Raw genomic sequence first — 454,814 nt, forward strand, 5'->3', positions numbered from 1 at the left:
ATGATCGACCTGGGCGTGTTGCACGGTTTCGTCGAGAAGTCCGGCGCCTGGTATGCCTACGAAGGCACCAAGATCGGTCAGGGCAAGGCCAACTCGGCCAAGTTCCTGGCGGACAACCCGGAAATCGCCGCGAAGCTCGAGAAGCAACTGCGTGACAAACTGCTGACGCCGACAGTGATCGACTCCAAGGCTTCTGCAGTCAAAGAGACTGAAGACGACCTGGCCGACGCTGATATCTGATTGCAGCGATGACCACCGCCGTACTCGATACCCTCGTCGCGGTGCGGCGAACCGCCATGGACCTGCTCGCTCGCCGCGAGCATGGTCGAGTCGAGCTGACGCGCAAATTGCGTCAGCGCGGCGCTGAGGCGGAGATGATCGAAACAGCCCTCGACCGTTTGACGGAAGAGGGGCTGCTTTCCGAAGCCCGTTACCTTGAAAGCTTTGTATCCTACCGTGCCCGTTCCGGCTACGGCCCTTTGCGGATTCGCGAAGAGCTGAGCCAGCGCGGTCTGCAACGTGCCGATATCGAACTCGCCCTGCGCGAAAGCGGTATCAGCTGGCAGGAACAACTGCAGGAAACGTGGCGCAGGAAGTTCTCCGGGCATTTACCGATCGATGCGAAAGAACGGGCCAAGCAAGGCCGGTTTCTGGCCTATCGGGGGTTTTCGATGGAGATGATCAACCGCTTGTTCAGCGGCAGAGGCATGGACGATTAAATCGATTCAATAAAAACGGCCCGCTATGGAAATAGCGGGCCGTTTTTTTTTGCCCTCAAATTACCTTGGAGGGTTCGCGCGAACGTTGCGCCGTTTGCGGTTTGGAATCCGCCCAGTTTTCCGGCAGGTTGATGTAGTCGATCAGCTCCCTCAGGCGCCCGTGAGTGCGGGCATTGAAGGCGAAGGCCAGCCGCGCCAGATGGCTGAACTGTGCTTCATCGTGTTCCTCACCGCTGTAGTCGTGTTGATGAAACCGGTCACTCAGGCACAGATCCGCAAAGGCTTCCTGCATGTGTTCCAGTGCCTGCTCGCTGAGCTTGTGATGCATGCGAATCACGAACTGACGCTTGAGCCAGCGACTGGAGTGGAAGTTGCTGTAGAACTGATTGATCTGTTCCACCGCTTCCTCAACGGTGTAAACCAGTCGCATCAACTTCATGTCGGTTGGCAGGATGTAGCGGTTGGTCTCCAGTTGCTGGCGGATGAAGTCTATCGCGCCTTGCCAGAACGTGCCGCCCGGCGCATCCAGCAGCACCACCGGCACCAGTGGGCTTTTGCCGGTCTGGATCAATGTCAGTACTTCCAGCGCTTCATCCAGTGTGCCGAACCCGCCCGGGCATAAAACCAGTGCGTCAGCCTCTTTGACGAAGAACAGCTTGCGCGTGAAGAAAAAATGGAAAGGCAGCAGATTGCCGGTACCGTCGACGGTCGGGTTGGCATGCTGTTCGAAGGGCAGGGTGATGTTGAAACCGAGGCTATGATCGCGGCCGGCACCTTCATGGGCGGCGGCCATGATGCCGCCCCCGGCACCGGTGATGACCATCATGTCCGAGCGCGTCAACGCCGCGCCGAGCTCTCGGGCCATGGCATACAAAGGATGTTCAACCGGCGTGCGCGCCGAGCCGAATACGGTGACTTTGCGTCGACCCTTGAATTGCTCCAGCACCCTGAACGCCTGCTCCAGTTCGCGCAGGGCCTGCAGGGTGATCTTGGCGTTCCAGCGGTTGTGATCTTCCTGGGCCATGCGCAGCACGGTCAGGATCATGTCGCGGTAGATGGGAATGTTCGGGCTGTTGGGGGAAACACGGTTGAGTTGTGCTTCGACCTGGCTGATGAGGTCGGGACCGCTTTCCTGAAAATGACGGCTCAAGAGGTCATTCGGTTGGTAAGGCATTCAACGTCTCCTTCTGCACAGAGCGGATGGCCCTGACGAGCGGCGTCAGTGCCGCGCTGCAAAAAACACACGATCGGCAGTTCCTTTCCTGCCGTTGAAAAGTGATCGGGAATACTCTGAATCTAGACCCTTGCGCGCAATCGCGCTGACTTGATCATTGCGCTGCAAGGTTTTGGCTGGCAACCGTTTATTGATTTTCCGCCGTTGCGTCACCGCTCGTCCGAACGTGCGCCGAGCGGCAATCCCTCTGATTAACTAACGTACAGGCGCCGTACGACAGCTTTGCGTCAAGGTGCACGCTATTAAGGATTTGCGGGTGGCAAGGAGGCGGGACACATGGCCAGAGTGATTCTGGAGATCGATACGCAGCTGTATCGAATGTTGAAGGCATCAGCCGAGACCAATCATCTGAGTCTCGAAGAGGAGTGCTGCCGGCGGTTGGCGGGCGGCGAGCGCCGTTCGCACTATTTACAGGCCTTGCTGGCCGAACTGCGCGCCGAGGATGAACAGCGGCGCGCCAATTCGCGATGATTACTTCTTCTTCGCCGGACCGGCTTTCGGGCAATCCGATTCCTGGTAGCTGGCGGAGCCGATCGCTTTATTGGTTTTCACTTCCGTGAAGTCGTAACGCATGATCGCGCCCTTGGCCATCAGCTTGCGAAACGACGGGTTGTTGCAGACCGAAGCGCCCAACTGGAAATACACGGCTTTAGGGTCCGCGCGCATCTTGTCGGCATGGCTCTTCTGCACGCTCAGGTGGTTGATCAACTGCGTGCCTTCAACGGTGAAGCCCTGATCAAGAATGTCTTCACTGATGGCGCGTGGCGTGCCGACGCTGCTTTGGGCGGCGACGTTGCGCAGCTCGCGGTTCAGATTCTGCTCACTCAGGGAGGCAGCCTGAGCGGTGAAGGACGACGCCAGCAGAATGGCAGCGGTGGGAACGATAAGGCGCAGCATGAAACTCTCCTGGTTCAGTGACTGGTGGTTCGACCAGCCACGTGACTGTGCGTTCAGTGGCGGCGAATTATAGGGGAGCCGGTCGGGAGGGTACAGGCTTGTGCCCGTCGCTCTGGTAAACTGCCGGCCTTTATTGCCCTGCCGAGTGTTGTTCGTGTCGAGTTTTCCTGCTTTTCGGCGTTATCCGCGATGAACCATGCCCCCAACGCTGTCGCTCGTCTGCGTGACCAGCGCGAAGATGAAGGCATCAAGCCGATTCAGGCCCGAGGTTTTCGCTCTGAGCGTTGTCGCGACTGCCGGGTGATCATCAGCCATTGCCTGTGCGCCTGGCGACCGAGTGTTGAAACACGTTCGGGCGTATGCCTGATCATGACCGGCAAGGAAGTGTTCAAACCGAGCAACACCGGTTGGCTGATTGCCGACGTCGTGCGCGATAACCATGCGTTTATCTGGTCGCGCACCGAGCCCGATCCGCAGATGCTGGCGCTGCTCAACGATCCGCAGTGGCAGCCATATCTGGTATTTCCCGGCGAATACGTTGAACCGTCGCGAGTGACCAACACCGTCGCGATCGATAACAGCAAGCGGCCGCTGTTCATTTTGCTCGATGCGACCTGGACCGAAGCACGAAAGATTTTCCGCAAGAGCCCGTACTTCGACCGTCTGCCGATCCTCAGTCTGCTGCCGGATAAACTTTCGCGATACCGCTTGCGCCGTTCGACCCGCAGCGAGCATTTGTGCACCGCCGAAGTCGCGGCGTTGTGCCTGGAACTCGCGGGTGACAGCGACGCCGCCTCGGCGCTGGACGCCTATTTCGACGTGTTCAGCCAGCATTACCTCGGCGCCAAACAACAGTTGGAAATGAATGAAGCCACCCCCGCTCATGCCGAGTTGCTGCCCTATATACGAAAGCCGCAGCCGGAGTTGGCCCAATAGTGGCCCATACTGTACAAGCCAGCGGCCGTGCTGCTTGACCACCCCGTCTTCGCTGGGCATGCTTGGCGCCGATTAGGGTGCGGCCAAGGTTTGAAACGCCGTGTTTGCTGTTGATTGGCGTTGAACGTGCCCCTGTGGATATCGCTTGAGAGCGACATCTTGAGTTGCTTTGGCCAGACCGGAATGCACCGGGTCTGCCATCAAAAACAGGATCATTTGAAAAATGGCCACATACGACATCCTGATTGCCGATGACCACCCTCTGTTTCGTAGTGCTCTGCATCAAGCGGTGACGCTGGGCCTTGGCCCGGATGTGCGTTTGGTAGAAGTGGCGAGCATCGCCGAGCTGGAATCTCGCCTGACCGAAAAGGCTGACTGGGATCTGGTCCTGCTGGACCTGAACATGCCCGGCGCTTTCGGGTTTTCCGGTTTGGTCATGCTGCGCGGGCAGTACCCGCAGATTCCGGTGGTGATGGTTTCGGCGCAGGAAGAGGCTTCGGTGATGGTCAAATCCCGTGAGTTTGGCGCCAGTGGCTTTATTCCCAAGTCCAGCGACCTCAGCGTGATTCAGCAAGCGGTGCGCAAAGTGCTCGACGGCGATGTGTTCTGGCCTCCGCAGGCGTTCGAAGCTGTCGCCGTTTCCGACGAAGCCAAAGCTGCCAGCGATGGCCTCGCTAGCCTGACCCCGCAGCAGTTTCGCGTGTTGACCATGGTCTGTGAAGGCTTGCTGAACAAGCAGATTGCCTATGAGCTGAGCGTGTCGGAAGCGACCATCAAGGCCCACGTCACGGCGATCTTTCGCAAGCTGAATGTGCGCACTCGCACGCAAGCGGCTTTACTGCTGCAACAACTTGAGTCAATTCCGAGCCAATAATGGCTGGCGTCTTCACGCTTTTTTGACTTTTGTTGCTCTAGCTTTCCCACTCCTTTTTGGTTGGTTTCTACTTTATGTCACCTTTCAAGGGCCAGACCGGCCTGAAACGTATTCTCAACGCCTCCGGTTACTCGCTGGACGGTCTGCGCGCAGCCTTCACCGGTGAGGCGGCTTTTCGTCAGCTGGTGTTGCTCAATGTCGTGCTGATTCCGCTGACGTTCTTTCTGAATGTCAGCCGCGTTGAGCAAGCGCTGTTGATCGCGGTGTGCCTGTTGGCGCTGATCGTCGAGTTGCTGAACTCGGCAGTCGAGGCGGCCATCGACCGCATCTCGCTGGAACTGCACCCGTTGTCGAAAAACGCCAAGGACATGGGCAGCGCCGCGCAATTTGTCGCGCTGAGCATGATCGCGCTGGTGTGGGCAGTGATTCTGCTTTAAGCGATCGTCGGCAAAACGATCTCGTCGCTGCGCTGCACCCCAGCGGTGAAAGCGCGGCACAGGTCGAGAAATTCGCGCATGGCCGAAGTCTGATACTTCTGTTTGTGCCAGATGAAGTAAAACTGTCGCGCCAGATCCAGATCCGGCGTTTCCACCGGCACCAGACTGCCGCGCCGGAACGCATCACGCAGCGCCAGGCGTGAAATGCAGCCAATCCCCAGCCCCGACTCCACCGCGCGTTTGATCGCTTCGGTGTGTTCCAGCTCCAGACGGATATTCAGCGCGCTGCGATGGTGACGCATGGCCTGATCGAAGGTCAGTCGCGTGCCGGAACCCTGCTCGCGCAGAATCCACGCTTCATGGGTCAACTCTTCCATGGTCGCGCTGCCGCGTTGCGCCAGCGGATGCTGCGGCGCGCAAAACACCACCAGCTCATCTTCGACCCAACTCTGCACTTCGATGTCCGGATGACTGCAATCGCCTTCGATTAGACCCAGATCAATTTCGTAGTGGGCGACTTGTTGCACGATATTGGCCGTGTTCTGCACGTGCAGCTTCACCTGACTTTCCGGGTGACGCTGCATGAAGCTGCCGATCAGAAGCGTCGCCAGATAATTGCCGATGGTCAGCGTCGCGCCCACCGACAGTGAGCCGAAACCGGATTTGCCGTTGAGCAAGTCTTCGATTTCCTTGGCCTGATCGAGCAGGGCCACCGCCTGCGGCAGCAGCTGTTTACCGAGGGCGTTGAGGCTCAGTCGCTTGCCGGCGCGGTCGAACAGCTGGCAGCTGGACTGGCGCTCAAGCTCGGTGATCGAGGTGCTGGCGGCCGACTGCGAGAGGTTGAGCAGACCCGCAGCACGGGATACGCTTTCCTGCTGGGCGACGGCGACGAAGACTTGCAGTTGACGGAGAGTAAATCGCATATCGATATAACCGATAACCCTTATCTTAATAATCCAGTTAACAGATATTGTCGTCGCTATTAGAATGCGATGCAATTGCGCACCGTCGCCTTCAAAAGCCAGCGCAGACCCAATCTCCAGGAGTCAAACGTACATGAGCAACATGAACCACGAGCGTGTCCTCAGTGTTCATCACTGGAACGACACTCTGTTCAGCTTCAAGTGCACCCGCGATCCGGGCCTGCGCTTCGAGAACGGTCAGTTCGTGATGATCGGCCTGCAACAGCCTAACGGCCGCCCGCTTATGCGCGCTTACTCGATCGCCAGCCCGAACTGGGAAGAGCATCTGGAGTTCTTCAGCATCAAGGTGCAGGACGGCCCGCTGACCTCGCAGCTGCAGCACTTGAAGGAAGGCGACGAGATCATCATCTCGAAAAAGCCTACCGGCACCCTGGTGCTCGACGACCTGAACCCGGGCAAGCACTTGTACCTGCTGAGCACCGGCACCGGTCTGGCGCCGTTCATGAGCGTGATTCAGGATCCGGAAACCTACGAGCGCTTTGAAAAAGTGATCCTGGTCCACGGCGTACGTTACGTCAACGAAGTCGCCTACCGCGAATTCATCACCGAGCACCTGCCGCAGAACGAGTTCTTCGGCGAAGCGCTGCGTGACAAGCTGATCTATTACCCGACCGTGACCCGTGAGCCTTTCGAGAATCAGGGCCGTCTGACCGATCTGATGCGCAGCGGCAAGCTGTTCAGCGACATCGGCCTGCCACCGATCAACCCGCAGGACGACCGCGCGATGATCTGCGGCAGCCCGAGCATGCTCGACGAGACCAGCGAAGTGCTCGACAGCTTCGGCCTGAAGATCTCGGCGCGGATGCGCGAGCCGGGTGATTACCTGATCGAGCGTGCGTTCGTCGAGAAGTAAGCCCCACTGAAAAAGCCCCCATTGCCTTTGCAGGCAATGGGGGCTTTTTTATGCCCGAACATTTCCCTACATTGACCGAGGTCTCAGGCTGTGGCGGGAATGACTTCGAGCACGCGGATCTGCTCAGGCGTCGGGTAATGCCAGCGCACGTCCAGATCCCAGAACTGTGCGCCGTACTCGCGTTCCGGCGCCGGAGTTTGATAGGCCGGGCGCGGATCCTGGGCCAGGCACTGTTCAATCAGCTCAATCAACGGCTCATCAAGCCGCTGAGCGTGGGTGTGCGCCTGTTTCAGCGCCGAGTCCGTCCACTGCACTTCAATCAATTGCGGCGCCGCACTGGCGATGCTGTTGGTGGCGTCGGGAATGATGTCGGCGTAAGGCACGTAGGGTTTGATGTCGAGGATCGGTGTGCCGTCGAGCAAGTCGATGCCGGAGATGAACAGCCGATTGGCTTCGACCTTGTCCAGTTTCACCACGGATTGGCCGATGCCGTTCGGTCGGTGAGTGGCGCGGGTGGCGAACACGCCCATGGATTTGTTGCCGCCCAAGCGTGGTGGGCGCACTTTCAGGCGCGGTTTGTCTTCAAGGGCCTGATGAAACAGGAACAGCAGCCAGACATGACTGACCTGTTCCAGACCCTGCACCGCGTCACCCTGATCGAACGGCGCCACCAGTTCCAGCACGCCACGGGCGGCGGGGGCCAGTTGTGGCTGGCGGGGGATGGCAAATTTCTCCTTGAAGCAGGAGCGCACGAAGCCGACGGGGGAGACGCTGTAAGTCATGGTTTGCATTCGAAGCGGGGGCAGGGTGGGCATGATAACCCGTCCCGTCTAAAGTCTGGTGCTGGCAGGGCTGACGCCATCGCTGGCAAGCCAGCTCCCACAGGTTTTTGTGGTGTACTTGGATTATGTAGCCACTCGAGAACCCTGTGGGAGCTGGCTTGCCAGCGATAGGCGCACCGCCGATCTCAGAGGCTGAACCCACCATCCAGCGGAATAATATTCCCGGTCATATAAGCCCCAGCCGTACTCGCCAGACTGATCGCCAACGCCGCCATCTCTTCTTCACGCCCCCAACGCTTCATCGGAATCAACGCCGTATCCTCAGCCAACGCCTGCTGATCATTGCCAATATGCTGAGTCATCTTGCTCGGAAATCGCCCCGGCGCGATCACGTTGACGTTGATGTGCTGGCTCACCAGCTCCCGCGCAAGAATCCGTGACAATTGGTGCAGGGCGGCCTTACTCGGCCCGTAGGCATACGCCTGCTCGCCAAAGGAAGAAATCCCCGCCACCGAACCAATGTTGATAATCCGCGCCGGATTCGCCGCCGAGCCGGCCTTGCGCAACAGCGGCAGAAACTGCTGGATGCAGGTGAACACCGAGGTCACGTTGAGCTGCATGACCTTTTCCCAGCCCTTCACCGGGTAACTCTCCAGCGGCGCGCCCCACGTGGTGCCTGCGTTGTTTACCAGAATATCCAGATGGGTGATTTGCTCGCCCAGGCGCGCGGCCAACTCCTGTACGCCTTCTTCCGTCGCCAGGTTGGCGGCGATGCCATGACATTTGCCCAGGGCGCTGAGTTCTTCGGCGGTTTGATGACACGCTTCAGCGTCACGCGAGCAGACATAGACACGCGCGCCAGCCTCGACAAAGGCTTTGGCGATCATTTTGCCGATACCACGGGTGCCGCCGGTCACCAGAGCGGTGCGGCCTTGCAGGGAGAAATACGGGTGCATGGCGAGTCCTGAGGATTAGGGGTCAGTACACCCTAGTCGTCAGCCGCAAAAAGCGGAGCCACTATTTTCGAAAGGAATGAACGGTCATGCGCTGCGGCGGCGACCATCAGTCGCCACCGCAGGGGGGATCAGGCCGGGCGAACGCGCAGGGTCAGACCCTTAAGGAAGTTGCGCAGCAACTGGTCGCCGCACGGGCGATAGTTGGTGTGGCCAACCTTGCGGAACAACGCGCTCAGCTCAGGCTTGGACACCGGAAACTCGGCCGCCTTGAGGATCGCGTGCATGTCGTCTTCTTTCAATTCGAAGGCCACGCGCAGCTTTTTCAGAATGATGTTGTTGGTCACCGGCACTTCGATCGGCTGCGGCGGACGGCTTTCGTCCTTGCCACGCTTGAAGATCACCAGGCCATCGAGGAAGTGCGCGATGACTTCGTCCGGGCAGCGCACGAAACCTTCTTCGTCTTCTTCTTTCTTGTCGAGCCAGGTCAGCACGTCAGCGAGCGCTACGTCCATGCCGCCAAGTTTGATGATCTCGACCACTTTCTTGTCGCTGATGTCGAGCATGTAGCGCACGCTGCGCAATACGTCGTTATGAATCATGTCGGTAATCCTGATAAGCGTTGTGGGCAGCGCGCAGGCGCGCTGCCGGAATGTGTGGCGGCAGTGGAAGTCTTAGAACTTCTCTTTGCCGGACAGATAGCGCCATTGGCCGACCGGGACTTTGCCGATCGAGACGCCGCCGATGCGGATACGGCGGATGCCGATGACCTTGAGGCCAACCGCTTCGCAGAACTGGGCAATGATCCCCGGCTGCGGGTTTTTCATGGCGAAGCGCAGGCGGTTTTCGTTCTGCCAGCTGGCCTTGACCGGTGGCAGCTCCTTGCCCTTGTGGGTCAGGCCGTGCTGCAGGCGGTTGAGGCCGTGGGCGACCATGTCACCTTCGACTTCGACCACGTATTCCTGCTCGATCTTCGCGGCGTCGGCGGTGAGCTTGCGCAGGATTTTCCAGTCCTGGGTGAACACCAGCAGACCGCTGGCCTTGGCTTGCAGGTCGGCGCTGGCGGTCAGGCGCAGGAAGTGCCCGCGCAACGGGCGCTTGCTGTAACGGTGCTCTTCGCTGAGGGTTTCGGCGCTGAGCGACTGCATGGCAGTCTCGACGTCCATACCGGCCGGCGCGTTGAGCAGGATGGTCACCGGCTCCGGCGCGGTGGCCTGGGCGTCCTTGTCGAGCTCGACCTTCTGGTCGCTGACCTTGAATTGCGGCTCGTCAATCACTTCGCCGTCCACGGTGACCCAGCCGCCCTCGATGAACAGCTCGGCCTCCCGGCGGGAGCAACCGACCAGTTCGATGAGGCGTTTGGAGAGGCGAATCGGGTCAGTCATGACAGGGCCGTAACAAAAAAGGGGTGGGCATTGTACCTGTGTGGCGCCGGTTAAGCCCGGTTCCATTTACAGGCTGTTCGCAATTCCCTGTGGGAGCTAGCCTGCTAGCGATTGCATCACCGCGGTGTATCTGACGGACCGCGGCGCCTGCATCGCTAGCAGGCTAGCTCCCACAGTTGTTTTTGGTTGTGTCAGCCGTTGCTTGAGCGTTGCTGGTTTTGGCGCAAACGCATATGCAGCAACGGATACGGCTGGCCCATGCCATCCACCGCCGACCGGCCGATCACTTCGAACCCCTGCTTGAAATAGAAGCCCAGCGCTTGCGGATTCTGTTCGTTGACGTCGAGTTCATCGGCATTCAGGTGCTGCATCGCGTAGTTGAGCAGTTTCTTGCCCAACCCTTGGCCGCGATGGTCGGGATCGATGAACAACATTTCAATCTTGCCTGCTGCTACCCCGGCGAACCCGGTGATGCGCTGGTCGGCGTCCTTGGTGCAGATCAACATCACCGCATCCAGATAACGCGTTAGCACCAGATTACGCAGCAGCTCAATGTAACTGTCCGGCAGAAAATCATGGGTGGCGCGGACCGAGGCCTCCCAGACCCGGGTCAGTTCCTGATAATCGCTGAGTTTCGGCGTATGGATGACCGAATGGTGACGCATGCCCGTCTGCCTCTTGTCCGTTTCAAGGGAGTCCGTCCCCCGCTAAACGATAGCCGTAAAAAAGCCCCACATCTGGGAAAAAGAGCGGGGCTTTTCTGTATTTGTTGCGGTGTCTGCCTTCCCCCTCACCCCAACCCTCTCCCCCAAGGGGGCGAGGGGGAAGGGAGCTGATCTTCGTGCTTTTCAAACCTGAGTCCGACCGGACAGCTCAGGTCGATGTACCTCGAAAAACAACACGGTCAGCGCCCTCTCCCTCCGGGAGAGGGCTGGGGTGAGGGGCTTTTGACGTTCAGATCCAGACCAGATCAGATCAGATCTGCTCAGCCCACAGATCATATTCGTCAGCGTCAGTCACCTTGCACCAGACCTTGTCGCCCGGCTTCAGATTGCTGCCGTTATCAATAAACACGTTGCCATCGATTTCCGGGGCATCGAAGAAGCAGCGGCCAACCGCGCCTTGCTCGTCAACTTCGTCCACTAGCACTTCGATTTTACGGCCGATGCGCATTTGCAGGCGCGCCGAGCTGATCGCCTGCTGGTGCGCCATGAAGCGATCCCAACGATCCTGCTTGACGTCGTCTGGAACGATCTCCAGATCCAGATCATTGGCCGGAGCGCCTTCAACCGGCGAGTACTGGAAGCAGCCGACGCGGTCGAGCTGAGCTTCGGTCAGCCAGTTCAGCAGGTACTGGAAGTCTTCTTCGGTTTCGCCCGGGAAGCCGACGATGAAGGTCGAACGGATAATCAGATCCGGGCAGATTTCGCGCCAGTTCTTGATGCGCGCCAGGGTCTTGTCTTCGAACGCCGGGCGTTTCATCGACTTCAAAACTTTCGGGCTGGCGTGCTGGAACGGGATGTCCAGGTACGGCAGGATCTTGCCGGCGGCCATCAACGGGATCAGTTCGTCAACGTGCGGGTACGGGTAAACGTAGTGCAGACGGACCCAGACGCCGAGGGTGCTCAGGGCTTCGCAGAGTTCGGTCATGCGGGTTTTCACCGGAGCGCCGTTCCAGAACCCGGTGCGGTACTTGACGTCGACGCCGTAGGCGCTGGTGTCTTGCGAGATCACCAACAGCTCTTTAACGCCGGATTTGACCAGACGCTGAGCTTCGTCGAGCACATCACCCACCGGGCGGCTGACCAGTTTGCCGCGCATCGACGGGATGATGCAGAACGAGCAACTGTGGTTGCAGCCTTCGGAAATCTTCAGGTAGGCGTAGTGACGCGGGGTCAGCTTGATGCCTTGCGGCGGCACCAGGTCGATCAGCGGGTTGTGATCTTTACGCGGCGGCACGACTTCGTGCACGGCGTTGACCACTTGCTCGTACTGCTGCGGACCGGTCACGGCCAGCACGCTCGGGTGTACGTCGCGGATGTTACCTTCTTCCACGCCCATGCAACCGGTGACGATGACCTTGCCGTTTTCCTTGATTGCTTCGCCGATCACTTCAAGCGACTCAGCCTTGGCCGAATCGATGAAACCGCAGGTGTTGACGACTACAACGTCGGCGTCCTGATAGGTGGACACCACGTCATAACCTTCCATGCGCAGCTGAGTCAGGATGCGCTCGGAGTCGACCAGTGCCTTCGGGCAACCCAGAGATACAAAGCCAACCTTTGGATTGGCCGGCGCAGGAGTGGTGGACATGTCTAACCTCGGTATTTTGTGACATCGCTTTCTTGATGCGAAAGCCGACGGACGGGCGCTTAGGGCGCGCCTCTGATCAAAAAGTGCGCAATTCTAGCGGCGAGCAACGCACTTGACCAGCTTTATGCAGGGAAATACGACGAGTGCTGCGCTATGCTTCGCGCCGTGGAGCTTTACCGATTTTTTACAGTCAACAAAACGTCTGTAACAACAGGTAAAACGGCGCATGCTGCACCACAAAGCATAGTGCTTCATTCAAAGAAGCCGGTTCTAAAATCAGGAGTGTTGGATGGGTCAGGCAAGTAGTCATGCGGCAGGCGCCGAGGGTTCGGCCTCCAAGCCGCTGAGCATGCTGGTCGCGGCGGTCGGGGTAGTTTACGGCGACATCGGCACGAGCCCGTTGTACACCCTTAAAGAAGTGTTTTCCGGCGGTTACGGCGTACCGGTCAACCACGACGGCGTGCTGGGCATTCTGTCGTTGATCTTCTGGTCGCTGATCTGGGTCGTGTCGATCAAATACATGATGTTCGTGCTGCGCGCTGACAACCAGGGCGAGGGCGGCATCATGGCGCTCACCGCACTGGCACGTCGTGCGGCGGGGCATCGCAAGAAGCTGCGTTCATTATTGGTGGTCTGCGGACTGATCGGCGCGGCGCTGTTTTACGGCGACAGCATGATCACCCCGGCGATTTCCGTGCTGTCGGCGATTGAGGGGCTGGGGCTGGCATTTGATGGCATCGACCATTGGGTGGTGCCGCTGTCGCTGGTGGTGCTGGTCGCGCTGTTCTTGATTCAGAAACACGGTACGGCGCGGATCGGCATCCTGTTCGGGCCGATCATGGTCACCTGGTTCCTCGTCCTCGGCGCCCTCGGTGTGTATGGCATCAGCCACACGCCAGAAGTGTTGCATGCGATGAACCCGCTATGGGCCGTGCGTTTCTTCACGGTGCACCCAGGCATGGGCGTGGCGATCCTCGGCGCCGTGGTGCTGGCGCTAACCGGTGCCGAGGCGCTGTACGCCGACATGGGCCACTTCGGGCGCAAGCCGATCGCCCGCGCCTGGTTCATCCTCGTGCTGCCGGCGCTGGTGCTGAACTACTTCGGTCAGGGCGCCTTGCTGCTGGACAACCCGGAAGCAGCGCGTAACCCGTTCTATCTGCTGGCACCGAGCTGGGCGTTGATTCCATTGGTCGGCCTGTCGACCATGGCCACGGTGATCGCCTCGCAAGCGGTGATTTCCGGCGCGTTCTCCCTGACCCGGCAGGCGATTCAGCTCGGCTATATTCCGCGCATGTACATCCAGCACACCTCCAGCGACGAGCAAGGCCAGATCTATATTGGCGCGGTGAACTGGGCGCTGATGGTCGGCGTGGTGTTGTTGGTGCTGGGCTTCGAATCCTCAGGCGCACTGGCCTCGGCCTACGGCGTGGCGGTGACTGGCACCATGCTGATGACCACCATTCTGGTGTCGGCGGTAATGCTGCTGCTGTGGAAATGGCCACCGATCCTCGCCGTGCCGGTGCTGCTCGGCTTCCTGCTGGTGGACGGCCTGTACTTCGCCGCCAACGTGCCGAAGATCGTTCAGGGCGGTGCATTCCCGGTGATCGCCGGTATCGCGCTGTTCGTGCTGATGACTACGTGGAAGCGCGGTAAACAGCTGCTGGTCGAACGCTTAGACGAAGGCGCGCTGCCGCTGCCGATCTTCATCAGCAGCATCCGCGTGCAACCGCCGCATCGTGTGCAGGGCACCGCCGTGTTCCTCACCGCGCGCTCCGACGCCGTGCCTCATGCGTTGTTGCACAACTTGCTGCACAACCAGGTGCTGCATGAGCAAGTGGTGTTGCTGACGGTGGTCTACGAAGACATCCCGCGCGTACCGCCATCGCGGCGTTTCGAGGTCGAAGCGCACGGGGAGGGCTTCTTCCGGGTGATCCTGCACTTTGGCTTCACTGACGAGCCGGACGTGCCGCAGGCGCTGAAGCTGTGTCATCTGGATGATCTGGATTTCAGCCCGATGCGCACCACCTACTTCCTCAGCCGGGAAACGGTGATTGCTTCGAAACTTGAGGGGATGGCGCGTTGGCGTGAGGCGTTGTTTGCGTTCATGTTGAAGAATGCCAATGGCAATTTGCGCTTCTTCAATCTGCCGCTGAACCGGGTGATTGAGTTGGGGACGCAGGTGGAGATGTAAACCTGACATCAACTGAAAAGCCCTCGTTGGCCTAGTGGCTGGCGGGGGCTTTTTTGTGTCCGCTGATAAACCTCAAATCCACCACAAATCCCCTGTGGGAGCTGGCTTGCCAGCGATGAGGCTGGCACATTCAGAATCAATGTCGACTGAATCACCGCCATCGCTGGCAAGCCAGCTCCCACAAGGTTATGAGGTGGGTTCAGCCCGTTCGGTTTCTGATTCGGTCTTCGTCCGCGCAGGTCGTGGCACCAACGCCTGGATCACATCATCAAGCAAAGCCTTGCCCATCACCGTCAGGTAATGCGCAGCCCAGGCATGGCGGTCGGTGTCTTTGATGAAGGCCGCATCCTCGGCGAAGGATTTGACGAGGGATAGCAGGTCGGAGGATTGGGACAAGGCATCGATGATCGGGATGCCAGCGCGGACATTGAAGAACGCTTGATCCGAGTTGTAGAGGAAAGGGGTGAAGCCGATGGTTGTAAGGTCTGAAGGCATTGACGGAATTTCTTTGCTCATTGTTTTACTCCCTAAAACGAGGAGCTGCCTCATTCGTTACCACACGAATGGGTGGCAGCTGTACGCAGGGTGGTAAACCGGGAGAGCAAAGAAACCGGCAGACCCGAAGGTCTCCCACGTACAGCTGCCATGACAGTGAATTACAGGCGTAAAAGAACACCTGATGTCGTGATGGAGGCACTGTTGCACTTTGCCTAACCGGGTTACCACACCCGATCGCTGAATGGGTCAGCGACGTCCGGAGAGTATCCCGTCAAAAAACAGCGCAATAGAGCGGCACAGCGCCCGAACAGGAGTTTCGGAGTTTGCCTACAAGGTCTGTGGGCGTCATCCGATATTGCGAGACTGGAAGTAAACAAAACTACACGTCGGACACGCAATTCCTTGTAGGAGTGAGCCTGCTCGCGATAGCCGTGTGTCAGTTGGCAACTAGGTGGCTGACACTCCGCTATCGCGAGCAGGCTCACTCCTACAGGGGAACGGGTTAATCGTCCGAGATGTAAAAAGCCCCTGCAACTGTGAAGTTGCGGGGGCTTTTTGTGGGCGTGGCTCAGATCACTCTTCGGCGACCGAGTCCTTGCTCTGGCGCTTCTCGATCAAGTCCACCAGACGCTTGGCCAGCGCCGGATAGTTCTCGTCGAAGTGGTGGCCGCCTGGCAGTTTCACCGCTTCACCCACTGCAGTCTTGTCCGTGCAGCCGCTTTCATCCGTTTCTTCTTCACCATAGATGCACACAACCTTGGCCGCTGGCAGCTTGGCCATTTCCGGGCCAGTGGCGGCTTCTTTGCCGGCGTTACCCAGCCAGCCTTCGACTTCGATCTCGAAGCTGCCGGTGCGGGCGAAGGCCAGCAGGATGATTGCGTCTACACGTTGCTGCTCGGTGTCCGGCAGGCGGTTGTAGATCGCTGGCAACACGTCGGCACCGAACGAGTAACCGGTGAGGATGAAACGTTTGGTGCCCCATTTCTGCCGGTAGTGCTGCATCAGTTCGGTCAGGTCCAGCGCGCTTTGCTCCGGGCTCTTGTGCTGCCAGTAGTAGCGCAGGGTGTCGATGCCGACCACCGGGTAGCCGATCTTGGCCATTTCACCGGCCACGTCGCGGTCGAGGTCGCGCCAGCCGCCGTCGCCGGAGAGGAACAGGGTCACGGTGTCTTTGGCTTGACCGGCCGGCACTTCAACCACCGGAATTGCCAGACCGCCGTTGGCTTTGTCGCCGCCGACGAGGATCTTGCGCAGTTCGTTGTTGAGCACTTGCGGCAGGTTGATGTCGTAGTCGCTGATGCTGGTTTCGGCGTTCGGTTGATCGCGTACGAAGCCTGCGCTGGCGTCATCCGGGTTGTCGTTCCAGGCGGCCAGCCAGTGGCCGTGGGCGGCGGATTTTGGCAGCAGATGGGTGCAGCCACCTTTTTCCAGGGCCAAGTCCACGGAGATGGCTTGAGCCTTGTCGTCTTTCTGTTCCGCCAACCAGCGCCAGGCCAGCACGGCGCCCGGGCCGATACCGCTGACCAGGGTGGCCGGGCCATTCAGTTCACGCAGACCCGATTGCAGGGCGCGGCTTTGCAGCAGGCAGTCTTTCGGCAGAATCACCTGAACGATCTGTGCCGAAGCGCTACGGCTCAGGGTGGTCAGTTGTTTTTCACTGAGTTTCTGGTCGTCGTTGACGGCTACCAGCACCTGCGCCTTGGGCTTGGTGCCGGGAATGACGCGGGTCATGGCGGCGCCATCGGCCGGGGTCAGCTGTTCTACGGTCGGTTCCGGTGCCGGGCGTTTCAGGTACCAGTAACCGCCGCCGGCAATCACGGCCAGCACGATCAGTGCGGCCAGGATGTACTTCAGGGAGCGTTGAATCATCAGCGTTTCACCAATCCAGTCAAGCCGCCCGCGATCAGGGCAGCAGTGTCGGCCAGCGCCACCAGCGGATCGAGTCCGGCGGGCACGGCCATATAACGGGGTTCCCAGTCAGGCTGGAACTTGTCTTTGAAGCGGCGCAAGCCTTGGAAGTTGTACAGCTGCTCACCACGGCGGAAAACCATCGAGCCCAGACGCTGGGTCAGCGGTGCACCGCGCCGGGGTTGCAACCCCGACAACGGCACCATGCCCAGGCTGAAGCGCGCGTATCCGTGACTCTTATAGTGTTGAATCAGGCCGACCATCATGAATTCCATGGTCAGCTTGGGGGCGTCCGGGTGTGCGCGCATCAGGTCGAGACTGGCCAGGTCATGGCTGTAAGTCTCGAGCAGGTTGGCGAACGCCACCGGGCGGCCTTCGAAGCGAATCACCGCGATGCGGAAATGCTTCAGGTATTCGTCGCTGAAACGGCCGAGGGAGAAGCCTTTCTCACGCACGTTCTTGCCGGTCAGCCACGCATCGGAAATCACTTTCAGCTCATCCATCGGCGCCTGACCCGGCTCATGGATTTCCAGCGACAGGCCGTCGCGGGTGCCACGGTTCCAGGTGTAGCGCAGGTCCTTCATCTCTTTGCCCTTGGCTTCCAGGTCAAAGCGATGCAGATCGACCCGGGCCTCTTCGCCAAGTTTGATCGCGGTCAGGCCGATGTCCATGTAGTACGGCAGGTTCTCCGCGCGCACCTGGTAGAAGACCGGGCGAGCGTGGTGAATGTCACAGAGGTCGCGGAACTGCCAGATCATCTCGGCGCGTTGCTGGCCAGGGCCGATCGGGTCGTACAGCGCCACAAGGCTGCGGCCACGGCGTGCGTACATCAGGAACGCTTCGTCGTTCTGGTGAAACAGCAGCGCCTTGTCACCGGTCAGCGCGAGGCCACCGTCGGGTTGCGACGAGGCCATCAGAATCTTCGCCGCGCGATCGAGTTCGTCAGGCGTCGGCAAGTGAATGACCGGGCGCGCGGTGCGCAGCAGCCAGGTCAGCGCGATCACCAGCAATAACACCGCAGCGCCGAGCAGCGAGCGCAGGCCACGCGGCGCGTCAGCATCGAGGGTGAACTGCCACCACAGTTGATGGCTATAAGGTACGTCTTGATAGGCGAACAGTAGCAGCCACGTCGATGCACCCAGCACACAGAGACTGGCCACCAGATACAGCGGCGAAAAGGGCAGTTCGGTCAGGCGGCTCGGGCGATAGAACGAGCGACGGAACACACCGAGCAGCGCAGCCGTCAGTGTCATCAGCGTCGCTTCTTCCCAGTCGAAGCCTTTGAGCAGCGAGAGCAGGGCGCCGACCAGCAACAGAATGGTGGTGAGCATCCACGCTGCAGACAGGCGACGACGCAGGCCCTGAGCGAGCATCAGGCAGAGCACACCGATCAGGCTGGCGCCGAAGTGCGAAGCGTCGACCAGACGATGTGGAATCAGAAAGCCGATGTGCTCCAGACGTGTGTCGATCTCGGGAGTGGCGCCGGAAAACAGCAGCACCACACCGGACAGAAACACCAGCACCGCCAGAATCGGTGCTGCCAGACCAGACGCAGCGCGCATGGTCTGAGTCTGAAACAGGCGCTGACCTTCGTTGATCAGCAGGAATACGCACGCGACCAGCAGCGGCAGCACCACGTAGATCAGGCGATACAGCAGCAGCGCAGCGGCGAGAGGCGCGGCACCGAGCTTGTCGGCGAAAGCGGCCAGCAGAATTGCTTCGAACACACCGACGCCGCCGGGTACGTGGCTGAGTACGCCAGCAGCCAGTGCCAGCAGGTACACCAGCAGGAACGCGCCGAACGGTGGCGCTTCCGGCAGCAATAGATAGAGAACGGTGGCAGCCGCCGCAACGTCGAGAGCGGTAATGATCAGTTGCAGGAACGTCAGGCGTCGACCCGGCAAGCGCAACGTGCGGCGGCCAACCCTGACCAGCAGGTTGTCGCGCAACGGTTGTTCCGGCAGGCGCCGACGGTAGATGCCGATAGCCAGTACCGCGCCAAGCGCCAGCACGACAGCGGCGACTGTGCCGAGCAGGCCTTCGGACAAACCCAGCGCCTGAGAGGCAGCAGGCAGGTCGCTCAGCGTTGCCAGTGCGGCCAGCGGCGGCAAGGCACAGCCCAGCGACAAACTGGCGAACAAGGTCATGTGCGCGACTTCCGACGCGCCCAGACCCAGTCGTGCATATAAGCGGTAGCGTACCGAGCCGCCGGACAGCAGCGACAGACCGATCGCATTGCCAATCGCAAACGCGGTGAAGCCGCCCAGCGCCAACGTGCGCGGCGGCAATGTCACTCCGGCATAACGGCTGGCCGACCATTCATAGCCCAGGAGAATAATGAAGCCGACCACGGTCGCGCCGAACGCACCGAGCAGGGCGGGTTTCGGCACGTCGAGAATCGAGTCGTGCAGTGCATCGAGATCGAGTTCGGCAAGCAGATGACGGCAGGCAATCAGCGCAATGGCGAACAGCAGCAAAGTCACCGCCAGACCAATCGGTTGCCGGTATTTGCTCAACCGATCCAGCAAGCGCAAACGCTCGGGTTTGATCGGATGTTCCGCTGTGACGGTGTCTTGTGGATCAGACGAGTTGGCGCGCATCAATCACCTCTTGGATTGTGCGCGACAGGATGGAGGTATCCAGCCAAGTTACCAATCCCTGTAGAAAAAAATAATCACAAAATACTACGCCTCTCACCGGGTATCGGCGAGGGCAGTTCCTGGATTGCAGACGTCTTGCCTGCGACTCAAGCATAGTCGCAAGTCAGTATTTCTGAAGATCCCAAGCGGTTCACTGCACAGTGACAGATCATTGTTGCGAAAGGACTTTTTCAACAGATACAAAAAAGGCCACTCTTTCGAGTAGCCTTTTTTGATGTTTGGTTGCGGGAGCCGGATTTGAACCGACGACCTTCGGGTTATGAGCCCGACGAGCTACCAGACTGCTCCATCCCGCGTCTGTGTGGCGGCATTCTACAGACGAACGACGGGGTGTCAACCGCTAATCCCGGAAAGGGTCAAATAAGTGTGAAATAGCGTCAAACGGTCGCAGGTAGCGCGTTAAGCTTCGGAAGTGCAAAGAATTCCTGTTTGGCGATTGCTTCTCTATAAGAGGAGGAAATCGACAAAACAGACGCGCACAAAAAAGGCCACTCTTTCGAGTAGCCTTTTTTGATGTTTGGTTGCGGGAGCCGGATTTGAACCGACGACCTTCGGGTTATGAGCCCGACGAGCTACCAGACTGCTCCATCCCGCGTCTGTGTGTCGGCATTCTACAGAGGAACGCCGGGGTGTCAACCCGCAATCTGGATAAAATCTGTTGAGGTTCAATCGGTTAGCGTTTTTTCTCGGGTGTTTTTCACGCTGCAGGGCAGGCGGAGCAAGGCTTTCAGCTCTATTGGAGGCCGCTCGTCGATTGAGAAAATAAATTCAAAGGACATTTCCTACCGCCGGGAAAGAACATTCATACCACTGGTGCTATATACAGGTGCCAGTGAGATACTGCCGGTCCGGCTCGCCACGTTTCCTTTTCTGACATGACTCAGCGAAAAATCATTCACATTGACTGCGACTGTTTCTACGCCGCCATTGAGATGCGCGATGACCCGCGCCTGGCCGGCAAGCCGTTGGCGGTGGGTGGTTCGGCAGACCGGCGCGGGGTGATCGCCACCTGCAACTATGAGGCGCGTGCCTATGGCGTGCGATCGGCAATGGCGTCTGGGCATGCACTGAAATTGTGTCCGGACCTGACCATCGTCAAGCCGCGCATGGACGCCTATCGCGAAGCGTCGAAAGAAATACATACGATCTTCAGTGATTACACCGACCTGATCGAGCCGCTGTCGCTGGATGAAGCCTATCTGGATGTCTCGGACAGCGCGCATTTCGGCGGCAGTGCCACGCGGATTGCCCAAGACATCCGTCGGCGAGTCTCCAATCAATTGCATATCACCGTGTCTGCTGGTGTGGCGCCAAACAAGTTTCTGGCCAAAATCGCCAGCGACTGGAAAAAGCCCAACGGTTTGTTTGTGATCACGCCGGACCAGGTCGAAGACTTTGTCAGTGGTTTACCAGTGAGCAAATTGCACGGTGTCGGCAAGGTCACGGCCGATAAGCTGGGCAAGCTCGGCATCGTTGATTGCTCGCAGTTGCGCGAGTGGGACAAGCTGGCGCTGGTGCGAGAGTTTGGCAGTTTTGGCGAGCGACTGTGGAGTCTCGCCCGTGGGGTCGATGACCGGCTGGTGCACAACGACAGTCGGCGTCAGTCGATCAGCGTGGAAAATACCTACGACGTTGATCTGCCGGACTTGCGCAGTTGCCTGGATAAGCTGCCAGAGCTGCTGGAAACCCTGAAAACCCGTATGGCACGGATCGACAGCAGTTATCGACCGGGCAAGCCGTTCGTCAAAGTGAAGTTTCATGACTTTACCCAGACGACGCTGGAGCAAGCCGGGGCAGGGCGGGATCTGGGCAGCTATCAGTTGATGCTGACGCAGGCGTTCAATCGCGGCGGGAAACCGGTGCGGTTGTTGGGGGTTGGGGTGCGGCTTGAGGATTTGCGCGGAGGGTTTGAGCAGATGGAGTTGTTTGAGCGGTAGTTTTGCGGTGTCTGTCAGGGCCTCTTCGCGAGCAGGCTAGCTCCCACATTTGGAATGTATTCCACCCTGTGGGAGCTAGCCTGCTCGCGAAGCTTTCAGCTTTTAATTCGGTCCCGGATCCGCAACCAGGCGCCCGGCATCCTTGGTCAGCGACTTGAGAAATTCAGTCTGCAACTCAGGATCGTTACGCGTCAGTTCGATCAGGCTTTGTTCCAGTTCGCTGGCTTCTTCTTCCAGACCCAGTTCCGACAGGCGTTTGACCCGGTGCACCCACTGGCTCACTTCGTCGTCTTCCAGATCGTCATAAATCAGCCCGTGTGCTTCCAGCAGTTTGCCGCGCAGATGGCTGCTGATCAGCAGCGACGAATCCGAATGCACGTCATCCTTGGCGTCTTCAACGCTGATCTGCAATTTGCCAACATGATTGAGGTCATTTTCGGCAAACGGACTGTCGAGCAGGTTCAGACGTAGCACGCCATTACGATCGGTGGTCATGTCAAAGGTCTGCTTGCCAGCCTTGACCTGCACCGGCCGCTCGCTCCACGGCAGGCTCGAATACTCCGTGCGCTTGTCGCGCTGGACTTCATCGATACCCGCCAGATTCTGTTGCGCGCGACCGTTGGACTGCACGTTCATGAACGGATTGAGCCCGGCGAAACCGTAGCTCAGCCAGTCCTTGGTGACGCTGTCCGGCAGGTTGCCGAGGGCGAACACATTGACTACGTTGGCGCCGACGCCACCGACTACGGCCACCGCGCCCAGCGGAATCTCGTAGACCTCCCGCCAAGGCTGGTAAGGCGTGTAGCGATCGTAGCGACGGGTGACTTCGAACTCGGTGACTTCAAAAGTCTTCTGCTCGTTGATCTTCACGCGTCGCTGCGGCAGCTCAAGCGCCTTAGGCTCACCGACATCGATCTGCAGGCTATGGTCGAGCAGCTTTCGCTCGACCCGCTCTTCGTGCTCGCTGCGTTGTGACATGTGATTGGCACAGCCGCTGACCAGCAGGGCACCGCACAGGGCGGTGCCTCCGAGGCCTAAGGTGTTTCGCTTGAACATGACGTCTCTATCTGGTTTCAGCGGCGGATACGGGCCTGCAGGAAGGACAATACGTCGGCCACCGGCAATGCTTGCGCTTCACCTTCGGTACGGCTCTTGTATTCCAGGTTGCCTTCGGCGAGGCCGCGGTCGCTGACCACGATCCGGTGAGGAATGCCGATCAGCTCCATGTCCGCGAATTTGATGCCCGGGCTGGTTTTCTTGTCGCGATCGTCCAGCAGCACTTCGAAGCCGGCCGCCGTCAGTTCGGCGTACAGCTTGTCGGTGGCTTCGCGTACCTGCTCGGTTTCATAGCGCAGCGGTACCAGAGCGATCTGGAACGGCGCCAGGGTATCGCTCCAGATGATGCCGTTGGCGTCATTGTTCTGTTCGATGGCAGCTGCCACCACGCGGGAAACGCCGATGCCGTAGCAACCCATTTCCAGGGTCACTGGCTTGCCGTTCTCGCCCAGCACTTCGCACTTCATCGCCTTGCTGTACTTGTTGCCCAGCTGGAAGATGTGCCCGACTTCGATGCCGCGTTTGATTTCCAGGGTGCCTTTGCCGTCAGGGCTTGGGTCACCGGCAACCACGTTACGCAGGTCTGCGACGGTCGGAACCGGCAGATCACGCTCCCAGTTCACGCCGAAGTAGTGCTTGTCGTCGATGTTCGCGCCGATACCGAAATCGCTCATCAGCTCGACCGAACGGTCGATGATGATTGGTAGCGGCAGGTTCAGCGGGCCGAGCGAACCGGCACCGGCGCCAATGGCGTCACGCAGTTCGGCGTCGGTGGCCATGACCAGCGGGCTGGCAACGCCAGGTTGCTGGGCAGCCTTGATTTCGTTGAGTTCGTGATCACCACGGATGACCAGCGCGATCAGCTTGCCTTCTTCTTCGGCACGCACGATCAGGGTCTTGATGGTCTTTTCAATCGGCAGATTGAATTTTTCCACCAGGGCCGCGATGGTTTTGGTGTCTGGCGTGTCGACCAGACGCAGCTCTTCGGTCGCAGCGGCACGCGACGTTTCGCGTGGCACGGCTTCGGCTTTTTCGATGTTCGCTGCGTAGTCGGAACCGTTGCTGAAGACGATATCGTCTTCGCCGGACTCGGCCAGCACGTGGAATTCGTGCGAGCCTGCGCCGCCGATCGAACCGTTGTCGGCTTCCACCGGACGGAATTTCAGACCCAGACGCGTGAAGATGTTGCAGTAGGCTTCATGCATGCGGTCATAGGTGATCTGCAGCGATGCCTGATCCGCGTGGAAGGAGTAGGAGTCCTTCATGATGAATTCGCGGCCGCGCATCAAACCGAAGCGTGGGCGGATTTCGTCACGGAATTTGGTCTGGATCTGGTACAGGTTGATCGGCAGCTGTTTGTAGCTGCTCAACTCGTTGCGCATCAGATCGGTGATCACTTCTTCGTGGGTCGGGCCCGCGCAGAAGTCGCGACCGTGACGGTCTTTGATGCGCAGCAGCTCAGGGCCGTATTCTTCCCAGCGCCCCGATTCCTGCCACAGCTCGGCCGGTTGGGTGCTCGGCATCAACACTTCCAGAGAGCCGGCGGCGTTCATCTCTTCGCGAACGATGGCTTCAACCTTGCGCATAACCCGCAGGCCCATGGGCAGCCAGGTGTACAGGCCCGAGGCGAGCTTGCGGATCATGCCGGCGCGCAGCATCAGCTGGTGGCTGATCACAACCGCGTCGGAAGGCGTTTCTTTCTGTGTGGCGAGCAAAAATTGACTGGTGCGCATGGTTGGCCGTTGTCGGTTGCTATGACTGGAAATGACTCCGCAGTGTACCGGCGAGTTTTGCCGACGTACAGGCGTGAGGTCAGTGGGGAGGCACGACGGCGGGATTCCTCCTGCCGTTGCCGAAAGGTCTTACGATTCTTCTGTGACCGGCGTCGGCACAGGCTCGGGCGTTGGCGTCGGGCCTTCGCGGCGGCTTTCCTGGAACCAGTGCAGGGCGATCAGCACCAGTGTCGGCACGCCGAGCAGGGCGGTGATCAGGAAGAAGCTGTGGTAACCGAACTTCTCGACAAGGACCCCGGAATACCCGCCCATCAGGCGCGGTAACAGCAGCATGATCGAGCTAAGCAGGGCGTATTGCGTGGCGGAGAACTTGAGGTTGGTCAGGCTCGACAGATAGGCAACGAACGCCGACGTCGCCAGGCCTGAGCTGAAGTTGTCGAGGGAGATCGTCACCACCAGCATCTGCAGGTCTGGGCCCATGTCGGCGAGCATCACGAACAGCAGGTTGGTAGCTGCCGAAGCGACACCACCGATAAACAGAATCGGCAGAATGCCGAAGCGCACGATCAGCAGACCACCCATGCCGGCGCCGACCAGCGTCATGATCAGGCCGAAGATCTTGCTGACACTGGCAATCTGGTCCTTGGTGAAACCCTGGTCGATATAAAACACGTTGGCCATGACGCCCATCACCGTGTCCGACATCCGATAGGTGGCAATCAGGCCGAGCAGCAGCAGGGCCTGCCAGCGGTAACGCAGAATGAAGTCGTTGACCGGCGTTAGCACCGGCGCGAGGCCGCGACGACCCATGGTCGACAAGCACAGGCCAGTCAGCAGCGTATAGAGAATGGCGCGCAGGAAAGCGCGGTCCTCGAGCAGCAGATCAAGTGGGCTCATGTCACCGAACAGCACGCTGGCGAAATCGGTGTTGTAGAGCTGGGTGAACATCGCCGGTACCGAGACCAGCAAGACGATCAGCACAAACACCGACATCAGTTGATGCATGAAGGTGTAACGCCCGGCCTGCAACTGCGTGCGTAGCGGAACCGGCGGCTCGCGCATGAACAGCGTGGTCAGCAACGCGGGAATCATCAATGCACCGAACAGTGCGTAAGTGCCGGCCCAGGCCGAATGCTGATAGTTGAAGCCCGTGGAGCCGAAGCCCTCAGCGAAGAACAACGCACCGGCAGTCGCCAGGAGCGCGGCCACGCGATAACCCGACATATAACTGGCGGCGAGGGCAGCCTGGCGATTGTCTTCGGCGATTTCCAGGCGATAGGCGTCCACCGCAATATCTTGGGTGGCGGAGGCGAAGGCGACGACAACGGCAATGGCGATCAGCCAGGACAGATGCTTCTGCGGATCGCAGAAACCCATGCCGATCAGGCCGAGAATCACCAGGGCTTGCGAGAGCACCAGCCACGAACGGCGTCGGCCAAGCTTGCCCAGCAACGGCAGACGCCATTGGTCGAGCAGCGGTGACCAGACCCATTTGAACGCATAAGCCAGGCCGATCAGACTGGCGTAGCCGATGGTTTCACGGGCGACACCGGCTTCACGCAGCCAGACGGAAAGCGTAGAGAACACCAGCATGTACGGCAGGCCGGCGGCGAAACCCAGCAACAACAGCACGAGCGTCGAAGGACTGGCATAAGCGGCTAGCGCGGCGCGCCAGGTTTTACGGGGCATGGGCTGAAGTCTGCCTCAAGATTGCGAAAACAAAGCGCGCACTCTAACCGCTGTGCTCTACCGGACGCCAGCCATGGCGCTGAATATCCACACGATTGTTCAGGACGGTAATGCCTTCCATGCGCAATCGGGCGCGTTGTTCATCGCCCGACGGGCTCCCCACCGGCAGGCTGATCCGACCGCCGGCGCCCAGCACTCGGTGCCAGGGCAGCTTGGTATCGCCGGGTAACTGACTCAAGGTGCGGCCGACCCAGCGGGCGGCGCGCCCCAACCCGGCCAGCTCGGCTAACTGACCATAGCTGACGACTTTGCCTTCGGGCACTTGGGCGAGCGTCGAGTAGAGCGCCGTGCGTCGGATTTGCGCATCGTTTTCGACGCTGTCGAGCGGGTCTTTCACGTACGCGGTTCCTGAACATGAACAGTTTGATGGCATTCAGAGTAATCGGTGTTCGCGCCGTTGAGAAATGAACTCATTAGAAATAGTCCGGTCAGTCCTTGTCAGGGTCTTATTCCTACGGATAATGCCGACCTTTTTCCGCAAACTTGAGCCTTCGATTCGCTTATGTTGTCCAGATCCCTGCTGTGCCTTGCTGTTTTCAGTGCGTCCACGCCCCTGCTTGCCGACACCGTCTGGTTGAAGAATGGTGACAAGTTGAGCGGCACCATCACCGTGTTCGATGGCGGCAAGCTGTTGATCCAGACCCAATATGCCGGTGCGGTCACCATTGACTGGAAAGAGGTCAAAACCCTGGACAGTGATCAGCACTTGCTGGTCAAGCAGGATGCCTACACCGGTGAAGTGTCCAAGTCGCTGACGGCCGCCGAAGACGGCAAGGTCACCCTGGCCAATGGTGAGGCGCCGAAAACCGTCGAGCTGGCGAGCATTCAGCAGATTCTCAAACCGAAACCGGTGGTCGAGGATCTGGTCTGGAAGGGCAATGTCGACCTGGCGCTGGACTATCAACGCGCCGAGAAAGACACCGACGACTACGATGTCGGCTTCAAGACCACTGCACGTCATGGGCGCTGGCGCCACACCGCCGAAGGCGAGTACAACCGCGAAGTGCAGGACGACGAAACCACCACCGACAACTGGCGCGCTGAATACGCACTCGACCGCTTCCTGACCGATAAGTGGTTTTGGCAGGGCCGTCTGAACTACAAGCGCGATCACATCGAAGAGCTGTCGCGTCAGCGTGTGGTCGGTACCGGTCCCGGCTACCAGTTCTGGGATGATGAGTTGGGCGCATTCTCGCTGGGCTCGCTGCTCAACCGCACCGATTACGAGTATCGCGATGGCAGCAAGGACAACTTCTATTCCGTCGCGATGAAGTGGGATTACAACCGTTACCTGATCGGCAAGAAAGTCGAGTTCTTCACCAACGGGGAAGTGGGCAAACCGCTGTCCGGTGTTGCCGACTACGCGCTGGATGCTGAGTTGGGGCTGCGTTACAAGGTCACTGACTGGGCATCGCTCAATCTCAAGGCCGAGCGCGACATCATCAGCGGCACCAATGATGCCGATCTGAACAAGACCCGTTACACCGCAGGTTTTGGCGTGGCTTGGTAAGCAGCACTTCACAGAAAATCGCAGCCTTGTCGGGCTGCGATTTTTTTTTGCCTGTAAAAAACAGGCGCCCACAAAAAAGCCCCGCTTTTAAGGGCGGGGCTCTTTTCTAAAGAAGCTACAAGTTAGATAACTTGTACTTCTTCAGCTTGCATGCCTTTCTGACCGCGGGTAGCGATGAAAGAAACCTGTTGGCCTTCTTTCAGGCTTTTGAAGCCGTCGGATTGGATAGCTTTGAAGTGAACGAACAGGTCGTCACCGGATTGTGGAGTGATGAAGCCGAAGCCTTTTTCATCGTTGAACCACTTAACGGTACCGGTTTGGCGATTAGACATGGTGTAACTCCTTGAACAAAGATAACTGCGACGCAGGAAGAACCCTGGCCGAGACTGAGTGCAAAGAGCAGGAAAAATTCTTGTAGATGGTTGGATCGAAATTCAACATATCGTGTAGAGATTCTCAGTGACACAAGCAGCACAGTGGCGCCACCTTAACCCTTTTTCCGGGACGTGCCAATGCTTCTTGTGAAGGTTTCTCTGATTTAGGGATCGGCGGTGTGACGGTTCGTCGCCAGAGCCAGTAAATCATGGGGGATCGGCGAGAATTGCAGCCCGCACTTTGAACCCGGCGACGCGCCCGGTAAGATGCCGGACAGAATTTTTCCACCTCGCTATTCAGGACACCCCGCCATGAGCATCAAATCGGACAAGTGGATTCGCCGCATGGCGCAGGAACAGGGCATGATCGAGCCGTTCGTCGAGCGTCAGGTGCGCGGCAGCGATGACAGCCGAGTGATCTCCTACGGTGTGTCGAGCTACGGCTACGACGTACGTTGCACCAACCACTTCAAGGTGTTCACCAACATCAACTCGTCCATCGTCGACCCGAAAAACTTCGACCCGGGCAGCTTCGTCGACGTCCATAGCGACGTCTGCATCATTCCGCCGAACTCCTTCGCGCTGGCCAGCACCGTCGAGTACTTCCGCATTCCGCGCAATGTATTGACCATCTGCCTGGGTAAAAGCACCTACGCGCGTTGCGGCATTATCGTTAACGTCACGCCGCTCGAGCCTGAGTGGGAAGGCCACGTGACGCTGGAATTCTCCAACACCACCAACCTGCCGGCGAAGATTTACGCCAACGAAGGCGTGGCGCAGATGCTCTTCCTTGAGTCCGACGAGGAATGCGAAGTGTCCTACAAGGATCGTGGCGGCAAGTACCAGGGCCAGCGCGGCGTGACCTTGCCGCGCACCTGATCGGTCCATCCGACAGATCGCGGGAATTCTTTGGCGGGCAGACACTCTATGGGGTGTACTGCCCGTTTTTGCTTTCGGCAAAACGGGCCTTCGCCGAGGAGTGCCCTATGAAGATCGATCCGCAAATCACCGCCGAACTGGCAAGGCTCGAGCCCAATCAGATTGGCGTATTGGCCTGGTCCTTGTTGGCGCATCCGGCGCTGAGCATGGCCGGCGGAATTCCCGGACAGCCTGATCCCGATACCCCCAACGAACAACCCACCGAGCCGGGCGAACCGACGCTACCGGACGAGCCGCCACCGGCACCGGTTGCCTGATCTGCATTGAAAACGAATGGCCAGTCAGATGAGGTCTGCAAAGACTTCAACTGACTGGCCATATTTCGTTGTCGCCGATGACAAAAATCCTGCAGCTTTCATCCTTCTCGACCGGATAGCCCCCAGTAAAGGCGCCAAAGGCCGGCAGCAGACTCAGGCGTTCGCCGAGTCTGAAACACGCCAGGCGCAAGCTCTGCCGACCCTTGCCATGTAACCGATAGACCGGGTGCACATGACCTGCCAGCACGTGTCTTTCAGGGTGCGGGTCCGGTTCATGTTGCAAGGCGAATGGCCCGAGCAGCAGTGGTTCTGGCACCACACGGATATTCAGCGACTCGGGTGGATCGCCAGCGCGCTTGTCGTGATTGCCGCGAATCAGCGTCATTGGCAGGTCCGCGTGGCGCGCTCGCCATTGCGCCAAGGCGTTTAAGGTACCCTCCGCATGTGAGCCGGGCCCGTGCAGAAAGTCGCCAAGAAAGATCAGTTGCCGGCAGGGCAGTTTCGCCAGTAATCGATCAATAACGGCGATATTGCTCGCCGTAGTGCCTTGCGGGACTGGTTGACCGAGGCTTCGGTAAGCGGCGGCTTTGCCGAAATGCACATCGGCAATCAGCAATGCTTGTTGCGCGGGCCAGTACAGGGCTTTTTCCGGCAGGAGCCAAAGTTCTTCGCCGGCCAGACGCACCGGGTAGGCCGCATTCATCGGGATTTATCCTTGTCGGCGCTGTTCTCCAGATCACCGACCATCCGTCGGATGCGATCAGCGAGTTTTTCCGAGCTCATGCTTTCGCGCATGCGCTCCACCAGCAGTGGAAATCCTAGTGGCGTAGGACGTTTAAGCTGATGCACGTCCAGTTTCATTCCGTTTATCCGCTCCAGTGTCTGCTCCAGACGACGAATATCCAGTTCTTCTCGTAAGACTTCTTCCCCGGCCTGGGCCAGCAACAGGTTGTCAGCGTCGTATTGTTTGAACACTTCGAAAAACAAACCGCTGGAAGCTTGCACCTGTCGGGTGCTTTTCGGTGCACCGGGGTAGCCGGCGAAGACCAGCCCGGCAATCCGTGCGATCTCGCGAAAACGCCGCAACGCCAATTCGCCAGCGTTCAGACTGGCCAAAACATCCGCTAGTAAATCATCGGCATAAAACAGCTCGGCGTTCAAATGCTCGGCCCAGTCGATTGGCGTGGCACTGAGCAATTCGAGGCCGTAATCGTTCACCGCGATGGAAAACGTCACGGGTTGGCGTTGACTGACGCGCCAGGCCAACAGACTTGCCAGCCCCAGATGCACTTGGCGCCCGGCAAACGGATAGAGGAAAAGGTGCCAACCTTCGCGGGACTTCAGCACTTCAGCCAACAGCTTGTCTGTCGTGGGCAAACCCGACCAGCGCATCTGGGTTTCCAGCAACGGTCGCAAGGCCTGCATTTCCGGGCCGACAAAATCACCCTGCGCCGCCGCACTGAAGCGCCTGACCACGGCTTCGGCCAATTCGTTGGAAAGTGGCATCCGCCCGCCATTCCAGCGCGGCACGGCGGCTTTTTTTGCGGTGCTGCGTTTGACGTAAGCGGTCATGTTTTCCACCCGCACCAGTTCCAGCAAACGCCCGGCGAACAGAAAACCATCACCGGGTTTGAGCCGCGCGATAAAGCCTTCCTCGACACTGCCCAATTGTTTGCCGCCGCCGCCCTTGCTCCAGAATTTCAGATGGATGCTCGCATCGCTGACGATGGTGCCGATGCTCATGCGATGACGCCGCGCCAATCGGGCATCCGGTACGCGCCAGACGCCATGCTCGTCCGGTTCGACCCGGCGATAATCCGGATAGGCGGTCAGAGACATCCCGCCATGGCGTACGAATGCCAGCGCCCAGGCCCAATCCGCCAGCGTCAGATCGCGATAAGCCCACGCCAGGCGGACTTCTTCGTACAACTCTTCAGGAATAAACCCACCGCCGAGGGCCATGCTGACCAAATGCTGCACCAGCACATCCAGCGGTTTATGCGGCGATTGTCGCGGTTCGATGCGCCGTTGTTCGACGGCATCACGGGCGGCGGCGGCTTCGACCAACTCAAGGCTGTGCGTCGGCACCAGGGTTACCCTTGATGTGCGTCCCGGTGCATGACCGGAGCGCCCGGCACGCTGCATCAAGCGCGCGACACCTTTGGCCGAGCCGATTTGCAGCACGCGCTCGACCGGCAGGAAATCCACGCCCAGATCCAGACTTGACGTGCAGACCACGGCTTTCAAATGGCCATCCTTCAAGGCCTGCTCAACCCAGTCACGGGTGTCGCGTGACAATGAGCTGTGATGCAAGGCGATCAACCCGGCCCAGTCCGGCCGAGCCTCCAGTAGCGCCTGATACCAGATTTCCGACTGTGCGCGGGTGTTGGTGAACACCAGGGTGCTGGCGCACGCCTCCAGTTCAGCAACGACCTGCGGCAGCATCTTCAGGCCAATGTGTCCCGCCCACGGAAAACGCTCGATGGCCGGTGGGAGCAGGGTGTCGACCTTCAGCGTTTTTTCGCTCTTTCCTTGAATACTGATGCCGCCGCCCTGTGGGATCAGCACCTGCTCGGCGTGAGATTGATTACCGAGGGTGGCGGACACGCCCCAGACGATCAGCTCAGGTTGCCAATGCCGCAGGCGGGCCAGAGCCAGTTGCAGTTGCACGCCGCGCTTGTTGCCCAGCAGTTCGTGCCACTCATCGACGACGATCATGCGCAGGCTCGCCAGCGCCACTTTTGCATCACCGCGGGCGAGCAGCAGGGTCAGGCTCTCCGGCGTGGTAATCAGCGTGGTCGGCAGGCGCCGGCTCTGCCGGGCGCGTTCGCTGCTACTGGTGTCACCGGTGCGCAGGCCGATGCTCCACGGGATTTGCAGATCATCGACAGGTGTTTGCAAGGCGCGCGCGGTGTCGGCGGCGAGGGCGCGCATGGGGGTGATCCACAGGACGGTCAGCGGTTCGGCAGGTTGTTTTCGTTTGCGCGGTGTTTCGACGAAAGGCTGCGAGCGCGCGAAGCGATTGAGCGCCGCGAACCAGACTGCATAGGTTTTACCGGCGCCGGTGCTGGCGTGGAGCAGCCCTGACTCACCGTTTTTGACCGCTGCCCAGACCTGTTTCTGAAAGGCGAACGGCTTCCAGTCGCGGGCGCTGAACCAGATTTTTGCGTGGTCGGGAGATTTCGCCATGCCGGCTGCGCGCGCTCTGGAAGTGTTCTTCCAGTGACCGCACGGCAGGTCGACAAGTTTGATTTTTGTCGGCGATGAAAAACGAATGTGGGAGCGAGCCTGCTCGCTCCCACAGGGGACGGTGTACGGCGTTATTTCAGGTTGCCGCTGAGGAATTGTTTGAGGCGTTCGCTTTTCGGGTTGCCGAGCACGTCCTCGGGGGCACCTTCTTCTTCCACCAGGCCTTGGTGCAGGAACAGCACCTGGCTGGAAACTTTACGGGCGAAGCTCATCTCATGGGTCACCATGATCATGGTCCGGCCTTCTTCAGCCAGGCCCTGAATCACCTTCAACACCTCGCCTACGAGTTCGGGGTCAAGCGCCGACGTCGGTTCATCGAACAGCATCACCTCCGGCTCCATCGCCAACGCCCGGGCAATCGCCACGCGCTGTTGCTGGCCGCCAGAAAGAAACGCCGGATATTGATCCGCCACCCGCGCCGGCAAGCCGACCTTGTCCAGATAGCGCCGCGCACGATCATCGGCTTCCTGTTTGCTGCAACCCAGCACCCGGCGCGGGGCCATGGTGATGTTTTCCAGCACGGTCATGTGGCTCCACAGGTTGAAGTGCTGGAACACCATCGCCAGACGCGTGCGCAAACGTTGCAGTTCATCGGCGTCGGCGACGTGCATGCCGTGACGGTCGGTGACCATACGGATCGCCTGGCCATCAAGGCTCATGGCGCCGTCGTTGGGTTGTTCGAGAAAGTTGATGCAGCGCAAAAAGGTGCTTTTGCCCGAGCCACTGGCGCCGATCAGGCTGATCACGTCGCCGGTCCTGGCCTTGAGCGACACGCCTTTGAGCACTTGATGGTCGCCATAGCTTTTATGCAGGCCTTCAACGGTCAGTTTGTACATGGGACAGACATCCTCAAGGCGAAAGTAGGTAGCCACTGCGATAGGCTTCGGCGCCCGCGACGTGGGCGATAACCATGCCGGCCGTGGCCATGCGCCGCAGCGAGCGGGCGTACAGCAGGCCGGCGGCGGTGCAATGAACGGGGGTGATCCGATCGTTGATCGGGTCGATGATTTCGGCGATCTGCTGCCCGGCTTCCAGGTATTGGCCGGCAACCGCCGTGTACACCAGCAAGCCGCCGACCGGCGTGGTCACCGGTTCCACGCCCGCCAGTGGCGTAGCGGGATAGGGTAGCGGCGGCTGCGGTTTGGTCTCGCCGACGATCGCATCGGACTGGATCAGGTAATCGATCAGCGCCTGGCAGTCGCGGCTGGCCAGAGGGTGATTGACGTCACCCTGCCCGCGCAATTCGACGGTCACCGAAAAACTGCCGAGCGGGATCTCGAAATGTTCGCCGAAGCGTTCCTTCAATTGCCACCACAGCAGGGTGAAGCATTCATCGAACGACTGGCCGCCAGAATCAGTGGCCAGCAGGCTCGCCTGGGCTTCGATGTAGCGCGCCAGCGGTTCGACCTGCGGCCACGCTTCGGGCGTGGTGTAGAGGTGCACCACCGACTCGAAATCGCAGTGCAAGTCCAGCACCATGTCGGCATCACAGGCCAGCCGTTGCAGAGTCAGGCGCTGGGATTGCAGTTGGGTGCTGGCGGTCTGGCGGGCGAGGGCGTTGCGCAGATGCGTGCGGATCAATTCGAGGTTGTGCTGCGGATCGTCGTTCAGCTTGCCTTCGATGGCATTGCCAATCTCTTCACTGAGGTCGACAAACCAGCGATTGAAATTCTGACCGCTCTCCAGTTCGTAGCGGCCCAGCGGCACGTCCATCAGCACTTGTTCGAGGCCGACCGGGTTGGCCACCGGCACCAGCACGATTTCGCTGCGCAGGCGCCCGGCCGCTTCCAGTTCGGCCAGACGCTGTTTGAGATGCCAGGCGACGAGCATGCCCGGCAGTTCGTCGGCGTGCAGCGAAGACTGAATGTAAACCTTGCCCTTGGCCTGCTCCGGGCCGAAGTGGAAGCTGTGAATCTGTCGCGCAGTCCCCGGCAACGGGGCCAGCAAGTCATGGATCAGGTGGCGCATTTGCAAAGTTGTCCTAGTGAGTCGGGCCGAGGAAGGCCAGCCATCGGCGTTCGGCAAGGCGGAACAGGCCGACCAGCGCAAAGGTAATGGTCAGGTAGATCAGCGCGGCGATGCCGAACGACTGAAAGGTCAGGAAGGTCGCCGAGTTGGCGTCCCGCGCGACTTTCAGGATGTCGGGGATGGTCGCGGTAAAAGCCACGGTGGTCGAGTGCAGCATCAGGATCACTTCGTTGCTGTAATACGGCAACGAACGGCGCAGCGCTGACGGCATGATCACGTAGGCATACAGCTTCCAGCCGGTCAGACCGTAGGCCTTGGCCGCTTCGACTTCGCCGTGGTTCATGCTGCGGATTGCCCCGGCGAAAATCTCCGTGGTGTAGGCGCAGGTGTTCAGGGCGAAAGCGAGGATCGTGCAGTTCATCGCATCGCGAAAGAAACTGTCGAGCAGCGGCTGCGCACGCACGGCGGCGAGGCTGTAAATGCCGGTGTAGCAAATCAGCAACTGGATATACAGGGGCGTGCCACGGAACAGATAGGTATAGAACTGCACCGGCCAGCGAATGTAGAAGTGGCTCGAAACCCTGGCGATCGACAAAGGAATCGACACCAGGAAACCGATGAAGATCGAAGCGCTGAGCAGCCACATCGTCATTGCCAGCCCGGTGATGTTCTGGCCGTCGGTATAAAGGAAAGCGCGCCAGTATTCCTGCAGAAGTTCGATCATCGTACGGCCTCCCGGGCACCGGCGGCGTAACGACGTTCGAGCCAGCGCAGGATGAAGTTGGAAGCACTGGTGATCAGCAGATAGATCAAGGCAGCGAGGACCAGGAAGTAGAACAGTTGATAAGTGCTTTTACCGGCGTCCTGCGCCGCTTTGACCAGGTCGGCCAGGCCGATGATCGACACCAGTGCGGTAGCCTTGAGCATCACCATCCAGTTGTTGCCGATGCCGGGCAGGGCGAAACGCATCATTTGCGGAAACACCACGTAACGAAAGCGCTGGCCGCGTTTGAGGCCATACGCAGTGGCGGCTTCAACCTGACCGCGCGGCACGGCGAGGATCGCGCCACGGAAGGTCTCGGTGAAATATGCACCATAAATAAAGCCCAGGGTCAGTACCCCGGCGCTGAACGGGTCAATCTCGATGTATTCCCATTCCATGTAATCGGTCAGCGTCGTCAGCCAGGTTTGCAGGCTGTAGAAGATCAGCAGCATCAGCACCAGGTCCGGCACCCCGCGAATCAGCGTGGTGTAGAGCTGGGCGGGCAGGCGCACCAGTTTGACTTTTGACAGTTTGGCACTGGCGCCGAGCAGGCCGAGCAACACGGCCACCAGCAGCGACATCGCCGATAATTTGATGGTCATCCAGGTGCCTTCCAGCAGCAAAGGACCAAAGCCCTTGAGGCTGAAGGCGGAGAGCCCCAGATTTTGCAGGAGGGTTTCGAACATAAATCAGCAACCTGAGCGGATGGAAAAGGCGCCCATCGAAGATGGGCGCCGGGGCATTATTTGCCGCTGTACAGATTCAGATCGCCAAAGTGTTTCTTTTGAATCTCGGCGTATTTGCCGTCATCGTGTAACGCTTTGATACCTTTATCTAAAAGCGCCTTCAGCTCAGTGTTACCTTTCTTAATACCGACAGCGGTTTTGGCTGGCAGCAATTCGTTGTCGACCGGCTTGCTGACGTCATAGTCGGCGCCCTGTGGCGACTTCAAAAAGCCCAGTTCGGCTTGCAGCATGTCCTGGATACCGGCGTCGAGACGGCCAGAGGTCAGGTCGGAGTACACCTGATCCTGGTTCTGATAGGCCTGGGTTTTCACGCCGGCCTTGTCCAGTACGGCTTTGGCGTAGGCTTCCTGAATGGTGCCTTGCTCATAGCCGACGGTTTTGCCCTTCAGCGACGCGACGTCTGCGGTGATGCCGGAACCTTTTTTCGACACGTAAGCGGTCGGGCCGGAGAACAGTTCGCTGGAGAAATCGATGACTTTCTCGCGGGCCGGAGTCACGGTCATCGACGAGATCACACCGTCGAATTTATTGGCCTTGAGGCCCGGAATCATGCCGTCGAAGTCACTTTCGACCCACTTGCACTTGACCTTCAGTTCGGCGCAGATCGCGTTGCCTAGGTCGATGTCGAAGCCCACCAGGCTGCCGTCGGCCGCTTTCGACTCGAACGGTGCGTACGAAGGGTCCACGCCAAAGCGCAGCTCTTTGTATTCCTTGGCCAGCGCGGAGCCAGCGGCCATGCACAACGCCAGTGCAGAAAGGGTCAGCAATGCTTTTTTCATTATTCAATCCCTAAGAACCAATATGAGCGCTTGTGGCGCAGAATTATTGTTACTGGAACGCGTACGACCTATAGAAAGTAGCAATTTCCGAACCAGAGTCCCGAACAAGTGTTTTAAAAGGTCAGGAGAGCTACAGGATCAATGGATGAGTGCACGAAAACGGGCGCGGCAGAAAGCGTGCACTGATTTGTAGCCGATCGTGTGTTGTCCCGGGAAAAGGGGTCAGGCCAGCAGGTCTTGCAGGGTGGCGAGGCTATCCGCTTCATCCACGGTTTTATCCTGACGCCAGCGCAGCATCCGTGGAAAACGCACCGCAATCCCGCTTTTGTGCCGCCGCGACAGGGCGATTCCTTCGAAACCCAGCTCAAACACCAGACTCGGCTTCACACTGCTCACCGGGCCGAATTTCTCCACGGTGGTCTTGCGCACGATGCTGTCGACCTGACGCATTTCCGCATCGGTCAGCCCCGAATACGCCTTGGCAAACGGCACCAGCGCGCGTTGGCTGGACTCAGGCGGGCCGTCCCACACGGCAAAGGTGTAATCGCTGTACAAACTGGCCCGCCGACCATGGCCGCGCTGCGCGTAAATCAACACGGCATCGACACTGAACGGGTCGACTTTCCACTTCCACCACACGCCCATGTCCTTGGTGCGGCCCACCCCGTACAACGAATCCCGCGCCTTGAGCATCATCCCTTCGACACCCAGTCGCCGTGAGGCTTCGCGCTGGCGGGCGAGGTCGAACCAGTCGCTGCCGGTGAGTACGGGCGAGGGCAGCAACACCGGGCTGTTACAGCGGGCGATGACGTCTTCCAGTTGCGCACGGCGTTTGGCCTGCGGTTGGTTGCGCCAGTCTTCGCCCTGCCATTCCAGCAGGTCGTAGGCGAGCACGACGACCGGGACTTCTTCGAGAATTTTCTTATCGAGGGTTTTGCGGCCGATGCGTTGTTGCAGCAGGGCGAACGGCTGTACGGCCGGCGGTTCGCTCGATTGCGGGTCGAAAGCGTCTTCGGTACTTGGATGGCTGCTTTTCCACACGACGATTTCGCCGTCGATCACGGTGCCGTCGGGTAAACCGTGCACCAATACGTCGAGTTCGGGAAAGCGTTCGGTGACCAGCTCTTCACCGCGCGACCACACCCACAATTTGCCATCGCGCTTGACCACCTGCGCGCGAATACCATCCCATTTCCATTCCACCTGCCAGTCGCTTGCCGGGCCGATTAGCGCGTCGAATTCTTCCACCGGTTGCGACAAGGCATGGGCGAGGAAGAACGGGTACGGTTGGCCGCCACGCTGGGCATGTTCATCGCTGGATTCAGGGGCGATCAGTTTCAGGTAGCTGGCGGCGCTCGGCCGGTTCGACAGATCGGTGTAACCCACCAAACGCTGCGCCACGCGTTTGCTGTCCAGACCGGCCATCGAGGCCAGGGCCCGGGTGACCAGCAGTTTCGAGACGCCGACGCGGAAACTGCCGGTGATCAGTTTGATGCACAGCATCAGGCTCGACCGATCCAGTTGCGCCCACAGGGCGGGCAGTTGTCTACTCAGGAATTCCGGGGTTTCACCGCGCAGCGGCAGCAGTTTGTCTTCGATCCATTCGGCAAGGCCGGCGTCGGAGCTGTGCGGGTTTTCCGCGAGCACCAGCGAAATGGTTTCCGCGAGGTCGCCGACTGCTTGATAGCTTTCCTCGAACAACCACGGCTCCAGGCCGGAGATCTCAACGGCGAGTTCGCGCAGGATTCGAACCGGCACCAGTTGTCTGGGGCGGCCACCGGAGAGGAAGTACACCGCCCACGCGGCGTCATGCGGTTCGGCCTGGGCGAAGTAAGTCTGCATCGCCGCCAGTTTGGCGTTGCTTGACGTGGTTGCGTCGAGCTCGGCGTACAACTCGGCGAATGCTTTCATGCGGGCATCTCGGCGATGGTCGGTTCGGCGGCGATGTTTTCTTCTTCGTCATCGCCGTATTCAGTGTTGAAACCCTGAGCATCCAGACCCTGTTCGCGCAGATGCCGTACGAGCACACCGATCGAACCGTGGGTGACCATCACCCGTTCCGCGCCGGTTTGCTCAATAGCCCAGAGCAGGCCGGGCCAGTCGGCGTGATCGGAGAGCACGAAACCGCGGTCGACACCGCGCCGCCGTCGGGTGCCGCGCAAACGCATCCAGCCGCTGGCAAACGCATCGCTGAACTCGCCGAAGCGGCGCATCCAGGTGCTGCCGCCGGCCGAGGGCGGGGCGATGACCAAGGCCTGGCGCATGATCGGATCGCTTTTCTTCACGTCTCCCGCGTAGATCGTGGGCGGCAGATACACGCCCGCCTCGCGGTAGACCCGGTTCAGCGGCTCGACTGCACCGTGGCTGAGGATCGGGCCGAGGCTTTCGTCGATGCCGTGGAGAATCCGCTGGGCCTTGCCGAACGAGTAACAGAACAACACGCTGGCCTTGCCGGCGGCAATATTCGCCGCCCACCACTGATTGATCTCGCTGAACACCTGCGCCTGTGGCTGCCAGCGGTAGATCGGCAGGCCGAAGGTCGATTCGGTGATGAAGGTGTGGCAACGCACCGGTTCGAACGGGGCACAGGTGCCGTCCGGTTCGATCTTGTAATCGCCCGATGCGACCCAGACTTCACCGCCGTATTCGAGGCGCACCTGTGCCGAGCCGAGGACATGGCCGGCGGGATGAAAACTCAAGGTGACACCGTGGTGCGTCAGGCGCTGGCCGTAGGCGAGGGTCTGCAGATTGATGTCCTGCCCGAGTCGCGCGCGCAAAATTCCTTCGCTGGCGCTGCTGGCGAGGTAATGCTGGTTGCCGGTGCGGGCGTGATCGCCGTGGGCATGGGTAATGACCGAGCGCTCGACGGGGCGCCACGGATCAATGTAGAAATCCCCGGCAGGGCAATAGAGACCTTCGGGGCGGGCGATAACAAGGTCCATGTCGTTACCAGAAATGGGGGGCTTGTTAGCTATGAGGCTGGCGCGAGTCCGGAAGTTCTATCGACTTTGAAAGGCGACCCTCACCCCAGCCCTCTCCCGGGGGGAGAGGGAGCCGACCGAGGTGTCTGGCGAGCTACATCGACCTGAAAAAACGAGTCGATTATTGATTCGGCAGTGCCCTTTCAGGTCGGCGAAAAACTTCAGCCACCCCCAATCGGTCCCCTCTCCCTCCGGGAGAGGGTTAGGGTGAGGGGCTTTTGACCTTTGCCTTATTTGCCGGGAGTAAGAGTCAGACGGGTCTTGCCATACACCCGGTCAAAGTTCTGCGGCTGCATTGGCAAACCGATGTACTGCCCCTTCAACCATGCATCAATGCCATTGAGGTAATTCGGACTCACCGGATTCCCCGATTGCCCCGTACCGTTCTGGCCCATCAGCGGCTCAGCCTGGCCGAAGTCGACAATGAAACGCATCGACGGCGCACGTGTGGTGGTGAAATCCTGACCCCAGGCAAACGCCGAGGTGTTCAACGTGGTGTGATCGCCACCCGCTGCCATCGGCCCACGCACGGTCTGGCCATTGCTGTTCTTCCAGGCGTAGCTGTGCAATTTGCCCCACTGCCAGGCCCGATGATCGCCCCCCAATTGACTGTCGCCAGCGCTGATCGCTGCGGCGAAGCTGCGGGCAAGAATCACCGCTTTGTCCTCTTTCTGCGGCGTGCGAATGTCATCCCAAAACGGGCTGTCTTCACGTCCCAACAAATGATCGGCCTGCGCCGCGTAGGACAAATCACCGTTGGCGATAAACGCTTTCCACGCCGGGCTCGATTCCGGCCCGAGTTCGTCGAGGAAAATCTGCTTCATGCTTTCTTGCAGGAACAGCTCATAAATCGCCGCATCCGCCGAGGTCGGACTGAGCTTGCCGTCGAACGCCATAAGCCGTGTGAACGCTTCACGCGCCTTGCTGCGTTCCGCTTCCGGCAGGGCATCGATCGCCTGTTTCAGCGGTTGCTTCATGCCCGGCGCTTCGAAGACTTTTTTCAGCTTGGCGGCGAAGGTGGTGGTCTGGTCGTACTGCATGGCGATCACGCTACGGCTGTCGTGCTTGCCGCTGCCGGCCAGTTCCGCCAGACGTTCGCCACGCTCCGGCGCCGCCCAGGAGTTCGACAGTTGCATGCCGTAACCGTGAGGAATCACGCGCTGGTTGGCGGTGCCGAGCCAGCCTTGCGCCGGGTCCTGATCATACGGGTGCAGCATCGGGTCGGCGTAACCGTCCCAGTCGTAACGACCTTCCCAGCCCGGCGATGGCAGCAGGCCTTCGCCTTCGCGACGGTTAGGGAAACGCCCGGTGACTTGCCAGCCAATGTTGCTTGCATCGGCAAACACCAGATTGACGGCGATGGCGCGGATTTCACGACTGGCGTCCGAGGCACGTTCCACGGTTTGCGCGCGGGTCAGGTCGAAAAATGCGTCCAGCGATTTATCGTCGGTGAAGCTCGGCGTCTGCAAGGCCAAGCCGTAGCCACTGCCTTGCGCCGCGGCCTGCGCGCTGTTGAGCAACGCACCGTGACGGGTTTCGTATACCGCTTCGCGAATCGGTCGCTGACCTTTGACGAAGTAAGTTTCGTTGCGCACGCCCAGCGGTTGCCATTTTCCATTGACCTCGTAGGTCAGGCTGCTGCCCTGGCGGCGGATTTTTTCCAGGAACAGGTCCTGGTTGTCGCCGAGGACGCTGGTCATGCTCCACGCAACTTTGCCGTTGAAACCACCGAGGACCAGCGGCAAACCGGCAACGGTGACGCCCGCCGCCTGATATTTCGGCGCGCGAATCTGCACGAAGCTCCACAGCGACGGTGCGGCCAGCGGGCCATGGGCGTCGCTGGCCAGCAGGCTCTTGCCGCTGCGGCTGCGTTGCGGGGCGATTGCCCAGTTGTTCGAAGACGTCGTACCGAGCAGGTTCAGCGCCGACAGTTGCTGGCTGGCGCTGCTCAATTCAGTCAGGCCGGGAATCTGCCCGTTGAGCTTGAGGCCTTGCAGCTTGTCGGCTTCGGCCAGCGGCAGGTTTTCGTCCGGCGCCGACGGGGTGAGCCAGGCGAGTTTGTCGGTGGTTACGGTTTGCGCGAGCACCAGCGAGGAAATTTCTTCCGGCAGGTTGGCCGACTGGCTGAAATTCAGCAGGGCGAAAATCAGCGCCGAGTCTTCTGGTTTCCAGTATTCAGGCTTATAGCCGCTGGAAGCGAGGTCGCCCGGCAGTTTGTCGGCGTAGCGGAACAGGTAAGCGTTGACGCCCCGCGCATAGACTTCGAAAAAGCGCTTGAGGCGTGGCGACGAAGCCTTGTACAGCTCGCCGGCGCTTTTCTTCAGATTGACCGCGCGCATGTAGCGGTCGGCATCGAGCATCGACGCGCCGGACATTTCCGCCAGACGGCCCTGCGCCAACAGACGCAGGGTAACCATTTGATTGATGCGGTCGCTGGCGTGGACGTAGCCGAGGCTGAACAGCGCATCGTGGAAGGTATTACTTTCGATCAACGGCATGCCCATGGCATTGCGTCGTACCGACACGTTCTGCGCCAGGCCCTTGAGCGGTTGCACGCCGGAGGTCGGCGGGAGGGTGTCCTGAGCGTTCCAGGTCTGGCAACCGGACAGGCCCAAAACACCGGCCACTGCTGCGGCAACGCCGAACCGGGGAAGAAAATGAGTAAGGGCTGGCGAGGCCATGGCAAAGCTCCTGCGGGGGGTAGCGTCAGTAAAGGCGCTACGTTAGTGAGCAGGAGGTGGCCGCGCAAGCGGGCGTGGGGGTTATTTGTGTATTTCTGTCGAATGGAAAAGATCGCAGCCTGCGGCAGCGCCTGTATAGGCATGCATTCCCATGCAGGCGCTGCCGCAGGCCGCGATCTTTTGATCGTCATTCAGGACTTCGGTGGATTGATTTTCTGCACCAACGCGTAGGCCTTGACTGTCGCCGGACGATCCTTGATGTGGTTGAACCAGCGCTGCACATGGGGGAAGTCTTCGAGATTCTGGCTCTGCCATTTGTGCGAGACGATCCACGGATAAATCGCCATGTCGGCAATGCTGTACTCACTGCCCGCAACGAATTCGTTCTCGGCCAACTGCTTGTTCAACACACCATACAACCGTGCGGTCTCGTCAATGTAGCGCTTGATCGCGTAAGGGATTTTCTCCGGGGCGAACTGGCTGAAGTGGTGATTCTGCCCGGCCATTGGCCCCAGCCCACCCATTTGCCAGAACAGCCATTGCAGCGCTGTTAGCCGACCGCGCAGGTCTTTGGGCAGGAACTTCCCGGTCTTCTCCGCCAGATACAGCAGGATTGCCCCGGATTCGAACAGCGACAGCGGCTCACCGCCATCGGCAGGCGTGTGGTCGACGATGGCCGGGATACGGTTGTTCGGGGCGATTTTCAGAAAGTGTGGCTGAAACTGCTCACCCTGGCTGATATTGATCGGATGGACGTTGTACGGCAGGCCGGCTTCTTCGAGGAACAGGGAGATCTTGTGGCCGTTGGGGGTGGTCCAGTAATACAGGTCGATCATGGAAAACTCCAAAGCTGAAATGGACTTGCGTGCGGACAGCAAACGCCGGCGTCAGGTCGTCCCGTATGCGTTCGATAGCTTGCTTAGAAGGAAGAGGTGATGCTGAACTGCGCAGAATTCAATGACCCCGCGTGAGAAAAATCGCCATGGAGCTTCAGCCCAACGCTGCACTGATCATCATCGACCAGCAAAAAGGCATCCTGCAGCCGCGTTTGGGGCGAAGGAATAATCCTCAGGCGGAATTGCGAATCCTTGATCTGTTGGGGCTTTGGCGGCGTAGCGCGCGTCGGGTGATTCATGTGCAGCACCTGTCGCGTGAGCCCGATTCAGTGTTCTGGCCCGAGCAGGAAGGGGTGGAATTTCAGCAGCGGTTTTTGCCGCAGGAGGACGAATGGCTGATTCAGAAACAGGTGCCGGATGCGTTTAGTGCCACCGGGTTAGAGGCGCGGCTGCGTGAGGCGGGGATTGGGCAATTGATCATCGTCGGTGTGGCGACCAATAACTCGGTGGAGTCGACGGCGCGCACGGCGGGCAATCTGGGGTTCGATGCGTGGGTGGTGGAGGATGCGTGCTTTACCTTCGACAAGGTCGATTATTTCGGCACGTTGCGCACAGCTGAAGAAGTGCACGGGATGTCGCTGGGGAATTTGCAGGGGGAGTATGCGACGGTGGTTAGTGCTGCACAGATTCTGCCGGCTGGCTGAGCACCTTCGCCGCATGCCGGCCCCTTCGCGAGCAGGCTCACTCCTACAGTAGATCGCATTCCATCTGGAAAGACGCTTTCAAATGTAGGAGTGAGCCTGCTCGCGAAGGCGGCAGGTCAGGCGAAGAGGGTCTTCGCCCCGGGCATCATGCCCCGTGGCACTTCTTGAATTTCTTGCCGTTGCCGCATGGGCACGGGTCGTTGCGGCCGACGTCTTTCAGGGCGTTGCGCACCGGTTCCTGGTGGGCGTGGCCGCAGTTCGGGCCGTGAACGTGGCCGTGGTCATGCTCGTGATGATGGTCGTGGTCATGATCGTGGTTGCAGTCAGGGCCATGGACATGAGGTAGCTGGGTCATCGGTGTTGCTCCGGAATTAAATCGGCGGGGATTATCACGCCATTGCGCTCAAGGTGCACGTAGTGGGCGATGAATAAACCGGTTTCCATTTCGCCCTGCAAACGATAGGGAATCTGCTGGTTCGGACTTTTCAGCATTTTCACCACGTCTTTTACCTTCGGCCAGAGGTTGGTGCGGATCGGCACTTTGAAATAGGCGCTGCGCTTGGGCCCGACGGTGAACCAGTGTTCATGCTCGCCCTCAGCCAGCAACATGTCCGCCAGATGAATACGGTATTCGAGGCCGCGCACGGTCAGATCGCTGTCGTTGGGGTTGTCGATGCGAAAATGCAGGATGAATTTCTGTTCGAGCAGTTTGGCGCGCACCACTTCGACTTTCACCAGGTGCACGGTGGGATCGACGCTGTCATCGCTGAACCACGACGCGCAGCCGCCGAGGTTCAGGATCAGCATCAGGGTGAAAACCTGAAATGTGCGCCATTGACTGAGCATCGAGTAAAACTCCCTTTGGCCCCAGTCTAGTCGCCGACGAATCTAAGCGCCGAAATACCCCGCACAGCACTTCTTGAATTTCTGCCCACTGGCGCACGGGCAACTGTCATTGCGCCCCAGTTTCAACTGCACCGTCGGGTCGATGAAGTACCAGTGCCCGGCGTTCTGCACGAACGATGAACGCTCGCGATGGCTATGTTCGCCCTGGCTGTCATGCCAGCGCGCCGTAAAGGTGACAAAGGCGTGTTCCGGCTGGCCGCCAAACACTTCCGAACTCTCGACCTCAAGGCCGAGCCAGGTGCTCTGTGCGCTCCAGTTGCTGATCGACTGGCGATCCAGCCCCGCTTGCTGAGCGGGCAGGGTGGTCGCCACCAGATAGTCGATCAGGCCCAATACGTAGGCGCTGTAGCGCGAACGCATCAGGGCTTCGGCACATGGCGCCGGGTGGCCGTCGTGATAATGGCCGCAGCAGGCATCCAGCAGATTGCCGCTGCCGCAAGGGCAAATGGCTGTACTCATTGCATTACCACCAGTATTTCCCGAAGTTTTCCGGATTGGCCCAGAACCGTGAATTGAGCCAGTCGGGGACTTGTTTGTATTCAAGCAGATCGTAGGTGAACAGAGTCAGTACTTGATCGTCGCGTTGAAAGCGTTCACTGGCTTGCAACGCCAGTGAATAGAAATCGGTTTCCTGCCAGCCGCTGGCCGACAGGTCTGCCAGCACAGCGATGCGGCTGGCGTTGAGATTGCGAATCCCGCCCAACAGGTTCAGGCCGTCGCGCTTGGGCAAATGTTCCAGACAATCGACCACCAGCGCCAGATCGAAACGCTGTGCAGCCAGTTCAGCAGGCAGTGCGCCCGGTGCAGCGTGGGCGACGACGGTGTCCGGGTGCGCCTCTTTAAAGGCGCTCAGGGCCGGAAACTCGCTGGCGCCGATCAGCAGCAGACGCGCCGGGGCGTAGCGATCCAGCAAAGCGGCCAACGCCTGTTGCGGCGTGCGGGAAGAAATGGCGACGTTCATCAAGGCTCCTCAATCAGACCGCCAAGACTAGCCTGCCTGACTGCAGCGGCAAAGGGCCCTGTTTCGCCCCCTTTGCGGCAAATGTGCCGAAGTCCTGTGAACACGCTCGCAAACAGCGGTGGCCTATTGCTGGCGGAGATTAAAACTCCGGTCTTTACTCCCTGAATCGGTTCTAAGCCGATCCCTCAGGAGAAAACCAGATGAGCATAGTTCGGACAGCATTACCTTTGATTCTGCTAACCAGTGTGTTGACGGGTTGTGCAGGTTTGCAGAAAACCGACTGGCCGACCTGTGCGGCGGTCGGTGGTGTTGTCGGTGCCGGTCTCGGCGCGACGGAAAGTTCGGCATGGGCCGGCTACGGCGCGTTGCTGGTCGGTGGTACCGCAGCAGCCTATTGCTGGGTGCACGGTGATGGCGACGAAGACGGCGATGGTGTGCCGGACAGTCGCGACAAGTGCCCAGGCACGCCTAAAGGCGTACAGGTCGACGCTGACGGTTGCCCTCCACCAGCGCCTGCACCCGTGGTCGAAGAAGCTGTAGTGGTCAAGGAAGAAACCATTGTTATCCGTGATGTGCACTTCCAGTTCGACAAAGCCACGCTGACCGGCCCTGACAAGCAAGTACTCGACAAGGTCGCCACCCGCCTGAAACAGGAATCCTCGACGGCGCAACTGACCGTGACCGGTCATACCGACAGCGTCGGCAGCGATGCCTACAACAAAAAGCTATCGGATCGTCGTGCGCACTCGGTTGTGGACTACCTGATCCAGCAAGGTGTGCCGCGCGCCAGCTTCGTTTCGGTGTCCGGTCTGGGTGAAAGCCAGCCTGTTGCCGATAACAAAACCGCTGACGGTCGCGCGCAAAACCGTCGTACCGAAATCAAAATCCAGCGTTAAGCCCCTCTCGCATCCGCGGCTTGTGCAGTCGCGGATGCGGGTCTTTACTCCTGTGTAACCGGTATGGGCCGGTGACACAGGAGCTTTCACAATGACTGTTTTCTCAAGGTCCGTCTTGCCGGTGCTACTGCTAGGCAGCTTGCTCACCGGTTGCGCCACCCACAGCGATGGCACTGCACCCCTCAATCAACGTACGTGGCCGATCTGCAGCCTTATCGGCGGGCTGGTCGGTGGCGGTCTTGGCGCCATTGAAAGTGGCGGCTGGGCTGGCGGCGGCGCAGCGCTGGGGATTCTTGCCGGCGGACTGATCTGTTATGCCCAGGACGGCGATGAAGACGGCGATGGCGTGTTCGACCGCCGCGACCGTTGCCCGGACACCCCGGAAAATACCCCGGTCGATCACCGTGGTTGCCCGCTGCCACAGTACCCGGTCACGGAAAAAGTGCCGGAGCCTGTACCGCAAACTGAGGTCATTACCCTCAGCGATGCCGGCAACGTGCTGTTCGATTTCGACAAGTCCGACCTGACCCCGGCTGCCAAAGCCCAGCTCGATACGCTGATGGACAAACTGCGCAATGCCGACGTGGTGAGCATCAAGGTCATCGGACACACCGACAGCAAAGGGTCGGATGCCTACAACCAGGCATTGTCGGAACGGCGTGCAAGCAGTGTCGCCGCTTATCTGCTGAGCCAGGGCCTGGCGCCGAACAAACTCACCAGCGAAGGTCGCGGCGAAAGCGAGCCGGTCGCCGATAACGCCACCGATGAAGGGCGCGCGCAGAACCGTCGTGTGGAGTTGCACATCAATCGTTAGGACGCGTCTGTAGGGCGCAGGCTAGAGCTGCCGGGCGACGATCAGCGTCGTTTCGGCAGCCATTTGGCAGGCGATCGAAATTTTTTCATTTATCCCTCTGGCTTATCCCCCGCAGAAGCCGTTACTGTGCGCCCAAAGAATAATTCGCAACACGGGGGGCGTATGAAAGTGTTCTGGGGGCTGGGGCGGTTGTTGACCCTGCTGTTCTGCTGCGTGGTGCTGGTCAATCAACTGGTGCCGTTCGTACATCCGCTGCATCTGCTGGTCAATCTGGCCGGCGGTCTGCTGTTGCTGATCCATCTGCTCGAAGTGCTGCTGTGCAACCGCAGCCTCAAAGGTCGCCCCCACCCTTGGCGTGACCGCGGCCGCATCCTGCTGTTCGGCGTATTCCACCTGCAAACCATCCCGGCCCCGGCCGCTCCGGAGGCTTCTTCCCATGCGTAAACTCTGCTTGCTCGCTGCATTCATCAGCCCATTGGCTTGTGCCCAAGTGGTCAGTGTCGAAACCAACTCGCTGATGCGTTTGCCCAACACGGCCAGCACGTTGCAGCTGGAAAAACTGGAAGTGGCCGATTACGGCACGTTGCTGATTCCTGCCAACGTGACCGAGTTGAATGTCGGTGAGCTGCGCCTTGGCCATGAAGCGCGAATCGCCATCGTTCCGGCTGAACAGGCATTGGAATTGAAAGTGGCGCGTGCCGAGCTCAGCGAAGGCAGCCAGATCACCGCGCGCGGAGCGCCGGGGACCTATGAAAAAGCCGCCCGTGCGGGGCGCAATCTGAATCTGCAATTCAAGGCGTTGAACGCGCCGCAGTTGCTGGTCGATGCCCGTGGTGGCACCGGCGCGCCGGGTTTTGTCGGCCTCGATGGCGGGAATGGTGAAGACCCGGGCTGTACTTATGGCGCGGCCGGGCATGGTTTTGATGGCAGTAATGGTAGTGACGGCCAACCGGGTGCACCGGGTGCGCTAGTGCGGCTGGAAGTGCCGCGCGAGTTTCCGGCTGAGCTGATCAAGGTCAACGTGGCGGGTGGCAACGGTGGCCCGGCGGGTGTTGGCGGTAAAGCAGGGAAGGGCGGCCAGTCCAAGGGCTGCCTGGTGTATCGCGCCGATGGCGGCAAGAATGGCAAGGCGGGGGTGGATGGACAGCCTGGGCCTGTAGGGGCGGCGGGCGCTGTGACTGTGCAGCGCCTCTGAACGTTTTACCCTCACCCCAACCCTCTCCCGGAGGGAGAGGGAGCCGACCGAGATGATTCAGGCCATCCATCGACCTGAAAAAACCAGTCGATTATGGATTCAAAGCGAATCTCTCAAGTCGGCGTATCTCTTCAATATCCCCCACTCAGTCCCCTCTCTCTCTGGGAGAGGGCTAGGGTGAGGGGCTTTTGATTTTCAGATCATCGGCCGAGCCGCCGCAATCGCCACCAGCACCAACCCCACAATCAAGTTAAGCCCCACCATCCGCCGAATCCGCCCTAACACTGCCGCACCCGCCGGCCAGTCCTTCGCTTCCACCGCTTTACGCAACTCCGGCAGCATCAACCCCTGAATGCGGATAAACAGTGCCGTCATCACCACATACAAGCCCATCATCACCTGCACATACTTCGGCGCGGTCTCAAACCCGACCTGCTGCAAATGCAGCATCCCCACGCCGCTGATCGGCAACAGGATCACCGCGACCCAGACCCAGCGAAAAAAACCTTGAAACACTTCCACCCACAGGGTCAGTCGAGCAGGACCGTCGAGGGCCTTCACAGCCGCGGGGCGCAGGACCATCCAGGCGAAAAACATGCCGCCGACCCAGACCAGGGCGGACAGCACATGCAGGGGGTAAACGAGGCTAAAAGGTGTCATTGGGGCACTCCGTTCTGCGCGGGATTAATTAGCGGGGTATGATAGCCGCCATCCGAAACCACTGAAAATTTATCCAGCGTTTTTTGCGCCCGACAATCCATGATCAGCACTGAACTCAAAACCACGATCCAGGGCGCCTACTCGCGTTTTCTAGAGGCCAAGAGCCTCAAGCCGCGTTACGGCCAGCGCCTGATGATCGCTGAAATCGCCAAAGTCCTCGGGGATATCGACACCGACGACGAAGGCCGGCGCAGTGGCGACCCCGCAATTGTTGCGGTGGAAGCCGGCACCGGTACCGGCAAGACCGTGGCCTACAGCCTGGCGGCGATCCCGACCGCGAAACTGGCCGGCAAACGCCTGGTGATCGCCACCGCGACCGTCGCGCTGCAAGAGCAGATCGTCTACAAGGATTTGCCCGACCTGATGCGCAACAGCGGGCTGAATTTCACCTTCGCCCTGGCCAAGGGCCGCGGTCGCTACATGTGCCTGTCCAAGCTCGACATGTTGCTGCAGGAAGGCCACGCGCAAACCGCCACCGCGCAGCTGTTCGAAGAAGAAGGCTTCAAGATCGAGGTCGATGAGGCCAGTCAGAAGCTGTTCACCAGCATGATCGAGAAGCTTGCCGGCAATAAATGGGACGGCGACCGCGACAGTTGGCCCAATGCGCTGGAAGACGCCGACTGGGCGCGCCTGACCACCGATCACAGCCAGTGCACCAACCGCCATTGCCCGAACTTCGGCCAGTGCGCCTTCTACAAGGCCCGCGAAGGCATGGGCAAGGTCGACGTGATCGTCACCAACCACGATATGGTCCTGGCTGATCTGGCGCTGGGCGGCGGTGCGGTGCTTCCCGATCCGCGCGATACCATTTATGTGTTCGACGAAGGTCACCACCTGCCGGACAAGGCCATCGGCCACTTCGCTCACTACACGCGCCTGCGTTCCACTGCCGACTGGCTGGAAACCACCGCCAAGAACCTGACCAAGCTGCTGGCCCAGCATCCGCTGCCGGGCGATCTTGGCAAACTGATCGAACAAGTGCCGGAGCTGGCGCGGGAAATCAAGGCGCAGCAGCAGTTCATGTTCAGCGCCTGCGAGCAGGTCGCCGACTTCAAGCCCGGCGAAGACGTCGAGGGCCGTGAGCGTCCGCGCCATCGTTTCGTCGCGGGGGTGATTCCCGAGCACATGCGCGAAATGGGCATCGAGCTGAAAAAAGGCTTTTCGCGCCTCAACGATCTGTTCACGCGCCTGACCGACCTGCTCAAGGAAGGCATGGACGGTGAGGTCAACATCGGCATCGCCAGCAATCAGGCTGAAGAGTGGTATCCGCTGTTCGGCAGCCTGTTGTCCCGCGCCTCCGGCAATTGGGAACTGTGGACCGCGTTCACCGCCGAAGACCCGGAAGACAGCCCACCGATGGCGCGTTGGCTGACCCTCGCTGAAAGCGGCTCGCTGTTCGATATTGAGGTCAATGCCAGCCCGATTCTGGCGGCGGAAACCTTGCGCCGCAGCCTGTGGAATGTCGCTTACGGTTGCCTCGTAACGTCGGCGACGCTGACCGCGCTGGGCACCTTCGACCGCTTCCGCATGCGCGCCGGTCTGCCGAAAAAAGCCGTCACCGCGGTGGTGCCGAGCCCGTTCCATCACGCCGATGCCGGTGTGTTGCGCGTGCCGGATCTGAAGGCCGATCCACGCGATGCTGCTGCTCATACGGCGGCGATCATCCGTGAGCTGCCGGATCTGGTTGAAGGCTCGCGTGGCACCCTGGTGCTGTTCTCATCGCGCAAACAAATGCAGGACGTGTTCGACGGCCTCGACCGCGACTGGCGCAAGCAGGTGTTCATTCAAGGCAACCTGTCGAAACAGGAAACCCTGAACAAGCACAAGGCGCGGGTCGATGGCGGTGATTCCAGCGTGCTGTTCGGTCTCGCCAGTTTTGCCGAAGGTGTCGACTTGCCGGGCGCGTACTGCGAACACGTGGTGATCGCCAAGATCCCGTTCTCGGTCCCGGACGATCCGGTCGAAGCGGCGTTGTCGGAGTGGATCGAGGCCCGTGGTGGCAATCCGTTCATGGAAATCTCCGTTCCCGATGCTTCGCTGAAGCTGGTGCAGGCTTGCGGGCGTCTGCTGCGGACCGAAGAAGACCGCGGCACCATCACTTTGCTGGATCGGCGGCTGGTCACCCAGCGCTACGGCAAGGCGATCCTCAATGCGTTGCCTCCCTTCCGTCGTGAAATATCCTGAGACAACGGTGGGCAGTTTTGCCCGCCGTGTTGTCTATCTCTCTGCCATCGCTTTTCCATTGGCCATTGTTGGTCGTTAGGGAGAACTCCGTTCTTATGATCCGCCGTTCGTTGCCCGCCGTATTTGCCTTGATCTTCGCCACGCCGCTGTTCGCGGCGCCTGCGGGTCAGCAGACCCTGTTCAACTTTGTCCGTCCTGCCGACGTGGTGAAAATCGCCACCGAAAACGCTGATCTGCCGCAAGCCAACGCCGAGCAAACGCCTGAGGGCGAAGTGCTGCGCCGGGTGACGTTCAATCCGGTGGCCCGTCCGACCTTGCGTCTGACGCCGCAGACCGGTGCGTGGGACTGGTCGCAGTCGGGCATGATGACCCTGCGGTTGCAGAGCGCAATGGACTGGGCGGTGACGGTCTACGTGCAGATTCAGAGCAACGACGGTCGGACACTGGTCAGTCGCGTCGACCTGCCGGCCGGCCCTGCGCAAACCCTGTTGGTACCGCTGGTCGCGTCGACGCCGCTGAGTCAGGGGATGAAAGCCGGGCCGCCGATGCCGATGACGGTCGATGGTCAGCGGATCCTGCTGGCCAGCAGCAGCGGTGAGATCGATCGCAGTCAAGTGGTTTCGGTGAGCTTGTCTTTGGATCAGCCGAAAGTCGCCCAGAGTTTGCTGCTGGAGCGTTTCGGTGTGCAGGACGGCGAATCGGTCACCCAGGCCGTTTACGGCAATCTGGTCGATGCGTACGGGCAGTCGACCCGCAGCAAGTGGCCGGAAAAGATCAGCAACGACGAGCAACTGAAATCCGCCGCCGCCAAGGAACAGCAACAACTGAAAACCTGGCTGGCCGAGCGTGAAAAGACTTCGCTGGACAAGTTCGGTGGCTGGAACAAGGGTCCAGCCTTCAAGGCCAGCGGGTTCTTCCGCACTGAAAAACGTGATGGCCGCTGGTATCTGGTCACGCCTGAAGGTCATCCGTTTTACTCGTTGGGCGTGAACACCGTCAGCCCCAAGGTCAACCAGACCTACGTGGCCGGTCGTGAGGACATGTTTGAATCCCTGCCTAAGTCTGATGAACCTTTGGCCAGACACTTTGGCGAAGGCGACAACCGCGGCGGCAATGGTGTTGATCAGGGCCGGGGTTATGGCAACGGGCGCTGGTATGACTTCTACGGTGCCAACCTGCAGCGCGTGTTCGGTGAGCCGTGCAAAGCGACCAGTGAGAGCAAGTCCGGAGTAGCAGAGGCGGCCAAGTCTGCAGCCGCTGAAACGGCCGCCGTTCAAGCCGCCGAGCCTGCCCCTGCCCCTGCCGAGCCGAAGTCCGGTGTCGCTGAAGCAGCCAAGACTGAAACTGTACAAATAACGACAGAAAAAGCGGCCGAGCCGTGCGCGGCCACTGTCGATGAGCAACAGTGGGCCAGCCACACGCTTGATCGCTTGCAAGCCTGGGGCTTCAACACGGTCGGCAACTGGAGTGCCGATTCGCTGACCGATGCCGAGCGCGTGCCGTACACCTTGCCGCTGTCGATCGTCGGCGACTACACCAGCATCAGCACCGGCAGCGACTGGTGGGGCGGGATGCCGGATCCGTTCGATCCGCGTTTCGCCATGGCCACCGAGCGCGCCGTCGCCATTGCCGCCCGCGATCACCGCGACGATCCGTGGCTGATCGGCTACTACGCCGACAACGAACTGGCCTGGGCCGGCCCCGGTGATGACGCGAAATCCCGTTATGCACTGGCCTACGGTACGCTGAAAATGACCACCGACGTACCGGCCAAGCGTGCGTTCCTTAAGCAACTGCGCGACAAGTACCGCAATCAGGCCGGGCTGTCGAAAGCGTGGGGCATTGATCTGCCCGCGTGGGAATTGATGGAAGATCCGGGTTTTGTGCCACCGCTGCCGAACCCCGAGCACCCGGAAATCGAGGCGGACTTCAAATATTTCCAGAAAGTCTTCGCCGACACTTACTTCAAAACCATCTCCGACTCGCTGAAATGGCACGCGCCCAACCAGTTGCTGCTCGGCGGCCGCTTCGCCATCAGCACGCCGGAAGCTGTGGCGTCCTGCGCGCAGTATTGCGATGTGCTGAGCTTCAACATGTACACGCTGAAACCACAAGACGGTTACGACTTTGCCGCGCTGGGCGCTTTGGACAAACCGGTATTGATCACCGAATTCAACTTTGGCTCAGCGGATCGCGGCCCGTTCTGGGGCGGCGTCACGCAAGTGGCCAAGGAAGAAGATCGCGGACCGGCGTACGCCAACTTCCTCAAGCAGGCCTTGAGCGAACCGTCGATTGTCGGCGTGCATTGGTTCCAGTATCTCGATCAACCGGTGACCGGGCGTTTGCTGGATGGCGAGAACGGTCATTTCGGTCTGGTCGGGGTGACGGATCTGCCGTATCAGGGGTTTGTCGAAACGGTGCGCAAGAGCAATTTGCAGGCGATTGATCAGCTTGGCAAAGAGGCTGAGAAAGCGGCCGCCGCAGCGGGGCATGAGGCTGAGGGCGGCCGCAAAGGCGAGGCCGGAAAAGGGCCGGGGGCAGGGCATGCCGGTGGGCATTCCGGCAATGGTCACTGAGTCCTGAGCCACCGCGTCATCGTTCTTCGTCGGAACGCCGCCCGGAGCAGGCTCGCTCCCACAGGAGATCTTCCGTGATACACAGATTCAGTGTGGGAGCGAGCCTGCTCGCGAAGGCGTCAGCCGCCTCAGCGAAATTCTGAAATAACCGTCCGGCCCGCAGCTGTTCCCAAATCCCTCTGGGGCTGGAACAATGCGGGCCACTTTGTAGAGCGTTTTCGCGGGGGAGTTGCGGGTGCAGATTCAGGGACATTACGAGCTTCAATTCGAAGCGGTGCGCGAAGCCTTTGCCGCACTGTTCGACGATCCCCAGGAACGCGGCGCAGCCCTGTGCATTCAGGTCGGTGGAGAAACCGTCCTCGACCTCTGGTCCGGTACCGCCGACAAGGATGGTGCTGAAGCCTGGCATAGCGACACCATCGCCAACCTGTTCTCCTGCACCAAAACCTTTACCGCCGTCACCGCGCTGCAACTGGTCGCCGAAGGCAAGTTGCAACTGGATGTTCCGGTCGCCCGCTACTGGCCGGAATTCGCCGCCGCCGGCAAAGAATCCGTGACCCTGCGCCAATTGCTCTGTCATCAGGCCGGTCTGCCGGCGTTGCGCGAGCTGCTGGCGCCAGAAGCACTCTACGAATGGCAAACCATGGTCGATGCTCTTGCGGCCGAAGCACCATGGTGGACGCCGGGCACTGGCCACGGTTATGCCGCAATCACTTACGGCTGGCTGATCGGCGAGTTGCTGCGCCGCGCTGACGGTCGCGGGCCGGGCGAATCCATCGTAGCGCGAGTGGCCAAGCCGTTGGGCCTGGATTTCCACGTCGGTCTGGCTGACGAAGAATTCCACCGCGTGGCGCACATTGCCCGCGGCAAGGGCAATGCTGGCGATGCCGCCGCGCAACGCCTGCTGCAAGTGACCCTGCGCGAACCAACCGCCATGACCACCCGCGCTTTTACCAACCCGCCATCGGTGCTCACCAGCACCAACAAACCGGAATGGCGACGGATGCAGCAACCGGCGGCCAATGGCCACGGCAATGCGCGCAGCCTGGCCGGTTTTTATGCCGGTTTGCTCGACGGCAGCTTGCTCGAAAGCGACATGCTCGAAGAGCTGACCCGCGAACAAAGCCTCGGCGAAGACAAGACCTTGTTGACCCAGACTCGTTTTGGCCTCGGCTGCATGCTTGATCAACCGGACGTACCCAACGCTACCTACGGACTCGGTCCTCGTGCATTCGGTCATCCAGGTGCGGGCGGCTCCATCGGTTTTGCTGACCCTGAGCATGATGCCGCGTTTGGTTTTGTGACAAATACCCTTGGGCCATACGTTTTGATGGATCCGCGCGCGCAGAAGCTCGCGCGGGTACTTGCCACTTGTCTGTAAAGTTTCATCCGAGGTCCCAGGGTCGGAACCTCAAGCGGTTTTTCGTTTCAAAGCGACTGTTTATCCGGGCGAAAGTGCTCTGATCTTTCATTACTTCATTTTGTGGATTTTCAATGTCATCTAAAAAGACCCTCGCCCTGGCCCTGTGTGTAGCGATCACCGGTTGTGCACAGACCCCGAAAAACGATGCGGACGGCGGCAGTTGGTGGCCGTTCGGTTCTTCCGACAAGGTTGCGGCCAAGGAGCCAGCACCGGCTCCAGCCCCTCTGAAACCTGCGGCCACCGCACCCGTGGCCAAGACTGAAAGCAGCAGTCCGTGGTACTGGCCGTTCGGTTCCGATGATGAAGCGGCCAAGGCCGACATGAAGGCTGAAGTTGCCCCGGAAGCGAAAAAACCGGTCACCGTGGCCAAAGCTGAAGCCGACGCAGGTGGCAAATGGTGGTGGCCGTTCGGTGGCAAGGATCAACCAACCACCAAAGCCGTGCCGATGCCGGATCCGAAAGTCACCCAGGCCTGGCTTGACGACTATGAGCCGCGTCTGCGTGAAGCGGTTAAAGACAGTAATCTGCAACTCGAACGCCGTGAAAACGTGCTGGTCGTGACCGCACCGGTCGAAGGCTCGTTCAACCCTGACCGTCCAGCCATGCTGCTGCCGGTCACCCTCGGCCCGTTCACTCGCGTGGCGAAAATCCTTGAAGCCGACCCGAAAACCGCCGTCCTGGTCCTTGGCCACAGCGATTCCAGTGGTGCCGCGCCGGCTAACATCAAGTTGAGCCAGGAGCGTGCCCAGGCCATCGCCGCAATCTTCCGTCTCAGTGGCTTGCAGCGTGATCGCCTGATGCTGCGTGGCATGGGTTCCGAAGCGCCGCGTGCAGCCAACGACAGCGTTGAAGGTCGTGCCCTTAACCGTCGTGTTGAACTGCTGGTGACCCCGCAAAACACCATGGTTGCCCTGCTGAGCAAGTACAACATGCCAGCGCCGAAGCCAGTGACCATGGTCGCAGCGCAAGACGTCAAGCCAGTGGCCAAACCGGTAACCCCGGCTCCTGCGGCGAAAAAAGCTGCTGTGCCAGCGAGCAAAAAGGCTCCGGCCAAGAAAGCCGCTGCCAAGGCTCCGGCGAAAAAAGCTCCAGCCAAGGCTCCAGCGAAGAAAACCACGCCAGCCAAAGCCGCCGCGACCGACAAGAAAGTCGCCGCGACCGATACCACCAAGAAGTGATCCGCTAACGAAAAGGAATGCGCCATGACCCAGGCTCTGGCAGATATGCGTCGTGATTACACCCGGGATGGCCTGACCGAGGCGCAAGCCCCGGCCGAGCCGTTTGCGTTGTTTCACCAGTGGTTTGCCGACGCGGTGAAAACCGAGCAGGCGCCGGTGGAAGCCAACGCCATGACCCTGGCCACGGTCGACAAGGATGGGCGGCCGCATTGCCGCATTCTGCTGCTCAAGGGGCTGGATGAGCAGGGCTTTACCTTCTTCACCAATTACGACAGCGCCAAGGGCCAGCATCTGGCGGCCAACCCGTTTGCCGCCATGACCTTCTTCTGGCCGACCCTGGAGCGTCAGGTGCGCATCGAAGGGCGGGTGGTGAAGGTCTCGCCCGGGGAGTCGGATGCGTATTATCAGGTGCGTCCACTGGGCAGCCGCCTCGGTGCCTGGGCTTCGCCGCAGAGCCGGGTGATCAACGGGCGCGGTGAACTGGAAGATTTGCTCAAAGCTACCGAGCAGCGTTTCTCCGATACTCAGCCCGACTGCCCGGAACACTGGGGCGGTTACCGCTTGCTGCCCGAGCGCATCGAATTCTGGCAGGGCCGTCCGAGCCGTCTGCACGATCGCCTCAACTATCGTGTGCAGGGCGCCGACTGGATTCTTGAACGTCTGGCACCCTGAGCAGTCTACCGAGCGGGATAGCCTGCCGCAGCGGCCTCCAGCCACTTCGGCAGGTCCCGGCGCTTGATCTTCTGCGCCTGAGCGTTCGCCAATTGCTCGAGCATGAAGGCACGTTTGCCCTCGTCCTTGCCGGCCAATGACAGCGCCAGGTCGCGATCCATCCAGCGTTTGATCCGCACGTACAACCACCCATGGAAGTACAAACCGGCGGCCGTGGTGACTACGATGATGAAGTAATCCATGAAAATCCTTGGTGTCCGTGGCGCAGAATCGGTAATTTGGCGCTACTGTAGGGCTACATCAGGGAGAGCGTGCAGGTGTCTGTACCGCGCCTGAATGAAAGCCAATTTATCCGGGCGGTGTCGTGACAGGCGTCAAGCCACGGAGTTTAATGACTATATGTTTCTTTGGAGTTGATGCTATGCGTAAGTCTGTTCTGCTGGTTGCTTCCTTTTCCACGATGGCGATGTTGCTTACCGGCTGCCAATCGAGCCTGACCGGTGACTCCTACTCCCGTGACGAAGCGCGTCGCGTGCAGACGATTCGCATGGGCACCATCGAATCCCTGCGCCCGGTGAAAATCGAAGGCACCAAAACCCCGATCGGCGGCCTCGCTGGTGCAGCGGTCGGCGGCGTCGGCGGCAGCGCCATCGGCGGCGGCAAGGGCAGCATCGTTGCCGCAGTTATCGGTGCAGTGGCGGGCGGTCTGATCGGTTCGGCGACTGAAGAAGGTCTGACCCGTACCCAGGGTGTGGAAATCACCGTACGTGAAGACGACGGCAGCATGCGTGCGTATGTGCAGCAGGTTCAGGAGAACGAAGTGTTCCGCGTTGGCGAGCGCGTGCGCATCTCCACCGTTGGCGGGACCAGCCGCGTTTCGCACTAAGCGGAATTCAGGGTAAAGAAAACCCCGATCAGGTGACTGGTCGGGGTTTTTGTTTGCGTTTCAATGTCCATTACACGTCAGTTGAAAGTAATAGCGCGGATCTTCGATGGACTTTTGAATCAGTGCCTCAATGGCTTTGATCTGTTGCTGATTGAGGTCGTAGCCTTCCCAACCTTGCTGCTCTGTTTTCCAACCCATGATCGATTTGAGTTGCTCGGTACAATTCTCGGGCAGTTCAATTACTGATGTTTGGAAGTCGGTTTTTTTGTCAAAAGCTTCTACTAAGAATCTCAAGGCTCAATACTCCTTTTCTTGCCTTTTTTCGATTTTTTGTTCTTTTTTGTAGACGTTGGCTCGCCAGTGTCTGGATCGAACTCGCCAATGTGTTTGCCTCTGGCGTCATACTTTTCTATAGCGCCATGCATCGAGTCCCATTCAAGAATAAGTCCTTTAGCGGTTTTCCATCTTTTGCGTTTCGCGCCGCCCCCTTGAACAGCTGTTTTGCGTCCCACAACTTTCGCATCAGGGAAGGCTGGCAGGAAATCAGGCGGCGGATGGTACTCGTGATCCCCAGCTCGGGAATTGATTACGATATATACCGGCTGAACCAACGAACCTGGTGGAAAAACCAGAATAAAGTCTCGGTACTCCGGCGGATAAACCGGATTAACCAGAATCTCGTCCGCCGCTTTCGTTGGAGGATAAACCCAGATGTGCGGTGCCTGCGGTGCAGCCTCCAGCGCGGGGATGCCGAGGATGTCCGAGCCATCCACAGCAGGCGTCCAGATCAGCTCTACGCCTTCACCCAAGTCAGCAATGAACTGGCTGCCACGCAACTTGAACTGCACGACATCAATCATTTCCCAATCGCGATTCTTGCCGGTGTAGAAGCCGTAGCCCTTCAGGCTGCCGTCGGCCTGCTGTTCGACCCTCAGCCGAACACGCGTTCGTGCCTGTTCAAGTCCACGCAACTGCTCGTCGGTATACAGCGCACTGTCGCCAAGGCTTGAGGGCATGAGCAGCGCTACCAGGGTCACCAAAGGCGTGACCACTGCGGTGGATATAACTGTGGGCAGTGCTTTGAAAGCCGAACCCGTCAACGCAAAACTGCCGAAGCCTGCCGGGATGGCCGTTGCACCGATTTTCTTGAGAGGAACTGCGCCGCTTTCATCGGTTTCGTGCGCGCCCAGCAGGATCAGGTCGCCGTAATCCTTCAGGCTGTCGGTCGGCACCATCCCCGAAGGACTCGAGTAATCGATAATCGCATCCGGCAATTTGCAGGACTTGGCGAATACGCAGCCAGCGCGAACGGGATCGGCTTTTTTGACCGCCACCTCACGGTTGCGCTCGAAAGCATCCTGTCGGGCCAGCATGGCGTCGTAAGCATTTTGTCTGGCGTCGCGCTCGGCCAGTTCAGTGGCCGTCATGTAGCGGTAAGTGACGTGATGCCCGTCGCCTTGCGGTGGGTTTTGAACCCGAGGAATGTCCTTGTTAACAGCCACTGATCGTCCTTTCGTTCATCCATCGACAGCCCCTCGCGAGGGCCTGCGCAACGTTAACGAAGCAGGAAATTTGTGGCTGTAGGACGCGTCTCTAAAGACGTGGGGATTAGTCGCTGTGTATCAGTATGGCGGCACTTGTGGCGAGGGGATAAATCCCCTCGCCACAGGTGTTCTACGCAGGATTCAGTACTGTGCTCCGGCGACTCGCCGCCGCCGTCACCGCATAACCGATCAACGCCGCCAGAATCGACCCGGTCAAAATCCCCATCCGGTCCATGCCAGCGTAATCACTCACACCCGGTTCAAACGCCAGCGAACCGACGAACAGGCTCATGGTGAAGCCGATGCCGCAGAGGATCGCTACGCCCATGACCTGGCCCCAGTTTGCGCCTTGCGGCAGGGTGGCGATGCCGATCTTCACGGCCAGCCAGGTCAGGCCGAATACACCGACGGTTTTACCCAGCAGCAGACCAACCGCAATGCCCATCGGCACGTGGTGAGTGAAGCTTTCGACGGTCACACCGCTGAGCGACAGGCCAGCGTTGGCGAAGGCGAACAGCGGCAGGATGCCGTAGGCCACCCATGGGTGCAGCGCATGTTCGAGGGTCAGCAGTGGCGACGGTTCGGCGTTTTTCGTGCGCAGTGGAATGCAGAAGGCCAGAGTCACGCCGGCCAGCGTCGCGTGGACACCGCTTTTGAGCACGCAGACCCAGAGGATCAAACCGATAATCATGTACGGCCCGAGCTTGACCACCCCAAGTCGATTCATCGCCACCAGCGACGCAATGCACGCCGCCGCCAGGCCCAGCGACAGGGTCGACAGTTCGCCGGAGTAGAAGATCGCGATGATCACGATGGCGCCGAGGTCATCGATGATCGCCAGGGTCATCAGGAACAGTTTCAGCGATACCGGCACACGCTTGCCGAGCAGCGCCAGTACGCCGAGGGCGAAGGCAATGTCGGTGGCGGTCGGAATCGCCCAGCCGTCGAGGGCTGCCGGGTTGTCACGGTTGAGAAACCAGTAGATCAGCGCCGGTACCAACATGCCGCCGATCGCTGCCGCGCCGGGCAGGACGATCTGTGAAGGCTTCGACAGTTGGCCGTCGAGGACTTCGCGTTTCACTTCCAGGCCGATGAGCAGGAAGAACATCGCCATCAGACCGTCGTTGATCCACAGCAGCAGGGGTTTAGCGATTTTCAACGCACCGATCTGCGCCACCACCGGAGTGTCGAGCAGGCCGGTGTACAGCCACGACAGCGGCGAATTGTTGATAATCAAAGCCAGGATGGCCGCGGCGATCAATAACAGACCGCTGGCAGCTTCCAACTGAAAGAAACGCGTGAAAGTGCTACGCAGAGGCAAGGTCGCTCTCCATCGATAAAGTCAAAAGGTGGGACACCCTAACCCGTACTGTTAGTTGTTAAAACAAAAGTTATATTCTTTTTTGTTATATGTCGTTACAAGGTGTCTGGCCCAAGCCACGCTGAGCCTAGCAGTTGCCTGACATATTGAGACTCAGCTGTATCTGTGCGCGCTATAGGATTTTTCCTAAGCTGATGAGTGAGCCTTTTGTACATATTCATCTCCTGCCCGATTCAACGAGAACCATCACCATGAGCGACAACCGACAGTGGGCCCGCGAAGCCATCCGCATCATCGAGGCGGATTTTCAGCGCAGCGCCGACACCCACCTGATCCCTTTGCCGCTGCCGGGTTTTGCGGGCATCAAGTTGTACTTCAAGGATGAGTCCAGTCATCCGACCGGCAGTCTCAAGCACCGCCTGGCCCGTTCGCTGTTTCTCTATGCGTTGTGTAACGGCTGGTTGAAGCCCGGCGCGCCGGTGATCGAGGCGTCCAGCGGTTCGACGGCGATTTCCGAAGCGTATTTCGCGCGGATGCTCGGCCTGCCGTTTATTGCGGTGATGCCGGCGACCACGTCCAAAGAGAAGATCGCCCAGATCGCGTTCTACGGTGGCCAAAGTCATCTGGTGAAAGATCCCACGCAAATCTACGCCGAGTCCGAGCGTCTGGCCCGCGAGCATGGTGGCCACTTCATCGACCAGTTCACCTACGCCGAACGCGCCACCGACTGGCGCGCGAACAACAACATCGCCGAATCGATCTTCCAGCAGATGCGCTACGAGAAACATCCGGAACCGAGCTGGCTGATTTCCAGTCCCGGCACCGGCGGCACCACCGCGACGCTCGGTCGTTACGTGCGCTATCGCCAGCATTGCACCCGCGTGTTGTGCGCCGATGCCGAGCGCTCGGTGTTCTTTGATTACTACCAGAGCGGCGACGCCAGTTTGCGTCTGGATTGCGGTTCGCGCATTGAAGGCATTGGCCGGCCGCGCGTTGAAGCGTCGTTTCTGCCCAAGGTGATCGATGCAATGGTCAAGGTGCCTGACGCCTTGTCGCTGGCGGCCATGCATTATCTGGCGCAGCGTCTGGGACGGCATGTCGGAGGGTCGAGCGGGACCAATCTGATCGGCGCCTTGATGGCGGCGCAGCAGATGAAAGCGGCGGGAGAGTCGGGGTCGATCGTGGCGATTCTGTGTGATGGTGGCGAGCGGTATGCCGACACTTATTACGATCAGGATTGGTTGAAGGCGCAGGGGTATGAGTTGAGTGGGTTGATCGAAGCGGTGGCGGCGAGTGCCGAGCGGGGTGAGGCGCTGCCGACCTCAGTGTTACGCGCGAATATCTGAAGACACACACAACCAAATATGGGAGCGAGCCTGCTCGCGAAGGGGTCATCTCATTCAACATCATCGTTGACTGAAATACCGCTTTCGCGAGCAGGCTCGCTCCCACATGGATTTGTGTTACTTCAGATGATTAGTCAGTCAGGCCGAGGATGTCGCGTGCCACGGCTTCGGCAATGCGAATCCCGTCAACACCCGCCGATAGAATCCCGCCCGCGTAACCCGCGCCTTCACCGGCCGGGAACAAGCCCTTCACGTTCATGCTCTGCAGGGTTTCATTACGGGTAATGCGCAGCGGTGACGAAGTGCGAGTCTCGATCCCGGTCAACACCGCATCGTGCAGCGAGTAGCCGCGAATCTGCTTCTCGAACGCCGGCAATGCTTCGCGAATCGCTTCGATAGCAAAATCCGGCAAGGCCAGGGCCAGATCGCCCAGCGACACGCCCGGCTTGTACGACGGCTCGACTTCACCCAGTTCGGTTGAAGGAATGTCGTTGATAAAGTCGCCAACCAGTTGCGCCGGCGCCTTGTAATCGCTGCCGCCGAGGATGAAGGCGTGGGATTCCAGGCGTTCCTGCAACTCGATCCCCGCCAGCGGGCCGCCCGGATAATCGACTTCCGGGGTGATGCCGACGACGATGCCGGAGTTGGCATTGCGCTCGTTACGCGAGTATTGGCTCATGCCGTTGGTGACCACGCGGTTCGGCTCGGAAGTCGCCGCGACCACGGTGCCGCCCGGGCACATGCAGAAGCTGTAGACCGAACGACCGTTCTTGGCGTGGTGCACCAGTTTGTAGTCGGCAGCGCCGAGTTTCGGGTGGCCGGCGTATTTACCCAGACGCGCGCGGTCGATCAGCGATTGCGGGTGCTCGATACGGAAACCCACCGAGAACGGCTTGGCTTCCATGAACACGCCACGACTGTGGAGCATGCGGAAGGTGTCACGAGCGCTGTGGCCGAGGGCCAGAACCACATGTTTCGAAAGCAGGGTTTCACCGCTGGCCAGTTCGACGCCGACCAATTGGCCGTCTTCGATCAGCACGTCGGTGACCCGTTCCTGGAAGCGCACTTCGCCGCCCAGTTCGCGGATCTGTTCGCGCATGTTTTCAACCATGCCGGTCAGACGGAACGTACCGATGTGCGGCTTGCTGACGTAGAGGATTTCTTCCGGCGCGCCAGCCTTGACGAACTCGTGCAGGACTTTGCGGCCGAGGAACTTCGGGTCTTTGATCTGGCTGTACAGCTTGCCGTCGGAGAACGTGCCCGCGCCGCCTTCACCGAACTGCACGTTGGACTCGGGGTTGAGCACGCTTTTACGCCACAGGCCCCAGGTGTCCTTGGTGCGCTGACGGACTTCGGTGCCGCGCTCGAGGACGATCGGCTTGAAGCCCATTTGCGCCAGCAACAGACCGGCGAAAATCCCGCACGGGCCGAAACCGACGACGATCGGGCGCTGGCTCAGGTCGCTCGGCGCCTGGCCGACGAATTTGTAGCTGACATCCGGCGCCACGTTGACGTTACGGTCGTCGGCGAACTTGTCCAACACCTTGGCCTCGTCGCGCACTTCGAGGTCAATGGTGTAGATGAAGCACAGTTCGGAGGACTTTTTGCGCGCATCGTAGCTGCGCTTGAACAAGGTGAAATCGAGCAGATCATCGCTGGCGATGCCCAGGCGCTGCACGATGGCAGGACGCAGGTCTTCTTCGGGATGGTCGATTGGCAGCTTGAGTTCAGTGATTCGTAACATGGCGAGGATCCGGGTTCGCGGGGCGCACAACTGCGCCAAGGCGTTTGAAGGCCGCGATTATAAGCCGCAAAGGCCGGATCCGGTGAGGCTAAAACGCTCAGTCGTTGCGCGATCCGCCGAAATACCCGCAACCGCGCTGCACCTGGCCGTCGATGCGCAACTCGGCGCTCATGTGCTGGACGCTGCCGGTGCTGCTGTCGACGCAGCGTTGCGGCGCGACCCACAATTCGATGCGCTGGTTATTGGCTTCGCTGCTCAGATTGAAACGACCGTCGCCCAATTGTTCTTCAACATAAGGGACGGCGAGTGGCGGCTGGCCTTCGCGGTCGATGACCATGCCTTTGCCGCTGACCTTGACGTTCCATTCCGGGCCATGGCCGGTGGCGCGCAGGATCAGCAGCTTGAAATTCGGATCATCGCAGGCGGTGCCGGAGCGTTCGACGCGATACAGCTGAGTCAGATCCAGTCGATCGCCAGCGACCTTGCCGCGGACATCGGCGAACAATTTGCCTTGCTCGTCGGCGAGGGTCGCGGCCTCTTGCAGAATACTGGTGCCACCGATGTCATTGATCACCAGTTGACGCTGATCCTGACACGGCTGGAACACCAGTTTGCCGTCAGCAGCGGTCAGTTGCCCCTGCATCCGCGTCTGCCCGACGTGCGAGGCACTTTCTCGCTGGCCATCGAACAACTGGCAGGCGGTGAACAACGGCAGCAGGGCAACAACGACTAACGAACGGGCAACACGCATCTTTGGCTCTCCAGACAAGTGCCGCCACGTTACTGAGGCTGACTGCCGATCACAAGGGTTGTCTGGCCACTATTGAGTTGGGCATGGGGTCGCCGCATAGTCTTGCGCTTGTCTGGTTTGATGGATCGAGGTGCACTCAATGCAATGGAAGGTCGCGATACTGCTATTGGTAACGTCATGCGCTGGCACCAGCCAGGCTGCCGATCTGAATTTTTCCTCAGCGGCTGATTTCGCAAGGATGGAAATTCTGCTCAAGGATGATCAGGGCGCCCATCCGGACTTTGCTCAGCTTTCCGTTACCCTGACTCCCGAAGCGACCGCCCGGGCCAAGGCAATCAGTCGTGAGGCGCTGGGCCAGCCATTGAACCTGTCGATCAATGGCCAGCACATTTCAACAACTACAGTGCATTCGGAGCTTGGTGGGCTGCTCAGGATCGTGATGCCGCGGCCTGTTGCCAAAAGCCTGTTACCGACTTTGATCGAGTAAATGAAGCTCAGCCAACGTGAAACGTCTGACCTGTCTGCAGGCCTTCGACACTTTTCGCGTAGGCCAATGCCACATCCGCCGCAGGAACCGGCTTGTACCCACGGAAATACGGGGCGTAGCTGCCCATCGCTTCGAGCAGCACGGTCGGGCTGATCGAGTTCACTCGCAGGCCGCGTGGCAGTTCGATGGCGGCGGCGCGCACGAAGCTGTCGAGGGCGCCGTTGACCAGCGCTGCCGATGCACCGCTGCGAATCGGGTCGTGGCTGAGTACACCGGTGGTGAAGGTGAACGAGGCGCCATCGTTGGCGAATTCACGACCAATCAGCAGCAGATTGACCTGGCCCATCAGTTTGTCTTTAAGACCGAGGGCGAAGCTGTCTTCCGTCATCTCGCCCAGCGGTGCGAAGGTCACGTTGCCGGCAGCGCAGACCAGTGCATCGAACTTGCCGGTCTTTTCAAACAGTTTGCGGATCGACGCGCTGTCGCTGATATCCACCTGCAAGTCACCGCTGCTGCGGCCGATGCGGATGACTTCATGACGTTGCGACAGTTCTTTGTCCACCGCCGAACCGATGGTGCCGCCAGCGCCTATCAACAGAATCTTCATCGTGCTGTACCTCAAGTGATTGAACGAGGTTTCAGTCTAGAGTGGTTTTTTCTGCCGATAAGCGCACTAATAGGCAACCTTTGGTTTTCAAATGGAAACAATCCGTGAGCGAAATGGATGATCTGGCGGCGTTTGCCGTGTTGATTGAAGCGGGCAGTTTCACCTTGGCAGCGCAGCAGTTGGGCTGTAGCAAGGGCCAGTTGTCCAAGCGTATCAGCCAGCTCGAAGCGCAGTTTTCTGTGGTGTTGCTGCAACGCACGACCCGGCGCTTGAGCCTGACTGCCGCCGGCGCCGCATTGTTGCCGCAGGCCCAGGCGCTGGTCGTCCAGGTGGAAAGGGCGCGTCAGGCCTTGGCGCGGTTGAAGGATGATATGGCCGGACCGGTACGAATGACGGTGCCGGTGTCGTTGGGAGAAACTTTCTTTGATGGTCTGCTGTTGGAGTTCTCGCACAAATACCCCGAGGTGCAGATCGAGCTGGAGCTGAATAACAGTTACCGCGATCTGTCACGGGACGGCTTTGATCTGGGGATCCGCAGCGAGGTGGCCAATGACGAACGGCTGGTGGCCAAACCGTTGCTGGCCTGGCAGGAAATGACCTGCGCGAGTCCGTCTTATCTTGAGCGCTTCGGTGAACCGCTGACGCCAGAGGCTCTGGCCGAGCATCGCTGTTTGCTCAATAGCCACTACAGCGGACGCGAGGAATGGCTGTATCACCAGCAGCATGAATTGCTCCGGGTTCGCGTGTCAGGACCGTTCGCCAGCAACCATTACAACCTTCTCAAGAAAGCCGCGCTCAGTGGCGCCGGTATCGCGCGATTGCCTTCCTACTTGCTGCAAGCGGAACTGGCTGACGGTCGATTGCGCTGGCTTCTGCGTGACTTTCAGACCCGGCGCATGCCGATGTACCTGGTGCATCCGTATCAGGGCGGTTTACCGAAACGCACGCAGGTATTGGCGGATTATCTTATCGGCTGGTTCAAGCGCAGCGGCGAAGCGCTGGACCGCCTCCAGCGCTGAACCGTTCCCTTGTAGGCCTTCGCTTAGCGGGAAAAATGGCGGGCAATCAGATGATCAATCGACAACTTGCCCGGCCCGGTCGTCATCAGGTACAGCAACACCGCCGCCCAGGTGCCGTGGGTTGGATAAGCATCCGGGTAGACAAAAAGCTGAATGGTCAGGGTCATACCCAACAACGCCAGCGCTGAAAACCGCGTAGCGAAGCCAATCAGAATCAGCACAGGGAAGAAGTGCTCGGCAAACGCCGCCAAGTGCGCAGCGATCTCTGGTGACAACAACGGCAGGTGGTATTCGCTCTTGAACAACGGAATGGTCGAGTCGGCCAGACGTGGCCAGCCGAGTTGAAAGCTGCCCTCGATCAGATCGATAGCCAGGCCTTCAACCTTGGTCTGCCCTGACTTCCAGAACACCGCGGCGATCGAGAAACGTGCAATGAAGGCGATCAGGCTGTGGGGGATTTTTTCCAGCAGCGCGATGGCGCGAGTGATGAGCGTTTTCATGGCAGTTCCTTGTTATTCAAGTGAGTGATGGCGTTGCGCGCGATCAGCAAGCCGAGGGTTTGCGCGAGGTCGAACTCAGGGCTGTTTCCAGCCGCTGCCAGCAGTGTCTGGCCATCAATCAGGTTGCGGATAAACCTGCTGGCACCGGAGTCCAGGGCAAACACTTCGACATCCAGGCCATTGCGCAACACCATGGCGTGTTGCCTTTGGTTGACGTCGATTCCCTCCAGCGTCGCGTCGTGCTGATGTGCGCCCCAGATCGCGACCACGGCAAAGGCTGAGTCGAGCAGGTGCAGGGAGGGATGAAGATCAAGGCGCAGTTCACTCAGCGTTTGCGCATCAGTCAGCGCTGCTGTGATTTCTTCTGGCCGGACGGGCAGGGCGTCGGCCGCGTGATAGGCGAGGGTACGCAGGTGCTCAAGGCGTGCCACGTCTGCCAGATAAGTGACGCTGCCGGCCGGTTCAAACGCTGCAATGAAGTCCGCGAACGCTTCGCCGTAGCAATTCATAAACGGACTTTGCGGCGGTTGCTGTTGTACGAAAACGGCCGCCATGGCACGGAAGAATTCATCGCCGACCAATTTCGCAACCACCGGATAGCTGTCGCCCAAAGCATTGATCAGCGAGCCCTGCACGTTGTTGCGATACACCGCGAAACGGCTCACCGGATCAGCGCCGTTGGCACTGCACAGGCCTTCGGGGCAAGGCAGCCGCGTATCGATGAGCGCCGCAGCGAAAGCGCGTTGAGTGCTCATGTGCGTGCTCCGGCGTCCCGCAACAGCGCATCAGCTTGCTGAGCTTCCGCCAGTAGCACCTCGAACGCCGGCACTTGATTGTCGCGTTCGATCAACGTTGCTATCGGGCCAATACGCTGCAGCACTTGCCGGTACAAAGCCCAGACGGCTTGATCGATCGGCGCACCGTGATCATCGATCAGCAAACGGTCGCCGAGGCTGTCGCAATCTTCGGCAAACCCGGCCAGATGAATCTCGCCAACCCTGTGCAAGGGCAGGGCATCGAGATAGGCCAGCGGATCACGCTGATGGTTCACGCAGGAAACGTAGACATTGTTGACGTCCAGCAACAGACCACAACCGCTGCGACGGATGACCTCGGCGATGAACTCCGCTTCATCAAGGGTTGAGCGCTGAAACGCCAGATACGTCGCCGGGTTCTCCAACAGCATGGGACGTTTGAGGGTGTTCTGCACCTCATCGATATGCTCGCAGACGCGGTTCAGCGTCGGCGTGTCATAGGCCAGCGGCAGCAGGTCATTGAGAAACACCGGGCCATGGCTCGACCAGGCCAGGTGTTCGGAAAAGGATTGCGGTTGATAGCGTCGAATCAGTTCGTCGAGGCGCTTGAGGTGCTGTTTATCCAGCGGCCCTTCAGCACCGATGGACAAGCCGACACCGTGCAACGACAGCGGATATAGCTCGCGGATCAACCCGAGAAAATGATGAAACGGACCGCCGGCCACCATGTAGTTTTCGGCGTGGACTTCGAAGAAGCCAATGTCCGGTTGTGAGCCGAGCACTTCACGAAAGTGCCCGGTCTTGAGCCCCAGCCCGGCACGGGGTGGGAGCCCGGTGCGGGCTGCCTGAGTGCGGGATTGGGCATGGTCATTGATAGTGAGCATGATCGTCACTCAGGCAGTTTGCAGATCAGGACTTGGCTTTGAAGGCTTCCATCTGACCGAAACCGGTCGGCGAGGTCTTGCTCTCGGTGGTGGCGCAGGTGCCTTTCGGAACGAGTTTCCAGGCGTTGGCCTGATAGTCCATTTTCGCCGTGCCGGCACAGGTAGTGCCTGCACCTGCGGCGCAATCGTTGTGACCCTTCATGGCCACGCCGAAGCATTTCTCCATGTCGGCGTCAGCGGCGTGGGCGGTGGAGACGGTGGCGATGCTCAAGGCCGAGCCGAGGGCCAGAACCAGGGCGGTGGCGGACAGGGTGCGGGTGGTAGCAGTCATGATGTTTCTCCAGTCTTGGTCAGGGTTTTTACAAGCGGTTTGTGCTTGCTTACCCCACTAGAGAAAGCTCATGGCGATGCGTTACAGCGCAGTGCAAAGTTTTTTCGAGAAACCCTTCGGACACTGCAATCCTCCCACAGGGGCTTGTGTTGAATTCAGGAATGGCAGATGAAAAAAAACGGCCCGAAGGCCGTTTTTTTGTTGAGTGAAACGCATCAACCGCCGAGGTACGCCTCGCGTACTTTCGGGTCGGTCAGCAGCGCTTCACCGGTGCCTTGCATGACCACGCGGCCGTTCTCCAGCACATAGGCGCGGTCAGCGATTTTCAGCGCCTGGTTGGCGTTCTGCTCAACCAGGAACACCGTCACACCGTCCTTGCGCAGCATTTCGATGATGTCGAAGATCTGCTGGATGATGATCGGTGCCAGGCCCAGCGACGGCTCGTCGAGCAGCAGCAGTTTCGGCTTGCTCATCAGCGCACGGCCGATGGCGAGCATTTGCTGTTCGCCGCCGGACATGGTGCCGCCGCGCTGGTTGAAGCGTTCTTTCAGGCGCGGGAACAGGCCGAGAACCTTGTCCATTTGCTCCTGATAGTCGCCCTTGTCGGTGAAGAAACCGCCCATGGACAGGTTTTCTTCAACGGTCAGACGGGCAAACACCCGACGACCTTCCGGCACCACCGCAATGCTCTTGCGCATGATCTGCGACGAGTCCTGGCCGACCAGTTCTTCACCCATGTAGCGGATGCTGCCGCTGTGCGCCTGCGGCGAACCGCAGAGTGTCATCAGCAGCGTCGACTTGCCGGCACCGTTGGCACCGATCAGGGTCACGATCTCGCCCTGACGGACTTCGACGTTGACGCTGTGCAGGGCCTGGATCTTGCCGTAGAAGGTGGAAACGTTTTCGAACTGCAGCATTTACGCTTCCCCCAGGTAGGCTTTGATCACTTCAGGATTGTCGCGGATCTGTTCCGGCGTACCGTCGGCCAGAGGCGTGCCCTGGTTGATCACGACGATGTGGTCGGAAATGCTCATGACCAGTTTCATGTCGTGCTCGATCAACAGCACGGTGACGTTGTGCTCTTCACGCAGCACGCTGATCAGCGCTTTCAGGTCTTCGGTTTCCTTCGGGTTCAGACCGGCCGCTGGCTCGTCGAGCATGAGGATCCGTGGACGGGTCATCATGCAGCGAGCGATTTCCAGACGCCGTTGCTGACCGTAGGCCAGGGTGCCTGCGGTACGGTTGGCGAACTCTTTGAGGTTGACCTTTTCCAGCCAGTACTCGGCGAATTCCATGGCCTCGCGCTCGCTTTTGCGGAACGCCGGGGTTTTGAACAGACCGGACAGGAAGTTGGTGTTCAGGTGACGGTGCTGGGCGATCAACAGGTTCTCGACCGCCGTCATGTCCTTGAACAGGCGCACGTTCTGGAAGGTGCGCACCACGCCTTTGAGGGCGATCTTGTGGCCCGGCAGGCCTTGAATCGGCTCGCCGTCGAGCAGGATGCTGCCGCCGGTTGGCTGATAGAAACCGGTCAGGCAGTTGAACACGGTGGTCTTGCCCGCGCCGTTCGGCCCGATCAACGCAACCACTTGTTTCTCTTTGACGGTCAGGGCCACGCCGTTGACCGCCAGCAAGCCGCCGAAGCGCATGCTCAGGTTCTCGACTTTTAAGATCTCGCGGCTCATTTTCGCAACTCCATGTGTGGGCGTTGCATCGGCAGCAGACCTTGTGGACGCCAAATCATCATCAACACCATCAGCGCACCGAACATCAACATGCGGTACTCGCTGAACTCACGCATCATTTCCGGCAACAGGATCATCACCACGGCGGCCAGAATCACACCCAGCTGCGAGCCCATGCCGCCCAGCACCACAATGGCGAGGATGATCGCCGACTCGATGAAGGTGAACGACTCCGGGGTCACCAGACCCTGACGGGCGGCGAAGAAGCTACCGGCGAAACCGGCGAAGCTCGCGCCCAGGGTGAACGCCGACAGCTTGATGATCGTCGGATTCAGACCCAGTGCCCGGCAGGCGATTTCATCTTCACGCAGCGCTTCCCATGCACGGCCGATCGGCATGCGCAGCAGACGGTTGATGATGAACAGCGCCGCCAGCGCCAGCAACAGAGCAACCAGGTAAAGGAAAATTACCTTGTTGATCGAGTTGTATTCGAGGCCGAAGTATTCGTGGAAGGTCTGCATGCCTTCCGCCGCTTTACGCTCGAAGGTCAGGCCGAAAAACGTCGGTTTCTCGATGTTGCTGATGCCGTTCGGACCGCCAGTGATGTCGGTCAGGTTACGCAGGAACAGACGGATGATCTCGCCGAAGCCGAGGGTCACGATCGCCAGATAGTCACCGCGCAAACGCAACACCGGGAAGCCCAGCAGGAAGCCGAACGTCGCCGCCATCAGGCCGGCAATCGGCAGGCAGATCCAGAAACTCAGGCCGTAGTAGTGCGACAGCAGCGCGTAGCTGTAGGCGCCGACGGCGTAAAAGCCGACGTAACCGAGGTCGAGCAGACCGGCCAGACCGACGACGATGTTCAGGCCGAGGCCAAGCATCACGTAGATCAGGATCAGCGTTGCGATGTCCACCGCGCCACGCGAGCCGAAGAACGGCCACACCAGTGCACCGATGATCAGCGCAATGATGAAGTAGCGTTGCGTGGTCGGCAGGGTCAGGAAGTTGCTGGCCTTGGCCGGGATCAACGGCAGGCCCGGCGAGGACTTCCACGCCTTGCTGATTTGCTGGTTGAACAATACGCGCAGGAACATCAGCACCGAACAGATGGCGATGGTCGCCAGAATCATCGGGCTGGTGTTGTGCACTTCGAGGTTGATGCCGACGATGGTCAGTTTCAGACCGAGTACCGGGTAGGCCACGGCCCACACCAGCAAAGCGCTGAACAGCGCTTGTTTAAGATTCCTAGTCATACTTTCTCAACCTCCGGACGGCCCAGAATGCCGGTCGGACGGAACAACAGCACCAGAACCAACAAGCCGAAAGCCACGACGTCCTTGTACTGGTCGCCGAAGATATCGGCGCCAAACGCTTCCGCCACCCCAAGCACCAACCCGCCGAGCATGGCGCCGGGGATGCTGCCGATACCGCCGAGAACGGCTGCGGTGAAGGCTTTGAGGCCGACGAGGAAACCGGCGTTCGGGTTGATCACGCCATATTGCATGCTCAGCAGCACGGCCGCGATGGCCGCCAGCGCAGCACCAATGACGAAGGTCAGGGCGATGATGTTGTTGGTATTGATGCCGAGCAGGTTGGCCATCTTGATGTCTTCGGCGCAGGCGCGGCAGGCGCGACCCAGGCGAGAGCGGGAGATGAACAGCGTCAGGCCGAGCATGGCGACCAGGGTCACCACGAACACCACGATTTGCATGTAGGAAATCAGCACTTCATGTGCGCCACCTGGCCCGAAGGAAATGTTCCCGGGGATCAGGTTGGGGATGGATTTGTCCTTGGAGTCTTGCGCCAGCAGAACCGTGTTCTGCAGGAAGATCGACATACCGATGGCGGAGATCAGCGGGATCAGACGGTTGCTGCCGCGCAGGGGGCGGTAGGCGATCCGTTCGATGCTGTAACCGTACGAACTGGTGACAACGATGCTCGCAATGAAGGCGGCGGTCATCAACAGCGGGACGTTGTCGATTCCCATCATGGCCAGCCCGGCGATGGCGATGAACGCCACGTAGGAACCGATCATGTACACCTCGCCATGGGCGAAGTTGATCATTCCAATGATGCCGTAAACCATCGTATAGCCGATGGCAATCAGGGCATACGTGCTGCCAATGGTCAGACCATTAACCAGCTGCTGGAAGAAGTGATAGAGGTCAGGCATTACAACGCTCCTAAAAACCTGATACGCATTTCACTGGTGGAGTCATTTTCCCGCCCGGCCCCGTGGATCTATATCCACTTCGAATCCGGGTTTTGCCAGCGAACCGCTGATGACGGTTTTGAGATTTTCAGGTGGGGAGACTGGCGGATCACGCCAGCGCGGCCCATACATTCGTAAAACAAAGCCCACGGCACGCCGTGGGCTTTATTGGCAGTCAGTCAGGCAGCGCCTTACTGAGGGGATACTTCAGTTTTTGGTTTGCCGAAGTGCCACTCGTAAACCACAAATTTGAAGTCCTTCAGGTCGCCCTTGGCGTCGAAGCTCAGGTCGCCAGTCGGGGTTTTGAAGGTGCCAGCGTGAATGGCTTCAGCCACTTTGGCCGGGTCTTCGCTCTTGGCAGCGGTGATACCGCCGGCAATCACTTCAACAGCCGAGTAGGAAGGGAACACGAACGGGCCGCTCGGGTCTTCTTTCTTCGCCTTGAATGCATCCGCCAGGGCGATGTTGGCCGGATCCTGGTCGAAGGATTTCGGCAGGGTTACCAGCAGACCTTCGGAAGCGTCTTTGGCGATCTGCGAAATCGAGTCGTTACCCACGCCTTCCGGACCCATGAACTTGGCTTTCAGGCCTTTTTCGGCCGACTGACGCAGGATCAGGCCCAGCTCCGGGTGGTAGCCGCCGTAGTAAACGAAGTCGACGTTGGCTTGCTTGAGTTTGGCGATGATCGAGGAGAAGTCCTTGTCGCCGGCGTTGACGCCTTCGAACACGGCAACCTTGGTGCCTTTCTTCTCGAGGGTGGCTTTAACGGCGGTGGCGATGCCTTCACCGTATTGTTGCTTGTCGTGCAGCACAGCAACGATTTTCGGTTTTACGTGGTCGGCAATGTAGTTACCGGCGGCAGGGCCCTGGGCGCTGTCCAGACCGATGGTACGGAAGACCATTTTGTAACCACGGGCGGTGATGTCCGGGCTGGTGGCAGCCGGGGTGATCATGATCACGCCTTCGTCTTCGTAGATATCCGAAGCCGGTTGAGTGGAGCTGGAGCACAGGTGACCGACGACGAACTTGACGCCGTCGTTGACGACCTTGTTCGCGACCGCTACCGCTTGTTTTGGATCGCAGGCATCGTCGTATTCAACGGCTTCGAGTTTCTTGCCGTCGACGCCGCCCTTGGCGTTGATTTGCTCGATGGCCATTTTTGCGCCACTGAACTGCATGTCGCCGTACTGGGCTACTGGACCGGTTTTAGGGCCGGCGATACCGATTTTGATGGTGTCAGCTGCGAACGAATGGCTGGCAACCCCGGCCAGAACCATAGCGGCAAACAGTTTGGAAATCTGCTTAGTAGCCTTAGTCATAGTGCTCCACTCTTACTGTTGTAATTTTTTTGAGTTCTGGCGCCGTAGCAGCAGAACCGGGTCAGATATCTTTGCGATACCCTCCGGAAATGCCCCCGGCAACTGTACCGGTACAGTGTAGAGCGCCGGTTGTCAGCCTGGGAAGCGGGCGCCGAGGGGCAAAACTTGGGGGTGTCGCATTTTTGAATGAAAAAGACAGAATTGCGGCGGGGCGTTCGTGGGCATATATCCCAATCAGCAGCATTCCTTGGCGTTCCTGCTCTTTTCGTTCGGTGCAGCCATTTGCAACCGGGTTTTGCTGGCGGACCACCGACGTTATTATTCGCGTCGATTTCTTTTCCGGACAGCACCCATGAATCAAGAACCTAGCACCCTCTATGCCAAGCTGCTTGGTGAAACCGCATCTATTACCTGGAAAGAGTTGGAGCCGTTCTTCGCCAAGGGTGCCCTATTGTGGGTCGACCCTGATCTGGATTTGATCGCTGCCGCTGAGGCCGTGGCGTCGGATGATGGCGAGAAAGTGGCTGCCTGGCTGGCCGAAGACAAGGTCGCCAAGCTGTCTGAAACGCGGGCGCTGGATCTTTTCGAACGCGATCCGAAACTGTGGGCGGTGGTGGTTTCGCCGTGGATTCTGATCCAGGAAAGGGCGGGCGCTGAAGGCGTTGCACCTTGATGGTGCGGCCGATCATCAGCGAAAAGTGTGTAGCGGAGTAGCGTGATGGCACGTTGCCGTAGAGAAACACCACAAGCGTGGCTGGCCTCACGGTGACGTAAACGTAACGGGAACAGTTTAGTAAGCAGCCTAACGGCTGCTTAATTGTTTCTGGATATTGGAATATCTGAAATCTTCAATGAATTTGAGGGCCCCATCGCTGGCAAGCCAGCTCCCACAGGTTTTCTGGTGCTCACAATAAATTGTGTTTACCTGGACCTTGTGGGAGCTGGCTTGCCAGCGATAGGGGCGACTCGGTCCTGGATCAGACCGTGAACGACTTGCCGGTATGGTTATTCAGCGAAATAACCTTGGTCTTGCCAATCCGGTGACGGTAAATTTCACGCAGATATTTGATCGACTTCTTCACGCAATCACGCGACAAGCGAATGTCATTGATCGAGACAAACTTCTCTTTGTCGTTGATCAGCTCGCGGTACTTCTTCTCGTACATCGGCTTGATCGCGTACCAGTTGGTATCGAGGATTTTCGCCGGGTTCTCGAATTCGTTGAGCAGGTCGTCGATGCGGTCTTCGTCGAATTCTTCGTTGATGATGAAATCGAGGATCGAGTTGTCCAGGGTCTCGTCGAAACGGTACGGGTTCTTCGCGAAGCAGCGCTTGATGAACGCCACGATCAGGGTCAGGAAGTCATCCGACAGGCACGGGCTCTTGGCGATCAATGTGGTCAGCGACAGGTTGGCCGAGGCGCCGATTACCAGCGCGTAACGCTTGAGCGTGGTATTCGGGAACAGGCTGTTGAGGTGGGTCTTTAACCGGTTCAGGTCCATGTACGACAGCTTGTAGTCTTTCGGCAGCGAGACGATCGAGACCACCGACGAGCAGTTCTTGAAGAAGTGCAGGTCGTGCAGCGCGGCGGCGTCGTAGCCGGAATTCTTGTACTGCTCCAGCGAAGCGCGATAACGCTTGGACTCAATCGGCAACAGACTGATGCCTTCAATCGCCTGTGTCACCTTGTTGAAGTGCGGCAGGTCGATCGAGCGGAAGAACAGGTCGTCGATGTTCAGGCGCTGCGGCTCTTTGTCGAACACCTTGAATTTGTCGCTGCTCGGCGGCGGCGTTTCCGGCACCACCGATTCGGCGTAGGCAATCGCCACCGGGCCGGCCAGGCTCATGAACAGGTCGTTGGCGTCGAGGCGAATGGTTTCGCCGATGTCGATGCCGGCGCGGCGGAAGTAGTTCTGGTCGTAGTCAGTGGTGACTGCCTGCGCCGTGAGAATGTTGAAGATCTGCTGCGAGATGTATTGGTTGGCGTGCTTCTCCATCGCATTGACATCAATGTTCTGGATGTTGCCGTCATCGCTCTCTTCGGCGTAACGCATGATGTCGTTGGAGATCAGCATCATCGCGTTCCATGGGCGGATACGGCCCATGACGCTGGCTTCGCTGCTGTCTTCGTTGGCGAAGTTGTAGGAGAAATCCCATTCTTCCGAGAGGTATTTGCACAGCAGGCGGCCGGCGTTGATGTGCAGCGCCTCGGACATTTCGCTGCGGTGATCGGAAATGTTCGGCAGCACGCAGATGCCGCTGGTGAAGATCGGTTCGAACACGAACGAATGACCGCTCTTGCCGTCATGCTCGTCCATCGGCTTGGTATCAAACGTCTTGTTCATGTACGAGTGCTGCTGGGCCAGGCCGAATTCCGAGGCCATGCCGGAACCGGTACCGCCGCCGGCACTGAAGATCGAGAAATACAGACGCGACTGGTTGGCTTTGATGCCGCAGCTGTCGATCAGGTACGAGTGAATCATTTTCCAGTCAGGGCTGGAGAAACGCTGGGTGTCCTTGTTGAGGATGATCTTCGCCAGGTATTGGCCGAGGATCGGCGCGTTACCGGCGCCACCGGCGTGGACTTCGGACAAGTCCATGATCTTCATTTTGCTGTAGTCGCGCAGGAAGCCGCTTTTCTCGCCCTTGCGAGAGAAACGGATGCGCCCGGCGATGTCCTTGTCGAGGTCGCCGAGCATCACCAGCGGTTCGACCAGGAACACCGGTTTGGTCGATTTGTTCGGGCCGATGCGCAGGTTGTTCTTGATCCACTGCGCCGGGCTGTAACCCTTGTCGGCCAGACGCCGATCCGCCGCGCGATCTTCGTTGTTGAATTCGTTGAGGTAGAACTTGCGCGCGTTGTACACCAGCTCCGCGACATCTAGAGCAATGTTGGAGCCGCAGCGACCGAGGCCGATCAGGCACACCGAAGGGAATTCCTGATCGTTGTGCTGTTCGTTGTCGCCTTCCAGGTGCGGCGGGCGCGGGAACACCAGGTCACGCAGGCCGTCGAGGTTGTCGAGGATGCGGTCGGTATTGGTTTCGGTGAAGTACAGGTATTGCTGAGTCGACAGCGGGCGCGACGGGACCAATGGCTTCGACGATGACGGGCTGTTGGCGGCAGGGCTCAAAGTCAGATCGGATACCGCAGTGGCGGGATTGTTTTTAGAAGTCATTGTGCGCCATATACCTGGACTGGGTTGGCTCGCGGGCCAGTTGCCTGCGAACCTCACGGAATAAGATCTCGCGTCTTTTGTGCGCGAATTGAGCCCGAGCATCAGGGTTTTGGCCTGACTGTCGCTGGGGGGAATCCTTTCCTGATCGTTGATGAATCGGCCATTATTCGGCGATCTTTAATCGAAAAGAGGCAAAATGATGTCAACGCTACCTTCGTTGGGGTTCGCCGGAATCGGTCTGATGGGCCTGCCCATGTGCCGGCGGCTGTTGGCGGCGGGTTACCCGCTGACCGTGTGGAACCGCAACCCGGCCAAGTGCGCGCCACTGGTCGAGGCAGGTGCCCGACAGGTCGCAAGCCCTGCGGAACTGTGCGCACACGCCGACGTGGTGATGTTGTGTCTGGCCGATACTGCAGTGGTGCGCGAAGTCGTGTTCGGCCCGCAGGGTGTTGCCGAAGGTGCGAAAAAAGGCCAGTTGCTGGTGGATTTTTCCAGCCTGGAACCGACGGCCACGCGCGAAATGGCCGCCGAACTGCTGGAGAAAACCGGCATGGCCTGGCTGGATTCACCGGTGTCCGGCGGCGTGGTCGGTGCCGAGGCCGGTAGCCTGGCGATCATGGCCGGTGGCGAAGTAGCAGATCTTGAACGCGTGCGTGCAGTGCTGCTCAACCTCGGTCAGCGTGTCACGCACATGGGCGGCATAGGCGCGGGCCAAGTGACCAAGGCCTGCAACCAGATGATCGTCGCCTGCAATGCGCTGGTGATCGCCGAAGTAGTGGCGCTGGCCGAGAAGGCCGGGGTCGATGCCAGCCTGATCGCCAAAGCGTTGGCCGACGGTTTCGCCGATTCGAAACCTTTGCAGATTCTCGCCCCGCAAATGGCCGAAAGCCGTTTCGAACCGATCAAGTGGCACGTGCGCACCTTGCTCAAGGATCTTGATACGGCAGTGAAGTTTTCCCGCGAACAAGGCTCGGCGACACCGATCAGCGGATTGGCCGCACAATTGATGCGCCTGCATGGGGCGCAGGGCTTTTTGGCGCAGGATCCAGCGACACTGGTGCAAATGTACCGCGCGCCAGAATCAACGGATTGACCGCGTGTGAATGCTTGCGCTGATTGATTTCTTCCAGCACCGGGCGCAGTTCGTCCAGCGGCACCGGTCGACTGAGCAGGTAACCCTGGATGAAGTCGCAGCCCGAGCGTTCAAGGAATTCGTATTGCTCCAGGCTTTCCACGCCTTCGGTGACCACCTGTAGATGCAGGGTGTGCGCCATGACGATGATCGCCTGGACGATCTCCATGTCCGCCGTGGCCTTGGGGATGTCGAGGATGAACGAGCGGTCGATTTTCAACGTGTTGAGCGGCAGACGTTTGAGGTAGGCGAGCGACGAATAGCCGGTGCCGAAGTCGTCGATCGACAGCGACACACCGAGCGCACGGATCTGCCGCAGCAGCACCAGGGTGTTGGCGATATTGCCCATCAATGCGTTTTCGGTGACCTCCAGCTCCAGCCGTTCCGGAGCGACCCCCGCGCTGCGCAACGCATTTTCGATTTCAGTGGCCAGTTCTTCGCGGGCGAGATTGAGCGGCGAGCAGTTCCAGGCGATTTTCAGTTCTTCGCAGCCATGCCGTGACAGTTCACCCAGATCCTTGCACGCGCGGCGCAGCACCCAGTTGTCCAGTTCGGCGATCAAACCGTTGTTTTCGGCAATCGAGATGAAACGATCCGGGGTCAGCAAACCATGTAGCGGATGCTGCCAGCGAATCAGCGCTTCGAGCTTGGTGACGCGGCCGGTTTTCAGTTCGAAGATCGGTTGGTAATACAGCGTCAAACCGTTTTCTTCGCGCAGGGCGTGGCGCAGTTCTTCTTCCAGTTGCAGCTCGAAGCTGGCGCGGGTCTTGAGGTTGGAACTGAAAAAATGCAGACCGTTGCGTCCTGCACCCTTGGATTGATACAGCGCCAGATCGGCGTGCTTGAGCAGTTCCTCGCAGGTGGTGCCATCCTCCGGAAACAGGCTGATGCCGATGCTGGTGGTCATCACCATGCGACGTCCCGCCAGTTCGATCGGTTCTTTCATCTTGAGCATGATGCGCTGGGCCATGTTGCGGGCTTCTTCACGCTCACGAAGACTGATGAGGATGCAGAACTCGTCACCGCCGAAGCGCGCGACCACGTCTTCATGGCTGCGCACCGAACCTTTGATGTGATTGGCGATGACCTTGAGCAGTTCGTCACCGGCGTCATGGCCGAGGCTGTCGTTGATCCGCTTGAAGTGGTCGATGTCGAGAAACATCACCGCGAGCATGCCGCCTTCGCTGGTTTTCTGACTGAGTTTCTCGGCGAATATCTGGTTGAAACCGCGACGGTTGATCAGGTTGGTCAGAGCGTCGTAATTGGCCACTTGTTGCAGTGACATCCGGGCTTGATCGAGTTGGCTGAGCAGCGCGTTGACCCGCCGCAAATCGTGCTCCTTGTTCTGCAGTTTCTTGTCGGCCAGCGCGGCGCTGATCGCGCTGCCAAGGATCAGCAGGGTGATCAGCGCGACCGTAAGCCCCAATTGCAGGTGGCTGATTTCGGCTGCTATCGACGGCAAGCTGTTTGCCGGCAGGACCAGATTCAGCGCCGCCATGCCGGTGAAATGCATGCTGAAAATGCCGGCACCGAGGATCAGTGCCGCGGCGTACTTGAGCATCTGATGCACCAGGCCGCTGCCTTCGCGCAGATAACCCGCCACCCACAACGCAGCGAAGCTGGCGCCGATGGCGATGGCGATTGACAGTACGAACAGCGACGGTTGGTAATAAGCGGTAGCGCTCGATTTCATCGCCGCCATGCCGACGTAATGCATGCCGGCGATGCCCAGACCGATAACGATGGCGGTTTTCAGGTACCGCAACAGACTGGGTTTCGCTTCACTCAGCGTGTGCATGGCCAGCCACGAGGCGAGCAGGGCGATCAGCAGGGAAAACAGGGTGATCGGCAGGTCGTAATGGATTTCAATTGGCGCCTGAAATGCCAGCATGCCGATGAAATGCATGGCCCAGATGCCGCCGGCCAGACAGGTCGCGCCGATCCAGCGCCAAAGGCGTTGTGAGCCTGCATCTTCGGCATGGCCAACCCGCTCGGCCATATCGAGGGTGGCAAAACTGGCCGCGCAGGCAACCAGATAGGCCACCAGCACCAGTAAGGGGTTATGTGTGCAATCTAAAATGACCTGCCCGCTCTCCGGCAGCTCGGTGACAAACTGCAAACCAAGCCACTCCATAGCATGCCCCATTTCTGAAGTCGTCCTTACTGCGCGGTCAACGCAGGCGAATGACTGGAGTATAGAGGCGGTTTTTGCTGTGGAAGGGGTAGTGGCACATTGGTGCTAATGATTTCGGCATTAGCGTCATAGCGATTGGCGCTAAAGGCTTACGCGATCTGTTCGAAAGGGATTTGCGCCCAGTCCGGTTGCAGGGGCGGCAAGCCGAAACGCGCACGGGCCTTGTCGCAATCGACATTTTGTTCGCCGTTTTCCCATGACGACTCGAACTCGCGGCAGGGGCTGGAGCGCAATTCATAAATCGAACACTTCACCTCGCTGCCGACTTCGCCGACCAACGCCGTGCAACGCGGCGATTTGCAGTCGGTGCCGTTCATCGCCACCCGGCTGGGACTGATCTGTGTGACCAGCTCATCAGGCACCGTGCCGCCGGAAGATGAGCACTCCCCCCAAAAGAAAGACACGCGAAAATGGGAACAGCAGGCACCGCAATTCAGACACGGACTGACTTCAGACATGGGCGAGGGTATCAAAGGGATTGATCGGGAGATCCGGACGGATCCGGCCGCCATTCTAGGCTTCGCCACAGACTTGGGAAGGGGGGCGCGAAACTATTTTTTTGTGGCAAGGTTTTGCCGCAAAAGCCCCGGTTTTCGGGGGATTGCAGACTTATCAAGGGCTTACGTTTCGTTACAGTGGCATGAGCCGATATCAGGCAGACGAATGATCACAGACAGCTTCCGACGGGCTCACTAGATTGCAGGTTCCGGGCTCGGATGCGTTGGCAGTGAAGCCCTATAACAATAAAGAGACGGACCCATGCAGAACTCGACCCAAGCGGCGAATGCCTGGCGCATTCTGTTCCTGCTGTTCCTCGCCAACCTGTTCAACTTCTTCGACCGCACCATTCCGGCGATCATCATCGAGCCGATCCGCATGGAATGGCATCTCAGCGACTTTCAACTGGGGATCGTCGGCACCGCCTTCACCATTGTTTACGCCATCGCCGGCCTGCCTTTGGGGCGGATGGCCGACACCGGCTCGCGCAGTAAATTGATGGGCTGGGGTCTGGCGACGTGGAGTGCGCTGACGGCGGTCAATGGTCTGGTCGGCAGTTTCTGGAGTTTCCTGATCGTGCGCATGGGCATCGGCATCGGCGAGGCCAGTTATGCGCCCGCGGCCAATTCGCTGATTGGCGACCTGTTTCCGGCGCATCGGCGGGCGCGGGCGATGGGCATTTTCATGCTCGGGTTACCGCTGGGATTGTTGCTGGCGTTCTTCACCATCGGTGCGATGGTCAAGGCGTTCGATAGCTGGCGTGCGCCGTTCTTCATTGCAGCGGTGCCGGGGTTGATCCTGGCAATCTTCATGTTCTTCATCAAGGAGCCGAAGCGCGGCGCGGCGGAAACCGTGCAAGTGTCTCAAGAGAAAGTCGACAGGCCGATCCGCCGGATTCTGGCGGTGCCGACCTTTCTCTGGCTGGTGATGGCCGGGTTGTGCTTCAACTTCGCGACGTATGCCTGTAATTCGTTTCTGGTGCCGATGCTGCAGCGTTATTTCCTGATGCCGTTGCAGGAAGCGGCGGTGGCCACCGGCATGATCGTCGGGGTGACCGGGCTGGTGGGTTTGACGTTAGGCGGCTGGATTGCTGACAAGATTCACCAGCGCGTGGCCAATGGGCGGCTGTTGTTTGCGGCGTTCAGTCTGATTATTTCGACGCTGTGCACGGCGTGGGCGCTGCATGCCGGGCGTATCGAGATCGGTGTGTTTGTCGCGGTGTTCAGCGTTGGCTGGCTGTTTGCCTACAACTTCTACACCTGTGTTTACACGGCGATTCAGGACGTGGTCGAACCGCGTCTGCGGGCCACGGCGATGGCGTTGTTCTTTGCCGGGTTGTATTTGCTCGGTGGCGGTTTGGGGCCGGTGGTGGTCGGTGGCTTGTCGGATCACTTTGCGCACACGGCGATGCTGGCGGCGGGGGCGGAGCAGATGACCGAGGCGTTCAAGGCTGTGGGGCTGCATGACGCGATGTATTTGATTCCGGTGGCGCTGTTCTTGACCATGGTGTTTCTGTTTCTGGCTGCGCGGTGTTTTGTGCGGGATGCGCAGCGGATGAAGGAAGGTTTGGTTGCTGTCGTTGAGCCAGAAGTGGCTGCGGCGACTGCATAGCCGCCTTCGCGAACAAGCTCGCTCCCACATGGGAACGCATTCCAGACTGTGGGAGCGAGCTTGCTCGCGAAGGGGCCATCAGCATCAACTAACAAATAACAGGCAAACAAAAAGGCCCGCATCGCTGCGGGCCTTTCTGTTTTCAGCGCTGGAGCAGGGCGGTTTAGCCCGCCACCAACACCCGAATCGCTTCCAGTCGCAACGCCGCTTTATCCAGCATCGCCAGACCCTGCTCACGCTGTTCACGCAGCGCCACCAGTTCGCTGTCACGCACGGTCGGGTTGACCGCTTGCAACGCGGTCAGGCGCGCCAGTTCTTCGTCGGTGTCGGCCGCCAGACGGCGACGGGCCTCGGCCACGCGCTCGGCGTGACGCGGGGCGATCTTGTCTTCACCGGCGTTGATCCGTGGCGTCAGCTGATCGCGCTGGGCCTGGATGAACTTGTTGGCGCTGGCACGTGGCACGCTTTCCAGCTGATCGTTCAGCGTTTCGAACGAGACGCGAGCCGACAGATCGTTGCCATTGGCATCGAGCAGGCAGCGCAGGGCGGCCGGCGGCAGGTAACGGCCCAGTTGCAGCGAACGCGGGGCAACCACTTCGCTGACATACAGCAATTCCAGCAGTACGGTGCCCGGCTTCAGTGCCTTGTTCTTGATCAGCGCGACGGCGGTGTTGCCCATCGAACCGGACAACACCAGGTCCATGCCGCCCTGCACCATCGGGTGTTCCCAGGTGATGAACTGCATGTCTTCGCGCGACAGCGCCTGGTTGCGGTCGTAGGTGATGGTCACGCCTTCGTCGTCGCCCAGCGGGAAGCTGGCGTCGAGCATCTTCTCGCTCGGCTTGAGGATCAGGGCGTTTTCCGAATGGTCTTCGCTGTCGATGCCGAACGCGTCGAACAGGGTTTCCATGTAGATCGGCAGAGCGAACTGATCGTCTTGCTCAAGGATGTCCTCGACCAGCGCTTCACCTTCGCCAGCGCCGCCGGAATTGAGTTCCAGCAGACGGTCGCGGCCGGTGTGCAGCTCGGCTTCCAGACGTTCGCGCTCGGTGCGTGCTTCGTCGATCAGCGCTTGCCACTCGCTGTCGTCAGCTTCTTCGAGCAGCGGCAGCAGGCGCGGGCCGAACTGGTGCTGCAAGGCGTTGCCGGTCGGGCAGGTGTTGAGGAACGCGTTCAGCGCTTCGTGGTACCACTGGAACAGGCGCTCTTGGGGGCTGGTTTCCAGGTACGGCACGTGCAGTTCGATGATGTGCTTCTGGCCGATCCGGTCGAGACGACCGATACGCTGCTCGAGCAGGTCCGGGTGCGAGGGCAGATCGAACAGCACAAGGTGGTGAGCGAACTGGAAGTTGCGACCTTCACTGCCGATTTCCGAGCAGATCAGCACTTGCGCACCAAACTCTTCATCGGCGAAATAAGCGGCAGCGCGATCACGCTCAAGGATGTTCATGCCTTCGTGGAACACCGTGGCCGGGATGCCGGAACGCACGCGCAGGGCGTCTTCCAGATCCATCGCGGTTTCGGCGTGGGCGCAGATCACCAGCACTTTGGTGCGCTTGAGCATTTTCAGCTGATCGATCAGCCATTCGACGCGCGGGTCGAATTTCCACCAGCGCTCTTCTTCGCTGGCGTCCGGCTGCGACTGGAAGCTGACTTCCGGGTACAGCTCGGCGTGATCGCCCAGCGGCAATTCGAGGTATTCGTCCGGGCACGGCAGCGGGTACGGGTGCAGTTTGCGCTCGGGGAAACCCTGTACGGCGGCGCGAGTGTTACGGAACAGCACGCGGCCGGTGCCGTGGCGATCGAGCAGTTCGCGCACGAGGCGGGCGCTGGCTTCGGTGTCGCCATCGTTGACCGCGGTCAGCAAGGCTTCGCCTTCGTTGCCGAGGAAACCCTGAATGGTTTTGTGCGCTTTGGCCGAGAGACGGCCTTTGTCGAGCAGTTCCTGAACGGCTTCGGCCACCGGGCGATAGTTGTCGCTCTCGGCGCGGAAGGCGGCCAGGTCATGGAAACGGTTTGGGTCGAGCAGACGCAGACGGGCGAAGTGGCTGTCCTGGCCGAGTTGTTCCGGAGTGGCGGTGAGCAGCAGCACGCCCGGGATGACTTCGGCGAGTTGTTCGACCAGCGAGTATTCCGGGCTGGCTTTCTCTTCGTGCCAGACCAGGTGGTGCGCCTCGTCGACGACCAACAGGTCCCAGCCGGCGGCAAACAGTGCGTCTTGCGCCTTCTCGTCGTCGACCAGCCACTCCAGCGCGACCAGCGCCAGTTGGGTGTCTTCGAACGGGTTGGCGGCATCGCTTTCGATGAAGCGTTCTTCGTCGAACAGCGCGACCTGCAGGTTGAAGCGGCGGCGCATCTCCACCAGCCACTGGTGCTGGAGGTTTTCCGGAACGAGGATCAGCACGCGGTTGGCGCGGCCCGAGAGCAATTGGCGATGGATCACCAGACCGGCTTCGATGGTTTTACCCAGACCTACTTCGTCCGCCAGCAGAACGCGCGGAGCGATGCGGTCGGCGACTTCACGGGCAATGTGCAATTGGTGCGCGATCGGTTGCGCACGCACGCCGCCCAGGCCCCAGAGCGAAGATTGCAGCTGGCGGCTGGTGTGTTCGAGGGTGTTGTAGCGCAGCGAGAACCACGCCAGCGGGTCGATCTGGCCGGCGAACAGACGGTCGCTGGCCAGACGGAACTGAATGAAGTTCGACAGCTGGGTTTCCGGCAGGGTGACGGCTTCGTTCTGCCCATTGAGACCGTGATAAACCATCAGCCCGTCGACATCGTCGACTTGCTGCACGGTCATCTTCCAGCCTTCGAAGTGGGTGATGCTGTCACCCGGCGAGAACCGCACGCGGGTCAGGGGCGCATTCCGTAGCGCGTACTGGCGGGTTTCGCCAGTGGCCGGGTAAAGCACGGTCAACAAGCGGCCGTCCTGTGCCAGAACGGTGCCTAAACCAAGCTCTGCTTCGCTGTCACTGATCCAGCGTTGCCCCGGTTGATACTGCTGCGCCATGCTGCCTGACTCCCACCTTGAAAAAGCGGGCTATCTTAACGGAATGAGGGCTCGAGGCCAAAGGATTAGCAGCAGTTGCGAGCTTTTAGCTGCAAGCTGCAAGTCGAAGCAGGCGGCGGTCATGCGTCGGTTTTACGAGATAACAGGGCACCGGTGAGTGTTAACCCGGTCACAAGTTTGCGACCGACGGCTCAAGCCATCATTGCCCAAGCCGATAGCCTGCTGACAGGAGACCCTTTATATGTTGCCACCGATGCTCCCCCTGAGCGCTGTGCCGATCACTTCCCAGCAGGATCCGATCCGCCAGCGGCCGGACATTCCTCCGGTGGTGCCGGTGCAGGAAAGCTCCAACGAAAGCACGATCGATCTGCAAAAGCGCGATCCGGAAGAGGATCGCCTGATGGCGCGCGAAGAACAGCGCCGCCAGCAGGAGCGTGATCGCCGCCGCCGCGAGGCCGACGAAGACCCGGAAGAACATCTGGCCGTGCCCGGCACCGAGCTGAACGCCGACAACACCGTGCCGGTGGTGCCGCTGATGGAAGATCAACCGCGTCAGGGTTTGTGGGTCGATATCGAGATCTGACGCTGGGCGGCCAGTTCGCTCAGCGCTGTCAGTAATACGTCGATTTCTGCCTCGCTGTTCAGGTAGCTCAGAGAGATCCGCGCAATGTTCTCAAGCCCTCGCGCCTGCATGTCCAGCGGGGTGTAGGCGACACCATTGGCGCCAATGTTGATCCCTCGCATGGCCAGCGCCTGTTTCAAGGCCAGACAATCCCAGCCCTCCAGCGTAAAGGCGATCAGCCCTGATTGCTGATGCTCGCGGCCGAGATCCTGCAATGACAATCCGCGAATGTCCTGCAAGCGTTGGCGCAGCGGGCGGCTCATCTGCTCGATTCGCCGGCGTATGGCCTGCGCACCGATGCGGTTGTGTTCTTCCAGCGCATTGGCCAGTCCGGCCAGTAGCGCCAAGGACACTTCACTGGTTTCGAAACGCCGGGCATCCTCGCGCAAGGCAAACCGCTGGCCGTCCCAGGGCGCCGAAAGCACGTCGCGCTGCACCGGCAGCAAACGCTGCATGAAGCCCGGCCGCACATAGAGCACAGCGGTGCCGCGCGGGCCTCGAAGGTATTTGCGTCCCGCGCCTTTGAGCACATCGCAATGCAAGGCCTGAACATCGCAAGGTAACTGCCCCAAGGCCTGGCCGGCATCGACGAAGTAGGGGATGCCGTGTCGTTGCGCGACCTGACCAATCTGCGCGGCGGAATTGATCAGGCCCCCGTTGGCGGGCAACCAGGTCAGTGCGATCAGCCGCACGTTGTGGTCAATCATCTGCGCCAGTGCCTGCGGATCGACTGCACCGTGGGCGTCACAGGGAATGACGTCCAGACGTGCCCCGGCCTTCACCGCTTCAGCGATGCACGCCAGATTGCCGGCCCACTCATGGCGCCCGACCAGAATCCGCTCACCCGCTTGCCAGGGCCCCAGTGCATTGAATGCCTGACTCCATGCTGCCGAGCCGCTGCTGGCGAAGGCGATGCTCTCGGGTTCGGCATTCAGCATTTGCGCGGCTGCGGTGCGCGCCCGTTGCTGAATCTGCAGATCGGCGGCCTCCATCGGCCCGCCCAGTGCTTCGCGTTGCAACTGGTCGATTATCGCATCGAGGGTGGCCTGACTTGGCAGTGAAGAGCCGGCATGGTTGAAGTGAATGATCCGCGCGCAGCCGGGTGTGGCTGCCCGCTGGTGTTCGACGTCCTCGCTGTTCACGGCTTGAGCTCGAAAATCGCGTCGAGCTCTACCGCGACTCCGCTGGGCAGGCTGGCGACGCCGACGGCGGTGCGGACATGCCGGCCCTTGTCGCCCAGCGCGTTGACCAGCAGGTTGGAAGCGCCATTGGCGACCGCGCCCTGACGCTGGAATTGGGGCGTGGCGGCGATAAAAACACCGAGGCGGATAATTCTCACCAGTTTCGACAGGTCATCGCCCAGGGCATCGCTCAGTTGGGCAAGCAAACCCAGTGCGGCGAGTTCGGCAGCGTTGATCCCCTCTGCTTCGCTCATGGCTTCACCGAGCCGCCCGATGAATGCAGGTTTGCCATCCAGCAACGGAATCTGTCCTGAGATGAACAACTGGTTCTGACTGACAACGTGGTTGATATAGTTGGCGATGGGCTGGCTCGGTGTTGGCAGGTGCAGGCCGAGTTGTTCGATACGCTCGCGCAGAGATTCGCTCATGTTGAGACCTCCTGAATGAAAGGCCTCAGCATGTTGAAACGAGGGGAGGGCGACAAACGGATAGATTTAATCCGATGAATCGAAATGGCTCATGCGTCGACGGCTTCATCCAGCCATTGGCTGAAACAAGCGGCCGGCACGGACAAGGGCCGCTCCGGCGTCACCAGCCAATAGCCGATGTCACCCCGTAGAGGCGCGGTATCAAAGGCCGGCACCAAGGAGCCTTCCTTGAGGCGGCGAGCGATCAGGCATTGCCGTCCCATGGCGATGCCCTGACCGGCGACGGCTGATTCGACCACGATGTTGTAGTCATGCAGCATGACGCTCGGCACCTGAGCCAGATCGATGCCGCTGTGCTGGCTCCAGTCAGTCCATTCGAACGGTTGCAGCGATTTGGCCATCAACAGGGGACCGTTTTGCACACCCGTTCGCTTGAAGGCCGGGCTGCACACCGGTGTCAGTGTTTCGGTCATGAAGCGTCGGGCCTGTACGTCCGGCCAATGGCCCTTGCCGTAACGAATGGCCAGATCGACTTCGCCACCCTTGACGTCGGCCAACTGCACGGCGGGGATCAGTTCGATATGGATGTCGGGGTGTCTGGCCCGGAAGTCGCTGAGTCGCGAGGCCAGCCACAAGGTGGCAAACGACGCCAGCAGGCCAATTCGCAAGGTCGTGCGTTGATTGCCGCGTAATTCGCGGCTGGCGGCGGCGATGGCGGCGAGTGCCGGTTCGATCTGGCGATAGTAGGCTGCACCGGCGGGTGTCAGATCGATTGCGCGGGTACGCCGGACAAACAGTCGCTGATCCAGAAATGTTTCGAGTTTGTGTACCTGATGGCTGATCGCACTTTGCGTCACCGACAACTCGTCGGCGGCCTTGATGAAGCTCAAGTGGCGGGCCACGGCTTCAAAGACGCGCAAGGCCATCAGCGGTGGCAGATCCTGGTGCAAAGGCACGGCAAACATCCTCGGGTTTGGCGCAAAGCGCAGATTCTGCGGGCAAAACTGTTGTTCGGTACATCAATTGTTGCCTGTCGTCGCTGGCAATGGCTGGTCAGTGCCAGCGTCAGGCGGCATTATTGGCGCAGTCCTGCCGGTGATGTGGCAGTTGTGATTCTTTCAAGCGATGTAATGACGCCATGAGCCAAGACGACAAACTGATCGACCTCAGCACTGAGCGCGCCAAGCGCGTGCATGACCTTAACGAGAAGCGTCTGAACGAAGTGCGCCAGGCGTTCGAACAGGCGATGCCGTTGGGAAAAGCCAGGAAAAAGTCGAAAAACAAGCCGAAAAAGCGTTGATCTGCCCCTGCATCCTTTGATGCAGGTCATTTAATTCCCCTCCTTTATCTCCCTTCCTTGCTGGTATTGATCCCGGTCAATTTGTGCGCCTGTGTGTTTGGTAACTTAGTTCCATCGCAGCAGAGCAGGGGCCAGGAGGCCAGTCATGTTTTTCGATAACGTGGTGTTTGCCGGGGTCCTGACTGTAGGGCTGATGGTTCTGTTTTTTGCAGGGTTTGGATTTTTTATCTGGAAGGACGCGAATAAGCGCAAGAAGTGATTCTTCTGGATTGATGGGCACGCAAGGCATTTTGGGGCGACTTCGGTTGCCCCTTTTTTTTTGTGTCTTGGCGGCCTTTGGGCCGACCAGGCTTTGGGTGGTTTGTGTGTATATCCGTTTTTTCGGAGGTTGCCACTGGCGGTTTCGCCCTTACGGCGACTCACTTTTTTTCAAACGCCAAAAAAAGTAAGCAAAAAACGCTTGCTCCTACGTGCGGCCCGCTCGCTGGGGCTCCGGGTTCCTTCGCTGCGGGATCGATCCGGGCGCAGCGCCTACGGTTTGCTTCGCTGCACCTCCTCTCGCTGTGTTTGGCTGCGCCAAACGGTCGCTGCGCTCCCACCCCCGGATCAATCCCTCCGCTCAGCCTTCCGACGTCGCCCGTGGATCAAGATCAAGATCAAGAGCAGGCGAGCTGACACTCGGCCTATTGAGTGGTGAAGAGCGGGTGGTCGGCTTTGGTTTTTTGGTGGATTCGCCCCTCACCCCAGCCCTCTCCCGAGGGAGAGGGGGCCGATTTGTGTGTTTTTCAAAGTCTAAGTTCAACGCGGTAGCGCGCGTTGGCGTATCTCTCCCAAACACCTCAATCAATCCCCTCTCCCTCCGGGAGAGGGCTAGGGTGAGGGGCTCTTGATCTGGCTTTGGCTTTTGATGTGGCTTTTGATTTTTTGCCCCATCGGCAGGCCGAGCGTAGGTGTCCATCCGGGGTAGGCGCGTAGCGCCGTGCGGCGTAGCCGCATACATCGAGAGGAGGTGCAGCGAAGCAAACCGTAGGCGATGCCCCCGGATGGACACCGTAGCGAGGGAACACTGAGCCTCAGCGAAGTGCCGTACGCCAGGGGCAAAGCCTTTTGGTTCCTTTTTGGCGTTTGAAAAAGGGACTCGCTGTAAGAGCGAAACCGCCAGCGGCAACACCCGAAGCAACGGATATGCCCCCAATCCCCAATCCCCAAACACAAAAAAGGCGCGATCCTCTCGAATCGCGCCTTTCACACGTACCGCTATCTATCAACTACCCAAAGCCTTCGACGCCAGCCAGAACAACCCGGCCGACAGCGCAACCGTCGCCGGCAAGGTCAACACCCACGCCAACAGAATGGTGCGAACCGTGCCACCCTGCAGGCCGCTCTTGTTGGCGACCATGGTGCCCGCCACGCCCGAAGACAGAACGTGAGTGGTCGACACTGGCAGGCTGAAGATGTTGGCCATACCGATCAGACTGGCGGTGGTGATCTGCGCCGACATGCCCTGTGAATAGGTCATGCCTTGCTTGCCGATCTTCTCGCCGATGGTCAGTACCACACGTTTCCAACCGACCATGGTGCCCAGGCCCAGAGCCAGTGCAACCGCCAGAATCACCCAGAACGGCGCGTATTCGGTGGTGGTGGTCAGGTCTTTACGCAGCTTGTCGAGGTCAGCCTTTTCACGGGCTTCCAGGCCAGGCAGCTTGCCAACCTTCTTTGCGGTGTCGTCCAGGCAGAGCAGGTAACGACGCACTTCGATGCGGCTATCAGACGACAGCGAATGGTAGTCCGCCACGCCTTTAAGAGTGTGCAGCAGGGCGCTGATGGTCGGTTCGGTCTGCTGCGGGTTGCAACGGAATTTCTCCGGCAGGTCGCCTTCCACGCTTTTGCCCAGGGCCAGGAATTCACCCAGCGAATCGGCGTTGCGCTGGTAGAACTGGCTCAGGTGCAGAGTCGCATCGCGAGTACGTTCGATCTGATAGGTGGTGCTGTTCAGGTCGAGAACGAACTGCGCCGGGACGATACCGATCAGCACCAGCATGATCAGGCCAATGCCTTTCTGGCCATCGTTGGAACCGTGCACGAAGCTCACGGCCATAGCCGAGATCACCAGGACCAGACGGTTCCAGAACGGTGGATGCTTCTTGTCGTCGATCTTGCGGCGCTGTTCCGGTGTCTTGTGCATCTTCGACAGCGGACGCCACCACTTCAGGCCGATCAGGATCAACGCGGCGATCAGGAAGCCGGCCATTGGCGAGAACACCAGCGAGGCGCCGATGTCGATCGCTTTCTGCCAGTTCACGCCGTCAGCCAACGGAATGTCGTTGATCAGGGCGTTGGCCAGGCCGACACCGAGGATCGAGCCGATCAGGGTGTGCGAGCTGGATGCCGGGATACCGAAGTACCAGGTGCCCAAATTCCAGGCGATTGCCGCGGCGAGCAACGAGAACACCATCGCCAGACCATGGCCGGTGTTTACATTGATCAGCAGCTCAACCGGCAGCAAATGGACAATGGCATACGCCACGCCAACGCCGCCCAGTAGCACGCCGAGGAAATTGAACACACCGGAAAAGAACACCGCCAGGTGGGGCGGCATGGCTTTGGTGTAGATAACAGTGGCTACCGCGTTAGCGGTGTCATGAAATCCATTGATGAACTCGAAGGCGAGGACAAACGTCAGGGCGAGCAAGAGGCTCACAAGCACCCAAGCATCCAGTCCGCTGAATAAATCGATCATGAAGGTTTTCTGACCCGGTCGTAAGGGGGCGCGATTATGCCAGAAAAGACTGGAAATCGATCCCCTACCTGCTCATCGGTTACACACTTCTTCGATTTAATTTGTTGCAGCGCATGAAAACCTAGCGTTGCGTAGGGTTTTTCAAGTCATTGATTTAGTTAATAAAAGCTTTATTTTTCAGGTGTTTTGACCGGCGTGGAGAGGTCTCAAACGCTTGTCTGAAATATCTGTGAAACCTGTAGGACGCCCGTCCTCAGTCTGCCTGGCCGGGTGATGGCCGCTGCCCGCGGGTAGCGGGCGCGCAAGGCATCGTCGTTTCACCGCGCTTGTAACCGGTGCGGACGCAAACCTTCAATAGATGCAAAAAACGTCGCTCAAGGCTCTTCGGCTTTGAGTTCCTTTTCGATCTTTTCGATTTCTTGCTTGAAGACCTGATCCTGAACGGTAGGGCGTTTACGCCACGCTTTGCGTTCCGGTTCTGGCTGAGCGGCGTAGGTGGTGACTTCCCCGCCGTAAACTTCCTTGTAACGTTGTTCCTGGCGCTCAAGTTCCGCGCGCAGTTCGTCTTTCGTCACAGTGCTACCTGTATGAGTTGAGTGAAGTGTCTGGTGAAACGCACTGCAACGAATCGATTGAACGAAGCCACCGAGAGTTCAACGCCCAGACAGGCACTGGTTTTATCGGTGGGGCGATCAAGACTTCCGTGTTACAGGCGGCTACGGCACCAGATAAAAACCGACGCAGCATCAGTTTCCTGTTTCAGCGAGCGCAGGCGTTGCATGAGTGATGCGCGTCGGGCGCTGGCCGGGCTGTTGGCGATGGACATCGCCTCAGCGGGTGACGACCTCGGCGTTTACAAACGAGGTGCCACTGAGGTGCATTATAGCGGTCGATTCGGGAATGACTATCTTTGCCAAGTTAAAAACGGTTCCGGATGTGTGATTGTTTTGTGACTCGCAACTTTTGTCGCTAGTTGAAGTGCGCGTTGGCCCTTATTTGCCGCGCGATCAGTTTTTGGCGTCATTTAGTCGAACAACTTAGGCTCTGATTCAAATAACGGCCAAAGTTGCGCGGACCCCGGAAAGGGTTTGAGGCGACCTGCACAGCTGATTGCGATTATCGGTCGACGGTTCGATAATCGCCCAATCTTGCAAGCCCGACGCTTGTGCATTGGTCGGCAAGCCGCTTGTATAGCCCATTGATCCGTGCCGTATAGAAGGACAAGAAATGAACGATCAAATGCGCAACTCTTTCACCTCCGTGGCGCCGCCGATCGTCGCCTCACCGGCCAAACGCATCCAGGCGCTGACCGGTGATCCGGACTTCATGACCTCGCTGGCTCGAGGCTTGGCGGTGGTGCAAGCGTTTCAGGAGCGCAAGCGCCATTTGACCATCGCCCAAATCAGTCACCGCACGGAAATTCCCCGCGCCGCCGTGCGCCGTTGCCTGCATACCTTGATCAAACTCGGCTACGCCACCACGGATGGTCGCACCTACTCATTGCTGCCCAAAGTGCTGACCCTTGGCCACGCCTATCTGTCGTCGACGCCGTTGGCAGTGTCCGCTCAGCCGTACCTCGACCGCATGAGTGAGCAACTGCACGAAGCCTGCAACATGGCCACACTGGAGGGTGATGACATCCTCTATATCGCGCGTTCGGCGACGACTCAGCGGTTGATTTCGGTGGACCTGTCAGTGGGTGGGCGCTTGCCGGCGTATTGCACATCGATGGGGCGGATTCTGCTGGCGGCACTTGATGACACTTCGCTGCGCGAATACCTCGATCACGCCGAACTGGTGGCCAAGACCAGTCGCACGATCCATACGCCAGACGCTTTGCTCGAATGCCTGCAAGAAGTGCGGCAGCAGGGCTGGTGCATCGTCGATCAGGAACTGGAACAGGGGCTGCGCTCGATTGCCGTGCCTGTCTACGACGCTTCCGGCCAAGTGGTCGCAGCGCTCAACGTCAGCACCCACGCCGGTCGCGTCAGCCGTACCGAGTTGGAGCAGCGCTTCCTGCCGGGCCTGCTCAGTGCCAGTCGCGACCTCAGCGCGCAGTTATTCGCCTGATGAAGCTGTTCGATAAACGCACAGTGTTGCGTTTATCGAATTGACGCTAAAACCCTCGGATCATTAATGTCGCGGCAGCGTCATCCGGCGCTGATGTGAATGAGCCCGCCGGACTGTCGACTCCCATAATAATGACAAGAGGCAACTCACCATGCGCACGCTCCCCGACTGTCTCCGCTCCATCCGCTGTTGCCGGGTTTCCCGCAACGCCTGATCCAGACCTTCTATTCTTGTGACCGTGCCGCGTTTTGGCCGGCCGCCGTTCGACTGCGTTTTTTGCGTGGAATAAAAATAATGAACCAGCCTCAGTCCGCTGTAGGTCAATGCCTCGACGTGCAGACCTTCATCAATGCCCAACCGATCTCGCGCTATCAATGGCGGGTGGTGATTCTGTGTTTCCTGATTGTCTTCCTCGATGGCCTCGACACCGCCGCGATGGGCTTCATTGCCCCGGCGCTGTCGCAGGACTGGGGCATCGACCGCGCCAGCCTTGGCCCGGTGATGAGTGCGGCGCTGATCGGTATGGTTTTCGGCGCACTGGGTTCTGGCCCGTTGGCTGACCGCTTCGGGCGAAAAGTCGTACTGGTGGGCGCCGTGGTTCTGTTCGGTGCCTTCAGTCTGGCGTCGGCGTACAGCACTAATGTTGAACAACTTCTGGTGCTGCGCTTCCTGACCGGCCTGGGCCTGGGCGCCGGCATGCCCAACGCCACCACGCTGCTTTCCGAATACACCCCGGAGCGCAAGAAATCACTGTTAGTGACTAGCATGTTCTGCGGCTTCAACCTCGGCATGGCGGGCGGCGGGTTTATTTCCGCCAAGCTGATTCCGGCGTTCGGCTGGCACAGCCTGCTGCTGATCGGCGGGATTCTGCCGTTGATTCTCGCCGTGGTGCTGCTGTTCTGGTTGCCGGAATCGGCGCGTTATCTGGTCGTGCGTAACCGTGGCACCGACAAAGTCCGCAAGACCCTGGCGCCGATCGATCCGGCCACTGTGGCTCAGGCCTCGAGCTTCAGCGTGCCGGAACAGAAGACCGTCAAGGCACGCAATGTGTTTGCGGTGATCTTCTCCGGCACTTACAGCACCGGCACCTTGCTGCTGTGGCTGACCTATTTCATGGGCCTGGTGATCGTTTACCTGCTGACCAGTTGGCTGCCGACGCTGATGCGTGACAGCGGCGCGAGCATGGAGCAAGCCGCGTTCATCGGTGCGTTGTTCCAGTTTGGCGGGGTATTGAGCGCGGTGGCTGTGGGATGGGCGATGGATCGCTTTAATCCGCACAAGGTCATCGGCGTTTTCTACCTGCTGGCCGGGGTGTTTGCCTACGCGGTGGGGCAGAGCCTGGGGAATATCACGTTGCTGGCGACCTTGGTGCTGGTGGCCGGGATGTGCGTGAACGGCGCGCAATCGGCGATGCCATCGCTGGCGGCGCGGTTTTATCCGACCCAGGGGCGGGCGACCGGGGTGTCGTGGATGTTGGGGATTGGCCGGTTCGGCGCGATTCTCGGGGCGTGGATGGGCGCGACGTTGTTGGGCCTGGGCTGGAATTTCGAACAGGTGTTGACGGCGTTGGTGATTCCGGCGGCATTGGCGACTACTGCGGTGGTGATCAAAGGCATGGTCAGTCATGCGGATGCCACCTGATATCGCGGTGTGAAGCGAAAAGATCGCAGCCGGCGCCACGAAACGATAGGCAAACAACAATCTGTTCGATAAACGAACACTCAGTCGATTATCGGATTGTTTGGTGATTTTCCGAGGCTTAATCTTCAGTGACTCCGGCGCTGAACCTCGCGCCTTTTTATCACTGGCGATTCATTACAAAAACAGGAGCCCGCTCCATGGCTGAGATTCTTTCGCTGCACGACGCGGTGAAGCAATTCGTCAACGACGGTGACACCGTCGCGCTCGAAGGCTTCACTCACCTGATCCCTACGGCCGCAGGTCATGAAATCATTCGTCAGGGCAAGAAAGATCTGACGCTGGTGCGGATGACACCTGACCTGATCTACGACCAACTGATCGGCGCCGGTTGCGCACGCAAACTGATTTTCTCCTGGGGCGGCAACCCTGGCGTGGGTTCGCTGCACCGTCTGCGCGATGCGGTCGAGAAACAATGGCCGCAGCCGCTGGAGATCGAAGAACACAGCCACGCCGACCTGGCCAATGCCTACGTCGCCGGCGCTTCCGGCCTGCCGTTCGCGGTGCTGCGCGCCTACGCCGGTTCTGACCTGCCAAAGGTCAATCCGCTGATCAAGACAGTGACTTGCCCGTTCACTGGTGAAGTGTTGGCGGCAGTACCGTCGGTGCGTCCGGACGTGACCGTGATCCACGCACAGAAAGCCGACCGCCAGGGCAACGTGCTGCTGTGGGGCATTCTCGGCGTACAGAAAGAAGCCGCACTGGCCGCCAAGCGCTGCATCGTTACCGTCGAAGAAATCGTCGACAACCTCAACGCACCGATGAACTCCTGCGTATTGCCGACGTGGGCCTTGAGCGCGGTCTGCCATGTGCCCGGCGGCGCACATCCGTCCTACGCCCACGGTTACAACGAGCGTGACAATCGTTTCTATCAGGCGTGGGATCCGATCGCCCGCGACCGTGAGACGTTTACCGCGTGGATCAACGAATACATCCATGGCTGCGCTGACTTCAGTGCGTTCCAGGCCAAGTTGGCCGCTGCTTCGGAGGCCAAGTAATGACTTACACCACCAATGAAATGATGACCGTCGCGGCGGCCCGTCGCCTGAAGAACGGCTCGGTGTGCTTTGTCGGCATCGGCCTGCCGTCGAAAGCCGCCAACCTCGCGCGACTGACTTCTTCGCCGGACGTGGTGCTGATCTACGAATCGGGCCCGATTGGCGCCAAGCCAAGTGTGCTGCCGCTGTCCATCGGTGACGGCGAACTGGCGGAAACCGCCGATACCGTCGTCCCGACCGGTGAGATTTTTCGCTATTGGTTGCAGGGCGGGCGCATCGATGTCGGTTTTCTCGGCGCCGCGCAGGTCGACCGTTTCGGCAACATCAACACCACCGTGGTTGGCGATTACTTCTCGCCGAAAGTGCGTCTGCCGGGTGCCGGTGGCGCGCCGGAAATTGCCGGTTCGGCGAAAAGCGTGTTGATCATCCTTAAACAGTCGTCGCGTTCGTTTGTCGACAAGCTCGATTTCATTACCTCGGTCGGCCACGGCGAGGGCGGCGATTCACGCAAACGTCTGGGCCTGCCGGGCGCCGGGCCGGTCGGGATCATCACCGACCTGTGCATCATGGAGCCGGAAGAGGGCACCCACGAATTCGTGGTCACCGCACTGCACCCGGGCGTGACCCGCGAGCAAGTGGTCGCGGCCACCGGTTGGGCGATTCGTTTTGCTGACAGCGTCGAAACCACCGCTGAACCGACCGATGTCGAACTGACCGCGCTGCGCGATCTCGAAGCGCGCACGGCCGCCGCCCACGGCCAGGCACCGGGAGAAGCATGATGCGTGAGGTTTATATCTGCGATGCGATTCGCACCCCGATCGGCCGGTTCGGCGGCGGTTTGTCCGCTGTGCGTGCCGATGACCTGGCCGCTGTGCCGATCAAGGCCCTGATGGAACGCAATCCCTCGGTGAACTGGAACGCCATCGACGAAGTCTTCCTCGGCTGCGCCAACCAGGCCGGCGAAGACAACCGCAACGTTGCGCGCATGGCGCTGCTGCTGGCGGGCCTGCCGGAAAGCGTACCGGGCGTGACCCTTAATCGTCTCTGCGCTTCGGGCATGGACGCGATCGGCACCGCATTTCGCGCCATCGCCAGCGGCGAGATGGAGCTGGCGATTGCCGGCGGCGTCGAGTCGATGTCCCGTGCACCGTTCGTGATGGGCAAGGCTGACGCAGCGTTCTCGCGCAACATGAAACTGGAAGACACCACCATCGGCTGGCGTTTCATCAACCCGCTGATGAAGGCGCAATACGGCGTCGACGCAATGCCGCAGACCGCCGACAACGTCGCCGACGACTATAAAGTGTCGCGCGCCGATCAGGATGCGTTTGCCCTGCGCAGTCAGCAACGCACCGCCGCCGCACAGGCTGCCGGCTACTTCGCTGAAGAAATCGTCGAAGTACGGATCACGCACAAGAAGGGCGAAACCGTGGTCAGCCAGGATGAACATCCGCGCGCCGACACCACGATTGAAGCGCTGACCAAGCTGAAACCGGTCAACGGCCCGGACAAAACCGTCACCGCCGGCAATGCCTCCGGCGTCAATGACGGTGCCGCCGCGCTGATTCTGGCTTCCGCCGAAGCCGTGAAAAAACACGGCCTGACCGCCCGCGCCAAAGTGCTCGGCATGGCCAGCGCCGGTGTCGCGCCTCGGGTAATGGGCATCGGCCCGGTACCGGCGGTACGCAAACTGATCGAGCGCCTGGGCGTCGCGGTCAGCGATTTTGACGTGATCGAACTCAACGAAGCGTTTGCCAGCCAAGGCTTGGCGGTGCTGCGTGAACTGGGTCTGGCGGATGACGCTGCGCAGGTCAACCCGAACGGTGGCGCCATTGCCTTGGGTCACCCGCTGGGCATGAGCGGTGCGCGTCTGGTGCTGACCGCGCTGCATCAGTTGGAAAAGACCGGTGGCAAGAAAGGTCTGGCGACCATGTGCGTCGGTGTCGGCCAAGGTCTGGCCCTGGCCATCGAACGCGTCTGACGCAAGCCGTGAAGAAAAAGAACAGAGGAAAGCGACATGTCTGACAAGCCTGGTTACCGTCGTCCGCAGGAAGGCACTCAGCCTGAGTACCTGCACCCGACGTATCAATCCACCAACCTGCGCTCGCCGTCGAAGCCGTTGGTGTTTCTGCCGCATTCGCTGTCGGAAATCACCGGCCCGACCATCGGCGCCGAACGTGTAGGCGATACCGACAACGATCTGACTGCACAGCATGAAGGCGAGCCACAGGGCGAACGCATCATCATTCACGGTCGTGTACTGGACGAAAACGGTCTGCCGGTGCCGGGGATTCTCGTCGAGATCTGGCAGGCCAACGCCGCCGGCCGCTACAACCACAAGCGCGACCTGCATGACGCGCCGCTGGACCCGAACTTTACCGGCACCGGCCGTACCGTCACCGACGCCGATGGCTGGTATCAGTTCCAGACCATCAAGCCCGGCGCTTATCCGTGGGGTAACCACCACAATGCCTGGCGCCCGGCGCATATCCACTTTTCGCTGTTCGGGCCGAGCATCCTCACCCGTCTGGTTACGCAAATGTATTTCCCGGGCGATCCGCTACTGGCGTACGACCCGATCTACAACTGCGTGCCGGACACTTCGGCCAAGGAACGTCTGATCGCCAGTTTCGATCTGGAAAAAACCATTCCGTCCTACGCCCTCGGTTATCGCTGGGACATCGTGCTGCGCGGGCGTGAAGCCACGCCGATGGAGAAATAAGATGACGCTGACTGCGACCACGTCCCACACCGTCGGGCCGTATTACCACATCGGCCTGACCTGGCTGAACCGTGAAGACCTCGCCAATGAGCAGACCCTCGGCGAGCGCGTGGCGATCACCGGGCAAGTGGTGGATGGCAATGGCGATGTCGTCAACGACGCGATGCTCGAAGTCTGGCAGGCCAACGCCGCCGGCAAATACGATCACCCGGAAGACGAGCAGGACAAACCGCTCGATCCGCACTTTGAAGGTTTCGGCCGGGTGCCGGTGGATGCTGAAGGGCGGTTTCGTTTCACCACGATCAAACCGGGTGCAGTTGAGGGCCTGAAAGGTTCGACCCAAGCGCCGCACTTGGTGGTACTGGTGTTTGCGCGCGGGTTGGTGAAGCACTTGCTGACGCGGATTTACTTTGAGGGCGAGCCGGCCAACGTTGATGATCCGTTGCTCGAATGCGTCCCGGCTGAGCGTCGCAGTACCTTGCTGGCCAAGCAGGATGCGTCGGGTGTTTACCAGTGGAACGTGATTTTGCAGGGCACTGATGCCGAAACCGTGTTCTTCGATTACTGAAGAACACCCAATCCCCTGTGGGAGCGAGCCTGCTCGCGAAAGCGGTGGGTCAGCCAACATAAATGTCGTCTGACACTCCCTCTTCGCGAGCAGGCTCGCTCCCACAGGGGAGAACTGTGTTGCAGATGGAACTGTGGAACGGGACTGTTGCAAAGTATGTCTAGACTCTCACTGTCCCTATCGAGTGAAAAACAATGACAACCACCACCTCCCATTACACCGGTGAAGAGCGCAGCAAGCGCATCTTTGCCATTGTCGGCGCCTCGTCCGGCAACCTCGTCGAATGGTTCGACTTCTACGTCTATGCCTTTTGCGCGATCTATTTCGCCCCGGCGTTTTTCCCCTCCGACAACCCGACGGTGCAGTTGGTCAACACCGCTGGCGTGTTCGCTGCCGGCTTCCTGATGCGCCCGATTGGTGGCTGGATTTTCGGCCGTGTTGCCGACAAGCACGGCCGCAAGAACTCGATGCTCATCTCGATTCTGATGATGTGCTTCGGCTCGTTGCTGATCGCCTGTCTGCCGACTTACAAGGATATCGGCGTCTGGGCACCAGTCCTGCTGTTGTTCGCACGCTTGCTGCAAGGCCTGTCGGTCGGTGGCGAGTACGGCACCACTGCGACTTACATGAGCGAAGTCGCCCTCAAGGGCCAGCGCGGATTCTTCGCCTCGTTCCAGTACGTGACGCTGATCGGCGGGCAACTGCTGGCCGTGTCGCTGGTGGTAGTGCTGCAGCAATTCCTCACCGAAGAAGACCTGCGTGCCTACGGCTGGCGGATTCCGTTTGTGGTCGGTGCGGTGGCGGCGCTGATTTCATTGTTCCTGCGTCGTTCGCTGAAAGAGACCACCAACAAGGAAACCCGTGCACACAAGGACGCCGGTAGCATCAGCGCACTGTTCCGCGATCACAAAGCCGCGTTCATCACCGTGCTGGGTTATACCGCCGGTGGCTCGCTGATTTTCTACACCTTCACCACGTACATGCAGAAGTATCTGGTGAACACCGCCGGCATGCACGCCAAGACCGCCAGCTACATCATGACCGGCGCGCTGTTCCTGTATATGTGCATGCAGCCGCTGTTCGGCATGCTCGCTGACAAGATCGGTCGACGTAATTCGATGCTTTGGTTCGGCGCACTCGGTACGCTGTTTACCGTGCCGATTCTGTTGAGCCTGAAAAGCGTCAGCAGCCCGTTCCTGGCGTTTGTGCTGATCACCGTGGCGCTGGCAATTGTCAGTTTCTATACCTCGATCAGTGGCTTGGTGAAAGCCGAAATGTTCCCGCCGGAAGTCCGTGCACTAGGCGTTGGTCTGGCCTATGCGGTGGCGAATGCGATCTTCGGCGGGTCAGCGGAATTCGTCGCTCTGAGCCTGAAGAACATCGGCATGGAAAACTCCTTCTACTGGTACGTGACGGCGATGATGGCGATCGCGTTCCTGTTCAGCCTGCGCCTGCCGAAACAGGCGGCGTACTTGCACCACGATCTCTAACCCGAAGCGCGCGGGCCGCCTCGGCCCGCGCCGGCAAGGACTGTTTATGACTCAGCGACCGGGCAATCAATTGTTCGATGCCTATTTCACTGCCCGCGATATGCGTGAAGTGTTCTGCGATCAGGGCCGCGTGCAGGCCATGCTCGACTTCGAAGCGGCGCTGGCCCGGGCCGAGGCGCGGGTTGGTTTGATTCCGGCGTCTGCCGTGGCACCGATTGCGGCGGCGTGCAGCGCCGGTTTGTATGACTTCGCGGCGTTGGGCGAGGCGATTGCCACGGCTGGCAATTCGGCGATTCCGGTGGTCAAGGCGTTGGGTAAACAGATTGCCGCGACCGATGCCGAGGCTGAGCGCTATGTGCATTTGGGCGCGACCAGTCAGGACGTGATGGATTCCGGGCTGGTGCTGCAATTGCGTCAGGCGCTGGAACTGATTGAAAGCGATCTGGCGCAACTGGCCGATTCACTTGCCGCTCAAGCACAACGCCATGCGGCGACGCCGTTGGCTGGACGCACCTGGCTGCAGCACGCGACGCCGGTCACCCTCGGCATGAAAATCGCGGGATGGTTGGGCGCCGTGACTCGCAGCCGTCAGCGTCTACGCGAACTCAAGCCGCGTCTGCTGGTGCTGCAATTTGGCGGCGCGTCCGGCACGCTCGCGGCACTTGGCGCGCAGGCCTTGCCAATCGCTGAAGCCCTGGCCGAAGAACTGCAACTGAGCTTGCCCGAACAGCCGTGGCACACCCAGCGTGATCGCGTGGTGGAGTTCGGCGCGGTGCTCGGTTTGATCGCCGGCAGCCTCGGCAAATTCGGCCGCGACATCAGCCTGTTGATGCAGACCGAAACCGCCGAGGTTTTCGAGCCATCGGCGCCGGGCAAGGGCGGTTCGTCGACCATGCCGCACAAACGCAATCCGGTCGGTGCTGCGGTGTTGATCGGCGCGGCGACGCGGGTGCCGGGGCTGGTCTCGACGCTGTTCAGCGCGATGCCACAGGAGCACGAACGCAGCCTCGGTCTGTGGCATGCCGAATGGGAAACCTTGCCGGAGATTTGCTGCCTGGTGTCGGGTTCGTTGCAACAGGCTCGGTTGTTAGCGCAAGGGCTGGAAGTCGACGCCGAACGCATGGCGCGCAACCTCAAGTTGACCCAAGGGCTGGTGCTGGCCGAAGCGGTGAGCATCGTGCTTGCGCAACGGGTCGGCCGCGACACCGCGCATCATCTGCTTGAGCAATGCTGCAAACGCGCGGTGGCCGAGCAGCGCCATTTGCGCGCCGTACTCGGTGACGAACCCAAGGTTACCGCCGAGTTGAGCAGCGCTGAACTCGATCACCTTTTGAACCCCGCTCATTACCTCGGTCAGGCGACAACCTGGGTCGAGCGCGCGGTGGCCGAACACAACGCATTGTCTGACTGAAAGGAGAGGGCTGTGGCTTTCGTTCAACTCGCCGATGGCGAACTGCACTATGAAATAGAGGGCCCGGTCGATGTACCGGTGCTGGTGCTGTCCAATTCGTTGGGCACTGATCTGCACATGTGGGACGCGCAGATGCCGGCGTTTACCGAGCATTTCCGCGTGCTGCGCTTCGACACCCGTGGCCATGGCCAATCGCTGGTGACGCCGGGGCCGTACAGCATCAAGCAACTCGGTCACGATGTGCTCGGCCTGCTGGATGCACTGAACATTGAGCGTGCGTATTTCTGCGGATTATCGATGGGTGGCCTGATCGGCCAGTGGCTGGGGATCAATGCTGGTCATCGTCTGCACAAGCTGATCGTCTGCAACACAGCGGCTAAAATCGGCGATCCGTCGGTGTGGAATCCACGCATCGAAACCGTGCTGCGCGATGGCGCGGCGGCGATGGTTGCCCTGCGTGATGCGTCGATTGCCCGTTGGTTTACTCCGGATTTTTCCGCTGCACATCCGGCGGCAGCCAAGCAGATTACCGACATGCTCGCGGCCACTTCGCCAGAGGGTTATGCGGCCAACTGCGCAGCGGTGCGTGATGCCGATTTTCGCGAGCAACTGGCGTCGATCAACGTGCCGTTGCTGGTGATTGCCGGCACCGAAGATGCGGTGACGCCGCCGTCCGGTGGGCACTTTATTCAGGAACATGTACGCGGTGCCGAATACGCCGAGTTCTATGCCGCGCACCTGTCCAACGTGCAGGCTGGTGCGGATTTCAGTGATCGCGTGTTGGCGTTTTTGCAGGCCAAGTGAGGAAGTTTTTGTGGACGAGAAACAACGTTACGACGACGGCATGCAAGTGCGCCGCGCGGTGCTGGGCGATGCGCATGTTGATCGCAGCCTGACCACGCTGACCGAGTTCAACTCGGAGTTTCAGGAAATGATCACCCGGCATGCCTGGGGCGATATCTGGACGCGTCCGGGGCTGCCTCGGCACACGCGCAGTTTGATCACCATCGCGATGTTGATCGGCATGAACCGCGAAGGCGAGCTGAAACTGCATCTGCGCGCAGCAGCCAATAACGGCGTTAGCCGGGGCGAGATCAAGGAAGTGATCATGCAGAGTGCGATTTATTGCGGGATCCCGGCGGCGAATGCGACGTTTCATTTGGCCGAGTCGGTGTGGGATGAGCTAGGAGTCGAATCCCGGGAGTGACGGCGCCTGAAATTACGCCTTCGCGAGCAAGCTCGCTCCCACATTTGTTTTGTGATCGACACAAGTCCAATGTGGGAGCGAGCTTGCTCGCGAAGGGGGCAGACGCCGTTGCGCATCAACCAGCCCAACTCATTCAAACCCTGGCCACAATGAATATCCGCTTGAACGCAAACAACGTATGTCCATCCCCCTCCTGTGGATAATGCTTATGCACCCGCATCAGATAGTGATAGATAAACCGCGCCTGTTCCGCTGAATCCAGCGCCTGCATCACCGGTCGCAGCGCCGAGACCTTCACCCAGTCGTACACCGGCGACTTGCCGTCGACCACCTGCAACTGCTCGGTCTCCCAGATATCCAGCGACGTGGTCATGGGCGCGAGCAAACGGTAGTAATCCTCCAGCGCCAACAACGGCCGCGACGCCATGCGCTGACGCAGTTCAGGTGTGCCCAATGGCGTGCCGCCCGGGCCGGCGTCTTCGAGGGTGTCGAGCATCAGTCGATACCACGGGGCATCGCGCCAGTCGGGCATGTGCGCCGCCAGACAGCCGCCGGGGTTGAGGTGGCCAAGCAGGCGTGGGAGCAACGTTTCATGGCCATCGATAAAGTGCAGCACGGCGGCAGCGAGCAGCAGATCCGCCGGCTGCTCGGGTTGCCAATCGAGCAAGTCGCAGTGTCGCCACAACGCCTTGATTGGCAGGCACCGTGCCTGGTCCAGCATCTGCGCGGAACTGTCGATGCCCTGCAGCTGCGCGCGTGGCCAGCGCTCGGCCAACAATTGCGTGGCGATGCCTGTGCCGCAGCCGAGGTCGATGATGCTTTGGGGATTTTGCAGGTCGATGCGGTCGAGCAATTCGTTGACCGGGCGTTGCCTGAGACGAGAGAACTGCTGGTACGCCTTGGCGTCCCAGTCGGGTGTTGCTTTGACGCGAGAGATCATGAGGTAGTCCTCCGGTGATCGGCGGTGTCTTCCGATGACAACCTGGCGCACAACTTGAGGACCGACTACGACGACGGAAGCGGAAAGGGTGAAGCACCTGAGTCCTTCAGGTTTTGTCACTTTACCCGCCGCCCCGCGAAGTGCCACTTCTCCTGACCAGTGGCGCAGATTCAATGTGGGAGCGAGCTTGCTCGCGAAGGCGTTGTGTCAGTCGACATCTCTTTTGAATGTCACGCCGCTTTCGCGAGCAAGCTCGCTCCCACAGGGGGGATGTGTGTTTAGAGAAGGCTGATCGGGTAGCTGACGATCAAGCGGTTTTCGTCGAACTCGTTGTTGCTGTAATCACGACGCATGGTCGAGTTGCGCCATCTGAAGTTCAGATCCTTGAGCGTGCCGCTCTGCACCGTGTAGCCCAGTTCCGATTCGCGGCCCCATTCCTTGCCATCGGTGACCGTCCCGGTGTGCACGTTGTCCCCGCTGATATAGCGGTTCATCAGCGTCAGGCCCGGAACACCCATGGCGGCGAAGTTGTAGTCGTGACGCAACTGCCAGGAGCGTTCCTGTGCATTGTCATAACTGGCGTTGTAGCTGTCGTTGGCCAGCGTGCCGCCGCTGGTGCCGTTGACCCGCATCCACGCGCTGTCGCCGGTGAGTTTCTGCAGGCCGACGTAGAAGGTGTTGCCGCCGTACTTCGCCGAGAACATGCCCGACCAGGTTTTATTGTCGAGATCGCCGGCGCGGGCGCTGCCGTCGTCCTTGCCGTAGAAGAAGCCGAGGTTGGCGCCCAGCGTCCAGTCGCCGAGTGGCTGGCTGTGGATCAGGTTCACATATTGCTGGCTGTAGATGTCCTTGAGTTCGGCGTTCCACAAACCGATTTGCGTGCGTTTTTCATTGAAAACGTATTCACCGCCCTGAAAGTTGAAGCGATCAGAGGTGAATGCCGCTTTGCCGGTCATCGACATGTCGCTCATGCTGCTGTCGTCGCGCGGGCTGTTGGCGCGGAACTGGCCGCCGTAGAGAGTCAGGCCGTCGATTTCCTTCGAGGTGATCTGGCCGCCACGAAAGGTTTGCGGCAGCGAGCGACCGTCGTCCGAACGCAGAATCGGCAGCACCGGCATCCACTCGCCGACCTTTACTTCGGTCTGGGAAAATTTGGCCTTGAAGGCAACGTTGGTGCGGCCGAAGTTGTCCGCCGGGCGTCCATCGTGATCCAGCGGCAGCAATTGGGTGCCGCCGGTGCCTTTGCCGCCATCGAGTTTCACCGAATATAAACCGAGCACGTCCATGCCGAAGCCGACGGTGCCCTGAGTGAAGCCGGACTTGGCGTCGAGGATGAAGTTCTGCGTCCACTCTTCAGCCTTGCCCTGGGCCTTGGTCGGGTTGGTGAAGTTGCGGTTGATGTAGAAGTTGCGCAAGTTCAGGTTGACCTTGGCCCCTTCAATGAAACCGGCTTCTTCAGCCGCAGCGGGCAGCGCCGCGCCGGCCAGGGCGAGGGCGAAAAGGCCCGGAAGTGCGTAGGGCGCAGGGGAGGTTGTCATAGCTGGGGTCTCTCTTGTTTTTTTAAGGCGAACGGGTGCGCTGCCACCGGGTTTTCGGGGTGCAGACATGAAAAGTGTTCAGGGTGAAACGACGGCAATCAGCCGGACGGGGCAGGGCGCGGGAGCATGGTGTCGAACCTGTTGTTATTGGTTTTGTGGAGCGAATGGTGCGGGGCGCGGATGTTCGGATTCAATTGGGTAAAGCGGGTTTTGGGCGATTATCGAACGCAAGATTGAGCCGGGTGTTTTGGGTGAATGTGCGGGCCTCTTCGCGAGCAAGCTCGCTCCCACATTTGGAATGCGCTCCCTTGTGGGAGCGAGCTTGCTCGCGAAGGGGCCCGTCCAGACACCACAACTTTCAGACAGGCAACAAAAAGCCCACCAATCGGTGGGCTCCTTGTATTCAGCCGATGATCAGAACAACTTCATCTTCGGCGCTTCTTCTTTCAGCTGTTCGTTCTGCGCGGTTTGCGCATTCCAGCCACCGCCCAGAGCCTTGTACAGGTTGACCGCACTGGTCAGCTGCGCGAGGCGGTCGGTGATCAGCGCTTGTTGCGCGCTGAACAGCTGACGCTGGGCATCGAGGAAGGTCAGGTTGCTGTCGACGCCGATGCGGTAGCGACGCTCGGCCAAGCGGTAGTAATCCTGGTTGGCCTGCACGAAGTCACGCTGCGCTTGCAGCTGCTCGGTGTAGGTCTGACGTGCGGCGAGGCCGTCGGCGACTTCCTGGAAGGCCGTTTGAATGGACTTCTCGTAGTTCGCCACGCCAATGTCCTTCTGGATCTTGGCGGCGTCGAGGCTGGCGCGCAGGCTGCCGGCGTTGAAGATCGGCAGGTTGATCTGCGGCTGGAACAGCCACGTTCCCGAACCACCCTTGAACAGGCCGGACAGATCCGGGCTCAGGCTGCCCGCGTTGGCGGTCAGGCTGATGCTCGGGAAGAACGCGGCACGGGCCGCACCGATGTTGGCGTTGGCCGCTTTCAGGTTGTACTCGGCTTGCAGGATGTCCGGACGACGTTGCAGCAAGTCCGAAGGCAGACCCGGCGGCACGTCGCTGAGCAGGTCATCGGCCAGCGGTTTGGCCGCTTGCAGGTTGGCCGGGATACCGGTGCCGAGCAGCAGGGTCAGGCTGTTTTCGTCCTGCGCCACCTGGCGGGTGTAACGTGCCAGTTGTGCCCGGGCGTTTTCCACGGATGTGCGCGACTGCGCCAGATCCAGCGCCGAAGCCACGCCGACTTCGTTGCTGCGGCTGGTCAGCTTGTAGCTTTCTTCGAAGGCACCGAGGGTGTCTTGCGTCAGCTTGAGCAGTTCCTTGTCCGCTTGCCAGGTCAGGTAAGCATTGGCGACGCTGGCGACCAGACTGATCTGAGTGCTGCGACGTGCTTCTTCAGTGGCGAAGTATTGTTGCAGCGCTTGTTCGCTCAGGCTACGCACACGACCGAACAGGTCGAGTTCGTAGGCGCTGATGCCGACGGTGGCGGAGTAGGAGCTACTGATGCTCGACTCGCCGGTCTGCGAGGCACGGGCCGGAACCCGTTGACGGCTACCGCTGGCATTGGCCGAAACGGCCGGGAACAGATCGGCACGCTGAATGCGGTATTGAGCCGCATAGGCGTCGATGTTCAGCGCCGCGACGCGCAGGTCGCGGTTGTTTTCCAGGGAGACCTGAATCAGCTGTTGCAGCGCCGGGTCATGGAAAAACTGCTTCCAGCCTTGCTCGGCAGCGGCCTGCGCCGGAGCCTGGGCCGGCGAATACGCCGGCCCCTGCGGGTACTGACCTGCGACCGGAGCCTCAGGCTGCTGATAGTCAGGTATCAGCGAACAACCGCTCAGCACGAAGGCGGCGACTGCGATGGAGAGTAGCGACTTGCTCATTGGCCAGCCTCTTTAGGAGTTTCAGTAGCTTCATCCTCGTCAGCGATCTTACGCTGGCCGATGGACGAAACCGTAACGAAGAACAGTGGGACCCAGAAGATCGCCAGGATCGTGGCCGTGAGCATACCGCCAATCACGCCCGTACCGATCGCATGTTGACTGCCTGAACCGGCGCCGGTGGAGATCGCCAACGGTACAACACCGAGGACGAAGGCCAGCGAGGTCATGATGATCGGGCGCAGACGCATACGGCAGGCTTCAATCGCCGCATCCCGCAGGCTGCGTCCCTGTTCATGCAGTTCCTTGGCGAACTCGACGATCAGAATGGCGTTTTTAGCCGCCAGACCGATGGTCGTCAACAGACCTACCTGGAAGTACACGTCGTTGGACAGACCGCGCAAGCTAGTGGCCAGCAGCGCACCGATGATCCCCAGCGGTACCACGAGCATCACCGCGATAGGAATCGACCAGCTCTCGTACAGCGCCGCCAGACACAGGAACACCATCAGCAGCGACAAAGCGTACAGCGCTGGCGCTTGCGAACCCGACAGCCGTTCCTCATAGGACAGACCCGTCCAGGAGATACCGACACCGGCCGGCAGCTTCTTGGCAATCGCTTCGACTTCGGCCATCGCTTCACCGGTGGAGTAACCCGGCGCCGGAGAACCGAGGATCTCCATCGCTTCTACACCGTTGTAACGCGCCAGTTTCGGCGAGCCGTAGATCCACTCGCCCTTGGCGAACGCGGAGAACGGCACCATGGTCCCGGCACTGTTGCGCACGTACCACTTCTTCAAGTCTTCAGGGCTCATGCGAGCACCGGCCTGACCTTGCACGTAGACCTTCTTCACTCGACCACGGTCGATGAAGTCGTTGACGTAGCTACTACCGAAGGAGATCGACAGGGTGCTGTTGATATCGGCGATGCTCACGCCGAGGGCCTGGGCCTTCTGATCGTCGATTTCCAGGTGGTATTGCGGCTCGTCGTTCAAACCGTTCGGACGCACCTGATAGAGCACCTTGCTCTGCGCCGCCAGACCGAGGAACTGGTTACGCGCTTCCATCAGTTTTTCGTGACCGATACCGGCGCGGTCCTGCAGGAACACGTCGAAACCGGTGGCGTTACCCAATTCCAGTACCGCTGGCGGGGCGAAAGCAAACACCATCGCATCGCGGAAGCTGAAGAAGTGTTGCTGTGCACGTTGGGCGAGGGCGAACACGCTGTTGCTCGCGTCACGCTCATCCCACGGTTTGAGCATGATGAACGCCAGACCCGAACTCTGACCGCGACCGGCGAAGTTGAAGCCGTTCACGGTGAACACCGAGGCGACCGCGCCGGATTCTTTCTCCAGCAGGTAGGAACGCATTTCGTCGATCACGACTTGAGTACGTTCGGCACTGGAACCGGCCGGGGTTTGCACCTGGGCGAACAGTACGCCCTGGTCTTCTTCCGGCAGGAACGCGGTCGGAATGCGGGTAAACAGCCAGATCATGCCGACCACGATCAGCACATACGCCAGCAGATACGGGGCTTTGCGCGACAGCATGTTGCCGACACCGCGCTCGTAGCTTCTGACACCACGATCGAAACTGCGGTTGAACCAACCGAAGAAACCGGTTTTCGGCGTGCCGTGCTCGCCTTTCGGAATCGCCTTGAGCATGGTCGCGCAGAGCGCCGGGGTGAAAATCAGCGCGACCAGTACCGACAGGGCCATGGCCGAAACGATGGTGATCGAGAACTGCTTGTAGATCACACCGGTGGAACCGCTGAAGAACGCCATCGGCAGCAATACCGCCGACAGAACCAGGGCAATACCGACCAGTGCGCCCTGGATCTGGCCCATGGACTTCTTGGTCGCTTCCTTCGGTGACAAGCCTTCTTCGCTCATCACCCGCTCGACGTTTTCCACCACCACGATGGCGTCGTCCACCAGCAAGCCGATGGCCAGCACCATACCGAACATGGTCAGGGTGTTGATGCTGAAACCGAAGGCCGCGAGGATGCCGAACGTACCGAGCAATACCACCGGCACAGTCATCGTAGTGATGACGGTGGCGCGGAAGTTCTGCAGGAACAGGAACATCACCAGGAACACCAGCACGATCGCTTCGACCAGGGTTTCAACTACACCTTTGATCGACTCGGTCACCACTGGCGTGGTGTCGTACGGGAACACCACTTCCATGCCTTGCGGGAAGAACGGCTTGAGCTCGTCAATCGTCTTGCGCAGGGCTTTGGCGGTGTCGAGGGCGTTGGCGCCGTTGGCCAGTTTCACCGCCAGACCGGAGGACGGTTTGCCGTTGAACTGAGCAGAAATGGTCGAGTTCTCACCACCCAGACCGACGTCGGCAACATCACCGACGCGCACTTGCGAGCCGTCCTGATTAACCTTCAGCAGAATCGCCTTGAACTGCTCGGCAGTCTGCAGACGGGTCTTGCCGATGATCGTGGCGTTCAGTTGCTGGCCTGGCAGCGCCGGCAAACCACCGAGCTGACCGGACGACACCTGGACGTTCTGCGCCGAAATCGCGGAGCTGACGTCAGCCGGGGTCAGGTTGTACTTGTTCAACTTGGCCGGATCGAGCCAGATGCGCATCGCGTACTGGGCACCGAAGACCTGGAAGTCACCGACACCGGCGGTCCGCGAAATCGGATCCTGCATGTTCGACACGATGTAGTTGGACAAGTCGTCCTTGGTCATGCTGCCGTCACGCGATACCACGCCGATCACCAAGAGGAAGTTTTTCACTGCCTTGGTTACGCGGATACCTTGTTGCTGCACTTCCTGCGGCAACAGCGGGGTCGCGAGGTTCAGCTTGTTCTGAACCTGCACCTGCGCGGTGTCGGAGTTGGTGCCTTGCTCGAAAGTCGCGGTGATGGTCATGCTGCCGTCGGAGTTACTTTCCGAGGACACATAACGCAGGTTGTCGATACCGTTGAGCTGCTGCTCGATTACCTGGACCACAGTGTCCTGCACGGTTTGCGCCGAAGCGCCCGGGTAGGTCACGGAGATCGCAATGGCCGGCGGCGCAATGCTCGGGTACTGGTTGATCGGCAATTTCAGGATCGAAAGTGCCCCGACCAGCATGATCACCAGGGCAATTACCCAGGCGAAAATCGGACGGTCGATGAAGAATTTTGACATGGATTACTCCCCTTTGCCGCCGGCGGCTTTGTCAGCTGCCTGAGCGGGGGCCGGGTTCTTGTTGCCTACGTTAGTGGCTTCGGACGGGCTCACCTGAACACCCGGACGCACGTATTGCAGTCCTTCGGTGATCAAGCGATCGCCAGCCTTCAGGCCGTCTTCGATCAGCCACTGGCTGCCGACGGTGCGGCTGGCCTTGAGCTGACGCAGCTCGACCTTGTTGTCGGCGCCAACGACCAGAGCGGTCGGGGTGCCTTTGAGGTCGCGGGTCACGCCTTGTTGCGGCGCCAGAATGGCCGCAGCGTTGACGCCGGCCTGCAACTGGGCACGAACGAACATGCCTGGCAGCAGGGTGTGATCCGGGTTCGGGAACACTGCGCGCAGGGTTACGGAACCGGTAGTCGGGTCGACCGTGACTTCGGAGAATTCCAGCTTACCGTCGAGCTTGTACTGGCTGCCGTCTTCAAGGGTCAGTTTGACCGCTGCGGCGGTATCGCCGGACTTCTGCAGGCGACCGCTTTCCAGCTCGCGGCGCAATTCCAGCAGCTCAACCGAGGACTGGGTGACGTCGACGTAAATCGGGTCCAGTTGCTGGATCGTCGCCATCGCGTCGGCCTGGCCATTGCTGACCAGTGCGCCTTCGGTGACCGAAGAACGACCGATACGGCCGGAGATCGGCGCGTAAACCTTGGTGTAACGCACGTTGATCTGCGCGCTCTGCAGCGACGCTTCCGATTCCATGCGGTTCGACACAGCGGTGTCGTATTCCTGACGGCTCACGGCCTGCTCATCGACCAGTTGCTTGTAGCGGTCGGAGATCGACTTGGTCGAACGCAGATTGGCTTCGGCGCTTTTCAGGGTCGCTTCATAGACCGACGGATCGATCTGATACAGCTGCTGGCCGGCTTTGACATCGCCGCCTTCCTTGAACAGACGCTTGAGAATGATGCCGTTGACCTGTGGACGCACTTCAGCGATGCGGAACGCACTGGTGCGACCCGGCAGTTCGGAGGTGAGGGTAAACGCTTGTGGTTGCAGGGTGACGACGCCGACCTGAGGCGGTGGAGCGGCCGGTGCCGCTTCTTCCTTTTTACATCCGCTGAGCAGCGATGCCAGGGCGACGGCAGTGACCAGAGCGGTAACAGCTGGCTTGAATTGCATGAAGATCCTCGGGTCAGGCGCGCAAAAAGCGCACAAGAAGTGTGTAAGGGTAAAAAAAGGATACCGGGTGGATAAGTAGCTTGCTAAGGAATATACTTACGTTCATGGTTGTTTGTAAATACCTTTGCCGCGTACCCAGCCCGTTACAAAAGTCGTTGCAAGGTTTGAAATTGTAGGCCGGGGAGCCGATCCGCGAGAGATCGCCCCCTCTTTATTCAGCGGATATTCAGCCATCCCTGAAACATCCTGTTTGAGGTTTTACTGTCATGGTCCGTCGTACCAAAGAGGAAGCTCAAGAAACCCGTAGCCAGATTCTGGAAGCGGCGGAGAAAGCCTTTTATGAAAGGGGCGTCGCCCGTACGACGCTGGCCGATATTGCGACAATGGCCGGTGTTACGCGCGGCGCTATTTACTGGCATTTCAGCAATAAGGCGGACCTGGTTCAGGCTATGCTCGACAGCCTGCATGAGCCGCTGGATGAATTGGCTAAGGCCAGTGAGAGCGAAGACGAACTCGACCCACTGGGCTGCATGCGCAAATTGCTGATTCATTTGTTTCATCAAGTTGCGCTGGACCCGAAAACCCGGCGTATCAACGAAATTCTGTTTCATAAGTGCGAGTTCACCGATGAAATGTGCGATTTGCGCCAGCAGCGCCGGGTGGCCAGTCTCGAATGCAATGAGCGCATCGGGCTGACCCTGCGTAATGCGGTGAATCGCGGCCAGTTGCCGGAAGATCTCGACACTGCCCGCGCGGCCATCAGCATTCACGCTTACATCGATGGCCTGCTGTATGGATGGCTTCTGGCGCCGGACAGCTTTGAGCTGCATGCCGAGGCCGAGCGTTGGGTCGATACAGGGTTGGATATGCTGCGCCTGAGCCCCAGCCTGCGCAAATGAAACAAAATGCGTAATTGGCACAGCTTATGTCAATTGGCCTGCCTTTATATAGCTTCGCAGCGGGGGAGTCTAAACGTAGCGAGCTACGCATTTTGTAGGGAATTTGTGTCGTCCATGTGAATGAGTGTGAGCGGCTTGCCCTCACCCTAACCCTCTCCCAGAGGTAGAGGGGACTGACCGGGGTGATCTTTCGAGATACGCGGACCTGAGATATCAGGTCGAACGCCAGATTTGAAACGCACACAGATCGGCTCCCTCTCCCCTGGGAGAGGGCTGGGGTGAGGGGGCTACGTACTCAGCCGCGCAACCATTCTCCAGGCGAACACAAAAAAAGCCCCCGACTCTCACAAGTCGGGGGCTTTCGCGTTTCTGCGTGATGCCTTACAGCGCTGGATAGTCGATATAACCGACCGGCCCCTTACCGTAGAACAGCTCCGGACGCGCATCATTCAACGGCGCATCAGCTTTCAAACGAGCCGGCAGATCCGGATTGGCAATGAACGGCACGCCGAACGCCACCGCGTCAGCCTTGCCGCTGGCCAGCCACTCGTTGGCGCTGTCCTTGGTAAAGCGTTCGTTAGCAATGTACGGGCCACCGAAAGCTTCTTTCAGTTGCGGGCCGAGGCTGTCGGCGCCTTCTTTCTCACGGGAGCAGATGAACGCGATGCCGCGCTTGCCCAGTTCCCGTGCGACGTAGGTGAAGGTTTCCGCCAGGTTGTCGTCGCCCATGTCATGGGAGTCGGCACGCGGTGCCAGGTGCACACCCACGCGACCAGCGCCCCAGACTTCGATCGCCGCGTCAGTCACTTCCAGCAGCAGACGTGCACGGTTTTCCAGCGAGCCACCGTAATTGTCGGTGCGCTGGTTGGTGCTGCTTTGCAGGAACTGGTCGAGCAGGTAACCGTTGGCGCCGTGGATTTCCACGCCGTCGAAACCAGCGGCTTTGGCGTTTTCGGCACCGGTGCGGTAGGCGTCGACGATGTCGGCGATTTCAGCGGTTTCCAGAGCGCGCGGGGTTGGGTAGTCGGCCAGTGGGCGCACCAGGCTGACGTGACCTTTTGGCTGGATCGCGCTCGGTGCCACCGGTGCTTCACCGTCGAGGTACGACGGGTGCGAGACGCGACCGACGTGCCACAGTTGCAGGAAGATCTTGCCGCCAGCGCCGTGAATGGCTTTGGTGACGTTGGCCCAGCCACGCACTTGATCGTTGGACCAGATGCCCGGGGTGTCCGGGTAGCCGACACCCATTGGCGTCACCGACGTGGCTTCGCTGAGGATCAGGCCAGCGGAGGCGCGCTGTACGTAGTATTCGGCCATCAGCGCGTTTGGTACGCGACCTTCGTCAGCGCGGCAGCGGGTCAGCGGCGCCATGATGATGCGGTTGGCCAGCTCGATGTCGCCCAGTTTGATCGGATCAAAAATAGTTGCCATGTCTACAACCCTCGTAAGTGGAAAGTAATCAGTTAGTTGCCGGGGCCAGATCGGCATTGCCGTTCTGACGGAAAGTAATCAGCGTCACCAGCAGCGCGAGCACCGCCAGCGCGGCGGCGGCGAGCGGCACGCTGGTCAGGCCGTAACCGTGGGCGATGACGCTGCCGCCGACCCAGGCGCCGAGGGCGTTACCGACGTTGAACGCGCCGATATTCAGGGTCGAAACCAGGTTCGGTGCGGCTTTGCCGAAGGTCACCACGTTGACTTGCAGCGCCGGTACGGCGGCGAAACACGCGGTGGCCCAGAGGAACAGGGTGATTTCGGTCGGGATCAGCGCGACGCTGGTCCAGGTCAGCACGGTGGAGACCACGGCCATGGCGATGAACACGCCGATCAGCGTGGCGGCCATGCCTTTGTCGGCGAGTTTGCCGCCGATGATGTTGCCGACGGTCAGGCCCAGGCCGATCAGCATCAGCGTCCAGGTCACGCCACGTGGCGATACACCGGTGACTTCGCCGAGCAGCGGGGCGACGTAGGTGAACAGAGTGAATACGGACGCGGCGAACAGCGCGGTCATGCTCAGCGACAGCCAGATTCCGGCCCCTTTGAGGGCGGCGAGTTCGGCGCGCATGTCGAGCTTCTCTTCGTCACGTTTGGCCGGCAGGAAGCGGATCAGGCCGATCAGCGCAATCACGCCGATAACGGTCACCGCCCAAAAGGTCGAGCGCCAGCCGTATTGCTGACCCAGCGCAGTGCCCAGCGGCACACCGAGGACGTTGGCCAGGGTCAGGCCCGTGAACATCAACGCCACCGCCGAAGCACGCTTGTTGGCCGGCACCAGATTGGCCGCCACTACCGAACCGATGCCGAAGAACGCACCGTGACACAGAGCGGTGATCACACGGGCAAACATCAGCACGTTGTAATCACTGGCGATGGCGCAGAGCAGGTTGCCGACAATAAAAATGCCCATCAACGCCACCAGTGCCGCTTTACGCGGCAGTCTGGCCGTGGCCATTGCCATGAACGGCGCACCGATGGCCACGCCGAGGGCGTAACCGGTCACCAGCCAGCCGGCGCCGGGGATCGACACACCGAGGTCGGCCGCCACATTGGGCAGCAGGCCCATGATGACGAATTCGGTGGTGCCGATGGCGAAGGCGCTCAAGGCGAGGATGAGTAGCGAAAGGGGCATGCTTGTTTCCTTGTCGGCTGGCTGACGTTAAGGGTCAGAGCTCTTTACTGAGGGTGCTGAGGAACGCCTGGATCACGTCCTCGTTACGTTTGAAAAAGTGCCATTGCCCGGCCTTCTGGCTGCTGATCAGCCCGGCGCGTTGCAACGTTGCGAGGTGCGCGGAAACGGTCGACTGCGACAGGCCGCAGCGTTGATCGATCTGCCCGGCGCAGATGCCGTACTCGTGGTTGTGCAACTGTTCCGGAAATTCGTTCTTCGGGTCTTTCAGCCAGTTGAGGATGTCTCGCCGTACTGGGTGCGCCAGGGCTTTTATTATTTCGTCGAGGTCGAGGGTCATGGCAGTGTGCTCACAATGTGTACAACGCTATATCGCGATATGGCGAAATATAAATCGTTAGATCGCGATACACCAATATGATTTTGATCTGACGTCAGCATAAATTGGTATATCGCGTTATAACGATACATGGGTGTATGGCTTATGGGTCTCAGTGCTAAGCTGCGCCCATGAACTATCTCGCACATCTACACCTTGGTGGCCAGCGCCCCGGGCAATTGCTCGGCAGTCTGTATGGCGATTTCGTCAAAGGCCGGCTGCAAGGGCAGTTTGCGCCAGAGGTCGAGGCGGCCATTCAACTGCATCGACGGATTGACGTGTTCACTGACCGCCATCCGTTGGTGGACATCGCGCTGGGGCGCTTTTCCGATACGCGGCGCCGTTATGCCGGGATCGTCCTCGATGTGTTTTTCGATCATTGCCTGGCGCGGGACTGGCGGTTGTATGCCGAGCAGCCGCTGGAGGTATTCACCGCAGATGTGTATCGGGTGCTGACCCACGAACGGCAACTGCCCGAGCGACTGGCGAAGATCGCCCCGCATATGGTTGCCAATGACTGGCTGGGTTCGTATCAGGAGTTTGAAGTGCTGGAGCAGGTGTTGCGCGGGATCTCGCGGCGGCTGACTCGGCCAGAAGAATTGGCGGGAGCGATGCAGGAATTGCGGCGGTTGTATGAGCCGCTCAGCGAAGACTTCAGGCTCTTCTACCCACAACTCCAGGACTTCGCACAATCCCCACCAACACACTGAATCCCTGTGGGAGCTGGCTTGCCAGCGATGGCGTCAGCACATTCAACATTCGTGACGGCTGGTCTACCGCTATCGCTGGCAAGCCAGCTCCCACAGGGGCCAAGGTGATTTCAGGATTTGTGTTTCAGGCAGCGATTGCCGGGCGCATTGGCGACTGTCGGGTTTCTGGAATCGATCCAAACAACGCCTTCTGCACCGCCTGCTGCGCTTCAAACGCCAACGCCGCACGTTCACGACCCTGACAGGCCATAGGCTTGAGCAGGTGCACCTCGACATCGCCGCAATCATTACTGAACAAACGCATCAAGTGCGAGAGCAAATCGTCGTCACCAATAAACGGCGCCAGCGCATCGATTTCGCCATCACGCAGGTAACGGATCGCCACCGGTTGCAGCATCACTTCGGAATCAATCGCCGCCGCCAGCAAGCGACCATGAAAGGTACGCAGCGAACGGCCATCGGTGGTGGTGCCTTCCGGAAACATCAGCAACGCATGATCGGTCTGCAAGTGACGGGTCATCTGTTTGCGGATCAACTGGCTGTCGCCCGAACCGCGACGGATGAACAGGCTGCCAGCCTTCGCCGCGAGCCAGCCGGCCACCGGCCAGGTGCGCACTTCGGCTTTGGACAGAAACGACAGCGGTGTGAGCATGCCGAGCAGCGGAATATCGGTCCACGACACATGATTGCTGACCCACAGCATCGGCTGTTTTGGCAGCTCACCGTGAACCGTCACGCGAAAGGGCAGGGCGTTGCTCAGGCGCGCCATGAAGAAGCGCGACCAGCGCTGACGCCGCTCCATCGAATGCGCCAGGCCAATGCGTTCAAATACGCCGAAGACGCTGGCCATGGTCAAACCCAGCGCCACCACCAGCAGCACCCGCGCGATCCGCGCGTACACTCGCAACCGGCTCATCACACCGCCGCCTTGAAGTGCTTGGCATAGCGCGGGCAGAGTTCGTCGCGCTTGAGCAGGATGAACACGTCGGCGACCTGGAAATCTTCATCCCAGCATGGCTCGCCGCAGATCTTCGCGCCCAGACGCATGTAGGCCTTGAGCAGCGGCGGCATTTCCGCGATCACGTTCGATGGAATATCCAGCGTCGGCAGCGGATTTTTCGGCTCGGCGCGCAAGTGTTCGGTGCACAGATACCGTTCGCGCAGGCGCTGCATGATCGCGTGGGCCTGGATGCCGCCGTCCTGCATCGGGATGCTCGCGCAACCCATCAGATAGCTGTAGCCGCCCTGATTCAGCACTTCGGCCAACTCCCCCCACAACACCGCGATGGTGCCACCGTTGCGATACGCCGGGTCCACGCAGGTACGGCCGATTTCCAGAATCGGGCCTTGCAGATGCGCCAGGCCATGCAGGCTGAATTCTTCTTCGCTGTAGAACTTGCCGAGGCTGCTGGCGGCCGTGTGATCGAGCAAACGGGTGGTCGCCACCAGGCGCCCGGTGTTCAAGTCACGCACGCCGATGTGGCTGCAGTGAACATCATAGTCATCCATGTCCAGACCCAGTTCCGCGCCTTTCAGTTTGGCGTTGAACTCGCCGCTGAAGACGTTGAAGCGCAAGGCCTGGGCTTGCTGCAGGGCCTCGGCGCCGATCAGGCGTTCGGCTTGCAGGCGGCGTTCATTGCCGGTGTCGCTGATGCGGGCGATCTGAGTCATGTGAATCTCCGTACGGGCCTTTAACCCGTCGTGGGTTGCAGCCGATCGACTTTCTTTATGCAGCCGTGTTGTGCAAAGTCAGGCTATGTAGCCCCGGTGTCATCGCCATGAACGTTCGGTGATGCTTATATGACAGCCCACAAGGAGTCTCTTATGCCCTGGCCAGATCTGCTGCACAGCCGTGAACGATTGCCCGCCGTTGCTGACCTGGCCGAGGGTTTTGCGACGTTGTTGCAGCAGTTGGGCAACGTCACACCGTTCGAATTGGCGGTCGCGGGCGGGCGGCGAATGGCGACGCCGGGGCTGGCGTTTCTGGTCGGTTACCAAGCGGCATTGCGCATGTTGTGGCCGAGTGCGCCGCTGAGCCTCGGTGCGTTGTGTGCGACCGAACAGCGCAGTTTGCGTCCGGCGGACATGCAGACGCGACTGAGCGATTTGCGCTTGAGTGGACGTAAGGATTTCGTCACTGCCGGCGATGCGGCGGACTGGTTGCTGATTGCTGCGCGCAGTGAAGAGCCTGGTGAATCGCCGCGTTTGAGTCTGGCGGTGGTCTATCCCGGCGAATCCGGCGTGACGGTGGAAAAACTGCCGGCGCTGCCGTTGATGCCGGACATCAGTCACGGCCGGTTGCATCTTGATAACTCGTTGTGCGAGTTGCTCGCTGGCGATGGTTGGGATGCTTACGTCAAACCGTTTCGCACGCTGGAAGATGTCTATGTGCTGAGCGCGATGACTGCGTGGTTATATGGCGTCGGGCAAGACAGTGACTGGCCGCAGGCGCTGCAGTTGCGTTTGCTGGCGCTGTTGGCCGGGTGTGCGGAGGCGAGCCGGCAGCCGCCGAACAATCCCGTCGGGCATGTGTTGCTGGGTGGGTTGTTTGCGCAGTTCGAGGCGCTGGAGGGCGAGGTGAGTCAGGCGTTGGCTGACGGGCCGGCAGAGTGGGCGCAGATGTGGCAGCGCGATCAGGGGGTGATGCAGTTGGCGGCGGGGGCTCGGGCCAAGCGGTTGGCCAAGGCTTTGGCGCAGGCTTGACTGGCCTCTTCGCGAGCAAGCTCGCTCCCACAGTTTGATGGCATTCCAACTGAAGGAACTCGGTCAACTGTGGGAGCGAGCCTGCTCGCGAAGGCGGCCTCAACAACACCACACATCTGTCATAAACCCCGACTAATCTCAGCAGGTTCATTCCCAGAGCCCTCCCCATGTGCAAAGGCCTGTCGCTGTTTCTGTTGCTGATCAGCTTCACCGTCCACGCCGAACAATGGCCGAGCAAAGAATGGCCAACCGGCCCAAAGATCACGGATACAAGGGCGCTGGAAAATTACGCCTTCCCGCCCCGCGATGACATCACCCGCCAGGGCATCCGCACCGACGCCCTGCTGATCATCCACGACGGCCAGATCCTCTACGAGCGTTACGCCGGCCCGACCACCGAACAAACCCCGCATCTGACCTGGTCAATCAGCAAAAGCCTGATGGCCACCGTCTTCGGTGTGGCTTATGGCGAAGGCCTGTTCAAACTCGAAGAGCCTGCCGCAAAGTTCTACCCACCACTGGCAAAACACCCGGCGATAAAAATAGCCGATCTGCTGCACTTGGCCTCGGGCATTGATTGGCAGGAAGACTACGAATATGCCCCGCTGAAATCCTCGGTGGTGGCGATGCTCTACACCCGTGGTCATCGTGACATGGCTGCATTTACCGCTGATCATGAGGCCTACGCCGAGCCTGGGCAGGCCTTCCGTTATTCCAGTGGCGACAGCAATCTCTTGGCGGCAGCGTTGAAAACTATCGTCGGCCCGCAGCGTTATGCGGATTATCCGTGGACGGCGTTGTTCGAACCATTGGGCATCCGTCACGCCGTGTGGGAAACCGATGCCAGCGGCACGTTTGTCGCTTCTTCCTATGTTTATCTCACTGCGCGGGATCTGGCGCGAGTCGGGTTGCTGATGGCCCGCGACGGTCGTTGGAAGGAGCGGCAAGTGCTGCCCAAAGATTGGCTCGCGTTCAACCTTGAACCCTTCGCCGGCTACAAGGCTCATCAGGACGAAGCCGTGCCCGGCGGCCAATGGTGGCTCAATCGTCCCGTCGATGGCGCCGCATCACCGTGGCCCGATGCACCGCGGGACACCTTCGCTGCCTTGGGCCACTGGGGCCAGGCGCTGTACGTGATTCCCAGCGAGAAACTGCTGATCGTGCGTTACGCCGATGACCGCGATGGCAGCTACCGCCATAACGAACTGCTCAAACGCGTGCTGAAGGCGGTGCGGCCATGAAGCGCTTTCTGTTGTTGCTGCTTGTTTTGCTGCTCGGCTGGATCGGCTACGAGCGCGAAAATCTGTGGGCCTTCCCCGACATCATCAGCGCCTACACCGCCAAGGAATATTGTTCGTGCCGGTATGTGATGAACAACGACGCCGAGTATTGCCGTGGCTATGTAAAACAATGGCTGCCGACCAGCCACTTCACCGATGACAGCGCCAGCAAAACCATAACCGTCAGCGGCATGGGCCGCAGCAATAGCGCCCAATGGTTGAGCGAACGGCAAGGCTGTCGCCTCATCCCCTGAAAACAAACAATCCCCTTGAAAATAGAGTGCCCTGTGGGAGCTGGCTTGCCAGCGATGAGGCCGGCAGATTCAACATCTCCTCTGACTGGCGGACCGCCATCGCTGGCAAGCCAGCTCCCACAGGGGTTTTCATCAGTTGATGGATTTGCGGCGAACGAGTTTGCAATAACCGCGTGGGCGGTTAAGGTTCGTGCAGGTTTATCGGCCCCACGAGTGTTCAATGTTCAACCGCTCCCTCTGTGCAACCCTGTCCAGCCTGCTGCTCGCCGCCGTCGCGCTGCCGGCGCAGGCCAATTGGTATCTGGACGGCGAGTCGTCGCGGCTGTCGTTCGTCAGCACGAAAAATGCCAATGTCTCCGAAGTGCAGCGCTTTCTGGTGCTGCATGGCAAGGTCGACCCTAACGGTCGCGCCGAAGTCGAAGTCGAGCTGGACTCGATCAACAGCGGCATCCCGCTGCGCGACGAGCGCATGCGTAAGGAGCTGTTCCAGATCGAGCAATTCCCCGAAGCGACCATCACCACCCAGATCGATCTGCGCCCGATCAACGATCTGGCCCCCGGTGCGCAACTGGAATTGCGTCTGCCGCTGACCGTCAACCTCCATGGCAAGCAACACGAATACCCGGCCGAACTGCTGGCGACGCGCCTCGATGACCGGCGCTTTCAAGTTGTCACTCTGGAACCGCTGGTGATCAACGCCGAGGATTTTGATCTGGCGCCGGGGCTGGAAAGCCTGCGCAAACTCGCCGACCTGTCGGCGATCAGTCTGTCGGTGCCGGTGGGTGCGGTGCTGATCTTCACGGCGCGCTGACATGCGGGGCGCAGTGTTCCCATGGCGTGACGGCAACCGTTTCGAGCTGTTGATCGACGGCCCGCAATTCTTTCCGCGCATGCTCGAGCAGATCGCCGGCGCTCAAGAGCAGATCGAGCTTGAGCTGTATCTGGTCGAGGCGGGCGCCTGTGCCGAAACCATCGTGCAGGCGCTGGTGCTGGCGGCCGAACGCGGTGTGCGTGTGCGTTGTCTGTTCGATGATTACGGCAGTCTGGCGTTTACGCTCAATCTGCGCCAGCGCCTGACGCACGCCGGGGTTGAACTGCGCTTTTACAATCGGCTGAACTGGCGGCGCTGGGTCGGCAATTTTTACCGCGATCACCGCAAATTGCTGCTGGTTGATCAGCGTCTGGCCGTGGTCGGCGGCACCGGCGTTACCGACGAATTCTGGACGCCGGGGCATGACACCAGCGAATGGCACGAAGTGATGGTCGAGATCAGCGGCCCGCTGGTGATCGACTGGCAATTGCTGTTTGATCGTCAGTGGATCGCCAACCGCTATCGCCGCGCCTGGCGCCCGGCCGCACATTTCGGCCTGCCGCGTTTACCGCGAGTGCCGGACAAGGGCGAGGGCATGGGCCGTGTGGCGTATGCCGATGCCCGCCAGCATCGCGACATTCTGCAGTCGCTGTTTCGCGCCTTGAACAGCGGCCAGCAACGCATCTGGATGGCCACGCCGTACTTCCTGCCGACCTGGAAAATCCGCCGCTCCCTGCGCAAGGCGGCGGCGCGCGGTGTCGACGTGCGTTTGCTGTTGACCGGGCCGCGCACCGATCACCCGTCAGTGCGTTACGCCGGGCACCGTTATTACCCGCGACTGCTCAAGACCGGGGTGCAGATCTTTGAATACCAGCCGTGCTTCCTGCATTTGAAAATGGTGCTGGTGGACGATTGGGTGAGCATCGGTTCGTGCAACTTCGATCACTGGAATCTGCGTTTCAATCTGGAGGCGAATCTGGAGGCGCTGGATCCGTCGTTGACGGCAGCAGTAGAGGCGAGTTTTGTGAAGGACTTCGGGCTGAGTCAGTTGGTGAGTCTGGAGGAGTGGCAGCGCCGGCCGTTGTGGCGGCGAGTGAAGCAGCGGGTGTGGGGCTGGGTGGATCGGGTGGTGGTCAACATCCTTGATCGCCGCGGCTAAAACCGATTCTGAATACACCCTGAATCCAATGTGGGAGCGAGCCTGCTCGCGAAAGCGGTGTGTCAGTCAGCAATTGTTTAGCTGAATGACCGCTTTCGCGAGCAAGCTCGCTCCCACAGGGTTTTGCGGTGTGCTTGCGGTTACAGCAACTCGAAGCTCTGCTGCGTCACGTCCTGCGAATCCAGGCCGATCTGCACGTTGAACTTGCCAGGCTCTGCCGCGTATTTGAGCTGGGCGTTGTAGAACTTCAGGTCATCCTCGCTGATGGTGAAGTGCACGACTTTTTGTTCACCGGCCTTGAGCATGATTTTCTGGAAGTTCTTCAGTTCTTTCACCGGGCGGATCATCGAACCGGTAACGTCCTGGATGTACAGCTGCACCACGGTTTCGCCGTCACGCTTGCCGGTGTTTTTCACCATGACGCTGGCGTCGAGTTTGCCGGTGGCGTTCAGGGTGGTCGACGACAGCGCCATGTCGCTCAGGGCGAATTGCGTGTAGCTCAGGCCATACCCGAACGGGAACAGCGGGCCCGTGGTGTCATCGAAATACTGCGAGGTGTAGTTGCCCGGTTTGCCCGGCGTGAACGGCCGGCCAATGCTCAGGTGGTTGTAGTAGGTCGGGATCTGGCCCACGGAGCGCGGGAAGGTCACCGGCAGTTTGCCTGACGGGTTGTAGTCGCCGAACAGTACGTCAGCGATGGCGTTACCGCCCTCGGTACCGCTGAACCAGGTTTCCAGAATCGCATCAGCCGACTGGTTCTCTTCGAGGATGGTCAGCGGACGGCCGTTCATCAGTACCAGCACCAGCGGTTTGCCGGTGGCTTTCAGCGCACGGATCAGCTCGCGCTGGTTTTCCGGGATGTTCAGGTCGGTACGGCTGGAGGATTCGTGGGACATGCCACGGGACTCGCCCACGGCAGCGACGATCACGTCAGCATCCTTTGCCGCTTTCACCGCTTCGTCGATCAGCACGTTGGCCGGTCGCGGGTCATCGACCACTTCCGGCGCATCGAAATTGAGGAAATTCAGGTAATCCAGGACCTTCTTGTCGGTGGTGATGTTGGCGCCACGGGCGTAGATCAGATTCGTCTTGTTGCCGATCACCGAGCTCATGCCGTCGAACAGGGTCACCGATTGCGCAGGCTTACCCGCTGCAGCCCAGCTGCCCATCATATCGATCGGGGCTTTGGCCAATGGGCCGACCAGCATGACTTTTGCGTCTTTCTTCAGCGGCAGGGTTTCATTCTGGTTTTTCAGCAGCACCAGGCTGCGACGCGCGACTTCACGTGCCTCGGCGCGGTGCAGACGGCTTTCGGCGTAGGTGTCGGCCGGATCGTCTTCAGCCTTGCCGATACGCAGGTACGGGTCCTTGAACAGGCCCATGTCGTACTTGGCGGCGAGGACTTCGCGCACGGCGTTGTCGATGTCTTTCTGTTCGATCTCGCCGGACTTGAGCAGCCCCGGCAGCTCTTTGCCGTACAGGGTGTCGTTCATGCTCATGTCGATGCCGGCCTTGATCGCCAGCTTCGCCGCTTCACGACCGTCGCGGGCGACGCCGTGCTTGATCAGTTCGAAAATCGCACCGTGGTCGCTGACCGCCAGGCCTTTGAAGCCCCAGTCGCGGCGCAGCAGATCGTTCATCAGCCAGGTGTTGGCGGTGGCCGGAATGCCGTTGATCGAGTTCAACGCGACCATCACACCGCCGGCGCCGGCATCGATCGCGGCGCGGTACGGCGGCAGGTAATCCTGATACATCTTCACCGGACTCATGTCGACGGTGTTGTAGTCGCGACCGCCCTCGACCGCGCCGTACAGAGCGAAGTGCTTGACGCTGGCCATGATGCTGTCGGCCGCGCTCGGGGTGGCGCCCTGATAGGCGCGCACCATGACGCCGGCGATGCGCGAGGTCAGGTAAGTGTCTTCACCGAAACCTTCGGAACTGCGGCCCCAGCGTGGGTCGCGGGAGATATCGACCATCGGCGCGAAGGTGATGTCGAGGCTGTCGGCAGCGGCTTCTTTGGCGGCAACGCGGCCGGACTGGCCGATGGCGTCCATGTCCCAGCTCGAGGCGAGGGCCAGCGGAATCGGGAAAATCGTACGGTGACCGTGGATCACGTCGTACGCGAAAAACATCGGAATCTTCAGGCGGCTGCGCATGGCCGCGTCCTGCATCGGACGGTTTTCCGGACGGGTGATCGAGTTGAAGGTGCCGCCGATGTTGCCGGCCGCGATCTCCTTGCGGATCAACTCGCGGGGCATTTCCGGGCCGATGCTGATCAGGCGCAACTGGCCGATCTTTTCATCGAGGGTCATCTGGTTCATCAGGTTGCTGATGAACGCGTCCTTGTTATCCAGGGGTACCGGGGTCGTGGCGGCCAATACTTGATGACTGGCCAGGCTGACGAACAGACCCAGCAAACACAGCTTCTTCATGAATATTTTTCTCAAGGGCCCAAGCGGCAATGCAACGCCGGCCAGCCAAAATTTAGGGAGCGACTATTGTTGTTCGGGTACAGGCTCAAAGAAACAGAGCCAAAACGGCAGCCGACACTTGGCAGCATGATCACGCAGGGCACTTTTTAGCCCATTGCCCCGTCGTAATCCAGCGACGCGGCCGATTATGCCCCAAGAGCCCGCTGAGAATGTTTCGCGCTCGGTTTTTATAATGATATGTGCCAAGGAGCATCACTGCGATGAATGCAAGTCCAACCTATCGCTCGCGTTTGCAGGTCGCCACGCTGCTGGTGCTGGCCACGTTGCTGACGGCGTGCGGCATCAACAATATCCCGACCCTCGACGAACAGGCCAAAGCCGCGTGGGGCCAGGTGCAGAACCAGTACCAGCGCCGCGCCGACCTGATCCCCAATCTGGTGGAAACGGTGAAGGGTTATGCCAAGCATGAAGAGGAAACCCTGACGGCAGTGATCGAGGCTCGGGCGAAAGCCACGTCGATCCAGGTCGATGCCAGCACCCTCGACAACCCGGAAAAACTCAAGCAGTTCCAGCAGGCGCAGGATCAACTGACCGGTGCGTTGAGCCGCTTGATGGTGGTCTCCGAGCGCTACCCGGATCTGAAAGCCAACCAGAACTTCCTCGCCCTGCAATCGCAACTTGAGGGCACGGAAAACCGCATCGCCGTGGCGCGCCGCGATTTCATTCTGGCGGTGCAGAAGTACAACACCGAGATTCGCACCTTCCCCGGCCGTCTCTGGCACAGCGTGATGTACAGCGATTTGCCGATCCGCGAAACCTTCGAAGCCACCACGCCCGGTGCGGAAAAAGCGCCGCAAGTGAAATTCTGATTCGAGGTTGCCCATGCGTGCGTTGAAAATGGGCCTGGTGCTGATGCTGTGGTTGTTCGCCTTCAGCGCCCGGGCCGAGTTGACGTTCCCGGCGCTGAGCGGGCGGGTGGTGGACGAAGCGCAGATGATCGAGCCGTCGGTGCGCGCGCAACTGAGCCAGCAGTTGCAGGCCCACGAACAGGCGACCGGCGAGCAACTGGTCGTGGTTACCGTGCCGGATTTGCAAGGCACAACCATTGAGGACTTCGGCGTTCAGCTCGGTCGACATTGGGCCATCGGTCAAAAGGACAAGAACAACGGTGCGCTGCTGATCGTTGCCCGTGACGAGCGCAAACTGCGTATCGAAGTCGGTTATGGCCTCGAAGACCGGCTGACCGACGCGCAAACATCGGTGATCATCCATCAAGTCATCACCCCCGCGTTCAAGGCCGGCAACTTCAGCAAAGGCATCAGCGATGGCGTGGCGGCGATGCTGGTGGTGCTGGGTGGAAATCCGCTCGACGAGCCATCGACGGTGTATGAATCCAGCGGTGATCCGTCCGATGATTTCATCTCGCGGCATCCGGCATTGTTCGTGTTTTTGGTGATGTTGTTCATCCTGACGGTGTTTGTCTGCCAGATGCTCGGTATCCTGCCTGCCGGCCGGGGTGGCTCCGGAGGAGGGGGCGGCTTCGGCGGTGGTGGCGGATTTGGCAGCGGCGGTGGAGGCGGGGGCGGGGGCTTCAGCGGCGGCGGGGGCAGTTTCGGCGGCGGTGGTTCGTCCGGCGGCTGGTGATATCAGAAGAATAATGAGCAGGCACTTTCCAACATGGCACTACTGACCGAACACGAACAACGCAAAGTCGCCGAGGCGATTGCCCGGGTCGAGCGCGACACCGACGCCGAACTGGTGACGGTACTCGCGGCGCGCGCCGATGACTATGCGTACATCCCGCTGTTGTGGGCGAGCCTCCTGGCACTGGTGGTGCCGGGCGTCGTGCACTACCTGACCGGGTGGCTGACCTTGCGCAGTCTGCTGCTGGTGCAGTGGGGGGCGTTTATCGTGCTGTGCCTGCTGTTTCGTCTGCCGAAAATCACTACCCACTTGATACCGCGTCGCGTGCGCCACTGGCGCGCCTCGAATCTGGCGCGGCGGCAGTTTCTTGAACAGAATCTGCACCACACGGTGGGCAGCACGGGGATGCTGATTTTTGTTTGCGAGGCTGAGCGGTATGTGGAAATTCTGGTGGATGAAGGGATTTCCAAGCGGCTCGACAATAAATCCTGGGATGTGATTGTTGCGGCGTTTACCGAGCAGGTACGGCAGGGGCGCACGCTTGAGGGGTTTGTCACTTGCATCGAAGCGTGTGGGGAATTGCTGAAGGTGCATGTGCCGGTGACGCAGGTGAGGAATGAGTTGCCGAACCGGTTGATTGTGCTGGGGTAAGACCTGGATTATTCGTCGACGCTGAGATCCAGCCCCTCACCCCAGCCCTCTCCCAATGGGAGAGGGGGAAAGGGAGCAGATCGGGGGCCCTTCAAACCTGAGTTCGGCCCGGTATTTCAGGTCGGTGTAACCCGTGAAAACACCTCACCCTAGCCCTCTCCCTCTGGGAGAGGGCTAGGGTGAGGGTACTTCTGACAACCGTTGGGTAAATAAGAGCGTGTCCCCAACCCCCATCCCCCCTAAAATACCCGCCATTCCCGATTTCGCCCGTCCGAGGCCGCTTTTCCATGTCCGTTACTGCTCCAGCCACCAACCCCGCGCCTGATCACCACGCCCAGTTTATCGAACTGCTGCAAACCAGCCTCGAGCAGAACGGCTTCATCAAACTGGTGCTGGCCAAGTACGTCGGTGACGAAGCGGAGCTGCAGCGGGTGATCATCAAAGCGGTCACCGTCAAAGCGCAGCCGAACCTGTCCTTCGTCTATCGCTACAAAACCCGCGACATCACCAAAAACCTGCCGCTAAGCGAAGGTGTTGCGACCATTGCCGCGCTGCTGCCGGCCTCGTTCAAAAATGCGCATTTGCTTGCCGTCACTGACGAAGCCCAGCTCGAATACAGCAAAAAGGGCAAGAGTTCGCTGTTCAAAAGCAAACCTCAGCAATTGCGCGAAGCTCCGTCCGCCGAGCACAACCGCGAGAAAAACCGCTTCCTCGAATTGAGCCGACCGTTCCTCAAGGACCTGGGCGTGACCAACGCGCAACATGAGCTGATCCCGGCGATGTCGCGCAAGTGGAAGCAGATCAACAAATTCATCGAAGTATTCAGCCATGCCCTGACCTCGTCGCCGCTGGCGCTGGACAAACCGGTGCGTGTGGCGGATTTCGGTTCGGGCAAGGGTTATCTGACGTTCGCGATTCACGATTACCTGCGCAACACCCTGAAGGCCGAGGGCGAAGTCACCGGCGTCGAGCTGCGCGAAGAGATGGTCAACCTGTGCAACACCGCCGCCGCGAAACTCGATCATCCGGGGCTGGTCTTCAAGTGCGGTGACGTGCGCAGCGTGGCGCCGAGCGAGCTGGACGTGATGATCGCCCTGCATGCCTGCGACATCGCTACCGACTACGCGATCCACACCGGCATCCGCTCGGGCGCGTCGATCATCATGTGCTCGCCGTGCTGCCACAAACAGATCCGCCTGCAGATCCAGAGCCCGGCGTTGCTCAAACCGATGCTGCAATACGGTCTGCACCTCGGTCAGCAGGCGGAAATGGTCACCGACAGTCTGCGCGCGTTGTTCCTTGAGGCCTGCGGTTACGAAACCAAGGTCTTCGAGTTCATCTCGCTGGATCACACCAACAAGAACAAGATGATTCTGGCGGTGAAACGCGCCGAGCCGGTGGATTCGGCACAGTTGTTGGTGAAGATCGAAGAGTTGAAAGCCTTCTACAACATCAGCGAGCACTGCCTGGAAACTCTCCTGCGCGGTGACGGCTACCTCGTCTGACACAAAAAACCTGTGGGAGCGAGCTTGCTCGCGAAGGGGCCATAACAGCCAACATCATCGTTGACTGTCAATCCGCCTTCGCGAGCAAGCTCGCTCCCACATTTGACTTCACCGTGGTTTTACGACCGAGCATGACAGTGGCAATGACACCGCAGGCAAACACCCACGTAATCGGCTCGACGTGTTCACCAAAAAACAGCGCCGAAAACGCGATGGTGAAGAAGATCTGCAACAACTGGATCTGACTGACCCGGGCAATGCCACCCATGGCCAGCCCGGCGTACCACGCAAAGAATCCAAGAAACTGCGAAAACAGCGCCACATAACCAAACGCCCACCAAGCCTTCGCCGATACGGCACCGTGATGTTGCAGCGCCAGATACAGCACCGGCCCGATCAACAGCGGCGTCGACAGCACCAGCGCCCAGCAGATCACCTGCCAGCCGCCCATCTCCTTGGCCAATCGCCCGCCCTCGGCGTAACCCAGGCCACCGACGGCAATGGCGCCGAGCATCAGCAAATCACCCGCCTGAATGCTGCCGGCTCCGGTATACAGGGCATAACCGAGCACCAGCGCACTGCCCAACGCCGCGCAGGCCCAGAAGGCTTTTGACGGGCGCTCGTGGGACAACCACGCGGCATACAGCGCCACGCACAGCGGTTGCAGGCCGTTGACCAAGGCACCGTGGGACGCCGGCAATGTTTGCATGGCCCACGCCGAGAGTACCGGAAAACCCAGAATCACCCCGGCGATCACCAGGCTCAGGCCTTTGACTTGCTGCCACGTCGGCCACTTTTCGCGCCGCCATAACAGAAGCAGCGCCGCCGGAATTGCCGCAAACAGTGCTCGGCCCAAACCGTTGAGCAGCGGGTGCAGTTCCTGCACCACGATGCGGGTGAAGGGCAGGGTGAGGCTGAAGATCACCACGCCGAGCAGGCCGAGGGCCATGCCGGTGTTTTCGCGCGAGGACATGATGGGGGACCGGAATCATAGGTGGCTGGAAGGTGTCCTCATCTAGCCATAATCCGCTAACTTCGGGGTGTTACAGCTAGGCACGGACTTAGGCGTACAGTTTGAGGGCCTCTTCGCGAGCAGGCTCGCTCCCACATTTGGAATGCATTCCTCCTGTGGGAGCGAGCCTGCTCGCGAATAACGAGGTAGTAGCCGGTTGTTACCCGAGCCTGCGGATAAGGTCTACCTTGAATACTCCCAAGCATTCCCCCCAGAGGAGTCCTCCCCATGGCCGCGAAAAAGATCCTGATGCTGGTCGGCGATTACGTCGAAGACTACGAAGTAATGGTGCCGTTCCAGGCCCTGCAAATGGTCGGTCACACCGTCCACGCTGTGTGCCCGGACAAGGCTGCCGGCAAAACCGTGCGCACCGCGATCCATGATTTCGAAGGCGATCAGACCTACAGCGAAAAGCCTGGTCACCTGTTCGCCCTCAACTTCGACTTCGCCAAGGTCAGCGAGGCCGATTACGACGCGCTGTTGATCCCCGGCGGTCGTGCCCCGGAATACCTGCGCCTGAACGAAAAAGTCCTCGATCTGGTGCGCGCTTTCGACAAGGCCGGTAAACCGATTGCCGCGGTCTGCCACGGCGCACAACTGCTGGCAGCAGCGGGCGTTCTTGAAGGCCGCGAATGCAGCGCTTATCCGGCCTGCGCGCCGGAAGTACGACTGGCCGGCGGTACGTACATCGATATCCCGGTGACGGACGGCCACGTTCAAGGCAATCTGGCCACGGCACCGGCATGGCCGGCGCATCCGAACTGGCTGGCCGGTTTCCTCGGCTTGCTAGGCACAAAAATCACCCTGTAGCGAGGATCCGCCGATGTGCGAGCTCTACGTCAAGGCTGACCCGATTCTTTATGAATCACGCTCGCGTTCGCTGCGCATCTGCGGCGTGGTGACGACGTTGCGCCTGGAGAATCAGTTCTGGGACATCCTCAGCGAGATTGCCGAGGTCGACGGCATGACCACCAACCAGTTGATCGCCAAACTGTATGAAGAGGTGATGGATTATCGCGGTGAGGTGGTGAACTTTGCCTCGTTCCTGCGGGTGAGTTGTACGCGGTATCTGAGTCAGCGGCGGGTGGGTTCGCCTGAGTTGTCAGTGGTACGGGCAGTGGTGAAATAATCGGGATCGAGTAGCCTCATTCGCGAGCAGGCTCACTCCCACTTTCGACCGAGTTCCAAGTGAAATACGGTCAACTGTGGGAGCGAGCCTGCTCGCGAAGGCGTTAGATCAGGCAACGCAAATTCTGGCTCAGAAGAACCGCGTCACACTCACCTTGGCGTTGCGCCCCTGGCTGTAAGCCCGGTCCCCGCTCAGCGCCGGTCGATAGTCTTCGTTGAACAGGTTATCGACGGTCAGATTGACCTCGGTGCCCTTGAGGTACGGTTGCTGCGGCTTCCAGTTGGCGAACAGGCCCTGCACGTTGTAGCGGTCGTTGTCGTACTGATCGTAAAACACATCGCCGACGGTGTTTTTGCTCGAACCGTACTTGTCGCTCGGCAGGCGATCGGTCTGGCGGACGAACTCGCCTTGCCAGCCCACCTGCGCATCCCAACTCGGGATCTTCACACCCAGCACGGCAATCCATTTTTGCGGCGGAATGTCGCGCGCCCAGACGTCCGGCCCCCAGGGGTTGGTGTAGGCGCCTTCGTGCTTGCCGGTCATCCACGAGTAGGACAGCGAGCCGAACACGTACGTCGAGTCATAGAAACTTTCGACTTCGAAGCCCTTGATCGTCAAACCGCCAATGTTGCGATAGTTGCCCATCGGCCCCGAACCCTTGCAGTCGGACGCAATGGTGCCGCCCTTGATCGCCTGGTTTTCGCAGCCGACACCGGTGGCTTTGAAAATCTCGTCGTCGATCTTGTTGCGGAACAGCGTGGTGCGGATCTGCACGTTGTCGCGGTCAGTGAACACGCTGGCGAAGTTGCTGATGTTACCGGCGCGCCAGCCAGTGATGCGTTCCGGGTCGAGGTCGACGCTGGTCGCGGTGCGGCTGCCCAAACCCTGTACTTCGTATTGTTCATCGATCACCGGCGCGCGCCAGGTCTTGCTGTAGTCGACGAAGAAACCGACATCCGGGGTCATGCGCCAGAACGCCGACATACGGGGCGACCAACCGGTGTAGGTGCGGTCGCTGTAGTCATGGCCGAAACTCGGATCGGGATTGCTGTAGTACGGCGCTTCGTTCGCTTCGCCACGGTTACGCACGTGGTCATAGCGAATTGACGGGGTGAAGGTGAAGTCGCCGATCGTGATGGCGTCCTGCAGATAGGCGCTGTGGGTGTCGACCTTGCCCTGCGGCATGAAACTGGGCTGGAAGTGGCCGTAGTTGTACTTCGGCACATTGTAGGTGCTGCCCGGCATCCACATTTCGGTGTCGCGGCTGTGCTTGCGGATCTGAATGCCGCCAGTGACCGCATGGGCCAACGGGCCGGTCTCGAACAGACTGATGTTGCTGGCTTCGAGAATCCGGTCCTTGTAGGCGGTGTCCATCTTGCGTCCGCCGGTCGAGGTCTGGAAAAACGCCGTGGCATCACGCTCGTCTGTCTGGTCGGTGTTGGATTCCGAATAGCTCAGCTTGAAGTCGACCAGACGATTGTCCAGCGGCTGATACTGATATTTGGTCGACCAGGTTGTATCGGTGGTTTCGCGGTTGGCCAAAAAGCGCTTTAGCGCATTCTCGTAACCATACTTCTTGATGTTGTCTTTGCTCGGCGGGGTCGGATAGCTCGCCGACGAGAACGGGGTCCAGCGTTCACTCTGCGAACGCGAGTACGACAGCCCGACGCTGTGCTCATCGGTCAGATGCAGATTGAATTTGAGCAACTGGCCGTCGAGATCCTGCGCACTGTTGGGCAGGCGCTGCGGATTGATCGGATAGTCATGGCCCGGGTCCGGCGGGGTGGCGGCCAGTTTCATGTCGCCGCCATCGCGCTTGGTCAGATAGACCAGCGCATCGGCGCGGCCATCGTCGGTGCGACCGAACACAGCGCCGGTGTAAGTCTGCTGATGGTCGTTGCTGGCATAGCCATATTTGACCATCGCGCCGGTGTTGCGGTCCTCTTGCAACAAGTCCGGGGCGTCTTTGGTTTCCATGTGCACGGTGCCGCCGAAGCCGCCGTTGCCGGTGAGCATCGAATGCGGGCCTTTCTCCACTTCGATGCGTTTGATCAGCTCCGGCTCGATGAAAATCGTGCCTTGCTGGTAGCGTTCGAAGCCGCTTTTGGTCGCGCCGTCCACCGTCAGCGGCACGTCCTCGGCATCGCCCAGGCCCCAGATGTTGATGGTCTGGCCGCCGGGTTTCATCGAACCGCCCATGCTCACGCCGGGCAGGGTCGCCAGCAAGCTGGGGATGTTGCTCGGTTGATGGCGATCGATGTCAGCCTGGGTCAGGGTCGAGCGGCCAACGGTGCTGGAATCGACTTCGGTGCCGGTGCCGATCACGCTGAGGGCATCAAGCTGAATGCTGTCGCTGCTGCTGGTCACCGGCTCTTCAGGGCGCACCACATAGGTCTGGTTGACCTTGATCAGACCGAACTGGCTGTTGCCGAGCAATTGACGGATGGCTGCTTCTGCGCTGTATTCGCCATCGATGGCGGGAGCCTTGAGATCACGCAATTGCGCTTCGTCGAACAGCAACTGGATCTTCGCCTGCTGAGCGATCTGGCTCAGCGACGTCGCCGTCGATTGCGCCGGCAAATGCAGGCTGATCGACTCGGCATGCGCTTGCACGCTGAATGCCAGGCAGGCAGCGAGCAGGGTCGGTCGAAGGCAGGTGAGCGGGTACGGCGAAAACACGCGAAACATGGAATCCCCCAAAGCGGCAAAAGGCCAAAAAGGCCTGCGTCAGCAACGCAGACCGGAGGAAGACGCGGCAGGCAAAAAAAACCTCACATGCGAATGCAAAATATTCTCATGTGAGGTGTTGTCAGCGGTTTTCGATGCGAATCTGACCGTCGGCCAGGGCCACGGTTTTCACCGGGATCAACGCGGGGAGGGCATTGATCAGGGCATCCGGGTTCTCGACGTCGAGGTTGCCGGAGACTTTGAACTGGCCCAGTTTCGGATTGGCCAGCAACACTGGTTTGGCGCGATACAGGTTCAACTCATCGACCAGACTCGCCAGTTCACGGTTGCGAAACGACAGATGCCCGGTGCGCCAGTCGGCGACCTGACTGACCGCCAGTGTCTGCTGTTGCAGCGTGCCGGTGCTGAGCTCGACGGCGACCTGTTGCTGCGCACTGAGCAACAGAGGCGTGCGGTTGTCCGGCGCGAAGGCGACCTGGCCGTGGGCGACGCTGACCACCAGTTGTTTTTCCGTGCGCCGCACATCAAAACCGGTGCCGACCACGCGCACGGTGGCGTCGCCGGTCTGGACCCACATGGGCCTTTCTTTGTCCGGGGCTACTTCCACGTAAAACTGCCCGTGATCGAGAAAAATCCTGCGTTGATGGCTATCGAAGTCGATGCGCAATTGCGTGTTGGCATTGACCGACAGCGTGCTGCCGTCGGGCAATTCGAGCGTGCGCATGCCTTTGGCTTGCGCGGCGATCTGCTGCTGATAAACCTCGTGAGACATGCCCAGATGCGTCGCCAGCACCGCGCAGACCAGCGCAGCTGCGACCGCGAGAGCCGGACGCCAGAGCGCTTTACGCTTTCGCTTCGGCAGCGGAGTCGGTCGATTGACCTGCTGCAACTCACCGAGATCGGCCCACAGTTCTTCGAAGGCCCGATAGGCCTTGGCATGTTCCGGCTCGCGCAACCACTGCTCGAAGGCCTGGCGCGCCGTGCGGTCGTGATCCTGGCGATTGCGGGTGAACCACGCGGCGGCCTGGGCGTCGATGTTGTCATCGGTCGGCTCGCTGTTGAAGTCGTAAGGGCGGATCATTCTGGCTGCTCCATGCCGTTGTCTTGGTCCAGGCGTCGCTTGCAATGCAACAGCGCAAAGGCGATGTGTTTCTCCACCATGCTCAGTGAAATCCCCATGCGCTCGGCTATCTGTGCCTGACTCAGGCCTTCAAAGCGGTGCAGCATAAGGGCCTCACGCCGACGTGGCGAGAGTTCGGCCAAGACCACTTTCAGATGTTCCAGACGTTGCTGGCGCTGCGCCGCCGCCATCGGGTCGTGCTGTTCGTCTGTGACCGGCTCCGCATCGCCCTCGAGTTGCGGCTGGACGATGTGCCGAACCTTTTGTTTGCGCCAGTGATCACGCAGCAGGTTGCGCGCCATCTGAAACAGAAATGCGCGCGGCTGCTCGACTTTGGCGCGGTCGCGATAGTCGAGCCATTGGGTGAAAACGTCTTGGGTCATGTCCGCCGCATCGCTGGGGTTTTCCGTGCGTTTGCGCAGGTAATGCAGGATGTCCCCGTAAAACCGGCGAAATGAATCAGCCGATAGAGGATCGGGCGTGAGGCGGGGCATGGATATCCTTCTTGACGAAGTGGGGCGCAGGAAGTCGCGAATGATATCGAGAATTATTGCTATTTGTCATGTTGGCGATCGCGCAGCTCTTCAACAATGGCTAAAACGCTGAAACGGTCTTTACTTGCGAGGGTTCAATCGACAGGAGCAGAGACATGTCCGGATGGTACGAGTTGAGTAAAAGCAGCAACGGCCAGTTCAGGTTCGTGCTGAAAGCGGCGAATGCCGAAACGATCCTGACCAGCGAGTTGTACACCACGCGCGCGGCAGCGGAAGGTGGAATTGCCTCGGTGCAGACCAACTGCCCGCTGGATGAGCGCTACGAGAAGAAGTCGACGAAGGACGGTCATCCTTACTTCAACCTGAAAGCGGCCAATCACCAGATCATCGGCAGCAGCGAATCCTATTCATCGGAGGCGGCGTGCGATAAAGGCATTGCCAGCGTTAAAACGAATGGGCCGACGAAGGTGATCAAGGACAAGACCTTGCCGGTGCTCTGAACGCACGTTCAAATTCGCCAAGAACCCCTGTGGGAGCGAGCTTGCTCGCGAAAGCGGTCACTCATTCAACATCGATGTTGACTGAACTGACGCCTTCGCGAGCAAGCTCGCTCCCACAGTTTTTTATGTGTCGCGGAACGATCAGCGCAGGGTTTTCAGGATCGTTTGCAGCTGGGTTTGGCCCGTTTCACTCAGCGGAAATACCGGCAAACGTGGATCGCCCGATTCAAGCCCGGTCTGCCGCAATCCGGCCTTGATCGTTGCCGGCAAGCCACCCTTGAGGATGAAATCCAGCAGCGGCAACTGGCGATAGAACAAATCCCGCGCCCGATCCAGATCGCCGGCCATGGCCGCGTCATAAAGATCCAGGTTCAACTGCGGGATCAGGTTCGGCGCCGCCGTGCACCAGCCTTTCGCTCCGGCGGCAAACGCTTCGAGCGCTAGAGGATTGCAGCCGTTGTAGAACGGCACCTGACCTTCACCGAGCAGTTGCAGCTTGTGCATGCGCTGGATGTCGCCGGTGCTCTCCTTGACCATGGTCACGTTTTCAACGGCATTGACGATGCGCAGAATCAAATCCACCGACATGTCGGTGCCGCTGGTGGCCGGGTTGTTGTAGAGCATGATTGGCACGCCGATGCTCTCGCCGATGGCGCGGTAGTGGGTGAGGATTTCCGCCTCAGTGAGCTTCCAGTACGAGGCTGGCAGCACCATCACCACGTCGGCCCCGTGAGCTTCGGCGAAACGCGCTCGGCGCACGGCTTTGGCGGTGGTCAGGTCGGACACGCTGACGATGGTCGGCACGCGTTTGGCCACCTGCTGGAGGCTGAATTCAGCGACCTGATCCCACTCCGCGTCGCTCAGGTAAGCGCCTTCGCCGGTGCTGCCCAATGGCGCGATGGCGTGGACGCCACTGTCGATCAGGCGATCGATCGATTGCCCGAGCGCCGGCAGATCCAGCCCTTCGCCATTGGCGCCGAACGGGGTGATGGTGTAGCCGATAATGCCTTGAATAGTGGACATGGGAATCTCTCCGTAACAGGGTTCAGTTCAGGCAATCGGCGTGTTGGCGCAGGTTCTGCCGAGCGTAATAGTTGAAGGCGGCGGCGTGGCGTTTCGGCTTGGCGATCCAGTCATGCGCCTCGCGGCCCAGCTCGGGAATGATCGGCTTGATCGTGCCCGCCGCCATCGCCAGCAACTGCAGCTTGGCCGCGCGTTCGATCAATTGGGCGATGACACACGCCTCTTCAATCGTCGTGCCGGTCGACAGCTGACCGTGGTGCGACAGCAGGATCGCGCGTTTGTCGCCCAGTGCACCGGCAATCAACTCGCCTTCTTCGTTACCCACCGGCACACCCGGCCAGCCTTCGAGAAACGCGCAGTCGTCGTACAGCGGGCACAGATCCATGTGGGAAATCTGCAGCGGCACCTCCAGCATCGACAGCGCCGCGACGTGGGTCGGGTGGGTGTGAATGATGCAATTTACATCCGGCCGGGCGCGGTACACCCAGCTGTGAAAACGGTTGGCAGGGTTGGCCATGCCGTGACCTTCGAGAACTTCCAGATCCTCGTTGACCAGCAGCAGATTGCTCGCGGTGATTTCGTCGAAGCCCAGGCCCAGTTGCTGAGTGTAATAGGTGCCAGGCTGCGGGCCACGGGCGGTGATTTGCCCGGCAAGGCCTGAGTCATGACCGTTCTCGAATAGAATCCGGCAGGTCAGGGCCAGCTTTTGCCGGTCGGTCCACGTATTATCCGCCAGGCTTTTTTGCATCTGGGTCAGCGCTTGCTTGACCAGTTGGTCTTTGGGTAGTGCTAATGTCTTGGCCATGTCTGTGTCCTTTGGGTGATTGCAAATGACACGAAAGAGGCTATATGACACAAGGTGTCATTGGCAAGCACAAATCGTCGCTTCCTTGCTGGAATAACCGCCGCGCATGTCTATCCGTTTGAAATTATTGAGAAAAAAACTTGGGGTCACCCTTGAGGCACTGGCCGAAAAATCCGGCATGACCAAGAGTTATCTGTCGAAAGTCGAGCGCGGGCTGAACACCCCGTCGATTGCCGCCGCGTTGAAATTGGCCAAAGCGCTGAACGTCAAAGTCGAGGAATTGTTCTCCGAAGACAACGTCAGCCTCGACAGCTACAGCCTGGTGCGCAGCCACGAGCGTCAGTCACTGGCAGCGAATGACCAGAGTCCGGGGTACGCGGTGTTGGCCCATCAGGTCAGCGAGCGCAACCTGCTGCCGTTCATCATCTACCCGCCCAGCGAGTTCACTGACAAAACGTTCAAAGAGCATTTGGGCGAGGAGTTTCTGTTCGTTCACGAAGGGCAGGTCGAGGTGGATTTCATGAACGAGAAGGTGCTGCTGGAGCGCGGTGATGCGCTGCACTTCAATGCGCAGAAACCACACCGGATCAGATCGGTGGGCGAGGTGCAGGCGCAGTTGCTGGTGGTGGTGCACAGCGCCGAAGAATGAGGTGTCTGCCAAAAGCTTCGCGAGCAAGCTCGCGCCCACAGTAGACCGCGTTCCAATGTGGGAGCGAGCCTGCTCGCGAAGGCGTCAGTCAGGCCTGCATCAAACCTCAACGGGCACCGACAACTTCGGATTCCCCAACGCATGGCTCTTGGCATCAAAAAACCGCAACTCCACGCCCGTCTCCTCAAACACCTTCGCGTAATGCCGCTTCTGGTGCTGAACAAACGCCGCACTGCGCGGATAAATCGAGATCGCCACCGTCGCAGGCTTCGCCAAGCGCAGCGCCCGCACAATGTGCGCGTCCTGCTCGCCCAAGGCATGACCAAAGATGCACAGACTGCCACCATGCCCCAATAACTGCTCATAACAGAACGACAGATAATCCGAGCTGCGAAGGGTCTTGAGCTTGTCCGCACTCGGCCCTTCGGTGACGAACAGCGGCACGTCATCCAGCGTCTTGATCGTGTTGTTGATGGCGAAGCTGCCGAGCAGAGTGCCCTCGGTTGAGGTCAATTTGCGCGCGGTGCCGTCCTGATTGCGCACCAGGTGCAGACCACCGTGCAGGTACAGCAGGCGCGGTTTTTCGGTGGCAGTTTCGCTCAGATCAAAACTCGCGTTGGCGCCGTTGAACAGATCGTCGATGGCGTCGCTTTGGTGTTGCAGCGCCCAGTAGTTGAGCAAGTCGTAATTGGTGGTGAACACCGTGCGATAGCGCGCCAGTTCTTCATTCAGCGTCGCCAGGGTTGACGTTTTTACCAGTCGCCATGGAATGTGCACCGCGTGCACGGTGTTGATCAGCGCTTCCTTGATCGCGTAGTAGCGGTTGCGCGGCGCCGCTGAGCTGACGGCCAACGCTTTGTTGACCCGGCTGGTGGTTTTCAGCGCGCCGAGGACCTGCTCGAAGCTGCGTGTCTGCATGGCGTCGAACACCGCCAGTTCCGACGGGCTCAGTGGTTTTTCTTCGACGGTGCGGGCGTTTTCGAACAGCGAGTCATAGCCGAAATCGTCCCACACCGCACGGCTGGCACCATTGCCCACCAGCAAGCCGTTGAAGTCGGTCGCGGCGCGCAGGGTGTTCCAGTCTTCGAGGCTGGCGTCGACATCGAGAAAATCGGTCATTGCGTAGGCGGTCTCAAAACAAAGGGCTGATGGGCGGCGACTTTATCACGAGCGGGCATTGAGCCAGATCAACATCGCGCGTGACCGATCGGTCGATGCTGTGTCTATCCGCCGAACCGGAGCAGTCGATTCGGCCCCAGTCAGGAGACGCGCGCATGACCAGTACCTTTTTCATTCCGGCGGTAAACATCATGGGCAACGGTTGCCTCGACGAGGCCATGGTTGCGATCCGCAACTATGGTTTTCGCAAGGCGCTGATCGTCACCGATGCGGGACTGGCCAAGGCTGGCGTGGCGACGATGGTCGCCGAGAAGCTGGCGATGCAGGACATCGATTCGGTGATTTTCGACGGCGCCAAGCCAAACCCGAGCATCGCCAATGTCGAGTCCGGGCTGGAATTGCTCAAGGAAAGCCGCTGCGATTTCGTCGTATCGCTGGGCGGCGGTTCGCCTCACGATTGCGCCAAGGGCATCGCCCTGTGTGCGACCAACGGCGGACAGATCGGTGATTACGAAGGCGTCGATCAATCGAGCAAGCCACAACTGCCGCTGATCGCGATCAACACCACTGCCGGCACCGCCAGCGAGATGACCCGCTTCTGCATCATCACCGACGAATCGCGTCACGTGAAAATGGCCATCGTCGACCGCAACGTCACGCCGCTGCTGTCGGTCAATGACCCGGAGCTGATGGTCGCCATGCCCAAAGGCCTGACCGCCGCCACTGGCATGGACGCGCTGACCCACGCCATCGAAGCCTATGTTTCGACCGCTGCCAACCCGATCACCGATGCCTGCGCGTTGAAGGCGATGACCTTGATCAGCAACAACCTGCGCCTGGCCGTGCGCGACGGCAGCGACCTCGCCGCACGGGAAAACATGGCATACGCGCAGTTCCTCGCCGGCATGGCCTTCAACAACGCGTCCCTCGGTTACGTGCATGCGATGGCGCATCAATTGGGCGGTTTCTACGACCTGCCCCATGGTGTGTGCAACGCCGTGCTGCTGCCCCATGTGCAGACGTTCAATGCGCTGGTATGCGCTGATCGGCTGACCGATGTGGCTCATGCCATGGGCGCAGACATTCGCGGTTTCAGCGCGGAAGAGGGCGCCCAGGCGGCGATCACTGCGATCCGTTGCCTGGCCAAAGATGTCGAGATTCCCGGTGGCTTGCGCGAGCTTGGCGCCAAACTCAGCGACATTCCGGTACTCGCCACCAATGCACTGAAAGACGCCTGCGGTTTTACCAATCCGCGAGCGGCGGATCAGCGCCAGATCGAAGAGGTTTTTCGTAACGCGTTTTGACTGGTCACGACCGGGCGAACAGGTTTAAGCGTTATGTTTGCCCTGGCGTGTTGCGGTCACCGTAAATGTTCGAACGCGCGCCCAGTCCGAGATTTTGCCGCCAACACGGTGGATGGCCGAAACCTGCTGCTTACCGGCAGGGAAGACAACCGCTTCGTTGGCAGTCCACTGGCCATTCTCGTCAACCAGTGCGTAAGTAATCCACTTCTGCTGGATCAGATCAAAGAGGTCGACCATGCCATGGGGGACGGGCACATCGCCTTTGAGAATTACCGTTTTACCCAACTCCTGACGCTCTCGCGGTTCAGCGATCGCCGGCACGTTGCCGGCTGCCTCAACGTCTACTTCAAACGTGCGATCGTCAGTCCAGACTGAATCAACGTCCTCGTACGTTTGTCGGGCCTTTATCACGCAGGTGCCTAGTGACAGGTCGCCGCTTGTACTGAATGCCCATCGCCCGTTTTTGTTGATTTTACCTTTGGCGTGCAATTGTTTTTCATCGCTACTCCAAACCTCGATCCCAGCGTTTGGAATGCCGCTGCCGAGGAGCAATGTTGCCGGTCCAACGACTTTATTCTGTTCGGGGTAGGCCATGAACGGCGCTGCCCATGGCTCCAGTTGTGGTTTCGGTTTGCGCTTGTTGGGAACCTTCATGGATGTCTCTCGTTGCAAGGGGATTTGAACGGAAGACTGGCATGGGTTTTCCAGTTGCGAACCTGTAAGAACTACCAGTTTTTTAGCCTTTCTTGGTAGCGCGTCAATTTCGTTTTGTTCTAAAAAACTGTCATTTCTGTCAGTTGTATCGCTTGGGTGCTTCGGATCGAATGCTTTGACCAACGGGATCTGGTTCGATCTTTTGAGGAGCACACGAACATGCCGAAAGCCACAGCACCCACAATATCGAAAGCCCGCCAAACAGCAAAAGCACAATCAGCGGGAGAACTGGATGATCGCTTTGGCCTGCGAACGCTGAAGTTTCCCGGAGCGAGCAAGACCATTGGCCATGGGGTGGCGATAACCTCGTCGGGGCAGATCATGGTCAGCGCAACCGTTGAGGTATCGGGCGTTTCGTATTACGGGCTGGTGCGTCTGGATGCCAATGGCGATCCAGATCCGGGCTTTGGTAACGCCGGCTATCTTCGCGGCCAATTTGCCAGTGACCTGCTCTCGCAAGGCGGACAGTTAGTCGTTGATGCAAACGATCTGATCTATCTGTGCGGTGTGATTGGCGCGATCAAAGACGCCACCATCGAATACCAACAGGTTATCGCCCGCTTCTTGCCCGACGGCTCGCTGGACACCGGGTTTGGCGACGATGACGGTGACCATAAAAGCGGCTATCGGATTGTGCCCACGCGCATTCCTCTGCTGACAGGTGCCACGGGTGGGCATCTGATTCTGGCGAAGTCCACTCCACAGGCAGCAGAGCCGGACAGACTGTTGTTCGTGACCTCGCAAAAAGGCAGTGGATTGCTGGCGCGATTCCATCTCGATGGCTCGGACGATTTATCGTTCGAGACCAAAGGCTGGATTGTTCTGACGCTGCCACAGGTGGCAATCACGTTGCTGGGGATCATCCAACTGGGCAATGGGCTGATTCTGGTGTTTGGGAAAACACAAGTAACCAACCAGGGATTGGTCATGGCGTTCGACCACTCTGGAAAAGTCGCAGAAGCGTTTGGCAACAAGGGAATATTGCTGTTGAACCTTCAAAAGGATGACAAGCCGCTCGAAAGCTCGGTCGAACAGATCATTGTGCAAACGTCAGAGCGCTTGCTCTTGCTCGGATCGGCAGTCGAAGCGTCGGCAGGGGACAAATTCCAGCATGCGTTTATCAGCGGCATCACCCACACCGGCGAGACGGATGAAACGTTCAATGGCAAATATCCGGTTATCACCCCTGCGACAGGGACCCTCGATCTCAGGAGCTGGACGGAAGGGTTCGCCCTGGATGACAGCGCCGGCAATCGAATCGTCACGGTTGGACAAACCTCGGGGGGCACACGAGGTTTACTGACGGGAGGCTTTCTGTCCAATGGCGCCGTGGATCCTGCATTCAAAGTCGAGGGCGCGAAGGATATTACGTGGGCCGCCATCGATGCGTGCCTGCAGGATCGTTCGATCCTGGTGCTGGGAAGGAGCAACAACAGCGCGCAGTTGATCCGCTTGCTGACCGCACCTGTCGCAAAACGGCGTAACACCCCAAGCCGTTGATCAGTTAAAGATAAATCCGGGCTATCCTGCCGACTCGGAACAACCCCAGTCAGCGAGCCCTCCATGCTGCAAAAAAGCCTGATCCGCCGCCTCGACCTGATCACCCTGCAACTGTTTGTCGCCGTCCACGAAGAAGGCACGCTGACCCGCGCGGCCTCGCGCGAAGCCATCGCGGTGTCGGCGGCAAGCAAGCGCCTGATGGAGCTGGAAGAGGCGCTCGGGATCAGCCTGTTCGTGCGTCAGGCCAAGGGCATGACGCTGACGCCCGCCGGCGAAACGCTGCTGCACCATGCCCGGCAGATGTTGTTCAACGTCGAGAAAATGGGCCTGGAACTGGGTGAACACAGCCACGGCGTACGCGGTTATGTGCGCATGCTGGCGAACCTCTCGGCGATCATCCAGTTTCTTCCCGAAGACTTGCGCGACTTTTCCGCGCAGCATCCGCAGGTCAAGACCGACCTGGAAGAGCGACCCAGTGCCGGGGTGATTCAAGGCGTGCTTGATGGCGTGGCAGATCTGGGCATCTGCTCCAATGACAGCGATACCAAAGGCCTGCATAGCGTGTTGTACCGTCAGGACAAACTGGTGGTGGTGATGCTGCCGGAGCATCCGTTGGCCGCGCGTGAATCAGTGGCTTTCGCTGAAACCCTGGACAGTGATTACGTCGGATTGCACGCGGCCAGTTCGATCAACATGCGTACCCACGCGGCGGCGCGACAGGCCGGCAAGGTCTTGCGCATTCGCATTCATGTGCCGGGGTTCGATGCGGTGTGCCGGATGGTTCAGGCCAACATGGGCATCGGGATTTTGCCGCAGCGTGCTTATGAACTGTTTGGCCAGGCGCTGGGGTTGCACGCGGTGCCGTTGACGGATGACTGGTCGGATCGCGCGTTGATTGTGGTGGTGCGCGATGAGGCGGGGTTGTCGCCGGTGAGTCGGTTGTTGTTTGAGCATTTGCGCGGGCAGGGCGCGTAGATCTCCAGTGAATGTTCCGGCCTCTTCGCGAGCAAGCTCGCTCCCACAGGTTTTGTGGTGCATTCAGATTGTGCGGCTGATCTCAATCCCTGTGGGAGCGAGCTTGCTCGCGAAGACTGATTTGAATTCACCACATCACCTTTGAGCGTTCGCATTTGGCGAACGCCCATTGCCGAGAGACGGCTGGATTGCCCGATCATCGTTCCTCTAGCCTTGGCCACCTATTCCAAGAACAAGAGGTACCCCGCGATGACTGCCCCTTTGAGTGCGATCAAAGTGATCGAGATCGGCACGTTGATTGCCGCGCCGTTCGCTGCGCGCATGCTCGCCGAATTCGGCGCCGAGGTGATCAAGATCGAAGCCATGGGTCAGGGTGACCCGCTGCGCAAATGGCGCAAGCTGCACGAAGGCACGTCGCTGTGGTGGTATCTGCAATCACGCAACAAGAAGTCGCTGGCGCTCAACCTGAAATCCGCTGAAGGCATCGAACTGGTCAAGCTACTGGCCAGCGATGCCGACGTGATAATCGAAAACCTGCGCCCCGGTGCACTGGAAAAGCTTGGCCTCGGTTGGGACGTACTCCACGCGCTGAACCCCAATCTCACCCTCGTGCGTATTTCCGGTTACGGTCAGACCGGCCCGTACCGCGATCGCCCTGGTTTCGGCGCGATCGGCGAAGCCATGGGCGGCATTCGTTACACCACTGGCACCCCCGGTTCGCCACCGGCACGGGTCGGCGTCAGCCTCGGCGATTCGCTGGCCTCGCTGCACGCGGTGATCGGCGCGCTGATGTCGCTGCTGCGGGTCAAGACCGGGCAGGGCGGCGGGCAGATTGTCGATGTGTCGCTGGCCGAAAGCGTGTTCAACGTCATGGAAAGCCTGGTGCCGGAATACGACATGCTCGGCCATGTCCGTGAGCGCAGCGGCGGCGCGTTGCCGGGAATCGCACCGTCGAACACTTACCTCACGGCGGATGGCGCTTACGTGGTGATCGCCGGCAACAGTGACCCGATCTACAAACGTCTGATGCAAACCATTGGCCGTGATGACTTGGCGCAAGCAGCAGAATTCGCTCATAACGATGGTCGTGCCGCCAAGAGCGGTTTGCTCGACACCGCGATTACCCATTGGACCAGCAGCCTGCCGATCGACGATGTACTCGCCGCGCTGGAAGCCGCTGAGGTGCCGGCCGGGCGCATTTATTCGGTGGCCGACATCGTCGCTGATCCGCACTATCGGGCACGCGACATGCTGCTCAATGCCGAATTGCCTGGCGGTGCAACAGTGAAGATGCCCGGCATCGTTCCCAAGCTCTCGGAAACCCCCGGCGGCGTGAACTGGTCGGGGCCGAAACTCGGTCAGCACACAGACGGTATTCTCGCCGGCCTCGGCTTGACTGCACTCGACATCGAACGCCTGAAGAACCAAGGGGTGGTGCAATGATCTCCGACTATTCGCAAACCCTGATCATCCAGGAAGTCTCGCCGCGCGACGGTTTGCAGATCGAGCCGACGTGGGTGGAAACCGCTGACAAGATTGCGCTGATCGATCAACTGTCGCTGGCCGGTTTCAGCCGCATCGAAGCCGGCTCGTTCGTCTCACCGAAAGCCATTCCGGCACTGCGCGATGGCGAGCAGGTTTTCACTGGCATTGAGCGACAGCCGGGGGTGATTTATGTCGCGCTGATTCCCAACCTCAAAGGCGCGCAGCGTGCATTGGCGGCGGGTGCCGACGAGTTGAATCTGGTGATGTCCGCCAGCCAGACGCACAACATGGCCAACATGCGCATGCGCTGTGAAGATTCGCTGGCGGCGTTTGGCGAGATTGTGGCGTTCGCCAGCGGCTCCGGCGCGCGCCTTAATGGCAGCATCGCCACAACGTTCGGTTGCCCGTTCGAAGGCCAGATCGACGAGGATCGCGTGCTGCAAATCGTCGACGCTTATCAGGAACTCGGCATTGCCGGCATCACCCTCGCCGACACCACCGGCATGGCCAATCCGCGCCAGGTGGATCGTTTGGTGCGGCGGGTGTTGCAGCGGGTTTCTCCGGCGGATCTGACCCTGCATTTTCACAACACCCGTGGTCTGGGTTTGTGCAATGTGCTGGCGGCCTATGAGGCGGGGGCGCGGCGTTTCGATGCGGCGCTCGGTGGCCTCGGTGGCTGCCCGTTTGCGCCGGGTGCGTCGGGCAATATCTGCACTGAAGACCTGGTAAACCTGTGCGCTGAGATCGGTATTCACACCGGCATCGATTTGCCGTTGCTGCTGAAACTCTCGCGCGGCTTGCCGGATCTGCTGGGCCACGAAGTCCCCGGCCAACTGGCCAAGGCCGGGCGCAACTGCGACCTGCACCCGATCCCCACCTGAAAACACAAGTCCCCTGTGGGAGCGAGCCTGCTCGCGATTGCGGTGTATCAATCACCGCAAATGTTGCCTGACACACCGCTATCGCGAACAGGTTCACTCCCACAAAAAAACGCTCCCCAGTGAGCGTCATAACCAGACAACAAAAACAATCGGACGCCCACCGGCAGTCCGTCTGGAGAAAAGCTATGAGCCTCAATGTAATGGAGGCGGGCGCCCGTCCGTCCGTCGATCACGACGCTGAAAAAGCCTTGGTCAGCAAGGTCGCCTGGCGCCTGATGCCGCTGATCATGGTCTGCTACCTGTTCGCCTTCTTCGACCGCATCAACATCAGCTTCGCCAAGTTCCAGTTGCAGACCGACCTAAGCCTGAGCGACACCGCTTACGGCCTCGGCGCGGGGCTGTTCGTGGTCGGTTACGTGCTGTTCGAAGTGCCGAGCAACATGATGCTGTACAAGGTCGGCGCGCGGCGCTGGATAGCCCGAATCATGATGTCCTGGGGCGTGGCGACGGCGGCGATGGTGTTCGTCAACAGCGAATGGCAGTTCTACGCGCTGCGCTTTGTGATCGGCGCGATGGAGGCCGGTTTTGCCCCGGGCGTGCTGTATTACCTGACGCTGTGGTTCCCGCAGCATTTCCGTGGTCGCATTACCTCGATGCTGTTTCTCGCTTCGGCATTTGCCGGGCTGGTTGGCGCGCCGTTCTCCGGGCTGGTGCTGGAGCACCTCGACGGCGTGCTGCAAATGCGCGGCTGGCACTGGCTGTTCCTGCTCGGCGGCGTACCGTGCATCGGTCTCGGTTTTCTGGTGCTGATGCTGCTCAAGGATCGTATCGAGGATGCGCACTGGCTGAGCGCTGATGAGAAGAAACTGCTGTCCAGTCGCATCGCTCAACATGAGCCACACAAAAGCGGCGGTTCGTTGCTCGCAGCGTTGAAGATTCCGGGTTTTCTAACCTTGGGGCTGATCTACTTTCTGATTCAGGTGGCGTCCTACGGTTTGAATTTCTGGGCACCGCAACTGATCCGCAGCGCCGGTACCGAGAGCCCGGTGATGATCGGTTTGCTGACGGCGATTCCGTACATTTGCGGGGCGATCAGCATGGTGGTGATCGGGCGTTTGTCGGATGCGACGGGTGAGCGGCGCAAGTTTGTCGCCGGGCTGGTCATCGTCGGTGCGATTGGCTTTTTCAGTGCGGGGATTTTCGCCAGCCACACCACGTTTCTGATCGTTGCACTTGGTTTGCTGGGTGCCGGGATCATCGCCTCGATTCCGAGCTTCTGGACGCTACCACCGAAGTTGTTGGCCGGGGCGGGCGCTGGTGCGGCGGGCGGGATTGCGGTGATCAACACCCTTGGGCAATTCGGCGGGATTGTTAGCCCGGTGATGGTCGGGCGGATCAAGGATCTGACCGGCAGCACCACCCCGGCGCTTTACGTGATCGGCGTGGCGGCGCTGATTGCGGCGGCGCTGCTGTTATGGGGCTTGCCGCAGAAATTGCGCACGCTCGACAAGTTCTGAGATTTGCGGCGTCATTTCTGACGCCTTCGCGAGCAAGCTCGCTCCCACATTTGAAATGCATTCCCCTGTGGGAGCGAGCCTGCTCGCGAAGACTGACTTCCAGACACTGAAAATAGTGGATTCATAACATCAGCTAACGGCCAGCCCATTCAGGGTAAGGCGAAATACGTTTTGATGTGTTGATGATTCTGTTGAAAGGGCCGATACAGCAGGGGATAGTGCGCGGCTGAAACGTTATCAAGGAGCGGGAAGTGACAGTGAAGTCTGGCTGGATTGGTTGTGCAGTATTGTGCGGGTGGTTGCTGGCGGGGCAGGCATTTGCCGATTGCACACCGGCGCCCACGGCGCATGAGATGGATTTTTCCCTCTGCAAGGACTGGCCGGCGTATCCCGGGCTGACGCTCACCGCCGCCGCCCATTTCTCGCCCGATCCGGTGTATGGCGCGTCGGAAACTATAGGGTTTTACGATCTGCGTTTGGCCTTGGTGGCGAGCGCAGACTCGCAGCCGTTAGCGAGCTTTTACCAGCCCTCGGCATTCTCTGTTGATGCCATCGCGCTGGACGAACTGAAATTCGATACCGCCCGCTATAAGCTCGCGCCTCAATTGCAGGCCTTTGGTGTTCGAGTGCGGTTCAAAGGTTCTTCTCGCGTGAATCCTCTGGATGAAACCTGGTTGTCGCTTTATGTGAAAGACGGCAACGCGTTGCGTCCGGTAATGGATCGGCTGGTGGTTTATGAATATGGCGGGGAGTGGGATGGCAATTGTGCGGGAGAGCGCTACGAGACTACGCGAACCGTGTCTCTGGCCAAGACCAGCAGCCATGGCTATGCCGACCTGATAATTAAAACGATCCGTAGCTCGACCGTTGGCGAGGGCGAGGGTGAGGCGTGCGTATCCAATACCGTCACGCAAAAACCGGTCTTGACGACACTTCGCTATGACGGCAAAAACTACGCAGTGCCTGAAGACTTCAAAGGCCACTAAGAAAGATGTCTATTACTCAAGGAAGAACAATGATCTCGCGTACCGCATTGCTGGGCTCTTTCATCGCAATGGGCCTTTTCACGATGGCCGCCCAAGCCCAGGCCGCCTGCGAAGTGAAAAAATTCGATGGCCATTCCCTTTCTCGCTGCAAAGCGTGGCCGGCGTTCAACGACCAGTCGATTGCGGCGAAATCTTCATTTCTCTCGGATTCGGGCGATGATGAGATGGGGACGTTCGATCTGGAACTGGCGCTCGTCAGTTCGACAAGCGGCAAGAGTCTCGCTACCTATGCCAAGCCGGGTGCCTACAATTCCGATGCCATCAGTTTCGACGATCTGACAATCGATACGGCCCGTTACCGATTGGCTGCAGATGTCCGTGCATTCGGTTTGCGTTCAAAATTCGCCAGTCATGGCTCCAGAGCCAATCCTTACGCAAAAACCGATCTGGCGTTGTATGTGCGGGAGGGCAACAAATTGCGCCCTGTGCTGGAAGGCTTGGTGATTCGCAAGGAGTTCGGCGAAGGGACGGATGAGTGCGGAACTGAGGACACGCAAATCCGCAGAACTATCGATATCGGCCCGACGAGCCACCATGGATTCGCCGATCTGATCGTCAGCTCGACTGGTTCAATTTACAAATCCTTCCTATCTGATAAAAAGTGCATCTCGAAAACTATCGAGATGAAGAAAACTCGCGTCACCCTGACCTACGACGGCGAACAATACATTGTCCCCGAAGACCTCAGAGGTTACTGACCCGATGCTCACCGGCCTCAACCACTTGACCCTTGCGGTCAGCGATTTGCAGCGAAGTCTGGCGTTCTACCGTGATGTGCTGCAGTTGCGTGTCGAAGCGACGTGGGACGCCGGTGCCTACCTGTCGCTGCCGGGACTGTGGTTGTGTCTGTCGCTTGATCCGCTGCGCTCAAGCGAACCGTGCGTCGATTACACCCATTACGCGTTCAGCCTCAGTGCCACCGGTTTCGCAGGTTTTGTGCAGAAGCTAAAAGCCGCGAATGTGCAGGAATGGCGCGACAACCGCAGCGAAGGTGCGTCGTTCTACTTTCTCGATCCCGACGGCCACAAACTCGAAGTTCACGCCGGCGATCTCGCTTCACGACTGGCAGCCTGTCGACAAAAACCGTACGCCGGCATGCGTTTTTACGACCAGCAGTGAACACGCGCAATCGGCTGATATAGACTGGCCGCCACGTGTTCTGGCGCTTGCAGGTTTTCCATGACTCCATCGTTGCTAATGGCCGTGCTGGCCTCGGGTTTCATTTACGGCATTACGCCCGGGCCGGGTGTGCTCGCGGTGTTCGGCATCGGTGCAGCCCATGGGCGGCGGGCCGGGGCGGGTTTTCTTTGCGGGCATCTGCTCGGCGATGTGGTCTGGTGCAGTACCGCGCTGATTGCGATTGTCGGCGCCCGGGAAATCGGCAGCACCGCGTTTGATGTGCTCGGTGTGCTCAGCGGTTTGTATCTGTTCTGGCTTGGCTGGCGCGCGGTGCGTGCTCAGCGCCGCAACGGTGACGAACCGCAAGGCGCGGCGCGCAAACCGTTCTGGCACGGCATTCTGTTTGGCTTGACCAATCCAAAGGCCTATCCGGTGGCGGTGGCGACGTTCACCGCGCTGCTGTCGAGCCGCGCCGAACTGCTCAACTGGTCGATGTTGCCGGCGCTGATTGCCCTGAGTTTCCTCGGTGGCTTGCTGGCCTACGCTATTCTGATTGGCGTGGTCGGCGCGCAACGGGTACGCACGCTGTATCAGCGTCATGAGTTGCTTATCACCCGGCTGTGCGGCGTGATGTTTATCGGTTTCGCCATCAACGCGCTGATGCATGCGCTGCCGGGGCTGATGCCGAACAAGGCTTGAAGGTGTGTGCAGGGATGCGCAATCAAGAGGTCAGGGACGGTTGATCAGTGCTGCATTGCCCGGACACTTACGCTGAACCATGGAAAGCCGAAATTCCGCGCCGTTGGCGAGTTTTATCGACCTGTTGCTGGACGCCGTTTGTGCGGTCGACAAGCAAGGCCGCTTCGTTTTTGTCAGCGCCGCCTGCGAACGGGTTTTCGGTTATTCGCCTGAAGAGTTGATCGGCCGGCAAATGATCGAGCTGGTGCACCCGGCGGATCGTCAGCGCACCCTCGCAGCCGCCAATGAAATCATGGGCGGCGAACCCAAGCTCAACTTCGAAAACCGATACCTGCGCAAGGATGGCAGCGTCGTGCATATCCTCTGGTCGGCGCGCTGGTCGGAAGTCGATCAGTTGCGCATCGCCGTGGCGCGCGACATCACCGAGCGCAAGCAGGCCGAATCGCGCCAGGCTGCGCTGTATGCGATTTCCGAGGCCGCCCATGCGGCTGAGGATCTGCTGGCGCTGTTCAAGCGTATCCACCTGATCATCGGCGAATGGTTGCCGGCGATGAATTTTTCGGTGGCGCTGTACGACGAGCACTGCGCCCAGCTGAATTTCCCTTATCACGTCGACGATGACGAATTGCAGCCCGAGCAACCGGGCACCGTCACCGGACGTCTGTGCGCGGAAGTTATCCGTAGCGGCCAGCCGATTCTTCTGACGCCGGACAGTGCAGATTCCCCCGCCGATTTCGCCGAGCTGGTGGCGGGGCAGAACTCGCCTTGCTGGCTCGGCGTGCCGTTGAATTCGAAAAATGGCACCATCGGTGCCTTGATCGTCAAAAGCCTGTCCGGCGGCGAGCGCTACACCGAGCAAGACAAGGAACTGCTGCAATACGTCTGTGCCCAAGTCGCCACGGCCATCGAACGCCAGCAATTGCACGCCCGGCTGCAGCGCATGGCGCAGTACGATCAACTGACACAACTGCCCAATCGTGAATTGCTGCGTGATCGCTTGAAGGCCGCGTTGGCCGGCGCTCGCGAGCAATCCGGGCACATGGCTTTGTTATATGTCGACCTGGACCGCTTCAAACAGGTCAACGACACCTTCGGCCATGCCGTTGGCGACATGCTCCTGCAAACCGTAGCCAATCGCCTCAAGGGCTGCGTGCGGGAAACCGACACCGTGGCCAGAATCGGCGGCGATGAATTTGTCGTGCTGCTGCACAGCGTTCAGGCCTCGGAAGACGCTTACGGTGTCGCGGAAAAAATCCGACAGGTCCTGGTGCAACCGATGCGCCTCGATGGCCACAATCTGCACATCGAGCCGAGCATTGGTGTCGCCCGCTATCCAGAGCACGGCAGTGAGGAACAGCAACTGTTCCGCCATGCCGATCAGGCAATGTACGCCGCCAAACGCTTGAATCACCACGCGCTCAATAGCTGATGTGGCGGCGCCGTTCGTCGCGGCAACTGCAACTTTTCTAAACCTTTGCCGGCGAGAAAATTCTCAATCTAGGCGGGCACCTGCTCGCCACGATCATTACCAAGAGGTAGAGAATCATGCCTAACTCAAGAAACTCGAACTCGGGAAACTTCGCCAACGATCGAACGAAGGCCTCTGAAGCAGGTCGCAAAGGTGGGAAAACCACCACAACGACTGTCGACAAAGAGCCAAAACCAGACATGGGCCGCAAGCCCGCTCAGAAATCGAAGTAGTCGGTGAAGGTAGTTTTGATTGAGAGGCGGGGGCGTAAGCTCCCGCTTGAATTTCGCAAGTAAGGAGGGCGCGACCATGAGCCGGATGGCCACCCGTATACGCACCATGAGTTTTGCATCGCTGTTGGGCCTGTGTGCCAGCAGTGCGTTTGCCCAGTCGCCCGCCGATTTCATCAACGATGCCTCGGCCAAAGGCATGGCTGACATCGAGGCCAGTCGTCTGGCCCACAGCAAGGCCGAATCGAAAGAGGTCAAGGACTACACCATCGTCGTCATCAACGACCGCACCACGGCCAACCAGCATTTGGCGAAAATTGCCAAGAAGCTCGACTTGCCCGTCGCGCCCCGTGAAGAACTGGCCGACAAGGCCAAGGAGTTGATGCCGCAAGTGACCGACGGCGCCTCCTTCGATCAGGCCTACGCCGCCAGTCAGGTCAAAGCCACCGAAGAGGCCATCGAGCAGATTCAGCAGGAAGCACAGACTACTGACGTGCCGGAGATCAAGGCGTTTGCCGACGAGACACTGCCGAAGCTGCAAAGCCATCTGGAGAAGGCCCGCCAGCTGCAAGCCAGCCGTTAATCAAGATTCAAGAGACCGCTGCCGTGGGCGGCGGTCTCTTGCATTTCAGCATTCATTCAAATCCTGCTTCGACTTGCTCTTCTCGCCCAACCCCTCAAGATTAAAAACTTCACCCTCGCCCAACGAGCGGTAGTGCCTGCGCAACGCCTCCAACTGTTTCAGATCCAGCGCCTCCAGCCCAAGCATTGCGTTCTGCGCCTCTTTGGTCACCAAGAGCAATTCATCGATCTTCAAATGCAGAATGTCGGTATCGCGGTTCTGCGTGTTCTGGATCAGGAACACCATCAGGAACGTGATGATCGTGGTCGAGGTGTTGATGATCAGTTGCCAGGTGTCGTTGTAATGGAAGATCGGCCCGCTCAAACCCCATAACCCGATCAAGATCAACGCGCCCATGAAGGTCTTGGGACTACCGGCCACCATCGCGAGCTTTTGAGAGATTTTTGCGAATTTCATAGCCGTGTTCCTTATTGGGGGGAGTCTTGAAATTCAGACATCTGCCGCAGGTGGAAAATTCTAATTACAAATTCGCCTTCGTCACCTGACGTTGGTAGGGGAGGCAGGCGTGCCAGATCGCTGTATCGTGACGAACCGCCAAAATATCCCGACAGGAGAGAACGCAATGAGTTGGTCCGCCAAACAATACGTCGCTTTCGAAGATGAACGCACCCGCCCGGCCCGCGATCTGCTGGCGGCGATTCCCACGCCTGAGGCCGGAACGGTGGTCGATATTGGTTGTGGCCCTGGTAACTCGACGGAGCTGCTGGTGCAGCGTTTTCCTGTGGCGAAGGTCAGTGGACTGGACAGCTCGGCAGACATGATCGAGGCGGCTCGCAAGCGCTTGCCGGATTTGCGGTTCGACGTGGCCGAGATTGATAAGTGGGCCGATGCAGGGCCGTTCGATGTGATCTTCGCCAACGCCGTGCTGCAGTGGGTGCCGGATCACGCGTCGCTGCTGCCGGCGCTGGCCAGTAAGTTGTCGGCTGGTGGCAGTCTTGCGATCCAGATGCCGGACAACCTTAATGAACCTTCCCACCGTTTGATGCGTGAGGTCGCTGCCAATGGCCCGTGGGCGAGCAAGCTTTCCGGCGCTGCGGGGCAGCGTACCGACATGGCGAGCGCCAGCGATTATTTCTCCATGCTGCGGCCACACTGCGCTCGGGTCGATGTGTGGCGCACCACCTATCACCATCAACTGTCAGGCGGGGCGGCGGGGGTGGTGGAGTGGTTCAAGGGCAGCGGGTTGATTCCGTTTTTGAGTCCGCTGACCGAGGCGGAAAAGGCGCAGTACCTGGAGCAGTATCTGGCGGAGGTTGAGAAGGCTTATCCGGTATTGGCGGATGGCTCGGTGCTGTTGCCATTTCCGCGGTTATTTATCGTCGCGACGCGCTGAAATAAATTGGGCCTGTTTTTCGGCTGGAGATTTTTGGTGCGCTTTCGAACGGGCCCCTCATCGGAACGCCGCCCGCCCAGCCCTCTCCCGAGGGAAAGGTAGCCGATTGGTGCTGCTTCCAAAGCCTGAGTTCGCCTCGATATTTCAGGTCGGTGTAACTCTGGAGAGCAACTCGATCAGTCCCCTCTCCCTTTGGGAGAGGGTTAGGGTGAGGGGGCTTCTCAAGTTGTAAACCCCCTCAGCACCGCGTACAGACGCGCAAACAGCCCCGGCAGATCCTTCATGTAATGCAGCACCAGTGAACTGTAAGCCAAATCAAAACTGCAGGCGGGTCTTTTGAGTTCGGCCGTCAGCAGCGCCGTGGGCGCGAATTGAATCTTGAAGATGAGCCAGATTTCGGCTTGAAAAAAACAGTCTTTCAGACCGGTTTATCTGTTCTGACTCAATCCTTGGTCTTGTTGACCAATTTCGTTCCGCGCCCCACACGCAGCACTTTCGACACTGCGTTGCGCAACGTATTGTCGACGACACCCAGCAATCGCCGTCCGGTTTCTTCCGGTCGGCCGCTGAACGACGTCACGTGAAAGTATTCATGATCGTCCGGTGAAGTCGCCGAAAAATAATAGTTGGAAACACAGCAGCGCGGCGTTTCGGCTCGTACGCCACTGACGGAGTGCCAAGAGAGTTTGTTGGTTTCCATGACTACGAGACGGTTGAATTGCGACACGATGGTTTTCTGCTGTTTGACCTTGGGGTCCCACAGCTCGAAATTGCCACCATTTACCAGCGCCCATTCTGGCGAAACGTAATACAGCAGATTCAGGCGGCGATACAGATTACGCGTGCCATCGTGGCTGTTGTCGATGTGCGGGTTGAGAAAGTCGTCCTTGAACATCATCGACAAACCACCGGCATACAGGCTCGGATCCGGAATGATGTCCGATACGCCTACCAGTTGTGCAACCTTGTCGACCACTGAAGGGTGCTGCATCGCGTAGGTGATGGCGCTCAAAATTGGCGGATAGTCAGAGAGATTGGTGAGGGTTTTTTTCTTCTCGCGAAACGACTGGCGGTCAAAGAAACCATCGGCGTTGCGCGGAAAGGCCTCATAGATTGCCTGAGCCATTTCATCGCTCAACAAAGCATCCACGACGAAGTGGCGCGTATGCGTGCCTTCGGGGTTATGCCATTGCTTTTGGATATCGGCGGCGAGTTCATCGAGTCGACTGACGATGCGCTCTGCGATCTGTGAAACGTCCATTTGAGGATCCTTGTCGTGTTGCGAGGAGGCAACGGTTTATCTGCCATTCTCGTCGAAGTGCCGATTCTGCACCAAATGCCGGGCATAAAAAAACCGGCCATCAAGGCCGGTTTTTTCTATTCCTGCATCCCCCGTCAAAAATCACAACGTGAGACCAAAATTCGAGTGGAGCGGGTAGAGGGAATCGAACCCTCGTCGGAAGCTTGGGAAGCTACTGTTCTACCATTAAACTATACCCGCTCAGAGCGGCTGACTTTGTACCAGACTCGGCCACGGATTTGAAGTTTTTCTTTTGCGCATGAACGCTTTGAATCACTGAAAACGGTCAATCGCGGGCGAGCACTGCGGTCAGAAAAGCAAAATCTCAGTCCTACAGCCTCGCTCGCGATGACGCTCTTTCAAATAGCCAATGCATGTTGATCCTGAACAAACGAGTAGCGCGTTCGGCTGATCTGTTTTGCCGGTTTCAGAAAGCCGAGCAAGGCGTTCTGGCTGTCGCGGCATGCGGCCTTGTGTTCCATGTCGAGAAAATGCCCGGTGGCTTGTAGCGTGGTAAACGTGCTTTGTGCCACGTGGTTGCCGAACAGGCGTGCGTCTTCGGCAGCGGTGTACTCGTCCCATTCGCCGTTTAGAAACAGCACCGGCACGTTGATCTTTTTCGCGGCATTCAGATAGCACTGCCGATCGCTGTGCAATACGTCGCTGATGTGGAAGTGCATCTGCCCGTATTCGTGCTCGGCGAGGCTGCTGACGTGGCGATAGTTGAAGCGTTTGAACAGTGACGGCAGGTGTTTGCCGATGGTGTTGTTGACCAGATGGCCGACGCGGTCGCCGTCACGCTGGCCGAGGTAGTCGACGCCGCGTTCGAGGTAATCGAGCATGTGCGCGTTGATCACCGGCGAGAACGAGCTGATCACGGCCCGTTCGATGCGCCGTGGCTGGTGGGCGAGGGCGACCAGGGTTGCGGCGCCGCCCCAGGAGAACGACAGCACGTGTTCGGCGGCGAAGTGGTCGATCAGCTCCAGCAGAATCTGCCCTTCGATGTCCTTCGTCAGATGTTTCTCATGGCGGTTGTGGGCTTTTGACCGACCCGCGTAGGGCTGGTCGTAGCAGACCACGTTGAATTGCGGGTGCAGGTTTTTCACAGTCTGTGCAAACGACGCAGTCGTGGCCATCGAGCCGTTGACCAGGATGATGGTCTTTTCTGCGGCGTCTGCGCGATAGAACTCCGTGTAAACCCGATACTGACCCTGTATATCCAGCACAGCGATTTCTGGCCTCATGTCATAAGACTCCTGGCAAGCAAGCGGGTATGCGCGCAAATAGAGATTGCACGAGCTTTGTGACAGGTAGGCATACGCCTGGAATTTGCTTGGCCCATGTCGATCCGGTACGGCAGGTCGACGGGTATTGTTATTGGCGGGCAGTCTGCCGGCTGAGGCGCAACCCTGAGGGCTGACGACCGGCAAAAAGTTTCTTAGAGGTATGTTGTGACTCATCGGTCACAATCTGGCCGACGTCCTGATTCAAGCAGGGGAGTCGGGATCGCGCAAGTGCCGTTGGTAAATTGTTCGACAACTTCTGCTGAGCGGTCGCACGCTTAGAACAAATGGATCTCTTCGGTGCGCAAAGCGCGGTACTCGCCCGGTTTTAGCGCGTTATCGAGGTGCAGAAGACCCATGGATTCGCGGTGCAGGCGCAGGACTTTATTGTTGAAGAAACCAAACATGCGCTTCACCTGATGGTAGCGCCCCTCGACGATGCTCAACCGCGCCGACCGTGGCCCGAGCACCTCCAGTCGCGCTGGCTGCGTGGTCAGGTCTTCGAAGGCGAAGTAGATCCCTTCGGCAAAAGTGCTCGCATATTGCGCGCCAATCTCCTGCTCGGTCTCGACGTAATAGACCTTCGGCAGTTTGGTCTGCGGCTGGGTCAGGCGTCGTGACCATGCGCCGTCGTTGGTGATCAGCATCAGACCGGTGGTGTTGAAGTCCAGACGCCCGGCGATGTGTAAATCGTCCTTGTCCGGCTCATCGATCAGGTCGAGCACGGTCGGATGTTGCGGATCGCGGGTGGCGCTGACGCAGCCCGGCGGTTTGTGCAGCATGAAGTAGCGCGCCGGTTTACCGCTTTGCAGGATTTCTTCGTCGACTTCGACGCGGCTGAACTCCAACACATCGGCGTGCGGGTCGCTGACGACTTTTCCGTCAATCCGCACGCGCTTTTCCACCAACAACAGGCGAACCTGCTGACGGTTGTAGCGGGGCAGGTTGCTGAGGAAACGGTCGACGCGCATGTTCAGGTTTCAGTGGGTAGCGGGGGGCGCATCTTACGGTATCGGCCGCTTGGCCGCTTGCAGTTGCGCCTCGACCTGCGCGCAGCGCGGGCACAGACAGGATTGGTTGCGCAGCTCTAGCGGCAGTGCTTCAAGCACGGCGGGATCGATGGTCACGCCGTAGCACCAGCATTCGCGGTCGGCGGTGCGCGGGTCAGCGAGGCTGCAGTCGTTGCGGGCGCCGCAAGCCGGGCAGTGGTCGGGTTTGACGTCGGAATCAGGCATAAGTCGAGTGAGGCATTTCCACGCAGGTGCGGTTGCGGCCGGTGTGTTTGGCCCGGTACATCGCATGATCGGCCCGCGACAGCAGGCTGTGCAAGTCGTCATCACGTTGCAGGGTGGTGCCGCCGATGCTTACCGTCAGATTGAGGCGGTGGCCGTCGTAGGCATATTCGTGCTGTTCGACGTGTTGGCGGATCTTTTCGGCAATTTTCTGACCGGTGTCGCCGTCAGTGTCCTTCAGTAAAACGATAAATTCCTCACCGCCCCAGCGGCAGACAATGTCGGCGTGACGCAGGCAACTTTGCAGGTCGCGGGCAAAACCGATCAGCACTTGATCGCCGGCCATGTGCCGGTAAGTGTCGTTCAACACTTTGAAGTGATCGAGTAGTTCCGTTGGCAGTGGCCCGATGGCATGCATTCTAGTGGCACTGCCTGGAAATAACTGCTTCATGTGCAGCGCGAATGGTCGTTCCTGACGCAAAGCCAACCTTGTAGGAGTGAGCCTGCTCGCGATTGCGGTGTGACATTCAGTGAAGATGTGGTTGATACACCGTCATCGCGAGCAGGCTCACTCCTGCAAGGTCTTGCGATGGTGCGGACACCGCTGATCTGAAGCCGAGCGGGACTGGGCACTTGATTGATTCGCGCCAGTCCAACGTGTGTCGGCTGCTCTGTTCCGTTGCGGCCGTGGGTCTTTCAGGAGGCCGCCATGCGTATTCAGAAGATGTTGTTCGGTGCAGTGCTGATTTTCGGTTTGTCCGGTTGTTACTACTACGCCGGCCCCTACGATGCTTACCCCGCCACCTACTACTATCCCGGCTATTACTCACCTTATTCCTACGGCAGTTATTACGGCCCGCGCTATTACGGCGGTGCGCGGTATTATTACGGGGGGTACGATTATCGCGGCAGTTACGGACGCGGTTATCACAGCGGCGGATATCACGGCGGGCACCATTAATCAGCGGCTGAATGGCGGGTTTTCTGGATGAACAAGGTTTCATCAATCACTTGTTTCAACTTGTTGCAGAAACGCACCAGATGCCGAAAACGCTGTCTGATTTTTCGACAGTCACCGATTAAATGACTGTCGCCTGCCAGCGTCGCTGGTGTGGCCAACCCGCGGTCCAGGAGGCCGCCATGTATAGACGAATTCTTCTGCTTGCTGCGTTGATGTTCTCCGTTGCCGGTTGCGTCCCGTACTCCTACGCGGACTCGTATTACAGTTCAGAGGTCTACACGTCACCCGCACCGGCCTACTACAACACAGGCGGCACCTATTATCGGGGTGGCAGCACGTATTACGCGCAGCCACGTTACTACCAGCCAGCCCCGCGGTACTACCAGCAACCGCGTTATTACCAATCGGCGCCGCGTTACTATCAACCGGCCCCGCGTTATTACGAAAGCCGTCGCTGGCACGATAACGATCGCGGGCGCTGGGATGGCCACCGCCGCGGCGGTTGGGATAACGATCATCGCGGTCGTGGCAACTACGACCGGCACAGCGGGCGAGGCGACCACAACGGACGTGGCAACCGCTGGTAAATCCACGCAAATGAAGCGGCGCAATTAGCGCCGCTTTTTTATGCCCGTCGAAAAATCGTCCCATTAGCCATCTCCTAGGGCATTCCCAGACGCTTCCTACAGTTTCATTTCCTTGCATTTGTTAGCGTTTGTTCGTGCCGGTCGAGGTGAGCAAAACTCAGTTCAATAGCGGCGAATAAAAGGACGATGCCGCTATGAAGCTTCTTGTGATTCACCAAAACTTTCCGGGCCAGTTCCGTCACGTGGTGCTGGCGGCGATTGACAGGCGTTATGAGGTTTTGGCGATAGGTCGGGATACGGCACCGGGTATCGCAGAGGTGAACATATATCGATACCGCGCTGCCAGCAGAGCACCGGGCGATATTCACCCCTATCTGACCCGTTACGAGCAAGCGGTGACTGATGGACAGAAGGTTTTTGAAATTCTGTGCAGGCTGAAACAGTCAGGTTATCGGCCAGACGTGATTCTCGCTCATCCCGGATGGGGGGAAACGCTCTTCGTCAAGGATGTCTATCCTGACACGCCGCTTATTCACTATTGCGAATATTACTATCGAGCGCAGGGCGCGGACTCTGGGTTCGACCCTGAGTTCCCGCGAGCCACAAGGGAGTCATCAAGGCTGCGAATACTCAATTCGCTGCATCTTTTGAATCTCGAACAATGTGACATTGCCATCGCGCCTACGCGGTGGCAGCGCAGTCTGTTTCCTGCCGCTTATCAGCCGGCCATTCGGGTTATTCACGAGGGCGTCACTCAACGTTCTTGCTTGGCGAAAGGTGGGGCAGTCAGGTTGCCCAATGGAGTCGAACTGAAAACTGGGCAGCCGATCGTTACTTATGTCGCGAGGAATCTTGAGCCTTATCGCGGGTTTCATAGTTTTATGCGAGCAATCCCGCATATTCAGGCTAAGTGTCCCGATGCACAGATTATCGTAGTTGGCGGTGATGACGTCAGTTATGGATGTAAGCCGGTTGGCTATGCAAATTGGCGCAGCAGGATGGAGGCAGAGGTAAGTTTTGATCATTCCACCGTTTATTTTACAGGGAGGCTTCCTTACCAGACTTACCGGGCAGTTCTGGACTGTTCAAAGGTTCATGTTTATTTGACTTATCCGTTTGTTTTGTCGTGGTCGTTACTGGAGGCGATGACGGCAGGGTGTGTGGTAGTAGCGTCAGATACGGCTCCGGTAAGGGAGGTGATCGTCGATGGTCACAATGGAATGCTGGTGGACTTCTTCGATCATCACGGTATCGCCAAACGTATTACTAAGGTTCTTGATTCCGTTGATGAGTACAACTGCCTTCGCAGCGCCGCGAAGTTGACGGCGAGCAGATTTGATGTGAAGTACGGCACGGAACAGTACTTTGAGGTATTTGAAAACGCGACGTCCGGGCATCTCAAGAAACAGCCTGTTCCTCAGTTTGACAGGGAGATTTGAAATGCTCCGGATGTCGCGTAAGCAATGGGTTAAATGGTTTAAGAGGTTCTTGAAGTACGGCTTGTTGATTTATGTCTGTTACTGCGTGGTGGATTTTTATATCCGCGAAGAAGAAATCGCCGAGGCGATGGCAATCTATTACGCGGATCAGGAGGCCTGTCAAAAGAAGCTGGCGAGCATGAAACAGGTGCCCATACTGGGCGGCAGCTATGTGGATAAGACTCTGGTCCCGGAGTTTTATGTTGGCATGCCTGAGTTGGCGAATAAAAAAGCGTGTCTGGCCAATACGCTCAAGGGGCATTTCTGGTGGACCGGGACGGATATACGGTCGTACCACGATCAGAGTGTAAAGCCGACTCCTGAAAGTTGGCGTCTTTATAAAGTGAACGCCGGACTTTATACAAAAAAAGAGACTACCGAGCCCCATGAACGGGGTTATCGCCACATCAACTGGCCGGATGAGTTGATTGTAAAGCTAAAAAATTATCCGGGACTGGAGCTTTGGCTTAATGCACCTCCGCCGCATTTCAAGAATGAGGCTTCCGTTCGAAAGTTTGTCATTGCTGACTGGCCGCGGCGTGATGGCACCCCTCGATTGATAAGCTGTAACGGCTTGATTCGCCCGGCTGCTGAGGAAGAACTGACTGACGAGAAATTGGCAAAGCTCAGCAGGACCGAATTGGAAAACCTGGATTTTGGAAGTTTGAATTTTTTTTGCACCGTGGAGTTACACAGCTTTGACTTTTCCGGAGGGCACGGTCGGGTAAGTCTCGGTCTATCGTCATTACGCGAATCACCTGAAATGCTTAAGTTTCTCAGTAGCTATCTTTCACGCTCTGTTATTACAAGGAAGTAACGATGAGTTATGTTTTTAATGATCTGGAAAAATCAGAAATTTTAAATGCAACAAATATTTGCAAGGGGCTGATGTTCGATTCTGAAGATATCGAATATCTTGCGCTGAAATTAACAGGGGGTAACTGCGCTCCCCTGTATCAAAAGCTATTCGATATTATCGGTGGAAGAATTTCTGAAGTTTTCGCTGTCAATGAGGAGGCTGGAAAAATTCTTGAAAGCGCCAGGCTCTGGCTTGCTGTGGCCATCGATGCCAACGGTGGAAACGGTGCCTATTCCGCCCTGATTCGCGGCTACACCTCGCGCCAAGGCGAATTGAGACTGAATAAAATCTTCAGTGGAGAGCTGATGCAGCTGTCATCGAATCAGGTCGCCGCCAATTTCATCAATACCTTGATCGACGGATCCCTCGCCGGTCGACTGGCACCCTGGACGGTTCCATCCATCAGCCAGATTGCAGAGATTGATGCCAGTGCGATCGGCAAGGCACTGTTCAGTGATGCTTGCGGAGAGAAGGATACAGCCGTGAGCCATAACGCCGGTTGGTCCGGGACCGTCGGATTCAGCCTGTTGGGTGGAGCACCGCCCTATGAAACCTGGAGATTGATCTCCGCTGGTGATTCGCAAGGGGAAGATGGCGGCCCGCCGACTCAAGCAAAAGCCAACAGGCTCGATGACTATAAAAATATTCTGTTCGCCATCGATTCATACAGTGTCGGCCTGCGAGCGGCGATCAGCAATTTCGGCGTCAATCCATTGCAAAGTCTGCTTTCAGTCGTGCCGGAGCAAATCAATATCGCGCTCGCCAGTGGCAGCCTCAATCCGCTGATTCAGCATGTAGTGAAAGGCACGCCGGTTTCCGCGGTGGTCGACCTGATATTGCGCTATGGCCAGAACGAATTCCTGGACATGTTCAAGCGCACCTACGACGGCGATTCAGCAGCGTCACCTACCACCGATGAAACCTTCGCCACCAACGCTCACGCATTCTTCTCGGCATTTTCACCAGAGCAGTCCCACAGCATCGTCACCCGATCAATAGGTGAATACGGAAACGCGAATTCATGGGCAAAACTTGCTGGCGAGTCGACACCCATCGGCCTGGCGCTGCGCAATTCTCTGAAGCAACTCAGTGAAATCGTCATACAACGCGATGACGGTTACTCCGGACGCGGACTGGAACTCTACGATCCGCTGACCGGCGAAGGTTTCATCACCGCGCAATGGCTTGCCGATCGTGCGCAGATGTTGGCCCGGTTGATTGCCCGAACTCAGGGCTCGTTTGGAGAACACTCGCTGCAGAAGTTTTCCTACTCCGATCTCGCTTCAGGTAAACAGGCGCCGATGACCACCGGTGTGCTGAATCCGCTGGTCATGTTCGGTGATGACGGCGCGCGGTCTTTCGCGGGCGGTGCGAACACTGATCATCTGTATGGTGGCGCGGGCAATGACACGATCAACGGACTGGGAGGTCACGATGTCATCGAGGGTGGACGCGGCAACGACTTGCTTGCCGGAGGCGACGGCAATGATGCGCTGCACGGAATGGCGGGTGATGACGTTTTGGCTGGAGGAAAGGGTAACGACTCTTTGATCGGTGGCGAAGGCAGCGACCGCTATGAGTTTTCCAGCGGTGATGGCATCGATGAGATCTTCGACGCCAACGTAAATGGGCAGCTATGGATCAACGGTTCGCCGATACCTTCACTCAAACGCCGCGCCCCTTTGAGCGATATATGGTCGACCGAGGATCAGGCCATCACCCTGACCCTCATCGAAGAACGCAATGAACCCACGCTCAACATCAAATATGGTCTGAATGATCTCGTCGTTATCAAGCACTTCCGCCCCGGAATGCTTGGCATCCGTCTTCCTGAATACCAAGGCCATACGGTCTCTGCTCCCGATCTGGTTCTTCAGGGCGACTGGAAAGCGAAAGATATCGACCCCAATGTTCCCGGGGATCAGTTCTCATACGATGAGCTGGGCAACGCCTTGTTATTGGCCAACGTAAAACAGAGAAACAAGGCCGATGTGCTTTATGGCTCTGCAAAAGACGACGTCATTCTCGGACTTGGCGGATCAGACCGATTGTTCGGCAAGGACGGAAACGATCAGTTGTTTGGGGATAAACGGACGACGCTCGAAAAAGCCATGGCCGCTGGCGACTCTAAAGGGAAAGCAACTCGCGGCGATTGGCTTGATGGAGGGGCAGGTCACGATTTGCTCACCGGTACGGCATCCCAGGACGTGCTTCTGGGCGGTAACGATCGGGATACGCTGATTGGAGGTGCGGGAGATGACGTTTTATCAGGGGATGAAACGACCGGCGCGCTGGAGCAGAAATGGGGATTCAAACGCGTCGAAGTTCTTATAGGCGGTGGTGTCACCAGTCACCGAACTGTCTTTGCAAAGGCCTCCTTTAACAGTTCGACGGAGGGCGATAACGATGTTCTCTACGGCCAGGGCGGTCGCGATGTTCTCAATGGCGGATGGGGCGACGATCTGCTCGATGGCGGAACTGAAGATGATCTTCTTGGGGGAGAGGGGGGGAATGACACCCTGGCCGGGGGAAGCGGTAACGACACAATGATGGGAGACAACCTCGACTGGGGCGGTGGACTACAAAGCAAACACCATGGCAACGATGTAGTGGACGGTGGCAGTGGCGATGATTGGCTCACTGGTAACGCTGGAGCCGATGCGATTTATGGTGGCTCAGGCAATGACACTCTCCAGGGGGATGACATTGTACTTGGCGGCGTTGCCGGTGACGCCGCCCACTTTTTTGGAAATGACCTGCTGGACGGTGGCGCGGGAGACGACAAACTTTTGGGGGGCGGGGCGGATGATCTGCTGTTCGGAGGTGAAGGTAACGACGCGCTGGCCGGAGATTATGCTGAGCATCCGATTCGGTATCACGGCAATGATTTACTTGATGGCGGAGCGGGCGATGACACACTTCAGGGAATGGGTGGCTCCGATACCCTGATTGGTGGCGCAGGAGCTGACGTGCTGGATGGCGATGTGTCCAACCTGCAGTCAGGGGGAATCAACAATGATTACCTTCAAGGCGATGAAGGAAACGATACCCTTTTGGGCGGCTTGGGCGCCGACACACTTTACGGTGGCGCTGATGATGACATTTTATCCGGCGACTACGAGCAGACAGCCGAGGCTGAGCACGGCGCAGATTATCTGGACGGTGGTTCAGGCAACGATACCTTGCTGGGTGGTGGTGGCAACGACACATTGTTGGGCGGGGAGGGTGTAGACCACCTTCGTGGAGATTCCGGCAATAACGTTTTTGATGGTGGTGCCGGTAACGACGTGCTGGAAGGCCATGACGGCGCTGATGTTTACTATTTCGGCGCTGGCGATGGTCTGGATATTGTTACCGATGCCGGCGGCCGCAACATCATCAGGTTCGGCGCAGGCTTTTCCGCACAAAGTCTGAAAGCCGACATTATCGAAGTTGCCGTCGGCACGGTATTGCGGCTGGCCAATGGCGCGGGCGACGCGATACTCATCAAGAGTCACGAGCAGTGGAAGGATTCCACGTTCAGTTTCAGCGATGGCGTTGTACTTGGTTATGAGGATGTCCTGCGCAAAACATTGCCACCGATAAAGGTGCCCGAGTCACCTGTACCGGAAGTTGTAACCGCCACAGGAATCCAGCAAAGCAAAGTTGAAGATCCGGTTCAGCCAGACGATGTAACCATCGCGGCGCAACGCCCTGTGGCATCTGATCACCCCGTTGACTGGACTGAAAAATTCCTCGCGCAAATCAAATCCAAGCGCTACGCCCGCAAACACGCCACAGGTTTCACCTTGAGTGATCAAGGCATCTGGGTTCGCAGTCATATCACGACTAGCGACACCGGTTACATCACTCACACCGAGCTGAGCGATGACGGCGTCGAAGCGGGAACACTGTCTGAAACGCCGCCATGGATGAAGGTTGATGCAGGGCATGCCGTAGTCAGTGAAAGGCAGTCGAAAACCACAACCCGTATCGAACATAAACAGGTGAAAGCCGATGGAGCCATAGCCTCTTCAAGTCAGGCGCCTCGCTATTATCGATCCGGCTCGGCCAACGGCTTTTCATTCAATACGGGAGATGTATTGGTTGAAGACCGTAAGGAATCCGGCGCGCTTGAGGGTTGGTACATCTATCCGGCAGCAAGCTTCGGTTCGGGGGAAACGGTGCCCAAGGCGTTTCGCTGGGATGTCACAACTGAAACGATCAAACGCAAAATCGTCCCTGGCGACGATGCCGGCGGGCGAGTCAACGTCGAAGTGGAAAACGTTTTCCACGGCGGCGCGGGAGACGATCTGATTGTCGCTTATGCAGGCTCCCCACTTGCCTACGGCACTGTCGGCGAGAGAACACCGGGCGCGTTTTTATCCGCAGGTGCAGGTGACGACACCTTGCTGGGCTCCGAGGGCGCCGACTATCTGGTCAGCGGGGCAGGGGATGATTGGCTTTACGGTGAAGACGGTGCCGACACCTACATCGTGCAAGCGCACGCCGGAGCAACTACCACGATTGCTGATGTGCCGAACCCTGTTTTCCACCGAGCAGAAGTTGGCGCAGCGGGGTGGAAAGACGAGTTCGGATTGATCGATCAGGACACGGTCGTCCTTCCAGCAGATGCGCAGCGCGATGCACTGCAATTGAGCTGGGGTGCTGCGCTGATAGAAACCACACATGTCGACCTGGAACCCAACCCAGCTCGCGGGGCACACCGCAATCCGCCAAGAGCCAAAATGCTCCATCCGACACTCGATATCAATTGGGGTGGGATACAGAAAGTTCGCATCGTCTTGCCCCTCAACGGTGAACTTGAGGGGGCCGGGATTGAGCTCTTGAATTTCGCCGATGGGTCGGTCGTGAGTTTGAAACAACTCTTGGAGTCAAGTCAGCTGGGCCCTGCGCCCGAGACTTTTCATACGGGTGTAACCGTTAACAATTCAACGCGTTTTACGTCTCTGCGAGACGGACGGGCGCTGCCGTTAGTCGGTGGTCGAGGCAACGACACGATAAGCGGCGCGGGGAAAATCCGCGGCATGGAAGGGGATGACGTGCTCACGGGCAGCCCCGGTGATGATCTGCTGTTGGGTGGGCCGGGCAATGACACGCTAACCGGCGGCGCCGGAAATGATATCTACCGATACGATGGCCTCGGCAGGGACGTGATCATCAATCGCGGAGAAGGCCTTGACGGGATCGACTTTTCCGAACGCAGGCTGACGATCGACAACTTGAAGTTTCACCGTGAGCGCGATGATCTGGTGATCGTGGTGGATTACGGCATGGCACCGAAAATCCGGGTTTCCAATCATTTTGCCGCAGGCGAAAGCGCTATCGGCTTCATAAGAGTCAGCGAAGGAACAGCGACTCAAGACTACAGCGCGATGCAGATTGCTGAACGTCTGCATCCTCTTCCGCCATTGAGGGATGTCGAAGACATTTTGATAAAGGGCGACGAAGAAGCGCAGCGGGCGATGATAGAGATCATTCAGTTTTACGAGCTGAATGTCTGAGTCGTATGGCGACCGATTGAGCCAGCTCGCGATGGGAATCCAGTCGTCATCGCGAGCATCGCGTCAGTTCAATACTGCGTCAAATCCGCCAACGGATGCCGCCCCTCCCACACTTTGTGAAAGTGCGCCTCCACCACCGCATCCGGCACATTATTGATATCCGGCCAGTGCCAGTGCGGCTTCTGATCCTTATCGATCAACCGCGCGCGAACCCCTTCGCTGAATTCCGGGTGCCGGCAGCAGTTGAGGCTCAGGGTGTATTCCATCTGGAAGACTTCAGCCAGCGACATATGTCGGGCACGGATGATTTGCTCCCAGACCAGATGCGCCGTCAGTGGCGAGCCTTCGCTCATGGTCTTCGCTGCACGGGCGATCAACGGGTCGCTGCTGTCGCGTTGCAGGCTGATGGCTTTCCACGCGCAAGTCACATCGCTGACATCGAGCAGCTCGTCGATCTGCTGACGACGTGGCAACCATTGTGCCTCGGGCATCTGCGCCACGGCTTCCTGTTGCAAGGCCTTGAGCAGACTGTTGAGTTGCATGTCGGTCTGTTCTTGCCAATTGAGCTGCAGCAGGCCTTCGATCAGTTGCGGTTGCTGTTCGTCGAGCAGAAAGCGGTCGGCCAGATCCAGATCGATCGCATCACGACCGTTCATGTGCGCGCCGGTCAGGCCGAGGAACAAGCCGAGCTTGCCCGGCAGCCGCGCGAGAAACCAACTGGCGCCGACGTCGGGATACAGACCAATGGTGATTTCCGGCATCGCCAAACGGCTGCTCGGCGTGACGATCCGCGTGCTGGCGCCTTGCAGCAAACCCATGCCGCCGCCGAGCACATAACCATGGCCCCAGCAGATCAACGGTTTCGGATAGGTATGCAGGCTGTAATCCAGGCGATATTCCGCGCTGAAAAATTGCGCGGCCAGCGGCGGCACTTCGCCGGGATGAGCGCGACAGGCTTCGACCAGGCTGCGCACTTCGCCGCCAGCACAGAACGCCTTGGCACCATTGCCGCGCAGCAGCACGCAGACGATTTGTGGGTCTTTGGCCCAAGCGTTCAACTTGTCGCTGAGGGCGTTGATCATTGGCAAGGACAGCGCATTCAGCGATTTTTCAGCATCCAGGCTGGCGATACCGATGCGGGCGCCGTCGGTGCCGGTGAGTTCTTCGAAGTGCAGATTCATCGTGACCTCGATCGGGAATTTGAACGATCAGTATGATCGTTGTGTGGGAAAGTGCCGGATCTGCGTCAGAGCAATTGACAAGCGTGGTCCGCTTTCCTAGGGTTCGCCCCATTGTTTTTGCCGGGTATGACCATGACTGCTGACGACCGTATCAAACTCGAACCGAGCTGGAAGGAGGCACTGCGTGCTGAGTTCGACCAGCCTTACATGGCAGAGTTGCGCCAGTTTCTGCAGCAGGAGCGGGCAGCCGGCAAGGAAATCTATCCGCCGGGCCCGATGATTTTCAACGCTTTGAATTCAACACCGCTGGATAAAGTGAAGGTGGTGATCCTCGGTCAGGACCCGTATCACGGCCCGGGCCAGGCCCATGGCCTGTGCTTCTCGGTGCAACCAGGCGTGCCAGCGCCGCCGTCGCTGGTCAACATCTATAAAGAGCTGAAGCGCGACCTGAACATCGACATTCCCAATCACGGTTACCTGCAGAGCTGGGCCGATCAGGGTGTGTTGATGATCAACACCACCATGACCGTCGAGCGCGCCAACGCCAACGCGCACAAGGACAAGGGCTGGCAGTTTTTCACTGATCGGATCATTGAACTGGTCAGCGAGCGCCAGCCACATCTGGTGTTCATGCTCTGGGGCGCGCATGCGCAGAGCAAGCAGAAGCTGATCGATGCGACCAAGCATCTGGTGCTGACGTCAGTGCATCCGTCGCCGTTGTCGGCGTATCGCGGGTTTTTGGGTTGTGGGCACTTTAGCCGCACCAACAAGTTTCTTGAGCAGAATGGCGAGACGCCGATCGAGTGGCGTCTTCCACCGATTTGAAGGGCCCCATCGCTGGCAAGCCAGCTCCCACAGGGTTTTGTGGGTGCCACAGATTATGTGAACACCTCAAAAACCTGTGGGAGCTGGCTTGCCAGCGATGAAGTCGACACGGTCTTACTCGGGATTACGGTTCCAGTACTTGAACAACGGCTCCGCCAGAAACAGCACAAACAGCAACCGCATCACCTGCATCGCCGTCACCAGTGGCACCGACAGTTGCAGCGTCTCCGCCGTCAGACTCATCTCGGCAATCCCGCCGGGCATCATGCCCAGCGTCAGCGAACGCAGATCCAGATGGGTCAGCGCACTCAAGCCCAACGCCGCCAAACTCGCGATCAGCATGGTCAGCGCCGTGCCGATCAACGTCCGCCCCATGAATGAAGGCGCACGGCGGAAGAACTGCCGGTTGAAGTGACAGCCCAAGCCGCTACCAATCAACCACTGGCCAATCTGACTGCCGCCATTGGGCAAACCAATGTGCAGATCCCAACCAATGCTCACCGCTGCACTCACCAGCAGCGGTCCGAACAGCCACGGATTGGGTTGGCGCAAACGCTGCCAGAGCCACGCAAGCAAACCGCCCGCCGGAAACAGTATCGCTAGCCAGCGCCAATCGACGCTGCCAGCGTGGGAAATCGGGTTACCATCGCCCAGCAGATATTTGAACGCTGCCGGCACGCACAGCACCACCACCAGCACGCGCAAACTTTGCCCCGCCGCGACATGGCTGAGCATCGCGCCGTTGCGCGCGCCGAGATTGACCATCTCGCCGGAACCACCGGGCATGCTCGAAAAAAACGCCGTGGCGCGATCCTCACCGGTACGGCGCATCAACCACACGCCGACCACGGCCGACAGGCTGGTGACCAGCGCACCGAAGAAGATCAAACCGAAATGGCTGAGTACCTGCTCCATCACCATCGGGGTGAAGTGCAGGCCGATGCCGATGCCGACGATCCACTGGCCGCACTTGCGGCCGCCAGGGATTTCGGTGAGTTGCCACGGCGTCAGGCAGCGCACGAGGATGATCGCCAGGAGCGAGCCGACCATCCACGGCAGTGGCCAGCCGATCTGGCTGGCGATGTAGCCGCCGAGCAGACCGACCAGCGGGGTTCCCCACCAGGATTTCAGGGAGGAGCGATCAAACATCGGCGATGGCGCGTTGCGCGGCCGAACGTTTACGCCAGATGCGGATGATCGGCATCAGCAGCATGATCGCTGTGAGTACCCAGCAACCGAAGGTGATCGGGCTCGACCAGAGGATTTCCAGCGCACCGTTGGAGATCGACAGCGCGCGACGCAGGTTCTGCTCCATCAGACCGCCGAGGATGAAGCCCAGCAGCAGCGGCGACAACGGGAAGTCCAGCTTGCGCAGGATGTAACCGAAGATGCCGATGCCGATCATCAGGAACAGATCGAACGTGGTCGCATGCACCGCGTAGACGCCGATCCCGGTAATGATCGCGATGACCGGCACCAGCGCCCAGTTCGGCACGGCGAGGATGCGGGTGAATACGCGGATCATCGGGATGTTGAGGATCACTAACATCACGTTGGCGATGAACAACGAGGCGATCAGGCCCCAGACGATGTCCGGTTGTTGCTGGAACAGCAGCGGGCCCGGCGTGATGTTGTACAGCGACAGCGCGCCGATCATCACCGCCGTGGTGCCCGAACCCGGTACGCCAAGGGTCAGCATCGGCACCAGTGCGCCGCAGGCTGCGCCACCGATGGCGGTTTCCGGCGCGGCGAGACCACGGGGATCCCCTTCACCGAACTTGCCGCTGGCACCGGCGATGCGCTTCTCGGTCATGTAGGCCACGGCGCTGGCGAGGGTCGCACCGGCGCCCGGCAACACGCCCATGATGAAACCCAGCACGCCGCAACGGACGTTGACCACGAATACCGAGGCCGCTTCCTTGAAATTGAACATCATCCGGCCGGTGGCCTTTACCGCTTCCTGGCCATGGTGGGTTTTTTCCAGCAGCAGCAGGATTTCGCTGATGGAGAACAGACCCAGCACCAGCACGACGAACTGGATGCCGTCGGTCAGGTGAATATTGTCGCCGGTGAAGCGATAAACACCGCTGTTGGCATCGATGCCGACGGTCGACAGGAACAGGCCGATCAACGCCGCGATAAAGGTTTTCAACGGTCGATCACCGGCCATGCCGCCGAGACAGACTATCGCGAACACCATCAACACGAAGTATTCCGCCGGCCCGAAGGCAATCGCCCATTTCGCCAATAACGGCGCGAACAGCACCATGCCGCAAGTGGCGATGAACGCACCGATGAACGAACTCCACGCCGACAACGACAGCGCAACACCGGCCAAGCCTTTGCGGGCCATCGGGTAGCCGTCGAGGGTGGTCATCACGGTGGAGGCTTCGCCGGGAATGTTCAGCAGGATCGAGCTGATCCGGCCGCCGTATTCGCAGCCCAGATACACCGCTGCCAGCAGGATCAATGCCGACTCCGGAGGCAGACCGAGGGCGAATGCGATCGGGATCAGCAATGCCACGCCGTTGATCGGGCCCAGGCCCGGCAGCAGGCCGACCACGGTGCCGATCAGTGTGCCGCACAGCGCGGTCACCAGGTTGTACGGGCTCAGCGCAACGCCGAAACCCTGACCCAAATAGCCAAGAGTATCCATATCAGTTCTCCAGAACGCTGAGCAGGCCGAGAGGCAGCGGAACGTCCATCACACGGTCGAACAGCAGGTAAAGACCGATGGCCATCAGGCTGATGATCACCACGCTCGGCAGCCAGCGGCCACCGTAGAGGCGAGCCATCGGCACGCCGGTGAGGATGCTGGCGACAATGAAACCAAGCGGCTCGAAAGTGCCGGCGAACACCAGCAACAGCACTACACAGATAGCGATTTTGGTCAGGGTTTCGCGGTCCAGTGGCGGCTCGTCATCACTGTGTTTGATCGCGGCCGGGCGAAACACCATGTACAGCAACGCCGCGCCCATAAGACCGAGCATCAGCAATGGGAAGGCGCGTGGGCCGACCGGTTCGTAGGAAAAAGCCGCTTGGTACGGCCACGCCATCAGTGCCAGGCCGACGCAGACCAGCAACAGCACCGAGGCGAAAATGCGTTGTAAAAGTGTGGACATGACAAACTCCTGGACCATGCCCCTGATGCGCAGGGGCACGGCCGTGGGATGCAGGGACGGTTACTGGATCAGGCCGAACTCTTTGGCCAGCACTTTGTAGTCCGCTACCTGTTTCTTCACATAGGTGTCCAGTTCCGGGCCAGTCATGGCGAACGGGAACAGTTCACGCTGATCGCGCAGCTTGGCAAACTCATCGGAAGCCAGCAGTTTGTCGAACGAGTCTTTCCACCAGGCGTAGTCTTCATCGCTGACTTTTGGCCCCAGGTAGAAGCCGCGCACCACTGGCCAGACGATGTCGTAGCCTTGCTCGCGAGCAGTCGGGATGTCTTTCATTTCCGGCTCGTCGAGGCGCTTGTCGGCGAACACCGCGAGCAGGCGCATGTCACCGCTCTGGATGTGCGGCATGGAGTCGGAGATGTCGGTACTGCCGACCTGGATGTGTCCGCCGAGCAGGGCGGTGGCGATTTCGCCGCCACCTTCGAGCGCCACGTAACGCAGGTCGCGCGGGTTGATCCCGGCAGCCTTGGCGATCAATGCGGTTTGCATCCAGTCCTGGCTGCCGACGGTGCCGCCGGAACCGATCACCACGGAGCCTGGATCTTTTTTCAGCGCCTGAACGAGATCGTCGAGGGTCTTGTAGGGCGAATCGCTTTTCACCGCGATGGCGCCGTAGCTGGTGCCGACGGCTGCCAGCCAGCGCACGTTGGTTTCATCAAAGCGACCGAACTTGCCTTGCGCCAGGTTCAACAGCGAACCACTCGACCACGCGACCAGCGTGCCGGCATCGGCAGGACGCTGAGCGACTACGGCGTTATAGGCCACCGCGCCGACACCGCCGGGCATGTAGGTCACACGCATCGGTTTGCTCAGCAGTTTCTGGTTGACCAGTGCGCTCTGCACCAGTTTGCAGGTCAGGTCGAAACCACCGCCGGGGGAGGCCGGGGCGATGCATTCCGGACGTTTCGGTTCAGCCATCAGTTGGCCGGCAAACAGGATGCAACTGGCGGCCAGTGCAACTTTACGCAGTGACAGGTTCATTCGATTCTCCACGGGCATTGTTGTTATTCGACGTGTTTTTCACTTACGGGCAGTTACCAAAGTGCGACGCTGTAGCTCACCAGCAAACGCACTTCGTCTGCATCGCGAGCCGAGTAGTTGGAGCGGTAAGTGGCATTACGCAAACGCACGGCGACATCCTTCAAGGCGCCGCTTTGTACTACATATTTGATCTCGGTGTTGCGTTCCCACTCTTTGCCTTCTTCGCCGTTCTTGAGCTTGATGTTGTCACCGCTCAAGTAGCGGCTCATGAAGCTAAGGCCTGGGATGCCGAGCTTGGCGAAGTCGAAGTCGTAGCGTGCCTGCCAGGAGTGTTCTTCAGCGCCGGCAAAGTCATTGATCTGCACGAAGTTGACCAGGTACGGGTCGCTGCCATCGACGTAGGGGAAGGCGCTGTCGCCGGACATGTGCTGATAACCGGCGCTGAACTTGTGGCCGCTCAGCGCGTAGCTGACCAGACCGTTGAGCGAGCGGTTGTCGATCTCGCCGCCACGGGCTGCGCCCTGATCATCACTGACGGCGAAACGCAGGTCAGTGGCAAACGTGCCGGGGCCCATCGGACGCGAGGCAACGAGTCCAAAGAAGTGCTGGTTATAGACTTCGTCGAGTTGCGCGAAGTGGTAACTGCCGGTGATCTTGTCGGTGAACTTGTAGTCGACGCCGCCAAAATCGAAATGCTTGCCGGCCGCGGTGCCAGCAAAACGGCTGTTCTTGTTGTTGAGGGCGATGTCCTCGAAATCGGTGCTGTCGCGATCCTTGGCTTTTTCCAGACGGCCGCCGGTGAAGGTCAGGTTCTTGATCTCTTTGGAGGTCAGCAAACCACCTTCAAAGGTCTGCGGCAGGATGCGCCCGTCGTTGGGTTTGAGGATCGGCAGTTCGGGAATCAGGCTGCCGATTTTCAGTTCCGTGGCAGAGATTTTCACTTTGCCGGTCAGGCCGACTTTGGAGTATTCATCGGCGGCGCGCCCGTCATCATGGGTTGGCAGCAGGCCGGTGCCGGTACGGTCTGGACTCGAATCAAGTTTTACCCCAAGCATGCCCAACGCATCGACACCGAACCCCACGGTGCCATCGGTGTAGCCCGATTGCAGATTGAGCATGAAACCCTGGGCCCATTCGTCACGCTTGGATTGCTGTGCACTGGTGCCATCGCGAAAGTCGCGGTTGAAATACATGTTGCGGGTTTCGAAGGTGGCGCTGCTGTCTTCAATGAAGTCGGCAAAACTCAACGGCGAAAAACCGGCAAGGGCGGCGGCACTGGCGATGGCGGTGTGGCTGAAACGGGAAGGACGAACAGGCACAGGTGCCTTGGTCTGCATGGACGGCATGCGGGTGTACTCCGTTTATTGTTCTTATTGGTGGAAAACGCTTCGAGGCGTTTTTCTTTGCGCTGTGTGGCATCAGCGACGGCAGTCGGAACTGTCCGTGGGCCGACTCTAACCAGCTAACCTTTCGCTAACCTTTCAGCAGACTTTCAAGGTTTTCTGGCTTCACAGCGGCGGTTGCGGCTGTAAACTCCGCGGCAAAGCGTGGCGTCGGCCATCCCTGAACGAGGTAAAAATTCATGCGTGTTCTGCTCGTCGAAGACCATCTGCAACTGGCCGAAAGTGTCGCTCAGGCGCTCAAGGGCACGGGTCTGACCGTGGATGTGTTGCACGATGGCGTGGCCGCCGATCTGGCGCTGGGCAGTGAGGAATACGCCGTGGCGATCCTTGATGTCGGCCTGCCGCGCATGGACGGTTTCGAGGTGCTGGCGCGGTTGCGCGCACGTGGGAAAAATCTGCCGGTGCTGATGCTCACCGCGCGCAGTGATGTGAAAGATCGCGTCCATGGTCTCAATCTGGGCGCCGACGATTACCTCGCCAAACCGTTCGAACTGACTGAACTGGAGGCGCGGGTCAAAGCCTTGCTGCGCCGCAGTGTGTTGGGTGGTGAACGCCAGCAACGTTGTGGCGTGCTGGCCTATGACCTCGACACCCGGCGCTTCACCCTTGGCGAAGAATTGCTGACCCTGACATCCCGCGAGCAAGCGGTGCTGGAAGCGCTGATCGCCCGGCCGGGGCGGGTGATGAGCAAGGAACAACTGGCCTCCCAGGTGTTCGGTCTCGACGAAGAAGCCAGCCCCGACGCGATCGAAATCTACGTGCATCGCTTGCGCAAGAAACTCGACGGCCAACCGGTGGCGATCGTGACTTTCCGTGGACTTGGTTATCTGCTGGAAAGCCGCGATGCATAAGCCCAGCAGCCTGCGCTGGCGGTTGTTGTGGAACCTCGCATTGCTGCTGGTGGTGTTGATGCTCGCCAGTGGCTTGAGCGCGTACTGGAATGGTCGCGAAGCCGCCGACACCGCGTATGACCGCACGCTGCTGGCCTCGGCGCGGACCATCGCTGCGGGCCTGTCGCAACGTGACGGCACACTGAGCGCCGACGTGCCTTACGTCGCACTCGACACCTTCGCTTATGACAGCGCCGGGCGGATTTACTATCAGGTCAATGACATCCATCAGAAGCTGATTTCCGGCTATGAAAATCTGCCTGGTCCACCGCCGGGGACGCCGCGAACCGACAGTTATCCAGCGTTGGCACGCTTTTACAACGCCACCTACAAAGGGCAGAACGTGCGCGTGGTCAGCCTGCTGAAAGCGGTGACCGAACCGAACATGAACGGCATGGCGGAAATTCGCGTCGCCGAAACCGACGAAGCACGAGTGAGCATGGCGCGCAGTCTGGCGGCCGATACGTTGCTGCGCCTAGGCATGTTGGCGATCGGAGCATTGCTGCTGGTGTGGTTTGCGGTCAGTGCCGCATTGCGCCCGTTGGAGCGCTTGCGTACAGCGGTGGAAGAGCGGCAGCCCGATGACTTGCGGCCGCTGCCATTGGTTGAAGTGCAGCATGAGCTGTGGCCTTTGGTGCGCGGGCTCAATCATTTCACCGAGCGCTTGCGTGGTCAGTTCGAACGGCAGGCGCAATTCATCGCCGATGCGGCCCATGAGTTGCGCACGCCATTGGCGGCACTGAAAGCGCGGCTTGAATTGGGCCTGCGTTCGAACGAGCCCGAGACGTGGCGCACGACATTGGAATCTTCTGCGCAAAGCACCGATCGCCTGACCCATCTGGCCAATCAGTTGCTGTCGCTGGCGCGCGTCGAAAATGGTGCCCGGGCGATTGCCGAAGGCGGTGCGCAGTTACTCGATCTGAGTCAGTTGGCCCGGGAACTGGGCATGGCCATGGCGCCGTTGGCGCACAAGCGCGGTGTGGCGTTGGCGCTGGAGGCGGACGAACCGGTGTGGTTACGCGGTGAGCCGACGTTGCTCAATGAGTTGCTGAGCAATCTGGTGGACAACGCATTGGCGCACACGCCGCCGGGTGGCAATGTGATTTTGCGGGTGACGGCGCCGGCGGTGTTGGAAGTTGAAGATGATGGGCCGGGGATTCCGCTGGAAGAGCGCGATCGGGTGTTTGAGCGGTTTTACCGGCGCAATCAGCAGGTGGCCGGTTCGGGGCTGGGGCTGGCGATTGTTGGAGAGATCTGCCGGGCGCATCTGGCGCAGATCAGTTTGCATGACGGTGAGCAGGCGGGGTTGAAGGTGCGGGTCAGTTTTATTGCCGGGTGATTTTGCGGTGTTCTTGCAGGCCCCTTCGCGAGCAAGCTCGCTCCCACTTTGGAATGCATTTTCCTGTGAGAGCGAGCTTGCTCGCGAAGGGCGCGCCTCGGTCTCGGATCAGTAAAACATCGTCCGCGATTCTTCCAGATCTTCACACAGCGCTTTGTTTTCCGGATCAATCCCAAGCTTCCTGAACGCCGGCACACTCAGCGGATCAATCCGCGCAAACGGATGATCAGTGTCCTTGTGGCAATACAGACTCGCCACCTGCACCAGATCGACGTAATCAATGGCCGTCGAATCGCGTTTGAAGTCCTGATAGCGCCCCGGCAATTCCACCAGTCGCTCCGGGAACTCCCAGACCCGCAGGAGCTTGTCGCCCAGCAAAGGATGAATGTGGTCGATCACATGGTTGAGGCTGACCGGATCCGACAGCAGTTCGTAGTGATCCTCGGCGTAAGTCAGAATCGGTAGCACACCGATCTGGTGCACCAGCCCGCCGAGCGCTGCCTGATCGGGTTTGAGCTGCGTGTAGCGGCGACACAGCGCATAACTGACCCCGGCAATTTCCAGGCTCTTGCGCCAGACTTCGCGCATCTTCTGCTCGACCACTTCGGAGCGCGCGTGGAAGATCTGCTCCATCACCAGACCGATCGCCAGGTTGCTGCTGTAGTTGATGCCCAACCGGGTGATGGCCGTGTGCAGGTCGGTGACTTCCTGTGCGGCGCGCAGCAACGGGCTGTTGACCACTTTGATCAGGCGCGCCGACAGCGCCGTGTCACGGCCGATCACTTTGCTCAGGTCGCTGACGCTGATCTCCGGGTCTTCAGCGGCCTTGCGAATCTGCAGGGCCACTTCCGGCAGCGTGGGCAGAACCAGGTCATCGTTATCGATGGCCTCAACCAAATCCTGTTGGACTTTTTCCGCCAGTTCGCTCATTTAAACTCTCTAGGGTGTTGCAACAAATGCTGCGATCAGCGCTGGATTTCGCGGTCGCGATCCAGTTCATAAGGCAGGTCGAGCAAGTGCAGCGCCGGGCCTTCAAGAGCGCCCACATGCAGATCACCGGCTTCGGCAGCTTCGGCCTGCAGCACCGCCAGGAGTTCAATGTTCTGTCCGGCATGGGCGGCCAGCACCACTTCGCCGATGGAGCTGTTGTGGCTAGGCGCAAACAGTTGGGTGCCGGGCTCCGGCAAATCAGCAGCGTCCAGGCTCAAGCGATACAAGCGACGCTTGAGTTTGCCCAGGTACTGCATGCGCGCGACGATTTCCTGGCCGGTGTAGCAGCCTTTCTTGAAACTCACGCCGCCGACGGCTTGCAGGTTGAGCATTTGCGGAATGAACAGCTCGCGGGTGCTCGGCATGACCTGGCCGATACCGGCGCGGATCTGCCCCAGCAACCACTGATTCAGTCCGGCTTCAGGCAGGGCTGAGGACAATTTGGCTTTGAGGGCATCCGCCTGATCGGCCGGTGCCCAGAGTTCGGCGCGATCGGGTGAGACGCGAATCGCGATAAGGCTTTCAATACGCACAACGCTGTCGGTTTCTGCCGGCAGGTCCAGACCGAGGCTGGTCAAGGCGCTGTCGCCATGCTCCAGACCGAAGCGCACCCAGGTGGCGCTTTCATCGGTCAGTTTCGATTTGGAGAACACCGCGTACTTTTTCAGGTCTGCCAGTTGCGGCTCCAGCAGCTCGCTGGCCATCGCCAGAACCACGCCATCACCTTCGAGCAGAATGCGGAAGCTCGACTGCATCCGGCCTTTCTGCGTGCAGCGGGCGCCGAGGCTGGCGCGGTTGTCGCTCAGGTAATTGAGATTGCAGGTCAACTGGCCTTGCAGGAATTTTCCGGCATCCGCGCCGCGAACCGCGAGAACGCCTTCATGAGACAGGGTGCAGAAAAAAGCAGAATCGGCCATGGGTCATCGCAGGGTAAATAGACTGGGGCACATCATAAGGGCGCGTTGTTGAAATGGGTAGTTGATAAAGGATCGGTGGTCCCCGACCAAAGCCGACTGTGCGACCCGTCCCGGGGCTGTATACTTGCCGCCAAATTTGAGGAGGGCTCCATGGTCGAACAAGTTGAACTGAATCGCCTCTTTTGGCACAGCCGTCGCGGCATGCTTGAGCTTGACGTGTTACTGGTGCCGTTCGTAAAAGAGGTTTACGCGACGTTGAACCAGGTGGATCGCGATCTGTATGTGCGTCTGCTGACGTGCGAGGATCAGGACATGTTCGGCTGGTTCATGGAGCGCAGCGAGTCTGAAGATCCGGAACTGCAGCGCATGGTTCGCATGATACTGGACCGTGTCCAGCCCAAGTAACACGTTCGAATGCCGCTGGCATGCCTCACGGCAGTTGCTGGCGGCGTATCTGTTGGCCCAGGCGTTCGCTCTGGGTGCATTGTTCCTGCTATCGATTCCACTCTGGGCCAACGTGCTCGGGGCTTTTGGCTGTCTGCTGCATGGGTTTTGGACGTTGCCACGGCACATTTTGCTGACTCACCGAACGGCTTTCTGCGGATTACGCCGCGATGCTGATGGCTGGCAGTTATGGAATCAGGCCAATGGTTGGCAAGCCGTGCAGTTGAGGCCGGACAGCCTGGCGCTGCCATTGATCGTGGTGTTGCGTTTTCGTCTGCGCGGGGAATGGCGGGTCAGATCGATCTGCGTGCCGCGAGACTCACAGGCGGCCGATATCCATCGACGCCTGCGAGTGCGGCTCAAATTCAGCCGACGTAGGTGGGCGGCACCAGAATAGTGTCGAGCGCTTCGGGCAGCATGTCCGGATAGTCGAGGGTGTAATGCAGACCGCGACTTTCCTTGCGCTCCATGGCTGAGCAGATCATCAGTTCGGCCACTTGCGCCAGATTGCGCAGCTCGATCAGATCGCGGCTGACTTTATAGTTGCTGTAGAACTCGTCGATCTCGTCCAGCAACAGACGCACGCGGTGTTGAGCCCGCTGCAGGCGCTTGTTGGTGCGCACGATGCCGACGTAGTCCCACATGAACCGCCGCAGTTCATCCCAGTTGTGCGCGATGATCACATCCTCGTCCGAGTCGGTCACCTGGCTGGCGTCCCAGACGGGCAGGGTGTTTGGCGCAGAGATATCATCCAGTTGCGCGAGGATGTCCGCCGCAGCCGAGCGCGCATAGACGAAGCATTCCAGCAGTGAATTGCTGGCCATGCGGTTGGCACCATGCAGGCCGGTGAAGCTGGTTTCGCCGATGGCATACAGACCGGGCACATCGGTGCGACCGTTCTGATCGACCATCACGCCGCCGCAGGTGTAATGCGCGGCAGGCACGACCGGGATCGGCTGCTTGGTGATGTCGATGCCGAAACCCAGGCAGCGCTCATAAACAGTGGGGAAGTGACTTTTAATGAACGCTTCGGGCTTGTGGCTGATGTCGAGATAGACGCAGTCGACACCCAGACGCTTCATTTCATGGTCGATGGCGCGGGCGACGATGTCGCGCGGCGCCAGTTCGGCGCGCTTGTCGAAGCGAGACATGAAGCGTTCGCCATTGGGCAGCTTCAAATGGGCGCCTTCGCCGCGCAGGGCTTCGGTGATCAGAAAACTCTTGGCCTGCGGGTGATACAGGCAGGTCGGGTGGAACTGGTTGAATTCCAGGTTCGCCACCCGGCAACCCGAGCGCCAGGCCATGGCGATGCCATCACCGCAGGCACCATCGGGGTTGCTGGTATAGAGGTAGACCTTGGCGGCGCCGCCCGAGGCCAGAATCACAAAGCGTGCGCCGTAAGTGTCGACTTCACCGGTCTTGCGGTTGAGTACGTAGGCGCCGAGGCAGCGCTCGCCGTCCATGCCCAAGCGTCGTTCAGTGATCAGATCAACGGCAACCCGCTGCTCCAGCAGTTCGATGTTCGAACGTTCTTTGGCCTGAGCCAGCAAGGTTTTGAAAATCGCCGCGCCGGTGGCATCGGCCGCGTGGATGATGCGTCGATGGCTGTGACCGCCCTCGCGGGTCAGGTGGAATTCGAATCCACCATCTTCAGTGCCGGACTGCTCGTCGCGGGTGAACGGAACGCCTTGGTCGATCAGCCACTGGATGGCTTCGCGGCTGTGCTCCACGGTGAAACGCACGGCGTCTTCATGACACAGGCCGCCGCCCGCATTCAGGGTGTCATCGACATGTGATTCGACAGTATCGGTATCGTCGAGCACGGCAGCGACGCCACCCTGAGCCCAGAACGTCGAACCGTTGGCCAGATCGCCTTTGCTCAATACGGCAATGCGCAAATGACCCGGCAGGGTCAGCGCGAGACTCAAACCGGCAGCACCGCTGCCTATGACCAGAACATCATGTTGGAATTGTTGGCTCATTACAGGATTCCGCTCAAAGCGACCCGGGTCGGGGGTGGCGCAAGACCGCTGGATCGGCGAGTCAAGACAGCCACACAGCCCACTAGTATATAGAGGGGTGGGGCGGCACAATAGCCGGGCCGATATGGCATTGTGAAACTACTGTGACGGAAAAAACCGGGTGCTTCGTCGGAAGCTTTTTCCCGCCGTTTGGGGAAAAGGCGACTGTATCGGCGCTGAAACAGACTTTTTCTGCACAGGGTTGCCCAATGTCGGGTGGCGACGTCTATAAATAATTGGAACTTTTGCCAAAGGCCCAAGATCAATAGTCGGTGCCAGAGATAAGGGACAGTGTCGGCTTCAGTGCGGAATCTGCGGTTGGATTCCTGCCGGCGAAACCGATGACAAGATTATTCGCGCAGCCGGTTTATCCCGAGCTGCGTTTTTCGTGCGTGCCAAATCAGAGCCCGCAGGAAACTTGCCTTGAGGGGGAGAACTTTTGCGAAAAGCCCGAGTCTATGTTTGCAAGTCTGGTCGTTTAGTTATGCAAGTCTCCTCCGGGCTTATCGAGGAGTGTTCATGCTAACCCAGGAAGAGGATCAGCAGCTGGTCGAGCGCGTTCAACGCGGCGACAAGCGAGCTTTCGATCTGTTGGTGCTGAAGTATCAGCACAAGATTCTCGGGTTGATCGTGCGTTTTGTGCACGACACCCATGAAGCCCAGGACGTGGCTCAGGAAGCCTTTATCAAGGCGTATCGAGCACTTGGAAACTTTCGCGGCGACAGTGCGTTTTATACGTGGCTGTACCGTATTGCCATTAACACGGCGAAGAACTACCTGGTTTCACGCGGCCGTCGGCCGCCGGATAGCGATGTAAGTTCCGAGGATGCAGAATTCTACGATGGCGATCATGGCCTCAAGGATCTCGAGTCACCAGAACGTGCACTGCTGCGGGATGAGATCGAAGGCACCGTCCATCGAACCATTCAGCAACTGCCAGAGGATTTGCGTACGGCTTTAACTTTACGTGAATTCGATGGTCTGAGTTACGAGGACATTGCGAGCGTCATGCAATGTCCGGTGGGTACCGTGCGCTCCCGGATTTTCCGCGCCCGGGAGGCCATCGATAAAGCCCTGCAGCCGTTGTTGCAGGAAAACTGAGACAGCGGCGACAGCCAAGAGAGGAACGCCATGAGTCGTGAAGCCCTGCAGGAATCGCTGTCCGCAGTGATGGATAACGAAGCGGACGAACTGGAATTGCGTCGAGTGCTCAATGCACTGGATGATGTTGATACCCGTGAGACCTGGGCTCGTTACCAGATCGCTCGGGCAGCCATGCACAAGGATCTGCTGCTCCCACGTCTGGATATCGCTGCGGCAGTGTCTGCTGCACTGGAAGACGAAACGGCTCCGGCCAAAGTATCCCGCAGCCCATGGCGCAACCTCGGCCGTCTGGCTGTTGCAGCCTCGGTAACTGTTGCCGTTCTGGCCGGTGTTCGCCTGTACAACCAGGACGAAATCGCTGGTGTTGAACTGGCTCAGCAATCCAATCAGCCAACCCTGGCCACTCCACAGGTCAAAGGTCCGGCTGTTCTGGCGGGTTATAGTGAGAGCTCGGAAGCCACTGGCCCTATGGCCAATGGCGTACTGCAAGGTCAGCCAGGCTGGCACGATCAGCGTCTGCCGGGTTATTTGCGCCAGCACGCTCAACAGGCTGCACTGAAAGGCACTGAAAGCGCGTTGCCATACGCACGTGCAGCAAGTCTGGAAAACCGTTAAGGAGGATCATGCGCGCCATACCTCTACTTTCGCTTCTGCTCAGTGGCTGGTTCATTGTTCCAGCCCACGCTGATGAGGCCCAGGACTGGTTGACCCGTCTGGGCCAGGCCGAGCAGCAGCAAAGCTTTCACGGCACATTCGTTTACGAGCGTAACGGTAGCTTTTCTACCCATAACATCTGGCATCGCGTCCAGAATGGCCAGGTCCGCGAGCGTTTACTCCAGCTCGACGGTTCGGCGCAGGAAGTCGTGCGCATTGATGGACACACTCAATGCGTCAGCGGCACCCTGATTGCCGGGCTGGGGGATTCTCCCAATTCAGCCGCTCGTCCTCTCGATCCGCAAAAGCTGAAAAACTGGTATGACCTTGCCGTCATTGGCAAATCGCGCGTGGCCGGGCGAGATGCAGTGATCGTATCGCTGACACCTCGCGACCAGCATCGTTACGGCTTCGAATTGCATCTGGACAAGAAAACGGGCTTGCCGCTGAAGTCGTTGCTTCTGAACGATAAGGGGCAGTTGCTCGAACGCTTCCAATTCACCAGTCTCGATACTGACGAAGTTCCTTCGGACAAGGATTTGCAGGCTGATGCCGACTGTAAAGCGATTACGCTCGACAGCGACAAGGCCTCGGCCATCAAGACCGCACAGGTCTGGCATTCTGAATGGCTACCACCTGGTTTTGAATTGACCAGCAGCACCTCGCACAAGGATCCGGAAACCAAGACACAGGTCAACAGCCTGCTGTATGACGACGGTCTGGCGCGTTTTTCGGTTTTTCTTGAGCCATTGAACGGCGCAACCGTCACTGACACGCGGACTCAACTGGGGCCGACCGTTGCCGTTTCCCGTCGCCTGACCACACCCGAAGGCGAAATGATGGTGACGGTCGTGGGCGAGATCCCGATTGGCACCGCCGAACGAATTGCTCTGTCGATGCGGAATACCGATGGCTCTGCAACCAGTAAGCAATGAGCTGATTTCAGTCGTTAGCACTTCTTCGTCGAGACGTAGATGAAATGTTTGCTGAGCATTTTCATTTGCAAATACCCCGAAAATTTTTTATAGGTCAGAGCCTCACGGCTCTGGCCTTGTTTGTTGTTGCCGGAACAAAAATGCCGGTCGGTGGTTTCCGGTGTTCCTTGCTCCATATCGCTTAACCCTGCTCGTCGTAACGGGAGCTGTATGTCGATACCAAGTTTGAAATCTTATCTCTCCATTTTCGCCACCGTGCTGCTGCTCGGTCAGGTAGTCCCTGCTGCACAAGCGGCCGATCTGCCTGACTTCACCCAATTGGTCGAACAGGCGTCGCCAGCCGTGGTGAACATCAGTACCACGCAGAAACTGCCGGATCGCAAAGTGAACCAGCAGATGCCTGATCTGGAAGGTCTGCCGCCGATGCTGCGCGAGTTTTTCGAGCGTGGCATGCCGCCTCAACAGCGTTCGCCGGGCGGTGGTGGTCGTCAGCGTGAAGCGCAGTCGCTGGGTTCAGGCTTCATCATTTCCTCGGATGGCTACATCCTGACCAACAACCACGTGATCGCCGATGCCGACGAAATCCTCGTCCGCCTCGCCGACCGCAGCGAAATGAAAGCCAAGCTGGTCGGCACCGACCCGCGCTCCGACGTGGCGTTGCTGAAAATCGAAGGCAAGGATCTGCCGGTGCTCAAGCTCGGTAAATCCCAGGACCTGAAAGCCGGCCAGTGGGTTGTGGCGATCGGTTCGCCATTTGGCTTTGACCACACGGTGACCCAAGGTATCGTCAGCGCCGTTGGCCGTAGCCTGCCGAACGAAAACTACGTGCCGTTCATTCAGACTGACGTACCGATCAATCCGGGTAACTCCGGTGGTCCGCTGTTCAACCTGAACGGTGAAGTGGTCGGGATCAACTCGCAGATCTACACCCGCTCCGGCGGCTTCATGGGTGTGTCGTTCGCGATTCCTATCGACGTGGCGATGGACGTATCCAATCAGCTGAAGAGCGGTGGCAAGGTCAGCCGTGGCTGGCTGGGTGTGGTCATCCAGGAGGTGAACAAGGATCTGGCCGAGTCGTTCGGTCTGGAAAAACCTGCCGGCGCGCTGGTTGCCCAGATTCAGGATGACGGTCCGGCAGCCAAAGGTGGCCTGCAAGTCGGTGACGTGATCCTGAGCATGAATGGCCAGCCGATCGTCATGTCTGCTGACTTGCCGCATCTGGTCGGCGCACTGAAAGCTGGCGCCAAGGCCAATCTGGAAGTGATTCGTGAAGGCAAGCGCAAGAACGTCGAACTGACAGTTGGTGCGATTCCTGACGAAGACAAAGAACTGGATGCGTTGCCGAAATCCGGCACTGAAAGCACCAGCAATCGCCTCGGTGTTTCGGTAGGCGAGCTGACCGCCGAGCAGAAGAAAACCTACGACCTCAAAGGTGGTGTGGTAATCAAGGAAGTGCAGGACGGTCCTGCGGCCCTGATTGGTCTGCAGCCAGGTGACGTGATTACTCACCTGAACAACCAGGCCATCGGCTCCACCAAGGAGTTCGGCGAGATCGCCAAAGCGCTGCCGAAGAATCGTTCGGTGTCGATGCGCGTTCTGCGTCAAGGTCGGGCCAGCTTCATCACCTTCAAACTGGCTGAGTAACCCAGCGCAAAGGTAAAAAAGAAACCGCCTCGAGAGAGGCGGTTTTTTTATGCCTGAAGCTTTTGTCCCGGCGAGTAACGATCAGCCCATCATGTCTTTGATCATCCGCTCCTGTTCCATCAGCTCACGCTGACGGGCATCGATTCGCGAGGATAGCGGGAAGTTGCTGCCGGCCTTGCGCTTGGCAAAGTCCAGCTGTTGTATCGCCTGGCGATAATCGCCGACCAATGCGAAGTACTCGGCGCGCGCCTGATGCAGGCCAATGATGTTGCCGGACAAGCCACGTGTTTCGGCGACCTGATACCAGACGTCCGGATCATCCGGGCGTGATTTGAGTAACGCTTCCAGGGCCTTCTCGGCATCCGGCGCGCGATTCTGTTTCAGCAGTAAATCCACACGAACCTGATTCAGCGGATAGTTGCCCGGATATTGCGTAAGCATCCGGTCAACCCGCGATTGCGCATCCGGCAGGCGATTGTTGGTGATGTCCAGATCGACCTGGGCAAGGTTGTAGATGATTTCGTTCGGCGAGGTCGCCAGCAATTGCTTCAGATTCTCGCGAGCCTCATTCAACTGGCCACCCTTGATCTGCGCAATCGCTAAGCCATAGCGCGCCACATCGTTTTTCGGATTCTCATCCAGCTGCGCACGAAAACGCTTGGCGCCCAGGCCCGGGGTTTCTTCGTAGATCAACTGCACGCGCGCGCGGATCAACTGATAGCGCTTGGAGTCTTCAATACCGCCTGGTTTGGCCTGTTCGGCACGGTTGCGGGTGTCGGCGATACGCGATTCGGTTACCGGGTGAGTCAGCAGGAATTCCGGTGGCTTGGCGTCGAAACGATATTGACGCATCAAGCGTTCGAACATGGTCGGCATCGATCGCGGGTCGTACCCGGCCTTTTCCAGGTTGAGAATGCCGATGCGGTCGGCTTCCTGTTCGTTCTGTCGGGAGAAGGTCCGTTGCGACTGGATCGCCGCCGCTTGAGTGCCGGCGATGGTCGCGATCCCTGCATCACCGCCGCCGGCCGCGGCAATGACGATTCCGGCCAGCAGCGCAGCCATCATCGGCACCTGCATCCGCTGCGAAGCTTCGACGCCGCGCGCGAAGTGACGTTGCGACAAGTGCGCCAATTCGTGGGCGAGTACGGAAGCGTATTCACCTTCGGTCTGCGCATTGAGAAACAGGCCGCCGTTGACCCCGACCACACCGCCTGGCGCCGCGAAGGCGTTGAGCTGCGGGCTGTTGATCAGAATGAATTCGAGGCGCCGGTCGGTTACCTGGCTGGTTTCCACCAGCTTGTACACGCTGGACTCGACGTAGTCCTTGAGCTGCGGATCATTGAGCTGTGAAACCTGGCTGCGCAACATGGCCAGCCACGCGCGGCCGAGCTGGTATTCCTGTTGCGGCGAGACAATGGCAGAACTGGCGTCGCCGAGTGACGGCAGATCGTCGGCAAAGCCTGGTGAGGCGAGCAGGCAAGCGAGCGTCAGCAGGGTAGGGCGCAGAAAAGTCATGCACAAAGCCTTAGAAGACAAAGACCTTACTGTAGCCGGACACCGGAGCTGCGACCAGATATTCTAGGCAGCTCGACGACCCGATCCGGAGTGACGCAATGACTGACGCTGTAGCCCATGACGTGGAACTGGACGCCAGTGGCCTGAATTGTCCGTTGCCGTTGCTCAAGGCAAAAATGGAACTCAACAAACTCCAGAGTGGCGCTGTCCTCAAGGTCATCGCGACCGACGCAGGCTCACAGCGCGACTTTCGCACCTTTGCCAAATTGGCCGGTCATACGCTGCTGCGCGAAGAAGACGACGCAGGCGTTTACCGTTACTGGTTGAAAAAGGCCTGAAACCGACAGCGTAAAAGACCTAAGGATTATTGATGTTCAAAGTGTTACGCGACTGGATTCAGCGTTACTTCTCCGATGAAGAAGCCGTGGTGCTGGCGGTGCTGCTGTTTCTCGCCTTCACGGCCGTGCTGACCCTCGGCGGTATGCTCGCGCCGGTGCTGGCGGGGATGGTGCTGGCGTATCTGATGCAGGGCCTGGTGGTCACGCTGGAACGTCTACGCGTGCCGGGTGGCGTGGCGGTGGGCTTGGTGTTTGCGTTGTTCATGGGCGTGTTGATGCTGTTTATCGTCGTGGTGCTGCCGCTGCTTTGGCATCAGTTGATCACACTGTTCAATGAACTGCCGGGCATGCTCGCCAAATGGCAATCGCTGCTGCTGTTGTTGCCGGAGCGTTATCCGCATCTGGTTTCCGATGAACAAGTCTTGCAAGCCATCGAAGCGGCGCGCGGCGAGATCGGCAAATTTGGTCAGTGGGCGCTGACATTCTCGCTGTCGAGTCTGCCATTGCTGGTGAACATCATGATCTATCTGGTGCTAGTGCCGATTCTGGTGTTCTTCTTCCTTAAGGACCGGGCGATGATCGGCGAGTGGGTGCGCGGCTACCTGCCTCGGGAGCGTGCGTTGATCACCCGGGTTGCGCAGGAAATGAACCGCCAGATCGCCAATTACATTCGCGGCAAAGTCATCGAAATCGTGATTTGTGGCGGCGTGACCTACATCGCTTTCGTGGCGCTCGGTCTCAACTACGCGGCACTGCTGGCGTTACTGGTCGGTGTGTCGGTGGTGGTGCCGTACGTTGGCGCGGTGGTGGTGACCGTGCCGGTGCTGTTGATCGCGCTGTTCCAGTGGGGCTGGAGCGATCAGTTCATCTATCTGATGGCGGTCTACGGGATCATCCAGACGCTGGATGGCAACGTGCTGGTACCGTTGCTGTTCTCGGAGGCGGTCAATCTGCATCCGGTGGCGATTATCTGCGCGGTGCTGTTGTTTGGCGGGTTGTGGGGATTCTGGGGGGTGTTCTTTGCGATCCCGCTGGCAACGCTGTTCAAGGCGGTGCTGGATGCGTGGCCGCGCCAAGAGCCGGCGGTGGCGCCACTGCTGTAGTGGTTGATCCAAATTGTTTGGTAACACTCAGGGCCTATTCGCGAGCAAGCTCGCTCCCACATTGGATCTGTGGCGCTCACAAGTCCAATGTGGGAGCGAGCTTGCTCGCGAAGGCGTCAATGAGGGCGACGCAAAACCATCAGGCCTTGTTCAGATCCTGAGCAGCAGCCAGAACGGCATCCACATGCCCCGGCACCTTCACACCACGCCATTCCTGACGCAGCACACCGTCCTTATCAATCAGGAAAGTGCTGCGATCAACGCCCAGGTATTCCTTGCCGTACAGCTTCTTCAGCTTGATCACGTCGAACAGCTGGCAGACAGCCTCGTCCTTGTCGCTGATCAGCTCAAAGGGAAACTCCTGCTTGCACTTGAAGTTCTCGTGGGACTTCAGGCTGTCGCGCGAAATGCCGAAGACTTCCGTGTTGGCAGCCTTGAACGCCGCGTACTGATCACGAAAGCCCTGTCCTTCAGTGGTGCAGCCCGGCGTGCTGTCCTTCGGATAGAAGTAGATCACCACTTGTTTGCCCTTCAGGGCTGACAAGCTGACGGTCTGCCCGCTGGTGGCAGGTGCTTCGAAATCCGCAACCGGTTGGTCGATGACAACGGCCATGAAAGCTTCCTTACATTGGGTTCTGTGGGCGCCAAGGCTCGATCAGTGCATCCAGGTTCATCGCATCGGAGAAGTCGAGGAACTGGTCGCGCAGCCAACTGATCTGGGTGCCGGCCGGCAGGGTCACGGTGAACGTGGCGTTGAGCATGGTGCCGCCGGTCTGTGGCGCCTGATAGGTGTCGCAGGTCAGGTTTTCCAGCTCGACATTGTGATCCATGAAGAACTGGCACAACTCATTGATGATGTCCGGGCGATATGCCGAACTGACGTAAGCCACGTATGGCAGGGCTTGCGGACGGTTTTCCAGCGGCGCGCTGCGCACCACATTGGCGGTAAAGGCGTGTTTCTTGGCCAGGCCTGGCAGGCTGCCTTCCAGGCGGGCGAGGGCGTCCCAGCTGCCGGAGATCTCGAGGATCAGCGCACTGCACTCGCCGTGGCGGGTCAGGCGCGAAGTAACCACGGCGCAGCGATTTTCATGGCTGGCGCGGCACAGGACGTTAGTCAGCTCCATGGGGTTGGCGCCGAGGGCACTGATGACAAGGAATTGTTCGCGAACTGTGGGGGTGGACATGCAGCATTCCTAAAGCGATGAGCGGTCGGTAGGTTACGGACGTTTGCCGCCGGGAGTGCCTGTTCTGGCTGTCCGTACAAAGAGACCCGGCAAGCGCTCGCGGCTCGCTCCACTATAGCGGGAGCGCGTCGATGCGACGCAGGAACGGGGTCTGGGAGGCCGTAAAGGGAGGCAGGAACCCGGCGTACAAGCTGATCAGTACCGATCAAAGTCTGAAGGGTAGCGAAAAGCGACGCCAAGGGGAATGGCGGCAGCGCAGTACTTCGCTTGTGCAAGCATCTTGGCGCCAGTACCATTACCGCTCTCTTTTTCCGGCAGGAGCGGTTTCATGATTGCGGGCAGTATGGTGGCACTGGTCACTCCCATGGATGCACAAGGGCGTCTTGACTGGGACAGCCTCAGCAAACTCGTGGACTTCCATCTCAAGAACGGCACCCACGCCATTGTCGCGGTCGGTACTACCGGCGAGTCGGCAACCCTTGATGTAGAAGAACACATCGCCGTCATCAAAGCCGTGGTCAAACAGGTTGCCGGGCGCATTCCGGTCATCGCCGGCACTGGCGCCAACTCGACCCGCGAAGCCGTCGAGCTGACCCGCAACGCCAAAGAAGCCGGCGCCGATGCCTGCCTGCTGGTGGTTCCGTATTACAACAAGCCGACTCAGGAAGGCTTGTATCAGCACTTCAAACACATTGCTGAATCGGTCGACATTCCACAGATTCTCTACAACGTTCCGGGCCGCACCTCTTGCGATATGCAGGCCGAGACCGTGATTCGCCTGTCCACCGTGCCGAACATCATCGGTATCAAGGAAGCCACTGGCGATCTGAAACGCGCCAAAGCGATCATCGATGGTGTGAGCAAGGATTTCATCGTGCTGTCCGGCGATGATCCGACCGCCGTTGAACTGATCCTGCTGGGCGGCAAAGGCAACATCTCTGTAACGGCCAACGTCGCGCCACGCGAAATGGCCGATCTGTGCGAGGCCGCGCTCAAGGGCGACGCCGACACTGCACGGGCCATCAACGAAAAACTGATGCCGCTGCACAAAGACCTGTTCATCGAAGCCAACCCGATTCCGGTGAAATGGGCTTTGGTTGAAATGGGCCTGATGCACGAAGGCATCCGCCTGCCACTGACCTGGCTGAGCACACCTTGTCATGAAACGCTGCGCTCGGCCCTGCGCCAGTGCAGCGTCCTGGTTTAATTGAGGAAGTACAACGCATGAAGCGAATGGCCGGACTTTCCGCACTTGCCTTGATTATCTCCAGCACCAGTGGCTGCGGATGGGTCTGGGGCCCGGAAGGTTATTTCCGTGACCGTGGTAGCGATTACCTGGAAGCGCAACAGACTGCACCGATGCAACTGCCACCGGAGGTCAGCACCTCCAAGCGTCTGGATCCGCTGTTGCCGATCCCGCGCAACGTCGCTGATGACACCGCCAAGGGCGAATACATTGTGCCGCGTCCTCAGCCGCTGTCGGCCGTTGCCGATGCCAGCGATTATTCGCTGCAGAAGAGCGGTGATTCGCGTTGGGTCGTGGCCCAGCACCCTCCGGCCGAAGTCTGGCCAGTGGCGGTGCAATTCTTCCAGGACAACGGTTTCCGTCTGGATGAACAGCGTCCGCAAACCGGCGAATTCACCACCACCTGGCAGCATTCCGACGAACTGTCCGCGTCCATGGCCAAGCGCCTGAGCGCAGCCGGCATTGCCAGCGACAGCGAAACCCGCGTGCGTGTGCGTATCGAGCCAGGCGTGCAACGCAACACCAGTGAAATCTACGTGGTCAGCGCCGAGCGTCCTGCCGGCAGCACGGCCGACGTCGCCTTCACCAACCGTTCGGTCAACACTGGCCTGGACGCAGCGCTGGTCGACGACATGCTCGCGAGCATGAGCCGTATCTCCGAGAAGGGTGGTTCGGTGTCGATGCTGGCCTCGCGTGATTTCGATACCCCGAGCCGTGTCAGCCTCAGCGAAGACGGCAGCGGCAACCCGGTGTTGAACGTCGGTACCGATCTGGACCGTGCCTGGTCGAGTGTTGGCCGTGCGCTGGAACAAGGCGAATGGCGCGTTGAAGACATCAACCGCAGCCTCGGCCTGTACTACATCAACCTGGCCGAAAAAGCCGAGAAGAAAGACGACAAGCCTGGTTTCTTCAGCAGCCTGTTCGGCAGTGCGCCGAGCAAGGAAGAAGTTGAGGCCCGTGCCGAGCGTTATCAGGTTCGCCTGAGCAAGGTTGGCGAGAACATTCAGGTGACCGTCGAGAAAAACATCAACACCGTCGCGCCGGCTGAAGTGGCACGCAAAGTGTTGAGCGTGATTCAGGACAACCTGGGCTGATCAACCATGCGTTTTGCCGTTCTCGGCAGCGGTAGCCAAGGGAACGGCACGCTGATCGCCAGTGCTGATACGTATGTGCTGGTGGATTGTGGTTTTTCCCTGCGGGAAACCGAAAAACGCCTGTTGCGCCTGGGTGTGAACCCGGCGCAACTGAGCGCGATACTCGTAACCCACGAACATGCCGACCACGTGCATGGCGTGGGTTTGCTGTCTCGGCGCTACAATCTACCGGTCTACCTCAGTCGCGGCACACTGCGCGGGATGCGCAAACCGATCGAACCCGCAGGCTTTCTGGCTGGCGGCGAGCAACTGCAGATCGGTGCTCTGAACATCGGGGTCATTGCCGTGGCCCATGATGCGCAGGAACCGACCCAGTATGTGTTCAGTGATCATGAACAGCGGCGCTTCGGCCTGCTGACCGACCTGGGTTCCTACTGCGAGCGGGTGCTGGACGGTTATCGGGATCTCGATGCGTTGATGATCGAATCCAATCATTGCCGCGACATGCTGGCCCGTGGTCATTACCCGTACTTTCTCAAGCAGCGGGTGGGCGGCGAGCTGGGACATTTGAACAACCATCAGGCGGCATTCCTGGTGTCGGAGTTGGGCTGGCAGGGCTTGCAACACCTTGTCCTGGCTCATCTGAGCAGCAAGAACAACCTGCCGCAGCTGGCCCGGCAATGTTTTGTCGACACCCTCGGGTGCGACCCGGACTGGCTGCAACTGGCCGATCAAGATTCAGGGCTCGACTGGCGCCACATCGCCTAGCCCACCTACTTAGCAAGCGGAGCCCATCATGGAAAAACGTGAAGAACTCTACCGCGGCAAAGCCAAATCGGTTTACAAGACCGATGACGCTGACCGCTTGATCCTGCTGTTTCGCAACGACACCTCGGCGTTCGACGGCAAGCGCATCGAGCAGCTCGACCGCAAAGGCATGGTCAACAACAAGTTCAACGCCTTCATCATGCAGAAACTCGAAGCGGCCGGCATTCCGACCCAATTCGACAAACTGCTGGCCGACAACGAAGTGCTGGTGAAGAAGCTCGACATGATCCCGGTCGAGTGCGTCGTGCGTAACTACGCCGCCGGCAGCCTGGTCAAGCGTCTGGGCGTCGAAGAAGGCCTGAAGCTCAACCCTTACACCTTCGAACTGTTCCTCAAGGACGACGCCAAGGGCGACCCGTTCATCAACGAATCCCACGTCGTGGCGTTCGGTTGGGGCACCGCCGAGCAACTGGTTCGCATGAAAGAACTGTCGCTCAAGGTCAACGAAGTGCTGACCAAGCTGTTCGACGACGCCGGCCTGCTGCTGGTCGACTTCAAGCTTGAATTTGGCGTGTTCAGCGACGGCTCCATCGTCCTCGGCGACGAGTTCAGCCCGGACGGCTGCCGTCTGTGGGACAAGGACACCAAGAAGAAGATGGACAAAGACCGCTTCCGTCAGGGCCTCGGTGACGTCATCGAAGCCTACGAGGAAGTCGCCAATCGTCTGGGCGTACCGCTTTAATCGACGCAAGCATCTGATAGCACGGAGAAATTTTCGAAAGAGGGTTTGCTTTCGGTAAAAGTGTTGTTATGATGCGCGCCGTTGGAGAGATGCCAGAGTGGCCGAATGGGACGGATTCGAAATCCGTTGTACCTTCACCGGTACCTAGGGTTCGAATCCCTATCTCTCCGCCATCACATAGAAAAAGCCCCGTAGATGAAAATCTACGGGGCTTTTTCGTTTCTGCGAATCCAGTACTCGTGGCGATAGCGAAGGTGCTGAAGTGCGTCTTGCACGGTGAGGTCATCGGCAGAGAGGCAATTTAAGTAAACACAGCCTCTGCCGACATTAGAGATACGACGCTCCCAGAACTCGCCGACCCATTTAAAGCCGCGTTCGCAGAGTAGGGTGCTGTCATTATTGGCCCGCGATCAGCCGCCAGATCACACCTGTCGTCGTTTATCCTCTGTCCAGCCATGAGGCCAGCGCTTTCACTAAAGTGGATACTTGCTCACCTCGGCCGTGAAAGGCGCATCCAGCGAGTTCCAGCCTCGCTCCCTATTTGAATTGGTTTGAATATGATGATTCCACCATCAGCCCAAGGTGCTCACCGCGTTTCTGAACGTCAGCCCGTCAAGTCAGGCCGCAGCGCCGCTCCCCACGTCGACGACTGCGAAGTACTGGTTGCGCAGCCGCCAGTAATCGAAGATGGCGAGCCGCCAGTCGGCGTGGTCATCCATGCGTATTACCCCGAAGTGCTGCAAGATATCCTCCGCCGTTTGATTAAACTGCCTGAACGCCTGCATCTTTACGTAACCTGCGTAGCCGGTCGTGACGATGAGATCTGTGCTCAGCTGACGGCCAGTACATTGAGTTTTTCGCTGTACCGGGTGCCAAACCACGGCAGGGACGTTTTGCCGTTTCTGCGGGTGCTGCCGTTCTTGCGTGCCGATAATATCCGCACGCTGGTCAAGCTGCACACCAAGCGTTCGCTGCACTTGGGCGGGGAGAACGACTGGGGCGTTGAACTATTCGATGATCTGCTGGGCCCGGTACGATTCAGTCGAGCGCTGGAACACCTTGCCGACCCGGTGCACGTTCCAATGCTGGGTCCCCAGCGATACCTGCTGCCAGTCACCCGATTCCTCAGCGAAAGCAATCGCGCGTTGCTTGTCACCCTGGCCGAGCGTGGCGGCGTTGATCCGCAAGGCATCAACGAAGCGGATTATTTTGCCGGCACCATGTTCTTTGCGCGCACTGAAGTGTTCGCCCCACTGGAGCGGATGCAACTCACGGGCAACGATTTCGAAGCGGAAAGCGGCCAGCTCGACGGCACCCTCGCGCACACCCTGGAGCGATTTTTCGGCGTTCTGGCGAATGTTGGTCGCCAGCAGCGCAATATCGACCTTTATCAGCGCTGGCTGGCGAGTCGGCAACTGGCTGCCGTCGAGGTCGAAGGTTTACCCGCGCGACTGGCGAGCTGGCCGCGGCAACCGGATGTGTTGCTGGTGTTGACCGATACTGCGGGTGACATCGGACTGTTGCGTTCCAGCCTGGCAAGCATCGATCGCCAGCTTTATCAGGCGGCGGCCATCGTGGTGCTCTCCAACGCCGAGCCTGTTGGTGTGACACCGGCGGCCAATCTGGTCTGGCTACCGCTGGCCGAATCCTGGCCGAGCCAGCTCAATGAGCTGTTGCAGGAGATCGAAGTTGACTGGTGGTACCTGTTACGCGGCGGAGACGAACTTGATCCTCACGCGCTGCTTTTGCTCGCCGAAGGCATCGCGCTGAATCCCGGTGTCAGCGCTTGCTACAGCGATGAAGACTCACTGACCGCTGAAGGCTGCCAGGGTCCGGTATTCAAGCCGGATTTGAATCTGGATATGTTGCGCAGTTATCCGTATGTCGGCCGCGCACTGTCCTTCAGTCGCGAGGCCGCGCTGTCTGCTGACGGCTTTGATCCCGCCTTCAGCGAACTGGCGCCCCACGATTTGCTTTTTCGGCTGATTGAAACTCACGGTCTGGGGACTGTCGGGCACCTCGCGGATGTACTGGTGCATCAGGCCATCAATTTCCCCCAGTGGCTCAGTGAGCCCCAAGTCATCGCGCACTCGGCAGCCATCGTCGGGGCGCACTTGCAGCGCCTGGGCGTGGCTCATGAGCTGCAGGCGGGACCGTTGCCAATGGCTAACCGTGTGGTCTACCGACATGCGGAGCAGCCGCTGGTCTCGATCCTTATTCCCACCAAGGACTGCCTGCCGATGCTGCTGCGCTGTATCGAAAGCATCATGGAGAAAACCAGCTATACGAATTACGAACTGATCATCATCGACAACAACAGCGAAACCGACGAAGCCCGGGACTGGTTCAACGGTATGGAGCTGTTGAACAATCCCAAAGTGCGCATCTTGCGTTATCCGCACCCGTTCAATTATCCGGCGATCAATAATTTTGCCGCCAGCCATGCCCGCGGCGACTACCTGGTGCTGCTCAACAATGATACGGCGATCATTGATGGCGACTGGCTTGGTGCGCTGCTCCATCACGCCCAGCGGCCAGAAGTGGGGATAGTGGGCGCCAAACTGTTATTCCTCGACGGGACTGTTCAGCATGCAGGCGTGGTACTCGGGTTGCGTGGCGTTGCAGACCACCCGTTTATCGGCGATTCAATGCAGTCCAACGGCTACCTTCACCGCTTGCATCTTGATCAGAACTACAGCGCGGTCACCGCCGCCTGCCTGATGATCAGCACCGAGCTGTACCAGCAAGTGGGTGGAATGGACGAGGTCGGCCTGGCTGTTTCCTTTAACGATGTGGATCTGTGCCTGAAAGTCGGCCAGGCTGGACGGCTGATTGTCTGGACGCCTTATGCGCTGCTCGTTCACGAAGCCAGTGTGAGCCAGAACAACGTCGACACGACCAAGGAGGAAGCCAAGCGCAAACGGTTCAGGATCGAACAGTCGGTGATGTATCAGCGTTGGCTTGCGCAAATCGCCAATGATCCGGCCTACAACCGCAACCTGACCCTGGAGGGCAGTGGCTTCTCCTCCAAATACCGCACCGATACGGACTGGCACCCGTTTGCCAGTCGTGAGTTGCCGCACGTGCTGTGTCACCCCCTCGACTCTTTCGGTAGCGGACACTACCGCGTGCGTCAGCCTTTCGCTGCCCTGAAAGCCGCGCAGCTGATCGGCGGAACGGTGAGCGACGAGGGACTGCAACCGACAGAACTGGAGCGCATTGCGCCGGACACGATCATTTTCCAGGGGCAGCACACAACGCCTCATCTGGAATACATGCAGGACACCAAGGCATTCTCCAGAGCGTTCAAGGTTTACGAGCTGGATGACTATATTCTCGACGTGCCCGCTGGCAACTTGAACCACGAATTGCTGCCCAAAGACATCACCAAACGCTTGAAGAAAGCCGTAGGGCTGTGCGATCGCTTGGTGGTGTCGACCGAACCGCTGGCCAATGCGCTGAAGGGGTTCAATGCCGACATCCGGGTGGTGGAAAACCGTCTGCCGAGCCATTGGTGGAGCGACCTCACCAGCCATCGCCAACAAGGCCGCAAGCCTCGGGTTGGCTGGGCCGGCGGCTCGAGCCACAGCGCCGACCTGCAAGTCATTGCCGAAGTGGTTCGTGCGCTGGAAGGGGAGGTTGAATGGGTGTTCATGGGGATGTGCCCACCAGCACTGCGTCCCTATGTCCATGAGTTCCATAGAGGGGTGAGTATCGAAAAATACCCGCAAAGTCTGGCCGGCCTGAACCTGGACCTGGCTTTGGCACCTCTGAAAGACAACTTTTTCAACGCCTGCAAAAGCAATTTGCGCTTGTTGGAATATGGCGCCTGTGGTTTCCCCGTGATCTGCTCGGATATCGTTTGTTATCAGGGTGATTTCCCGGTGACGCGGGTCAGGAACCGTTCGCAAGACTGGATTGCGGCTATTCGCGAGCATCTTGCTGAAGCCGATGCCAGCGCCAAGGCTGGAGAGGTCCTGCGCAGCGTTGTACTCGATCACTGGATGCTCAAGGACGAACATCTGTTGGCGTGGCGAAACGCCTGGCTGGCGGACTGAACAACAAGCCTGCATTGTGCGCGGGCCGCTTTCAGGTCTTTCCCACGGCCGCGCAAAGCGCCCAAGCTTGTGCGATACCGGCCCGAAAAAAAGCCTCACAGTCTTGATCTGTGGGGCTTTTCCATTTCCGCAGGGTCGTGCAGAGCGACTAGATCTCCTTGACCGGCGTCTCCCCCTGCACAGCCTTGATCAACCCGATCACATGCAAACAGTCCGCCTTGTTCACATAAGACTCGCCACTGGCGATGGTCTCGTGGTTACCCGCCCTCAGTCTCCAGCGCCACTGCCCTTTGCCGGTGCTCGGGGTGCCTCTGGATTGCCTGTAAATCTCGAAATACATTCAGTTCGCTCCATGCGATTCATTGTGCGACAGCCTGTGTGGCGCATGCTCGCAAGCCTAGCGCAGACGGTTTTTTTGGCTATCGGACATTTGTTTCCAATCGTTCGCGGATGTTTCTGAAGGGCGCGGGCTAGAGCGTGTGGTTAGGCCTCTGGATTGGCCAATATGACGCCGTCTGCGCCTTGCAACGCCGTCGACGCTCCTGCTTAATACGGGACGGCTCATGGCGTCGAGTATCGTTCGGCGACCGACAAACACTATAAGAAGAGCACTCCTTTGACTGAGCACGGAACGCAACAGGCCGGGCAGGTGACGTTATCGCTGGTGGTCCCCGTTTTTAACGAGGAGGACAGCCTTGATACGTTTCTGCGGCGGATCAATGAAGTCTTTCAGGCACAGGCGTTGATCGATCTGGAACTGGTGTTCGTCAACGACGGCAGCACAGACGCGACCCTCGAACGCCTGCTCGAACATCAGCGCCAGGATGTGCGCCTGCGTATCGTCGACCTGAGCCGCAACTTCGGCAAAGAAGCGGCGCTGTCCGCCGGTTTGCAGATCGCGACCGGACAGATCGTGGTCCCCATCGATGCTGACTTGCAGGACCCGCCGGAGGTCATTTTGCCGATGATCGCGCGCTGGCGGGAAGGTTTTGAAGTGGTGCTCGGTCACCGCATCAGCCGTCGCAGCGACACCTGGGCCAAGCAGACTTCCGCTCACTGGTTCTATCGCCTGCACAACAAGATTGCCGAACAGCCTTTACCCGAGAACGTCGGCGATTTTCGCCTGATGGATCGCTGCGTGGTCGATGCCTTGCTGACCTTGCCCGAATCCCGGCGCTTCATGAAGGGCCTGTTTGCCTGGGTCGGCTTTCGCACCACCCACGTCGATTACGAACGCCCCGAGCGCGTGGCGGGGCAGAGCAAGTTCAATGGTTGGCGGTTGTGGAATTTCGCGCTGGAGGGCATCACCAGTTTCAGCACCGAGCCATTGCGGATCTGGACGTATGTCGGCGCATTGGTGTCGCTGGTGTCTTTTGCCTTCGCCATGTTCATTGTCGTGCGCACGTTGATTCACGGTGTCGACATGCCCGGTTATGCCTCGTTGATGGTGGCCGTGACCTTTCTCGGTGGACTGCAATTGATCGGCATCGGCGTACTCGGCGAGTACCTGGGCCGCACCTATATCGAATCCAAACGCCGACCGGTTTTTCTGGTGCGTCGCGTCTACGACCCCAAGGACTGATACATGGATCTCAAGGAAACCGACATCCTCGGCGACAGTATCAACGAGCATTGGTATTACTGTTCAAAAGCTGCGGCGACAAAGCGTTTGCTGGGGAATGCACCCATCAGCCGAATCCTCGATGTCGGCGCCGGGTCGGGTTTTTTCTCCCATCATTTGTTGACGCACACCGAGGCGCGCGAAGCGTGGTGCGTGGATATCAGCTACCCCGCCGATTCCAGCGCGACCACCGCCGGCAAACCGGTGCACTACCGTCGCGGGATCGAGACCATCGATGCCGATCTGGTGTTGTTGATGGATGTACTGGAGCATGTCGATGACGACCTCGGTTTGCTCAAGATGTACGTCGATAAAGTGCCGTCGGGCAGTCGATTCCTGATGACAGTGCCGGCATTCCAGTTCCTGTGGAGCGGTCACGACGACTTTCTCGAACACAAGCGCCGCTACACCCTGGCGCAGTTCGAAACCCTGGCGCATGACGCGGGTTTGACGGTGCAGCGCGGTGCCTATTATTTCGGCGCGGTGTTCCCGATTGCGGCGGCGTTGCGCTTGTTGCCGCAAGGCGCGCAAGCGCAGCCGCCGCGCTCGCAGCTTAAACGCCATCACCCACTGGTCAATGGCGTCCTCAAGACCTTGTGCAGTCTCGAACTGCCGTTGCTGGGCATCAACCGCCTGGCCGGGTTGAGTGTGTTCGTGCTGGCGCGCAAACCGTGACCTCGGCGGAAAAAAACGCATTGATCCAGCGTTGTGTGCGCTTTGCCGTGACCGGGCTGTTCGTCACCGCGTTGCATGCGTTGGTGGCGGTGCTGGTCATCAATTTCATTGCCGCGCAGCCGCCGCTGGCCAACGGCGTGGCGTTTGTCGTGGCAACGGTGGTGTCTTATGTGATCAATACGACCTGGAGTTTTTCTGCCCGTTTGCACGGGCGAACGCTGCTGCGTTTCCTGCTGGTGTCCGTGGGCGGTTTTTTCCTGGCGATGTTCGTTGCCTGGGCCGCGCAGGTTGCCGGGCTGCACTATCTGCTGGGCATCGTTGCGGTGGCGTTGACGATTCCAGCGTTCACCTTTGTCTTGCACAACTTCTGGACGTATCGATGAGGGCTTCGCGAAACCATCCGGCGCTGGGCCTGTTGCCTTTACTGCTCGGTGTGCTGGCATTTTTCTGTGTGATCGGGCCGCAAGCGCTCGATCCGCAAAACATTGCCTGGCTGGAGCAGGGCGATCCGGCGACGCATTATCTGGGCTGGGAATACTTCCGGCACTCACCCTGGACCTTTCCGCTGGGCCTTAACCCGTCCTATGGTCTGGAATTGGGCAATTCGATTATTTTCTCCGACTCCAACCCGCTGCTGGCGCTGCTGTTCAAGCCGTTCAATGCGTGGTTACCGGCCACCTTCCAGTATTTCGGTCTGTGGCTGCTGGCGTGTTTCGTTCTGCAAGCCTGGTTCGGTTGGAAACTGTTGGGGTTGATGACGGGCAATCCGCTGATTCGCCTGCTGGGCACTGGATTGCTGGTAATTTCGCCGCCGATGTTCCTGCGCATGGGCGGGCACCTTTCCCTGTCCGGACATTTTCTGATTCTGGCAGCGCTGTACCTGGCGTTATTGCCGAACCTGGATCGACGTCGTCTGGCCTGGGGCGCGCTGCTGGCGGTGACGGCGATGGTGCATGCCTACCTGTTGGCGATGGTGGCGCTGATCTGGGTGGCGGATCTGCTCGGCAAGACCTTCAGCCAACAATTGACGCGGCGTCAGGGTCTGCTCGAAGGCGTTTCGCTGTTTGCCGTGGTGAGTGTGTGTTGCTGGCAGGTCGGTTACTTCGCTATTGCCGATGGCGCGCAATCCGGCGGTTTCGGTTTGTACCGGATGAACCTGCTGTCGCCACTGGATCCGGCCGGCTGGTCGTTGATTTTGCCGGATCTGCCAAAAGCCAGCGGCGATTACGAAGGCTTCAATTATCCAGGGCTGGGTGTGCTGTTGCTGGTACCGCTGGCGCTGATTGCCTTTCTGAGAAATCGCCAGCCGCTGAAGGATGAGCTTCGTCTTCGCCCTTGGTTAATGCTGGCGTTGATCGGTTTATCGTTGTTTGCGCTATCGAACCAGATCGGTGTCGGCGCACACACCTTCAGCTACCCGCTACCGAAAATCGCCATCAAACTGGCGAATGTTTTTCGCGCTTCGGGGCGGATGTTCTGGCCGGTGTTGTACGCGCTCATTCTGATGGTGATGTTTCTGCTGGTGCGCGGTTACCGGCCACGCATCGTCGTCGCACTGCTGGCGCTGGCGTTGACGATACAGGTCGTCGATACGCGCAACGGCTGGATGGGTTTGCGCAACGGCAAGATGATGACGCCGTCCGCAGAATGGCCAACGCCGATGCGTGATCCATTCTGGGCGAGTGCGGCGGCGCATTACCCGAACATCCGCAGTCTGATGCCGCAGAATCAGTCCGAGCGCTGGCAAGTGATTGCCGATTTCGCCGCGACCCACGGCCTGAAAACCGACGCCGTTTATCTGGGGCGCATGAGTTCCACAGCGCTTGAGCAGGCCCGGCAAAAATCGCAGCGCATGCTTGAGTCAGGGCAATACGATGCCGACTCCTTGTACATCCTCGACGATTCCGTGCTGGCCGATGCCGCCAAAAGCGTCAACAGTGAAACGGATTTGCTGACCCGCGTGGATGGTCTGGTGGTACTGGCGCCGGGCTGGAAGCGTTGTTCGCAGTGCCTGAGCATGCCGGATGAAGGGCGGCGGATGTCACTACTGGCATTGATGCGTCCCGGTCAGACGCTGATCTTCAACTACTCCGCCCGGCAGTTGGCCAGCGGCTGGTCGCCTCCGGAAAACTGGGGAACATGGTCGGCGGGGCAGCAGGCGCAGATCGACTTGCGGGTGTCACCCGAGGCGCGCTCGATTGCGCTGGATGTCATGGCATTCGTTTTGCCGCAACACCCGGCGCAGCGAGTGATTGTCAGTTTGAATGGCGAGCAGGTGCTGACTACGCGCATGGTGGAGCATCAGGGTAATCATCTGGAGATCCCGATCAGTCCTGCGATCCGTCAGCATCTGGCGGACGATGATCGCCTGACGATCGAGCTGCAATTGCCCGACGCCATCAGCCCTGAACAATTAGGCATCAATGACGATTCACGGGTCATGGGGCTGGGCTTGAAGCGCTTGACGGTGAACTGACGCACCGTGGCGATGGACGCCGGGGCCCCGGCCTTTCTACACTGCCGGTATTCCGGGGGGCAGGGGGCAATGGATGAACCGCAATGAACTTCGCAAGGCCGACATCAACCTGATGGTGGTGTTCGAGACCTTGATGCTCGAGCGCAACGTGACCCGCGCGGCCGAGAAGCTGTTTCTCGGTCAGCCGACCATCAGTTCGGCGCTCAATCGCTTGCGCACGATGCTCAACGATCCGCTGTTTATCCGCGTCGGCCACCGCATGGAGCCGACCGCCCGCGCCGAAGATATTTTCCGCCATCTCAAGCCTGCGCTGGACTCGTTATCGGTGGCGCTGAGCCTGACCCGCGATTTCGATCCTGCCATCAGCACCATGACCTTTCGCATCGGTCTGTCCGATGACGTCGAGTTCGGCCTGCTGCCGCCGCTGTTGCCTGCGCTGCGCCAGGAAGCGCCGAACGTGGTGTTTGTGGTGCAACATGTCGATTACTGGCGCATCCCCGATCTGCTCGCGGCGGGCGACATTACGGTCGGCATCAGCCAGACCCGAGGCTTGCCGGCCAATGCCAAGCGCAAACTGCTGCGGCACATCCAGCCGAGCATCCTGCGCGCCGACGCCAGCGATACACCGCTGACGCTGGATGAATATTGCGCGCGTCCGCACGTGCTGGTTTCGCACACGGCCAATGTCAGTGGGTTTGCCGATGAGTGGCTCGCGGAACTCGGGCGCACCCGTCAGGTGGTGCTGTCGGTGCCGCAATACAGCGCGTTGCCGGCGCTGCTGGCCGGTACCGATCTGATCGCCAGTCTGCCGGATTACACGGCGGCGGCCATGGCCACTTCGGGGCTGCTGTTCAAGGAGCCCTTTCCGTTCAAGACGCCGACGCTGGACCTGTCGATGGTCTGGCTTAGTCATGTGGACAGCGATCCGGCCGAGCGCTGGTTGCGTTCGCGGCTGGAGCAATTCATGAGCGAACGGCCGCTGACTCCATCCTGAGCCACAACACACACTTTGTGGGAGCGAGCTTGCTCGCGAAAGCGGTGTATCAGGCACCTTAAGTGTCGCTGAACGATCGCATTCGCGAGCAAGCTCGCTCCCACATTGATATGTGAAAGTCCCCGGGAAGGTAGGGCAGAGCTGTGCTATATGTACGACCTTTCTGCCAACTCACCGGGGATCTGCAATGCCACACCTGCACATGGAATACACCGCCAACCTGCCGCAGTTGAACGCCGACGTCGCGTTGATCCGCCTCAACAACACGCTGGTGGGCTCCGGTCAGTTTGCGGCGGAGTTCGATATCAAAAGTCGTGCGATTAAAGTCGAGACCTTCAAGGTCGGCACCGCCATGGCCGAGCGAGCCTTCGTTTATGTGAAGCTGGCGCTGCTCAGCGGGCGTTCGCCGCAGATCAAGAAGCAGTTGTCAGAAAGCTTGCTGGCGGTGTTGCAGGACCTGTGCGAATGGCCGACCGGCGTCGAAGTGCAGTTGTGTGTAGAACTGGTCGACATGGATCGCGAGTCCTACAGCAAAACCGCGATTGGTGTGTAGGACTCAGGCCGCTTCGAGTTCGCTGCACACCTTGACCACCTGCTCGCGCAACCAGAGGTTGGCGCTGTCCTGATCAACGCTCTGGCTCCACTGCATGTCGAGGGTAAAGCCCGGCAAGCCGTTCGGCGCCTCACAGTGATTGAACACCGCTTCGTTGGTCAGCAAGCGCTGGATGCGGCGGGGCAGGGTAAGGATGAAGTCGGTCCCGGTGATCATTTTCAATGCCGCGCTGTAGCTGTTCGAGCGCGCGACGATCTGGCGCTTCTGCGCTTGCCGTGCCAGCCAGCCATCGACCATATTGGTGGTTGATGTCCACGGCGTCGGAAATACATGCCGACGTTCGGTAAAGGCCTGCAGGCTCAGGCGCGGCTCCAGCGGCGTAGCGCGTTTGTCGAAGACGCAGACCAGATCATCTTCCAGCAGCATCCGTGATTTCAGGTCGGTGTGATGGCGGTGGAAGTTGGGGCCGAAGCTGATCACCAGATCGAGGCTGCCGTCGCGCAGTTCATCCGCCGGGACGTCGGTCTCGAATTTGTGCATGTTGACCATCACCGGCAAATCATCGAAATCGAAACGCTTCAGCAGGCGCGGCAGAATCAGTTGCTCGAAGTATTCCGGGGCGCAGATGTTGAAGGTGACGGCTTGCTGGGTCGGGTCGAACGTTGGGGCGCCGGCATGGCACAGGTTGATGCTTTCGAGAATCTTCTGCACATGGCCGTACATGGTGCTGGCCTTGTAGGTCGGACGCATGCCGGTGCGGGTGTTGATAAACAGTTCGTCTTCGAAACTGGTGCGCAGTTTTTTCAAACAGTAACTGACGGTGGACTGGCTGACGAACAGTGTTTCTGACACATCGGTGACACTGCTCTGCTCATAAACGGCGATAAATACCATGAGATCCTGCATGTCGAGCTTTCGAAGCAAGTTACTGTTCAGCATCCGTACTGTCTCGCTGTGCTTCTTGCGCTGAATCCGCGCAAACGTGTGCGAACGATCGTAGCGGAACGATGGTGCCAGGAGAAACCCCTGTAGGACATTTCACGGTCAGTTGTGGGACAGAAAGTTTTAGTAACACGACGTCAACAATTAAACCGCACAAAGATGGCCAGAGGCCTCTAGCTCAATGCAGGAAAGTGTCGAGCGTAATGTCGAGGATTGAAGCGCCAGACCATCAACAACATCACGGTCATTACTGCCGTCAACGACCACCAGGCCCATTCGAAGCTGCCGAGTCGATCGCGAATCACTCCAGCCAATAGCGGCGAGAGGCCGGCGATCAAGTAGCCGATGCCCTGCACGAAAGCGGTCAGGCCGCCGGCGCGTTGCGGGTTGTCGAGGTGATCGAGCGAGACGATCAGGCTCATCGGAAACAAACCGCCGATGCCCAACCCCAGCAGGCACGGCCACAGCAGGCTGAACTGTTGCGGGCTGAGGATCAGGCCGCAAAACCCGGCGATGATCAGCGTCAGTAATGCCATCAGAATCACCCTGCGATCCCGGCTGCGATTGGCGATAGCGGGAACCACCAGGCCGGAAATCACTTCCATGGCCGTCAGAAAACCTAACAGCAGCCCGGCGTTTTGCTCACTCCAGCCTTTTTCCACGTAGTACGGCGCGAGCCAGGCCAGCACGCAGGTGTAGGACGCCGTCCCCAAACCAAAGAAGATGGCCAGTAACCAGGCGCGGGAATGGGTGAAGAATGAATCTTTCCTCGCTGCCGCCGGCGCCGTGGAGGTCAGCTGGCCGCGTTGCGACCACCAGAACAGAAACGCCAGTAATGCCAGGATCGCCCAGATGGCCAAACCGCTGCGCCAGCTTCCGGTTTGCACCATCACCAGTGGTGCAAACGAGGCCGCAATGGCTGCGCCGCCCATTATCGACGTGACGTACAAGCCCATGCACAGCGCGACGTTGTCGGCGAAGCGCGATTTGATCAGCGCCGGCATCAACGCCTGAATCAGTGCAATGCCGATGCCGGCGAGCACGGCGCTGGCGATCAGTTCGTCTGCTGATTCGATAAACAGCCGCGACAGCGTCGCCAGGCCAATGATCAGCAACGACAGCAGCACCGTCCGTTGTTCACCCAGCCGCTGACTGATGCCGAGACCGAAGAACATCGCCAGTCCCATCGCCATCACCGGCAGCATGGTCAGCAGTGAAGCGACGCTGAAGCTCAGCGGGATGTCAGCGCGGATGGCCGACAACAAGGGGCCGACTGCTGCCATCGATGGACGTAAATTGAGCGCGACCAGAATAATGGCAAGCATCAACCAGACTGCGGGACGAGCGGTGGCGCGGACGTTTTCCATCATCAGACCTTTGGACAGGGCAGATGATTAGGCGCGGAGCGGTCTAGTCCGGGCAAACCAGAAAATCCACAGCAGTATTTAAAAAGTCGATACCCCGCCACCCTCGGTGGGAGCGAGCCTGCTCGCGAAAGCGGATTGTCTGCCACCGAAAATATTGGATGTACCAACCTCTTCGCGAGCAGGCTCGCTCCCACAAGGGACAGCCGTGTTGTTTTTACTGAATAAAAGCTGAACCATTCTCAAATACTTCGCAAGTTTAAGCGTATGACCCAACGCCAACTAATCGTTGGCGTCTTTTTCACAAAAAATTGATGGTTGCCTGCTTAAAATTTCTCGTGCCTTAGTTAATGAAATTTTCACAATTGAAATTTCTTTCATGGACCGAGGCTCTTCTTTTCAGGAATCGCCCTTTCTATGTTGAAGTTAAAAGCCGTGCGCCCGGAATGGGTGACGTTGATTGCCAGCGCCTTTCTTTTAATCGGCTGCAATGTTGTGCTCTGGCAGCACCTGTTCGAGATCACCGCCGCCGATGGCAAGGGCATCGCCATGCGCTTGGCTTTCGGGGTGATGATCCTGGCGGCATTCAATATCGTGCTGACGCTTCTGGCTTTTCGGCCGTTGCTCAAACCGCTGTTGACGCTGATATTTCTGATCAGCGCCGGGGTGGCTTACTTCATGAGTCAATATGGCGTCATGATCGATGCCGGCATGTTTCGCAACTTGGCCGAAACCAATGCAACGGAAGTGCGTGACCTGCTCTCGCTGAAGTTGTTTGCTTATATTCTTTTGCTCGGTGTCTTGCCATCATTTTTGTTGTGGAAGTTGCCGATTAATTATCGTCGCTGGCACCGTGAGTTATTCAGTAAAGTTATTGTCAGTGTCGCCTCGGCAGCGGTAATTGGCGGGGTGGCCCTGGCCAACTATCAGGGCTTGTCTTCACTGTTTCGCAATCATCACGAAATTCGCCTGATGTTAGTGCCGAGCAACTACATTGGTGCGTCGGCCGGTTACCTGCGTGAACAGGTGGTTTCGGCGCAGCAACCGTTCGTCAAGATCGGCGAAGACGCCGAGCGCAATCCGGATGTGAAGCTTCAGCCGCGTAAATCCCTGACCGTGTTAGTCGTGGGCGAAAGCGCCCGGGCGGAGAACTTCGGCATCCTCGGTTATGACCGCGACACCACGCCGAAACTGGACAGGGAGGCAGGATTGATCGCCTTTACCGACGTGCACTCATGCGGCACTGAAACCGCCGTTTCAGTGCCGTGCATGTTCTCCAACATGGGCCGCAAGGATTACGACGCCAGCAAGGCGAAGAATGAAGAAGGTTTACTCGATGTGCTCAAGCGTGCCGGGATCGACGTGATCTGGCGTGACAACCAGTCTGGCTGCAAAGGCACCTGTGATCGAGTTACCCTGCAGGATGTCAGCAACCTGAAAGACCCGGCGCTGTGCGCCAACAGCGAGTGCCGCGACGAAATCCTCCTGCAAGGTTTGCAAGGTTTTATCGACCATCTCGACAAGGACACCGTTCTGGTTCTGCATCAAATGGGCAGCCATGGCCCGGAATACTTCAAGCGTTATCCGAAGGAATACGAGCACTTCACGCCTGTTTGTGAAAGTAACGCGCTGAACAATTGCAGCCGCGAAAGTATCGTCAACGGTTACGACAACACGCTGGTCTACACCGACCATGTGCTATCGAGCCTGATCGATGTATTGCGCAGTAATCAGGACAAAGTCGATACCGCGATGTTGTATCTGTCGGACCACGGCGAATCACTGGGTGAGTACAACCTGTTCCTGCACGGTACGCCTTACATGCTGGCGCCAGAGCAACAAAAGCATGTAGCGATGCTGGCGTGGTTCTCCGACAACTATCAGAAGGCCTATTCGGTCGATACTCACTGCCTGCAGATGAGCCGCGACAAACCGCTGAGTCAGGACAACCTGTTCCACTCGATGCTGGGTCTGCTGGAGGTCAAGAGCAAGGTCTATCAGCCGGGTCTGGACATGTTTGCCGGTTGCCGTGGCGCGGTAATCGACGGCGTGCTCGCGAAGGAGTGAGTCCAATCGGCTCCGTCGTTCTGACGCGACGGGCCTGTCTGTTTCCTCTGTCAGACTATTCTTGCTCTTTGGCAGGACATTTCGTTACAGCTCTTGCCCTTCGCAGGCGCGTAAATCGCCGGTGGCGATATATACTGCGCGCCATTCTTCAAGGGAGAGCCGTGTGGCCATCGATATTCACTGGATTCGCGACAACGAAAGCCTCGCGCAGTTTTGCGCCGAGTGGCAGCAACTGCCGTTCGTTGCCCTCGACACCGAATTCATGCGGGTCGACACTTTCTATCCGATTGCTGGCCTGTTGCAGGTCGGCGACGGCAAACGCGCCTACCTGATCGATCCGCTGACCATCAACGCCTGGCAACCGCTGGCCGCATTGCTGGAAAACCCGGCGGTGCTCAAAGTCCTGCACGCCTGCAGCGAAGACCTCGAAGTGCTGTTGCGCCTGACCGGCAGCCTGCCGGCGCCGATGTTCGACACGCAACTGGCCGCCGCTTACCTGAACCTCGGTTTCTCGATGGGCTATTCGCGGCTGGTGCAGGAAGTGCTCGGCATCGAGCTACCGAAAGGCGAGACCCGTTCCGACTGGTTGCAACGTCCGCTGTCCGACACGCAAATCAGCTACGCCGCTGAAGATGCCGTGCATCTGGCGGAGGTTTTCGTACAACTGCGGCCGGAACTGTCTGACGACAAATTCGCCTGGGTGCTGGAGGACGGCGCCGAACTGGTCGCCAACCTGCGCCGCGAATCCGACCCTTACGAGGTCTATCGCGACGCCAAACTGGCGTGGAAACTGTCCCGCGCGCAACTGGCCGTTCTGCGTGAGTTGTGCGCCTGGCGTGAAAAAGAGGCCCGCGCCCGCGATCTGCCGCGCAACCGTATCGTCCGCGAGCATTCGCTGTGGCCGCTGGCCCGCACGCAGCCGGACAACCTTGCGGCGCTGGGAAAGATCGAAGACATGCACCCGCGTACCGTGCGTCAGGACGGCCAGTTTCTGCTTGATCTGATCAAGCGCTCTGGCAGTGTGGGGCCTGATCAATGGCCGCCGGCCGTAGCGGAGCCATTGCCGATCGAAGCCGCTGCGTTGATCAAACAACTGCGCGCATTGGGCCAGGCTGAGGCCGAGCGTCTGGGCATTGCTCCGGAACTGATGCTGCGCAAGAAAACCCTCGAAGCCCTGGTCAAAAGTGGCTACCCCGAGGGTCCTTACCAATTGCCTGAGTCGTTGCGTGGCTGGCGCCGCGAACTCATGGGCCAGAAGCTGCTCGACAGCCTGGCCACCGCCGGAGAACAGCCTTGAAACGTATTTGTTCCATCTACCAAAGCTCCAAGCGCAGCGGCATGTACCTTTATGTGCTCAAAAGTGATGCGCTGGAGCGTGTGCCGGAAGCGCTGATGCTGGCGTTCGGCAAGCCGAAGCACTCTTTCGATCTGGTGCTGTCGCCCGAGCGCAAACTGGCCAGCGAGGACATCGTCGTGGTCCTGGAAAACCTCGACAAGCAGGGCTATCACCTGCAAATGCCGCCCGCCGAAGACGAATACATCGAGCACCTGCCCGAAGAGTTGCTACGACGCAACGACCCGGTCTGATCTGCGAGGCTCTGTTCTGAGTCTCGGTTTACCCTGGAACTGTTTTTACCGCGATGGCCGTCCGAATCCGGCGGCCGTTTGCACGGTTTGCGAAAGGTTTGAAGATGCGCGTTCTGATTGCTGAACACGACCACGCGATATACGCCCGGCTGCTGCGTCAGGCAGCGCCCGAGCTTGAAGTACTGACCAGCGGCGACTCCGCCGAGCTGGCCCGTCAGGCCGCCGATTGCCCGGTGTGGCTGGGCCAGCCGGACCTGCTCGCGACCCTGCTGCGCCAAGGGCATCAGCCACAATGGCTGCAATCCACTTGGGCCGGCATCACGCCACTGCTCGCGGACGGTTTGCGCCGCGATTACCGTTTGACCCGTGCGGTGGGCATTTTCGGTCAGGTGATGGCTGAATACGTGCTGACGTACATCCTCGGCCATGAGCGCGAAGTGCTGGCGCGACTGGTCAGCCAGGTCGAGCGAAAGTGGGACAACCGCAGCGGCCAGAGTCTGGTCGGGCGCAAGGTGTTGATCGTCGGCACCGGTGACATCGGTCAGCGCGTGGCGCAGTTCCTGCTGCCATTCGGCATCGAGTTGTACGGCATCGCCAGCATCGCCCGCGAACAGGCGCCGTTTGTCGAAGTCGGTTCGATGGCCGATCTGCCGCGTCTGGTGGGCGAGGTGGATTACGTGGTCAACCTGCTGCCGAACACCGAGCACACCCACGATATCTACGACGCGGCGCTGTTCAAGCAATTCAAACCGACCGGGTTGTTTATCAACGCCGGACGCGGTGTCGCGGTGGTTGATGCGGATCTGGTGGAAGCGCTGAAGGAAGGTCATCTGGCGGGGGCGGTGATCGACGTTTGCCGTCAGGAGCCACTGCCACAGCGCCATCCGTTCTGGACCGCGTGGGGCTTGCTGCTGACCGGGCACAGCTCGGCACCGACGTCACCGGCGTTGATGGTGCAGCTGTTTGTTGAAAACTTGAAGGCGTATCAGGCGGGTGAGGGGTTGCGCGGGGAAGTGGACTTCGCTCGCGGTTATTGAGTGTTCGCCGAATAAAATGTGGGAGCGAGCCTGCTCGCGAAGAGGGAGTGTCAGCCAACATCATCGTTGTCTGACACACCGCTTTCGCGAGGCAGGCTCACTCCTACAGTTGTTTTGCGCTATGGCTTAGAGGGTGAAGTCGCCTTCCGCCGCCAGTTCGTTCAGCGGACGGCGCGGGCTCGGCTCTTCACGAGCCTGCAGGTATTCAGCCAGCGTTGCCTTGTCACCGAGTTTGCCCACTGCCACGGCCGCGTGCAGCGCGTAACCTTCAGGAATATTCAGCTCCTTGCGCGTCAGTTCCTGATCGAAACCGGCCATGCCATGGGTGTGCCAGCCGCTGAGGCTCGCTTGCAGCGCCAGATGGCCCCATGCCGAACCCGTGTCGAAGGTGTGCCACAACGCCGGGGTTTCTTCCGTCGCACCCGGTGCAGTAAACGTGGTTTTCGAAATCACGATCACCAGCGCCGATGCATGCTGCGCCCAGCTACGGTTGAATTCATTGAGCAGTCCCAGATAACGCTCCCAGTTCGGTGTATCTCGACGCGCATAGAGGAAGCGCCAAGGTTGCGAGTTGTACGCCGAGGGCGCCCAGCGTGCGGCTTCGAAGAAGCTCAGCAGGGTTTCTTCCGGGATCGCTTCGCCGGTGAAGGCGCGTGGCGACCAGCGGTCGGTGAATTGCGGGTGAATGGCGTAATCGGCAACGCGAGGGTTGGCACTCATCGAGAGATTCCTTGCTACGTTTGAGTCAGGGATTTGAATGAAAACCCGGCGGGATCAGTTGCGCTGAACGATGGGGTTTTCCGAGCCTGAGGGTTCACCGCAATGCAACGTGGTCGAGCGTTAATGGCTTGCGGGCAAGGCTCCTTGCGACTGGCAAAGCTACGCGCCGCCACAAAAACTGACAAGTCCCGCGCAACCGGCAGTCGCCAACGCTTGGCCCGCAAGGTCTTGAGCACTAGACTGGCGGCCTTTTCACCACCTGATGTTGATGCTTGAGCCATGGCCGCCGAAGTCGAACCGTTCTGGATACGCAAAACCCTCGATCAACTGGATCACCAGGAATGGGAATCGCTGTGCGACGGCTGTGGTCTGTGCTGCCTGCAGAAACTCGAGGATGAAGAAGACAACAGCGTTTATTACACGCGCATCGCCTGTAAATTGCTGGACCTGAACACCTGCCAGTGCAGCGATTACCCGAACCGCATCAAGTTTGTCCCGGACTGCATCCAGCTCACCCCGGGCCAGGCCGAAGAGTTCAAATGGCTGCCGCCGACCTGCGGGTATCGACTGGTCAGCGAGGGCAAGGATTTGCCGTTGTGGCACCACTTGGTGTGCGGCGACCGCGACGCGGTGCACCATGAACGGATCTCCCAATCCGGGCGCATGCTTGCCGAAGGAAGCGTGCCGGAAGATGACTGGGAAGATCACCTGATTTTCCGCGCAGGTTAAACACCAGCTGATTCAAGCTTTACCAAGGAGTGAGTATGGCTGTCGGATTGCCGCAAGCGTTGATGATTGCGCTGCTGGCGTTGAGCGCACCGGTCTGGGCAGCGAAGAAAATCGATCTGGATTATCACGTGCGCCTGTTGCCACAGAGCGATCAGGCCGAAGTACGTCTGACGTTGGCCAAGGGCGAAGCGGTGCGCAGTCTCGATTTCGATCTTGGCGACGGCAGCCATTACAGCGACTTCAAGGCTGACGGCCAGTGGCTGCTGAGCCCGGGCAAACAGGCGCGCGGGGTCTGGCGCCCCGCCAGCGAAAAGTCCAGCCTGACCTATCGCGTACGCATCAGCCACGGCCGCAAGAACGGCAGCTTCGACACGCGCATGACCCCGAACTGGGCGTTGATGCGCGGTGATGAGCTGGTGCCACCGGCCAAACTCGATCAGCAGGACGGCACCGAACTGGTCGCGCGTCTGCAATTCGAATTGCCTGATGGTTGGAAAAGCGTCGAGACCGCGTGGCCACGCATCGGCAAAAACAAATTCCGCATCGACAATCCCTCGCGCCTGTTCGACCGTCCGACCGGCTGGATGCTCGCCGGCCACCTCGGCAGCCGCCGCACACGTTTGGGCGAAACCGAAGTCACCGTGGCCTCGCCGCAAGGACAGGGCATGCGCCGTATGGATGTGCTGACGTTGCTGACGTTCGTCTGGCCGCAGGTGCAGGCGGTTTATCCACGCCATCCGGTCAAACTATTGATTGTCGGCGCCAACGACCCGATGTGGCGCGGCAGCCTCGGTGCGCATGAATCCATCTACCTGAACACACGATTACCGCTGGTCAGCGAAAACGGCAGCAGCGCTTTGGTGCGTGAACTGGCGCAGGTGTTCGGGCGCATCAGCGACGAGCAGCGCAGTGACTGGATCAGCGAAGGCTTTGCCGAGTATTACGCGATCGAACTGGTGCGCCGCGCCGGTGGCATGAGCGATGAGCGTTATCAAAGTTTGCAGGCGAAACTGGCCAGGGACAGCCAGAAAGTCACGACCTTGCGCGGCGAGCAGATCAGCCCGGCGCAGGTGGCGAAAGCCGTGGTGCTGTTGCAGGAACTGGACGGCGAGATTCGTTTGAAGACGCGCAACAAGCGCTCGCTGGATGATGTGTTGCGTGGGGCGATGCATCTGGGGACGGTGAGCACCAAGGAGTTTGTGCAACTGGCGGAGAGCGTTCTCGGTGAGTCCTCCAAAGTCCTTGATACCGCGTTGCTACAGTAATACCGCTATCGCGAGCAGGCTCGCTCCCACAAGGGAACGCATTCCAGATGTAGGAGTGAGCCTGCTCGCGATGGGGCCTTTAACCCCACCGCAAATATTCGATCAAACCCCGGCTTTCGGCGATTTAACCGAATCATTGCCGGTCACGGTGGCAGTACGGGTCGCTGCCTCGGCATTGGCCTTGAGTTTGCTCAGCTCTTCTCCGGCCCGCTCGATCTTCGCCCGCACATTGTTCATGTCCTGACGACTCTTCTCGATCAGGCTTTTCACCGAACTGTGCCCGGTAATCCCGCGCGCCATTGCCACGCCGCCAATCGCCACCTGAATCAAGCCGAACACACCGCCACGGCGCAAGCCCTTGCCAACCATGATCACGCCGCCCGCGAGAGAGCCGATGCGTTCCCAGCCTTCGACGTTCTGCTCGGAACGACTCTGGAACGGGGTGGATTCGATACGTTCGACGCGTTTGAGTTCGGTCATGATCTTTCTCCAGGCAATGAGTAATCGATAAACAAGCTGACTGCCAGAGCGGTCAGCTTGTTCCATCGGATGTGCGACGCTTCAGCGGAATTTTGGCCCGGAGCGGGTGTTCAAGCCCTTGGCCATGCGGTCGTAGAGCACGACGTTGACTGTCGCGGCGAGGTTCATGCAGCCGGTGGTCGGGATGTACACGACGTCTTCGCACCAGTCGCGGATCTCTTTATCCAGCGAGCCGTCTTCGGGGCCGAAGATGTACAGGGCGCGATCCGGGTGAGTGTATTCCGGCAGCGGGCGGGCGCCCTCAACGAGTTCCACGGCGACGGGCACGCAGTTGAGCGGGAGGATCTTTTTCAGATCGTCGATGCCGATCAGCGGGATGTCGTAGTGCACGCGTTTGGTGTCAGTGACGAAGTCGGCAGCGCGTTCATAACGCTTGCCGGTGTAGAACACCGACGCCGCGCCATAGCAGCCTGCGGCGCGCATCACCGAACCGACGTTCTCCGGTGATTTGGGGTTATACAAACCAATGCAGCTGTACCGTTTGTCTGCCACGAGCGGGATGCCTTCGGGAAAAAGAGCGCGATTATACGGGGATTGGGGGAGGGCGGGCAGATTCAAGATTTGCGGTGTTCGGGAGATCGCTATCGCGAGCAGGCTCACTCCTACAGGGGAACGCATTCCAAAATGTAGGAGTGAGCCTGCTCGCGATGGGGCCTTAACGGCCAAAAAAGATCTTTAATCTTCTTTCTTCATCAACCCGGCCAACGCGGCAAACGGGTTGTGCGTTGCCTTGGCAATCTTCGGCGTGCTCAGCGAGCCTTCGCTGAAATACTGCTGATCGGTATAGCGCGAGTGTTCGTTGTCGTGGCAATACAGGCACAACAATTCCCAGTTCGAGCCGTCCTGCGGGTTGTTGTCGTGGTTGTGGTCGCGGTGGTGCACGGTCAGTTCGCTCAGGCGCTTGCCGGAAAACTCACGGGTGCAGCGGCCACAGACGTGCGGGTACATCTTCAGGGCCTTGTCGCGGTAGCCCATTTCCTTGTCGCGCTGGTTGTCGGCGAGGATGCGGTCCAGCTTCGACGTGTTGGTTGGGGTGGACGAACTCATGGGTTCACCTTTGTAAAAGACTAATGACGGTTATGCGCAGAGTTTAGCTCAGCCCTTGAGCTTCTCGGCAATCCAGATCGTGTGGCGCGTGCCCTTGTTGCCGTGGGCGAAGACCTGTACTTCTTCGGCCTTGAAACCGGCCTTCTTCAATTTGTCGGAAAACAGCCGATCGGCGCTGGCCGACCACACGGCGAGCACGCCTTTCGGGCGCAGGGCTTTGGCGCAGGCATTCAGACCGGCGGCGGAGTACAGCCAGCTGTTGGCTTTCTGGGTCAGGCCTTCGGGGCCGTTATCGACATCGAGCATGATCGCGTCGAAACCGTTCGGCTCGCTTTGCAGCACCTTGGCCACGTCTTCCTGACGGATCACCGTGCGCGGATCGAGCAGCGGGCGGCCGGACTTCTCGCCGAGCGGGCCACGGTTCCACTCGACCACGCCGGGCACCAGTTCCGCGACCACCACTTCGGCAGTCTTGCCCAGATGCTTGAGCGCCGAGGCGAGGGTGAAACCCATGCCCAGACCGCCGATCAGCACCCGCGAATCCGGCCGGCCAGCGACCTTGCGGCACGGAATTTCCGCCAGCGCATCTTCGGAACCGTGCATGCGCGTGTTCATCAATTGCCCGCCGTCGCCGCCCTGGATCTTGATGACGAAGTCCTCGCCATACTCGAACAGGCACAGGGCACCGCCGCTTTCAGGGATCGGGGTGGTGTCGAGCAGAACGAAACGTTTCATGGAAATCTCTACAAGGGGGAAGGCAAGCAGGCCCGTTGGGAGTAGCCTGAGCGCAGACTAGAGGCCAAACGGAGCCCTTGATGAAGCGCACCATTCTAACGGTCATTGCCCTGGCCGCGCTCACGATTACTGCAGTGCAGGCACAACAGGCCATTCCGGTCAGCCCGGCGCCGCAACCCGGCTCGCCCGGAACCGCAACGCCGACGCCGTATCCGCCGATCACGCCGATCAACATTCCCAAGTCGGGCGCCGGCAGCGGCAGCCCACCGCTGGTGCCGATCGAAATGCCCAGCCCGCCGAGCAAGGATCAGCCGGTTCCGGGTATCGAACCGACCGGCACCAAGGCGAAAACCCCCGGCGGTTAAACCTGCTGCGCCGCCAGTTGGCCGTCGGCCATGCGCAGGCGTTTCGACAGCGAGACGGCGAGGGCGCGGATGATCTTCGCGGCGATCTTCGGCGCGTCGTTGAGCATTTTTTCCAGCGAGTCTTTGCCCAGGTTGAGCAACTGGCAGTTGCTCGCCGCGATGCAGGTGGCCGAACGTCGTTCGCCATCGAGCACGGCCATTTCGCCGAAGGCCCGACCGCTGCGCAGGGTGGCCATGGTGATCACCTGACCATCGGGCCCGGTTTTCTGTACGGCGACCTGGCCGGTGTGGAGGATGCACATGAAGCTGCCGGCATCGCCCTCACGGAAAATCGCCTCGCCCTCAGCCACGGTGCTGATGCTGAAATAGCCGGAAGCGGCCGCAAAGTCGGCCAGCTGCAATTGATCGAACAGGCCGCAGTCCATCAGCCAGTCTCGGATTTCGTTGTTCAGGAAGGTCGGTTCTGACATGTCGTCACGGTCTTTTTGTTTTACATTTTCAAGGCTGTACACCGCCCCTGTGGGAGCGAGCCTGCTCGCGAAAGCGTAGTGTCAGTCACCGACGATGTGGATGACTGGTCGCATTCGCGAGCAGGCTCGCTCCCACAAAGGGATCTTGGGCGTATCGGCCTCTTGGGTCTGCAATTAAGACCCAAGTGACCGACGGAGTTCCTCAGGCCAGGCCCAAAACCTTGAAAACAAATGCGTATTCGAGTGCTACGTCACGTAATCCCTGATAACGCCCGCTCATCCCGCCATGCCCGGCGCCCAATTCGGTCTTGAGCAGCAGCACATTGTTGTCGGTCTTGGTCGCGCGCAATTTCGCCACCCACTTGGCCGCTTCCCAGTACTGCACGCGGCTGTCGTTGTAGCCGGCGATCACCAGCGTCGCCGGATAATCCTGCGCACTGACGTTTTCGTACGGCGCGTAAGCCTTGATCCGCTCGTAAACCTCCGGCTCCTCTGGGTTACCCCACTCGTCGTACTCGGTGACGGTCAGCGGCAGTTCCGGGTCGAGCATGGTGTTGAGCACGTCGACGAACGGCACTTCGGCAATCGCCACACCGAACAGATCCGGACGCTGGTTGAGCACCGCGCCAATCAGCAAACCACCCGCGCTGCCGCCACTGATCGCCAGTTTCTCAGCGGTGGTGATGCCGTTAAGGATCAGAAATTCGGCGCAGGCAATGAAGTCGCTGAAGGTGTTGTGCTTGTGTTCCTGCTTGCCCGCGCGATACCAGGCCTCGCCCAATTCACCGCCGCCGCGCACGTGAGCAATGGCGAAGGCCATGCCGCGATCCAGAAGGCTCAGGCGGGCGTGAGAGAACCACGGATCAAGGCTCGAACCGTAAGCGCCGTAACCATACAGATACAGCGGCACCGCTTTGCCGACCATTTCGCGTTTCATCACCAGACTGATCGGCACTTGCGTACCGTCTGGCGCAGTCGCCCACAGCCGCTGACTGACGTAGGTATCGGCGTCAAACGGGCCGAGCACCGGGGTTTCTTTCAAAACTGTTTGCTCGCCGCTCGCCAAGATCAACTGGCGCACTTGCGCCGGACGATTCAACGCCTCGTAGCGCAGACGAATACGGTCGCTCTCGAACTCCAGGCTGTTTTGCACATACAGGCTGTAGGCCGCATCCGGCAGTTGCACGCGATACGGCGCCAGACCCTGCGGGTGAACCTCGATGATCGGCAGGCCACCCTCGCGCAGGCTCAGCGTCATGGCCTTGGTGTTGAGGCTGACGCCATCGAGCATCACCGTGTCGCTGTGGGGGATCAGGTTTTGCCAGTCGGCTTCGGTCGGCGCGATGCCGCTGTCCGGAGCGTGATACAGGGCGTAGTTGATGCCGTCACGGTTGGTGCGGATAAACCATGTCCACACGCCATCGAGCAGGCCGTGATCGACGTCATATTCATGATCTTCGACCCGTGGCGCCAGGCAGGTGAAGGGCTGGTGCGGCTGATTGGCGTCGAGCGCCCAGACTTCGCTGGTGGTCTTGCTGCCCAGCGACAACAGCAATTGCTGCTCGGAACTGGAACGGTAGCAATGCAGGAAGAAACGCCCGTCCGGCTCGTGGAATACCTCTTCGGCAGCCGTGCCGTCGAGGCGATAGCGGAACAGCTTGTGCGGACGATGGGTGTCGTCGAGCACGCCGAAAAACAGGGTCAGGCTGTCATTGGCCCAGGTCATGCTGCCGTCGCAGTCTTCGAATTCCAGTTCGCTGACCTTGTCGTTGGCCAGTTCCTTGACGAACAGTGTGTAGATCTCATCGCCCGAGGCGTCGACGCTGTAGGCCAGACGCTGGTGATCAGGGCTGATGCTGAACGCGCCAAGCGAGAAGAACCCGCCGTTGGCCAGCACATTCGGATCGAGCAGCAATTGTTCGCGGCTTTCGTCGAGGCTCAGGCTGTCGTCCGCCGGACGCGGGCAGCGATAGTGCCGGGCGTATTCGTCGCCCGCTGTGGTGCGCGTGTAATACAGATACGGGCCCCAAGGCGAGGGCCGGGACAGGTCGGTTTCAAGAATCCGGCCCTTGATCTCTTCGAACAGGGTTTCACGCAACTCGGCCTGATCGGCGGTTTGCGCCTCTTGGTATGAGTTTTCGGCCTTGAGGTAATCGAGCACCGCGTCGGTGTCGCGCTCCTGCAGCCAGGCATACGGGTCGGCACCGGCGGCCTTGTGGGCGATCGGGGCACTGTTGGCGTTGGCGGATTCGGACATGAAAGGCTCTCGGACAATATTCGGAATAAAGGTTTTTCGCGGATCTTGAAACCGCCGCAGACCCATGTGGGAGCGAGCTTGCTCGCGAAGGCGTCGTGTCAGATGACATTTGTTTCACTGACCCACCGCTTTCGCGAGCAAGCTCGCTCCCACAGGGTTTACTGCTGGCCGTCTGGTATTGGGACAAGCCGCACGGGCGAAAAGTCGTTACTATAAGCGCCTCTTTGCCTGCCTTGCCATGGACACCATGACCGAGAACGACTATCTGATCGCCTGGGGCCTCTACGCCTTTGCCGCTGTGGGCTGCCTGTTGGTATGGATGCGCCTGACTACCTGGATGTGGCGCTGGTTGCGCGAGCCGCTGCGCGTGCTGATGGCGGTGTTGCTGTTCAGCCCGACCATCATTGATCCGGTGAAAGCCAAGGTTGCGCCGTCCATTGCCATCACCGCGCTGGACCTGGCTTTCAAGGTCGGCAACAACGCCTGGCGGGCGATTTCCGATCTGTTCATGTATGGCATGATCGCTTTCGCTATCTACCTGATTTTCGTGGCGATCCGTTTCCCGATCGAACGTGCTTCCCGTGCGCGTCGTGAACAGTCCGAAGCCGCCAAAGCCGCCGCTCGCGCCGATGATCGCGATGACGATCAACCGTTTGGCGGCGCCGGCGATGACCGTTATGGCCGTCCACCTCTGCCGAATAATCCGCAGCGCATGCGGGTCGAGCCGCGCCTGTAACCCGAGAGTCCGCACATGTGTGAATTACTGGGCATGAGTGCCAACGTGCCGACCGATATCGTGTTCAGCTTCACCGGCCTGATGCAGCGCGGCGGGCGCACCGGCCCGCACCGCGACGGCTGGGGCATTGCCTTCTATGAAGGTCGTGGCTTGCGCCTGTTTCAGGACCCGGCTGCGAGTTGCGAGTCTGAAGTCGCCAACCTGGTGCAGCGTTATCCGATCAAGAGCGAAGTGGTCATCGGCCACATTCGCCAGGCCAACGTCGGCAAGGTCTGCCTGTCCAACACCCACCCGTTCGTCCGCGAATTGTGGGGACGCAACTGGTGCTTTGCGCACAACGGCCAGCTCGCCGATTTCACTCCGATCAAAAGTTTCTATCGCCCGGTCGGCGATACCGACAGCGAAGCGGCATTCTGCGATTTGCTCAACCGCGTGCGTGCAGCTTTTCCGGAGCCGGTCGATATAGAAGCGCTGCTCCCTGATCTGGTTGCCGCCTGCGCCGAATACCGCAGCAAAGGCGTGTTCAACTGCCTGCTCAGCGATGGCGACTGGCTGTTCTGCTATTGCTCGACCAAACTCGCACAGATCACCCGCCGCGCACCGTTCGGCCCGGCGCGTCTGAAGGATGTCGACGTCATCGTCGATTTTCAGGCAGAAACCACGCCCAACGACGTGGTCACGGTGATCGCCACCGAGCCTTTGACCGAAAACGAAACCTGGACCCGCTACGAACCGGGCCAATGGAGCCTGTGGCGACGCGGCGAATGCGTAAGCCAAGGCAAGACCGAATAAAGGATTGCACCCCATGTTGCTCAGTTATGTACGGCTGGTGTTGTTTGCGGCGGGCCTGTTGATCGGTGTCCAGGTGCCGGGGTTCATTAACGATTACGCGAAGCGCGTCGAGGCGCACCTGATTGAAGCGCAGACGGGCCTGCGCGGTTTTCAGGGCACCGCCGAGCAGTTTTTCAAGGGTGATATGCAGGCGTTGGTCGCGCATTACCGCGCCAGTGAAGACCCTGTGTTTCGCAGCGATGCCGACAGCCTGAGCACTTTACTCAGCCGTCAGATCGCGCTGGACAAGCAGTTCCAGGCGATGCAAGGGCCGTGGTATATCCGCTTCCTGCAAGTGGTGCTGGCAGCCGACCCGGACATTCGCAAGGAAACCTGGAACGGCTACAGCTACCAGATCCTGCTGACCCCGGAAGCGATGATCTGGGGCATGAGCGGCGCGTTGCTGCTGTCGTTCGGGATTGAGTGCCTGTTCCGCTTGATCGATTGGGTCGTGCTCGGTGGCCGACGTCTGCGCCAGAGCCGACCGATCGAAGACCGCGACGTGCGCGGCCTCTGATGATCGTTCCCACGCTCTGCGTGGGAATGCTTCAACGGACGCTCCGCGTTCGGCTTTTGGAAGGGACGCGGAGCGTCCCGGGCTGCATTCCCACGCGAAGCGTTGGAACGATCATGGTGTCAGGGCGATGTAGTCAGTGCCCACCTTGATCGCATACCCCTCCAGCACCTGCTGACACAACGTCACAATCTCCTCGACCCACTCAACGCCCACCCGCCACGACACCACCACCTGCAAGTTCGGTGGCCGTTGATCAATGGCCAACAACGTCAATTCCCCCTGCGCCAGTTCCTCAGCCACCAGCACCGGTGGCAGCACACCAATTCCAAATCCATCACGCAATAACCGGGTAATCGCCGACACCGAATTCACGCAATTCAAACGTGGCGCCGATACGCCATTAGCCTGCATCAACGCCAGCAGGTCCTGATGCGGTCGGGAGTTTTTCGAGTAGGTAATGATCCGTTCCTGCGCCAGTTCGGCAAGGTCGGCGTAGTCGCGGTTGTAGATCGAATTACTGGCGACAATCCAGCCGAGCGGATGGCTGGCCAGCTCCAGACTGCGCACGCTTTCATGGCGGATCAGATCGGTTTGCAGAACGATATCGAGAAAGCCTTTTTGCAACTGATCGCAGAGGTTCAGCGAAGTATCCGCCACCAGCTCGATTTCCACCCGTGGATACAGGTCGGTCATCTGCGCTACCAATGGGCTGAGCCAGGTGTGGATCACCGTGTCCATCACGCCGATGCGCACCCGGCCGACCTTGCTCGACCGGGTCTCGATCGACTGTTTAAGTGCTGACATGGTGCCGAGCATCTGCTCGGCGTACTCCAGCACTTTCAGGCCTTCGGGCGTCAGGCTGACACCGCGTGAGTCGCGCAAAAACAGCTTCACCCCCAGCTCACCTTCCAGCACAGCGATGCGGCTGGAAATCGACGCCTGGGTGGTGAACAGCTTGTCGGCGGTCAGGCGAAAACTCTTCAGGCGGGCGACCCAGACAAAGGTCTCGAGAAACTTCAGGTTCATGGGCAAGGCTCGGGTGACAAATTTTTCTTATGGCTAAGGCGGGTTTTTATTCGTTGGACGCAGCAGGGCCGCGAGACGAAAAATCGACGCATCCGGTCCCCACGATAGGCGTCGTCGGGGCTACGAACAAGACCAATAAAAAACCTGCGGAGATAAGCCATGCGTGCTCCCGACACCCTAGAAGTCCCCAAGGCAACGGCGCGTCCGGGGCCGTTCGACTGGTATCGCAACATCAACCAGCAGGAGCGCCGCACGTTCTGGAGCTGCAAGATCGGCTACGGGCTGGACGGCATGGACACGCAGATGCTCAGCTTCGTCGTACCGACGCTGATTGCGATGTGGGGCATCACCACCGGCGAGGCCGGGCTGATTCACACCAGTACCTTGATCGCCTCGGCCATTGGCGGCTGGGTTGCCGGAATTCTCTCTGACCGCATCGGTCGTGTGCGCACCCTGCAACTGACGGTGCTGTGGTTCGCTTTCTTCACCTTCCTCTGCGGCTTCGCGCAAAACTACGAACAACTGCTGATCGCTCGCACCTTGATGGGCTTCGGTTTCGGCGGCGAATGGACGGCTGGCGCGGTACTGATCGGCGAAGTGATCCGCGCCAAGGACCGGGGTAAAGCGGTGGGCATGGTGCAATCCGGTTGGGCACTGGGCTGGGGACTGACGGCGATTCTGTATGCGCTGCTGTTCTCGGTGTTACCGCCGGAAGATGCCTGGCGGGCGCTGTTCATCCTTGGCATCGTGCCGGCGATTTTCGTGATTTTCGTCCGTCGACTGGTGAAGGATCCGGAGATCTATCGCGAGGCCAAGGCCCAACAAACGCCGGAGACTCAGTCGAAGTTCTACGAGATCTTCGCCCCGGGCATGCTCTTCACCACGTTCCGCGCTTCACTGCTGACCACTGGCGCGCTGGGTGGCTATTACGCGATCACTTCCTGGCTGCCGACCTTTCTGAAAAACGAACGCGGCTTGAGCGTACTCGGCACCGGCGGCTATCTGGCCATGGTGATTGTCGGCTCCTACGTCGGTTACGTAATCAGCGCTTATTTGACTGACCTGCTGGGGCGCAAAAAGAACTTCATCCTCTTCGCGGTCGGCTCGTTCACCATCGTTCTGCTCTACACGCAACTGCCGGTCAGCAACGGCGTGATGCTGTGGCTGGGCTTCCCGTTGGGCTTCTTTGCTTCAGGGATTTTCAGCGGTATGGGCGCGTTTCTGACGGAGTTGTTTCCTACGCGAATTCGCGGTTCGGGGCAGGGCTTTTGCTACAACATCGGTCGGGCACTGGCCGCTTTGTTTCCGCTGCTGATCGGTCTGCTGAGCCAGAAGGTGCCGTTGAGCGTAGGCATTGGCGCCTTTGCGGCGGTGTCGTACGGCGTGGTGATTATCGCGGCATTGAGCCTCCCGGAAACCCGTGGCAAGCAACTCGATGCGCAGTAACTGATAACCTGCGAGGGCAGTGCCCAACGGGCATTTGTCCTACGGATAGAAAAGCAAGCACCTACAGGAGTGTTCACCGTGAGCCGCCTGCTATTGAATTGCGACATTGGCGAGAGCTTCGGCAGCTGGACCATGGGTCTGGACGCCGAGGTCATGCCCTTCATCGATTGCGCCAACGTGGCCTGCGGCTTCCATGCCGGCGACCCGAGCATCATGCGCAAGACCGTCAGCCTGGCGTTGAGCCATGGCGTGCAGATTGGCGCACACCCGGCCTATCAGGATCTGGTCGGTTTTGGCCGCCGCTCCATGGTCTATTCGGCACAGGAGCTGCAAGACATCCTGCATTACCAGATCGGCGCCCTTGACGGCATTTGCAAAGCCCAGGGCGGGCGCGTCAGCTACGTCAAACCTCACGGCGCGATGTACAACGACATGATGGCCAACCCGGCGCAATTGCGTGCGGTGATTCAGGCGGTAGCCGCTTACGACCGCAGCCTGCCGTTGATGTTGATGGCCACTCGCGACAACTGCGCTGCGCAGCAGATTGGCGATGAGTACGGCGTGACGTTGTGGTTCGAAGCCTTCGCTGACCGCGCTTACGACAGCGCCGGCAAACTGGTCTCACGACAACTGCCGGGCGCGGTGCATCACGCCCCCGAGAAAATCATCGAGCAAGCCCTGACCATCGCCCGTGGCGACAACCTCAGCGCCAGCGACGGCAGCGCTTTGTGCCTGCACGCCAATACCCTCTGCGTGCACGGCGACAACGCCAGTTCGGTAGCCGCCGTACAGCGCATTCGCGAGGCCTTGAATCAGCAGCGTGCCTTATGAACCCAAGGATTGAAGTGGTGGCACTGGATTGCCTGATGCTGCGTCTGTTCGATGAAATCGCCGAAGCCAACATGCCGTGGATGCTCGCTGCCAGTGAGCGTTTGCGTTCGGTGTTCGGTGCGCAGCTGATCGATCTCGTGCCGTCGTATACGACGTTGATGGTGCATTACGATTTGACTGCACTGAGTCCGAGTCAGGCGCGGGAATTGATCGCCGAAGCGTTGATCGACCTGTCTCCGAATGCGCAAACCGCCAGCCAATGCCATGTGCTGCCGGTCTGGTACGACTTGAGCGTCGGCCCTGAGTTGAGTTTGCTCGCCGAGCGCAGCGGCCTGGCGGTGGCGGAGGTAATCCGGCGTCACAGTGCGCGGGAGTATCAGGTGTTCGCTCTCGGTTTCGCCCCGGGGTTCGCCTTTATGGGGCTGGTCGAAGAGATTCTGGCGGCGCCGCGCTTGAGCACGCCGCGCAAGAAAGTCGCGGCGGGTAGCGTCGGCATTGCCGAACGGCAAACGGCGGCTTACCCGGTGGTATCCCCCGGTGGCTGGAATCTGATCGGCCGTACTCCGGCGAAACTGTTTGACCGCAATCGCGACGGCTACAGCCTGATGCAACCGGGCGACACGGTGCGATTCGAAGCGGTCAGTCACGCCGAGTTCATCAATCTGGGCGGCGACGACACACCACTGGAGGCACTGGCATGAGCCGACTGACGATTGAGGCGAGTACCCCGCTGTGCCTGTGGCAGGACGCGGGACGGTTTGGCGTGCGGCACTTGGGCGTCACCCAGGGCGGTGCGGCGGATTGGTGTTCGATGAGCTGGGCCAACTGGTTGCTGGGCAATAATCTCGATGCAACGGTGATCGAAATCACCCTCGGCGGTTTTGCCGTGGTGGCCGAGGAGGCTTGTTGGCTGGCGTTGGCCGGCGCAGATCTTGGCGCACAGATTGACGGGCAGCCGCTGGCGCCGTGGCGCAGTTTCAAATTGGGTAAAGGGCAGAAGTTGCAACTCACTCAGCCGTTGCTGGGTGCCCGGGCTTACCTGGCAGCGCCCGGTGGTTTCGATGCGCCGCAGGTGTTGGGCAGTAGCGCCACGGTTGTACGTGAAGAACTCGGTGGTCTGGATGGCCTGGGCTTGCCGCTGGCCAAAGGGGCGGCGCTGAGTTATCGCGGTGAATCGGTGTCACTTCGCGAAGTGCCGTTGGCGTTACGGTCGGATTTGCAATCGAATGCGCCGCTGGATCTTGTGCTCGGCGCACAGATCGGCCAGTTCAGCGGGCAGAGTCTGTTTGATGTGTTCAACACGGCTTGGGCGCTGGACAGTCGCGCTGATCGCATGGGCATTCGCTTGTTGGGCAGCGCCTTGCACTATCAGGGGCAGCCGATGATTTCCGAAGGGATTCCACTCGGCGCGGTGCAGGTGCCGCCGGACGGGCAACCGATCGTGCTGCTCAATGATCGTCAGACCATCGGTGGTTATCCACGCTTGGGAGCATTGACGCCGCTGGCGCTGGCACGGTTGGCGCAGTGTCTGCCGGGCGACAGGGTTCGGTTTACGCCCGTCATGCAAGAGCGGGCATGGCAAGCTCATCTCGACTATCTGAAGTCCTACTTGTAATTGTCCGTTATTCGGACTGAAGACCGAGACGATTCCGCGTGCATGGGTAAGTCGCCCTACATCACTTGGCGAGGGGGTGTGGAACTATCGGTCTTCATCTTTTACAAGGAAGTTCCAGATGCGTTATTTGAAAGTAATGGCTCAGTCAGAGGGCGAGTGCGCGAGCGGTGTCGATGGGCACATTGTCGGGTTTTATGATGGCGTGGGCAGCGTGCCTGTTTATCAGGCCAGCGTTGACCATTTCTACAATGTGCAGCGACTGAACGGCGAACACGCCGCTGATCAGGATATCGTGGCGCGCATCGAGACATTCATGTCCAACGCAACCATCGACATGATGCGTATGTTTACCTGGAATCACCGTACAGAGGTGAGTTGCAATGCCATTGAGCTGATTGCCGTGGAGGCCAGCGCGGGTGCAGAGGCGAAAGGCGTGAGGTTTCGCATTCTGACCCCTGAGGGCGAATTGAAGAATGAAATGACCCTGATTCCTGAAACGGACATTGAAAAAAATCGCAGGGTAGCGCTGGAAAATGGTGGGGCGAAAGTTGTCACCAAGGGGAAGAAAAAACGCCGCGGGCAACAAACGGCTACTGTCGGACCGGCGATTCAAGACACCTCCTTCATGGACCGGCTCTGCAAGTCTTATCTCGCGACAGGTTGGTAAATCCGCAAGCCTGAAAGGCAGCCGCTTTCATACGGTTTGCCTTTCAGTATTTACCTTCAGGACCTTATTTGGACAAAAACCGCATCCCTTCCTCAAGCCCGCGCAACGTCAACGGATACATCTGATCCTCGATCAGATCCCGCACGATGTTGGTCGATGAGGTATAGCCCCAGGTATCTTTTGGATACGGGTTGATCCAGATGAGCTTCTTGTACTTCTCCATGAAGCGCTGCATCCAGACGTAGCCCGGCTCTTCGTTCCAGTGCTCGACACTGCCGCCAGCCTGGGTGATTTCATACGGTGCCATGGCGGCGTCACCGATGAAGATCACCTTATAGTCGGCGCCGTACTTGTGCAGCAGATCCTGGGTCGACGTGCGCTCTGACGTGCGGCGCATGTTGTTCTTCCACACCGATTCGTAAACGAAATTGTGGAAGTAGAAGTACTCCAGATGCTTGAACTCGGTCTTGCAGGCCGAGAACAACTCTTCGCAGATCTTCACATGGGCGTCCATCGAACCGCCGATGTCGAACAGCAGCAACAGCTTCACCGTGTTGCGGCGCTCGGGGCGCATCTGGATGTTCAGCAGACCGGCGTCCTTGGCGGTGTGGTCGATGGTGCCGTCGATATCGAGTTCTTCCGCGGCGCCCTGACGGGCGAATTTACGCAAGCGGCGCAGGGCGACTTTGATATTGCGCGTGCCGAGTTCCACCGAATCGTCGAGGTTCTTGTACTCGCGCTGATCCCAGACTTTCACGGCTTTGCCCTGGCGCTTGCCGGCATCGCCGACCCGAATACCTTCCGGGTTGAAACCACCGGAGCCAAATGGGCTGGTGCCACCGGTGCCGATCCATTTGTTGCCGCCAGCGTGGCGTTCCTTCTGTTCCTCCAGACGCTTCTTGAACTCTTCGATCAGCTTGTCCAGACCACCGAGGGACTGGATCTGTGCGCGTTCTTCGTCGCTCAGCGAACGCTCGAACTCCTTGCGCAGCCAGTCTTCGGGAATCAGTGCCTGCAAGTGGTCGTCGAGCTTTTCCAGGCCATTGAAGTAGGCGCCGAACGCACGGTCGAACTTGTCGAAATGGCGTTCGTCCTTCACCAGAATCGCCCGTGACAAGTAATAGAACTCGTCCATGTCGGCGAAGGTCACGCGCTGTTTCAGCGCGTTGATCAGGTCGAGCAGCTCACGCACCGACACCGGCACCTTGGCTGCACGCATTTCATTGAACAGGTTGAGCAACATGGCATCAGCCTCTTAGCGGGTGCCGCGACGGCTCATGAACGCCAGCCGCTCAAGCAGTTGCACGTCCTGCTCGTTCTTGACCAACGCACCGGCCAGCGGCGGAATGGCTTTGGTCGGATCGCGTTCGCGCAGCACCGCTTCGCCGATGTTGTCGGCCATCAGCAGCTTCAGCCAGTCGACCAGTTCCGAAGTTGACGGCTTCTTCTTCAGGCCCGGCACCTTGCGCACATCGAAGAACACGTCCAGCGCTTCGCTGACCAGATCTTTCTTGATGTCCGGGTAATGCACGTCGACGATTTTCTGCAGGGTGGTGCGGTCGGGGAAGGCGATGTAATGGAAGAAGCAACGGCGCAGGAAGGCGTCCGGCAGCTCTTTTTCGTTGTTGGAGGTAATGATGATGATCGGACGCTTCTTCGCCTTGATGGTCTCGTCGATCTCGTAAACGTAGAACTCCATCTTGTCGAGTTCTTGCAGCAAGTCGTTGGGGAACTCGATATCGGCCTTGTCGATCTCGTCGATCAGCAGAATGACCCGCTCTTCGGACTCGAAAGCCTCCCAGAGCTTGCCTTTCTTCAAATAGTTACGCACATCGTGGACTTTTTCGTTGCCCAGTTGCGAGTCGCGCAGACGGCTGACCGCATCGTATTCGTAGAGGCCCTGATGAGCCTTGGTGGTGGACTTGATGTGCCAGGTGATCAACTTGGCGCCGAACGATTCGGCCAGTTGCTCGGCGAGCATGGTCTTGCCGGTGCCTGGTTCGCCCTTGACCAGCAGCGGTCGCTCCAGGGTGATGGCGGCGTTGACCGCCAGCTTCAGGTCATCGGTGGCGACGTAGGCCTGGGTGCCTTCGAACTTCATCTGCTAATCCTCGAACGGTAACGCCGACCTGGCGGGCAGGGCGGGGGCGAAATAATCGGATGCCCGACTATAACGCGCAGCCCGGTCGACTGTGAACGCAGACGGCTTATTCAGTCTCTGAATGGGGCGTCACATGTTGACTCAGTCTCGGCGCTTGGCCAGTATTCAGGCCTCGTTGATTTGGCGATAGCCTTCAGGATGTCCACTGAATCTGTGGCGAGGGAGCTTGCTCCCGCTGGGCTGCGAAGCAGTCCCCATGTGCCTGGAGGCGCTGAATTGATGCTATCCATGAAACGACCACGCTTGGCGGCAGTTACTGCACTTTCTGATTGCCAGCTTGCACTGGACTTTGTTGATGGTCGAGCGTTGACACTCGATTTGAGTCGAGATATTCAAACGTGTAAGCAGTTGCAGCCATTGCTTGATCCCCAAGTCTTTGCGACTGCCATCTTGGGCGATAAAGGTTGGACCGTTGAATGGCCGGCCCCGGATATTCAGATTGGCGCCGATACTCTATATCTGGATGCTTTTCCAGAAATGAACTCTAACCCGCATCCGGCTTAGGCCGTTCATAGCGGGCATTGAATGCCTGTACGAAACCATTACGCAAAATCTGCAGAAACGCTTCGAACGCGCTGATGTTTTGCTGATGCACGTTACCGCTGAGCTCGACCTTGGTGGCGAACTGGTTTTTCGCCTGATTCTTCAGCACGGTTTCCGTGCCGCCCACCAGCGCCTCCCAGACCGAGCGGAAGATGCTCTTGTTCTTGTTTTCCACGTCCTGCTGCCAGTTGAACACTTCGACGTCGCGCAGCAGCGGTTTGATATAGCCGTTGACCTGGGCTTTTTTGGCTTTGGCCTCGATCACTACATCACCGTGGCCGGCGTTAAAGTCGAACTTGCCGTACGCCGAGGCGAAGTCGTTCATGCTTTTGAGTTCGATGTCCTTGGCGCGCAGACGGAATTCGAAGTCTTCGAAATTGCTTAGCGGGTCGAATGTTGCGGTGGTTTCCAGCGGCGCATGGCCTAGCAACAGGGCCTTGCCTTCGAAGCGGGCGTCGCGTTTGCCCTGTTTGTCGACCACGTTGGTGAGGTTGTAGATGCTCGCGTCGACATTGGTCGCGTTCATGTTTACCGGCGGTTTGGAGTTGAAATTGCGGAAACTGATCTTGCCGTCTTGAATCTGCACTTCGTCGAGAGTGATCGGCAACAATTTGCCCAGTTGCGCACGCCAGTCAGTACCTTGACCGGTCTGGGAATTCTGTTTGTTGGCGCCGCCATCGACGAAATTGATTTCTGGATTGAAGAACTTCACCTGCGCGACCACAGCATGGTCATACCACAGCGAATGCCAGCTGACCGCCAGGTCGATCAGCGGTGCGTTGACGAATGGTACCGGTACCTTGCCGTCGACCTTGACGATCTTCAGCCCATTGATCTTGTAGGCGCCGCGCCATAGGGCCAGATCGACATCAGTGATCTGGCCCCGATAGTCACCCATGTCCGCCAGTTTACCGTTGAGGTAATCGCGCACCATATAAGGCAGGGCGATGTGCAGCGCGATCAGCAGCACAACGATTCCTGCGAAAGTCCACAAGGGCCAGCTGTAACGACGCTTCATGGTGGCAATTCCCGAACGATGTAAAGCGATTGACTACTGGCTGTTGCAGACGTTCGCCCTGACTGGACTGCGAAGGGCAACAGGCATACCTTGGGCGCTGAATTCAATGCTGCATAAGGACCCAGCCATGAGCCGTATTTTCGCTGACAACGCCCATTCCATCGGTAATACGCCGCTGGTGCAGATCAACCGCATCGCGCCGCGTGGCGTGACCATTCTGGCCAAGATCGAAGGGCGCAACCCCGGTTATTCGGTCAAGTGCCGGATCGGCGCCAACATGATCTGGGACGCCGAAAGCAGCGGCAAACTCAAGCCTGGCATGACCATTGTCGAGCCGACATCGGGGAATACCGGCATCGGTCTGGCCTTTGTGGCTGCTGCTCGTGGGTACAAATTGATGCTGACCATGCCGGCCTCGATGAGCATCGAGCGTCGCAAGGTTCTCAAGGCCTTGGGCGCCGAGCTGGTGTTGACCGAGCCGGCCAAGGGCATGAAGGGGGCTATCGAGAAGGCTGCCGAAATCGTCGCCAGCGATGCCGACAAATATTTCATGCCGGCGCAGTTCGATAACCCGGCCAACCCGGCCATCCACGAAAAGACCACCGGTCCGGAAATCTGGAACGACACCGACGGTGCCGTCGATGTACTGGTCGCCGGCGTCGGCACCGGCGGAACCATCACCGGCGTCTCGCGGTATATCAAGAACACGCAGGGCAAGCCGATCCTTTCGGTGGCGGTGGAGCCGATGTCGTCGCCGGTGATCACCCAGGCGTTGGCGGGTGAAGAGATCAAACCGAGCCCGCACAAGATTCAAGGGATCGGAGCCGGCTTTGTGCCAAAGAATCTGGATCTGTCGATGGTCGACCGGGTCGAGCAGGTCACCGACGAAGAGTCCAAGGCCATGGCCCTGCGCTTGATGCAGGAAGAGGGGATTTTGTGCGGTATCTCCTGCGGTGCGGCGATGGCGGTAGCGGTGCGTCTGGCCGAGACGCCGGAGATGCAGGGCAAGACCATCGTCGTGATTCTGCCTGACTCTGGCGAACGTTATCTGTCGAGCATGCTGTTCAGCGATTTGTTCACTGAGCAGGAGACTCAGCAGTAATCCAGTTGATTCAGGTCAGCCAGGGTTCAGGATCGTTATGCTAATAAATGCTTTGTTGCGCAATTCTTAACACTGAATCTTGTGTAAGGCGGGTTTTGCCCGGCGCCGGTAGTGTTTATCATGGCCGGCTGCCATGCCGGGTAAAATGGCATTGCGCAGCGTTGTCTTTATTCAAGGAGTCGTTGATGAGCTTTTCGTTAGCCGCCAAGGTGTCGGTGCTGCTGCTGTTTGTGGGCAGCATCCTCTATGTGCATTTGCGCGGCAAAGCGCGTTTGCCGGTTCTGCGCCAGTTCGTCAATCACTCGGCGCTGTTCGCCCCGTACAACGCCCTGATGTACCTGTTCTCCGGCGTACCGTCCAAGCCGTATCTGGATCGCAGCAAATTCCCGGAGCTGGATGTACTGCGCGACAACTGGGAAACCATTCGCGACGAAGCCATGCATTTGTTCGATGAGGGCTATATTCGCGCGGCGGAAAAGAACAACGACGCCGGTTTCGGCTCGTTTTTCAAGAAAGGCTGGAAGCGTTTCTACCTCAAGTGGTACGACAAACCGTTGCCATCGGCTGAAACCCTGTGCCCGAAAACCGTGGCGCTGGTCAGTGCGATTCCCAACGTCAAAGGTGCGATGTTTGCGTTGTTGCCGGGTGGCAGCCACCTCAACCCGCACCGCGATCCGTTCGCCGGCTCGCTGCGTTATCACCTCGGCTTGTCGACGCCGAACTCCGACGACTGCCGGATTTTCGTCGACGGTCAGGTTTACGCCTGGCGTGACGGTGAGGATGTGATGTTCGACGAGACCTATGTGCACTGGGTCAAGAATGAAACCGACCAAACCCGTGTGATTCTGTTCTGCGACGTTGAACGTCCGCTGAGCAATCGCCTCATGACCCGCATTAATCGCGCGATCAGCGCCTGGCTCGGGCGTGCCACCGCACCGCAGAACCTTGACGACGAACGCGTCGGCGGGATTAACCAGGCCTACGCCTGGAGCAAGAACTTCAGCGACAAGTTCAGTGGCGTGGTCAAACAGTGGAAGCGCCGTCATCCGAAGGCTTACCGCGTGATGCGGCCGGTGCTGGCCGTGGTGGTGTTGACGTTGTTGGGATATTGGCTGTTTGGCTGAAGCTGGATCAGGCAATAAAAAACCGCTCCTTGTGAGCGGTTTTTTTTATGAAGAGAAGGTGAATGAGGCGCCAGCGAGGACGCCTCCTGGCTCTTCCGCTGCTGGATTCACCAATGCTTCTCTGATTCGGTGCAACTCCCGTTCAGACAACTTTCCAGAAGAGCGTTTTCTATCAGCCTTTATCGATCTGGCGCCTGGCGCCTTTTTTCAATGGCAGCCTTCATGGTGCCTCCGGCGTTGATCATTAAATGAGCAGTTGCCCGATACTAGTCTTACCAAATCAGCTTCACAAGCCTACCCTCCGAATCGAATTCAAAACCCAGTTGCCGGTACAGGGACATCACCCCAGGGAGAGGTTCCTGAATTTCAATTTGGGTACTGCCGATAATTCGCGCGAAGTGAGTCACGTGCGGTCAAAGCATGTCGCAACTCGGCTTTTGAGAGGGTGATCGTTATCGGGCTTTCCTTCCAGACGCACAATTTTCACTCGCAACCGGCTCTGATTAGGGTTTGCAAAGCAAAGTCCGCATAACTCCTGATCAAACCAGATTGCCAAATCGAAGCTAAGTGGTTCTTTAGCCTTCCACCTGACTACATCTTGCCAAGAGAAATGAGGATCGAACCATTCTTCATAGGCACTCAGCGCTTGAGCATCGATTGCTTCGAAACGAACTCTGGAGTGATCAACATCTACTATCCCCTGCTGCAACAAGTCTTTGTGCAGCTTTGCGAAAGTAACCCCAGCCTGTTTCCTGGCCTGTGATTTGTAAACCTGGTAGCGCAAATACGTCCGTTCCCTTGGCATGTGATCCCGTGCATTCCTTGTCCTCGATGGTGGGTGTCGCAATTGCGATCCAGCCTATTCACCTTGCGGTCAACTGTCCCTGCCGGTCCTTTGCCCAAATCATTGCAATCCATGTCGCCCGATGGTTATAGTCGGCGCACGTGAGTCGTATGCCTCACCCTCCAACCCTTCAAAAAAGATCTGCGCAAATGCCTGCATCCCTCATCAACGCGGTAGTCGATTCAGCGGTCAACGCTGGCGTCGTGCCGTGCGCGGATCAGCAGCCCAAGCAGATCAGTCATTACCCCCCACCTGTCAGTAGCACGCCGGTGTGCGCAGTCGTATCACCGCCGGGCGTTGGCGTTTCGGGCTGATCAGCACTTTCTGCTGAGTCCTGCCGCCCGCCAGAAAAACCTACTGAATTTCAGCTTCGGCTGAGTTGGCTTCTTGCCTGACTACAGGTGGTATTCATGTTTGTCCTGTCGAAAAAATCCGCGCTCGCGGCCGCGTCCACGAGCCTGTTCGTTTTGCTGTGGAGCAGTGGAGCGATCTTCTCCAAATGGGGGTTGGCCCACGCTTCGCCGTTTGCCTTTCTGTTGATTCGCTTTGTGATCGCCCTGTGCGGGCTTCTGCTGTTGGCGCCGTTGCTCAAGCTGAAGTTGCCCAAGGGCGGCAAACCAATGCTTTATGCGATCGCCACCGGCGTGGTGTTGTTGGGGGCTTATCAGATTTTCTATCTGCTGGCGCTCAACACTAAAGTCACCCCGGGGGTGATGGCGACCATCATGGGCGTGCAGCCGATTCTCACCGTGGTCTTGATGGAGCGGCAGCGCTCCGCGAGCCGGATGTTCGGTCTGGGCTTGGGATTGGCGGGGCTGATCATGGTGGTTTACCAGGGCATCGGTCTGGCCGGGATGTCCTGGGCGGGAATGCTGTTTGGTCTGCTGGCGCTGGCGAGCATGACGCTGGGCTCGATCATGCAGAAGCGCATCACCGACAATCCGCTCGGCACGCTGCCAGTGCAGTATCTGGCGGGGCTGTTGTTGTGCGGGATTTTCGTGCCGTTTCAGCCATTCCACTTTGAACACAGCACAGGTTTTATCGTGCCGGTGTTGTGGATGGGGCTGGTGGTGTCGGTGCTGGCGACGCTGTTGCTGTATCGACTGATCGCGCGAGGCAATCTGGTGAACGTCACCAGCCTGTTTTACCTGGTGCCTGCGGTGACGGCAGTGATGGACTATCTGATTTTCGGCAATCGCCTGGCAGCATTGAGTGTGCTGGGGATGCTGTTGATCATTGTCGGTCTGGCGTTTGTATTCCGTAAAACCAGCTAACAGATCGTCAGGTGGCGGCTTTTTGGCCGCCGATCGCGAGCAGGCTCACTCCTACAGGGGAAGGCATTCCAATTGTAGGAGTGAACCTGCTCGCGATAGCCTTTTCGGCAACAGCACAAATTTATCGGGCCGGCACCTCAGCCGGTTTCACCACCGCAGGCTTCAACACCAACCACAACGCCGCCGCAATCAGCACGCCACCGTAGATATGCGCCATCGACAACGGCTCATCCAGCAGCAACGCCCCCCACAAAACCCCGAACGGCGGAATCATGAAGGTCACGGTCATCGACTTCACCGGACCGATCGAGCTGAGCAGGCGGAAGTAAATGATGTAGGCGAACGCTGTGCAGCCCAGACCCAGACCGAGCAGCGACAGCCAGACATTCCAGCCGCCCCAACTGACCGGCGGTGCAGTGATTACGCTGTAGCCGAACAACGGCAACAGGAACAACGTCGCACCGAGCATGCTGCCCAGCGCCGACAGACGACTGTCCAGTCCACCGGCCTGATCCAGCCAGCGCCGCGCGAGGAAACCGGCGAAGCCATAGCAAGTGGTCGCGAGCAGGCAGGCGAGGGCGCCCATCAACAGTTGCATGTCAAATGCCACGGGACCGGCGCGGGTCAGCACGCCAACACCGAACAGGCCGAGGAACACCCCACCGAGTTTGGCCGCGGTGAGTTTTTCACTGAAGAACAGCCCGCCAATCAGCACGCCCATCAGCGGCGTAGTGGCATTGAAAATCGCCGAATAACCGGCCGGCAATACCTGGGCCGCAACGGAATACAGCGTCGCCGGAATCCCCGAGTTGATCACGCCCAGCAGCATCACTGTCTTCAGTTTGCCTTTGAAGTCCCAGCGCACGCGCATCAGCCCGAGAATCACCAGCAGCCCTGCAGCCGCAATCGACACGCGAAAGAACCCGGTCGGGATCGTGCCGATCACCGGCGCAATAATGCGCATGAACAGAAAACTCGCGCCCCAGATGGCCGCCAGCGACAACATACGGAAAATATCGACAGGGCTCACGGCGGGTCTCCTTCCTTGATCGGGACGAGAGTGTTGCCGAGCGCCCAGATGATGGCAACCGCTAATCGGACATTTAATTCTCCGTGGCCGCCGCGTCTACGCCGAAACCCCAGTCCGTTACAACTGGCATGGCATTTGGCAGAAATTGCACTTCACCTGCGCACGCATCCGTGGCTAAGCTCAGGCACAGATTTCCCAACGCACGCCGAGGTCTCATTTATGCCGCAGCAATGGCCAGCCACCGACATCGCCCGCATGATCCTCGATGGCTTTGACGATTACCGCGAGCATTTCCGGCGCATCACCGACGGCGCCCGGGAGCGTTTCGAGCAGGCGCGCTGGCAGGAGACGCAAACCGCATCGGCAGCACGGATCAACCTCTACGAAGACAAGGTCGGCGAAACCATCGCCCGCCTGCGCGAATATTTTGACGACGAAACGCTGATGAATGTCAGCTGCTGGCCGTTGGTGAAAAGCGCCTACATCAGCGTCATCGACCTGCGCTTCGACGATGAATTGTCCGAGACCTGGTACAACTCGATTTTCTGCGGGCTGTTCAGCCACGACCTGATCAGCGACGGCTGCATGTTCATCCACACCACGCGCCCGAGCCTGCGCCGTGCCCGCGCCGCGCAAACCCGTACCTACAAACCCCAAGGCCAGTTGTCGGGGATGCTCGCGAGCATTTTTGCCGACTACCGTTTCAGCGAGGACTACGCCGATCTGCCCGGTGACCTGCGCCGCCTCGAAGCGCAACTGCGCGAGAACCTGCCGGACTGGGTGTGCAAAGACCCGGAACTGAGTGTCGAGCTGTTTTCCTCGGTGCTGTACCGCAACAAGGGCGCGTACCTGGTCGGGCGCATTTACACCCGCGACGAGCAATGGCCGCTGGTGATCCCGCTGCTGCACCGCGAAGGGCGCGGGATCCAGATCGATGCGCTGATCACCGACGAAGCCGACGTGTCGATCATCTTCTCGTTCACCCGTTCGTATTTCATGGTCGACGTGCCGGTGCCGGCGGAATTCATCGGTTTCCTGCGGCGTATCCTGCCGGGCAAGCACATCGCCGAGCTGTACACCTCGATCGGCTTCTACAAGCACGGCAAATCCGAGTTCTACCGCGCCCTGATCAACCATCTGGCCAACACCGATGACCAGTTCATCATGGCCCCGGGCGTGCGCGGCATGGTCATGAGCGTGTTCACCCTGCCGGGTTTCAACACCGTGTTCAAGATCATCAAGGACCGTTTTTCGCCATCGAAAAACGTCGACCGCGCCACGGTGATCGAGAAGTACCGACTGGTGAAAAGCGTCGACCGGGTCGGGCGCATGGCCGATACCCAAGAGTTTGCCGATTTTCGTTTTCCGCTGAGCAAGTTTGATCCGGCGTGTCTGGAAGAACTGTTGGAGGTGGCGCCATCAACGGTGTCGGTGGAGGCCGAGACGGTATTGATCCGTCACTGCTGGACCGAACGGCGAATGACCCCGCTCAATCTGTATCTGGAAAACGCCAACGACGCGCAGGTGCGCGAGGCACTGGAGGATTACGGTCTGGCGATCAAGCAACTGGCGGCGGCGAACATTTTTCCCGGCGACATGTTGTTGAAAAACTTTGGCGTCACCCGGCATGGGCGGGTGGTGTTTTATGACTATGACGAGATTTGTTTCCTGACCGAGGCCAACTTTCGTCACATTCCTGCGCCGCGTACACCGGAGGACGAAATGGCTTCCGAGCCGTGGTATTCGATCGGGCCGCTGGATGTGTTTCCAGAGGAATTTCCGCCGTTTTTGTTCGCCGATTCCGGGCAGCGCAAGTTGTTCGATCAGTTGCATGGCGAGTTGTATAACGCCGATTACTGGAAGAGTTTGCAGGAGGCGATTCGTGCCGGCAAAGTCATCGACGTCTTCCCGTATCGGCGCAAAGGCCTCGATAACGAGTAACTCTTTTAGAAGCCCCTCACCCCAGCCCTCTCCCAGAGGGAGAGGGGGCCGACCGAGGTGTCTTGCGCCAAACGCAGACCTGAAAGACCTTGGCGATTATGGATTCGGTAAAGCGGTTTCAGGTCGCTGAACATCTTCAGCATCCCCCAATCGGTCCCCTCTCCCTCCGGGAGAGGGCTAGGGTGAGGACAGCAATCCCCCAGACACGCCACAAATCCGCCAAATCTGCGACAATCGGCCCCCTGCATAAACAGACGACCGAATTGCCTACCCGATGACCGACGAATCGCCCTCCATCGACAAACTGCTGAAAAACCTCGATCACGCCATGCTCGCCGACCGTCACCGGCTGCGGCGGCAGTTGCTTGAGCTGCGCAAGAAGCCCGATGAGGCCAAACTGGCCCAATGGGTGACGCGCATGCAGGCGTCCTGCGATCAGGTGCTGGCGCGCCGTGCCAGCCTGCCGGTGATTCGTTACGACGACAGTTTGCCGATTGCGGCCAAGCGCGACGAGATCAAAAAGGCGCTGGAAAAACACCAGGTGCTGATCATCGCCGGCGAAACCGGCTCGGGCAAAACCACCCAGTTGCCGAAGATCTGTCTGGAAATCGGTCGCGGCCAGCACGGTCTGATTGGCCACACGCAACCGCGCCGAATCGCTGCACGCAGTGTTGCCAGCCGCGTCGCTGAAGAGCTCGGCACGCCGCTCGGTTCGCTGGTCGGCTATCAGGTGCGTTTTGAAGATCAAAGCGATTCCAACACCCTGATCAAGTTGATGACCGACGGTATCCTGCTCGCGGAAACCCAGAACGACCGCTACCTCGAACGCTACGACACGATCATCGTTGACGAAGCCCACGAACGCAGTCTCAACATCGACTTCCTGCTCGGTTACCTGAAAACCCTGCTGCCGCGTCGTCCGGATCTGAAAGTCATCATCACCTCGGCAACCATCGATCTGGAGCGCTTCTCCAAGCACTTCGATGATGCGCCGATTGTCGAAGTGTCCGGTCGCACCTTCCCGGTCGATACCTGGTATCGCCCGCTGACGCTGGAGCAGGACGAAGAGGGTAACCGTGTCGAGGATGACCTGACGGTGGATCAGGCGATCCTCGCCACCCTCGACGAAATCGCCGCTTACGAACGCAGCGAACGCCGCAGTCCTGGCGACGTGCTGGTGTTTCTGCCCGGCGAGCGCGAGATTCGTGACGCTGCCGACATGCTGCGCAAAGCCCAAATCAAACACACTGAAATTCTGCCGCTGTACGCGCGCTTGTCGCCGGCCGAGCAGCAGCGGATTTTCCAGTCGCACCCGGGCCGTCGCGTGGTGCTGGCGACCAACGTTGCCGAGACCTCGCTGACCGTGCCGGGCATCCGTTACGTGATCGACAGCGGCACCGCGCGCATCAGCCGCTACAGCTATCGCGCCAAAGTCCAGCGCCTGCCGATCGAAGCGATTTCCCAGGCCAGCGCCAATCAGCGAAAGGGTCGTTGCGGCCGGGTCGAGCCGGGCATCTGTATTCGTTTGTACAGCGAAGAAGATTTTAATGGGCGCCCGGAATTTACCGATCCGGAGATTCTGCGCACCAACCTCGCCGCCGTAATCCTGCAGATGCTGCATCTACGACTTGGCGAGATCACTGCGTTTCCGTTCATTGAACCGCCGGACGGTAAGGCGATCAGCGACGGTTTCAACCTGCTGCAAGAACTCTCGGCAGTGGATCGCAACAGTCAGTTGACCCCGCTCGGTCGTCAACTTGCGCGCCTGCCGGTCGACCCGCGCATGGGCCGTATGCTGCTCGAAGCGGCCAAGCTCGGCAGCCTGCAAGAAGTGCTGATCGTCGCCAGTGCCATGTCGATTCAGGACCCGCGCGAGCGGCCGCCGGAGCGCCAGCAAGCCGCCGATCAGGCCCACGCGCAATGGAAAGACATCGACTCGGACTTCGCCGGTTTAGTGAACCTGTGGCGTGGCTTTGAAGAGCAGCGCCAGGCGCTGACTGCGAGCCCGCTGCGTAACTGGTGCCGGAAGAACTTCCTCAACTATCTGCGCTTGCGCGAGTGGCGTGATTCCCATCGCCAGTTGAGCCTGATCTGTCGCGACATGCAGCTGAGCCTGAACAAAGAGCCGGCGGACTACCCAAAACTGCACAAAGCGGTGCTGGTGGGTTTGCTCAGCCAGATCGGTCAGAAAACCGAAGACGGCGATTACCTCGGCGCGCGTCAGCGGCGTTTCTGGATTCACCCGTCGTCGGGCATCGGCAAGAAGCGTCCGCAATGGCTGATGACCGCCGAACTGGTGGAAACCACCAAGCTCTATGCGCGCATGGTCGCCAAGATCGACGCCGATTGGATCGAACCGTTGGCCGGGCACTTGATCAAGAAAAATCACTTCGAACCGCACTGGGAGAAGAAGCGCGGCCAGGTCGTGGCGTTCGAACAGATCACCTTGTTCGGGCTGATCGTGGTCGGCCGCCGCCCGGTGCATTACGGTCCGGTGGATCCGGTGGTCTCCCGAGAGCTGTTTATCCGCGAAGGCCTGGTGCGTGGCGAGATTCAGTCGAAAGCCAAGTGCCTGAGCGCCAACAAACAACTGCTGGAACAGCTCGACGAACTGGAAGCCAAGGCCCGCCGTCGCGACATTCTCGCCGACGAAGAAACCTTGTACGCGTTCTACGATGCGCGGCTGCCGGCGGAGATTCACCAGACCGCGACCTTCGACAGTTGGTACCGCATCAACAGCCAGAAGAACCCGCAATTGCTGATCATGCGCGAAGAGGACGTGCTTGCCCGCGAGGCCAGTGAAGTCACCGCGCGCGATTACCCGGACACGCTGCACATCGGCGATCTGGAACTGGCGCTGACCTATCACTTCGAACCCAATCACCCGCGCGACGGCGTGACCCTGCGCGTGCCGGCACCGTTGTTGCCGATGCTGCCGCCGGAACGCCTGGAGTGGCTGGTGCCGGGGATGATCGAAGCCAAGTGCATCGCTCTCGTGCGCAACTTGCCGAAAGCGCTGCGCAAGAATTTTGTGCCGGTGCCGGACTTCATCAAGGCTGCATTGCAGCGCATGACCTTTGCCGACGGCTCGTTGCCGCAGGCGCTGGGCCGCGAATTGTTGCGCATGACCGGGGCGCGGGTCAGCGATGAGGCGTGGGCAGAAGCTGAGCAAGGCGTTGAGGGGCATCTGCGGATGAACCTGGAAATCGTCGACGGCCAAGGCAAATTCCTAGGTGAAGGTCGGGATCTGGCCGAATTGACCGCACGGTTTGCCGAAGCCAGTCAGGCTGCGTTGGCGGTGCCGCAAAGTGCGAAAAGCCAGCAACCGGTGGAGGCGAAAGTCTTCGCGCCGGTGGCGGAAAAGACTCAGCAGAAGATCGCCGGGCTATCGATGACGGTGTATCCGGCGCTGGTCGAAGAGGGCGGAGCGGTCAAGGAAGGGCGTTTCTCGACCCCGGCTGAAGCCGAGTTCCAGCATCGTCGCGCCTTGCAGCGGTTGTTGATGCAGCAACTGGCCGAGCCGGCGAAGTTCCTGCGCAGCAAGTTGCCGGGGCAGACTGAACTGGGCCTGCTCTATCGCGAACTGGGTCGGGTCGATGCGCTGGTCGAAGACATTCTACTGGCCAGCCTCGACAGTTGCATTCTTGAGGGCGAAGACCCGCTGCCGCGTGATGGCGCCGGGTTGGCGGCACTGGCCGAGCGCAAACGCGGCAGCTGGACCGAGCATGCCGAACGGGTGGCGCGGCTGACGCTGGAGATTCTCAAGGTCTGGCACGGTCTGCAAAAGCGCTTCAAGGGCAAGATCGATCTGGCCCAGGCCGTGGCGTTGAACGACATCAAGCAACAGATCAACAATCTGGTTTACCCGGGTTTTGTCCGCGAGACGCCGATGCAGTGGCTCAAGGAACTGCCGCGTTACCTGAAAGCCGTCGAGCAGCGTTTCGAGAAGCTCGGCGCGCAGGTGCAGAAAGATCGCGTCTGGAGCGGCGAACTCGCCGGCCTCTGGGCGCAATACCAGACCCGCGCGGCGAAACATGCGCAGGAAGGCAAACGCGATCCGCAGCTTGAGTTGTATCGCTGGTGGCTGGAGGAATACCGAGTGTCGCTGTTCGCCCAGCAGTTGGGCACCAAGGTGCCGATCTCCGACAAACGCCTGAACAAGCAGTGGACTCAGGTCGAGCCCTGACCTGGAGACATACGCAATCCTCCTGTGGGAGCGAGCCTGCTCGCGAAAGCGGTATATCAGACACTATCCCTGTGACTGACACACCGCCTTCGCGAGCAGGCTCGCTCCCACATTGGGATGTGGGTTGTGCTTGAGAAAGGCGCCAAAAGCCTGCGTTTATGGCAAACTTCGCGACCATAAACGCCGGTTTCGCGACCCAGAGCCTTCGGCCGTGGTGCGAGACGGAATAAAGCGATGCCAGGTTTGCGTCCCCCGGACGGGAATAGACCCTTTGTGTGTTGGTACGACGGTTCCAGCACTTTCTGCCTGAACAGATTAGAGAAACGACCATGCATAACGTCGTCATCAGCGGCACCGGCCTGTACACCCCGGCCAACAGCATCTCCAACGAAGAGCTGGTGCAGTCTTTCAATACCTACGTCGCCCAGTTCAACGCCGACAACGCCGAGGCCATTGCCAGCGGCGAAGTCCAGGCCCTGACCGAATCCAGCGCTGCGTTTATCGAAAAGGCTTCCGGCATCAAGAGCCGCTTTGTCATGGACAAGGACGGCATCCTCGATCCACAACGCATGGCTCCGCGCCTGCCGGAACGTTCCAACGACGAATGGTCGGTGCTCTGCCAGATGGCCATCGGCGCGGCCGAACAGGCCCTGCAACGCGCCGGCAAAACCGCCGCTGACATCGACGGCGTGATCGTCGCCTGCTCCAACCTGCAGCGCGCCTACCCGGCCATCGCCATCGAAGTCCAGGAAGCGCTAGGCATTCAAGGCTTCGGTTTCGACATGAACGTTGCCTGCTCTTCGGCAACCTTCGGTATTCAGGCCGCCGCCAACAGCGTGCAACTGGGTCAGGCCCGGGCGATCCTGATGGTCAACCCGGAAGTCTGCACCGGTCACCTGAACTTCCGTGACCGCGATAGCCACTTCATCTTCGGCGACGCCGCGACTGCGGTGATCATCGAGCGTGCTGACACCGCGACGTCCCAGCACCAGTTCGACGTGGTCAGCACCAAGCTGCTGACCAAGTTCTCCAACAACATCCGCAACAACTTCGGTTTCCTCAACCGCGCGGCTGAAGAGGGCGTTGGTGCTCGCGACAAGTTGTTCGTGCAGGAAGGCCGCAAGGTGTTCAAGGATGTCTGCCCGATGGTCGCCGAGCTGATTGGTGAACATCTGCAAGAGAACCAGCTCAACGTCGGCGACGTGAAGCGCTTCTGGCTGCACCAGGCCAACCTGAGCATGAATCACCTGATTGTACGCAAGCTGCTGGGCCGTGAAGCCACCGAAGAAGAAGCACCGGTGATTCTCGACACCTACGCCAACACCAGCTCCGCAGGTTCGGTGATTGCTTTCCACAAATATCAGGATGATCTGGCGAGCGGCTCGCTGGCGGTGTTGAGTTCGTTCGGCGCGGGTTATTCGATCGGCAGCGTGATTCTGCGCAAGCGTTGAAAAGGGTTTAATTTCCCCTTAATCGCGCCGACCTTTCCTACATCCGAATCGGCTCAAACGCTGTAGTTTTTCGGAAATGGCGGCAGGTGAAAACCTGCCGCTGTCATTTTCGGAATCGGTACAAGGAGATTTTTGGATGGCGGCTGACGACACCCAACTGCTTGCGCGCCTGCTGGCCGGTGAGCAAAAGGCTTTCAAGGAACTGGTGACGACGTATCAGAGCGCCATGCGCGCCGTGGCGTATGCCATTGTCGGCCAGCGTCATGTCGAAGAAGTGGTGCAGGACGCCTGGCTGTCGGTGGTGCGCCATATTGCCAGTTTCGAAGGTCGCTCCAGTCTCAAGACCTGGTTGTTGACCATCACGGCCAACTCAGCCAAAAGTCGTTATAAACAAAATCGCCGGGAAGTGTTGATGGATGATTTGCCATCGCCCCACGGCACGATCGACGACGACCGCTTTTCTCCCGGTGACGGCCATTGGCTGGTCGCCCCGTTCGCCTGGCACCAGGACACACCGGAAGCGCTGCTGACCGAAAGCGAATTGCGCGACTGTCTGGAGCACACCTTGTTGAATCTGTCGGAATTGCAAAGCAGCGTTTTGCTGTTGCGTGAGCGCCAGGGGCTGGAGCTGGAAGAGATCTGTAATCTTCTGGAGATCTCGCTCTCCAATGTCCGTGTGCTGCTGCATCGTGCGCGGCTGAAAGTCTTCGCGACCGTGGAGCATTTTGAGGAGACCGGGGAATGCTGACCTGTAAGGAACAAGTGGCGCGCTCCAGCGATTATCTCGATGGCCAATTGAGCTTTCGCGAAAAGCTGATGGTGCGTCATCACCTGATGTTTTGCCCGAACTGTCGGCGTTTCATTCGTCAGATGCAGTTGATGCAAGCCACCTTGAAGGCGATGCCGGAGAAACCGGAAGAGGGGGTGGATGCCTTGGCTGAACGCCTGGCGGCGCAGCGGCGGGACGATAGCCCGTGAAAAAACACAGCCCGATGCAGCGCCAGCGAACGGATGATGGGGATCGCTGTAACTGCACCGGGCTGCAGGAAAATCAGCTTCGATCGGCAAATCGCAAGGGGAGCGGTGACTTGCAGCTTGTCGCTCGAAGCTTGTCGCTGTTTTCTTAGAACTTGGCTTCTGCATCCAGCTGCAGGGTGTTGGCGTCAGCGTCACGCTGGGTACGGCTGGCGAAGTCGGCCTTGGTCAGGAAGTACGTAGCGCCGATGGCGAAGTTCTTGTCGATGTCGTAACCGACCTTGAACTTGTGGCCACGCGAACCGGTGGTGCCGTTGGCGAAGTCGGAGTCGGTGAAGGCGCCGACCACGGCGTTGCGCTGCACGTCACGATAGTTGTAATCGAGGTTCAGGCCGAAGACTTTCGACTTGGCGCCCAACAGCCATGCAGTGTCCTGATCGGTGACGGCATCGTTGTTCTTCACGTACTGACCATAGAACGACAATGGCATCGGCAGACCGCCGATGTCGACCTGGCTGAACCCTTCATACAGACGGAATTCGTTGTTGGCCGAGTTGCCGTTGACCGCCAGTGCGCACGGTGTGGAAGTGCCGGTGCAGCGGCTGTCTTCGTCGTTCTGGTAGGCGTAGACGCTGCCGCCCACGGTTACTTTCAGGTTGTCGGTGATGTTGAAGCGGCTACCCAACTGGCCAGCGGTCAGACGCAGGTCGTGACGGAATTGCACGCCATCGCCGTCAACGTTGTCCTTGAGGTTGTAGTTACCCAGGCTGCCGAACAGTTCGGCGCTGCCGCCCAACGGGTATTTGTAAGTAACGGCCAGACCTTCCGGGTTGATGTCGCTATCCCAGATCACGTCGCCCATGCTGACCCACGGCTGAAGCATCTTGCCGCCGATGATGTGCAGGTTCTTGATCTGATCCGGGTGGTAGTCGATGTAACCCAGGTCGAGCCAGATCTGCTTCTTGTCGAAGTAGTTGTCCTGGTCCTGGTTGGTGGAGCGGGCATCGTCGCCGCCGCCGGTGGCGATACGGATGCCGGTGTCGACCTGCGGGTTGATCTCGGTGTAGGCACCCAGACGGGCACGAATACGCTGACGATCCTTGTCGCGGCCGCCGTTGTTCGGCTCGCCGTCGATCTTGATGGTTTCCTGACGGATACGCACATCGCCCTTGAATTGGGTCTTGGCCGCCCAGGCCAGTTTCTGGTCGAAGACGCTTTGTTCGTTGGTTTTCTTTGCAACAGCAGCGACTTGTTCGTTGGTCTCTTGCTGCGCCTGCTGCGCGATTTGCTGAGCCTTCTGATCCTTGGCCAGTTCAGTTTGCAGTTCTACGTACTGTGCCTGGGAAATGGAACCGTTAGCCTTGAGCATGTCGAGCAGTTTGGCGTCGACTGCAGCACTGGCCGGAACACTCATGGCCAGCAACAAGCCACCGCACAGGGCCGCCGCAGTTTTCGTGGAAGCAAGACGCATAGCAATCTCCGAAGATGAGAGGGGATGGCTGAACCATCCGGGGCACAACCGACGATTTGAACGTCGGAAAACAGTGTCCGGGTAGAACCCGGCGCTCTAAAAACAGGCGCCAGTATCGCGATGGTTTATGACAGAGCAGTGGCACAGTGATGGCAGGTTGATGACGATATCGATTCGCCCTGAACTATCGATCTAGAGCGCTGTCGGCCGATTGCGGGTGTGCAATGCCGCGCAATGGGCGATACTCGCCGGGCGCTGAAGTCCTGTTGTGGAGAGCTTTTTGATGCCGTTGCAACGCCTGCAAAACCTGTCGCAAATCCCTCCCGCAAGCTGGGATGCGCTGGTGCCTGAAAACCAGCCATTTCTGCGCCATGCCTTTCTCAGTGCGCTGGAGGACAGTGGCAGCGTTGGCCCCCACAGTGGCTGGCAGCCGGAGCATTTGCTGCACATCGAGGACGATCGTCTGATCGCCGCGTTACCCAGTTATCGCAAGTGGCACTCCTACGGCGAGTACGTGTTCGATCACGGCTGGGCCGACGCCTGCGCCCGCGCCGGCATTGACTACTACCCCAAGCTTTTGACCGCTGTGCCGTTCAGTCCGGTCAGCGGCCCGCGCCTGTTGGCAGCCAATGTCGAAGACGGTTTCGAGCTGCTCAAGAGCCTGCCCGGTTACCTGGAGATCGAAGGGCTTTCCAGCGCACACATCAATTTCACCGACGCTTTCACCGATGCTGCGATGGCCGAACAGCCTGGCTGGCTGCAGCGCATCGGCTGTCAGTATCACTGGCAGAATCGCGCGTATCGCGACTTCCAGGATTTCCTCGATGTGCTCAGTTCGCGCAAGCGCAAGCAGATGCGCAAGGAACGCGAGCAAGTGGCGGGACAGGGCTTTGAGTTTGAGTGGCTGGAGGGCCGCGAGCTGGGCGAGGCGCAGTGGGATTTTGTCTACGCCTGTTACGCCAATACCTACGCGGTGCGCCGTCAGACCCCGTATCTGACGCGGGAATTTTTCAGTCTGTTGGCCGAGCGCATGCCGGAAGCGATCCGCGTGGTGCTGGCCAAACAGGGCTCACGGCCGGTGGCGATGGCGTTCAGTCTGGTGGGTGGCGACAGTTTCTTCGGACGCTATTGGGGGTGTCTGGCGGAGTTTGATCGACTGCACTTCGAGACCTGTTTTTATCAGGGGATGGATTACGCGATTGCGCAGGGTTATCAGCGTTTCGATGCTGGCGCCCAAGGCGAGCACAAGCTGATTCGCGGGTTCGAACCGGTGATCACCCATTCATGGCACTACTTGCGGCATCCGGGGTTGAAAGCGGCGGTGAAGGATTTCCTGCAACAGGAGCGTGCAGGCATCCTCGCCTACGCCGAAGAAGCCAAAACAGCCTTGCCCTACCGTCAAGCCTAGATCCATTGTGGGAGCGAGCTTGCTCGCGAAAGCGGTGTTTCAGTGACATTGATATCAGCTGACACACCGCCTTCGCGAGCAAGCTCGCTCCCACATTTGTTTTGTGTATGCCGTGGCTACTCTTCTTTGCCCAGCCAGCGATAGATCCCGCCACCCACCACCGCGCCAATCAACGGCGCGACCCAGAACATCCACAACTGCGCAATCGCCCAGCCGCCGACCATCAGTGCCGGCCCGGTACTGCGCGCCGGATTCACCGAGGTGTTGGTCACCGGAATCGAGATCAGGTGAATCAGCGTCAGGCCCAGGCCGATGGCGATCGGGGCCAGCCCGGGAGGCGCGCGTTTATCGGTGGCGCCGAGGATGATGATGACAAACATCGCGGTCATCACAAGCTCGGTGACAAACCCTGCCGCCATCGAGTACTTGCCCGGCGAATGCTCGCCATAACCATTGGAAGCAAGACCTGTAGCGATATCGAAGCCTTCCTTGCCGTTGGCGATGTGGGCGATCAGCGCCGCCGCGAGAATCGCGCCGAGCACCTGCGCGATGATGTAGGCGGGTAACTCTTTGGCCGGAAACCGACCGCCGACGAACAGACCCACCGACACCGCCGGGTTGAGGTGACATCCACTGATGTGGCCAATGGCGAATGCCATGGTCAGCACCGTCAGACCAAACGCCAGGGCCACCCCCAGCACCCCGATTCCCAGCGGTGAAGACGCGGCGATCACCGCGCTGCCGCAACCACCCAATACTAACCAGAACGTACCCAACAACTCAGTGACTGAACGTTTGAACAGAGACATGAGAGGCGTCCTTGATAGCCCTGCTATCGAGACTGCATCGAGTTGTGCGTCCTTGCAGACTTACGACAGGCTCCGTTCCGGAACCTTGGCTGAGTACAGCAGGCTTTTACCGGATTTCCACCAGACACAAAAAAACCGCCAGCGCACGTGATTGGCGGGCTGTGGCGGTTTTTGGAGTTGTCGCATGTCCACTGTGGGAGCGAGCTTGCTCGCGAAAGCGGTGGATCAGCAACGCAAGTATCGACTGACACGGTGCCTTCGCGAGCAAGCTCGCTCCCACAGGGAGTATTGTGTATCAGTCGATGCCGACAAACCCTCCGGTCTGATGCGCCCACAACCGTGCATACAAACCACGGTGAGCGAGCAACTCGGCATGGGTGCCGCTCTCGGCGATCTTGCCGTTTTCCAGTACCACGAGCCGATCCATACGGGCGATGGTCGAGAGTCGGTGCGCAATCGCGATCACGGTTTTGCCCTGCATCAGGGTTTCCAGGCTTTCCTGAATCGCCGCTTCGACTTCCGAGTCCAGTGCCGAGGTCGCTTCGTCCATGATCAGGATCGGCGCGTCCTTGAGCAGCACTCGCGCAATCGCAATGCGCTGGCGCTGGCCACCGGACAGTTTCACCCCGCGCTCACCCACATGCGCATCGAAACCCGTGCGACCTTCAGCGTCCGACAGCAGCGGAATGAACTCATCGGCGCGCGCCTTGTGCACCGCGTCCCACAGCTCTGCATCAGTCGCATCCGGTTTGCCGTACAGCAAGTTGTCGCGGATCGAACGGTGCAGCAGGGAGGTGTCCTGGGTGATCATGCCGATCCGCGCCCGCAGGCTTTCCTGACCGACTTCGGCGATGTTCTGGCCGTCGATCATAATCCGTCCGCCTTCGACGTCGTACAGGCGCAGCAACAGGTTGACCAGCGTCGATTTACCCGCGCCGGAAGGCCCGATCAAACCGATTTTCTCGCCCGGTTTGATGTTCAGGTTGAGGTCGCCGATGATCCCGCGCTTCTTGCCGTAGTGAAAATCCACGTGCTCGAAACGCACTTCGCCACTGGCCACATTCAGCGGTTTGGCCTGCTCGTGATCGGTGACGCTGACCGGTTGCGAGATGGTGCGCAGACCGTCCTGGACCATGCCGATGTTTTCGAAAATGCCGGTGACCACCCACATGATCCAGCCGGACATGTTGACGATGCGAATCACCAGACCGGTGGCCAAGGCAATCGCCCCGACAGTGATCAGCGATTGCGTCCACAACCACAGCGCCAACGCCGTGGTGCCGACGATCAGCAAACCGTTCATGGCAGTGATTACCACGTCCATGCTGGTGACGACGCGGCCGGCCATTTGCGCTTTGACGGTCTGTTCTTCGATGGCTTCCTTGGCGTAGTGCTGTTCGAAATTGGTGTGGGCAAACAGCTTCAGCGTGGCGATGTTGGTGTAGCCGTCGACGATGCGGCCCATCAGTTTCGAGCGTGCGTCGGAGGCTTCCACCGAGCGGTCTTTCACCCGCGGTACGAAGTAATACAGCGCGCCGATGTAGGCGACGATCCACGTCAGCAGCGGGATCATCAGGCGCCAGTCGGCCTCGGCGAACAACACCAGCGAGCTGATTGCGTAGATCACCACATGCCACAGCGCATCCACCGCTTGTACCGCCGAATCACGCAGCGAGTTGCCAGTCTGCATGATGCGTTGGGCGATGCGCCCGGCGAAGTCGTTCTGGAAGAAATTCAGGCTCTGCTTGAGCACGTAGCTGTGGTTCTGCCAGCGAATCATGCTGGTCATGCCGGGACTTAACGTCTGGTGCACCAGCAAGTCATGCAGGCCGAAGAAGATCGGGCGCAGCACCAGGGCAACCACCAGCATCCACGTCAGTTCGAGGGCGTGGTCGCTGAAAAAATTCGGGTTAGGTGTGCCTTGGGCCAGGTCGATGATGCGGCTCAGGTAACTGAACAGCGCCACTTCGATCAGCGCGGCGAACAGGCCAACGACGAGCAGGGCGGCGAAACTCGGCCAGACCTGCTTGAGGTAATAGGTATAGAAGGGGAGAACGCGGTCCGGCGGAGACGCCGTCGGGGCTTCACGGAATATGTCGATCAGTTGTTCGAAACGGCGATAGAGCATCAGATAACCGCCCGGAGTACGGGCTCTCCTTTTATCGGTGTGAGCGGCGTGAGGTTAAATTCCCGCCGCTCGATACGCCCTGTACAGCTTAGTCGATGACTTTGGCCGACTTGATGATCACAGGGTCGGAAGGCACGTTTTGCATGCCTTGTTTGGTGGTTGTCGGCGAGTTGACGATGATGTCGACCACATCCATGCCTTTGACCACTTTGGCGAACACCGCGTAACCAGCGTCGCGGCCCGGGTCGAGGAAGTCGTTGTCCTTGACGTTGATGAAGAACTGGCTGGTGGCCGAGTCTGGATCGGAAGTACGTGCCATCGACAGGGTGCCACGAACGTTATGTAGACCATTGCTGGCTTCGTTCTTGATTGGCGCCTTGGTTTCTTTCTGCTGCATCTGCGGTGTGAAACCGCCGCCCTGAGCCATGAAACCCGGGATCACACGGTGAAAAATGGTGTTGGTGTAGAAACCGCTGTTCACGTAGTCGAGAAAGTTTTTGGTACTGATCGGCGCCTTGACCGGGTCCAGTTCGATTTCGATCTGGCCGTTGGTGGTGTCCAGCAGCACGTGCGGTGCTTTGGCCGGCGTGGCAGCCATCAGGTTGGCGGCAAACAGCACAGTACCAGCGGCGAGGGCGATTTTTTTCAGCATGGGTCAGTGATCCTGAGATTGAATATCGACTGCGGCGAGAAACTCCAGCAGCGTTTGATTGAAGCGTTCGGGTTGATCGAGCGGGGTGGCGTGGCGCGAATCGGCGATCACCACCAGCCGCGCATTCGGCAGCAGCTTTACATAGGTTTCTTTCAGTGCCACTGGTGTGTAATCACGGTCGGCGCTGATGACGAGCGTTGGACAGGTCACTCGGGAAAGTCGTTCCTGAACGCCCCAGCCAACAATTGCATCGAAGCTGGCGAGATAAGCACGTTTGTCGTTTTTTGCCCAGCGTTCGGCCATTTTCTGCCGCAGATCGGCCTGCTCGGGTTTCGGAAAAAGTTTGCCGCCAAGGGCCTTGCCGATGGTCGCGAGGCTGAGCACGCGCATCAGGCTCCAGCGTTTGAACCACTGCCAGTAGTCGTCGCGGCTGCGGATTTTGACCTCGGGCGCGCTGTTGACGATGGTCAGGCTTTTAAGCAATTGCGGCTGATCGACGCCAAACTGGAAACCGATCATGCCGCCCATCGATAGCCCGACGTAATGCACCGGGCCAAGATTCAGATGCTCGATCAGCGCTAGCATATCGGCACTGAAACCGGCAATGCTGTAGCGCTCGCGCGGTTTGTCCGAGCGGCCGTGGCCGCGAATATCCGGGACGATCACCCGAAAATGCGCGGCCAGGGCCGGGATCTGCATTTCCCAGTCCAGCGTGCTCGAACCGAGCCCGTGAACCAGCAGCAACGGCGTGCCGTGGCCATATTCCTCGTAGTGCAGGTTGAAACCTTCGTGCTCGAAATAGGCCATCGGTGAACTCCGTGTCAGGCTTGTTCTGGGGCGGCGAACGGCGCGTCCAGCGGCAAGGTGTCAAAGGTGCGCAGTAGTTCGATGAGGATTTGCGTAGCCGGGCCCAACGGTTTGTCTTTATTCGAATACAGATAAAAACTGGAGTTGCGGTTGCCACCCCTGTCCAACGGTAGCAGCTTGAGCGAGCCATCTTTCAGCTCGCGCTCGATCATGTGCCGTGGCAGCCAGGCAAAACCGAGGCCGCTGCTGACAAACGTAGCGGCCGTGGCAAGGCTACCAACGGTCCAGCGCTGTTCGGCGCCGAGCCAGCCGACGTCCCGTGGTTGCTGACGGCCGGAATCGCGGATCACCACCTGCATCTGGGTTTCCAGATCCTGAAAGCTCAGTTCGCGATTGAGACGATGCAGCGGGTGATCGGGGTGGGCGACGGCGACGAACTCGACGTCACTCAATTCCGCACCGAGGTAACCGGGAATGCTCAGGCCGGTGATGGCCAGATCAGCCACGCCTTCGAGCAGCACTTCTTCGACACCCGACAACACTTCCTCGCGCAGACGTACGCGGCAGCCGCGACTCTGCGGCATGAACGCGGTCAGCGCGCGAACGATCCGTGCGCTCGGATAGGCCGCATCGACCACCAACCGCACCTCGGCTTCCCAGCCTTGCTCCATGTGATGGGCGAGGTCTTCCAGTTGACTGGCCTGTTTCACCAGTTGCCGCGAGCGGCGCAGCAGCACGCCGCCGGCCTCAGTGAGTACGGCTTTACGCCCGTCGATGCGCAGCAACGGCACGCCGAGCTGGTCCTGCATACGGGCGACGGTGTAGCTCACCGACGATTGCGAACGGTGCAAGGCCTCGGCGGCCTGAGCGAATCCGCCGTGGTCGACCACGGCCTGCAATGTTCGCCATTGATCCAGGGTCACGCGGGGCGCTTTCATCAATAGCTCCTCTTGTCCTAAGCTGGCCGTCCCTCATGGAGACTGCCGAATGAAAAAATTCTGTTGTGTGGTGCTGGCGTTGCTTCCGCTGACTGCTTTTGCGTACCCGATCGATGTGCAGAAAGAGCTCAACGGCATGAAGATCGATTACGAGACCTTCGACACCGATAACGACATCGGCTCGATTCGGGTGGCCAACTACGGCGATGTCGATGCGACGTGCAAAGCGGTGTTCAGCAATGGCCCGGAAGCACCGCGCACCCGCACGATCGATGTACCGGCCGGCAAACACAAAAACGCCACGGCCAAGTTCACCCGCGAGATCATCAAGCTGCGCATCAAACTGAGCTGCACCCCGAAATAACACCGCGAACCCTTGTGGGAGCGAGCTTGCTCGCGAAAGCGGTGTTTCATTCAACAATGATGTCGACTGATACGGCCCAATTCGCGAGCAAGCTCGCTCCCACAGGGTATACGTCAACATCTAAACGAATTATTCGATGCTTTGCAGCAATTATTTGCGCTTTTTCATCGATTCAACTCTGTTTAACCTTCACTCCATCGACCTACAACATTCTCGGATGGAGGCTACACACCATGTCCCGCGTTCTGATCATCGAAAGCAGCGCCCGCCAGCAAGACTCGGTATCCCGTCAACTGACTCAGACCTTCATCAGTCAGTGGAAAGCGGCGCACCCTGCCGATCAGATCACCGTACGTGACCTCGCCGTAAATCCGGTGCCACACCTGGACATCAATTTGTTGGGCGGCTGGATGAAGCCTGCCGAGCAGCGCAACGCCAACGAGCAATCGTCGCTGGAGCGCTCCAACGAATTGACCGATGAACTGCTCGCCGCCGACGTGCTGGTCATGGCCGCGCCGATGTACAACTTCGCGATCCCTAGCACACTCAAGGCCTGGCTCGACCACGTGCTGCGTGCCGGAGTGACCTTCAAATACACCGAAACCGGCCCGCAAGGCTTGCTCAGCGGCAAACGGGCTTACGTGCTGACCGCTCGCGGCGGCATCTACGCCGGCGGCCCGGCGGATCATCAGGAACCCTACCTGCGTCAGGTCATGGGCTTCATCGGCATCAATGACGTGACGTTCATTCACGCCGAAGGTATGAACCTGGGTGGCGACTTCCAGGAGAAAGGCCTGAATCAGGCCAACGCCAAACTGTCCCAGGTTGCTTGGTAGGTTAATCGCCAGATAATCGCCGATTGTTTAAGTGACCTGGCGCAACCCCTTCAAGGCTCTACGCGCATCGAACCTCCCTTTGCACTTGTTGCTCCTGAGTGCTGTAGCCCGATTGAACGCTTTAGCGAGATCGGGCTTTTTTTTGCCTGGGATTCGTTGAATGTCATCAGATCCCTGTGGGAGCGAGCTTGCTCGCGAAAGCGATATTTCATTCAGAAACGATGTTTACTGACACGGCCTTCGCGAGCAAGCTCGCTCCCACAGGAATCGGTGTTGTCCTTGGGTTCGCGGTCTTGTGCAAAAACCGCTATCGTCGCCGCCATTCAAAACAGAGGCGAGCATGGGCTATCTACTTTTTGTCACGCTGATCCAGGCGTTTTCCTTCAGTTTGATCGGCGAATACCTGGCCGGTCACGTCGACAGTTATTTCGCGGTGCTGGTGCGCGTGGTGCTGGCGGGGCTGGTGTTCATTCCGTTGACCCGCTGGCGCTCGGTCGAGCCTTCGTTCATGCGCGGCATGCTACTGATCGGCGCCTTGCAGTTTGGCGTGACTTACGTCTGCCTGTACTTGAGCTTCCGCGTGCTGACGGTGCCGGAGGTGTTGCTGTTCACCATCCTCACGCCGCTGCACGTGACGTTGATCGAAGACGCGCTGAACCGACGCTTCAATCCATGGGCGCTGATTGCCGCGCTGGTGGCGGTGGGCGGGGCGGCGGTGATTCGTTTCGACAGCATCAGTCCGGACTTCTTCATGGGTTTCCTGCTGCTGCAACTGGCCAACTTCACCTACGCCGCAGGGCAGGTGATGTACAAGCATCTGGTGGCCAAGCACCCGAGCGATCTGCCGCATTACCGGCGTTTCGGCTTCTTCTATCTCGGCGCGCTGGCGGTGGTGCTGCCTGCATTCCTGATGTTCGGCAAAGCCAACTTCCTCCCGGAAGCACCGCTGCAGTGGGGCGTGTTGCTGTTCCTCGGCCTGGTCTCGACCGCGCTGGGCATGTACTGGTGGAACAAGGGCGCGTGCATGGTTAACGGTGGCACGCTGGCGGTGATGAACAATCTGCATGTGCCGGTGGGGTTGCTGCTGAATCTGCTGATCTGGAATCAGCATGAGGAACTGGGGCGGTTGTTCCTGGGTGGCAGCGTCATCCTCGCTGCGGTCTGGATCAGCCGGTTGGGCATCCGCAAATCTCCAGCCACCGCGTAGCCCCTGTGGGAGCGGGCCTGCTCGCGAAGGCGTTGGGTCAGATAAGTATGGGACGACTGACACATTGCATTCGCGAGCAGGCTCGCTCCCACATTTGATCTTTGGGTTACATCAGGTGTTTTTGCGGCTCGGGGATGCTCGCCGCGCCGAGCACCGCCGGCAGCAACCCGGAACGCAAATCCCCGCCACTCGGCTGCTGATACAGGCTCAGCCCGAACTCCGGCAGCACCGCCAGCAGATAATCGAAAATATCCCCCTGAATCCGCTCGTAATCGGCCCACACCGTGGTGCGGGTGAAGCAGTAAATTTCCAGCGGAATGCCCTGCGCCGTGGTCTGCATCTGCCGGACCATGCAGGTCATGTTCGGTTGAATCTCCGGATGACTCTTCAGATAGGCCAACGCATAGGCGCGAAAAGTACCGATATTGGTCATGCGCCGGCGGTTGGCCGACATCGCCGCAACATTGCCCTGGGCCTCGTTCCACGCCTTGAGCTCGGCTTTCTTGCGGCTCATGTAGTCAGTGAGCAGGTGCACCTGGGAGAGCTTTTCTTCCTCGTCATCGCGGATGAAACGCACGCCGCTGGCGTCGATGAACAGGCTGCGCTTGATCCGTCGGCCGCCCGATTGCTGCATGCCGCGCCAGTTCTTGAACGACTCGGACATCAGCCGCCAGGTCGGGATCGAAACGATGGTCTTGTCGAAGTTCTGCACCTTGACCGTGTGCAAGGTGATGTCGACCACGTCGCCGTCGGCACCGACCTGGGGCATTTCGATCCAGTCGCCGACCCGCAGCATGTCGTTGCTGGTCAATTGCACGCTGGCGACGAACGACAGCAGAGTGTCCTTGTAGACCAACAGAATCACCGCCGACATCGCACCCAGACCGGACAGCAGCAACAGCGGCGAGCGGTCGATCAACGTGGCGACGATGATGATCGCGCCGAACACGTACAAGACCATTTTCGCCAGTTGCACATAGCCTTTGATCGAACGCGTACGGGCGTGTTCGGTGCGTGCATAGATGTCGAGCAGGGCATTGAGCAGGGCGCTGACCGAGAGCAGCAGGAACAGAATGGTGAACGACAACGCCACATTGCCGAGGAAGGTCATGGCGGTCTTGCTTAGTTCCGGTACCAGGTGCAGGCCGAACTGAATGACCAGCGATGGCGTCATCTGCGCCAGGCGCTGAAACACCTTGTTGTGGCGAAAGTCATTGATCCAGTGCAGCGCAGGCTGGCGACCGAGCATGCGGCTGGCGTGCAGGATCAGGTAACGCGCCACTCGTCCGAGCACCAGCGCGAACACCAGCAGCAGCGTCAGGGCGAGGCCCGCCTGCAAAAGCGGATGTTGTTCGAGGGTGCCCCAGAGGTCCTGGGCGTTGAGCCAGAGCTGTTTGAAATCCATATGAGCAACGATTCTTCTGTAGGACGCGATAGGCGATTAGAGCATTTAAGACGCCGTGTATTACCGTTGGAGACAAATCGAGCAACAAAAAAGCCACTGATTACGTCCGTTTGTATAAAGAAACTCGGCCTGAGCGCTCGAAACCGGTAACCTATGCAGCTGTTTTTTTGCATATCTTCGAGGTAGCACCCGTGTTTTCCCAATTCGCCCTGCACGAACGCCTGCTTAAAGCTGTGGCCGAGCTGAAATTTGTCGAGCCAACGCCTGTGCAAGCCGCGGCCATCCCGCTGGCGCTCCAAGGGCGTGATCTGCGGGTGACGGCGCAAACCGGTAGCGGCAAAACCGCCGCTTTCGTTCTGCCAATCCTCAATCGCCTGATCGGCCCGGCCAAGGTCCGCGTCAGCATCAAGACGCTGATCCTGCTGCCGACCCGCGAGCTGGCCCAACAGACGTTGAAGGAAGTTGAGCGCTTTTCGCAGTTCACTTTCATCAAGTCCGGCCTGATCACTGGCGGTGAAGACTTCAAGGTCCAGGCCGCGATGCTGCGCAAGGTGCCGGACATCCTTATCGGCACCCCGGGCCGGATGATCGAGCAACTCAACGCCGGCAACCTCGACCTCAAAGAAGTCGAAGTGCTGGTGCTCGACGAAGCCGACCGCATGCTCGACATGGGTTTCGCCGAAGACGTCCAGCGTCTGGTCGACGAATGCCCGAACCGTCAGCAGACCATGCTGTTCTCCGCCACCACCGGTGGTTCCGGCCTGCGCGACATGATCGGCAAGGTGCTGAACAACCCTGAGCACCTGCAGCTCAACGCGGTCAGCCAACTGAACTCGACAACCCGTCAGCAAATCATCACCGCCGACCACAATCAGCACAAAGAGCAGATTGTGAACTGGCTGCTGGCCAACGAGACCTATCAGAAGGCCATCGTCTTCACCAACACCCGCGCCATGGCCGACCGCATCTACGGCCGCCTCGTGGCTCAGGAATACAAAGCGTTCGTGCTGCACGGCGAGAAAGACCAGAAGGATCGCAAACTGGCGATCGACCGTCTGAAGCAGGGCGGCGTGAAGATTCTGGTCGCTACCGACGTCGCGGCCCGTGGTCTGGACGTTGATGGTCTGGATCTGGTGATCAACTTCGACATGCCACGCAGCGGCGACGAATACGTGCACCGCATCGGTCGTACCGGTCGTGCCGGTAACGACGGTCTGGCGATCTCGCTGATCTGCCACGGCGACTGGAACCTGATGTCGAGCATCGAGCGCTACCTGAAGCAAAGCTTCGAGCGCCGCACCATCAAGGAAGTCAAAGGCACCTACGGTGGGCCGAAAAAGGTCAAGGCTTCGGGCAAAGCCGTCGGCGTGAAGAAGAAAAAGACTGACGCCAAGGGTGACAAGAAGAAAACTGCCGCCAAGACGCCGACCAAGCGCAAGAGCGCCAACCGTCCGAAGCCGGACTCGTTGGTGAGCAGCGACGGCATGGCGCCGCTCAAGCGCCGCAAGCCGGCCGAGCCAGCGGCTGAGTAAGTTTTCCAGGCGTGCATAAAAAAACCCGGACAATGTCCGGGTTTTTTTCGTCGATCAGTTGCCGAGCTGGCCACTGGTGTCGGCATCAAAGCGCCGCTTGGCCTGATCGGCCGCCGGCTTCAACTGCGCCAGCAACGCAGTTTCGCTGTACAACCCGGGACTCGCCAGTTCCTTGGGCGTCGGCTCGATCGGGATCAGCACATCTTCGCCATCGGCGTGCAGCCATATCGCCACAACGTGCAGCGCCGAGACAAACAACACACGCAGTTCGACGGTTTTACCCTTTAGCTGCGACGCCTGTTCCGCCAGTTTCAGCGCGCCGACGGTGGCGGCGGCAAGGTTGCCGTGATTGAGCGAGGCGAACTCAACATGCCCGCGCACCTCGGCCAACTGTGCATCGGCAATCGTCACGCCGTCGGCAAACACCAGGTAATGCCAGTCGCCGAGACGGGCATCTTTCAGACCTTTGCCGTGGCTCAGGTCTTCCAGATTCAGCGAGTAGCCGCGATAGGCCTCACTGAGGCTGATCTTCGCAGGTGCTGCGTTGGCGAATTGGCGATTAGCGCCAAAGCCCTGGGTTTGCAATGCAGCTTGCAGAGCCGGGCGCAAGGTCTGTACGCCGTTGGAAGGCGCCTTTGGATAAGTCAGTTGCATGATGTCGCCCTCCTAGTTTTTCACGGTGAAGTAGGTGTGAGTCCAATTGCCGCCGCCGTTGTAGGCGCGGGGGAACGCGTTCAGCGCACGGGTCGAATAGCCGTAGATCGAATCCGCCACCAGCACATAATCGCCATTGGTGCCGTAAATCGTCAGGAAGTGCGCACCGCCGCCGTACCATGCGCAGCGCAGGCCGACCGGGCGGCCCATGCTGATCTGGTTCTGAATGGCCGACATCTGCAGCGAACCCTGATTCATGCCGTTGTAGCTACGGGTGGTTTGCAGCGCCGAATCCAGATAGCCGTAGACGTTGCACGGCCCCGGCTGATTGCAGCAATTGCGGTCGAGCTGGGTGCTGGCCACGCCGCACTGGGTCCAGTTGCCGGTGCCGTAATAGTTGCCGACCGAGGCGGAAACGGCGGCCCAGCACCAGTTGGTCTGGGTCTGTTTCTGCATATTGAAGTTGAGGCTGCCGGCGGCGAGGGCGCTGAGCTGTTCAGCGGCCTCGACGTCGACCAGTTGCGGGTCGAGCAAATTGCTGACCAGGCACCTTGGCAAAGATTCGCCGGTGAATTGCGTTGCTTCTGTGGTTAACATTTTTCAATCCTCCATGAGTGAAAACAAGCGTCCAGCTTGTATGGGTGTTGCGGTGTCGCAGAGCGATCGGTATTCCAGGGGTGCCATGTCATATGGCGGGTTCCGATCTCGTTGCTCGATGTAACCGTAGTCATGGATATGCGTTAATGCAAATAAATTAATGCACAAATGCATTTTCAAGGGCGAAGGATCGTAGCCTTCGGCCGTTCCTGCAGGGATCGGTGTAGGAGCTGCCGCAGGCTGCGATCTTTTGATCTGGCTTTTAGCTTTCGGCTTTTTTCTCAGCCGTGCCCAACTCTTTCAACCGCTGATCAATCAACTGGCATTTATCCGGCAGGTCCGCACTGGCCGTACCCAGATCCATCTTCTGTAACTCGGCGTTGATCTCCTTGGCCTTGTCCGGATTCTGTTCGGTGAGCTTGGCGACCTCCTTGGCCAGTTGTTCGCGTTTGGCGGTGGCTTCTTCCGGCGTACAAGCCCAGACGGGCAGGGCGCAGGCAAGGGTGGTGGCGATCAATAGTGTGTTAAGGATTTTCATGGAGGACGGCCTCAGTTCCGGTCAAGGCGGGTTGATAGGTTGAGGGCTGCTGGCCTGGAAAAGTTCAGTGCAATGCACCTGATGCGCATCGACTTGTGTGACCGATAAGTCGCGATTTTCGGCAAAACTTCAATGATGTCCCGTAAACCCGCGTTCTAGAGCGGTCCCCCCAAAAGCCTTGTTACGGCTTATTGACGCCAGAATGATGGCAATCTACCATCGCGCCATCACATTGATATCAATGTGCGCTTTCGAGGGATCGAACAGACTTTTCGCAGTCTGCACTGCGATTGTTTTCGCATCGTTTCGGACGTTCTGACCGAAACGCGCATTTATCCCCATTTGTTTCTTTCACTCTGCCGGCACCCTGATTTTTGCCGGGTAGGGATTGCTTTGCCTGTCGATTGCCCCGATCAACTTGCCCGTTGCAAAGAGACTTTAAACATGGACGTTCCCTTGTACGCCTTCCTTGCTCGTCAGCCTGCTGCTGCCGTGAAAACCCGCGAATCATTCCTTGGCATGCCCAAGCGCGGGCTGGCGTTTCTCCTGGCGAACGTCATGTTCTGGCAACCGATGTGGGCGCAGGCCGACGGCATCGTGGTGGCCAACCCCAATACCTCGCTGGATCGCGCCGGCAATGGCGTGCCGATCATCAACATCGCTACGCCCAATGCCAGCGGCCTGTCGCATAACCAGTTCCACGACTACAACGTCGGTGCGCAGGGGCTGATCCTCAACAACGGCTCGACGCAGAACAATCTCACCCAGCTGGGCGGGCATATCATCGACAACCCGAACCTGAAAAACAGCGGTTCGGCACAGGCGATTCTCAACGAAGTCATCAGCGGCAACCCGAGCCAGTTGCGCGGCTACACCGAAGTGGCGGGGCAGTCGGCGCGGGTGATCGTCGCCAACCCGTATGGCATTACCTGCAACGGTTGCGGTTTTATCAACTCGCCGCGCGTCACGCTGACTACCGGCAAACCTGTACTCGATAACGGCCGACTGGATCGCTTTCAGGTCGATCAGGGGTCGGTGGCCATCGAGGGGGCGGGGCTTAATGCGACCAACGTCGACCGTTTCGAAATCATTACCCGCAGCGCAAAGATCAACGCCGAGATTCAGGCGCAGAACCTGACGATTGTTGCCGGTCGCAACGACGTCAACGCACAAACCCTGAATGCCACCGCCCGCGCCGATGACGGCAGCGGCAAACCGCAACTGGCCATCGACTCTTCGGCGCTTGGTGGTATGTACGCTGGCGCGATCAAACTGGTCGGCACCGAGGCCGGGGTCGGGGTGAAACTCGACGGCAAGCTGATTACCAGCGGCGGTGATATTCAACTGGATGCCAATGGTCAGTTGAGTCTGGCCGACACCTCGGCCACTGGCGCGGTCAACGTCAAGGCCGCCAGCCTCGACGCGCGCGGCCCGGTTTACGCCGGCACTGCGCTCAATGTGCAAACCCAAGGCAACCTGACCAACCGCCAGACCCTCGCGGCCCGCGACAGCATCAACCTCAGCGCGGGCGGCCAACTGACCAACGCTGGCGCCATCGATGCCGGCGTCTACGCCGACGGCAGCCGCAATACCAGCGGCGATCTGAGCCTCACTGCGCAGAACCTCGACAACACCGGCAAAAGCCTCACCGCCAGCCGCAACCTGACCATCAACACCGCGCAAACCCTGAACAACCAGGGCGGCACGCTCAGCGGCCAAACCGCTGCGATCAGCGCCGGTACGCTGGACAACCGCAACGCCGGCAAGGTGCAGAGCAACGGCACGCTGAACCTCAACGCCGCGCAGGTGCTCAACAACCAAGGCGTGATTAACAGCAATGCCAGCCTCACCGCCAGCATCGGGCAGTTGATCAACAGCAGCGGCGAACTCAGCAGCCAGACCGACGTGGTCCTCAACGTCACCTCGCTGGACAACGTTGCCGGCCTGATGAGCGCTGGCCGCCTGCTCGACATCAGCGCCCTCGGCGCAATCAACAACCGCACCGGCAAGATCGGCGCCAAACAGACCTTGCTGGTAAAAGCCCAACAGCTCGACAACAGCCAGCAGGGCCAGTTGACCAGCGAAGGCACGCTGACCACGCGGATCAGCGAGCAACTGAACAACCAGAACAAGGGCCTGATCCAGGCCAACGGTGCCATGGACGTGCAGGCTACGCGCCTGGATAACCGCGCCGGCAAGATTTCCAGCCTCGACACCCTGACCGTCAGCAGCGCCAACACCGACAACCGTGGCGGCACCCTGCGTGCCGATCAGGCAGCAAAACTGTTGATCAGTGAGCTCGACAACCGCGACAAGGGTCGCCTCGAAAGCAAGACGGCGCTGACCTTCGAAGGCAATACGCTGAACAACAGCAATGGCGGCCTGCTGACCTCGACCGGTCTGTTGAGCCTCAAAGCCAAAGCCGTGACCAACGATGGCGGACGAATCTCTGCCAAAGGTGATATCGACGCCAACATCGACAGCCTCAATCAAGAGCACGGTGAACTGGTTGCCGAAGGCAATCTGCTGCTGACCGGCCAAACCCTCAACAGTCATCAGGACAGCCTGGTTGGCTCGCTCAAAACCCTGACCGTCAACGTCGAGCAGATCGACAACCGCGCCAGCACACTCTCCAGCCAGCTGGACCTGCACATCAACGGTTCGCGCCTGGACAACAGCGACGGCGGCAAGGTGCTGTCCGACACCACGCTGGCGCTGAAAGTAGCGCAGATCATCAATGCCACCAACGGCCTGATTTTCAGCAAAGGCGCGAGCACCCTCAGCGGCATCGGTCTGAGTAACGTCGGCGGGCGCATCGTCAGCCAGAACACCCTCGGGCTGACCTTCGACGAGGCCATGGACAACCAGCAAGGCCTGATCAGCAGCGAAGGGCAGATGACCCTTACCGCCGGCAGCCTCGACAACCGTCTGGGCAAACTGTCGAGCCTTGAAGCGATGGCGCTGACCGCCAGCGGATCCGTGCTGAGTCAGGGCGGCCTGATCGTTTCGCAGAAAGGCCTGACCTTTAAAAGTGGCAGTCTGGATAACAGCGACAACGGCATCATCAGCGCCAAGGCCGATTCGACCCTGACTACCGGCGAGTTGAAGAACCGACAGGGCGGCAGTATCGCCACCGATGGCTCACTATTATTGACCGCCGCGCACCTGGACAACTCCGGTGGCAGCCTCGGCAGTCAGCAGAGACTCGAAGTCTCGGTGACCTCGCTGGCGCAGGACGGCGGCGAGCTGTTCAGCAACGGCGAGCTGACCCTGGACATGAACAATGGTCTGCTCAATAACCAGCGCGGCAACATCCATACGCCGGGCCAGTTGCTGCTGAAAAACCTCAAGGACGTCAACAACAGTGCCGGCGAAATTTCCGCCGCCAAGGCCTGGAGCGTCAACGCACAAAGCCTGAACAACGACGGCGGCAAACTGCTGAGCAACGAAAAGCTCACCCTGGTCATCGAGCGTGCGCTGAGCAACGTCAAAGGCCTGATCGCCTCCGCCAGCCTCGACAGCCGCAGCGACAGTCTGAACAACAGCGGCGGCGACATTCGCGTGCGCGGTGATGCCGATTTCAGCGTCACCGCAATGTTCGATAACCAGAACGGCGTGGTCATCGCCGACAACGGTCTGACGATCACCGCCGCCAGTCTGGATAACCGTCAGGAAGGTCTGATCGGTTCAACCCAAGCGCTGAACCTCAACGTCGCTCGCGTCGACAACCGCAGCGGCGAATTGTCGAGCAAGGCCGATGTCAGCCTGATCGGCGCGTGGCTCGATAACAGTGACAGCGGTTACATGCTCGCCGGCGGCAATCTGGCGCTGACCGTCAATGACGTCATCAACCGCAACAAAGGCCTGCTGTCCGGTGACACCGGGCTGACGCTGACCGGCAAGACGCTGGAAAACAGTGGACGCCTGAGTAGCCAGAAAGACCTTGCGATCAATCTCTCCGGGGATCTGAACAATGCACAGGGCAGCCTCGTCAACGAAGGCGCCTTGGCGATTACCGCGCAAACTCTCAACAACAACGCCGGTACTGTCTCCAGCGCCAAAGCGCTGACCGTCGACACGCGCGGCGCCGTCAGCAACCAGGGCGGCAAACTGCTGACCGACGGCGATCTCACCCTCAACAGCAGCGCGCTGGATAACCAGCAAAAGGGTGTGCTCAGCAGCAAAGCCAACCTGAACATCAGCACTGGCGAACTCAACAACAGCCAAGCGAATATTTACGCGGCCGACCACGTTGAGATCAATGCCGGTCAGGTGACCAACACCGCAGGCAGCCTCGGCGCGGGCAAGACGCTGACCGCCAATCTACAAGGCCTCGACCAGCAGGGCGGCAAACTGTTCAGCGGCGGCACCGTCAGTGTCGATCTGAACGGCGGCGCGCTGAACAATCAGGGCGGCGTGATCAACGCGCCGGACGAGTTGCGGCTGAAAAACCTCTCCGAGGTGAACAACAGTGACGGCGAGATTTCCAGCGACAAGGCTTTTGAACTGATCGCCAAGTCGCTGGACAACAGCGGCGGCCAATTGCTGAGCAACCAGAAACTCACCCTGACCCTCGACAACGCGCTGACCTCGATCAATGGCACGATTGCCGCTGCGGCGTTGCAGGTTCGCGCGGCGAGTCTGGATAACAGCGACGGCGGTGTATTGCTCAGTGACAGCGATATCGAGGTGACTGTCGATGGCCTGCTGAAAAACACCAACAAAGGCAGCATCCGCGCCGCACAACAACTGACCCTCAACAGCACCGGCCTGAACAATCAGGGCGGCACGCTGGTCGGCGTCTCAGGCCTGAACATTGACCTGGGCGCCAGCGCGCAGGACCTGAACAACCAGGACGGCGTGATCAGCAGCAAAGGCGGGTTGAGCATTGCCCATCTGCGCGACCTGAATAACCAGAACGGCGTGATCAACAGCAAAGGCGTGCTGAGCATCGCCACCCTGCGTGACCTGAATAACCAGCAGGGCGAAATCTCCAGCGTCAACAGCTTCAGCCTCACCGGCAACCGCTTCGACAACCGTGGCGGCAACCTGATCAGCAACGATCAGTTGAGCCTCACGGCTGCCGAACTGAAAAACCAGGGTGGACTGATTTCGGGCTGGAACGGGGTCACCCTTACAGGCGGCACGCTCGATAACAGTCGCGAAGGCACCGTCTCCAGTCTGCTCGGCGACACCAGCATCGACCTCAGTGGAGCGTTGATCAACCACAGCAATGGGGGCGTGGGCGGCAAAGGCGAGGTGAGCATCAAGGCTACCAGTCTGGACAACAGCAACGGCATCGTCACGAGCGGCGGCAAGCAAACGTTGACCATCAGCGGCGGCAACATCAGCAACACTGCGGGTGGATTGATCGAAAGTGGCGACGCACTGGTTATCCGTGCCGCCACGCTGGACAACACCTCCGGTAGAATCAGCGCCACAAAAGCCCTGAATTTCACTGGCACGCAGCTGAACAACACCGGCGGCAGTCTGGTTGGCGATGACAGCGTCACCCTCGACCTGCTCGGTGCTCTCATCAATATCAATGGGACTCTGGGCAGTACCGGCGCATTCTTGATCAACCGCTCCACAAGCATTGATAACCGCAGCGGGCAATTGATCAGCCAGACCCTGCTGAGCCTGTTTACCAGCGGCGATCTGAATAACAGTCAACGCGGCACTCTGTCGGCCAAAGATCAACTGGATATCGCCGCTGGCGGCACGCTGCATAATGAAAACGATGGCTTGATCTCCAGCCGCGATGCCGGTGTAACCCTCACCGCCGCCGCACTGAACAACGACAAAGGCGCGGTGCAAAGCATGACCGCGCTGACCGTGATCACGGGCACTGGCGCCATCGACAACCAGGGCGGCAAAATCATCGCCCAGAACGGCGACCTGACCCTCACCGCCGCCAGCCTCGACAGCCGTGGCGGGGTGCTTTCAAGCCTCAAAGGTCTGCTGCAAACCCGATTGAGCGGCATGTTGCGCAACGGTCAGGGCGGCAAGATCGAAGGCAGTCGCCTCGACCTGCAGGCACTGGGCGGTATCTACAGCGACGGCGGGCGAATCGCCGCCAACACCGGCAACATCCTGCTCAACGCCGGCGGCAACACTCTCGACAACAGCGGCGGCGGGATCTATGCCAAAGGCGCGGTGAAAACCATCGCCGGTTCGATGAACAACAACAGCGGTCAGATCAGCGGCAGCAGCATCGAGCTGGGTGTCGACGGCAACCTGAGCAACCGCAGTGGCTTGATCGAAAGCGCCAGCACACTGGCGATTCGCGCGGCCAGCCTCGACAACCAGGGCGGCAAATTGCGCGCGCTCGGCACCAGCGGCAAAACCGACTTCCAGATTGGCAGCCTGTTCGATAACCGTAATGGTCTGGTGGAAACCGCCAACACTGATTTCACCCTCGCGGCACCGAGCTTCCTCAATGCCGGCGGTTCGCTGACGCATGTCGGTCTGGGTGAATTCGGCATCTCCACCGCCAACGTGATGAACGCCGGCGGCTCGCTGGTGACCCGTGGCGGCCTGACGCTGAACGCCGACAGCTGGACCAACAGCAGCGTGATTCAGGCGGGGCGGTTGACGGTGAATGTCGGCAACTTTGTGCAGACTGCTAGCGGGCAGTTGCTGGCTTCCAATCAACTGGTGGGGCGTGGCGGCAATTGGAGCAACGAAGGTTTGATCGCCAGTGACGGCAGTCTGGATATCCAGCTGTCCGGGAATTACGGCGGCAATGGTCGTGTCAGCAGCCTGGGTGATATGACCTTCAATGCTGCGCAACTTGGCTTGACCGGTGCTTCCAGTATCGGCGGTGGTGGCCTGACCACCGTTAACGTCGGTGGCCTGCTGAACAATGCCGGCGGACGACTGACTTCAAACTATGCGATGACGATCAACGCCGGTGCGGTGAGCAACACCGGTACGTTGGGGGCTGCGCAGGATCTGACAATCAGGACTGCAAATCTGGTAAATAACCGCGGCCTGGTGTTCAGCGGCGGCAACATGAATCTGCTGGTAAACGACTTCACCAACCAGACCGGTGACGTTTACAGCATTGGCAATTTGACGATTGGCGGGCAATACGGCGGGCGTGCGAACAGCGTTAATAACTTCGCGGCTTCGATCAATGTGGATGGTGATTTTTCGCTGTCGGCCAATAGTTTCAATAACAAGACCGAGGGTGTGATTGGCGAAGAGAAATTCGTCTCTGGCGACATCACTTTTAACTGGCGTGACAATACTTTCTACGTGAAAGAAAGTTTTGACTCGCAATCTACGATCACCGGACCACAGGCATCGTTATCTGTTGCCGGAAACCTGACTGCCAACGTCGGTGCGTTTTCAAACATCGCCTCTCTGATATCGGCCGGACAAAATATCAAGCTGGACGTGGATACCTTTGATAATAAAGGGCTGCAGTCGGGCAGCTTCACGCGCTCGCGAACTTTCAAGCTGTCGTACGTGCCAGGCAGTTTGATAGACGGGTATGACAACGAACTGTACGACTATGCACTGAGGAACTCGAAATACGTTTATCGCTACGGGAAAAGCGTGCATGAGCCGGATAAGGGGGGAACCCATTGGGAATCCACAGACCTGGACAAGCAACTGACCACAACGATCAATACAAAGTATGGAGTAGGGCCTGAGGTTGCTGTGCCTGCGTCGATTCTCGCTGGTCAACTCAAAGACGACAGCAGGATCTTCACCAACGGCGGCGGCAGCGTTTCCTCGATCGTTCAGGCCGGCCAAGCCGTCCAGATCAACGCCAAAACCACGATCAACAACGGCAACCTGAACCCGTACACCAATTTTGGTGGCACGGTAAAAGACACGGCTGATACAGGGGTTAAGAACTCTGCCAAACCCACCGTGGTGTTCTTGAATCCGCAGTTGCCGCCGGATCTGGCTCAACAGCAAGTCAATCCGCTGGCCCTGCCGGGCTTCACCTTGCCAACCGGCGATAACGGCCTGTTCCGACTCAGCCGCAAGGACGGTAGCGAACAGACGACTGTTGCGGCTAAAGACTGGACTATCGGCTCGATCACTGCCGCACCGTCCGGCCACACAGGCGGAATGCCGGTCAGGCATGCCACCGATTTCCAGATCGACAAAGACGATCCGGTCTCGATGAAAAAACGCGACCTGGCACTGAGTGATGCAGCCTCACTGAATCTCAACGACAGAACGGCGCAGTTCAACGTCGGCGCAACTGCTACTGACGGACCAGTAGGTGTGCTGCTGCCAACGCGTGGCAACGGCGCCTTCGACGTACCGCGCGTACAGGGCTTGCCTGACACCAGCGTGCGTTCCAACCCGCACAAATATCTGATCGAGACCAACCCGGTGCTGACCGATCTCAAGCAGTTCATGAGTTCGGATTACTTGCTCGACAAACTCGGCTACGACCCCGACAACAGCGCCAAGCGTCTGGGCGATGGTCTGTTTGAACAGCGCCTGGTGCAACAAGCCGTGGTCGCCCGCACCGGCCAGCGCTTCATCGACGGCCAGACCTCTGACGAAGCCATGTTCAAGTACCTGATGAACAACGCCATCGCCAGCAAGAATGAACTCAACCTGTCGATGGGCGTGACCTTGACCGCCCAGCAAGTGGCGGCACTGACCCACGACATCGTCTGGCTCGAAGAGCACGAAGTGAACGGTGAGAAGGTGCTCGTGCCTGTCTTGTATCTAGCCCATGCCGATAACCGTCTGGCGCCGAACGGTGCACTGATCCAGGGCAATGATGTTGACCTGATCGCGGGCCAGAACCTGACCAACGCAGGAACGTTGCGCGCTACCAACAATCTGGCGGCCAGTGCCGGGCAAGACCTGACCAACAGTGGCTTGATTGAGGCGGGGAATCGGCTGGGGCTGCTCGCCACCCATGACATCATCAATAAATCAGGCGGTGTCATTTCCGGACGCGATGTCACCATGGTGACGCTGACCGGAGACGTCATCAACGAGCGCACGGTCAACAGTACGGTCTTCAACAACAAGGGCCAAATCCAGCAACGTGACTACGTTGATAGCGCTGCACGTATCGAAGCAGCCAATGATCTGACCATCTTCTCGGGCCGGGACGTGCTTGGCATCGGTGGGGCCATGTCCAGCGGGGGAGACACGCGGATCGAGGCCAGTCGAGATATCGCCATCGCTTCGGCCCAACAGCTGAGCGTTGACAGTGGCGGCAAGGAACAACGCAGCTCCATCACGCAGTACGGATCCAGCATCAATGCCGGACGCGATATCTTGATGAGCGCGGGCCGTGACTTTGCCGCCGTGGGCAGTGACATGAATGCCAAGCGCAATTTCACCCTCGTTGCAGAGGGTGATGTGACGATTGCTTCAGCCGCTGATGAAAGTCACTCCTATTCAAAAACCAAAAAACTCACGACTCAGGAAGACCACGTTAAACAGATTGCCAGCACGATCACTGCCGGTGGTGATGTCGCGATCCGCGCAGGTAATGATTTGGCGCTGATCTCCAGTCGTATCACCGCTGGCGATGAGGCCTATCTGGTGGCGAAGAACGATATTCAAGTGCTTGCCGCACAAGACACGGACTACTCTTTGTACGACAAAAAAGACAAAGGCAGTTTTGGCAAAAAGAAATTGAAGCATGACGAAGTCACGCAGGTGACGAACGTTGGCAGTGAGATTAGGACCGGTGGCAACCTGGCTGTTGTGAGTGGCGGCGATCAACGATTCCAGGTCGCGAAACTCAACAGCGGTGGCGACATCCTGTTGGACAGTGGTGGGCAGATTGTCTTTGAAGGCGTGAAGGATCTGCACGATGAGAGCCATACGAAAACCAACAATAATGCGTTCTGGAACTCTTCCAAAGGTAAGGGCAATACCGACGAAACGTTCCGTCAGACGCAGATGTTTGCCAAGGGCGACATCGTCATCAAAGCGGTCGATGGCCTGAAAATCGATGTAAAGCAGGTCAATCAGCAAACGGTCAGCGAGTCCATTGATGCCATGGTCAAGGCCGATCCGCAGATGGCCTGGCTTAAACAGGCAGAAGAACGTGGCGATGTGGACTGGCGGCAGGTCAAGGAGATTCACGAGTCTTTCAAATACCAGAACTCCGGCTTGGGGCCAGCTTCACAACTGATCATTGCCATCGCGATGGCTGCCATCCTCGGACCGATGATGGCCGGCATGAACGCAATGTTGCAGGGAGTCGCCATTACCGCCGCAACCAAAGCGACGGTCAGCACGATCGATAACCGCGGTAACCTTGGAAAAGTGCTCAAGGACGTTACGTCCGAAGATGCCTTGAAAAGCTACGTCGTGGCGGCGGCAACTGCAGGCGTTACTCAGGGAATGAAGTTCGATGTGGGCAATATCACTTTGACGCCGGAGGGGCTCAAGGCCGTGGCGACCAAAGTGACTGCCGATGCGTTGATCAAAACCGTCGTCTACGGAGGCAGTTTCAAAGACAACCTGGTCAGCTCTGCGGCCGGAACGCTGGCCAGCATCGGCGCAGCCATGGGCGCTGGGGAAATTGGCGACCTGAAACTGCCCGAAGGCAGTCTGGAAAAAATTCTCCTGCACGCCGGACTCGGCGGTCTGGTGTCCAAAGCCATGGGCGGAGATTTCGGCACCGGAGCGCTTGCCGGTGGTGCCAACGAGTTTCTGGTCGGATTGCTGGGCGATAAGCTCTTGCCGGAAAATTATGTTCCGGGAACTCCTGAATACATTCAGGCGCAGGCCAATCTACTGGCCGTCTCACAAATAGTGGGGGTGTTGGGCGCTGCCGCTTCCGGGGGCGATGTGGGTATCGCCGCTTCGGTGGCAGCCAATGGAACGCTTTACAACTATCTGTCTCACCAAGCCTTTGAGGAAGTCGAAAATTGCCTCAATGGCAAAACCTGCACGACGAAGGAACAGAAAGACGCTGCCATCGCCAAGGCCGAAAAGCTGAGCGAATTTCTCGATTCGGAAATGCGTAGCATGTGTGACAAGGCCCCTCAAAGTGATGGCTGCCGCACGGCGGTCAATTCGGCGCTCAAATACATTGCCATGCAGGATGCGTGGAATGTCATGCACAAAGACGTGGCACGTACATCGCAAACGACCTTTGACTATCTCTACAACACCCAAGGTGCTTCCGATCGTCTGGTGACCTATCTGAACACGATCGACAACCGAGCCAACTTTTTCGGTGCGAGCAATGTGTATGAGCAACAACTTGGAATAGGCGCGTCATGGTTTGGAGGGGCTGAGACCGTTTCCCGAGCGCTGTTGACCGGTTTGGGCGCAGATGGCAATGCATCGTTCCTCAGCTTCGGTCTGGGCTGGTTCCTGGCGCCTGTTTATGACTGGCGTAAAGCGGCTGGCGATGCGTTGATTACGGGCGGGTTTGATAACTTCAAGGACCTCTACAATAAAAACGCTACGGATCCGGCAGGCTGGGATATCAAACAATTGAAGAACGAGCAGTCGTTGTTGCAGACCATTCATGAGAAGTTTCTGGGTGATCACACGTTCTTTCAAACGGTTGGCAAGTACGCAACAGATACATCACTCAACCCGTTTATTGGCGACAAACAGGGCGTCGATGGTGGCGTGATTATTTTGAATTACGACTCAAGGGTCGAATATGGCTGTAAATTGCTGGGTCTTTCGAAAAGCCAGGGTTGCGCACCATGAGTAAGACGGGGTATCCACACCGCAGGGTTTTTCTGGCGTTTCTTTTATGCCCGTTCGTTTTGGGATTCATTGGGGGGATCATCAAGACCTTCACTCTGCTTGCTCACTTGGTCAATACCCCGAAACTCTTGGGCGAGGTCAGGGGAGGCGAACTGGTTCTAATGCCGTTATTAGCGCCATTTCTTGCGCAACTGATTTTCCTCCTGCCCTTTTTAATAGTGGCAGGGGCAATTTCATTGCTGAAGGTCAGGAGGACGACGGCGAACTGTTGGCGGGTGGCACTGGCGGGTGCCTGTGTCGCCACCGGATGGGTGTTTTGTTTTGTCTTGCTCGTGGTGTTCGACGAAGACATTAAGGGCGGCGGGATTTCGGATTATCTGATGGAGTTGTCGGGCGTGTTTTTCGCATCACTGGCGACGTGTTGGTTCGCCGCCAGATTGTTCCTTCCTCAGGAAAACATTGATAACTACCGCTCGGGCGACAAAACAATTCAGAGTCCCTGAACAGGCGCCCGGAAGGACGCGAAAGAGGGCACTTGTGAGCACGCCCACTCCCACTGTTTCCATCTACTCGCTCCTTATTTTTCGTGGCAGCAACTGGACGCTTTTTCCCCGTCATACCGATCATGATGCCGCACCCACTCCATGATCTCGTCCTCATTCCTGCCCTTGGGTGTGAGGTCGAGGTAGTTGTAGGCGCCGACCAGCATGTCCAGACCGCGGGCATAGGTTGAATAAGTGTGGAAAATGTCGCCCTTTGCATCACGATAAAATACGCTCAGACCGGGCATTTCTTCCTCGGCGCTGTCAGTCTTTTCGTAGTTGTACGTAGCCTTTCCCGCCGCGACATCTTCAGCCCTTGCGCAAACTCCGAAGTCGTAGTTGAAGTCACAGCCTTCTGAAGAAACCCAGTCAAACTTCCAGCCCATCCGCTGTTTAAATGCCTGAAACTCGTTGAACGGCGCATGAGATACCGCAACCACGGCAATGTCGTGATGGGCCAGATGCTGATTGGCACCGTCGATGTGGTCGCTGAGGAACGAGCAACCCTGACAGCCTTCCTCCCAATCCTTGGCAAACATGAAGTGGTAAACCACCAATTGGCTGTGTTGGCCGAACAGAGACGCGAGTTTCAGTTCGCCGTTTGGTCCCTGAAAGTGGTAGTCCTTGTCGACCTTTACCCACGGCAACGCACGACGTTCAGCGCTGAGGCGGTCGCGTTCCTTGGTGAAGGCTTTTTCGTGGGCGAGGTGTTGCTTGCGGGCGGCGAGCCATTCTTCGCGCGATACCACCGGATGATTCTCAACGTTCATGATGATTTCTCCTGCGGGTTGAAACCGTCTGTTTCAGACTAGTCGTTTAACCCTGTGGGAAATCGACAGACCGCCGGTCGGTCACCTCGACAAATGCGGCTGAACGGCTGGGAACGGCTCCGGTCACAACCTATGAACGCGCCATAAATCATGCGCACCGGAGGTTGTATCAGGATGACGACTTATAACTGGGATTTGATTGAACGCTTGCTGCACGAAGTGCAGAACAGTGCCGGCCACAGTTTTGCTCCTCGGGCCTATGCCGAAGACTATGCGGCGGAGAAAGCCAGTGCGGGCGAGCCGATCGAGAACCTTGATCATCTGAAAACGCTGGCTTGCGACTATGAAAGATTGTTGCTCCTGCGCGGCTATATCGCACCGCGTCCGGATGAAGAGGGCAGCACGGGAAACAACTTTGTCCTGACACCACGCGGTTCCAGCCTGCTGAGCCTGATCGACAGCAGCATTCCCGGCAATGATCACCCGCGCCAAGTGCTGGATGAGCAGGAGGATGCGCTGGCTGAGGCGACGTTCGACGAAGTGGCTTCAAAAGCGCAAATTGCATGAGTTCAAAGATACCTCCGTGTGGGAGCGAGCCTGCTCGCGAATACGGTCTGTCAGTGACATTTTTGAAGTCACTGATGCACCGCTTTCGCGAGCAGGCTCGCTCCCACATTGATCTTCGTTTTGTTCAGGGTTTTTGCGCGGCCTTGAGGCATTTGAGGTCGTTGAAGTCTTTGCGCACCCCTTCGATCTTCTTCAACAACCGCTGACGCTGTTGCGGCGTACTTTCGGCCATCAAGTCCACTGCCAGCGAGCGTCCCTGCGCTTCAGTATCGGCGAAGGCCTTGCGGTAATCGGCTGTCCATAGACTCTCGCGATTGACCAGAAGCGTCTCGATTCTCTGTGGGAATTCGGGGCTTTTGCGTTGTGCGACGGCGGCACTGAACTGTTTCTGCCAATGGGCTCGGTTGCCAATCCACTGCGTGTACTGATCGCCAAGCGCGGTCGACCACGCCATGACCCGCTGTTCCTGGGTGGCGCTCAAGGGGCCGAGCCAGTCATTCAAGCGTTTAACCATGCGCGCGCCACGCTCGGCAATCTGTTGATCAAGCGGTGGTTTCAGGTATTCCTGCTGACGCTTGCGCAAATCCTTGGCAAACGCGTCATTCATTTCGGCGACCTGTTTGTCATCCAGTCCTTGCAGCAACTCGATCGCCGACGGGGTGATCTCTCGAGCGGTTTCGGCGATGGCCTGCTTGGCTTCCGTAGTGCGCGCCTGTAACGCGGCATCGGTGACCTGATTGGTTTCGATCATGGTCTGCAGGCGATCAAGCCAGTCCAGATAGCCCGGCAATTGCGTGGTGCAATGCCAGCTCAGGTGGTCTTTGAGGCGTTCGTTGAACCAGTCTTTCTGCTCGCCGTTCATGTCCAGGTAATCGCCGAGTGTCCACGGAATAATGACGTCGAGATTGCGATAGGCCAGACCGACACGGCTACAGGCGCCGAGGGCGAGGGTGAAAATCAGTAGTGCGGCGATGTGCGTGAACCAGCGAGACATGGGCGAATCCTTGCGTGAGCCTGGCTTCGAGGGACTGATTCCTATGTGAACGCAGAATGAACCCGGCAGTTCAGCCGATCAATAGAACGCGCGCTCAGCCTTGAGGGTGACGAGACCGTCGCACTCGCTGTTGTGCCCGGAATAGGCTGAGCAATCGCTGCCGCTGAGGCTGGAGTTGCTGTAGATCAGGTCGAGGTCGACACCCATGAACGGCCGGGACAATTTCACCGACCAGTCGGTAAAACTGCTGACATAACCACCGTCCACGGCGACGGGCGTGTTCAGTTGGTGGGTGGTGTATTTCATGCTGACGCCGATGCCGAATGGCTGGTTGCCGCCAAGATCGGCAAACAAGGTGTTGTTCTGTTTATCCGGGTCGTTGCTGAAGGCCACGCCGAAACGACTGCCGAGCAAGGTCAGGCCACCGAACAGCTCCTGGCTATCGAGGGTATCCACTTTGGGATAGCTGTAGTGGATCATGCCGACTTCGTAGCCGAGGGTCTGATCGAAAGGTTGTTTAAAGCCGACGTAGGAATCGATCTCGAGGTTCTTGCCAGGGCTGATGCCCATGCTCGGTGCGTATTGGCCGAGATAGAGGCCGCTGTCGTGGCTCAGGTCAAGGCCGCCGTGGAACGATCCGACGGCTGCCGGTTTGACCAGGCCCTGGGCCATGCTGCGCGTCGGCGTAGTGCCAAGTTTGAGGTCGAAGTCGCCCAGTTCACGCTGGAAAATCTGCGCGTGCGCGGTCGCACTGGCCAAAAGGCCTACGAGTAATAAACAGGGTGTTCTGCGCATGCGTCACTCCATGAACAGCGAGGGCAGGGCGGCGGGCCTGCTGAAACGCTTGATCTAGACGCGTGCAAGGATACCGGCGAATGCTCGGCATTGATGGCCGTTCGTCGATTTACCAGGGTTTTGTTTAAAAAGGAGGGGGTGTTGCGCGGTGCCAGTCCAGGCGCTTCGAAGCTCAAAGCGCCTCTGGACGGGTGTAAAACCGGGTGTTACTTCTTGCCCAGGCTGATCTGCTTGGACGGGCCGAATGTCTGGCCACTGACGCCTTTGGCAATTTGCTGGATCTCGCCACCAGACTTGAGGAACGCTGCGATCTGATCGTTGATCGATTCGCTTGTTTCAACGGCTGGAGCTGGCTTTGCTTTGCTGGTGGATGCTTTTACACGCATGGCGGCCATTAACCTGTAGAAAAGTAACTCGGCCAGGCATCGTACAGGAATAACTTGACAATTGCTTGGTAAATATCCCCCGGAATAACCCAGCGCAGTGCTGCATTATTCTCGATTGAATATTCGATATATCCGGCTAACCTGCTGTTTTAAATAAGAACATTTGGGCTGGACGGCATTGAAATACTCAACCGCGAGCGGTGATGCCTGCCAGACGAGCGGCACCTCAGTCGAGCCGCACACATGGAAAATCAAGGCGTTGCGCTGATTTCCGACGCGTGCGGATCTGCCGCCCGACGGCCAGCACAAAAACGGGTAGAATGCCGCCCACGCAATGAGGGTTCTGGAAATGGCTTTAGTCGGGCGTTACAACAGTTTGCAAGTGGTTAAACACACTAACTTCGGTTTATATCTGGATGGCGGCGCCGACGGCGAGATTCTTTTGCCTAACCGTTATATCCCGAAAGATATTCCTACCGAAGATGAAGATTGGCTCAACGTATTTGTTTATCTGGACAGCGAAGACAAACTTCTCGCTACCACGGAAAAACCAAAAGTTCAGGTCGGCGAATTTGCCAGTCTGAAAGTCGTTGAAGTCAACAGCATCGGTGTGTTCCTCGATTGGGGGCTGCCGAAGGATCTGTTGCTGCCGTATTCCGAAGAAAAGCGGCAGATGACCGCCGGCGAATACTGCGTGGTGCATGTCTACCTCGACAAGCACACCCGCCGCATCACCGCCACTGCGCGTCTGGATCGCTACCTCGACAAGACCCCGGCCAACTACAGCCCGGGCCAGGAAGTTGATCTGCTGGTTGCCGAAGCCACCGACATGGGTTTCAAGGCGATCATCAACAACAAGCACTGGGGTTTGATCCACAAGAACGAAATCTTCAAGTTCATGCGCGCCGGCATGATCGAGAAGGGCTACATCAAGGAAGTCCGTGCCGACGGCAAGATCGCCCTGAGCCTGCAACCGGTTGGCCAGGAAGCGGCAAGCAGCCTGAACTCGAAGATCCTCAGCAAATTGCGCGACAACAGCGGCACGTTGCCGGTCAGCGACAAGAGTGATCCGGCGTTGATCAGCAGCCTGTTTGGCGTCAGCAAAGGCAACTTCAAGAAGGCCATCGGCTCGCTGTACAAGGAAGGCAAGATCGTTATTCATGCTGATCGCATTGAACTAACCTGAGCCTTGGGTGGCCCATCTTGCATGGGGCACACAGGAGGTCGGGTCGATGAAAAAAACGCTGATTGCCTATGTTGCAACGCTGCTGACGTTTCTGCTGCTCGACGGCATCTGGCTCGGCCTGCTGATGGCGCCGACCTATCGCGAACTGCTCGGTCCGCTGATGCTTGAAAAACCGCTGCTGGTTCCGGCAGCGGTTTTTTATTGCCTGTATGTTTTTGGCTGTGTGGTGTTTGTGGTGCTGCCGGCAGCGACCTGGCAGCGTGCGGCGAAAATGGGCGCGCTGCTCGGCCTGGTGGCTTACGGCACGTATGACCTGACCAATTTGGCGACGTTGCGCGGGTGGTCGGTGCAGGTGACGCTGTTGGATTGGGCGTGGGGAACGTTTGCCACGGCGGTGGCTTGTAGCGTCGGGTTTTTATTGGCGAGGCGGTTTGGCAAGGTCTGATCCGAAATGCAGGTAAGCAATGCCGGCCTCTTCGCGAGCAGGCTCACTCCCACAGGGGAACGCATTCCAAAGTGGGGGCGAGCCTGCTCGCGAATGGCGGCGAAGCCGACAGCCACTCAGCGCTGACGCCACTGAAGAACTAAATGTCTTTTCCAGACGGTTTTTTCCGCCCGACTGATTGATAATCCCCAGCATTGTTTTTGACCATTGGATGGCCTGCCATGTTGTGCGTGTTCGAGGTGTCGCGGTGAGTGTCGAGCGGCGTAATGCCGATAGTTTTGCCTTGCAAGTGATGATCGGCCTGTGCCTGATCTGGGGCGTGCAGCAGGTGATGATCAAATGGGCGGCGCCGGACATTGCGCCAGTCATGCAAGCGGCGGCGCGCTCGGGGATTTCCGCGCTGCTGGTCGGTTTGCTGATCTGCTGGAAGGGTGGCTGGGATCAGGTCGGCGTTACCTGGCGCGGGGGCTTGTTGGCCGGTGCGCTGTTTGGTCTTGAGTTCTTTTTCATCGCCGAAGGCCTGCAACTGACCACTGCCGCACATATGTCGGTGTTCCTTTACACAGCGCCGATTTTCACTGCGCTGGGCGTACATTTTCTGTTGGCCAGTGAGCGGCTGCGACCGCTGCAATGGCTGGGCATTCTGCTCGCGTTCATTGGCATCGCGATTGCCTTCGCCGGTGGCGTGTCATGGGACAATCTCGACCGCCGTATGTTGTTGGGCGATGCCTTCGGTGTACTGGCCGGTGCCTGCTGGGGCGCGACCACCGTGGTGGTCCGCGCATCGCGTCTGTCGGAAGCACCGGTGACGTTGACCCTGTTTTATCAGTTGATCGTCGGTTTTCTCGGCCTGCTGCTGATCGCGCTGTTCAGCGGCCAGATCACTCATGTCAGCCTGACTCCCGTGGCGGTGGCCAGCGTGCTGTTCCAAGGGCTGGTGGTGTCGTTCTTCAGTTACCTGATCTGGTTCTGGCTGCTGCGCCGTTATCTGGCGGCGAACCTTGCGGTTTTTTCGTTCATGACGCCGTTGTTCGGCGTGACCTTCGGTGTGATCCTGCTGGGCGAACAGCTGAGTGTGAACTTCGTCATCGGCGCCGTGCTGGTGTTGCTCGGCATCACCTTTGTCAGCGCCGAACAGTGGCTGCGTCGGCGTTTGCGCAAAGCGCTGGGCCAGCGCTAGTCGACTGCATCGCCAGGCCGCCAGCGATCAGCAAGCCGCTGCCGGCAATTACCAGCGCCGGATGCAGGCCGCCGCTGAAATGGCTGCTCAGTGCTGCCAGCAACGGGCCGCTGAGTTGGCCGACCGCAAAGCAGGCGGTGAGCATGCCGGCATTGCGCTGGGTGGCATGCGGTGCCAGCTCCCGCGAGCGCTGCATCACCAGTTGCATGCAGGCGAGGAACGGCGTGCCACACAGGAGCACCCCCAACGCGAGTCCGCTGCCGCTGCCGAGCAGACAGGCAAACACGCCGGCCGCTTGCAGCCACAGCGTCGCCATCAACCAGTGACGGGTGGTTGCGGGATCGTGACGACGCAGGCTCACCAGCAACACGCCAAGCGCCGCAGCCAGACCAAAACAAGGCCAGAACAAATCCGCCTGCCATTGCCCGTGAAACTGTGCATTGGCCATTTGCGAGAGGAAGGTCGCCGGAATGATGTAACCGATGCCGTACAGCGCATAAATTCCCGCCAGCCGGCCAATGCCCCGACTCGATGGACTAACCGGCGCTGCAATCACCGTCGCCGTTGCGACAGGCGTTGGCAGCAGACGCCAGACACCCAGCATCATCATCAACGCAGTCGCTGCATAAATCAGCCACAACGTCGCGGACGTCTGCTGCAACAGATGTGAGACCAGCGCCAACAACCCTGTCAGAAAAATCCCCAACCCCGGTCCGGCAAACACCAGTGCGCCCAATCTCGGACGACCTGCTGCCGCCGCCAACGGTTGACTCAACGAAGTGATCATCACCAGCACCCAGGCACTCGCCACCCCGGTGCCAAAGCGCAGCACAAGGTGCGACCAGAACCCATCCGCCCAAAATGACGCCAGGGTCAACAGCACACACAGCCACAAGCCACCGTGCAGGCGCCGCTGCACCTGTTGCGGGCGATGCGCGAACATCGCGTCCACCGCACCGAGCAGGTAGCCGAGGTAGTTGGCCGCCGCAATCAGACCGGCGGCCGTCAGGTCGATCTGGCCTTCACTGAGCAGGTGCGGCATTTGTGGCGTGAGGGCGAAACGCCCGATGCCCATGGCCATCATCAGGGCAACGAAGCAAGCGGATAAGCGAATCAGCGGCGACATGGTCGTGAATTCCTTTGAAGGATCAATGACCGTCAGGCTAGGACTGATTGACTTTCTTTAAAATTGAATAATAGTGAGTAACTTGTTCTGTTCTGGAGAAAGCTCGTGGAATTCAGCCAACTGCGGATTTTTCAGGCCGTGGCCGAAGAAGGGTCGATCACCCGCGCCGCCGAACGCCTGCACCGGGTGCCATCGAACCTGTCGACCCGGCTTAAACAGCTCGAAGAGCAACTGGGTGTCGAGCTTTTCGTCCGTGAGCGTCAGCGTTTGCAACTGTCGCCTGCGGGAAAAGTCCTGTTGGATTACACCGGCAAACTGTTCGCCCTTCGCGATCAGGCCAGTGCCGCGGTGATGGGCGGCAAACCGGCCGGCGACTTCGCTCTGGGCACCATGTACAGCACGGCAGCGATCCATTTGCCGGCGCTGCTGGCGCAGTATCACAAGCAGTATCCGGCAGTGAATCTGCAGGTGCAGTCGGCGCCGAGCGGGGAGTTGCTGGAAGGGTTGCTGACCGGACGCCTGGATGCCGCGTTGGTCGATGGCCCGCTGGAACTGGCGGGGCTCGACGGGGTGCCGTTGTGCGAAGAGCGATTGGTGTTGATCACCGAACCTGATCATCCGCCAGTGCATAGCGCCCGGGACGTTGAAGGGCGGTCGGTGTTCACCTTTCGTCGCGGATGTTCGTATCGCATGCGTCTGGAGGCGTGGTTTTCGCACTATCACGCGACGATGGGCCGGGCGATGGAGATCGAATCCTATCAGGGCATGCTCGCCTGCGTGATTGCCGGCAGTGGTGTGGCGTTGATGTCGGAGTCGATGCTGGCCAGTCTGCCGGGGCGTGAAAGCGTCGCGGTGCACCCTTTGGCCGAATCATTTTCGGGTGCGACAACATGGCTCATGTGGCGCAAGGGCATGGTCGGCGCCAACCTCAATGCCTGGATTGAGGTGCAGCAGGCTGTCTATCCTGCGGCTCAGATCGAAACCCGGGAAACAGCCTGAACCAATCTCGGCGAATTCTGTTCAATTCAGTAACAGATCATTGCGGATTTGGCCGAGCATTGCGTAGGACTTCGGACTATTATCAGTGCGAAGCGGCCTCAGAATTCCGGTCGCTCAGCACCACCCTGAAGGGGGCATGACGATGAAAGAGAAAATTCAAAACTGGCTGCACGATTTGGGTGTTGCCCTCGGTTTGATCGAACCGCCTCTGCAACCTGTACCGATCCGCACCGATGACGAGCAGCGCCGCCGTCAACAACGGCGCCGGTAACGCCCCCGATCCGAGATCAAAGGATTCAGATCAAGAAATCGCAGCCTTCGGCAGCTCCTGCACGGATAAATGTAGGAGCTTCCGAAGGCTGCGATCTTTTGCTTTTAATGACGGCCGATCTCCAGTAAAAAACGGCTCAAGTCATTCGCCGTCTTCGCGGTCTTGAGCATGCGGTCTTCCTCGGCGGTGAACGCCGTCAGCCCGAATTCATCTTCCAGATGAAAGATCAGATCTTCTATATCGGCTTTCTCCAGACCCAGTTGCACCAGACTGGTGTTGTCGGTGAACTCGCGGGTCTCCAGCAGACGGCGGATATATCGGTGCACGGCGGCACGCACGGCAGCTCTTCTCATGGCAGGTCTTTCTGATTGTTGTTGTGCTTGAGTGAAGCAGTCCTCAGGCGTGGCCGCGCAACCACTCGTCAATCATCGAGCGCAAATGCTCCCCGGAAAAACTGCCGAAGTGCCCGCCATGCACCGTGCGGATCGGCAACGCCTGCAAACGCCGCAGGCTGGCGGCGTAGTCCTCGAGATTCGAATGGTAGGCGTCTTCGATCAATGGCCCGTCGTAGATGATGTCGCCGCTGAACAGGATTTGCGTCGCCGCCTCATACAGGCTGATCCCGCCCGGCGAATGCCCCGGCGTGTGCAGCACTTGCAGCGTGCGATTGCCCAGATCGAGCACATCACCGTCCTCGACAAACCCGGTGGCCGGCGCGGCTTTGACCCGATATTCGGCGTAGCACAACGGGCAATCCGGGTGCGCCTCGAACATGTCATCGCCGACGAAGGCGCGGCTCAAATCATTCTCGCCATTCGGCGCCGCAAGGATGTCGGCCTCGGCGGGATGCACCAGACGCTCGGCAAATTCGTGATGCCCGGCGATGTGATCGAAATGGCAATGACTGGCCACCGCCACCAACGGTCGCTCGGTGATCCATGGCAGCTGCTCGCGCAGGCTGACCAGCCCTGAACCGCTGTCCAGCAACAGGTCTTTGTCGCGGCCCTGAATGTGCCAGAGGTTGCAGCGGTAGAACGGGCGGATATACGGCTCATGGATCAGCCGAATGCCGTCACTGAGCGATAGCACTTCAAACCATTGCTCACGAGAAACAATCTTCATCAGCACTTTCCTTCAGACGTAAAAAAACGGGTGTGGCAACCGACGCCACACCCGTCGAAGAAAGCATCAAGTCGTTACATCAGAGCTTAGATCGCCCTTGCCACGGTTGCCGGGCGAGGGGAGACCAGGCTGACCACCACAAAGCTCACCAGACCCACAGCCAGGCTGTAGTAGATCGGCGTGTTCGCATCCAGACCGTCCTTGAACATGAACAGCAGCGCTGTGGCGAAACCCAGGCCCATGCTGGCGATTGCGCCGGCGGTGGTTGCGCGTTTCCAGAAAATCGCACCCATCAGCGGGATCAGCATGCCGCCCACCAACAGGTTGTAAGCGAGGGTCAGGGCGCTGATCACATCGTTCACCACCAGCGCGATACCCAGCACAACGATGCCGGTCAGCAGGGTGAACAGACGGTTGATGCCCAGGCTCGACGGTTTGCCGCCACGCAGTTTCGGCAGCAGGTCTTCAGTCAACGTGGTGGCGGCGGCGAGCAGGCCGGCGCTGGCAGTGGACATCATCGCAGCGAGTGCCGCAGCGATCACCAGACCCCGGATACCGTCCGGCAGCGACAGTTTGACGATGGCGGCGAAGGCGTTGTTGACGTTGTCCAGATCCGGGATCAGCACGTGCGCAGCCATGCCGATCAGCGCGCAGGCCAGACCGTAGACGATGCAGTAGATGCCCGCGATGCTGCCGGCATATTGCGCGACTTTGGCGGTCTTGACGGTGAACACCCGTTGCCAGATGTCCTGACCGATCAGGATGCCGAAGAAGTAGATCATGAAATAGGTGATGATCGTGTCCCAGCCGATGGTGGTGAAGCTGAAAGCAGTCGCGGGCAGTTTCAGCACCAGTTCGTCCCAACCGCCGACGCGGTACAGGCAGATCGGCAACAGGATGAACATCAGGCCCACGGTCTTGATGATGAACTGGACGATGTCGGTCAGGGTCAGCGACCACATGCCGCCAATCGCCGAGTAGATCACCACCACGCCACCGCCGAGCAATACCGAGATCCAGAACGGCAGGCCGAACAGCACTTGCAGCACGGTGCCGATCGCGAGGATCGAGGTCACGCCGATCATCAGTGCGTAGGCCAGCATGATTGCTGCGCTGGCCGAGCGGGCCATCGGGTTGTAGCGTTTTTCCAGGACCTGGGTCACGGTGTAGATCTTCAGTTTCAGCAGCGGTTTGGCCAGGAACAGGTTCAGCGCAACGATGCCGCAACCGAGTGCCGCACACAGCCAGAAACCGGAGATGCCGTGCACGTAACCGAGACGCACGGTGCCGACGGTAGACGCACCACCGAGCACGGTCGCGGCCATGGTGCCCATATACAGGCTTGGGCCGAGGTTGCGACCGGCAACGAGAAAGTCCTCGTTGGTCTTGGCCTTGCGCATGCCGAAGTAGCCGAGCAAGAGCATGCCGGCGGCGTAGATGAGGACGACGAATAAATCCAAAGCCATGATGGCGTGTCTCCGATTGTCTTTTTTATGTTGAGGCTGAATTCGAATCTCACTGTTGGAGCGAGCTTGCTCGCGAAGGCGGCGGCACATTCAAAAGTGATGTGACTGATAGATCGCTTTCGCGAGCAAGCTCGCTCCCACAGATAGGCGTTTACTCAGGCGGCTTGGCGCATTGCTGCTTTAACCGGCGACTTCGCCCCCTGGCTACGGACATCCGTCGGGCCGAACACTTCGCGCGGTTCCGGGAACAGGCTCAGCAGCGTCAGGTACACCACTGAGGCCAGGCCCAGGGTCACCGGTAAACTGATGTCGATGCCGCCGGCCATTTCACCCAGTGGGCCAACGAACTGCCCTGGCAAATTGACGAAGCACAGGCCAACGGCCGCGCTCGGAATCCACGCACCCAGACCGCGCCAGTTCCAGCCATGGCTGAACCAGTAGCGTCCGCCCTGTTCGCCGCGCGTGAACACTTGCAGGTCATCCGGGCAGTAGAAGCCGCGACGTACCAGCAGGCCGATGATCATGATCACCATCCATGGCGTGGTGCAGGTGATGATCAGCACAGCGAAGGTCGACACGCTCTGCACCAGATTCGCGGCAAAGCGACCGATGAAGATGAAGGCAATCGACAGCACGCCGATCAGCAGCGTCGCTTTCACTCGTGACAGCACGCGCGGGAACACGCTGGACATGTCCAGCCCGGTGCCATAAAGCGAGGTGGTGCCGGTGGACATGCCGCCGATCACCGCAATCAGGCACACCGGCAGGAAGAACCAGCTCGGCGACACTGCCAGCAAACCGCCGACATAGTTGTTCGCCGCGATGTAGTCCGGCGCCTTGATCGCGACGATGGTCGCGGTGGTCAGGCCGAACAGGAACGGGATGAACGTGGCGATCTGCGACAGCACAACCGCCGCCATGATGCGTTGTTTGGAGGTGTCACGCGGGATGTAGCGCGACCAGTCACCGAGGAACGCGCCGAAGGAAATCGGGTTGCTCATCGCCACCAGCGCAGCGCCGATGAACGCGGCCCAAAAGCCCGGCTGACCGAGGCTCACCGTACCGGCGTAGTTGACGTCGAAAGGACCGGCGAAGGCGAAGATGCCCAGCAGGAATAACAGGCTGGCGCTCCACACCGCGATCTTGTTCACCCACAGCAGAAAGCGGAAGCCGTAGATGCACACGGTCAGCACCAGAATCGCGAACAGACCGTAAGCCAGACCCAGGGTCAGGTCGGTTTCCGGCAGACCGATCAGGCGTTTTGCACCACCGATCAGCGCATCCCCCGAACTCCACACCGAGAGCGAGAAAAACGCGATAGCGGTCAACAGCGACAGGAACGAACCGACGATCCGCCCGTGCACGCCGAAATGCGCACCGGACGACACGGCATTGTTGGTGCCGTTGAGCGGGCCGAACAGGCCCATCGGTGCGAGGATCAGCGAGCCGAGCAGCACGCCCGACACAATCGCCCAGACGCCGGCCTGAAAAGACAGACCGAACAGCACCGGGAAACTGCCGAGCACGGCGGTGGCAAAGGTATTCGAACCACCGAAGATCATCCGGAACAAGTCCGTCGGGCCTGCGCTGCGTTCGTGGTCCGGGATCTGTTCGACCCCGTGGGTTTCAATCTGCGTAAGGCTTTGGTCGTTGTTGTTGTTATTCATGATCTGCTCCGATCATAAAGGCGCGCCTCATCGTGCGTGAGGCGTCACCTGTTTGGCTAAGGGGATGGCAGCCCTTCCGGCATTGCGGACAAATGTTCGTGGCAGGCCAGCCAATGGCCTTGTTGTTCTAGGCTCGACGCTTGTTTCCTGAAAACAATCGTCTCGCGCTCCTGGCTGAAGTGTTGCTCCCCTTGCATGCGCAGCTCGGTGGCCACGTCATGGATGAAAATCGCCACGTCACCCTGCAGGCTGACGAAGGCGTTGCTCGAGGTGCACGAGAGCACCTCGAAGCCATCCTCGGCGCGCCAGTTGTCCCACAAGGCCTGATAGGCATCGCGCGACAGCAGCGGCTGTTCGAGGGTGTAGAAGACGAAACTTGCATCGGCGCTGAACGCGCCGAAGTAAGCTTCGCGATCGTTACGGGCGAAGGCGGCCACCAGTTCGGCAGCCGCTTGCAAAACCTGATCACGTTCATTCATGACCCGACCCTCAGCGATGGACCACGCCAGGCAGTACGCAGAGCATTTCGTACAGCAGGTTGGCGGCCAGCAGCGAGGTGTTGCCGGTGGTGTCATAAGCGGGCGAGACTTCTACCAGATCGCAACCGATCAGGTCGAGGCCTTGGCAGCCGCGAACGATTTCAATCGCCTGAATGGTCGTCAGACCACCGATTTCCGGGGTGCCGGTGCCAGGGGCCCAGGCCGGATCGATTCCGTCGATGTCGAAACTCAGGTACACCGGACCGCCGCCAACTTTTTCGCGTACTTCGGCCATCAGTGGCGCCAGCGACTTGTGCCAGCACTCTTCGGCCTGAACTACGCGGAAGCCCTGATCGCGGCTCCAGTTGAAGTCATCAGCGGTGTAACCCTGAGCGCGCAGACCAATTTGCACCACGCGGTCGCAGTCCAGAAGGCCTTCTTCGACGGCGCGACGGAAGGTCGTGCCGTGAGCGATCTTCTCGCCGAACATGTGATCGTTGACGTCAGCGTGGGCATCGATGTGCACCAGGCCGACCTTGCCGTGCTTCTTATGAATCGCCCGCAGGATCGGCAGGGTGATGGTGTGGTCGCCACCCAGGGTCATCGGGATCACGTTGTGCTCGAGGATGTTGTCGTAGGCTTCTTCGATGATGCGCACGGCGTCGAGCAGGTTGAAGGTGTTGATCGCCACGTCACCGATGTCGGCCACGGCCAGCGAGTCGAACGGCGCAGCGCCGGTCGCCATGTTGTAGGGGCGGATCATCACCGATTCGGTGCGGATGTCACGTGGCCCGAAGCGGGTGCCGGGGCGCAGTGAAGTACCGATGTCCAGTGGCACGCCTACGAAAGCAGCGTCCAGGCCGGCAGCGGTCGGTACATGGGGGAGTCGGAGCATGGTGGCGATGCCGCCGAAGCGCGGCATTTCGTTGCCGCCCAGTGGTTGGTGAAGAATCTTGTCCACGGGTAGGGCCTCATCGTCTTTGTTTTATTTATATCGGCGCGCCGTTGAGCACGGGGTCGGGCGCCGCTGTGGGGCCGATGATGCGAAATGTAGTGCGGGGAAAGAATCGCTACGGGCAAAAACTTAGTTCAGATTTTTCTAAACTAATGGCGAGGCTGGGATTAGACTTTGGCGGATTCGAATGGTGTGTTCGGCTGGGGATTGTTGCCCTCATCGGAACGCCGCCCGCCCAGCCCTCTCCCCCAGGAGAGGGAGCTGATCTCCATTGCTTTCAAATCCTGAGTTCGACTCGATATCGCAGGTCGGCGTAAATCCTCATAACAGCTCGGTAGGCTCCCTCTCCCTCCGGGAGAGGGCTGGGGTGAGGGGCTTTTCCCACAGACACACAGTTACAAAGCCCGGAGCAGACATGGCCAACGCTTTACCCGACCTGAAACTATTGCGCATTTTCGTCAGCGTCGTGCGTCATCAGGGTTTTGCCAACGCGCAACAGGAACTCAACCTGTCGACCTCGGCGATCAGCACCTACATGAGCCAGCTAGAAGCCGCGCTCGGCCTGGTGCTGTGCCATCGCGGACGCGGCGGGTTCAGCCTGACCAGCAAGGGTGAGTTGTTCCATCAGGAAACCCTGCGCCTACTCGCCGAACTTGAAGGTTTCGAGCAATACGCCGCCGCGCTCAAGGGCGAACTGCGCGGCACACTCAACCTCGGTGTGATCGATTCCACCGTCAGCGACAAGGCACTGCCCTTCGCCGAAGCCATCGGCGCCTACAGCCAGGAACACCCGGCGGTGCATTTGCATCTGTCGGTGATGAGCCCGTACGAACTGCAACTCGGCGTGCAGGACAACCGCCTCGACCTGGCCATCGGCGCGTTCTCCACGCGCATGAGCGGTCTGGTCTACATGCCGCTGTACCGCGAGCAGCACTGGTTGTATTGCAGCAGCCGGCATCCGTTGTTCAACGAGCGGCGGATTCCTGAGCAGGTCATCACCCAGCAGCGCATGGTCGGACGTGGTTACTGGAGCCAGGCCGAACTGGCGCGCCACGGCTTCAAACACAGCGCCGCGACGGTGGAAAGTATGGAAGCGCAGTTGATCCTGGTGCTGTCCGGTGCCTACATCGGTTACTTGCCGGAGCACTATGCTCAGGCCTGGGCCGACAAGGGTGACTTGCGTGTGTTGCTGCCGGCGACCTTCGGTTATCAGGCGCCATTCTCGATGATCATGCGCCGGGGCCGTAGCCGTGAACCGCTGATCCAGACTTTCCGCGATTTGCTCAAAGCACAGCTCAATCAGGTTTAAGACCGATGTCCAGAATTCAATGCCCGCGCTGCCTGCGCCCACAAACCCATTGCCTGTGTTCGCTGATCCCGAGCCTCGCCAGCCGCACGCGGGTGTTGCTGTTGCAGCATCCGAGCGAGGTCAATCATGCATTGAATACCGCGCGGTTGGCGGCACTCGGGTTGAGCAATGCCGAGCTGATCGTTGGTGAGGTGTTCGAGGATTTGCCGGCGATGTTGAACCGGCCAGGGTATCAGGCGCGGTTGCTGTTTCCGGCTGATGATGCGCAACCGATGCAGGCTTATGGCGAGTCCGATGAGCCACTGTTGCTGGTCGTTCCGGATGGCACCTGGCGCAAGGCGCGCAAGATGTTGCACCTCAATCCGCTGCTGGCGGCGTTGCCACGGGTGACACTGGCCGAGGGTGGCGTATCGCGCTATCGCTTGCGCAAGGCGCCGGGACCGGGGGCGTTGTCGACCATCGAGGCGATTGTGCAGGCGTTGCAGACGCTGGAGGCACCGGCGTCATTCGAGTCATTGCTCAGGCCGTTCGAGGCGTTGATCGAGGGGCAGATTGCGGCGATGGGGGAGGAGACCTTTCAGCGTAATCATGCTGAAAAATAGTCGGTGTTCTTGCTGGCCTCATCGCTGGCTTGCCAGCGATGGGGCCAGTCAATTCAACACAAAATCCGGATATCTCTAGCGTTCGCGCATCGCCTCGGTCCGCGCTTTCAGCACTGGTTTAAGCAAGTAATCCAGGACACTTTTCTCCCCGGTAATAATGTCCACCGTCGCCACCATCCCCGGGATGATCAGCAGCGGTTTCACATCCCCGCCCAAATGGTTTTTATCGGTACGCACCTGAATCAGATAGAAACTGTTGCCCTTGTCATCGGTAATCGTGTCGGCGCCGATCAACTCAAGCTTGGCGCTCAGCCCGCCGTAAATCGTGTAATCGTAGGCACTGAACTTGACCATGGCTTTCTGGCCCGGATGCAGGAACGCGACGTCCTGCGGACGCACCTTGGCCTCGATCAGCAGGTTGTCTTCCAGCGGCACGATTTCGACCATGTCGCTGCCCGGTTGAACCACGCCACCGATGGTGTTGACCTTCAATTGCTTGATCACCCCGTGCACCGGTGAGGTCACCGTCGTGCGGGTGACGCGGTCGTCGATGGCGATGCTGGTCGCGGTGATTTTCGACAGGTCGGTGCGTTTCTCATTCAGCTCTTTCGCCGCCTCGGAGCGGAAGGTTTGCTCCGACTCGTCGATCTTGCTGCGGATCTCGGCAATCGCCGATTCGGCGCGGGGAATCGCCAGGGTCGTGGCGTTTAGCGAGCCTCGGATTTCTACCGCGCTGCGCTTGAGGCGGAGGATTTCCACGGGTGACACCGCACCGGTTTTCACCAGCGGTTCGGACATGTTCATCTCTTGCTGCAGCAACGCCAGACTCGAGCTGAACTGACCTTGCTTGGAGCGAAACTCGGCCAGTTCCTGAGTCTTCTGCCGCAGTTGTTCGCTCAACGTGCGCTGCTCGCTGGCCAAGCGGCGCTGGCGTTGTTCGTACAGTGAGCGTTCGTCCTCGGCGACTTGCGGCGCTTTGGCGATCACCTCATCGGAAAGCTTGAACGGCCGCCCCTCGGCCTCCGCCGACAGCCGTTCGACCTGCGCCGTCAGCGCATAACGATCAGCCTCGCTCTCGCCCTTGTTCGAGCGAAAGCGCGTGTCATCCAGGCGCAGCAGGGTATCGCCCTTGTTCACCATTTGCCCTTCACGCACAAAGATCTCGGTGACGATGCCGCCTTCGAGGTTCTGGATCACCTGCACCTTGCTCGATGGAATCGCCTTGCCTTCGCCCATGGTCACTTCTTCGAGCACGGCGAATTTGGCCCAGACCACCGCACTGATCAGCAGCGCCGCCGCCAGCCACACGGTGATCCGTGACCAGCGCGGCGAATCCTGTAACGAAGCGCCAGCGGTTTCCGGCATGAATTCGGCTTCGGCGCTTTTACCGAAACTGTCGAAGTAGCCGCGATCTTTGCTATCGGAGGAAGCAGACATGGGGCAACTCCTAGACCGCCGCCGAGCCGACACGGCCCTTGCGCAGTGCATCGATGACCGCTTCTTTGGGACCGTCAGCGACGACCCGGCCGTTGTCCAGCACCAGCAACCGGTCCACCAGACTCAGCATCGAGGTGCGGTGGGTGACCAGCAGCAATGTCTTGCCTTGCACCCAGCCGTGCAGCTTCTGCCGCAGTTGGTCTTCGCTGCTGTTGTCCATGGCACTGGTGGGTTCGTCGAGCAGCATGATCGGTGGATCGAGCAACAGCGAACGCGCCAGCAACACCGCCTGACGCTGACCGCCGGAGAGCAATTGTCCGCGCTCGCCCACTGGCCGATCGAAGCCTTGCGGATGCTGGCGAGCGAGTTCGGTAACGCCAGTCAGTTCGGCCACTTCGAGCATCCGCGAATCGCTGATATAACGTGCGCCGAGAGTCAGGTTGTCGCGCAGGCTGCCGGCCAGCAGCGGCAGGTCGTGGGCGACGTAACCGATTTGCTGGCGCAGGTCGGCGACGTCGAGTTGGCGCAGGTCGAGGCCGTCGAGCAGCAGTTGGCCTTCTTGGGGTTCATAGAAACCCATGACCAATCGCGCCAAGGTGCTTTTGCCTGAACCGCTGCGGCCGATGATGCCGACCCGTTCGCCGGGTTTCAGACTGAAGCTGACATTGCTCAGCGCCGGGGCATTCTGGCCGTTGTAGTGAAAGGTCACGCCGCTGACGTCCAGCGCACCTTGCAGTTGCGTGCGTTCCAGTGGCCGCTGTTTGCCATCGCGTTCCTGCGGCAGGGCCATCAGCGCATCGGTGCTTTTCATGGTCAATTGCGCTTGCTGATAGCGGGTGATCAGCCCGGCGATCTGCCCCAGCGGCGCGAGTACACGACTGCCGAGCATGTAACTGGCGACCAGCGCACCGACGCTGAGGTTGCCGGCGATGATGCTGTAGACCCCGGCGACAATCGTCGCCATCCCCGAAAACTGTTGAATGAACAGCGTGCCGTTGGTGGCCAGCGCCGATAGATTGCGCGCGTGGCTGTCGAGGCGGGTGAGGGCGCCGTGGGTGCTTTCCCATTTGTGCTGGCGCTCGCTCTCGGCGCTGCAAGCCTTGAGGGTTTCCAGGCCACCGAGGGTTTCAATCAGCACCGCTTGGCGTTCGGCGCCGAGGCTCAGGCTCTTTTGCACGGTGTCACGCAGGCGCACCTGAATGATCATCGCGAAGAGGATGGTGATCGGAAACGCCAGCAGCGGAATCACCACCAGCCAGCCGCCGAGCAGGCCGATCACCACCAGCATCAGCACCACGAAAGGCAGATCGATCAGGCTGGTCAGGGTCACCGCCGTGAGAAATTCACGCAGCCCCTGAAAGTCATGAATGCTCTGGGCAAAACCGCCAATGGTCGCCGGCCGTGCCTTCATCGACATACCGGTGATGCGCTCGAACAACGTCGCGGAAAGGATCACATCGGTTTTCTTGCCGGCGGTGTCGAGCAGGTGCGCGCGGACCACCCGCAGTACCAATTCAAACCCGGTGCCTATCAGCAAGCCGATCGACAGCACCCACAGGGTCGACGTGGCCTGATTCGGCACCACGCGGTCGTAGGTCTGCATGACAAACAGCGGCACCATCAGACCCAACAGGTTGATCAGAAAACTGGCGAGGATTGCATCGCTGTACAGCCATTTCGACAGTTTCAGGGTGTCGCGAAACCACGCATGCACCCGTGGTACCAGCGGCGAGCGCAGATCTTCGAGTTCGTGGCGCGGGCGGGCGAACAAGGCCTGGCCGCTATAGTGCTCGGCGAGTTCTTCACGGTTGATCCATTGCTCGCCGCCATCGGCTTCGCTGGGCAGGATCAGCGCTTTGCCGTCGTCGCCGAAGCGCCGTAAAACAGCAGTGCGACCGTCGTTGAGGAGCAGCAGAATCGGTAGATTGAGTGGCGAGATGTCTTTCAGATCGCGGCGCAAAATACGCGCCTGCAACCCGGCCCGGGCGGCAGCGCGGGGCAGCAGGTCCAGACTCAGACGCGGTTTGTTGAGGGGCAGCCCGGCGCTCAGGCTGGCACGACTGACCGTCGCGCCATGCAGTTTGCAGAGGATCAACAGACCGTCGAGTAACGGATCATCGAAGCTCAGCCGCGGATCAATCCCGGAGTGGCCGGGTTCCATGCTGGTCATATTGATCGCTCCCCTGTTACGGCTTCATTGATCGTTCCCATGCACTGCGCTCGACGCGTGATCGTTCCCACGCAGAGCGAGGGAACGGTCAGATCGCAGCCTTCGGCAGCTCCTGCATGGGACTTACTTCAGTTCGGGCAGGCGCGCTTCGTTTTTCACTTCGGTCGCTGCGATCGCATCGGCGGGCAGCACGACCCGCTGCTTGCTCAGCAACTGGCCCATGTTCGCCAGCACGCGGTACATCGAATATTCCTCGGTGTAGCGGATTTCGGTGTAACGACGGTTGGCGTTGTACAGCTCGTTTTCACTGTCGAGCAGGTCGAGCAGGGTGCGTTGGCCGAGGCCGAACTGATCCTGATACGCGGCACGCACGCGTTTGGTGGTTTCGGCGTATTCGCGGGCGGTCGGGGTCTGTTTCTTCGCATTGACCATGGCGTTCCACGCCAGGCGGATGTTTTCGTTGAGTTGGCGCAGGGCGTTGTTGCGGATGTCCATCGCCTGGTTGATCTGATGCGCATCGGAGGCCAGTCGCGCCTTGTCGCTGCCGCCGCGGAACAGGTTGTAGTTCATCACCACACCCACGCGCCATTCGTTGTCGTGGCCTTCATCGCCCTGCACGTTGTTGTTCGCGCCGACGGCCGCTTCAGCGTCGAAGCGTGGATAGAACGGCGACTTGGCGACTTCGTACTGGCTCTCGGCCGATTGCACATCAGCCTGCGCCGATTTCAGATACGGGTTGTTATCGACCATGCTCTGCTGGGCTTCACGCAATTCGGTTGGCAGTTCGCCACGGGTCGAGGCCGGGGTTTCCAGCTCATCGGGCATGCGCCCGACCACGCTGTAGAAGTTGGCTTCGGCGTCAGACAGGTCGACTTCGGCGGTGTCGAGGTTGTTTTGCGCCAACGCCTTACGGGCCACCGATTGGTCAGAGTCAGCGGTGCTGCCGACGCCACGCTCGGTGCGCAGGCCGATCTGGTCGTTGACGCGCAAATGCGCCTGCAGGTTGTTGCGGGCCAGCGTCACCAGTTCGCGCCGCTTGAGCACCTCGAGGTAGACCTCAATGGTACGCAGGGCCAGATCCTGGGCAGTGCCTTGCGCGTAGTACGCACGCGAATTGGACACGCCTTTGGTGCGCTCGACTTCGTTGGCGGTGTTGAAACCGTCGAACAGCATCTGCCGCAGACGCAGCTCGGACTGGGTGTAATTGAGGATTTCGGTGTGGTGATTACCGAAAGCCCGGGTGTTGGTGTTGTCGCTGTAGCCACGGCCGTAAGCGGCGTTCAAATCGACGGACGGATAGAAGCCGCCCTTGGCGACTTTGACTTGTTCATCAGCCGACAGGCGCGCATCCACGCGCGAAGCCAGTTCCGGGTGAGTGGCGATGGTGCTTTGGATGGCCTCGGTGAGGTTCATGGCCTGGGCTTGGGAAGTGCAAGCCATGGCCAGCAAAACCGCGCTGCAGAGGGGGGTTAGAACGCGCATGGGTGCATCTCCCTGAGTCCTGATGGTGTGTTACTGTCGCCAAATATTTGACGATATTTTTAGGTGTAGGCGTTTCACTCTTGTAACAACAGAGCTAAGAACATCCTGAAGCGTAGCTAAGAAAAAATTTTCATAAGGCTTATGCCGAAAAAAACTTATGCGCTTTGTAAAAACCGGCACATTGTTCAGCGTGAAAGCCTTTGTTTTATGCGCTTTAGGGAGCACAAAAAGGCTTGAGGAAAGTTCCACTCACTTTGCGACATACGGCGAAGTACTGCTGAAGGGGAGGGACGCGTAGCGGTTGATGAGCGACAGATTTTTGTCACTCTGGTGATTCACCACCGTTACGTAGCGTTAGTGGGCATGCTGTCTTGATCAGGGTTCGGAAGTGCTTGATCGCACTGAAGTTTTCCCAAGGCGCCACCTGCGAAACGAACTGTCGAAGGTGCGAGCGTCGCCTTCGACAACCCGATTGAGCCATGGGCTGCTTCGCTTACCAGTGCCGACGGTGGTCGGCAGCGGAGGATTTCACATGGCAACGCTCATCGGGATAGTCACTAAAGTCATTGGCCAGGTTTTCGCCCAGTCAGCCGACGGTACTAAACGCGCATTGGTTGAGGGGGATCGCCTGTATGCCGGCGATCAACTGATCACCGGCGCAGAAGGCGCCGTCGCCGTTCATCTGCAGAACGGCCAGGAACTGACCCTGGGGCGCGACAGCAGCCTGACCATGACCGGTCAGTTGCTGGCCGATCAGGCCGCCCACGTAAATGCGCCGGAAGCCTTGACCCCGAGCGAAGCGCAACTGACGGACGTTGAGCAGATCCAGAAAGCCATCGCCGCCGGTGACGACCCGAGCAAAACCGCTGAAGCCACGGCTGCCGGTCCGAACGCCGCAGGCGGTGCGCCGGGTGAGCTGGGCGGTGGCCACAGTTTTGTGTTGCTGACGGAAGTCGGCGGCCGGGTCGATCCGATCATCGGTTTCCCCACTGCCGGGTTCGGCGGTATTCCCGAATTCCCCGAAGAACGCCACAACGCCGTGATCGATAACGGCAATGACACCCCGGCGGTCGTGGTGCCGCCACCGGTCAACAATCCGGTAACCCTCACGGGCCTGGCCGTGCCCGGCGGCGAACTCAATCTCAATGAAGCCAATCTGCCTGACGGTTCGGCCGCCAACCCCGGCGCGCTCACCCAAAGCGGCAGCTTCACCGTGTCGGCACCGGATGGTCTGACCAGCCTGAGCATTGGCGGCATCAACGTTATCGTTGGCGGTGTGCCGATCGGCTTCCCGCAATCGATCACCTCGCAACTGGGTAACACCCTGACCATCACCGGGTACAACCCGGCGACTGGCGTTGTCAGCTATAGCTACACCCTCAATGGCAACGAAAGCCATGCGGCCGGCGACGGTGCCAACAATCTCAGCGAACAGTTCACCGTGATTGCCGGCGACAGCAATGGCGACACGGCGACCGGCACGCTCGACGTCAACATCACCGACGACGTGCCCAAAGCCTTTGATGACAGCAATGGCACGGCGTCTGAAACCCAGCTGACACTGACCGGCAACGTGTTGACCAACGATGTGCAAGGTGCCGATCGTGTAGCGACTGGCCCGGTCACTGCCGGTACATTCACCGGGACTTACGGCACCTTGGTGCTCAACGCCAACGGCACTTACACCTACACGCTGAACACCAACGATGCGGACTTCAAAAACCTGCACGGTGGTGGCAATGGCACGGAAACCTTCGCCTACACCATCACCGATTCGGACGGTGATACCAGCACCGCGAATCTGGTTTTGCAGATCCACAACAATGACGATCCGGTGGTCATCAACGGCCTGAACGTCGAAGGTGGAGAGTTGACGGTCTACGAGAAAAATCTCGGTGACGGCAGCGCGCCGGATTCCACCGCGCTCACCCAAAGCGGCAGTTTCACTGTCACTGCGCTTGACGGCGTGACGACCCTGACTGTCGGCGGCATTGCAGTCGTCACCGATGGTGTGGCAGCAGGCTTTCCTCAATCGGTCACCACACCGCTCGGCAGCACTCTGACCATCACCGGTTTCAACGCCACCACCGGCGTGGTCAGCTACAGCTACACCCTGGTCGACAACGAAGCGCATCCCACCGCCAACGGCGCGAACAATCTGCCCGAGCAGTTCGCCGTCACCGTGGTCGATGACAACGGCACCACGGCCAACGCGACCCTTGATGTGAATATCGTCGACGATCTACCCAAAGCCGTGGATGACTCCAACGTTGGCACTGCTTCTGAAACCAGTCTGACCCTGACTGGCAACGTTCTGACCAACGATGTGCAAGGCGCCGATCGCGTACCCACCGGCCCAGTGACGGCTGGCACTTTCACCGGCACTTACGGCACCTTGGTGCTCAACGCCAACGGCACTTACACCTACACCCTGAACACCAACGACGCAGACTTCAAAAACCTGCACGGCGGTGGCAACGGCACGGAAACCTTCGCCTACACCCTCACCGATTCGGACGGCGATACCAGCACGGCGAATCTGGTGCTGCAGATCCACAACAACGATGATCCGGTGATCATCAACGGCCTTGACGTCAATGGCGGCGAACTCACCGTTTACGAGAAAAACCTCACTGACGGCAGCGCACCGGATTCCACCGCGTTGACCCAAAGCGGCAGTTTCACTGTCACTGCGCTTGACGGCGTGACGACCCTGACTGTGGGTGGCATTGCCGTTGTCACCAACGGCGTGGCCGCAGGTTTCCCTCAATCGGTCACTACACCGCTCGGCAGCACACTGACCATCACGGGATTCAACGCCACCACCGGCGTGGTCAGCTACAGCTACACCCTGGTCGACAACGAAGCGCATCCCACCGCCAACGGCGCGAACAATCTGCCCGAGCAGTTCGCCGTCACCGTGGTCGATGACAACGGCACCACGGCCAACGCGACCCTTGATGTGAATATCGTCGACGATCTACCCAAAGCCGTGGATGACTCCAACGTTGGCACTGCTTCTGAAACCAGTCTGACCCTGACTGGCAACGTTCTGACCAACGATGTGCAAGGCGCCGATCGCGTACCCACCGGCCCAGTGACGGCTGGCACTTTCACCGGCACTTACGGCACCTTGGTGCTCAACGCCAACGGTACTTACACCTACACCCTGAACACCAACGACGCAGACTTCAAAAACCTGCACGGCGGTGGCAACGGCACGGAAACCTTCGCCTACACCCTCACCGATTCGGACGGCGATACCAGCACGGCGAATCTGGTGCTGCAGATCCACAACAACGATGATCCGGTGATCATCAACGGCCTTGACGTCAATGGCGGCGAACTCACCGTTTACGAGAAAAACCTCACTGACGGCAGCGCACCGGATTCCACCGCGCTCACCCAAAGCGGCAGTTTCACTGTCACTGCACTCGACGGCGTGACGACCCTGACTGTGGGTGGCATTGCCGTTGTCACCAACGGCGTGGCCGCAGGTTTCCCTCAATCGGTCACCACACCGCTCGGCAGCACACTGACCATCACCGGTTTCAACGCCATCACCGGCGTGGTCAGCTACAGCTACACCCTGGTCGACAACGAAGCGCATCCCACCGCCAACGGCGCGAACAATCTGCCTGAGCAATTCGCCGTCACCGTGGTCGATGACAACGGCACCACCGCCAATGCCACCCTCGACGTAAACATCGTCGACGACCTGCCCAAAGCCGTAGATGACGGCAACTCCGGCACCGCATCGGAAACCTTGCTGACCCTGACTGGCAATGTCCTGACCAACGATGTGCAAGGCGCCGACCGCGTACCGACCGGGCCGGTAACCCCAGGCTCGTTCACTGGCACTTACGGCACCTTGGTGCTCAACGCCAACGGCACGTACACCTACACCCTGGACACCAACGATGCCGACTTCAAGAACCTCCACGGCGGTGGCAATGGCACGGAAACCTTCGCCTACACCATCACCGATTCCGATGGCGATACCAGCACCGCGAATCTGGTGCTGAACATCCACAACAATGACGATCAGGTCTACCTCAATGGCCTCGACGTCAACGGCGGCGAACTGACGGTTTACGAAAAAAACCTCAGTGACGGCACCAGCCCTGACACGCCGGCCCTGACCCAGAGCGGCACCTTCACCGTCACCGCTCTCGACGGTCTGCAAACCCTGACCGTGGGCGGCATCAACGTGGTCACCGGTGGCGTGGCGGCAGGCTTCCCGCAATCGGTCGTCACGCCGCTCGGTAGCACGTTGACCATCACCGGTTACAACCCGGCGACCGGCGTGGTCAGTTACAGCTACACCCTGGTCGACAACGAGACTCACCCGAACGCCAACGGCGCCAACAGCATCACCGAGAACTTCAACGTCGTCGCCACCGACACTGATGGCAGCACCGCCAACGGTCAGATCAACGTCAACATCGTCGATGATTTGCCCAGCGCTCATCCTGACGCCGCATCGGTGGCAGAGGGCGGCACCGTCAGCGGCAACGTGCTGGACAATGACATCGGCGGCGCCGATGGCCCGGCCGTAACCGGTGCCGTGGTCGGCGTGCGCGCTGGCTCCGATACCTCGACTTCGGCGATAGGCGGCCTCAACAGCAACATCAATGGCACCTACGGTTACCTGACCCTGGACGCCAATGGCAACGCCGTTTACCACAGCAATCCCAACGCCGTGAGTGGTCCGGGCGCGGTGGATGTGTTCACCTATACCGTGCGCGATTCCGACGGTGATGAAAGCACCACCACCATCACCATCGATGTCGCCAACAGCAAACTGAACGCGACCAGCGACACCGACGTCACCGTCTACGAGAAAGCCCTCGACCTGACCAAGGACGGCGCGGATCTGGCGCCCGGTACGGTCACCGGCAGCGACCCGACCAGCACCGGCGAAACTGCGTCCGGCACCCTGGTCGGCTCGGTCACCGGGGCAGTCGGTGCGATCAGTTACGCGCTGGTTGGCAGCGCCACCGGCAACTACGGGCAAATCGTCCTCAACCCCAACGGCACGTACACCTACACGCTGACCTCGCCGGCGACCACCACGCCGCATGCTGACGACGGCGCCAATACCCTGAGCGAAACCTTCACTTATCAGGCCACCGATTCGCTGGGCAACATCGTCACCAGCACCATTGTCGTCAGCATCGTCGATGACGTGCCAAAAGCTGTGAACGACAGCAACGCCAACAGCGCTTCGGAAACGCAACTGACCCTGACCGGCAATGTGCTGACCAACGATGTGCAAGGTGCCGACGTGGTCGCGACCGGGCCGAATGCCGGGCCAATCACTGCCGGTACGTTCACCGGCACTTACGGCACGCTGGTGCTGAATGCCAACGGCACGTACACCTACACGCTGAACCCCAACGATGCCGACTTCAAAAACCTGCACGGCGGCGGCAACGGCACCGAGACGTTCACCTACACCCTGACCGATGCCGACGGCGATACCAGCACTGCCAACCTGGTGCTGAACATCCACAACAACGACGATCCGGTGGTGCTCAACGGCCTCGACGTCAACGGCGGCGAACTCACCGTCTACGAGAAAAACCTCAGCGACGGCACCAGCCCCGACACCCCGGCGCTGACCCAGAGCGGCACCTTCACCGTCACGGCGCTCGATGGCTTGCAAACCCTGACCGTCGGCGGCATCGCCGTGGTCACCAATGGTGTCGCCGCAGGCTTCCCGCAATCGGTCGTCTCGCCGCTGGGCAGCACCTTCACTGTCACCGGTTACAACCCGGCGACTGGCGTGGTCAGTTACAGCTACACACTGGTCGATAACGAAGCCCACCCGAGCGGTAACGGCGCGAATAGCCTCACTGAGAACTTCAACGTGGTGGCGACGGATACCGATGGCAGCACCGCCAACGGCCAGATCAACGTCAACATCATCGATGACCTGCCGACCGCCAAACCCGACACCGGCTCGGTGGCGGAGGGCGGTACGGTCAACGTCAGCGTGCTGGGTAATGACATCAGCGGTGCCGATGGCGCGGCCACGGTGGTCGGCGTGCGCGCCGGCAGCAATACCGGCACCTCGGCCATTGGCGGCCTCAACAGCAACATCAATGGCAACTTCGGTTACCTGACCCTTGATGCGTTGGGCAACGCCGTTTACCACAGCAACCCGAACTCGGTGAGCCCGCCGGGCGCCACCGACACCTTCACCTACACCATCCGCGACAGCGACGGCGATGAAAGCACCACGACTGTCACCATCAACGTCGCCGACAGCAAACTGGTGGCCTCGGTCGATCAGGACGTGACGGTCTACGAAAAAGCCCTCGATCTGAGCAAGGACGGCGCGGATCTGGCCCCTGGTACGGTCACCGGCAGCGACCCGACCAACACTGGCGAAACCGCCACCGGCACGCTGGTCGGCGCGGTCACTGGCGGCACGGGCGCGATCACCTACACCCTGGTTGGCAGCGCCACTGGCACTTACGGACAGATCCAGCTCAACGCCGACGGCACTTACACCTACACGCTGACCTCGGCGCCGAAAACCTCGCCGAGCGCTAACGACGGCGCGAACACCCTCAGCGAAAGTTTTACCTACAAAGCCACTGACGCGCTGGGCAACAGCACCACCAGCACCCTTGTGGTGAACATCGTCGATGACGTGCCAAAAGCCGTGGCGTCGGATCGTTCGGTCGCCGCGGTGGAAATCGACTCCAACCTGCTTATCGTCCTCGACATCTCCGGCAGTATGGCCGACGCCTCTGGCGTGCCGGGTCTGTCGCGACTGGCGCTGGCCAAGCAGGCGATCAGTGCCTTGCTCGACAAGTACGACGACCTCGGCGATGTCAAAGTCCAGCTCGTCACCTTCAGCAGCAACGCCACTGACCGAACCACGGTGTGGGTCGATGTGGCAACCGCCAAAACCATTCTCGCCGGACTCACCGCCGGCGGTGGCACCAACTACGACGCGGCAGTGGCGGTCATGCAAACTGCGTTCAACACCTCGGGCAAACTCACCGGGGCGCAGAACGTCGGTTACTTCTTCTCGGACGGTAAACCCAACGAAGGTGACATCAACGCTGCTGACGAAGCCGCGCTGAAAAACTTCCTCGATGCCAACAACATCAAGAACTACGCGATTGGACTGGGTAGCGGCGTGAGCAACGCCAACCTCGACCCGCTGGCGTACGACGGCATCAGCCATACCAACACCAACGCGGTAGTGGTCACCGACCTCAATCAGCTCAACTCTGTGTTGTCGGGCACGGTGCAGGGCGCGCCAGTTACCGGTTCGTTGCTGGGCGAGGGCGGCACCTTTGGCGCCGATGGCGGTTTCATCAAGTCCATCGTCGTTGACGGCACCACCTACACCTATGATCCGAAAGCCCTGAGCGGCCAAGGCTCGTTGACGCCAAGCGGCGGCACCAATCACGGTACTTTCAACACCGCCAACAACACGTTGAGCATCGCCACCAATAACGGCGGCACACTGCTGATCAATCTCGACACTGGCGACTACACCTACACCTCGCAGAAAACCACGGCGGTGGTCATCACCGAGAACATAGGCTTCACCGTCAGCGACAACGACGGCGACCTCGCCAGCTCGACGCTGACGGTAAAAGTGATCCCCAATGCGCCGCCAGTGGCGGTGGATGACCACGTCATCACCAACGTGCTGTCGGGCAATATCGTGGTGCCGGGCGAACTGTTGCTGGCCAACGACACCGATCCGAACAGCGATACTCTCAACGCCACACCGACCACTTTCAACACCGGTTGGGCAGCGAAGGGCGCGGACTTCACCGGCACCGGCGCCATTACGTTCAGCGGTAACAGCAACAGCGCCGCCAACCAGACCCTGGCCGATGTGCGCAATGCGTTCGCGGCCAACACCGCAGCGATGACCGCTGTACTGGTGATCAGCGGCTACCTCGGCGCGGTGACCAACGCCAATGCCAACGATGAAGACCTGATCACCGTCAAACTGAAACAGGGCGAAACGCTGAACCTGGATCACAACCTGGCGGCCGGGCACGTCACCATGGAGTATTCGCTCAATGGCGGCGCGTTCGTGGCCATTGCCGACGGCGGCACCATCACCGCCAGCGCCGACGGCACTTACCAGATCCACATCACCAACATCACCAATACCAGTGGCAGTAACACCAATGCGGCGGAAAACTATCAACTGACCATGACCCTCAACTACGCCGGGGCCCACGACATCACCCCGGACTTCCACGGCAGCTACACCGCCAACGACAACCATGGCGGCAGCGACACCGCCAACGTGACCATCAGTTATCAGGACGGCCACACCCTCACCGGCACCTCGGGGGATGACGTGCTGGTGGCCGGCAGCGGCGACAACATCATCAACGCCGGCGACGGCAACGATGTGCTCACCGCAGGCTCAGGCAACAACGAGCTGCACGGCGGTGCCGGTAACGACTTGCTCTACAGCGGCCCGGGCAACGATTGGCTCGACGGCGGTACTGGCATCGACACTGCCAGCTACACCCACGCCACCGCCGGAGTGACGGTCAACCTCGGCCTGCTCGGTGCGCAAAACACCCTCGGTGCCGGCACTGACACCCTGACCGGCATCGAAAACCTCGTCGGCTCGAACTTCAACGACACCCTCACCGGCGATAACAATAACAACGTGATCAACGGTGGCCTCGGTAACGACATCCTCAACGGTGGCGGCGGTGATGACCTGCTGATTGGCGGCATGGGCAACAACACCCTGACCGGCGGCGCAGGGACCGACACCTTCCAGTGGCTCAAGGGCAACAGCGGCCACGACCTGATCACCGACTTCACCCCCGGCACTGACAAGCTCGACCTGTCGCAACTGCTGCAAGGCGAAAACGGCACCACCGCCTCGCTGGATGACTACCTGCACTTCACCGTCACCGGCAGCGGCGCCTCGGTGCTCACCAGCATCGACGTCAGCGCCATGGCCGGCGCCACGCCGAACCAGACCATCGACTTGGCCGGCGTCAACCTCGCCAGTCACTACGGCGTGACGCCGGGAGCGGGTGGGGTGGTGGCTGGCGGGCATGACACGGCGATGATCATCAGCGGGATGCTGAATGATCATTCGTTGAAGGTGGATACGGTGTAAGCGCAGTTTGAAACGACAAAACCCGCCGTCCCGTTCAACCGGGGCGGCGGGTTTTTTCTGCCTGTAGAGATGCATTGCCTGTCAGTCAGCCTTCGCGAGCAAGTCTGACGGTGCAACAGGGATTTGTGATCGGCGCAGATCCCTGTGGGAGCGAGCTTGCTCGCGAAGGCGCCAGAGCTGTCACCCGATCAATCAGCAGGGATTCTCGATCCCTGCTTCACCCCGGCAACTCCAGATTATCCAGCATCCGATTCACCGCCAGCCCCCGAGCATGATCAATTGCGCAAGCCCCAGCAGCGTTCGGCGTTGCGAGGCCGGCAGCAGGGCGTGCGGAGGTAATGGTCGAGGGCTCGTTCGGTTTCGGGCGGGTTGGGTGTGGGTTTGATCATGGTGAAGCTCCTGGAATCATTGGCGCTGCCATCGTTGCTGCAGGCGTTGACGCAAGGTCATATAGCTCGATTCGTTGTCTGCACATTTCCGAGAAGCGCACCTGTTTAACTTTCTCGGCACGAGCACTGAATCCGACGAGCGGTAGCAATACCTGTAATTTCTGACAGTAGGCAGGACGATTCCAGCGTCGTTAAATCAATCACAGCAAGGACCCATGGATTCCTTGGTCATGTCCTGCTTGGTTTGATGCGAGGGAGTTCGTTCAATGACACGCTCTGAACACAGGGATGATGACCTGCTTGAGGTACCAAGCGTACCTTCCATCCTTAAGGACGAAGACGGGGAGGAGAGTCTCGACGGGTTGCTGCCGCGTGCTGCTTTGGCAGATGACCTGACGGTTATCGTTCCTGACTGGAGCATTCCTTTTACTGATCCCATTCCTTACATCGTAATTGTCAGTTGGGTACTGGCAGGCGGTCCGTTCACCGAGGTCTTCCGTCAGGCGTTCGATTCCCCGGGAGAGAAGACGCTTATCGTCCCGCGAGACAAGCTGGATCCCGGCACTTATTCCCTGTCGTACAGAGTCAGCTACGGTGGCAACCCGTTGGACTCGGCGATTAAGCGAGTGACCGTCGACAGATCGCCGCCGAACGATAATCAGGAACCCGATCGTCTGATCATGCTGGATGTCACAGGCGATATCACTGACGACTATCTCTCCCGGTATGGCGAAGTCCGGTTCCAGGTACCGCTGTATGTGGACGTCAAAGCCAGGGATCGTGCGATCTATTACTGGACAGACGACCCGGATCCACCAGATTCGGAAATCGAAATTCGTGAGCAGGCGTTCAGCCAGCAAGACATCGACCAGAAGCGTCTGGTCATCACGATGTATGAGGCAGATATTCGTGGACGTGGTCCCGGGCAACGCTACGTTTACTATCGGCTCCGTAACTGGGCGGGAAATCGCGGGCCGCGCTCAACGCTTTTGGCGGTTTTTGTCAATTTGAATCCGGCTCCGGGCATTCTCAAACCGCCGAGAGTGCCGTTGTCAGCCCGCGGCTTGATTGACCGTCAACATGCGCGTGAAGGCGCGGTGAACCAGCGGGCTGTCACGGTCGAAATTGATACGTATGAGAACGCGGATCCCACTGACAAGGTCCTGATCCGGTGGAACGAGCATGATCTGGCCCCGCTTGACGTCGATCCCGGCAAGTTTCCGCAAGTCGCTACCGTCCCATGGCCGACCTTGATGGCAGATGGGCCAGGACCATTGGACGTTCGAGTGAGCTACCGCATTCTGCGTGGCGGCACACCGACCTTGCCATCTACCGAAACGCGAGTGCTGGTGAATCTGACAGTCGCCGGTCAGGATCATGCCAACGCCCCGGCCTTGTTGAATACCACATTGGCCCGGCTGGAAGTTTACGGTGCTATATCGAAACAACGGAACAAGCTGTTAACCGTCGATTTCGGAGAGCCGGCCGAGGCACATCTGGCCCTGTATGACTCTCCGGTGCCAGGTGAAAAGCTCTTCCTCTATTGGGGCGCAATCGGCACGCCAGTTGCCGAGTATGAGGTTGAACCCGGTGACATCGCCGGTAAGCCGATCAAGTTCGTGATCCCTTGGAAGACCATCGAGCAGGACAAAGTCAATCCCTTGCTGCTGACGTGGTACACCACCAGTAATGGCGTGAACCTGCAGCAGGCTGATGCGACGGCCGTTGAAGTGGCGATCATCGTGATCGAGAACTTGCCGGAGCCGATCTTTCCGCATGCAAGCAAGCAAGGAATACTTCATTGCTGTGCCAAACCCAGGCTATGGGAAGGCGTCTGGGTGCGTATGGAAGGCAATGCAGCCTTTGATGAAGACGATATCGTCGAATTGTCCTGGCAGGGGTGTTTCGGTCTGAATGGGACCGAGCCGATTGATGGAACCTACGACACATTCGAGACAAAACTCACTGCCGCTCAGGCTCGTGAAGGGTTTGATGTGCACGTCAGTGATTACGAGCGCCTGATTGCGCCAATGGTAAACAATGGCTCGGCGTTGTGTAGTTATATCCTGAAAAAAGCCAACGGGGGCATCGGTAATTCAAAAGAGGAGTTTGTCATTATCAATCGAACGTTGCCGAGTGGTGAAGTTTGTGGTCCTGATAACGATCTTTGTGAAGAGTAAGTTGTAGAAGTGCTGGCGCTGTATTGGTCGAAGTTGGTTTCAGGTTCTATTTAAATTCTGTTTAATCCATGCAGTCATTGTGGAAGAACACTGGCACGGCGGCTATTTGCCCTGTGTCAGTCAATCAAGTTGCTGAGAGGATGATAAAAGATGACAAGTTTTCACTCGTTGACACCGGCGCAGAATCGCGAACGTTTTTTTGGTGTTCGTTTTCGCAGTCCGAAAGCTGCAGCCCTACCACCGACACTTCATCCGGATAATCCGTTGTTGGATGATGAAACGGATGATAGTCCCAACCAACTGCATTCAAGCTTTCAAGGGTTTCCTCTGAAGGTACAAATCGCGCGATTTGCTGAGGCGGATGATCCAAACGGTGTTCAAGGATTTCTTGAACTAATGTGGGACGGCACCAGCATACGTTCTACTCGAGTATCTTTCACTACCCCCGTTGATGTAAGTACTACCGAATTTGATCTTGTTTTGCCTGAAGGCTACACATCGGCCCCGGGGCCTCATGAGCTGAGTTATGTATTGAACTTCGGTGGTAATCCATCTGATGTAACACCCCTTGCAATCAATATTGATACAACACCACCGGTAGCTTTCGGCAAGGCGACTGTTCCTCCCGAGGTGGAAAGAGATGGTATTACAAAAAAATACCTCGAAGATAACGGTTTTGTATTAATCACCATTCCAAACTATGGGAGTAAAAAGCTCGGCGACGTCGTTGAATGCTATTTTGGCTCAAGTTTGCCAACCCCGACGCTGGTCGGCGAGTTGACCATAACGGACGTCGCAGCTCCGATCACGTTTGAATTGACTCCCGCGCTGGTTGGTAACGAGGAAGGTTTAAGATCTATTTTTTATTACCTCAGCGACCGTAAGGGCAACCGCAATACACCACAATATTACACCGAGCTTAATGTCACTCTGACCGACCCACCCGAAGGGCTTCTGGAACCCAGCATTCCGCTCTTTGATGACGACGCAGCACCAAAACTGGTGGATCTGGCCGATGCTCAGGCCCCATTGGGGGTTGGTATTCTGGCTGAGTACACAAACTACCTGGCGGATATCGACGAACTGGAAGTGACATTTGACGGTATCGTGCAACCGGCGCAGAAAATCAATGCCTTTCCATTCTATGTGAACATTCCTTACCGGGATGTATTCAACAACAACCTGGATGAAAAAAAGGTAGCCGTCAGTTATCGGATCAAACGCCATAACTTGCGCTACCCATTGGGAACAGCGGCGCCTGCAAAAGATGTGGATGTCGATCTGCGCCGGCCTGGAGACGGTGACGGTGGGGAAAACCCGGATCCTAGTCTGGCGCTGGTTACTGTGCAGGGTGCAGGTGGAAATGCCCCGAACATTCTGACGGCTGCCGACGCGAATGATAATGTCGGTGTAACTGTAGCTGTTTTTGCTGGTGTCAAAGATAAAGACATCATGACGCTGATATGGAAAGGCGTCGAACTCACTGCAGCACAAGGTGGTGTTATTGAGCTTGATGGGACAGAAACCGGAAGTTTGACGTTCGATGTATTATGGGATGTCGTGGATGCGGGCGGTAACGGTAACCCGCTGCCAGTCACCTATAAAATTACCAACCCTGATATCAATGATAATGAAGTCCATTCGCTGCCCCGAGATGTCGATGTGAATATTCGGCCCGGTGTTGTTCCTGAAGTTAAGTTTCAACATCTTGATCCGGACTTCACAGACTGGTTCAACTGTGGCTCCCTGCGATCAGATCCGGTACTGGTTAAATGTGCAGAAGTACTGGTTTCTCCTGGTGAACCGCAGTTGGCCGATCAAACACTGGAATTTGTCTACCAGGGTTATACCGATTCGGCAGGTACTAATAAAAAACCTGGTACTGACGAGAAGGTCACATATACGCCAACGTTACAGGAAACGAATGACGGGTTTGTCGTGAAAATTCCCTACCAGAAAATTTTGGCAACGGAGAGTGCGTGGGGCGATATAACTTATACGGCAATGATTGACGGACGCCCGGTGCCATCTCAGCGACACCTTGTCAGGGTGCACATGAAAAAGGGTGATGGATCAGTGTGTGATATCTGATCTTCGAGGTCTGGGAGGCATTAAATGCCTCCCTTTTTCTTATAAGGATTACCGAGCGTTAGGACTTTTCTATGAGCATGAAGGACTATTCCTACATTTTTAGGGGAAAGGTAACGTTATTGTCCGCTCCCGCTATTGAGCTGTTTTGGCCTGTGAACATTTTGAGGTGAATCAATCATGAAAATATTGGATGTATCACACGTCCGCGTTAATCCAGCAGGCAGGTCTGGAGTAATACTTTGCCTACCGGCCGTTTTTTTTTTCGCAGGTTTTGCACATTCGGCAACTATCGTCGATAACACCACGCTGGATATCGATTCATCGGCTGCGTCTACCGACTATCTGGTGCGCAACAATGGCGTTTTGAACGCTTCCGGCGCCAATACCCGATCGATCACGGCGCAGTCCGGATCGTTGTTAAACCTCAATGGCGCCACCATCGTCGGTAACAACGGTGGTGATGGCGTAACAGTGACCAGCAGTCAGGCAACCATTGATCAAACGACCGTGACCAGTGATGAAATCGGGCTGGCGGTCAACCGTTCCAGTGTCGCGGCTGGCGGATCCAAGGTGACGGTTTCCAATAGCCAGGTCAGTGGACAACTGATTGGGTCACAGGTCACAGGGCTGAGTTCCCTGTCATTGAGCAATACGCAAATCATGGGCGCGGCCAGCGATGGCATAGGTGTAAATATCCTTGGTGGCGAGGTGAGTGCTTCCGCGCGCACGACCATCACCGGTCAAGCGACAGGTGTGCGGATGGTCAATGACGCTGCCAACGTGGGCGGTCCTACCTTGTCGCTGGATAACTCGACGGTGCAAGGTGTCAGCGGTTCTGCGATTCTGGTGGATCGCGGGACTCAGGCCACGATAATCGTCTCCAACGGTTCCAGCGTTCTCGCTGGCAACAGCAGATTACTGGATGTTCAAGGCTCATCCACCGCCAGCATGACCGTTGCCGACAGCACGCTGAATGGCAACATCAGCGTGGCGGATAACAGCACGGCCAATCTCGTTTTCGACCAAGGGAGAATAACCGGGGACGTGCTGGTCGATGGCAGCTCTACCGCTACTGTCACGCTGGACAACCTCTCGCAATTCACCGGGCGCCTCGACAACGTCGACAGCGTGAGCATCAACAGCAATTCCAACTGGACACTCACCGGCAATGATTCGATCGGTGCACTGGGCATGAACGGTGGCACTGTCACCTTTGGCGGCACAACAGACGCCCCTGGTACGTATTACACGCTGGATGTCGGTTCGCTGTCCGGCAGCGGGACATTTGCGATGAAGGGTGATTTCGCCAGCGGCGAGCGGGATTTTCTCAATGTGAGGGGGGCTTCGGCGGGTGACTTCACGCTGGCGGTTGCGGCCTCTGGCCTGGACGCCGCTTCGCCGCAGGCGTTGACGCTGGTGCGTACCGGCACCCTCGACAGCGCTAATTTTGCGCTGGCCGGCAATCAACGGGTTGATGTCGGCACCTGGTCCTACAGCCTGGCCAGTCGGGAGATTGAAGGGGGAGCGAAGGAGTGGTTTCTCGACCCGACCACCGAAGTCATCAGTCCCGGCGCAAGTTCGGTACTGGCCTTGTTCAACACTGCGCCGACCGTGTGGTACGGCGAGTTGTCCTCGTTGCGCAGCCGTATGGGTGAGCTGCGTTTGAATGGCGGGCAGTCCGGCGGATGGATCCGCACTTACGGCAACAAGTACAACGTTGCCGATGGCTCGGGTGTGGGCTATCAGCAGACGCAACAGGGCTTGTCCCTGGGCGCCGATGCCCGGGTGGGCGAAAGCCAGGTGCTGGTCGGGGTGCTCGCCGGCACGAGCGAGTCCGATCTGGATCTCAATCGCGGTACGTCGGGAACGGTGAAAAGTTACTACGTCGGGCCTTATGTCACTTGGCTGGACAGTGACACCGGCTACTACTTCGATGGCGTGCTCAAGTTCAACCGCTTTCGCAACGAGTCCAAGGTCAACCTGAGCGACGGCAGCCGCACCAAGGGCGACTACGACAACTGGGGGGTAGGCGGTTCCGCCGAGTTCGGTCGGCATATCAAACTGGCCAACGACTACTTCGTCGAACCGTTCGCGCAACTGTCGGCCGTGCAGATCCAGGGCAAACACTACACGCTGGACAACGACATGGACGCCGACGGTGATCGCATGCGCTCACTGCTCGGCAAGGCCGGTGCCACGTTCGGGCGCAACTTCGCTTTCGCTAACGGCGCTGTCGCCCAGCCTTATGTGCGCGCGGCGGTTGCTCATGAATTTGCTTCCAACAACGAAGTGAAGGTCAACAACAATGTATTCAACAATGACTTGTCAGGCTCCCGGGCGGAGTTTGGGGCGGGGGTGGCTGTGGCGATGTCCGAGCGGTGGCAGATGCATGTTGATCTGGACTATGCCAATGGGGAGCATACGGAGCAGCCTTACGGTGTGAATCTGGGGTTGCGGTACAGCTTTTAACTACTGCTTGCTAAAGGGAAAGTGTCTCGTAATCAGCGAGACACCTTTACGACGGCCGCTGTTCTGTCGAGGAGCCGCGGCCTTGTCATTTCTGTTAATTGGTTTTGCCTGATGCCGAAGCCATCCGCTGTCCAATGCTGCCGCCAGCATGTGGAAGATTACCTCCTTTGCGCAATGGCACGCCTTCATCGGCTTTGGCTGGGGTTTTTTGTTGGCAGGTATGGCGTCTTTGCGAGCAAACCCAGTCTGACATTTGAAATGCTCAAGGGGTGATGCCCACTCCGGGCACTACGTTCAGGTTCATGATTGCTTTTTCTTCCCCTGTGACCAGATTTCTACAGTGATAATACGGATTGGGGTTGGGCCAATAAAGGATCGACTCATTAGACCAGTAGAATGAATTACCCAATGGCCAACGATTTCCAAAAGCGCTGCTTATTGCCCGTAACTCGCCCATTGAAGGCAACCTCAGGCCTCGACTTTTTGCCTCATCACCTACCCTGGACAACCAGTTTGCGCTTAATCCATAACATTGCGTCACCCCTGTTACCGACACCGAATAGCTTTTCCCTTGTCCCGCCTGATCCCTTACCGAAATCGTTGCACTGCCGTTACTTCGCGCAGTGACGAGTCCACTTTGCGAATCCACGGCAGCCACGTTGCCATTACTGGTGCTGTAAGCGTAGTGAGGTTGGCCGCCACTCGCCTGGTGCTGCACCGAAGTGCCTGGGCCGAAGGCTGGCAATACAGAGCTCCCCGGAATGAGATAAATCCTGCCGCTCAAGGTTACGGGGTTGGTATTGAAGTTCAGCGGCGGTATCACCGGCAGTACCGTGAAGGTACGAGGCGGCTGAGACTCCTGGCCGGTGCTGACAGCTTTGACCTTTAAGGAATGATTACCCACACCCACCGCCAGTGTGGTACTCCATGCGTCGGCTACCGCTCTCACGGTGTGCTTTGGATTGTTGTTGTCGTAGACCTGCACTTCACGGTTGGGCGTAACGTTGCCACGCAAGGTGACCGAGGTCCTTTTGGTTGTTCCGCCATTGCCTATTTCACTGATGCCGTCATGCACAGACGTCAGCGTCGGTGCGATGTGGGCGGCGACGTTAAAGGTTCTCGCCGGGCTCTCTACCGGAACCGCGTCATACATGGCCTTGGCCGTCAGACTGTGGGAGCGGATGGCCAGACCGGTGACAGACGTTGTCCACTGTTTATCGGCATTGACGCTGACCGGCGTACCGACGGGGGCGCCATTGTCGTACATCTGAATCTGCTCGCGCGGGGTGGCCTCACCTTTGACGGTCACTGCGGTGTCGTAGGTCGTTCCATTGGGTCCCACCGTGCCAACCGAGTCGGTCACCGCGGTAATCGTCGGTGAAACGAAGGCTGCAACTGTAAAGACCCGAGGAGGGCTGGACTCCGGATTGCTGCCGTAGTCGCCTCGCGCGGTCAGGCGGTAAGTGGTCAGGTTCAGGTTGCTGAAAACATGTTGCCAATCGCCGCTGCCGTTGACATCCACCGTTTCGACGTTCGCACCGGCATTGAGCAGAATGATCTTTTCGTTTGGACTGGCCTTGCCCGTCAGGGTGACGGTCCGGTAGTAGGTCGTACCATTGGCGGCGACTTCACCGCGCAGGTCACTCACACGGGAGATCGTCGGCGTGACTGCTTGCGCCACGACGAAATCCCGAGGCGGACTGGTCGCAGGGTCAATCTCGTACAACGCCTCGGCAGTGAGACTGTAGGAGCGAACTTTCAGATCGTTCAGGCGATGGTTCCAGTCACCCTTATCGTCGACGTCAAGGGTAATGAGCGGCTGTTTGTTCTCCAGCAGTTTGACCTGCAGGTTTGGCGTCGCGCTGCCGGCCACCTGCACGCTGCTGTCATAAGTGGTCGTTCCATGGGCAACGTCCCCCCGTGAATCGGTGACCGAGAGGATCTCCGGGGTCTGTGCGAACTTCACAGTGAATGTGCGGGGCTCGCTGGACACCGGGTCGGCGTCATAAAGAGCCTTGGCGCTGATGCGGTAAGACTTCTCGGTCAATGGGCCGATCTCGCGGCTCCAGGTGGTGTCGGCGTCCACTAGTGCGGTGCCCATTGATGTCGTCGTTCGATCGAACAGCTCGACCGTTTCGCCGCGTGTGGCCGTGCCGGTCACGGTGACTTTTCCGTCGCGGGTTTTGCCACCCTCTTCGACACCGCCCCGCGAGTCCGTCACAGCGGTGATGACCGGTTGCACGTAGTCGTAGCGGGTTCTGATGGTCAGGGGTAGCTGTGGAAATACGCTGGCAGTATCCTCCTTTTCACTGCCATCGAATGCCACTTTGCAAATCACAGTGGCGGGCGTGGAGTGGCCCAGTTTCATCAGCTCGCTTCTGAGCAAGCTTTCGTTGAGTCCGCTGCTGACTTGGGTCGGGGTTATTTTCCTGGCCGGTGATAAGCGGGATCGTATGGGACGCGCCTGAACTTGTTTGTCCTGTCAGGTAGAACCAGAGGCGCTGTTTCAGTGCGATGTAGGGCCATATAGCGAGGACAGCTTTGGCATCGCCGCTGAATGTCATCAGATCCAGGACGTTGTTCTGTGCCTGAGGCACATTCGGGTGGGGCAGTTCGTTTTCGGGGTCCTGGAAGTCTGAAACATACAGGTCGAGCATTTGTGAGGGCGTTGTGAGGGTATAGCGGGTTACTTCGTATTCAACCGACACCGTTTTCGCAATATTGGCGCCAATCACCGAAGGTGGTAAATGGAATTGCACGGTGCCTGTGGGGCTGCCCGGCAACTCCAGATCATCAGAGGTGCCCGCGCCGGGCGTTCCCAACCACTTTAAACGGATCATGTCCCGGTCCGGGTTCATGCTGGAGTAACTGGCGTTGATGTCTACGCCGCTCAACCCATCCATTGGGTTGAGCGTCTTGTCGGGTGCCTGCACCACCTCGGGCGGCGGTAACTCACCGACCAGTTCGCCTATGAGCAAATTGAGCGTGGCCGAGTGCTCGTATTGTTTGTTCGAGGCACGTAATACCGTGTAGCGCACTTTCACGTAATGGCCGATGTTGGCCGTCACAAACTCTACATCCACCCGAAAACGTACCGGTTTACCAGCGGTTACTGTGGTGATGGGCAGCCAGTCGCTGGTACTGGCAAAAGGATTGGGACTGCGCCAGTAATAAGTCAGTACATCATCCTTGAGGGTGTTCGCTTCGGCGATCAGCACATGGACAATATCGAACACCTTCGACGGATCCAGCACATCCCCCGGCGGATCGGCCTCCTCGACGACAGGTTTGGGCAGCGTCGCGCGGATCTTTCCGACTTTGGCCAGCAACCGCTCGGATTCCCTGATGTCGAGGAGGCCGGGGGCATCGTTTGCGACCACATAAGACAGGTCGAGCGTGCCGTTATCCAGCACACTGATGTGCCGGGAATCGATATAGAACGTGACCAGGCCTTCCTTCTCTTCGTTGTCGCTGACGATATGCGGAACTTCATGCAGATAGTCATCACCATTGGACTTGATGCCGCACCATAGCAGGCAGATCAAGTCGCCATTTTTCATGGTGTAGCGTACGTCGACAGTGGCATAGAGCACGTCCGGTTCGAGGGTGTCGCCTATCAATTCTCGAATGCTCGGCTCCGGGAGGATGTTGACGTCGCCGTCTACCCTGGCAAGAACGCGCTTGGAAGAGATCGGGTCGCCCCCGCCCTTTTTGTAGAGGATATAAGACGCATCGGCGCGCCCTTGGGCGACGGCCCTGATCAACTCATAGGGCACATGGATTTCCAGCACTGAGGGGACGTTTTCGATGTCGCGGGTTTTGCTGCAGATGATCGGCTCACCGTTATAGGGTGGCGTGCCGATGAAGGTCATTTTTACGCTGTCGCCCACAGCGAAGTACTGGCTGCTGACATGGATTTGAACCGTGACGGGCTGCTTGTTCAAATTCCTGATGGTAATGACGCCATTGATCGACTCTTTGATGAGCGGAGGCTCCAGGCGCCAGCCCCCGGCGTCCACGTCGATGTAGGTGCGTTTGGAGTGGCGGTCGGCCCAGTTCCAGACTTCGTCATTGATGTCGTATTTGATTTCTCGTTCGAGACCGTCGCCAGCGCCAAGGATGGCGTCTTGATCAATGAAGATTTCGATCGGTTGCTTATCTTCAGCTTGCTCCTGCGTGATGCGGTGCGCCGCAAGCGAGTAATCACCCAGTTTCAAACGGACCTGATCGTTGCGCGTGCAAAACACATAATGAGGGATCGTGGCCAGCACACCTTTTTTGGCCCATTCGGCGTCTATCACGCCCTGTTCGACCAGTTCGGGCGGCAGTTGCACGATGTTCAACTCTGAGTGGCCATCGGGCAAATGCGGTTCTTTGTCACGATTTGCCGGCTTGTAAAGCTTGACCCATATCCGCAAGCCCGGCGACGGTGGGTCGGCTTCGGTCTCGCCTGCGCGGGTCAGCACATAGTGGCAGTTTTCAAGCCACCCCGACTCGACCGGCGTTGGCAGATGAAAGAACACCCTTTGGTTGACTTCTTCGGCCTTCACGAATCGCTCGAGTACTTTTGTGTTGTTGTAATAAATCTCGAGTTTGTCACCCTCGCTCATTGGGCTCAGGTAAGGATTGATGACGCATTGCAAGCCTTCAGGGTCTGTGGTGGCGACCTTGATGCTGATCCCGCCATCGCCGTCTTGCACCGGCTCGACCATCCCCGGAATCAGCAGGGGACGCAGCGCCAGTGTGTTATTGCCTTCCGTCAGGGGAGGGAAGCGGAAACGCTTGTGAGAAGGCATCAGGCAAGTCCTCTTGAAGAGAATTCAGGCGTTTTTTGATGACGGCCGCTGCAGTAGAACTCAATGAGAATCAGGGTGGATTCAGGCTTGAGGAGGTTGACGAACACGGGAATGCACTCCGGCCGGGTGGTGGAGTGATTGAAGCTGTGTTGATGGGTTTGCACACCTGTCAGATCTGACAGGTGTGTGGGTGTATCCGACGAGTGGTGTTAACGGGAGGCGTTATTCGCTCGGAGTTCAACGTCGGTTCAATGCTTGTGCAGCGTTCTTTGTCGCAAAATGTAAATTGTCACCAACACCGCACTCGTCAACATGAACCCTCGCGCCCACGGCAGTGGCACCAGGTAACACGAGAACAGAATGCTCGCCCACATCAGCCCGATCGCGTAGACCTTGCCCTTGAGCGGTATGCCGTTGCCATCAAGGTAATCGCGGATCCATGGCCCGAGCCGTGGATGCTCGACCAGCCATTGATAGAAGCGCGGAGAGCTGCGCGCGAAGCAGGCTGCGGCGAGCAAAAGGAAAGGTGTGGTGGGCAAAACAGGCAGGAAAATCCCGATCACCCCCAATGCCACGCTGAGCCAGCCGACGGCCAGCAGGAAGTAGCGCAACATTCGGGGGCGGTTGCCTATGGGGTTGTCCATAGGCCGGATCTTAGTGGTGACGTGGCTTGAGGATCGCCGGTTTTTCGTCGGGCGCCTGGCACAGCAGGTACAGCGCGGTGAGGGCTTCCGGGATCTGCACGATCATGTCGTCCATCAGATTGGCATCCTTGGCGATGTCTTCGAATTCCGGCTGTTCGTCGAACAAGCCCGAACCGACCATGATCGGCAGGAGCATTTCGCTGACTTCTTCTTCGGCGGTTTCGAACCACGCCGCTTCACGCAGGAATACGCCTTCCATGAAGCCAATGCACCAGCCGCGCAGTTCCGAATCATCCGGATCGTCGCCCAGATCCAGTTCGCACGGCAGCTCGAATTCTTCATCCGAAGCCAGTTGACGGGCGATGTGGGCCTTGAGGCCGATCAGGGTGGCTTCGATCTCTTCGCGCTGAGCTTCACCGCTGTAATGCGGTTCTTCGGCGAACAAGGCGTCGATCCACTCACGGTCCGGCACGATGTCCGAGCAGATCGACAGCGCGGTCAGGTAGCCGTGAGCGGCCACGTAATCCAGCGCCTCGTCATGCAGCTCGTCGGCGTCGAGGAAAACTTGCAGGCGGGTCAGTTGCTCAGCGAAGGACATTACGGGGCTACCTTGGGGAATAAACAATGCGGGAATTCTAGGCCTTCTTGCGCGCTCAAGCCAGCCGCAAGGCAGATTTGACCGAATTACAGGACTTACTGGACAACAGGAATAACCCTGTGGGAGCGAGCTTGCTCGCGAAGGCGGTGTATCAGGCAATTTTGCATCGACTGACGCGCCGCTTTCGCGAGCAGGCTCGCTCCCACAGGGGATTGATGTGTGGCAGGTTTATCAGTGTCTTATCAGCGGCACCCTGTGCAGGGGAGGGCTCGGGTATACTGCCGCGTTTTGCGATCCCTGCCCGCCTTGCGGTTGTCGTGCAATGCGTTCTTACGTTTTGTTTAAGCAGCCTTGGCTGTTCTGAACCAGCCTGAGCAGGGATGTATCGGTAGATTTTTGGAGTTTTTATGCTCGAACAGGCTCAACGCGTCCTCAAGGACATCTTCGGCTACGACAGTTTTCGTGGCCGTCAGGGTGCAATCATTGAGCGCGTGGCCAGCGGCGGTGATGCGCTGGTGCTGATGCCTACCGGTGGCGGCAAGTCCCTGTGCTTTCAGGTTCCGGCGCTGTTGCGCGATGGCCTGGCGGTGGTGGTGTCACCGCTGATCGCGCTGATGGACGATCAGGTTGCGACCCTCGAAGAACTCGGTGTGGCCGCCGCTGCGCTGAACTCCACCTTGAGCACCGAGCAGCAGCGGGATCTGGCGACGCGGATCAAGCGTGGCGAAGTGAAAATGCTGTATCTGGCGCCCGAGCGCCTGGTGCAGCCGCGCATGCTGTCATTCCTGCAAGGCTTGAACATCGCCCTGTTCGCCATCGACGAAGCGCACTGTGTGTCGCAATGGGGTCACGATTTCCGTCCGGAATACCTGCAACTCGGCCAGTTGGCCGAGATGTTTCCCGACGTGCCGCGCATCGCCCTGACCGCCACCGCCGACAAGCGTACCCGCGAAGAAATCGTCACCCGACTGCACTTGCAGAACGCCGAGCGCTTCCTGTCGAGCTTCGACCGCCCGAACATTTTTTACCGCATCGTGCCCAAGGAGCAGCCGCGCAAGCAGTTGCTGGCGTTCCTCGCCGAGCGCCGCAGCGATGCCGGCATCGTCTACTGCCTGTCGCGCAAGAAGGTCGAAGAAGTCGCGGCGTTTCTCAGCGAGCAGGGCTTCCCGGCGCTGCCGTACCACGCCGGCCTGCCCAACGATCTGCGCGCCTTTAACCAGAAGCGCTTCCTCAACGAGGAAGGCCTGATCATGGTCGCCACCGTGGCGTTCGGCATGGGCATCGACAAGCCCAACGTACGTTTTGTCGCGCATCTCGATTTGCCGAAATCCCTTGAGGCGTATTACCAGGAGACCGGGCGCGGCGGCCGTGACGGCCTGCCGGCGGATGCGTGGATGGCCTACGGTCTGCAAGACGTGGTGATGCTCAAGCAGATGCTGCAGAACTCCGAAGGCGACGAGCGGCACAAGCGTCTGGAACAACACAAGCTCGACGCCATGCTGTCGTTGTGTGAAGAAACCCGCTGCCGTCGTCAGACCCTGTTGGCGTACTTCGATGAAGACATGCCCGAGCCGTGCGGCCATTGCGACAACTGTGTCGATGGCGTGCAGACCTGGGACGCCACCGAGCCTGCACGTCAGGCGCTGTCGGCGATTTTCCGTACCGGCCAGCGTTATGGTGTCGGGCATCTGGTCGACGTGCTGTTGGGCAAGGAAAACGAAAAAGTCCGCAGTTTTGGCCACCAGCATCTGTCGGTGTACGGCGTCGGCAAGGCATTGAGCGAAAGCGAGTGGCGCTCGCTGTTCCGTCAATTGGTCGCGCGCGGACTGGCGGACGTCGATCACGAAGGTTATGGCGGTCTGCGGCTGAATGACAGTTGCCGACCGCTGCTCAAGGGCGAAGTGAGCCTGGAGCTGCGCCGCGACCTCAAACCGCAGGTCGCCGCCAAGAGCAACAGCAAGAGCCCGGCCAGTCAGCTGGTGCGCGGCGAAGAGCGCGAACAGTGGGAAGCCCTGCGCGCGCTGCGACGCAAACTGGCCGAAGAACATGGTGTGCCGCCGTACGTCATATTCCCCGACTCGACGCTGTTGGAAATGCTCCGCAGCCAACCGACCTCGCTGGCGGAAATGGCCCGTGTCAGCGGTGTCGGCGCACGCAAGCTGGAGCGCTATGGCGATGCTTTCCTCGAAGTGCTCGGCGGCGAGGTCGAGGCGCCGAAAGCGGTGGCCGATGTGCGCCACGAACTGATTACCCTGGCTCGCGCCGGCATGACGCCGCTGCAGATCGCCGGTCAGTTGCAGTGCTCGGAAAAGAATGTGTACACCATGCTTGCCGAGGCGATTGGCAAGCAGCAACTGTCGCTGGAACAGGCGCTGGATTTGCCTGAAGACCTGATGGGCGAAGTCCAGGACGCGTTCCTCGATGGAGAGGGCGAGTTGCCATCGGTCGCCGAAGTGGCCGAGTTGTTTGCCGGACGTGTACCGGAGGGCGTGCTGTATTGCGTGCGGGCTGCGTTGCAATCGGAATTCGAGATGTAATTCGCCTGAGCACCCTCACCCTGAGGGAGAGGGGGCCGACCCAGTTGTCTTGCGCTATACATCGACCTGAGAACCCGAGTCGATTATGGATTCAGCGTTGAGCTGTCAGGTCGGCGTAATTCCCAAATATCCCCCAATCAGTCCCCTCTCCCTCTGGGAGAGGGCTAGGGTGAGGGGCTTTCAAGATGTAACGATTCAGTACAGACCGCCACTTGCCTATAACTGCAGCTCATGCTTAGCTGGCTAATAATTAGAAATTCTTTATTTTCAGTCTAACCGTGAGTGTTTTATGCCGTTAACCGATCAACACCGCTTTGGCATGCAACTGGCCCAGATGTCCCGTGGCTGGCGTGCCGAACTGGATCGACGCCTCGCCGGGTTGGGGCTTTCCCAGGCGCGCTGGCTGGTGCTGCTGCATCTGGCGCGTTTTGAAGAAGCACCGACCCAACGAGAGCTGGCGCAGAGCGTCGGCGTCGAAGGTCCAACCCTTGCGCGCTTGCTCGATAGTCTGGAAAGCCAGGGCCTGGTGCAACGCCAGTCCGTGATGGAAGACCGCCGGGCGAAAAAGATCGTCCTCTGCGCCCCGGCCCTGCCGTTGATCGAACAAATCGAAACCATTGCCACGCAACTGCGCCACGAATTGTTCGAAGGCGTCGACGAAGCGGATTTAAAGGTGTGCATGCGGGTTCACGGGCACATTCTGGGCAACCTGGAAAAATCTTGAGGCACATCCACCTGCCAGATCTTTGAGAGATCGCGCTGAGCCGACTATAAGAACTACTGGGCAATATCGTGTTCGTACCGGATGTGCGAACGCATAGAAGTCGGTTTTGCTTATTTAAGGGATGCTCATGCTCGCAAGTCGGCACGTGGTACTGCGCAGTGGCGCCAAATGGTTGCTGGTCGCTGGTGTATTCAGTTATTCGGCCTGGTCGATGGCCTTGGGGCTGGGTGATATCACCGTTCATTCCGGCCTTAATCAGCCGCTCAAGGCCGACATCGCGTTGGTCGATGTCGGCGGGCTGACGCAAAACGATCTGGCCGCGCGCCTGGCCACGGCGGATGAATTCGCCGAGGCCGGGGTCGAGCGGGTGTTCTTCCTCAACGACCTCAAGTTCATCCCGATCCTGCATGGCAATCGCCAGATGATCCGGGTGACCTCCAGCAAACCGGTCAACGAACCCTTTTTGAATTTCCTCGTGCAGCTCGATCAGCCCAATGGCCGTTTGCTGCGTGAGTACACGGTATTGATCGATCCACCGGGTTCACCGGGTATCGTACCGGCCACCGATGAGCCGGATCCGCGTGCGCAATCCTCCGGGTTTCCCACCGTCGAACCTGCCGTGGCTGCACCGCAGGCGCCTCAAGCCAGGCGCGATACTGTGCCAGCCCCCACGCCAGTGACCCCGCCCGCCAACGATGCACTGGCCGAGCAGTTGGCAGTCAGTGTGTTGCTGAATCAGCAATTGCAGAAGAGCGTGGACGAACTGAGCGCAAAACTGCAAACACAGGATGTACAGATTGCCGATGGCAAAAAGCAGATCACTGGCCTGCAAACGCGCCTGGTCGAACTTCAGCAACCACCATCGCCGGCCGTGGGGACACCGGTACCCGCACCGACACCGGTGGTGACGCCGGTCGAATCCACGGATGAAGGATTGAACTGGCCGTTGCTCGGTGGCTTGTTGCTGTTGCTGGGGGCATTGGCCGGGTTGTTCGTACACCGTCGACGGCAACAACAACTACAGCCAGATGCACCGCTATTGACGCAAAGCCATGAACCGGACATAGCCGAGGCCGAGTCTGTAGAGCCCGTCAGTGCTCACGCCTCTGCCGATCACCGAGAAGAACCGGCGGCGGGCGATGTGCTGGAGGCGGTCGGCATCTATCTGGCGTACGGCCGACTGGGCGAAGCCGCCGGATTACTGCGCGATGCCTTGCACAAAGAGCCGGAGCGCACCGACATCGGTTTGCAGTTGCTTGAAGTACTGGGGCGTCAGGGTGATAGCGCCGCGTATGAACAACAGGAAAGTCATTTGCGTGAGCAGGGTGTGGATACCCAGACTTTGCAGGATGTTCGCGCCCGACACCCGAAACTCAAGGGAACCGCCGTTTTGGCCGCTGTGCCGCCGATTGTGGCGGCGGTTCCTGTTGTTACAACACAACCGGCGCCTGAAGCTGATTTCGAGCTGAATCTGGGCGAGCTGTCGATGGATTCCAGCTGGGACCTGGAAGACAGTCGCTCGTCCACGGCTGAACCACCGGCTGACACCTCGGCGCTCGGTGCAGGGCTGCAAGTGCTGCCTCAGGACTTTGAATTGCCGCAAGCGTCCAGCGAAGATCCTGAGCTTGAGTGGATCCCTGAACCGGACGCCGAACCGCTGGATGACGATTTTCTCAATGAGTTTGCCGATGCCGAGCCGTCACTGGTACTGCAGCCGCTGGATTTGCAGGAACCGGAGCCGGTACACGACGAAAACTGCGGAAAGCTCGAACAGGCGCAGACGTGCATTGACGACGGTGACATCGACAGTGCGATTGCGTTGCTCAACGAGTTGCTCAAGGACGGGGATGAACCGTTGAAGCAAACGGCGCGGACCTTGCTGGCGGGGATTCGCTGAACCCCCGATCGATTTGCGGTTGAGCTGATACCGCCGTTGCGAGCAGGCTCGCTCCCACAATTGGAATGCGTTCCCCTGTGGGAGCGAGCCTGCTCGCGAAGACTGACCTTCAGCCAACATCAATTCAGAATCTGGATCAGAAGGTCTGCCCCAGATTCAGATAAACCGCCTGCTCATTCGCATCATTCAACCCATAACTGAAATTCAACGGCCCCAGCGGCGTGTCAAAGCCGATAAACACACTCGCGGCGTTGATGTAGCCACTGTCGAACTCATTGTCGTTGTTCCACGCGCGACCACGCTCCAGCGAGGCACCGGCGTACAGCGGAAAATCCAGCGGCAGGTACGAACGCGGCGTTAACCGGCGGTAGTACACCGCGCGCATCAGGCTGATGTTCTGTCCGGAAATCGCGTCCTCACGGAAACCCGACAGCTGCCGTGCACCGCCTAGCAGGAAACTCGATGTCACTACATTGGCGTCGTTCAGCGTGCGCCCGTACCGGCCACCGAGAATCAGCGTATCCGGGCCATGGCTCATGGCTTTGTCGATTTTCAGGTCCCACTGTCGATAACGCGTGTCCGACCCCAGTCCCGGTTCGAACTGCATCAGCGTCAGGCTGACGTCCTTGCCTTCATGAGGGAAGTAGACGTTATCCAGCGAGTCGTAGGAATACTTCAGCGCGTAGAAGCCTTCGTTGAAGTTTTCACTCGGCAGATCCTGATCGCCAATGCGCACATCGGCCTTGCCCCAGGCCTCGCCGACGCCGAAACGCACTTCGCCGTTGTTGCCGATCTGTCGACCGAAGTTGAGGCCGAAACCGTAGCGCTCGACGCGGTACTGTGCGATCGGATCGTTGTCGAGCACCGCTTCAACGTTCTGAGCTTCGAACGAGGCGTATGGCGCGACGAAGTAACGCGAGCCGACGTCCAGCGGTTGATAGAACTCGGTGTACAGCTCTTGTTTATCGCCAATCTGCGCGCGGGTCAGCCATTCCGCGCCGAGGCGGTTGATGCCGTTGATGCGGTAGCTGGCGCCGAGGTTGAAGGCGCTGTCGCCGCGCATGTCGTCGGACAGATTGAGGCCGACCCGCAAGTAATCGGTGCCGCTGCGCTTGCCCCGAGCACTGATCACCAGTGTGTGATCCTCGCCCTTGTGCACCACGCGGTATTGCACCTGCTCGAAGTAGTCGAGGCCATACAAGGTGCCCATGTCCGAATGCAAACGCCCCAGATCCAGCGGCTCGCCGATGTGCTGGCGGATGTAATAGCGAATGATGTCGTCGTCGACCTTCGAGTCGTTCTCGACGCGGATCGCGGTGATGATCGGCGTGCGTTGCCCCGGTGAGCGCGCGGCGTTCAGCTCGGCGTCCTGAGACTCGTTGGGTTTGAGCTGAGCAAGCCGCGCGTCGAGGATTCGGGTCGCCCGGTAACCGGCGTCGATCATCTCCTGAGCCTTGCCGAAATCTGTGACGCCGAATGCCGCCAGCGCGGGCTGGATCAGCACATCGGAGGGCTTCAGCGCGGCCAGCTGTTCTTCGGAGTTACTGCGGGTCATCAGGGTGATCGACTGGTTCAGCACATCGACCACGGTGGTCAGTTGCTTGCGATTGCGCAGCGGTGTGCCGATATCGACGACGATGGCCACGTCAACGCCCATTTCCCGCGCGACATCGAGGGGAATGTTGTCGGTCATACCGCCGTCCACCAACAGTCGGCCGTCGAGCTCGACCGGGGCGAACACCGCCGGGATCGACATGCTGGCGCGGATCACCTGGGGCAAGTGGCCTTTGCGGAACACCACTTTTTCGCCATTGGAAATGTCGGTGGCGACGGCGCGGAACGGGATCGGCAGTTTGTCGAAATCCCGGGTGTCGCTGGTGTGGGCGAGCAGGCTTTCCAGCAACAGTGCCAGATTCTGGCCCTGAATCACCCCAAGTGGCAGGCCAAGGCTGCCGTCGTCGCGAAAACTGAGTTTCTGTTTCACCAGAAAGTCGCGGTCATCCTGCTTGCGTCGAAACGGCACGTCTTCACGCGGTGGCGCGTCGGACAGCGCGGCTTGCCAGTCGATGCTCAGCGCGAGTTTTTCCAGTTCGTCGATTTTGTAACCCGAGGCGTACAGGCCGCCGACCACCGCGCCCATGCTGGTGCCGGCGATCGCATCAATCTTGATGCCTTGCTCTTCCAGCGCCTTGAGCACGCCGATATGCGCCAGCCCACGCGCGGCACCGCCGGACAGCACCAGGCCGACTTTCGGTCGTGACGCCTCACTGGCATGGACAAGCAGAGGAAGGAAACCAAGCAGCAGGCAGAACAACAGACGGCGCATTGTGAGTCTCGGGGCAAGCGATAAAGCCGGCTATTATAGCGGCGCCCTCTGTCTCAGGAGTTTCAGCGAACATGACTGTCGCAAAAGCAGAAGTTGTCATCACCTATTGCACCCAATGCCAGTGGCTGCTGCGCGCCGCGTGGCTGGCGCAGGAACTGCTCAGCACCTTTGCCGACGATCTCGGCAAAGTCTCGCTGGTGCCGGGCACCGGCGGCATATTTCACATCACTTGCGCCGGCGTGCAGATCTGGGAACGCAAGGCTGACGGTGGGTTTCCCGAGGCCAAGGTATTGAAACAGCGGGTTCGCGACCAGATCGATCCTGATCGCGATCTAGGTCACAACGACCGCACTCAGTGAGACGCGGCCTCAGCGGCGACGGTTTTCTTGTCGGCATTGCCGGACATCCGTGCTGACACGACGATGGCGACAATGATCAACGCGCCGCCCATCAACATCCGTAGCGTCGGGTTTTCGTTGAAAAGCAGCCAGGCGATGGTGATGCCGTAAACCGGCTCCATGGCAAACACCACCGCTGCCGTGCGTGCCTTGATCACTGCCAGACTGGCGACGAACAGGCTGTGGGCGACGCCGGTACAGAACACCCCGAGCAGCGCAATCCACAGCCAGTCCAATGCGCGGACCTCGCTGAGCTGCGGCGCCGCGACTGGCAGTAGACACAGTGCCACCACCACGTTTTGACACAACGCTGCCTGCACTGCCGGGATGCGCCCGGAGCTGGCGCGATTGGTCAGCGACAGCAAGGAAAACAGCAGGCCCGACAACACCGCCCAGAGCAGGCCGGTGGTTGCGCCGCTGGCCAGATCGAAGGCCGGCGTCACCAGCACCAGACCGACTGTGACCAACACGACGAGGATGATCTCGTTGGCGCGGATGCGCTCGCGGAAGATCAGCCCTTCAAGAATCACCGTAAACGCCGGGAAACTGGCAAAACCCAACGTTGCGATCGCCACGCCGGCAATCTTCACCGAAACGAAAAAACTCACCCAGTGCCCGGCCAGCAACACGCCACTGAGGGCGAGGCGGCGCCAGTCCACGGCCTGAAGTCTCTGCCAGCCGTGCTGGCTGGCGAATCGGGCAAAAAAAGCCAGGGCGAGCACAGCAAAAGCCGCGCGGCCGAAAACAATCACGGCAGGGGAGGCAGCAGCGAGTTTGCCGAACACGCCGGTCAGGCCAAACATCAAAGCACCGATATGCAGGGCGCCGAGGGCGGTACGCGGAGTCATTGCAATCCTTTTTCCAGGTTCAATTTCACAGGTCCATTGAACCGTGTAACGGTCTCCAAGTCTGTCGGCAGGCTATCGTCTTTTGTCGCCGGAATCGCGCCGAAGCTGGCCGGGTGACGAACCGAACTCACGCAGGACGGCGGCCGAGAAGGCACTCTGCGAGCTGTAGCCGACGCGACAGGCAATTTCACCCATTGGCAAAATCGTGTCGCGCAGCAGTTGCACCGCCAGATGCAAGCGCCGACTGCGGATGTAATCCATCGGCGTCTGCCCGCATTCGGCCATGAACCGTGCGTGCAGGCGCGCGCTGGACAACCCGGCCACGCGCGCCAGATCGGCGACTTGCAGCGGATAAGCGGCGTTTTGCTCGATATGCGCATCCAGAGCGGTATAGGGCAGGCGGCGGGCGGCGAGTTCGGCCGGTTGCGTGTGATTGAGACTGGCCAGCAGCAACACCGCGCCTTGCTGGGCGATCAACGGATCGCTGACCGGACTGTTCGCCAGCCAGCTGACCAGCTGGCTTTGCCCGGAATCCAGCGAAAGGCGTGCGGGCTGATCAAGCAAGCGGCGACTGGCCTCGGCATGTTCACCGAGTGAATCCGCTACCCATTGCCCCTCCGGGATGTCGAGCACCAGACAGCGGCTGCCGTCGGGACTGCCGCAGGCATGATGCGCGCCGGACGGAATCACCACAAAACTCTGCTGGCGCACCTGACTGCCACAGCCTTCGACCTCGAAATCCAGCGCGCCGGACAAGCCAAACACCAATTGCGCGTGCTCATGGCTGTGCACGATCAAATCGCGGGTGTACTGACGAAGGGTGAGGATCGGTCGCATGGCAGGTTGTCTCCGAAGTGATCGCCAGTCTACACCGGTGCACGCCGGATGCGTTGTCACAGGACTGACTCGCGCTTGTCATGGTCGATTAACCGGGCAGGCGCACAGTGGCGAAAACATCGCAGAGGGTTGCCCATGACCAGCGCCGAGCTCGCCAGACCCAGTCGCAAACAACGGGTGCGAACCCTGTGGATCTCCGACGTGCATTTGGGCACGCGAGACTGTCAGGCCGAGCACTTGTCGCAATTTCTCAAGGGCTACCATGCCGACAAGATTTATCTGGTCGGCGACATCATCGACGGCTGGAAGCTGCGCGGTGGTATGTACTGGCCACAAGCGCACACCAACGTGATCCGCCGCTTGCTGACCATGAGCAAGCGCGGCACCGAAGTGATCTACGTCACCGGCAACCATGACGAATTCCTGCGGCGTTATTCGAAGCTGATTCTGGGCAACATTCAGTTGGTCGACGAGGCGGTGCATGTCACGGCCGATGGCCGCCATCTGCTGGTGATTCACGGCGATCAGTTCGATGTGATCACCCGTTATCACCGCTGGCTGGCCTTCCTCGGCGATTCCGCTTACGAATTCACCCTGACCCTCAATCGCTGGCTCAACCATTGGCGTGCGCGCTATGGCTACGGTTACTGGTCGTTGTCGGCGTACCTGAAACACAAGGTGAAAACCGCGGTGAGTTTCATCAGCGACTTTGAAGAAGCCATTGCCCATGAATGCGTGAAGCGTGAGTTGCATGGCGTGGTGTGCGGTCACATTCACCATGCCGAGATCCGCAAGGTGGGGGAGGTGGATTACCTCAATTGTGGCGATTGGGTGGAGTCGTGCACGGCGTTGATCGAGCATTGGGATGGCACGATCGAGCTGTATCGGCTGGCGGATGCGCAGGCACGAGCGGCGGAGCTGAAGGCCGCCAAAGTCGCCGAACTTGCCTGATTCTCGGGTGTTTTAGAGGGCCTCATCGCTGGCAAGCCAGCTCCCACATGTTTTATGAGCGCCACAGAACCCTGTGGGAGCTGGCTTGCCAGCGATGAGGCCAGAACAAACAACATCAAACCGTGCTGTGTTCTTCCATTGCCGCCTTGTAAATCGAGTTCTTCGGCTGCGCAAACAACCGCTCCATCATCGGCTCAAAGAAACCCAACGGCAACGTGTCATACGCGGGATCAAAGGCCGCCGCATCGTACTTGGCGCAAAACTCGGCGGTCGCCTGGAACTGCGGATGTTCCTTGAACTGCTCACGCAGATGCCGATCCATGCCCAGATGATGAAAGAAGTAATAACCCTGAAACACCCCGTGCTTCTCGACCATCCACAGATTCTCGGCACTGACGAACGGCTTGAGAATCGCCGCAGCAATGTCCGGATGGTTGTACGAGCCCAAGGTGTCACCAATGTCATGCAGCAATGCGCAAACCACATATTCCTCGTCGCGTCCGTCACGAAAGGCGCGGGTGGCGGTTTGCAGCGAATGGGTCAGGCGATCCACCGGGAAACCACCAAAGTCGCCTTCAAGCAATTTCAGATGGGTCACGATCCGTGACGACAACTGTTTGGCGTAAGCACTGAAGTCGGCTGCGATAATCGCCCAGTCTTCCTGTGTGCCGTCCTCCATATGGGTGAAGCGGGCATTGGCATTCATTGGCTGACCCTCATTCAGAACGCCACGCGACCCAGAATCATGTCGCGATACATGACGAAGTCGCCGAGCAGGCTGTACAGCGGATGCTGGAAAGTCGCCGGGCGGTTCTTTTCAAAGAAGAAGTGCCCGACCCAGGCAAAGCTGTAACCGGCCAGCGGCAAGACCAATAGCAGCAGCCAGGCGCCCTTGGCGATGGTCATCGCCAGAATGAAAATCACCAGCGTGGTGCCGATGAAATGCAGGCGCCGGCAGGTGCTGTTGCTGTGTTCGCTGAGGTAATACGGATAGAACTCAGCGAAGCTGTTGAAATGCTTGATGTTGTCCACGACCGCGTTCTCTGTGGTTATTGTTCTGGCGACGAGTTGTTCTGCGGGTAGCTTATTTGAGTCTAGAGTGATCATTGGCGTGGGCCAGTGACAATCGGCGCCACTTTAGTATCCTTCGCAAATCAGGCCGTAACATGCGGCCCCTCATGTAAAAGAAAAACGCCATGAGCGAACGAACGACTTCTGCAAGCTGGGCGATGGGGATTGTCAAAGCATTGGAGATGGACGGCCTGGATTGCCGGGTTCTGTTCAAGCAACTGGGGCTTGATTACACGGCTCTGGATGATCCGGATGCGCGCTTCCCGCAAGATTCCATGACCCGCCTTTGGCAACGGGCGGTCGAGTTGTCCGGTAATCCGGCGATCGGTCTGAACATGGGCAAAGTGGTGCGACCGGCGTCGTTTCATGTCGCCGGCTACGCATTGATGTCGAGCAATACCCTGGCCGAAGGCTTCCAGCGACTGGTGCGCTATCAGCGGATTATCGCCGAAAGCGCCGACCTGAGCTTCCGTCTGCTGGAAGAAGGTTACGCGCTGATTCTGACCGTACACGGTGACCATCTGCCGCCGACCCGGCAAAGTGCAGAAGCCTCGCTGGCCTGTGCGCTGGGCCTGTGCGGCTGGCTGAGCGGGCGTACGCTGCATCCGGTCAAAGTGCTGGTGCAGGGTGATCAGCCGGATAACCTTGAACCGTACAAACAAGCTTTCCACGCGCCGTTGGTATTCAACGCTCCGTACGATGCGTTGATTTTTGAACGGGCTGATATGGAAGCGCCGCTGCCCACCGCCAACGAAGCCATGGCGCTGCTGCACGACCGCTTTGCCGGGGAATATCTGGCGCGTTTTTCCGAAAGCCGCGTGACCCACAAGGCGCGACAGGTGTTGTGCCGTTTGCTGCCACAAGGCGAGCCGAAGCGCGATACCGTGGCGCAGACCCTGCATCTATCGCAGCGTACCTTGCAGCGCCGCTTGCAGGAGGAGGGCACGAGTTTTCAGCAACTGCTCGATGACACCCGTCGAGAGCTGGCCGAGCAGTATCTGGCGCAGCCGAGCATGACCTTGCTGGAAATCGCTTATCTGTTGGGTTTTGCCGACCCGAGTAACTTCTTTCGCGCGTTCCGACGTTGGTTCGACACCACGCCCGGTGACTACCGGACGCGGTTGTTGCAGGCGCCGAACGCGATCAGTGACGCCAAAAGGCCGGAATACACAGCACAAACACCGTAATGATCTCCAGTCGGCCGAGCAACATGCCGAACGACAGAATCCATTTGGCCGCATCGGGCAGGGTGGCGAAGTTGCCCGCCGGGCCGATGGTTTCGCCCAGCCCCGGGCCGACGCCGGACACGGTGCTGGCGGCGCCGGTCAACGCGGTCATCCAGTCAACGCCAAGCAGCGACAGCAGCAGGGCGATCACGCAGATGGTGATGGCGAAGAAGAACGAAAAGGTCAGAATCGAGCGCACGATTTCTTCGTCGAGGCGGTGACCGTTGTACTTCTGCTTGATCACTGCACGTGGGTGAATCAGCTGATTAAGGTTGGCCTTGAGCAGGATATAGGCGACCTGAAAACGGAAAATCTTGATCCCGCCCGCTGTCGAACCGGAACAGCCACCGACAAAGCCCAGATAGAAAAACAGCATCAGCGAGAAGTTGCCCCACAGGCTGTAGTCGCCGAGGGCGAAGCCGGTGGTGGTGACCACCGACGTCACGTTCAGCGCCACGTGGCGCAGGGCATCCAGCCAATGCAGGTTGGTCGTCCACCAGTACCAGGTGCCGAGCACCAGCCAGGTCACCAACAACATTCCGAGCAAACCCTGCACCTGCTGATCCTTGATCAGCGCCTTGCGATTGCCGCGCAAGGTCGCCACGTACAGGGTGAACGGCAGGCTGCCGAGAATCATGATGACCACCGCGACCCAGTGCACCGCCGGTTGCGTCCACTTGGCCAGGGATTGGTCGGAGGTCGAGAACCCGCCGGTGGAAATCGCCGACATTGCGTGGTTGATCGCGTCGAACGGGCTCATTCCGGCCCACCAGAACGCCAGGCTGCCGAGGATGGTGATGCCGACATACGCGGCAACGATCAGCCGCGCCACCATGTGCGAGCGCGGCATGACCTTTTCCGAACGGTCCGAGGATTCGGTCTGGAACAGGCGCATGCCACCGATGCGCAGAAGCGGCAGAATCGCCACCGCCATACCGATAAAGCCGATGCCGCCGATCCAGTGCAACAACGAGCGCCACATCAGAATGCCCGGTGACATGTTGTCCAGACCGTTGAGCACGGTCGAGCCGGTCGCGGTGATGCCGGACATGCTTTCGAAAAACGAATCGGTGTAGCTGATGTGCTGGGTCAGCAGAAACGGCAGCGCGGCAAAAATGCACACCACCAGCCAACTGCTGACGGTCAGCAGATACATGTCACGCGGGCGTAGGTGAATGTGTTCCGGGCGCCCGGGAATCACCAGCGCGAGGCCGGCGACGAAGGTGATCATGCTCGCCCAGAGGAACGACGGCAGATCGCCGGTGCGTTCGAAAATCACCAGGGTCGCCATGGGCACGACCATGGCCACGGCCAGGGTGATCAGGAAGATGCCGATGATGAAACCAATGATCCGTAAGGTCGGCAACGCCATGAAGTCCGCTCGGGCTGATGTGGGAAGGGCGCCATTCTACCCGTGGGGCAGGGCATGTAAACCGGCATCCTGTTGGCAGATAAAGCTAGAATAGCCGCACATATTTTTCAGGAGGTGGCCGATGCAGGCTCTCGACGCGTTGCTCAACCGTGTTTCCGTTCCACGACTGGTCGAACCGGCCCCCACTGCCGAGCAGCGCGAAGCTCTGTTTGGCGCAGCGTTGCGCGCGCCGGATCATGGGCATTTGCAGCCGTATCGCTTCCTGACCGTCGAAGGCGCAGCGCGCGAGCAGATGGGCGAGTTGCTGGCTGAGGCAGCACAGATGCAGGAAGGCGAAGTCACCGAAGCGATGATCGACAAGGCCCGCAACGGCCCGCTGCGCGCACCGCTGGTGGTTGTGGTGATCGCTAAATTACAGGAGCACGTTAAATATCCGAAGGCCGAGCAGTTGCTCGCGGCCGGGTGTGCGGCGCACGGGATTTTGCTGGCGGCGTATGCGCAGGGAATTGGCGCGGTGTGGCGTACGGGGGATTTGGCTTATTCGAAGCATGTGGCGCAAGGCTTGGGCTTGGCGGAAGGTGAGGAGGTAATTGCGTTTCTCTACCTTGGGACGCCGCAGAAAGAGCCGCGTGTGGCGGAGAAGGTTGATCTGGCTGAGTTTGTCAGCGCCTGGCCCGGTAAGGGCTGAAGATCAAAAGCCCCTCACCCTAGCCCTCTCCCAGAGGGAGAGGGGACTGATTGGGGGATGCTGTAGAGGTACGCCGACTTGAGCGATCTGCAATGAATCCATAATCGATTTCGGTTTAAGTCGAATACAGAGTTGATTACGGGTTCAGAGTCCATAATCGACTCGGTTTTTCAGGTCGATGTATGACGCAAGACATCGCGGTCGGCCCCCTCTCCCTCCGGGAGAGGGCTGGGGTGAGGGCGGCTCTCAGGGTTGCACCACCGCTCCCGGCACCAACGGCAATTCCAGACTGGCAATAAACCCACCCTGTGGATGATTGGCCAGCGTCAAACTCCCGCCATGGCGTTCCGCCGCACGCCGCGCAATCGCCAGCCCCAAGCCATGCCCTGCCGCCGTCTGCCCCGGCGCCCGGTAAAACGGCTCGCCCAACTGGCTCAAATGTTCGGCCTGCACCCCCGGCCCATGGTCACGCACACTCACGACAATTTTTTCGCCCTGACGCGACGCCTGCATTTCAATCGCCTGACCTTCCGGGTTGAAGCGCTGGGCATTGCGCAGCAGGTTATCGACGGCACGCTCGATCATGGTCGGCCAGCCCTTCAGGTTCAACTGCGGTTCGGCATCAAGGCGCACGATCTGCTCGGGCGATCCCAGCTTCGCGTCCTTCTGCAACGTGCCGAGCAACGCATTCAAATCCACGTCTTCGGCACTGGCGTTGTCGGCATCGACCCGCGCCAGCACCAGAATTTCACTGATCAACGCTTCCAGCCGATCGCACTCGCGGGTCAGTCGTGGCCAGAGTTTCTCGCGTTCTTGAGGGTTGGCCCGTTCGGCCAGTGCCAAGGCAATTCGCAGCCGCGCCAGCGGCGAGCGCAATTCGTGAGACACGTCGCGCAGCAACTGGCGCTGGCTACCGATCAGGCTTTGCAGGCGCGCACCCATGCGGTTGAAATCGGTGGCGAGTACGCCGAACTCATCACGACGGTTGGCCAGTTTGGCCAGGCTGTTTTGCTGATAAGTCGTCTGCCCCAGGTCATGCACCGCGCCGCGTAAACGGCTGAGCGGGCGGGTGATGGAGAAGGTCACCAGCAAACTGAACAGAGTCAGTACCACCAGCGCGATACCCAACGCACTCAATGGCCAAAGCAGACTTTCGCGGTGCCAGGCGTCGAGTTCCGGGTGCGGGATGCGATAGATGAACAGGTAGGTGTCACCGGTTTTTTCACTGGTGAATTCGTCGGTGAGGCGACGCCATGGCAGGCGTCGGTCATCGTTGTTCTGGCGTGCTTCGAAGGCGGCGGCGCGACGCGGGAAGGTCCCGCGTACCACCGGGTCGCCGCTTTCGTTGAGCACCTGAACGTCGATGTGATATTGGCGTTTGCGCTGTTCGAGGATGTCCTGGGCGGCTTCTTCGCCTTGTGCTTCGTAGGTTTGTGTCCACTCACTGGCGAGGGTGTTGAGGCCCGGGTGACGGCTGAGGATCCACGCGTCCTGATTGAGCATATGCCCGAGCAGAATGGACAACCCGGCCACCAGCGCGATGGCCAGCCAGAAGCTCGCGAGAATACGCCAGAACAATGAACGCACAGAAAATCCTCAGAACAATGCAAAACCCATGTGGGAGCGAGCTTGCTCGCGAAAGCGGTGTGTCAGTCAACATTTCTGCGTCTGATACACCGCATTCGCGAGCAAGCTCGCTCCCACAGTTGAACGGGTGAAAACAGGCCCGGCGGGGTGAGCCGTCGGGCCTGAAGTTAGATCATTATTGCGTCTTTTGCGCCTGTTGCGCTTTCCACGCCTTGAACTCGGCCCATTCGGCGCGACGCTCGGCCTGTTTCTTCTGGATCTCGTCGAATTTCTTCTGTTGATCCGGTTTCAGCACCGCACGAACATCGGTCTCGGCTTTCTTGTGGTTGGCCGCCATCTCGTCCTTCATGGCTTTCTGGTCAGCCGGCGAGAGTTTTTCCAGGTACTTGTCGACCACTTGCTTACGCTCGTGCATCTGCTCGCCCATGATCTTGCGGATCTGCTCGCGCTGTTCGCGGGACAGGTCGAGTTGGCTGTACGGGCCTTTGCCGTGCATGCTGTGCATCTGACCGCCGTGGCGTGGGCCGTCAAGCGGGCCACCCATCGGGCCGCCGTCTTGCGGCATGGCCATGGCGACGGTTGGCAGAGCGGCAGCGAACATCAGAGCGATAAGAGTCTTGCGCATGGTGTATCTCCTTGTCTCGTTCCCGGTACGTTCCGGATGAGTTCAGATTACGGAGATCAAGGTCAGCGGCGGTCAGCGCTGCGTAAAGCTTCGGTAAAGACGCTCAAGCGCTGACCTGACAAAACCTACAGGCTATAGAAGTAACCGCGGCTGCGCAGGGCAACGATGCGCGGGCGGCCGTCCGGGTGGGGGCCGATCTTTTTGCGCAGGTTGCTGACGTGCATGTCGAGGCTGCGGTCGTACAAGGTCAGCTTGCGGCCGAGGGCGATCTGCGCCAGTTCCTGTTTGTCCAGCGGCTCGCCCGGCTGCTTGAGAAGGGCTTCGAGCAAGCGGCTTTCAGAAACGGTGAGGGTCAGTTCTTTCTCGTCGATGCTGACCACGCCGCGCACCGGGCTGAAACTCAGGTCGCCCAGCTCAAGCTGCGTCGACACCGCCGCCGGGTGACTGCGGCGCAACACCGCGCGCAGGCGTGCGGTCAGTTCGCGCGGATCGCACGGTTTGGCCAGGTAATCGTCGGCGCCCAGTTCCAGGCCGAGGATGCGGTCCAGCGGCTCACCACGGGCCGAGAGCATCAGCACCGGCAAGTCGGCGTGGTCGTTGCGCAATTGCTTGAGCAGTTCCAGACCGCTGCCATCGGGCAGCATCACGTCCAGCACCACCGCCGCCGGGGCCGTTTCGGCCAACGCCTTGCGGGCGCTCTGGCCATCGTGGCAGGCGCGTACATGGAAGCCTTCCTGGCTCAGCCAACTACTCAGGAGTTCGCACAACTCCTGGTCATCATCAATCAGTAACAGCTCGCTCATGACTCACTCAATTTAGCCATTGCCGACGTTTTCGGCTTGCTCCACTGGCAAAGATACCGCAGAGCAGCGCCAATAGCGCTACTCCGGCGCCCGTGACGAACCACTGCTGCTGATCGGTCAACAGACGCGGCAGCGGGCTGGCCTGGGCTTCCTTGAGTTGCAGCTTCAAGCGCTGGTTCTCTTGGCGCAACCGGGCAAGCTGGGCACTTTCGCGGGTGTTGTCGGCATTTTGCAGTTGTTTGTTCAATTCTTCCCGTTGCTGCTCGCTCGCCTTGAGGCGCTGCTGCAACTCGGTGATCTGGCTGCCGGCGCTTAACGACAATGGCGTGGAGCTGCCGCCTTCGGTGGTTTCCTCACCATGGGCGGGCGCCATGATCGACAACGTGACCAACATCAGACACAACGGACCCTTGCGCATCGCAACACCTGCTTCCAAATGGATATTGGGCAGGTTGTCGGCAGGCAAACGAGAATAATGAGCGATTGAGAGCAGCAAGAACCAGGAAGGTTCATTGCCAGGCGTAATGTCGCGGGTGATGAGGGGAGAAATCCCCTCATCACCGGACTTTCAAGGCAGGACTTGCTTGAACGGCTTGACGATCACGTTGGCGTAGACGCCGGCGGCAATGTACGGATCGGCGTCAGCCCAGGCTTGCGCGGCGCTCAGCGAATCGAATTCGGCGACGATCAGGCTGCCGGTGAAACCCGCTGCGCCCGGATCATTGCTGTCGACGGCCGGGTGTGGGCCGGCCAATACGATGCGGCCTTCGCCCTTGAGCGCTTGCAGGCGTTCCAGATGCGCAGGGCGTGCGGCCAGGCGCGCTTCCAGCGAATTGGCGACGTCGGTGGCAATGATAGCGTAGAGCATGTCAGTCCTCGGTTTTTGGTGTTGTTGTGGTATCGGCATCGTGCAGGTGGCGCGACAGGTAAATGCCCTGTGCGACCAGGAACACCAGAGTCATGCCCAGGCTGCCGAACACCTTGAAGTCCACCCAGTAGCTCTGGAAGGTGAAGGCGACGAACAGGTTGGCAGCGCCGCAGAACAGGAAAAAGGCGATCCAGGCGATGTTCAGGCGGGTCCAGACCGGATCCGGCAGGGTCAGCGCGTGGCCCATGATGCGTTTGATCAGCAGGCGGTCACCGATGAAGTGGCTGCCGATGAACGCGACGGCGAACAGCCAGTTGACCACCGGCGCCTTCCACTTGAGGAAGGTTTCGCTGTGGAACGCCAGCGTCAGGCTGCCGAACACCAGGCAGGCGATCAGGGTCAGCCATTGGCTCTTTTCCAGCTTGCGCTGTTTGATGAACAACGCGCCGTACACCACCAGGGAACTGATGATCAGCATCGCCGTGGCGCTGTAAATACCGCCTACAGTCACTTCATGGCCAGCGATGTCGACGACCCGTGGATCAAGTTTGTAAACGATGAAGAACAGCAGAAGCGGGATGAAATCGATGAATTGTTTCACAGTGAGAGCCAGAAGCTGGATGTGGCGGCATAATAACAAACATATGGGCGCGCGATAGCGCCAGCTGATTTGAGGTTACAACTCCCCGTGAATGTTGATTTGCACTGCCATAGCACGGCCTCCGATGGCGCCCTGGCGCCTGCGGTTCTGGTTGCGCGTGCGTTCGAGAACGGCGTGCGAGTCCTGGCGTTGACCGACCACGACACCCTCGAAGGTCTCGCCGAAGCGCGTACGGCCGCCAATGAATTGGGTATGCAACTGGTCAACGGCGTCGAGTTGTCCTGCACTTGGGGCGGCGCGACCATTCATGTCTTGGGCTACGGTTTCGACGTCAACGCCGCACCGTTGGTCGAGGCGATCGCCAAATTGCACGATGGGCGCTGGCTGCGGTCGGAAGAAATAAGCCGCAAGCTCGCCCTCAAAGGCATGCCCGGCGCCCTCGACGGCGCGCGGAAAATCCAGCAGGAACTGGGCGACAGCGGCAACGCCCCGGCCCGTCCGCATTTTGCCGACTGGATGGTGCGTGAAGGGTTTGTAAAGGATCGCGCCGAGGCCTTTCGCAAATGGCTTGGCGCCGGCAAGCTGGGTGACGTCAAGTTGCACTGGCCGACCCTGGAAGACACCGTCGGCACACTGCGCGCCGCCAATGCCTGGGTCAGCCTGGCGCATCCGTGGCACTACGATTTCACCCGCAGCAAGCGCCGAAAGCTGATTGCCGACTATATTCAAGCAGGCGGGCATGCAATCGAGGTGGTCAATGGCCATCAGCCTGCGGAACAGGTCGGCAGCCTGGCAATCCTTGCCCGTGAGTTCGGTCTGCTGGTCAGCGCCGGCAGTGACTTCCATGGCCCTGGCGGCTGGTCCGAGATCGGCCAGTACCGGCCGGTTCCCGAGGACCTTCCACCCCTGTGGTGTCGGTTCAAACATGACACAGATATTGCCGCCGTCTGAACAGGTAGAGAATGTGAGTCAATTTTTCCAGATACATCCGGAAAACCCGCAAGCGCGCCTGATCAAACAGGCGGTCGAGATCATCCGCAAAGGCGGGGTAGTGGTTTATCCCACAGACTCTTCATATGCGATCGGTTGCCAGATCGGCGACAAGACGGCCATTGAGCGCGTGCGACGACTGCGTCAGCTCGATGAAAAGCACAACTTCGCGCTGATCTGCAGCGATCTGTCGCAGCTGGGCAACTACGCCAAGATCGACACCGGCACCTTCCGCATTCTCAAGGCGCACCTGCCGGGGCCGTACACGTTCATTCTCAACGCCACCCGCGAAGTGCCTCGGCTGCTGCTGCATCCGAAGAAGCGCACCATCGGCCTGCGCGTGCCAAGCCATCCGATCGCGCTGGCGCTGCTGGCCGAACTCGGCGAGCCGCTGATGAGCGTGACCCTGATCATGCCCGGCGATGAAGATCCGCTCAGCGATCCCTACGAAATGCGCCAGTTGCTCGAGCACCAAGTGGACTTGATCGTCGACGGCGGTTTCGGCGGCATCAAAGCCTCCACCGTGATCGACCTGACCGGCGACGACCCGGAAGTGGTGCGCGTTGGTTGCGGCGATCCGACGCCGTTCATGGTCGAGGCCTGAATGTCCGCAGTGGAAACCGTTGTCGATCCCCAGGCCGGCGCTCAGCAAGAGCTGCCGTTTGCCATGGTCTATGGCCAGGCGGTCATGGAAATGCCGCTGGACCTGTACATCCCGCCGGATGCGCTGGAAGTCTTTCTGGAGGCCTTTGAGGGCCCGCTCGACCTGCTGCTGTACCTGATCCGCAAACAGAACATCAACATCCTCGACATCCCGGTGGCGGAAATTACCCGTCAGTACATGGGCTATGTCGAGTTGATGCAGTCGGTGCGCCTGGAACTCGCCGCCGAGTATCTGGTGATGGCCGCGATGCTCGCCGAGATCAAGTCGCGCATGCTCCTGCCCCGCGCCGAAACCGTCGAAGACGAAGAAGACGATCCGCGCGCCGAACTGATCCGCCGCTTGCAGGAATACGAGCGTTTCAAGGCTGCTGCTGAAGGCATCGACGGCTTGAGCCGGGTCGGTCGCGATGTCGTCGTGCCCAAGCTCGACGCCCCGGAAGCCCGAGCGCGCAAGCTGTTGCCGGATGTCGCGCTGGAAGAGATTTTGATGTGCATGGCCGAAGTACTGCGCCGTGGCGATATGTTTGAAAGCCATCAGGTCAGCCGCGAGGCATTGTCCACCCGCGAGCGCATGAGCGATGTGCTGGAGCGGCTCAAGGGCGGCGGCTTTGTGCCGTTCGTCGAGCTGTTCACCGCCGAAGAGGGCAGGCTGGGCGTGGTGGTGACCTTTATGGCGATTCTTGAACTGGTCAAGGAATCCTTGGTCGAGCTGGTGCAGAATGAGCCGTTCGCCGCGATCCACGTGCGAGCCCGAGCCGAATAACGAGTCGAAACATGAACCTGACTGAACCCCGCGAGCTGGCGCCCCTGCTTGAAGCCTTTCTGTTGGCCTCGGGAAAACCGCAATCCCTTGAGCGCCTGTTTGAACTGTTTGAAGAAGGCGAGCGGCCCGAGCCTGCGGTCTTCAAGAAAGCCCTGACCCTGCTGGGCAAGTCCTGCGAGGGCCGTGCTTTCGAGCTCAAGGAAGTCTCGTCGGGTTATCGCTTGCAGATCCGCGAGAAGTTTTCGCCGTGGGTTGGCCGACTCTGGGAAGAACGCCCGCAACGTTATTCCCGTGCCTTGTTGGAAACCATCGCGCTGATCGCCTATCGCCAGCCGATTACCCGTGGCGAGATTGAAGACGTGCGTGGCGTGGCAGTGAACAGCAACATTGTCAAAACCTTGCTGGAACGGGAGTGGATCCGCGTCGTCGGCTACCGCGACGTACCGGGCAAACCAGCGATGTTTGCCACCACCAAGATGTTTCTCGATCACTTCAACCTGAAGAACCTCGAAGACCTGCCGCCGCTGGCTGAACTGCGCGAAATGGAAACCGACCCGGTGCTCGATTTCGACGACGCGCCGGTGCCACAGGGCTTGCAGGAACTGGCCGACGCCAGCGCCGAGCCGGAGGAGGAGAAGGAAGAGACCAGTTTCCATACGTTGTTGCTGGAGCTGGACAGCATGGAGGAGGGGATCAAGACCGACTTTGATGATTTGCTGCGGGACGCGGCTGATGGTGAGGCACCGACGCCTGAAGCAGAAATCGAGACTGAGCCTGCGCCGCAGATCGCCGAGCCAACCATCGAAGTTGAACTTGAAGCTGAGCCAGAAGCCGAACCGGAAGAGGACATTCTTGGCGTCGCCGAAGCCCGCGAAAAGCTGTTGGCCGCCGTCGCTGCCCTCGAACAACCGTCGCCAGCGCCCGAACCGGAGCTAAGCGAAGAAGAAGCCGAAGCCCGCGCCCTGGCCGAAGCCATCGAAGCCGAACGCCGCGAATTCGAAGACTGACCGAAACTCGGGGAACAATGAGGCCCCTGTGGGAGCGAGCTTGCTCGCGAAAGCGGAGTGTCTTTCAAAGATGATGCGTCTGACATGCCGCCTTCGCGAGCAAGTCGAATCGTCGCACCGTCGCTCCCACAGGGTTTAGCGTAAGCCAGGAATATCAGATGAGTTCCACCAAAGACCCGTGCATCAGCCTCTGCAAATTCAGTGACGACATCTGCCTCGGCTGCGGCCGCAGCAAACGCGAAATCAAAGCCTGGAAGAAACTCGACAAGGACGACAAACGCACCGTACTGGCTGAAGCCGCGCTGCGCCTGATCAAACTGGGCGGCGCCGGTCGGCGGAAAAAGAAATAACTGCCAATCGATCAGCTAGTCTCTGATGCGCGACGGCGCACATCCGCGTATGATTCGCGACCCTTCGCCGATCCCTTCGGCCTAGAACCCAGATTTCAATGCTTCAGGCGTCCAATTCAGAGCGCTTGAACAGACCACACCGGGAGGTGCCCAGATGAGTGACATCAATCAGAAAGACGACCAGGAAATCGGCCCAGCAGGCGAAAAACTGCAGAAAGTCCTCGCCCGTATCGGCGTCGGCTCGCGCCGTGACGTGGAATCCTGGATCAGCCAGGGCCGGATCAAGGTCAATGGCAAAGACGCCACCCTTGGTCTGCGCGTCGACATGCACGACGCCATCACCATTGATGGCAAGGTGATCAAGCGCGAAGAGGCTGCCGAATCGGTACGCCGCGTGATCATGTACAACAAACCCGATGGCGAGATCTGCACCCGTGACGACCCGGAAGGCCGTCCGACCGTGTTCGACAAGCTGCCGCGTCCGAAAGAAGGCCGCTGGATCAACATCGGTCGTCTCGACATCAACACCACCGGTTTGCTGATGTTCACCACCGACGGTGAACTGGCCAACCGCCTGATGCACCCGTCCTACGAGATGGACCGTGAGTACGCTGTGCGTGTCCGCGGTGAAGTCGACGACGAAATGATCGAGCGCCTGAAGGCCGGCGTGGTGCTGGAAGACGGCCCGGCCAAGTTCACCGACATCAAGCAGGCGCCGGGTGGCGAAGGCTTCAACCACTGGTATCACTGCGTGGTGATGGAAGGCCGCAACCGTGAGGTTCGTCGTCTGTGGGAATCGCAAGGTCTGGTGGTAAGCCGTCTGAAACGCGTGCGTTTTGGTCCGGTGTTCCTCAACTCCGACCTGCCGATGGGCCGCTGGCGCGAGATGAGCCAGTACGAAGTCGACATTCTCAGTGCTGAAGTCGGCCTGACGCCAGTGGCGATGCCGCAACTGAACGCCAAGAGCAAAGACAAGCTCGAGCGCATGCAGCGCAAATCGTCGCGTCCAATGGCCAAGACCGAGCGCGTGCGCACCCTGCGTCCGGCTGCTGGCGCGCCGACCGGCCCACGCCCTAGCCGTGAGCCGCAGATCGAAGGCGAGCGTCCAGGTCGCAAGCCGGTGGCCCGTGACGGCGAGCGCGCTCCGCGTCCGGCCAACGGTCGCACTGAGCGTGGCGAGCGCGGTGCACCTGCCGGTCGTGGCACGCCTGTGGCGGATCGTCCAGCGGACACCACCAACAAGCGCCCGGCCAAGCCTGCGCCGAAGCGTCCGGGGATCAAACTGGTTGACGGTGACAAGCCGTCGGGCAAGCGCCGTGGCGCGCCGGCCGGTTCCGGTCAGCGTCCGGGGTTTGGTCGCAAGAAGCCGGAATAAGGAAGCTTTGAGCTTCTAGCGGCAAGCTTCAGGCTAAAGCAAAAACGCCAACCTCAGGGTTGGCGTTTTTTTTGTCTGATGAAAGGTATGTAGCGCCTGACCGGGCCTCTTCGCGAGCAAGCTCGCTCCCACATTGGAGCTGTGTTGTATACAAATCCCCTGTGGGAGCGAGCTTGCTCGCGAAAGGGCCGGTAGCCTCAATAAAGAAAATCCCAGGCTAGAACACAAACCGTCCATCAAACACTGGCTTGTCATCCAGCGCTAAAACACCGCCCGAGAAAATCAGGTCCAGGTGATGACTGCCTTTCGCGCCACCGCCTAGCCCAAGGTGCAACCCACAATGGCGCTCTTCAAACCCGGCATTGCGCGCATACAAATCCTTCACGCCTTCATTGGTGCCAATCCCCAACTCTTCAATCCGCCGATTCGATGGATTCGCATCCAGGTACTTGTTGAAATCATGCTCCAGCCCCGGTACCTCCGTGGCGATGCGGCGGATGGTCGAGTTCTCGATCCACAGTTCCAGCGGCGATTCCAGCACGCCGTATTTGCGCGCAAACGGAATGGTGCTGAGGAACGTGCCCTTGAATTTCACATGGCCGTTGATGGCCTCGCTGTGCGTGGCGATTTCGCCGGGGGCGAGGTCGAAATTGCCGACACCGTTGATGTCGGTCCACTTCTTGATGCTGCTCAGCGGCGTTTCAAACCATGAGCCGTCGTCGTCCTTGAAACTCAGCGTGGTCGCCTGGGACATGCGCTGGATCAAGTGACTGTTGAGCCCGGCAATCCGCTGCGGGGTGACGCTGAAGGTGTCGTAGAAATAATCGCCGTAATCCTTGAACAGCAGCGACTTCTTCCAGTTTTCCGCCATGACCGCTTGCAGTGCGCGGACAAATTCCGGGCCGTCGGGGCGCGGATTGGGCAGGGTGGAAGAGTCGTAGAAGAAAATGTACAGATCGCTGTCGGTGATTGCCGAGGTCAGCGTTGCGGTGCTTTCCAGGTCCAGACGGCGGGCGCTGAACGTGAAGCGTGGATGATCGCCAGCCTGTTCGGCGATGGCGCCGGTCAGCGCTTCATAATCAGCCGTGTGGCCGAGCAATACCTTCGCCGAGTCGAGACCGGCAAGGGCAGGGTGGTGTTCGAGGTAGTAAAGGAAATGCGAAATCGCGCGGGGCTTATCCATGAGTCCTCCCTGACTGACCGTGAAGAAAGCGACAGACACGACCGGCCGGATCGTGCCTGCCCGGGGATGTCTTACAAAGGCCACATCGCCGTGCCGAACGGAACTACCGCGTCGGCTTGCATCATTTCCACAGCCGCCTCGTGGGTCGGTGCTTCAAACCATTCGTCCAGTTGCAGTTCGGTATCCAAGTCTTTTTCCAGTGCTTGCATGGTCGATCTCCTAGATGACTTTCACGGTTGTGACTGGCCGGTCGAGGTGGCCGGCGAGACGTGAAGAACCTAGTTCAGGGTTTTTTGTAATGCAAAAAATTATTCATTTAATTTTTAAATAGACTTTTTATTCTGTTTTTCGGCGGCAGTTTTCTTATTTGAAAACAAAAAACTAAGCCGCGAGTTTCATTAGCAAGCTTGCTACCGTCAATTTGCAGACGTCTGACAGAAATTTCTGAAATGGAAACTCTGCGTTACGCGGCGTAAAGAAATGTTTACGAAAAAGCCGGAAAAGCCGAATGAATCCAACCCTCCATGGAGGCTGTAAGGAAAAGCTGCCGAAGCCTGCTCAGCCGGGCGCTGCGCAAGGCTCTGGCGCGCTTGTTTCAGCGGCGTTTGCAGGGTGAGATGCGCCCCATGCCTGTCGTGCAGGTGCATAACAAGAAGGAGGCGCAATGAACGCCGTGACTGATCTCCACCTCTCTCCGTGGGACGGTTTTTTCCTCGTCCACGCCGATGGCCTGCAAAGGCCTGTCTCAAATTTTGCAGCCGCTCGAGTGTCTCGAGGCGGACACACGCAATCCCGGCAACCATCACGCTGATCCAGCGGGGTCTGGCAGCAGGGGGTTAGCGGTGTACAATGCGCCGCGTTTTAACTGTGACCCTCTGCGTAATCGCGCAAATATCAAGGCTATCCGCCTTGTTCACTCCGTGGCGCCACAAGCGTTTCGGGTTCGATTTCGTCACAGATAAAAACAAACAGGTGACGCATGACCGTTGTAAATAAGCTGAACTCCTGGTGCCTGCGCTGGGGTTTGATCGGGGCTGCTTGAAATCGCAACCTTGCAGCAACGTCTACTGAACATCATCAAACCTTGCGTGAGACCTTTTTCATGAGTGGACAACCCTCGCAATCAGGCGAGCTGAAACGCGGCCTGAAAAATCGCCACATTCAACTGATCGCCCTTGGTGGCGCGATCGGTACCGGATTGTTCCTCGGCTCGGCCGGGGTACTGAAATCCGCCGGCCCGTCGATGATCCTCGGCTACGCCATCTGCGGCTTCATCGCCTTCATGATCATGCGCCAGCTCGGCGAGATGATCGTCGAAGAGCCGGTGGCCGGTTCCTTCAGCCATTTCGCGCACAAGTACTGGGGCGGCTTTGCCGGTTTCCTGTCGGGCTGGAACTGCTGGATTCTGTACATTCTGGTGGGCATGTCGGAGCTGACCGCGGTCGGCAAATACATCCACTACTGGGCGCCGGACATTCCGACCTGGGTCTCTGCGGCAGCCTTCTTCGTGCTGATCAACGCGATCAACCTGGCCAACGTCAAAGTCTTCGGTGAAGCCGAGTTCTGGTTCGCGATCATCAAGGTCGTGGCGATCGTCGGCATGATTGCGCTCGGTAGCTATTTGCTGGTCAGCGGCAACGGCGGACCGCAAGCCTCGGTGAGCAACCTGTGGTCGCACGGTGGTTTCTTCCCGAACGGGGTGAGCGGTCTGGTGATGGCCATGGCGATCATCATGTTCTCCTTCGGTGGTCTGGAAATGCTCGGTTTCACCGCAGCTGAAGCCGACAAACCGAAAACCGTGATCCCGAAAGCGATCAATCAGGTGATCTACCGGATCCTGATTTTCTACATTGGCGCACTGGTGATCCTGCTGTCGCTAACCCCATGGGACAGCCTGCTGGCAACCCTCAACGCGTCCGGCGACTCGTACAGCGGCAGCCCGTTCGTGCAAGTGTTCTCGATGCTCGGCAGCAACACCGCCGCGCACATCCTCAACTTCGTGGTGCTGACTGCCGCGTTGTCGGTGTACAACAGCGGCACCTACTGCAACAGCCGCATGTTGCTGGGCATGGCCGAGCAGGGTGATGCGCCGAAAGGTCTGGCGAAGATCGACAAGCGCGGCGTGCCGGTGCGTTCGATTCTGGCTTCGGCGGCAGTGACGCTGGTTGCTGTGCTGCTTAACTACCTGATCCCGCAACACGCGTTGGAACTGCTGATGTCGCTGGTGGTTGCGACGCTGGTGATCAACTGGGCGATGATCAGCTTCTCGCACTTCAAGTTCCGTCAGCACATGAACAAGACCCAGCAGACGCCGCTGTTCAAGGCGCTGTGGTATCCGTACGGCAACTACATCTGCCTGGCGTTCGTTGCGTTCATCCTTGGCGTGATGCTGCTGATCCCCGGCATTCAGATCTCGGTGTATGCGATTCCGGTGTGGGTCGTGTTCATGTGGGTCTGCTACGTGATCAAGAACAAGCGCGGTGCGCAGCAGGCCGTGCACGCGGCAGGTGCTGCCAAGTAAGCGCTGACGCAGAAACACAAAACCCGGCCTGAGTGCCGGGTTTTTTTATGGGCGCAAATGTTGGAGCGCTATTGATAGTCGGTGAGAGGATAGTCCCTGCACAGGGTTTCGACCTCTGAGCGAAACTGCGCGAGGAGCAGGGGTTCCAGTGTGTAATCCTGATCACCGAGCGGCGCCACTGTATTCAGAATCCGCACGATCAAATCGACGATCTGGCGGCTGCCGTGGACATCGACCCGGCGTTGCGCCAGAGCAGCGGTGCCGATACGCAGCCCGCTGGTAACCAGTGCCGAACGGGGATCGTCGGGTACGCGATGTTTGTTGACGATGATCCCGCAGTGTCCCAGCGCCGCCTCCCCGATAGCCCCCGTGATGCCACCCCGCAAGCGAACCAGCACCGTGTGGTTTTCACTGCAGCCACCGACCACCTCATAATCCTTGGCCTGAAACGCTTTGACCATTTCATCTGCCGTGCTGCGGATCTGCGCCATGCAGGCATCGAATGCTGCGGACATTGCATAACCCAGCGCGGCAGCCTTCGCCGCGATCATATTGGCGGCGGGCGCACCCTGCATTCGCGGGTAAACGGCTTGATCAAGCAGGCGGCTGAAGGTGGTGCGCAAACCGGGAATCTTGGTGTTCGCATCAGCGCCGCTGAGAATCACGCCACCGCGAGGCCCGGCGAGTTGCTTGTGCGTGCACGTGACGGTGACGTGGGCGGCGTCGATCGGACTTGGGTGTCGTCCGGTGGCGACGAGCCCGGCGATATGCGAAATGTCGGCGAGCAGGATGGCCCCGGCTTCATCGGCAATTTCACGAAACCGCTTGAAGTCCACGACGCGCGAATAGGCGGTGGCGCCGCAGAGGATGACGCGTGGGCGATGAGCGAGAGCGAGCAGGCGTACCTTGTCGTAATCGATCAGGCCGTCTGATGTCGTACCGTACTGGATCGCCTTGTAGTAGGCGCCCGAAAACGCGGCCAGGCTGCCATGCGTCAGATGACCGCCGTGTTCCACCGCCATGCCGAGCAAGGTATCGCCCGGCTCAAGCAGGGACGTGAGCACCTGGTAAACGGCGTTCGACGCTGAGTGTGGCTGTACATTGGCATATTGCGCGCCGAACAGTTGCCGCGCCCGGCAGATGGCGAGCGATTCGACCAGCTCGACATTCTCGCACCCAGCGCTGTGACGTTTGCCGGACATGCCTTCAGCGGTCACGTTGACCAGCACGGAAGCGGAGGCCGCCAAGGTTCGCGGCTGGACTGCGCAGGAGGAGGAAACCAGTGAAAGCGTGTGCTGTTGACGCGTGACTTCAGCGTCGAGAATGGCCGCCAGTTCGGCGTCTTCTGCGCGGAGGTCCGCCAGGCCGCGTCGCAGCAAGTCAGCCTGGTTCTTGAGCGGTTCAGTAATGACTGCCATTGCTTGATTCCTTCCCTGGTTTTGCGTGATTTGCGCATGTCCTTGCTTGCCAGATCTGTACAGGCGAATCCGTGTTTTGACCGCTGTGCGTGCAAAACTAAACCCTGTACAGCCCCCCCCCCGGTTTTTCGTTTTTTCACTCTCGAGAATGAGACGCCGGATTGACGCATCATAGATTTTTCAGTGAGGAACGCCACAGAATTAATCAAAAAAATGAACATTTTTCAAAGAAAATGATTCTTTTTGTAGTCGCGGCGGGTGTAAAACAGGCATTGCCCGGGGGCGATTTTCAAGCCTGGGGTGGAAGTCGACAGGAACTGAAGAGTCAGTACTGAGGCTGAAATGACCCCGCACGTTGGCGGAAGCAGCCTGTGAAAGCTGACTTTTTATACCGAATCCAAGGAGGGAGAATGCTATGATCCTGCGCGGCACTGACAGGGATATAACTGCAATTTCCTACCTCACTTGTGTATGTCCGGAATGATCATTCGGGGCGTGGCATTGATTGCAGTTAACAACGGATGGTAAGCATGTGATGCACAGAAGAGAAAGATCGGAGAATCTGAAGAACAACATCAAATACCTGATCAAGAGTCGCGGGGAAACTCAGTTGTCCCTGTGCCACTCCAGTGGTTTGACCCGCACGACCATCTATAACATTCTTGAAGGCAAGGTGGTCAATGTACAACAGTCCACTGTGCGCAAGATTTCTGATTTCTTCGGCGTGTCTTACGAGGAAATAGAGACGATTGATTTTGAAGAAAAGGAAATCATCGAAAGCAGTATTTCGCCACAGGGGAATATGAATCCGGCGGCGGTTCCGGTGATTAAGGAAAGTATGCTGCTGCAAAGTCTGGACAAAAGAATTGGCGAGTTGGCCACGATTTATCCATTGACTTATTATTTTGGCACGTCCTTTAACCTGATTGGCGTGCTTCTGGAAAATGAAATCACTGGCATGAATGAACCCGGCGATCTGTTGATCGTGCAGAAAGGAGCATCGACCAGCGACAGGGAAAAGCTGGTGTATGACAAAGTCACAGCGAAGTTATCTATAAGCCATGAAGGCAGCTTTGATACGGATCGTGTATGCGTGATCGGAGATGTAATCGAGGAACGATTTAATGGATTGCAGTGTTGACGTTGAAAACAGCAAGTACAAGTTGCTGGGATTTGAAAATGGAAAAAGCCTGGCCGTCATCATGGTTATCGCGACAGGCAAAATAATTAAAATAAAGCTAAGTGAAGTGTTGAATAGTGAGATTATGGATAATCTGAATAAAATCGAAGTGAAAAACCTCTACAAGAAGTTTTACTCCCAGGGCGGCGCACTCACCGCTTACGAAATCAATGACCGGCATGAGGGTTCCTGGATGATCTACATCATCCTGAACCTGATGTTGTTCACGCTTTACATTTTCACCAGTATTGCTGCGACAAAACCGATCTATCTGGAGTATTTCGATATTGTCGTGACACCGGGTACATTCCTCTATCCGCTGACGTTTCTGATCGTCGACTTGCTCAACGAAACGTTCGGTCTGAGACTTGCGCGAAAAGCGATCCTGTTCGCGTTCATCAGCAATGCCGCGATTATCATTCTGCTGGCGATCACTACCCATTTGCCGGGACTGCCAGGCTGGAAACTCGATGGGGCTTATAATGATGTTATCAGTCAGTTGTCAGCAGTTCTGGTAGCGTCTTCTATATCGTTTCTGGTTTCCGAGAACATAAACTCGTACCTGTTGTGCAAGATTAAAGAGCTCACAAATTCCAGGTTTCTGTTCTTGCGAGTGTTTTTAAGCACATTGTTTGCCGTGATCATCGACAGTTTTCTGTTCTGCTACATCGCTTTCTACGGGACGATGGAAAACAGCGCGATATTGGGCATGATCTACGTTCAGATCGCAATCAAGGTGGGTTTTGCCTTCTTTAATATCTTGCCGGCCTACGGGGCAAGGTCTTTGTTCAAGAAATACCTGACGGGTGCGCAGACGCAGTAAGCAGAGGAGGGCGCTCACTCAGCATGCTTGAGTGAGCGCTTGTTGTTGCAGTATTACTTTAAGCCAAGTTTCTCTTTCAAGCGTTGAGTCACCTGCACTTTATTGTTCAGAAACTCATTCAAGCCTTTGGCACGAAGATTACAGGCATCGCAATCGGAACATCCAGTACCTTTGATGCCGTTGTAGCAAGTTAGTGTTTCTTCACGAACCAGATCCAGTTGATGGTGGTAATCAGCCAAGGCCCAGGTTTCTGCCTTGTTCAGCCACATCAATGGCGTATCCAGTTGCAGCTTGTAATCCATGCCTAATTCAAGGGCTTTATTCAAGGCCTTGACGAATTCATCCCGGCAATCGGGATAGCCCGAGAAGTCGGTTTCACAGACGCCGGTAATGACCGTTTTGGCCTGGACTTGATAGGCATAGATAGAAGCCAGGGTCAGAAACAGAATGTTCCGCCCCGGAACAAAGGTGCTTGGCAGGCTCTCGCCGGAACTGTTCACGGTCGGGACCGGAATGTTATCGCGGGTCAGGCTGCTGATGGCCAGTTCATTGAGCAAGGACACATCCAGCGTTTTATGCACGGTCACACCGAGATTTTTCGACAGCTGCTGCGCCACTTCAATTTCTGCGTGATGACGCTGACCATAGTCGAACGTGATGCAGTGGACTTCATCGTAGTGGGTCAGGGCGTGGATCAAACACGTGGTGGAGTCCTGCCCGCCGCTGAATACGATAACTGCTTTGTTGGTCATGGTTATGCTTCCTGCATTGAGGTCTTAAGGGCAAAGGGGGAGATGATACTCGAAATAGGGATGGAGTTCGGTGCAGAGTCCAGATGCGCGTGAGTCCGTGAGCGGCTATCTTAAGGTGGAGTGAGGCTAGTCCCCGAGGATTTCCTCTCCTTGCAGGTGCTCAAAGGTGCAAACGCTAGATCGCGGTTAGCGCGTCCCGTTGCGGATGCTCACGCGGGACGAAGTTCCGCAACGGTTCGATTTTTCGAAAACTAAACCGATAAAAATCAGTCTTCAATCTCGAGGATTTTTATCTGTCGACCAATTATGTAAAGCTCTCCATCCTCGCGTATCTGGGCAAGTGAAGTAGGGTCGGCATCCATGTCGTAATTTCCATCAATTTCCACACACCAGACGTCGTCAAATTTCAAGATCCTAACCCCAGAGCATATCGAGTTAAACTGATTGCCTTTAACTTTTGCACTTAATTCCTCGACCGCCCCAACTATCACCTTTACTTTCTTCCATACGTTGCCTTTAACTCTATGATCTCTGGTATGGAATATTACTTGCGCGGCAAGGGGTTCGTTGGGAAGGTAAAAAAATTCGAAAGAAAGAATTAACCCATCTTCAAAACGATGAAAGGCCTCCGAAACCTTGCTTACTTGTTCCATAGACACTACCTATAGGTGGTGAGGATTGCATACCTGATTGGGTTACTCCTCATTTCTGATGGGCTGTACTTGGTTTGAGGTGGATGGCACCCCGGATCATGACTAGATGAGAAGTTGTCGATTCTACCAGGGACAGACTTCGTTTGTTTGATCTTCAATAGCTTGGTCTTTTTACGAGAGATTCTTTGTGCTTGTGCACGAAAGTCAAATTAACCATTGGAGCGCGAAGAGAGTAATGCAGCTTTAGGATTTTCTTTATATCTAAAGCATACGCCGTCTCACGAAAGGAGTTTTAAGTATAAATTCACGAGTAAACGGTGTTGGAGTAGGGGCGGGGTCGGCTTCAACCAAGTTATTCGCAAGCTCTGAAAATTCTACTATCTGTTCGGGAGGTCCAGAGATTAATATTGCTCGAGTGTCAGAGTGATCTTCACCTAGCATGACGACAATGCATTTTTTCGAACATAGTACTGCTATCACTTTATGAAATAACTTTAATGAGGAGGCTTGAGAGAAGTCTGTACCTGAAGCTCTATAAATTTCGCTAATTACACTGAGGATCTCTTTTTTATCACTTTCATCCAATTCCATCTCTGACAAAAATATTAATGCATTCCATCCTTTGTGTATGGCTGTCAAAAGTATTTTTATTTCTTCGATGCTGGAGGCAGTTGAGAGGTCGCAGAAATTATGCCTCCCCTCAATGTCTAAGTTTAATTCGAGGTGTCTTCTTTTGTTTGTCGCGTCTAAACCGATCTTTCCAAATGCTCTTTTATGTAAGTCTAGTTTCTTCGCAATACTGCTACTTGAATCGAGTTCGGCAGCAAGCACAGTATATATGTTATATCGAAAGAAAATGGGTCCCAAATAGTCAAAAATCGACCCGTAATCGTAGCCTGTAGCCAGATACCATAATGAGTCGCATGAGGTATCAAAGCGAAATCCACCAGATTTGGTAGCAAGAACAGACGCAATATCAACGATGGTTTTCATTGTGGCTACCCTTTTAATTCTTGGTTCTCATATGACTAATGTTCTTCATTTAAACCGTTAGAAAAGGAGGGGTGAGATTATCTTAATTTTTTCAAGGGTGGACTATATTCAAGAAATTCAATAAGCCAGGCCAGACTGCGTGGAGATTAATCACGCCATCTATAATCAACTCAATCAGCTTATGAAAATCAGTTGAAATCATATGTAGGCCAAGGCTTTTTGTAAGCTAGTGTATTGGGAGTTGAGATGGATTATCAATCATGATCCACTCCGCGGACTCCCCTGCAACACTGTAAAATTCGTCAAAAAAGCAATTTAAGTCGCTGGAAAAAACGTCAAATGCGCCATGCCCATATTCGCCAGAAATCTTCGTGATCGCGACATATCGGCAGGCATTTTTGAAAAGATTGTATGCCTCTTGGCTTATAGAAAAGTCATCGCTCTGCAAAAAAATAGTTAGGGTGGGAGGAGTAGGTTTTTCCACCCTTCGATGCCTTGAAAGTATTTCATACTTTTTGACGTCTATTTCGTATCGCCTATGTTCGCTCACTGCGCGCTCGAACTCCCCATCTTTATCCCTAAACATAAAAAATGGCATGTAGTGAAGTTTCTTGCTTGATGGTGGCTGAAGTTTTCCATTGATATCGATGTAGTAGCAATTGGTGATCAGGGATTTAATCGCAGCAGCGCCTTTCTCAGTTTTATCGAAACCGAAGGAGCCGCTTTGATCAACTGACGCCAGCAGTGCAAAATTGTCATTAATTTCCGCAGGGATATTCCTAATGCGGTTGCTAGAGGATTTTTTGAAATCATCGAATTTTGCCCGATGACAAATAATTTTGTAGTTTTTCAACTGCGCTGTGTCAGAAGTTGGATAGTGCGCGATCATTTTTTCAATGGCTTGACAATGTTTTGATTAATTGCAATGAGATCAACATGTTTCTTGTGCGAAAAGTTTCCGAGCACGTCTTGTAGATGGATGTGCTCTAACTCGTTGATCTCCATTTCGTAAGAAGCATTGATCAAAAATAATCCCAGGTTTTTTATCGTTTCCGGATCTGCGAGAAGTGAGATTTCATCCAGCTTGATGTTTTTATCAGTTCCGAAAGGAGTTCCATAAGCAGTAAAGTTTTTTAGTTTTTTCATAGTTTAAACCCCTGAGCTCGAAGGTAATCCTTTTCTTTGCGAGTCAAATCGGACACGTTGCCACGAGTGCCATGACTCTGAGATCCATCTTGGTTAACAACAACCTCTGCCTTTCTTGATTTACATTGGCAGTGAGCATGAGCCTGTTGATTTGTGTTCTCCACATGAGGAGGGTCTATTCGAATTCGACCTGTACCCACAGGCTCCCAACGTCCAGACTTCGCCAAGCCCAGTGGATCTATCCATGTTATCGGGTTCGGTGCATAAGCATAGAGGTTCATCCCACCCGCATAGCTAATCGGGTCCTGTGAAATGAAACGCCCCACCTCAGAATCGTAGTACCGATACCGATTGTAATGCAGCCCCGTCTCATGATCGTGATACTGCCCCTGGAACCGTATGGGGTTCTTCACGCCATGCTGCCGCGCCCACTCCGAACGCTGTTCCGTCGACTGTCCCCACGCCTTGTATTGCGCGGTCCAGGCAAGGTTGCCTTGCGAGTCCGTCAATTCCTGCGGCGTGCCGAGGTGATCACACTGATACCAGGCCAACGCATCAAACGGTAAAGCCGTTGCCTTGTGATTCCATACCGGGTCGTCATCGAGGCTGTATTCACCACTGTAATCCGGCAGCCCAATCAGATCGATCGGCGCGTGCCGCACAGCCTGTGCCACAGGGACAAAAGTGCCCGGTTCGAAGACGTAGTGCACCGTGCGACCCGGTTCCCCATCGCTTTGTGCCGGGCTGCTTTCCCAGGCGAGGTTGTCGCCATCCCAACCGTACAAGGTGAAGCCGCAGCCGAGTTCGCGTTGTTTGCGGGCGTGTTCGTTTCTGTTCCAGAGAGAGCCTGCTTCAGGACGCTGTTTGTAGTGCGCGCGCGAGTTTTTGTGCAGGCGGCGTCCCAGTGCGTCGTAGGCGAAATCAACGCTGAGGCGCGGGTCTTCGAAATGCACCAGTCGATCAAACAGGTCCCAACGCAGATCGCTGCGTTGGCCGTTGTGCCAGCGCTGGATCTGGTTGCCGCGTTCGTCGTAGTCGTAGTGGGTGCCGGCGTATTCGCGCAGCAGGTTGTCGACCAGTTTGCTGCGCGGTGGAGTCAGGTCCAGTGGGCGGCGAATCTCTGTCGCCTTGTCGTCGAGCAGGTTGCCGGCTGGGTCGAAGGCGAAGGTTTCCACGCCTTGACGTGTGGTGGCGCTGAGCAGACGACCGACAGGATCGTAGCGATAGGCGAGCGGGCCGCGGCGGCTGTCGTTGATGTCGGTCAGTTGGCCGGCAGCGTCGTAGCTGTACTCGCGTTTGAGCAGGGTGGATTTGTCGTCGCTGCGTCCCAGCAACTGTTCCTGCAAACGACCGGCCGGGTCCCAGCTCTGGGTTTGCAGCAGGTGGTTGCCTTGATGGCGGGCGACTTCGCGGTGCAGGTCGTCGCGTTCGTAGCCGATCAGTTCGTGCTCATCGAGGCGCAGGCCCAGCAGGTGACCGCTGCCGTACGTCAGCCAACTGACGCGGTGGCCGTCCGGGCGCACGGTAGCAACACGCTGATTGAGCACGTCGTACTCGTGCTGCCAGATTGCGACCGTAGGTTTTTCCAGACCGAGGTAATGCTGGTGTTCGCGCAGCAGGTTGCCGGCCGGGTCATGGAACCATTGCAGGCGGCTGTCGGCGTTGTCGGCCAGCACCAGGTTGCCGTTGCCGTCATAGGCAAAGGTTTCGCTTTGCGACTGCTCGCCCAGGGTGGCGCGACGCTCGGTCAAGCGGCCCATCGGGTCGAAGCTCAACGAGATGACGCGTTGGCCATTGATCGATTGCGCGAGGCGACCGGTGAGCGGGTCGTACTGATAACGCGTGCTGCGCCCATCGAAACCGCGCTCTTCGAGCAGGCGTCCGACCGGGTCGTAGTGGAAGTGCGCGCGTTGTTCGTTTTCGTTTTCCAGCGCTGTTAACCGTCCGAGACGGTCCCAGCGATAGCGCAGGGTTTGCTCGGCGGCATCGACACGTTCGGCGATCAAACCGGCAGCGCTGTAGCTCCACGTGGTGCAACGATCGAGAGCGTCGACGTGCGCCAGCAGCCGACCTTCGGCGTCTCGCTCGAAACGCTCTTCGGTCTTGTCCGGGTGCTTGATCAACACCAATTGGCCGGCCTTGTATTCGTATTCGGTGGCGTTCCCGGCAGCGTCGGTGAAGCAGACCATTTGCCCGAATTCGTTGTACTCCCAGGCGCTGGTTTTGCCCGAGCAATCGACGTACTCCACCAGTTGCCCGGCGTCGTTGTAGTCCAACGTCTTTTCGTTGCCGTTGGCGTCCTTGATCGCGGTGGGCTGGCCGGATTTGTTGTAGGCGTATTCGGTTTTGTTGCCGAGCGGATCGAGCGCTTCGACCAGGTTGCCTTGGTCGTCATAGGCGCGCTGCCATTGTCCGCCCTCGGCATCGCTGATCTTGATCAGCAGGTCCTGATCGTCGTAGGCGTGATGCATCACCGTGTGATCGGCGCGGATGTGTTCGAGCAGGTTGCTGCGTTCATCGTAGCTGTAGCGATCGGTGCTGCCGTCGGCATTCACACGGCGCACGATGTTCTTCGCCTCGTCGCGGAAGAACCACTCCGAACGCTCGTCGGCGTAACGGATGCGGTAGGTGTAGCCAAGGATGTCGTAGTAGTGCCAGGTCTCGTTGCCGAGCGCGTCAGTGACGTAGGTCAGACGGATGTTTTCGTCCCACTCCAGACGCGTGTCGAAGCTGCCGTCATCGGCCCATTCGCGCACGGCTTTGGCCTTGGCGCTTGAACCGTCCCACTGCAGGTTCATGCCGCGCCCGGTGCGGTCGGTGTAGCGGGTGATCAGGTGATGCTCGAACTGATACGACCAGACGGCGCCGTTCTCGTCCTGTGCCTGAATCAGGTCGCCATAGGCGTCGTACTGATAGGCGCAGAGCTGGCGCAGCGGTTCGCCGTCAACGATCTGCCAAAGGCCGATAAACCGGCCGTGCTCGTCGATCATCGTGCCGAGGTGCAAATGGACTTTGGTGAAGTCGTTTTCCTGATAGGTGATCAGGTCCGAGAGCAGGGAGTGTTCGCCGTGACGGTGCTCGTAATGCAGCATGATCCCGGCGCCGTTGCGCATCGAAATGTTGCTCAGCACATAGCGCTGGCCACGGCGGACGTAGGTTTCCTTGCGCTCGAAACCACGGCACAGCAACAACTGGTCTTCGCTGTTGCGGACCAGGGTGATGTTTTCGATGGCGTCGTAGTGGAACAGGCCGACTTTAGGCAGTGGGTAGCTGTGGTCGCGGCCGTCGGCGCCGTAGAACGTCAGACCATCGTCCACGCAGTCAAAACGTGTGGTGAATTCACTGATCCAGCGAGCGCCGAGTTCGCTCTGATCGTAGGCGTCGAGGCGTGAGTTGTAGGTGCGCGTCCATTCGATCGGGAAGGGGCCGGGCAGGCTGAAATCGGTATGGCTGAGGCTTTCTGAACCCAGGGCAAAGTTGATGCTGAATTCAGTGGCGCATTTACAGGGACCTTTCTCCGGATTGGGCGCGCTTTTCGCTGGGACTTGCTTGTTGTTAACACCCAGTTCGCCCTCCGCAGCCGTGTGGGTGGCCTTACCGGTCTTCTCGGTATGGACCGCGGCGTTCTGGCCATGGGCATTGCGCTTGCGCCACAGGGTCACGGCACTGGAGAGGATCTGCAGCAGCCAGCCGATGGAGTTCTGCACATTTTTATCGTCGAGCTTGCTCAACTGCGTGCGCAGTTCCGGGCCCATTGCGCGCAGTTTGCCGGTCTCGGTGGTGATCTGTTTCTGGAGATCGTTCGGCAGCAGGTTCTGCGCGACGCTGTTGACCATCCCTTTGCCTGCCGCTTTCAAGGCACTGTTGGCAGCCGCTAAGAAATTGTCGGCCGTCGCGAGGGGGTCGTTGAGCAGTTGGCCGCGCCCGACGCTTGCTCTTGCGCTGGCTTCCTCCAGATCACCCTTGGCATCCAGCCGGCCAAGGGCCGTTGTTTCGATACCGGTGGCAATCTCATTGATGATTTGTTCACCGAGCTTGCCAGCGTCCGCCAAAATGCCCGGTAACTTGCCTTTGGCTTGCTCAACAAAATCATCCAGCGTGCCGATAATCGAGGCGTTCAGGTGACCGACCAGCACCTCGATGACGGAAGTGCTGAGCAGCAACTTGCTGCTGGCCCTCATCTCCTGCCGCACCAGAAACAGCGTCGGGCGCAGGGTCATGCGCGCCGCTGCCATCGACGGTGGCAAAGGCAATACGCCAATCAGGTTGATACCGAGGCTGGCCCACGCGAGCAAGTCGCGTTGTTTGGCATCCGACAGGGTGACGATGTCACTCAGCGCATCGACCAAAGCCATGATGTTGCCGACCACCGGCAAGAAACCGGCGTAGTTCTTGATCCGGTCAAGCGTGACCACGCCATCGGTGGCGCATTGCAGCCAGGCATCGAAAGCCGCCGCACTGCTGGCGACGTCCTGAACGTCGATGGCATTGAGTGGAACGATGGCGGCTTGGGGCTCACGTGTTGCGACGGCAGTTTCAGTGGTCATCACGGCATCTCACCCGCAACAATGGCCGGGCTTTGAGGACAAAAAGTTGAAGACCTCAACGAGCGCGCGACAACAAGCCGCCTCTCAGAGGTACGCATCAAAGTGAAAAAACGGGATTAGCTGACGACAGCGCCTTTCGGGCCACTGGCGATCAGCGCGGCGCCGCAGGCGGTTTTCATGCCGTCCAGTGCGATGGGGGTGCCATCAACGGTGTAGGTGCTGCTGCCTTCGGCAATCGGGAAAACCCCTTTGCACAGCGGGCAACTGACCTTGTGACCGACCCCGGCAATCGGTTTGCCGTTGAGGTCGGTGCGGGAGAAGGCTTCGAGGACTTTGCCACCGTGAGTGGTGGAGTCGCCCAAGCGAATTGCGTCTTTCATTGCGTCATTCCTTTGACCGAGGGTGGCTGGCTCGGCGACCTACCCTGTCTTTCCTGCCTGCGTTCAGCAGGCGTTAGTGCCGATTAGATATCAAAATCCGTGCCAGCCACTATATGGCCATTACGCAGCAAGGGTTTGCGCCGGATGACTGCGGGATAAATCGATTTTTACTGGGGAAACCGCCTCAAAGTGCGCAAGAAGTTGCGCAGTTGGGCGGCTCCGAACAAGCGAAGGCCTAGGGTGGATCTTCAGCAGGTTCGAGGTCTGTTTCGCGGTATCCTGCGCATTCTGATTACGGACGCTTTTCCATGCTGGTGATTTCCAACAACGTGCATCTTCCCGATGCCGAGATCGAACTGACCGCCATTCGCGCGCAAGGCGCCGGTGGGCAGAACGTCAACAAGGTCTCCAGCGCCATGCACCTGCGCTTCGACATACCGGCCTCGTCGTTGCCCGAGTTCTATAAGGAGCGGCTGCTGGCGCTGCGCGACAGTCGCATCACCAGCGACGGCGTGTTGATCATCAAAGCCCAGCAATATCGCACGCAGGAAGCCAACCGCGCCGATGCGCTGGAGCGTCTGGTCGAGTTGATTCTCAGCGCCACCAAAGTCGAAAAGAAACGCCGTCCGACCAAACCGACCCTCGGCTCGAAGAAGCGCCGACTCGAATCGAAAACCAAGCGCGGCAGTATCAAGGCCGGGCGCGGCAAAGTGGATTTCTAGTCTTCGCGATACTTGGCGGTGTGCTTGTACAGATACACGCTCAGTGCCAATCCGCTTAGCGAGGCGAGGGCGGCGAAGAGGAAGATCGAAGCAAAACCGAAGCCTGCCGCAATCGCCCCGGCCAGCGGTCCGGTGATCCCCAGCGACAAGTCGATGAACAGCGAGTAAGCCCCAACGGCTGCGCCGCGACTGGAGGCCGGCACCAGATTCACCGCTTCCACGCCCAGCGCCGGGAATACCAGCGAGAAACCGAAACCGCTCAATGCCGCACCTGCCAGCGCCCAGTGCGCGTCGGGCGCGAGCCACAACAGCAGCAGACCGAGGGTTTCCACCGACAGGCAGGCAATCGCCACGCGAAAGCCGCCGAGGCGGTTGATCAGGTTGCCGAACAGCAATCGCGCACCGATGAAGCTGGCGCCGAACAGGCTCAGGCACAGTACGGCGTTGTCCCAATGCTGGGTCGCGTAATACAGGGTGATGAAGGTGGCAATGGTGCCGAAGCCGATCGAGCCCAGCGCCAGACCGCAACCGTGGGGAAACACTTTGCCAAGCACATGCATGAACGGCAGGCGTTCGCCGGCGACAATCGGTGCCGGCGTTTTTGGCCAGGCGAGCAACAGGCCCAGGGCGGCGAGCAGGATGATGCTGACGCCCATGCTCCACAACCCCAACTGGCCGACCAGCCACACGCCGAACGGGGCGCCGACCGCCAGTGCGCCGTAACTGGCGATGCCGTTCCAGGAAATCACCTTGGCGGTGTTTGCTGCGCCGACCCGGCCAATGCCCCAGCCGATCGAACCGGAGCCGACAAGGCTTTCCGCGCTGCCCAGTACCAGACGGCCGATCAACAGACTGATCAAACTGAACATCGGCATGCTCGGTGTCCACGCCGAAATCAGCATGAACACCCCGCTCAAGCCACACCCGGCAAGGCCAATCATCACCGCGCGTTTGCTGCCCTGGTTGTCGATGATCTTGCCGGCATACGGGCGGCTGAGCAGGGTGGCGAGGTATTGCACGCTGATCACCAGACCGGCAATCACCGCACCAAAGCCCAAGTCGCTGTGGACATAACCGGGCAGCACCGCGAGCGGAATGCCGATGTTCAGGTAACCGATAAAGGTGAAGAGGACGATGGAAACAACTTGCAGCGTGACCGCCAGGGGGCGCTGGGGTTCTGGCATAGAGGACGACATGGGGAACGATCCACGGGAGCGGCAGATTAGATAGGCTGCTTATGATACCGGCGCGGACGGATCTGGGGCGGGAAAAGTAAAACTATTTGCCGGGTGAGCGTTTCAGGATTTGGCCGGGGCAACCAGTTGTGTGGTGACCAGCGCCGCCAGGGCATTTTCTTCGCTGCCGAAACGTGCGAGCAGGGCGGCTTGTTTCTCGGGCGAGAGACGGTTCCAGATCGCGATCATTTTCTCGGTCGCGCCGATCAGGACGGCAGCTTGGCTTTCGGAGAATTCGTCGGTCATGGCGGGCTCGGGGTTCAGGCAGTGTGGAAAGCGCATGTTAGCGCTTTCCACACGGTCTGTACGACGGGTCTTACTCTTCGTTGTCGGCCGGGCGGCTCTCAACGGCTTCTTGCGGTTCGGGCTGCCCCGCGCCGGCTTGTTGCGTGGTCGTCTGCTCAGGTACGTGCAGGCTTGGGAAGGGGAGATTAGGAATCTCGTGCATGGTTGCGCTCCTCGCTAAGTCTGTTGATAGATCTGGTAGATCCGCGCTTCTTGAAAGCCTGCGCAGGATACAGCAGTAAAAATGACAATCAGACTTTTAATTCAAATTAATGCGACAGATGGCCGCAGGGGAGGGCAAAACCCAAAGGTCACCACAAACAAAATGTGGGAGCGAGCCTGCTCACGAAGGCAGTGTGTCAGGCAACATTTTCGTTGAATGACACGCCGCTTGCGCGAGCAGGCTCGCTCCCACAGGGTTTTATGTTGCAGTAACTATTTGCAGACGCAGGCGATGGCGTCGGCCAGCAGCGCGAGGCGCGTAGCGTCGATACCGGCAACGTTAGCCCGGCCCGAGCTGACCATGTACACGCTGTGATGCTCGCGCAGTTGTTTCACTTGCTCCGGCGACAGCCCTGTGTAGGAGAACATCCCGCGTTGCACGCCAATGTGCGCAAAGCGTTCACGCAAGCCGTGTGGCTCCAGCGCTTCAACCAGGCCGCTGCGCAGTTGCGCAATGCGCAGACGCATGGCTTCCACTTCATCGGCCCAGCGGGCTTTCAGCTCCGGGTCGGCGAGGATGGTCGCGACCACCGCAGCACCGTGATCCGGCGGCGTCGACCACAGGTTGCGGGCGATGTTGGCCAGTTGGCTGCGGATGTCGATGAGCTTGTCAGCGCTTTTCGCGCAGACGATCAGCGCACCAGTGCGGTCGCGGTACAGACCGAAGTTCTTCGAGCAGGAACTGGTGATCAGCAGCTCGGGCACTTGCGCCGCGAACAAACGGGTCGACCACGCATCTTGCTCCAGGCCATCGCCGAAGCCCTGGTACGCAAAGTCGATCAGCGGCAGCAGATTGCGCGCGCGCACCACATCGAGCACGCGCTGCCAGTCGTCATGGCTCAAGTCAAAGCCGGTCGGGTTGTGGCAGCACGCGTGCAGCAGCACCACATCACCTTTCGGTACTTGGTTGAGCACCGCGAGCATGGCGTCGACGTCGAGGCGGTTGTCACTGCCCACGTACGGGTAGTGACTGACCTTGACCCCGGCCGCGGCGAAAATGGTTTCGTGGATCGGCCAGGTCGGGTTGCTCAGCCACACGCCTTTGCCCGGCAGGCACTGGGCGATGAAGTCGGCCGCCAGACGCAGGGCACCGGTGCCGCCCGGCGTCTGGGTGGCGCCGGCACGTTGTTCGGCGATCAGCTTCGAGTCGGCGCCGAGCACCAGCTCATTGATGACTTTGCCGAACAACGGATTACCGTGGCCACCGATGTAGGTCTTGGTGTCCTGGCTTTCGACCAGCCGCGCTTCGGCGATTTTCACCGCTTCCGGGATCGGTGTCAGGCCCTGAGCGTCCTTGTAGACGCCAACGCCCAAGTCGAATTTGCGCGGATTGCTGTCCTGCGCATACGCCTCCATCAAGCCGAGGATCGGGTCGCCGGGTACCCGGCCGATGGCGTCGAAGTGCATTACTTGCGTCCTTCTGCAGTCTTGGCCACTTCGTCAGTGCGCGCGGCCATGATGAAGTCGTTGCGGTGCAGGCCTTTGATCGAGTGGCTCCACCAGGTAACGGTGACTTTGCCCCACTCGGTCAGCAGGCCCGGGTGGTGACCTTCGGCCTCGGAGATCTCGCCGACGGCGTTGGTGAACGCCAGCGCGTGCTTGAAGTTCTTGAACAGGAAAACTTTCTCCAGTTGCATGATGCTGTCGCGCACTTCGATGTTCCAGTCAGGGATCTGCTTGATCAGGATCGGCAGTTCTTCGTCGCTGACTTGTGGCGCATCGGCGCGGCAGGCTTCGCAGTGGGCTTGGTTCAAAGTGGACATGGTGTATTCCTGAAATCGAGTGTGTTTTTTTTATTAAAGCTTGTCGGCCGTCAATGCCGTCACGCTAAACCAAAGTGGCGGCGACTGACAGGCTCAATTGTCAGCAAAAGTCGCGGTTCACGCGGCTTTTGGTTTCGGCGGAAACTTCGGTGCGTGCAGACCCAGCTGCATGCCTTGGCGAACCATGGCCATGATGTCTTCGTGGGCCACATCGAACAGACGCTTAAGGTTCGGCAGGACAAAGTACAGCGGTTGCAGGATGTCGATGCGATACGGCGTGCGCATGGCTTCGAGCGGATCGAATGCCTGATGCTCAGGTTCGTCCGACAGCGAATAAACGGTTTCTTTCGGCGAGGACAGGATGCCGCCACCGTAGATGCGCTTGCCTTGCGGGGTGTCGACCAGGCCGAACTCGATGGTCATCCAGTACAGGCGCGCGAGGTACACGCGTTCTTCCTTGGTGGCCTGCAAACCGAGTTTGCCGTAGGTGTGAGTGAACTCTGCGAAGTACGGGTTGGTCAGCAGCGGGCAGTGACCAAAAATCTCGTGGAAAATATCCGGCTCTTGCAGGTAGTCCAGCTCTTCGCGGGTACGAATGAACGTCGCGACCGGAAATTGCTTGCTGGCCAGCAGTTCAAAAAAGGTCTGGAAGGGGATCAGTGCCGGAACGCGGGCAACCTGCCAACCGGTGGTCTCGCCGAGCACCTTGTTGATCTCGCCGAGTTGCGGAATGCGGTCGTGGGGCAGACCGAGTTTTTCGATACCGTCCAGGTACTCCTGGCAGGCACGCCCTTCAATCACTTTCAACTGGCGAGTGATCAGCGTGTTCCACACCGCGTGTTCTTCGGCGGGGTAGTCGATAAAACCTTGCGCATCGGGCTCGCGGGCCACGTATTGCGTCTGCTTCATACTGCTCTCCTGCTAGGGGAATTCGTTCTTGTTATGTCCAGCGATGGATTCAGAATTACCTGAGAGCGGGGTGATGTGCAGTGGGTTGAATTGCTTGTGCGTAGGAAATTTCTCTTCAAATCGTAAAATAATCGTTACGGTTTGAGGGATATCTCGCGTTTGCGGTGATTCACGGGTTTGAAAAGGCCGATGGCTGTCACATAATCTTGACAACTATCTGCGTGCCTCGGCAGAAAAATGGCTCCGGACGCACCGCAATACCCTGTGGGAGCGAGCTTGCTTGCGAAAGCGGTAGGACTGACACATCAATGCTGGATGTGCTGACGCCTTCGCGAGCAAGCTCGCTCCCACAAGGTCGGTATTCAACTCCCAATCTTGTCGGGCCTTATATATGCGCATCAAAGTCCACTGCCAGAATCGCATCGGCATCCTGCGCGACATCCTCAACCTGCTGGTCGCCTACGGGATCAACGTCGCGCGCGGTGAGGTCGGTGGCGAGCACGGCAACGCGATCTATCTGCACTGCCCGAACCTGATCAACATTCAGTTCCAGGCGTTGCGGCCGAAATTCGAGGCGATTGCCGGGGTGTTCGGCGTCAAGCGGGTAGGGCTGATGCCCAGCGAGCGACGGCACATGGAGCTGAACGCGTTGCTTGGCGCGCTGGAGTTTCCGGTGCTGTCGATCGACATGGGCGGCTCGATCGTCGCTGCCAACCGCGCGGCGGCGCAGTTGCTCGGGGTGCGCGTCGATGAAGTGCCAGGCATTCCGCTGTCGCGTTACGCCGAGGATTTCGACTTGCCGGAGCTGGTGCGCGCCAACAAATCGCGAATCAACGGCATGCGGGTCAAGGTCAAGGGCGACGTCTTTCTGGCTGACATCGCGCCGCTGCAATCAGAGCACGATGACAGCGAGGCCATGGCCGGCGCGGTGTTGACTTTGCATCGCGCCGACAGAGTGGGCGAGCGCATCTACAACGTGCGCAAGCAGGAGCTGCGTGGCTTTGACAGCATCTTCCAGAGTTCGAAAGTCATGGCCGCCGTCGTGCGTGAAGCGCGGCGTATGGCCCCGCTGGATGCGCCGCTATTGATTGAAGGCGAAACCGGCACCGGCAAGGAATTGCTCGCACGCGCCTGTCACCTCGCCAGCCCGCGCGGGCAGTCGCCGTTGATGGCGCTCAACTGCGCAGGCTTGCCGGAGTCGATGGCCGAGACCGAGTTGTTCGGCTATGGCCCCGGCGCCTTCGAAGGTGCGCGGGCAGAAGGCAAGCTCGGGCTGCTGGAGCTGACGGCGGGCGGCACATTGTTTCTCGACGGCGTTGGTGAAATGAGCCCGCGTCTTCAAGTGAAATTACTGCGTTTTTTGCAGGATGGTTGCTTCCGCCGGGTCGGCAGCGATGAAGAGGTGTATCTGGATGTGCGGGTGATCTGCGCCACTCAGGTGGACTTGTCCGAACTGTGCGCACGCGGCGAGTTTCGCCAGGATCTGTATCACCGCTTGAACGTGCTCTCCCTGCACATCCCGCCGCTACGCGAATGCCTCGACGGATTGACGCCGCTGGTCGAGCACTTTCTCGATCAGGCCAGTCGGCAGATCGGTTGCTCGCTGCCGAAACTGGCACCGGCGGCGATGGAGCGGCTCAGTCATTACCATTGGCCGGGCAACGTGCGACAACTGGAGAACGTGCTGTTCCAGGCGGTTTCGCTGTGCGATGGCGGCACGGTGAAGGCGGAGCATATTCGTCTGCCGGATTACGGCGTGCGTCAGCCGCTTGGCGATTTCTCGCTGGAGGGCGGATTGGACGAGATCGTCGGACGCTTTGAGAAAGCGGTGCTGGAGCGGTTGTATTCCGAGCATCCGAGCAGTCGGCAGTTGGGTAAGCGGCTGGGGGTTTCACACACCACCATTGCCAACAAGCTGCGTGAATATGAAGTCGGCAAAACCGAGTCATAGCCCAAACATGTGTTGGTAATGATGGCCTCTTCGCGAGCAGGCTCGCTCCCACATTTGAAATGCATACCCCTGTGGGAGCGAGCCTGCTCGCGAAAGCGGTAGTCTAGGCAGCCTCAGTGTCAGCCTTTGCCACATACCGGCATAACACCGCCGGTTTTTCGACTTCGATACATTTCAAATTTCTCCTCGTTACTCCCCAAGTCCTTTGTTTGCCGGGTCTTCGGCCGCCAGAAAAAAGTTGGTCTGCAAATTGCTTATGGCTCAGCAGTACAGCGGTGGGCGGCAAACGTCCGGCATGCAGAGGAAAGAGTGTGGACAAGTACCTTTATGTGGCAATGACCGGCGCCAGCCAGAACGCACTGGCGCAGAAGGCTCATGCCAACAACCTGGCGAACATCTCCACCAACGGTTTTCAGCGCGACCTGGAGCAGGCGCGTTCGATGCCGGTGTTCGGTGACAGCTTTCCGGCGCGTGCGTTTGCCATGAGCGAACGGCCCGCCACCGACTTCACCCCGGGTTCGCTGGTGCAGACCGGTCGTGACCTCGACGTCGCCGTGACCGGCAACGGTTTCATTGCCGTGCAGAACCCGAACGGCGGCGAAAGCTACGTGCGTACCGGCAGCCTCAACGTCGACGCCCTCGGCGTTTTGCGTGCCGGCAACGGCATGCCGGTGATCGGCAATGGCGGCCCGATCGCCGTGCCGCCCGAGCAGCAGATCGAAGTCGGTGAAGACGGCACCATCAGTATTCGTGCGATGGGCGAAGGCCCGCGCGTCATGGCGGAAGTCGACCGGATCAAACTGGTCAACCCGGACATCAAGAACATGAACAAGGGCCTCGACGGCTCGATCTACACCAAGGACGGCCAGCCTGCGCCGGCCGATGCCAACGTCAAACTGGTGTCGGGCTTCCTGGAGTCGAGCAACGTCAACGCCGTTGAAGAGATGACCTCGGTGCTGGCCTTGGCCAAGCAGTTCGAGTTGCACGTCAAAATGATGAACACCGCCAAAGACGACGACCAGGCCATGGCTCGGGTCTTGCAGATCAGCTAATTATCAGAACGTCGCGCCGAAAAACAGGCGCACGAGGAGAATCGAATGCTTCCGGCTCTATGGGTTGCCAAAACCGGTCTGTCCGCCCAGGACACCAACCTGACCACCATTTCCAACAACCTGGCGAACGTGTCGACCACGGGTTTCAAACGTGATCGCGCCGAGTTCCAGGACCTGCTCTATCAGATCAAGCGTCAGCCAGGTGCTCAGTCGACTCAAGACAGCGAACTGCCGTCGGGTCTGCAACTGGGTACCGGTGTGCGCATCGTCGGCACCCAGAAAAATTTCACCGCCGGTAGCCTGCAAACCACCGAGCAGCCGCTGGACATGGCCATCGACGGTCGCGGTTTCTTCCAGATTCTGCAACCGGACGGCACCACGTCGTACACCCGTGACGGTACCTTCCACCTCGATTCCAATGGCCAGATCGTTAACGCCAGCGGGTTCGCTCTGGAACCGGCCATCGTCATTCCGAACGATGCCCAGACCTTCACCGTCGGCCGTGACGGCACGGTGTCCATCACTGTCGCTGGCAACGCCGCGTCGCAGGTGATCGGCAACCTGCAAACCGCTGACTTCATCAACCCGGCCGGTCTGCAAGCCGTGGGCAACAACCTGTTCCTGGAAACCGCCGCTTCCGGCGCGCCGCAAGTCGGCACCCCGGGTCTGGCCGGTTTCGGTACCACCCTGCAGAACACCCTGGAAACCTCCAACGTCAGCACTGTTGAAGAGATGGTCAACATGATCACCACTCAGCGCGCTTACGAGATGAACTCCAAGGTGATCTCCACCGCTGACCAGATGCTCTCGTTCGTAACGCAGAATCTGTAATCAAGTCTATGAGGCGGCCATGAGGTCGCCTGCAACACCGTGAGGTAGGGTCATGAATCGCTTTGTATCTGTTCTGGCATTGAGTGGGGTCGTCTCGCTCGCGGGCTGCGTCGCTCCGACGCCCAAGCCCAATGACCCTTACTACGCCCCGGTGTTGCCGCGCACGCCGTTGCCGGCTGCCGCCAATAATGGCTCGATCTATCAGGCCGGCTTCGAGCAGAACCTGTACAGCGACCGCAAGGCTTTCCGGGTCGGTGACATCATCACCATCACCCTGAACGAGCGCACGCAGGCGAGCAAGAACGCCAACTCGCAGATGGACAAGAACAGCGATAACAAAGTCGGTCTGACCTCGTTGTTCGGCTCCAGTCTGACCACCAACAACCCGATCGGTGGCAACGACCTGAGTCTGAACGCCGGCTACAGCGCCGACCGTTCGACCAAGGGCGACGCCAAGTCCGGGCAGAGCAACAGCCTGACCGGTTCGATCACCGTGACCGTTGCCGACGTGCTGCCCAACGGCATCATCGCCGTGCGTGGCGAGAAGTGGCTGACGCTGAACACCGGCGACGAACTGGTGCGCATCGCCGGCCTGGTACGCGCCGATGACATCGCCACGGATAACACTGTGTCGTCGACTCGGGTCGCCGATGCGCGCATCACCTACTCGGGTACCGGCGCGTTTGCCGATACGAGTCAGCCAGGCTGGTTCGACCGTTTCTTCCTCAGCCCGCTGTTCCCTTTCTAGGTGGCGACTTTGAATTTCAAGAGCCTCATGCTGGCTGCGGCGCTGATGTCCGCAGCCTTTGCTGCCCACGCCGAGCGGCTGAAAGATATCGCCAGCATTTCCGGCGTGCGTTCCAACCAGTTGATCGGTTACGGCCTGGTGGTCGGGCTTAACGGCACCGGCGACCAGACGACGCAAACCCCGTTCACCCTGCAGACCTTCAACAACATGCTCTCGCAGTTCGGCATCAAGGTGCCGCCGGGATCGGGCAACGTGCAGTTGAAGAACGTCGCGGCAGTGTCGATCAGCGCCGATTTGCCGGCGTTCGCCAAGCCGGGTCAGCAGGTCGACATTACTGTGTCCTCGATCGGTAACTCCAAGAGCCTGCGTGGCGGCACCTTGCTGCTGACTCCGCTCAAGGGTATCGACGGCAACGTCTACGCGGTCGCTCAGGGCAACCTGGTGGTTGGCGGTTTCGATGCCGAAGGTCGTGACGGTTCGAAGATCACCGTCAACGTTCCGTCGGCCGGTCGCATCCCTGGCGGTGCTTCGGTGGAGCGCTCGGTACCAAGCGGTTTCAACCAGGGCAACAGCTTGACGCTGAACCTCAACCGTTCAGACTTCACCACGGCCAAACGTATCGTCGACAAGATCAACGACATGCTCGGCCCTGGCGTTGCGCAAGCCATCGACGGCGGTTCGATTCGTGTCACTGCACCGCTCGATCCGAGCCAGCGCGTCGATTACTTGTCGATCCTGGAAAACCTCGAAGTCGACCCGGGGCAGGCGGTGGCGAAAGTCATCATCAACTCGCGTACCGGCACCATCGTCATCGGCCAGAACGTCAAGGTTTCGCCAGCCGCCGTGACCCACGGCAGTCTGACGGTAACGATCACCGAAGACCCGATCGTCAGCCAGCCCGGCCCTCTGTCCAATGGCCAGACCGCTGTCGTGCCGCGCTCGCGGGTCAACGCCGAGCAGGAAGCCAAGCCGATGTTCAAGTTCGGCCCTGGCACCACCCTCGACGAGATCGTCCGTGCGGTGAACCAGGTCGGCGCGGCGCCGGGTGACTTGATGGCCATCCTCGAAGCTCTGAAGCAGGCTGGCGCATTGCAAGCCGACCTGATCGTGATCTGAGGCCGACCTTTATGGATATGCGCAAAAGCGGTCTGGTCAGCAGCAACGATTCGGGTTCCTACTCGGACCTCAATCGCCTGAACCAACTCAAGGTCGGCGACAAGAACAGCGATGCGAACATGCGCAAGGTGGCGCAGGAATTCGAATCGCTGTTCCTTGGCGAAATGCTCAAATCGATGCGTTCAGCCACTGAAGCGCTAGGCCAGGACAATCCTCTCAACACGCCGGCGGCCAAGCAGTATCAGGAAATGTACGACCAGCAATTGGCTGTTTCCATGTCCCGCGAGGGCGGTGGTATCGGTCTGGCCGACGTGCTGATGCGGCAGATGTCGAAGAACAAACCGATGGCGCCGGGCGAGGCAGCTGCCGCGTCCGCCGCCAAGCAGGAAGAAGCCAAGGCGAAGGCTGCGGCCGTGGCCACACCGATTGCTGCGGGCACCGTTGCCACCAACGGCCCGTTGTCGCGGCTCAATGGCGAGCGTCCGTTGTGGGCGTCGCGCTCGGTAAATGCACCGAATACGCAACTGGCCCATCGCAACGACATGGAACTGATCAATCAGCGTCGTCTGGCTTTGCCGCCGAAACTGGCTGATCGTTTGCTGGCCGGACTGGTGCCCTCGGCTACGCCGGCGGCCGCCACCCCATTGCCGCAACGAGCGACCACGGCTGCCACCACCGGCGCCGGCCCGTTGTACAACGGCGACTGGCTGGCGCGCGCCGAGAACGAAAAAGCTTCCGGCGGGCAGATGCAGGTCTACGGTCGCGCCATGGCGCAGATTCCGTTGGCACCGGCGAAGAAAGCCTTCAGCTCCGCCGACGAATTCGTCAACACCATGCTGCCGATGGCCAAGGAAGCAGCCGACCGTATCGGCGTCGATCCGCGTTATCTGGTGGCGCAGGCGGCGCTGGAAACCGGTTGGGGCAAGTCGGTCATGCGTGCCCAGGATGGCAGTAGCAGCCACAACCTGTTCGGCATCAAGGCGAGCAGCAACTGGAAGGGCGACTCGGCCCGGGCGATCACCAGCGAGTTCCGCAATGGCGAGATGGTCAAGGAGACGGCCGAGTTCCGTTCCTACGCCTCGTACAAGGACAGCTTCCACGATCTGGTGACTTTGCTGCAGAGCAATAATCGCTATCAAGATGTCGTGAAGTCTGCCGATAACCCAGAACAGTTTGTACGCGAGTTGCAAAAGGCCGGTTACGCCACCGACCCGAACTACGCAAGCAAGATTTCGCAGATAGCCAAGCAGATGAACAGTTTCCAAAACTACGCTGCGGCGGGTGTATCCACCACGCCTTTTTAAGGCACAAGGTATAAGGTCTGAACCATGAGTTTGCTCAATATCGGGATGTCGGGACTGTCGGCCAGCCAGTCCTCTTTGGCTACGACAGGCAACAACATTGCCAACGTCGACACCGCCGGTTATTCACGTCAGCAAACCGTGCAGGGCACCAAATCCTCGCAGCAGTTCGGCACCGTGTTCATCGGTACGGGCACCACCCTGGCCGACGTGCGCCGGGTGTACAACTCGTACCTGGAAAGCCAACTGCATACCGCTACTTCGCTCGACAGCGAATCGGCTGCCTACCTGGCGCAGGCCACACCGCTGGACTCGATGCTGTCGGACACCAACACCGGCCTGACCGGCGTACTGCAGAAATTCTTCACCACGATGCAGGGCGTCTCGACGTCGGCGACCGACGACACCTCCCGTCAATCGGTGCTGACCGGTGCTCAGGCGCTGACCAGTCGCTTCAATACCATTGCCAAGCAGCTCAACGACCAGAACACCACCATCAATGGCAGCCTGGGCGACATGACGTCCCAGGTGAACAAGCTGGCCACCTCGATTGCCAACCTGAACCAGAAAATCGGCGAGATCACCACCAGCGGTGGTGCGCCGAACGATCTGCTCGACAGCCGCAATGAAGCGGTACGCCAGCTCTCCGAACTGACCGGTGCACAGGTCGTCGAACGTGGCACCAGTTTCGACGTCTACATCGGCAGCGGTCAGCCGCTGGTAATCGGCAACACCACCAACACGCTGAGCATGGTCGCGAGCAAAGACGACCCGTCGCGCATGGCCATCCAGATGGATCGCGGTTCGAGCACCATCGACATCACCTCGGCGATGAGCGGTGGTGAAATCGGTGGTCTGCTGACTTACCGCAAAGAAGTCCTCGATCCGTCGCTCAACGAGCTCGGCCGCGTAGCGCTGGTGATCGCTGATCAGGTCAACAGTCAGCAAGCCCAGGGCATCGACAAGAACGGTGACTTCGGCGCGGCGATTTTCAACAACATCAACAGTGCCGCGCTAGTCAGTTCGCGCAGCATCGCGCAATCGGGCAACAGCACCGGTTCGGGTAACCTCGATGTCACCATCAAGGACACCGGCAAGCTGACCACCAGCGATTATCAAGTGACGTTCACCAGCGCCACTGACTACACCGTCAAGCGCTCCGACGGCACCGACCTGGGTGCCTTCAGCACCACAACCAATCCGCCGCCAGTGATCGACGGTTTCACCCTTGCACTCAAGGGTGGTGCGTTGAGCGCCGGTGACAGCTTCAAAATCACCCCGACCCGCAATGCGGCGGCGAGCATCCAGACAGTGCTCACCGATCCGAAGAAAATCGCTGCGGCCGGTCCGTTGACCGGTGTGGCCAGCGCCAGCGGTCTGGGTACCTTCACCCAGCCGACGCTGACCAGCAAGATCGATATCTACAACCCGACTTCCCAGGCTGACATGCAGGCGGCGCTGAAGAACTCGACGCCGGTGAAGCTGGTGTTCGGTGCGGTCAGCGGGGGCAGCCAGTCTTACACTTTTGTGGATGCCAAGGGCGGCCTCATCAGTAGCGGCACTATCGTTCCCGGTCAATCGAACGCACTGGAACTTAAAGTCGGCATCGTCGATGCCAGCGGCAACCCTGTGCTGGACACCAGCGTTACGCCGAACGTACAGAAAACCTTCTCCGTTCAGACCACCGTTGGCGGCACGCCGAAGCCTGGCGAAACCTTCACCATGAACCTGACCGGTGCGGCGTCTTCGGACAACCGCAACGCGCAATCGCTGGTCGCCCTGCAAACCGCGCAGACTGTCGATACCGGTTCGGCGAGCAAGGGCATCAGCCTGACTGACGCTTACAACAAGCTGGTGACCAACGTCGGTACCAAGACTGCCCAAGGCAAGTCCGACAGCGCCGCGACCACGGCGATTCTGGATAACGCCAAAGGCGCGCGCGATTCGCTGTCCGGGGTCAACCTGGATGAAGAAACCGGCAACCTGGTCAAATATCAGCAGTACTACACAGCGTCTTCGCAGATCATCAAAGCTGCGCAGGAAACTTTCGCCACGCTGATCAACAGCCTTTAAGGAGTCGTAATTCATGCGCATTTCCACCGCCCAGTATTACGGCACGCAAGCGTCGGACTATCAGCGTAACTTCAACAAGGCCGTCGCCACCGCCAGCGAGGCGAGCAGCCTGCAACGCATCACCAATGCGTCCGATGATCCGATCGGCGCCGGTCGTTTGCTGCAACTGGGCCAGCAAGCCGCGATGCTGGATCAGTACGGTACCAACATCAACAGCGCCAAGAGTGCGTTGAACGTGCAGGAATCCACGCTGGATGCCATCACCACAGCGTTGGGTCGTGCCAAAGAGCTGGCTCTGGCCGCGAACAACGGTACCGCCACCGACAAGGACCGCCAGGCTTACGCTTCGGAGCTGGGCGAGATCCAGCAACAAGTGCTGGGTCTGATGAACGCCAAGGACGCCAACGGCAATTACCTGTTCTCCGGTTCGAAAACCGATACCGCACCGTATTCGAAAAATGCCGACGGCACTTTCTCTTACAGCGGCGACCAGACCACGATCAATCTGGGCATCGGCGATGGCATGACTGTCGGCACCAACACCACCGGTTGGGATGCGTTTCAGCAAACCATCAACACCGGCCGCACCAACACCCAGATGACCGCTCCGGCGGTGGATGACGGTCGTGTGGTGCTGTCCAACGGTACTGTCGGCACCGCTGCAACCTACGACGCCAAGTTTACTGCCGGTCAGCCTTACACCGTGGCTTTCGTCAGCAGCACCCAGCTGAAAATCACCGATGCCCTGGGCAACGACGTGACCGCTGAGGCAAGCCAGAACGGTTTGGTCAGCAACAGCAGCGGCGCCAACCAGACTGTCAGCTTCCGTGGCGTCGACATGAAGCTGAACATCAATCTGAAGGCCGGTGACACCAACCCGGATACCGTCATTACCGGGCACAGCTTCCAGCTGTCGGCTTCGCCAGACTCGTTCACCACCACGCGCAACCCGGGTAACCCGTCGACGACCGTCATCACCGGCTCCAATATCACCAACCAGGCCGCCTATACTGCGGCATTCCCGCAGGGTGGCGCGGTCCTCAAGTTCACCAGTGCCACCGCTTTCGATTTGTACGCGGCGCCGGTCACGGCTGACAGCAAACCGGTATCGTCGGGCACAGTGGCCGGTAGTAACGCGACAGCCGCGGGTGTGACGTTCGCCTTGGGCGGTACGCCAGCGGCGGGCGATCAGTTCTCGATCCAGCCGAACAATCACCAGACCCAGAACGTGCTCGACACCCTGGGCCAGATGATCACGGCGCTGAACACGCCGGTCGATGGTGATCCAGTCGCCAAGCAAAAGCTGCAGGGCGCCATGGAGGCAGGTCTCGGCAACATCGACGCCGCCGCCAACCAGATTGGTACCTCCGTCACCACCATTGGTGCGCGCGGCCAGTCGCTGGACATGCAGACCATCACCAACTCGAGCCTGAGCACGGCGAACTCCACGACCCAAGGCTCGATCCGTGATTCGGATCCGGCCGAAGTCATGACCCGCCTGACCTTGCAGCAAACGATGCTGCAAGCTGCGCAACTGGCGTTCAGCAAGATCAGTCAGTTGGGTCTGTTCAACAAGATCTGACGGTTGGCGGGCGCGTGAGCGCCCGTTTGCCCTGTCCCTCAGTTAATGTTTTTTAGCGGTATCAGGGCTCGCTTTTTCGAGCAGGCTCGTACCGCCTGTGAGCCCGCCGTGAATTCACTCCCCCTCGTCAGCATTGCCATTCCCGCCTTCAATCCGCGTTTTTTCGAGCGGACGTTGAACAGTGCCGTGAGCCAGAATTACGGCAATCTGGACATCATTGTGTGCGATGACAGTCGCGGCAACGAGATCGAAGACATCGTCAAGTCGGTCATGGCGCAGACTGGTGCGGTGGTGCGTTACGTGCGCAATCCACGTACGTTGGGGCTGGTCGGTAACCTGAAGGTCTGCCTTGAGCTGTCCCGGGGCGCGTTCATCAAGTTCCTGTGTGACGATGACCTGCTCTATTCGGCGTGTATCGAACAGCAAGCCCATGAGATGCGCCGCGAGGAAGTCAGTCTGGTGGTGGCGCAGCGACTACTGTGGGATGCCAACGACATCATCCTGCCGGCACGTCTGGAAAACAGCTCGTTGTCGCCGGTCAGTGGCTTGCTCAAGGGCGACGATGTACTGAGCATCTTTGAAAAATTTCCGGTCAACGTGCTTGGCGGTTTCAGCAGCGCCTTGTTCCGCCGCGCCGACGTCGCCGAACTGTTGCCGGCCCTGACCGAAGACACTGCCTGCTTCGTCGCGACCCTGGATTTTGCCTTGTATGTCTGCCTGCTGCGGCGCGGCAACCTGGTGGTCTCCAACAATGTGCTGAGCGCCGAGCGCCTTTACCCCGAGCGTCTGAGCGCGCAGCAACCGATGAAGGACGCGGCGGAGATCGAGCGCGAGTGGATCTCGCAAATGCTCAAGGTCCGCAGCGGCGAGTCGGCGCCAGCGTCGGGCTGGGTTCGTTACGTGCCGTTGACCAAGGCCGACGAGTCGCCTCGGGTCTGGGAAGAGCTGCCGCTGAGCCGCACCCTCGGCACCAAGCAGAGCCGTCAGGAGCTGGGCGTCGGTGTCGACAGCTTCAGTTTCGGCGAACTCTATGCGCAGTGGCTGGCAGTTCGAGTGCTGACCGAGGCGCAGCGCCAATGGCTGCCGGAAACCCTCGCAGGCTGGCCGTATCAGCCGCGCATCGTGCCGATCATCATTGATGCCCAAGGCAGTCGCGATGGCCTGGAGCGCACCCTTGAGGCACTCGTCGTTCAGGATTACCCACCGGAGCTGGTGCTGGTGTTGTCTGCGGCGTGTACCGAAGCGCAGCTGGACGGTCGAGTGTTCCACATGCCGTTGCAGGATGACGGCCTGGAGCAGATCAACACGTTGCTGCCGCAACTGGACGGCGCTGACTGGTTCTATCTGCTGCAGTCGGGTGATTGTCCGGTGGCACCGGCGCTGCTGGTGATGGCCGATCGCATTGCGCACTCCAGTGCGCTGACGTGCCTGTACAGTGACGAAGGCAGCCTGCGCGATGGCGAGTCCGCTGAACCTGCGTTCAAGCCGGATTTCAACCTCGACCTCATGCGCAGTTACCCCTACGTCGGGCGTGCGCTGGCGTTCCAGCGCGAACGGTTTCTGGCGCTCGGCGGTTTTGCCTCGACGTTCGCTGAACTGGCGCCCCACGATGTGCTGTGGCGTATGGTTGAAAGCGATGGTCTGCAAGTGATCGGACACATTGCTGAAGTGTTGCTGGAGTCGAAATTCGACCTGTCGCAATGGCTTACCCATCCCGGCGTCGAGGAGCAAAGTCCGCGCATTCTCGAAGCGCATCTGCAACGTCTCGGCATCGCTCACGAAATCCGCGACGGTAACAGCGGGCTGCTCAATCGCGTCGACTATCACCATGCCCGGCGCCCACTGGTGTCGGTGGTCATTGTCACGCAGGACCAGACCGCCGCGTTACAGCGCTGCGTCGAGACACTGCTGGCGAAGACCGCCTACTCCGAGTACGAATTGCTCTTGGTCGACAACGGCAGCGAAAGCGCCGAAGCGTTGGCGTGGCTGGACGGTATGGCGCAAATGGGCAGCGAGCGGATTCGCGTGCTGAGCTATCCGCAAAAGGGCAATGCAGCAGCGGTGCACAATTTTGCCGTCAGCCATGCGCGCGGTGAGTATGTGTTGATGCTCAATGCTTTTGCGGTGATCACCCAGAGCGATTGGCTCGACGAACTGCTCAATCATGCGCAGCGTCCGGAGGTCGGGGTGGTCGGCGCCAAACTGTTCAACCCGGACGGTGGCGTGCTGCACGCTGGCCTGATTCTTGGTTTGAACGGGCCGGTCGGTCTGCCGTTCTATGGCCAGCCGGTGCAATCGGAAGGGTACATGCACCGCCTGCAAGCGGTGCATGATCTGAGTGCCGTCGGCGGCGATTGCCTGATGATTCGCAAGTCGGTGTTCGAAGCCGCCGGCAGGCTGGACGAGCAGGACCTCAAGCAAACGCTCAATGTCGTGGACCTGTGTCTGCGTGTTGGCCGCGACGGTTATCTGGTGGTGTTGAACCCCTATGCCGTGCTGGCCGTGGGTGTGCGGCCGAATGCCTTGGCGACGCCTGAGGAAGAAGCGCAGCACATCGAGGAGAGGGACACGTTTTACCAGCGCTGGCTGCCGTTGGTGGCGCGCGACCCGGCCTACAACGTCAACCTGACGTTGCAGGGCGTGGGCGCCACCAACTTCAGTCTGGAGCCGGGCCTGCGCACTGGCTGGAGTGCATTCTCCAAGGCACAGTTGCCCAATCTGCTGGTGGTGCCGATCAACGCTTCCGCCATTGGCCATTACCGTATGAGCCAGCCGATGATCGAGCTGGAAGCGGCCAATCGGGCAGAAGGGCGCATTTGCTACGGCTTGCCGTCGATCATCGATATCGAGCGTCAGTCCCCCGACGTGATCGTCCTGCAAGGGCGCTATTCGGAGCACGCCATCGATGAAATTCCACCGCTGAAGAAATTCTTCAACGCTCGGCGGATCTTCGAACTCGACGACTATGTCATCGACGTTCCCCACCGCAATGCGCACATTCGCAACATGCCGAGCAAGCAGGACATGGAGCGCATGGTGCGGCGTGCGATCGGGCTGTGCGATCGCGCGGTCGTATCCACTGCGCCGCTGGCCAACGTGCTGTCGGACATGCACCACGACATTCGTGTCGTCCCTAACATGTTGGCCAAGGACTTGTGGGGCCACCTGCGCAGCGAGCGTCGGACCTCGAAGAAACCACGTGTCGGCTGGGGCGGCGGCACCAGTCACCACGGGGACCTCGCGGTAATCGCCGATGTCGTGCGCGAGCTGGCCAATGAAGTCGACTGGGTGTTCTTCGGCATGTGCCCGGATGACCTGCGTCCCTACATGCATGAATTCCATGGTGTGATCGGCCTGGACGTGTACCCGGCGAAACTGGCCAGCCTCAATCTCGATCTGGCACTGGCGCCGCTGGAGTTCCATATCTTCAACGACTGCAAGAGCAACTTGCGGCTGCTGGAATACGGCGCCTGCGGCTACCCGGTGATCTGTACCGACACCGAGGCCTATCGCGGTTACTTGCCGTGCACGCGGATCAAGACCAACTCCACGGATGAATGGCTGCAAGCGATCCGCATGCACCTGGCGGATCCGGATGCCAGTTATCGCATGGGGGATGAATTGCGTGAGGTGGTGCTGCGCGATTACGTGTTGCGTGGCGATAACCTGCGCTACTGGGAATACGGCTGGCTGGCGGATTGATCGAGCGGGGCTTGGCGGCCTTTGGGCCGGCCATGCTCTAGGGGGTTTGGGTGCATATCCGTTGCTGCGGGGGTTGCTGATTAGGGTTCCGCCCTTACGGCGGGTCACCTTTTCCAGACGCCGAAAAGGTAACCCAAAAGGCTTGCTCTTGCGTGCGGCCCGCTCGCTGGGGCTCGGGGTTCCTTCGCTGCGGGATCGATCCGGGGGGCATCGCCTACGGTTTGCTTCGCTGCACCTCCTCTCGATGTGTTTGGCTTCGCCAAACGGTCGCTGCGCTCCCACCCCGGATCAATCCCTCCGCTCAGCCTTCCGACGTCGCTCGTGGATCAAGATCAAGAGCAGGCGAGCTGACACTCGGCCTATTGAGTGGTGAAGAGCGCGGGTGGTCGGCTTTGGATTTGTGGTGGGTTTTGCCCTTGCTCCAGAGGGAGCCGATTTCGGGCTTTTCAAAGCCTGAGTTCGACTCGGTATTTCACGTCGGCGTATCTTTCCCAAACACCACGGTCAGTCCCCTCTCCCTCCGGGAGAGGGCTAGGGTGAGGGGCTTTTGATCTGTTTCAGAATCTAGGTTCGACTTTAATATTTCACGTCGGCGTAGCTCTCCCAAACACCTCGGTCGGTCCCCTCTCCCTTTGGGAGAGGGTTAGGGTGAGGGGGCTAGTGGAGCTGGCGCGTTTCCTGCAAGTCCCCTGTAAATCGCCATAAAACGAGCGCTCGCGGTCACTGCAGCGGCGCCCGGAACGGCAAAAGGTTTAGCCAGAAGGTCCGCGCAGCTCAAGCAAGCCGTGCGCAGCCCGCTGAAGAACAAGAGGGGAGACGATGAAGGCAGTTATTTTGGCGGGTGGCCTCGGCACGCGCATCAGTGAAGAGTCGCACCTCAAGCCCAAGCCAATGATCGAGATCGGTGGCAAGCCAATTCTCTGGCACATCATGAAGCAGTATTCCGCCCACGGAATTCACGACTTCGTGATCTGCCTCGGCTACAAGGGCTATGCGATCAAGGACTTCTTCGCCAATTACTTTCTGCACACCTCTGACGTCACCTTCAACATGCGCGAAAACCGCATGGACGTGCACCAGAACTACAGCGAACCGTGGAGCGTCACGCTCATCGACACCGGTGAAGAAACCATGACCGGTGGCCGACTGTTGCGCGCCAGCCGTTACCTCAAGGATGAAGAGGCGTTCTGCTTCACCTACGGCGACGGCGTTTCCGATATCAACATTGCGCAACTCGTGGATTTCCATAAAGGCCACGGCCGCCTCGCGACGGTGACTGCCGTGCAACCGCCGGGTCGTTACGGCGCGCTTGAGCGTCAAGGCGATCAGGTGCTGGGCTTTACCGAAAAACCTCGTGGTGACGGTGGCTGGATCAACGGCGGATTTTTCGTGTTGTCGCCGAAGGTGCTGCCGTACATCGCCGATGACGCGACCACGTGGGAAGCCGAACCCTTGGCGCGCCTGGCTGCGGACGAACAACTGAAAGCCTTCGAACACGAAGGTTTCTGGCATCCGATGGACACTCTGCGCGACAAGAACCATCTCGAAGCGCTGTGGCAGAGCGGGGAGGCCCCATGGAAGCAATGGGCCTGAGTGCGGATTTCTGGCGCGGCAAACGCGTGCTGGTCACCGGCCATACCGGTTTCAAAGGCAGTTGGCTGACCCTGTGGCTGCAAAGCCTCGGCGCGCAAGTCAGCGGTTTCTCTCTCGATCCTTCGACTGAACCGAGCCTGTTTGAACTGGCGCGCGTGCACGAAGGCATCAACGATCAGCGCGGTGATCTGCGTGATCTGGGCGCTTTACTGGAAATCATCGCTGATACCGAGCCGGAGATCGTTCTGCACCTGGCCGCGCAGCCGTTGGTGCGCGAAGGCTATCGCGACCCGCTTGGCACTTATTCCAGCAACGTGATGGGTACGTTGAACCTGCTCGAAGCGATTCGTCAGGTCGGCTGCGTGCGCGCCTGTGTGCTGGTCACCACCGACAAGGTCTACGCCAACAAGGAATGGCTGTGGCCATACCGCGAAGACGAAGCTCTCGGTGGCCACGATCCTTACAGCAGCAGCAAGGCTTGCTGTGAACTGCTCGCACAGTCTTATGCCGCGTCGTTTTTCCCGGCCGACAAGTACGCTGAACACGGTCTGGCCTTGGCCACTGCGCGTGCTGGCAACGTCCTCGGCGGCGGCGATTTTGCCCCAGAGCGACTGATTCCAGACGTGCTCAAAGCGTGGACCGCCGACGAGCCGGTGACCTTGCGTTACCCGCAAGCCGTGCGCCCGTGGCAGCACGCACTGGAGCCGCTCGCCGGTTACCTGCAATTGGCCGCCGGCCTCTACGAACAAGGTCCGGAATACGCCGGTGCGTGGAACTTCGGCCCGGGCGAGGCGGACATGTGCAGCGTTGGCGAAGTGGTCGAACTGCTCGCCAGCCGCTGGCCGCAGGCGCGCGGTCTGCGCATCGAGAAAAGCGAACTGCACGAAGCCGGTCTGTTGCGTCTGGACAGCAGTCGCGCGCGGCAAGTGCTTGGCTGGCAGCCACGCTGGACCTTGCAGGTTTGCCTGACCCAGACCCTCGACTGGCATCTGGCGTGGCAGAACGGCGATGACATGCGCACCGTCACCCTCGGCCAACTGAACCTGTACCGAGGCGCGCTGTGAGTGAGTTTTCTCTGCAAGCGTTGCCGCTGGCCGGATTGTTCAGCGTCCAGCACAAACGTTTTGAAGACCAGCGCGGGCACTTCGCCCGGCTGTTCTGCGAGGGCAGCCTGAGCGCGTTCGGTAGCGAATTTCATATCCGCCAGATCAACCATTCCTGCACCCGCGAGAAGGGCAGTGTGCGCGGCCTGCATTATCAGAATGGCAACGCCCCGGAAGCCAAACTGATCACCTGCCTGCGCGGCGAAGTGTGGGACGTGGCGGTGGACCTGCGCCCGGACTCCGACACGTTTCTGCACTGGCACGCCGAGCACCTGAAGGCGGGCGATGGTCGCAGCCTGTTGATCCCGGCCGGGTTCGCCCACGGTTTCCAGACGCTCAGTGAAGACGCCGAATTGCTCTACCTGCACAGCGCCGACTACGCGCCGGAGCACGAGGGCGGTCTGTCGGTGAATGATCCACGCCTGGCGATTGCCTGGCCGTTGCCTGTCAATAATTTGTCAGCGCGTGATTCCAGCCATCCCGCGCTCGATCAACACTTTGCTGGAGTGCGTCTATGAACTGCCGTGGGTGCGCCGCACCGCTGAGCCTGCCGCTGATCGACCTCGGCACCTCGCCACCGTCCAACGCCTACGTCCACGCCGATCGCCTGGAGCAGACCGAGCAATGGGTGCCGTTGAAGGTCGCGGTGTGCCAGCAATGCTGGCTGGTACAGACCGAGGATTACACCCGCGCCGACAGCCTGTTCGACGCGGAGTACGCCTACTTCAGTTCGTTCTCCAGTACCTGGCTGGCCCATGCCGAGCGTTATGTCGCCGAGATGGTCGAGCGCTTCGGCCTGACCGCTGACAGCCGCGTGGTCGAAGTCGCCGCCAACGACGGTTACTTGCTGCAATACGTGGCCGGTCGCGGTATCCCGTGCCTGGGCGTTGAGCCGACGCGCAGCACTGCACAAGCGGCGCGCGAAAAAGGCCTGGAGATTCGTGAGCTGTTCTTCGGTCGCGACACCGCCGCGCAGTTGCACAGCGAAGGCTGGGGCGCCGACCTGATGGCGGCCAACAACGTGCTCGCGCATGTGCCGGACATTAATGATTTCCTCGGGGGCTTCGCGACGTTGCTCAAGCCGACCGGCGTGGCTACGTTCGAATTCCCGCAACTGCTGACGTTGATGGCTGGCGCGCAGTTCGACACGCTGTATCACGAACACTATTCGTACCTGTCGCTGACTGCCGTGCAGACGCTGTGCGAACGCAATGGCCTGGAAGTGTTCGACGTCAGCCAACTGACCACCCACGGCGGTTCGCTGCGCGTGTTCGTGCAGCGCAAGGACGGCGAACGTCGTCCGGTTCAGCCCGCGGTGCAACAACAACTGCAAGCCGAGCTGGAGGCCGGGGTGAAAACCGCCGAGTACTACGCGACCCTCGCGCCTGCCGCCGAACGTATCAAGCATGACTTGCTGCGCTTCCTGTTGCAGGCCAAGGCCGACGGCAAACGCGTGGTCGGTTATGGCGCGGCGGCCAAGGGCAACACTTTGCTCAACTACGCCGGGGTCAAACCCGACCTGCTGGCCTGGGTGGCCGATGCCAATCCGCACAAGCAGGGCAAGTTTTTGCCGGGCAGCCGCATTCCGATCGTGGCGCCGGCGCAGATCGATATCGACAAACCGGACTATGTGCTGGTGTTGCCGTGGAACCTGCTCCACGAAGTCAGCCAGCAACTGGCGCAAGTGCGTCAGTGGGATGGCCGCTTCGTGATCGCCGTGCCTGAGTTGAGCGTGCTGTGAAGGTTCTGGTCACTGGCGCCACAGGATTTGTCGGTCGGCATCTGGTCGCGGCATTGCTTGCACGCGGCTGCGATGTTCGTGCCGTGGCGCGTAACGCAGAAACCGCACAAGGCATGCCGTGGATCAACAACGTCGAGTTCATCGCAGCGGATATTCACGCCGCCGATCTCGATATCCACGCATTGACCGATGGCATCGACGCACTGACGCACCTGGCCTGGCCGGGTTTGCCGAACTACCGGGCACTGTTCCATTTCGAGCACAACCTGATGGCCGACTATCGCTTTATCAAAAGCGCGGTCGAGGCGGGTGTGAAGCAGGTTCTGGTGACTGGCACCTGTTTCGAATACGGCATGCAAAGCGGCCCACTCAGCGAAAGCACCGAGCCGCAGCCGAGCAATCCTTACGGTCTGGCCAAGCACACGCTGCACCTGTTTTTGCAAAATCTGCAGCAGGAACAGCCGTTTACTTTGCAGTGGGCACGCTTGTTCTATCTGCATGGCGAAGGGCAGAACCCCAACAGTCTGTTGGCGGCACTGGACCGGGCGGTCGACGCCGGTGAGCCGTCGTTCAACATGTCCGCCGGTGAGCAACTGCGTGATTTTCTGCCGATTGAAAACGCTGCCGGTTACCTCGCCGCGATCTTGCAAAAACATGACTTCAACGGCGTGATCAATTGCGCCAGTGGCCAACCGGTCTCAGTCCGTTCATTGGTCGAACAACGCCTGCGCGAACGCGACGTGTCGCTGCATCTGAACCTCGGCCACTACCCATACCCCACCCACGAACCCCTGGCGTTCTGGGCGGTGACCGAGCGTTTGCAACAGTTACTGGGAGAGCCGCAATGAAGCACGAGTTGTACCGGGTCACTGACCTGCCGGTGCTGCAGAACCGCACCTTTGCCGATGCCGAAGCGGCGCAGGCCTCGGCCAGTGCCGACATGCTGTTGGTGCAGGATGAGCGCAGCGGTCTGATCTTCAATGCGGCGTTCGATGCCGACAAGCTCAGTTACGACGCCGATTATCAGAACGAGCAGGCGCATTCCGGCCAGTTCCAGAAGCACTTGAGCGACGTCGAAGGCATCATCGCCAAGCACTTCAAAGGTCAGGAACTGATCGAAGTCGGCTGCGGCAAAGGCTATTTCCTTGAGTTGCTCAAGGGCCTCGGTTATTCAATCACCGGCATTGACCCGGCGTACGAAGGCGAAAACGCCGACGTGATCAAGGCGCCGTTCACCCGGGGCCTGGGACTGGCGGCAGACGCCATCGTGCTGCGCCATGTGCTAGAGCATATTCAGGATCCGGTGAGCTTCCTCGCCGAAATCGCCAATGCCAATCAGGGCGGGCAGATCTACATCGAAGTGCCGTGCTTCGACTGGATTCTTGAGCACAAAGCCTGGTTCGACCTGTTCTACGAGCACGTCAATTATTTCCGCCTTGATGACTTGCGCCGGATGTTCGGCACCGTGCATGAGGCCGGTCATCTGTTCGGTGGCCAATACCTGTATATCGTCGCCGACCTGTCGACGTTGCGCCTGACCCCGGAACAACCGGTGCCGCGCCTCGCACTGCCTGACGGTTTTACGGCCAGCCTCGATCGTGCGGTGCAGATCATTCTGTCGGCGCCCGAGCAGGGTTCGGCAATCTGGGGAGCGTCCTCCAAAGGCGTGATCTATTCGCTGTTCCTGCAACGCGCAGGTGTCGCGGTGGATCGTGTGGTGGATATCAACCCTGCCAAACAGGGGCGTTATCTGCCACTGAGTGGCGCGCGTGTGTCTTCGCCGCAAGAGGCCATGGACGCGCTGCCTGAAGGCGCCCATCTGTTTGTGATGAATTCCAATTACCTCGAAGAGATCAAGCGGATGACCGGTGGACGCTATGTCTATCACGCCGTCGACTGCGCTTCGTTTCAGTGACCCTTGAGATTATTAAAATGACCGACAACAGCATCAACCAAGCCTTCGAAGCCGAATGCCGGGAACAGATTGCCCAGCAGGGTGACGACCAGAAACTGACTGGCCTGGCCCGCGATTTCTTCAATGAATCGGCCAAGCACAAATACAGCTACCACTTCTCGTGGATGGGCCGTCCGATCATCCAGCTGCCACAAGACATGATGGCGATGCAGGAGATCATCTGGCAGGTCAAACCGGATCTGGTCATCGAGTGCGGCATCGCCCACGGCGGTTCGATCATCTACTACGCCTCGTTGCTGGAGCTGCAAGGCCACGGCGAAGTGCTGGGCATCGACCTCGACATTCGCCCGCACAACCGCGAAGCGATCGAAAGCCACCCGATGGCCAAACGCATCAAGATGATCGAAGGTTCGAGCATCGACGCCGGCATTGCCGCTCAGGTGCAGGCTGCAGCGAAAGGCAAGAAAGTCATTCTGGTCCTCGACTCCAACCACACCCACGATCACGTCCTCGAAGAGCTGCGTCTGTACGCACCGCTGGTGTCGGTCGACAGCTATTGCGTGGTGATGGACACCGTGGTTGAAGACATGCCGGCCGATTTCTTCCCGGATCGTCCATGGGGCCCGGGCGACAACCCGAAAACCGCCGTGTGGAAATACCTGGAAGAGAACCAGGATTTCGAGATCGACCAGCAGTTGCAGAACAAGCTGCTGATCACCGTGGCGCCGGACGGCTATCTGCGTCGCGTCCGTTAATTCGCAACATCACCAAGCGTTGTTTCGGCGAGTCGCCGGTTGTGGAGAGAAGTTATGCAAGGCAAGTACAGTACTGAAATGGCGCTACCGCTCGAAGAGCTATTGACCGTCGTCCTGATTACTCACAATCGGCCGGCTTTTTTGCGCCGGGCGGTGAAGTATTACAGCAGCTTGCCCTGCAGAATCATGGTGCTCGATTCGACTCTGGATCGACCTGAAGGCGACTTTTCCGCTGTCGACTATCACCACGTGCCGCAGTTCGCGTACTGGGGCATGCAGGCCAAACTGGCCTATGGTGTCGAGCATCTGACCACGCCGTACATGGTGCTGGCGGCCGACGACGACTTCATCCTGCATGATTCGCTGGCAGAATCGGTCGGCTTCCTGCATGCCAATCCTGATTACGGTATGTGCCACGGCTATTGCCTGATGTACCTGTCATTGGCCCATGGCGTGAACTACTACCGCCGCGACAAGAAAGTCCAGGAAGACTATGCGTCCGAGCGGGCGCAGGATCGTGTCCTCGATTACATGCACCAGTACATCCCGCCGTTCTACGCGGTAACCCGTACTGACCTGATGAAAAACTGGCACGCGGCGTTGCCGCCGGGGACTAATTTCCAGTGGCAGGAAATTGGTCACGTCTACTACCTGCTGGCGAGTGCCAAGGCGCGCATCCTGCCGATTCCGTACGTGGTGCGCGAGATCAACTACGGTGTCTCCGAGCACAATACCGATGTGTATCACTCGCTGACCTACGTCGACGCCAAATCGCTCGCCGAACGCGAGGCCTTTGCCGAATTCCTCGTCTCGCTGCCTACCGCTATCGAAGGGCTGGATGCCGGGCAGGCCAAGGCCTTTGCCCTGGAGAGTTTCGAGGCAATGGCCGACAGCCTGAAGTCCGGGCGGGCGTTGACTGGCGAGCTGATTATCGAGTCGACCTGGAACCAGGAACTGAAGGCGCCGGATCGTCGTTTTGGCCCGCTGCAGTATGTCGAAATGCCGTTTTACAACCAGGCATTCTTCGATCGTCTGGAGCAGTTCGAATTCATCTTGCACACGCTGCCGGCCGGTCGCATGCAACTGGAAGGGCTGGAAGGCGTGTGGACCCGTCAGGCGCACCTGTTGCAGGCGCGCAACAACGATACAGTGGAAAGTGTGCTGGACCGGTTGTGGCAGGCCCATGATCTCAATGCGTTTAGCCAGACCGTGGTCAAACGTCTGGCGGCGCAACTGGACATCGTCGGGGACGAGACCGCCGCGCAAGCCATGCACGAGTGGATCGCCCGCCTCGAAGCGCTGACGGTCGAAGATAATCAGCCGGCCTTCGATAAAATGAAGTCCGGTCGTCTGTTGCAGTGGCTGGCGGCTCGCGCGCCGGCAATCAAGCCACTCGAGTCGATCGGCCAACATCTGGCGACTGAAGGCGGTGGCCCGCAATTCGGCATTTTCGTGCTCGACCTGGACAACGACATCGACAAGTTGCAGGTAACGCTCGACAGCCTGCTCGAAGGTCACTGCAAAGCGTTCAGGGTGGTGGTGTTCACCACCGGTGAAGCACCGGCGGCGACGACCGCGCAAAACACCCTGCACTTTGTGCGTGTCACCCAAAGCAACGTCGTCGACAAGCTCAACCTCAGCGCTCAACAGTCGCCAAGCGATTGGTTGCTGCTGTGTGAGGCGGGTGACCAGTTCACCACCAGCGGCCTGTTGCGCGCCAGTCTGGAACTGATGTCCGCCGACGGCGTGCGTGCCGTTGCCACCGATGAAATCCAGCGCAAGGACAATGGCGCACTGGTTGACGTGTTCCGCCCGGGCTTCAATCTGGATCTGCTGCAAAGCGTACCGTCACTGATGGCGCGCCACTGGTTGATCCGTCGCGAAGTGTTGCTCGACGCCGGTGGTTATCAGGCTGACTTCAGCAAGGCGCTGGAATTTGACCTGTTACTACGCATCATCGAGCAGGGCGGCCTCGACGGCCTGGCGCACCTCGACGAGCCGTTGCTCATCACTCAGGCGGCGGAGCTGGAAGAAAACGCCCACGAACGTCAGGCGTTGCTGCGTCATCTGGGCAATCGCGGCTACAAGGCCAAGGTCACGTCGACGGCGCCGGGCACTTGGCAGATCGATTACCGCCACAGCGAACAGCCACTGGTGTCGATTATTCTGCCGGTCATCGACGATCTGCCGGTGCTGCGCCGCTGCCTGGAAGGCGTGCTGCTCAGAACCCGTTACAGCCGTTATGAAGTGTTGCTGGCGGCAAATGCCAATCAATCGGCAGCGGTCAACGACTGGCTGGGCACCCTGCGCCACGCCAAGGTCAATGTGCTGCGTGCCGATCAGCCACTGAGTGAGGTCGCGTTGTACAACGCCGCCAGCGAGCAGGCTCAGGGTGAGTATCTGGTGCTGTTGGCCGCTGACAGCGAGGTCGTCAATCCGAACTGGATCGATTCGCTGCTCAACCACGCCCAGCGTCCGGAAGTGGGCGTCGTCGGTGCCAAACTGGTCGACCGCGACGGCAACATCGCTCAGGCCGGTCTGATTCTTGGCCTCAACGATGGCGTGGGTTCGCCCTTCATCGGCGAAAAACACAGCGCAGACAGCTACATGCATCGTTTGACGGTCGAGCAGAATTACTCGGCCGTGTCGAAGGTGTGTCTGATGGTGCGCAAAGAGCTGTTCAACACCCTTGGCGGGCTGGATGAAGTGACGTTCGCCGAGGGTTATGCCGATGTCGATCTGTGCCTCAAGGCAGGTCAGTCCGGTTACCTCACCGTGTGGACGCCGTTGGTGCAGGTGCTGCATACCGGCGAGCTGCCACAGGCGCCGGAAGCACTGGCGGCATTGCGTGAAAAATGGAGCGGCGCCTTCGCCCAGGATCCGGCATACAACGCCAACCTGGCCCTGACCGGCAAAGGGTTCACCCTGGGTGAAAATGCCTCGATCAACTGGGCTCAGTTGCTCGCTTAAGCGTGCCGGACAGGAATCAGCATATGTTCAACGGTAAATCGATTTTCATCTCCGGCGGCACCGGCTCGTTCGGGCGCAAATTCATCGCCCGACTGCTTGAGCAATACCAGCCCAAGCGCGTGGTGGTGTTCTCGCGTGACGAGTTGAAACAGTACGAGATGCAGCAGACATTCAACGCACCGTGCATGCGTTACTTCATTGGTGATGTGCGTGACGCAGACCGTCTGCGTCAGGCCATGCGCGGCATCGACTACGTGGTGCATGCTGCGGCGTTGAAGCAGGTGCCGGCGGCGGAATACAACCCCACCGAATGCATTCGCACCAACGTCAATGGCGCGGAAAACATCATCGCCGCCGCCATCGATAACGGCGTGAAAAAAGTCGTGGCGCTGTCCACCGACAAAGCGGCCAGCCCGATCAACCTGTACGGCGCGACCAAGTTGCTCTCGGACAAATTGTTCGTCGCCGCCAACAATATTGCCGGTGAGCAGCAAACCCGTTTCGCCGTGGTGCGCTACGGCAATGTCGCCGGCTCGCGTGGCTCGGTGGTGCCGTTTTTCAGCAAGCTGATCACCGACGGCGCTACGGAGCTGCCAATCACCGATGAACGCATGACGCGGTTCTGGATCACCCTTGACCACGGCGTGCAGTTTGTCCTCGACAGCTTTGCGCGCATGCACGGTGGTGAAGTGTTCGTGCCGAAGATTCCGTCGATCCGCATTGTCGATCTGGCGCGCGGCATGGCCGAACAGCTGCCGCACAAGCACGTCGGCATTCGTCCCGGTGAAAAGCTCCATGAGTTGATGGTGCCGCTGGACGACGCGCGGATGACCCTTGAATTTGAGGATCACTACACCATCCAGCCGTCGATTCGCTTCACCAGCGTCGATGTCGATTTTGCCGTCGACAGACTCGGCGAGCAGGGGCGCGCCGTGAGCGAAGATTTCGAGTACCGCTCCGACACCAACCCGCATTTCCTTTCGGTCGGGCAGATCGCCGACCTGCACGCGAAGCTCTCGGCATGATTCCCTACGGTCGGCAGAGCCTCGATCAGGCAGACATCGATGCGGTCGTCGAGGTTCTGCAATCGGACTGGCTGACCCAGGGGCCGACCATCGAGCGCTTCGAGCAGGCGCTGGCCGAGCGTTGCCAGGCGGATTACGCCGTGGCGGTGTGCAACGCCACAGCGGCGCTGCACATCGCCTGTCTGGCCGCAGATCTGGGGTCGGGTGATCGCTTGTGGACGACGCCAAACACTTTCCTCGCTTCGGCCAATTGCGGGCGCTATTGCGGCGCTGAGGTCGATTTCGTCGACATCGATCCGCTGACCTGGAACCTTGATGCCTCCGCCCTGGCAGCGAAGCTCGATCAGGCCGAACAGGACGGCACTTTGCCGAAGGTGCTGGTGGCGGTGGCGCTTTCCGGGCAGAGCTGCGACATGCGGCGCATTGCTGAATTGGCCGAGCGCTACAACTTCACGGTGATCGAGGATGCCTCGCACGCCGTCGGTGCCCGTTACGCCGGGCGCCCGGTCGGCTGTGGTGAATTTGCGGCGATGACCGTGTTCAGTTTTCATCCGGTGAAAATCATCACCAGCGCCGAAGGCGGCATGGTGTTGACCAACCGTCCGCACCTGGCCGAGCGTCTGCAACGTCTGCGCAGCCATGGCATGACCCGTGATCCGCAGCAAATGACCGAACCCAGTCATGGCCCGTGGTATTACCAACAGGTCGAGCTGGGTTTCAACTACCGGATCACCGATATGCAAGCCGCGCTGGGCTTGTCTCAGCTGAGCAAGCTGGACGACTTCATCGCCCGGCGTCGCGAGCTGGCGGTGCGTTACGATCGTCTGTTGGCGTACTTGCCGGTAACGCTGCCCAGCCCTCAGGCTGAAGCAGAGTCGGCGTGGCATCTGTACGTGATTCGCTTGCAGACCGAGCGCATCGGCCTCAGTCATCGTCAGGTGTTCGAAGGCTTGCGCGCCGCCGGGGTTGGCGTAAACCTGCACTATATTCCCGTGCATTTGCAGCCCTACTATCGTGATCTGGGTTTTGCCGAGGGCGATTTCCCCGAGGCCGAACGCTATTACGCCGAGGCCATCAGCTTGCCGCTGTACCCGTTGCTGAGTGATCAACAGCAGGATTATGTAGTCGAGCAACTGCGTCGACTGACCGAATGAATGCCGCCGTGGCGGTGGGTGAGACTGAGTCATGCGTGATCTGAGCGAGCAGGAAAAATTCTGGCAGGGTGAGTTCGGCAACCAGTACGTTGAGCGCAATGTCGGCCAACCGCTGGTGGCGGCCAATCTCGCGCTGTTTGCCAAAGCGTTGAGCCGCGCCGGGCGTATTGAAAGCCTGGTGGAACTGGGCACCAACGCCGGCAACAATTTGCAGGCGCTGCGTCAGTTGCTACCGCGCTGTGAGCTGTTCGGCGTCGAGATCAATGACAGCGCCTGTGCTCAGGCGCGGGCGTTGAACATTGCGCAGATCTGGCATGGCTCGTTGTTCGATTTTCCGTGCGAGCGCCGCTACGACTTGACCCTCAGCAAAGGCGTGCTGATCCATCTGGCCCCTGAACTGTTGCCGACGGCTTATGCGCAGTTGTACGCGTTGAGCCAGCGCTACATTTTGATCGCCGAGTACTACAACCCGGCACCGGTGGAAGTGTCCTATCGCGGTAACAGCGGCAAGCTGTTCAAGCGTGATTTTGCCGGTGAGATGCTTGATCGCTATGCTGATCTGCAGCTGCTGGATTACGGTTTCGTCTATCACCGCGATGCGCAATTCCCGGCAGACGATGTCACCTGGTTCCTGTTGGAAAAACGTCCTTGAGCAACGTTGCAATCATCCCCGCACGCGGAGGCAGCAAGCGCATCCCGCGCAAGAATCTCTTGCCGTTCGACGGCGTGCCGATGATTGTCCGTTCGATCCGCACTGCGCTGGAGTCGGGCGTGTTCGATCAGGTCGTGGTCAGCACCGACGATGCCGAGATTGCCGATGTCGCACGGGCCCATGGCGCGCAGGTGCCGTTCCTGCGCCCGGCGGAACTGGCCGATGATTTCACCGGTACGGCGGCAGTGATCGTGCATGCCTTGCAGCAATTGCCAGCCTTCGATTTCGCCTGCTGTGTGTACGCCACGGCGCCGCTGTTACAGGCGCAATATCTGCGCCAGGGAATCGAGTTGCTTGAGCAGCACCCTGACAAGTCTTTTGCGTTTTCCGTGTGCAGTTTCGGTTTTCCGGTGCAGCGTGCGCTGACGCTGGACGGGCAGGGCGCGCTGACTGCGTTGTATCCCGAATTTCGCAATACCCGCTCGCAGGATCTGCCCGAAGCGTTTCAGGATGCCGGTCAGTTCTACTGGGGCCGCAGTGAGGCCTGGTTGCGTGGTGAGGTGGTTTATTCGCCGGCCAGTCTGCCGGTGGTTCTACCCCGGCACCTGGTGCAGGACATCGACACGCCCGAAGACTGGAAGCGCGCCGAGTACTTGTACGCCGCGCTCAAGGCGGGCGGAGAGCTGCAATGAGGGTGCTGATTCGCGCCGACGCCTCGCCGACCATCGGCAGTGGCCATATCGCCCGTTGCCTGACGTTGGCGCGGGTGTTGCGCGGGCAGGGCAGTCATGTCGCATTCGCTTGCCGGCAATTGCCGGGGCATCGGCTGGAGGCGTTGAGCGGCGAAGGGTTTGAAACCTTTGCGCTGCCCGATCTCTACCCCGCTGAAGATCCACAGCAAGCCATCGAATCGATGCTGCCGTGGCAGGCCGACATCGACGCATTGGGTCTGCTGCTGGCCGGCCATGCCGAATTCGACTGGATCATCGTCGATCATTACGGCCTCGATCATCACTGGCAAACCGCTGCACGCCGCTGGGCGCAACGCATCGCGGCGGTGGATGATCTGGCGACCCGACGCTACCGCGTTGATCTGTTGCTCAATCAGAATTTGTCCGGCCTGAGCGAAAACTACACACCTCTGCTGCCTGAAGGTTGCCGCACGTTGCTCGGCCCGCGCTACGCCATGCTGCGCGAAGAATTCAATTGCCCGGCCATCGAGATCAAACCCACAGCTCGCCGGGTAGTGGTGAATTTCGGCGGCTTCGATGCGGCGATGCAGACTCATCACGCGATGCTCGCCCTCGCTGATTTCAGCGAGTTGCAGGTGGACTTCGTTGCCGGTGCCGACAACCCGGCGTGGGCGCAGATGCAGGCCTTGGCCGAGACGCGGCCGAACTGGCGCCTGCACAGTTTCGTCACTGATTTCTACCAACGCATGAGCGAAGCCGATCTGTTTATCGGTGCCGGCGGCGGCACCAGTTGGGAGCGCGCGGCGCTGGGATTGCCGACGATTTGCATTGCTGTGTCGAACAACCAGCAGGTCAACGGCGAAGTCATGGCCGCAGCGGGAGCGCATGTGTTCATGGGCGCCCGTGAGCAGGTCAGTGTCGAGCAGTTGCGTGACGCTGTCGGCTTTGTCGTGGGCAATCATTTTCTGCGCCAGAGCCTGGCCGAGCGTTCGCGGCAACTGGTCGATGGTCGCGGCGCCGAGCGCGTCGCGGCAGCGCTGGCTGGCACGGTGCTCAAGCTGCGCCCGGCGACGCTGGACGATGCGCAGTTGCTGTTCGAGGGGCGTAATGCCGAAGCCGTGCGGCGCAGGTCGCCGCAGACTGGCGTGATCGATTGGGTGCAACACCTCAACTGGCTGACGGCAAGTTTGCGTAATCCGCAGCGGTTGCTGTTGATCGCCGAGGCGGACGATGGCGCCGTCGGTGTTGTGCGTTATGACCTGCGCGGATTTGAAGCCGAAGTCTCGATCTACTTGCTGCAAGGGCGTATCGGCCTCGGCTGGGGGCGGGCGCTGTTGACCCGTGGTCAGGTATTTGTCGCCGCGCACTGGCCACAACTGACAGTGATCAATGCCTGCGTCCTGCCGGACAATCTGCCCTCATTGAATGTATTTCGTGACGCCGGATTCACCCAGAGTGCCTGCGCGTTCACCCGTGTTTTGAAGGATCACCCCCATGACTAGTTTCAAGATTGGCCACCGCTCGATCGGTGCCGATGCGCCGCCATTCATCATTGCCGAGATGAGTGGCAACCATAACCAGTCGCTGGGCGTGGCCCTGCAAATCGTCGAAGCGGCGGCCAAGGCCGGCGCGCATGCCCTGAAGCTGCAGACCTACACCGCCGAAACCATGACCCTGGATCTGGCCGAAGGCGAGTTCTTCATCAAGGATCCGGGCAGTCTGTGGGCGGGTACTTCGCTCTACGACTTGTATGAAAAAGCCCACACGCCGTGGGAATGGCATGCACCGATTTTCGCTCGCGCAAAAGAACTGGGCATGCTCGCGTTCTCGACACCGTTCGATGACACAGCGGTGGATTTTCTCGAAAGTCTTGATGTGCCGGCCTACAAGATCGCCAGTTTTGAAAACACCGACCTGCCGTTGATCCGTCGTGTGGCCGCCACCGGCAAGCCGCTGATTATCTCCACCGGCATGGCCAGCATCGCTGAGCTGGATGAAACCGTGCGTGCCGCCCGCGAGGCCGGCTGCAAGGATCTGATCCTGCTCAAATGCACCAGCACCTACCCGGCGACGCCGCTCAACAGCAACGTGCGCACGATTCCTCACCTGCGTGAATTGTTCGGTTGCGAAGTGGGGCTGTCCGATCACTCGATGGGCGTTGGCGTGTCGGTGGCGGCGGTGGCGCTGGGCGCAACGGTGGTGGAAAAACACTTCACCCTCGACCGTTCGGCAGGTGGCGTCGATGCGAGTTTTTCGCTGGAACCGGCGGAAATGGCCAGTCTGGTGCTGGAAACCGAGCGTGCCTGGCAAGCCTTGGGCCAGGTGCATTACGGTGCCACCGAAGCCGAGCGCAAGTCGGTGGTGTATCGCCGCTCGCTGTACGTCACCGCCGACATGGCCGCCGGTGACACCTTTAGCGGGGACAACCTGCGCGCCATTCGCCCCGGTCTCGGTCTGCCGCCCAAGCACACTGACGCCGTCCTCGGCCGCCGCGCACGCGCGCCGATCAAGCGCGGTACGCCGCTGGACTGGTCGTTGGTCGAATAACCCGATCTGCACCGATTCGGCAAAATAGCGTGACCTGCGAGTCATAACGCGCATCTTCACTGTATTGTATTGATCGGGGAGATGGCGCCTGGCTCGTTTTCGATTCCAGTGATAGCCCTTTGCGCTCCCCGTGGCTGCCCGTTGTGGCGGCCGTTTTCTGTTTGTCGGCGCCCCTCGAAATCCTTGCGAGCGGTGGTCTTGGGCTGTTTTTTATTGGGAAGCCGTAATGATTGGCATAAAAAGCATTGCGAGCTACGTTCCTGTAGCCGGCGTGGACAATTACGCACAAGGTGCAAAATTCGAGAAGGATGAAGAATTCATCCTTGGCAAGATCGGCTCGGCGTTCCTGCCGCGCAAAGACGCTGAACAAGAAACCTCCGATCTGTGCGTGGAAGCGGCCAATGCGCTGTTTGCCAGCAACCCTGAACTGAAACGTGAATCGATCGACGCCTTGATCGTCGTCACTCAGAACGGTGACGAAGAAGGCCTGCCGCACACCGCAGCGATCGTGCAGGACAAGCTCGGTCTGCCGACCAACGTTGCCGCGTTCGACATTTCCCTGGGCTGCTCCGGTTATGTCTACGGCATCTACGCGATCAAGGGGTTCATGGAAGCCGCCGGTCTGAAGAACGGCCTGCTGATCACCGCTGACCCGTATTCGAAAATCGTCGATCCGGAAGACCGTAACACCACCATGCTGTTCGGCGATGCCGCGACGGCTACGTGGATGGGCGAAGATCCGACCTGGGCGCTGGGCAAGGCCAAGTTCGGCACTGACGGCTCCGGTGCGCCGCACTTGAAAGTCACCGATGGCGTGTTCTTCATGAACGGTCGTCAGGTCTTCAACTTCGCACTGCTCAAAGTTCCGGCACACTTGCACGAACTGCTGGATGATTCCGGTCTGAAGGCCGATGACATCGATGCCTTCTGCATTCACCAGGGCAGTGCAGCGATTGTCGATGCCGTGGCGCGGCGCTTCGAAGGCGAGCCGGAGAAGTTCATCAAGGACATGGTCGAGACCGGCAATACCGTGTCGTCGAGCATTCCGTTGCTGCTGGAAAAACACGTCATCGATTCCGACTGGCAGCGTATTGCGTTGAGCGGTTTTGGTGTCGGTCTGTCGTGGGGCTCGGCGATCATCTATCGTCCTTGAGCCGGATCAAAAACGGCGGATACAAAAATAGCGTTCAAGGTTAACCTTGAACGCTATTTTTTTGCCTGAAGAGGGAGCGCTAGGCGCCATGAGCGAGTTTTTTCAAGCCAATGCCGAGGTGTTGCAACGGCGCTGGCCGGCGCTGTTCGAGCGACTGATGGCTGAAGACAGTGCGGCCGTTCCAGCTCAATTGGTTGAGGGGCTTGGCTCGACACTGAGCATCAACGGCATTCAACTCACCAGCCGCCATGACCGCCTCCATGAAGCGCGGACTCAGGCGGCCAGCCTGCCCGACAAAGCGCAATTGCATGTTTATGGCACGGGCCTCGGTGATTTGCCCAGGGTGCTGCTTGAGCGCGAAGGGCTGCAGCGCTTGTATGTGCACATCCTCAACGGCGCGTTGTTTGCGCTGGTGGTGCAACTGCTTGATCAGCGTGAATGGCTGGACGATCCGCGCGTCGATTTGTTTTATGCCGGTGATCACGCCGATTTTTTCACGCCGTTTTTTGCCTTGCCTGCCGAGATGCTGCTGGCCGACGACTTCAACGCGAAAGTCCGTGATCGTTTGGTCAGTGAAGTGCACCTGAGTTTCAATAATCGGGATTTCGATCCGCAGTCGCCGGAGATTCAACAGCGTTTGCAGGCGTGTCTGCCGGTGCTGCTCGGCGATGCGGATGTGGCGCAGTTGTTCGGCACGTGCGCGGGTCGGGAAATCTACGTGATCGCCACCGGGCCAACACTGGAGCAGCATTACCAGCGTCTCGCTGCAATCCGCCAGCGCGCCGAACGCCCGTTATTCATCTGTGTCGACACTGCGTATCGACCGCTGCGCGAACACGCGATTGTGCCTGATCTGGTGGTGAGCATTGATCAGCGAATCAGTTTTCGTCATCTGCCCTTCGAGGAGTCCGACGGCATCCCGCTGGTGTATCTGCCGATGAGCGATCCGGCGGTGTTGAAGGCATGGAAGGGCAAACGTTACGGTGGTTATTCCGCAAGTCCGATCTACGCGAACTTGCGTGAGCAGCATCCGCGAGCGCAGTTGCACGTTGGCGGCAGTGTGATTCACCCGGCAGTGGATCTGGCAGTAAAGATGGGTGCCGCCAGCATCACGCTGTTTGGCGCTGACTTCGCCTTTCCGATGAACAAGACCCATGCCGGCTGGAACGACGGCGAGCTGGGGCCGCCGGTGAGTCAGGCGCGGCATTGGGTGCGCGATGGCCATGGCCAGCGGGTCAGCACGCAACTCAATTTTCGCGGTTATCTGTGCGTGCTGGAGCGTTACATTGCTGCGCATCCACAGGTCGGGTTTCTCAACAGCAGCCGCTCCGGGGCGCTGATCGCCGGAACCGCTTTCAACCCGGAGTTTGTGCAATGAGTGCGCTGAGTGTCTGTAAGGATGAATGTCGCCGGTGCGCAGGTTTGTTTCGCCTGGGTCGCGATGTCGAGGCGGCGCTGGCGATGGTCGATGTGTTTGAAAAGGCCCAGCAGTGTTTATCGTCTGCTTCTACAGAGGTGCAGCAGATGTGGGCGCAGTTGTTATTGCAAATGCTCGACTCTCAGGAACGCCAGGACTGGTTGGGGCTGGCTGACGCTATGGAGTATGAACTGGTGGATATGCTGGAAAGTGTCCCGGCCTGAGTGTGCCGACAGCACTGGCCCGCAGGTTTGCGCGACAGTCGGTTTTATGACGTCATTTATTCGCGGTGGATGGACTGCTAAGTCTTTGTTTTCTTGGGGGTGGCAGGGTGATGGCAAATTTTTTTCAAAAAGCCCTCAAGCAACCTGCAAACCCGACGATAACTATTACGAAGGTTCTCTAGGCCATACCCGGCGGTTGCCAGGGCCGGAAGCCGCAGTACCCAACCAACGAGGAATTCGTCATGGCTTTAACAGTAAACACCAACACCACGTCGTTGAACGTTCAGAAAAACCTGAACCGCGCTTCCGACGCTCTGTCGACTTCGATGCAGCGCCTGTCTTCCGGCCTGAAAATCAACAGCGCTAAAGACGACGCCGCTGGCCTGCAAATCTCCAACCGTATGTCTTCCCAGATCCGCGGTAACACCCAGGCCATCCAGAACGCCAACGACGGTATCTCCGTAGCTCAGACCGCTGAAGGCGCTCTGCAAGCCACTACCGACATTCTGCAGCGTATGCGTGAACTGGCTGTTAAAGCACGTAACGGTACCAACGGCACTGCTGACCAGACCGCTACCAACGCTGAATTCGCTCAGATGTCTGACGAAATCACCCGTATCTCGGCTTCGACCAACCTGAACGGCAAAAACCTGCTGGACGGTTCGGCTGGTACTGTGACCCTGCAAGTGGGCGCAAACACCGGTTCGGCTAACCACATCGACCTGGTACTGAGCTCCAAGTTCGACGCAGTAAGCCTGTCGGTAGGTAGCGGTACTCTGTCCCTGACCGGTGCTAGCGTTTCTGGCGCTGCTACCAACATCGACAGCGCTATCACTGCAATCGACGCCGCTATCGCTGCAATCGGTTCGACTCGTGCCAGCCTGGGTGCTTCGCAAAACCGTCTGACCAGCACCATCCAGAACTTGCAGAACATCACCGAGAACACCACTGCTGCACAAGGTCGCGTACAAGATACCGACTTCGCCGCAGAGACTGCTAACCTGACCAAGCAGCAAACCCTGCAACAGGCTTCGACCTCTGTTCTGGCTCAAGCCAACCAACTGCCTTCCGCTGTACTGAAGCTGCTTCAGTAATTTCGGAACAAGTTTGAGCGGGGGAGTGCGCTTGTCGCGCTCTCTCGCTTTTTTCGTTAGGAGGTGATGGGCATGGACATGAGCGTAAAGCTTAACGTGTCTTATCCGGCTCCCAAGCCAGCGACACCTGTTGCTGACAAGCCGCCAGAGACACCAAAAGTTGCGAAGGCCGATGCTCCGGTTGCTGACCGCAAAAGTCAGGACACGGATGACGCCAAGTTGAAACTGGCTGTGCAGGAGATCGAGAAGTTCGTTCAATCGATCAAGCGCAATCTGGAGTTCTCGATCGATGAGCATTCCGGTAAGGTCATCGTCAAGGTGATCGCAAGCGAGACGGGTGAGGTCGTTCGACAGATTCCCTCCGCAGAAGCTCTCAAGCTGGCAGACAGTCTCGCCAATGCGAGCCACGTTTTGTTCGACGCCAAAGTCTGATAGCTGGCATGAATAATGTTTGTACGTTCTCAGGACGCGTGTAACGGTCAAAAGAATGGCAACAATCTGAAGGGAGATGCACATGGCAAGTCCAATTCTACCGGGTTCCGGACTGGGTTCCGGCCTGGACATCGGCGCGATCGTGACCGCGCTGGTCAACGCCGACAAGTCTGCCAAGCAGACGCAGATCGACACTCAGACGAAAACCAACTCGCTGAAGATTTCCGGTGTCGGTTCGCTGAAAAGCGCACTGGCGGCGTATCAGAAGGCGATGACCGACCTTAATAAAGCGTCGAGCCCGGCGTTTGCCGGTTTTACCGCGACTTCGGACACACCAACGATTGTCGGTGCAACATCGGACAAAACGGCCGTGCCGGGTACTTACAGCGTTGTTGTGAAGAACCTGGCCACCGGCTCGAAAGTCGCCAGTGCCGCATTTGCCGGCGGTGCCGCCAGTGCTATTCCGAGTGGTACTCTGAAAATCAGTCAGAATGGCATTGATTACAATGTTGCGATTCCGGCCAATGCCACGTTGCAGTCCACGCGGGACGCGATCAACACGGCGCAGGCCAGCAACGGTATTTCCGCCAACATCGTGACGGACAGTAGCGGTTCTTCGCGCCTGGTGCTGAGCTCGAACAAGACGGGCGCCGGCATGGACCTGCAGGTCAGCGGTATCGCGGGTCTTGAGATCGATGGCACCCAGGAAATGGGTGACAATCCCGCGGCAGGCGCTTCCGGGGCGGTCGGTAAGGTTGCCAAAGATGCCAACCTCACCATTGACGGGCTGGCTGTCAGCAGCAAGACCAACACGGTGACGGGCGCCATCAGCGGCATGACGCTGAATCTGGTGGCTGCGAGTCCTGTGGTCAACGGCACGGCAACCCCGGCGACGGTTTCGGTTGCGACCAATACCGCCGGTATCCAGACGTCGCTGCAGACGTTCATCGATGCCTATAACACCCTGAAGAAAACCGTCGACACGCTGTCCAAGGCGACGCCGGATGCCGATGGCAAGCTGACCGTTTCATCGGCTTTCACCGGTGACGCGTTGCCGCGCTCGTTGATGGCTGATGTGCGTGCTCAGCTCACTGATCCAGGGGCTGGTGGCCAAGGGCAATTGTCCGTGCTTTCGCAGATGGGTGTTCTGACTGACAGCAAAACCGGTTTGCTGACGCTCGACACGGCGGTGTTCAACAAGCGTATGGAACTCCCGGGCATGGCTGGTCAGGTTCAACAGCTGTTCAGTGGCACCGACGCCAAGAATGGTCTGTTGGCACGCATGAGCGCGGCGGTTGATCCGTACGTCAAGACCGGTGGCCTGCTCGATCAGCGCAGTTCCAACCTGACGAACATCACCTCGGCCCTGCAAAAGCAGCAGACGGCCCTGGACTTGCGCGTCGATAACCTGACGAAGACGCTGACGGCCAAGTACAACGCCATGGACCTGCTGGTCGGGCAGATGAAAGCAACGGCGAGTAATATCACGTCGTTCTTCAGCTCCCTGAATGCTCAGCAGTCTGCGAAGTAACAGGCAGTAACGACAAAAACCCGGCTACGCTTTATCGGCGTGCGCCGGGTTTTTGTCTTTTGATCTAAAGTTCTGTGATTCGTTGGCGATACACTGGTTATACGAGTCATTGTGGCAATGAGGTAGAACATGAATCCGATGTTAGCCCTTCGGCAGTACCAGAAAGTCGGCGCACACGCTCAGACATCCGAAGCGAGCCCGCACCGTCTGGTGCAAATGTTGATGGAAGGTGGACTGGCCCGTATCGCTCAGGCCAAAGGCGCCATCGAGCGCAAGGATATTCCTGGCAAGTGCACTTCGATCAGCAAGGCGATTGGCATTGTCAGCGGTCTGCGCGAAGGCCTCGATCTGGAGAACAGCGCAGACACTCTGGCTGATCTGGACGGGCTGTATATCTACATGATGAAGCGCCTCGCCGAGGCGAACATCAGCAGCGATCCGCGCATTCTCGATGAGGTTGCAGGCTTGCTGGGCACGGTGAAAGAAGGCTGGGATGCCATTGCTCCTGTGCCAGCACCGCAGTTCTGAAGGAGATCGTCATGAGTCTAGTATTGCAGCGAATCGCCGATACCCGTGAAGCGTTGGTCACTGCGCTGGCCGAACGCAACTGGGAAGCCATTGGCGAGCTGGATCTGGCGTGCCGTTCCTGCATGGAAGACGTCATGGCTGAAGCTGCGCTGGATGAAGACGCGTTGCGCAACAATCTTGAGGAGTTGCTCCATGTCTACAAGGAGCTTCTTGAGGTGGCCATGGGTGAGCGGCAGGCGATAGCCAACGAGATGTCGCAGATCACCCAAGCGCAAAAGGCGGCAAAGGTTTACCATCTGTTTGGTTAATTAACCCCCAGTTAATCCAGACATGTGCGCCATAAATTTGACTGTGCACGGTTTTTTGACTTAACTAGTGGCTGTTTTCAGATTTCAGGCGTCTACAGGCACATGGTGTCCTGCAAGCGTCTCGCTTGCCCCATTTTTCGGGCATTGAGTTGACTAGGGAAGTTGCTATTGCATGTGGCGTGAAACCAAAATTCTGCTGATCGATGACGATAGCGTCCGCCGCCGCGACCTGGCGGTGATTCTAAATTTTCTCGGCGAAGAAAATTTACCCTGCGGCAGCCATGACTGGCAGCAGGCAGTCGGCTCTTTGTCGTCTAGTCGTGAGGTCATTTGCGTACTGATCGGGACCGTTAATGCTCCTGGCGCGCTTTTGGGCTTGTTAAAGACACTCTCAACCTGGGATGAGTTCCTTCCGGTTTTGTTGATGGGCGATAATTCTTCCGTCGACTTGCCTGAAGACCAGCGTCGCCGGGTGCTTTCGACCCTCGAAATGCCGCCCAGCTACAGCAAATTGCTTGACTCCCTGCACCGTGCCCAGGTCTATCGCGAGATGTACGACCAGGCCCGCGAGCGCGGTCGTCATCGCGAACCCAACCTGTTCCGCAGCCTCGTCGGCACCAGTCGTGCGATCCAGCACGTGCGCCAGATGATGCAACAGGTCGCCGACACCGATGCCAGCGTGCTGATCCTCGGCGAGTCCGGCACCGGCAAGGAAGTGGTTGCGCGTAACCTGCATTACCATTCCAAGCGTCGCGATGCGCCATTCGTTCCGGTCAACTGCGGGGCGATCCCGGCAGAGCTGCTCGAAAGCGAATTGTTCGGCCACGAGAAGGGCGCCTTCACCGGTGCGATCACCAGTCGTGCCGGGCGTTTCGAACTGGCCAACGGCGGTACGCTGTTCCTCGATGAAATCGGCGACATGCCGCTGCCGATGCAGGTCAAACTGCTGCGCGTGCTGCAGGAGCGCACCTTCGAGCGCGTGGGCAGTAACAAGACCCAAAGCGTCGATGTGCGCATCATCGCTGCGACGCACAAGAATCTCGAAAGCATGATCGAGATCGGCACCTTCCGCGAAGACCTCTACTATCGCCTGAACGTGTTCCCGATCGAGATGGCGCCGCTGCGTGAGCGCGTCGAAGACATTCCGTTGTTGATGAACGAGCTGATCTCGCGCATGGAGCACGAGAAACGTGGTTCGATCCGCTTCAACTCGGCGGCGATCATGTCGCTGTGCCGTCACGGCTGGCCGGGCAATGTCCGCGAATTGGCCAACCTGGTGGAGCGCATGGCGATCATGCATCCGTACGGGGTGATTGGCGTGGTCGAACTGCCGAAGAAATTCCGCTACGTCGATGACGAAGACGAGCAGATGGTCGACAGCCTGCGCAGTGATCTCGAAGAGCGCGTGGCGATCAATGGCCATACGCCGGACTTCACCGCCAACGCTATGCTGCCGCCGGAAGGCCTGGACCTGAAAGACTACCTCGGCGGTCTGGAACAGGGCCTGATTCAGCAGGCGCTGGACGATGCCAATGGCATTGTTGCGCGTGCGGCTGAACGTCTGCGTATCCGTCGGACCACCCTGGTCGAGAAGATGCGCAAGTACGGCATGAGCCGACGCGATGGAGACGAACAGGCGGAGGATTGACGCCTGTTTTTCAACTGCTTCATTTATAAGCAGTTTTTTTTAGGCACGGGTATTGCTACAGCCCTCGCAACGTTCCGTTTAACTGACGGTCAGCCAAGCGAGAAAGCACAATGCCCCACGCCCAGATGTCTTCTGCCTCCAGTCCCGAGGGGCAGCCGTCCTCCGTAGAGCAGGCAAGCCGGCAGGGCCTTGAGCAGGCTTTCGAGCTGTTCAGCCAAATGTCCAGCCAACTGACGGATTCCTACAGCATGCTTGAGGCGCGGGTAACCGAGCTCAAGGGTGAGTTGGCGGTGGTCAGCGCTCAGCGTATGCAGGAGCTGGCGGAAAAAGAACGCTTGGCCAACCGTCTGCAAAACCTTCTTGATCTGTTGCCCGGTGGCGTTATCGTCATCGACGGTCACGGCATGGTGCGCGAAGCCAATCCGGCCGCCATCGAACTGCTCGGTCTGCCGCTTGAGGGCGAGTTGTGGCGCCAGGTGATTGCGCGCTGCTTTGCCCCGCGTGAAGACGATGGCCATGAAATTTCCCTGAAAAACGGTCGGCGTCTGTCGATTGCTACCCGCTCGCTGGACGCCGAGCCGGGGCAGTTGGTGCTGCTCAACGACCTGACAGAAACCCGTCATCTGCAAGATCAACTGGCGCGCCATGAGCGCCTATCCTCGCTGGGGCGGATGGTTGCCTCGCTGGCGCATCAGATCCGCACGCCGCTGTCTGCCGCGTTGCTCTACGCCAGTCATTTGACTGAGCAGGAGTTGCCGGTGGCCACTCAGCAGCGTTTCGCCGGGCGTCTGAAAGAGCGCCTGCATGAGCTGGAGCACCAGGTGCGCGACATGCTGGTGTTCGCTCGCGGTGAATTGCCGCTGACCGATCGCCTCACCCCGAATGCCTTGATGCAGGCGCTGCAAGCGGCGGCGTTGACCCATGTGCAGGATCTGCCCATCCGCTGGCAGTGCGACAGTCATGCCGGCGAGCTGCTGTGCAATCGCGACACGCTGGTCGGGGCACTGTTGAATCTGATCGAGAACGCGATTCAGGCCAGTGCCGGCGACGTTCGCCTGAAAGTCCATTGCTACACCCGCGACAACAGCCTGCGCTTGAGCGTCAGCGACAGTGGCAGCGGCATCGAGCCGGCGGTTCTGGCGCGGCTCGGCGAACCCTTTTTTACCACCAAAGTCACCGGCACCGGTCTGGGCCTGACCGTGGTCAAGGCAGTGGCCCGGGCGCATCAGGGAGAATTGCGCCTGCGTTCGCAAGTTGGGCGCGGCACGTGCGCGCAGGTGATTCTGCCGCTGTTTTCCGCTGTACAGGGAGCTGAGTGAAAGACATGGGCATCAAGGTTTTGCTGGTCGAGGATGACCGCTCGTTGCGCGAGGCGCTGGCCGACACGTTATTGCTGGCCGGCCACGATTACCACGCGGTCGGTTGCGCTGAGGATGCGCTGACGGCGGTGGCGCGCGAGGCGTTCAGTCTGGTGGTCAGCGACGTCAACATGCCCGGCATGGACGGTCATCAATTGCTTTCCCTGCTGCGTGCCCGCCAACCGCAATTACCGGTGCTGCTGATGACGGCGCACGGTGCAGTCGAGCGCGCGGTCGATGCGATGCGTCAGGGTGCGGCGGATTATCTGGTCAAACCGTTTGAGCCCAAGGCCTTGCTGGATCTGGTGGCGCGGCATGCGCTGGGTAGCATCGGTGCAAGTGACGGCGAAGGTCCGGTGGCGGTCGAGCCGGCCAGTGCGCAATTGCTGGAGTTGGCGGCGCGGGTAGCGCGCAGTGATTCCACGGTGCTGATCTCCGGCGAGTCCGGGACCGGTAAAGAAGTATTGGCGCGCTACATTCACCAACAATCCCATCGCGCCAGTCAGCCGTTCATTGCGATCAACTGCGCCGCGATCCCGGACAACATGCTCGAAGCCACGTTGTTCGGTCACGAAAAGGGTTCGTTCACCGGCGCCATCGCGGCGCAGGCCGGTAAGTTCGAACAGGCCGACGGCGGCACGCTGCTGCTCGACGAAATCTCCGAAATGCCGCTCGGCCTGCAAGCCAAACTGCTGCGTGTGTTGCAGGAGCGTGAGGTCGAACGCGTTGGTGCGCGTAAACCAATTGCTCTGGATATACGCGTAGTCGCCACCACCAACCGTGATCTGGCCGGCGAAGTGGCGGCGGGTCGTTTCCGTGAGGACCTTTTTTACCGTCTGTCGGTTTTCCCCTTGGCTTGGCGTCCACTTCGCGAGCGCACTGCCGATATCCTGCCGCTGGCCGAAAGGTTGCTGGCCAAACACGTCAATAAAATGAAGCACGCGGCGGCGAAACTATCGCCAGACGCGCAAGCCTGCCTGACCGCTTACCCGTGGCCGGGCAACGTGCGTGAGCTGGATAACGCCATTCAGCGTGCGCTGATCTTGCAGCAGGGCGGTTTGATTCAGCCGCAGGATTTCTGTCTGGCCGGTCCCGTGACGTACACCGCGATGCCCGTCGCCGCGCCGGGTTCTGCGGTGATTCGTGAGGTGGAAATCGATGCAGATTCGGCCGGTGCTCTGGGCGATGACCTGCGCCGCCGGGAGTTTCAGATGATTATCGACACCCTGCGCGCCGAGCGTGGACGACGCAAGGAAGCTGCAGAAAAGCTCGGCATCAGCCCGCGCACCCTGCGCTACAAACTGGCGCAAATGCGTGATGCCGGAATGGACGTCGAAGGCTATCTGTTCGCCACCTGAGCTGCGCTGCAAAAAGTTGAAAACGCTTTTCTGAAAGGGGTGCCCATGAGCTGGCACCCTTGTTGCTAATACCTGTGTACCCGCCGAGTGAGTGTCAAAAAATTGCGGGCCGCCCAAGAGAGTAGACCATGAGCCAAGGTATTGAATTTAATCGGTTGATGACAGACATGAAGGCCATGAAGCTGGATGCCATGTCTGCACCGAAATCGACGACCGCTGTCCCTGAACTGGCGGGCAGCAGCTTTTCCGACATGCTCGGTCAGGCGATCAACAAGGTCAGCGATACCCAGCAGGCGTCGACTCAGTTGGCCAATGCATTCGAAGTGGGCAAAAGCGGCGTCGATCTGACGGACGTGATGATCGCTTCGCAAAAAGCCAGCGTGTCGTTCCAGGCTCTGACCCAGGTGCGCAACAAGCTGGTTCAGGCTTATCAAGACATCATGCAGATGCCGGTTTAAGGACGAGATTGAGTCATGGCAGAAGCAGTCGCCGATAACGTTCCGGCCAAGGCCACCCCGATAGACGGCAAACCGCCGCTGTTCGGCCTGTCCTTCCTGGAAAACCTCTCCGAGATGACCATGCTGCGTCAGGTGGGCCTGTTGGTCGGCCTGGCTGCGAGCGTGGCGATTGGCTTTGCCGTGGTGCTGTGGTCGCAGCAGCCGGATTACCGTCCGTTGTACGGCAGCCTTGCCGGCATGGACGCCAAGCAGGTCATGGACACCCTGGCCGCTGCCGACATTCCTTACAACGTCGAGCCTAACTCCGGCGCTTTGCTGGTCAAGGCCGATGATTTGTCCCGTGCGCGGATGAAACTCGCTGCTGCTGGTGTCACTCCCAGCGACGGCAATATCGGTTTCGAAATCCTCGACAAGGAACAGGGTCTGGGCACCAGCCAGTTCATGGAAGCGACGCGTTATCGTCGCGGCCTCGAAGGTGAACTGGCGCGGACCATTTCCAGCCTGAACAACGTCAAAGGTGCCCGCGTGCACCTGGCGATTCCGAAAAGCTCGGTGTTTGTCCGTGACGAACGCAAGCCAAGTGCTTCGGTTCTGGTTGAGTTGTACTCCGGTCGTTCGCTGGAGCCGGGTCAGGTGATTGCGATCATCAACCTGGTCGCGACTTCCGTTCCCGAGTTGAGCAAATCGCAGATCACCGTCGTCGACCAGAAGGGCACCTTGCTCTCTGATCAGGCGGAAAACTCCGAAATGACCATGGCCGGCAAGCAGTTCGATTACAGCCGCCGCATGGAAAGCATGCTCACCCAGCGCGTGCACAACATTCTGCAACCGGTACTGGGCAACGACCGCTACAAGGCTGAAGTCTCGGCCGATATCGATTTCAATGCCGTCGAGTCGACTGCCGAGCAGTTCAACCCGGATCAACCGGCGTTGCGCAGCGAGCAGTCGGTCAATGAACAACGCACTGCCAGCAATGGCCCGCAAGGCGTGCCAGGTGCCCTGAGCAACCAGCCGCCAGCGCCTGCCTCGGCGCCGCAAACCACCGGTGGTGCCGCAGCGCCAGCCGCGATGGTGCAGCCAGGTCAGCCATTGGTTGACGCCAACGGTCAGCAGATCATGGACCCGGCCACCGGCCAGCCGATGCTCGCGCCGTACCCGGCCGACAAGCGTCAACAATCCACCAAGAACTTCGAGCTCGACCGTTCCATCAGCCACACCAAACAGCAGCAGGGTCGCCTGAATCGTCTGTCGGTGTCGGTGGTGGTCGACGATCAGGTCAAGATCAACGCCGCCAACGGTGAAACCAGCCGTGCGCCGTGGAGCGCCGACGAATTGGCGCGCTTCACCCGTCTGGTGCAGGACGCCGTCGGTTTCGACGCCAGCCGTGGCGACAGCGTCAGCGTGATCAACATGCCGTTCTCCGCCGAGCGCGGCGAAGTGATTGCCGATATTCCGTTCTACTCCCAGCCATGGTTCTGGGACATCGTCAAACAAGTGCTGGGTGTGTTGTTCATCCTGGTGCTGGTGTTTGGTGTGCTGCGTCCGGTGCTCAACAACATCACCGGCGGCGGCAAAGGCAAGGAGCTGGCCGGTCTTGGCAGTGACGTGGAACTCGGCGGGATGGGCGGCCTGGACGGCGAACTTTCCAACGACCGCGTGAGCCTCGGTGGTCCGCAGAGCATTCTGTTGCCGAGCCCAAGTGAGGGTTATGACGCGCAACTGAATGCAATCAAGAGTCTGGTGGCCGAGGATCCGGGTCGCGTGGCTCAGGTCGTGAAAGAGTGGATTAACGCAGATGAGTGATAACCGAGCCGCAACCGTCAAACTGAACAAGGTCGACAAAGCCGCGATTCTGCTGCTGTCCCTGGGTTCGACCGATGCCGCGCAAGTGCTGCGCCACATGGGCCCGAAAGAGGTTCAGCGCGTCGGCGTGGCCATGGCGCAGATGGGCAACGTCCATCGCGAACAGGTCGAGCAGGTCATGAGCGAGTTCGTCGACATCGTCGGCGACCAGACCAGCCTCGGCGTCGGTTCCGACGACTACGTGCGCAAAATGCTCACCCAGGCATTGGGTGAAGACAAGGCCAACGGCCTGATCGACCGCATCCTGCTCGGTGGCAACACCAGCGGCCTCGACAGCCTGAAATGGATGGAGCCGCGCGCCGTTGCCGACGTGATCCGTTACGAACACCCGCAGATTCAGGCGATCGTGGTCGCGTACCTCGACCCGGATCAGGCCGGTGAAGTGCTCGGCAACTTCGACCACAAGGTGCGTCTGGACATCATCCTGCGCGTCTCGTCGTTGAACACTGTGCAGCCAGCGGCACTGAAAGAGCTGAACCAGATTCTCGAGAAGCAGTTCTCCGGCAACTCGAACGCCTCGCGCACCACCCTGGGTGGCATCAAGCGTGCGGCAGACATCATGAATTTCCTCGACAGCTCGATCGAAGGCCAGCTCATGGACTCGATCCGCGAAGTCGACGAAGACCTGTCCGGTCAGATCGAAGACCTCATGTTCGTGTTCAACAACCTCGCCGATGTCGACGACCGTGGCATTCAGGCGTTGCTGCGCGAAGTATCTTCCGACGTGCTGGTGCTGGCCCTCAAGGGTTCCGACGAAGGCGTCAAAGAGAAGATCTTCAAGAACATGTCCAAACGTGCCGCCGAACTGTTGCGCGACGACCTCGAGGCCAAAGGCCCGGTACGCGTCAGCGACGTCGAAACGGCACAGAAAGAAATCCTCACCATTGCCCGTCGTATGGCCGAAGCCGGCGAAATCGTACTCGGTGGCAAAGGTGGCGAGGAAATGATCTAAGCCCATGGACAAGCACGACGACGATGTGACGGATCTGATCCGTGCCCGCGATGTCCGTGGTTTCGAATCCTGGGCACTGCCCAGCTTCGATCCGCCGAAGCCGGAACCCGAGCCAGAGCCGGAACCCGAACCGCCGGAAATGGAAGAAGTGCCGCTGGAAGAAGTCCAGCCACTGACCTTGGAAGAGCTCGAAAGCATCCGTCAGGAGGCTTACAACGAGGGCTTCGGCATCGGCGAGAAAGAAGGCTTTCACAGCGCCACGCTCAAGGTCCGTCAGGAAGCTGAAGTGGCACTGGCGGCAAAACTTGCCAGCCTTGAGCAACTGATGGCGAACCTGTTCGAGCCCATCGCCGAACAAGACACGCAGATCGAAAAGTCGCTGGTCGACCTTGTGCAACACATCACCAAACAGGTGATCAAGCGCGAACTGGCCATCGATTCCAGCCAGATCGAACACGTCATGCGCGATGCGCTCAAGCTGTTGCCGTTGGGCGTCGACAATGTGCGTCTGTACGTCAATCCGCAGGACTTCGAACAGGCCAAAGCCCTGCGCGAACGTCATGAGGAAACCTGGCGCATCGTCGAAGATGAATCACTGCTGCCGGGCGGCTGCCGGGTTGAAACCGAGCACAGCCGCATCGATGCGAGCATTGAAACCCGCGTTACTCAGGTCATGGCCAAACTGTTCGATCAGTTGCACGAACAGGCTTTGCACCCGGCTGAAGCGGATCTGACTCTGGACATTCCAGAAGACGTAAAACCGGCGGCCACGCCTGAAGAGCCGCTCGCGGACGAACCCGATGCGCCTTGAACGCACCAGTTTCGCCAAGCGCCTGAGCAGTTATGCCGAGGCCGTTGAAATTGCCGGCGCGCCGATTCTTGAAGGTCGCCTGCTGCGCATGGTCGGCCTCACCCTCGAAGCCGAAGGCCTGCGCGCCGCCATGGGCACGCGCTGCCTGGTGATCAATGACGACAGCTATCATCCGTCCCAGGTGGAAGCGGAAGTCATGGGTTTTTCCGGCAGCAAAGTCTTTCTGATGCCGGTCGGCAGTGTCGCCGGCATCGCCCCCGGCGCCCGCGTGGTGCCACTCGTCGATACCGGGCGCTTGCCGATGGGCATGAGCATGCTCGGCCGTGTGCTCGATGGTGCCGGACGTGCGCTGGACGGCAAGGGCGGCATGAAAGCCGAAGACTGGGTGCCGATGGATGGCCCGACGATCAACCCGCTCAACCGTGACCCGATCAGCGTGCCGCTGGATGTCGGTATCCGTTGCATCAACGGTTTGCTGACGGTCGGCCGTGGTCAGCGTTTGGGCCTGTTCGCCGGTACCGGTGTTGGTAAATCGGTACTGTTGGGCATGATGACCCGTTTTACCGAGGCCGACATTATCGTCGTTGGTCTGATCGGTGAGCGGGGGCGAGAAGTTAAGGAATTCATCGAGCACATCCTCGGTGAAGAAGGCCTCAAGCGTTCCGTCGTCGTTGCCTCGCCGGCGGACGATGCGCCGTTGATGCGTCTGCGCGCGGCGATGTATTGCACGCGCATCGCCGAGTATTTCCGCGACAAGGGCAAGAACGTCCTGTTGCTGATGGATTCGCTGACCCGTTTCGCCCAGGCCCAGCGGGAAATCGCTTTGGCCATCGGCGAGCCGCCCGCGACCAAAGGTTATCCGCCGTCGGTGTTCGCCAAGCTGCCGAAGCTGGTAGAGCGCGCGGGTAACGCGGAGAAGGGCGGTGGTTCGATTACCGCGTTCTATACCGTGTTGTCCGAAGGCGATGATCAGCAGGACCCGATTGCCGACTCGGCCCGAGGCGTACTCGACGGCCACATCGTGTTGTCCCGGCGTCTGGCCGAAGAAGGTCACTATCCGGCCATCGACATCGAAGCGTCGATCAGCCGGGTGATGCCGGCGGTGGTTTCGCCAGAGCACATGCAGCGCGCGCAGTACTTCAAACAGTTGTGGTCGCGTTATCAGCAGAGCCGCGACCTTATCAGCGTTGGCGCCTATGTTGCCGGCGGCGACCGCGAGACTGATCTGGCGATTTCCCTGCAACCGCAGTTGGTCCGCTACCAGCGTCAGGGGCTGAACGACAAAATCAACATGGGCGAAAGTCAGGCTTACCTCGAAACCCTGTTCGCGCCAGCGGCGGGCGGGTAACCGGTCATGGCCGTCAGCCGCGCCGCACGCCTGGCACCGGTGGTGGACATGGCCGAACAGGCCGAGAAAACCGCCGTGCAACGGCTGGGCTATTTTCAGGGCCAGGTGAAGGTCGCTGAAAGCAAGCTCGCCGACCTCAATGCCTTCCGTCTGGACTACTCCGAGCAATGGATCGTGCGTGGCGCCACCGGCGTGAGCGGGCAATGGTTGCTGGGCTTTCAGGGCTTTCTGGCGCAACTCGACACTGCGGTTGATCAGCAGCGGCAGAGCCTGGTCTGGCACCAGAACAAGCTCGACAAGGCGCGCGAGGAATGGCAACAGGCGTTCGCCAAGGTCGAAGGTCTGCGCAAACTGGTGCAGCGTTATCGCGAAGAGGCGCAACGCCTCGAAGACAAGCGCGAGCAAAAGCTGCTCGACGAGTTGTCGCAGCGCTTGCCCCGACAGAACCCCTTCTAAATCGCACCGCCAGACCCTGTGGGAGCGAGCCTGCTCGCGAAGGCATTCGGTCAGTTGACTCAAGTGTTGACTGGCACGACGCTTTCGCGAGCAGGCTCGCTCCCACATTTGTTCCTGCGTTGCGCCTTGCTGCAACCCTGTGCAAGTGCTAAACCTTGTACAGGTTCGTCAATGACAAGGAAGCCAGTCAATGTCAGTCGTTACAGAAGTCTCTCCAGATGGTCAAAAGCTGACGATTTCCGTCAAGGGTCGGTTTGATTTTGGTCGCCATCAGGAATTTCGCGATTCCTATGAGCGACTCCAAAAGAAACCTGAGTCCATCGTGGTCGATCTGAAAGAGGCCACCTACCTCGACAGCTCCGCGCTGGGCATGCTGCTCCTGCTGCGGGATCACGCCGGTGGCGATAACTCGGACGTGCGAGTAGTCAACAGCAGCTCCGACGTGAAAAAGATCCTCGCCATCTCAAACTTCGACAAACTCTTCGACATCAGTTGACGGCCATGCAGGCGCAAGAGCCGCTGACCATTCTGATCGCCGAAGACAGCGCCGCCGATCGCTTGTTGCTGTCGACCATCGTCCGCCGCCAGGGTCACCAGGTCCTGACGGCGGCCAACGGTGCCGAAGCGGTCGATCTGTTTCGCCGCCAGCAACCCGATCTGGTCTTGATGGACGCGATGATGCCGGTCATGGACGGCTTCGAAGCGGCGCGGCAGATCAAGGCGTTGGCGGGCGAGATGCTGGTGCCGATCATCTTTCTCACGTCGCTGACCGAAAGCGAAGCGCTGGCCCGTTGTCTGGAAGCCGGCGGCGACGACTTTCTGGCGAAGCCCTACAACCAGGTGATCCTCGCCGCCAAAATCAAGGCGATGGATCGCTTGCGCCGTTTGCAAGCGACCGTGCTGCAACAGCGCGATCTGATCGCTAAACATCATGATTACCTGCTCAACGAACAGCGCGTGGCCAAAGCGGTGTTCGATAAGGTTGCGCACTCCGGTTGCCTGAGTGCGCCGAACATCCGCTACCTGCAATCACCTTATGCGCTGTTCAACGGTGACCTGCTGCTGGCGGCCTACACGCCAGCGGGCGACATGCATGTGTTGTTGGGCGATTTCACCGGTCATGGTTTGCCGGCAGCGGTCGGGGCGATGCCCTTGGCCGAGGTGTTCTACGGCATGACCGCCAAGGGCTATGGTCTGGCTGAAACCCTGCGCGAGATGAACGCCAAGCTCAAGCGCATCCTGCCGGTGGACATGTTCTGCTGCGCCACGTTGCTCTGCCTGAGTTTTCAGCGACGCTCAGTCGAAGTGTGGAACGGCGGCATGCCTGACGGCTATCTGCATCGGATCGCCAGTGGTGAGCGTGTGCCGCTGGCGGCGCGGCATTTGCCGTTGGGCGTACTGAGCGCGCAGGCGTTTGACGACCGTACGGAAGTGCATCCGATGGCCATCGATGATCGGGTGTTTCTGTTGTCCGACGGGGTGATCGACACCAGCGATGCCAGCGATCAACTGTTCGGTGTCGAGCGTTTGCAGCAGGTGTTCGCTGCCAACCGCGAGCCGGATCGCTTGTTCGAGGACATCGAACAGGCATTGCGCGATTTTCGCGGAGAGGCCCGTGACGACGTGAGCATGGTCGAGGTCAGCCTGCTCGAACCGGCGCAGGTCAAGCCGTCGGCGCCGGTGTATTCCGACAGTGGCCAGTCGTGCCCGCTCGACTGGTCGGTGAGTTTCGAATTCCGTGGCGCGACGTTAAAGCGTTTCAATCCGTTGCCATACCTGTTGCAGTTGCTGCTTGAGGTGCATGGGTTGCGGGCGCAGAGTGGTGCTTTGTACAGCGTGCTTGCGGAGTTGTATTCCAATGCCCTCGAGCATGGCGTACTCGGTCTGGACTCCAGCCTCAAGCGCGATGCGGCGGGTTTCGCTCGCTACTATCAGCAGCGCAACGATCGTCTGGAGGCATTGCAGGACGGTTTCGTGCGCGTGCATTTGCAGGTGCAACCACGAGGCGAGGGCGGTTGTCTGGTGATTCGGTTTGAGGACAGTGGCAAGGGTTTCGATGTGGCGCGAGTCATGGAGCGGCCGCTGGACGGTGTCCGTTTGTCGGGACGCGGTGTCAGTCTGGTCCGGCAATTGGGGCGCAACGCCAGTTGGTCGGACGAAGGTCGTAGTGCCCGCGTGGAGTTTTCCTGGGAGGTTGAGGCATAATCCGCGCAATTCTTGATCAAGGAGTGAGCAAGTGGCTGACACACATATTGATCGCGAGGCGCTGAGCGTACTGCGCGATGTCATGGAGGAGGGTTATCCGGAGCTTCTGGATACCTTTCTGGCAGATTCCGAAAGTCGCTTGGTTGAGTTGCGAAAAACAGCGGATGCCAAAGTGTTGTCGGAGGTTGCCCATAGCTTCAAGGGCAGCGCCAGTAACATGGGCGCTGTGCGGTTGGCGGCGCTCTGCCAGGAACTGGAGTCGGACGCCAAAGACAAGAGTCCGGCGGAAATAGTCAAACTGGTCGCTGAGATCAGTGGCGAATTTGCCGAAGTTCGCCCGGTTTACGAAAGCGAAAAACATCCCGCTCACACGCATTGATCCCGCCGTCCGGCGCTTTTCTCAAGCGTCGGACAAAACTGGCCCGGCACTTGCAGCTATCTCCGCAACTGTACCTACGATCCCAGTGCAGCGGAGACCGTTTCATGCCTGCGACCCCCAACATCCTTCTTCAGAACGCCGCTTTGGCCAAGGCGCAAGCCGCCTCGGCCAAAGCGTCGGCCATGGCCGTCGATACTGGGGATAAAGCCTCAAGCTTCGCCAAAGTGTTCGCCGATCAGGGGTCGAGCAAGCCTGTCGCCAGCGCCGACAATTCGCCCAAATCGTCGCGTGACAAGGTCGCTGACAACAGCGGCAAAAAGGATCTCGGCAAGGATCAGTCTGCCGCTGCGCAACCGGCGGTTGCCGATAGCGGCAACGGCTTGCCTGCCGACAAAACCGCAGCGACCGATGACACCACCGCCAGCAGCGACGACGGCAAGAACACTTCCCAGGCGCCAGTGGTGGATGCTGCGCCGGTTGACCCGACACTTGATCCGGCATTGGCCACGGCTGTGCAGCCTGTGGTGACGGCGCCTGTGGTGCCCGCTCCAGCTGTAACCCCTGCGCAGCCTGAAGCCGAAACGCCTGCGCTCGCCGCATTGCCGGGTATGGTCAAAGATCCGGCACCGGCCACCGACAGCGATTTCGATCCTTCGGCCGATCCGCTCGACTCGATGCCGGCCGTGCGCATGGCGATGGAGCAGGGCGGGCACATTTCTGCCGCCAGTCAGGCGCAACCGAAGGCTTCGCCGGCTCAGGCTCAGGCCGATGGCGAATTGACTGCGGCACAAAACTTCGCCGCCGGCATGGCGAGCATGCTCGACGTGCAAGCCGACAAGGACAGCACTAGCCAAGGTGGCGACAAAGCCTTCAGCGGCTTGATCGACGATGGCCTCAAAGATCTCAAGACAGCCACCAGCGATACCCGCGTGGACGACTTCGCCAACCGTCTGGCGGCACTGACTCAAGCCGCCACGCCCAAGACCGCGAACGCGGTGCCGGTGAATCAGCCGATCGCCATGCACCAGAGTGGCTGGACCGAAGAAGTGGTCAACCGCGTCATGTATCTGTCGAGCGCCAACCTGAAGGCGGCGGACATTCAGTTGCAACCAGCCGAACTGGGTCGTCTGGACATTCGCGTGAACATGGTCCCGGATCAACAGACCCAAGTGACCTTCATGAGTGCGCATCCAAGTGTGCGTGAAGCGCTGGACGGCCAGATGCATCGTCTGCGCGAGATGTTTAACCAGCAGGGCATGGGCCAGGTCGACGTCAATGTCTCCGACCAGAGTCGTGGCTGGCAGGGTCAGCAGGGTCAGGAACAGGCGCAGCAGGGCCAAAGTGGCCGCACCAACGCTGCCGGCGGTCGCCTCGATTCGGCGGATGAAGAATTGGCGCCTGCCGCCATTGCTGAAGCCGCTGCCCAGACCGCCAGCGTGATCGGCACCAGCGCCGTCGACTACTACGCCTGATCAAAATCAAGAGCCCTTACCCTAGCCCTCTCCCGGAGGGAGAGGGGACTGATTGGGGGATATTGGAGATTTACACCGACTTGAAATAGCGTCTGTGAATCCATGATCGTCAAGACTTGATGGATGAGTCCCTAATCGACCGGTCTTTCAGGTCGGTGTTTGACGTTTTACACCTCGGGCGGCCCCCTCTCCCTCCGGGAGAGGGCTGGGGTGAGGGCAGCTTTTGACTTTAGCGTTGTCTCCACGACTACCGACACTTCTGGCATAACACTTGCTCTTGCCTTGGCGTGCGACTGTGAAAACCCGAATAGTGACGGATTATTGGCATGGCGAAGAGCGAAACAGCAGCAGTGAAAGACCCCGCAACCAAAGGCAAACTCAAGCTGATCATTGTGATCGTACTGGCGTTGCTGTTGGCCATTGGTGCATCCGTGGGAGCGACCTGGTTCTTCATGCACAGTGCCCAGAGCAAACCTGCCGAGGCCGCTGATGCAGCGCCTGTCGGCAAACAACCGGCGATTTTCGAGCCGATGGCGCCAGCCTTCGTTGCCAACTACAACCAGAACGGCCGTCAGCGCTACATGCAGGTGAGCATCACCATGCTGGCGCGTAATCAGGCTGATCTGGAAGCGCTCAAAGTGCACATGCCGGTGATCCGCAACAACCTGGTGATGCTCTTCTCCGGTCAGGATTTCGCCACCTTGGCGACCCCGGTCGGCCAAGAGATGTTACGCCAGAAGGCCACCGCCAGCGTCCAGGAAGTGGCGCAGAAAGAGTTGGGCAAAGTGGTGATCGAACAGTTGCTTTTCACTAATTTCGTACTGCAGTAGGAACACGACATGGCCGTGCAGGATCTGCTGTCCCAGGATGAAATCGACGCGCTGTTGCACGGCGTCGACGATGGTCTGGTACAGACCGATAACGCTGCCGAACCCGGCAGTGTCAAAAGCTACGACCTGACCAGCCAGGATCGCATCGTCCGTGGACGCATGCCGACTCTGGAAATGATCAACGAGCGTTTTGCCCGCTACACCCGCATCAGCATGTTCAACATGCTACGCCGCTCGGCGGACGTTGCCGTCGGTGGCGTACAGGTGATGAAGTTCGGCGAATACGTGCACTCGCTGTACGTACCGACCAGCCTCAACCTGGTCAAGATCAAACCACTGCGCGGCACCGCGCTGTTCATCCTCGACGCCAAACTGGTGTTCAAACTGGTGGACAACTTCTTCGGTGGCGACGGCCGTCACGCCAAGATCGAAGGGCGTGAATTCACCCCGACCGAACTGCGCGTAGTGCGCATGGTGCTGGAGCAGGCCTTCGTCGATTTGAAGGAAGCCTGGCAGGCGATCATGGAAGTCAATTTCGAGTACATCAACTCGGAAGTGAACCCGGCCATGGCCAACATCGTCGGCCCGAGCGAAGCGATCGTGGTCTCCACCTTCCACATCGAACTCGATGGCGGTGGCGGCGATCTGCACGTGACCATGCCGTACTCGATGATCGAGCCGGTGCGCGAAATGCTCGACGCCGGTTTCCAGTCCGACCTCGACGATCAGGACGAGCGCTGGGTCAACGCCCTGCGTCAGGACGTCCTCGATGTCGACGTGCCGATCGGCGCCACCGTCGCGCGCCGCCAGTTGAAGCTGCGCGACATCCTGCACATGCAGCCGGGGGATGTGATCCCGGTCGAGATGCCGGACGAAATGATCATGCGCGCCAACGGCGTGCCGGCCTTCAAGGTCAAGATGGGCTCGCACAAAGGCAACCTCGCGTTGCAGGTGATCGAGCCGATCGAGCGTCGCTGAAGCGGCGCTCCAACCCCCAAGCATTTAACTGAATTTTTGCCCGCCGAGGACAAATGATGAATGACGATATGAACGCCCAGGACGACCAGGCACTGGCTGACGAATGGGCTGCCGCCCTGGAAGAAACCGGTGATGGTCAGGCTGACATCGACGCCCTGCTGGCTGCCGACGCAGCCAGCGGCTCGCGTCTGCCGATGGAAGAGTTCGGCAGCGTGCCGAAGAACAACGACCCGGTGACCCTCGACGGCCCGAACCTGGACGTGATCCTCGACATCCCGGTGTCGATCTCGATGGAAGTGGGCAGCACCGACATCAACATCCGCAACCTGCTGCAACTCAACCAGGGTTCGGTGATCGAGCTTGATCGTCTGGCCGGCGAGCCGCTGGACGTGTTGGTCAACGGCACGCTGATCGCGCACGGCGAAGTAGTGGTGGTCAACGAGAAGTTCGGCATCCGCCTGACCGACGTGATCAGCCCAAGCGAACGCATCAAGAAGCTGCGCTGAGTGAAACGGTTTCTCTGGGCTTTGCTGGCATTGCCATTGAGCGTGCTGGCCGCCGAACCGTCGACCGCCACCACAGTGCCTGCCGCCACCGCGCCGATGGTCAACAGCGGCGTGGCCGGGCAACTGACGCAACTGGTGTTCGGCCTGCTGCTGGTGCTGGGGTTGATCTTCTTCCTTGCCTGGCTATTGCGCCGGGTGCAGCAGGCAGGTCCGGCCGGCAAGGGCCAGGTGATCGAGCTGATCGGTTCGCGCGCGCTCGGGCCGCGTGATCGGTTGATGCTGGTGCAGGTCGGCAACGAGCAGATTCTGCTCGGTCTGAGCCCCGGCACGATCACCGCGCTGCATGTGCTCAAGGAGCCGGTCGAGGTGCCCAGTGCCAGTGACAAAGCGACCCCGGAATTTGCCCAGCATCTGCTGAAGATTCTCGGCAAGGATCAGAAGGATAAGAAGTAATGGGTGCGTTACGCATCGTCTTGACGCTGGCCCTGATGCTGGCCGCGCCGCTGGCGTTCGCCGCCGATCCGTTGTCGATCCCGGCGATCACGCTGGGCACCAACGCCGATGGCGCGCAGGAGTATTCGGTCAGTCTGCAGATCCTGCTGATCATGACCGCCCTGAGCTTCATTCCGGCGGCCGTGATCCTGATGACCAGTTTCACCCGGATCATCATTGTCTTCTCGATCCTGCGTCAGGCCCTCGGCCTGCAACAGACGCCGTCGAACCAGATCCTCACTGGCATGGCGCTGTTTCTGACCATGTTCATCATGGCCCCGGTGTTCGACCGGGTGAACAACGATGCCCTGCAACCGTATCTGGCGGAAAAACTCACCGCCCAGCAAGCGGTAGAAAAAGCTCAGGTGCCGATCAAGGACTTCATGCTCGCGCAGACCCGCACCAGTGATCTGGAGCTGTTCATGCGTTTGTCCAAGCGCACAGACATCGCCACGCCGGATCAGGCGCCGCTGACCATTCTGGTGCCGGCGTTCGTCACCTCCGAGCTTAAAACCGCGTTCCAGATCGGCTTCATGATCTTCATCCCGTTCCTGATCATCGACCTCGTCGTGGCCAGTGTGCTGATGGCGATGGGTATGATGATGCTCTCGCCGCTGATCATCTCGCTGCCGTTCAAGATCATGCTGTTTGTGCTGGTCGATGGCTGGGCGCTGATCATCGGCACCCTGGCCAGCAGTTTTGGAGGTGTCTCGCCATGACGCCGGAAGTCGCGGTCGATATCTTTCGTGAAGCGCTGTGGCTGACCACGCTGATGGTCGCGATTCTGGTGGTGCCGAGTCTGTTGGTCGGCTTGCTGGTGGCGATGTTCCAGGCCGCGACGCAGATCAACGAACAGACCCTGAGCTTCCTCCCGCGTCTGCTGGTGATGCTGGTGACGTTGATCGTCGCCGGTCCGTGGATCGTGCAGACCTTCATGGAATACATCATTCAGTTGTACAAAAACATCCCGATGGTCATCGGCTAAGCCATGCAATCGCTGCTTCAGCTGACCGACACCCAGATCAGTACCTGGGTGGCCTCGTTCATGTTGCCGCTGTTTCGCGTGGCGTCGATGCTGATGGTCATGCCGGTGTTCGGCACCACGCTGGTGTCGCGGCGGATCCGCCTGTATTTCGCCGTGGCCATCACCGTGTGCATTGCTCCGAGCCTGCCGCCGATGCCGGCGGTCAGCCCGCTAGATCTCAGCGGTTTGCTGCTGATAGCCGAGCAGATTCTCGTCGGTGCGGTACTCGGGTTTTCCCTGCAACTGTTTTTCCAGGCCTTTGCAGTGGCCGGGCAGATCGTGGCGATTCAGATGGGCATGGGCTTCGCCTCGATGGTCGACCCGGCCAACGGTGTATCGGTGGCGGTGATCGGGCAGTTCTTCACCATGCTCGTGACGTTGCTGTTCCTGTCGATGAATGGCCACTTGGTGGTGTTCGAAGTCCTCACTGAAAGCTTTACCACGCTGCCCGTCGGCGGCGGGTTAATGACGGCGCAATACTGGGAATTGGCCGGCAAGCTCGGTTGGGTGTTGGGCGCCGCGCTATTGCTGGTGTTGCCGGCCGTCACTGCGCTGCTGGTGGTCAACATCGCGTTTGGCGTGATGACCCGCGCGGCGCCACAACTGAACATTTTCTCCATCGGGTTTCCGCTGACCCTGGTGCTCGGGCTGTTCATCGTCTGGGTCGGTCTGGCGGACATTCTCAATCAGTACCAGCCGCTGGCCAGCGAAGCCTTGCAGCTGTTACGTGAATTGGCACGGGCGCGCTGAGTCATGGCAGAGAGCGAAAGCGGTCAGGACAAAACAGAAGACCCCACGGAGAAACGCAAAAAGGATTCCCGTGAAAAGGGCGAGATTGCCCGTTCCAAAGAGCTCAACACCCTCGCCGTGATGATGGCCGGCGCCGGGGCGCTGCTGGTGTTCGGCGGCATGCTGGCCGAGGATCTGATGGAGCTGATGCGCCTGAACTTCACGCTGTCGCGTGAGGTGATCATGGACCAGGGTTCCATGGGCGCATTTCTGTTGAAGTCAGGTCAGATGGCGCTGGTGGCGATCCAGCCGTTCATGATCACGTTGTTGCTGGCGGCCCTGATCGGCCCGATCTCGCTTGGTGGCTGGCTGTTCGCGGCCGGTTCCATGGCCCCAAAATTCAGCCGGATGAACCCGGCGGCAGGCCTGAAGCGGATGTTTTCGTTCAAGGCTGTGGTCGAACTGCTCAAGGCGCTGGCCAAGTTTTCGGTCACCTTGGGGGTGGCGTTGGTGGTGCTGTTATCAGACGTCGATGACTTGATGCGGATCGCCCATGAGCCGCTGGAGATGGCGATCATTCACAGCGTCACGCTGGTCGGCTGGAGTACCTTGTGGCTGGCCTGCGGTCTGATCATCATCGCCGCCGTCGACGTGCCGGTGCAGCTCTGGGAAGCCCACAAGAAACTGCTGATGACCAAGCAGGAAGTGCGCGACGAGCACAAGGATCAGGAGGGGCGCCCCGAGGTCAAGCAACGCATCCGTCAGACCCAACGCGAAATGTCCCAGCGCCGGATGATGGCGGCGATTCCCGACGCCGACGTGGTCATCACCAACCCGACGCACTACGCCGTCGCGCTCAAATACGATTCCGAGAAGGGCGGCGCGCCGATGCTGATTGCCAAGGGCAGCGACTTCCTCGCCCTGAAGATCCGCGAAATTGCCGTGGCCAACAACGTCATGCTCCTCGAATCGCCGGGGCTGGCGCGCTCGATCTACTACTCCACCGAACTGGATCAGGAAATCCCCGGTGGGCTGTATCTGGCGGTGGCGCAGGTGTTGGCCTACGTCTACCAGATCCGCCAGTACCGCGCGGGCAAGGGCAAACGCCCGGATCCGCTCAAGGACGACTTGCCGATTCCGCCGGATCTGCGTCGCGATTCCTGACGTTGCTGTGCAGCCATTGGTCTGAGATCTCCCTTTACTGTCAACTCTGACAGGTGCGCTCGCCGCTATTTTGCAGTTTGATGAAAGGTGCTGTCGCGCGCTGGCGCGGCCGGGCGGGCGAGTGCAAGGGAGCAAGGCAATGAAAGGAGTTTTCAGCAGCTACGATGAAAAAACCGGAAGAGGCACCATCACGCCGAAGCAATCGGGACGATCCCTTTCCTTTGCCGAAGCCACGGGTTTTTTTCTGACCGCCAAAGAGTACCGATTCAGCATTCCATTGGCCGATGCGCAACAGGCGAACGTCAAAGTGGGCGGCGAGGTCGAGTTCGAATTGCCAAAAGGCAAAAATGGAAAAGTGAAAATCCTCCGGTATTGATCAATCGATCGCAAAAGCCACTAAAACGAAAAAACCGCCGGCCCTGTTCAATGGGCCAGCGGTTTTTTTATGCCTGAAAACATGTGTCGGCTGTGAGGTCGCTTTCGTCGGATCGCCGCCAGAAGCAAGCCTGCTCCCCCATGCTCGGCGGTGGATCAGGGATTTGTGAACGGCGCAGATCCCTGTGGGAGCGGGCTTGCCCGCGAAGACGTCAGCAGCCACAACGCCTCACTCAAGGCTTGTCACAGACCTGTACTACTGCGGCAACTCCAGATTATCCATCACCCGATTCACCGCCAGCTCTCCGAGCATGATCAGTTGCGCGATCCCCAACAGCGTCCTGCGCTGCGACGCAGGGATGAGATGGGCGAAGTCATGAGCGATGGTTCTGGCTGAGGCGAGTGTTTCGCTGGCATCGGCCAGCAGTTCCTCGTTTTTAAAGTCTGCGGTGACGGCGTACATCCGGCGGGTTTTACGTGGCGGCGGGGTGGAGCCGGGTGGGCAGAGGTAATGGTCGAGGGCGCGGTCGGCGGCTTCGTGGAGTTTTTTTGAATCGAGGGATTCGTAGGGGGAGGTGGGGTCTGTTTCGGGTGGGTTGGGTGTTGGTTTGATCATGGTGAAGCTCCTTTGAAGTGGAGCCGCTACAACCTGTCGCTAAACAGGAGGGGTGGCGGCTGTACGCAGGTTAGCGAACCGGTCAAAGGCACCCGGCAGACCCGAAGGTCTCCCGCATACAGCCACCATGACGAAATCGCGAAAATACAGATCCGCAACGAAGCCTGGAACGCCGATGCACCTTTGACTTGAATTCGAGTCGCTAAACCCGATCGCTGATTCGTCAGCGACCGCACCACGATAGAACCCGAGCCCAAGGCGCACAAGCCGGCGGATTCTGGCTTGGCTGTAGGCAAAGGCGCAAGGATTTGTAGCCTCGAAGGCGTGTCTGAAGGTGTCTTTTAAACACCTGAGTTTAAAAGTCAAAAGAACGAAAAATTATTTGGGAGAAAGGTGGTCTGTACTGACATCCCCGGCTACCAGATCCGTCTTCACCTTGATGCGCTCAAGAATGATTTGCCGCTCCGCCGGGTTTTTTGACGGTTACCGTCTGTCTGAAATGCCTCTGAACCTGTTAGTTATGACAGTAGACGGCCACCGTGAAAATCGATGACATGGATTGCGGAATTTCTCCGCAGTTTATGGAGCACGATCATGGCAGAGCGTATCTATCGCAAGCTTGAAGGGATGACCCTGGAGTACGTTTCGGGGCGGTTGGAGGAAAACCCGAAGGAAAACGCCATTCGTTACGAGGTTACCTTCGATATGGATCTGGACTTTACCCACTTTGTGCAAATGGCCAATGCCTATATCCCGGATTATCTGGGCAATCCAGTCAACGCCATCAGACCTGAACTGGATGGCCTGGCTTACCACTATTCCTACAACTACCTGTTCGATGCGGCGGGAAAAATCCGCGACAACCAAGCGTTGTTCGAACTCTTTACCTCGCCCGCGTATTACATGGATCAATGGGCGACCGGCCCCGATCTGCAGGTGCGCTTTGGCAAACCGAAGTTTGAAGTGGACGGGCGCAAGCTACGTGTGAAGGCCAGCAGGGACTTCCGATTGCTGGACAACAAGGGCCAGATCGGAATCGCGGATTTGCCGATCATTTCGTTTCACTGGGCGCTCAACCTGCTACAGAGCGACCTGACGATTCCAGAGATCATTGCACCCGAGACCAAGGTCGTGCTGATGTACATGGATGAGGACTTCGTTGAGGTCGAAGGTGAGCAAGTTTTGCGTGGTACGCGCTACGTCAACGGCAAGCAACTGAGCTTCGGCAATATTGCACCCAAGCAGATTTTGACTGCGAGGTAACCCGCGTAAAAAACCGCTGCCCCGATTCAACGGAACAGCGGTTTTTTTATGCCTGAAGACAGTCGGTGGATCAGGGATTTGAAAGCGGCGCAGATCCCAGTGGGAGCGGGCTTGCCCGCGAAGGCGCCGGAGGCTACAGCGCCTCACTCAAAGGCCTGTCACAGAGGCGCGCTACTGCGGCAACTCCAGATTATCCATCACCCGATTCACCGCCAGCTCCCCGAGCATGATCAACTGCGCAATACCCAGCAGCGTCCTGCGCTGCGACGCGGGTACGAGATGGGCGAAGTCATGGGCGATGGTTCTGGCGGAGGCGAGTGTTTCGCTGGCATCGGCCAGCAACTCCTCGTTTTTGAAGTCGGCGGTAACGGCGTACATTCTGCGGGTTTTACGGGGCGGTGGCGTGGAGCCGGGTGGGCAGAGATAATGATCGAGCGCGCGGTCGGCGGCTTCGTGGAGTTTTTTCGAATCGAGGGATTCGTAGGGGGAGGTGGGGTCGGTTTCGGGTGGGTTGGGTGTTGGTTTGATCATGGTAAAGCTCCTTGAGAAATGGAGCCGTCAACCTTCGCTGCTAAACGAAGAGGGTGGCGGCTTGTACGCGGGTTAGCAGACCAGGCTCAAGGATCCCGGCGCACCGAAGTGCCCCACGCAAAGCCGCCATAACGTAATGGCAGTACTCGCGTGCCTTGAAAATTGCCGAGCTGCTAAACCCGATCGCTGATTCGTCAGCGACCGCACCACAATAGAACCCGCCCCCAAGGCGCACAAGCCGGCGGATTCTGGCGTAGCCGTAGGCAATGGCGCAAGGGTGTGTAGCCTTGAAGGCGTGTCTGGAGGTATCTTTTAAACACTTGAGTTTAAAAGGCAAGGAATCGGGCGACTTTCTGGTTGGAAACGTGGTCTGTCCCTGATATCCCTGATATCGCTATAGAGATATCTTTTATAACGGCGTAATTTGAAAGTAGTCAAAATAAACTTGATCACCAGTACTGAGTAGGATGGATTTAATTCCATTCAAATATCCTGAGTCTAACATTCCTCCTTTGCCAGTATTTTGAGACACAGAACCGAGAACGCCTCCAGATGAGTCAAGAAAATGCGCGATTATGGGTTCGCTTAGTCCCCAACTCCAGAGTTGAAAAATGACTCTTGCTGCTACGCCATCCCGAAGTATCAGTTCAAATTTAATAGTCATGCCCGTATAGGGCGAATACGTAAAAATCTGTTGCCCACGAAAATTTGGTTCTGCATACATTCCGGCTTTAATTTCTACATAGCTTTTGTAACCGTTTCGTTCCGGCAATTGACGTGCTATGAGAGTAAACTTTCCGGTTTCTAAGCTTTGTCCCGCGACCGTTAACTTCCTTGATGGAGTCGTTTCAAAGTCTTCGATAATAATTTGCTTCACGGTCAGTGTTCTGGCGGCCGACACAGGATTGCTCCCATACAAAGCTTTGGCGGTAAAACTGTGTGCTGCCACAGTCAAAGCACTGACGAGCAACGTCCAGATACCGGTTGTGGGATCTGCCGTTGCCGGACCTTTGGAAACAGTGCCGTCAAAGATTTCGACTTTCTGGCCCTTAGCCGCGACGCCGCTCAGGGTGACAGCAGTTTCCACTGTGCTCCCGCCTTGGGGGATTTCGACGCCGCTGGGAGAGCCTTTGACCGATGTCAAAGTGGGAGCGGTGGCGGCTATGACGGTCAGTGTTCTGGCCGCCGACACGGCACCGGAACCGTACAGCGCCTTGGCGGTAAAGCTGTGCGCCGCCACCGTCAGGGCACTGACGAGCAACGTCCAGACACCGGTTGTGGCATCTGCAGTGGCCTGACCTTTTGAGACGGTGCCGTCAAAGATTTCGACCTTCTGGCCTTGGGCCGCGACGCCGCTCAGGGTTACAGCAGTTTCCACTGTGCTCCCGCCTTGAGGGATTTCGACGCCGCTGGGAGAGCCTTTGACTGATGTCAAAGTCGGAGCGGTGGCGGCTGTGACGGTCAGGTTACGCACATTCGAGTACAGCGGATTGCTGGGATAAAGTGCTTCAGCGTACAGCCGCCGCGCACCCAGTGGCACTGTGATTGTGATCTCCCAGATTCCCGTTGTTCCGTTGGCAGTTGCGGTGCCCCGTGATGCCGAACCGGAACCGGTGCCGTCACGAATTTCGACCTGCTGGCCCAGGCTTGCGGTGCCCCTGAGTTTCAATGTAGTGCTTACGGTTATTGCGCCTTCTGGTACTTCCGCATTCGCGGCGTCCTGCACGTTGCTCAGTGTTGGTACGACCACGGCTATGACGGTCAGTGTTCTGGCCGCCGACACGGCACCGGAACCGTACAGAGCCTTGGCGGTAAAGCTGTGCGCCGCCACCGTCAGGGCACTGACGAGCAGCGTCCAGACACCGGTTGTGGCATCTGCAGTGGCCTGACCTTTTGAGACGGTGCCGTCAAAGATTTCGACCTTCTGGCCTTGGGCCGCGACGCCGCTCAGGGTTACGGCCGTTTCCACTGTGCTCCCGGCTTGGGGGATTTCGACACCGCTGGGAGAGCCTTTGACCGATGTCAAAGTGGGAGCGGTGGCGGCTGTGACGGTCAGTGTTCTGGCCGCCGACACGGCACCGGAACCGTACAGAGCCTTGGCGGTAAAGCTGTGCGCCGCCACCGTCAGGGCACTGACGAGCAACGTCCAGACACCGGTTGTGGCATCTGCAGTGGCCTGACCTTTTGAGACGGTGCCGTCAAAGATTTCGACTTTCTGGCCCTTAGCCGCGACGCCGCTCAGGGTGACAGCAGTTTCCACTGTGCTCCCGCCTTGGGGGATTTCGACGCCGCTGGGAGAGCCTTTGACCGATGTCAAAGTGGGAGCGGTGGCGGCTATGACGGTCAGTGTTCTGGCCGCCGACACGGCACCGGAACCGTACAGCGCCTTGGCGGTAAAGCTGTGCGCCGCCACCGTCAGGGCACTGACGAGCAACGTCCAGACACCGGTTGTGGCATCTGCAGTGGCCTGACCTTTTGAGACGGTGCCGTCAAAGATTTCGACCTTCTGGCCTTGGGCCGCGACGCCGCTCAGGGTTACAGCAGTTTCCACTGTGCTCCCGCCTTGAGGGATTTCGACGCCGCTGGGAGAGCCTTTGACTGATGTCAAAGTCGGAGCGGTGGCGGCTGTGACGGTCAGGTTACGCACATTCGAGTACAGCGGATTGCTGGGATAAAGTGCTTCAGCGTACAGCCGCCGCGCACCCAGTGGCACTGTGATTGTGATCTCCCAGATTCCCGTTGTTCCGTTGGCAGTTGCGGTGCCCCGTGATGCCGAACCGGAACCGGTGCCGTCACGAATTTCGACCTGCTGGCCCAGGCTTGCGGTGCCCCTGAGTTTCAATGTAGTGCTTACGGTTATTGCGCCTTCTGGTACTTCCGCATTCTCGGCGTCCTGCACGTTGCTCAGTGTTGGTACGACCACGGCTATGACGGTCAGTGTTCTGGCCGCCGACACGGCACCGGAACCGTACAGAGCCTTGGCGGTAAAGCTGTGCGCCGCCACCGTCAGGGCACTGACGAGCAACGTCCAGACACCGGTTGTGGCATGTGCAGTTGCCTGGCCTTTTGAGACGGTGCCGTCAAAGATTTCGACCTTCTGGCCTTTGGCCGCGACGCCGCTCAGGGTTACGGCCGTTTCCACTGTGCTCCCGGCTTGGGGGATTTCGACACCGCTGGGAGAGCCTTTGACCGAATCGATAGTTGGAGCAGTTGCCTGGCCAACTTCCAGCGTCAACTCCCGTGAATGCCCCAACGTCTCTCCCGCCCGCTCAATCCTGTAATCCGCCATCACCGTGCCGTGGAGGTTGGCCGTGACGTACTGCTTCGGCACGGTCACCCGCACTGGCTTGCCGGCTGTGGCGGGGATCAGGTCGATATGGTCACTGAAGCTGCCGCCGCTCGCCGAGCCATTGAAGTAGTAGTGAAACCGGTCTTCGTCCTGGGTACCGGTGTGGGTCAAGACCATGGTTGCACCGGTCGGCGGCACCTTGTCCGGATCCAGCACGCCACTGGCGTCTGCTTCTTCGATTTCCGGGCGTTCAAAGATTGGCTTCGCCACGCCGACCTGCATGATGAATGGCAGCGATTCGCGCACGCTCAGCAGCAGGTTGTCTTTGTTGGTGACGATGTAGTAGACCTTGACGCTCAGGCCATCGAAACGCTGAATTTCGGTCTGGCTCACGTTGCGCAAGACGGGCTCGCCATCCGCTACATTGCCGACCTGGCGCGGGTCCTCGTAGTAAACAGGGTCGCCGCCGGGCGCCTTCGCCTCCCAGATCACGTTCAGCAGATCACTGCTGTTGCGACCCACGTACCACGGCGCACTCACCGTCGCCCACGGCGTATCGCCTGGCAACGTCCCGCCCGGTGCCTCGACGACGCTAGGCGCGAGCAGTTGGCTGATGTCGCCCACGACGCTGACGCTGGCGTTCTTCGAGTTGACGTCTTTGTCACCCCGTCGACGGACAAAACCCACCGATGCACTGCCTTTGGCGATGGCCCGCACGGCTGCGTTCGGGATGCTGAACTCGAGATGAAAGTCCACGAACTTCACCGTCATCGATAATGGGCCGACGATAATTTGCGGGCCTTGGGCTGGGGTGCCGATCCAGGTCAGGAGCACTTCATCGCCCTCGTCAAAGTCGGGATCTGGTGTGGACACCTGCACTTTGACGTCGTCGTCACCCAGTTCGTCGAGATCCACACGTTTGGTCGGCTCGCCCTTGACCAGCACCTTCGGTTCATTCAGTCGAGTACCGTTGAGATCCACCAGTACGGGCTGGACCGCCGACCAAGGCGCGCGCTCGTCCGGGTAGTTGCCGCAGCGGTCAATGACCTGGTAAGCCACGGCCACCGCGGAGCCATCGCCAGCAGCCTTGATCAGTTCGTAATCGAAGGTGATGTCGATGGGGTATTTGTCCGGATCACTCGCCTGATCCGGGGTGACGAGATGAACCTTTTTCTGACTGCCCCAGCGGGCGTGGATGCGGTCGTTTTTAGTCAGGTTGCGGTAGCGGACGATGCGCATCGTTACAACGTCTTTTTCCGTAAAATTCTTGTCGATTTCGTAGCGGTCGAGGGAGAAGTTGAGATCGGAGTGGCCATCATCGCCAGCGATGTCGTCGTATTCACCGGGGCGGGTGAGTTTGACCAGCAGCTTTAAACGGGGCTTGGATTCTTCTTCGGGATGGTTCTTGCCGGAGACCTTGTAGAACACGTCGATGGCGTCACCGTCGATCACATAACTCTTGGCCAGGGTGAAGACTACATCCCGATTGAGTTCGGACTCGTGCTCGAGGGTTTTGCTCCATACCTCATCCTTCTCGTTGTTCCAGAAGAAATCGACTCGGTCCGTGAGTTTCATTTCGAACCAGGCAGGGATGACCACTTGCAAACCGTTTTCCACTGCACGAATGGGGATGCCGCCATCGTAACCATCTGGTGGGTCAAGGGTAGTCAGGGCAGGGAAGTAAATGGGCTTCAGGGCAAAAGGTTTCTGGTCGGCCATGGCTGCGTGCTCCGTTCGGTTTGGCAACGGAGTGATTGAACGCGCATGGGCGGAATTGCGCACCTGTCAGATCTGACAGGTGAGGGCCGAAATCCGACGGATGGTAATTTTGAGAGAGGTGGAGTCGAAGCTGAAAAAGCCTTAGAGATCGATCGTTCCCACGCTCTGCGTGGGAATTCAGCCCGGTACGCTCCGCGTCCCTTCCAAAGCCGAACGCGGAGCGTCCGTTGAGGCGTTTCTTTGCGGCGCGTGGGAACGATCAGTAGCCGAACTAATCCGGCACCTCCAGATTATCCATCACCCGATTCACCGCCAGCTCGCCGAGCATGATCAGTTGCGCGATCCCCAACAGCGTCCTGCGCTGCGACGCGGGTACGAGATGGGCGAAGTCATGGGCGATGGTTCTGGCTGAGGCGAGTGTTTCGCTGGCATCGGCCAGCAGTTCTTCGTTTTTGAAGTCTGCGGTGACGGCGTACATTCTGCGGGTTTTACGGGGCGGTGGCGTGGAGCCGGGTGGGCAGAGGTAGTGATCGAGCGCGCGTTCGGCGGCGTCGTTGAGCTTTTTTGAATCTAGGGATTCGTAGGGGGAGGCGAGGTCGGTTTCGGGTGGGTTGGGTGTTGGTTTGATCATGGTGAAACTCCTGAGTTTATGGAGCCACTCTTTTCCCTGTCGCTAAACAGGTGAAGGTGGCAGCTGTACGCAGGTTAGCGAACCGGTCTCAGGCACACCGGTAGACCCAAAGGTCTCCCGCATACAGCCGCCATAACGTAATTGCGGGCGAAGAGTCCCACAACGAAGCCACGAACGCTGATGCACTGAGTTGGTCCGAGTCGCTAAACCCGATCGCTGATTCGTCAGCGACCGATCCACAATAGAACCCGGCCCCAAGGTGCACAAGCCGGCGGATTCTGGCGTAGCTGTAGGCAATGACGCAAGAATATGTAGCCTTAAAGGCGTGTCTGAAGGTGTCTTTTAAACACCTGAGTTTAAAAGGCGATTTGCACTAACTCGACTGGCCCCTTCGCGAGCAGGCTCACTCCTACAGGGGGCATGTTTTCTCTCCCGATTTCACTCCTTGGCAAAAGTTGGAAAGCTTCTTGCAGTACCCGCCGTGAGCCCGCTCTGGGCGTCAAAAGTTTGCTTTAAAGGAACGGGGAAAACCGGTGGATCGCTCTCAGTTATTCAACACAGCACGCACAAACGTTGCCGATTTAAGTCGAGGCAATCTGGGCGTGCCGTTGCTGTTGCTGGTGATGCTGGCGATGATGATGTTGCCGGTGCCGCCGTTCCTGCTCGACGTGTTCTTTACCTTCAACATCGCGCTGTCGATCGTCGTCCTGCTGGTCTGCGTGTATGCGCTGCGGCCGCTGGATTTCGCCGTGTTCCCGACGATTTTGCTGGTCGCGACGTTGCTGCGGCTGGCGTTGAACGTCGCGTCGACGCGCGTTGTAATGCTCCACGGTCAGGACGGCCACGCCGCTGCCGGTAAGGTGATTCAGGCCTTCGGTGAAGTGGTGATCGGCGGTAACTACGTGGTCGGTATCGTGGTTTTTGCGATCCTGATGATCATCAACTTCGTTGTGGTGACCAAAGGTGCCGGGCGGATTTCCGAGGTGAGCGCGCGTTTCACCCTCGATGCGATGCCCGGCAAACAAATGGCGATCGACGCCGACCTCAACGCCGGTTTGATCGACCAGAACCAGGCCAAGGCGCGCCGTCAGGAAGTCGCCCAAGAGGCGGAGTTCTACGGTTCGATGGACGGTGCCAGCAAGTTCGTTCGCGGTGACGCCATCGCCGGCCTGCTGATTCTGTTCATCAACCTTATCGGCGGCATGGCCGTTGGTATCTTCCAGCACAACATGAGCTTCGGCGATGCCGGTCGGGTTTACGCCTTGCTGACCATCGGTGACGGTTTAGTGGCGCAATTGCCATCACTGTTGTTATCGACAGCGGCAGCGATCATGGTGACCCGTGCTTCCGGTTCGGAAGACATGGGCAAGCAGATCAATCGTCAGATGTTCGCCTCGCCGAAAGCGCTGGCGGTGGCGGCCGGTCTGATGGCGGTCATGGGCCTGGTGCCGGGCATGCCGCACTTCTCGTTCCTGAGCATGGCTGCGTTGGCCGCTGGCGGCGCCTACCTGTTCTGGAAGAAACAGAACGTCGCCAAGGTCGTGGCGCTGGAAGAGGTCAAGCGTCAGCAGGAACTGCTGCCGTCGCCGGCCCGCGCTATGGAAACCAAAGAGCTGGGCTGGGACGACGTAACGCCAATCGACATGATCGGCCTGGAAGTCGGCTATCGCTTGATTCCGCTGGTGGATCGCAATCAGGGCGGGCAATTGCTGGCGCGGATCAAGGGCGTGCGCAAGAAGCTCTCGCAGGATCTGGGCTTCCTCATGCCAACTGTGCACATTCGTGACAACCTCGATCTGGCGCCCAGCGCCTATCGCCTGACCCTGATGGGCGTGATCCTCGCCGAAGCCGAGATCTATCCGGACCGCGAACTGGCGATCAACCCGGGCCAGGTCTACGGCACACTCAACGGTATCAACGCCAAAGATCCGGCTTTCGGCCTGGAGGCGGTGTGGATCGAAATCAGCCAGCGTGCCCAGGCACAATCCCTCGGTTATACGGTGGTTGACGCGAGCACCGTGGTCGCCACGCACTTGAACCAGATTCTGTACAAGCACTCCAGTGAGCTGATCGGCCACGAAGAAGTGCAGCAACTCATGCAATTGCTGGCCAAAAGCTCGCCGAAACTGGCAGAAGAGCTGGTGCCGGGCGTGGTCTCGTTGTCGCAGTTGCTCAAAGTGCTGCAAGCGCTGCTCGCCGAACACGTGCCGGTGCGCGATATCCGCAGCATTGCCGAAGCCATCGCCAACAACGCCGCGAAGAGTCAAGATACCGCCGCGCTGGTGGCTGCTGTGCGGGTCGGCGTATCACGCGCCATCGTCCAAAGCATTGTAGGCACTGAGTCGGAGCTGCCTGTGATCACCTTGGAACCAAGGTTGGAACAAATATTGCTCAATAGTCTGCAGAAGGCAGGACAAGGCTCGGAAGAGGGCGTTCTGCTGGAGCCAAGCATGGCCGAGAAGCTGCAGCGTTCGCTCATCGAAGCGGCGCAGCGTCAGGAAATGCAAGGTCAGCCGGTGATCCTTTTGGTCGCTGGCCCGATCCGCGCGATGCTCTCGCGCTTTGGCCGCCTCGCAGTCCCTGGGCTGCATGTGCTGGCCTACCAGGAAATACCGGACAACAAGCAAGTGACCATCGTTGCGACAGTAGGGCCCAACGGCTGAGGTAGTGGTTTATGCAAGTTAAGCGTTTCTTTGCCGCCGATATGCGTCAGGCCATGAAGCTGGTTCGTGATGAGCTGGGCGCTGATGCCGCCATCATTGGCAACCGCCGCATTGCCGGCGGTGTTGAGCTGACGGCGGCACTGGATTACAAATTGTCGGCGCTGGCGCCACGGGTTCCGAACATGGAGCTCGAAGACGAGCTGCGCAAGACCCAATCGCGCATCGTCACCGCCCAGGCCGAGTTGAGCCTGCGGGGCGAAGCCGACGGCAACAGCAATCGCCAGATTTTCGCCGGGCTGCCGTTGACGGCTGGCCTGCCTTTGACCGCCGCAGAACCGCTGAGCGAGCCGACCTACGCCGCTCCGGCGCGTCCGGCCCCGGCGCCTGCGCAGTCTTCCGGCGGTGTTGATCCGCGTGCACTGGATTCGATGCGCTTTGAATTGAACAGCCTGCGCGAGCTGATGGAAGTCCAGCTCGGCACCCTGGCCTGGAATCAGCTGCAAGGCAGCCGTCCGGCGCAAGCCAATCTGTATCGCCGTCTGCAACGTATCGGTCTGTCCGGGCCGTTGTCGCGCGATTTGTTGGCGATGATCACTGATATCGAAGAGCCGCGTCAGGCCTGGCGCATGCTGCTCGCGCACCTGGCACGGATGATTGCCGTACCGGAAGTCGAGCCGCTGGAAGAGGGCGGTGTGATTGCCATGGTCGGCCCTGCCGGCATGGGCAAGACCACCACGCTGGCCAAGCTTGCCGCGCGTTATGTGCTGAAATACGGCGCGCAGAATGTGGCGCTGGTGAGCATGGACAGTTTCCGTATCGGCGCGCAGGAACAACTGAAGACCCTGGGGCGCATTCTCAATGTGCCGGTGACTCACGTCGATCCTGGCCAATCGTTGGTGCAAGCGCTGGATCCACTGCTGCGCAAACGCGTGGTGTTGATCGATACTGCCGGCCTGCAAGCCAGCGATCCGGCCCTGCGCATGCAGCTCGAAAGTCTGGCCGGTCGTGGCATTCGCTCAAAAAATTATCTGGTCTTGGCAACCACCAGCCAGAAACAGGTTCTAACCGCCGCTTATCACAGTTACAAGCGTTGCGGGCTCGCCGGGTGCATCCTGACTAAACTGGATGAAACGGCCAGCCTTGGCGAAGTGTTGAGCCTGGCGATCAGTCATGAATTGCCGGTCGCGTACCTGACCGATGGCCCACGGATTCCGGATGATCTGCATCTGCCGCGCCGTCATCAACTGGTCAGCCGCGCCGTCAGCGTGCAAATGCAGGAAGAACCCAGCGAAGAAGCCATGGCCGACATGTTCGCTGATATCTATCACAGCCCGACCAAGCAGGTAGGCTGAGGTATTCATGAACAGTTTTTGTACCTACATCGATGGTCTGCCATGCATTGTTCCGGTTGTGAACGCGCAGCCAGTAATGTGGCCTCCGTCTATGCAAGACAAGGTAAAGAAATAACATGGGCAGCATGCATCCCGTACAGGTGATCGCGGTGACCGGCGGCAAAGGTGGCGTCGGCAAGACTAACGTGTCAGTGAACTTGTCCCTGGCGCTGGCAGAGCTTGGCCGTCGGGTCATGTTGCTGGACGCCGATCTGGGGCTGGCGAACGTCGACGTATTGTTGGGTCTGACCCCTAAACGCACGCTGGCCGACGTCATCGAAGGCCGTTGCGAATTGCGCGACGTGCTGTTGCAAGGCCCCGGTGGCATTCGCATCGTCCCGGCCGCGTCCGGCACGCAGAGCATGGTGCACCTGAGCCCGGCGCAGCACGCCGGCCTGATTCAGGCATTCAGCGACATCGGCGACAATCTCGACGTATTGGTGATCGACACCGCTGCGGGTATTGGTGACTCGGTAGTCAGTTTTGTCCGCGCCGCGCAGGAAGTGTTGCTGGTGGTCTGCGACGAGCCAACCTCGATCACTGACGCCTACGCACTGATCAAACTGCTCAACCGCGACTACGGCATGAACCGCTTCCGCGTGCTGGCCAACATGGCGCAGAGCCCGCAGGAAGGGCGCAACCTGTTCGCCAAGTTGACCAAGGTCACGGATCGCTTCCTGGACGTGGCCCTACAATACGTCGGCGCCGTGCCTTACGACGAAAGCGTGCGTAAAGCGGTGCAGAAGCAGCGTGCGGTGTACGAAGCCTTCCCGCGTTCCAAGTGCGCGCTGGCGTTCAAGGCGATCGCGCAGAAGGTCGATACCTGGCCGCTGCCCGCCAACCCGCGTGGCCACCTTGAGTTTTTCGTCGAGCGCCTCGTGCAGCAAACGGCAGGGCCCGTGCTATGACCGCAAGCGGTATGAACTACTACAAGAAGTCGGCACGTGACGCGCAGTACGAACTGATCGAGCGTTACGCGCCACTGGTCAAACGCATTGCCTATCACTTGCTGGCACGGTTGCCAGCGAGTGTGCAGGTCGAAGACCTGATTCAGGCCGGGATGATCGGCCTGCTCGAAGTCTCGACCAAATACGACGCCAGCAAAGGCGCCAGTTTCGAAACGTACGCGGGCATACGAATCCGCGGCGCGATGCTCGACGAAGTGCGCAAAGGGGACTGGGCACCACGCTCGGTTCACCGTAATACCCGTATGGTCAGCGACGCGATTCGCTCAATTGAAGCTAAAACCGGCCGTGATGCTAAAGATCACGAGGTTGCGGCCGAACTCCAATTGAGTCTCGACGATTACTACGGGATTTTGAATGACACCTTGGGCAGTCGCCTGTTCAGTTTCGACGATCTGTTGCAGGACGGCGAACACGAAGGGCTGCACGAGGATGGCGCGAGTGCTCATCTCGAGCCGTCGCGCGATCTGGAAGATGAACGCTTCCAGGCAGCGCTGGCGGACGCGATTGCCAATTTGCCGGAGCGTGAGCGACTGGTGTTGGCGCTGTACTACGACGAAGAGCTGAACCTCAAGGAAATCGGTGAAGTCCTTGGCGTCAGTGAATCGCGGGTCAGCCAGTTACACAGCCAGTGCGCGGCCCGTTTGCGGGGGCGTTTGGGGGAGTGGCGAGCGCGCTGAAGGCAGTGTGGGGACACTGCGAACGAGGCTGGTGCGGTGATGAACGGCACCGGTCTTGCTCTGTTGTGCTCCAGACAGTCTTCGAGTGCTGCGCCGATTGATTGAAGTGGCGCGTCCAGGTGCTGGGCGCGTTTAAGACTGCTTGGAGGTCGAATTGAACAAAGACATGAAAATCCTCATCGTTGATGACTTCTCAACGATGCGGCGGATCATCAAGAACCTGCTGCGTGATCTTGGGTTCACCAACACCGTCGAGGCTGACGATGGCGTGACTGCCATTCCAGTGCTCAACAGCGGAAGCATCGACTTTCTGGTAACGGACTGGAACATGCCGGGCATGACCGGTATCGACCTGCTGCGCCACGTGCGTGCCGATGAAAAACTCAAGCACCTGCCAGTGCTGATGGTGACTGCAGAAGCCAAGCGCGAGCAGATCATCGAAGCCGCTCAGGCCGGTGTGAACGGCTACGTAGTCAAACCTTTCACGGCTCAGGCGTTGAAAGACAAAATCGAGAAGATTTTCGAACGCATCGGCTGATGAACGCGCGGGGGAGCTATGGAGCATAACGAATCTTCACAGGGCGATTTCGAGTCGACCCTGAAAAAACACGCGGTCGAACTGGTCGAGAGCCTTGAAAAAGGCAGGTTCGGCGACGCTGTGCAACTGATCCATGAGCTCAATCAGACCCGTGACCGCGGCCTGTATCAGGAAGTCGGCAAGCTCACACGTGAACTGCACAGTGCGATCGTCAACTTCCAGATCGACCCGAACATGCCACAGGCTGAGGAAGTGTCGCAAATCACCGACGCCACCGAACGCCTGGGCTATGTGGTCAAGCTGACAGAAGCCGCGGCCAACCGCACCATGGATCTGGTGGAAAGCGCCACGCCGGTGGTCAACAGTCTGGCTGATGAAGCCCAGACCTTGAGCGCCGATTGGGGTCGCTTCATGCGTCGCGAGGTCGGGGCTGAAGAGTTCCGCGAGCTGGCGCGCCGGGTCGACGGTTTTCTGTCACGCAGCAGCACGGACAACCGTGCGGTGTCGAGCAATCTCAACGACATCCTGCTGGCCCAGGATTACCAGGACCTGACCGGTCAGGTGATCAAGCGTGTGACCCAACTGGTCACCGAAGTCGAAAGCAATTTGCTCAAACTCGTGCTCATGGCCAGTCAGGTCGACCGCTTTGCGGGCATCGAACATGACCGCGCCGCGATGCTTGCAGAAAAAGATCCACAAAAACATCTCTCGCAGGGTGAAGGTCCGCAGATTCATGCCGATAAACGAGAAGACGTTGTGTCCGGTCAGGACGATGTGGACGATTTGTTATCCAGCCTCGGGTTCTAGAGTTTTGGAATTTTAGGTTTTTTGGGTTTTTAGACCTGTAGGAGCACCCCATTAATGAGCTTCGGCGCCGATGAAGAGATCCTTCAGGATTTCCTGGTTGAGGCCGGCGAGATTCTTGAGCAACTGTCCGAACAACTGGTCGAGCTGGAAAGCCGCCCGGATGACGCAGATTTGCTCAACGCAATTTTTCGCGGTTTCCACACTGTAAAAGGGGGCGCCGGCTTCCTTCAGCTCAATGAGCTGGTGGAGTGCTGTCACATCGCCGAAAACGTGTTCGACATCCTGCGTAAGGGTGAGCGTCGCGTTGATGCAGAACTGATGGACGTTGTCCTCGAAGCACTGGACGCGGTGAACAGCATGTTCACTGAGGTTCGTGAGCGTGCGCCGATCACCGCTGCCACCCCGGAACTGCTGGCCGCCCTGGCGCGCCTGGCCGAACCGCAATCGGCGGACGCCGCCCCGGCATCGCCGGTGGCCGAGATGATCGAAGAACTGGTCGTCGAAGGCGACTCGTCGGGCGACATCACCGATAACGAATTCGAACAACTGCTGGACTCGCTGAACGCCGTCAAGGCCGAAGCCGAAGCCCCGGCTGCTGCCGCACCTGCGCAAACGGCTGCTGAAGCTGCGAGCGATGAAATCACCGATGCCGAGTTCGAGTCGTTGCTCGATCAACTGCACGGCAAAGGCCAGTTCGCGGTGGACGCGGTTGCGCCAGCGGCGGCAGCCCCTGCGGCTCCGGCCAAGGGCGACAGCTCGGACATCACCGACGACGAATTCGAAGCCCTGCTCGATCAGTTGCATGGCAAGGGCAACTTTGCCGTGGATGCGCTGGAGTCGGCGATTGCTTCGGCACCTGTGCCAGCCGCACCGGCTGCTGCGGCGGCCGGCAGCGATCTGATCAGCGATCACGAGTTCGAATCGCTGCTCGACGAATTGCACGGTAAAGGCAAGTTCTCCGAAGTCGGCACCGCTGCTGCTGGCAGTGCTTCGACCGTCGCCACGCCTGCTGCCAAGGCACCGGCCGCTGCTGCAGCGCCCAAGCCTGCCGCCAAGCCTGAGCCGAAAGCCGAAGCGCCAAAACCGGCCGCCGCTGCTGCACCGGCTCCGGCCCGTGCGCCGGCGACACCGCCACCGGAAAAACCGGCGAGCGAAGCCGAAACCACCGTGCGCGTCGACACCGCGCGTCTCGACGAAATCATGAACATGGTCGGCGAACTGGTGCTGGTGCGTAACCGTCTGGTGCGCCTGGGCCTGAACAGCGGCGATGAAGCCATGCAAAAGGCCGTGTCGAACCTCGACGTGGTCACGGCTGACTTGCAGACCGCGGTGATGAAGACGCGGATGCAGCCGATCAAGAAGGTCTTCGGGCGCTTCCCGCGTCTGGTTCGTGACCTCGCGCGTCAGCTGAAGAAAGAGATCAACCTGGAACTGGTGGGTGAAGAAACCGACCTCGACAAAAACCTTGTCGAGGCCCTGGCCGACCCGCTGGTCCACTTGGTGCGCAACGCTGTCGACCACGGCATCGAGTCGCCGGAAGAACGCGAAGCGTCGGGCAAGGCCCGTGGCGGCCGTGTTGTTTTGGCTGCCGAGCAAGAGGGTGACCATATCCTGCTGTCGATTTCCGATGACGGCAAAGGCATGGACCCGAACGTCCTGCGCGCCATCGCGGTAAAACGCGGTGTGATGGACAAGGATGCGGCCGATCGCCTCAGCGATACCGAGTGCTACAACCTGATTTTCGCCCCGGGTTTCTCGACCAAGACCGAGATCTCCGACGTGTCCGGCCGCGGTGTCGGCATGGACGTGGTGAAGACCAAGATTTCCCAGCTCAACGGTTCGATCAACATCTACTCGACCAAGGGCCAGGGCTCGAAGATCGTCATCAAGGTGCCGCTGACCCTCGCGATTATGCCAACCCTGATGGTCATGCTCGGCAATCAGGCGTTTGCGTTCCCGTTGGTCAACGTCAACGAAATCTTCCACCTCGACCTGTCGACCACCAACGTCGTCGACGGTCAGGAAGTGGTGATCGTGCGGGACAAGGCGCTGCCATTGTTCTACCTCAAGCGCTGGCTGGTCAGCTCCGCCGCTCACGAAGAGCAGCGTGAAGGCCACGTGGTGATCCTTTCGGTGGGCACTCAGCGGATCGGCTTCGTTGTCGATCAACTGGTCGGCCAGGAAGAAGTGGTCATCAAGCCATTGGGCAAAATGCTGCAGGGCACTCCGGGCATGTCCGGCGCCACCATCACAGGTGACGGCCGCATCGCGCTGATTCTCGATGTTCCAAGCATGCTCAAGCGTTACGCCGCACGGCGTATTTGAATCCGGGGCGGCGGGGCGACAACGTCCCGCTGCACCTAATGGAGTGTTTATGGCAGTCAAAGTCCTGGTGGTGGACGATTCGGGTTTTTTCCGCCGCCGCGTCTCGGAAATTCTTTCTGCGGATCCGAGCATTCAGGTGGTCGGCACTGCAACCAACGGTAAAGAGGCGATTGATCAGGCGCTGGCACTCAAGCCAGACGTGATCACCATGGACTACGAGATGCCGATGATGGACGGCATCACGGCAGTGCGGCACATCATGCAGCGCTGCCCGACCCCGGTGTTGATGTTCTCCTCACTGACCCACGAAGGCGCCCGGGTCACCCTCGATGCGCTGGACGCCGGCGCGGTGGATTTCCTGCCGAAGAATTTCGAAGACATCTCGCGCAATCCCGAGAAGGTCAAGCAACTGCTGTGCGAGAAGGTCCATAGCATCTCGCGCAGTAACCGTCGTTTCAGTGCCTACAGCGCGCCGGCTCCAGTGGCTGCGCCAGCACCGACGCCTGCTTCGGCGCCGTCGAGTTTCGGCAGCCACAGCAGTCACAGCACCAGCGCGCCAACGCGTCCGGCTCCAGCGCCGGCACCGGCTCGTGCCCCGGCCGCCAGCGCGTCGTCGCCAGCGCCGAAACGCAAAGCCTACAAACTGGTGGCCATCGGTACCTCGACGGGCGGCCCGGTGGCCCTGCAACGTGTGTTGACTCAGTTGCCGGCGAATTTCCCGGCGCCGATCGTGCTGATCCAGCACATGCCGGCGGCGTTCACCAAGGCCTTCGCCGAGCGTCTCGACAAGCTGTGCCGCATCAGCGTCAAGGAAGCCGAGGATGGCGACATCCTGCGTCCGGGCCTGGCGTTGCTGGCGCCGGGTGGCAAGCAAATGATGATCGACGGCCGTGGCGCGGTGAAAATCCTCCCGGGCGATGAGCGTCTGAATTACAAGCCGTGCGTGGACATCACCTTCGGTTCCGCCGCCAAGTCCTACGGTGACAAAGTTCTGGCGGTCGTATTGACCGGCATGGGCGCCGATGGCCGTGAAGGCGCGCGTCTGCTCAAGCAGGGCGGCAGCGCGGTCTGGGCACAAGATGAGGCAAGTTGCGTGATCTACGGCATGCCAATGGCCATCGTTAAAGCCGACCTCGCCGACGCGGTATACAGCCTCGACGACATCGGCAAACACATTGTCGAGGCGTGTATCTGATGGATGTTTTAAGCCTTATCGGGATCATCATGGCGTTCGTCGCCATCATCGGTGGTAACTACCTTGAAGGTGGTCACCTCGGTGCGCTGGCCAACGGCCCGGCGGCATTGATCGTACTGGGCGGCACCATCGGTGCCGCACTGCTGCAATCGCCGATGAGCGCGTTCAAACGCGCCATGCAGATCCTCGCCTGGATTCTGTTTCCGCCACGGGTCGATCTGGCCGGTGGCATCGATCGCGTCGTCAACTGGAGCCTCACCGCACGCAAGGAAGGCCTGCTGGGCCTGGAAGGCGTGGCGGATGCCGAGCCCGACAATTACTCGCGCAAAGGCCTGCAACTGCTGGTCGACGGTGCCGAGCCGGAAGCGATCCGCAGCATCCTCGAAGTGGATTTCTACACCCAGGAAGCGCGCGACATCGAGGCGGCGAAAGTCTTTGAAAGCATGGGCGGCTACGCGCCGACCATCGGCATCATCGGTGCGGTGATGGGCCTGATCCACGTGATGGGCAACCTCGCGGATCCGACGCAACTGGGCAGCGGCATCGCCGTCGCCTTCGTTGCGACCATTTACGGCGTAGCCAGTGCCAACCTGGTGTTGCTGCCAATCGCCGCCAAGCTGAAGTCAATCGCGTTGCGGCAGTCGCGTTATCGCGAAATGTTGTTGGAAGGGATCCTGTCGATCGCCGAAGGTGAAAACCCTCGCTCCATTGAGTTGAAGCTGCAAGGCTTCATGGATTAAGGGAATAACCTCATGGCTCGTCGCAGGCATCAGGAAGAACACGTCAATCACGAGCGCTGGCTCGTGTCCTACGCGGATTTCATCACGTTGCTGTTCGCGTTCTTCGTGGTGATGTACTCGATTTCGTCGATCAACGAAGGCAAGTACAAGGAAATTTCCGAAGCGCTGGTCGGCGTCTTCAAAGACTCCGATCGCGCGCTCAAACCGATCCAGATCGGCGACGAACGGCCAAAAACCGTGACCCCGGCCAAGCCGCTGGTCAAGGACGCCGAGCAGATCGACGCCGGTATCGCCGGCGCCAGCGATCCGCTGAAAAGCATCGCCGATGACATCAGCGCGGCGTTCGGTGACTTGATCAGCTCCAACCAGATGACTGTGCGTGGCAATGAGCTGTGGGTCGAGATCGAACTCAACTCCAGCCTGTTGTTCGGCAGTGGCGACGCCATGCCAAGCGACATCGCCTTCAACATCATCGACAAGGTCGCGGCGATTCTGAAACCGTTCGACAACCCGATCCACGTCGAAGGCTTCACCGACGATCAACCGATCCGCACCGCGCAATACCCGACCAACTGGGAACTGTCCTCGGCGCGTTCGGCGAGCATCGTGCGCATGCTGGCCATGCAGGGTGTGAACCCTGGCCGATTGGCATCGGTGGGTTACGGCGAGTTTCAACCGGTGGCCAACAACGCTACCGCTGAAGGCCGGGGGAAAAATCGCCGGGTGGTTCTGGTGGTCTCGCGAAATCTCGATGTACGTCGCAGCCTGACGGGTACCGGGACTGCCAACGCGCAACCGGACGCTGCGTTGAAGCGTGCTGGCACACAAACTGCACCGACCCCGGTCAAGACGCCGGGACGCGAGAGTGCCGTCAATTCTCCGTCACCCGCATTAACACGCTGAGCTATGTCTCGGTCGAGCATATCGGCCGGGAGGAACGAACTGAATGAGAGTCTGGGCAGTCGCCAATCAAAAGGGTGGTGTCGGTAAAACCACATCTTCCATCGCTTTAGCCGGATTGCTGGCCGAGGCGGGCAAGCGCGTGGTTGTGGTCGATCTCGACCCGCACGGCTCGATGACCAGCTATTTCGGTTACGACCCCGACAGCCTGGAACACAGCAACTACGACCTGTTTCTGCACAAGGGCAGCGTGCCGCAAGGCCTGCCGGGGCAGTTGCTGTTGTCGACCAGTGACGAACGCATTTCCCTGCTGCCATCGAGCACCGCACTGGCGACCCTTGAGCGTCAGTCGCCGGGGCAGAGTGGCCTCGGTCTGGTGATCGCCAAGAGTCTGGCGCAACTGTGGCAGGACTTCGATTACGCAGTGATCGACAGCCCGCCGTTGCTCGGCGTGCTGATGGTCAACGCCCTCGCGGCGAGCCAGCAATTGGTGATTCCGGTGCAGACCGAACACTTGGCCGTCAAAGGTCTGGAGCGCATGGTCAACACCCTGGCGATGATCAACCGCTCGCGCAAACAGGCGCTGCCGTTCAGCATCGTGCCGACCCTGTTTGACCGCCGCACGCAAGCCTCGATGCATACGTTGCGTGTGCTGCGTGACAAATTCCCCGACGAGATCTGGCAGGGTTACATCCCCGTCGATACCCGTCTGCGCGACGCCAGCCGTGCCGGTGTCACGCCTTCGCAATTCGACGGCAAGAGCCGTGGCGTGCTGGCCTACCGCGCGCTGCTCAAGCACCTGTTGGCGCAACAACTTGTTCCGCAGGTGGCGTGAGCATGAATCGCCCGGTCAAACTCACCTCGCGTCCGCAATTGGCGTTGCAGTCTTATCTGGATAACTTGCTGCAGGAAATTCCTGAGGAGCTGCCGCCGGTTATTGAGGCGCAGCCTGAAGTTGTGGAAAGCACTGAGGCGCTGGACGAGTTTCAGGCGGCGGTGCTGGAAGAGCAGGCCCGTGACGCACAGAAAGCGGCCAAGCCTGCTGCGCCGCTTGTCGCGCCTGCCGTTGCACCTGTGGCGAAAGCGCCGGTGGCAATGATCGAGGAGGCCGAGCCGGTTCGCGCGCCAGTTTCGACACTCGCGCCGCTGCTGCAAACCCAGTTATTGAAAACCGCGCCGGAACCGGTAGCGGTCGAACCGGCACCGATTGCACCCGCACCGGTCGAACAGACGCTGGTCCCTCCGCTGGTGGAAGTGCATCTGCCGCCAAACAACACGCCGCCACCGGTGGAAACCGATGGTCGCCCGGCCTGGGCCTCCGAAGCGTTCGAATGCCTGTTGTTCGACGTCGCCGGGCTGACCCTGGCCGTGCCACTGGTCTGCCTGGGTTCGATCTATTCGCTGGCCGGCCACGAGCTGACGCCACTGTTCGGTCAGCCGGAATGGTTCCTCGGGATTCTGCCGAGTCAGGCCGGCAATCTGAAAGTGTTGGACACCGCGCGCTGGGTCATGCCGGATCGCTACCGCGATGACTTCCGTCAGGGCCTGCAGTATGTGATTTCGGTACAAGGTTACGAGTGGGGGCTGGCGGTGCATCAGGTCAGCCGCTCGTTGCGTCTGGACCCGAATGAAATCAAATGGAGAAGTCACCGGGGTCAGCGGCCATGGCTCGCCGGCACCGTGATTGAGCACATGTGTGCATTGCTTGACGTTTCCGCACTGGCCGAGTTGATCGCCAGCGGTGGGGCAAAGCACCTCGGCGGCCACAAGCCGCTACATAAACCGACATAGCAGCCGACATAACAATCAGGCGACGGCATTGTTGAATGCCGCCACACAGAACACACACCGCTCAGAGCGGTTTTTTCGAGGGGTCAGGGTATGAGTAGTCAGGCGACGAATGCAAAAGGTTCTGAAGATCCGATCCTGCAATGGGTAACCTTCAAACTGGATAACGAAACCTACGGCATCAACGTGATGCGCGTCCAGGAAGTGCTGCGCTACACCGAGATCGCTCCGGTGCCGGGTGCGCCAAGCTACGTGCTGGGCATCATCAACCTGCGCGGTAATGTGGTCACCGTGATCGACACCCGTCAGCGCTTCGGCCTGAGCACCGGCGAGATCAGCGACAACACCCGTATCGTCATCATCGAAGCCGACAAGCAAGTCGTCGGCATCATGGTCGACAGCGTGGCCGAAGTGGTTTACCTGCGTCAGTCGGAAATCGAGACGGCGCCGAACGTCGGCAACGAAGAGTCGGCCAAGTTCATCCAGGGCGTGTGCAACAAGAACAACGAGTTGCTGATCCTGGTCGAGCTGGACAAGATGATGAGCGAAGAAGAATGGTCGGACCTGGAGAATATCTGATTGATTCTCGAGGTTGCGGTCATTGTCCTGTTCCTCTTCTGGGCAGGCACGCTGGCGATGTTTGTGTCGTATATCAAGGCGCAGCGGGTAATCGCCGCGCAACAGGCCCAGGGCGATGCGCTGCGTGATCAGCGCATCAAGGACTTGGCCAAGCGTGTCGACGACTACCAGAACGGCAACGTGCGCATGGGCGAAGCTCTGCACGAGCTGCGCGCGGTCGTCAGTCCGTTGCCGGACAAAATCGTTCAGCTGGAACAGCGCGATCCATCCAGCCTGTCATTCGCCCAGGCGGCGAAACTGGTGGGCATGGGCGCCAGCGTCGATGAGCTGACTCAGTCCTGCGGGTTGACCCAGGCTGAGGCGGAGTTGATGCGCAAGCTTCACAAGAACTGATCTTTGCGCTCAAGCTGATGGCCTATTCGCGAGCAAGCTCGCTCCCACATTAGATCGGTTTACGCCGAACCAATGTGGGAGCGAGCTTGCTCGCGAAGGCGTCTTCGAAGTCTCAGTAATCATCCCCGCGATCGGTGACGTCCTTCTCGATCATCGGCGCATTCGGGTCCTGCCCCTCGGGGAATTTGCCCTTCAGATTCCACGCAAACGCGATGATCTCGGCGATCGTGCGATACAGCTCTTCGGGGATGCTGTCGCCCAATTCCATGCGCGCGAGCAAGCGCACCAACTCGGCGTTTTCGTAGATAGGCACTTCGCAATCGCGAGCGATGCGCAGGATTTCTTCGGCCAGCTCTTCATCACCCTTGGCGGTGAGGGTCGGCGCGTGGTTGCCGTCGTACTTGAGGGCGATGGCCTGGCGTGGGGCAGTGGAATCGTTCATGCGGTTTCGTCGACCCAGCGGTGTTCGAGACGGGTTTGGTTGCCCTGCGGCGGCGTGCCGAGGTGGCAGTCGATGTCGCCGACGTTGAGCCCGCGATCAAGCAGGCGCTGACGCAGGGCGAACAGGTTGTTGCCGATCAGGTCCGCGGTGTACGGCCGTTCGGCCCACAGTTGGCTGGACAGGCTGCCGGCGATCAACTGCGCCTGAATCTGCATCGGCCCGAGCGGTTCCATGTCGAACGCCAGATCGACGCGCCACAGTTGTTGCTTGGGCTCGCGTTCGTCGCGACGTTCGTTGGGTTGCGGCTCTCGCTCCGGCGCTTCTTCGCGCTGGAACTTGACCTGCAACGGCACGATGTCCTGCAGGTTGCGCATGGGGATTTCCAGCTGCCAGGTGCTGAGCAGGCGCCCGTCGTCGGTGACGCCGGTCTGCTCGAGACTCGACAGTTGGTGGCTTTGCAGGCGCGATACCGCAGCGGCGGCGAGGCGCAACAACTGTTCCAGATCGCCTTCGCCTTCCAGGCTTTGCAGCAAGCGGTCGGGCAGCGGGAAGCTGCTCGGCACGGGTTTGGCGCTGACCTGACCGAGCATGCCAAGGGCGTTGCGGACGAAGCTTGGCAGTGCTTGCGCCAAGGTGTTGGCGGCGATGATCGCGTTGAAACTGGTGCTGCTCGGCAGGCCCGGCGTCAGTTGTGCGATCAGCTTGAGCAGGTCGGCCTTCATGTCCGGGGCCAGCGTCGGGTTCTGTCCGCTCAGCAGTTTGGCTTCGAGGAACACGCCGCTGTTGGCCAAGGCCAGCGCCACGCCTTTGGCGGTACTCAGTTGTTGCACGTCCGGGAGGCTGGCGAGCAGCTTCTCGACTGCCGCACGCAAATCTGCAGAAGTGGGGTCGTCGACTGGCGGCAGGTTCTGTAAGGCGTTCAATAGCCCACCGAGTGACGCCTGACGACTTTGCTGGCCGACCAGTTGCTGACTCACGGCGAGTTGTTCCTGACGACTGCTCATCGGCAAGAACTTGAGGGTTTGAGCGTCTTCCACCAGCGCCGAAAGCAAGGTGCCAATGCGCAGCGGCTGCGGGCTGTCGATGGTCAGAGTGCTGCCGCTCTGCGCAGTGTTGAGCAGCGTGACCAGTGAACGGAATACCGCGGCTTGCCCCGGCGTCTGCGGCAGCACCTGCGAGGTCAGCACCTTGCCTTGCAGCAGCGTGCCGACCGGCAATTGCGCGGTATCGATGCGGGTGAGGGCGGCGACACTGCTGGCGATGGCCTGCTGCACGGTAATCGCCAGGTTGCCCGCCGATGGCTGAGTGATCGCCAGACTTGTGCCTTGCGGCAACGGCAGATTGCTGGTCGCCTGCACGGTGGTCTGGCGTCCGCCGTCGACGGTCACCTTGAGCAATAACTGAAAGGTCTGATCCGCCTGCTTGAGCGACAATACCTCGGCCTTGGCGCTTTGCCCGGCGGCAATCAGGCCTTCGACCGGGGTCAGCAGCTTGAGCAGCTCACCGACCTGCGGGCGAACGGTCGCCGGGGTAGTGGGCGGGAGCGGGAGGATGTTCATTTCGCCTGTCATACGCGGACACAACCTGAGGAAAATGCACTCTTGAGAGTAAGGCACGACATGTATAATGCCGCCCGTCTTGCGCTTCGAATAAAAAACATAGCAATTGTTTGACCCAGCTCTCTAGAACGAGCCGTCAATGCATCTATGCTGCATCTCTTTAACGGCCGCGCCAGAGCCGACTTGAACCGTATAAGGCCCGTGATCCCTTGACCAGTCCTGTCCTGCAAACCGTTGCCCTCGCGTGTGAACGTGATCTGCGGCTGCTCTTCGAAAATCTCGAATTGAGACTCGCCAGTGGCGATATGGTGCAGATCAGCGGCCCCAACGGCAGCGGTAAAACCAGCCTGTTGCGTCTGCTGTCCGGGCTGATGCAGCCGACCGCCGGGCAAGTCCTGCTCAATGGCCAGCCGCTGACCGAACAGCGCAGCGAACTTGCACGCAACCTGCTGTGGATCGGCCACGCCGCCGGGATCAAGGATCTGCTGACCCCGGAAGAGAACCTGGCGTGGCTGTGCGCCCTGCATCATCCCGCCGAACGCGAGGCGATCTGGCAAGCGCTGGCAGCTGTAGGATTGCGCGGCTTCGAAGATGTTCCCTGCCACAGCCTGTCCGCCGGTCAGCAACGCCGTGTGGCGCTGGCGCGTTTGTATCTGGACAGCCCGCCGCTGTGGATTCTCGATGAGCCGTTCACGGCTCTCGATAAACAAGGTGTGGCGCAACTTGAAGAACACCTGGCTGGGCACTGCGAACGCGGCGGTCTGGTGGTGTTGACCACGCACCACACGCTGAGCCGGATGCCGGCCGGTTATCGCGACATCGATTTGGGGAACTGGGCAGTATGAGTGTGTTCGGCCTGCTGGTTGCCCGTGAATCCCGATTGCTGTTTCGCCGCCCGGCGGAGCTGGCCAATCCGCTGATTTTCTTCGCCATCGTCATCGCTTTGTTCCCGCTGGCCGTCGGCCCGGAAACTCAAGTGTTGCAAAACCTGTCCCCCGGGTTAGTCTGGGTGGCGGCGCTGTTGTCAGTCCTGCTCTCGCTGGACGGGCTGTTCCGCAGTGATTTCGAAGACGGGTCCCTGGAACAGTGGGTCCTTTCGTCGCACCCGCTGCCACTTCTGGTGTTGGCCAAGGTGCTGGCACACTGGCTTTTCTCCGGTCTGGCGCTGGTTTTGCTCTCACCGTTGCTGGCGTTGATGCTCGGTTTGCCTGCCGCCTGCCTGCCGGTTTTGCTGCTTTCGTTGCTGTTGGGTACACCGGTGCTGAGCTTGCTCGGCGCGGTGGGCGCGGCATTGACGGTCGGTTTGAAACGCGGCGGCCTGTTGTTGGCGCTGCTGATTCTGCCGTTGTACATCCCGGTGTTGATCCTTGGCAGTGGCGCCTTGCAGGCTGCCTTGCAAGGCATGCCGGCGACCGGGTATCTGCTGTGGCTGGGTAGCCTGACCGCCCTGGCGATCACCCTGACACCCTTTGCAATAGCTGCTGGCCTGAAGATCAGCGTCGGCGAATAATGAGGTCTGGTTAAAATTTAACCAGCAAAGACCCTGAGACTGCTCACACCGATGAGCGGCATCCGTGATGGAAACAGTATGAACTGGACCTGGTTTCACAAGCTCGGCTCGCCCAAGTGGTTCTACGGCATCAGCAGCAAGTTCTTGCCGTGGTTGAGCATTGCAGCGTTGCTGCTGATTGGCGTCGGTGTCGTTTGGGGCCTGGCCTTCGCGCCGCCGGACTATCAGCAGGGCAACAGCTTTCGCATCATCTATATCCACGTACCCGCCGCGATGCTCGCTCAGTCGATCTACGTGATGCTGGCGGTATGCGGTGTGGTCGGGCTGGTGTGGAAGATGAAACTGGCCGACGTCGCCCTGCAATGCGCCGCTCCGATCGGCGCGTGGATGACCGCTGTAGCGCTGGTCACCGGGGCGATCTGGGGCAAGCCGACCTGGGGCTCGTGGTGGGTCTGGGATGCGCGTCTTACCTCGATGCTGATCCTGCTGTTTCTGTATTTCGGCGTGATCGCGCTGGGCAATGCCATCAGCAATCGCGACAGCGCCGCCAAGGCCTGCGCCGTGCTGGCCATCGTTGGTGTGATCAACATCCCGATCATCAAATACTCGGTGGAGTGGTGGAACACCCTGCACCAGGGCGCGACGTTCACCCTCACGGAAAAACCGGCGATGCCGGCGGAAATGTGGCTGCCGCTGCTGCTGACGGTGCTGGGTTTCTACTGCTTCTTCGGCGCCGTGCTGTTGCTGCGCATGCGTCTTGAAGTGCTCAAGCGTGAAGCCCGCGCCAGTTGGGTTAAAGAAGAAGTGCAGCACAGTCTGGAGGCCGCTCGATGAGTTTTGCTTCATTCGGCGACTTCCTCGCCATGGGCCATCATGGCCTGTATGTCTGGTCGGCCTACGGCATCTGTCTGGCGGTGCTGATCCTCAACGTGGTGGCGCCGATCGCGGCCCGCAAGCGCTATCTGCAACAAGAGGCGCGTCGTCTGCGCCGGGAGAACGGCAAGTGAATCCGCTGCGCAAGAAACGTCTGATCATCATTCTGGCCATTCTGGTCGGGGTCGGCGCTGCCGTCGGCCTGGCCCTCAGCGCCCTGCAGCAGAACATCAATCTGTTCTATACCCCGACCCAGATCGCCAATGGCGAAGCCCCGCAAGACACGCGCATCCGTGCCGGCGGCATGGTCGAGAAGGGTTCGCTGCAACGTTCGCCGGATTCCCTCGACGTCAAATTCGTCGTCACCGATTTCAGCAAGTCCGTGACCATCGCCTATCGCGGCATCCTTCCGGATCTGTTCCGCGAAGGGCAGGGCATCGTCGCCCTCGGCAAGCTCAACGCCGAGGGCGTGGTGGTGGCCGATGAAGTGCTGGCCAAGCACGACGAGAAGTACATGCCGCCGGAAGTGACCAAAGCCTTGAAAGACAGCGGTCAATCCGCACCAACGCCTGCGAAGGAGGGTTGATCGATGACATCGGCAATTTTTATTCCTGAGCTCGGTCATCTGGCGATGATTCTGGCGCTGTGTTTTGCGCTGGTGCAGGCCGTTGTGCCATTGATTGGCGCCTGGCGCGGCGACCGTTTCTGGATGAGTCTGGCCCAGCCGGCCGCGTGGGGGCAGTTTGCGTTTTTGCTGTTTGCGTTCGGCATTTTGACCTACGCATTCATGACCGATGATTTCTCCGTCGCCTATGTCGCCAACAACTCCAACACCGCGTTGCCGTGGTACTACAAATTCAGCGCGGTGTGGGGTGCCCACGAAGGTTCGTTGCTGCTGTGGGCGCTGATCCTCGGCGGGTGGACTTTCGCGGTGTCGGTATTTTCGCGTCAGTTGCCGCAGGTGATGCTCGCGCGGGTGCTGGCGGTGATGGGCATGATCAGTACCGGTTTTCTGTTGTTCCTGATCCTCACGTCCAACCCGTTCAAACGCATCCTGCCGCAAATGCCGAGTAATGGCGCTGACCTCAATCCGTTGCTGCAAGACATCGGCCTGATCGTGCACCCGCCAATGTTGTACATGGGCTACGTCGGTTTTTCGGTGGCGTTCGCCTTTGCCATTGCGGCGTTGATGGGCGGTCGTCTTGACGCCGCGTGGGCGCGTTGGTCGCGGCCATGGACCATCGTCGCCTGGGCCTTCCTCGGCATCGGCATCACCCTCGGTTCGTGGTGGGCGTACTACGAACTCGGCTGGGGCGGCTGGTGGTTCTGGGACCCGGTGGAAAACGCTTCTTTCATGCCGTGGCTGGTCGGCACCGCGCTGATCCACTCGCTGGCAGTCACGGAAAAACGTGGCGTGTTCAAGAGCTGGACAGTGTTGCTGGCGATTGCCGCGTTCTCGTTGAGCCTGCTCGGTACGTTCCTGGTGCGTTCGGGCGTACTGACTTCGGTGCACGCGTTTGCCTCCGATCCGGAGCGGGGCGTGTTCATCCTGATCTTCCTGCTGTTCGTGGTTGGCGGTTCGCTGACGTTGTTCGCCCTCCGCGCACCTGTGGTCAAGAGTCAGGTCGGTTTCAACCTGTGGTCGCGGGAAACCCTTCTGCTGGGCAACAACCTGGTGCTGGTCGTGGCCGCGTCGATGATCCTGCTCGGCACGCTGTACCCGCTGATTCTCGATGCTCTCAGCGGCGCGAAGATGTCGGTCGGCCCGCCGTACTTCAACGCACTGTTCATTCCGTTGATGGCGCTGCTGATGCTGGTCATGGCGGTCGGTGTGATCGTCCGTTGGAAAGACACCCCGGTGAAATGGCTGGCCGGCATGCTCACGCCAGTGCTGCTCGGCAGCGTCGCGCTGGCCGTAGTCGCCGGTGTCGCTTACGGCGATTTCAACTGGGCGGTGATCGCGACCTTCCTGCTCGCCGCGTGGGTGCTGCTGGCCGGTGCTCGCGACATCGTCGACAAGACTCGCCACAAAGGCCTGATCAAAGGTCTGCCGACGCTGACCCGCAGCTATTGGGGCATGCAGATCGCCCACCTCGGCATCGCCGTGTGTGCGCTGGGCGTGGTGTTGTCGAGCCAGAACAGTGCCGAGCGCGACTTGCGTCTGGCACCGGGCGAATCGATGGACCTGGCCGGTTATCACTTCATTTTCGAAGGCGCCAAGCACTTCGAAGGACCGAACTTCACGTCCGACAAAGGCACGATTCGGGTCACTCGTGACGGCAAGGAAATCAGCGTGCTGCACCCGGAAAAACGTCTGTATACCGTGCAGAACTCGGTGATGACCGAAGCCGGCATCGACGCTGGCTTTACCCGTGACCTCTACGTTGCACTCGGTGAACCGTTGGACAACGGCGCGTGGGCGGTGCGCGTGCACGTCAAGCCGTTCGTGCGCTGGATCTGGTTCGGCGGTCTGCTCACAGGTTTCGGTGGGTTGCTGGCAGCGCTCGATCGACGTTATCGGGTCAAGGTGAAAGCCAAGGTGCGTGAAGCGCTGGGCATGACGGGAGCGGCGGCATGAGACGTTGGTTGATGCTGGTGCCACTGGCGATTTTTCTGCTGGTGGCGGTGTTTCTTTATCGCGGTTTGTACCTCGATCCGGCGGAGCTGCCGTCGGCGATGATCAATAAGCCATTCCCGGAGTTTTCCCTGCCAAACGTGCAGGGCGACAAGCGCCTGACCAAGGCTGACATTCTCGGCAAACCGGCGCTGGTCAACGTCTGGGGCACATGGTGCATTTCCTGCCGGGTCGAGCATCCGGTGCTGAACAAGCTCGCCGAGCGTGGCGTGGTGATCTACGGCATCAACTACAAGGACACCAATGCCGATGCCTTGAAGTGGCTGGCCGAATTCCACAATCCGTACGTGCTGGACATCCGTGACGACGAAGGCTCGCTGGGCTTGAACCTCGGTGTTTACGGCGCGCCGGAAACCTTCTTCATCGACGCCAAGGGCATCATCCGCGACAAGTACGTCGGCGTGATCGATGAGCAGGTCTGGCGCGAAAAACTCGCGGCCAAGTATCAGGCGCTGGTCGATGAGGCCAAGCCATGAAGCGTTTTTTGGCTGCTGTGATTCTGGGCTTGAGTCTGGTCGGTGTCGCCCATGCGGCCATTGATACCTACGAGTTCGCAAAAGAGGGTGATCGAGAGCGTTTCCGCGAGTTGACCAAGGAACTGCGCTGCCCCAAGTGCCAGAACCAGGACATCGCCGACTCCAACGCGCCCATCGCCGCTGATTTGCGCAAAGAGATTTTCCGCATGCTCGGCGAGGGCAAGGACAACCAGCAGATCATTGACTTCATGGTCGATCGCTACGGTGATTTCGTCCGCTACAAACCGGCGCTCAATGCCAAGACCGCATTGCTGTGGTTCGGCCCGGCCGGGCTGCTGCTCGGTGGCGTTGTGGTGATCGCGGTGATCGTCCGCCGTCGTCGCGGCCAGCGTGCCGAGACCCCGCAAGCGCTGTCCATCGAAGAGCGTCAGCGCCTCGACCAACTGTTGGATAAAAACCAAGAATGATTGATTTCTGGCTTGCCGCAGGGCTGTTGCTTCTGGTCGCCCTGAGTTTTCTGCTGATCCCGGTTTTGCGTGAGCGTCGCGCCCAGCGTGAAGAGGATCGTACTGCCCTGAACGTTGCGTTGTATCAGGAGCGTGTCGCCGAGTTGCAAGCGCAACAGGCTGAAGGCGTACTCGACGCGGCGCAAATGGACAGCGGTCGTGCCGAGGCTGCGCGCGAGTTGCTGGCAGATACCGAAGGTGTAGCCGCACCGCGTATCTCGAAACTGGGTAAACCGTTGCCGTTGCTGGCGGCGGTGTTGGTGCCGGTGTTGGGCCTGGGTCTGTATGTGCATTTCGGTGCCGCCGACAAGGTCGAACTGACCCGCGAATTCGCTCAGGCGCCGCAATCGATGGAAGAGATGACCCAGCGTCTGGAACGTGCCGTCGCGGCGCAACCGGATTCTGCGGAAGGCCTGTATTTCCTTGGCCGCACCTACATGGCTCAGGAGCGTCCGGCGGACGCGGCGAAGATGTTCGAACGAGCCGCCAACCTTGCCGGGCGCCAGCCGGAACTGCTCGGCCAGTGGGCGCAGGCGCAGTATTTTGCTGACGGCAAGAAGTGGTCAGCGAAGATCCAGGCGCTGACTGACGAAGCGCTGAAGGCTGATCCGAAAGAAGTCACCAGCCTCGGCCTGCTCGGCATCGCTGCGTTTGAAGGCGAACGTTATCAGGAAGCCATCGACTACTGGAATCGCTTGCTGGCGCAATTACCGCCGGACGACAACTCGCGAGCCGCGCTGCAAGGCGGGATCAAGCGCGCCGCCGAACGTCTGGAAGCCAGTGGCGGCAAAGTCGCTCAGGCACCCGTAGCTGCGAAAGCTGCACTGTTGAAAGTCAGCGTCGATCTTTCCAGCGAACTCAGAAGCAAAGTGCAACCGGGGGACAGCGTGTTCATTTTCGCCCGAGCGACGTCCGGCCCACCAGCGCCGCTGGCAGCCAAGCGCCTGACCGTGGCCGATCTGCCGGTGACCGTGGAACTGGGCGATGCCGACGCAATGATGCCGCAGTTGAAACTGTCGAACTTCCCTGAAGTCCAACTGGTTGCGCGCATCTCACGGGCTGGTCAACCGACCGCCGGTGAATGGGTTGGTCGCAGCGGCCCGCTGGCCAGCAGCACCACTGCGCTACAAAAACTGACCATCGACAGCCCGGACAAATAGCCGGACACAACAGGAAAGCACCGCCATGCACACCATCGCCCGAATCACAGTCCTCACACTGGCCCTGGGCTTAAGTGCATGTGCGGTGCAACGCCCGGAACCGACCACCAATCTGCCGCCGATCCCGCCGTCGCAACCCAGCCCGACTCCGTCGACCTCACCGACCCCGGGCAAAAGCATCCCGGCGAAACCGGCCAAACCAGTGCCGCGCACCTCAGCCAGCTTCGCCCCGCCACCGGGCGGCAATAGCCACTGGGATCAAAAACTCGGCGTCTACGTTCTCGACGACCAGACCAACACCTTCTACCGCCAACGCACCTACTACCGCTGGAACAACGGCTGGAGCCGCTCGATCAGCCCGAACGGCCCGTGGGAAGACACCAACATCCACGGCGTGCCACCGGGGTTGGGCAAGCAGTTCGGGCAGTAAAACGAAAACGGCGATCTTTGGATCGCCGTTTTTTTGTCTGTTTGAAACGTTCGCGGGTATTCGCTAGGTCAACACCCCCTGCACAAACTCAACAAACGCCCGCGCCTTGGCACTCGCCATTCTCCCCGTCGGAAACACCGCCCATAAATCCAGATCGGGCAGGGTCCAGTCGTGCATAACAGTTTTCACTGCGCCGCTGGCCAGTTCCGGGGCGAACATCCATTCGGAAGCCAGGGTCAGGCCCTGATTGGCCAGTACGGCTTCGCGTACACCTTCGGCCGCGCTGACGCGCAAACGTCCGCTGATGATCACTGATTGTTTTTCAGAACCTTTGGCGAACTCCCAAGTGGTGCCGCCGCCGAGGTTGTAGACGACCGCCTGGTGTTTGCTCAATTCAGCGGGGCAGCTCGGTTCGCCGTGCCTGGCAAAGTACGCCGGCGTACCGAGTACCACGCGGCGGCAGTCGGCGATCTTGCGGGCGGTGAGCCCCGAGTCGGTGAGTGCACCCATGCGCAAGGCAACGTCGATGCCTTCTTCGACCAGATTGATGTTGCGGTCGTCGAGCATCAGGTCGATGTTCAGTTGCGGGTGCTGATCAAGAAAAGCCCCCAGTTGCGGCACGATGTGCAGGCGACCGAAGGTCACGGCGGCGCTGATTCGCAGGTTGCCGCTCAGACCGCTGGCGCTGCCACGGGCGGCGTTGTCGGCCTCGTCAGCTTCTTCGAGTGCACGTTTGGCCCGCTCGAAAAAGGCCAGTCCGGCTTCGGTCGGAGTCAGGCCGCGAGTCGAGCGCAGGAGCAGGCTGACGGCCAGGCGTTTTTCCAGATGAGCGATGGTTTTCGATACGGCAGGCTGACCGATGTTCAGGCGCCGGGCGGCGGCGGAAAACGAGCCGGTTTCGACGACGCAGACGAAGGTTTCCATGGCGGCGAGGCGGTCCATCAAAGCTCCTGTACAAATCTGGATATATCGTCGATTCCTGTGGGAGCGAGCCTGCTCGCGAAAGCGGCGTATCAGCAACATCAATGGGTCTGACAGACCGTATTCGCGAGCAGGCTCGCTCCCACAGGGGATTTGCGGTGTTAATTAGAATGCGGCTTTACCGACCGAGGCGCCACCATCGACAAACAGGGTTTGCCCGGTGACGAAGCCGCTCTGCTCCGAAAGCAGAAATGCAATCGCCGACGCAATCTCCTCCGGCTGCCCAAGCCGCCCCATCGGCACCCCGGCCAGATAGCGCGCTTCGCCTTCACTGCCCGGCGGATTGTTGGCGCGGAACAGTTCGGTCTCGGTCGGCCCCGGTGCCACGGCGTTCACCGTAACGCCGGTTTGCGCCAGCTCCAGCGCCCACGAGCGGGTGAAACTGACCAGCGCCGCTTTCGCCGCCGCATACGCCGTGCGCTGGGTGATGCCCAACACCGTCAGGCTGGAAATATTCACCACCCGACCCCAACCGCGCGTGCGCATCCCCGGCAGCAGCGCCTGAGTCGCCTGCAACGCCGAATGCAGATTCAGCCGCATCACGTCGTCGAAGGCATCCAGATCGATATCGCCCAACGCCT

Annotated in this window: 414 protein-coding genes, 4 tRNA genes and 4 pseudogenes (2 of these 422 cut by a window edge); 240 read left to right on the top strand and 182 right to left on the bottom strand. The window is 59.2% G+C overall.

Translation table 11 applies throughout. The features are described from left to right. Together recA and recX are read left to right on the top strand one after the other, a co-directional pair. A protein-coding gene (recA, locus tag ACZ0A4_RS01090; RefSeq protein ID WP_008077164.1) for a recombinase RecA crosses the window boundary here: on the top strand, nucleotides 1–240 show its final stretch. It extends 816 nt beyond the left edge of the window; the window shows 240 of its 1,056 coding nt (coding positions 817–1,056); the start codon falls outside the window, past its left edge; it ends in the stop codon at nucleotides 238–240. A gap of 8 nt (nucleotides 241–248) precedes the next feature. Then, the gene (recX, locus tag ACZ0A4_RS01095) at nucleotides 249–719 is read left to right on the top strand and encodes a recombination regulator RecX (protein WP_095112456.1); all 471 of its coding nucleotides are present in this window, start codon (nucleotides 249–251) and stop codon (nucleotides 717–719) included. 55 nt (nucleotides 720–774) lie between these two features. Here recX and ACZ0A4_RS01100 read toward each other — a convergent pair whose 3' ends face one another. Then, nucleotides 775–1,893, bottom strand: a complete 1,119-nt coding sequence (locus tag ACZ0A4_RS01100; protein WP_463572719.1) for an LOG family protein — start codon at nucleotides 1,891–1,893, stop codon at nucleotides 775–777. Between the two features lie 336 nt (nucleotides 1,894–2,229). On the opposite strand from ACZ0A4_RS01100, the gene ACZ0A4_RS01105 reads away from it, so the two are divergent. Beyond that, a complete protein-coding gene (locus ACZ0A4_RS01105; RefSeq protein WP_034154934.1) occupies nucleotides 2,230–2,424 on the top strand; it encodes a hypothetical protein in 195 nt (64 codons plus the stop codon). Here the strand turns inward: ACZ0A4_RS01105 and ACZ0A4_RS01110 are convergent, their stop codons facing one another. Further along, nucleotides 2,425–2,850 (bottom strand): PA3611 family quorum-sensing-regulated virulence factor, encoded by a 426-nt coding sequence (locus tag ACZ0A4_RS01110; protein WP_008077172.1) that lies wholly within the window; start codon nucleotides 2,848–2,850, stop codon nucleotides 2,425–2,427. A gap of 189 nt (nucleotides 2,851–3,039) precedes the next feature. Here ACZ0A4_RS01110 and ACZ0A4_RS01115 point away from each other — a divergent pair, with 189 nt between their 5' ends. Continuing rightward, on the top strand, nucleotides 3,040–3,786 hold the full coding sequence (locus ACZ0A4_RS01115) for a tRNA-uridine aminocarboxypropyltransferase (protein WP_463572720.1): 747 nt from the start codon (nucleotides 3,040–3,042) through the stop codon (nucleotides 3,784–3,786). Between the two features lie 72 nt (nucleotides 3,787–3,858). Here ACZ0A4_RS01115 and ACZ0A4_RS01120 read toward each other — a convergent pair whose 3' ends face one another. Further along, nucleotides 3,859–4,017, bottom strand: a complete 159-nt coding sequence (locus tag ACZ0A4_RS01120) for a hypothetical protein (protein ID WP_463572721.1) — start codon at nucleotides 4,015–4,017, stop codon at nucleotides 3,859–3,861. Between ACZ0A4_RS01120 and erdR the strand changes: the two genes are divergently transcribed. Beyond that, complete coding sequence (gene erdR, locus ACZ0A4_RS01125) at nucleotides 4,010–4,660, top strand: response regulator transcription factor ErdR (RefSeq protein WP_397482953.1); 651 nt, start codon at nucleotides 4,010–4,012, stop codon at nucleotides 4,658–4,660. The two genes, ACZ0A4_RS01120 and erdR, sit on opposite strands and share 8 nt — an antisense overlap. Before the next feature lie 74 nt (nucleotides 4,661–4,734). After that, nucleotides 4,735–5,097 (top strand): diacylglycerol kinase, encoded by a 363-nt coding sequence (locus ACZ0A4_RS01130; RefSeq protein WP_003222276.1) that lies wholly within the window; start codon nucleotides 4,735–4,737, stop codon nucleotides 5,095–5,097. On the opposite strand, the gene ACZ0A4_RS01135 is transcribed toward ACZ0A4_RS01130, so the two are convergent. Next, the gene (locus tag ACZ0A4_RS01135; RefSeq protein ID WP_038358063.1) at nucleotides 5,094–6,020 is read right to left on the bottom strand and encodes a LysR family transcriptional regulator; all 927 of its coding nucleotides are present in this window, start codon (nucleotides 6,018–6,020) and stop codon (nucleotides 5,094–5,096) included. The genes ACZ0A4_RS01130 and ACZ0A4_RS01135 overlap by 4 nt on opposite strands. Nucleotides 6,021–6,153: 133 nt before the next feature. Here ACZ0A4_RS01135 and fpr point away from each other — a divergent pair, with 133 nt between their 5' ends. Continuing rightward, entirely contained in the window at nucleotides 6,154–6,933 is a 780-nt protein-coding gene (gene fpr, locus ACZ0A4_RS01140) for a ferredoxin-NADP reductase (protein WP_007908723.1), read from the top strand. A gap of 83 nt (nucleotides 6,934–7,016) precedes the next feature. On the opposite strand, the gene tsaA is transcribed toward fpr, so the two are convergent. The 6 genes from tsaA to rimO form a co-directional block, all read right to left on the bottom strand. Continuing rightward, nucleotides 7,017–7,724: a tRNA (N6-threonylcarbamoyladenosine(37)-N6)-methyltransferase TrmO gene (gene tsaA, locus ACZ0A4_RS01145; protein WP_463577470.1), complete on the bottom strand. Its 708-nt coding sequence runs from the start codon at nucleotides 7,722–7,724 to the stop codon at nucleotides 7,017–7,019. A 176-nt stretch (nucleotides 7,725–7,900) separates the two neighbouring features. Continuing rightward, on the bottom strand, nucleotides 7,901–8,671 hold the full coding sequence (locus ACZ0A4_RS01150; RefSeq protein WP_242204804.1) for an SDR family oxidoreductase: 771 nt from the start codon (nucleotides 8,669–8,671) through the stop codon (nucleotides 7,901–7,903). A gap of 128 nt (nucleotides 8,672–8,799) precedes the next feature. Then, on the bottom strand, nucleotides 8,800–9,270 hold the full coding sequence (locus ACZ0A4_RS01155; RefSeq protein WP_053117744.1) for a YehS family protein: 471 nt from the start codon (nucleotides 9,268–9,270) through the stop codon (nucleotides 8,800–8,802). A gap of 72 nt (nucleotides 9,271–9,342) precedes the next feature. Beyond that, on the bottom strand, nucleotides 9,343–10,053 hold the full coding sequence (locus ACZ0A4_RS01160) for an rRNA pseudouridine synthase (protein WP_463572724.1): 711 nt from the start codon (nucleotides 10,051–10,053) through the stop codon (nucleotides 9,343–9,345). A gap of 191 nt (nucleotides 10,054–10,244) precedes the next feature. Then, a complete protein-coding gene (locus ACZ0A4_RS01165) occupies nucleotides 10,245–10,718 on the bottom strand; it encodes a GNAT family N-acetyltransferase (RefSeq protein ID WP_463572725.1) in 474 nt (157 codons plus the stop codon). A gap of 310 nt (nucleotides 10,719–11,028) precedes the next feature. Beyond that, nucleotides 11,029–12,366, bottom strand: a complete 1,338-nt coding sequence (gene rimO, locus ACZ0A4_RS01170; protein ID WP_463572726.1) for a 30S ribosomal protein S12 methylthiotransferase RimO — start codon at nucleotides 12,364–12,366, stop codon at nucleotides 11,029–11,031. A 349-nt stretch (nucleotides 12,367–12,715) separates the two neighbouring features. On the opposite strand from rimO, the gene ACZ0A4_RS01175 reads away from it, so the two are divergent. Beyond that, on the top strand, nucleotides 12,716–14,557 hold the full coding sequence (locus tag ACZ0A4_RS01175; protein ID WP_463577472.1) for a potassium transporter Kup: 1,842 nt from the start codon (nucleotides 12,716–12,718) through the stop codon (nucleotides 14,555–14,557). Between the two features lie 186 nt (nucleotides 14,558–14,743). On the opposite strand, the gene ACZ0A4_RS01180 is transcribed toward ACZ0A4_RS01175, so the two are convergent. The 5 genes from ACZ0A4_RS01180 to ACZ0A4_RS01200 all read right to left on the bottom strand — a co-directional run bounded on the left by ACZ0A4_RS01180 (nucleotide 14,744) and on the right by ACZ0A4_RS01200 (nucleotide 20,218). Then, a complete protein-coding gene (locus ACZ0A4_RS01180) occupies nucleotides 14,744–15,073 on the bottom strand; it encodes a DUF3077 domain-containing protein (protein ID WP_463572728.1) in 330 nt (109 codons plus the stop codon). A 555-nt stretch (nucleotides 15,074–15,628) separates the two neighbouring features. After that, the gene (locus ACZ0A4_RS01185) at nucleotides 15,629–16,924 is read right to left on the bottom strand and encodes a virulence factor family protein (RefSeq protein ID WP_463572729.1); all 1,296 of its coding nucleotides are present in this window, start codon (nucleotides 16,922–16,924) and stop codon (nucleotides 15,629–15,631) included. Further along, on the bottom strand, nucleotides 16,924–19,563 hold the full coding sequence (mprF, locus tag ACZ0A4_RS01190) for a bifunctional lysylphosphatidylglycerol flippase/synthetase MprF (RefSeq protein ID WP_463572731.1): 2,640 nt from the start codon (nucleotides 19,561–19,563) through the stop codon (nucleotides 16,924–16,926). The genes ACZ0A4_RS01185 and mprF overlap by 1 nt, the downstream gene beginning before the upstream one ends. Before the next feature lie 279 nt (nucleotides 19,564–19,842). After that, nucleotides 19,843–19,919 (bottom strand) — tRNA-Met (locus ACZ0A4_RS01195). Nucleotides 19,920–20,141: 222 nt separating this feature from the next. Beyond that, nucleotides 20,142–20,218: transfer RNA gene (locus ACZ0A4_RS01200), tRNA-Met, on the bottom strand. Between the two features lie 280 nt (nucleotides 20,219–20,498). Here ACZ0A4_RS01200 and dinB point away from each other — a divergent pair. Continuing rightward, nucleotides 20,499–21,560 carry a DNA polymerase IV gene (gene dinB / locus ACZ0A4_RS01205; protein WP_463572733.1) on the top strand — a complete coding sequence of 354 codons (1,062 nt, stop codon included), beginning with the start codon at nucleotides 20,499–20,501 and terminating at the stop codon, nucleotides 21,558–21,560. 102 nt (nucleotides 21,561–21,662) lie between these two features. Here dinB and ACZ0A4_RS01210 read toward each other — a convergent pair whose 3' ends face one another. The 4 genes from ACZ0A4_RS01210 to ACZ0A4_RS01225 all read right to left on the bottom strand — a co-directional run bounded on the left by ACZ0A4_RS01210 (nucleotide 21,663) and on the right by ACZ0A4_RS01225 (nucleotide 26,471). Next, a complete protein-coding gene (locus ACZ0A4_RS01210; RefSeq protein WP_463572735.1) occupies nucleotides 21,663–22,616 on the bottom strand; it encodes a hypothetical protein in 954 nt (317 codons plus the stop codon). Nucleotides 22,617–22,633: 17 nt separating this feature from the next. Beyond that, nucleotides 22,634–24,349 (bottom strand): proline--tRNA ligase, encoded by a 1,716-nt coding sequence (locus ACZ0A4_RS01215; protein WP_159815000.1) that lies wholly within the window; start codon nucleotides 24,347–24,349, stop codon nucleotides 22,634–22,636. Between the two features lie 129 nt (nucleotides 24,350–24,478). After that, the gene (locus ACZ0A4_RS01220) at nucleotides 24,479–26,038 is read right to left on the bottom strand and encodes an AmpG family muropeptide MFS transporter (protein ID WP_463572737.1); all 1,560 of its coding nucleotides are present in this window, start codon (nucleotides 26,036–26,038) and stop codon (nucleotides 24,479–24,481) included. Nucleotides 26,039–26,081: 43 nt separating this feature from the next. Then, nucleotides 26,082–26,471, bottom strand: coding sequence for an MGMT family protein (locus tag ACZ0A4_RS01225; protein WP_463572739.1), 390 nt, complete (start codon nucleotides 26,469–26,471; stop codon nucleotides 26,082–26,084). A gap of 129 nt (nucleotides 26,472–26,600) precedes the next feature. Between ACZ0A4_RS01225 and ACZ0A4_RS01230 the strand changes: the two genes are divergently transcribed. After that, the gene (locus ACZ0A4_RS01230) at nucleotides 26,601–27,608 is read left to right on the top strand and encodes a DUF481 domain-containing protein (protein WP_463572740.1); all 1,008 of its coding nucleotides are present in this window, start codon (nucleotides 26,601–26,603) and stop codon (nucleotides 27,606–27,608) included. A gap of 122 nt (nucleotides 27,609–27,730) precedes the next feature. On the opposite strand, the gene ACZ0A4_RS01235 is transcribed toward ACZ0A4_RS01230, so the two are convergent. After that, entirely contained in the window at nucleotides 27,731–27,940 is a 210-nt protein-coding gene (locus ACZ0A4_RS01235; RefSeq protein WP_002554837.1) for a cold-shock protein, read from the bottom strand. 354 nt (nucleotides 27,941–28,294) lie between these two features. Between ACZ0A4_RS01235 and dcd the strand changes: the two genes are divergently transcribed. Next, the gene (dcd, locus tag ACZ0A4_RS01240) at nucleotides 28,295–28,861 is read left to right on the top strand and encodes a dCTP deaminase (protein ID WP_008083888.1); all 567 of its coding nucleotides are present in this window, start codon (nucleotides 28,295–28,297) and stop codon (nucleotides 28,859–28,861) included. Nucleotides 28,862–28,968: 107 nt separating this feature from the next. Then, nucleotides 28,969–29,178, top strand: a complete 210-nt coding sequence (locus ACZ0A4_RS01245; protein WP_095119221.1) for a hypothetical protein — start codon at nucleotides 28,969–28,971, stop codon at nucleotides 29,176–29,178. A 46-nt stretch (nucleotides 29,179–29,224) separates the two neighbouring features. Here ACZ0A4_RS01245 and pdeM read toward each other — a convergent pair whose 3' ends face one another. The 11 genes from pdeM to ACZ0A4_RS01300 form a co-directional block, all read right to left on the bottom strand. After that, nucleotides 29,225–29,881, bottom strand: coding sequence for a ligase-associated DNA damage response endonuclease PdeM (gene pdeM / locus ACZ0A4_RS01250; RefSeq protein WP_463572741.1), 657 nt, complete (start codon nucleotides 29,879–29,881; stop codon nucleotides 29,225–29,227). After that, nucleotides 29,878–32,367: a ligase-associated DNA damage response DEXH box helicase gene (locus tag ACZ0A4_RS01255; protein WP_463572742.1), complete on the bottom strand. Its 2,490-nt coding sequence runs from the start codon at nucleotides 32,365–32,367 to the stop codon at nucleotides 29,878–29,880. The genes pdeM and ACZ0A4_RS01255 overlap by 4 nt, the downstream gene beginning before the upstream one ends. Before the next feature lie 131 nt (nucleotides 32,368–32,498). Beyond that, nucleotides 32,499–33,263, bottom strand: coding sequence for an ABC transporter ATP-binding protein (locus ACZ0A4_RS01260; protein WP_166220914.1), 765 nt, complete (start codon nucleotides 33,261–33,263; stop codon nucleotides 32,499–32,501). A gap of 13 nt (nucleotides 33,264–33,276) precedes the next feature. Further along, nucleotides 33,277–34,395, bottom strand: coding sequence for a succinylglutamate desuccinylase/aspartoacylase family protein (locus ACZ0A4_RS01265; RefSeq protein ID WP_463572743.1), 1,119 nt, complete (start codon nucleotides 34,393–34,395; stop codon nucleotides 33,277–33,279). A gap of 13 nt (nucleotides 34,396–34,408) precedes the next feature. Continuing rightward, nucleotides 34,409–35,119 carry an ABC transporter permease gene (locus tag ACZ0A4_RS01270; RefSeq protein ID WP_463572744.1) on the bottom strand — a complete coding sequence of 237 codons (711 nt, stop codon included), beginning with the start codon at nucleotides 35,117–35,119 and terminating at the stop codon, nucleotides 34,409–34,411. Continuing rightward, a complete protein-coding gene (locus tag ACZ0A4_RS01275) occupies nucleotides 35,116–35,844 on the bottom strand; it encodes an ABC transporter permease (RefSeq protein WP_463572745.1) in 729 nt (242 codons plus the stop codon). Before ACZ0A4_RS01275 ends, ACZ0A4_RS01270 begins: the two co-directional genes overlap by 4 nt. A gap of 56 nt (nucleotides 35,845–35,900) precedes the next feature. Further along, complete coding sequence (locus ACZ0A4_RS01280) at nucleotides 35,901–36,683, bottom strand: transporter substrate-binding domain-containing protein (RefSeq protein WP_008083900.1); 783 nt, start codon at nucleotides 36,681–36,683, stop codon at nucleotides 35,901–35,903. Nucleotides 36,684–36,905: 222 nt separating this feature from the next. Then, the gene (locus ACZ0A4_RS01285) at nucleotides 36,906–38,594 is read right to left on the bottom strand and encodes an ATP-dependent DNA ligase (RefSeq protein ID WP_463572746.1); all 1,689 of its coding nucleotides are present in this window, start codon (nucleotides 38,592–38,594) and stop codon (nucleotides 36,906–36,908) included. Next, nucleotides 38,591–39,625: a ligase-associated DNA damage response exonuclease gene (locus ACZ0A4_RS01290; protein ID WP_110720188.1), complete on the bottom strand. Its 1,035-nt coding sequence runs from the start codon at nucleotides 39,623–39,625 to the stop codon at nucleotides 38,591–38,593. The genes ACZ0A4_RS01285 and ACZ0A4_RS01290 overlap by 4 nt, the downstream gene beginning before the upstream one ends. A gap of 269 nt (nucleotides 39,626–39,894) precedes the next feature. After that, nucleotides 39,895–42,345 (bottom strand): penicillin acylase family protein, encoded by a 2,451-nt coding sequence (locus ACZ0A4_RS01295; RefSeq protein WP_463572747.1) that lies wholly within the window; start codon nucleotides 42,343–42,345, stop codon nucleotides 39,895–39,897. A gap of 191 nt (nucleotides 42,346–42,536) precedes the next feature. Beyond that, nucleotides 42,537–43,181 (bottom strand): glutathione binding-like protein, encoded by a 645-nt coding sequence (locus ACZ0A4_RS01300; protein ID WP_463572749.1) that lies wholly within the window; start codon nucleotides 43,179–43,181, stop codon nucleotides 42,537–42,539. Nucleotides 43,182–43,327: 146 nt separating this feature from the next. On the opposite strand from ACZ0A4_RS01300, the gene ACZ0A4_RS01305 reads away from it, so the two are divergent. Further along, complete coding sequence (locus ACZ0A4_RS01305) at nucleotides 43,328–43,885, top strand: cysteine hydrolase family protein (protein ID WP_463572751.1); 558 nt, start codon at nucleotides 43,328–43,330, stop codon at nucleotides 43,883–43,885. 145 nt (nucleotides 43,886–44,030) lie between these two features. Here the strand turns inward: ACZ0A4_RS01305 and ACZ0A4_RS01310 are convergent, their stop codons facing one another. From ACZ0A4_RS01310 to ACZ0A4_RS01325, 4 genes are read right to left on the bottom strand one after another with little or no spacing between them, the layout of a single operon-like run. Further along, complete coding sequence (locus tag ACZ0A4_RS01310) at nucleotides 44,031–44,240, bottom strand: SEC-C metal-binding domain-containing protein (RefSeq protein WP_463572752.1); 210 nt, start codon at nucleotides 44,238–44,240, stop codon at nucleotides 44,031–44,033. Further along, nucleotides 44,237–44,731: an LEA/WHy family protein gene (locus ACZ0A4_RS01315; RefSeq protein WP_463572753.1), complete on the bottom strand. Its 495-nt coding sequence runs from the start codon at nucleotides 44,729–44,731 to the stop codon at nucleotides 44,237–44,239. The genes ACZ0A4_RS01310 and ACZ0A4_RS01315 overlap by 4 nt, the downstream gene beginning before the upstream one ends. Before the next feature lie 42 nt (nucleotides 44,732–44,773). Continuing rightward, the gene (locus tag ACZ0A4_RS01320) at nucleotides 44,774–45,250 is read right to left on the bottom strand and encodes a YchJ family protein (protein ID WP_463572754.1); all 477 of its coding nucleotides are present in this window, start codon (nucleotides 45,248–45,250) and stop codon (nucleotides 44,774–44,776) included. Nucleotides 45,251–45,254: 4 nt separating this feature from the next. After that, complete coding sequence (locus tag ACZ0A4_RS01325) at nucleotides 45,255–45,752, bottom strand: DUF6231 family protein (protein ID WP_064393086.1); 498 nt, start codon at nucleotides 45,750–45,752, stop codon at nucleotides 45,255–45,257. A gap of 200 nt (nucleotides 45,753–45,952) precedes the next feature. Between ACZ0A4_RS01325 and ACZ0A4_RS01330 the strand changes: the two genes are divergently transcribed. From ACZ0A4_RS01330 to ACZ0A4_RS01345, 4 genes are all read left to right on the top strand, one after another. After that, on the top strand, nucleotides 45,953–46,648 hold the full coding sequence (locus tag ACZ0A4_RS01330; protein WP_007918596.1) for a PA1041 family peptidoglycan-binding anchor lipoprotein: 696 nt from the start codon (nucleotides 45,953–45,955) through the stop codon (nucleotides 46,646–46,648). 91 nt (nucleotides 46,649–46,739) lie between these two features. Then, a complete protein-coding gene (locus ACZ0A4_RS01335) occupies nucleotides 46,740–47,462 on the top strand; it encodes an OmpA family protein (RefSeq protein WP_463572755.1) in 723 nt (240 codons plus the stop codon). A gap of 162 nt (nucleotides 47,463–47,624) precedes the next feature. Then, nucleotides 47,625–47,906, top strand: a complete 282-nt coding sequence (locus ACZ0A4_RS01340) for a DUF1145 domain-containing protein (protein ID WP_141129688.1) — start codon at nucleotides 47,625–47,627, stop codon at nucleotides 47,904–47,906. Next, a complete protein-coding gene (locus ACZ0A4_RS01345; protein ID WP_463572756.1) occupies nucleotides 47,899–48,657 on the top strand; it encodes a collagen-like protein in 759 nt (252 codons plus the stop codon). Before ACZ0A4_RS01340 ends, ACZ0A4_RS01345 begins: the two co-directional genes overlap by 8 nt. 195 nt (nucleotides 48,658–48,852) lie before the next feature. Here ACZ0A4_RS01345 and ACZ0A4_RS01350 read toward each other — a convergent pair whose 3' ends face one another. Beyond that, complete coding sequence (locus ACZ0A4_RS01350) at nucleotides 48,853–49,317, bottom strand: DUF2269 family protein (protein ID WP_463572758.1); 465 nt, start codon at nucleotides 49,315–49,317, stop codon at nucleotides 48,853–48,855. Between the two features lie 99 nt (nucleotides 49,318–49,416). Here ACZ0A4_RS01350 and dinG point away from each other — a divergent pair, with 99 nt between their 5' ends. The 5 genes from dinG to pdxH all read left to right on the top strand — a co-directional run bounded on the left by dinG (nucleotide 49,417) and on the right by pdxH (nucleotide 57,410). Then, the gene (gene dinG / locus ACZ0A4_RS01355; protein ID WP_273914324.1) at nucleotides 49,417–51,561 is read left to right on the top strand and encodes an ATP-dependent DNA helicase DinG; all 2,145 of its coding nucleotides are present in this window, start codon (nucleotides 49,417–49,419) and stop codon (nucleotides 51,559–51,561) included. A 95-nt stretch (nucleotides 51,562–51,656) separates the two neighbouring features. Continuing rightward, nucleotides 51,657–54,137, top strand: coding sequence for a beta-galactosidase (locus tag ACZ0A4_RS01360; RefSeq protein ID WP_463572759.1), 2,481 nt, complete (start codon nucleotides 51,657–51,659; stop codon nucleotides 54,135–54,137). A gap of 235 nt (nucleotides 54,138–54,372) precedes the next feature. Continuing rightward, nucleotides 54,373–55,518 carry a serine hydrolase domain-containing protein gene (locus ACZ0A4_RS01365; protein ID WP_463572760.1) on the top strand — a complete coding sequence of 382 codons (1,146 nt, stop codon included), beginning with the start codon at nucleotides 54,373–54,375 and terminating at the stop codon, nucleotides 55,516–55,518. Nucleotides 55,519–55,631: 113 nt separating this feature from the next. Further along, complete coding sequence (locus ACZ0A4_RS01370; protein ID WP_463572761.1) at nucleotides 55,632–56,738, top strand: OmpA family protein; 1,107 nt, start codon at nucleotides 55,632–55,634, stop codon at nucleotides 56,736–56,738. A gap of 24 nt (nucleotides 56,739–56,762) precedes the next feature. After that, entirely contained in the window at nucleotides 56,763–57,410 is a 648-nt protein-coding gene (pdxH, locus tag ACZ0A4_RS01375) for a pyridoxamine 5'-phosphate oxidase (RefSeq protein WP_463572762.1), read from the top strand. 5 nt (nucleotides 57,411–57,415) lie between these two features. On the opposite strand, the gene ACZ0A4_RS01380 is transcribed toward pdxH, so the two are convergent. After that, the gene (locus ACZ0A4_RS01380; protein WP_150749381.1) at nucleotides 57,416–57,652 is read right to left on the bottom strand and encodes a hypothetical protein; all 237 of its coding nucleotides are present in this window, start codon (nucleotides 57,650–57,652) and stop codon (nucleotides 57,416–57,418) included. Between the two features lie 179 nt (nucleotides 57,653–57,831). Here ACZ0A4_RS01380 and ACZ0A4_RS01385 point away from each other — a divergent pair, with 179 nt between their 5' ends. Then, the gene (locus ACZ0A4_RS01385; protein WP_007918566.1) at nucleotides 57,832–58,296 is read left to right on the top strand and encodes an outer membrane lipoprotein; all 465 of its coding nucleotides are present in this window, start codon (nucleotides 57,832–57,834) and stop codon (nucleotides 58,294–58,296) included. Nucleotides 58,297–58,356: 60 nt separating this feature from the next. Here ACZ0A4_RS01385 and ACZ0A4_RS01390 read toward each other — a convergent pair whose 3' ends face one another. From ACZ0A4_RS01390 to nhaA, 3 genes are all read right to left on the bottom strand, one after another. Beyond that, nucleotides 58,357–58,590 (bottom strand): DUF7683 domain-containing protein, encoded by a 234-nt coding sequence (locus tag ACZ0A4_RS01390; protein ID WP_095119200.1) that lies wholly within the window; start codon nucleotides 58,588–58,590, stop codon nucleotides 58,357–58,359. Next, complete coding sequence (locus ACZ0A4_RS01395; protein ID WP_463572763.1) at nucleotides 58,587–59,798, bottom strand: colicin E3/pyocin S6 family cytotoxin; 1,212 nt, start codon at nucleotides 59,796–59,798, stop codon at nucleotides 58,587–58,589. Before ACZ0A4_RS01395 ends, ACZ0A4_RS01390 begins: the two co-directional genes overlap by 4 nt. Nucleotides 59,799–59,970: 172 nt before the next feature. Further along, nucleotides 59,971–61,161, bottom strand: coding sequence for a Na+/H+ antiporter NhaA (gene nhaA, locus ACZ0A4_RS01400; protein WP_463572764.1), 1,191 nt, complete (start codon nucleotides 61,159–61,161; stop codon nucleotides 59,971–59,973). A 251-nt stretch (nucleotides 61,162–61,412) separates the two neighbouring features. Between nhaA and ACZ0A4_RS01405 the strand changes: the two genes are divergently transcribed. Beyond that, nucleotides 61,413–62,507: a PLP-dependent cysteine synthase family protein gene (locus ACZ0A4_RS01405; protein ID WP_463572766.1), complete on the top strand. Its 1,095-nt coding sequence runs from the start codon at nucleotides 61,413–61,415 to the stop codon at nucleotides 62,505–62,507. 130 nt (nucleotides 62,508–62,637) lie between these two features. Here the strand turns inward: ACZ0A4_RS01405 and ACZ0A4_RS01410 are convergent, their stop codons facing one another. Next, nucleotides 62,638–64,251 carry an NAD(P)/FAD-dependent oxidoreductase gene (locus ACZ0A4_RS01410; protein WP_463572767.1) on the bottom strand — a complete coding sequence of 538 codons (1,614 nt, stop codon included), beginning with the start codon at nucleotides 64,249–64,251 and terminating at the stop codon, nucleotides 62,638–62,640. Nucleotides 64,252–64,348: 97 nt separating this feature from the next. Further along, nucleotides 64,349–65,002, bottom strand: a complete 654-nt coding sequence (locus ACZ0A4_RS01415; protein WP_463572769.1) for a COG3650 family protein — start codon at nucleotides 65,000–65,002, stop codon at nucleotides 64,349–64,351. Nucleotides 65,003–65,141: 139 nt separating this feature from the next. On the opposite strand from ACZ0A4_RS01415, the gene ACZ0A4_RS01420 reads away from it, so the two are divergent. Continuing rightward, on the top strand, nucleotides 65,142–65,489 hold the full coding sequence (locus ACZ0A4_RS01420) for a hypothetical protein (RefSeq protein ID WP_194933827.1): 348 nt from the start codon (nucleotides 65,142–65,144) through the stop codon (nucleotides 65,487–65,489). A 7-nt stretch (nucleotides 65,490–65,496) separates the two neighbouring features. On the opposite strand, the gene ACZ0A4_RS01425 is transcribed toward ACZ0A4_RS01420, so the two are convergent. Next, nucleotides 65,497–66,096 carry a short chain dehydrogenase gene (locus ACZ0A4_RS01425; protein WP_122600752.1) on the bottom strand — a complete coding sequence of 200 codons (600 nt, stop codon included), beginning with the start codon at nucleotides 66,094–66,096 and terminating at the stop codon, nucleotides 65,497–65,499. 104 nt (nucleotides 66,097–66,200) lie between these two features. On the opposite strand from ACZ0A4_RS01425, the gene ACZ0A4_RS01430 reads away from it, so the two are divergent. Next, nucleotides 66,201–67,115, top strand: coding sequence for a LysR family transcriptional regulator (locus ACZ0A4_RS01430; RefSeq protein ID WP_463572770.1), 915 nt, complete (start codon nucleotides 66,201–66,203; stop codon nucleotides 67,113–67,115). 23 nt (nucleotides 67,116–67,138) lie between these two features. Here ACZ0A4_RS01430 and ACZ0A4_RS01435 read toward each other — a convergent pair whose 3' ends face one another. The 9 genes from ACZ0A4_RS01435 to ACZ0A4_RS01475 form a co-directional block, all read right to left on the bottom strand. Next, the gene (locus tag ACZ0A4_RS01435; protein ID WP_463572771.1) at nucleotides 67,139–67,615 is read right to left on the bottom strand and encodes a DoxX family protein; all 477 of its coding nucleotides are present in this window, start codon (nucleotides 67,613–67,615) and stop codon (nucleotides 67,139–67,141) included. Beyond that, nucleotides 67,612–68,370 carry an HvfC/BufC N-terminal domain-containing protein gene (locus ACZ0A4_RS01440; RefSeq protein WP_463572772.1) on the bottom strand — a complete coding sequence of 253 codons (759 nt, stop codon included), beginning with the start codon at nucleotides 68,368–68,370 and terminating at the stop codon, nucleotides 67,612–67,614. The genes ACZ0A4_RS01435 and ACZ0A4_RS01440 overlap by 4 nt, the downstream gene beginning before the upstream one ends. Further along, the gene (gene bufB, locus ACZ0A4_RS01445; protein WP_463572773.1) at nucleotides 68,367–69,254 is read right to left on the bottom strand and encodes an MNIO family bufferin maturase; all 888 of its coding nucleotides are present in this window, start codon (nucleotides 69,252–69,254) and stop codon (nucleotides 68,367–68,369) included. The genes ACZ0A4_RS01440 and bufB overlap by 4 nt, the downstream gene beginning before the upstream one ends. A 25-nt stretch (nucleotides 69,255–69,279) precedes the next feature. Continuing rightward, on the bottom strand, nucleotides 69,280–69,585 hold the full coding sequence (locus tag ACZ0A4_RS01450; protein ID WP_463572774.1) for a BufA1 family periplasmic bufferin-type metallophore: 306 nt from the start codon (nucleotides 69,583–69,585) through the stop codon (nucleotides 69,280–69,282). 215 nt (nucleotides 69,586–69,800) lie between these two features. After that, on the bottom strand, nucleotides 69,801–70,502 hold the full coding sequence (locus ACZ0A4_RS01455; RefSeq protein ID WP_008082262.1) for an ABC transporter ATP-binding protein: 702 nt from the start codon (nucleotides 70,500–70,502) through the stop codon (nucleotides 69,801–69,803). After that, entirely contained in the window at nucleotides 70,503–71,270 is a 768-nt protein-coding gene (gene livG / locus ACZ0A4_RS01460; RefSeq protein ID WP_007918535.1) for a high-affinity branched-chain amino acid ABC transporter ATP-binding protein LivG, read from the bottom strand. It abuts the gene before it with no gap. Further along, nucleotides 71,267–72,523 (bottom strand): high-affinity branched-chain amino acid ABC transporter permease LivM, encoded by a 1,257-nt coding sequence (locus ACZ0A4_RS01465; protein ID WP_397481433.1) that lies wholly within the window; start codon nucleotides 72,521–72,523, stop codon nucleotides 71,267–71,269. The genes livG and ACZ0A4_RS01465 overlap by 4 nt, the downstream gene beginning before the upstream one ends. Further along, nucleotides 72,520–73,443 carry a high-affinity branched-chain amino acid ABC transporter permease LivH gene (gene livH, locus ACZ0A4_RS01470; protein WP_034154997.1) on the bottom strand — a complete coding sequence of 308 codons (924 nt, stop codon included), beginning with the start codon at nucleotides 73,441–73,443 and terminating at the stop codon, nucleotides 72,520–72,522. The genes ACZ0A4_RS01465 and livH overlap by 4 nt, the downstream gene beginning before the upstream one ends. A 230-nt stretch (nucleotides 73,444–73,673) precedes the next feature. Further along, nucleotides 73,674–74,801, bottom strand: a complete 1,128-nt coding sequence (locus ACZ0A4_RS01475; protein WP_034154998.1) for a branched-chain amino acid ABC transporter substrate-binding protein — start codon at nucleotides 74,799–74,801, stop codon at nucleotides 73,674–73,676. 352 nt (nucleotides 74,802–75,153) lie between these two features. On the opposite strand from ACZ0A4_RS01475, the gene ACZ0A4_RS01480 reads away from it, so the two are divergent. Next, entirely contained in the window at nucleotides 75,154–75,474 is a 321-nt protein-coding gene (locus tag ACZ0A4_RS01480) for a DUF2288 domain-containing protein (protein ID WP_463572776.1), read from the top strand. A 304-nt stretch (nucleotides 75,475–75,778) separates the two neighbouring features. Here the strand turns inward: ACZ0A4_RS01480 and ACZ0A4_RS01485 are convergent, their stop codons facing one another. Further along, nucleotides 75,779–77,977 (bottom strand): hypothetical protein, encoded by a 2,199-nt coding sequence (locus tag ACZ0A4_RS01485; RefSeq protein WP_064119773.1) that lies wholly within the window; start codon nucleotides 77,975–77,977, stop codon nucleotides 75,779–75,781. 196 nt (nucleotides 77,978–78,173) lie between these two features. On the opposite strand from ACZ0A4_RS01485, the gene ACZ0A4_RS01490 reads away from it, so the two are divergent. After that, entirely contained in the window at nucleotides 78,174–79,070 is an 897-nt protein-coding gene (locus ACZ0A4_RS01490) for an NAD(P)-dependent oxidoreductase (RefSeq protein WP_463572777.1), read from the top strand. Here the strand turns inward: ACZ0A4_RS01490 and ACZ0A4_RS01495 are convergent. Continuing rightward, complete coding sequence (locus tag ACZ0A4_RS01495) at nucleotides 78,961–81,243, bottom strand: putative bifunctional diguanylate cyclase/phosphodiesterase (RefSeq protein ID WP_463577474.1); 2,283 nt, start codon at nucleotides 81,241–81,243, stop codon at nucleotides 78,961–78,963. The two genes, ACZ0A4_RS01490 and ACZ0A4_RS01495, sit on opposite strands and share 110 nt — an antisense overlap. A gap of 149 nt (nucleotides 81,244–81,392) precedes the next feature. Further along, entirely contained in the window at nucleotides 81,393–81,761 is a 369-nt protein-coding gene (locus ACZ0A4_RS01500) for a YkgJ family cysteine cluster protein (RefSeq protein ID WP_007918504.1), read from the bottom strand. A gap of 301 nt (nucleotides 81,762–82,062) precedes the next feature. Between ACZ0A4_RS01500 and ACZ0A4_RS01505 the strand changes: the two genes are divergently transcribed. After that, nucleotides 82,063–83,412 (top strand): spinster family MFS transporter, encoded by a 1,350-nt coding sequence (locus ACZ0A4_RS01505; protein ID WP_463572779.1) that lies wholly within the window; start codon nucleotides 82,063–82,065, stop codon nucleotides 83,410–83,412. Nucleotides 83,413–83,575: 163 nt separating this feature from the next. Here the strand turns inward: ACZ0A4_RS01505 and rapA are convergent, their stop codons facing one another. Next, nucleotides 83,576–86,422, bottom strand: coding sequence for an RNA polymerase-associated protein RapA (gene rapA, locus ACZ0A4_RS01510; protein WP_463572780.1), 2,847 nt, complete (start codon nucleotides 86,420–86,422; stop codon nucleotides 83,576–83,578). A gap of 241 nt (nucleotides 86,423–86,663) precedes the next feature. On the opposite strand from rapA, the gene ACZ0A4_RS01515 reads away from it, so the two are divergent. After that, the gene (locus tag ACZ0A4_RS01515; protein ID WP_025110749.1) at nucleotides 86,664–87,005 is read left to right on the top strand and encodes a hypothetical protein; all 342 of its coding nucleotides are present in this window, start codon (nucleotides 86,664–86,666) and stop codon (nucleotides 87,003–87,005) included. Here ACZ0A4_RS01515 and ACZ0A4_RS01520 read toward each other — a convergent pair. The 3 genes from ACZ0A4_RS01520 to ACZ0A4_RS01530 all read right to left on the bottom strand — a co-directional run bounded on the left by ACZ0A4_RS01520 (nucleotide 86,975) and on the right by ACZ0A4_RS01530 (nucleotide 89,609). Then, the gene (locus tag ACZ0A4_RS01520; RefSeq protein WP_463572781.1) at nucleotides 86,975–88,186 is read right to left on the bottom strand and encodes an aminotransferase class V-fold PLP-dependent enzyme; all 1,212 of its coding nucleotides are present in this window, start codon (nucleotides 88,184–88,186) and stop codon (nucleotides 86,975–86,977) included. The two genes, ACZ0A4_RS01515 and ACZ0A4_RS01520, sit on opposite strands and share 31 nt — an antisense overlap. Next, nucleotides 88,183–88,653 carry a RidA family protein gene (locus tag ACZ0A4_RS01525; RefSeq protein WP_463572782.1) on the bottom strand — a complete coding sequence of 157 codons (471 nt, stop codon included), beginning with the start codon at nucleotides 88,651–88,653 and terminating at the stop codon, nucleotides 88,183–88,185. Before ACZ0A4_RS01525 ends, ACZ0A4_RS01520 begins: the two co-directional genes overlap by 4 nt. Nucleotides 88,654–88,742: 89 nt before the next feature. Continuing rightward, on the bottom strand, nucleotides 88,743–89,609 hold the full coding sequence (locus ACZ0A4_RS01530; protein ID WP_463572783.1) for a LysR substrate-binding domain-containing protein: 867 nt from the start codon (nucleotides 89,607–89,609) through the stop codon (nucleotides 88,743–88,745). Nucleotides 89,610–89,791: 182 nt separating this feature from the next. On the opposite strand from ACZ0A4_RS01530, the gene ACZ0A4_RS01535 reads away from it, so the two are divergent. Continuing rightward, a complete protein-coding gene (locus ACZ0A4_RS01535; protein ID WP_273914343.1) occupies nucleotides 89,792–89,953 on the top strand; it encodes a hypothetical protein in 162 nt (53 codons plus the stop codon). Between the two features lie 145 nt (nucleotides 89,954–90,098). Further along, a complete protein-coding gene (ccoM, locus tag ACZ0A4_RS01540; RefSeq protein ID WP_003222396.1) occupies nucleotides 90,099–90,212 on the top strand; it encodes a cytochrome c oxidase subunit CcoM in 114 nt (37 codons plus the stop codon). A 1,005-nt stretch (nucleotides 90,213–91,217) separates the two neighbouring features. Here ccoM and ACZ0A4_RS01545 read toward each other — a convergent pair. Both ACZ0A4_RS01545 and ACZ0A4_RS01550 read right to left on the bottom strand, forming a co-directional pair. Beyond that, nucleotides 91,218–92,693 carry an inorganic phosphate transporter gene (locus tag ACZ0A4_RS01545; protein WP_064119763.1) on the bottom strand — a complete coding sequence of 492 codons (1,476 nt, stop codon included), beginning with the start codon at nucleotides 92,691–92,693 and terminating at the stop codon, nucleotides 91,218–91,220. A 374-nt stretch (nucleotides 92,694–93,067) separates the two neighbouring features. Continuing rightward, complete coding sequence (locus ACZ0A4_RS01550) at nucleotides 93,068–93,268, bottom strand: hypothetical protein (RefSeq protein ID WP_008080067.1); 201 nt, start codon at nucleotides 93,266–93,268, stop codon at nucleotides 93,068–93,070. Between the two features lie 204 nt (nucleotides 93,269–93,472). Between ACZ0A4_RS01550 and ACZ0A4_RS01555 the strand changes: the two genes are divergently transcribed. From ACZ0A4_RS01555 to pcaC, 12 genes are all read left to right on the top strand, one after another. After that, a complete protein-coding gene (locus ACZ0A4_RS01555; protein WP_463572784.1) occupies nucleotides 93,473–93,646 on the top strand; it encodes a hypothetical protein in 174 nt (57 codons plus the stop codon). Nucleotides 93,647–93,920: 274 nt separating this feature from the next. Beyond that, on the top strand, nucleotides 93,921–94,763 hold the full coding sequence (gene pcaR / locus ACZ0A4_RS01560; RefSeq protein WP_007917109.1) for a pca regulon transcriptional regulator PcaR: 843 nt from the start codon (nucleotides 93,921–93,923) through the stop codon (nucleotides 94,761–94,763). A 294-nt stretch (nucleotides 94,764–95,057) separates the two neighbouring features. Continuing rightward, nucleotides 95,058–96,404 (top strand): 4-hydroxybenzoate transporter PcaK, encoded by a 1,347-nt coding sequence (gene pcaK, locus ACZ0A4_RS01565; protein ID WP_463572785.1) that lies wholly within the window; start codon nucleotides 95,058–95,060, stop codon nucleotides 96,402–96,404. A 197-nt stretch (nucleotides 96,405–96,601) separates the two neighbouring features. Then, nucleotides 96,602–97,459 carry a CoA transferase subunit A gene (locus tag ACZ0A4_RS01570; RefSeq protein ID WP_160056420.1) on the top strand — a complete coding sequence of 286 codons (858 nt, stop codon included), beginning with the start codon at nucleotides 96,602–96,604 and terminating at the stop codon, nucleotides 97,457–97,459. Then, on the top strand, nucleotides 97,459–98,238 hold the full coding sequence (locus ACZ0A4_RS01575; protein WP_463572786.1) for a CoA-transferase subunit beta: 780 nt from the start codon (nucleotides 97,459–97,461) through the stop codon (nucleotides 98,236–98,238). Before ACZ0A4_RS01570 ends, ACZ0A4_RS01575 begins: the two co-directional genes overlap by 1 nt. Next, nucleotides 98,235–99,440 (top strand): 3-oxoadipyl-CoA thiolase, encoded by a 1,206-nt coding sequence (pcaF, locus tag ACZ0A4_RS01580; RefSeq protein ID WP_463572787.1) that lies wholly within the window; start codon nucleotides 98,235–98,237, stop codon nucleotides 99,438–99,440. Before ACZ0A4_RS01575 ends, pcaF begins: the two co-directional genes overlap by 4 nt. Before the next feature lie 36 nt (nucleotides 99,441–99,476). After that, nucleotides 99,477–100,181, top strand: coding sequence for a protocatechuate 3,4-dioxygenase subunit beta (gene pcaH, locus ACZ0A4_RS01585; RefSeq protein WP_008080089.1), 705 nt, complete (start codon nucleotides 99,477–99,479; stop codon nucleotides 100,179–100,181). A gap of 1 nt (nucleotide 100,182) precedes the next feature. Further along, on the top strand, nucleotides 100,183–100,749 hold the full coding sequence (pcaG, locus tag ACZ0A4_RS01590) for a protocatechuate 3,4-dioxygenase subunit alpha (RefSeq protein ID WP_463572788.1): 567 nt from the start codon (nucleotides 100,183–100,185) through the stop codon (nucleotides 100,747–100,749). Nucleotides 100,750–100,943: 194 nt separating this feature from the next. Further along, nucleotides 100,944–102,239 carry an MFS family transporter gene (locus ACZ0A4_RS01595; protein ID WP_095049154.1) on the top strand — a complete coding sequence of 432 codons (1,296 nt, stop codon included), beginning with the start codon at nucleotides 100,944–100,946 and terminating at the stop codon, nucleotides 102,237–102,239. 46 nt (nucleotides 102,240–102,285) lie between these two features. Further along, nucleotides 102,286–103,650 carry a 3-carboxy-cis,cis-muconate cycloisomerase gene (locus tag ACZ0A4_RS01600; protein WP_463572789.1) on the top strand — a complete coding sequence of 455 codons (1,365 nt, stop codon included), beginning with the start codon at nucleotides 102,286–102,288 and terminating at the stop codon, nucleotides 103,648–103,650. 12 nt (nucleotides 103,651–103,662) lie between these two features. Then, the gene (gene pcaD, locus ACZ0A4_RS01605) at nucleotides 103,663–104,454 is read left to right on the top strand and encodes a 3-oxoadipate enol-lactonase (protein ID WP_463572790.1); all 792 of its coding nucleotides are present in this window, start codon (nucleotides 103,663–103,665) and stop codon (nucleotides 104,452–104,454) included. A 10-nt stretch (nucleotides 104,455–104,464) separates the two neighbouring features. After that, nucleotides 104,465–104,857, top strand: a complete 393-nt coding sequence (pcaC, locus tag ACZ0A4_RS01610; protein ID WP_025110738.1) for a 4-carboxymuconolactone decarboxylase — start codon at nucleotides 104,465–104,467, stop codon at nucleotides 104,855–104,857. 133 nt (nucleotides 104,858–104,990) lie between these two features. Here pcaC and ACZ0A4_RS01615 read toward each other — a convergent pair whose 3' ends face one another. The 5 genes from ACZ0A4_RS01615 to emhA form a co-directional block, all read right to left on the bottom strand. Beyond that, a complete protein-coding gene (locus ACZ0A4_RS01615) occupies nucleotides 104,991–105,797 on the bottom strand; it encodes a methyltransferase domain-containing protein (RefSeq protein ID WP_463572791.1) in 807 nt (268 codons plus the stop codon). Between the two features lie 278 nt (nucleotides 105,798–106,075). Beyond that, complete coding sequence (locus ACZ0A4_RS01620; protein WP_463572793.1) at nucleotides 106,076–107,335, bottom strand: OprD family porin; 1,260 nt, start codon at nucleotides 107,333–107,335, stop codon at nucleotides 106,076–106,078. 414 nt (nucleotides 107,336–107,749) lie between these two features. Further along, the gene (gene emhC / locus ACZ0A4_RS01625; RefSeq protein WP_463572794.1) at nucleotides 107,750–109,210 is read right to left on the bottom strand and encodes an efflux RND transporter outer membrane subunit EmhC; all 1,461 of its coding nucleotides are present in this window, start codon (nucleotides 109,208–109,210) and stop codon (nucleotides 107,750–107,752) included. After that, nucleotides 109,207–112,356, bottom strand: a complete 3,150-nt coding sequence (gene emhB, locus ACZ0A4_RS01630; protein WP_141129403.1) for an efflux RND transporter permease subunit EmhB — start codon at nucleotides 112,354–112,356, stop codon at nucleotides 109,207–109,209. The genes emhC and emhB overlap by 4 nt, the downstream gene beginning before the upstream one ends. Nucleotides 112,357–112,359: 3 nt before the next feature. Continuing rightward, on the bottom strand, nucleotides 112,360–113,517 hold the full coding sequence (gene emhA, locus ACZ0A4_RS01635; protein ID WP_463572796.1) for an efflux RND transporter periplasmic adaptor subunit EmhA: 1,158 nt from the start codon (nucleotides 113,515–113,517) through the stop codon (nucleotides 112,360–112,362). A 266-nt stretch (nucleotides 113,518–113,783) separates the two neighbouring features. On the opposite strand from emhA, the gene emhR reads away from it, so the two are divergent. Continuing rightward, nucleotides 113,784–114,416, top strand: a complete 633-nt coding sequence (emhR, locus tag ACZ0A4_RS01640) for an efflux system transcriptional repressor EmhR (protein WP_038358223.1) — start codon at nucleotides 113,784–113,786, stop codon at nucleotides 114,414–114,416. Nucleotides 114,417–114,797: 381 nt separating this feature from the next. Here emhR and ACZ0A4_RS01645 read toward each other — a convergent pair whose 3' ends face one another. From ACZ0A4_RS01645 to ACZ0A4_RS01655, 3 genes are read right to left on the bottom strand one after another with little or no spacing between them, the layout of a single operon-like run. Further along, a complete protein-coding gene (locus ACZ0A4_RS01645) occupies nucleotides 114,798–115,847 on the bottom strand; it encodes an alkene reductase (RefSeq protein WP_463572798.1) in 1,050 nt (349 codons plus the stop codon). Nucleotides 115,848–115,875: 28 nt separating this feature from the next. Next, nucleotides 115,876–117,042 carry an MFS transporter gene (locus tag ACZ0A4_RS01650; protein WP_095049162.1) on the bottom strand — a complete coding sequence of 389 codons (1,167 nt, stop codon included), beginning with the start codon at nucleotides 117,040–117,042 and terminating at the stop codon, nucleotides 115,876–115,878. A gap of 34 nt (nucleotides 117,043–117,076) precedes the next feature. After that, entirely contained in the window at nucleotides 117,077–117,379 is a 303-nt protein-coding gene (locus ACZ0A4_RS01655; RefSeq protein ID WP_463572799.1) for an ArsR/SmtB family transcription factor, read from the bottom strand. Nucleotides 117,380–117,549: 170 nt separating this feature from the next. On the opposite strand from ACZ0A4_RS01655, the gene ACZ0A4_RS01660 reads away from it, so the two are divergent. Further along, a complete protein-coding gene (locus tag ACZ0A4_RS01660) occupies nucleotides 117,550–118,128 on the top strand; it encodes an acyl carrier protein phosphodiesterase (protein WP_463572800.1) in 579 nt (192 codons plus the stop codon). A 124-nt stretch (nucleotides 118,129–118,252) separates the two neighbouring features. Here ACZ0A4_RS01660 and ACZ0A4_RS01665 read toward each other — a convergent pair whose 3' ends face one another. Together ACZ0A4_RS01665 and olsB are read right to left on the bottom strand one after the other, a co-directional pair. Then, on the bottom strand, nucleotides 118,253–119,044 hold the full coding sequence (locus ACZ0A4_RS01665) for a lysophospholipid acyltransferase family protein (RefSeq protein WP_463572802.1): 792 nt from the start codon (nucleotides 119,042–119,044) through the stop codon (nucleotides 118,253–118,255). Further along, entirely contained in the window at nucleotides 119,044–119,799 is a 756-nt protein-coding gene (gene olsB / locus ACZ0A4_RS01670; protein ID WP_007916280.1) for an L-ornithine N(alpha)-acyltransferase, read from the bottom strand. The genes ACZ0A4_RS01665 and olsB overlap by 1 nt, the downstream gene beginning before the upstream one ends. A gap of 153 nt (nucleotides 119,800–119,952) precedes the next feature. Here olsB and ACZ0A4_RS01675 point away from each other — a divergent pair, with 153 nt between their 5' ends. From ACZ0A4_RS01675 to ACZ0A4_RS01695, 5 genes are all read left to right on the top strand, one after another. Further along, nucleotides 119,953–120,831: an acyl-CoA dehydrogenase middle domain-containing protein gene (locus tag ACZ0A4_RS01675; protein WP_463572803.1), complete on the top strand. Its 879-nt coding sequence runs from the start codon at nucleotides 119,953–119,955 to the stop codon at nucleotides 120,829–120,831. Between the two features lie 167 nt (nucleotides 120,832–120,998). After that, nucleotides 120,999–122,072, top strand: a complete 1,074-nt coding sequence (locus tag ACZ0A4_RS01680; RefSeq protein WP_463572804.1) for a serine hydrolase domain-containing protein — start codon at nucleotides 120,999–121,001, stop codon at nucleotides 122,070–122,072. Beyond that, nucleotides 122,069–122,365: an amidase gene (locus tag ACZ0A4_RS01685; protein WP_463572805.1), complete on the top strand. Its 297-nt coding sequence runs from the start codon at nucleotides 122,069–122,071 to the stop codon at nucleotides 122,363–122,365. Before ACZ0A4_RS01680 ends, ACZ0A4_RS01685 begins: the two co-directional genes overlap by 4 nt. Before the next feature lie 220 nt (nucleotides 122,366–122,585). Then, complete coding sequence (locus tag ACZ0A4_RS01690) at nucleotides 122,586–123,176, top strand: YceI family protein (RefSeq protein ID WP_016982797.1); 591 nt, start codon at nucleotides 122,586–122,588, stop codon at nucleotides 123,174–123,176. Between the two features lies 1 nt (nucleotide 123,177). Continuing rightward, a complete protein-coding gene (locus ACZ0A4_RS01695) occupies nucleotides 123,178–124,335 on the top strand; it encodes a phospholipase D-like domain-containing protein (protein WP_463572807.1) in 1,158 nt (385 codons plus the stop codon). A gap of 140 nt (nucleotides 124,336–124,475) precedes the next feature. Here the strand turns inward: ACZ0A4_RS01695 and bglX are convergent, their stop codons facing one another. After that, nucleotides 124,476–126,767: a beta-glucosidase BglX gene (gene bglX / locus ACZ0A4_RS01700; protein WP_463572809.1), complete on the bottom strand. Its 2,292-nt coding sequence runs from the start codon at nucleotides 126,765–126,767 to the stop codon at nucleotides 124,476–124,478. Nucleotides 126,768–127,027: 260 nt separating this feature from the next. Between bglX and ACZ0A4_RS01705 the strand changes: the two genes are divergently transcribed. The 4 genes from ACZ0A4_RS01705 (at nucleotide 127,028) to ACZ0A4_RS01720 (ending at nucleotide 130,567) form a co-directional block, all read left to right on the top strand. After that, entirely contained in the window at nucleotides 127,028–127,636 is a 609-nt protein-coding gene (locus ACZ0A4_RS01705) for a LemA family protein (protein ID WP_463572810.1), read from the top strand. A 13-nt stretch (nucleotides 127,637–127,649) separates the two neighbouring features. Continuing rightward, a complete protein-coding gene (locus tag ACZ0A4_RS01710) occupies nucleotides 127,650–128,411 on the top strand; it encodes a TPM domain-containing protein (protein ID WP_463572811.1) in 762 nt (253 codons plus the stop codon). Nucleotides 128,412–128,444: 33 nt separating this feature from the next. After that, a complete protein-coding gene (locus tag ACZ0A4_RS01715) occupies nucleotides 128,445–129,062 on the top strand; it encodes a TPM domain-containing protein (RefSeq protein ID WP_095049173.1) in 618 nt (205 codons plus the stop codon). Nucleotides 129,063–129,349: 287 nt separating this feature from the next. Beyond that, nucleotides 129,350–130,567, top strand: coding sequence for a class I SAM-dependent methyltransferase (locus tag ACZ0A4_RS01720; protein ID WP_463572812.1), 1,218 nt, complete (start codon nucleotides 129,350–129,352; stop codon nucleotides 130,565–130,567). A gap of 67 nt (nucleotides 130,568–130,634) precedes the next feature. Here the strand turns inward: ACZ0A4_RS01720 and ACZ0A4_RS01725 are convergent, their stop codons facing one another. Further along, entirely contained in the window at nucleotides 130,635–131,540 is a 906-nt protein-coding gene (locus tag ACZ0A4_RS01725) for a DMT family transporter (RefSeq protein WP_463572813.1), read from the bottom strand. A 267-nt stretch (nucleotides 131,541–131,807) separates the two neighbouring features. Between ACZ0A4_RS01725 and ACZ0A4_RS01730 the strand changes: the two genes are divergently transcribed. Together ACZ0A4_RS01730 and ACZ0A4_RS01735 are read left to right on the top strand one after the other, a co-directional pair. Then, nucleotides 131,808–132,389, top strand: coding sequence for a DJ-1/PfpI family protein (locus ACZ0A4_RS01730; RefSeq protein WP_095049176.1), 582 nt, complete (start codon nucleotides 131,808–131,810; stop codon nucleotides 132,387–132,389). Between the two features lie 13 nt (nucleotides 132,390–132,402). Beyond that, on the top strand, nucleotides 132,403–132,708 hold the full coding sequence (locus ACZ0A4_RS01735) for a ribbon-helix-helix domain-containing protein (RefSeq protein ID WP_463572814.1): 306 nt from the start codon (nucleotides 132,403–132,405) through the stop codon (nucleotides 132,706–132,708). Between the two features lie 129 nt (nucleotides 132,709–132,837). Here the strand turns inward: ACZ0A4_RS01735 and ACZ0A4_RS01740 are convergent, their stop codons facing one another. The 3 genes from ACZ0A4_RS01740 to ACZ0A4_RS01750 all read right to left on the bottom strand — a co-directional run bounded on the left by ACZ0A4_RS01740 (nucleotide 132,838) and on the right by ACZ0A4_RS01750 (nucleotide 137,010). Then, entirely contained in the window at nucleotides 132,838–135,396 is a 2,559-nt protein-coding gene (locus ACZ0A4_RS01740) for a TonB-dependent receptor (RefSeq protein ID WP_463572815.1), read from the bottom strand. Between the two features lie 121 nt (nucleotides 135,397–135,517). Continuing rightward, nucleotides 135,518–136,477 (bottom strand): FecR family protein, encoded by a 960-nt coding sequence (locus ACZ0A4_RS01745; RefSeq protein ID WP_463572816.1) that lies wholly within the window; start codon nucleotides 136,475–136,477, stop codon nucleotides 135,518–135,520. Beyond that, on the bottom strand, nucleotides 136,474–137,010 hold the full coding sequence (locus tag ACZ0A4_RS01750; protein ID WP_463572817.1) for an RNA polymerase sigma factor: 537 nt from the start codon (nucleotides 137,008–137,010) through the stop codon (nucleotides 136,474–136,476). Before ACZ0A4_RS01750 ends, ACZ0A4_RS01745 begins: the two co-directional genes overlap by 4 nt. 155 nt (nucleotides 137,011–137,165) lie before the next feature. Between ACZ0A4_RS01750 and ACZ0A4_RS01755 the strand changes: the two genes are divergently transcribed. After that, entirely contained in the window at nucleotides 137,166–137,510 is a 345-nt protein-coding gene (locus ACZ0A4_RS01755) for a YegP family protein (RefSeq protein WP_463572818.1), read from the top strand. A 141-nt stretch (nucleotides 137,511–137,651) separates the two neighbouring features. On the opposite strand, the gene ACZ0A4_RS01760 is transcribed toward ACZ0A4_RS01755, so the two are convergent. Together ACZ0A4_RS01760 and ACZ0A4_RS01765 are read right to left on the bottom strand one after the other, a co-directional pair. Beyond that, entirely contained in the window at nucleotides 137,652–138,533 is an 882-nt protein-coding gene (locus ACZ0A4_RS01760) for a dihydrodipicolinate synthase family protein (protein ID WP_463572820.1), read from the bottom strand. Nucleotides 138,534–138,555: 22 nt separating this feature from the next. After that, nucleotides 138,556–139,338 (bottom strand): aldolase, encoded by a 783-nt coding sequence (locus tag ACZ0A4_RS01765; protein WP_007911518.1) that lies wholly within the window; start codon nucleotides 139,336–139,338, stop codon nucleotides 138,556–138,558. A 106-nt stretch (nucleotides 139,339–139,444) separates the two neighbouring features. Here ACZ0A4_RS01765 and ACZ0A4_RS01770 point away from each other — a divergent pair, with 106 nt between their 5' ends. After that, nucleotides 139,445–139,987, top strand: coding sequence for a helix-turn-helix domain-containing protein (locus tag ACZ0A4_RS01770; RefSeq protein ID WP_201227620.1), 543 nt, complete (start codon nucleotides 139,445–139,447; stop codon nucleotides 139,985–139,987). Between the two features lie 99 nt (nucleotides 139,988–140,086). Here the strand turns inward: ACZ0A4_RS01770 and ACZ0A4_RS01775 are convergent, their stop codons facing one another. Then, a complete protein-coding gene (locus ACZ0A4_RS01775; RefSeq protein ID WP_463572821.1) occupies nucleotides 140,087–141,106 on the bottom strand; it encodes a DUF4917 family protein in 1,020 nt (339 codons plus the stop codon). A 155-nt stretch (nucleotides 141,107–141,261) separates the two neighbouring features. Between ACZ0A4_RS01775 and yiaY the strand changes: the two genes are divergently transcribed. After that, nucleotides 141,262–142,410, top strand: a complete 1,149-nt coding sequence (gene yiaY / locus ACZ0A4_RS01780) for an L-threonine dehydrogenase (RefSeq protein WP_463572823.1) — start codon at nucleotides 141,262–141,264, stop codon at nucleotides 142,408–142,410. A gap of 24 nt (nucleotides 142,411–142,434) precedes the next feature. On the opposite strand, the gene ACZ0A4_RS01785 is transcribed toward yiaY, so the two are convergent. Beyond that, complete coding sequence (locus ACZ0A4_RS01785; protein WP_463572825.1) at nucleotides 142,435–143,247, bottom strand: hypothetical protein; 813 nt, start codon at nucleotides 143,245–143,247, stop codon at nucleotides 142,435–142,437. 36 nt (nucleotides 143,248–143,283) lie between these two features. Between ACZ0A4_RS01785 and ACZ0A4_RS01790 the strand changes: the two genes are divergently transcribed. The 12 genes from ACZ0A4_RS01790 to ACZ0A4_RS01845 all read left to right on the top strand — a co-directional run bounded on the left by ACZ0A4_RS01790 (nucleotide 143,284) and on the right by ACZ0A4_RS01845 (nucleotide 154,627). Next, nucleotides 143,284–144,624: an NHL repeat-containing protein gene (locus ACZ0A4_RS01790; RefSeq protein WP_463572826.1), complete on the top strand. Its 1,341-nt coding sequence runs from the start codon at nucleotides 143,284–143,286 to the stop codon at nucleotides 144,622–144,624. Between the two features lie 63 nt (nucleotides 144,625–144,687). Then, nucleotides 144,688–145,599, top strand: a complete 912-nt coding sequence (locus ACZ0A4_RS01795) for a LysR family transcriptional regulator (protein ID WP_141128033.1) — start codon at nucleotides 144,688–144,690, stop codon at nucleotides 145,597–145,599. A gap of 249 nt (nucleotides 145,600–145,848) precedes the next feature. Next, on the top strand, nucleotides 145,849–147,042 hold the full coding sequence (locus tag ACZ0A4_RS01800; protein ID WP_463572828.1) for a CaiB/BaiF CoA transferase family protein: 1,194 nt from the start codon (nucleotides 145,849–145,851) through the stop codon (nucleotides 147,040–147,042). Then, the gene (locus ACZ0A4_RS01805) at nucleotides 147,039–147,965 is read left to right on the top strand and encodes a hydroxymethylglutaryl-CoA lyase (RefSeq protein ID WP_463572830.1); all 927 of its coding nucleotides are present in this window, start codon (nucleotides 147,039–147,041) and stop codon (nucleotides 147,963–147,965) included. Before ACZ0A4_RS01800 ends, ACZ0A4_RS01805 begins: the two co-directional genes overlap by 4 nt. 185 nt (nucleotides 147,966–148,150) lie before the next feature. Continuing rightward, a complete protein-coding gene (locus tag ACZ0A4_RS01810; protein WP_463572832.1) occupies nucleotides 148,151–149,482 on the top strand; it encodes an MFS transporter in 1,332 nt (443 codons plus the stop codon). Between the two features lie 251 nt (nucleotides 149,483–149,733). Next, nucleotides 149,734–150,468: a PA3715 family protein gene (locus ACZ0A4_RS01815; protein WP_463572834.1), complete on the top strand. Its 735-nt coding sequence runs from the start codon at nucleotides 149,734–149,736 to the stop codon at nucleotides 150,466–150,468. Nucleotides 150,469–150,497: 29 nt separating this feature from the next. Next, entirely contained in the window at nucleotides 150,498–151,226 is a 729-nt protein-coding gene (locus tag ACZ0A4_RS01820; RefSeq protein WP_463572835.1) for a PA3715 family protein, read from the top strand. Nucleotides 151,227–151,230: 4 nt separating this feature from the next. Then, a complete protein-coding gene (gene fos, locus ACZ0A4_RS01825; RefSeq protein ID WP_463572836.1) occupies nucleotides 151,231–151,647 on the top strand; it encodes a fosfomycin resistance glutathione transferase in 417 nt (138 codons plus the stop codon). 60 nt (nucleotides 151,648–151,707) lie between these two features. Next, nucleotides 151,708–152,346 (top strand): LysE family translocator, encoded by a 639-nt coding sequence (locus ACZ0A4_RS01830; protein ID WP_116028846.1) that lies wholly within the window; start codon nucleotides 151,708–151,710, stop codon nucleotides 152,344–152,346. Between the two features lie 79 nt (nucleotides 152,347–152,425). Beyond that, nucleotides 152,426–153,775, top strand: coding sequence for a sensor domain-containing protein (locus ACZ0A4_RS01835; protein WP_463572837.1), 1,350 nt, complete (start codon nucleotides 152,426–152,428; stop codon nucleotides 153,773–153,775). A 116-nt stretch (nucleotides 153,776–153,891) separates the two neighbouring features. Further along, nucleotides 153,892–154,047, top strand: coding sequence for a KGG domain-containing protein (locus ACZ0A4_RS01840; protein WP_007911485.1), 156 nt, complete (start codon nucleotides 153,892–153,894; stop codon nucleotides 154,045–154,047). A 76-nt stretch (nucleotides 154,048–154,123) separates the two neighbouring features. Further along, nucleotides 154,124–154,627, top strand: coding sequence for a DUF4142 domain-containing protein (locus tag ACZ0A4_RS01845; RefSeq protein ID WP_034153112.1), 504 nt, complete (start codon nucleotides 154,124–154,126; stop codon nucleotides 154,625–154,627). A gap of 45 nt (nucleotides 154,628–154,672) precedes the next feature. Here the strand turns inward: ACZ0A4_RS01845 and ACZ0A4_RS01850 are convergent, their stop codons facing one another. Further along, nucleotides 154,673–155,083, bottom strand: a complete 411-nt coding sequence (locus ACZ0A4_RS01850; protein ID WP_123594790.1) for a low affinity iron permease family protein — start codon at nucleotides 155,081–155,083, stop codon at nucleotides 154,673–154,675. A gap of 166 nt (nucleotides 155,084–155,249) precedes the next feature. Here ACZ0A4_RS01850 and tam point away from each other — a divergent pair, with 166 nt between their 5' ends. Continuing rightward, nucleotides 155,250–156,020 carry a trans-aconitate 2-methyltransferase gene (gene tam, locus ACZ0A4_RS01855; RefSeq protein ID WP_463572838.1) on the top strand — a complete coding sequence of 257 codons (771 nt, stop codon included), beginning with the start codon at nucleotides 155,250–155,252 and terminating at the stop codon, nucleotides 156,018–156,020. Nucleotides 156,021–156,256: 236 nt separating this feature from the next. Here tam and ACZ0A4_RS01860 read toward each other — a convergent pair. From ACZ0A4_RS01860 to ACZ0A4_RS01890, 7 genes and pseudogenes are all read right to left on the bottom strand, one after another. Then, a pseudogene (locus tag ACZ0A4_RS01860) lies at nucleotides 156,257–156,361 on the bottom strand (methyltransferase domain-containing protein); the annotation flags it as partial. A gap of 101 nt (nucleotides 156,362–156,462) precedes the next feature. After that, nucleotides 156,463–157,281: a 2OG-Fe(II) oxygenase gene (locus ACZ0A4_RS01865; RefSeq protein WP_463572839.1), complete on the bottom strand. Its 819-nt coding sequence runs from the start codon at nucleotides 157,279–157,281 to the stop codon at nucleotides 156,463–156,465. Between the two features lie 166 nt (nucleotides 157,282–157,447). Further along, nucleotides 157,448–157,521 (bottom strand) — tRNA-Gly (locus ACZ0A4_RS01870). A gap of 158 nt (nucleotides 157,522–157,679) precedes the next feature. Further along, nucleotides 157,680–158,564 carry an alpha/beta fold hydrolase gene (locus ACZ0A4_RS01875; protein WP_463572840.1) on the bottom strand — a complete coding sequence of 295 codons (885 nt, stop codon included), beginning with the start codon at nucleotides 158,562–158,564 and terminating at the stop codon, nucleotides 157,680–157,682. Nucleotides 158,565–158,881: 317 nt separating this feature from the next. After that, entirely contained in the window at nucleotides 158,882–159,574 is a 693-nt protein-coding gene (locus tag ACZ0A4_RS01880; protein WP_463572841.1) for a pseudouridine synthase, read from the bottom strand. 33 nt (nucleotides 159,575–159,607) lie between these two features. Further along, nucleotides 159,608–159,838, bottom strand: coding sequence for a cysteine-rich CWC family protein (locus tag ACZ0A4_RS01885; protein WP_463572842.1), 231 nt, complete (start codon nucleotides 159,836–159,838; stop codon nucleotides 159,608–159,610). Then, nucleotides 159,831–160,220, bottom strand: a pseudogene (locus ACZ0A4_RS01890) (GGDEF domain-containing protein); the annotation flags it as partial. The pseudogene ACZ0A4_RS01890 and the gene ACZ0A4_RS01885, both read right to left, overlap by 8 nt. 324 nt (nucleotides 160,221–160,544) lie before the next feature. Here ACZ0A4_RS01890 and ACZ0A4_RS01895 point away from each other — a divergent pair. The 5 genes from ACZ0A4_RS01895 to ACZ0A4_RS01915 all read left to right on the top strand — a co-directional run bounded on the left by ACZ0A4_RS01895 (nucleotide 160,545) and on the right by ACZ0A4_RS01915 (nucleotide 169,224). After that, the gene (locus tag ACZ0A4_RS01895; protein ID WP_463572843.1) at nucleotides 160,545–160,796 is read left to right on the top strand and encodes a hypothetical protein; all 252 of its coding nucleotides are present in this window, start codon (nucleotides 160,545–160,547) and stop codon (nucleotides 160,794–160,796) included. 179 nt (nucleotides 160,797–160,975) lie between these two features. Then, nucleotides 160,976–161,383: a hypothetical protein gene (locus ACZ0A4_RS01900; RefSeq protein WP_186744573.1), complete on the top strand. Its 408-nt coding sequence runs from the start codon at nucleotides 160,976–160,978 to the stop codon at nucleotides 161,381–161,383. Nucleotides 161,384–161,577: 194 nt separating this feature from the next. After that, entirely contained in the window at nucleotides 161,578–162,822 is a 1,245-nt protein-coding gene (locus tag ACZ0A4_RS01905; RefSeq protein ID WP_463572844.1) for a glycosyltransferase family 4 protein, read from the top strand. A gap of 1 nt (nucleotide 162,823) precedes the next feature. Continuing rightward, entirely contained in the window at nucleotides 162,824–163,678 is an 855-nt protein-coding gene (locus ACZ0A4_RS01910) for a hypothetical protein (RefSeq protein WP_463572845.1), read from the top strand. Nucleotides 163,679–163,680: 2 nt separating this feature from the next. Further along, nucleotides 163,681–169,224, top strand: coding sequence for a calcium-binding protein (locus ACZ0A4_RS01915; RefSeq protein WP_463572846.1), 5,544 nt, complete (start codon nucleotides 163,681–163,683; stop codon nucleotides 169,222–169,224). A gap of 68 nt (nucleotides 169,225–169,292) precedes the next feature. Here the strand turns inward: ACZ0A4_RS01915 and ACZ0A4_RS01920 are convergent, their stop codons facing one another. Continuing rightward, nucleotides 169,293–170,405, bottom strand: coding sequence for an enoyl-CoA hydratase/isomerase family protein (locus ACZ0A4_RS01920; RefSeq protein WP_463572847.1), 1,113 nt, complete (start codon nucleotides 170,403–170,405; stop codon nucleotides 169,293–169,295). A 132-nt stretch (nucleotides 170,406–170,537) separates the two neighbouring features. On the opposite strand from ACZ0A4_RS01920, the gene ung reads away from it, so the two are divergent. Then, a complete protein-coding gene (ung, locus tag ACZ0A4_RS01925) occupies nucleotides 170,538–171,230 on the top strand; it encodes a uracil-DNA glycosylase (RefSeq protein ID WP_007911441.1) in 693 nt (230 codons plus the stop codon). A 114-nt stretch (nucleotides 171,231–171,344) separates the two neighbouring features. On the opposite strand, the gene ACZ0A4_RS01930 is transcribed toward ung, so the two are convergent. From ACZ0A4_RS01930 to ACZ0A4_RS01950, 5 genes are read right to left on the bottom strand one after another with little or no spacing between them, the layout of a single operon-like run. Further along, complete coding sequence (locus ACZ0A4_RS01930; protein WP_463572848.1) at nucleotides 171,345–172,379, bottom strand: AbrB family transcriptional regulator; 1,035 nt, start codon at nucleotides 172,377–172,379, stop codon at nucleotides 171,345–171,347. Continuing rightward, on the bottom strand, nucleotides 172,372–173,886 hold the full coding sequence (locus ACZ0A4_RS01935) for a tripartite tricarboxylate transporter permease (RefSeq protein WP_463572849.1): 1,515 nt from the start codon (nucleotides 173,884–173,886) through the stop codon (nucleotides 172,372–172,374). Before ACZ0A4_RS01935 ends, ACZ0A4_RS01930 begins: the two co-directional genes overlap by 8 nt. Before the next feature lies 1 nt (nucleotide 173,887). After that, nucleotides 173,888–174,352 (bottom strand): tripartite tricarboxylate transporter TctB family protein, encoded by a 465-nt coding sequence (locus tag ACZ0A4_RS01940; RefSeq protein WP_463572851.1) that lies wholly within the window; start codon nucleotides 174,350–174,352, stop codon nucleotides 173,888–173,890. Nucleotides 174,353–174,412: 60 nt separating this feature from the next. Further along, nucleotides 174,413–175,390 (bottom strand): Bug family tripartite tricarboxylate transporter substrate binding protein, encoded by a 978-nt coding sequence (locus ACZ0A4_RS01945; protein WP_463572852.1) that lies wholly within the window; start codon nucleotides 175,388–175,390, stop codon nucleotides 174,413–174,415. Between the two features lie 53 nt (nucleotides 175,391–175,443). Further along, nucleotides 175,444–176,736, bottom strand: coding sequence for an OprD family porin (locus ACZ0A4_RS01950; RefSeq protein ID WP_463572854.1), 1,293 nt, complete (start codon nucleotides 176,734–176,736; stop codon nucleotides 175,444–175,446). A gap of 236 nt (nucleotides 176,737–176,972) precedes the next feature. Between ACZ0A4_RS01950 and ACZ0A4_RS01955 the strand changes: the two genes are divergently transcribed. Both ACZ0A4_RS01955 and ACZ0A4_RS01960 read left to right on the top strand, forming a co-directional pair. Beyond that, entirely contained in the window at nucleotides 176,973–177,644 is a 672-nt protein-coding gene (locus ACZ0A4_RS01955) for a response regulator (RefSeq protein WP_463572855.1), read from the top strand. Further along, nucleotides 177,637–179,022 (top strand): sensor histidine kinase, encoded by a 1,386-nt coding sequence (locus ACZ0A4_RS01960; RefSeq protein ID WP_016984705.1) that lies wholly within the window; start codon nucleotides 177,637–177,639, stop codon nucleotides 179,020–179,022. Before ACZ0A4_RS01955 ends, ACZ0A4_RS01960 begins: the two co-directional genes overlap by 8 nt. A gap of 108 nt (nucleotides 179,023–179,130) precedes the next feature. Here ACZ0A4_RS01960 and ACZ0A4_RS01965 read toward each other — a convergent pair whose 3' ends face one another. Together ACZ0A4_RS01965 and ygfZ are read right to left on the bottom strand one after the other, a co-directional pair. Then, a complete protein-coding gene (locus ACZ0A4_RS01965; protein ID WP_034153141.1) occupies nucleotides 179,131–179,952 on the bottom strand; it encodes an HDOD domain-containing protein in 822 nt (273 codons plus the stop codon). Between the two features lie 35 nt (nucleotides 179,953–179,987). After that, on the bottom strand, nucleotides 179,988–180,929 hold the full coding sequence (gene ygfZ, locus ACZ0A4_RS01970; protein ID WP_463572856.1) for a CAF17-like 4Fe-4S cluster assembly/insertion protein YgfZ: 942 nt from the start codon (nucleotides 180,927–180,929) through the stop codon (nucleotides 179,988–179,990). Between the two features lie 150 nt (nucleotides 180,930–181,079). Here ygfZ and ACZ0A4_RS01975 point away from each other — a divergent pair, with 150 nt between their 5' ends. Beyond that, complete coding sequence (locus tag ACZ0A4_RS01975) at nucleotides 181,080–181,334, top strand: FAD assembly factor SdhE (RefSeq protein WP_053118052.1); 255 nt, start codon at nucleotides 181,080–181,082, stop codon at nucleotides 181,332–181,334. Continuing rightward, nucleotides 181,318–181,770, top strand: coding sequence for a protein YgfX (locus tag ACZ0A4_RS01980; RefSeq protein ID WP_463572858.1), 453 nt, complete (start codon nucleotides 181,318–181,320; stop codon nucleotides 181,768–181,770). The genes ACZ0A4_RS01975 and ACZ0A4_RS01980 overlap by 17 nt, the downstream gene beginning before the upstream one ends. Here the strand turns inward: ACZ0A4_RS01980 and nadB are convergent. Then, complete coding sequence (gene nadB / locus ACZ0A4_RS01985; RefSeq protein WP_463572860.1) at nucleotides 181,739–183,355, bottom strand: L-aspartate oxidase; 1,617 nt, start codon at nucleotides 183,353–183,355, stop codon at nucleotides 181,739–181,741. The two genes, ACZ0A4_RS01980 and nadB, sit on opposite strands and share 32 nt — an antisense overlap. A 558-nt stretch (nucleotides 183,356–183,913) precedes the next feature. Between nadB and rpoE the strand changes: the two genes are divergently transcribed. Genes rpoE through ACZ0A4_RS02000 form a run of 3 tightly spaced genes read left to right on the top strand, consistent with a single transcriptional unit; the run spans nucleotide 183,914 to nucleotide 186,087 of the window. Beyond that, entirely contained in the window at nucleotides 183,914–184,495 is a 582-nt protein-coding gene (gene rpoE, locus ACZ0A4_RS01990) for an RNA polymerase sigma factor RpoE (protein ID WP_003172477.1), read from the top strand. A gap of 30 nt (nucleotides 184,496–184,525) precedes the next feature. Further along, nucleotides 184,526–185,113 carry a sigma-E factor negative regulatory protein gene (locus tag ACZ0A4_RS01995; protein WP_034153146.1) on the top strand — a complete coding sequence of 196 codons (588 nt, stop codon included), beginning with the start codon at nucleotides 184,526–184,528 and terminating at the stop codon, nucleotides 185,111–185,113. Nucleotides 185,114–185,121: 8 nt separating this feature from the next. Then, a complete protein-coding gene (locus ACZ0A4_RS02000; RefSeq protein ID WP_463572861.1) occupies nucleotides 185,122–186,087 on the top strand; it encodes a MucB/RseB C-terminal domain-containing protein in 966 nt (321 codons plus the stop codon). 14 nt (nucleotides 186,088–186,101) lie between these two features. Here the strand turns inward: ACZ0A4_RS02000 and ACZ0A4_RS02005 are convergent, their stop codons facing one another. Next, nucleotides 186,102–186,263, bottom strand: a complete 162-nt coding sequence (locus ACZ0A4_RS02005; protein ID WP_463572863.1) for a hypothetical protein — start codon at nucleotides 186,261–186,263, stop codon at nucleotides 186,102–186,104. A 34-nt stretch (nucleotides 186,264–186,297) separates the two neighbouring features. On the opposite strand from ACZ0A4_RS02005, the gene ACZ0A4_RS02010 reads away from it, so the two are divergent. Further along, the gene (locus tag ACZ0A4_RS02010; RefSeq protein WP_463572864.1) at nucleotides 186,298–187,731 is read left to right on the top strand and encodes a DegQ family serine endoprotease; all 1,434 of its coding nucleotides are present in this window, start codon (nucleotides 186,298–186,300) and stop codon (nucleotides 187,729–187,731) included. A gap of 81 nt (nucleotides 187,732–187,812) precedes the next feature. On the opposite strand, the gene ACZ0A4_RS02015 is transcribed toward ACZ0A4_RS02010, so the two are convergent. Next, a complete protein-coding gene (locus ACZ0A4_RS02015) occupies nucleotides 187,813–189,246 on the bottom strand; it encodes a M48 family metalloprotease (RefSeq protein ID WP_016984698.1) in 1,434 nt (477 codons plus the stop codon). A 98-nt stretch (nucleotides 189,247–189,344) separates the two neighbouring features. On the opposite strand from ACZ0A4_RS02015, the gene ACZ0A4_RS02020 reads away from it, so the two are divergent. Beyond that, the gene (locus ACZ0A4_RS02020) at nucleotides 189,345–189,584 is read left to right on the top strand and encodes a sulfurtransferase TusA family protein (protein ID WP_435035377.1); all 240 of its coding nucleotides are present in this window, start codon (nucleotides 189,345–189,347) and stop codon (nucleotides 189,582–189,584) included. A 32-nt stretch (nucleotides 189,585–189,616) separates the two neighbouring features. Continuing rightward, nucleotides 189,617–190,687 (top strand): AI-2E family transporter, encoded by a 1,071-nt coding sequence (locus tag ACZ0A4_RS02025; protein ID WP_034153151.1) that lies wholly within the window; start codon nucleotides 189,617–189,619, stop codon nucleotides 190,685–190,687. Between the two features lie 139 nt (nucleotides 190,688–190,826). On the opposite strand, the gene ACZ0A4_RS02030 is transcribed toward ACZ0A4_RS02025, so the two are convergent. After that, nucleotides 190,827–191,300, bottom strand: coding sequence for a peroxiredoxin (locus ACZ0A4_RS02030; protein WP_463572865.1), 474 nt, complete (start codon nucleotides 191,298–191,300; stop codon nucleotides 190,827–190,829). Nucleotides 191,301–191,310: 10 nt separating this feature from the next. Next, entirely contained in the window at nucleotides 191,311–191,871 is a 561-nt protein-coding gene (locus ACZ0A4_RS02035; RefSeq protein WP_038358363.1) for a glycine cleavage system transcriptional repressor, read from the bottom strand. A gap of 328 nt (nucleotides 191,872–192,199) precedes the next feature. Here ACZ0A4_RS02035 and dapA point away from each other — a divergent pair, with 328 nt between their 5' ends. The 6 genes from dapA to ACZ0A4_RS02065 all read left to right on the top strand — a co-directional run bounded on the left by dapA (nucleotide 192,200) and on the right by ACZ0A4_RS02065 (nucleotide 199,779). After that, nucleotides 192,200–193,078 carry a 4-hydroxy-tetrahydrodipicolinate synthase gene (dapA, locus tag ACZ0A4_RS02040; protein WP_007911392.1) on the top strand — a complete coding sequence of 293 codons (879 nt, stop codon included), beginning with the start codon at nucleotides 192,200–192,202 and terminating at the stop codon, nucleotides 193,076–193,078. 17 nt (nucleotides 193,079–193,095) lie between these two features. Continuing rightward, nucleotides 193,096–194,211 (top strand): outer membrane protein assembly factor BamC, encoded by a 1,116-nt coding sequence (gene bamC, locus ACZ0A4_RS02045; protein WP_038358367.1) that lies wholly within the window; start codon nucleotides 193,096–193,098, stop codon nucleotides 194,209–194,211. 6 nt (nucleotides 194,212–194,217) lie between these two features. Continuing rightward, nucleotides 194,218–194,979, top strand: coding sequence for an MBL fold metallo-hydrolase (locus tag ACZ0A4_RS02050; protein ID WP_007911390.1), 762 nt, complete (start codon nucleotides 194,218–194,220; stop codon nucleotides 194,977–194,979). Between the two features lie 28 nt (nucleotides 194,980–195,007). Further along, nucleotides 195,008–195,721 (top strand): phosphoribosylaminoimidazolesuccinocarboxamide synthase, encoded by a 714-nt coding sequence (gene purC / locus ACZ0A4_RS02055; protein ID WP_008077821.1) that lies wholly within the window; start codon nucleotides 195,008–195,010, stop codon nucleotides 195,719–195,721. 83 nt (nucleotides 195,722–195,804) lie between these two features. After that, nucleotides 195,805–195,894, top strand: a tRNA-Ser gene (locus tag ACZ0A4_RS02060). Nucleotides 195,895–196,278: 384 nt separating this feature from the next. Then, a complete protein-coding gene (locus ACZ0A4_RS02065) occupies nucleotides 196,279–199,779 on the top strand; it encodes a glycosyltransferase (RefSeq protein WP_463572866.1) in 3,501 nt (1,166 codons plus the stop codon). Nucleotides 199,780–199,927: 148 nt separating this feature from the next. Here the strand turns inward: ACZ0A4_RS02065 and ACZ0A4_RS02070 are convergent, their stop codons facing one another. Further along, the gene (locus ACZ0A4_RS02070; RefSeq protein WP_016984684.1) at nucleotides 199,928–200,119 is read right to left on the bottom strand and encodes a YegP family protein; all 192 of its coding nucleotides are present in this window, start codon (nucleotides 200,117–200,119) and stop codon (nucleotides 199,928–199,930) included. A gap of 276 nt (nucleotides 200,120–200,395) precedes the next feature. Between ACZ0A4_RS02070 and ACZ0A4_RS02075 the strand changes: the two genes are divergently transcribed. From ACZ0A4_RS02075 to ACZ0A4_RS02100, 6 genes are all read left to right on the top strand, one after another. Further along, nucleotides 200,396–201,361 carry a glycosyltransferase family 2 protein gene (locus ACZ0A4_RS02075; protein WP_463572867.1) on the top strand — a complete coding sequence of 322 codons (966 nt, stop codon included), beginning with the start codon at nucleotides 200,396–200,398 and terminating at the stop codon, nucleotides 201,359–201,361. A 3-nt stretch (nucleotides 201,362–201,364) separates the two neighbouring features. Beyond that, nucleotides 201,365–202,075 carry a class I SAM-dependent methyltransferase gene (locus ACZ0A4_RS02080; RefSeq protein ID WP_463572869.1) on the top strand — a complete coding sequence of 237 codons (711 nt, stop codon included), beginning with the start codon at nucleotides 201,365–201,367 and terminating at the stop codon, nucleotides 202,073–202,075. Next, nucleotides 202,072–202,458, top strand: a complete 387-nt coding sequence (locus ACZ0A4_RS02085; protein WP_463572870.1) for a GtrA family protein — start codon at nucleotides 202,072–202,074, stop codon at nucleotides 202,456–202,458. Before ACZ0A4_RS02080 ends, ACZ0A4_RS02085 begins: the two co-directional genes overlap by 4 nt. Further along, nucleotides 202,455–204,551 carry a DUF6311 domain-containing protein gene (locus ACZ0A4_RS02090; RefSeq protein WP_463572872.1) on the top strand — a complete coding sequence of 699 codons (2,097 nt, stop codon included), beginning with the start codon at nucleotides 202,455–202,457 and terminating at the stop codon, nucleotides 204,549–204,551. The genes ACZ0A4_RS02085 and ACZ0A4_RS02090 overlap by 4 nt, the downstream gene beginning before the upstream one ends. Nucleotides 204,552–204,624: 73 nt before the next feature. Next, nucleotides 204,625–205,545 (top strand): LysR family transcriptional regulator, encoded by a 921-nt coding sequence (locus tag ACZ0A4_RS02095; RefSeq protein ID WP_463572873.1) that lies wholly within the window; start codon nucleotides 204,625–204,627, stop codon nucleotides 205,543–205,545. 187 nt (nucleotides 205,546–205,732) lie between these two features. Then, nucleotides 205,733–206,098 carry a 5-carboxymethyl-2-hydroxymuconate Delta-isomerase gene (locus ACZ0A4_RS02100; protein WP_141127949.1) on the top strand — a complete coding sequence of 122 codons (366 nt, stop codon included), beginning with the start codon at nucleotides 205,733–205,735 and terminating at the stop codon, nucleotides 206,096–206,098. 3 nt (nucleotides 206,099–206,101) lie between these two features. Here the strand turns inward: ACZ0A4_RS02100 and ACZ0A4_RS02105 are convergent, their stop codons facing one another. Continuing rightward, entirely contained in the window at nucleotides 206,102–207,037 is a 936-nt protein-coding gene (locus ACZ0A4_RS02105; RefSeq protein ID WP_034153164.1) for a LysR family transcriptional regulator, read from the bottom strand. 176 nt (nucleotides 207,038–207,213) lie between these two features. Then, nucleotides 207,214–208,407, bottom strand: a complete 1,194-nt coding sequence (locus ACZ0A4_RS02110; protein ID WP_463572875.1) for a cyanate transporter — start codon at nucleotides 208,405–208,407, stop codon at nucleotides 207,214–207,216. 414 nt (nucleotides 208,408–208,821) lie between these two features. On the opposite strand from ACZ0A4_RS02110, the gene ACZ0A4_RS02115 reads away from it, so the two are divergent. The 4 genes from ACZ0A4_RS02115 to ACZ0A4_RS02130 all read left to right on the top strand — a co-directional run bounded on the left by ACZ0A4_RS02115 (nucleotide 208,822) and on the right by ACZ0A4_RS02130 (nucleotide 213,095). Beyond that, nucleotides 208,822–210,471, top strand: a complete 1,650-nt coding sequence (locus ACZ0A4_RS02115; protein ID WP_463572876.1) for a phosphoethanolamine transferase — start codon at nucleotides 208,822–208,824, stop codon at nucleotides 210,469–210,471. A 163-nt stretch (nucleotides 210,472–210,634) separates the two neighbouring features. Beyond that, a complete protein-coding gene (rnd, locus tag ACZ0A4_RS02120) occupies nucleotides 210,635–211,768 on the top strand; it encodes a ribonuclease D (protein ID WP_463572877.1) in 1,134 nt (377 codons plus the stop codon). Next, nucleotides 211,765–212,058 carry a YcgL domain-containing protein gene (locus tag ACZ0A4_RS02125; protein WP_007911350.1) on the top strand — a complete coding sequence of 98 codons (294 nt, stop codon included), beginning with the start codon at nucleotides 211,765–211,767 and terminating at the stop codon, nucleotides 212,056–212,058. The genes rnd and ACZ0A4_RS02125 overlap by 4 nt, the downstream gene beginning before the upstream one ends. Nucleotides 212,059–212,162: 104 nt before the next feature. Then, entirely contained in the window at nucleotides 212,163–213,095 is a 933-nt protein-coding gene (locus tag ACZ0A4_RS02130) for a D-2-hydroxyacid dehydrogenase (RefSeq protein WP_463572878.1), read from the top strand. 126 nt (nucleotides 213,096–213,221) lie between these two features. Here the strand turns inward: ACZ0A4_RS02130 and ACZ0A4_RS02135 are convergent, their stop codons facing one another. Next, on the bottom strand, nucleotides 213,222–213,815 hold the full coding sequence (locus ACZ0A4_RS02135) for a nitroreductase family protein (protein WP_186622705.1): 594 nt from the start codon (nucleotides 213,813–213,815) through the stop codon (nucleotides 213,222–213,224). A gap of 279 nt (nucleotides 213,816–214,094) precedes the next feature. Between ACZ0A4_RS02135 and ACZ0A4_RS02140 the strand changes: the two genes are divergently transcribed. After that, entirely contained in the window at nucleotides 214,095–214,544 is a 450-nt protein-coding gene (locus ACZ0A4_RS02140) for a YcgN family cysteine cluster protein (protein ID WP_463572880.1), read from the top strand. A gap of 35 nt (nucleotides 214,545–214,579) precedes the next feature. Next, a complete protein-coding gene (locus ACZ0A4_RS02145; RefSeq protein ID WP_463572881.1) occupies nucleotides 214,580–215,809 on the top strand; it encodes a hypothetical protein in 1,230 nt (409 codons plus the stop codon). Nucleotides 215,810–215,911: 102 nt separating this feature from the next. Here ACZ0A4_RS02145 and ACZ0A4_RS02150 read toward each other — a convergent pair whose 3' ends face one another. The 4 genes from ACZ0A4_RS02150 to ACZ0A4_RS02165 form a co-directional block, all read right to left on the bottom strand. Beyond that, nucleotides 215,912–216,289 carry a YgaP family membrane protein gene (locus tag ACZ0A4_RS02150; protein WP_463572882.1) on the bottom strand — a complete coding sequence of 126 codons (378 nt, stop codon included), beginning with the start codon at nucleotides 216,287–216,289 and terminating at the stop codon, nucleotides 215,912–215,914. A gap of 81 nt (nucleotides 216,290–216,370) precedes the next feature. Beyond that, nucleotides 216,371–216,841: an RNA methyltransferase gene (locus tag ACZ0A4_RS02155; protein WP_141127943.1), complete on the bottom strand. Its 471-nt coding sequence runs from the start codon at nucleotides 216,839–216,841 to the stop codon at nucleotides 216,371–216,373. A gap of 183 nt (nucleotides 216,842–217,024) precedes the next feature. Continuing rightward, the gene (locus ACZ0A4_RS02160) at nucleotides 217,025–217,396 is read right to left on the bottom strand and encodes a YajD family HNH nuclease (RefSeq protein ID WP_007911336.1); all 372 of its coding nucleotides are present in this window, start codon (nucleotides 217,394–217,396) and stop codon (nucleotides 217,025–217,027) included. Nucleotides 217,397–217,444: 48 nt separating this feature from the next. Continuing rightward, the gene (locus ACZ0A4_RS02165; RefSeq protein WP_007911335.1) at nucleotides 217,445–218,131 is read right to left on the bottom strand and encodes a spermidine synthase; all 687 of its coding nucleotides are present in this window, start codon (nucleotides 218,129–218,131) and stop codon (nucleotides 217,445–217,447) included. 80 nt (nucleotides 218,132–218,211) lie between these two features. Here ACZ0A4_RS02165 and ACZ0A4_RS02170 point away from each other — a divergent pair, with 80 nt between their 5' ends. Continuing rightward, nucleotides 218,212–218,496 (top strand): hypothetical protein, encoded by a 285-nt coding sequence (locus ACZ0A4_RS02170; protein WP_463572883.1) that lies wholly within the window; start codon nucleotides 218,212–218,214, stop codon nucleotides 218,494–218,496. Here ACZ0A4_RS02170 and ACZ0A4_RS02175 read toward each other — a convergent pair. Both ACZ0A4_RS02175 and ACZ0A4_RS02180 read right to left on the bottom strand, forming a co-directional pair. Then, nucleotides 218,493–218,966, bottom strand: a complete 474-nt coding sequence (locus ACZ0A4_RS02175; protein WP_008085900.1) for a Crp/Fnr family transcriptional regulator — start codon at nucleotides 218,964–218,966, stop codon at nucleotides 218,493–218,495. The two genes, ACZ0A4_RS02170 and ACZ0A4_RS02175, sit on opposite strands and share 4 nt — an antisense overlap. Before the next feature lie 202 nt (nucleotides 218,967–219,168). Beyond that, nucleotides 219,169–221,223 carry a S9 family peptidase gene (locus tag ACZ0A4_RS02180; RefSeq protein ID WP_463572884.1) on the bottom strand — a complete coding sequence of 685 codons (2,055 nt, stop codon included), beginning with the start codon at nucleotides 221,221–221,223 and terminating at the stop codon, nucleotides 219,169–219,171. A 238-nt stretch (nucleotides 221,224–221,461) separates the two neighbouring features. Here ACZ0A4_RS02180 and ACZ0A4_RS02185 point away from each other — a divergent pair, with 238 nt between their 5' ends. From ACZ0A4_RS02185 to ACZ0A4_RS02195, 3 genes are read left to right on the top strand one after another with little or no spacing between them, the layout of a single operon-like run. Further along, entirely contained in the window at nucleotides 221,462–221,959 is a 498-nt protein-coding gene (locus ACZ0A4_RS02185; protein WP_463572886.1) for an MFS transporter, read from the top strand. A gap of 15 nt (nucleotides 221,960–221,974) precedes the next feature. Next, nucleotides 221,975–222,751 (top strand): class II glutamine amidotransferase, encoded by a 777-nt coding sequence (locus ACZ0A4_RS02190; RefSeq protein ID WP_008085906.1) that lies wholly within the window; start codon nucleotides 221,975–221,977, stop codon nucleotides 222,749–222,751. Nucleotides 222,752–222,764: 13 nt separating this feature from the next. Continuing rightward, nucleotides 222,765–223,307: a DUF2937 family protein gene (locus tag ACZ0A4_RS02195; protein ID WP_007911321.1), complete on the top strand. Its 543-nt coding sequence runs from the start codon at nucleotides 222,765–222,767 to the stop codon at nucleotides 223,305–223,307. A gap of 111 nt (nucleotides 223,308–223,418) precedes the next feature. Here the strand turns inward: ACZ0A4_RS02195 and ACZ0A4_RS02200 are convergent, their stop codons facing one another. Continuing rightward, nucleotides 223,419–224,333, bottom strand: a complete 915-nt coding sequence (locus ACZ0A4_RS02200) for a LysR family transcriptional regulator (protein ID WP_463572887.1) — start codon at nucleotides 224,331–224,333, stop codon at nucleotides 223,419–223,421. Nucleotides 224,334–224,492: 159 nt separating this feature from the next. Here ACZ0A4_RS02200 and ACZ0A4_RS02205 point away from each other — a divergent pair, with 159 nt between their 5' ends. From ACZ0A4_RS02205 to ACZ0A4_RS02225, 5 genes are all read left to right on the top strand, one after another. Further along, a complete protein-coding gene (locus ACZ0A4_RS02205; RefSeq protein ID WP_034153180.1) occupies nucleotides 224,493–225,779 on the top strand; it encodes an MFS transporter in 1,287 nt (428 codons plus the stop codon). 78 nt (nucleotides 225,780–225,857) lie between these two features. After that, nucleotides 225,858–226,610: a 5-oxoprolinase subunit PxpA gene (locus tag ACZ0A4_RS02210; protein WP_463572890.1), complete on the top strand. Its 753-nt coding sequence runs from the start codon at nucleotides 225,858–225,860 to the stop codon at nucleotides 226,608–226,610. Continuing rightward, nucleotides 226,607–227,311, top strand: coding sequence for a 5-oxoprolinase subunit PxpB (gene pxpB / locus ACZ0A4_RS02215; protein WP_463572891.1), 705 nt, complete (start codon nucleotides 226,607–226,609; stop codon nucleotides 227,309–227,311). Before ACZ0A4_RS02210 ends, pxpB begins: the two co-directional genes overlap by 4 nt. Further along, nucleotides 227,308–228,225 (top strand): 5-oxoprolinase subunit C family protein, encoded by a 918-nt coding sequence (locus tag ACZ0A4_RS02220; protein ID WP_463572892.1) that lies wholly within the window; start codon nucleotides 227,308–227,310, stop codon nucleotides 228,223–228,225. The genes pxpB and ACZ0A4_RS02220 overlap by 4 nt, the downstream gene beginning before the upstream one ends. A 118-nt stretch (nucleotides 228,226–228,343) precedes the next feature. Then, on the top strand, nucleotides 228,344–228,892 hold the full coding sequence (locus ACZ0A4_RS02225; RefSeq protein ID WP_463572893.1) for a hypothetical protein: 549 nt from the start codon (nucleotides 228,344–228,346) through the stop codon (nucleotides 228,890–228,892). Nucleotides 228,893–228,956: 64 nt separating this feature from the next. Here ACZ0A4_RS02225 and ACZ0A4_RS02230 read toward each other — a convergent pair whose 3' ends face one another. After that, a complete protein-coding gene (locus ACZ0A4_RS02230; RefSeq protein ID WP_007911295.1) occupies nucleotides 228,957–230,135 on the bottom strand; it encodes a vWA domain-containing protein in 1,179 nt (392 codons plus the stop codon). Between the two features lie 12 nt (nucleotides 230,136–230,147). Beyond that, the gene (locus tag ACZ0A4_RS02235) at nucleotides 230,148–230,993 is read right to left on the bottom strand and encodes an AAA family ATPase (RefSeq protein ID WP_007911294.1); all 846 of its coding nucleotides are present in this window, start codon (nucleotides 230,991–230,993) and stop codon (nucleotides 230,148–230,150) included. 288 nt (nucleotides 230,994–231,281) lie between these two features. Here ACZ0A4_RS02235 and ACZ0A4_RS02240 point away from each other — a divergent pair, with 288 nt between their 5' ends. After that, nucleotides 231,282–231,557 carry a DUF2442 domain-containing protein gene (locus ACZ0A4_RS02240; protein WP_463572894.1) on the top strand — a complete coding sequence of 92 codons (276 nt, stop codon included), beginning with the start codon at nucleotides 231,282–231,284 and terminating at the stop codon, nucleotides 231,555–231,557. Here the strand turns inward: ACZ0A4_RS02240 and ACZ0A4_RS02245 are convergent. Beyond that, nucleotides 231,538–232,614 (bottom strand): AsmA family protein, encoded by a 1,077-nt coding sequence (locus tag ACZ0A4_RS02245; RefSeq protein WP_463572895.1) that lies wholly within the window; start codon nucleotides 232,612–232,614, stop codon nucleotides 231,538–231,540. The genes ACZ0A4_RS02240 and ACZ0A4_RS02245 overlap by 20 nt on opposite strands. A 127-nt stretch (nucleotides 232,615–232,741) precedes the next feature. Here ACZ0A4_RS02245 and cysK point away from each other — a divergent pair, with 127 nt between their 5' ends. Next, nucleotides 232,742–233,716, top strand: a complete 975-nt coding sequence (gene cysK / locus ACZ0A4_RS02250) for a cysteine synthase A (RefSeq protein ID WP_007911289.1) — start codon at nucleotides 232,742–232,744, stop codon at nucleotides 233,714–233,716. 185 nt (nucleotides 233,717–233,901) lie between these two features. Then, the gene (locus tag ACZ0A4_RS02255) at nucleotides 233,902–234,840 is read left to right on the top strand and encodes an aspartyl/asparaginyl beta-hydroxylase domain-containing protein (RefSeq protein ID WP_463572896.1); all 939 of its coding nucleotides are present in this window, start codon (nucleotides 233,902–233,904) and stop codon (nucleotides 234,838–234,840) included. Nucleotides 234,841–235,112: 272 nt separating this feature from the next. On the opposite strand, the pseudogene ACZ0A4_RS02260 reads toward ACZ0A4_RS02255, so the two are convergent. Beyond that, nucleotides 235,113–235,645: pseudogene (locus ACZ0A4_RS02260) on the bottom strand (hypothetical protein). Nucleotides 235,646–235,833: 188 nt separating this feature from the next. On the opposite strand from ACZ0A4_RS02260, the gene ACZ0A4_RS02265 reads away from it, so the two are divergent. Together ACZ0A4_RS02265 and ACZ0A4_RS02270 are read left to right on the top strand one after the other, a co-directional pair. Continuing rightward, entirely contained in the window at nucleotides 235,834–235,998 is a 165-nt protein-coding gene (locus ACZ0A4_RS02265; RefSeq protein ID WP_171057299.1) for a hypothetical protein, read from the top strand. A gap of 96 nt (nucleotides 235,999–236,094) precedes the next feature. Further along, complete coding sequence (locus ACZ0A4_RS02270) at nucleotides 236,095–236,958, top strand: DMT family transporter (RefSeq protein WP_463572897.1); 864 nt, start codon at nucleotides 236,095–236,097, stop codon at nucleotides 236,956–236,958. Nucleotides 236,959–237,079: 121 nt separating this feature from the next. Here ACZ0A4_RS02270 and ACZ0A4_RS02275 read toward each other — a convergent pair whose 3' ends face one another. Then, nucleotides 237,080–237,988 (bottom strand): DMT family transporter, encoded by a 909-nt coding sequence (locus ACZ0A4_RS02275; RefSeq protein ID WP_463572898.1) that lies wholly within the window; start codon nucleotides 237,986–237,988, stop codon nucleotides 237,080–237,082. Between the two features lie 219 nt (nucleotides 237,989–238,207). Here ACZ0A4_RS02275 and aceK point away from each other — a divergent pair, with 219 nt between their 5' ends. The 5 genes from aceK (at nucleotide 238,208) to ACZ0A4_RS02300 (ending at nucleotide 246,544) form a co-directional block, all read left to right on the top strand. Then, on the top strand, nucleotides 238,208–239,929 hold the full coding sequence (gene aceK, locus ACZ0A4_RS02280; protein ID WP_463572899.1) for a bifunctional isocitrate dehydrogenase kinase/phosphatase: 1,722 nt from the start codon (nucleotides 238,208–238,210) through the stop codon (nucleotides 239,927–239,929). 274 nt (nucleotides 239,930–240,203) lie between these two features. Beyond that, complete coding sequence (hrpA, locus tag ACZ0A4_RS02285; protein WP_463572900.1) at nucleotides 240,204–244,115, top strand: ATP-dependent RNA helicase HrpA; 3,912 nt, start codon at nucleotides 240,204–240,206, stop codon at nucleotides 244,113–244,115. A gap of 329 nt (nucleotides 244,116–244,444) precedes the next feature. Next, nucleotides 244,445–245,566: a beta-ketoacyl-ACP synthase III gene (locus tag ACZ0A4_RS02290; RefSeq protein ID WP_463572901.1), complete on the top strand. Its 1,122-nt coding sequence runs from the start codon at nucleotides 244,445–244,447 to the stop codon at nucleotides 245,564–245,566. Between the two features lie 136 nt (nucleotides 245,567–245,702). Continuing rightward, nucleotides 245,703–246,314, top strand: coding sequence for an RNA polymerase sigma factor (locus ACZ0A4_RS02295; RefSeq protein ID WP_463572903.1), 612 nt, complete (start codon nucleotides 245,703–245,705; stop codon nucleotides 246,312–246,314). After that, complete coding sequence (locus ACZ0A4_RS02300; protein ID WP_463572904.1) at nucleotides 246,308–246,544, top strand: anti-sigma factor family protein; 237 nt, start codon at nucleotides 246,308–246,310, stop codon at nucleotides 246,542–246,544. The genes ACZ0A4_RS02295 and ACZ0A4_RS02300 overlap by 7 nt, the downstream gene beginning before the upstream one ends. Before the next feature lie 145 nt (nucleotides 246,545–246,689). Here ACZ0A4_RS02300 and ACZ0A4_RS02305 read toward each other — a convergent pair whose 3' ends face one another. Beyond that, nucleotides 246,690–248,012, bottom strand: coding sequence for a putative porin (locus ACZ0A4_RS02305; protein ID WP_463572905.1), 1,323 nt, complete (start codon nucleotides 248,010–248,012; stop codon nucleotides 246,690–246,692). Nucleotides 248,013–248,295: 283 nt separating this feature from the next. On the opposite strand from ACZ0A4_RS02305, the gene ACZ0A4_RS02310 reads away from it, so the two are divergent. Then, nucleotides 248,296–249,420, top strand: a complete 1,125-nt coding sequence (locus ACZ0A4_RS02310; RefSeq protein ID WP_463572906.1) for a GNAT family N-acetyltransferase — start codon at nucleotides 248,296–248,298, stop codon at nucleotides 249,418–249,420. 116 nt (nucleotides 249,421–249,536) lie between these two features. Here ACZ0A4_RS02310 and aqpZ read toward each other — a convergent pair whose 3' ends face one another. From aqpZ to ACZ0A4_RS02335, 5 genes are all read right to left on the bottom strand, one after another. After that, nucleotides 249,537–250,229, bottom strand: coding sequence for an aquaporin Z (aqpZ, locus tag ACZ0A4_RS02315; RefSeq protein ID WP_463572908.1), 693 nt, complete (start codon nucleotides 250,227–250,229; stop codon nucleotides 249,537–249,539). Between the two features lie 295 nt (nucleotides 250,230–250,524). Continuing rightward, nucleotides 250,525–252,357 carry an ABC transporter ATP-binding protein gene (locus tag ACZ0A4_RS02320; protein ID WP_463572909.1) on the bottom strand — a complete coding sequence of 611 codons (1,833 nt, stop codon included), beginning with the start codon at nucleotides 252,355–252,357 and terminating at the stop codon, nucleotides 250,525–250,527. An 88-nt stretch (nucleotides 252,358–252,445) separates the two neighbouring features. Beyond that, nucleotides 252,446–253,009: a peptidylprolyl isomerase gene (locus tag ACZ0A4_RS02325; RefSeq protein WP_463572910.1), complete on the bottom strand. Its 564-nt coding sequence runs from the start codon at nucleotides 253,007–253,009 to the stop codon at nucleotides 252,446–252,448. 3 nt (nucleotides 253,010–253,012) lie between these two features. Further along, a complete protein-coding gene (locus ACZ0A4_RS02330; RefSeq protein ID WP_463572911.1) occupies nucleotides 253,013–253,816 on the bottom strand; it encodes an alpha/beta fold hydrolase in 804 nt (267 codons plus the stop codon). Between the two features lie 14 nt (nucleotides 253,817–253,830). Next, on the bottom strand, nucleotides 253,831–254,754 hold the full coding sequence (locus ACZ0A4_RS02335) for a LysR family transcriptional regulator (RefSeq protein WP_007914443.1): 924 nt from the start codon (nucleotides 254,752–254,754) through the stop codon (nucleotides 253,831–253,833). Between the two features lie 49 nt (nucleotides 254,755–254,803). On the opposite strand from ACZ0A4_RS02335, the gene ACZ0A4_RS02340 reads away from it, so the two are divergent. From ACZ0A4_RS02340 to ACZ0A4_RS02350, 3 genes are all read left to right on the top strand, one after another. Beyond that, entirely contained in the window at nucleotides 254,804–255,118 is a 315-nt protein-coding gene (locus tag ACZ0A4_RS02340; protein WP_463572912.1) for a 3-phosphoglycerate kinase, read from the top strand. Nucleotides 255,119–255,351: 233 nt separating this feature from the next. After that, a complete protein-coding gene (locus ACZ0A4_RS02345) occupies nucleotides 255,352–255,954 on the top strand; it encodes an FMN-dependent NADH-azoreductase (protein ID WP_463572913.1) in 603 nt (200 codons plus the stop codon). A gap of 340 nt (nucleotides 255,955–256,294) precedes the next feature. Then, entirely contained in the window at nucleotides 256,295–257,161 is an 867-nt protein-coding gene (locus ACZ0A4_RS02350; protein ID WP_463572914.1) for a carboxylate/amino acid/amine transporter, read from the top strand. 106 nt (nucleotides 257,162–257,267) lie between these two features. Here ACZ0A4_RS02350 and ACZ0A4_RS02355 read toward each other — a convergent pair whose 3' ends face one another. Then, nucleotides 257,268–258,566: a mechanosensitive ion channel family protein gene (locus ACZ0A4_RS02355; protein WP_463572916.1), complete on the bottom strand. Its 1,299-nt coding sequence runs from the start codon at nucleotides 258,564–258,566 to the stop codon at nucleotides 257,268–257,270. A 191-nt stretch (nucleotides 258,567–258,757) separates the two neighbouring features. Between ACZ0A4_RS02355 and ACZ0A4_RS02360 the strand changes: the two genes are divergently transcribed. Then, nucleotides 258,758–260,098 carry a DEAD/DEAH box helicase gene (locus tag ACZ0A4_RS02360; RefSeq protein WP_007914470.1) on the top strand — a complete coding sequence of 447 codons (1,341 nt, stop codon included), beginning with the start codon at nucleotides 258,758–258,760 and terminating at the stop codon, nucleotides 260,096–260,098. Nucleotides 260,099–260,152: 54 nt separating this feature from the next. Here ACZ0A4_RS02360 and ACZ0A4_RS02365 read toward each other — a convergent pair whose 3' ends face one another. The 3 genes from ACZ0A4_RS02365 to ACZ0A4_RS02375 all read right to left on the bottom strand — a co-directional run bounded on the left by ACZ0A4_RS02365 (nucleotide 260,153) and on the right by ACZ0A4_RS02375 (nucleotide 261,887). Then, nucleotides 260,153–260,752 carry a hypothetical protein gene (locus ACZ0A4_RS02365; protein ID WP_463572917.1) on the bottom strand — a complete coding sequence of 200 codons (600 nt, stop codon included), beginning with the start codon at nucleotides 260,750–260,752 and terminating at the stop codon, nucleotides 260,153–260,155. Between the two features lie 12 nt (nucleotides 260,753–260,764). Continuing rightward, entirely contained in the window at nucleotides 260,765–261,349 is a 585-nt protein-coding gene (locus ACZ0A4_RS02370; protein ID WP_463572918.1) for a papain-like cysteine protease family protein, read from the bottom strand. Nucleotides 261,350–261,611: 262 nt separating this feature from the next. Then, the gene (locus ACZ0A4_RS02375; protein ID WP_463572919.1) at nucleotides 261,612–261,887 is read right to left on the bottom strand and encodes a hypothetical protein; all 276 of its coding nucleotides are present in this window, start codon (nucleotides 261,885–261,887) and stop codon (nucleotides 261,612–261,614) included. A 444-nt stretch (nucleotides 261,888–262,331) separates the two neighbouring features. Here ACZ0A4_RS02375 and ACZ0A4_RS02380 point away from each other — a divergent pair, with 444 nt between their 5' ends. Together ACZ0A4_RS02380 and ACZ0A4_RS02385 are read left to right on the top strand one after the other, a co-directional pair. Beyond that, nucleotides 262,332–273,563, top strand: a complete 11,232-nt coding sequence (locus ACZ0A4_RS02380; RefSeq protein WP_463572920.1) for a two-partner secretion domain-containing protein — start codon at nucleotides 262,332–262,334, stop codon at nucleotides 273,561–273,563. Beyond that, on the top strand, nucleotides 273,560–274,066 hold the full coding sequence (locus tag ACZ0A4_RS02385; protein ID WP_463572921.1) for a hypothetical protein: 507 nt from the start codon (nucleotides 273,560–273,562) through the stop codon (nucleotides 274,064–274,066). The genes ACZ0A4_RS02380 and ACZ0A4_RS02385 overlap by 4 nt, the downstream gene beginning before the upstream one ends. Before the next feature lie 74 nt (nucleotides 274,067–274,140). On the opposite strand, the gene ACZ0A4_RS02390 is transcribed toward ACZ0A4_RS02385, so the two are convergent. Then, on the bottom strand, nucleotides 274,141–274,875 hold the full coding sequence (locus ACZ0A4_RS02390; protein WP_463572922.1) for a DUF899 domain-containing protein: 735 nt from the start codon (nucleotides 274,873–274,875) through the stop codon (nucleotides 274,141–274,143). Between the two features lie 174 nt (nucleotides 274,876–275,049). Between ACZ0A4_RS02390 and ACZ0A4_RS02395 the strand changes: the two genes are divergently transcribed. After that, the gene (locus ACZ0A4_RS02395; protein WP_034153215.1) at nucleotides 275,050–275,442 is read left to right on the top strand and encodes a hypothetical protein; all 393 of its coding nucleotides are present in this window, start codon (nucleotides 275,050–275,052) and stop codon (nucleotides 275,440–275,442) included. 124 nt (nucleotides 275,443–275,566) lie between these two features. On the opposite strand, the gene ACZ0A4_RS02400 is transcribed toward ACZ0A4_RS02395, so the two are convergent. The 3 genes from ACZ0A4_RS02400 to ACZ0A4_RS02410 all read right to left on the bottom strand — a co-directional run bounded on the left by ACZ0A4_RS02400 (nucleotide 275,567) and on the right by ACZ0A4_RS02410 (nucleotide 277,626). Continuing rightward, nucleotides 275,567–276,436, bottom strand: coding sequence for a DUF6279 family lipoprotein (locus ACZ0A4_RS02400; protein WP_463572923.1), 870 nt, complete (start codon nucleotides 276,434–276,436; stop codon nucleotides 275,567–275,569). Between the two features lie 78 nt (nucleotides 276,437–276,514). Then, nucleotides 276,515–277,231 carry a TorF family putative porin gene (locus ACZ0A4_RS02405; protein ID WP_463572924.1) on the bottom strand — a complete coding sequence of 239 codons (717 nt, stop codon included), beginning with the start codon at nucleotides 277,229–277,231 and terminating at the stop codon, nucleotides 276,515–276,517. A 206-nt stretch (nucleotides 277,232–277,437) separates the two neighbouring features. Further along, nucleotides 277,438–277,626, bottom strand: coding sequence for a hypothetical protein (locus tag ACZ0A4_RS02410; protein ID WP_016985943.1), 189 nt, complete (start codon nucleotides 277,624–277,626; stop codon nucleotides 277,438–277,440). Between the two features lie 340 nt (nucleotides 277,627–277,966). Here ACZ0A4_RS02410 and ACZ0A4_RS02415 point away from each other — a divergent pair, with 340 nt between their 5' ends. From ACZ0A4_RS02415 to ACZ0A4_RS02425, 3 genes are all read left to right on the top strand, one after another. Beyond that, nucleotides 277,967–278,803, top strand: a complete 837-nt coding sequence (locus ACZ0A4_RS02415; RefSeq protein WP_463572925.1) for a CvfB family protein — start codon at nucleotides 277,967–277,969, stop codon at nucleotides 278,801–278,803. Between the two features lie 46 nt (nucleotides 278,804–278,849). Further along, entirely contained in the window at nucleotides 278,850–279,248 is a 399-nt protein-coding gene (locus ACZ0A4_RS02420; protein ID WP_463572926.1) for a DUF2177 family protein, read from the top strand. Nucleotides 279,249–279,495: 247 nt separating this feature from the next. Continuing rightward, on the top strand, nucleotides 279,496–280,428 hold the full coding sequence (locus ACZ0A4_RS02425; protein WP_463577475.1) for a DMT family transporter: 933 nt from the start codon (nucleotides 279,496–279,498) through the stop codon (nucleotides 280,426–280,428). On the opposite strand, the gene ACZ0A4_RS02430 is transcribed toward ACZ0A4_RS02425, so the two are convergent. Then, nucleotides 280,373–281,554, bottom strand: a complete 1,182-nt coding sequence (locus tag ACZ0A4_RS02430; protein ID WP_463572927.1) for an MFS transporter — start codon at nucleotides 281,552–281,554, stop codon at nucleotides 280,373–280,375. The two genes, ACZ0A4_RS02425 and ACZ0A4_RS02430, sit on opposite strands and share 56 nt — an antisense overlap. 105 nt (nucleotides 281,555–281,659) lie before the next feature. Here ACZ0A4_RS02430 and ptrR point away from each other — a divergent pair, with 105 nt between their 5' ends. Further along, the gene (ptrR, locus tag ACZ0A4_RS02435) at nucleotides 281,660–282,553 is read left to right on the top strand and encodes a putrescine utilization regulator PtrR (RefSeq protein WP_463572928.1); all 894 of its coding nucleotides are present in this window, start codon (nucleotides 281,660–281,662) and stop codon (nucleotides 282,551–282,553) included. 142 nt (nucleotides 282,554–282,695) lie between these two features. Continuing rightward, the gene (locus ACZ0A4_RS02440) at nucleotides 282,696–282,824 is read left to right on the top strand and encodes a PA1414 family protein (RefSeq protein WP_007914492.1); all 129 of its coding nucleotides are present in this window, start codon (nucleotides 282,696–282,698) and stop codon (nucleotides 282,822–282,824) included. A gap of 104 nt (nucleotides 282,825–282,928) precedes the next feature. Here the strand turns inward: ACZ0A4_RS02440 and ACZ0A4_RS02445 are convergent, their stop codons facing one another. The 6 genes from ACZ0A4_RS02445 to speB all read right to left on the bottom strand — a co-directional run bounded on the left by ACZ0A4_RS02445 (nucleotide 282,929) and on the right by speB (nucleotide 288,519). Next, nucleotides 282,929–283,177, bottom strand: coding sequence for a phosphopantetheine-containing protein (locus tag ACZ0A4_RS02445; protein ID WP_016985936.1), 249 nt, complete (start codon nucleotides 283,175–283,177; stop codon nucleotides 282,929–282,931). A gap of 43 nt (nucleotides 283,178–283,220) precedes the next feature. Then, a complete protein-coding gene (locus tag ACZ0A4_RS02450) occupies nucleotides 283,221–283,946 on the bottom strand; it encodes an MBL fold metallo-hydrolase (protein WP_463572930.1) in 726 nt (241 codons plus the stop codon). Nucleotides 283,947–284,032: 86 nt separating this feature from the next. After that, a complete protein-coding gene (locus tag ACZ0A4_RS02455) occupies nucleotides 284,033–285,412 on the bottom strand; it encodes a sodium:solute symporter family protein (protein ID WP_463572931.1) in 1,380 nt (459 codons plus the stop codon). A 155-nt stretch (nucleotides 285,413–285,567) separates the two neighbouring features. Beyond that, nucleotides 285,568–287,079, bottom strand: a complete 1,512-nt coding sequence (locus ACZ0A4_RS02460; RefSeq protein ID WP_463572933.1) for a purine-cytosine permease family protein — start codon at nucleotides 287,077–287,079, stop codon at nucleotides 285,568–285,570. A gap of 56 nt (nucleotides 287,080–287,135) precedes the next feature. Beyond that, a complete protein-coding gene (locus tag ACZ0A4_RS02465; RefSeq protein WP_463572934.1) occupies nucleotides 287,136–287,558 on the bottom strand; it encodes a YybH family protein in 423 nt (140 codons plus the stop codon). Between the two features lie 10 nt (nucleotides 287,559–287,568). After that, complete coding sequence (speB, locus tag ACZ0A4_RS02470) at nucleotides 287,569–288,519, bottom strand: agmatinase (protein ID WP_008086245.1); 951 nt, start codon at nucleotides 288,517–288,519, stop codon at nucleotides 287,569–287,571. 409 nt (nucleotides 288,520–288,928) lie between these two features. Between speB and ACZ0A4_RS02475 the strand changes: the two genes are divergently transcribed. Then, nucleotides 288,929–289,822, top strand: a complete 894-nt coding sequence (locus ACZ0A4_RS02475) for a LysR family transcriptional regulator (RefSeq protein WP_463572935.1) — start codon at nucleotides 288,929–288,931, stop codon at nucleotides 289,820–289,822. A 5-nt stretch (nucleotides 289,823–289,827) separates the two neighbouring features. Next, the gene (locus ACZ0A4_RS02480; RefSeq protein WP_463572937.1) at nucleotides 289,828–290,424 is read left to right on the top strand and encodes a tRNA-uridine aminocarboxypropyltransferase; all 597 of its coding nucleotides are present in this window, start codon (nucleotides 289,828–289,830) and stop codon (nucleotides 290,422–290,424) included. 75 nt (nucleotides 290,425–290,499) lie between these two features. Here the strand turns inward: ACZ0A4_RS02480 and ACZ0A4_RS02485 are convergent, their stop codons facing one another. From ACZ0A4_RS02485 to ACZ0A4_RS02495, 3 genes are all read right to left on the bottom strand, one after another. After that, a complete protein-coding gene (locus ACZ0A4_RS02485) occupies nucleotides 290,500–291,861 on the bottom strand; it encodes an HlyD family type I secretion periplasmic adaptor subunit (RefSeq protein WP_016985930.1) in 1,362 nt (453 codons plus the stop codon). A gap of 10 nt (nucleotides 291,862–291,871) precedes the next feature. Next, a complete protein-coding gene (locus ACZ0A4_RS02490; RefSeq protein ID WP_463572938.1) occupies nucleotides 291,872–294,031 on the bottom strand; it encodes a type I secretion system permease/ATPase in 2,160 nt (719 codons plus the stop codon). Between the two features lie 123 nt (nucleotides 294,032–294,154). Beyond that, on the bottom strand, nucleotides 294,155–295,513 hold the full coding sequence (locus ACZ0A4_RS02495) for a TolC family outer membrane protein (protein WP_160056676.1): 1,359 nt from the start codon (nucleotides 295,511–295,513) through the stop codon (nucleotides 294,155–294,157). 532 nt (nucleotides 295,514–296,045) lie between these two features. On the opposite strand from ACZ0A4_RS02495, the gene ACZ0A4_RS02500 reads away from it, so the two are divergent. Continuing rightward, nucleotides 296,046–304,646, top strand: a complete 8,601-nt coding sequence (locus tag ACZ0A4_RS02500; protein ID WP_463572939.1) for a retention module-containing protein — start codon at nucleotides 296,046–296,048, stop codon at nucleotides 304,644–304,646. A gap of 217 nt (nucleotides 304,647–304,863) precedes the next feature. Here the strand turns inward: ACZ0A4_RS02500 and ACZ0A4_RS02505 are convergent. Next, nucleotides 304,864–304,970, bottom strand: a pseudogene (locus ACZ0A4_RS02505) (DUF6124 family protein); the annotation flags it as partial. A 331-nt stretch (nucleotides 304,971–305,301) separates the two neighbouring features. Between ACZ0A4_RS02505 and ACZ0A4_RS02510 the strand changes: the two are divergent. From ACZ0A4_RS02510 to ACZ0A4_RS02520, 3 genes are all read left to right on the top strand, one after another. After that, complete coding sequence (locus ACZ0A4_RS02510; protein WP_463572941.1) at nucleotides 305,302–307,215, top strand: hypothetical protein; 1,914 nt, start codon at nucleotides 305,302–305,304, stop codon at nucleotides 307,213–307,215. 150 nt (nucleotides 307,216–307,365) lie between these two features. Beyond that, on the top strand, nucleotides 307,366–309,306 hold the full coding sequence (locus ACZ0A4_RS02515) for a hypothetical protein (RefSeq protein WP_463572942.1): 1,941 nt from the start codon (nucleotides 307,366–307,368) through the stop codon (nucleotides 309,304–309,306). 345 nt (nucleotides 309,307–309,651) lie between these two features. Then, nucleotides 309,652–311,775: an autotransporter outer membrane beta-barrel domain-containing protein gene (locus ACZ0A4_RS02520; RefSeq protein ID WP_463572944.1), complete on the top strand. Its 2,124-nt coding sequence runs from the start codon at nucleotides 309,652–309,654 to the stop codon at nucleotides 311,773–311,775. A 262-nt stretch (nucleotides 311,776–312,037) separates the two neighbouring features. Here ACZ0A4_RS02520 and ACZ0A4_RS02525 read toward each other — a convergent pair whose 3' ends face one another. The 4 genes from ACZ0A4_RS02525 to ACZ0A4_RS02540 form a co-directional block, all read right to left on the bottom strand. Continuing rightward, the gene (locus ACZ0A4_RS02525; RefSeq protein ID WP_463572945.1) at nucleotides 312,038–314,143 is read right to left on the bottom strand and encodes an Ig-like domain-containing protein; all 2,106 of its coding nucleotides are present in this window, start codon (nucleotides 314,141–314,143) and stop codon (nucleotides 312,038–312,040) included. Continuing rightward, nucleotides 314,082–316,571 carry a hypothetical protein gene (locus ACZ0A4_RS02530; protein WP_463572947.1) on the bottom strand — a complete coding sequence of 830 codons (2,490 nt, stop codon included), beginning with the start codon at nucleotides 316,569–316,571 and terminating at the stop codon, nucleotides 314,082–314,084. Before ACZ0A4_RS02530 ends, ACZ0A4_RS02525 begins: the two co-directional genes overlap by 62 nt. 248 nt (nucleotides 316,572–316,819) lie before the next feature. Continuing rightward, nucleotides 316,820–317,215 (bottom strand): YbaN family protein, encoded by a 396-nt coding sequence (locus tag ACZ0A4_RS02535; RefSeq protein ID WP_463572949.1) that lies wholly within the window; start codon nucleotides 317,213–317,215, stop codon nucleotides 316,820–316,822. A gap of 10 nt (nucleotides 317,216–317,225) precedes the next feature. Continuing rightward, entirely contained in the window at nucleotides 317,226–317,813 is a 588-nt protein-coding gene (locus ACZ0A4_RS02540; protein ID WP_463572950.1) for a UPF0149 family protein, read from the bottom strand. 407 nt (nucleotides 317,814–318,220) lie between these two features. Here ACZ0A4_RS02540 and recQ point away from each other — a divergent pair, with 407 nt between their 5' ends. From recQ to ACZ0A4_RS02555, 3 genes are all read left to right on the top strand, one after another. Then, nucleotides 318,221–320,350 (top strand): DNA helicase RecQ, encoded by a 2,130-nt coding sequence (recQ, locus tag ACZ0A4_RS02545; RefSeq protein ID WP_463572951.1) that lies wholly within the window; start codon nucleotides 318,221–318,223, stop codon nucleotides 320,348–320,350. 289 nt (nucleotides 320,351–320,639) lie between these two features. Then, nucleotides 320,640–321,074, top strand: a complete 435-nt coding sequence (locus ACZ0A4_RS02550; RefSeq protein WP_016984207.1) for a MarR family transcriptional regulator — start codon at nucleotides 320,640–320,642, stop codon at nucleotides 321,072–321,074. A 127-nt stretch (nucleotides 321,075–321,201) separates the two neighbouring features. Continuing rightward, the gene (locus ACZ0A4_RS02555) at nucleotides 321,202–322,971 is read left to right on the top strand and encodes a motility hub landmark protein FimV (RefSeq protein ID WP_463572953.1); all 1,770 of its coding nucleotides are present in this window, start codon (nucleotides 321,202–321,204) and stop codon (nucleotides 322,969–322,971) included. A 136-nt stretch (nucleotides 322,972–323,107) separates the two neighbouring features. On the opposite strand, the gene ACZ0A4_RS02560 is transcribed toward ACZ0A4_RS02555, so the two are convergent. After that, complete coding sequence (locus tag ACZ0A4_RS02560) at nucleotides 323,108–325,297, bottom strand: patatin-like phospholipase family protein (protein ID WP_463572954.1); 2,190 nt, start codon at nucleotides 325,295–325,297, stop codon at nucleotides 323,108–323,110. 71 nt (nucleotides 325,298–325,368) lie between these two features. On the opposite strand from ACZ0A4_RS02560, the gene ACZ0A4_RS02565 reads away from it, so the two are divergent. Next, the gene (locus ACZ0A4_RS02565) at nucleotides 325,369–325,656 is read left to right on the top strand and encodes an Rdx family protein (RefSeq protein ID WP_463557246.1); all 288 of its coding nucleotides are present in this window, start codon (nucleotides 325,369–325,371) and stop codon (nucleotides 325,654–325,656) included. On the opposite strand, the gene ACZ0A4_RS02570 is transcribed toward ACZ0A4_RS02565, so the two are convergent. Both ACZ0A4_RS02570 and ACZ0A4_RS02575 read right to left on the bottom strand, forming a co-directional pair. After that, the gene (locus ACZ0A4_RS02570; RefSeq protein WP_463572956.1) at nucleotides 325,650–326,543 is read right to left on the bottom strand and encodes a DMT family transporter; all 894 of its coding nucleotides are present in this window, start codon (nucleotides 326,541–326,543) and stop codon (nucleotides 325,650–325,652) included. The genes ACZ0A4_RS02565 and ACZ0A4_RS02570 overlap by 7 nt on opposite strands. A 72-nt stretch (nucleotides 326,544–326,615) precedes the next feature. Further along, nucleotides 326,616–327,380 (bottom strand): helix-turn-helix transcriptional regulator, encoded by a 765-nt coding sequence (locus ACZ0A4_RS02575; RefSeq protein ID WP_463572957.1) that lies wholly within the window; start codon nucleotides 327,378–327,380, stop codon nucleotides 326,616–326,618. Between the two features lie 135 nt (nucleotides 327,381–327,515). On the opposite strand from ACZ0A4_RS02575, the gene ACZ0A4_RS02580 reads away from it, so the two are divergent. Next, nucleotides 327,516–328,331, top strand: coding sequence for a UDP-2,3-diacylglucosamine diphosphatase (locus tag ACZ0A4_RS02580; RefSeq protein ID WP_141127189.1), 816 nt, complete (start codon nucleotides 327,516–327,518; stop codon nucleotides 328,329–328,331). Between the two features lie 115 nt (nucleotides 328,332–328,446). On the opposite strand, the gene ACZ0A4_RS02585 is transcribed toward ACZ0A4_RS02580, so the two are convergent. After that, complete coding sequence (locus tag ACZ0A4_RS02585; RefSeq protein ID WP_463572959.1) at nucleotides 328,447–329,037, bottom strand: HD domain-containing protein; 591 nt, start codon at nucleotides 329,035–329,037, stop codon at nucleotides 328,447–328,449. Nucleotides 329,038–329,051: 14 nt separating this feature from the next. Then, nucleotides 329,052–329,363 carry an Mpo1-like protein gene (locus ACZ0A4_RS02590; protein ID WP_463572961.1) on the bottom strand — a complete coding sequence of 104 codons (312 nt, stop codon included), beginning with the start codon at nucleotides 329,361–329,363 and terminating at the stop codon, nucleotides 329,052–329,054. A gap of 164 nt (nucleotides 329,364–329,527) precedes the next feature. On the opposite strand from ACZ0A4_RS02590, the gene ACZ0A4_RS02595 reads away from it, so the two are divergent. Then, complete coding sequence (locus ACZ0A4_RS02595) at nucleotides 329,528–330,589, top strand: AraC family transcriptional regulator (RefSeq protein WP_463572962.1); 1,062 nt, start codon at nucleotides 329,528–329,530, stop codon at nucleotides 330,587–330,589. Here ACZ0A4_RS02595 and ACZ0A4_RS02600 read toward each other — a convergent pair. Continuing rightward, on the bottom strand, nucleotides 330,546–332,000 hold the full coding sequence (locus tag ACZ0A4_RS02600; RefSeq protein ID WP_463572963.1) for a TrkH family potassium uptake protein: 1,455 nt from the start codon (nucleotides 331,998–332,000) through the stop codon (nucleotides 330,546–330,548). The genes ACZ0A4_RS02595 and ACZ0A4_RS02600 overlap by 44 nt on opposite strands. A gap of 121 nt (nucleotides 332,001–332,121) precedes the next feature. Between ACZ0A4_RS02600 and ACZ0A4_RS02605 the strand changes: the two genes are divergently transcribed. Next, nucleotides 332,122–332,688, top strand: a complete 567-nt coding sequence (locus tag ACZ0A4_RS02605; RefSeq protein WP_463572964.1) for a nitroreductase family protein — start codon at nucleotides 332,122–332,124, stop codon at nucleotides 332,686–332,688. A gap of 246 nt (nucleotides 332,689–332,934) precedes the next feature. On the opposite strand, the gene ACZ0A4_RS02610 is transcribed toward ACZ0A4_RS02605, so the two are convergent. From ACZ0A4_RS02610 to ACZ0A4_RS02635, 6 genes are all read right to left on the bottom strand, one after another. Further along, complete coding sequence (locus tag ACZ0A4_RS02610) at nucleotides 332,935–334,275, bottom strand: sensor histidine kinase (protein WP_463572965.1); 1,341 nt, start codon at nucleotides 334,273–334,275, stop codon at nucleotides 332,935–332,937. A gap of 175 nt (nucleotides 334,276–334,450) precedes the next feature. After that, nucleotides 334,451–334,900, bottom strand: a complete 450-nt coding sequence (locus tag ACZ0A4_RS02615; protein ID WP_463572967.1) for a Spy/CpxP family protein refolding chaperone — start codon at nucleotides 334,898–334,900, stop codon at nucleotides 334,451–334,453. Between the two features lie 125 nt (nucleotides 334,901–335,025). After that, nucleotides 335,026–335,703, bottom strand: a complete 678-nt coding sequence (locus ACZ0A4_RS02620) for a response regulator transcription factor (protein WP_095050143.1) — start codon at nucleotides 335,701–335,703, stop codon at nucleotides 335,026–335,028. 7 nt (nucleotides 335,704–335,710) lie between these two features. After that, nucleotides 335,711–336,121, bottom strand: coding sequence for an SH3 domain-containing protein (locus ACZ0A4_RS02625; protein ID WP_034153246.1), 411 nt, complete (start codon nucleotides 336,119–336,121; stop codon nucleotides 335,711–335,713). Between the two features lie 150 nt (nucleotides 336,122–336,271). Then, nucleotides 336,272–336,571, bottom strand: coding sequence for a YciI family protein (locus ACZ0A4_RS02630; RefSeq protein ID WP_016987935.1), 300 nt, complete (start codon nucleotides 336,569–336,571; stop codon nucleotides 336,272–336,274). Nucleotide 336,572: 1 nt separating this feature from the next. Then, nucleotides 336,573–337,172, bottom strand: coding sequence for a septation protein A (locus ACZ0A4_RS02635; RefSeq protein WP_007919675.1), 600 nt, complete (start codon nucleotides 337,170–337,172; stop codon nucleotides 336,573–336,575). 87 nt (nucleotides 337,173–337,259) lie between these two features. Between ACZ0A4_RS02635 and ACZ0A4_RS02640 the strand changes: the two genes are divergently transcribed. The 6 genes from ACZ0A4_RS02640 (at nucleotide 337,260) to rluB (ending at nucleotide 342,320) form a co-directional block, all read left to right on the top strand. Further along, nucleotides 337,260–338,123 carry a PHP domain-containing protein gene (locus ACZ0A4_RS02640; protein WP_034153247.1) on the top strand — a complete coding sequence of 288 codons (864 nt, stop codon included), beginning with the start codon at nucleotides 337,260–337,262 and terminating at the stop codon, nucleotides 338,121–338,123. 13 nt (nucleotides 338,124–338,136) lie between these two features. Beyond that, the gene (locus ACZ0A4_RS02645) at nucleotides 338,137–338,766 is read left to right on the top strand and encodes an L-threonylcarbamoyladenylate synthase (RefSeq protein WP_038363745.1); all 630 of its coding nucleotides are present in this window, start codon (nucleotides 338,137–338,139) and stop codon (nucleotides 338,764–338,766) included. Nucleotides 338,767–338,889: 123 nt separating this feature from the next. Next, a complete protein-coding gene (locus tag ACZ0A4_RS02650) occupies nucleotides 338,890–339,588 on the top strand; it encodes a segregation and condensation protein A (RefSeq protein WP_177431432.1) in 699 nt (232 codons plus the stop codon). Between the two features lie 11 nt (nucleotides 339,589–339,599). After that, on the top strand, nucleotides 339,600–340,595 hold the full coding sequence (gene scpB, locus ACZ0A4_RS02655; protein WP_463572969.1) for an SMC-Scp complex subunit ScpB: 996 nt from the start codon (nucleotides 339,600–339,602) through the stop codon (nucleotides 340,593–340,595). A 158-nt stretch (nucleotides 340,596–340,753) separates the two neighbouring features. Then, entirely contained in the window at nucleotides 340,754–340,945 is a 192-nt protein-coding gene (locus ACZ0A4_RS02660; protein ID WP_016771121.1) for a DUF1289 domain-containing protein, read from the top strand. Between the two features lie 154 nt (nucleotides 340,946–341,099). After that, nucleotides 341,100–342,320: a 23S rRNA pseudouridine(2605) synthase RluB gene (gene rluB, locus ACZ0A4_RS02665; RefSeq protein ID WP_320329906.1), complete on the top strand. Its 1,221-nt coding sequence runs from the start codon at nucleotides 341,100–341,102 to the stop codon at nucleotides 342,318–342,320. 217 nt (nucleotides 342,321–342,537) lie between these two features. Here the strand turns inward: rluB and ACZ0A4_RS02670 are convergent, their stop codons facing one another. Beyond that, nucleotides 342,538–343,503, bottom strand: coding sequence for a M29 family metallopeptidase (locus ACZ0A4_RS02670; RefSeq protein WP_463572970.1), 966 nt, complete (start codon nucleotides 343,501–343,503; stop codon nucleotides 342,538–342,540). Between the two features lie 71 nt (nucleotides 343,504–343,574). Next, a complete protein-coding gene (locus ACZ0A4_RS02675; protein ID WP_003222780.1) occupies nucleotides 343,575–343,712 on the bottom strand; it encodes a hypothetical protein in 138 nt (45 codons plus the stop codon). A gap of 893 nt (nucleotides 343,713–344,605) precedes the next feature. On the opposite strand from ACZ0A4_RS02675, the gene ACZ0A4_RS02680 reads away from it, so the two are divergent. Further along, nucleotides 344,606–346,024 carry an amino acid permease gene (locus ACZ0A4_RS02680; protein WP_016987926.1) on the top strand — a complete coding sequence of 473 codons (1,419 nt, stop codon included), beginning with the start codon at nucleotides 344,606–344,608 and terminating at the stop codon, nucleotides 346,022–346,024. Between the two features lie 68 nt (nucleotides 346,025–346,092). On the opposite strand, the gene ACZ0A4_RS02685 is transcribed toward ACZ0A4_RS02680, so the two are convergent. Continuing rightward, on the bottom strand, nucleotides 346,093–347,442 hold the full coding sequence (locus ACZ0A4_RS02685) for a serine hydroxymethyltransferase (RefSeq protein WP_463572972.1): 1,350 nt from the start codon (nucleotides 347,440–347,442) through the stop codon (nucleotides 346,093–346,095). A 535-nt stretch (nucleotides 347,443–347,977) separates the two neighbouring features. Here ACZ0A4_RS02685 and ACZ0A4_RS02690 point away from each other — a divergent pair. Together ACZ0A4_RS02690 and ACZ0A4_RS02695 are read left to right on the top strand one after the other, a co-directional pair. Continuing rightward, on the top strand, nucleotides 347,978–348,583 hold the full coding sequence (locus tag ACZ0A4_RS02690; RefSeq protein ID WP_463572973.1) for a helix-turn-helix transcriptional regulator: 606 nt from the start codon (nucleotides 347,978–347,980) through the stop codon (nucleotides 348,581–348,583). Continuing rightward, the gene (locus ACZ0A4_RS02695) at nucleotides 348,567–349,445 is read left to right on the top strand and encodes a queuosine precursor transporter (RefSeq protein ID WP_463572974.1); all 879 of its coding nucleotides are present in this window, start codon (nucleotides 348,567–348,569) and stop codon (nucleotides 349,443–349,445) included. The genes ACZ0A4_RS02690 and ACZ0A4_RS02695 overlap by 17 nt, the downstream gene beginning before the upstream one ends. 53 nt (nucleotides 349,446–349,498) lie before the next feature. Here the strand turns inward: ACZ0A4_RS02695 and queC are convergent, their stop codons facing one another. The 7 genes from queC to ACZ0A4_RS02730 all read right to left on the bottom strand — a co-directional run bounded on the left by queC (nucleotide 349,499) and on the right by ACZ0A4_RS02730 (nucleotide 357,916). Next, nucleotides 349,499–350,197 (bottom strand): 7-cyano-7-deazaguanine synthase QueC, encoded by a 699-nt coding sequence (queC, locus tag ACZ0A4_RS02700; protein WP_463572975.1) that lies wholly within the window; start codon nucleotides 350,195–350,197, stop codon nucleotides 349,499–349,501. Nucleotides 350,198–350,463: 266 nt separating this feature from the next. Then, on the bottom strand, nucleotides 350,464–350,850 hold the full coding sequence (locus ACZ0A4_RS02705; RefSeq protein WP_463572976.1) for a hypothetical protein: 387 nt from the start codon (nucleotides 350,848–350,850) through the stop codon (nucleotides 350,464–350,466). A gap of 261 nt (nucleotides 350,851–351,111) precedes the next feature. Beyond that, the gene (locus ACZ0A4_RS02710; RefSeq protein ID WP_414893946.1) at nucleotides 351,112–351,843 is read right to left on the bottom strand and encodes a hypothetical protein; all 732 of its coding nucleotides are present in this window, start codon (nucleotides 351,841–351,843) and stop codon (nucleotides 351,112–351,114) included. A 226-nt stretch (nucleotides 351,844–352,069) separates the two neighbouring features. After that, nucleotides 352,070–352,732: a hypothetical protein gene (locus tag ACZ0A4_RS02715; protein ID WP_414893945.1), complete on the bottom strand. Its 663-nt coding sequence runs from the start codon at nucleotides 352,730–352,732 to the stop codon at nucleotides 352,070–352,072. Continuing rightward, nucleotides 352,729–352,989 carry a hypothetical protein gene (locus ACZ0A4_RS02720; protein ID WP_414893944.1) on the bottom strand — a complete coding sequence of 87 codons (261 nt, stop codon included), beginning with the start codon at nucleotides 352,987–352,989 and terminating at the stop codon, nucleotides 352,729–352,731. Before ACZ0A4_RS02720 ends, ACZ0A4_RS02715 begins: the two co-directional genes overlap by 4 nt. Beyond that, nucleotides 352,986–357,536, bottom strand: coding sequence for an RHS repeat-associated core domain-containing protein (locus tag ACZ0A4_RS02725; RefSeq protein ID WP_463572977.1), 4,551 nt, complete (start codon nucleotides 357,534–357,536; stop codon nucleotides 352,986–352,988). The genes ACZ0A4_RS02720 and ACZ0A4_RS02725 overlap by 4 nt, the downstream gene beginning before the upstream one ends. A 116-nt stretch (nucleotides 357,537–357,652) precedes the next feature. After that, nucleotides 357,653–357,916 carry a PAAR domain-containing protein gene (locus tag ACZ0A4_RS02730; RefSeq protein WP_007920142.1) on the bottom strand — a complete coding sequence of 88 codons (264 nt, stop codon included), beginning with the start codon at nucleotides 357,914–357,916 and terminating at the stop codon, nucleotides 357,653–357,655. A 308-nt stretch (nucleotides 357,917–358,224) separates the two neighbouring features. Here ACZ0A4_RS02730 and arfB point away from each other — a divergent pair, with 308 nt between their 5' ends. After that, complete coding sequence (gene arfB / locus ACZ0A4_RS02735; RefSeq protein WP_007920134.1) at nucleotides 358,225–358,638, top strand: alternative ribosome rescue aminoacyl-tRNA hydrolase ArfB; 414 nt, start codon at nucleotides 358,225–358,227, stop codon at nucleotides 358,636–358,638. Here arfB and ACZ0A4_RS02740 read toward each other — a convergent pair. The 6 genes from ACZ0A4_RS02740 to phhA form a co-directional block, all read right to left on the bottom strand. Further along, a complete protein-coding gene (locus tag ACZ0A4_RS02740; protein ID WP_186616396.1) occupies nucleotides 358,635–359,822 on the bottom strand; it encodes an MFS transporter in 1,188 nt (395 codons plus the stop codon). The genes arfB and ACZ0A4_RS02740 overlap by 4 nt on opposite strands. Before the next feature lie 114 nt (nucleotides 359,823–359,936). Next, nucleotides 359,937–360,119: a hypothetical protein gene (locus ACZ0A4_RS02745; protein WP_463572978.1), complete on the bottom strand. Its 183-nt coding sequence runs from the start codon at nucleotides 360,117–360,119 to the stop codon at nucleotides 359,937–359,939. Nucleotides 360,120–360,189: 70 nt separating this feature from the next. Continuing rightward, nucleotides 360,190–360,321: a hypothetical protein gene (locus tag ACZ0A4_RS02750; RefSeq protein ID WP_256583563.1), complete on the bottom strand. Its 132-nt coding sequence runs from the start codon at nucleotides 360,319–360,321 to the stop codon at nucleotides 360,190–360,192. Between the two features lie 272 nt (nucleotides 360,322–360,593). After that, on the bottom strand, nucleotides 360,594–361,787 hold the full coding sequence (locus tag ACZ0A4_RS02755; protein ID WP_463572979.1) for an amino acid aminotransferase: 1,194 nt from the start codon (nucleotides 361,785–361,787) through the stop codon (nucleotides 360,594–360,596). Beyond that, nucleotides 361,787–362,143: a 4a-hydroxytetrahydrobiopterin dehydratase gene (locus ACZ0A4_RS02760; RefSeq protein WP_003222798.1), complete on the bottom strand. Its 357-nt coding sequence runs from the start codon at nucleotides 362,141–362,143 to the stop codon at nucleotides 361,787–361,789. The genes ACZ0A4_RS02755 and ACZ0A4_RS02760 overlap by 1 nt, the downstream gene beginning before the upstream one ends. A gap of 117 nt (nucleotides 362,144–362,260) precedes the next feature. Then, nucleotides 362,261–363,052: a phenylalanine 4-monooxygenase gene (phhA, locus tag ACZ0A4_RS02765; protein WP_007920123.1), complete on the bottom strand. Its 792-nt coding sequence runs from the start codon at nucleotides 363,050–363,052 to the stop codon at nucleotides 362,261–362,263. Between the two features lie 391 nt (nucleotides 363,053–363,443). Here phhA and ACZ0A4_RS02770 point away from each other — a divergent pair, with 391 nt between their 5' ends. From ACZ0A4_RS02770 to ACZ0A4_RS03030, 53 genes are all read left to right on the top strand, one after another. Continuing rightward, the gene (locus ACZ0A4_RS02770) at nucleotides 363,444–365,003 is read left to right on the top strand and encodes a sigma-54-dependent transcriptional regulator (protein ID WP_463572980.1); all 1,560 of its coding nucleotides are present in this window, start codon (nucleotides 363,444–363,446) and stop codon (nucleotides 365,001–365,003) included. 311 nt (nucleotides 365,004–365,314) lie between these two features. Then, complete coding sequence (locus ACZ0A4_RS02775) at nucleotides 365,315–366,055, top strand: flagellar basal body rod protein FlgF (protein ID WP_007920119.1); 741 nt, start codon at nucleotides 365,315–365,317, stop codon at nucleotides 366,053–366,055. Nucleotides 366,056–366,100: 45 nt separating this feature from the next. Beyond that, nucleotides 366,101–366,886, top strand: coding sequence for a flagellar basal-body rod protein FlgG (flgG, locus tag ACZ0A4_RS02780; RefSeq protein ID WP_007920118.1), 786 nt, complete (start codon nucleotides 366,101–366,103; stop codon nucleotides 366,884–366,886). Nucleotides 366,887–366,938: 52 nt separating this feature from the next. Beyond that, a complete protein-coding gene (flgH, locus tag ACZ0A4_RS02785) occupies nucleotides 366,939–367,634 on the top strand; it encodes a flagellar basal body L-ring protein FlgH (protein ID WP_038363773.1) in 696 nt (231 codons plus the stop codon). 27 nt (nucleotides 367,635–367,661) lie between these two features. Beyond that, nucleotides 367,662–368,750 (top strand): flagellar basal body P-ring protein FlgI, encoded by a 1,089-nt coding sequence (locus ACZ0A4_RS02790; protein ID WP_161986589.1) that lies wholly within the window; start codon nucleotides 367,662–367,664, stop codon nucleotides 368,748–368,750. A gap of 11 nt (nucleotides 368,751–368,761) precedes the next feature. Then, nucleotides 368,762–370,054, top strand: a complete 1,293-nt coding sequence (gene flgJ / locus ACZ0A4_RS02795; protein ID WP_463572982.1) for a flagellar assembly peptidoglycan hydrolase FlgJ — start codon at nucleotides 368,762–368,764, stop codon at nucleotides 370,052–370,054. Nucleotides 370,055–370,078: 24 nt separating this feature from the next. Beyond that, a complete protein-coding gene (gene flgK, locus ACZ0A4_RS02800) occupies nucleotides 370,079–372,124 on the top strand; it encodes a flagellar hook-associated protein FlgK (RefSeq protein WP_463572983.1) in 2,046 nt (681 codons plus the stop codon). Nucleotides 372,125–372,137: 13 nt separating this feature from the next. Then, nucleotides 372,138–373,706, top strand: coding sequence for a flagellar hook-associated protein 3 (locus ACZ0A4_RS02805; protein WP_463572984.1), 1,569 nt, complete (start codon nucleotides 372,138–372,140; stop codon nucleotides 373,704–373,706). A 108-nt stretch (nucleotides 373,707–373,814) separates the two neighbouring features. Then, the gene (locus ACZ0A4_RS02810) at nucleotides 373,815–377,408 is read left to right on the top strand and encodes a glycosyltransferase (RefSeq protein WP_463572986.1); all 3,594 of its coding nucleotides are present in this window, start codon (nucleotides 373,815–373,817) and stop codon (nucleotides 377,406–377,408) included. An 819-nt stretch (nucleotides 377,409–378,227) separates the two neighbouring features. After that, the gene (gene rfbF, locus ACZ0A4_RS02815) at nucleotides 378,228–379,001 is read left to right on the top strand and encodes a glucose-1-phosphate cytidylyltransferase (RefSeq protein ID WP_141128961.1); all 774 of its coding nucleotides are present in this window, start codon (nucleotides 378,228–378,230) and stop codon (nucleotides 378,999–379,001) included. After that, nucleotides 378,983–380,065: a CDP-glucose 4,6-dehydratase gene (gene rfbG, locus ACZ0A4_RS02820; RefSeq protein ID WP_463572987.1), complete on the top strand. Its 1,083-nt coding sequence runs from the start codon at nucleotides 378,983–378,985 to the stop codon at nucleotides 380,063–380,065. Before rfbF ends, rfbG begins: the two co-directional genes overlap by 19 nt. After that, a complete protein-coding gene (rfbC, locus tag ACZ0A4_RS02825) occupies nucleotides 380,062–380,622 on the top strand; it encodes a dTDP-4-dehydrorhamnose 3,5-epimerase (protein ID WP_463572988.1) in 561 nt (186 codons plus the stop codon). Before rfbG ends, rfbC begins: the two co-directional genes overlap by 4 nt. After that, nucleotides 380,619–381,845: a methyltransferase domain-containing protein gene (locus ACZ0A4_RS02830; RefSeq protein WP_463572989.1), complete on the top strand. Its 1,227-nt coding sequence runs from the start codon at nucleotides 380,619–380,621 to the stop codon at nucleotides 381,843–381,845. Before rfbC ends, ACZ0A4_RS02830 begins: the two co-directional genes overlap by 4 nt. Continuing rightward, nucleotides 381,842–382,693 (top strand): NAD-dependent epimerase/dehydratase family protein, encoded by an 852-nt coding sequence (locus ACZ0A4_RS02835; RefSeq protein WP_463572990.1) that lies wholly within the window; start codon nucleotides 381,842–381,844, stop codon nucleotides 382,691–382,693. The genes ACZ0A4_RS02830 and ACZ0A4_RS02835 overlap by 4 nt, the downstream gene beginning before the upstream one ends. Continuing rightward, nucleotides 382,690–383,760, top strand: a complete 1,071-nt coding sequence (locus ACZ0A4_RS02840; RefSeq protein ID WP_463572991.1) for a class I SAM-dependent methyltransferase — start codon at nucleotides 382,690–382,692, stop codon at nucleotides 383,758–383,760. The genes ACZ0A4_RS02835 and ACZ0A4_RS02840 overlap by 4 nt, the downstream gene beginning before the upstream one ends. Nucleotides 383,761–383,777: 17 nt before the next feature. After that, a complete protein-coding gene (locus ACZ0A4_RS02845; protein ID WP_093439633.1) occupies nucleotides 383,778–384,515 on the top strand; it encodes a cephalosporin hydroxylase family protein in 738 nt (245 codons plus the stop codon). Between the two features lie 54 nt (nucleotides 384,516–384,569). Then, the gene (locus tag ACZ0A4_RS02850) at nucleotides 384,570–387,485 is read left to right on the top strand and encodes a glycosyltransferase family 2 protein (RefSeq protein ID WP_463572992.1); all 2,916 of its coding nucleotides are present in this window, start codon (nucleotides 384,570–384,572) and stop codon (nucleotides 387,483–387,485) included. A gap of 23 nt (nucleotides 387,486–387,508) precedes the next feature. Beyond that, nucleotides 387,509–388,510, top strand: coding sequence for a UDP-N-acetylglucosamine 4,6-dehydratase (inverting) (gene pseB / locus ACZ0A4_RS02855; RefSeq protein ID WP_463572993.1), 1,002 nt, complete (start codon nucleotides 387,509–387,511; stop codon nucleotides 388,508–388,510). Beyond that, on the top strand, nucleotides 388,507–389,664 hold the full coding sequence (pseC, locus tag ACZ0A4_RS02860; RefSeq protein ID WP_463572994.1) for a UDP-4-amino-4,6-dideoxy-N-acetyl-beta-L-altrosamine transaminase: 1,158 nt from the start codon (nucleotides 388,507–388,509) through the stop codon (nucleotides 389,662–389,664). The genes pseB and pseC overlap by 4 nt, the downstream gene beginning before the upstream one ends. 31 nt (nucleotides 389,665–389,695) lie before the next feature. Further along, complete coding sequence (locus tag ACZ0A4_RS02865) at nucleotides 389,696–390,316, top strand: pseudaminic acid biosynthesis-associated methylase (protein ID WP_463572995.1); 621 nt, start codon at nucleotides 389,696–389,698, stop codon at nucleotides 390,314–390,316. Beyond that, a complete protein-coding gene (gene pseF / locus ACZ0A4_RS02870; protein WP_463572997.1) occupies nucleotides 390,313–391,008 on the top strand; it encodes a pseudaminic acid cytidylyltransferase in 696 nt (231 codons plus the stop codon). Before ACZ0A4_RS02865 ends, pseF begins: the two co-directional genes overlap by 4 nt. Next, complete coding sequence (pseG, locus tag ACZ0A4_RS02875; protein ID WP_463572998.1) at nucleotides 391,005–392,510, top strand: UDP-2,4-diacetamido-2,4,6-trideoxy-beta-L-altropyranose hydrolase; 1,506 nt, start codon at nucleotides 391,005–391,007, stop codon at nucleotides 392,508–392,510. Before pseF ends, pseG begins: the two co-directional genes overlap by 4 nt. Continuing rightward, nucleotides 392,503–393,555 carry a pseudaminic acid synthase gene (gene pseI, locus ACZ0A4_RS02880; RefSeq protein WP_463573000.1) on the top strand — a complete coding sequence of 351 codons (1,053 nt, stop codon included), beginning with the start codon at nucleotides 392,503–392,505 and terminating at the stop codon, nucleotides 393,553–393,555. Before pseG ends, pseI begins: the two co-directional genes overlap by 8 nt. Before the next feature lie 226 nt (nucleotides 393,556–393,781). Continuing rightward, entirely contained in the window at nucleotides 393,782–394,708 is a 927-nt protein-coding gene (locus ACZ0A4_RS02885; protein ID WP_095122707.1) for a ketoacyl-ACP synthase III, read from the top strand. Between the two features lie 88 nt (nucleotides 394,709–394,796). Continuing rightward, complete coding sequence (locus ACZ0A4_RS02890; RefSeq protein WP_463573001.1) at nucleotides 394,797–396,086, top strand: motility associated factor glycosyltransferase family protein; 1,290 nt, start codon at nucleotides 394,797–394,799, stop codon at nucleotides 396,084–396,086. Further along, nucleotides 396,083–396,349, top strand: coding sequence for a hypothetical protein (locus ACZ0A4_RS02895; protein ID WP_463573002.1), 267 nt, complete (start codon nucleotides 396,083–396,085; stop codon nucleotides 396,347–396,349). The genes ACZ0A4_RS02890 and ACZ0A4_RS02895 overlap by 4 nt, the downstream gene beginning before the upstream one ends. Nucleotides 396,350–396,591: 242 nt before the next feature. After that, nucleotides 396,592–397,443 (top strand): flagellin domain-containing protein, encoded by an 852-nt coding sequence (locus ACZ0A4_RS02900; protein WP_141128976.1) that lies wholly within the window; start codon nucleotides 396,592–396,594, stop codon nucleotides 397,441–397,443. A gap of 72 nt (nucleotides 397,444–397,515) precedes the next feature. Continuing rightward, nucleotides 397,516–397,875: a flagellar protein FlaG gene (locus ACZ0A4_RS02905; protein WP_141128977.1), complete on the top strand. Its 360-nt coding sequence runs from the start codon at nucleotides 397,516–397,518 to the stop codon at nucleotides 397,873–397,875. Between the two features lie 82 nt (nucleotides 397,876–397,957). Further along, entirely contained in the window at nucleotides 397,958–399,406 is a 1,449-nt protein-coding gene (gene fliD, locus ACZ0A4_RS02910; protein ID WP_463573003.1) for a flagellar filament capping protein FliD, read from the top strand. A 129-nt stretch (nucleotides 399,407–399,535) separates the two neighbouring features. Continuing rightward, a complete protein-coding gene (gene fliS, locus ACZ0A4_RS02915) occupies nucleotides 399,536–399,934 on the top strand; it encodes a flagellar export chaperone FliS (protein WP_141128979.1) in 399 nt (132 codons plus the stop codon). 11 nt (nucleotides 399,935–399,945) lie between these two features. Then, nucleotides 399,946–400,242 carry a hypothetical protein gene (locus ACZ0A4_RS02920; RefSeq protein WP_007920054.1) on the top strand — a complete coding sequence of 99 codons (297 nt, stop codon included), beginning with the start codon at nucleotides 399,946–399,948 and terminating at the stop codon, nucleotides 400,240–400,242. A gap of 172 nt (nucleotides 400,243–400,414) precedes the next feature. After that, entirely contained in the window at nucleotides 400,415–401,890 is a 1,476-nt protein-coding gene (locus ACZ0A4_RS02925) for a sigma-54 dependent transcriptional regulator (protein WP_007920053.1), read from the top strand. A gap of 125 nt (nucleotides 401,891–402,015) precedes the next feature. Next, entirely contained in the window at nucleotides 402,016–403,209 is a 1,194-nt protein-coding gene (locus tag ACZ0A4_RS02930) for a sensor histidine kinase (RefSeq protein ID WP_463577478.1), read from the top strand. A 5-nt stretch (nucleotides 403,210–403,214) separates the two neighbouring features. Beyond that, entirely contained in the window at nucleotides 403,215–404,606 is a 1,392-nt protein-coding gene (locus ACZ0A4_RS02935) for a sigma-54-dependent transcriptional regulator (RefSeq protein WP_463573005.1), read from the top strand. 128 nt (nucleotides 404,607–404,734) lie between these two features. Then, nucleotides 404,735–405,064 (top strand): flagellar hook-basal body complex protein FliE, encoded by a 330-nt coding sequence (gene fliE, locus ACZ0A4_RS02940; RefSeq protein ID WP_123452716.1) that lies wholly within the window; start codon nucleotides 404,735–404,737, stop codon nucleotides 405,062–405,064. Between the two features lie 15 nt (nucleotides 405,065–405,079). Next, on the top strand, nucleotides 405,080–406,867 hold the full coding sequence (gene fliF, locus ACZ0A4_RS02945) for a flagellar basal-body MS-ring/collar protein FliF (protein WP_463573007.1): 1,788 nt from the start codon (nucleotides 405,080–405,082) through the stop codon (nucleotides 406,865–406,867). Further along, the gene (gene fliG, locus ACZ0A4_RS02950; RefSeq protein ID WP_007920042.1) at nucleotides 406,860–407,879 is read left to right on the top strand and encodes a flagellar motor switch protein FliG; all 1,020 of its coding nucleotides are present in this window, start codon (nucleotides 406,860–406,862) and stop codon (nucleotides 407,877–407,879) included. The genes fliF and fliG overlap by 8 nt, the downstream gene beginning before the upstream one ends. 4 nt (nucleotides 407,880–407,883) lie before the next feature. Then, the gene (fliH, locus tag ACZ0A4_RS02955) at nucleotides 407,884–408,690 is read left to right on the top strand and encodes a flagellar assembly protein FliH (protein WP_463573008.1); all 807 of its coding nucleotides are present in this window, start codon (nucleotides 407,884–407,886) and stop codon (nucleotides 408,688–408,690) included. Then, entirely contained in the window at nucleotides 408,680–410,038 is a 1,359-nt protein-coding gene (gene fliI / locus ACZ0A4_RS02960; RefSeq protein ID WP_463573009.1) for a flagellar protein export ATPase FliI, read from the top strand. The genes fliH and fliI overlap by 11 nt, the downstream gene beginning before the upstream one ends. A 6-nt stretch (nucleotides 410,039–410,044) precedes the next feature. Continuing rightward, the gene (gene fliJ / locus ACZ0A4_RS02965; RefSeq protein ID WP_463573010.1) at nucleotides 410,045–410,494 is read left to right on the top strand and encodes a flagellar export protein FliJ; all 450 of its coding nucleotides are present in this window, start codon (nucleotides 410,045–410,047) and stop codon (nucleotides 410,492–410,494) included. A 190-nt stretch (nucleotides 410,495–410,684) separates the two neighbouring features. Then, complete coding sequence (locus tag ACZ0A4_RS02970) at nucleotides 410,685–410,990, top strand: STAS domain-containing protein (protein ID WP_463573012.1); 306 nt, start codon at nucleotides 410,685–410,687, stop codon at nucleotides 410,988–410,990. Between the two features lie 5 nt (nucleotides 410,991–410,995). Beyond that, complete coding sequence (locus ACZ0A4_RS02975; RefSeq protein ID WP_463573013.1) at nucleotides 410,996–412,699, top strand: ATP-binding SpoIIE family protein phosphatase; 1,704 nt, start codon at nucleotides 410,996–410,998, stop codon at nucleotides 412,697–412,699. 31 nt (nucleotides 412,700–412,730) lie between these two features. Beyond that, a complete protein-coding gene (locus tag ACZ0A4_RS02980) occupies nucleotides 412,731–413,078 on the top strand; it encodes an Hpt domain-containing protein (RefSeq protein WP_463573015.1) in 348 nt (115 codons plus the stop codon). A 104-nt stretch (nucleotides 413,079–413,182) separates the two neighbouring features. Then, nucleotides 413,183–414,550: a flagellar hook-length control protein FliK gene (locus tag ACZ0A4_RS02985; RefSeq protein WP_463573017.1), complete on the top strand. Its 1,368-nt coding sequence runs from the start codon at nucleotides 413,183–413,185 to the stop codon at nucleotides 414,548–414,550. Between the two features lie 326 nt (nucleotides 414,551–414,876). Continuing rightward, the gene (gene fliL / locus ACZ0A4_RS02990) at nucleotides 414,877–415,380 is read left to right on the top strand and encodes a flagellar basal body-associated protein FliL (RefSeq protein WP_007920033.1); all 504 of its coding nucleotides are present in this window, start codon (nucleotides 414,877–414,879) and stop codon (nucleotides 415,378–415,380) included. A gap of 9 nt (nucleotides 415,381–415,389) precedes the next feature. Further along, nucleotides 415,390–416,358 (top strand): flagellar motor switch protein FliM, encoded by a 969-nt coding sequence (gene fliM / locus ACZ0A4_RS02995; RefSeq protein ID WP_007920032.1) that lies wholly within the window; start codon nucleotides 415,390–415,392, stop codon nucleotides 416,356–416,358. A 56-nt stretch (nucleotides 416,359–416,414) separates the two neighbouring features. Then, entirely contained in the window at nucleotides 416,415–416,864 is a 450-nt protein-coding gene (gene fliN / locus ACZ0A4_RS03000) for a flagellar motor switch protein FliN (protein WP_007920031.1), read from the top strand. Next, the gene (fliO, locus tag ACZ0A4_RS03005) at nucleotides 416,865–417,317 is read left to right on the top strand and encodes a flagellar biosynthetic protein FliO (protein ID WP_463573018.1); all 453 of its coding nucleotides are present in this window, start codon (nucleotides 416,865–416,867) and stop codon (nucleotides 417,315–417,317) included. Then, nucleotides 417,317–418,075 (top strand): flagellar type III secretion system pore protein FliP, encoded by a 759-nt coding sequence (gene fliP / locus ACZ0A4_RS03010; RefSeq protein WP_003222895.1) that lies wholly within the window; start codon nucleotides 417,317–417,319, stop codon nucleotides 418,073–418,075. Before fliO ends, fliP begins: the two co-directional genes overlap by 1 nt. Next, on the top strand, nucleotides 418,072–418,341 hold the full coding sequence (gene fliQ / locus ACZ0A4_RS03015) for a flagellar biosynthesis protein FliQ (protein ID WP_007920026.1): 270 nt from the start codon (nucleotides 418,072–418,074) through the stop codon (nucleotides 418,339–418,341). Before fliP ends, fliQ begins: the two co-directional genes overlap by 4 nt. A gap of 3 nt (nucleotides 418,342–418,344) precedes the next feature. Next, complete coding sequence (fliR, locus tag ACZ0A4_RS03020; protein WP_047599973.1) at nucleotides 418,345–419,130, top strand: flagellar biosynthetic protein FliR; 786 nt, start codon at nucleotides 418,345–418,347, stop codon at nucleotides 419,128–419,130. Between the two features lie 3 nt (nucleotides 419,131–419,133). Further along, nucleotides 419,134–420,273, top strand: a complete 1,140-nt coding sequence (flhB, locus tag ACZ0A4_RS03025) for a flagellar biosynthesis protein FlhB (RefSeq protein ID WP_463573020.1) — start codon at nucleotides 419,134–419,136, stop codon at nucleotides 420,271–420,273. Nucleotides 420,274–420,412: 139 nt separating this feature from the next. Next, nucleotides 420,413–420,649 (top strand): hypothetical protein, encoded by a 237-nt coding sequence (locus ACZ0A4_RS03030; RefSeq protein WP_463573021.1) that lies wholly within the window; start codon nucleotides 420,413–420,415, stop codon nucleotides 420,647–420,649. 255 nt (nucleotides 420,650–420,904) lie between these two features. On the opposite strand, the gene ACZ0A4_RS03035 is transcribed toward ACZ0A4_RS03030, so the two are convergent. Then, nucleotides 420,905–421,264 (bottom strand): DUF6124 family protein, encoded by a 360-nt coding sequence (locus ACZ0A4_RS03035; RefSeq protein ID WP_102900463.1) that lies wholly within the window; start codon nucleotides 421,262–421,264, stop codon nucleotides 420,905–420,907. Nucleotides 421,265–421,858: 594 nt separating this feature from the next. Between ACZ0A4_RS03035 and ACZ0A4_RS03040 the strand changes: the two genes are divergently transcribed. Further along, nucleotides 421,859–422,527: a hypothetical protein gene (locus tag ACZ0A4_RS03040; RefSeq protein ID WP_463573023.1), complete on the top strand. Its 669-nt coding sequence runs from the start codon at nucleotides 421,859–421,861 to the stop codon at nucleotides 422,525–422,527. A 171-nt stretch (nucleotides 422,528–422,698) separates the two neighbouring features. Here ACZ0A4_RS03040 and ACZ0A4_RS03045 read toward each other — a convergent pair whose 3' ends face one another. The 3 genes from ACZ0A4_RS03045 to ACZ0A4_RS03055 form a co-directional block, all read right to left on the bottom strand. Next, nucleotides 422,699–423,058, bottom strand: coding sequence for a DUF6124 family protein (locus ACZ0A4_RS03045; protein ID WP_016987469.1), 360 nt, complete (start codon nucleotides 423,056–423,058; stop codon nucleotides 422,699–422,701). Between the two features lie 409 nt (nucleotides 423,059–423,467). Next, entirely contained in the window at nucleotides 423,468–428,066 is a 4,599-nt protein-coding gene (locus ACZ0A4_RS03050) for a hypothetical protein (protein ID WP_463573024.1), read from the bottom strand. A gap of 271 nt (nucleotides 428,067–428,337) precedes the next feature. Beyond that, the gene (locus ACZ0A4_RS03055; RefSeq protein WP_463573025.1) at nucleotides 428,338–428,697 is read right to left on the bottom strand and encodes a DUF6124 family protein; all 360 of its coding nucleotides are present in this window, start codon (nucleotides 428,695–428,697) and stop codon (nucleotides 428,338–428,340) included. Nucleotides 428,698–429,230: 533 nt separating this feature from the next. Here ACZ0A4_RS03055 and flhA point away from each other — a divergent pair. From flhA to ACZ0A4_RS03125, 14 genes are all read left to right on the top strand, one after another. Beyond that, nucleotides 429,231–431,360, top strand: coding sequence for a flagellar biosynthesis protein FlhA (gene flhA / locus ACZ0A4_RS03060; protein ID WP_034151515.1), 2,130 nt, complete (start codon nucleotides 429,231–429,233; stop codon nucleotides 431,358–431,360). 11 nt (nucleotides 431,361–431,371) lie between these two features. Then, nucleotides 431,372–432,712 (top strand): flagellar biosynthesis protein FlhF, encoded by a 1,341-nt coding sequence (flhF, locus tag ACZ0A4_RS03065; RefSeq protein ID WP_008077677.1) that lies wholly within the window; start codon nucleotides 431,372–431,374, stop codon nucleotides 432,710–432,712. A gap of 116 nt (nucleotides 432,713–432,828) precedes the next feature. Then, nucleotides 432,829–433,659 (top strand): flagellar synthesis regulator FleN, encoded by an 831-nt coding sequence (gene fleN / locus ACZ0A4_RS03070; protein ID WP_003222917.1) that lies wholly within the window; start codon nucleotides 432,829–432,831, stop codon nucleotides 433,657–433,659. Further along, nucleotides 433,656–434,396: an RNA polymerase sigma factor FliA gene (gene fliA / locus ACZ0A4_RS03075; protein ID WP_007920004.1), complete on the top strand. Its 741-nt coding sequence runs from the start codon at nucleotides 433,656–433,658 to the stop codon at nucleotides 434,394–434,396. The genes fleN and fliA overlap by 4 nt, the downstream gene beginning before the upstream one ends. Nucleotides 434,397–434,562: 166 nt before the next feature. Further along, nucleotides 434,563–434,934, top strand: coding sequence for a chemotaxis response regulator CheY (locus tag ACZ0A4_RS03080; protein WP_161986607.1), 372 nt, complete (start codon nucleotides 434,563–434,565; stop codon nucleotides 434,932–434,934). 18 nt (nucleotides 434,935–434,952) lie between these two features. Next, nucleotides 434,953–435,741 carry a protein phosphatase CheZ gene (locus tag ACZ0A4_RS03085; RefSeq protein WP_007920000.1) on the top strand — a complete coding sequence of 263 codons (789 nt, stop codon included), beginning with the start codon at nucleotides 434,953–434,955 and terminating at the stop codon, nucleotides 435,739–435,741. Between the two features lie 54 nt (nucleotides 435,742–435,795). Continuing rightward, complete coding sequence (locus tag ACZ0A4_RS03090) at nucleotides 435,796–438,066, top strand: chemotaxis protein CheA (protein WP_463573026.1); 2,271 nt, start codon at nucleotides 435,796–435,798, stop codon at nucleotides 438,064–438,066. A gap of 49 nt (nucleotides 438,067–438,115) precedes the next feature. Further along, nucleotides 438,116–439,261, top strand: a complete 1,146-nt coding sequence (locus ACZ0A4_RS03095) for a protein-glutamate methylesterase/protein-glutamine glutaminase (protein ID WP_463573028.1) — start codon at nucleotides 438,116–438,118, stop codon at nucleotides 439,259–439,261. Continuing rightward, nucleotides 439,261–440,001 carry a flagellar motor protein gene (locus ACZ0A4_RS03100; RefSeq protein ID WP_016987476.1) on the top strand — a complete coding sequence of 247 codons (741 nt, stop codon included), beginning with the start codon at nucleotides 439,261–439,263 and terminating at the stop codon, nucleotides 439,999–440,001. The genes ACZ0A4_RS03095 and ACZ0A4_RS03100 overlap by 1 nt, the downstream gene beginning before the upstream one ends. Nucleotides 440,002–440,013: 12 nt before the next feature. Then, on the top strand, nucleotides 440,014–440,904 hold the full coding sequence (gene motD, locus ACZ0A4_RS03105; protein WP_064390875.1) for a flagellar motor protein MotD: 891 nt from the start codon (nucleotides 440,014–440,016) through the stop codon (nucleotides 440,902–440,904). A gap of 43 nt (nucleotides 440,905–440,947) precedes the next feature. Continuing rightward, nucleotides 440,948–441,736 (top strand): ParA family protein, encoded by a 789-nt coding sequence (locus tag ACZ0A4_RS03110; RefSeq protein WP_008077691.1) that lies wholly within the window; start codon nucleotides 440,948–440,950, stop codon nucleotides 441,734–441,736. A gap of 2 nt (nucleotides 441,737–441,738) precedes the next feature. Continuing rightward, complete coding sequence (locus ACZ0A4_RS03115; RefSeq protein WP_463573029.1) at nucleotides 441,739–442,692, top strand: CheW domain-containing protein; 954 nt, start codon at nucleotides 441,739–441,741, stop codon at nucleotides 442,690–442,692. Nucleotides 442,693–442,782: 90 nt separating this feature from the next. Further along, nucleotides 442,783–443,268: a chemotaxis protein CheW gene (locus ACZ0A4_RS03120; protein WP_038363882.1), complete on the top strand. Its 486-nt coding sequence runs from the start codon at nucleotides 442,783–442,785 to the stop codon at nucleotides 443,266–443,268. Then, nucleotides 443,269–443,661, top strand: a complete 393-nt coding sequence (locus ACZ0A4_RS03125) for a DUF2802 domain-containing protein (protein ID WP_102900473.1) — start codon at nucleotides 443,269–443,271, stop codon at nucleotides 443,659–443,661. A 112-nt stretch (nucleotides 443,662–443,773) separates the two neighbouring features. On the opposite strand, the gene ACZ0A4_RS03130 is transcribed toward ACZ0A4_RS03125, so the two are convergent. Continuing rightward, a complete protein-coding gene (locus ACZ0A4_RS03130; protein WP_463573030.1) occupies nucleotides 443,774–444,103 on the bottom strand; it encodes an EscU/YscU/HrcU family type III secretion system export apparatus switch protein in 330 nt (109 codons plus the stop codon). Next, nucleotides 444,100–445,674 (bottom strand): flagellar hook-length control protein FliK, encoded by a 1,575-nt coding sequence (gene fliK, locus ACZ0A4_RS03135; RefSeq protein ID WP_463573031.1) that lies wholly within the window; start codon nucleotides 445,672–445,674, stop codon nucleotides 444,100–444,102. Before fliK ends, ACZ0A4_RS03130 begins: the two co-directional genes overlap by 4 nt. 197 nt (nucleotides 445,675–445,871) lie before the next feature. Here fliK and ccmA point away from each other — a divergent pair, with 197 nt between their 5' ends. The 10 genes from ccmA to ACZ0A4_RS03185 all read left to right on the top strand — a co-directional run bounded on the left by ccmA (nucleotide 445,872) and on the right by ACZ0A4_RS03185 (nucleotide 453,252). Beyond that, a complete protein-coding gene (gene ccmA, locus ACZ0A4_RS03140; RefSeq protein ID WP_463573033.1) occupies nucleotides 445,872–446,507 on the top strand; it encodes a cytochrome c biogenesis heme-transporting ATPase CcmA in 636 nt (211 codons plus the stop codon). Further along, nucleotides 446,504–447,172 carry a heme exporter protein CcmB gene (ccmB, locus tag ACZ0A4_RS03145; protein ID WP_007919970.1) on the top strand — a complete coding sequence of 223 codons (669 nt, stop codon included), beginning with the start codon at nucleotides 446,504–446,506 and terminating at the stop codon, nucleotides 447,170–447,172. The genes ccmA and ccmB overlap by 4 nt, the downstream gene beginning before the upstream one ends. Nucleotides 447,173–447,250: 78 nt before the next feature. Beyond that, nucleotides 447,251–448,006 (top strand): heme ABC transporter permease, encoded by a 756-nt coding sequence (locus ACZ0A4_RS03150; protein WP_016987487.1) that lies wholly within the window; start codon nucleotides 447,251–447,253, stop codon nucleotides 448,004–448,006. Next, the gene (ccmD, locus tag ACZ0A4_RS03155; RefSeq protein WP_003222944.1) at nucleotides 448,003–448,179 is read left to right on the top strand and encodes a heme exporter protein CcmD; all 177 of its coding nucleotides are present in this window, start codon (nucleotides 448,003–448,005) and stop codon (nucleotides 448,177–448,179) included. The genes ACZ0A4_RS03150 and ccmD overlap by 4 nt, the downstream gene beginning before the upstream one ends. Beyond that, nucleotides 448,176–448,631, top strand: coding sequence for a cytochrome c maturation protein CcmE (ccmE, locus tag ACZ0A4_RS03160; RefSeq protein WP_463573034.1), 456 nt, complete (start codon nucleotides 448,176–448,178; stop codon nucleotides 448,629–448,631). Before ccmD ends, ccmE begins: the two co-directional genes overlap by 4 nt. 3 nt (nucleotides 448,632–448,634) lie before the next feature. Continuing rightward, nucleotides 448,635–450,623, top strand: a complete 1,989-nt coding sequence (locus ACZ0A4_RS03165; RefSeq protein ID WP_463573035.1) for a heme lyase CcmF/NrfE family subunit — start codon at nucleotides 448,635–448,637, stop codon at nucleotides 450,621–450,623. Next, on the top strand, nucleotides 450,620–451,156 hold the full coding sequence (locus ACZ0A4_RS03170; protein ID WP_463387741.1) for a DsbE family thiol:disulfide interchange protein: 537 nt from the start codon (nucleotides 450,620–450,622) through the stop codon (nucleotides 451,154–451,156). Before ACZ0A4_RS03165 ends, ACZ0A4_RS03170 begins: the two co-directional genes overlap by 4 nt. Continuing rightward, nucleotides 451,153–451,623 carry a cytochrome c-type biogenesis protein gene (locus ACZ0A4_RS03175; RefSeq protein ID WP_122600267.1) on the top strand — a complete coding sequence of 157 codons (471 nt, stop codon included), beginning with the start codon at nucleotides 451,153–451,155 and terminating at the stop codon, nucleotides 451,621–451,623. The genes ACZ0A4_RS03170 and ACZ0A4_RS03175 overlap by 4 nt, the downstream gene beginning before the upstream one ends. After that, a complete protein-coding gene (gene ccmI / locus ACZ0A4_RS03180; RefSeq protein WP_463573036.1) occupies nucleotides 451,620–452,822 on the top strand; it encodes a c-type cytochrome biogenesis protein CcmI in 1,203 nt (400 codons plus the stop codon). Before ACZ0A4_RS03175 ends, ccmI begins: the two co-directional genes overlap by 4 nt. 25 nt (nucleotides 452,823–452,847) lie before the next feature. Continuing rightward, on the top strand, nucleotides 452,848–453,252 hold the full coding sequence (locus ACZ0A4_RS03185; protein ID WP_158830025.1) for a hypothetical protein: 405 nt from the start codon (nucleotides 452,848–452,850) through the stop codon (nucleotides 453,250–453,252). 63 nt (nucleotides 453,253–453,315) lie between these two features. Here ACZ0A4_RS03185 and ACZ0A4_RS03190 read toward each other — a convergent pair whose 3' ends face one another. Then, on the bottom strand, nucleotides 453,316–454,194 hold the full coding sequence (locus ACZ0A4_RS03190) for a LysR family transcriptional regulator (protein ID WP_463573038.1): 879 nt from the start codon (nucleotides 454,192–454,194) through the stop codon (nucleotides 453,316–453,318). Nucleotides 454,195–454,338: 144 nt separating this feature from the next. Beyond that, nucleotides 454,339–454,814: the 3' portion of an SDR family oxidoreductase gene (locus tag ACZ0A4_RS03195; protein WP_463573039.1), read on the bottom strand. The gene runs 244 nt beyond the window's last position; only the last 476 of its 720 coding nucleotides appear in the window; its start codon lies beyond the right edge, outside the window; the stop codon is at nucleotides 454,339–454,341.

Source organism: Pseudomonas sp. AC172 (genome assembly GCF_979258595.1).

Bases quoted from the DNA above. Each gene is read 5' to 3' on its own strand.
- ACZ0A4_RS01755 (WP_463572818.1), top strand. From the start codon at position 137,166: ATGTCCGGATGGTACGAGTTGAGTAAAAGCAGCAACGGCCAGTTCAGG.
- ACZ0A4_RS02750 (WP_256583563.1), bottom strand. From the start codon at position 360,321: ATGCACGAGATTCCTAATCTCCCCTTCCCAAGCCTGCACGTACCTGAG.
- fos (WP_463572836.1), top strand. From the start codon at position 151,231: ATGCTCACCGGCCTCAACCACTTGACCCTTGCGGTCAGCGATTTGCAG.
- ACZ0A4_RS02340 (WP_463572912.1), top strand. From the start codon at position 254,804: ATGAAAAAATTCTGTTGTGTGGTGCTGGCGTTGCTTCCGCTGACTGCT.
- recQ (WP_463572951.1), top strand. From the start codon at position 318,221: ATGCTCGAACAGGCTCAACGCGTCCTCAAGGACATCTTCGGCTACGAC.
- ACZ0A4_RS02375 (WP_463572919.1), bottom strand. From the start codon at position 261,887: ATGAAAATCCTTAACACACTATTGATCGCCACCACCCTTGCCTGCGCC.
- ACZ0A4_RS01775 (WP_463572821.1), bottom strand. From the start codon at position 141,106: ATGACCGATTTTCTCGATGTCGACGCCAGCCTCGAAGACTGGAACACC.
- ACZ0A4_RS02145 (WP_463572881.1), top strand. From the start codon at position 214,580: ATGGCTGTCGGATTGCCGCAAGCGTTGATGATTGCGCTGCTGGCGTTG.
- ACZ0A4_RS03175 (WP_122600267.1), top strand. From the start codon at position 451,153: ATGAAGCGTTTTTTGGCTGCTGTGATTCTGGGCTTGAGTCTGGTCGGT.
- ACZ0A4_RS02230 (WP_007911295.1), bottom strand. From the start codon at position 230,135: ATGTTGCTCAACCTGTTCAATGAAATGCGTGCAGCCAAGGTGCCGGTG.
- ACZ0A4_RS02560 (WP_463572954.1), bottom strand. From the start codon at position 325,297: ATGCGCCGTCTGTTGTTCTGCCTGCTGCTTGGTTTCCTTCCTCTGCTT.
- ACZ0A4_RS01370 (WP_463572761.1), top strand. From the start codon at position 55,632: ATGTCATCTAAAAAGACCCTCGCCCTGGCCCTGTGTGTAGCGATCACC.
- fliA (WP_007920004.1), top strand. From the start codon at position 433,656: ATGACCGCAAGCGGTATGAACTACTACAAGAAGTCGGCACGTGACGCG.
- ACZ0A4_RS02355 (WP_463572916.1), bottom strand. From the start codon at position 258,566: ATGGATTTCAAACAGCTCTGGCTCAACGCCCAGGACCTCTGGGGCACC.
- ACZ0A4_RS02630 (WP_016987935.1), bottom strand. From the start codon at position 336,571: ATGCTCTACGCTATCATTGCCACCGACGTCGCCAATTCGCTGGAAGCG.
- bglX (WP_463572809.1), bottom strand. From the start codon at position 126,767: ATGAAGAAGCTGTGTTTGCTGGGTCTGTTCGTCAGCCTGGCCAGTCAT.
- arfB (WP_007920134.1), top strand. From the start codon at position 358,225: ATGCTGGTGATTTCCAACAACGTGCATCTTCCCGATGCCGAGATCGAA.
- tsaA (WP_463577470.1), bottom strand. From the start codon at position 7,724: ATGCAAACCATGACTTACAGCGTCTCCCCCGTCGGCTTCGTGCGCTCC.
- ACZ0A4_RS02745 (WP_463572978.1), bottom strand. From the start codon at position 360,119: ATGACCGACGAATTCTCCGAAAGCCAAGCTGCCGTCCTGATCGGCGCG.
- fliK (WP_463573031.1), bottom strand. From the start codon at position 445,674: ATGACAGGCGAAATGAACATCCTCCCGCTCCCGCCCACTACCCCGGCG.
- ACZ0A4_RS01210 (WP_463572735.1), bottom strand. From the start codon at position 22,616: ATGTTCAAGCGAAACACCTTAGGCCTCGGAGGCACCGCCCTGTGCGGT.
- ACZ0A4_RS02565 (WP_463557246.1), top strand. From the start codon at position 325,369: ATGACTGTCGCAAAAGCAGAAGTTGTCATCACCTATTGCACCCAATGC.
- ACZ0A4_RS01255 (WP_463572742.1), bottom strand. From the start codon at position 32,367: ATGGCGAAATCTCCCGACCACGCAAAAATCTGGTTCAGCGCCCGCGAC.
- ACZ0A4_RS03165 (WP_463573035.1), top strand. From the start codon at position 448,635: ATGACATCGGCAATTTTTATTCCTGAGCTCGGTCATCTGGCGATGATT.
- ACZ0A4_RS01415 (WP_463572769.1), bottom strand. From the start codon at position 65,002: ATGCGTGTTGCCCGTTCGTTAGTCGTTGTTGCCCTGCTGCCGTTGTTC.
- ACZ0A4_RS02580 (WP_141127189.1), top strand. From the start codon at position 327,516: ATGACCAGCGCCGAGCTCGCCAGACCCAGTCGCAAACAACGGGTGCGA.
- ACZ0A4_RS01330 (WP_007918596.1), top strand. From the start codon at position 45,953: ATGAGCATAGTTCGGACAGCATTACCTTTGATTCTGCTAACCAGTGTG.
- fliJ (WP_463573010.1), top strand. From the start codon at position 410,045: ATGGCCGTCAGCCGCGCCGCACGCCTGGCACCGGTGGTGGACATGGCC.
- ACZ0A4_RS02570 (WP_463572956.1), bottom strand. From the start codon at position 326,543: ATGACTCCGCGTACCGCCCTCGGCGCCCTGCATATCGGTGCTTTGATG.
- ACZ0A4_RS02885 (WP_095122707.1), top strand. From the start codon at position 393,782: ATGATTGGCATAAAAAGCATTGCGAGCTACGTTCCTGTAGCCGGCGTG.
- ACZ0A4_RS01325 (WP_064393086.1), bottom strand. From the start codon at position 45,752: ATGAACGTCGCCATTTCTTCCCGCACGCCGCAACAGGCGTTGGCCGCT.
- ACZ0A4_RS02135 (WP_186622705.1), bottom strand. From the start codon at position 213,815: ATGAGTGCCAACCCTCGCGTTGCCGATTACGCCATTCACCCGCAATTC.
- ACZ0A4_RS03115 (WP_463573029.1), top strand. From the start codon at position 441,739: ATGAATCGCCCGGTCAAACTCACCTCGCGTCCGCAATTGGCGTTGCAG.
- ACZ0A4_RS03190 (WP_463573038.1), bottom strand. From the start codon at position 454,194: ATGGACCGCCTCGCCGCCATGGAAACCTTCGTCTGCGTCGTCGAAACC.
- ACZ0A4_RS02330 (WP_463572911.1), bottom strand. From the start codon at position 253,816: ATGGCCTATTTCGAGCACGAAGGTTTCAACCTGCACTACGAGGAATAT.
- ACZ0A4_RS01830 (WP_116028846.1), top strand. From the start codon at position 151,708: ATGACTCCATCGTTGCTAATGGCCGTGCTGGCCTCGGGTTTCATTTAC.
- ACZ0A4_RS03045 (WP_016987469.1), bottom strand. From the start codon at position 423,058: ATGATCAAACCAACACCCAACCCACCCGAAACCGACCCCACCTCCCCC.
- ACZ0A4_RS01770 (WP_201227620.1), top strand. From the start codon at position 139,445: ATGTCTATCCGTTTGAAATTATTGAGAAAAAAACTTGGGGTCACCCTT.
- ACZ0A4_RS01360 (WP_463572759.1), top strand. From the start codon at position 51,657: ATGATCCGCCGTTCGTTGCCCGCCGTATTTGCCTTGATCTTCGCCACG.
- ACZ0A4_RS03050 (WP_463573024.1), bottom strand. From the start codon at position 428,066: ATGGCCGACCAGAAACCTTTTGCCCTGAAGCCCATTTACTTCCCTGCC.
- ACZ0A4_RS02595 (WP_463572962.1), top strand. From the start codon at position 329,528: ATGAGCGAACGAACGACTTCTGCAAGCTGGGCGATGGGGATTGTCAAA.
- ACZ0A4_RS02600 (WP_463572963.1), bottom strand. From the start codon at position 332,000: ATGGCGTTGCCGACCTTACGGATCATTGGTTTCATCATCGGCATCTTC.
- ACZ0A4_RS01835 (WP_463572837.1), top strand. From the start codon at position 152,426: ATGGAAAGCCGAAATTCCGCGCCGTTGGCGAGTTTTATCGACCTGTTG.
- ACZ0A4_RS02970 (WP_463573012.1), top strand. From the start codon at position 410,685: ATGTCAGTCGTTACAGAAGTCTCTCCAGATGGTCAAAAGCTGACGATT.
- ACZ0A4_RS01345 (WP_463572756.1), top strand. From the start codon at position 47,899: ATGCGTAAACTCTGCTTGCTCGCTGCATTCATCAGCCCATTGGCTTGT.
- ACZ0A4_RS01435 (WP_463572771.1), bottom strand. From the start codon at position 67,615: ATGAAAACGCTCATCACTCGCGCCATCGCGCTGCTGGAAAAAATCCCC.
- ACZ0A4_RS01620 (WP_463572793.1), bottom strand. From the start codon at position 107,335: ATGACAACCTCCCCTGCGCCCTACGCACTTCCGGGCCTTTTCGCCCTC.
- ACZ0A4_RS01475 (WP_034154998.1), bottom strand. From the start codon at position 74,801: ATGACTAAGGCTACTAAGCAGATTTCCAAACTGTTTGCCGCTATGGTT.
- ACZ0A4_RS01455 (WP_008082262.1), bottom strand. From the start codon at position 70,502: ATGCTGCAGTTCGAAAACGTTTCCACCTTCTACGGCAAGATCCAGGCC.
- ACZ0A4_RS01410 (WP_463572767.1), bottom strand. From the start codon at position 64,251: ATGTTACGAATCACTGAACTCAAGCTGCCAATCGACCATCCCGAAGAA.
- ACZ0A4_RS01340 (WP_141129688.1), top strand. From the start codon at position 47,625: ATGAAAGTGTTCTGGGGGCTGGGGCGGTTGTTGACCCTGCTGTTCTGC.
- fliE (WP_123452716.1), top strand. From the start codon at position 404,735: ATGAGCCAAGGTATTGAATTTAATCGGTTGATGACAGACATGAAGGCC.
- ACZ0A4_RS01820 (WP_463572835.1), top strand. From the start codon at position 150,498: ATGATCTCGCGTACCGCATTGCTGGGCTCTTTCATCGCAATGGGCCTT.
- ACZ0A4_RS02000 (WP_463572861.1), top strand. From the start codon at position 185,122: ATGCGCGCCATACCTCTACTTTCGCTTCTGCTCAGTGGCTGGTTCATT.
- ACZ0A4_RS02550 (WP_016984207.1), top strand. From the start codon at position 320,640: ATGCCGTTAACCGATCAACACCGCTTTGGCATGCAACTGGCCCAGATG.
- ACZ0A4_RS03185 (WP_158830025.1), top strand. From the start codon at position 452,848: ATGCACACCATCGCCCGAATCACAGTCCTCACACTGGCCCTGGGCTTA.
- ACZ0A4_RS01295 (WP_463572747.1), bottom strand. From the start codon at position 42,345: ATGGCCTCGCCAGCCCTTACTCATTTTCTTCCCCGGTTCGGCGTTGCC.
- ACZ0A4_RS01955 (WP_463572855.1), top strand. From the start codon at position 176,973: ATGCGTGTTCTGCTCGTCGAAGACCATCTGCAACTGGCCGAAAGTGTC.
- ACZ0A4_RS02365 (WP_463572917.1), bottom strand. From the start codon at position 260,752: ATGCAACTGACTTATCCAAAGGCGCCTTCCAACGGCGTACAGACCTTG.
- ACZ0A4_RS01230 (WP_463572740.1), top strand. From the start codon at position 26,601: ATGTTGTCCAGATCCCTGCTGTGCCTTGCTGTTTTCAGTGCGTCCACG.
- dinG (WP_273914324.1), top strand. From the start codon at position 49,417: ATGATCAGCACTGAACTCAAAACCACGATCCAGGGCGCCTACTCGCGT.
- dapA (WP_007911392.1), top strand. From the start codon at position 192,200: ATGATTGCGGGCAGTATGGTGGCACTGGTCACTCCCATGGATGCACAA.
- ACZ0A4_RS01385 (WP_007918566.1), top strand. From the start codon at position 57,832: ATGCGTAAGTCTGTTCTGCTGGTTGCTTCCTTTTCCACGATGGCGATG.
- ACZ0A4_RS01505 (WP_463572779.1), top strand. From the start codon at position 82,063: ATGCAGAACTCGACCCAAGCGGCGAATGCCTGGCGCATTCTGTTCCTG.
- phhA (WP_007920123.1), bottom strand. From the start codon at position 363,052: ATGAAGCAGACGCAATACGTGGCCCGCGAGCCCGATGCGCAAGGTTTT.
- ACZ0A4_RS03150 (WP_016987487.1), top strand. From the start codon at position 447,251: ATGAACTGGACCTGGTTTCACAAGCTCGGCTCGCCCAAGTGGTTCTAC.
- ccmD (WP_003222944.1), top strand. From the start codon at position 448,003: ATGAGTTTTGCTTCATTCGGCGACTTCCTCGCCATGGGCCATCATGGC.
- ACZ0A4_RS02010 (WP_463572864.1), top strand. From the start codon at position 186,298: ATGTCGATACCAAGTTTGAAATCTTATCTCTCCATTTTCGCCACCGTG.
- ACZ0A4_RS01650 (WP_095049162.1), bottom strand. From the start codon at position 117,042: ATGCCCCTTTCGCTACTCATCCTCGCCTTGAGCGCCTTCGCCATCGGC.
- ACZ0A4_RS01570 (WP_160056420.1), top strand. From the start codon at position 96,602: ATGGCTGAGATTCTTTCGCTGCACGACGCGGTGAAGCAATTCGTCAAC.
- ACZ0A4_RS01940 (WP_463572851.1), bottom strand. From the start codon at position 174,352: ATGTCCACACTTTTACAACGCATTTTCGCCTCGGTGCTGTTGCTGGTC.
- fliD (WP_463573003.1), top strand. From the start codon at position 397,958: ATGGCAAGTCCAATTCTACCGGGTTCCGGACTGGGTTCCGGCCTGGAC.
- ACZ0A4_RS02715 (WP_414893945.1), bottom strand. From the start codon at position 352,732: ATGATCGCGCACTATCCAACTTCTGACACAGCGCAGTTGAAAAACTAC.
- ACZ0A4_RS01905 (WP_463572844.1), top strand. From the start codon at position 161,578: ATGAAGCTTCTTGTGATTCACCAAAACTTTCCGGGCCAGTTCCGTCAC.
- ACZ0A4_RS01220 (WP_463572737.1), bottom strand. From the start codon at position 26,038: ATGCCCCGTAAAACCTGGCGCGCCGCGCTAGCCGCTTATGCCAGTCCT.
- scpB (WP_463572969.1), top strand. From the start codon at position 339,600: ATGAACCTGACTGAACCCCGCGAGCTGGCGCCCCTGCTTGAAGCCTTT.
- ACZ0A4_RS02510 (WP_463572941.1), top strand. From the start codon at position 305,302: ATGACACGCTCTGAACACAGGGATGATGACCTGCTTGAGGTACCAAGC.
- ACZ0A4_RS02200 (WP_463572887.1), bottom strand. From the start codon at position 224,333: ATGAACCTGAAGTTTCTCGAGACCTTTGTCTGGGTCGCCCGCCTGAAG.
- ACZ0A4_RS01745 (WP_463572816.1), bottom strand. From the start codon at position 136,477: ATGATCCGCCCTTACGACTTCAACAGCGAGCCGACCGATGACAACATC.
- ACZ0A4_RS02115 (WP_463572876.1), top strand. From the start codon at position 208,822: ATGTTGAAGTTAAAAGCCGTGCGCCCGGAATGGGTGACGTTGATTGCC.
- ACZ0A4_RS02175 (WP_008085900.1), bottom strand. From the start codon at position 218,966: ATGTCAGAACCGACCTTCCTGAACAACGAAATCCGAGACTGGCTGATG.
- ACZ0A4_RS01975 (WP_053118052.1), top strand. From the start codon at position 181,080: ATGGTCGAACAAGTTGAACTGAATCGCCTCTTTTGGCACAGCCGTCGC.
- ACZ0A4_RS01440 (WP_463572772.1), bottom strand. From the start codon at position 68,370: ATGAGCACTCAACGCGCTTTCGCTGCGGCGCTCATCGATACGCGGCTG.
- queC (WP_463572975.1), bottom strand. From the start codon at position 350,197: ATGACCAACAAAGCAGTTATCGTATTCAGCGGCGGGCAGGACTCCACC.
- ACZ0A4_RS02245 (WP_463572895.1), bottom strand. From the start codon at position 232,614: ATGAAGCGTCGTTACAGCTGGCCCTTGTGGACTTTCGCAGGAATCGTT.
- ACZ0A4_RS02455 (WP_463572931.1), bottom strand. From the start codon at position 285,412: ATGGCTTTGGATTTATTCGTCGTCCTCATCTACGCCGCCGGCATGCTC.
- ACZ0A4_RS02890 (WP_463573001.1), top strand. From the start codon at position 394,797: ATGAGCGAGTTTTTTCAAGCCAATGCCGAGGTGTTGCAACGGCGCTGG.
- ACZ0A4_RS01270 (WP_463572744.1), bottom strand. From the start codon at position 35,119: ATGATCGAACTTCTGCAGGAATACTGGCGCGCTTTCCTTTATACCGAC.
- ccmI (WP_463573036.1), top strand. From the start codon at position 451,620: ATGATTGATTTCTGGCTTGCCGCAGGGCTGTTGCTTCTGGTCGCCCTG.
- ACZ0A4_RS02335 (WP_007914443.1), bottom strand. From the start codon at position 254,754: ATGAAAGCGCCCCGCGTGACCCTGGATCAATGGCGAACATTGCAGGCC.
- ACZ0A4_RS01765 (WP_007911518.1), bottom strand. From the start codon at position 139,338: ATGGCCAAGACATTAGCACTACCCAAAGACCAACTGGTCAAGCAAGCG.
- ACZ0A4_RS02400 (WP_463572923.1), bottom strand. From the start codon at position 276,436: ATGTCTCGCTGGTTCACGCACATCGCCGCACTACTGATTTTCACCCTC.
- aceK (WP_463572899.1), top strand. From the start codon at position 238,208: ATGCCGCAGCAATGGCCAGCCACCGACATCGCCCGCATGATCCTCGAT.
- flgG (WP_007920118.1), top strand. From the start codon at position 366,101: ATGCTTCCGGCTCTATGGGTTGCCAAAACCGGTCTGTCCGCCCAGGAC.
- ACZ0A4_RS01910 (WP_463572845.1), top strand. From the start codon at position 162,824: ATGCTCCGGATGTCGCGTAAGCAATGGGTTAAATGGTTTAAGAGGTTC.
- fliN (WP_007920031.1), top strand. From the start codon at position 416,415: ATGAATGACGATATGAACGCCCAGGACGACCAGGCACTGGCTGACGAA.
- ACZ0A4_RS03035 (WP_102900463.1), bottom strand. From the start codon at position 421,264: ATGATCAAACCAACACCCAACCCACCCGAAACAGACCCCACCTCCCCC.
- ACZ0A4_RS02935 (WP_463573005.1), top strand. From the start codon at position 403,215: ATGGGCATCAAGGTTTTGCTGGTCGAGGATGACCGCTCGTTGCGCGAG.
- ACZ0A4_RS01950 (WP_463572854.1), bottom strand. From the start codon at position 176,736: ATGCCGTCCATGCAGACCAAGGCACCTGTGCCTGTTCGTCCTTCCCGT.
- ACZ0A4_RS02450 (WP_463572930.1), bottom strand. From the start codon at position 283,946: ATGAAGATTGTTTCTCGTGAGCAATGGTTTGAAGTGCTATCGCTCAGT.
- ACZ0A4_RS02345 (WP_463572913.1), top strand. From the start codon at position 255,352: ATGTCCCGCGTTCTGATCATCGAAAGCAGCGCCCGCCAGCAAGACTCG.
- ACZ0A4_RS02395 (WP_034153215.1), top strand. From the start codon at position 275,050: ATGACGACTTATAACTGGGATTTGATTGAACGCTTGCTGCACGAAGTG.
- ACZ0A4_RS01160 (WP_463572724.1), bottom strand. From the start codon at position 10,053: ATGACTGACCCGATTCGCCTCTCCAAACGCCTCATCGAACTGGTCGGT.
- ACZ0A4_RS01350 (WP_463572758.1), bottom strand. From the start codon at position 49,317: ATGACACCTTTTAGCCTCGTTTACCCCCTGCATGTGCTGTCCGCCCTG.
- ACZ0A4_RS02225 (WP_463572893.1), top strand. From the start codon at position 228,344: ATGCGTTATTTGAAAGTAATGGCTCAGTCAGAGGGCGAGTGCGCGAGC.
- ACZ0A4_RS02540 (WP_463572950.1), bottom strand. From the start codon at position 317,813: ATGTCCTTCGCTGAGCAACTGACCCGCCTGCAAGTTTTCCTCGACGCC.
- rimO (WP_463572726.1), bottom strand. From the start codon at position 12,366: ATGTCCACCACTCCTGCGCCGGCCAATCCAAAGGTTGGCTTTGTATCT.
- ACZ0A4_RS01865 (WP_463572839.1), bottom strand. From the start codon at position 157,281: ATGGACGTTTCACAGATCGCAGAGCGCATCGTCAGTCGACTCGATGAA.
- ACZ0A4_RS02475 (WP_463572935.1), top strand. From the start codon at position 288,929: ATGGCCAACGCTTTACCCGACCTGAAACTATTGCGCATTTTCGTCAGC.
- olsB (WP_007916280.1), bottom strand. From the start codon at position 119,799: ATGACTCAGATCGCCCGCATCAGCGACACCGGCAATGAACGCCGCCTG.
- ACZ0A4_RS01935 (WP_463572849.1), bottom strand. From the start codon at position 173,886: ATGGATACTCTTGGCTATTTGGGTCAGGGTTTCGGCGTTGCGCTGAGC.
- ACZ0A4_RS01705 (WP_463572810.1), top strand. From the start codon at position 127,028: ATGAATGCAAGTCCAACCTATCGCTCGCGTTTGCAGGTCGCCACGCTG.
- ACZ0A4_RS01265 (WP_463572743.1), bottom strand. From the start codon at position 34,395: ATGCGCCACCTGATCCATGACTTGCTGGCCCCGTTGCCGGGGACTGCG.
- ACZ0A4_RS02465 (WP_463572934.1), bottom strand. From the start codon at position 287,558: ATGAATGAACGTGATCAGGTTTTGCAAGCGGCTGCCGAACTGGTGGCC.
- ACZ0A4_RS02530 (WP_463572947.1), bottom strand. From the start codon at position 316,571: ATGCCTTCTCACAAGCGTTTCCGCTTCCCTCCCCTGACGGAAGGCAAT.
- fliF (WP_463573007.1), top strand. From the start codon at position 405,080: ATGGCAGAAGCAGTCGCCGATAACGTTCCGGCCAAGGCCACCCCGATA.
- ccmB (WP_007919970.1), top strand. From the start codon at position 446,504: ATGAGTGTGTTCGGCCTGCTGGTTGCCCGTGAATCCCGATTGCTGTTT.
- ACZ0A4_RS01895 (WP_463572843.1), top strand. From the start codon at position 160,545: ATGCGTATTCAGAAGATGTTGTTCGGTGCAGTGCTGATTTTCGGTTTG.
- ACZ0A4_RS02850 (WP_463572992.1), top strand. From the start codon at position 384,570: ATGCAAGGCAAGTACAGTACTGAAATGGCGCTACCGCTCGAAGAGCTA.
- dinB (WP_463572733.1), top strand. From the start codon at position 20,499: ATGACTCAGCGAAAAATCATTCACATTGACTGCGACTGTTTCTACGCC.
- ACZ0A4_RS03095 (WP_463573028.1), top strand. From the start codon at position 438,116: ATGGCAGTCAAAGTCCTGGTGGTGGACGATTCGGGTTTTTTCCGCCGC.
- ACZ0A4_RS02300 (WP_463572904.1), top strand. From the start codon at position 246,308: ATGCTGACCTGTAAGGAACAAGTGGCGCGCTCCAGCGATTATCTCGAT.
- ACZ0A4_RS02895 (WP_463573002.1), top strand. From the start codon at position 396,083: ATGAGTGCGCTGAGTGTCTGTAAGGATGAATGTCGCCGGTGCGCAGGT.
- recX (WP_095112456.1), top strand. From the start codon at position 249: ATGACCACCGCCGTACTCGATACCCTCGTCGCGGTGCGGCGAACCGCC.
- ACZ0A4_RS02900 (WP_141128976.1), top strand. From the start codon at position 396,592: ATGGCTTTAACAGTAAACACCAACACCACGTCGTTGAACGTTCAGAAA.
- ACZ0A4_RS01810 (WP_463572832.1), top strand. From the start codon at position 148,151: ATGAGCCTCAATGTAATGGAGGCGGGCGCCCGTCCGTCCGTCGATCAC.
- ACZ0A4_RS02625 (WP_034153246.1), bottom strand. From the start codon at position 336,121: ATGCGCAAGGGTCCGTTGTGTCTGATGTTGGTCACGTTGTCGATCATG.
- ACZ0A4_RS02770 (WP_463572980.1), top strand. From the start codon at position 363,444: ATGCGCATCAAAGTCCACTGCCAGAATCGCATCGGCATCCTGCGCGAC.
- ACZ0A4_RS01180 (WP_463572728.1), bottom strand. From the start codon at position 15,073: ATGAGCAAAGAAATTCCGTCAATGCCTTCAGACCTTACAACCATCGGC.
- ACZ0A4_RS01900 (WP_186744573.1), top strand. From the start codon at position 160,976: ATGTATAGACGAATTCTTCTGCTTGCTGCGTTGATGTTCTCCGTTGCC.
- rfbF (WP_141128961.1), top strand. From the start codon at position 378,228: ATGAAGGCAGTTATTTTGGCGGGTGGCCTCGGCACGCGCATCAGTGAA.
- ACZ0A4_RS02095 (WP_463572873.1), top strand. From the start codon at position 204,625: ATGAACCGCAATGAACTTCGCAAGGCCGACATCAACCTGATGGTGGTG.
- ACZ0A4_RS02445 (WP_016985936.1), bottom strand. From the start codon at position 283,177: ATGAGAAGAGCTGCCGTGCGTGCCGCCGTGCACCGATATATCCGCCGT.
- ACZ0A4_RS01165 (WP_463572725.1), bottom strand. From the start codon at position 10,718: ATGCGTCACCATTCGGTCATCCATACGCCGAAACTCAGCGATTATCAG.
- ACZ0A4_RS03080 (WP_161986607.1), top strand. From the start codon at position 434,563: ATGAAAATCCTCATCGTTGATGACTTCTCAACGATGCGGCGGATCATC.
- ACZ0A4_RS01795 (WP_141128033.1), top strand. From the start codon at position 144,688: ATGCTGCAAAAAAGCCTGATCCGCCGCCTCGACCTGATCACCCTGCAA.
- ACZ0A4_RS02195 (WP_007911321.1), top strand. From the start codon at position 222,765: ATGTTGCTCAGTTATGTACGGCTGGTGTTGTTTGCGGCGGGCCTGTTG.
- bufB (WP_463572773.1), bottom strand. From the start codon at position 69,254: ATGCTCACTATCAATGACCATGCCCAATCCCGCACTCAGGCAGCCCGC.
- ACZ0A4_RS01750 (WP_463572817.1), bottom strand. From the start codon at position 137,010: ATGCCCCGCCTCACGCCCGATCCTCTATCGGCTGATTCATTTCGCCGG.
- ACZ0A4_RS02830 (WP_463572989.1), top strand. From the start codon at position 380,619: ATGAACTGCCGTGGGTGCGCCGCACCGCTGAGCCTGCCGCTGATCGAC.
- ACZ0A4_RS01275 (WP_463572745.1), bottom strand. From the start codon at position 35,844: ATGTTCGAAACCCTCCTGCAAAATCTGGGGCTCTCCGCCTTCAGCCTC.
- ACZ0A4_RS02430 (WP_463572927.1), bottom strand. From the start codon at position 281,554: ATGTCGCCGCTGATTCGCTTATCCGCTTGCTTCGTTGCCCTGATGATG.
- ACZ0A4_RS01100 (WP_463572719.1), bottom strand. From the start codon at position 1,893: ATGCCTTACCAACCGAATGACCTCTTGAGCCGTCATTTTCAGGAAAGC.
- ACZ0A4_RS01245 (WP_095119221.1), top strand. From the start codon at position 28,969: ATGAAGATCGATCCGCAAATCACCGCCGAACTGGCAAGGCTCGAGCCC.
- ACZ0A4_RS01845 (WP_034153112.1), top strand. From the start codon at position 154,124: ATGAGCCGGATGGCCACCCGTATACGCACCATGAGTTTTGCATCGCTG.
- fleN (WP_003222917.1), top strand. From the start codon at position 432,829: ATGGGCAGCATGCATCCCGTACAGGTGATCGCGGTGACCGGCGGCAAA.
- ACZ0A4_RS01685 (WP_463572805.1), top strand. From the start codon at position 122,069: ATGAAGCGCTTTCTGTTGTTGCTGCTTGTTTTGCTGCTCGGCTGGATC.
- ACZ0A4_RS01690 (WP_016982797.1), top strand. From the start codon at position 122,586: ATGTTCAACCGCTCCCTCTGTGCAACCCTGTCCAGCCTGCTGCTCGCC.
- ACZ0A4_RS02070 (WP_016984684.1), bottom strand. From the start codon at position 200,119: ATGTATTTCGAGATTTACAGGCAATCCAGAGGCACCCCGAGCACCGGC.
- ACZ0A4_RS01920 (WP_463572847.1), bottom strand. From the start codon at position 170,405: ATGAATCTGCACTTCGAAGAACTCACCGGCACCGACGGCGCCCGCATC.
- ACZ0A4_RS01665 (WP_463572802.1), bottom strand. From the start codon at position 119,044: ATGAGCCGGTTGCGAGTGTACGCGCGGATCGCGCGGGTGCTGCTGGTG.
- ACZ0A4_RS01660 (WP_463572800.1), top strand. From the start codon at position 117,550: ATGAACTATCTCGCACATCTACACCTTGGTGGCCAGCGCCCCGGGCAA.
- ACZ0A4_RS02740 (WP_186616396.1), bottom strand. From the start codon at position 359,822: ATGCCAGAACCCCAGCGCCCCCTGGCGGTCACGCTGCAAGTTGTTTCC.
- fliM (WP_007920032.1), top strand. From the start codon at position 415,390: ATGGCCGTGCAGGATCTGCTGTCCCAGGATGAAATCGACGCGCTGTTG.
- ACZ0A4_RS02495 (WP_160056676.1), bottom strand. From the start codon at position 295,513: ATGCGCGTTCTAACCCCCCTCTGCAGCGCGGTTTTGCTGGCCATGGCT.
- ACZ0A4_RS02670 (WP_463572970.1), bottom strand. From the start codon at position 343,503: ATGGATAAGCCCCGCGCGATTTCGCATTTCCTTTACTACCTCGAACAC.
- ACZ0A4_RS01840 (WP_007911485.1), top strand. From the start codon at position 153,892: ATGCCTAACTCAAGAAACTCGAACTCGGGAAACTTCGCCAACGATCGA.
- ACZ0A4_RS01110 (WP_008077172.1), bottom strand. From the start codon at position 2,850: ATGCTGCGCCTTATCGTTCCCACCGCTGCCATTCTGCTGGCGTCGTCC.
- ACZ0A4_RS02190 (WP_008085906.1), top strand. From the start codon at position 221,975: ATGTGTGAATTACTGGGCATGAGTGCCAACGTGCCGACCGATATCGTG.
- emhB (WP_141129403.1), bottom strand. From the start codon at position 112,356: ATGTCAAAATTCTTCATCGACCGTCCGATTTTCGCCTGGGTAATTGCC.
- ACZ0A4_RS01310 (WP_463572752.1), bottom strand. From the start codon at position 44,240: ATGACCCAGCTACCTCATGTCCATGGCCCTGACTGCAACCACGATCAT.
- ACZ0A4_RS02105 (WP_034153164.1), bottom strand. From the start codon at position 207,037: ATGCTGAACAGTAACTTGCTTCGAAAGCTCGACATGCAGGATCTCATG.
- ACZ0A4_RS02220 (WP_463572892.1), top strand. From the start codon at position 227,308: ATGAGCCGACTGACGATTGAGGCGAGTACCCCGCTGTGCCTGTGGCAG.
- pcaK (WP_463572785.1), top strand. From the start codon at position 95,058: ATGAACCAGCCTCAGTCCGCTGTAGGTCAATGCCTCGACGTGCAGACC.
- pseI (WP_463573000.1), top strand. From the start codon at position 392,503: ATGACTAGTTTCAAGATTGGCCACCGCTCGATCGGTGCCGATGCGCCG.
- flgH (WP_038363773.1), top strand. From the start codon at position 366,939: ATGAATCGCTTTGTATCTGTTCTGGCATTGAGTGGGGTCGTCTCGCTC.
- ACZ0A4_RS02985 (WP_463573017.1), top strand. From the start codon at position 413,183: ATGCCTGCGACCCCCAACATCCTTCTTCAGAACGCCGCTTTGGCCAAG.
- ACZ0A4_RS01945 (WP_463572852.1), bottom strand. From the start codon at position 175,390: ATGAACCTGTCACTGCGTAAAGTTGCACTGGCCGCCAGTTGCATCCTG.
- ACZ0A4_RS02240 (WP_463572894.1), top strand. From the start codon at position 231,282: ATGAAACGACCACGCTTGGCGGCAGTTACTGCACTTTCTGATTGCCAG.
- ACZ0A4_RS01740 (WP_463572815.1), bottom strand. From the start codon at position 135,396: ATGTTTCGCGTGTTTTCGCCGTACCCGCTCACCTGCCTTCGACCGACC.
- ACZ0A4_RS01485 (WP_064119773.1), bottom strand. From the start codon at position 77,977: ATGACTTCTAAAAACAATCCCGCCACTGCGGTATCCGATCTGACTTTG.
- ACZ0A4_RS02205 (WP_034153180.1), top strand. From the start codon at position 224,493: ATGCGTGCTCCCGACACCCTAGAAGTCCCCAAGGCAACGGCGCGTCCG.
- ACZ0A4_RS01695 (WP_463572807.1), top strand. From the start codon at position 123,178: ATGCGGGGCGCAGTGTTCCCATGGCGTGACGGCAACCGTTTCGAGCTG.
- rfbG (WP_463572987.1), top strand. From the start codon at position 378,983: ATGGAAGCAATGGGCCTGAGTGCGGATTTCTGGCGCGGCAAACGCGTG.
- ACZ0A4_RS02690 (WP_463572973.1), top strand. From the start codon at position 347,978: ATGCACAGAAGAGAAAGATCGGAGAATCTGAAGAACAACATCAAATAC.
- ACZ0A4_RS02460 (WP_463572933.1), bottom strand. From the start codon at position 287,079: ATGAATAACAACAACAACGACCAAAGCCTTACGCAGATTGAAACCCAC.
- ACZ0A4_RS02840 (WP_463572991.1), top strand. From the start codon at position 382,690: ATGAAGCACGAGTTGTACCGGGTCACTGACCTGCCGGTGCTGCAGAAC.
- fliS (WP_141128979.1), top strand. From the start codon at position 399,536: ATGAATCCGATGTTAGCCCTTCGGCAGTACCAGAAAGTCGGCGCACAC.
- ACZ0A4_RS01320 (WP_463572754.1), bottom strand. From the start codon at position 45,250: ATGAGTACAGCCATTTGCCCTTGCGGCAGCGGCAATCTGCTGGATGCC.
- ACZ0A4_RS01155 (WP_053117744.1), bottom strand. From the start codon at position 9,270: ATGATTCATAACGACGTATTGCGCAGCGTGCGCTACATGCTCGACATC.
- ACZ0A4_RS01290 (WP_110720188.1), bottom strand. From the start codon at position 39,625: ATGGACCTTGTTATCGCCCGCCCCGAAGGTCTCTATTGCCCTGCCGGG.
- fliG (WP_007920042.1), top strand. From the start codon at position 406,860: ATGAGTGATAACCGAGCCGCAACCGTCAAACTGAACAAGGTCGACAAA.
- ACZ0A4_RS03110 (WP_008077691.1), top strand. From the start codon at position 440,948: ATGAGAGTCTGGGCAGTCGCCAATCAAAAGGGTGGTGTCGGTAAAACC.
- motD (WP_064390875.1), top strand. From the start codon at position 440,014: ATGGCTCGTCGCAGGCATCAGGAAGAACACGTCAATCACGAGCGCTGG.
- nadB (WP_463572860.1), bottom strand. From the start codon at position 183,355: ATGAGCCAACAATTCCAACATGATGTTCTGGTCATAGGCAGCGGTGCT.
- ACZ0A4_RS01710 (WP_463572811.1), top strand. From the start codon at position 127,650: ATGCGTGCGTTGAAAATGGGCCTGGTGCTGATGCTGTGGTTGTTCGCC.
- flgJ (WP_463572982.1), top strand. From the start codon at position 368,762: ATGGATATGCGCAAAAGCGGTCTGGTCAGCAGCAACGATTCGGGTTCC.
- ACZ0A4_RS01715 (WP_095049173.1), top strand. From the start codon at position 128,445: ATGGCACTACTGACCGAACACGAACAACGCAAAGTCGCCGAGGCGATT.
- mprF (WP_463572731.1), bottom strand. From the start codon at position 19,563: ATGCGCGCCAACTCGTCTGATCCACAAGACACCGTCACAGCGGAACAT.
- ACZ0A4_RS02350 (WP_463572914.1), top strand. From the start codon at position 256,295: ATGGGCTATCTACTTTTTGTCACGCTGATCCAGGCGTTTTCCTTCAGT.
- ACZ0A4_RS01525 (WP_463572782.1), bottom strand. From the start codon at position 88,653: ATGAGCGAATCTCTGCGCGAGCGTATCGAACAACTCGGCCTGCACCTG.
- ACZ0A4_RS02685 (WP_463572972.1), bottom strand. From the start codon at position 347,442: ATGGCAGTCATTACTGAACCGCTCAAGAACCAGGCTGACTTGCTGCGA.
- ACZ0A4_RS02140 (WP_463572880.1), top strand. From the start codon at position 214,095: ATGGCCGCCGAAGTCGAACCGTTCTGGATACGCAAAACCCTCGATCAA.
- ACZ0A4_RS02150 (WP_463572882.1), bottom strand. From the start codon at position 216,289: ATGACCGAACTCAAACGCGTCGAACGTATCGAATCCACCCCGTTCCAG.
- ACZ0A4_RS02525 (WP_463572945.1), bottom strand. From the start codon at position 314,143: ATGAAACTGGGCCACTCCACGCCCGCCACTGTGATTTGCAAAGTGGCA.
- ACZ0A4_RS02370 (WP_463572918.1), bottom strand. From the start codon at position 261,349: ATGTTAACCACAGAAGCAACGCAATTCACCGGCGAATCTTTGCCAAGG.
- ACZ0A4_RS03055 (WP_463573025.1), bottom strand. From the start codon at position 428,697: ATGATCAAACCAACACCCAACCCACCCGAAACCGACCTCGCCTCCCCC.
- ACZ0A4_RS01315 (WP_463572753.1), bottom strand. From the start codon at position 44,731: ATGCTCAGTCAATGGCGCACATTTCAGGTTTTCACCCTGATGCTGATC.
- ACZ0A4_RS02925 (WP_007920053.1), top strand. From the start codon at position 400,415: ATGTGGCGTGAAACCAAAATTCTGCTGATCGATGACGATAGCGTCCGC.
- ACZ0A4_RS01915 (WP_463572846.1), top strand. From the start codon at position 163,681: ATGAGTTATGTTTTTAATGATCTGGAAAAATCAGAAATTTTAAATGCA.
- ACZ0A4_RS01305 (WP_463572751.1), top strand. From the start codon at position 43,328: ATGGAGCTTCAGCCCAACGCTGCACTGATCATCATCGACCAGCAAAAA.
- ACZ0A4_RS02100 (WP_141127949.1), top strand. From the start codon at position 205,733: ATGCCACACCTGCACATGGAATACACCGCCAACCTGCCGCAGTTGAAC.
- ACZ0A4_RS01130 (WP_003222276.1), top strand. From the start codon at position 4,735: ATGTCACCTTTCAAGGGCCAGACCGGCCTGAAACGTATTCTCAACGCC.
- emhC (WP_463572794.1), bottom strand. From the start codon at position 109,210: ATGAGCAAGTCGCTACTCTCCATCGCAGTCGCCGCCTTCGTGCTGAGC.
- rapA (WP_463572780.1), bottom strand. From the start codon at position 86,422: ATGGCGCAGCAGTATCAACCGGGGCAACGCTGGATCAGTGACAGCGAA.
- ACZ0A4_RS02090 (WP_463572872.1), top strand. From the start codon at position 202,455: ATGAGGGCTTCGCGAAACCATCCGGCGCTGGGCCTGTTGCCTTTACTG.
- fliI (WP_463573009.1), top strand. From the start codon at position 408,680: ATGCGCCTTGAACGCACCAGTTTCGCCAAGCGCCTGAGCAGTTATGCC.
- pxpB (WP_463572891.1), top strand. From the start codon at position 226,607: ATGAACCCAAGGATTGAAGTGGTGGCACTGGATTGCCTGATGCTGCGT.
- ACZ0A4_RS01545 (WP_064119763.1), bottom strand. From the start codon at position 92,693: ATGATCGATTTATTCAGCGGACTGGATGCTTGGGTGCTTGTGAGCCTC.
- fliQ (WP_007920026.1), top strand. From the start codon at position 418,072: ATGACGCCGGAAGTCGCGGTCGATATCTTTCGTGAAGCGCTGTGGCTG.
- ACZ0A4_RS02005 (WP_463572863.1), bottom strand. From the start codon at position 186,263: ATGGAGCAAGGAACACCGGAAACCACCGACCGGCATTTTTGTTCCGGC.
- ccoM (WP_003222396.1), top strand. From the start codon at position 90,099: ATGTTTTTCGATAACGTGGTGTTTGCCGGGGTCCTGACTGTAGGGCTG.
- ACZ0A4_RS01285 (WP_463572746.1), bottom strand. From the start codon at position 38,594: ATGAAAGCATTCGCCGAGTTGTACGCCGAGCTCGACGCAACCACGTCA.
- ACZ0A4_RS02790 (WP_161986589.1), top strand. From the start codon at position 367,662: ATGCTGGCTGCGGCGCTGATGTCCGCAGCCTTTGCTGCCCACGCCGAG.
- ACZ0A4_RS02720 (WP_414893944.1), bottom strand. From the start codon at position 352,989: ATGAAAAAACTAAAAAACTTTACTGCTTATGGAACTCCTTTCGGAACT.
- ACZ0A4_RS01500 (WP_007918504.1), bottom strand. From the start codon at position 81,761: ATGTCTGAAGTCAGTCCGTGTCTGAATTGCGGTGCCTGCTGTTCCCAT.
- ACZ0A4_RS01105 (WP_034154934.1), top strand. From the start codon at position 2,230: ATGGCCAGAGTGATTCTGGAGATCGATACGCAGCTGTATCGAATGTTG.
- ACZ0A4_RS03040 (WP_463573023.1), top strand. From the start codon at position 421,859: ATGGCAGAGCGTATCTATCGCAAGCTTGAAGGGATGACCCTGGAGTAC.
- ACZ0A4_RS01615 (WP_463572791.1), bottom strand. From the start codon at position 105,797: ATGATCTCTCGCGTCAAAGCAACACCCGACTGGGACGCCAAGGCGTAC.
- hrpA (WP_463572900.1), top strand. From the start codon at position 240,204: ATGACCGACGAATCGCCCTCCATCGACAAACTGCTGAAAAACCTCGAT.
- ACZ0A4_RS01760 (WP_463572820.1), bottom strand. From the start codon at position 138,533: ATGTCCACTATTCAAGGCATTATCGGCTACACCATCACCCCGTTCGGC.
- ACZ0A4_RS02170 (WP_463572883.1), top strand. From the start codon at position 218,212: ATGAAGCGCACCATTCTAACGGTCATTGCCCTGGCCGCGCTCACGATT.
- ACZ0A4_RS01680 (WP_463572804.1), top strand. From the start codon at position 120,999: ATGTGCAAAGGCCTGTCGCTGTTTCTGTTGCTGATCAGCTTCACCGTC.
- ACZ0A4_RS01420 (WP_194933827.1), top strand. From the start codon at position 65,142: ATGCAATGGAAGGTCGCGATACTGCTATTGGTAACGTCATGCGCTGGC.
- ACZ0A4_RS02015 (WP_016984698.1), bottom strand. From the start codon at position 189,246: ATGACTTTTCTGCGCCCTACCCTGCTGACGCTCGCTTGCCTGCTCGCC.
- fliR (WP_047599973.1), top strand. From the start codon at position 418,345: ATGCAATCGCTGCTTCAGCTGACCGACACCCAGATCAGTACCTGGGTG.
- ACZ0A4_RS01885 (WP_463572842.1), bottom strand. From the start codon at position 159,838: ATGCCTGATTCCGACGTCAAACCCGACCACTGCCCGGCTTGCGGCGCC.
- ACZ0A4_RS01175 (WP_463577472.1), top strand. From the start codon at position 12,716: ATGCTGGTCGCGGCGGTCGGGGTAGTTTACGGCGACATCGGCACGAGC.
- ACZ0A4_RS01790 (WP_463572826.1), top strand. From the start codon at position 143,284: ATGCCGAAAGCCACAGCACCCACAATATCGAAAGCCCGCCAAACAGCA.
- ACZ0A4_RS01595 (WP_095049154.1), top strand. From the start codon at position 100,944: ATGACAACCACCACCTCCCATTACACCGGTGAAGAGCGCAGCAAGCGC.
- ACZ0A4_RS01135 (WP_038358063.1), bottom strand. From the start codon at position 6,020: ATGCGATTTACTCTCCGTCAACTGCAAGTCTTCGTCGCCGTCGCCCAG.
- ACZ0A4_RS01720 (WP_463572812.1), top strand. From the start codon at position 129,350: ATGTCCGTTACTGCTCCAGCCACCAACCCCGCGCCTGATCACCACGCC.
- ACZ0A4_RS02710 (WP_414893946.1), bottom strand. From the start codon at position 351,843: ATGAAAACCATCGTTGATATTGCGTCTGTTCTTGCTACCAAATCTGGT.
- ACZ0A4_RS02270 (WP_463572897.1), top strand. From the start codon at position 236,095: ATGTTTGTCCTGTCGAAAAAATCCGCGCTCGCGGCCGCGTCCACGAGC.
- ACZ0A4_RS02415 (WP_463572925.1), top strand. From the start codon at position 277,967: ATGGCTTTAGTCGGGCGTTACAACAGTTTGCAAGTGGTTAAACACACT.
- pcaR (WP_007917109.1), top strand. From the start codon at position 93,921: ATGAACGATCAAATGCGCAACTCTTTCACCTCCGTGGCGCCGCCGATC.
- flhF (WP_008077677.1), top strand. From the start codon at position 431,372: ATGCAAGTTAAGCGTTTCTTTGCCGCCGATATGCGTCAGGCCATGAAG.
- ACZ0A4_RS02025 (WP_034153151.1), top strand. From the start codon at position 189,617: ATGTTCAAAGTGTTACGCGACTGGATTCAGCGTTACTTCTCCGATGAA.
- ACZ0A4_RS02555 (WP_463572953.1), top strand. From the start codon at position 321,202: ATGCTCGCAAGTCGGCACGTGGTACTGCGCAGTGGCGCCAAATGGTTG.
- ACZ0A4_RS01805 (WP_463572830.1), top strand. From the start codon at position 147,039: ATGATCTCCGACTATTCGCAAACCCTGATCATCCAGGAAGTCTCGCCG.
- ACZ0A4_RS02165 (WP_007911335.1), bottom strand. From the start codon at position 218,131: ATGAAACGTTTCGTTCTGCTCGACACCACCCCGATCCCTGAAAGCGGC.
- ACZ0A4_RS01115 (WP_463572720.1), top strand. From the start codon at position 3,040: ATGAACCATGCCCCCAACGCTGTCGCTCGTCTGCGTGACCAGCGCGAA.
- ACZ0A4_RS01600 (WP_463572789.1), top strand. From the start codon at position 102,286: ATGACTCAGCGACCGGGCAATCAATTGTTCGATGCCTATTTCACTGCC.
- ACZ0A4_RS01490 (WP_463572777.1), top strand. From the start codon at position 78,174: ATGATGTCAACGCTACCTTCGTTGGGGTTCGCCGGAATCGGTCTGATG.
- emhA (WP_463572796.1), bottom strand. From the start codon at position 113,517: ATGCAATTCAAGCCAGCTGTTACCGCTCTGGTCACTGCCGTCGCCCTG.
- ACZ0A4_RS02440 (WP_007914492.1), top strand. From the start codon at position 282,696: ATGAAAGAGAAAATTCAAAACTGGCTGCACGATTTGGGTGTTGCCCTC.
- dcd (WP_008083888.1), top strand. From the start codon at position 28,295: ATGAGCATCAAATCGGACAAGTGGATTCGCCGCATGGCGCAGGAACAG.
- ACZ0A4_RS02325 (WP_463572910.1), bottom strand. From the start codon at position 253,009: ATGCTGAAAAAAATCGCCCTCGCCGCTGGTACTGTGCTGTTTGCCGCC.
- pcaG (WP_463572788.1), top strand. From the start codon at position 100,183: ATGACGCTGACTGCGACCACGTCCCACACCGTCGGGCCGTATTACCAC.
- ACZ0A4_RS03170 (WP_463387741.1), top strand. From the start codon at position 450,620: ATGAGACGTTGGTTGATGCTGGTGCCACTGGCGATTTTTCTGCTGGTG.
- ACZ0A4_RS02660 (WP_016771121.1), top strand. From the start codon at position 340,754: ATGAGTTCCACCAAAGACCCGTGCATCAGCCTCTGCAAATTCAGTGAC.
- ACZ0A4_RS01260 (WP_166220914.1), bottom strand. From the start codon at position 33,263: ATGTACAAACTGACCGTTGAAGGCCTGCATAAAAGCTATGGCGACCAT.
- ACZ0A4_RS01675 (WP_463572803.1), top strand. From the start codon at position 119,953: ATGCCCTGGCCAGATCTGCTGCACAGCCGTGAACGATTGCCCGCCGTT.
- ACZ0A4_RS02080 (WP_463572869.1), top strand. From the start codon at position 201,365: ATGGATCTCAAGGAAACCGACATCCTCGGCGACAGTATCAACGAGCAT.
- emhR (WP_038358223.1), top strand. From the start codon at position 113,784: ATGGTCCGTCGTACCAAAGAGGAAGCTCAAGAAACCCGTAGCCAGATT.
- ACZ0A4_RS02695 (WP_463572974.1), top strand. From the start codon at position 348,567: ATGGATTGCAGTGTTGACGTTGAAAACAGCAAGTACAAGTTGCTGGGA.
- pseB (WP_463572993.1), top strand. From the start codon at position 387,509: ATGTTCAACGGTAAATCGATTTTCATCTCCGGCGGCACCGGCTCGTTC.
- ACZ0A4_RS02310 (WP_463572906.1), top strand. From the start codon at position 248,296: ATGCCGTTGCAACGCCTGCAAAACCTGTCGCAAATCCCTCCCGCAAGC.
- ACZ0A4_RS02185 (WP_463572886.1), top strand. From the start codon at position 221,462: ATGGACACCATGACCGAGAACGACTATCTGATCGCCTGGGGCCTCTAC.
- ACZ0A4_RS01725 (WP_463572813.1), bottom strand. From the start codon at position 131,540: ATGTCCTCGCGCGAAAACACCGGCATGGCCCTCGGCCTGCTCGGCGTG.
- rluB (WP_320329906.1), top strand. From the start codon at position 341,100: ATGAGTGACATCAATCAGAAAGACGACCAGGAAATCGGCCCAGCAGGC.
- ACZ0A4_RS01225 (WP_463572739.1), bottom strand. From the start codon at position 26,471: ATGCCATCAAACTGTTCATGTTCAGGAACCGCGTACGTGAAAGACCCG.
- ACZ0A4_RS02420 (WP_463572926.1), top strand. From the start codon at position 278,850: ATGAAAAAAACGCTGATTGCCTATGTTGCAACGCTGCTGACGTTTCTG.
- ACZ0A4_RS02975 (WP_463573013.1), top strand. From the start codon at position 410,996: ATGCAGGCGCAAGAGCCGCTGACCATTCTGATCGCCGAAGACAGCGCC.
- ACZ0A4_RS01425 (WP_122600752.1), bottom strand. From the start codon at position 66,096: ATGAAGATTCTGTTGATAGGCGCTGGCGGCACCATCGGTTCGGCGGTG.
- ACZ0A4_RS02480 (WP_463572937.1), top strand. From the start codon at position 289,828: ATGTCCAGAATTCAATGCCCGCGCTGCCTGCGCCCACAAACCCATTGC.
- ACZ0A4_RS01880 (WP_463572841.1), bottom strand. From the start codon at position 159,574: ATGCGCGTCGACCGTTTCCTCAGCAACCTGCCCCGCTACAACCGTCAG.
- ACZ0A4_RS02405 (WP_463572924.1), bottom strand. From the start codon at position 277,231: ATGCGCAGAACACCCTGTTTATTACTCGTAGGCCTTTTGGCCAGTGCG.
- erdR (WP_397482953.1), top strand. From the start codon at position 4,010: ATGGCCACATACGACATCCTGATTGCCGATGACCACCCTCTGTTTCGT.
- ACZ0A4_RS01380 (WP_150749381.1), bottom strand. From the start codon at position 57,652: ATGGATTACTTCATCATCGTAGTCACCACGGCCGCCGGTTTGTACTTC.
- ACZ0A4_RS01930 (WP_463572848.1), bottom strand. From the start codon at position 172,379: ATGTTTGATCGCTCCTCCCTGAAATCCTGGTGGGGAACCCCGCTGGTC.
- ACZ0A4_RS02255 (WP_463572896.1), top strand. From the start codon at position 233,902: ATGAGCTTTTCGTTAGCCGCCAAGGTGTCGGTGCTGCTGCTGTTTGTG.
- ACZ0A4_RS02390 (WP_463572922.1), bottom strand. From the start codon at position 274,875: ATGAACGTTGAGAATCATCCGGTGGTATCGCGCGAAGAATGGCTCGCC.
- pseC (WP_463572994.1), top strand. From the start codon at position 388,507: ATGATTCCCTACGGTCGGCAGAGCCTCGATCAGGCAGACATCGATGCG.
- ACZ0A4_RS02605 (WP_463572964.1), top strand. From the start codon at position 332,122: ATGCAGGCTCTCGACGCGTTGCTCAACCGTGTTTCCGTTCCACGACTG.
- ygfZ (WP_463572856.1), bottom strand. From the start codon at position 180,929: ATGGCCGATTCTGCTTTTTTCTGCACCCTGTCTCATGAAGGCGTTCTC.
- ACZ0A4_RS02020 (WP_435035377.1), top strand. From the start codon at position 189,345: ATGACTGACGCTGTAGCCCATGACGTGGAACTGGACGCCAGTGGCCTG.
- ACZ0A4_RS02160 (WP_007911336.1), bottom strand. From the start codon at position 217,396: ATGAGTTCGTCCACCCCAACCAACACGTCGAAGCTGGACCGCATCCTC.
- ACZ0A4_RS02035 (WP_038358363.1), bottom strand. From the start codon at position 191,871: ATGTCCACCCCCACAGTTCGCGAACAATTCCTTGTCATCAGTGCCCTC.
- ACZ0A4_RS02615 (WP_463572967.1), bottom strand. From the start codon at position 334,900: ATGCGCAAGACTCTTATCGCTCTGATGTTCGCTGCCGCTCTGCCAACC.
- ACZ0A4_RS03090 (WP_463573026.1), top strand. From the start codon at position 435,796: ATGAGCTTCGGCGCCGATGAAGAGATCCTTCAGGATTTCCTGGTTGAG.
- ACZ0A4_RS01515 (WP_025110749.1), top strand. From the start codon at position 86,664: ATGTTGCCACCGATGCTCCCCCTGAGCGCTGTGCCGATCACTTCCCAG.
- ACZ0A4_RS01655 (WP_463572799.1), bottom strand. From the start codon at position 117,379: ATGACCCTCGACCTCGACGAAATAATAAAAGCCCTGGCGCACCCAGTA.
- fliH (WP_463573008.1), top strand. From the start codon at position 407,884: ATGGACAAGCACGACGACGATGTGACGGATCTGATCCGTGCCCGCGAT.
- ung (WP_007911441.1), top strand. From the start codon at position 170,538: ATGACTGCTGACGACCGTATCAAACTCGAACCGAGCTGGAAGGAGGCA.
- ACZ0A4_RS02920 (WP_007920054.1), top strand. From the start codon at position 399,946: ATGAGTCTAGTATTGCAGCGAATCGCCGATACCCGTGAAGCGTTGGTC.
- ACZ0A4_RS02760 (WP_003222798.1), bottom strand. From the start codon at position 362,143: ATGTCCACTTTGAACCAAGCCCACTGCGAAGCCTGCCGCGCCGATGCG.
- flhB (WP_463573020.1), top strand. From the start codon at position 419,134: ATGGCAGAGAGCGAAAGCGGTCAGGACAAAACAGAAGACCCCACGGAG.
- ACZ0A4_RS02050 (WP_007911390.1), top strand. From the start codon at position 194,218: ATGCGTTTTGCCGTTCTCGGCAGCGGTAGCCAAGGGAACGGCACGCTG.
- ACZ0A4_RS02030 (WP_463572865.1), bottom strand. From the start codon at position 191,300: ATGGCCGTTGTCATCGACCAACCGGTTGCGGATTTCGAAGCACCTGCC.
- ACZ0A4_RS01235 (WP_002554837.1), bottom strand. From the start codon at position 27,940: ATGTCTAATCGCCAAACCGGTACCGTTAAGTGGTTCAACGATGAAAAA.
- ACZ0A4_RS03085 (WP_007920000.1), top strand. From the start codon at position 434,953: ATGGAGCATAACGAATCTTCACAGGGCGATTTCGAGTCGACCCTGAAA.
- ACZ0A4_RS02110 (WP_463572875.1), bottom strand. From the start codon at position 208,407: ATGGAAAACGTCCGCGCCACCGCTCGTCCCGCAGTCTGGTTGATGCTT.
- livG (WP_007918535.1), bottom strand. From the start codon at position 71,270: ATGAGCCGCGAGATCTTAAAAGTCGAGAACCTGAGCATGCGCTTCGGC.
- ACZ0A4_RS01495 (WP_463577474.1), bottom strand. From the start codon at position 81,243: ATGGAGTGGCTTGGTTTGCAGTTTGTCACCGAGCTGCCGGAGAGCGGG.
- flgK (WP_463572983.1), top strand. From the start codon at position 370,079: ATGAGTTTGCTCAATATCGGGATGTCGGGACTGTCGGCCAGCCAGTCC.
- ACZ0A4_RS02305 (WP_463572905.1), bottom strand. From the start codon at position 248,012: ATGCGTCTTGCTTCCACGAAAACTGCGGCGGCCCTGTGCGGTGGCTTG.
- pcaF (WP_463572787.1), top strand. From the start codon at position 98,235: ATGATGCGTGAGGTTTATATCTGCGATGCGATTCGCACCCCGATCGGC.
- ACZ0A4_RS01645 (WP_463572798.1), bottom strand. From the start codon at position 115,847: ATGGCAACTATTTTTGATCCGATCAAACTGGGCGACATCGAGCTGGCC.
- ACZ0A4_RS02865 (WP_463572995.1), top strand. From the start codon at position 389,696: ATGCGTGATCTGAGCGAGCAGGAAAAATTCTGGCAGGGTGAGTTCGGC.
- ACZ0A4_RS02905 (WP_141128977.1), top strand. From the start codon at position 397,516: ATGGACATGAGCGTAAAGCTTAACGTGTCTTATCCGGCTCCCAAGCCA.
- ACZ0A4_RS01555 (WP_463572784.1), top strand. From the start codon at position 93,473: ATGAGTGATGCGCGTCGGGCGCTGGCCGGGCTGTTGGCGATGGACATC.
- ACZ0A4_RS01800 (WP_463572828.1), top strand. From the start codon at position 145,849: ATGACTGCCCCTTTGAGTGCGATCAAAGTGATCGAGATCGGCACGTTG.
- ACZ0A4_RS01450 (WP_463572774.1), bottom strand. From the start codon at position 69,585: ATGACTGCTACCACCCGCACCCTGTCCGCCACCGCCCTGGTTCTGGCC.
- ACZ0A4_RS01535 (WP_273914343.1), top strand. From the start codon at position 89,792: ATGAGCCAAGACGACAAACTGATCGACCTCAGCACTGAGCGCGCCAAG.
- ACZ0A4_RS02490 (WP_463572938.1), bottom strand. From the start codon at position 294,031: ATGACCAGCATGGAACCCGGCCACTCCGGGATTGATCCGCGGCTGAGC.
- ACZ0A4_RS02930 (WP_463577478.1), top strand. From the start codon at position 402,016: ATGTCTTCTGCCTCCAGTCCCGAGGGGCAGCCGTCCTCCGTAGAGCAG.
- pseG (WP_463572998.1), top strand. From the start codon at position 391,005: ATGAGGGTGCTGATTCGCGCCGACGCCTCGCCGACCATCGGCAGTGGC.
- ACZ0A4_RS02575 (WP_463572957.1), bottom strand. From the start codon at position 327,380: ATGCGACCGATCCTCACCCTTCGTCAGTACACCCGCGATTTGATCGTG.
- ACZ0A4_RS01480 (WP_463572776.1), top strand. From the start codon at position 75,154: ATGAATCAAGAACCTAGCACCCTCTATGCCAAGCTGCTTGGTGAAACC.
- ACZ0A4_RS02485 (WP_016985930.1), bottom strand. From the start codon at position 291,861: ATGTCTGCTTCCTCCGATAGCAAAGATCGCGGCTACTTCGACAGTTTC.
- fliL (WP_007920033.1), top strand. From the start codon at position 414,877: ATGGCGAAGAGCGAAACAGCAGCAGTGAAAGACCCCGCAACCAAAGGC.
- ACZ0A4_RS02130 (WP_463572878.1), top strand. From the start codon at position 212,163: ATGCGCGTTCTGATTGCTGAACACGACCACGCGATATACGCCCGGCTG.
- ACZ0A4_RS02585 (WP_463572959.1), bottom strand. From the start codon at position 329,037: ATGAATGCCAATGCCCGCTTCACCCATATGGAGGACGGCACACAGGAA.
- ACZ0A4_RS02535 (WP_463572949.1), bottom strand. From the start codon at position 317,215: ATGGACAACCCCATAGGCAACCGCCCCCGAATGTTGCGCTACTTCCTG.
- ACZ0A4_RS02320 (WP_463572909.1), bottom strand. From the start codon at position 252,357: ATGCTCTATCGCCGTTTCGAACAACTGATCGACATATTCCGTGAAGCC.
- ACZ0A4_RS02065 (WP_463572866.1), top strand. From the start codon at position 196,279: ATGATGATTCCACCATCAGCCCAAGGTGCTCACCGCGTTTCTGAACGT.
- ACZ0A4_RS02290 (WP_463572901.1), top strand. From the start codon at position 244,445: ATGCATAACGTCGTCATCAGCGGCACCGGCCTGTACACCCCGGCCAAC.
- ACZ0A4_RS01300 (WP_463572749.1), bottom strand. From the start codon at position 43,181: ATGATCGACCTGTATTACTGGACCACCCCCAACGGCCACAAGATCTCC.
- ACZ0A4_RS03120 (WP_038363882.1), top strand. From the start codon at position 442,783: ATGAGTAGTCAGGCGACGAATGCAAAAGGTTCTGAAGATCCGATCCTG.
- ACZ0A4_RS02705 (WP_463572976.1), bottom strand. From the start codon at position 350,850: ATGGAACAAGTAAGCAAGGTTTCGGAGGCCTTTCATCGTTTTGAAGAT.
- ACZ0A4_RS02180 (WP_463572884.1), bottom strand. From the start codon at position 221,223: ATGTCCGAATCCGCCAACGCCAACAGTGCCCCGATCGCCCACAAGGCC.
- ACZ0A4_RS01280 (WP_008083900.1), bottom strand. From the start codon at position 36,683: ATGAAAAAAGCATTGCTGACCCTTTCTGCACTGGCGTTGTGCATGGCC.
- ACZ0A4_RS03100 (WP_016987476.1), top strand. From the start codon at position 439,261: ATGGATGTTTTAAGCCTTATCGGGATCATCATGGCGTTCGTCGCCATC.
- ACZ0A4_RS02385 (WP_463572921.1), top strand. From the start codon at position 273,560: ATGAGTAAGACGGGGTATCCACACCGCAGGGTTTTTCTGGCGTTTCTT.
- ACZ0A4_RS01850 (WP_123594790.1), bottom strand. From the start codon at position 155,083: ATGAAATTCGCAAAAATCTCTCAAAAGCTCGCGATGGTGGCCGGTAGT.
- ACZ0A4_RS02410 (WP_016985943.1), bottom strand. From the start codon at position 277,626: ATGGCCGCCATGCGTGTAAAAGCATCCACCAGCAAAGCAAAGCCAGCT.
- ACZ0A4_RS01150 (WP_242204804.1), bottom strand. From the start codon at position 8,671: ATGCACCCGTATTTCTCCCTGCAAGGCCGCACCGCTCTGGTGACCGGC.
- ACZ0A4_RS02265 (WP_171057299.1), top strand. From the start codon at position 235,834: ATGCCTGCATCCCTCATCAACGCGGTAGTCGATTCAGCGGTCAACGCT.
- ACZ0A4_RS03030 (WP_463573021.1), top strand. From the start codon at position 420,413: ATGAAAGGAGTTTTCAGCAGCTACGATGAAAAAACCGGAAGAGGCACC.
- ACZ0A4_RS01960 (WP_016984705.1), top strand. From the start codon at position 177,637: ATGCATAAGCCCAGCAGCCTGCGCTGGCGGTTGTTGTGGAACCTCGCA.
- pdeM (WP_463572741.1), bottom strand. From the start codon at position 29,881: ATGAATGCGGCCTACCCGGTGCGTCTGGCCGGCGAAGAACTTTGGCTC.
- ACZ0A4_RS03130 (WP_463573030.1), bottom strand. From the start codon at position 444,103: ATGAACGATTCCACTGCCCCACGCCAGGCCATCGCCCTCAAGTACGAC.
- cysK (WP_007911289.1), top strand. From the start codon at position 232,742: ATGAGCCGTATTTTCGCTGACAACGCCCATTCCATCGGTAATACGCCG.
- pcaH (WP_008080089.1), top strand. From the start codon at position 99,477: ATGTCTGACAAGCCTGGTTACCGTCGTCCGCAGGAAGGCACTCAGCCT.
- fliP (WP_003222895.1), top strand. From the start codon at position 417,317: ATGGGTGCGTTACGCATCGTCTTGACGCTGGCCCTGATGCTGGCCGCG.
- ACZ0A4_RS02730 (WP_007920142.1), bottom strand. From the start codon at position 357,916: ATGAAAGACGCAATTCGCTTGGGCGACTCCACCACTCACGGTGGCAAA.
- ACZ0A4_RS02680 (WP_016987926.1), top strand. From the start codon at position 344,606: ATGAGTGGACAACCCTCGCAATCAGGCGAGCTGAAACGCGGCCTGAAA.
- ACZ0A4_RS01185 (WP_463572729.1), bottom strand. From the start codon at position 16,924: ATGATTCAACGCTCCCTGAAGTACATCCTGGCCGCACTGATCGTGCTG.
- ACZ0A4_RS01965 (WP_034153141.1), bottom strand. From the start codon at position 179,952: ATGAGCGAACTGGCGGAAAAAGTCCAACAGGATTTGGTTGAGGCCATC.
- ACZ0A4_RS01875 (WP_463572840.1), bottom strand. From the start codon at position 158,564: ATGAGGCCAGAAATCGCTGTGCTGGATATACAGGGTCAGTATCGGGTT.
- aqpZ (WP_463572908.1), bottom strand. From the start codon at position 250,229: ATGTCTCTGTTCAAACGTTCAGTCACTGAGTTGTTGGGTACGTTCTGG.
- tam (WP_463572838.1), top strand. From the start codon at position 155,250: ATGAGTTGGTCCGCCAAACAATACGTCGCTTTCGAAGATGAACGCACC.
- purC (WP_008077821.1), top strand. From the start codon at position 195,008: ATGGAAAAACGTGAAGAACTCTACCGCGGCAAAGCCAAATCGGTTTAC.
- ACZ0A4_RS01405 (WP_463572766.1), top strand. From the start codon at position 61,413: ATGAGCGACAACCGACAGTGGGCCCGCGAAGCCATCCGCATCATCGAG.
- livH (WP_034154997.1), bottom strand. From the start codon at position 73,443: ATGCCTGACCTCTATCACTTCTTCCAGCAGCTGGTTAATGGTCTGACC.
- ACZ0A4_RS01215 (WP_159815000.1), bottom strand. From the start codon at position 24,349: ATGCGCACCAGTCAATTTTTGCTCGCCACACAGAAAGAAACGCCTTCC.
- ACZ0A4_RS02755 (WP_463572979.1), bottom strand. From the start codon at position 361,787: ATGCACTTCGACGCCATCGGCCGGGTACCCGGCGACCCGATCCTCGGC.
- ACZ0A4_RS02675 (WP_003222780.1), bottom strand. From the start codon at position 343,712: ATGCAAGCACTGGAAAAAGACTTGGATACCGAACTGCAACTGGACGAA.
- ACZ0A4_RS02515 (WP_463572942.1), top strand. From the start codon at position 307,366: ATGACAAGTTTTCACTCGTTGACACCGGCGCAGAATCGCGAACGTTTT.
- bamC (WP_038358367.1), top strand. From the start codon at position 193,096: ATGAAGCGAATGGCCGGACTTTCCGCACTTGCCTTGATTATCTCCAGC.
- ACZ0A4_RS02295 (WP_463572903.1), top strand. From the start codon at position 245,703: ATGGCGGCTGACGACACCCAACTGCTTGCGCGCCTGCTGGCCGGTGAG.
- ACZ0A4_RS01575 (WP_463572786.1), top strand. From the start codon at position 97,459: ATGACTTACACCACCAATGAAATGATGACCGTCGCGGCGGCCCGTCGC.
- fpr (WP_007908723.1), top strand. From the start codon at position 6,154: ATGAGCAACATGAACCACGAGCGTGTCCTCAGTGTTCATCACTGGAAC.
- ACZ0A4_RS02620 (WP_095050143.1), bottom strand. From the start codon at position 335,703: ATGAGCGAGCTGTTACTGATTGATGATGACCAGGAGTTGTGCGAACTC.
- ACZ0A4_RS01465 (WP_397481433.1), bottom strand. From the start codon at position 72,523: ATGACTAGGAATCTTAAACAAGCGCTGTTCAGCGCTTTGCTGGTGTGG.
- ACZ0A4_RS02725 (WP_463572977.1), bottom strand. From the start codon at position 357,536: ATGACCACTGAAACTGCCGTCGCAACACGTGAGCCCCAAGCCGCCATC.
- pdxH (WP_463572762.1), top strand. From the start codon at position 56,763: ATGACCCAGGCTCTGGCAGATATGCGTCGTGATTACACCCGGGATGGC.
- ACZ0A4_RS02500 (WP_463572939.1), top strand. From the start codon at position 296,046: ATGGCAACGCTCATCGGGATAGTCACTAAAGTCATTGGCCAGGTTTTC.
- ACZ0A4_RS02380 (WP_463572920.1), top strand. From the start codon at position 262,332: ATGGACGTTCCCTTGTACGCCTTCCTTGCTCGTCAGCCTGCTGCTGCC.
- yiaY (WP_463572823.1), top strand. From the start codon at position 141,262: ATGACCAGTACCTTTTTCATTCCGGCGGTAAACATCATGGGCAACGGT.
- ACZ0A4_RS02845 (WP_093439633.1), top strand. From the start codon at position 383,778: ATGACCGACAACAGCATCAACCAAGCCTTCGAAGCCGAATGCCGGGAA.
- ACZ0A4_RS02235 (WP_007911294.1), bottom strand. From the start codon at position 230,993: ATGAAGTTCGAAGGCACCCAGGCCTACGTCGCCACCGATGACCTGAAG.
- ACZ0A4_RS02805 (WP_463572984.1), top strand. From the start codon at position 372,138: ATGCGCATTTCCACCGCCCAGTATTACGGCACGCAAGCGTCGGACTAT.
- ACZ0A4_RS01730 (WP_095049176.1), top strand. From the start codon at position 131,808: ATGGCCGCGAAAAAGATCCTGATGCTGGTCGGCGATTACGTCGAAGAC.
- rpoE (WP_003172477.1), top strand. From the start codon at position 183,914: ATGCTAACCCAGGAAGAGGATCAGCAGCTGGTCGAGCGCGTTCAACGC.
- ACZ0A4_RS01735 (WP_463572814.1), top strand. From the start codon at position 132,403: ATGTGCGAGCTCTACGTCAAGGCTGACCCGATTCTTTATGAATCACGC.
- ACZ0A4_RS01335 (WP_463572755.1), top strand. From the start codon at position 46,740: ATGACTGTTTTCTCAAGGTCCGTCTTGCCGGTGCTACTGCTAGGCAGC.
- ACZ0A4_RS01995 (WP_034153146.1), top strand. From the start codon at position 184,526: ATGAGTCGTGAAGCCCTGCAGGAATCGCTGTCCGCAGTGATGGATAAC.